Annotated in this window: 392 protein-coding genes, 2 tRNA genes, 2 other RNA genes, 19 pseudogenes, 1 CRISPR repeat array and 1 riboswitch (2 of these 417 only partly in view); of the genes and pseudogenes, 153 read left to right on the top strand and 262 right to left on the bottom strand. The window is 41.3% G+C overall.

Features of this window, described 5'->3' with window-relative positions; all coding sequences use genetic code 11:
* On the bottom strand, window positions 1-144 hold the 5' end (the start) of the coding sequence (mdlC, locus tag M1E93_RS06695) for a benzoylformate decarboxylase (protein ID WP_154625300.1). 1,488 nt of this gene lie to the left of the window's left edge; the window shows 144 of its 1,632 coding nt (coding positions 1-144); the start codon lies at window positions 142-144; its stop codon lies beyond the left edge, outside the window.
* 369 nt (window positions 145-513) lie between these two features.
* Between mdlC and M1E93_RS06690 the strand changes: the two genes are divergently transcribed.
* Both M1E93_RS06690 and M1E93_RS06685 read left to right on the top strand, forming a co-directional pair.
* Window positions 514-1,461 (top strand): IS30 family transposase, encoded by a 948-nt coding sequence (locus tag M1E93_RS06690; RefSeq protein WP_140035165.1) that lies wholly within the window; start codon window positions 514-516, stop codon window positions 1,459-1,461.
* A gap of 156 nt (window positions 1,462-1,617) precedes the next feature.
* Window positions 1,618-2,442, top strand: coding sequence for a helix-turn-helix transcriptional regulator (locus tag M1E93_RS06685; RefSeq protein WP_004921678.1), 825 nt, complete (start codon window positions 1,618-1,620; stop codon window positions 2,440-2,442).
* Between the two features lie 276 nt (window positions 2,443-2,718).
* Here the strand turns inward: M1E93_RS06685 and M1E93_RS06680 are convergent, their stop codons facing one another.
* The 8 genes from M1E93_RS06680 to xerD all read right to left on the bottom strand — a co-directional run bounded on the left by M1E93_RS06680 (window position 2,719) and on the right by xerD (window position 13,807).
* The gene (locus M1E93_RS06680; protein WP_426207218.1) at window positions 2,719-5,145 is read right to left on the bottom strand and encodes a hypothetical protein; all 2,427 of its coding nucleotides are present in this window, start codon (window positions 5,143-5,145) and stop codon (window positions 2,719-2,721) included.
* A gap of 312 nt (window positions 5,146-5,457) precedes the next feature.
* Complete coding sequence (locus M1E93_RS06675) at window positions 5,458-6,465, bottom strand: hypothetical protein (protein ID WP_426207217.1); 1,008 nt, start codon at window positions 6,463-6,465, stop codon at window positions 5,458-5,460.
* A 26-nt stretch (window positions 6,466-6,491) separates the two neighbouring features.
* A complete protein-coding gene (locus tag M1E93_RS06670) occupies window positions 6,492-7,019 on the bottom strand; it encodes a hypothetical protein (protein WP_004921685.1) in 528 nt (175 codons plus the stop codon).
* A gap of 633 nt (window positions 7,020-7,652) precedes the next feature.
* Complete coding sequence (gene lysS / locus M1E93_RS06665; protein WP_004921686.1) at window positions 7,653-9,173, bottom strand: lysine--tRNA ligase; 1,521 nt, start codon at window positions 9,171-9,173, stop codon at window positions 7,653-7,655.
* Window positions 9,174-9,180: 7 nt separating this feature from the next.
* Window positions 9,181-10,282 (bottom strand): peptide chain release factor 2 gene (prfB, locus tag M1E93_RS06660; RefSeq protein WP_105874234.1). Its coding sequence is split into 2 segments (ribosomal slippage): window positions 9,181-10,203 and window positions 10,205-10,282, totalling 1,101 coding nucleotides; the frame shifts between segments, so codons are not numbered across the junction.
* Between the two features lie 138 nt (window positions 10,283-10,420).
* Complete coding sequence (gene recJ / locus M1E93_RS06655) at window positions 10,421-12,154, bottom strand: single-stranded-DNA-specific exonuclease RecJ (protein ID WP_004921693.1); 1,734 nt, start codon at window positions 12,152-12,154, stop codon at window positions 10,421-10,423.
* A 5-nt stretch (window positions 12,155-12,159) separates the two neighbouring features.
* The gene (gene dsbC / locus M1E93_RS06650; protein ID WP_004921696.1) at window positions 12,160-12,864 is read right to left on the bottom strand and encodes a bifunctional protein-disulfide isomerase/oxidoreductase DsbC; all 705 of its coding nucleotides are present in this window, start codon (window positions 12,862-12,864) and stop codon (window positions 12,160-12,162) included.
* Window positions 12,854-13,807, bottom strand: coding sequence for a site-specific tyrosine recombinase XerD (gene xerD / locus M1E93_RS06645; RefSeq protein WP_426207216.1), 954 nt, complete (start codon window positions 13,805-13,807; stop codon window positions 12,854-12,856). The genes dsbC and xerD overlap by 11 nt, the downstream gene beginning before the upstream one ends.
* A gap of 162 nt (window positions 13,808-13,969) precedes the next feature.
* Between xerD and fldB the strand changes: the two genes are divergently transcribed.
* On the top strand, window positions 13,970-14,488 hold the full coding sequence (gene fldB / locus M1E93_RS06640) for a flavodoxin FldB (RefSeq protein WP_014656387.1): 519 nt from the start codon (window positions 13,970-13,972) through the stop codon (window positions 14,486-14,488).
* A 45-nt stretch (window positions 14,489-14,533) separates the two neighbouring features.
* On the opposite strand, the gene M1E93_RS06635 is transcribed toward fldB, so the two are convergent.
* Entirely contained in the window at window positions 14,534-14,944 is a 411-nt protein-coding gene (locus M1E93_RS06635; protein WP_036941148.1) for a protein YgfX, read from the bottom strand.
* On the bottom strand, window positions 14,925-15,191 hold the full coding sequence (gene sdhE / locus M1E93_RS06630; protein ID WP_004921708.1) for an FAD assembly factor SdhE: 267 nt from the start codon (window positions 15,189-15,191) through the stop codon (window positions 14,925-14,927). Before sdhE ends, M1E93_RS06635 begins: the two co-directional genes overlap by 20 nt.
* Before the next feature lie 252 nt (window positions 15,192-15,443).
* On the opposite strand from sdhE, the gene ygfZ reads away from it, so the two are divergent.
* Window positions 15,444-16,433 carry a tRNA-modifying protein YgfZ gene (gene ygfZ, locus M1E93_RS06625; protein WP_004921711.1) on the top strand — a complete coding sequence of 330 codons (990 nt, stop codon included), beginning with the start codon at window positions 15,444-15,446 and terminating at the stop codon, window positions 16,431-16,433.
* A gap of 11 nt (window positions 16,434-16,444) precedes the next feature.
* Complete coding sequence (locus M1E93_RS06620; protein ID WP_004921714.1) at window positions 16,445-17,065, top strand: HD domain-containing protein; 621 nt, start codon at window positions 16,445-16,447, stop codon at window positions 17,063-17,065.
* A gap of 218 nt (window positions 17,066-17,283) precedes the next feature.
* Here the strand turns inward: M1E93_RS06620 and gcvP are convergent, their stop codons facing one another.
* The 7 genes from gcvP to M1E93_RS06585 form a co-directional block, all read right to left on the bottom strand.
* On the bottom strand, window positions 17,284-20,160 hold the full coding sequence (gene gcvP / locus M1E93_RS06615) for an aminomethyl-transferring glycine dehydrogenase (protein WP_426207215.1): 2,877 nt from the start codon (window positions 20,158-20,160) through the stop codon (window positions 17,284-17,286).
* A 96-nt stretch (window positions 20,161-20,256) separates the two neighbouring features.
* Window positions 20,257-20,649 (bottom strand): glycine cleavage system protein GcvH, encoded by a 393-nt coding sequence (gcvH, locus tag M1E93_RS06610; protein WP_014656389.1) that lies wholly within the window; start codon window positions 20,647-20,649, stop codon window positions 20,257-20,259.
* A 53-nt stretch (window positions 20,650-20,702) separates the two neighbouring features.
* Window positions 20,703-21,797 (bottom strand): glycine cleavage system aminomethyltransferase GcvT, encoded by a 1,095-nt coding sequence (gene gcvT / locus M1E93_RS06605; protein WP_004921724.1) that lies wholly within the window; start codon window positions 21,795-21,797, stop codon window positions 20,703-20,705.
* Window positions 21,798-22,298: 501 nt separating this feature from the next.
* A complete protein-coding gene (gene ubiI, locus M1E93_RS06600; RefSeq protein WP_036941151.1) occupies window positions 22,299-23,528 on the bottom strand; it encodes an FAD-dependent 2-octaprenylphenol hydroxylase in 1,230 nt (409 codons plus the stop codon).
* Window positions 23,529-23,553: 25 nt separating this feature from the next.
* The gene (gene ubiH / locus M1E93_RS06595) at window positions 23,554-24,732 is read right to left on the bottom strand and encodes a 2-octaprenyl-6-methoxyphenyl hydroxylase (protein ID WP_004921732.1); all 1,179 of its coding nucleotides are present in this window, start codon (window positions 24,730-24,732) and stop codon (window positions 23,554-23,556) included.
* A 29-nt stretch (window positions 24,733-24,761) separates the two neighbouring features.
* Complete coding sequence (gene pepP / locus M1E93_RS06590) at window positions 24,762-26,078, bottom strand: Xaa-Pro aminopeptidase (RefSeq protein WP_004921736.1); 1,317 nt, start codon at window positions 26,076-26,078, stop codon at window positions 24,762-24,764.
* Between the two features lie 280 nt (window positions 26,079-26,358).
* Window positions 26,359-26,937 carry a YecA family protein gene (locus M1E93_RS06585; RefSeq protein ID WP_004921737.1) on the bottom strand — a complete coding sequence of 193 codons (579 nt, stop codon included), beginning with the start codon at window positions 26,935-26,937 and terminating at the stop codon, window positions 26,359-26,361.
* 175 nt (window positions 26,938-27,112) lie between these two features.
* Between M1E93_RS06585 and zapA the strand changes: the two genes are divergently transcribed.
* The 3 genes from zapA (at window position 27,113) to M1E93_RS06570 (ending at window position 28,461) form a co-directional block, all read left to right on the top strand.
* Window positions 27,113-27,442: a cell division protein ZapA gene (gene zapA, locus M1E93_RS06580; RefSeq protein ID WP_004921740.1), complete on the top strand. Its 330-nt coding sequence runs from the start codon at window positions 27,113-27,115 to the stop codon at window positions 27,440-27,442.
* A 112-nt stretch (window positions 27,443-27,554) separates the two neighbouring features.
* A non-coding RNA gene (gene ssrS, locus M1E93_RS06575) (6S RNA) lies at window positions 27,555-27,736 on the top strand.
* Window positions 27,737-27,870: 134 nt separating this feature from the next.
* Complete coding sequence (locus M1E93_RS06570; RefSeq protein ID WP_318564382.1) at window positions 27,871-28,461, top strand: 5-formyltetrahydrofolate cyclo-ligase; 591 nt, start codon at window positions 27,871-27,873, stop codon at window positions 28,459-28,461.
* Window positions 28,462-28,502: 41 nt separating this feature from the next.
* Here the strand turns inward: M1E93_RS06570 and serA are convergent, their stop codons facing one another.
* The 3 genes from serA to rpiA all read right to left on the bottom strand — a co-directional run bounded on the left by serA (window position 28,503) and on the right by rpiA (window position 31,431).
* On the bottom strand, window positions 28,503-29,753 hold the full coding sequence (gene serA, locus M1E93_RS06565) for a phosphoglycerate dehydrogenase (protein WP_004921747.1): 1,251 nt from the start codon (window positions 29,751-29,753) through the stop codon (window positions 28,503-28,505).
* Between the two features lie 329 nt (window positions 29,754-30,082).
* Window positions 30,083-30,604, bottom strand: a complete 522-nt coding sequence (locus M1E93_RS06560) for a YcxB family protein (protein ID WP_004921753.1) — start codon at window positions 30,602-30,604, stop codon at window positions 30,083-30,085.
* A 170-nt stretch (window positions 30,605-30,774) separates the two neighbouring features.
* A complete protein-coding gene (rpiA, locus tag M1E93_RS06555; RefSeq protein ID WP_004921758.1) occupies window positions 30,775-31,431 on the bottom strand; it encodes a ribose-5-phosphate isomerase RpiA in 657 nt (218 codons plus the stop codon).
* Window positions 31,432-31,622: 191 nt separating this feature from the next.
* On the opposite strand from rpiA, the gene M1E93_RS06550 reads away from it, so the two are divergent.
* Window positions 31,623-32,525 carry a LysR family transcriptional regulator ArgP gene (locus tag M1E93_RS06550; protein WP_004921761.1) on the top strand — a complete coding sequence of 301 codons (903 nt, stop codon included), beginning with the start codon at window positions 31,623-31,625 and terminating at the stop codon, window positions 32,523-32,525.
* On the opposite strand, the gene M1E93_RS06545 is transcribed toward M1E93_RS06550, so the two are convergent.
* The 4 genes from M1E93_RS06545 to M1E93_RS06530 form a co-directional block, all read right to left on the bottom strand.
* A complete protein-coding gene (locus tag M1E93_RS06545; protein ID WP_004921765.1) occupies window positions 32,522-33,256 on the bottom strand; it encodes an oxidative stress defense protein in 735 nt (244 codons plus the stop codon). The two genes, M1E93_RS06550 and M1E93_RS06545, sit on opposite strands and share 4 nt — an antisense overlap.
* Before the next feature lie 118 nt (window positions 33,257-33,374).
* On the bottom strand, window positions 33,375-33,992 hold the full coding sequence (argO, locus tag M1E93_RS06540) for an arginine exporter ArgO (protein ID WP_036941162.1): 618 nt from the start codon (window positions 33,990-33,992) through the stop codon (window positions 33,375-33,377).
* Between the two features lie 205 nt (window positions 33,993-34,197).
* Entirely contained in the window at window positions 34,198-35,073 is an 876-nt protein-coding gene (gene mscS / locus M1E93_RS06535) for a small-conductance mechanosensitive channel MscS (RefSeq protein ID WP_004921773.1), read from the bottom strand.
* Between the two features lie 150 nt (window positions 35,074-35,223).
* On the bottom strand, window positions 35,224-35,595 hold the full coding sequence (locus tag M1E93_RS06530; protein ID WP_014656392.1) for a YacL family protein: 372 nt from the start codon (window positions 35,593-35,595) through the stop codon (window positions 35,224-35,226).
* 209 nt (window positions 35,596-35,804) lie between these two features.
* On the opposite strand from M1E93_RS06530, the gene M1E93_RS06525 reads away from it, so the two are divergent.
* Window positions 35,805-36,182 (top strand): VOC family protein, encoded by a 378-nt coding sequence (locus tag M1E93_RS06525; protein WP_004921781.1) that lies wholly within the window; start codon window positions 35,805-35,807, stop codon window positions 36,180-36,182.
* A 486-nt stretch (window positions 36,183-36,668) separates the two neighbouring features.
* Here the strand turns inward: M1E93_RS06525 and M1E93_RS06520 are convergent.
* The 11 genes and pseudogenes from M1E93_RS06520 to nadC all read right to left on the bottom strand — a co-directional run bounded on the left by M1E93_RS06520 (window position 36,669) and on the right by nadC (window position 53,427).
* Window positions 36,669-37,429: pseudogene (locus tag M1E93_RS06520) on the bottom strand (IS5 family transposase).
* A 54-nt stretch (window positions 37,430-37,483) separates the two neighbouring features.
* Window positions 37,484-38,068 (bottom strand): type 1 fimbrial protein, encoded by a 585-nt coding sequence (locus M1E93_RS06515; RefSeq protein ID WP_426207214.1) that lies wholly within the window; start codon window positions 38,066-38,068, stop codon window positions 37,484-37,486.
* A gap of 65 nt (window positions 38,069-38,133) precedes the next feature.
* Window positions 38,134-38,772 (bottom strand): fimbrial protein, encoded by a 639-nt coding sequence (locus M1E93_RS06510; protein ID WP_426207213.1) that lies wholly within the window; start codon window positions 38,770-38,772, stop codon window positions 38,134-38,136.
* 58 nt (window positions 38,773-38,830) lie between these two features.
* Window positions 38,831-39,463: a fimbrial protein gene (locus M1E93_RS06505; RefSeq protein ID WP_426207212.1), complete on the bottom strand. Its 633-nt coding sequence runs from the start codon at window positions 39,461-39,463 to the stop codon at window positions 38,831-38,833.
* Window positions 39,464-40,577: 1,114 nt separating this feature from the next.
* Entirely contained in the window at window positions 40,578-43,175 is a 2,598-nt protein-coding gene (gene acnB, locus M1E93_RS06500) for a bifunctional aconitate hydratase 2/2-methylisocitrate dehydratase (RefSeq protein WP_004921820.1), read from the bottom strand.
* Window positions 43,176-43,615: 440 nt separating this feature from the next.
* Window positions 43,616-43,969, bottom strand: a complete 354-nt coding sequence (locus tag M1E93_RS06495) for a VOC family protein (protein WP_076914229.1) — start codon at window positions 43,967-43,969, stop codon at window positions 43,616-43,618.
* Window positions 43,970-44,357: 388 nt separating this feature from the next.
* Complete coding sequence (lpdA, locus tag M1E93_RS06490; protein WP_426207211.1) at window positions 44,358-45,785, bottom strand: dihydrolipoyl dehydrogenase; 1,428 nt, start codon at window positions 45,783-45,785, stop codon at window positions 44,358-44,360.
* Window positions 45,786-45,989: 204 nt separating this feature from the next.
* Entirely contained in the window at window positions 45,990-47,861 is a 1,872-nt protein-coding gene (aceF, locus tag M1E93_RS06485; protein ID WP_061063815.1) for a pyruvate dehydrogenase complex dihydrolipoyllysine-residue acetyltransferase, read from the bottom strand.
* A gap of 13 nt (window positions 47,862-47,874) precedes the next feature.
* Complete coding sequence (aceE, locus tag M1E93_RS06480; RefSeq protein ID WP_004921831.1) at window positions 47,875-50,541, bottom strand: pyruvate dehydrogenase (acetyl-transferring), homodimeric type; 2,667 nt, start codon at window positions 50,539-50,541, stop codon at window positions 47,875-47,877.
* Between the two features lie 165 nt (window positions 50,542-50,706).
* A complete protein-coding gene (gene pdhR / locus M1E93_RS06475) occupies window positions 50,707-51,477 on the bottom strand; it encodes a pyruvate dehydrogenase complex transcriptional repressor PdhR (protein WP_426207210.1) in 771 nt (256 codons plus the stop codon).
* 1,050 nt (window positions 51,478-52,527) lie between these two features.
* A complete protein-coding gene (gene nadC / locus M1E93_RS06470; protein WP_171830683.1) occupies window positions 52,528-53,427 on the bottom strand; it encodes a carboxylating nicotinate-nucleotide diphosphorylase in 900 nt (299 codons plus the stop codon).
* Between the two features lie 259 nt (window positions 53,428-53,686).
* Here nadC and ampD point away from each other — a divergent pair, with 259 nt between their 5' ends.
* The 3 genes from ampD (at window position 53,687) to M1E93_RS06455 (ending at window position 55,867) form a co-directional block, all read left to right on the top strand.
* Window positions 53,687-54,235, top strand: coding sequence for a 1,6-anhydro-N-acetylmuramyl-L-alanine amidase AmpD (gene ampD, locus M1E93_RS06465; protein ID WP_053110645.1), 549 nt, complete (start codon window positions 53,687-53,689; stop codon window positions 54,233-54,235).
* A 553-nt stretch (window positions 54,236-54,788) separates the two neighbouring features.
* Window positions 54,789-55,214 carry a prepilin peptidase-dependent pilin gene (gene ppdD, locus M1E93_RS06460; RefSeq protein WP_004921858.1) on the top strand — a complete coding sequence of 142 codons (426 nt, stop codon included), beginning with the start codon at window positions 54,789-54,791 and terminating at the stop codon, window positions 55,212-55,214.
* A 14-nt stretch (window positions 55,215-55,228) separates the two neighbouring features.
* Complete coding sequence (locus tag M1E93_RS06455) at window positions 55,229-55,867, top strand: ATPase, T2SS/T4P/T4SS family (RefSeq protein WP_426207209.1); 639 nt, start codon at window positions 55,229-55,231, stop codon at window positions 55,865-55,867.
* Between the two features lie 56 nt (window positions 55,868-55,923).
* On the opposite strand, the pseudogene M1E93_RS06450 reads toward M1E93_RS06455, so the two are convergent.
* Window positions 55,924-56,884: pseudogene (locus M1E93_RS06450) on the bottom strand (IS30 family transposase).
* 80 nt (window positions 56,885-56,964) lie between these two features.
* Here M1E93_RS06450 and M1E93_RS06445 point away from each other — a divergent pair.
* Window positions 56,965-57,723 carry a GspE/PulE family protein gene (locus tag M1E93_RS06445; protein ID WP_426207208.1) on the top strand — a complete coding sequence of 253 codons (759 nt, stop codon included), beginning with the start codon at window positions 56,965-56,967 and terminating at the stop codon, window positions 57,721-57,723.
* Window positions 57,723-58,556, top strand: a complete 834-nt coding sequence (locus M1E93_RS06440; protein ID WP_426207207.1) for a type II secretion system F family protein — start codon at window positions 57,723-57,725, stop codon at window positions 58,554-58,556. Before M1E93_RS06445 ends, M1E93_RS06440 begins: the two co-directional genes overlap by 1 nt.
* Here the strand turns inward: M1E93_RS06440 and M1E93_RS06435 are convergent.
* Window positions 58,539-59,486, bottom strand: coding sequence for an IS30 family transposase (locus M1E93_RS06435; protein WP_140035165.1), 948 nt, complete (start codon window positions 59,484-59,486; stop codon window positions 58,539-58,541). The two genes, M1E93_RS06440 and M1E93_RS06435, sit on opposite strands and share 18 nt — an antisense overlap.
* A 97-nt stretch (window positions 59,487-59,583) precedes the next feature.
* Between M1E93_RS06435 and M1E93_RS06430 the strand changes: the two genes are divergently transcribed.
* The 4 genes from M1E93_RS06430 to yacG all read left to right on the top strand — a co-directional run bounded on the left by M1E93_RS06430 (window position 59,584) and on the right by yacG (window position 61,734).
* Entirely contained in the window at window positions 59,584-59,991 is a 408-nt protein-coding gene (locus M1E93_RS06430; protein ID WP_426207279.1) for a type II secretion system F family protein, read from the top strand.
* Window positions 59,992-60,146: 155 nt separating this feature from the next.
* Entirely contained in the window at window positions 60,147-60,752 is a 606-nt protein-coding gene (gene coaE / locus M1E93_RS06425; RefSeq protein ID WP_014656411.1) for a dephospho-CoA kinase, read from the top strand.
* Window positions 60,753-60,761: 9 nt separating this feature from the next.
* Window positions 60,762-61,520: a cell division protein ZapD gene (gene zapD / locus M1E93_RS06420; protein ID WP_014656412.1), complete on the top strand. Its 759-nt coding sequence runs from the start codon at window positions 60,762-60,764 to the stop codon at window positions 61,518-61,520.
* Window positions 61,521-61,536: 16 nt separating this feature from the next.
* A complete protein-coding gene (yacG, locus tag M1E93_RS06415; RefSeq protein ID WP_004921873.1) occupies window positions 61,537-61,734 on the top strand; it encodes a DNA gyrase inhibitor YacG in 198 nt (65 codons plus the stop codon).
* 189 nt (window positions 61,735-61,923) lie between these two features.
* Here the strand turns inward: yacG and mutT are convergent, their stop codons facing one another.
* From mutT to secM, 3 genes are all read right to left on the bottom strand, one after another.
* Window positions 61,924-62,328: an 8-oxo-dGTP diphosphatase MutT gene (gene mutT / locus M1E93_RS06410; protein ID WP_040133346.1), complete on the bottom strand. Its 405-nt coding sequence runs from the start codon at window positions 62,326-62,328 to the stop codon at window positions 61,924-61,926.
* A 53-nt stretch (window positions 62,329-62,381) separates the two neighbouring features.
* Window positions 62,382-65,093 carry a preprotein translocase subunit SecA gene (gene secA, locus M1E93_RS06405; RefSeq protein WP_004921881.1) on the bottom strand — a complete coding sequence of 904 codons (2,712 nt, stop codon included), beginning with the start codon at window positions 65,091-65,093 and terminating at the stop codon, window positions 62,382-62,384.
* A gap of 103 nt (window positions 65,094-65,196) precedes the next feature.
* Complete coding sequence (secM, locus tag M1E93_RS06400; RefSeq protein ID WP_014656414.1) at window positions 65,197-65,724, bottom strand: secA translation cis-regulator SecM; 528 nt, start codon at window positions 65,722-65,724, stop codon at window positions 65,197-65,199.
* Between the two features lie 211 nt (window positions 65,725-65,935).
* Here secM and M1E93_RS06395 point away from each other — a divergent pair, with 211 nt between their 5' ends.
* A complete protein-coding gene (locus M1E93_RS06395; RefSeq protein ID WP_004921887.1) occupies window positions 65,936-66,457 on the top strand; it encodes a DUF721 domain-containing protein in 522 nt (173 codons plus the stop codon).
* A 63-nt stretch (window positions 66,458-66,520) separates the two neighbouring features.
* Here M1E93_RS06395 and lpxC read toward each other — a convergent pair whose 3' ends face one another.
* The 21 genes from lpxC to leuO all read right to left on the bottom strand — a co-directional run bounded on the left by lpxC (window position 66,521) and on the right by leuO (window position 91,745).
* Window positions 66,521-67,438 (bottom strand): UDP-3-O-acyl-N-acetylglucosamine deacetylase, encoded by a 918-nt coding sequence (gene lpxC / locus M1E93_RS06390; protein WP_004921892.1) that lies wholly within the window; start codon window positions 67,436-67,438, stop codon window positions 66,521-66,523.
* 100 nt (window positions 67,439-67,538) lie between these two features.
* Complete coding sequence (gene ftsZ / locus M1E93_RS06385; RefSeq protein WP_014656415.1) at window positions 67,539-68,699, bottom strand: cell division protein FtsZ; 1,161 nt, start codon at window positions 68,697-68,699, stop codon at window positions 67,539-67,541.
* A gap of 57 nt (window positions 68,700-68,756) precedes the next feature.
* The gene (ftsA, locus tag M1E93_RS06380; protein WP_004921898.1) at window positions 68,757-70,013 is read right to left on the bottom strand and encodes a cell division protein FtsA; all 1,257 of its coding nucleotides are present in this window, start codon (window positions 70,011-70,013) and stop codon (window positions 68,757-68,759) included.
* A 36-nt stretch (window positions 70,014-70,049) separates the two neighbouring features.
* Window positions 70,050-70,859, bottom strand: coding sequence for a cell division protein FtsQ (ftsQ, locus tag M1E93_RS06375; RefSeq protein WP_004921902.1), 810 nt, complete (start codon window positions 70,857-70,859; stop codon window positions 70,050-70,052).
* 1 nt (window position 70,860) lies between these two features.
* The gene (locus M1E93_RS06370) at window positions 70,861-71,781 is read right to left on the bottom strand and encodes a D-alanine--D-alanine ligase (protein ID WP_004921904.1); all 921 of its coding nucleotides are present in this window, start codon (window positions 71,779-71,781) and stop codon (window positions 70,861-70,863) included.
* 3 nt (window positions 71,782-71,784) lie between these two features.
* Entirely contained in the window at window positions 71,785-73,248 is a 1,464-nt protein-coding gene (gene murC / locus M1E93_RS06365; RefSeq protein ID WP_036941184.1) for a UDP-N-acetylmuramate--L-alanine ligase, read from the bottom strand.
* A 57-nt stretch (window positions 73,249-73,305) separates the two neighbouring features.
* On the bottom strand, window positions 73,306-74,379 hold the full coding sequence (murG, locus tag M1E93_RS06360) for an undecaprenyldiphospho-muramoylpentapeptide beta-N-acetylglucosaminyltransferase (protein ID WP_004921911.1): 1,074 nt from the start codon (window positions 74,377-74,379) through the stop codon (window positions 73,306-73,308).
* Entirely contained in the window at window positions 74,376-75,569 is a 1,194-nt protein-coding gene (gene ftsW / locus M1E93_RS06355; protein ID WP_004921913.1) for a cell division protein FtsW, read from the bottom strand. The genes murG and ftsW overlap by 4 nt, the downstream gene beginning before the upstream one ends.
* A complete protein-coding gene (murD, locus tag M1E93_RS06350; RefSeq protein ID WP_004921917.1) occupies window positions 75,569-76,894 on the bottom strand; it encodes a UDP-N-acetylmuramoyl-L-alanine--D-glutamate ligase in 1,326 nt (441 codons plus the stop codon). The genes ftsW and murD overlap by 1 nt, the downstream gene beginning before the upstream one ends.
* Before the next feature lie 2 nt (window positions 76,895-76,896).
* A complete protein-coding gene (gene mraY / locus M1E93_RS06345; protein ID WP_004921918.1) occupies window positions 76,897-77,979 on the bottom strand; it encodes a phospho-N-acetylmuramoyl-pentapeptide-transferase in 1,083 nt (360 codons plus the stop codon).
* Window positions 77,973-79,346 carry a UDP-N-acetylmuramoyl-tripeptide--D-alanyl-D-alanine ligase gene (gene murF / locus M1E93_RS06340; protein ID WP_004921921.1) on the bottom strand — a complete coding sequence of 458 codons (1,374 nt, stop codon included), beginning with the start codon at window positions 79,344-79,346 and terminating at the stop codon, window positions 77,973-77,975. Before murF ends, mraY begins: the two co-directional genes overlap by 7 nt.
* Window positions 79,343-80,830: a UDP-N-acetylmuramoyl-L-alanyl-D-glutamate--2,6-diaminopimelate ligase gene (gene murE / locus M1E93_RS06335; protein WP_040133347.1), complete on the bottom strand. Its 1,488-nt coding sequence runs from the start codon at window positions 80,828-80,830 to the stop codon at window positions 79,343-79,345. The genes murF and murE overlap by 4 nt, the downstream gene beginning before the upstream one ends.
* A complete protein-coding gene (ftsI, locus tag M1E93_RS06330; protein WP_004921927.1) occupies window positions 80,817-82,583 on the bottom strand; it encodes a peptidoglycan glycosyltransferase FtsI in 1,767 nt (588 codons plus the stop codon). Before ftsI ends, murE begins: the two co-directional genes overlap by 14 nt.
* A gap of 12 nt (window positions 82,584-82,595) precedes the next feature.
* Window positions 82,596-82,916 carry a cell division protein FtsL gene (gene ftsL, locus M1E93_RS06325; RefSeq protein ID WP_072502443.1) on the bottom strand — a complete coding sequence of 107 codons (321 nt, stop codon included), beginning with the start codon at window positions 82,914-82,916 and terminating at the stop codon, window positions 82,596-82,598.
* Window positions 82,917-82,918: 2 nt separating this feature from the next.
* The gene (gene rsmH / locus M1E93_RS06320; RefSeq protein ID WP_426207206.1) at window positions 82,919-83,869 is read right to left on the bottom strand and encodes a 16S rRNA (cytosine(1402)-N(4))-methyltransferase RsmH; all 951 of its coding nucleotides are present in this window, start codon (window positions 83,867-83,869) and stop codon (window positions 82,919-82,921) included.
* 2 nt (window positions 83,870-83,871) lie between these two features.
* Window positions 83,872-84,330, bottom strand: a complete 459-nt coding sequence (gene mraZ, locus M1E93_RS06315; protein WP_004921936.1) for a division/cell wall cluster transcriptional repressor MraZ — start codon at window positions 84,328-84,330, stop codon at window positions 83,872-83,874.
* A gap of 698 nt (window positions 84,331-85,028) precedes the next feature.
* Window positions 85,029-86,039, bottom strand: a complete 1,011-nt coding sequence (gene cra / locus M1E93_RS06310; RefSeq protein ID WP_004921942.1) for a catabolite repressor/activator — start codon at window positions 86,037-86,039, stop codon at window positions 85,029-85,031.
* Window positions 86,040-86,203: 164 nt separating this feature from the next.
* Window positions 86,204-86,695 (bottom strand): acetolactate synthase small subunit, encoded by a 492-nt coding sequence (gene ilvN / locus M1E93_RS06305; protein WP_004921945.1) that lies wholly within the window; start codon window positions 86,693-86,695, stop codon window positions 86,204-86,206.
* A gap of 2 nt (window positions 86,696-86,697) precedes the next feature.
* Window positions 86,698-88,425, bottom strand: coding sequence for an acetolactate synthase 3 large subunit (gene ilvI / locus M1E93_RS06300; RefSeq protein WP_004921947.1), 1,728 nt, complete (start codon window positions 88,423-88,425; stop codon window positions 86,698-86,700).
* Between the two features lie 296 nt (window positions 88,426-88,721).
* Window positions 88,722-90,503, bottom strand: a complete 1,782-nt coding sequence (locus M1E93_RS06295; protein ID WP_426207278.1) for an AMP-dependent synthetase/ligase — start codon at window positions 90,501-90,503, stop codon at window positions 88,722-88,724.
* 288 nt (window positions 90,504-90,791) lie between these two features.
* Entirely contained in the window at window positions 90,792-91,745 is a 954-nt protein-coding gene (gene leuO / locus M1E93_RS06290) for a transcriptional regulator LeuO (RefSeq protein ID WP_004921954.1), read from the bottom strand.
* A gap of 886 nt (window positions 91,746-92,631) precedes the next feature.
* On the opposite strand from leuO, the gene leuA reads away from it, so the two are divergent.
* From leuA to mutH, 6 genes are all read left to right on the top strand, one after another.
* Window positions 92,632-94,212: a 2-isopropylmalate synthase gene (gene leuA / locus M1E93_RS06285; protein WP_004921957.1), complete on the top strand. Its 1,581-nt coding sequence runs from the start codon at window positions 92,632-92,634 to the stop codon at window positions 94,210-94,212.
* Between the two features lie 2 nt (window positions 94,213-94,214).
* Window positions 94,215-95,306 carry a 3-isopropylmalate dehydrogenase gene (gene leuB / locus M1E93_RS06280; protein WP_004921959.1) on the top strand — a complete coding sequence of 364 codons (1,092 nt, stop codon included), beginning with the start codon at window positions 94,215-94,217 and terminating at the stop codon, window positions 95,304-95,306.
* 1 nt (window position 95,307) lies between these two features.
* On the top strand, window positions 95,308-96,711 hold the full coding sequence (gene leuC, locus M1E93_RS06275; RefSeq protein WP_004921962.1) for a 3-isopropylmalate dehydratase large subunit: 1,404 nt from the start codon (window positions 95,308-95,310) through the stop codon (window positions 96,709-96,711).
* A gap of 12 nt (window positions 96,712-96,723) precedes the next feature.
* A complete protein-coding gene (gene leuD / locus M1E93_RS06270; RefSeq protein WP_004921966.1) occupies window positions 96,724-97,326 on the top strand; it encodes a 3-isopropylmalate dehydratase small subunit in 603 nt (200 codons plus the stop codon).
* A gap of 315 nt (window positions 97,327-97,641) precedes the next feature.
* Complete coding sequence (sgrR, locus tag M1E93_RS06265) at window positions 97,642-99,321, top strand: HTH-type transcriptional regulator SgrR (protein WP_014656422.1); 1,680 nt, start codon at window positions 97,642-97,644, stop codon at window positions 99,319-99,321.
* Window positions 99,322-99,871: 550 nt separating this feature from the next.
* Window positions 99,872-100,555, top strand: coding sequence for a DNA mismatch repair endonuclease MutH (gene mutH, locus M1E93_RS06260; protein WP_004921972.1), 684 nt, complete (start codon window positions 99,872-99,874; stop codon window positions 100,553-100,555).
* Here the strand turns inward: mutH and M1E93_RS06255 are convergent.
* The gene (locus tag M1E93_RS06255) at window positions 100,542-100,874 is read right to left on the bottom strand and encodes a hypothetical protein (RefSeq protein WP_225829648.1); all 333 of its coding nucleotides are present in this window, start codon (window positions 100,872-100,874) and stop codon (window positions 100,542-100,544) included. The two genes, mutH and M1E93_RS06255, sit on opposite strands and share 14 nt — an antisense overlap.
* Window positions 100,875-101,047: 173 nt before the next feature.
* Entirely contained in the window at window positions 101,048-101,287 is a 240-nt protein-coding gene (locus M1E93_RS06250; protein ID WP_426207205.1) for a helix-hairpin-helix domain-containing protein, read from the bottom strand.
* A 178-nt stretch (window positions 101,288-101,465) separates the two neighbouring features.
* On the opposite strand from M1E93_RS06250, the gene M1E93_RS06245 reads away from it, so the two are divergent.
* Window positions 101,466-102,335 carry an alpha/beta fold hydrolase gene (locus M1E93_RS06245; RefSeq protein ID WP_004921981.1) on the top strand — a complete coding sequence of 290 codons (870 nt, stop codon included), beginning with the start codon at window positions 101,466-101,468 and terminating at the stop codon, window positions 102,333-102,335.
* Window positions 102,336-102,372: 37 nt separating this feature from the next.
* On the opposite strand, the gene M1E93_RS06240 is transcribed toward M1E93_RS06245, so the two are convergent.
* The gene (locus M1E93_RS06240; RefSeq protein ID WP_426207204.1) at window positions 102,373-103,065 is read right to left on the bottom strand and encodes a sphingomyelin phosphodiesterase; all 693 of its coding nucleotides are present in this window, start codon (window positions 103,063-103,065) and stop codon (window positions 102,373-102,375) included.
* An 80-nt stretch (window positions 103,066-103,145) separates the two neighbouring features.
* Here M1E93_RS06240 and M1E93_RS06235 point away from each other — a divergent pair, with 80 nt between their 5' ends.
* On the top strand, window positions 103,146-104,093 hold the full coding sequence (locus tag M1E93_RS06235; protein WP_140035165.1) for an IS30 family transposase: 948 nt from the start codon (window positions 103,146-103,148) through the stop codon (window positions 104,091-104,093).
* Here M1E93_RS06235 and M1E93_RS06230 read toward each other — a convergent pair.
* The 4 genes from M1E93_RS06230 to speA all read right to left on the bottom strand — a co-directional run bounded on the left by M1E93_RS06230 (window position 104,076) and on the right by speA (window position 108,731).
* Window positions 104,076-104,360, bottom strand: coding sequence for a hypothetical protein (locus M1E93_RS06230; protein ID WP_426207203.1), 285 nt, complete (start codon window positions 104,358-104,360; stop codon window positions 104,076-104,078). The genes M1E93_RS06235 and M1E93_RS06230 overlap by 18 nt on opposite strands.
* Before the next feature lie 335 nt (window positions 104,361-104,695).
* On the bottom strand, window positions 104,696-105,475 hold the full coding sequence (locus M1E93_RS06225) for an acetoin reductase (protein WP_004921987.1): 780 nt from the start codon (window positions 105,473-105,475) through the stop codon (window positions 104,696-104,698).
* Window positions 105,476-105,801: 326 nt separating this feature from the next.
* Window positions 105,802-106,722 carry an agmatinase gene (gene speB / locus M1E93_RS06220; protein WP_004921989.1) on the bottom strand — a complete coding sequence of 307 codons (921 nt, stop codon included), beginning with the start codon at window positions 106,720-106,722 and terminating at the stop codon, window positions 105,802-105,804.
* 104 nt (window positions 106,723-106,826) lie between these two features.
* Window positions 106,827-108,731 carry a biosynthetic arginine decarboxylase gene (gene speA / locus M1E93_RS06215; protein ID WP_004921992.1) on the bottom strand — a complete coding sequence of 635 codons (1,905 nt, stop codon included), beginning with the start codon at window positions 108,729-108,731 and terminating at the stop codon, window positions 106,827-106,829.
* A gap of 644 nt (window positions 108,732-109,375) precedes the next feature.
* On the opposite strand from speA, the gene metK reads away from it, so the two are divergent.
* Window positions 109,376-110,530 (top strand): methionine adenosyltransferase, encoded by a 1,155-nt coding sequence (gene metK, locus M1E93_RS06210; protein ID WP_004921998.1) that lies wholly within the window; start codon window positions 109,376-109,378, stop codon window positions 110,528-110,530.
* Between the two features lie 449 nt (window positions 110,531-110,979).
* Here the strand turns inward: metK and M1E93_RS06205 are convergent, their stop codons facing one another.
* From M1E93_RS06205 to M1E93_RS06180, 6 genes are all read right to left on the bottom strand, one after another.
* Window positions 110,980-111,894 carry a LysR family transcriptional regulator gene (locus tag M1E93_RS06205; protein WP_004922001.1) on the bottom strand — a complete coding sequence of 305 codons (915 nt, stop codon included), beginning with the start codon at window positions 111,892-111,894 and terminating at the stop codon, window positions 110,980-110,982.
* 307 nt (window positions 111,895-112,201) lie between these two features.
* Entirely contained in the window at window positions 112,202-113,881 is a 1,680-nt protein-coding gene (locus M1E93_RS06200; RefSeq protein WP_061063804.1) for a glycosyl hydrolase family 18 protein, read from the bottom strand.
* 67 nt (window positions 113,882-113,948) lie between these two features.
* Window positions 113,949-114,560 carry a lytic polysaccharide monooxygenase gene (locus M1E93_RS06195; protein WP_426207202.1) on the bottom strand — a complete coding sequence of 204 codons (612 nt, stop codon included), beginning with the start codon at window positions 114,558-114,560 and terminating at the stop codon, window positions 113,949-113,951.
* Window positions 114,561-114,828: 268 nt separating this feature from the next.
* Window positions 114,829-115,236: a DUF6691 family protein gene (locus tag M1E93_RS06190; protein WP_004922016.1), complete on the bottom strand. Its 408-nt coding sequence runs from the start codon at window positions 115,234-115,236 to the stop codon at window positions 114,829-114,831.
* Between the two features lie 4 nt (window positions 115,237-115,240).
* Entirely contained in the window at window positions 115,241-115,678 is a 438-nt protein-coding gene (locus M1E93_RS06185) for a YeeE/YedE family protein (RefSeq protein WP_426207201.1), read from the bottom strand.
* A 2-nt stretch (window positions 115,679-115,680) separates the two neighbouring features.
* Window positions 115,681-116,007: an ArsR/SmtB family transcription factor gene (locus M1E93_RS06180; RefSeq protein ID WP_036941207.1), complete on the bottom strand. Its 327-nt coding sequence runs from the start codon at window positions 116,005-116,007 to the stop codon at window positions 115,681-115,683.
* A gap of 106 nt (window positions 116,008-116,113) precedes the next feature.
* Between M1E93_RS06180 and M1E93_RS06175 the strand changes: the two genes are divergently transcribed.
* On the top strand, window positions 116,114-116,647 hold the full coding sequence (locus M1E93_RS06175) for a SprT family zinc-dependent metalloprotease (RefSeq protein ID WP_426207200.1): 534 nt from the start codon (window positions 116,114-116,116) through the stop codon (window positions 116,645-116,647).
* A gap of 29 nt (window positions 116,648-116,676) precedes the next feature.
* Here M1E93_RS06175 and M1E93_RS06170 read toward each other — a convergent pair whose 3' ends face one another.
* Complete coding sequence (locus M1E93_RS06170) at window positions 116,677-117,747, bottom strand: magnesium transporter (protein WP_004922030.1); 1,071 nt, start codon at window positions 117,745-117,747, stop codon at window positions 116,677-116,679.
* A 74-nt stretch (window positions 117,748-117,821) separates the two neighbouring features.
* Window positions 117,822-117,993: riboswitch (M-box (ykoK) riboswitch) on the bottom strand.
* Between the two features lie 395 nt (window positions 117,994-118,388).
* Between M1E93_RS06170 and M1E93_RS06165 the strand changes: the two genes are divergently transcribed.
* Window positions 118,389-119,336, top strand: coding sequence for an IS30 family transposase (locus tag M1E93_RS06165; RefSeq protein ID WP_140035165.1), 948 nt, complete (start codon window positions 118,389-118,391; stop codon window positions 119,334-119,336).
* A gap of 285 nt (window positions 119,337-119,621) precedes the next feature.
* Here M1E93_RS06165 and M1E93_RS06160 read toward each other — a convergent pair.
* Window positions 119,622-120,382 (bottom strand): annotated as a pseudogene (locus M1E93_RS06160) (IS5 family transposase).
* 177 nt (window positions 120,383-120,559) lie between these two features.
* Between M1E93_RS06160 and M1E93_RS06155 the strand changes: the two are divergent.
* The gene (locus tag M1E93_RS06155) at window positions 120,560-120,796 is read left to right on the top strand and encodes a HEAT repeat domain-containing protein (protein WP_004922032.1); all 237 of its coding nucleotides are present in this window, start codon (window positions 120,560-120,562) and stop codon (window positions 120,794-120,796) included.
* Between the two features lie 148 nt (window positions 120,797-120,944).
* On the opposite strand, the gene hcr is transcribed toward M1E93_RS06155, so the two are convergent.
* Together hcr and hcp are read right to left on the bottom strand one after the other, a co-directional pair.
* A complete protein-coding gene (gene hcr / locus M1E93_RS06150) occupies window positions 120,945-121,949 on the bottom strand; it encodes an NADH oxidoreductase (protein ID WP_154598550.1) in 1,005 nt (334 codons plus the stop codon).
* A gap of 46 nt (window positions 121,950-121,995) precedes the next feature.
* Window positions 121,996-123,648, bottom strand: a complete 1,653-nt coding sequence (hcp, locus tag M1E93_RS06145; RefSeq protein ID WP_014656429.1) for a hydroxylamine reductase — start codon at window positions 123,646-123,648, stop codon at window positions 121,996-121,998.
* Between the two features lie 318 nt (window positions 123,649-123,966).
* On the opposite strand from hcp, the gene M1E93_RS06140 reads away from it, so the two are divergent.
* Window positions 123,967-125,064 carry a porin gene (locus M1E93_RS06140; RefSeq protein ID WP_060560860.1) on the top strand — a complete coding sequence of 366 codons (1,098 nt, stop codon included), beginning with the start codon at window positions 123,967-123,969 and terminating at the stop codon, window positions 125,062-125,064.
* A gap of 404 nt (window positions 125,065-125,468) precedes the next feature.
* The gene (gene clcA / locus M1E93_RS06135; RefSeq protein WP_426207199.1) at window positions 125,469-126,869 is read left to right on the top strand and encodes a H(+)/Cl(-) exchange transporter ClcA; all 1,401 of its coding nucleotides are present in this window, start codon (window positions 125,469-125,471) and stop codon (window positions 126,867-126,869) included.
* Between the two features lie 59 nt (window positions 126,870-126,928).
* On the opposite strand, the gene tehB is transcribed toward clcA, so the two are convergent.
* The 5 genes from tehB to M1E93_RS06110 form a co-directional block, all read right to left on the bottom strand.
* Window positions 126,929-127,816, bottom strand: coding sequence for an SAM-dependent methyltransferase TehB (gene tehB, locus M1E93_RS06130; protein ID WP_014656432.1), 888 nt, complete (start codon window positions 127,814-127,816; stop codon window positions 126,929-126,931).
* A 113-nt stretch (window positions 127,817-127,929) separates the two neighbouring features.
* A complete protein-coding gene (locus M1E93_RS06125; protein ID WP_004922053.1) occupies window positions 127,930-129,009 on the bottom strand; it encodes a linear amide C-N hydrolase in 1,080 nt (359 codons plus the stop codon).
* Between the two features lie 349 nt (window positions 129,010-129,358).
* Window positions 129,359-130,168: a hypothetical protein gene (locus tag M1E93_RS06120; RefSeq protein ID WP_004922055.1), complete on the bottom strand. Its 810-nt coding sequence runs from the start codon at window positions 130,166-130,168 to the stop codon at window positions 129,359-129,361.
* A gap of 208 nt (window positions 130,169-130,376) precedes the next feature.
* Window positions 130,377-130,955 (bottom strand): YceI family protein, encoded by a 579-nt coding sequence (locus M1E93_RS06115; RefSeq protein ID WP_426207198.1) that lies wholly within the window; start codon window positions 130,953-130,955, stop codon window positions 130,377-130,379.
* Between the two features lie 14 nt (window positions 130,956-130,969).
* Window positions 130,970-131,527 (bottom strand): cytochrome b, encoded by a 558-nt coding sequence (locus tag M1E93_RS06110; RefSeq protein ID WP_004922061.1) that lies wholly within the window; start codon window positions 131,525-131,527, stop codon window positions 130,970-130,972.
* Window positions 131,528-131,933: 406 nt separating this feature from the next.
* Between M1E93_RS06110 and M1E93_RS06105 the strand changes: the two genes are divergently transcribed.
* Window positions 131,934-132,572: a glutathione S-transferase family protein gene (locus M1E93_RS06105; RefSeq protein ID WP_014656435.1), complete on the top strand. Its 639-nt coding sequence runs from the start codon at window positions 131,934-131,936 to the stop codon at window positions 132,570-132,572.
* Window positions 132,573-132,699: 127 nt separating this feature from the next.
* Here M1E93_RS06105 and M1E93_RS06100 read toward each other — a convergent pair whose 3' ends face one another.
* Window positions 132,700-133,317, bottom strand: coding sequence for a malonate decarboxylase holo-ACP synthase (locus tag M1E93_RS06100; RefSeq protein ID WP_004922067.1), 618 nt, complete (start codon window positions 133,315-133,317; stop codon window positions 132,700-132,702).
* A 207-nt stretch (window positions 133,318-133,524) separates the two neighbouring features.
* Here M1E93_RS06100 and M1E93_RS06095 point away from each other — a divergent pair, with 207 nt between their 5' ends.
* Both M1E93_RS06095 and M1E93_RS06090 read left to right on the top strand, forming a co-directional pair.
* Complete coding sequence (locus tag M1E93_RS06095) at window positions 133,525-134,493, top strand: FUSC family protein (protein WP_004922072.1); 969 nt, start codon at window positions 133,525-133,527, stop codon at window positions 134,491-134,493.
* A 214-nt stretch (window positions 134,494-134,707) separates the two neighbouring features.
* Complete coding sequence (locus tag M1E93_RS06090) at window positions 134,708-135,349, top strand: NAD(P)-dependent oxidoreductase (RefSeq protein WP_014656436.1); 642 nt, start codon at window positions 134,708-134,710, stop codon at window positions 135,347-135,349.
* 55 nt (window positions 135,350-135,404) lie between these two features.
* Here the strand turns inward: M1E93_RS06090 and M1E93_RS06085 are convergent, their stop codons facing one another.
* The 11 genes from M1E93_RS06085 to M1E93_RS06035 form a co-directional block, all read right to left on the bottom strand.
* Window positions 135,405-136,517: a class II histone deacetylase gene (locus M1E93_RS06085; protein WP_014656437.1), complete on the bottom strand. Its 1,113-nt coding sequence runs from the start codon at window positions 136,515-136,517 to the stop codon at window positions 135,405-135,407.
* 295 nt (window positions 136,518-136,812) lie between these two features.
* On the bottom strand, window positions 136,813-137,646 hold the full coding sequence (iolB, locus tag M1E93_RS06080; protein ID WP_004922083.1) for a 5-deoxy-glucuronate isomerase: 834 nt from the start codon (window positions 137,644-137,646) through the stop codon (window positions 136,813-136,815).
* Window positions 137,647-137,789: 143 nt separating this feature from the next.
* Window positions 137,790-138,683: a myo-inosose-2 dehydratase gene (gene iolE, locus M1E93_RS06075; RefSeq protein WP_004922086.1), complete on the bottom strand. Its 894-nt coding sequence runs from the start codon at window positions 138,681-138,683 to the stop codon at window positions 137,790-137,792.
* Between the two features lie 32 nt (window positions 138,684-138,715).
* Entirely contained in the window at window positions 138,716-140,620 is a 1,905-nt protein-coding gene (locus M1E93_RS06070; protein WP_004922090.1) for a bifunctional 5-dehydro-2-deoxygluconokinase/5-dehydro-2-deoxyphosphogluconate aldolase, read from the bottom strand.
* A 20-nt stretch (window positions 140,621-140,640) separates the two neighbouring features.
* Window positions 140,641-141,774: a Gfo/Idh/MocA family protein gene (locus M1E93_RS06065; RefSeq protein WP_014656438.1), complete on the bottom strand. Its 1,134-nt coding sequence runs from the start codon at window positions 141,772-141,774 to the stop codon at window positions 140,641-140,643.
* A 276-nt stretch (window positions 141,775-142,050) separates the two neighbouring features.
* Window positions 142,051-142,755 carry a 3'-5' exonuclease gene (locus M1E93_RS06060; protein WP_196715435.1) on the bottom strand — a complete coding sequence of 235 codons (705 nt, stop codon included), beginning with the start codon at window positions 142,753-142,755 and terminating at the stop codon, window positions 142,051-142,053.
* Window positions 142,752-144,623: a DUF294 nucleotidyltransferase-like domain-containing protein gene (locus M1E93_RS06055; RefSeq protein ID WP_014656439.1), complete on the bottom strand. Its 1,872-nt coding sequence runs from the start codon at window positions 144,621-144,623 to the stop codon at window positions 142,752-142,754. Before M1E93_RS06055 ends, M1E93_RS06060 begins: the two co-directional genes overlap by 4 nt.
* A gap of 16 nt (window positions 144,624-144,639) precedes the next feature.
* Window positions 144,640-146,328, bottom strand: coding sequence for a solute:sodium symporter family transporter (locus M1E93_RS06050; RefSeq protein WP_004922104.1), 1,689 nt, complete (start codon window positions 146,326-146,328; stop codon window positions 144,640-144,642).
* A gap of 120 nt (window positions 146,329-146,448) precedes the next feature.
* Window positions 146,449-147,435 carry an inositol 2-dehydrogenase gene (gene iolG, locus M1E93_RS06045; RefSeq protein WP_004922108.1) on the bottom strand — a complete coding sequence of 329 codons (987 nt, stop codon included), beginning with the start codon at window positions 147,433-147,435 and terminating at the stop codon, window positions 146,449-146,451.
* A 1,042-nt stretch (window positions 147,436-148,477) separates the two neighbouring features.
* Entirely contained in the window at window positions 148,478-150,415 is a 1,938-nt protein-coding gene (iolD, locus tag M1E93_RS06040) for a 3D-(3,5/4)-trihydroxycyclohexane-1,2-dione acylhydrolase (decyclizing) (protein ID WP_014656440.1), read from the bottom strand.
* A 12-nt stretch (window positions 150,416-150,427) separates the two neighbouring features.
* Window positions 150,428-151,939, bottom strand: coding sequence for a CoA-acylating methylmalonate-semialdehyde dehydrogenase (locus M1E93_RS06035; RefSeq protein ID WP_004922117.1), 1,512 nt, complete (start codon window positions 151,937-151,939; stop codon window positions 150,428-150,430).
* Window positions 151,940-152,225: 286 nt separating this feature from the next.
* Between M1E93_RS06035 and M1E93_RS06030 the strand changes: the two genes are divergently transcribed.
* Window positions 152,226-153,062, top strand: coding sequence for a MurR/RpiR family transcriptional regulator (locus M1E93_RS06030; protein ID WP_053110627.1), 837 nt, complete (start codon window positions 152,226-152,228; stop codon window positions 153,060-153,062).
* Between the two features lie 318 nt (window positions 153,063-153,380).
* The gene (locus M1E93_RS06025) at window positions 153,381-154,373 is read left to right on the top strand and encodes a hypothetical protein (protein ID WP_036941230.1); all 993 of its coding nucleotides are present in this window, start codon (window positions 153,381-153,383) and stop codon (window positions 154,371-154,373) included.
* A gap of 269 nt (window positions 154,374-154,642) precedes the next feature.
* Here the strand turns inward: M1E93_RS06025 and M1E93_RS06020 are convergent, their stop codons facing one another.
* Window positions 154,643-154,897 (bottom strand): helix-turn-helix domain-containing protein, encoded by a 255-nt coding sequence (locus M1E93_RS06020; RefSeq protein WP_004922128.1) that lies wholly within the window; start codon window positions 154,895-154,897, stop codon window positions 154,643-154,645.
* 479 nt (window positions 154,898-155,376) lie between these two features.
* Here M1E93_RS06020 and M1E93_RS06015 point away from each other — a divergent pair, with 479 nt between their 5' ends.
* The 5 genes from M1E93_RS06015 (at window position 155,377) to M1E93_RS05995 (ending at window position 163,281) form a co-directional block, all read left to right on the top strand.
* A complete protein-coding gene (locus M1E93_RS06015; RefSeq protein WP_140035165.1) occupies window positions 155,377-156,324 on the top strand; it encodes an IS30 family transposase in 948 nt (315 codons plus the stop codon).
* A gap of 422 nt (window positions 156,325-156,746) precedes the next feature.
* Window positions 156,747-158,039: a glucose-1-phosphate adenylyltransferase gene (gene glgC, locus M1E93_RS06010; RefSeq protein WP_004922133.1), complete on the top strand. Its 1,293-nt coding sequence runs from the start codon at window positions 156,747-156,749 to the stop codon at window positions 158,037-158,039.
* Window positions 158,040-158,043: 4 nt separating this feature from the next.
* Window positions 158,044-160,497: a glycogen/starch/alpha-glucan family phosphorylase gene (gene glgP / locus M1E93_RS06005; protein ID WP_076914249.1), complete on the top strand. Its 2,454-nt coding sequence runs from the start codon at window positions 158,044-158,046 to the stop codon at window positions 160,495-160,497.
* 201 nt (window positions 160,498-160,698) lie between these two features.
* Window positions 160,699-161,586, top strand: a complete 888-nt coding sequence (locus M1E93_RS06000; protein ID WP_004922140.1) for a helix-turn-helix domain-containing protein — start codon at window positions 160,699-160,701, stop codon at window positions 161,584-161,586.
* A gap of 315 nt (window positions 161,587-161,901) precedes the next feature.
* Window positions 161,902-163,281 carry a sugar porter family MFS transporter gene (locus M1E93_RS05995; protein ID WP_426207197.1) on the top strand — a complete coding sequence of 460 codons (1,380 nt, stop codon included), beginning with the start codon at window positions 161,902-161,904 and terminating at the stop codon, window positions 163,279-163,281.
* A 78-nt stretch (window positions 163,282-163,359) separates the two neighbouring features.
* Here M1E93_RS05995 and M1E93_RS05990 read toward each other — a convergent pair whose 3' ends face one another.
* The 19 genes from M1E93_RS05990 to napF all read right to left on the bottom strand — a co-directional run bounded on the left by M1E93_RS05990 (window position 163,360) and on the right by napF (window position 181,962).
* Window positions 163,360-165,402: a TonB-dependent copper receptor gene (locus M1E93_RS05990; RefSeq protein WP_014656444.1), complete on the bottom strand. Its 2,043-nt coding sequence runs from the start codon at window positions 165,400-165,402 to the stop codon at window positions 163,360-163,362.
* Window positions 165,403-165,538: 136 nt separating this feature from the next.
* Window positions 165,539-165,973: a DUF2946 family protein gene (locus M1E93_RS05985; protein ID WP_014656445.1), complete on the bottom strand. Its 435-nt coding sequence runs from the start codon at window positions 165,971-165,973 to the stop codon at window positions 165,539-165,541.
* Window positions 165,974-166,335: 362 nt separating this feature from the next.
* Window positions 166,336-167,367: a phosphotriesterase family protein gene (locus tag M1E93_RS05980; protein WP_004922160.1), complete on the bottom strand. Its 1,032-nt coding sequence runs from the start codon at window positions 167,365-167,367 to the stop codon at window positions 166,336-166,338.
* A 1-nt stretch (window position 167,368) separates the two neighbouring features.
* On the bottom strand, window positions 167,369-168,334 hold the full coding sequence (locus tag M1E93_RS05975) for a DMT family transporter (RefSeq protein ID WP_036941236.1): 966 nt from the start codon (window positions 168,332-168,334) through the stop codon (window positions 167,369-167,371).
* A 124-nt stretch (window positions 168,335-168,458) separates the two neighbouring features.
* Complete coding sequence (locus M1E93_RS05970) at window positions 168,459-169,229, bottom strand: glutamine amidotransferase (protein WP_376738360.1); 771 nt, start codon at window positions 169,227-169,229, stop codon at window positions 168,459-168,461.
* The gene (locus M1E93_RS05965; protein ID WP_004922173.1) at window positions 169,222-170,442 is read right to left on the bottom strand and encodes a PfkB family carbohydrate kinase; all 1,221 of its coding nucleotides are present in this window, start codon (window positions 170,440-170,442) and stop codon (window positions 169,222-169,224) included. The genes M1E93_RS05970 and M1E93_RS05965 overlap by 8 nt, the downstream gene beginning before the upstream one ends.
* Before the next feature lie 519 nt (window positions 170,443-170,961).
* Window positions 170,962-172,029, bottom strand: coding sequence for a cytochrome c-type biogenesis protein CcmH (locus M1E93_RS05960; RefSeq protein WP_040132251.1), 1,068 nt, complete (start codon window positions 172,027-172,029; stop codon window positions 170,962-170,964).
* Window positions 172,026-172,583, bottom strand: coding sequence for a thiol:disulfide interchange protein DsbE (gene dsbE, locus M1E93_RS05955; protein ID WP_004922181.1), 558 nt, complete (start codon window positions 172,581-172,583; stop codon window positions 172,026-172,028). Before dsbE ends, M1E93_RS05960 begins: the two co-directional genes overlap by 4 nt.
* Window positions 172,580-174,511 (bottom strand): heme lyase CcmF/NrfE family subunit, encoded by a 1,932-nt coding sequence (locus M1E93_RS05950; protein WP_426207196.1) that lies wholly within the window; start codon window positions 174,509-174,511, stop codon window positions 172,580-172,582. Before M1E93_RS05950 ends, dsbE begins: the two co-directional genes overlap by 4 nt.
* Complete coding sequence (gene ccmE, locus M1E93_RS05945) at window positions 174,508-174,987, bottom strand: cytochrome c maturation protein CcmE (RefSeq protein WP_036941240.1); 480 nt, start codon at window positions 174,985-174,987, stop codon at window positions 174,508-174,510. Before ccmE ends, M1E93_RS05950 begins: the two co-directional genes overlap by 4 nt.
* Entirely contained in the window at window positions 174,984-175,196 is a 213-nt protein-coding gene (ccmD, locus tag M1E93_RS05940; RefSeq protein WP_004922193.1) for a heme exporter protein CcmD, read from the bottom strand. Before ccmD ends, ccmE begins: the two co-directional genes overlap by 4 nt.
* Window positions 175,196-175,933, bottom strand: a complete 738-nt coding sequence (locus M1E93_RS05935; protein ID WP_121875052.1) for a heme ABC transporter permease — start codon at window positions 175,931-175,933, stop codon at window positions 175,196-175,198. The genes ccmD and M1E93_RS05935 overlap by 1 nt, the downstream gene beginning before the upstream one ends.
* Window positions 175,934-176,125: 192 nt before the next feature.
* A complete protein-coding gene (gene napC, locus M1E93_RS05930; protein ID WP_004922200.1) occupies window positions 176,126-176,728 on the bottom strand; it encodes a cytochrome c-type protein NapC in 603 nt (200 codons plus the stop codon).
* Window positions 176,729-176,737: 9 nt separating this feature from the next.
* Window positions 176,738-177,187: a nitrate reductase cytochrome c-type subunit gene (gene napB / locus M1E93_RS05925; protein ID WP_004922202.1), complete on the bottom strand. Its 450-nt coding sequence runs from the start codon at window positions 177,185-177,187 to the stop codon at window positions 176,738-176,740.
* The gene (gene napH / locus M1E93_RS05920) at window positions 177,184-178,047 is read right to left on the bottom strand and encodes a quinol dehydrogenase ferredoxin subunit NapH (protein ID WP_004922205.1); all 864 of its coding nucleotides are present in this window, start codon (window positions 178,045-178,047) and stop codon (window positions 177,184-177,186) included. The genes napB and napH overlap by 4 nt, the downstream gene beginning before the upstream one ends.
* Window positions 178,034-178,729 carry a ferredoxin-type protein NapG gene (napG, locus tag M1E93_RS05915; protein WP_318557210.1) on the bottom strand — a complete coding sequence of 232 codons (696 nt, stop codon included), beginning with the start codon at window positions 178,727-178,729 and terminating at the stop codon, window positions 178,034-178,036. The genes napH and napG overlap by 14 nt, the downstream gene beginning before the upstream one ends.
* Window positions 178,730-178,735: 6 nt before the next feature.
* Window positions 178,736-181,222, bottom strand: coding sequence for a nitrate reductase catalytic subunit NapA (gene napA, locus M1E93_RS05910; RefSeq protein WP_426207277.1), 2,487 nt, complete (start codon window positions 181,220-181,222; stop codon window positions 178,736-178,738).
* Window positions 181,203-181,481: a chaperone NapD gene (napD, locus tag M1E93_RS05905; RefSeq protein ID WP_014656456.1), complete on the bottom strand. Its 279-nt coding sequence runs from the start codon at window positions 181,479-181,481 to the stop codon at window positions 181,203-181,205. The genes napA and napD overlap by 20 nt, the downstream gene beginning before the upstream one ends.
* Window positions 181,471-181,962, bottom strand: coding sequence for a ferredoxin-type protein NapF (gene napF, locus M1E93_RS05900; protein ID WP_004922221.1), 492 nt, complete (start codon window positions 181,960-181,962; stop codon window positions 181,471-181,473). The genes napD and napF overlap by 11 nt, the downstream gene beginning before the upstream one ends.
* A 171-nt stretch (window positions 181,963-182,133) precedes the next feature.
* Between napF and M1E93_RS05895 the strand changes: the two genes are divergently transcribed.
* The 8 genes from M1E93_RS05895 (at window position 182,134) to M1E93_RS05860 (ending at window position 191,121) form a co-directional block, all read left to right on the top strand.
* Window positions 182,134-183,081 carry an IS30 family transposase gene (locus M1E93_RS05895; protein ID WP_140035165.1) on the top strand — a complete coding sequence of 316 codons (948 nt, stop codon included), beginning with the start codon at window positions 182,134-182,136 and terminating at the stop codon, window positions 183,079-183,081.
* Between the two features lie 726 nt (window positions 183,082-183,807).
* Window positions 183,808-185,244, top strand: coding sequence for an ammonia-forming nitrite reductase cytochrome c552 subunit (gene nrfA, locus M1E93_RS05890; protein WP_040132258.1), 1,437 nt, complete (start codon window positions 183,808-183,810; stop codon window positions 185,242-185,244).
* 45 nt (window positions 185,245-185,289) lie between these two features.
* On the top strand, window positions 185,290-185,856 hold the full coding sequence (gene nrfB, locus M1E93_RS05885) for a cytochrome c nitrite reductase pentaheme subunit (RefSeq protein WP_426207195.1): 567 nt from the start codon (window positions 185,290-185,292) through the stop codon (window positions 185,854-185,856).
* Window positions 185,853-186,524 carry a cytochrome c nitrite reductase Fe-S protein gene (gene nrfC / locus M1E93_RS05880; protein WP_426207194.1) on the top strand — a complete coding sequence of 224 codons (672 nt, stop codon included), beginning with the start codon at window positions 185,853-185,855 and terminating at the stop codon, window positions 186,522-186,524. Before nrfB ends, nrfC begins: the two co-directional genes overlap by 4 nt.
* Window positions 186,521-187,477, top strand: a complete 957-nt coding sequence (nrfD, locus tag M1E93_RS05875; RefSeq protein WP_004922237.1) for a cytochrome c nitrite reductase subunit NrfD — start codon at window positions 186,521-186,523, stop codon at window positions 187,475-187,477. The genes nrfC and nrfD overlap by 4 nt, the downstream gene beginning before the upstream one ends.
* A 21-nt stretch (window positions 187,478-187,498) precedes the next feature.
* Window positions 187,499-189,379, top strand: a complete 1,881-nt coding sequence (locus M1E93_RS05870) for a heme lyase CcmF/NrfE family subunit (protein WP_014656461.1) — start codon at window positions 187,499-187,501, stop codon at window positions 189,377-189,379.
* Window positions 189,372-190,469, top strand: a complete 1,098-nt coding sequence (gene nrfF / locus M1E93_RS05865) for a heme lyase NrfEFG subunit NrfF (protein ID WP_369510592.1) — start codon at window positions 189,372-189,374, stop codon at window positions 190,467-190,469. Before M1E93_RS05870 ends, nrfF begins: the two co-directional genes overlap by 8 nt.
* A gap of 235 nt (window positions 190,470-190,704) precedes the next feature.
* Window positions 190,705-191,121, top strand: a complete 417-nt coding sequence (locus M1E93_RS05860; protein ID WP_004922246.1) for a hypothetical protein — start codon at window positions 190,705-190,707, stop codon at window positions 191,119-191,121.
* Between the two features lie 787 nt (window positions 191,122-191,908).
* Here M1E93_RS05860 and ascB read toward each other — a convergent pair.
* From ascB to M1E93_RS05845, 3 genes are all read right to left on the bottom strand, one after another.
* On the bottom strand, window positions 191,909-193,339 hold the full coding sequence (gene ascB / locus M1E93_RS05855; protein WP_426207193.1) for a 6-phospho-beta-glucosidase: 1,431 nt from the start codon (window positions 193,337-193,339) through the stop codon (window positions 191,909-191,911).
* A 2,328-nt stretch (window positions 193,340-195,667) separates the two neighbouring features.
* Window positions 195,668-197,083, bottom strand: a complete 1,416-nt coding sequence (locus tag M1E93_RS05850) for an NAD(P)/FAD-dependent oxidoreductase (protein WP_004922269.1) — start codon at window positions 197,081-197,083, stop codon at window positions 195,668-195,670.
* A 1,057-nt stretch (window positions 197,084-198,140) separates the two neighbouring features.
* A complete protein-coding gene (locus tag M1E93_RS05845) occupies window positions 198,141-198,713 on the bottom strand; it encodes a hypothetical protein (RefSeq protein WP_014656465.1) in 573 nt (190 codons plus the stop codon).
* A gap of 1,017 nt (window positions 198,714-199,730) precedes the next feature.
* Between M1E93_RS05845 and M1E93_RS05840 the strand changes: the two genes are divergently transcribed.
* Window positions 199,731-200,063: a hypothetical protein gene (locus M1E93_RS05840; RefSeq protein ID WP_004922279.1), complete on the top strand. Its 333-nt coding sequence runs from the start codon at window positions 199,731-199,733 to the stop codon at window positions 200,061-200,063.
* 168 nt (window positions 200,064-200,231) lie between these two features.
* On the opposite strand, the gene lpxL is transcribed toward M1E93_RS05840, so the two are convergent.
* The 3 genes from lpxL to M1E93_RS05825 all read right to left on the bottom strand — a co-directional run bounded on the left by lpxL (window position 200,232) and on the right by M1E93_RS05825 (window position 202,101).
* Window positions 200,232-201,155, bottom strand: a complete 924-nt coding sequence (gene lpxL, locus M1E93_RS05835; protein ID WP_014656467.1) for an LpxL/LpxP family Kdo(2)-lipid IV(A) lauroyl/palmitoleoyl acyltransferase — start codon at window positions 201,153-201,155, stop codon at window positions 200,232-200,234.
* A gap of 277 nt (window positions 201,156-201,432) precedes the next feature.
* Window positions 201,433-201,753 (bottom strand): hypothetical protein, encoded by a 321-nt coding sequence (locus tag M1E93_RS05830; protein ID WP_004922284.1) that lies wholly within the window; start codon window positions 201,751-201,753, stop codon window positions 201,433-201,435.
* Window positions 201,754-202,101 (bottom strand): hypothetical protein, encoded by a 348-nt coding sequence (locus tag M1E93_RS05825; protein WP_040132277.1) that lies wholly within the window; start codon window positions 202,099-202,101, stop codon window positions 201,754-201,756.
* 153 nt (window positions 202,102-202,254) lie between these two features.
* Window positions 202,255-202,703: direct repeats of the CRISPR family, unit length 28 nt; unit sequence TTTCTAAGCTGCCTATACGGCAGTACAC.
* Window positions 202,704-203,080: 377 nt separating this feature from the next.
* On the opposite strand from M1E93_RS05825, the gene M1E93_RS05820 reads away from it, so the two are divergent.
* Window positions 203,081-203,197 (top strand): hypothetical protein, encoded by a 117-nt coding sequence (locus M1E93_RS05820; protein ID WP_115113469.1) that lies wholly within the window; start codon window positions 203,081-203,083, stop codon window positions 203,195-203,197.
* 27 nt (window positions 203,198-203,224) lie between these two features.
* Here M1E93_RS05820 and arsC read toward each other — a convergent pair whose 3' ends face one another.
* From arsC to M1E93_RS05785, 7 genes and pseudogenes are all read right to left on the bottom strand, one after another.
* Window positions 203,225-203,650, bottom strand: coding sequence for a glutaredoxin-dependent arsenate reductase (gene arsC, locus M1E93_RS05815; RefSeq protein WP_426207192.1), 426 nt, complete (start codon window positions 203,648-203,650; stop codon window positions 203,225-203,227).
* Window positions 203,651-203,660: 10 nt separating this feature from the next.
* Entirely contained in the window at window positions 203,661-204,950 is a 1,290-nt protein-coding gene (locus M1E93_RS05810; RefSeq protein WP_004922295.1) for an arsenic transporter, read from the bottom strand.
* 55 nt (window positions 204,951-205,005) lie between these two features.
* Entirely contained in the window at window positions 205,006-206,757 is a 1,752-nt protein-coding gene (arsA, locus tag M1E93_RS05805; protein ID WP_426207191.1) for an arsenical pump-driving ATPase, read from the bottom strand.
* A gap of 13 nt (window positions 206,758-206,770) precedes the next feature.
* Window positions 206,771-207,136: an arsenite efflux transporter metallochaperone ArsD gene (arsD, locus tag M1E93_RS05800; RefSeq protein WP_004922301.1), complete on the bottom strand. Its 366-nt coding sequence runs from the start codon at window positions 207,134-207,136 to the stop codon at window positions 206,771-206,773.
* A gap of 47 nt (window positions 207,137-207,183) precedes the next feature.
* Window positions 207,184-207,519 (bottom strand): metalloregulator ArsR/SmtB family transcription factor, encoded by a 336-nt coding sequence (locus M1E93_RS05795; RefSeq protein WP_426207190.1) that lies wholly within the window; start codon window positions 207,517-207,519, stop codon window positions 207,184-207,186.
* Between the two features lie 127 nt (window positions 207,520-207,646).
* Window positions 207,647-207,812: pseudogene (locus tag M1E93_RS05790) on the bottom strand (integrase core domain-containing protein); the annotation flags it as partial.
* Between the two features lie 60 nt (window positions 207,813-207,872).
* A tRNA-Arg gene (locus M1E93_RS05785) sits at window positions 207,873-207,949 on the bottom strand.
* A 188-nt stretch (window positions 207,950-208,137) separates the two neighbouring features.
* On the opposite strand from M1E93_RS05785, the gene folD reads away from it, so the two are divergent.
* Together folD and ybcJ are read left to right on the top strand one after the other, a co-directional pair.
* Window positions 208,138-208,995, top strand: coding sequence for a bifunctional methylenetetrahydrofolate dehydrogenase/methenyltetrahydrofolate cyclohydrolase FolD (folD, locus tag M1E93_RS05780; RefSeq protein WP_004922311.1), 858 nt, complete (start codon window positions 208,138-208,140; stop codon window positions 208,993-208,995).
* 17 nt (window positions 208,996-209,012) lie between these two features.
* Complete coding sequence (gene ybcJ / locus M1E93_RS05775; protein WP_014656527.1) at window positions 209,013-209,225, top strand: ribosome-associated protein YbcJ; 213 nt, start codon at window positions 209,013-209,015, stop codon at window positions 209,223-209,225.
* Window positions 209,226-209,689: 464 nt separating this feature from the next.
* On the opposite strand, the gene M1E93_RS05770 is transcribed toward ybcJ, so the two are convergent.
* The 9 genes and pseudogenes from M1E93_RS05770 to cysS all read right to left on the bottom strand — a co-directional run bounded on the left by M1E93_RS05770 (window position 209,690) and on the right by cysS (window position 219,594).
* Window positions 209,690-210,775, bottom strand: coding sequence for a hypothetical protein (locus tag M1E93_RS05770; protein ID WP_426207189.1), 1,086 nt, complete (start codon window positions 210,773-210,775; stop codon window positions 209,690-209,692).
* 82 nt (window positions 210,776-210,857) lie between these two features.
* A pseudogene (locus M1E93_RS05765) lies at window positions 210,858-213,470 on the bottom strand (fimbria/pilus outer membrane usher protein).
* 84 nt (window positions 213,471-213,554) lie between these two features.
* Window positions 213,555-214,208 (bottom strand): fimbrial biogenesis chaperone, encoded by a 654-nt coding sequence (locus M1E93_RS05760; RefSeq protein ID WP_004922321.1) that lies wholly within the window; start codon window positions 214,206-214,208, stop codon window positions 213,555-213,557.
* Window positions 214,209-214,285: 77 nt separating this feature from the next.
* On the bottom strand, window positions 214,286-215,011 hold the full coding sequence (locus M1E93_RS05755) for a fimbrial biogenesis chaperone (protein WP_014656530.1): 726 nt from the start codon (window positions 215,009-215,011) through the stop codon (window positions 214,286-214,288).
* Window positions 215,012-215,019: 8 nt separating this feature from the next.
* Window positions 215,020-215,616, bottom strand: a complete 597-nt coding sequence (locus M1E93_RS05750; RefSeq protein WP_426207188.1) for a fimbrial protein — start codon at window positions 215,614-215,616, stop codon at window positions 215,020-215,022.
* Window positions 215,617-215,632: 16 nt separating this feature from the next.
* On the bottom strand, window positions 215,633-216,184 hold the full coding sequence (locus M1E93_RS05745) for a fimbrial protein (RefSeq protein WP_426207187.1): 552 nt from the start codon (window positions 216,182-216,184) through the stop codon (window positions 215,633-215,635).
* Window positions 216,168-216,893: a fimbrial biogenesis chaperone gene (locus M1E93_RS05740; RefSeq protein WP_014656532.1), complete on the bottom strand. Its 726-nt coding sequence runs from the start codon at window positions 216,891-216,893 to the stop codon at window positions 216,168-216,170. The genes M1E93_RS05745 and M1E93_RS05740 overlap by 17 nt, the downstream gene beginning before the upstream one ends.
* Window positions 216,894-216,963: 70 nt before the next feature.
* Window positions 216,964-217,479, bottom strand: coding sequence for a fimbrial protein (locus M1E93_RS05735; RefSeq protein WP_426207186.1), 516 nt, complete (start codon window positions 217,477-217,479; stop codon window positions 216,964-216,966).
* Window positions 217,480-218,205: 726 nt separating this feature from the next.
* Window positions 218,206-219,594 carry a cysteine--tRNA ligase gene (gene cysS / locus M1E93_RS05730; RefSeq protein ID WP_036943984.1) on the bottom strand — a complete coding sequence of 463 codons (1,389 nt, stop codon included), beginning with the start codon at window positions 219,592-219,594 and terminating at the stop codon, window positions 218,206-218,208.
* A 409-nt stretch (window positions 219,595-220,003) separates the two neighbouring features.
* Between cysS and ppiB the strand changes: the two genes are divergently transcribed.
* From ppiB to M1E93_RS05705, 5 genes are all read left to right on the top strand, one after another.
* Window positions 220,004-220,498, top strand: a complete 495-nt coding sequence (ppiB, locus tag M1E93_RS05725) for a peptidylprolyl isomerase B (RefSeq protein ID WP_004922346.1) — start codon at window positions 220,004-220,006, stop codon at window positions 220,496-220,498.
* A gap of 14 nt (window positions 220,499-220,512) precedes the next feature.
* Window positions 220,513-221,262 carry a UDP-2,3-diacylglucosamine diphosphatase gene (locus tag M1E93_RS05720; RefSeq protein ID WP_014656535.1) on the top strand — a complete coding sequence of 250 codons (750 nt, stop codon included), beginning with the start codon at window positions 220,513-220,515 and terminating at the stop codon, window positions 221,260-221,262.
* Between the two features lie 128 nt (window positions 221,263-221,390).
* Entirely contained in the window at window positions 221,391-221,906 is a 516-nt protein-coding gene (gene purE / locus M1E93_RS05715) for a 5-(carboxyamino)imidazole ribonucleotide mutase (RefSeq protein ID WP_004922352.1), read from the top strand.
* Window positions 221,906-222,988 (top strand): 5-(carboxyamino)imidazole ribonucleotide synthase, encoded by a 1,083-nt coding sequence (gene purK, locus M1E93_RS05710; RefSeq protein ID WP_121874623.1) that lies wholly within the window; start codon window positions 221,906-221,908, stop codon window positions 222,986-222,988. Before purE ends, purK begins: the two co-directional genes overlap by 1 nt.
* Before the next feature lie 102 nt (window positions 222,989-223,090).
* Window positions 223,091-224,341, top strand: a complete 1,251-nt coding sequence (locus M1E93_RS05705) for a CynX/NimT family MFS transporter (RefSeq protein WP_036941274.1) — start codon at window positions 223,091-223,093, stop codon at window positions 224,339-224,341.
* Window positions 224,342-224,431: 90 nt separating this feature from the next.
* Here M1E93_RS05705 and M1E93_RS05700 read toward each other — a convergent pair whose 3' ends face one another.
* The 3 genes from M1E93_RS05700 to ybbA form a co-directional block, all read right to left on the bottom strand.
* Window positions 224,432-225,796: an esterase-like activity of phytase family protein gene (locus M1E93_RS05700; RefSeq protein WP_426207185.1), complete on the bottom strand. Its 1,365-nt coding sequence runs from the start codon at window positions 225,794-225,796 to the stop codon at window positions 224,432-224,434.
* A 224-nt stretch (window positions 225,797-226,020) separates the two neighbouring features.
* Entirely contained in the window at window positions 226,021-228,468 is a 2,448-nt protein-coding gene (gene ybbP, locus M1E93_RS05695) for a putative ABC transporter permease subunit YbbP (RefSeq protein ID WP_426207184.1), read from the bottom strand.
* Window positions 228,465-229,151 carry a putative ABC transporter ATP-binding protein YbbA gene (gene ybbA / locus M1E93_RS05690; protein ID WP_014656538.1) on the bottom strand — a complete coding sequence of 229 codons (687 nt, stop codon included), beginning with the start codon at window positions 229,149-229,151 and terminating at the stop codon, window positions 228,465-228,467. The genes ybbP and ybbA overlap by 4 nt, the downstream gene beginning before the upstream one ends.
* Between ybbA and tesA the strand changes: the two genes are divergently transcribed.
* From tesA to M1E93_RS05665, 5 genes are all read left to right on the top strand, one after another.
* On the top strand, window positions 229,119-229,760 hold the full coding sequence (gene tesA / locus M1E93_RS05685; protein WP_053110361.1) for a multifunctional acyl-CoA thioesterase I/protease I/lysophospholipase L1: 642 nt from the start codon (window positions 229,119-229,121) through the stop codon (window positions 229,758-229,760). The two genes, ybbA and tesA, sit on opposite strands and share 33 nt — an antisense overlap.
* 68 nt (window positions 229,761-229,828) lie before the next feature.
* Window positions 229,829-230,614, top strand: coding sequence for an SDR family oxidoreductase (locus M1E93_RS05680; protein ID WP_004922369.1), 786 nt, complete (start codon window positions 229,829-229,831; stop codon window positions 230,612-230,614).
* A 59-nt stretch (window positions 230,615-230,673) separates the two neighbouring features.
* On the top strand, window positions 230,674-231,531 hold the full coding sequence (locus M1E93_RS05675) for a co-chaperone YbbN (protein WP_014656541.1): 858 nt from the start codon (window positions 230,674-230,676) through the stop codon (window positions 231,529-231,531).
* Window positions 231,532-231,544: 13 nt separating this feature from the next.
* Window positions 231,545-232,489, top strand: a complete 945-nt coding sequence (locus M1E93_RS05670) for an SPFH domain-containing protein (RefSeq protein WP_014656542.1) — start codon at window positions 231,545-231,547, stop codon at window positions 232,487-232,489.
* Window positions 232,486-232,965, top strand: a complete 480-nt coding sequence (locus M1E93_RS05665) for an NfeD family protein (protein WP_004922378.1) — start codon at window positions 232,486-232,488, stop codon at window positions 232,963-232,965. The genes M1E93_RS05670 and M1E93_RS05665 overlap by 4 nt, the downstream gene beginning before the upstream one ends.
* Here the strand turns inward: M1E93_RS05665 and cueR are convergent.
* Window positions 232,919-233,329: a Cu(I)-responsive transcriptional regulator gene (cueR, locus tag M1E93_RS05660; protein ID WP_014656544.1), complete on the bottom strand. Its 411-nt coding sequence runs from the start codon at window positions 233,327-233,329 to the stop codon at window positions 232,919-232,921. The two genes, M1E93_RS05665 and cueR, sit on opposite strands and share 47 nt — an antisense overlap.
* Before the next feature lie 141 nt (window positions 233,330-233,470).
* Between cueR and copA the strand changes: the two genes are divergently transcribed.
* The 6 genes from copA (at window position 233,471) to M1E93_RS05630 (ending at window position 241,434) form a co-directional block, all read left to right on the top strand.
* Window positions 233,471-236,416, top strand: a complete 2,946-nt coding sequence (gene copA, locus M1E93_RS05655) for a copper-exporting P-type ATPase CopA (RefSeq protein WP_053110363.1) — start codon at window positions 233,471-233,473, stop codon at window positions 236,414-236,416.
* A gap of 177 nt (window positions 236,417-236,593) precedes the next feature.
* Window positions 236,594-237,394, top strand: a complete 801-nt coding sequence (locus M1E93_RS05650; RefSeq protein WP_004922384.1) for a TraB/GumN family protein — start codon at window positions 236,594-236,596, stop codon at window positions 237,392-237,394.
* A gap of 19 nt (window positions 237,395-237,413) precedes the next feature.
* Window positions 237,414-237,890 carry a Cys-tRNA(Pro)/Cys-tRNA(Cys) deacylase YbaK gene (gene ybaK, locus M1E93_RS05645; protein WP_163885404.1) on the top strand — a complete coding sequence of 159 codons (477 nt, stop codon included), beginning with the start codon at window positions 237,414-237,416 and terminating at the stop codon, window positions 237,888-237,890.
* A gap of 369 nt (window positions 237,891-238,259) precedes the next feature.
* Window positions 238,260-239,207 carry an IS30 family transposase gene (locus M1E93_RS05640; RefSeq protein ID WP_140035165.1) on the top strand — a complete coding sequence of 316 codons (948 nt, stop codon included), beginning with the start codon at window positions 238,260-238,262 and terminating at the stop codon, window positions 239,205-239,207.
* Window positions 239,208-239,390: 183 nt separating this feature from the next.
* Window positions 239,391-240,482 (top strand): 3-oxoacyl-ACP synthase III family protein, encoded by a 1,092-nt coding sequence (locus M1E93_RS05635; protein ID WP_014656547.1) that lies wholly within the window; start codon window positions 239,391-239,393, stop codon window positions 240,480-240,482.
* A 166-nt stretch (window positions 240,483-240,648) separates the two neighbouring features.
* A complete protein-coding gene (locus M1E93_RS05630) occupies window positions 240,649-241,434 on the top strand; it encodes a nucleotidyltransferase domain-containing protein (RefSeq protein ID WP_426207183.1) in 786 nt (261 codons plus the stop codon).
* A 78-nt stretch (window positions 241,435-241,512) separates the two neighbouring features.
* Here the strand turns inward: M1E93_RS05630 and ushA are convergent, their stop codons facing one another.
* Window positions 241,513-243,180, bottom strand: a complete 1,668-nt coding sequence (gene ushA / locus M1E93_RS05625; RefSeq protein WP_426207182.1) for a bifunctional UDP-sugar hydrolase/5'-nucleotidase UshA — start codon at window positions 243,178-243,180, stop codon at window positions 241,513-241,515.
* 376 nt (window positions 243,181-243,556) lie between these two features.
* Between ushA and M1E93_RS05620 the strand changes: the two genes are divergently transcribed.
* Window positions 243,557-244,780, top strand: coding sequence for an MFS transporter (locus M1E93_RS05620; RefSeq protein ID WP_004922399.1), 1,224 nt, complete (start codon window positions 243,557-243,559; stop codon window positions 244,778-244,780).
* Window positions 244,781-245,042: 262 nt separating this feature from the next.
* Window positions 245,043-246,785: a YbaL family putative K(+) efflux transporter gene (ybaL, locus tag M1E93_RS05615; protein ID WP_004922404.1), complete on the top strand. Its 1,743-nt coding sequence runs from the start codon at window positions 245,043-245,045 to the stop codon at window positions 246,783-246,785.
* Window positions 246,786-247,164: 379 nt separating this feature from the next.
* On the opposite strand, the gene M1E93_RS05610 is transcribed toward ybaL, so the two are convergent.
* The 9 genes from M1E93_RS05610 to apt all read right to left on the bottom strand — a co-directional run bounded on the left by M1E93_RS05610 (window position 247,165) and on the right by apt (window position 257,466).
* The gene (locus tag M1E93_RS05610; protein ID WP_426207276.1) at window positions 247,165-248,478 is read right to left on the bottom strand and encodes an inosine/guanosine kinase; all 1,314 of its coding nucleotides are present in this window, start codon (window positions 248,476-248,478) and stop codon (window positions 247,165-247,167) included.
* 101 nt (window positions 248,479-248,579) lie between these two features.
* On the bottom strand, window positions 248,580-249,698 hold the full coding sequence (wzz(fepE), locus tag M1E93_RS05605) for an LPS O-antigen length regulator Wzz(fepE) (RefSeq protein ID WP_004922411.1): 1,119 nt from the start codon (window positions 249,696-249,698) through the stop codon (window positions 248,580-248,582).
* A 118-nt stretch (window positions 249,699-249,816) separates the two neighbouring features.
* Window positions 249,817-250,788: a ferrochelatase gene (hemH, locus tag M1E93_RS05600; protein WP_004922414.1), complete on the bottom strand. Its 972-nt coding sequence runs from the start codon at window positions 250,786-250,788 to the stop codon at window positions 249,817-249,819.
* A 128-nt stretch (window positions 250,789-250,916) separates the two neighbouring features.
* Complete coding sequence (adk, locus tag M1E93_RS05595) at window positions 250,917-251,561, bottom strand: adenylate kinase (RefSeq protein WP_014656554.1); 645 nt, start codon at window positions 251,559-251,561, stop codon at window positions 250,917-250,919.
* 192 nt (window positions 251,562-251,753) lie between these two features.
* Window positions 251,754-253,628, bottom strand: a complete 1,875-nt coding sequence (htpG, locus tag M1E93_RS05590; protein ID WP_004922423.1) for a molecular chaperone HtpG — start codon at window positions 253,626-253,628, stop codon at window positions 251,754-251,756.
* 268 nt (window positions 253,629-253,896) lie between these two features.
* The gene (recR, locus tag M1E93_RS05585; protein ID WP_426207181.1) at window positions 253,897-254,496 is read right to left on the bottom strand and encodes a recombination mediator RecR; all 600 of its coding nucleotides are present in this window, start codon (window positions 254,494-254,496) and stop codon (window positions 253,897-253,899) included.
* The gene (locus tag M1E93_RS05580) at window positions 254,496-254,825 is read right to left on the bottom strand and encodes a YbaB/EbfC family nucleoid-associated protein (RefSeq protein WP_426207180.1); all 330 of its coding nucleotides are present in this window, start codon (window positions 254,823-254,825) and stop codon (window positions 254,496-254,498) included. The genes recR and M1E93_RS05580 overlap by 1 nt, the downstream gene beginning before the upstream one ends.
* A gap of 49 nt (window positions 254,826-254,874) precedes the next feature.
* A complete protein-coding gene (dnaX, locus tag M1E93_RS05575; RefSeq protein ID WP_004922436.1) occupies window positions 254,875-256,806 on the bottom strand; it encodes a DNA polymerase III subunit gamma/tau in 1,932 nt (643 codons plus the stop codon).
* A 108-nt stretch (window positions 256,807-256,914) separates the two neighbouring features.
* Entirely contained in the window at window positions 256,915-257,466 is a 552-nt protein-coding gene (gene apt / locus M1E93_RS05570; RefSeq protein WP_004922439.1) for an adenine phosphoribosyltransferase, read from the bottom strand.
* 146 nt (window positions 257,467-257,612) lie between these two features.
* On the opposite strand from apt, the gene priC reads away from it, so the two are divergent.
* Complete coding sequence (gene priC, locus M1E93_RS05565) at window positions 257,613-258,161, top strand: primosomal replication protein PriC (protein ID WP_053110366.1); 549 nt, start codon at window positions 257,613-257,615, stop codon at window positions 258,159-258,161.
* Between the two features lie 83 nt (window positions 258,162-258,244).
* Here priC and M1E93_RS05560 read toward each other — a convergent pair whose 3' ends face one another.
* Entirely contained in the window at window positions 258,245-259,213 is a 969-nt protein-coding gene (locus M1E93_RS05560; protein WP_036941308.1) for an FUSC family protein, read from the bottom strand.
* A 398-nt stretch (window positions 259,214-259,611) separates the two neighbouring features.
* On the opposite strand from M1E93_RS05560, the gene M1E93_RS05555 reads away from it, so the two are divergent.
* Window positions 259,612-259,782 (top strand): DUF2496 domain-containing protein, encoded by a 171-nt coding sequence (locus tag M1E93_RS05555; RefSeq protein ID WP_004922449.1) that lies wholly within the window; start codon window positions 259,612-259,614, stop codon window positions 259,780-259,782.
* 6 nt (window positions 259,783-259,788) lie between these two features.
* Here M1E93_RS05555 and mscK read toward each other — a convergent pair.
* The 3 genes and pseudogenes from mscK to acrR all read right to left on the bottom strand — a co-directional run bounded on the left by mscK (window position 259,789) and on the right by acrR (window position 264,266).
* Window positions 259,789-263,178 (bottom strand): annotated as a pseudogene (gene mscK / locus M1E93_RS05550) (mechanosensitive channel MscK).
* Window positions 263,179-263,247: 69 nt separating this feature from the next.
* Window positions 263,248-263,601 carry a DsrE/DsrF/TusD sulfur relay family protein gene (locus tag M1E93_RS05545; RefSeq protein ID WP_004922455.1) on the bottom strand — a complete coding sequence of 118 codons (354 nt, stop codon included), beginning with the start codon at window positions 263,599-263,601 and terminating at the stop codon, window positions 263,248-263,250.
* Between the two features lie 14 nt (window positions 263,602-263,615).
* Complete coding sequence (acrR, locus tag M1E93_RS05540; RefSeq protein ID WP_426207179.1) at window positions 263,616-264,266, bottom strand: multidrug efflux transporter transcriptional repressor AcrR; 651 nt, start codon at window positions 264,264-264,266, stop codon at window positions 263,616-263,618.
* A 133-nt stretch (window positions 264,267-264,399) separates the two neighbouring features.
* Between acrR and M1E93_RS05535 the strand changes: the two genes are divergently transcribed.
* The 3 genes from M1E93_RS05535 to M1E93_RS05525 all read left to right on the top strand — a co-directional run bounded on the left by M1E93_RS05535 (window position 264,400) and on the right by M1E93_RS05525 (window position 270,108).
* On the top strand, window positions 264,400-265,587 hold the full coding sequence (locus M1E93_RS05535) for an efflux RND transporter periplasmic adaptor subunit (RefSeq protein WP_004922461.1): 1,188 nt from the start codon (window positions 264,400-264,402) through the stop codon (window positions 265,585-265,587).
* Window positions 265,588-265,602: 15 nt separating this feature from the next.
* Window positions 265,603-268,764: an efflux RND transporter permease subunit gene (locus M1E93_RS05530; protein ID WP_426207178.1), complete on the top strand. Its 3,162-nt coding sequence runs from the start codon at window positions 265,603-265,605 to the stop codon at window positions 268,762-268,764.
* A gap of 414 nt (window positions 268,765-269,178) precedes the next feature.
* Entirely contained in the window at window positions 269,179-270,108 is a 930-nt protein-coding gene (locus M1E93_RS05525; RefSeq protein WP_014656561.1) for a filamentous hemagglutinin N-terminal domain-containing protein, read from the top strand.
* A gap of 129 nt (window positions 270,109-270,237) precedes the next feature.
* Here the strand turns inward: M1E93_RS05525 and M1E93_RS05520 are convergent, their stop codons facing one another.
* The 8 genes and pseudogenes from M1E93_RS05520 to dgt form a co-directional block, all read right to left on the bottom strand.
* On the bottom strand, window positions 270,238-271,623 hold the full coding sequence (locus tag M1E93_RS05520; protein ID WP_426207177.1) for a DASS family sodium-coupled anion symporter: 1,386 nt from the start codon (window positions 271,621-271,623) through the stop codon (window positions 270,238-270,240).
* A gap of 319 nt (window positions 271,624-271,942) precedes the next feature.
* Window positions 271,943-273,244: a phosphopyruvate hydratase gene (eno, locus tag M1E93_RS05515; RefSeq protein ID WP_004922479.1), complete on the bottom strand. Its 1,302-nt coding sequence runs from the start codon at window positions 273,242-273,244 to the stop codon at window positions 271,943-271,945.
* A 63-nt stretch (window positions 273,245-273,307) separates the two neighbouring features.
* Window positions 273,308-274,945, bottom strand: coding sequence for a glutamine hydrolyzing CTP synthase (gene pyrG, locus M1E93_RS05510; RefSeq protein WP_426207176.1), 1,638 nt, complete (start codon window positions 274,943-274,945; stop codon window positions 273,308-273,310).
* Window positions 274,946-275,552: 607 nt separating this feature from the next.
* Window positions 275,553-275,867, bottom strand: a pseudogene (locus tag M1E93_RS05505) (ATP-binding cassette domain-containing protein); the annotation flags it as partial.
* Between the two features lie 38 nt (window positions 275,868-275,905).
* A complete protein-coding gene (gene mazG, locus M1E93_RS05500; RefSeq protein WP_004922490.1) occupies window positions 275,906-276,700 on the bottom strand; it encodes a nucleoside triphosphate pyrophosphohydrolase in 795 nt (264 codons plus the stop codon).
* Between the two features lie 83 nt (window positions 276,701-276,783).
* Window positions 276,784-279,021 carry a GTP diphosphokinase gene (gene relA, locus M1E93_RS05495; RefSeq protein ID WP_004922493.1) on the bottom strand — a complete coding sequence of 746 codons (2,238 nt, stop codon included), beginning with the start codon at window positions 279,019-279,021 and terminating at the stop codon, window positions 276,784-276,786.
* Window positions 279,022-279,037: 16 nt separating this feature from the next.
* A complete protein-coding gene (gene rlmD, locus M1E93_RS05490; RefSeq protein WP_014656565.1) occupies window positions 279,038-280,369 on the bottom strand; it encodes a 23S rRNA (uracil(1939)-C(5))-methyltransferase RlmD in 1,332 nt (443 codons plus the stop codon).
* A gap of 328 nt (window positions 280,370-280,697) precedes the next feature.
* Window positions 280,698-282,221 carry a dGTPase gene (gene dgt, locus M1E93_RS05485; protein WP_004922499.1) on the bottom strand — a complete coding sequence of 508 codons (1,524 nt, stop codon included), beginning with the start codon at window positions 282,219-282,221 and terminating at the stop codon, window positions 280,698-280,700.
* 122 nt (window positions 282,222-282,343) lie between these two features.
* Between dgt and mtnN the strand changes: the two genes are divergently transcribed.
* Entirely contained in the window at window positions 282,344-283,036 is a 693-nt protein-coding gene (gene mtnN, locus M1E93_RS05480) for a 5'-methylthioadenosine/S-adenosylhomocysteine nucleosidase (RefSeq protein ID WP_392503895.1), read from the top strand.
* Window positions 283,037-283,130: 94 nt separating this feature from the next.
* Entirely contained in the window at window positions 283,131-283,958 is an 828-nt protein-coding gene (gene btuF / locus M1E93_RS05475; RefSeq protein WP_088499089.1) for a vitamin B12 ABC transporter substrate-binding protein BtuF, read from the top strand.
* A 40-nt stretch (window positions 283,959-283,998) separates the two neighbouring features.
* Here the strand turns inward: btuF and erpA are convergent, their stop codons facing one another.
* Window positions 283,999-284,343, bottom strand: coding sequence for an iron-sulfur cluster insertion protein ErpA (gene erpA / locus M1E93_RS05470; RefSeq protein ID WP_004922507.1), 345 nt, complete (start codon window positions 284,341-284,343; stop codon window positions 283,999-284,001).
* 334 nt (window positions 284,344-284,677) lie between these two features.
* Between erpA and hemL the strand changes: the two genes are divergently transcribed.
* Both hemL and M1E93_RS05460 read left to right on the top strand, forming a co-directional pair.
* The gene (gene hemL, locus M1E93_RS05465; protein WP_004922511.1) at window positions 284,678-285,967 is read left to right on the top strand and encodes a glutamate-1-semialdehyde 2,1-aminomutase; all 1,290 of its coding nucleotides are present in this window, start codon (window positions 284,678-284,680) and stop codon (window positions 285,965-285,967) included.
* A gap of 79 nt (window positions 285,968-286,046) precedes the next feature.
* Window positions 286,047-286,169 (top strand): annotated as a pseudogene (locus M1E93_RS05460) (NadS family protein); the annotation flags it as partial.
* Window positions 286,170-286,299: 130 nt separating this feature from the next.
* On the opposite strand, the gene mrcB reads toward M1E93_RS05460, so the two are convergent.
* Together mrcB and hrpB are read right to left on the bottom strand one after the other, a co-directional pair.
* A complete protein-coding gene (gene mrcB, locus M1E93_RS05455; RefSeq protein WP_392503894.1) occupies window positions 286,300-288,816 on the bottom strand; it encodes a bifunctional glycosyl transferase/transpeptidase in 2,517 nt (838 codons plus the stop codon).
* 730 nt (window positions 288,817-289,546) lie between these two features.
* Window positions 289,547-292,039, bottom strand: coding sequence for an ATP-dependent helicase HrpB (gene hrpB / locus M1E93_RS05450; RefSeq protein ID WP_014656569.1), 2,493 nt, complete (start codon window positions 292,037-292,039; stop codon window positions 289,547-289,549).
* Between the two features lie 59 nt (window positions 292,040-292,098).
* Here hrpB and sfsA point away from each other — a divergent pair, with 59 nt between their 5' ends.
* From sfsA to M1E93_RS05390, 12 genes are all read left to right on the top strand, one after another.
* Window positions 292,099-292,809: a DNA/RNA nuclease SfsA gene (gene sfsA / locus M1E93_RS05445; protein WP_004922520.1), complete on the top strand. Its 711-nt coding sequence runs from the start codon at window positions 292,099-292,101 to the stop codon at window positions 292,807-292,809.
* Between the two features lie 198 nt (window positions 292,810-293,007).
* The gene (gene dksA / locus M1E93_RS05440) at window positions 293,008-293,463 is read left to right on the top strand and encodes an RNA polymerase-binding protein DksA (RefSeq protein ID WP_004922522.1); all 456 of its coding nucleotides are present in this window, start codon (window positions 293,008-293,010) and stop codon (window positions 293,461-293,463) included.
* A gap of 61 nt (window positions 293,464-293,524) precedes the next feature.
* Window positions 293,525-294,415 carry a tRNA glutamyl-Q(34) synthetase GluQRS gene (gene gluQRS / locus M1E93_RS05435; protein WP_004922525.1) on the top strand — a complete coding sequence of 297 codons (891 nt, stop codon included), beginning with the start codon at window positions 293,525-293,527 and terminating at the stop codon, window positions 294,413-294,415.
* Window positions 294,416-294,500: 85 nt separating this feature from the next.
* The gene (gene pcnB, locus M1E93_RS05430) at window positions 294,501-296,072 is read left to right on the top strand and encodes a polynucleotide adenylyltransferase PcnB (RefSeq protein WP_004922527.1); all 1,572 of its coding nucleotides are present in this window, start codon (window positions 294,501-294,503) and stop codon (window positions 296,070-296,072) included.
* Between the two features lies 1 nt (window position 296,073).
* Window positions 296,074-296,565, top strand: coding sequence for a 2-amino-4-hydroxy-6-hydroxymethyldihydropteridine diphosphokinase (gene folK, locus M1E93_RS05425; protein WP_004922531.1), 492 nt, complete (start codon window positions 296,074-296,076; stop codon window positions 296,563-296,565).
* A 59-nt stretch (window positions 296,566-296,624) separates the two neighbouring features.
* Window positions 296,625-297,416: a 3-methyl-2-oxobutanoate hydroxymethyltransferase gene (gene panB, locus M1E93_RS05420; RefSeq protein ID WP_014656572.1), complete on the top strand. Its 792-nt coding sequence runs from the start codon at window positions 296,625-296,627 to the stop codon at window positions 297,414-297,416.
* A gap of 33 nt (window positions 297,417-297,449) precedes the next feature.
* Complete coding sequence (panC, locus tag M1E93_RS05415; RefSeq protein WP_004922538.1) at window positions 297,450-298,313, top strand: pantoate--beta-alanine ligase; 864 nt, start codon at window positions 297,450-297,452, stop codon at window positions 298,311-298,313.
* Between the two features lie 48 nt (window positions 298,314-298,361).
* Window positions 298,362-298,742 (top strand): aspartate 1-decarboxylase, encoded by a 381-nt coding sequence (panD, locus tag M1E93_RS05410; RefSeq protein WP_004922542.1) that lies wholly within the window; start codon window positions 298,362-298,364, stop codon window positions 298,740-298,742.
* A 243-nt stretch (window positions 298,743-298,985) separates the two neighbouring features.
* Complete coding sequence (locus M1E93_RS05405; protein WP_040132336.1) at window positions 298,986-300,200, top strand: hypothetical protein; 1,215 nt, start codon at window positions 298,986-298,988, stop codon at window positions 300,198-300,200.
* 58 nt (window positions 300,201-300,258) lie between these two features.
* Complete coding sequence (locus tag M1E93_RS05400; protein ID WP_426207175.1) at window positions 300,259-300,519, top strand: hypothetical protein; 261 nt, start codon at window positions 300,259-300,261, stop codon at window positions 300,517-300,519.
* 48 nt (window positions 300,520-300,567) lie between these two features.
* Window positions 300,568-301,515 carry an IS30 family transposase gene (locus M1E93_RS05395; protein ID WP_140035165.1) on the top strand — a complete coding sequence of 316 codons (948 nt, stop codon included), beginning with the start codon at window positions 300,568-300,570 and terminating at the stop codon, window positions 301,513-301,515.
* A 229-nt stretch (window positions 301,516-301,744) separates the two neighbouring features.
* A complete protein-coding gene (locus M1E93_RS05390) occupies window positions 301,745-302,554 on the top strand; it encodes a hypothetical protein (RefSeq protein WP_426207174.1) in 810 nt (269 codons plus the stop codon).
* A 140-nt stretch (window positions 302,555-302,694) separates the two neighbouring features.
* On the opposite strand, the gene M1E93_RS05385 is transcribed toward M1E93_RS05390, so the two are convergent.
* Entirely contained in the window at window positions 302,695-303,738 is a 1,044-nt protein-coding gene (locus M1E93_RS05385; RefSeq protein ID WP_072502464.1) for a fimbrial protein, read from the bottom strand.
* A 14-nt stretch (window positions 303,739-303,752) separates the two neighbouring features.
* On the bottom strand, window positions 303,753-305,900 hold the full coding sequence (locus M1E93_RS05380) for a fimbria/pilus outer membrane usher protein (protein WP_426207275.1): 2,148 nt from the start codon (window positions 305,898-305,900) through the stop codon (window positions 303,753-303,755).
* Between the two features lie 97 nt (window positions 305,901-305,997).
* Between M1E93_RS05380 and M1E93_RS05375 the strand changes: the two genes are divergently transcribed.
* Window positions 305,998-306,945, top strand: coding sequence for an IS30 family transposase (locus tag M1E93_RS05375; RefSeq protein WP_140035165.1), 948 nt, complete (start codon window positions 305,998-306,000; stop codon window positions 306,943-306,945).
* Here M1E93_RS05375 and M1E93_RS05370 read toward each other — a convergent pair.
* The 12 genes from M1E93_RS05370 to M1E93_RS05315 form a co-directional block, all read right to left on the bottom strand.
* Window positions 306,928-307,329: a FimD/PapC N-terminal domain-containing protein gene (locus M1E93_RS05370; protein WP_426207173.1), complete on the bottom strand. Its 402-nt coding sequence runs from the start codon at window positions 307,327-307,329 to the stop codon at window positions 306,928-306,930. The two genes, M1E93_RS05375 and M1E93_RS05370, sit on opposite strands and share 18 nt — an antisense overlap.
* 27 nt (window positions 307,330-307,356) lie before the next feature.
* Window positions 307,357-307,512 (bottom strand): hypothetical protein, encoded by a 156-nt coding sequence (locus M1E93_RS05365; protein ID WP_392503926.1) that lies wholly within the window; start codon window positions 307,510-307,512, stop codon window positions 307,357-307,359.
* A 94-nt stretch (window positions 307,513-307,606) separates the two neighbouring features.
* A complete protein-coding gene (locus M1E93_RS05360) occupies window positions 307,607-308,077 on the bottom strand; it encodes a fimbrial biogenesis chaperone (protein WP_426207172.1) in 471 nt (156 codons plus the stop codon).
* 60 nt (window positions 308,078-308,137) lie between these two features.
* Entirely contained in the window at window positions 308,138-308,707 is a 570-nt protein-coding gene (locus M1E93_RS05355; RefSeq protein ID WP_004922560.1) for a fimbrial protein, read from the bottom strand.
* A gap of 578 nt (window positions 308,708-309,285) precedes the next feature.
* Window positions 309,286-309,828: a fimbrial protein gene (locus M1E93_RS05350; RefSeq protein ID WP_004922566.1), complete on the bottom strand. Its 543-nt coding sequence runs from the start codon at window positions 309,826-309,828 to the stop codon at window positions 309,286-309,288.
* 1 nt (window position 309,829) lies between these two features.
* Window positions 309,830-310,381: a fimbrial protein gene (locus M1E93_RS05345; RefSeq protein WP_004922571.1), complete on the bottom strand. Its 552-nt coding sequence runs from the start codon at window positions 310,379-310,381 to the stop codon at window positions 309,830-309,832.
* A 12-nt stretch (window positions 310,382-310,393) separates the two neighbouring features.
* Window positions 310,394-311,452 carry a fimbrial protein gene (locus tag M1E93_RS05340; protein WP_426207171.1) on the bottom strand — a complete coding sequence of 353 codons (1,059 nt, stop codon included), beginning with the start codon at window positions 311,450-311,452 and terminating at the stop codon, window positions 310,394-310,396.
* 14 nt (window positions 311,453-311,466) lie between these two features.
* Window positions 311,467-314,031 (bottom strand): fimbria/pilus outer membrane usher protein, encoded by a 2,565-nt coding sequence (locus M1E93_RS05335; RefSeq protein ID WP_392503890.1) that lies wholly within the window; start codon window positions 314,029-314,031, stop codon window positions 311,467-311,469.
* Between the two features lie 35 nt (window positions 314,032-314,066).
* Complete coding sequence (locus tag M1E93_RS05330; protein WP_154598521.1) at window positions 314,067-314,747, bottom strand: fimbrial biogenesis chaperone; 681 nt, start codon at window positions 314,745-314,747, stop codon at window positions 314,067-314,069.
* 137 nt (window positions 314,748-314,884) lie between these two features.
* Complete coding sequence (locus M1E93_RS05325; protein ID WP_004922584.1) at window positions 314,885-315,436, bottom strand: fimbrial protein; 552 nt, start codon at window positions 315,434-315,436, stop codon at window positions 314,885-314,887.
* Window positions 315,437-316,190: 754 nt separating this feature from the next.
* Window positions 316,191-316,961, bottom strand: a complete 771-nt coding sequence (locus M1E93_RS05320) for an ABC transporter permease (protein ID WP_004922587.1) — start codon at window positions 316,959-316,961, stop codon at window positions 316,191-316,193.
* Window positions 316,958-317,899 carry an ABC transporter ATP-binding protein gene (locus M1E93_RS05315; RefSeq protein ID WP_004922590.1) on the bottom strand — a complete coding sequence of 314 codons (942 nt, stop codon included), beginning with the start codon at window positions 317,897-317,899 and terminating at the stop codon, window positions 316,958-316,960. The genes M1E93_RS05320 and M1E93_RS05315 overlap by 4 nt, the downstream gene beginning before the upstream one ends.
* A gap of 258 nt (window positions 317,900-318,157) precedes the next feature.
* Between M1E93_RS05315 and can the strand changes: the two genes are divergently transcribed.
* Entirely contained in the window at window positions 318,158-318,811 is a 654-nt protein-coding gene (gene can / locus M1E93_RS05310) for a carbonate dehydratase (RefSeq protein WP_004922593.1), read from the top strand.
* Window positions 318,812-318,893: 82 nt separating this feature from the next.
* Here the strand turns inward: can and hpt are convergent, their stop codons facing one another.
* Together hpt and cueO are read right to left on the bottom strand one after the other, a co-directional pair.
* A complete protein-coding gene (gene hpt, locus M1E93_RS05305; protein ID WP_014656584.1) occupies window positions 318,894-319,430 on the bottom strand; it encodes a hypoxanthine phosphoribosyltransferase in 537 nt (178 codons plus the stop codon).
* A 362-nt stretch (window positions 319,431-319,792) separates the two neighbouring features.
* Window positions 319,793-321,418 (bottom strand): multicopper oxidase CueO, encoded by a 1,626-nt coding sequence (gene cueO, locus M1E93_RS05300; protein ID WP_053110371.1) that lies wholly within the window; start codon window positions 321,416-321,418, stop codon window positions 319,793-319,795.
* Window positions 321,419-321,665: 247 nt separating this feature from the next.
* Here cueO and M1E93_RS05295 point away from each other — a divergent pair, with 247 nt between their 5' ends.
* Window positions 321,666-322,013: a YacC family pilotin-like protein gene (locus M1E93_RS05295; protein ID WP_004922605.1), complete on the top strand. Its 348-nt coding sequence runs from the start codon at window positions 321,666-321,668 to the stop codon at window positions 322,011-322,013.
* Between the two features lie 37 nt (window positions 322,014-322,050).
* Here M1E93_RS05295 and M1E93_RS05290 read toward each other — a convergent pair whose 3' ends face one another.
* Window positions 322,051-323,106 carry an AbrB family transcriptional regulator gene (locus M1E93_RS05290; protein WP_004922609.1) on the bottom strand — a complete coding sequence of 352 codons (1,056 nt, stop codon included), beginning with the start codon at window positions 323,104-323,106 and terminating at the stop codon, window positions 322,051-322,053.
* A gap of 149 nt (window positions 323,107-323,255) precedes the next feature.
* On the opposite strand from M1E93_RS05290, the gene M1E93_RS05285 reads away from it, so the two are divergent.
* The gene (locus tag M1E93_RS05285; RefSeq protein WP_004922612.1) at window positions 323,256-323,666 is read left to right on the top strand and encodes a GNAT family N-acetyltransferase; all 411 of its coding nucleotides are present in this window, start codon (window positions 323,256-323,258) and stop codon (window positions 323,664-323,666) included.
* A 55-nt stretch (window positions 323,667-323,721) separates the two neighbouring features.
* On the opposite strand, the gene M1E93_RS05280 is transcribed toward M1E93_RS05285, so the two are convergent.
* Window positions 323,722-324,354, bottom strand: a complete 633-nt coding sequence (locus M1E93_RS05280) for a TetR/AcrR family transcriptional regulator (RefSeq protein ID WP_014656587.1) — start codon at window positions 324,352-324,354, stop codon at window positions 323,722-323,724.
* Between the two features lie 310 nt (window positions 324,355-324,664).
* Between M1E93_RS05280 and M1E93_RS05275 the strand changes: the two genes are divergently transcribed.
* Both M1E93_RS05275 and M1E93_RS05270 read left to right on the top strand, forming a co-directional pair.
* Entirely contained in the window at window positions 324,665-325,888 is a 1,224-nt protein-coding gene (locus M1E93_RS05275; RefSeq protein WP_014656588.1) for a Tm-1-like ATP-binding domain-containing protein, read from the top strand.
* Window positions 325,889-325,898: 10 nt separating this feature from the next.
* Window positions 325,899-326,726 carry a phosphoenolpyruvate hydrolase family protein gene (locus M1E93_RS05270; protein ID WP_004922623.1) on the top strand — a complete coding sequence of 276 codons (828 nt, stop codon included), beginning with the start codon at window positions 325,899-325,901 and terminating at the stop codon, window positions 326,724-326,726.
* Window positions 326,727-327,110: 384 nt separating this feature from the next.
* Here the strand turns inward: M1E93_RS05270 and M1E93_RS05265 are convergent, their stop codons facing one another.
* The gene (locus M1E93_RS05265) at window positions 327,111-328,007 is read right to left on the bottom strand and encodes a diaminopimelate dehydrogenase (protein WP_014656589.1); all 897 of its coding nucleotides are present in this window, start codon (window positions 328,005-328,007) and stop codon (window positions 327,111-327,113) included.
* 216 nt (window positions 328,008-328,223) lie between these two features.
* Between M1E93_RS05265 and M1E93_RS05260 the strand changes: the two genes are divergently transcribed.
* A complete protein-coding gene (locus M1E93_RS05260; RefSeq protein WP_004922637.1) occupies window positions 328,224-329,576 on the top strand; it encodes an MATE family efflux transporter in 1,353 nt (450 codons plus the stop codon).
* A 199-nt stretch (window positions 329,577-329,775) separates the two neighbouring features.
* Window positions 329,776-331,095: a serine dehydratase subunit alpha family protein gene (locus M1E93_RS05255; RefSeq protein WP_004922642.1), complete on the top strand. Its 1,320-nt coding sequence runs from the start codon at window positions 329,776-329,778 to the stop codon at window positions 331,093-331,095.
* 486 nt (window positions 331,096-331,581) lie between these two features.
* Here M1E93_RS05255 and M1E93_RS05250 read toward each other — a convergent pair whose 3' ends face one another.
* The 6 genes from M1E93_RS05250 to M1E93_RS05225 form a co-directional block, all read right to left on the bottom strand.
* Window positions 331,582-332,529 carry an IS30 family transposase gene (locus tag M1E93_RS05250; protein WP_140035165.1) on the bottom strand — a complete coding sequence of 316 codons (948 nt, stop codon included), beginning with the start codon at window positions 332,527-332,529 and terminating at the stop codon, window positions 331,582-331,584.
* Window positions 332,530-333,312: 783 nt separating this feature from the next.
* Window positions 333,313-334,287 (bottom strand): GTPase, encoded by a 975-nt coding sequence (gene yjiA, locus M1E93_RS05245; protein ID WP_014656591.1) that lies wholly within the window; start codon window positions 334,285-334,287, stop codon window positions 333,313-333,315.
* Between the two features lie 23 nt (window positions 334,288-334,310).
* Complete coding sequence (locus tag M1E93_RS05240) at window positions 334,311-334,514, bottom strand: YbdD/YjiX family protein (protein WP_004922653.1); 204 nt, start codon at window positions 334,512-334,514, stop codon at window positions 334,311-334,313.
* A 70-nt stretch (window positions 334,515-334,584) separates the two neighbouring features.
* On the bottom strand, window positions 334,585-336,738 hold the full coding sequence (locus M1E93_RS05235; protein ID WP_340607258.1) for a carbon starvation CstA family protein: 2,154 nt from the start codon (window positions 336,736-336,738) through the stop codon (window positions 334,585-334,587).
* Window positions 336,739-337,120: 382 nt separating this feature from the next.
* A complete protein-coding gene (locus M1E93_RS05230; RefSeq protein ID WP_014656592.1) occupies window positions 337,121-337,597 on the bottom strand; it encodes a WG repeat-containing protein in 477 nt (158 codons plus the stop codon).
* Between the two features lie 136 nt (window positions 337,598-337,733).
* Entirely contained in the window at window positions 337,734-338,681 is a 948-nt protein-coding gene (locus tag M1E93_RS05225) for an IS30 family transposase (protein WP_140035165.1), read from the bottom strand.
* 350 nt (window positions 338,682-339,031) lie between these two features.
* On the opposite strand from M1E93_RS05225, the gene M1E93_RS05220 reads away from it, so the two are divergent.
* Window positions 339,032-340,639, top strand: a complete 1,608-nt coding sequence (locus M1E93_RS05220) for a GMC family oxidoreductase (protein ID WP_004922664.1) — start codon at window positions 339,032-339,034, stop codon at window positions 340,637-340,639.
* A 45-nt stretch (window positions 340,640-340,684) separates the two neighbouring features.
* Here M1E93_RS05220 and purT read toward each other — a convergent pair whose 3' ends face one another.
* From purT to M1E93_RS05205, 3 genes are all read right to left on the bottom strand, one after another.
* Window positions 340,685-341,863 (bottom strand): formate-dependent phosphoribosylglycinamide formyltransferase, encoded by a 1,179-nt coding sequence (gene purT / locus M1E93_RS05215; RefSeq protein ID WP_004922667.1) that lies wholly within the window; start codon window positions 341,861-341,863, stop codon window positions 340,685-340,687.
* Window positions 341,864-341,981: 118 nt separating this feature from the next.
* Window positions 341,982-342,899: an EamA family transporter RarD gene (gene rarD, locus M1E93_RS05210; protein ID WP_004922670.1), complete on the bottom strand. Its 918-nt coding sequence runs from the start codon at window positions 342,897-342,899 to the stop codon at window positions 341,982-341,984.
* Window positions 342,900-343,011: 112 nt separating this feature from the next.
* Window positions 343,012-343,956 carry an aminoimidazole riboside kinase gene (locus tag M1E93_RS05205; RefSeq protein WP_036941345.1) on the bottom strand — a complete coding sequence of 315 codons (945 nt, stop codon included), beginning with the start codon at window positions 343,954-343,956 and terminating at the stop codon, window positions 343,012-343,014.
* Between the two features lie 231 nt (window positions 343,957-344,187).
* Between M1E93_RS05205 and M1E93_RS05200 the strand changes: the two genes are divergently transcribed.
* A complete protein-coding gene (locus M1E93_RS05200) occupies window positions 344,188-345,642 on the top strand; it encodes a glycoside hydrolase family 32 protein (RefSeq protein ID WP_042116769.1) in 1,455 nt (484 codons plus the stop codon).
* A 39-nt stretch (window positions 345,643-345,681) separates the two neighbouring features.
* On the opposite strand, the gene M1E93_RS05195 is transcribed toward M1E93_RS05200, so the two are convergent.
* Entirely contained in the window at window positions 345,682-346,677 is a 996-nt protein-coding gene (locus M1E93_RS05195; RefSeq protein WP_036941349.1) for a LacI family DNA-binding transcriptional regulator, read from the bottom strand.
* A 482-nt stretch (window positions 346,678-347,159) separates the two neighbouring features.
* Here M1E93_RS05195 and M1E93_RS05190 point away from each other — a divergent pair.
* Window positions 347,160-347,795 (top strand): annotated as a pseudogene (locus M1E93_RS05190) (response regulator transcription factor).
* Window positions 347,796-348,110: 315 nt separating this feature from the next.
* Here the strand turns inward: M1E93_RS05190 and M1E93_RS05185 are convergent.
* A complete protein-coding gene (locus M1E93_RS05185) occupies window positions 348,111-349,058 on the bottom strand; it encodes an IS30 family transposase (RefSeq protein WP_140035165.1) in 948 nt (315 codons plus the stop codon).
* 518 nt (window positions 349,059-349,576) lie between these two features.
* Here M1E93_RS05185 and dhaM point away from each other — a divergent pair.
* Window positions 349,577-351,010 (top strand): dihydroxyacetone kinase phosphoryl donor subunit DhaM, encoded by a 1,434-nt coding sequence (gene dhaM, locus M1E93_RS05180; RefSeq protein ID WP_053110379.1) that lies wholly within the window; start codon window positions 349,577-349,579, stop codon window positions 351,008-351,010.
* Window positions 351,011-351,198: 188 nt separating this feature from the next.
* Here the strand turns inward: dhaM and M1E93_RS05175 are convergent.
* Both M1E93_RS05175 and rimO read right to left on the bottom strand, forming a co-directional pair.
* A pseudogene (locus M1E93_RS05175) lies at window positions 351,199-351,336 on the bottom strand (helix-turn-helix domain-containing protein); the annotation flags it as partial.
* Between the two features lie 721 nt (window positions 351,337-352,057).
* Window positions 352,058-353,392 carry a 30S ribosomal protein S12 methylthiotransferase RimO gene (gene rimO, locus M1E93_RS05170; RefSeq protein ID WP_004922699.1) on the bottom strand — a complete coding sequence of 445 codons (1,335 nt, stop codon included), beginning with the start codon at window positions 353,390-353,392 and terminating at the stop codon, window positions 352,058-352,060.
* A 238-nt stretch (window positions 353,393-353,630) separates the two neighbouring features.
* Between rimO and M1E93_RS05165 the strand changes: the two genes are divergently transcribed.
* Window positions 353,631-354,596 carry a hypothetical protein gene (locus M1E93_RS05165; protein WP_004922704.1) on the top strand — a complete coding sequence of 322 codons (966 nt, stop codon included), beginning with the start codon at window positions 353,631-353,633 and terminating at the stop codon, window positions 354,594-354,596.
* A 102-nt stretch (window positions 354,597-354,698) separates the two neighbouring features.
* Here M1E93_RS05165 and M1E93_RS05160 read toward each other — a convergent pair.
* Window positions 354,699-355,355, bottom strand: a pseudogene (locus tag M1E93_RS05160) (haloacid dehalogenase-like hydrolase); the annotation flags it as partial.
* 100 nt (window positions 355,356-355,455) lie between these two features.
* Between M1E93_RS05160 and M1E93_RS05155 the strand changes: the two are divergent.
* Window positions 355,456-356,403 carry an IS30 family transposase gene (locus tag M1E93_RS05155; RefSeq protein WP_140035165.1) on the top strand — a complete coding sequence of 316 codons (948 nt, stop codon included), beginning with the start codon at window positions 355,456-355,458 and terminating at the stop codon, window positions 356,401-356,403.
* 27 nt (window positions 356,404-356,430) lie between these two features.
* On the opposite strand, the pseudogene M1E93_RS05150 reads toward M1E93_RS05155, so the two are convergent.
* Window positions 356,431-356,709 (bottom strand): annotated as a pseudogene (locus M1E93_RS05150) (haloacid dehalogenase-like hydrolase); the annotation flags it as partial.
* A 264-nt stretch (window positions 356,710-356,973) separates the two neighbouring features.
* On the opposite strand from M1E93_RS05150, the gene M1E93_RS05145 reads away from it, so the two are divergent.
* From M1E93_RS05145 to M1E93_RS05115, 7 genes are all read left to right on the top strand, one after another.
* Window positions 356,974-357,531: an iron transporter gene (locus tag M1E93_RS05145; RefSeq protein ID WP_014656600.1), complete on the top strand. Its 558-nt coding sequence runs from the start codon at window positions 356,974-356,976 to the stop codon at window positions 357,529-357,531.
* A gap of 226 nt (window positions 357,532-357,757) precedes the next feature.
* Window positions 357,758-358,093, top strand: a complete 336-nt coding sequence (locus tag M1E93_RS05140) for a cupredoxin domain-containing protein (protein ID WP_014656601.1) — start codon at window positions 357,758-357,760, stop codon at window positions 358,091-358,093.
* A gap of 11 nt (window positions 358,094-358,104) precedes the next feature.
* Window positions 358,105-358,938, top strand: a complete 834-nt coding sequence (locus M1E93_RS05135) for an FTR1 family iron permease (RefSeq protein ID WP_426207170.1) — start codon at window positions 358,105-358,107, stop codon at window positions 358,936-358,938.
* The gene (locus tag M1E93_RS05130; RefSeq protein ID WP_426207169.1) at window positions 358,931-359,830 is read left to right on the top strand and encodes an EfeM/EfeO family lipoprotein; all 900 of its coding nucleotides are present in this window, start codon (window positions 358,931-358,933) and stop codon (window positions 359,828-359,830) included. The genes M1E93_RS05135 and M1E93_RS05130 overlap by 8 nt, the downstream gene beginning before the upstream one ends.
* 11 nt (window positions 359,831-359,841) lie before the next feature.
* Entirely contained in the window at window positions 359,842-361,113 is a 1,272-nt protein-coding gene (efeB, locus tag M1E93_RS05125; RefSeq protein WP_014656603.1) for an iron uptake transporter deferrochelatase/peroxidase subunit, read from the top strand.
* Between the two features lie 264 nt (window positions 361,114-361,377).
* The gene (locus M1E93_RS05120; protein ID WP_171830647.1) at window positions 361,378-363,777 is read left to right on the top strand and encodes a beta-N-acetylhexosaminidase; all 2,400 of its coding nucleotides are present in this window, start codon (window positions 361,378-361,380) and stop codon (window positions 363,775-363,777) included.
* A 334-nt stretch (window positions 363,778-364,111) separates the two neighbouring features.
* Entirely contained in the window at window positions 364,112-364,813 is a 702-nt protein-coding gene (locus M1E93_RS05115; protein ID WP_060560814.1) for a tetratricopeptide repeat protein, read from the top strand.
* 50 nt (window positions 364,814-364,863) lie between these two features.
* Here M1E93_RS05115 and M1E93_RS05110 read toward each other — a convergent pair.
* The 4 genes and pseudogenes from M1E93_RS05110 to M1E93_RS05095 all read right to left on the bottom strand — a co-directional run.
* Window positions 364,864-364,998 (bottom strand): annotated as a pseudogene (locus M1E93_RS05110) (IS256 family transposase); the annotation flags it as partial.
* A gap of 120 nt (window positions 364,999-365,118) precedes the next feature.
* Window positions 365,119-365,298 (bottom strand): hypothetical protein, encoded by a 180-nt coding sequence (locus M1E93_RS05105; RefSeq protein WP_426207168.1) that lies wholly within the window; start codon window positions 365,296-365,298, stop codon window positions 365,119-365,121.
* A gap of 612 nt (window positions 365,299-365,910) precedes the next feature.
* Window positions 365,911-366,516 (bottom strand): VWA domain-containing protein, encoded by a 606-nt coding sequence (locus M1E93_RS05100; protein WP_426207167.1) that lies wholly within the window; start codon window positions 366,514-366,516, stop codon window positions 365,911-365,913.
* A gap of 200 nt (window positions 366,517-366,716) precedes the next feature.
* Entirely contained in the window at window positions 366,717-367,610 is an 894-nt protein-coding gene (locus tag M1E93_RS05095; RefSeq protein WP_426207166.1) for a hypothetical protein, read from the bottom strand.
* A 279-nt stretch (window positions 367,611-367,889) separates the two neighbouring features.
* Here M1E93_RS05095 and M1E93_RS05090 point away from each other — a divergent pair, with 279 nt between their 5' ends.
* Entirely contained in the window at window positions 367,890-368,396 is a 507-nt protein-coding gene (locus M1E93_RS05090) for a DUF2165 family protein (RefSeq protein ID WP_426207165.1), read from the top strand.
* 12 nt (window positions 368,397-368,408) lie between these two features.
* On the opposite strand, the gene M1E93_RS05085 is transcribed toward M1E93_RS05090, so the two are convergent.
* The gene (locus tag M1E93_RS05085; RefSeq protein ID WP_004922734.1) at window positions 368,409-369,323 is read right to left on the bottom strand and encodes a LysR family transcriptional regulator; all 915 of its coding nucleotides are present in this window, start codon (window positions 369,321-369,323) and stop codon (window positions 368,409-368,411) included.
* A gap of 195 nt (window positions 369,324-369,518) precedes the next feature.
* Here M1E93_RS05085 and M1E93_RS05080 point away from each other — a divergent pair, with 195 nt between their 5' ends.
* Window positions 369,519-371,309 carry an adenine deaminase gene (locus M1E93_RS05080; RefSeq protein ID WP_426207164.1) on the top strand — a complete coding sequence of 597 codons (1,791 nt, stop codon included), beginning with the start codon at window positions 369,519-369,521 and terminating at the stop codon, window positions 371,307-371,309.
* A 24-nt stretch (window positions 371,310-371,333) separates the two neighbouring features.
* On the top strand, window positions 371,334-372,677 hold the full coding sequence (locus M1E93_RS05075; RefSeq protein ID WP_040132376.1) for an NCS2 family permease: 1,344 nt from the start codon (window positions 371,334-371,336) through the stop codon (window positions 372,675-372,677).
* A 37-nt stretch (window positions 372,678-372,714) separates the two neighbouring features.
* Here M1E93_RS05075 and M1E93_RS05070 read toward each other — a convergent pair whose 3' ends face one another.
* The 4 genes from M1E93_RS05070 to M1E93_RS05055 all read right to left on the bottom strand — a co-directional run bounded on the left by M1E93_RS05070 (window position 372,715) and on the right by M1E93_RS05055 (window position 375,954).
* Window positions 372,715-372,918: a hypothetical protein gene (locus M1E93_RS05070; protein WP_014656609.1), complete on the bottom strand. Its 204-nt coding sequence runs from the start codon at window positions 372,916-372,918 to the stop codon at window positions 372,715-372,717.
* Window positions 372,919-372,982: 64 nt separating this feature from the next.
* Window positions 372,983-374,134 (bottom strand): lactonase family protein, encoded by a 1,152-nt coding sequence (locus tag M1E93_RS05065; protein WP_014656610.1) that lies wholly within the window; start codon window positions 374,132-374,134, stop codon window positions 372,983-372,985.
* A 399-nt stretch (window positions 374,135-374,533) separates the two neighbouring features.
* On the bottom strand, window positions 374,534-374,938 hold the full coding sequence (locus M1E93_RS05060; protein ID WP_004922750.1) for a RidA family protein: 405 nt from the start codon (window positions 374,936-374,938) through the stop codon (window positions 374,534-374,536).
* 83 nt (window positions 374,939-375,021) lie between these two features.
* Complete coding sequence (locus tag M1E93_RS05055) at window positions 375,022-375,954, bottom strand: helix-turn-helix domain-containing protein (protein WP_004922753.1); 933 nt, start codon at window positions 375,952-375,954, stop codon at window positions 375,022-375,024.
* An 87-nt stretch (window positions 375,955-376,041) separates the two neighbouring features.
* Here M1E93_RS05055 and M1E93_RS05050 point away from each other — a divergent pair, with 87 nt between their 5' ends.
* A complete protein-coding gene (locus tag M1E93_RS05050; protein ID WP_426207163.1) occupies window positions 376,042-376,377 on the top strand; it encodes a TetR family transcriptional regulator in 336 nt (111 codons plus the stop codon).
* On the opposite strand, the gene M1E93_RS05045 is transcribed toward M1E93_RS05050, so the two are convergent.
* Window positions 376,374-377,321 carry an IS30 family transposase gene (locus M1E93_RS05045; protein WP_140035165.1) on the bottom strand — a complete coding sequence of 316 codons (948 nt, stop codon included), beginning with the start codon at window positions 377,319-377,321 and terminating at the stop codon, window positions 376,374-376,376. The genes M1E93_RS05050 and M1E93_RS05045 overlap by 4 nt on opposite strands.
* 80 nt (window positions 377,322-377,401) lie before the next feature.
* On the opposite strand from M1E93_RS05045, the gene M1E93_RS05040 reads away from it, so the two are divergent.
* Window positions 377,402-377,716 (top strand): hypothetical protein, encoded by a 315-nt coding sequence (locus M1E93_RS05040; protein WP_426207162.1) that lies wholly within the window; start codon window positions 377,402-377,404, stop codon window positions 377,714-377,716.
* Window positions 377,717-377,828: 112 nt separating this feature from the next.
* Here M1E93_RS05040 and tet(B) read toward each other — a convergent pair whose 3' ends face one another.
* Entirely contained in the window at window positions 377,829-379,034 is a 1,206-nt protein-coding gene (gene tet(B) / locus M1E93_RS05035; RefSeq protein ID WP_088499072.1) for a tetracycline efflux MFS transporter Tet(B), read from the bottom strand.
* Between the two features lie 80 nt (window positions 379,035-379,114).
* Here tet(B) and tetR(B) point away from each other — a divergent pair, with 80 nt between their 5' ends.
* A complete protein-coding gene (tetR(B), locus tag M1E93_RS05030) occupies window positions 379,115-379,738 on the top strand; it encodes a tetracycline resistance transcriptional repressor TetR(B) (RefSeq protein ID WP_000088605.1) in 624 nt (207 codons plus the stop codon).
* Here tetR(B) and M1E93_RS05025 read toward each other — a convergent pair.
* Genes M1E93_RS05025 through M1E93_RS05015 form a run of 3 tightly spaced genes read right to left on the bottom strand, consistent with a single transcriptional unit; the run spans window position 379,716 to window position 381,109 of the window.
* Window positions 379,716-380,402, bottom strand: a complete 687-nt coding sequence (locus tag M1E93_RS05025) for an ArsR/SmtB family transcription factor (protein WP_036941442.1) — start codon at window positions 380,400-380,402, stop codon at window positions 379,716-379,718. The genes tetR(B) and M1E93_RS05025 overlap by 23 nt on opposite strands.
* A gap of 7 nt (window positions 380,403-380,409) precedes the next feature.
* The gene (locus M1E93_RS05020; protein ID WP_000460651.1) at window positions 380,410-380,796 is read right to left on the bottom strand and encodes a hypothetical protein; all 387 of its coding nucleotides are present in this window, start codon (window positions 380,794-380,796) and stop codon (window positions 380,410-380,412) included.
* Window positions 380,789-381,109 carry an antibiotic biosynthesis monooxygenase family protein gene (locus M1E93_RS05015; RefSeq protein ID WP_000562370.1) on the bottom strand — a complete coding sequence of 107 codons (321 nt, stop codon included), beginning with the start codon at window positions 381,107-381,109 and terminating at the stop codon, window positions 380,789-380,791. The genes M1E93_RS05020 and M1E93_RS05015 overlap by 8 nt, the downstream gene beginning before the upstream one ends.
* Before the next feature lie 443 nt (window positions 381,110-381,552).
* Here M1E93_RS05015 and gltS point away from each other — a divergent pair, with 443 nt between their 5' ends.
* The 4 genes from gltS to M1E93_RS04995 all read left to right on the top strand — a co-directional run bounded on the left by gltS (window position 381,553) and on the right by M1E93_RS04995 (window position 385,552).
* Window positions 381,553-382,758 (top strand): sodium/glutamate symporter, encoded by a 1,206-nt coding sequence (gene gltS / locus M1E93_RS05010; protein ID WP_426207161.1) that lies wholly within the window; start codon window positions 381,553-381,555, stop codon window positions 382,756-382,758.
* Between the two features lie 230 nt (window positions 382,759-382,988).
* Window positions 382,989-383,894: a LysR family transcriptional regulator gene (locus M1E93_RS05005; RefSeq protein ID WP_004922785.1), complete on the top strand. Its 906-nt coding sequence runs from the start codon at window positions 382,989-382,991 to the stop codon at window positions 383,892-383,894.
* A gap of 56 nt (window positions 383,895-383,950) precedes the next feature.
* Window positions 383,951-385,192 carry a D-amino acid dehydrogenase gene (locus M1E93_RS05000; protein WP_076914315.1) on the top strand — a complete coding sequence of 414 codons (1,242 nt, stop codon included), beginning with the start codon at window positions 383,951-383,953 and terminating at the stop codon, window positions 385,190-385,192.
* A gap of 9 nt (window positions 385,193-385,201) precedes the next feature.
* Window positions 385,202-385,552, top strand: coding sequence for a RidA family protein (locus tag M1E93_RS04995; RefSeq protein WP_004922788.1), 351 nt, complete (start codon window positions 385,202-385,204; stop codon window positions 385,550-385,552).
* Between the two features lie 162 nt (window positions 385,553-385,714).
* Here the strand turns inward: M1E93_RS04995 and M1E93_RS04990 are convergent, their stop codons facing one another.
* The gene (locus M1E93_RS04990) at window positions 385,715-385,984 is read right to left on the bottom strand and encodes a DUF1471 domain-containing protein (protein WP_004922790.1); all 270 of its coding nucleotides are present in this window, start codon (window positions 385,982-385,984) and stop codon (window positions 385,715-385,717) included.
* 290 nt (window positions 385,985-386,274) lie between these two features.
* On the opposite strand from M1E93_RS04990, the gene M1E93_RS04985 reads away from it, so the two are divergent.
* The gene (locus M1E93_RS04985; RefSeq protein WP_426207297.1) at window positions 386,275-386,424 is read left to right on the top strand and encodes a hypothetical protein; all 150 of its coding nucleotides are present in this window, start codon (window positions 386,275-386,277) and stop codon (window positions 386,422-386,424) included.
* Here the strand turns inward: M1E93_RS04985 and M1E93_RS04980 are convergent.
* The 7 genes and pseudogenes from M1E93_RS04980 to tkt all read right to left on the bottom strand — a co-directional run bounded on the left by M1E93_RS04980 (window position 386,407) and on the right by tkt (window position 394,856).
* Window positions 386,407-387,354 (bottom strand): IS30 family transposase, encoded by a 948-nt coding sequence (locus tag M1E93_RS04980; RefSeq protein WP_140035165.1) that lies wholly within the window; start codon window positions 387,352-387,354, stop codon window positions 386,407-386,409. The genes M1E93_RS04985 and M1E93_RS04980 overlap by 18 nt on opposite strands.
* A 456-nt stretch (window positions 387,355-387,810) precedes the next feature.
* Entirely contained in the window at window positions 387,811-388,122 is a 312-nt protein-coding gene (locus tag M1E93_RS04975) for a hypothetical protein (protein WP_102780754.1), read from the bottom strand.
* Between the two features lie 114 nt (window positions 388,123-388,236).
* Window positions 388,237-388,824: pseudogene (locus M1E93_RS04970) on the bottom strand (IS3 family transposase); the annotation flags it as partial.
* 331 nt (window positions 388,825-389,155) lie between these two features.
* Window positions 389,156-390,232, bottom strand: a complete 1,077-nt coding sequence (gene fbaA, locus M1E93_RS04965) for a class II fructose-bisphosphate aldolase (protein WP_004927260.1) — start codon at window positions 390,230-390,232, stop codon at window positions 389,156-389,158.
* Window positions 390,233-390,291: 59 nt separating this feature from the next.
* The gene (pgk, locus tag M1E93_RS04960; protein WP_004927258.1) at window positions 390,292-391,455 is read right to left on the bottom strand and encodes a phosphoglycerate kinase; all 1,164 of its coding nucleotides are present in this window, start codon (window positions 391,453-391,455) and stop codon (window positions 390,292-390,294) included.
* Between the two features lie 85 nt (window positions 391,456-391,540).
* Window positions 391,541-392,553, bottom strand: a pseudogene (gene epd, locus M1E93_RS04955) (erythrose-4-phosphate dehydrogenase).
* A 308-nt stretch (window positions 392,554-392,861) separates the two neighbouring features.
* Window positions 392,862-394,856: a transketolase gene (tkt, locus tag M1E93_RS04950; protein WP_004927251.1), complete on the bottom strand. Its 1,995-nt coding sequence runs from the start codon at window positions 394,854-394,856 to the stop codon at window positions 392,862-392,864.
* A gap of 547 nt (window positions 394,857-395,403) precedes the next feature.
* Here tkt and M1E93_RS04945 point away from each other — a divergent pair.
* Window positions 395,404-395,809, top strand: a pseudogene (locus tag M1E93_RS04945) (DUF6122 family protein).
* Between the two features lie 108 nt (window positions 395,810-395,917).
* On the opposite strand, the gene M1E93_RS04940 reads toward M1E93_RS04945, so the two are convergent.
* The 13 genes and pseudogenes from M1E93_RS04940 to dnaQ form a co-directional block, all read right to left on the bottom strand.
* On the bottom strand, window positions 395,918-396,601 hold the full coding sequence (locus M1E93_RS04940) for a TenA family transcriptional regulator (protein ID WP_426207160.1): 684 nt from the start codon (window positions 396,599-396,601) through the stop codon (window positions 395,918-395,920).
* A gap of 396 nt (window positions 396,602-396,997) precedes the next feature.
* Window positions 396,998-397,351: pseudogene (locus M1E93_RS04935) on the bottom strand (transposase); the annotation flags it as partial.
* A gap of 197 nt (window positions 397,352-397,548) precedes the next feature.
* Window positions 397,549-398,055 (bottom strand): hypothetical protein, encoded by a 507-nt coding sequence (locus M1E93_RS04930; protein ID WP_308410120.1) that lies wholly within the window; start codon window positions 398,053-398,055, stop codon window positions 397,549-397,551.
* 567 nt (window positions 398,056-398,622) lie between these two features.
* Entirely contained in the window at window positions 398,623-399,186 is a 564-nt protein-coding gene (locus M1E93_RS04925; RefSeq protein WP_102780757.1) for a fimbrial protein, read from the bottom strand.
* Window positions 399,183-399,704, bottom strand: a complete 522-nt coding sequence (locus M1E93_RS04920; RefSeq protein ID WP_102780758.1) for a fimbrial protein — start codon at window positions 399,702-399,704, stop codon at window positions 399,183-399,185. Before M1E93_RS04920 ends, M1E93_RS04925 begins: the two co-directional genes overlap by 4 nt.
* Window positions 399,701-400,225, bottom strand: a complete 525-nt coding sequence (locus M1E93_RS04915) for a fimbrial protein (RefSeq protein WP_230085153.1) — start codon at window positions 400,223-400,225, stop codon at window positions 399,701-399,703. Before M1E93_RS04915 ends, M1E93_RS04920 begins: the two co-directional genes overlap by 4 nt.
* A 14-nt stretch (window positions 400,226-400,239) precedes the next feature.
* Window positions 400,240-400,929 carry a fimbrial protein gene (locus M1E93_RS04910; protein ID WP_036941774.1) on the bottom strand — a complete coding sequence of 230 codons (690 nt, stop codon included), beginning with the start codon at window positions 400,927-400,929 and terminating at the stop codon, window positions 400,240-400,242.
* The gene (locus tag M1E93_RS04905; RefSeq protein WP_426207159.1) at window positions 400,913-401,662 is read right to left on the bottom strand and encodes a fimbria/pilus periplasmic chaperone; all 750 of its coding nucleotides are present in this window, start codon (window positions 401,660-401,662) and stop codon (window positions 400,913-400,915) included. The genes M1E93_RS04910 and M1E93_RS04905 overlap by 17 nt, the downstream gene beginning before the upstream one ends.
* Window positions 401,663-401,740: 78 nt before the next feature.
* Window positions 401,741-404,032: a fimbria/pilus outer membrane usher protein gene (locus M1E93_RS04900; RefSeq protein ID WP_426207158.1), complete on the bottom strand. Its 2,292-nt coding sequence runs from the start codon at window positions 404,030-404,032 to the stop codon at window positions 401,741-401,743.
* Window positions 404,033-404,066: 34 nt separating this feature from the next.
* A pseudogene (locus M1E93_RS04895) lies at window positions 404,067-404,234 on the bottom strand (fimbrial protein); the annotation flags it as partial.
* A 133-nt stretch (window positions 404,235-404,367) separates the two neighbouring features.
* Complete coding sequence (locus tag M1E93_RS04890; protein ID WP_061064704.1) at window positions 404,368-404,763, bottom strand: helix-turn-helix domain-containing protein; 396 nt, start codon at window positions 404,761-404,763, stop codon at window positions 404,368-404,370.
* A gap of 1,404 nt (window positions 404,764-406,167) precedes the next feature.
* Window positions 406,168-406,244, bottom strand: a tRNA-Asp gene (locus M1E93_RS04885).
* A 114-nt stretch (window positions 406,245-406,358) separates the two neighbouring features.
* Complete coding sequence (dnaQ, locus tag M1E93_RS04880) at window positions 406,359-407,120, bottom strand: DNA polymerase III subunit epsilon (protein ID WP_004927092.1); 762 nt, start codon at window positions 407,118-407,120, stop codon at window positions 406,359-406,361.
* Between the two features lie 54 nt (window positions 407,121-407,174).
* Between dnaQ and rnhA the strand changes: the two genes are divergently transcribed.
* Window positions 407,175-407,645 (top strand): ribonuclease HI, encoded by a 471-nt coding sequence (rnhA, locus tag M1E93_RS04875; protein WP_104872987.1) that lies wholly within the window; start codon window positions 407,175-407,177, stop codon window positions 407,643-407,645.
* 78 nt (window positions 407,646-407,723) lie between these two features.
* Here rnhA and M1E93_RS04870 read toward each other — a convergent pair whose 3' ends face one another.
* Window positions 407,724-408,449, bottom strand: coding sequence for a class I SAM-dependent methyltransferase (locus M1E93_RS04870; RefSeq protein ID WP_053110025.1), 726 nt, complete (start codon window positions 408,447-408,449; stop codon window positions 407,724-407,726).
* A gap of 33 nt (window positions 408,450-408,482) precedes the next feature.
* On the opposite strand from M1E93_RS04870, the gene gloB reads away from it, so the two are divergent.
* Complete coding sequence (gene gloB, locus M1E93_RS04865; RefSeq protein WP_040132835.1) at window positions 408,483-409,238, top strand: hydroxyacylglutathione hydrolase; 756 nt, start codon at window positions 408,483-408,485, stop codon at window positions 409,236-409,238.
* A 78-nt stretch (window positions 409,239-409,316) separates the two neighbouring features.
* Window positions 409,317-410,606, top strand: a complete 1,290-nt coding sequence (mltD, locus tag M1E93_RS04860) for a murein transglycosylase D (RefSeq protein ID WP_426207157.1) — start codon at window positions 409,317-409,319, stop codon at window positions 410,604-410,606.
* Here the strand turns inward: mltD and M1E93_RS04855 are convergent.
* A complete protein-coding gene (locus tag M1E93_RS04855) occupies window positions 410,603-411,550 on the bottom strand; it encodes an IS30 family transposase (protein ID WP_140035165.1) in 948 nt (315 codons plus the stop codon). The genes mltD and M1E93_RS04855 overlap by 4 nt on opposite strands.
* A 752-nt stretch (window positions 411,551-412,302) precedes the next feature.
* Here M1E93_RS04855 and tomB point away from each other — a divergent pair.
* Both tomB and M1E93_RS04845 read left to right on the top strand, forming a co-directional pair.
* Window positions 412,303-412,671, top strand: a complete 369-nt coding sequence (tomB, locus tag M1E93_RS04850; RefSeq protein WP_004927067.1) for an Hha toxicity modulator TomB — start codon at window positions 412,303-412,305, stop codon at window positions 412,669-412,671.
* A 79-nt stretch (window positions 412,672-412,750) separates the two neighbouring features.
* Window positions 412,751-412,954, top strand: a complete 204-nt coding sequence (locus M1E93_RS04845; protein ID WP_004927064.1) for an HHA domain-containing protein — start codon at window positions 412,751-412,753, stop codon at window positions 412,952-412,954.
* Between the two features lie 129 nt (window positions 412,955-413,083).
* On the opposite strand, the gene M1E93_RS04840 is transcribed toward M1E93_RS04845, so the two are convergent.
* The 3 genes from M1E93_RS04840 to M1E93_RS04830 all read right to left on the bottom strand — a co-directional run bounded on the left by M1E93_RS04840 (window position 413,084) and on the right by M1E93_RS04830 (window position 415,099).
* Window positions 413,084-414,031, bottom strand: a complete 948-nt coding sequence (locus M1E93_RS04840; protein ID WP_140035165.1) for an IS30 family transposase — start codon at window positions 414,029-414,031, stop codon at window positions 413,084-413,086.
* Between the two features lie 380 nt (window positions 414,032-414,411).
* Window positions 414,412-414,508: signal recognition particle sRNA small type (gene ffs / locus M1E93_RS04835), an RNA gene on the bottom strand.
* A gap of 132 nt (window positions 414,509-414,640) precedes the next feature.
* Window positions 414,641-415,099, bottom strand: coding sequence for a YbaY family lipoprotein (locus tag M1E93_RS04830; RefSeq protein WP_004927062.1), 459 nt, complete (start codon window positions 415,097-415,099; stop codon window positions 414,641-414,643).
* Window positions 415,100-415,421: 322 nt separating this feature from the next.
* Between M1E93_RS04830 and tesB the strand changes: the two genes are divergently transcribed.
* Entirely contained in the window at window positions 415,422-416,288 is an 867-nt protein-coding gene (tesB, locus tag M1E93_RS04825) for an acyl-CoA thioesterase II (RefSeq protein ID WP_426207156.1), read from the top strand.
* A 236-nt stretch (window positions 416,289-416,524) separates the two neighbouring features.
* Here tesB and amtB read toward each other — a convergent pair whose 3' ends face one another.
* The 5 genes from amtB to M1E93_RS04800 form a co-directional block, all read right to left on the bottom strand.
* Window positions 416,525-417,808, bottom strand: a complete 1,284-nt coding sequence (amtB, locus tag M1E93_RS04820; protein ID WP_014656764.1) for an ammonium transporter AmtB — start codon at window positions 417,806-417,808, stop codon at window positions 416,525-416,527.
* A gap of 10 nt (window positions 417,809-417,818) precedes the next feature.
* Window positions 417,819-418,157, bottom strand: coding sequence for a P-II family nitrogen regulator (locus M1E93_RS04815; protein ID WP_004927053.1), 339 nt, complete (start codon window positions 418,155-418,157; stop codon window positions 417,819-417,821).
* Window positions 418,158-418,350: 193 nt separating this feature from the next.
* The gene (locus M1E93_RS04810; protein WP_426207155.1) at window positions 418,351-420,135 is read right to left on the bottom strand and encodes a SmdB family multidrug efflux ABC transporter permease/ATP-binding protein; all 1,785 of its coding nucleotides are present in this window, start codon (window positions 420,133-420,135) and stop codon (window positions 418,351-418,353) included.
* Complete coding sequence (locus tag M1E93_RS04805; RefSeq protein ID WP_004927049.1) at window positions 420,132-421,877, bottom strand: SmdA family multidrug ABC transporter permease/ATP-binding protein; 1,746 nt, start codon at window positions 421,875-421,877, stop codon at window positions 420,132-420,134. The genes M1E93_RS04810 and M1E93_RS04805 overlap by 4 nt, the downstream gene beginning before the upstream one ends.
* An 89-nt stretch (window positions 421,878-421,966) precedes the next feature.
* Window positions 421,967-422,428, bottom strand: a complete 462-nt coding sequence (locus tag M1E93_RS04800; protein WP_004927047.1) for an Lrp/AsnC family transcriptional regulator — start codon at window positions 422,426-422,428, stop codon at window positions 421,967-421,969.
* Window positions 422,429-422,628: 200 nt separating this feature from the next.
* On the opposite strand from M1E93_RS04800, the gene queC reads away from it, so the two are divergent.
* Window positions 422,629-423,327 carry a 7-cyano-7-deazaguanine synthase QueC gene (gene queC / locus M1E93_RS04795; RefSeq protein WP_102780764.1) on the top strand — a complete coding sequence of 233 codons (699 nt, stop codon included), beginning with the start codon at window positions 422,629-422,631 and terminating at the stop codon, window positions 423,325-423,327.
* A 52-nt stretch (window positions 423,328-423,379) separates the two neighbouring features.
* Here queC and M1E93_RS04790 read toward each other — a convergent pair whose 3' ends face one another.
* From M1E93_RS04790 to bolA, 9 genes are all read right to left on the bottom strand, one after another.
* Window positions 423,380-423,811, bottom strand: a complete 432-nt coding sequence (locus M1E93_RS04790; RefSeq protein WP_036941800.1) for an acyl-CoA thioesterase — start codon at window positions 423,809-423,811, stop codon at window positions 423,380-423,382.
* Between the two features lie 208 nt (window positions 423,812-424,019).
* Window positions 424,020-424,388 (bottom strand): ComEA family DNA-binding protein, encoded by a 369-nt coding sequence (locus M1E93_RS04785; RefSeq protein ID WP_004927040.1) that lies wholly within the window; start codon window positions 424,386-424,388, stop codon window positions 424,020-424,022.
* A gap of 145 nt (window positions 424,389-424,533) precedes the next feature.
* Window positions 424,534-426,390 carry a peptidylprolyl isomerase gene (ppiD, locus tag M1E93_RS04780; RefSeq protein WP_014656768.1) on the bottom strand — a complete coding sequence of 619 codons (1,857 nt, stop codon included), beginning with the start codon at window positions 426,388-426,390 and terminating at the stop codon, window positions 424,534-424,536.
* Between the two features lie 172 nt (window positions 426,391-426,562).
* Window positions 426,563-426,838, bottom strand: coding sequence for a nucleoid-associated protein HU-beta (hupB, locus tag M1E93_RS04775; RefSeq protein ID WP_014656769.1), 276 nt, complete (start codon window positions 426,836-426,838; stop codon window positions 426,563-426,565).
* Window positions 426,839-427,051: 213 nt separating this feature from the next.
* The gene (gene lon / locus M1E93_RS04770) at window positions 427,052-429,496 is read right to left on the bottom strand and encodes an endopeptidase La (protein ID WP_004927032.1); all 2,445 of its coding nucleotides are present in this window, start codon (window positions 429,494-429,496) and stop codon (window positions 427,052-427,054) included.
* 210 nt (window positions 429,497-429,706) lie between these two features.
* Window positions 429,707-430,984, bottom strand: a complete 1,278-nt coding sequence (clpX, locus tag M1E93_RS04765) for an ATP-dependent protease ATP-binding subunit ClpX (protein WP_004927031.1) — start codon at window positions 430,982-430,984, stop codon at window positions 429,707-429,709.
* Window positions 430,985-431,095: 111 nt separating this feature from the next.
* Entirely contained in the window at window positions 431,096-431,716 is a 621-nt protein-coding gene (clpP, locus tag M1E93_RS04760) for an ATP-dependent Clp endopeptidase proteolytic subunit ClpP (protein WP_004927029.1), read from the bottom strand.
* 563 nt (window positions 431,717-432,279) lie between these two features.
* Window positions 432,280-433,584 carry a trigger factor gene (gene tig / locus M1E93_RS04755; RefSeq protein ID WP_004927024.1) on the bottom strand — a complete coding sequence of 435 codons (1,305 nt, stop codon included), beginning with the start codon at window positions 433,582-433,584 and terminating at the stop codon, window positions 432,280-432,282.
* Window positions 433,585-433,941: 357 nt separating this feature from the next.
* Window positions 433,942-434,280 (bottom strand): transcriptional regulator BolA, encoded by a 339-nt coding sequence (gene bolA / locus M1E93_RS04750; protein ID WP_004927022.1) that lies wholly within the window; start codon window positions 434,278-434,280, stop codon window positions 433,942-433,944.
* Window positions 434,281-434,525: 245 nt separating this feature from the next.
* Between bolA and M1E93_RS04745 the strand changes: the two genes are divergently transcribed.
* The 9 genes and pseudogenes from M1E93_RS04745 (at window position 434,526) to M1E93_RS04705 (ending at window position 444,524) form a co-directional block, all read left to right on the top strand.
* Window positions 434,526-435,104, top strand: a complete 579-nt coding sequence (locus tag M1E93_RS04745; protein WP_014656771.1) for a YajG family lipoprotein — start codon at window positions 434,526-434,528, stop codon at window positions 435,102-435,104.
* Window positions 435,105-435,230: 126 nt separating this feature from the next.
* Window positions 435,231-436,742 (top strand): muropeptide MFS transporter AmpG, encoded by a 1,512-nt coding sequence (gene ampG / locus M1E93_RS04740; RefSeq protein ID WP_004927019.1) that lies wholly within the window; start codon window positions 435,231-435,233, stop codon window positions 436,740-436,742.
* Window positions 436,743-436,995: 253 nt separating this feature from the next.
* Window positions 436,996-437,778 carry an outer membrane protein OmpK gene (locus M1E93_RS04735; protein ID WP_004927017.1) on the top strand — a complete coding sequence of 261 codons (783 nt, stop codon included), beginning with the start codon at window positions 436,996-436,998 and terminating at the stop codon, window positions 437,776-437,778.
* Between the two features lie 441 nt (window positions 437,779-438,219).
* Entirely contained in the window at window positions 438,220-439,167 is a 948-nt protein-coding gene (gene cyoA / locus M1E93_RS04730) for a cytochrome o ubiquinol oxidase subunit II (RefSeq protein ID WP_004927013.1), read from the top strand.
* A 4-nt stretch (window positions 439,168-439,171) separates the two neighbouring features.
* Window positions 439,172-441,168 (top strand): annotated as a pseudogene (gene cyoB, locus M1E93_RS04725) (cytochrome o ubiquinol oxidase subunit I).
* Window positions 441,158-441,772: a cytochrome o ubiquinol oxidase subunit III gene (locus M1E93_RS04720; protein ID WP_004927009.1), complete on the top strand. Its 615-nt coding sequence runs from the start codon at window positions 441,158-441,160 to the stop codon at window positions 441,770-441,772. Before cyoB ends, M1E93_RS04720 begins: the two are co-directional and overlap by 11 nt.
* Window positions 441,773-442,105 (top strand): cytochrome o ubiquinol oxidase subunit IV, encoded by a 333-nt coding sequence (locus M1E93_RS04715; protein ID WP_004927007.1) that lies wholly within the window; start codon window positions 441,773-441,775, stop codon window positions 442,103-442,105. It begins immediately after the preceding gene.
* A gap of 12 nt (window positions 442,106-442,117) precedes the next feature.
* The gene (cyoE, locus tag M1E93_RS04710) at window positions 442,118-443,005 is read left to right on the top strand and encodes a heme o synthase (RefSeq protein ID WP_004927005.1); all 888 of its coding nucleotides are present in this window, start codon (window positions 442,118-442,120) and stop codon (window positions 443,003-443,005) included.
* A 151-nt stretch (window positions 443,006-443,156) separates the two neighbouring features.
* Window positions 443,157-444,524: an MFS transporter gene (locus M1E93_RS04705; protein ID WP_036941811.1), complete on the top strand. Its 1,368-nt coding sequence runs from the start codon at window positions 443,157-443,159 to the stop codon at window positions 444,522-444,524.
* Window positions 444,525-444,568: 44 nt separating this feature from the next.
* On the opposite strand, the gene M1E93_RS04700 is transcribed toward M1E93_RS04705, so the two are convergent.
* Window positions 444,569-445,060: a YajQ family cyclic di-GMP-binding protein gene (locus M1E93_RS04700; protein WP_014656773.1), complete on the bottom strand. Its 492-nt coding sequence runs from the start codon at window positions 445,058-445,060 to the stop codon at window positions 444,569-444,571.
* 241 nt (window positions 445,061-445,301) lie between these two features.
* Between M1E93_RS04700 and panE the strand changes: the two genes are divergently transcribed.
* Both panE and yajL read left to right on the top strand, forming a co-directional pair.
* Window positions 445,302-446,213 (top strand): 2-dehydropantoate 2-reductase, encoded by a 912-nt coding sequence (panE, locus tag M1E93_RS04695; RefSeq protein WP_004926998.1) that lies wholly within the window; start codon window positions 445,302-445,304, stop codon window positions 446,211-446,213.
* Window positions 446,176-446,769: a protein deglycase YajL gene (gene yajL, locus M1E93_RS04690; protein WP_426207154.1), complete on the top strand. Its 594-nt coding sequence runs from the start codon at window positions 446,176-446,178 to the stop codon at window positions 446,767-446,769. Before panE ends, yajL begins: the two co-directional genes overlap by 38 nt.
* Before the next feature lie 59 nt (window positions 446,770-446,828).
* Here the strand turns inward: yajL and thiI are convergent, their stop codons facing one another.
* A complete protein-coding gene (thiI, locus tag M1E93_RS04685; RefSeq protein WP_426207153.1) occupies window positions 446,829-448,280 on the bottom strand; it encodes a tRNA uracil 4-sulfurtransferase ThiI in 1,452 nt (483 codons plus the stop codon).
* A 219-nt stretch (window positions 448,281-448,499) separates the two neighbouring features.
* Here thiI and xseB point away from each other — a divergent pair, with 219 nt between their 5' ends.
* From xseB to dxs, 3 genes are all read left to right on the top strand, one after another.
* Window positions 448,500-448,751 carry an exodeoxyribonuclease VII small subunit gene (gene xseB, locus M1E93_RS04680; protein WP_004926992.1) on the top strand — a complete coding sequence of 84 codons (252 nt, stop codon included), beginning with the start codon at window positions 448,500-448,502 and terminating at the stop codon, window positions 448,749-448,751.
* Between the two features lie 3 nt (window positions 448,752-448,754).
* Window positions 448,755-449,672, top strand: a complete 918-nt coding sequence (gene ispA, locus M1E93_RS04675) for a (2E,6E)-farnesyl diphosphate synthase (RefSeq protein WP_004926990.1) — start codon at window positions 448,755-448,757, stop codon at window positions 449,670-449,672.
* Window positions 449,673-449,924: 252 nt separating this feature from the next.
* Window positions 449,925-451,793, top strand: coding sequence for a 1-deoxy-D-xylulose-5-phosphate synthase (gene dxs / locus M1E93_RS04670; RefSeq protein WP_014656775.1), 1,869 nt, complete (start codon window positions 449,925-449,927; stop codon window positions 451,791-451,793).
* Between the two features lie 261 nt (window positions 451,794-452,054).
* On the opposite strand, the gene M1E93_RS04665 is transcribed toward dxs, so the two are convergent.
* On the bottom strand, window positions 452,055-453,002 hold the full coding sequence (locus M1E93_RS04665) for an IS30 family transposase (RefSeq protein WP_140035165.1): 948 nt from the start codon (window positions 453,000-453,002) through the stop codon (window positions 452,055-452,057).
* Window positions 453,003-453,288: 286 nt separating this feature from the next.
* Between M1E93_RS04665 and M1E93_RS04660 the strand changes: the two genes are divergently transcribed.
* Complete coding sequence (locus M1E93_RS04660) at window positions 453,289-454,128, top strand: prepilin peptidase (RefSeq protein WP_306463490.1); 840 nt, start codon at window positions 453,289-453,291, stop codon at window positions 454,126-454,128.
* Between the two features lie 4 nt (window positions 454,129-454,132).
* Here the strand turns inward: M1E93_RS04660 and M1E93_RS04655 are convergent, their stop codons facing one another.
* Complete coding sequence (locus tag M1E93_RS04655; protein ID WP_004923238.1) at window positions 454,133-454,777, bottom strand: DsbA family protein; 645 nt, start codon at window positions 454,775-454,777, stop codon at window positions 454,133-454,135.
* Between the two features lie 69 nt (window positions 454,778-454,846).
* A complete protein-coding gene (locus M1E93_RS04650) occupies window positions 454,847-455,719 on the bottom strand; it encodes an MBL fold metallo-hydrolase (RefSeq protein ID WP_426207152.1) in 873 nt (290 codons plus the stop codon).
* A gap of 124 nt (window positions 455,720-455,843) precedes the next feature.
* On the opposite strand from M1E93_RS04650, the gene M1E93_RS04645 reads away from it, so the two are divergent.
* The gene (locus M1E93_RS04645; RefSeq protein WP_426207151.1) at window positions 455,844-456,764 is read left to right on the top strand and encodes a LysR family transcriptional regulator; all 921 of its coding nucleotides are present in this window, start codon (window positions 455,844-455,846) and stop codon (window positions 456,762-456,764) included.
* Here the strand turns inward: M1E93_RS04645 and M1E93_RS04640 are convergent.
* Window positions 456,738-457,673 (bottom strand): LysR family transcriptional regulator, encoded by a 936-nt coding sequence (locus M1E93_RS04640; protein ID WP_004923231.1) that lies wholly within the window; start codon window positions 457,671-457,673, stop codon window positions 456,738-456,740. The genes M1E93_RS04645 and M1E93_RS04640 overlap by 27 nt on opposite strands.
* Window positions 457,674-457,788: 115 nt before the next feature.
* On the opposite strand from M1E93_RS04640, the gene lysA reads away from it, so the two are divergent.
* Both lysA and M1E93_RS04630 read left to right on the top strand, forming a co-directional pair.
* Complete coding sequence (lysA, locus tag M1E93_RS04635; RefSeq protein ID WP_004923229.1) at window positions 457,789-459,048, top strand: diaminopimelate decarboxylase; 1,260 nt, start codon at window positions 457,789-457,791, stop codon at window positions 459,046-459,048.
* Between the two features lie 1,319 nt (window positions 459,049-460,367).
* Window positions 460,368-460,832, top strand: a complete 465-nt coding sequence (locus M1E93_RS04630; protein WP_004923225.1) for a RidA family protein — start codon at window positions 460,368-460,370, stop codon at window positions 460,830-460,832.
* Window positions 460,833-461,252: 420 nt separating this feature from the next.
* Here the strand turns inward: M1E93_RS04630 and fadE are convergent, their stop codons facing one another.
* Window positions 461,253-461,373, bottom strand: the end of a protein-coding gene (gene fadE, locus M1E93_RS04625; protein ID WP_040132885.1) for an acyl-CoA dehydrogenase FadE. 2,339 nt of this gene lie beyond the right edge of the window; the window shows 121 of its 2,460 coding nt (coding positions 2,340-2,460); its start codon lies beyond the right edge, outside the window; the stop codon is at window positions 461,253-461,255.

Raw genomic sequence — 461,373 nt, 5'->3', positions numbered from 1 at the left:
GTGTAATGTTTGAATGTAACGAAAATCTTTAGGGAAATTTTTTAAAAAAGTCTCCTCTGTTGAGCCTGGGTTACCAAATAAAGTCGTTAGTTCAAGCTGACGTAATAAATCAAAGGTGACGTCACGGATAGTTTTTGTCTTCATATCGTACTAATTCCTTAAATTAATAAAAGTTAATATTGGTCATGCCGGTTCTAGCTAAATGAAAAACACCAATGGTATTTTGAAGAGTGTTAACTATCTAATTTCGTTTAGTTGCTTGATTATTTATCATAACACCAGTTATTTAAGATGTAATGAAGTTATAATATTTTAATATTAACTCTATTGATATTTATAAACATTAACGCAATCATTAATAGATTTGTTTTAGATTTAATAACTATTTACTTTTGATTATTATTTATTGCGCGAATTCAGATAATAAGTGCAACGCTCGGTCATGTTAGATGGAAGGACGGTTAGCTACTGATAAGCTATCCTGCTCTTCCGACCAAAGATGAGCGAGTAAGTATGAAGTATCAGCAACTAACCGAAGGACAACGATACCAGATATCGATACTGCGTGAGGATAATTTATCCTGCCATGAGATAGGTATCCGTATCGGTGTAAGCAAGTCCACGGTCTCCCGTGAACTGAGGCGTAACACTTCAGATACTGGTTATAACCCACAACAGGCACACCAGAAGTGCTGTGATAGGCGGCTGTCATCTGCCAAAAGGACAATTCCTCAGCAGACCATAGATTTCGTGATATTTGCTCTGGAGTGGAAGTGGAGTCCTGAGCAAATAAGTGCAATTGGCAGCATTATTGGTCTTAGCGTCAGCCATGAATGGATTTACCAGTATATCTATGCGGATAAGCGTAGCGGTGGCGAGTTGTACAGGCATCTTAGGCAGGGCAAACGGCGATATCGTAAGGGCTACGGGCAGAAACGAGGGCGCATCCCTGATGCGGTATCCATTGAGCTACGGCCGTCAGTCGTCGATGACCGTAGCCGTCTGGGGGACTGGGAGGCCGATTTGGTGCAGGGTAAACAGGGCACTGGTGCTATCGTGACACTGGCAGAACGCAAAAGCCGTATTTACCTGACAAAAAAGGTGTTTTCAAAGGATGCGGTGGAAGTCAGTAAGGCCATTATCTCACTGCTGAGTGAGTATCAGGATGTATGTCACACAATAACGTTCGATAACGGTCTAGAGTTTAGTGAGCACAAGGCGATAGCAGAAGCACTGAACGCAGATACGTACTTTGCCCATCCGTATGCCTCGCATGAGCGTGGGCTGAACGAGAATACGAATGGGTTGTTAAGACAGTTTATCCCGAAAGGAACAGACCTGCGGACAGTGACAGAAGAAGACTTACAACGCTATCAGGGAGCGTTGAACAGCAGGCCACGCAAGTGTCTGGGGTTCAGACAACCTTCGGTGGTGTTTGCGGAGCTAAGAAAGGCGGCTTAGCGTTGCACTTCGGACTTGAATCCGCCTTATATAATTTTGATCAATCAGATAAAGATGAATTTATTGTTCATCTAATAAATAGATAAAGGAATTCAACCTTAACTTTACATTAACAAATTCAACATTTAATTAAAAAATTAACACTCAGGATGCGTTATGCAAAATGATAGCAATGTAACTAACCGTCGTATAAAAAGAGTCTTGGTTAATAAAGAGAACCCGTATTCTATTATCGACCAACCTACAAAAGGATTAATTATTATTGAAAAGGGCAGCTTGATATGGGAAAGCCCTACATCAATAGAAACACTACACTGTGGTGATATTCTTTATCACAAACAAGGTTCATATGCTTTAAAAAGCACGGATGATGAGTCAGATTGTGAATTTCTTTGGATATCCTTAGAAGATCAATTTTTACGAGAGTTCATTAATCTTTATGGCAGCCAATTGAGTGAAATTGAACGTACAGAAACCAATAGCTATGATGTGATTAGGTTTACTACATCAACACTCATTGATGAATTAAAAAATAGCTTTAAAGCCATCGTTGACCAACAATACCCTAGATTACTGGTGACATTACGTATATCTGAGTTTCTTTTATTGCTTTCTTATAGTGAACAAGGCTCAAAGCTGCTGGCTAATTTAAGACAACTGAGTAATCGACAAGCAGAACGATTACAGAATTTCATGGAAAATAACTTTTTAAAAGAGTGGAAGCTGGCTGATTTTGCGAAAACATTCGGTATGGGCTTAACAACTTTTAAAGAACTATTTAATGCGGTTTATTCAACCTCACCACGTTCATGGATCAGCGAAAAAAGAATTATGTATGCACATCAATTGCTTGTAAATACTCAAATGAGTATCGTTGAAATATCAATGGAAGCAGGCTTTTCAAGTCAATCTTATTTTACACAAAGCTATCGTAAGCGTTTTGGGTATACGCCAAGTAAATCAAGATCACCGACTCACTGATGTGATGATTTAGATTATTTCTAAAAAATACATTTGCCCTGTCAGTTATAGATATGTGTGCATTGCCCTATATACTGACAGAAAGGCAGATAATAATTAGCTAAACGCCTGCCCTTCCCTAACTGAATTGCTCTCAATTCGATGGTTCTAATCTCTATTTCAGTGGTTTTTCAATAATGGATAACGGAAAAAATTTCAGTACTTATGCAGGGACGATAACAAAAAAGGCCGTTTACTAAATTAGTAAAACGGCCTTTTTTAACTTTTTGATTATGATTATTTAGCGCTGATAATTTTCAAATCAATAATCGACATTGAGTTTGGCGGAATGACCCCAGGTATTCCATCGACGCCATAACCACCTTCTGGCTTAATATAAACCTTAACCATACCCCCTTCACCCGCTTTCTCAACAAAGGAGTTCAACGGTGCGGGTAGTTCACTATAAGGCAATGTGACAGGCTCTTGATCCTTATACAGTACCGTCAGAGTTCCATCAGTAAGCTGTTCTCGCATAATAAATGTGATATTTTTCTTCTGCACATTGGTAATTGGCTTACCTTTTTGCAGGATTTTATAATACGTAAAGCTATCAAGCTTACTGTATTTCTGCTTAGTGATTTCCTCAATTATACGTTGATTACGCTTTGCATTCGCTTGAGCAATTGCCTTTAGCTCTTTTTGAGACAGTTGCTTTTTAGGTGCTCCCATAATCGATGTAGAGCCACTCGGCGCTATTTTCGCTTTTAACTTGTCATTTTCATCTTGAAGCTGCATGACTTTTTTATTTAACTCCATGATCTGGGCTTTAAGCGCTTCATTCGAAGTTAATGACATTTGCTGCTTCAATTCAGCTTCTAGTTTCTTCAATTGATCTTTAGCTGTTGCTAACTCTTTTTGCAAATTAGCACTGTCAGCTAACTGTTTTTTCAGTTTTTCTAACTCAGTATTCTGAGATTGATATTTATTATCAATTCCTTTTAGCTTCTCAGCATCCAGTTTTAATGCACTGATTTGTTTGTTCGCCTCGACTAACTGTTTATCAATCTCAGCCGCTTTTTTCTCTTTAGTCGTAATATCAGTTTCAAGGCGTTTAATTTGTTGCTCACGCTCTTTAGCTTGTTTTTCAACTTCCGCTTTTTGCGCTTGTAACTGTTTTTGAGCAGCTTTCAATTCAGCTTCTAATGCTTTATGTTGCTCAGTCTGCGCGGTTTGTGCCGTCAACACGGTTTGCAGTTTCGCGGCCTGCTGCTCGTTATCTTTTAACTGCGCTTGGAGCTGCTTATTCTGCTCGGCTAACTGTTTCGCTGCAGCCTGTTGCTTCGTCAGCGCTTCGCGTGTCGCTTGGCTATCCGATTCCGCTTTTTGCAACACTGCTTCTTGTTTCTTCAATAACGCGATTTGTTGGTTAAGATCAGCCGTTAATGCTTTTACTTGCTGATCCGACGCTTGCGTCATTAGCTGCTTCTGCTTCTCTATCTCTTTTTGCAGCTCAACAACATCCGTATTGGCTTTTTTCAGCTGAGCTTGCGCTGTTGCAAACTCCTGCTCTTGTTTCGCTAATTTTTCTTGTAGCTGCTGCTGGGCTTTTTGACCTGCTTCATATTGCTTCGCTAATGTCGCTTGCTCCGTTTTCTGTGCTTGTAACTGTGCTTGAGCCGCCTTCAATTCAGCTTCTAACGCTTTTTTCTGCTCCGCTTGTGCCGTTTGAGCCGTTAACGAGGCTTGCAGTTTTGCGGCCTGCTGCTCGTTATCTTTTAACTGCGCTTGTAGCTGCTTATTCTGCTCAGCTAACTGTTTCGCTGCGGCCTGTTGCTTCGCCAGCGCTTCGCGTGTCGCTTGGCTATCCGACTCTGCTTTTTGCAACACTGCTTCTTGTTTCTTCAATAACGCGATTTGTTGGTTAAGATCAGCCGTTAATGCTTTTACTTGCTGATCCGACGCTTGCGTCATTAGCTGCTTCTGCTTCTCAATCTCTTTTTGCAGCTCAACAACATCCGTATTGGCTTTTTTCAGCTGAGTTTGCGCTGTTGCAAACTCTTGCTCTTGTTTCGCTAATTTTTCTTGTAGCTGCTGCTGGGCTTTCTGACCTGCTTCATATTGCTTCGCTAATGTCGCTTGCTCCGTTTTCTGTGCTTGTAACTGTGCTTGAGCTGTCTTCAACTCAGCTTCTAACGCTTTTTTCTGCTCTACTAACTGTTGCGCTGTGGCCTGTTGCTTCGCCAGCGCTTCGCGTGTCGCTTGGCTATCTGACTCCGCTTTTTGCAACACCGCTTCTTGTTTCTTCAATAACGCAATTTGTTGGTTAAGATCAGCCGTCAATGCTTTTACTTGCTGATCCGACGCTTGCGTCATTAGCTGCTTCTGCTTCTCAATCTCTTTTTGCAGCTCAACAACATCCGTATTGGCTTTTTTCAGCTGAGTTTGTGCTGTTGCAAACTCTTGCTCTTGTTTCGCTAATTTTTCTTGTAGCTGCTGCTGAATTTTCAGACTTTCTGCATACTGTTTCGCCAGCGAATCTTGCTCTGTTTTATTCGTTTTTAACAGTTGTTGTGCCGCTTTTAGCTCAGCCTCAAAAGCTTTAGAAGCTGCTTGCTGTTTCAACAGTTCAGCTTGAATATCGCTATTTTGTTTTTGAGTTAACTGAAGTTCTGACTCTTTTTGCTTCAGTAATTCCTTCTGTTTTTCAAGTGAAGCAGTCACGAGCTTAACTTGCTCGTCACTATTTTTATTTAATCGTTCCGCCTGCTCTTTTGCATCCGTTTCTAATTGAGTTAGCTGGGCGGTTAATTGTTCAACTTGCTTCTGAGCATTTTCAAATTGTAATTTTGCTTGCTCTATTTGTTTATCTTTCTCAGCAAGTTGTTTTTCTGCTAATGCTTGAGCTTGAATACTTTCGCTAAGAGCCTATCTCAATAGGAGGTAAATTCATCACCTTACCCAGCCATATCGATGTTTAAAAGTCAGGCTGTATAAGGTTTTGGTTACAGTGATAATATATTTTTTATGCGGTAATTAATCCCTATTGAGATAGGCTCTAAGTTTTTTCTCAAGTGCCGCAATTGATTTCTGCGCTTGTTGATTCTGTGCAGTGAGTTGTTCTAAATTATTTTCTTTATCTGCCAGTATATTTTTAACGGAGTTCAATTCATCCGTCAGTAATACAATGGTTTCTTTATCATCTGTTGCACTTAGTTTTTCACGTAACAAAGCAACTTGATTTTTATTTTCGGCAAGTTCGTTATTGATACGCTCTATTTCAAATTGTTTCTCGGCGATATCATGACTGAGTTCCGCTACACTTTTATTATGTGCAATTAATTTTTCGACTAATTGCCTATCGGTTAAAAGTTGATGATAAGCAATTAACTGACCGGCGCCTTGAGCAGCACCAAATCTAAATAGGTGAGTCGATTGTTGTTGCGCGAGCAGATCGGCAAGCTGTTCTAGGTAAGCCGTATTATCACGCAATACCCCCATTGAGTACTTAGCAGAGTAAAGTCCTAATGGATCTAGAACAATTTGGTATTTAGCAAAATCTTTCGATAAATACTGTGGATGCCATTGGTTTGAATTAAAGAAATAAGGGTAGGATGACAATAACAAAGACTGGTGTGCTGAACCAGTTTGTTGATCCACAATGCTTTCTTCTGGTAATGGGCATTCAGACAAAGCAACTTTAGGTTGTTCTGTCATCTGACCTTTAGCTTGTGTAGCTACTTTTGTCGTCGTAACTTTAGTTTGGGTCTGCTGAGTGACCGTCCCTTTAGCTTTAGGTTGGGTACGTGCAGGCGTTTTACTTTGGCCTGCATTTTTACCCGCAGCAGATTTAGATTTTTCTTTTGGCTCAGGAGCGAGCGGTAAAGATGAAAATGAGTCATATCCCTGACCTTGAATATTCAATGGCTTTTCCGGCACTTTACCTTCCTGCTCTAATTGCAGGTAAGTGTCAAAGTCATCAATGACATTATTGAAGCTATCCGATTTTGCAAATTGACTAAAAGCAGCCGAAAAAATGGCCAAAGATATACAAAGTCTTAGGTTAATTCTCATAATCCACTAATTTTTTCCAATGTTGATTCGGTAGACAGGACTGAGTTATAACGAACTTTCGCGCAAAGAACTTTTGTTTTAGCTTCTATTGCCATTTGTAACAGTTCAATCGTGTCTGGACTTGCTGTCGATGCGACTTGTTTATAAAGCTGATTAATTTCGCTCACTTCTTTAAAGGAACCGACTAAGCGATTGTAATCTGCTGGTGACAGTGTTTTCAGTGCATTAAGTTCTTTAATACAGGTGCTTAAACTCTGGAATGACTCACCTTCGCTTCCAGATTGATTTAGCATCGTAGGATTTTGCCCAGCGGGCTTATGATTAATTGCCGTGTTTAAAACAGTCTGAGAATCAGCATGGGAATAATCCATGTACTGCTGCCCCGTCGCTGAATTAGCCGTTGATGAAGCTGTGGCATCAGTTTTTTCTGAATAATTCGTGTTAGAGCCCCAAGAACAGCCAGAGAGAATTGCTGTCCCAGCCAAAAGCAAAGACGCAACAAAAATTTTATTGTTTGAAAACATATAGTTACCTTACCAGCACTTTTCTTCGCTATTATAATGACATTCAAGAAACCTAGTGTAAGCTAAAATTTATCTATTTTCTATAAGCCCTAATCTAGAAATAGAGTCATCTCATAAATTTTGGTTAATTATTTTAATCTTAGCACTAAATCGGTATCGACCCCATCATTTTTAATGCAATAAAATTACTAAGAACACTTATTTTGAGTTTTATAAATAATAACTGTAAAAAATTATCATCTAACGATCTCAAGCGAAACCTTTATCCGGTTAATAAACAATTCCACTGCAGGACGGCGGTGACTATTTGATTTTTCTGAAAAGTACAATATTTCAATATATGAAATATTTTCTAACAAAAAAACAAATTCGAATCTTTTATCTATTAACATTTTGTTAAGTACATTACACTTATTATGTTATAAACATAAAAATGATGTCTGAGTATTTCCACTTAAGCGCAACAATAAAAAATAATTAAGCCCTATTGATAAAGGAAATACATTAACAAAAATAATTTAACTTAAGTAATAATTTAATAATCGCTAACTGTACTAACGTATTATTTAACGATTTAGGATTGGATTGGATAAAACAATGCCCAGACTCAGCTGGGCATTGTTATTGATAGCACTAAGCTTTAGATGGGCGTAATGCAGGGAATAAGATCACGTCACGGATCGTATGACTGTCAGTAAATAGCATGACCATACGGTCAATACCAATCCCGAGGCCAGCCGTTGGTGGTAAACCATGCTCTAATGCGGTGACATAGTCTTCGTCATAGAACATCGCTTCGTCATCACCTTCATCTTTCTGACGAACTTGCTCAGCGAAACGCTCTGCTTGGTCTTCAGCGTCATTTAACTCAGAGAAACCGTTACCGATTTCACGTCCACCGATGAAAAACTCAAAACGGTCGGTGATAAATGGATTTTCATCATTGCGACGAGCTAATGGTGAAACTTCCGCTGGATATTCAATAATGAAAGTTGGTTGGATCAGGTGGCTTTCTGCAACCTCTTCAAAAATTTCACATTGAACACGACCTAAGCCCCAGCTATTTTCTACCTTGATGCCGATAGACTGGGCAATTGCAACCGCTTTATCCATATCATCCAAATCAGCAACGTTAGTTTCAGGGCGATATTTACAAATGGCTTCCTTCATGGTCAATTTGGCAAATGGTTTACCAAAATCAAACTCTTGCTCACCGTATTTAACGACAGTGTTTCCTAAAACATTCTGCGCTAACGTGCGGAATAACTCTTCAGTCAGATCGATTAGGTCACGGTAATCAGCATACGCCATATAGAGTTCCATCATAGTGAACTCAGGGTTATGACGTGGAGACAGGCCTTCGTTACGGAAGTTGCGGTTAATTTCAAACACACGTTCGAAACCACCAACCACTAAACGTTTTAGGTACAGTTCAGGAGCGATACGCAGATACATATCGATATCCAGCGCATTGTGGTGAGTCACAAATGGACGAGCAGAAGCACCACCAGGGATAACTTGCATCATTGGTGTTTCCACTTCCATAAAGCCTTTGCCGACCATAAAGTTACGTAGCTCAGCTAAGATCTTCGAACGAACCATAAAGGTGTGGCGAGATTCATCGTTGGCAATCAGATCAAGGTAACGTTGACGATAACGTGTTTCTTGGTCTGCTAAACCGTGGAATTTGTCCGGTAATGGGCGCAGTGCTTTCGTCAGTAGACGCACTTCGTGACAATGGACAGTCAATTCACCTGTTTTGGTTTTAAATAAGCGGCCTTTAGCGCCTAAAATATCGCCTAAATCCCACTTTTTAAATTGCTCGTTATAAACGCCTTCCGCTAAGTCATCGCGAGAAACATAGATTTGAATACGACCACCCACATCTTGCAGGGTTGCAAATGATGCTTTACCCATAATACGACGAGTCATCATACGACCAGCAATGGCGACTTCAATATTTAAGTCTTCTAGCTCTTCCGCTGATTTTTCATCATATTGTGCGTGGATCTTTTCCGATGTGATATCACGACGGAAATCATTCGGGAATGGGATCCCTTTTTCACGTAAAGCAACGAGTTTTTCTTTACGTGCTTTCAATTCGTTATTCAAATCGGGTGCTTGTTCTGCACCCTGTTGTTGCTGCTGAGACATTTTTTCCTCACAGGCCAGCTTTCAAGCTAGCTTCAATGAATTTATCCAAATCACCATCCAGTACGGCTTGCGTATTACGCGTTTCCACACCAGTACGTAAATCTTTAATACGTGCATCATCAAGGACATAAGAACGAATTTGGCTACCCCAGCCAATATCCGATTTATTCTCTTCCATCGCTTGCTTATCAGCATTCTTTTTCTGCATCTCCAGTTCATAAAGCTTCGCTTTTAACTGGCGCATGGCTTGATCTTTGTTTTTATGTTGCGAGCGGTCATTCTGACATTGAGTCACAATATTTGTAGGTATGTGCGTAATACGTACTGCTGACTCAGTTTTGTTTACGTGCTGCCCACCCGCACCAGAAGCGCGGTAAACATCAATGCGTAAATCTGCTGGGTTAATTTCGATATCAATATCGTCATCAACTTCAGGGTAAATAAAGGCGGAGCTAAACGACGTATGGCGGCGGCCCCCTGAATCAAATGGGCTTTTACGCACGAGACGGTGTACGCCGGATTCTGTTCTTAGCCAACCGTAAGCATAATCACCGATAACTTTAATGGTTGCCGATTTTAAACCCGCCACATCGCCATCTGATTCTTCAATAATTTCTGTTTTGAAGCCTTTCGATTCTGCCCAACGTAAGTACATACGCATTAACATACTGGCCCAATCTTGGGCTTCAGTACCGCCAGAACCGGCTTGCAAATCAATGTAGCAATCAGCGCTATCATATTCACCAGAAAACATCCGGCGAAACTCAAGCTGCTCTAGTTTTGCTTGGAGCTGAGTTAACTCTTCACCTGCTTCATTAAAGGTGTCTTCATCATCAGCTTCAATAGCAAGTTCGAGTAAGCCTTCAACGTCTTCAAGGCCTTGGGTCATTTGATCTATGGTGTCAACAATCGACTCAAGAGAAGATCGCTCTTTACCTAACGCCTGTGCTCTTTCAGGTTCGTTCCAGACATCTGGTTGCTCAAGTTCCGCATTAACTTCTTCTAAGCGTTCTTTCTTGGCATCATAGTCAAAGATACCCCCTAAGGACCGCTGTTCGCTCAGATAGGTCCTGAATCTTACTTTTTACTGGGTTAATTTCAAACGTCATTTTTCAATGTCTTATGTTTGGTCGTTATAAATAGAATAAATTCTTCACAAACCGTCAATGATAACGGAATTTCACTAAAATTTATAGCACTGCAAAAGCGAATCTTACCTCTCATCGACGTAAACTGAGAAAGTTCCCTTATTCAGGCCAAATGTGCTCAACCATCAGTTGAACACTCTTTTGACCTCGAAACTCGTTAACATCTAGTTTAAACGCAATTTTTGCGCGTTTCACACTATTATCAGGCCACCGCCGCACATCGATATTAAACATAATCGCATCCAGCATTGGCCCTCCCTTCACTGGCTCTAACATCATTTTAAGATGGCGTTCACCCACTAAGCGCTGTTGCAGCAACCGAAAATAGCCGTCAAAAACAGGCTCAGGGAATGATTGCCCCCAAGGGCCGCTTTCACGTAGTAACTCAGCAATTTCTAATGTGAACTCATCCTGTTTGAGTTCACCATCACTCCAAACAACACCTGATAGCTGATCGGGTTGAATAAGTTCCCCCATCAATGATTCAAAATGCTGCTTAAATAAGCCAAATTTACTCTCTTCTAGGCTCAAGCCAGCCGCCATGGCATGACCACCAAATTTTTGCATTAGCCCCGGTTGTAAGGTATTTAGGCGCTCTAATGCATCGCGCATATGCACCCCTGGTACTGAGCGCCCTGAGCCTTTTAATGTGCCGTCACCCGCGGGTGCAAAAGCAATCACAGGGCGGTGATATTGTTCTTTAATCCTTGACGCCAATATTCCCACAACCCCTTGGTGCCACTCAGGATGATAGATAGCTAGCCCATTGGGTAATTGGCTATCACTATACTCAATTTTATTAAATAACACGGAAGCTTCTTGTTGCATCCCCGCTTCAATTTCCCGCCGTGCTTGGTTTAATCCATCCAGCTCATTAGCCAGTTCTCGCGCATAGGCCATATCATCGGTCAGGAGTAATTCAATACTCACAGACATATCATCTAAACGCCCTGCGGCATTCAAACGAGGCCCTAAAGCAAAACCAAAGTCGTTGGCGACCAAACGAGAGCATTCCCGCTTTGAGACCTCGATTAATGCTTTGATCCCCGCACAACAACGCCCCGCCCTGACACGATGCAGACCTTGATGCACTAAAATACGATTATTAGTATCAAGTGGAACAACATCTGCCACTGTTCCGAGCGCAACTAAATCTAAGAATTCGGCTAAATTAGGTTCGCTCATTCCCTGCTTAACAAACCAGCCTTCTTGGCGCAATTTGGCGCGTAACGCGGACATTAAGTAGAAAGTCACGCCAACGCCTGCTAATGATTTAGAAGCAAATTGGCACCCTTCTAGATTAGGGTTAATAATGGCATCGGCCTTCGGTAATACATCTCCCGGAAGATGGTGATCCGTCACAATGACCTTAATATCATGCTGCCTAGCCGCTTCGACACCTTCGTGTGACGAAATACCATTATCAACGGTGATGATAAGATCCGCGCCGCGTTTGTAGGCTTCCTCAACGACAAGAGGCGTCAGCCCATAACCATTTTCAAACCGATTTGGAACAATGTAATTTAAGTTCACATATCCCATTGATTTTAATGCGCGAATAGCTAAAGCCGTACTCGTAGCGCCATCAGCATCGAAATCCCCTACGATGGTAATTACGCTATGGTTCTCCAATGCACTATAAAGTAGCGTTAATGCGTTATCTATCCCTGATAACGTGCGGTAATCTAATAAGTTAGCGGCTTTACGCTCTAGCTGTGAAATATCCGTCACGCCTCGATGGGCATAAACTCGCTGAAGGATTTCAGGAAAACCATCCAGTGTTTTAATATCCTCAGCGAGTGTACGCTGGCGTAAAAAAGTTTCTACATTCACAATGGTTAACTATTTTGTTCGAGTATCTTTAACAGTTTATCGGGGGATAAATAACCCGACAATAATTGCCCATCAGGTAACACGATCGCTGGCGTTCCTGTCATTTTAAATTGGCTACCTAACTTAACGTGTTTACTGAGATCAATTTTACATTCATCAATCATGGCAACTTCGTCACCTTTAAACGCTTTAGTTAATGCACTTTGAGGGAGCGCATTACACCATATAGATGCCATTTGTTTTGCAGACTCATGCTCCAAACCTTGGCGTGGGTATGCGAGGTAACGGACTGTGATACCTTTGCTATTTAATTCACCAACCGATTCATGGAATTTTTTGCAGTAGCTACAGGTAATATCGGTAAATACTGTAACCACATACTTCTCTTTCGGCGCTTTAAAGACGATCATTTCATCTTTTAGCGCTTCAACCTTTTTCATGAGTGGTTGATTAGAAATGTTGACTGGCATTTTGCCGCTTAAATCATAAATAGGGCCTTGTAATAAATATTTCCCATCATCAGTTACATAAATAATACCATCTGAAGTATCAATAGTATTAAGCCCTACAATAGGCGATGGTTTGATTGATTCTACAGAGATATTATATCTGGCAAGCTTCTCTTCAATCACTTTATCATCTGTTGCCGCAGACACTGAGGCGGAAAATGTTGCAATGCAAGCCGCCCATAAGAGTAGTTTATGTTTCATAATTATCCTTTAACGCACATCCCCCCCTTGGATGATGCTGCTCATGTAACATGCGCAAACGCTCGGTTGCGACATGTGTATAAATCTGTGTCGTAGAGAGATCACTATGCCCTAATAGCATTTGCACAACTCGTAAGTCGGCGCCGTGATTCAGTAAATGTGTCGCAAATGCATGGCGTAGAACGTGTGGTGATAACGCTTCAGAATCGATATTCGCAATCACCGCATAATGTTTAATACGATGCCAAAATGTTTGGCGCGTCATTTTTGTGCCACGTTTGCTAGGAAATAAAACATCACTGGCTTTACCATTGAGTAAGTCAGGCCTACCTTCTTCAAGGTATTTTTCTACCCAATAAATAGCCTCTTCTCCCAGAGGAATCAATCTTTCTTTATTCCCTTTCCCCACAACACGTATGACACCTTGCCGTAGGCTAATATCGGAGAAAGTTAACCCCACCAGCTCTGAGACTCGTAACCCACAAGCATACAGGACTTCCAACATCGCTTTATCGCGAAGCTCAAGAGGATCCTCGGTTGCAGGGGCATTCAGTAGGTCTTCAACCTGCTGTTCACTCAAATCTTTTGGTAGCCGTTGTGGTATTTTAGGTGCGGCAATCACCGCTGAAGGATCATCAAGCCGTATTTTTTCACGATAAAAATATTGGAATAAACGCCGCATAGCGCTTAATAGACGCGCAGAGCTAGCCGCTTTGTATCCCCCTTCAATCCGTTCTGCCAAAAACGATTGTAAATCGATTGATTGAACACTTTCCAAATCCAATTGATTCGCTTCCAGCCACTTATCTAATAATTGCAAATCTAAACGATAAGATGCCAATGTATTTTCAGCGAGATCTTGCTCTAACCAAATGGTATCAAGAAATTGCTCAATTAATGGATTAAGCTGTTTGGTTTCCACGCTGCTTATATTCCTCTTCATAACCGCCACGTAAGCTATTATACCTATCCTATCTCAAGTTACAGAGCTATTGGTGATGTTCGGTTCGTCTTCTCATCGCCCTAAAATATTGAGAGTGTGTGCCCGATACCGTTCATTCTGTTACAATACCTCTCTACTGCAATGAAAACTAGTTACATTAACATGAAAATAGGTCTCTTTTACGGTTCTAGTACTTGTTATACCGAAATTGTCGCGGAAAAAATACGCGATATCCTCGGTGAGGATTTGGTTACATTACATAATGTCAACGATACACCGCCTGAACTGATGGAGCAGTATGACGTTCTCATTTTGGGTATCCCTACGTGGGATTTTGGTGAAATACAAGAAGACTGGCTGGCAATTTGGGATGCGCTTCCCAATCTTAAGCTTAACAACAAAATTGTTGCTATGTATGGGATGGGCGATCAGATTGATTATAGTGAATGGTTTCTTGATGCACTAGGCATGCTATATCATCAACTAAAGCCAACAGGGGTGCAATTTGTAGGCTTTTGGCCACTCGATGGTTACCAATTCGAAAGCCCGAAAGCACTGACAGAAGATGGTACACAGTTCGTTGGTTTGGCTTTAGATGATGTGAATCAATTTGAAGAGACCGATGAGCGTATCGCACAGTGGTGTATGCAAATCTTAACCGAGATTGAAGAATTACTGTAAGTTGACTATGCTGACTTTCCCCATTACTGCAATAACCCCTAATGATTAAATATCAGGATATTGCAGTAATAGTTGGTTTAAATTACGCCAGCTCTCTTCTGATAAGGCATCTTTTGCAACCCATAAACGGATCTTCTGTGGCTTACCTTGTAAGGCACTGAGTGTCAATAATACCCCCACACGGCTACACCAAGGTTGCTTAACGATACTCCACTCATTCTTTTTCCATTGGACTTTATTGCCATTAACCAGCACCGCAGTCCCTTTGATTTTGCTGATGCTTTTTTGGCTTTTTGCCCAGCTAGCAATCACAATCACTAACAGCGGCAACCACACCATTGAATTCCCTGGCGCCCATGGTGCGACCAATAGAATAAAGCCGACTACCCCATGAGCACAGGTTGAAAAAAGCTGAGTTTTCCATGAAATGGAGAGATTAGATTTCCACAGGACCACGATTTTTATTTCTTTCCTGAATCAATTTAACCATACCAAACAACTCATCGTCGTCTGGGCGCCCATGATTCATTAACCAGTTAAACAGATCAGGGTCTGCACACTCAAGTAAACGAACAAAAGTACGTTTGTCCTTGTCAGAGAGTCCTTCATATTCATATTCAAAGAATGGCATGATGGAAATATCCAACTCACGCATACCACGACGGCAAGCCCAATGAATTCTTGCTTTATTCTCTATATCCATTCCACTACGACCTTATTTGTTGCAGTTAACTGATAAGATTAATTATTTTCAATACTCTAACAGATAATTGATTGGGAAAACATGACCTATCGTACAATGTCGATAATTTTCATCACTCTATCGCGCTTTTATCCAAGAATGCCGATTAAAAATATTGAATAATTGATAGCGCATCATAATAACTACTTGCAATGTAATCCAGCTCTTTTACCATTAACCCCCTTCTGATACGAAAGAAAAACAGGTGAAATCATGACTACTGAAGTTGCTCACTCAAAACAATTCCCTCTCGATTCTCAGTCTTTACCACTTATATTGATTTCACTGGAAAACTGGGGATTAATTCATTTGCATGGCCTTGATGCTGAAAAGTACCTTCAAGGGCAAGTTACGGCTGATGTTAGCGCAATGACACCAGCACAACACACCTTAACCGCTCACTGTGATCCTAAAGGGAAAATGTGGAGTGACTTGCGTCTATTCCACCACCTTGATGGTTTCTCTTATATTGAAAGAGCCAGCGTACTTGATAGCCAATTAGCCGAGCTAAAAAAATACGCGGTGTTCTCGAAAGTCACCTTTGAACATAAGCAAGAGCTAAAATTACTCGGTGTCGCGGGGAAAGGGGCTCGCGAAGCATTAGCCACTATATTCACTACGCTACCTGATGCAGAAAACCAAGTCACCGTTGATGGCGTCTCAACAATTTTACATTACGCATTGCCTAACGAACGTTTTCTTATCGTCACAGACCAAGCAACCGCACAAAAAATTACCGACTCGCTTAATGCGGAAGTGGTTAATGATGAGCAATGGTTATCACTAGAAATAGAAGCGGGATACGCCGTCATCGAACAAGCCAGCAGCGCGCAACATTTGCCTCAAGCCACCAACCTGCAAGCCTTACCTTATGGTATTAGCTTTAAAAAAGGTTGCTATACCGGACAAGAAATGGTCGCACGGGCAAAATTCCGTGGCGCCAATAAGCGGGCGATGTATTGGCTGAAAGGCACAGCAACATCCGTTCCGGCAGTCGGTGAAGGTGTAGAATGGCAATTAGGTGATAAATGGCGCCGTACCGGTACTGTTCTTGCTGCGGTGAAATTAGCAAATGGTGAAGTGAATATTCAAATCATTATGAATAATGATATGGAAGCGGATAGTGTATTTCGTGTTACAGGGGATGAGCAAAGCCACCTAACTATTCAGCCACTCCCTTACTCGTTGGAAGAAGAAAAATAATTGAGGTTTTTATGTCATCTGCAAAAGGTAATAAGTCCGTTGACGTTTTAGATTTTGGCGGCTTTACCGAAGTTATCCAATTTTTAATGGAGTTGGATAAACTAAAAAGTGTTTATCGCAAAAATAAATTACTCAACAATGAGAGGCAGGAAAATACAGCGGAGCATAGTTGGCAATTTGCTATGGCTGCAATGAGTTTCGCGCCTTATGTCAAAGGGGTGAATGTTGATCACGCCATTAAGTTGGCCTTAGTACATGATATCGTCGAAATCGATGCAGGTGATGTCTTGGTTTACGATGTTGCGGCACGTGATGCTATTCGCGAAGAAGAGGTCAAAGCTGCTGTTCGTATTTTTGGCTTACTCCCTTCCCCACAAAATGAGCAATTTTTGGCTTTATGGAAAGAGTATGATGCGGCAGAAACATTGGATGCGAAATTTGCCAATGTTATTGATAGAACCATTCCTATGCTCTTAAATTTACATAATCAAGGACAAAGTTGGGTCGAGAATAATATTCGCCTAGAACAAGTGATCGCTCGAAATGAGTTTATAGAAGAAGTGTTTCCTGAATTTTGGGAGCAACTCTTACCACAATTGAAACTCGCCCAACAAAAAGGTTGGTTGTTGTAATTTATTCACCAATAGAGTTTGCTCTTGGTGTGAATCAGTGAATCAAATACCCGGTAATAATATCGGGTATTTAATTCAATCGTGTTATCACGCGGAAAATACCAACGGCTATCGATTGATGAAAAAGATGCGTTTTATCCTTTCCCCACTATAACTAAAAACCCCCAATAATTGATAATACGACTATTGAGGGCTACCTATTATTTACAACACGCTAATCACATATACTCTTCAATCGGCACACAGGAACAATGTAAATGGCGATCACCATAAACATCATCCAAGCGCTTCACGGCAGGCCAATATTTGTTTGCTTTTGTGGCCGCTGTTGGGAATACAGCTAACTCGCGGCTATAGGCATGCTCCCACTGCGCCACTAGCTCTGTTTGAACATGTGGAGCATTAACCAGTGGGTTATCTTCCAGTGTCCATTCCCCATTAGCCACTTTGTCAATTTCATTGCGGATGGCTAACATCGCATCAACAAACCGATCAATTTCCACCAGACTTTCTGATTCTGTTGGTTCAATCATCAATGTACCCGCAACAGGGAATGACATGGTTGGTGCATGGAAACCATAATCGATGAGGCGTTTTGCGATATCTAATTCGCTGATCCCTGTATCTTTCTTAATTGGGCGCAAGTCAACAATACATTCGTGAGCAACGTAGCCATCACGACCTGTATACAGAATGTCATAGCGGCCTTGTAGACGTTTAGCAATGTAGTTCGCGTTTAAAATCGCTACCTGACTTGCTTTTCTCAGACCATAAGATCCCATCATACGAATGTACATCCAACTGATTGGCAGAATGGACGCACTACCAAAAGGTGCTGCCGAAACTGCGCCTTGCTCAGTGATCATCTCTTGTTCAACAACTGAATGCCCCGGAACAAATGGCGCTAAATGTTTTTTCACGCCAATTGGCCCCATACCTGGGCCGCCACCACCGTGTGGGATACAGAAGGTTTTGTGTAAATTGAGGTGAGAAACATCGGCACCAATATAACCTGGCGTTGTTAGGCCTACTTGTGCGTTCATATTGGCACCATCGAGGTACACTTGCCCACCAAACTGATGAATGATCTCACAGACCTCTTTGATGCTCTCTTCATACACGCCATGAGTTGACGGGTAAGTCACCATCACACACGAAAGATTATCGCTATGTTTTTCTGCCTGCTGACGTAAATCCACCAGATCGATATTCCCTTCATCATCACAGCGTACCACCACCACTTCCATACCAGCCATATGTGCTGATGCAGGGTTGGTGCCGTGTGCCGATGCAGGGATAAGGCAAATATTACGGTGTCCTTCATGGCGGCTTTCATGGTAGCGGCGAATTGCCAATAACCCTGCGTATTCACCTTGGGCACCTGAGTTAGGCTGCATACAGACTGCATCATACCCTGTTAACTGAACTAGCCAATGTGATAGCTGCTCAATCATTTGATGATAGCCCTGAGCTTGCTCCGGTGGGCAGAATGGATGCATTTCGCCAAATTCAGGCCATGTGATCGGCAACATTTCAGCCGCAGCATTTAGCTTCATCGTACAAGAGCCAAGCGGGATCATCGCTTGGTTCAATGCGAGATCTTTACGCTCTAGGCTGTGCATATAGCGCATCATTTCCGTTTCACTATGATAACGGTTGAAATTCGGATGCGACAAAATGGCATCATCACGTTGCATTGAAGGGCAAATAGCACTCTCTTGGGACGAAACTTGTTTATCAAGTTGTTCGAAATCCAATTTTTGCTCATTTCCTGTGATGATAGTGAATAGCTCATTCAAGTCTTGGCGTGTTGTTGTTTCACTGAATGTGATACCAACTGCACCATGAATATCAGTACGTAAGTTGACCTTCGCACTTTCCGCCCGCGCCAGAACGGCAGCTTTATCTGCTACCTCAATTGAGAGTGTGTCAAACCAGCTCTTATGACGTAGTGTGATACCCGCATCTTGTAGCGCCTTAGCGAAAATAGATGTCAAGCGATGAATACGCTCAGCAATCAATTTTAACCCTTTTGGGCCATGGTAAACGGCATACATTGCGGCAATATTTGCTAGCAACACCTGTGACGTACAGATATTTGAGTTTGCTTTTTCACGGCGAATATGTTGTTCTCGAGTTTGCATCGCCATACGCAGTGCAGTATTACCGGACGCATCGCGAGATACACCAATAATACGGCCAGGCATTGCGCGCTTGTATTCATCTCGGCAAGCAAAAAATGCAGCATGTGGACCACCATACCCCATAGGCACACCAAAGCGCTGTGCTGAGCCAAAGACAATATCAGCGCCTTGCTTACCCGGTGCGGTTAACATCACCAGAGCCATCATTTCAGCGGCCACACAACTTATAATTTTACGCTCTTTGAGTTGCGCATACAGTTCACTGTAGTCATGGACTTCACCAGTCGAGCCTACTTGCTGCAATAACGCCCCAAACACACCTTCGTGTTCAAGGACTTTCTCAGCTTTATCGACAATCACTTCAAAGCCAAATGTGCCTGCACGGGTGCGAACAACATCTAATGTTTGTGGATGAATATCGTCAGCAACAAAAAAACGTTCAGCATTTTTTAATTTACTAATACGTTTCGCCATCGCCATGGCTTCCGCCGCTGCTGTCGCTTCATCTAAAAGGGAAGCGGAAGCTAATTCAAGCCCTGTTAAATCAATCGTTAATTGCTGAAAGTTTAATAACGATTCCAAGCGTCCTTGAGACACTTCTGGCTGATAAGGCGTATAAGCCGTATACCAACCTGGGTTTTCGAGTAAGTTACGTAAAATAACGGGCGGTAAAATAGCCGGGGCGTACCCCATCCCAATATAACTCTTGTAGCGCTTATTTAAACTCGCTATTGCTTTCAATTCTGCTAACGCTTCTTGTTCTGTCGCCCCACCACCGACTCTTGGTGGCTCTGCCAATAAAATGGCTTTAGGGACAATATTGTCTGTCAGTGCATCAAGAGAGGTGGCACCCACAGTGTCCAACATCGTTTTTACTTGTTGTTCTGATGGACCAATATGGCGTTGAATAAATTCCGAACGGTTTTCTAATTGACTCAGAGGCATCGTCATAGCTGTGTTCCCATTCCTATATCTAATCTGCTGCTAAAGGGTAGGCTTCAAAGCAAAACGCCCCGTAATGACAGCATTACGGGGCGTTTTACGGTATTATTCGTCTTCTTCGAGCAATGCTGAGTAAGCGTCAGCATCTAACAAATCAGCCAGTTCTGATTCGTCGGTAATTTTAATACGGAAAATCCAACCTTCTTGATAAGGTTGCTCATTGACCAGTTCAGGCGCATCAACTAGCGCTTCGTTAACTTCAATGATTTCACCACTTAGTGGAACATAAATATCGGATGCAGCTTTAACAGATTCGACAACCGCACATTCACTTCCAATATCAACAGAGCTGCCCACTTCGGGGAGATCGACAAACACCATATCACCTAATAACTCTTGGGCATGCTCGGTAATACCTACGGTGTAAACGCCATCACCTTCATGACGGACCCACTCATGCTCACGGGTATATTTCAGCTCTGCAGGAACATTACTCATCATCAACCTCACTCTTATTTACGAATTTTTTCATTATGGGGGATTAGCCACTCTTAAACGAGGGCTTTTCCTTCCCGCACAAACCCAGGTTTTACCACCTCAACAGGCATTTCTCGGTTACGTATTTCAACAATGGCTTTATCTTGTATTTCTTTTGGCACACGTGCCAAGGCAATACTGAAACCGAGTGTTGGCGAGAAAGAGCCGCTGGTAATAACCCCTTCTTGTAATTTACCTAAATCGTCGGTGAAACGTACCGTTTGGCCTGCTCGTAATATGCCTTTTTCACGCATAACAATACCGACTAATTTTTCGGTGCCTTGCTCTTTTAATTTCTCTAATGCTTCACGACCGATGAATTGGCGGTCTTCAGGCTTCCAAGCGATCGTCCATCCCATATTGGCAGCCAGTGGTGAGATAGTCTCATCCATGTCTTGCCCATATAAATTCATGCCAGCCTCAAGGCGCAAAGTATCACGCGCACCTAACCCTGCGGGATGAACACCGGCTTTCAGCAATTGATGCCAAAACTCGACCACTTGCGCTTTCGGCAATGCTATTTCATAGCCTTTTTCGCCAGTATAGCCCGTAGTTGCAATAAAGAGTTCATCGGCTTGCACCCCATAGAATGGCTTCATATCTGCCAACAGGGCACATTGTGATGGCGTCAATAGCGAATGGACTTTTTGTTGCGCTGTAGGGCCTTGAACCGCTAATAGGGCAAGATCATCACGCACTTCAATAGAGACAGGATACGATTTCATATGCTGTTCAATCCATGCGATATCCTTATCACGGGTCGCGGAGTTGACAACCAAGCGGTAGAAATCATCATTAAGGTAATAAACAATTAAATCGTCAATGACTCCGCCAGAAGCATTTAACATCCCCGTATAAAGTGCCTTCCCTTTGTCGGTCAGCTTGGCAATATCATTTGCGAGAAGATAGCGAAGGAAATCGCGGCAACCTTCACCATGTAGATCAACAATAGTCATGTGGGAGACATCAAACATCCCAGCATCGGTTCTCACTAAATTATGTTCATTGATTTGTGACCCGTAGTGCAATGGCATCATCCAACCATGAAAATCCACCATTTTCGCACCGCAGGCTATATGTTCATCATATAGCGGGGTTTGCTTTGCCATGAATACCCTCTTTACATTTGAATATGATAGGGTGAGCGCCACTGTTGCTGTGCAGGAAAATGATTTATCACGCCACAGCCAATAACGCTACGCAAACGATAACATCTTATTAAAAACTACCACTGTTTTTAGTAAGAAACCATTAAAAAAAATAGGGCTACCAACACTCTGTATTACTGATTACAAGCGACATAATCCAGCTAATTTTGTTAAAAAATTGAGAATGATCACTCAATCCCACTATATTTAACCTAAAAGCGTAGAGTTAATCATCGTATCTCTAGAGATGTTAGTGAAAAACCAATGTTAGCACCCCACAGCAAAATTAGTAAAACTAATGCGAAATTTGGCTATAATTAGAATTTCTCAATCATGAATACAAAAAATAACGATGACAATTACGTCAATAATCGCCTTGCCATCATTGAAAAAAATGAGTGTTCCACGAACACAAAAAGAGAGGGATTGGCAGCGTTTACCACTGCCAATTGATAGGTAATATTATTTAGAGGGGGCTAACTGAACTTTTTCTAGCCATTCAGGCATATCAAACAGGCCCATAGCATGATTAAGTAGTTGAGGTTTCACGCCGGGTAAGCTATCTGCCAGCACCAATCCTATATCACGGAATAATTTCTTAGCCGGATTGTTGCCATCAAATAATTCACGGAACCCTTGCATACCAGCAAGCATCAAAGCCGCACTGTGTTTACGATGGCGCTCGAAAGTACGCAAGTAGAAATATTGCCCGAAATCTTTACCTTCACGATGCAGGCGTTTGATTTCACCTAACAGCATGGCAACATCCATAAAGCCTAAGTTAACTCCCTGCCCTGCCAATGGGTGAATAGTGTGAGCGGCATCGCCAAGAAGTGCTAAACGTTGCGCCGCAAACTGTCGTGCGTAACGCCCCGTTAAAGGGATAGTCAGTCGTTCACTCTCCAGTTGGCATAGCCCTAAACGCGTATCAAATGCGACCGCTAACTCTTTTTCAAAATCTGCTTTATCCATTTGCTGACGTCTTGCTGCTTCTGTGGCAGGTTGAGACCAAACAATTGAACATAGATGAGGGTCACTCAACGGCAGAAATGCCAATATCCCTTTACCATCAAAAGATTGGCGTGCTACCGCCTCATGGGGCTGCTCTGTGCGGATCGTCGCAACTAAGGCCGTGTGCTCATAATCCCAAAATGTCAGAGGGATATCGGCATGACCACGTAACCAAGAATTGGCACCATCCGCTCCGACAATAAGCCTTGCGGTTAACATCGAATCATCAGTGAGGGTAATAAAAACATCATTTTCCCCCCAAACGACTTTTTGAATAGTCGCCGGCGCCAGTATAGTCACCTCTCGCAAGGTGGATGCTTTTTGCCATAACGCATCACGAATCACGTTATTTTCAACAATATGCCCTAAATGGGAGAGGTTCTGCTCTTTTGCAGAAAACTGGATACGACCAAAGCTGTCATTATCCCACACTTCCATGCCGTTGTAGGCTGAAGCCCTCATTGATTTTATTGTTGACCAAACATCTAAATAGCTTAGTAATTTTTCGCTCGCTGCATTAATCGCAGACACTCGCAGTGCATAAGGGTCACTGTCCGAAAAAGGCTTTTTCGCTGGATGACTTTCAATTACGGCAACACGTAGCCCTGTGCCTTCTAAACCACAGGCAAGTGCTAGGCCAACCATACCACCACCGGCGATAACCACATCAAACGATTGCATATTTTTATTCCTCTTAGTTCTGTGGTTATTGTTCCGCCACCCAGCCAAGTGTTTGACGAGCTAATACATCACGTACTGACGGTAACATTTCCATTGCCATTAAACCTAAATTACGTCCAACCACTAACGGCAAACAGCGATTTGCAAAAATACGAACCAAACCATCTGTCATGGTGACCGTTCGTTCTCTATCAATAGCACGTGCTTGCTGATACGTATTTAACAGTGCATAAGCGCCAATATCCTGACCTTGTTGATGTGCGGCAACCACCAATTCCGCTAACTGCATGACATCACGGATCCCAAGATTAAAACCTTGCCCTGCAATAGGGTGTAGCGTTTGCGCTGCATTTCCCACTAACACAGTTCGATGGCTAATTGGATTTAACGCTTTTCGAAGGGATAACGGATAACAAAACCGTGTTCCCACTTGAGTGATTTTACCAAGCCGCCAGCCAAAAGCTTGCTGAAGTTGCTGAGTGAATGTTTCATCATCCCACATTTTAATCGTTTCGGCTTGCTCTTGATGATGGCACCAAACTAGTGAGCTGCGCCCTTGCGACATCGGCAACAAGGCTAAAGGGCCAAACTCAGTAAAACGCTCGAATGCTTGCCCTTGTGGGTTTATCGCCGTTTTTACATTGGCAATTATTGCAACTTGCCCATAATCGTCCTGCTGCCACTGCATATGACAGGCATGGCCCACGGCAGAATGGCTACCATCTGCGGCCACCAATAAGGAGCCTGAAAGAGTTTCGCCGTTATCTAGCGTGACTGACACACATTCACTGTGCCGCTGGATATTTTCAACTTTCGCAGGGCAATACAGAGTAACGCCGGGAGCTTTACGCAATAAGGCAAATAAGCGCTCCCCTGCATCATGGAGTTCAATCACATTACCAAGCTCAGGGATGTGATAATCCTGCGCGTTGATATTGACAAACCCGGCATGCCCTCTATCGGAAACATGAACATGAGTTATTGGTGTGACACAATCCGCCAGTGCTTCCCAAATACCAATTTTAGACAATCGCTGACATGTTCCATGGGCAAGCGCTATCGCTCGAGCATCAAACCCTGGATGTGTGCCTTCCGGTAAGGAAGCTTCTATCAGTGATACTGACAATTTTCCTTGGCTTAATGATGAAATAGCCAGAGCCAATGTTGCCCCTGCCATTCCACCACCAACAATAATCACGTTCATGTTGTATTAATTACCTTTTACTACTTATTTTAAGCATTTTTAGCTTCAGCCATTAATGCCTCGATTTCATCAGGGTCCTTCACCACTAAATCGGTCAAGTTTTCATTACCATTTTCGGTAATCACAATGTCATCTTCTATGCGGATACCGATCCCGCGATACTCTGGTGGCACATCTGCATCAGGCGCAATATACAGCCCCGGCTCTACGGTCAGAACCATGCCCGGCTCTAAGATCCTATCACGCTCAACCCCATAGCATCCGACATCATGAACATCTAATCCCAGCCAATGGCTTAAACCATGCATAAAGAATGGGAAATGTGCTTTGTTTTCGATCAATTGATCGACATCGCCATGCAAAATACCCAGTTCCACAAGTCCTTCAACTTTGATTCGAATGATTTTTTGCGTCACTTCATGAATGCTGGTGCCCGGACGATATAATTCTAAAGCCGTATTCAATGCTTTCAGTACGATATCGTAAATAGCGCGTTGCGGCTGCGTAAATTTACCATTGACGGGGAAAGTACGTGTGATATCACCAGCGTAGCCATCAAATTCAGCCCCCGCATCAATTAACACCAACTCTCCATCTTTCATTTCACTTTCATTTTCAGTGTAATGCAGAATGCAGGCATTTTCGCCGCTGCCAACGATCGAGTTATACGAGGGGTAGCGTGCCCCATGGCGAGTGAATTCGTGCTCCAACTCCCCACAAAGCTGATATTCATACATGCCTGGTTTACAGGTCTTCATTGCTCTGATATGCGCTAATGCAGAGATCTCACCTGCTTTGCGCATCACCGCAATTTCAGCTTCCGATTTAAATAAACGCATCTCATGCACTAAAGGACGCCAATCAATCATAGTATTTGGTGCGCGCAAATTGCGGCGACTACCTTTACGAAGTATATCTAGCGCACCGAAAACTAGTTTGTCTGCATATTCGAATTCGCCTTGCGCGTGATAAATCACATCAAGTCCATTAAGGAGTTGATAGAGTTGTTCTTCAATTTCATCAAATGGTAATGCTTTACTAACGCCCAGTTTTTCAGGCGCTGCTTCTTGCCCTAATCGACGACCAAACCAGATTTCAGCCGTTAAATCACGAACACGGTTAAAAAGCACCGTATGGCTATGTTTTTCATCACTTTTGATTAGCAGTAAAACGGCTTCAGGCTCACTAAACCCTGTCAGGTAAAGAAAGTCGCTGTGCTGACGATACGGGTATTCGCAATCTGCATTGCGTTGAGCCACAGGCGCTGAAAAAATAATAGCGGCGCTTGCTGGCTTCATCTGAGCCAATAATGCGTTACGACGAGAAATAAATTCCTGTTTATTCATACCGTTTCTGCCTTATTATCTAGATTGTTGAGTAGAGGGTTACGCTTATTTATTAAGCGAATATACTTACCACACTTCAAATTACCTTGTTATTTGCACAGGCTCAATCACCCAAGTAACATCAATTCTTTACTCTTTCGAGGGGATATCTTTGCTTGCCGCCTAGATGCAACTCGAATTAGGTAGAGTACAACGGCAAGCAGTTAATCTGTACCTGTTTCACTTTACAAATGGCTATTTAGCTCAAATAAGCAAAGATGGTGAACAGGCACAAACTGTTTTAATGAAGAATGGGTTTATTATTGCCAGTTGTCGACTGCTCTTTTTTCCCTTCGGTGAAAGTAATATAACAAAGCTGAACAGCGACTCTGACATATTCGACGACTTCTTCTAACGCCTGCTCAAGCTCCTCTTGGTCTTCATCTTCATCATAACCAAGCATGCCAATATTACGTAAGTCGTTAATCACTTCACTGACTTCTTTTTTATCTGCAAGTTTAGGTTGAGCCACGCCAATACCTAATAAGAAGTGGTTTACCCATCCTGCCAGTGCATCTGCGTGATCAAAGACGGACGCATTTTCATCGGGAAATAGCATTGAGAACGCAAATTCACTGTCGTCCAACACTTGGAAAGTCGTGTCATATAATTCACGTAGTGGTTGAGCAATAGCTTGAGGGAACGCTAAACCATCATTAGCCAGATCGTGGACTAATGTCTGCCAGCCACTATCGCGACTTCCTCCACAAATCAGTCCTGTAATTAAACCGTGAATTTCTGCGGCAGTCAGTGCGATAGAATGCTGTTGGAGAAGGTTGTCCAACGTTTCATAATTTGGTAAAGATTTTTGTATAGACATCTGAATTCGTCATGTTAGCTAATGATTCATGATATGCTACCATCAAGGATGGTCGCTATACCAGTAAGCTTTTGATCTGTATTTTTAATAAAGCAGCTAAAATTAGTGAATAAACCATCTATTATTTTACGCCGAACATTGTATTTGCGGCGAGTCCTATTCGTATGGAGGTATCATGTCCGCACAACCTGTTGACATTCAAATATTCGGGCGCTCAATGAGAGTCAACTGCCCTGTCGAACAAAAAGAAGCCCTACTGGCATCCGCCCAAGAACTTGAGCAACGCCTTCAAGATCTCAAAGATAGAAGTGGTGTTACTAATACAGAACAGCTTATTTTTATCGTTGCATTGAACGTGTGTCACGAATTAACACAAGAAAAGACAAAAACACGCGATTATGCATATAATATGGAAGAGAAGATAAAAATGCTGCAACAAACAATCGAGCAAGCATTACACGATCAGGTAAAAATCACTGAGAGGCAGGTTATGCCTATCGGCTAAATTTGCTTAATAATCATACACTAGTATAAAAAAATAAACGAAAATAGGGTTGCTTTTTAAATCCAATTTCATACAATGAAGTACATAGAGTGACGTTACGCACTCAAACCAAATTTCTCTGAGATGCTCGTGAGTGGGTCAGTCCCCTGAGCCGATATTTCAAAAAAACAGAATGTGGTTATTGCGCTGGTGAGCATGCCTGATTCGCTCAGGAAGCCTAAAGGTTGCTAAACTACGTTCACCTTGAACCAAGGGTTCAAGGGTTACAGCCTACAACGGCATCTTGGAGACCCTCAATTTTTCCCATAAGCTTGCTTCTAATACTATTATCTCACGCTCATTAGGCTATACTTCCAACCATTACTTACATATTTATCAAACCACTAATAATAATAGAGTTAATAATAGCCTCTAAGGTTGCGGATCTTATGGAAGATAACTTATCAGTCATGCGTCAGCAAATTCGCCAATCGGTTCGTCAGTTACGCCAGCAACTGAGTCCAGAGCAACAACAACTGGCTGCAAAAAAAATCGTACAACATACCTTATCTCACCCTAAGATTGCTCAAGCACAACACATTGCGTTGTTTCTTTCTTTTGATGGCGAGATCCACACTCAACCATTAATTGATGCACTATGGCAGCAAGGGAAAAAAGTTTACCTGCCCGTATTACATCCCTTTAACCCTCATCATCTGCTGTTTTTAAACTATGCGCCGACAACTCAGTTAGTTAAAAATCGATTTAACATTGATGAACCCCCATTAGACGTAACCGAAGTGCGACCCATAAATCAGTTAGATGTCATGATGATCCCACTGGTTGCCTTTGATGAACAGGGTCAACGTTTAGGTATGGGAGGCGGTTTTTATGATAGGACTTTAGCTAATTGGCAGCAGAAAGGATTTTACCCAATAGGGCTTGCCCATGATTGCCAACGGGTCACTGCTCTCCCCGTGGCACATTGGGATATTCCTCTTCCTGAAATTATTACCCCACAAAAAATATGGCACTGGTAACCCAGTGCCATAATATCCATTCGATACGCTTGGTTAAATGATTAATACAGTAGTCGAGCGCGGATAGTGCCCGGCAATTGTTTCAATTTAACCAGAATATCATCAGCGTGATCGGGCTGTTGCGTGATAATATCAATTACAACGTAACCAACATTTCCAGCAGTACGTAAATACTGGCCAACAACGTTGATATTGTTTTCAGTAAACACTTGGTTAATGCTATTCATCATTCCAGGGCGGTTTTCATGAATATGCAATAGACGGTTAGTATCTTCAGTATGTACTGGCAGAGAAACTTCAGGGAAATTAACCGCTGAAAGCGTCGAACCATTATCTGAATATTTCGCTAATTTACTTGCAACCTCTAACCCGATATTTTCTTGTGCTTCTTCTGTTGAGCCACCAATATGAGGCGTCAAAATCACGTTGTCGAACTTGATTAGCTCACTAATGAATGGGTCATTAGGGTCATTGTTCGCCGCAGGCTCTGTCGGGAATACGTCAACTGCCGCACCTGACAGATGTTTGCTTTCCAGTGCATCAGCCAAAGCAGGGATATCAACAACTGTACCGCGTGACGCATTGATGAAAATGGCCCCCGGTTTCATCAGTTCAAACTGCTCTTTTGCAAACATATTTTTGGTGCTTGCTGTTTCTGGCACATGCAAGCTCACAACGTCGCTCATGTTTAATAGTTCAGCCATTGAGCGAACTTGTGTCGCATTACCCAGCGGTAATTTATTTTCAATATCATAAAAATAAACATCCATACCAATCCCTTCAGCCAAAATACCTAGCTGAGTACCGATATGACCGTAACCAACAATCCCTAAGCGTTTACCGCGAGCTTCAAAGCAACCTTTCGCCTGTTTTTCCCAGATGCCGCGATGCGCTTTCATATTCGCTTCCGGAATACGACGTAACAGCAGTAACAATTGACCTAAAACCATCTCAGCAACGGAACGGGTATTTGAGAAAGGCGCATTAAAAACAGGGATACCGCGTTTCGCCGCAGCATCTAAATCCACTTGGTTTGTACCAATACAGAAACAGCCGACAGCCACTAATTTTTCTGCTGCCGCAAAGATCTCTTCAGTCAGATGAGTACGGGAGCGAATACCGACAAAACGCGCATCTTTAATTGCTTCTTTTAACTCTTCGTCCGACAACGCACTTTTGTGATATTCAATGTTGGTATAGCCTGCTGCTTTTAAATTATCAACCGCGCTTTGGTGAACTCCTTCCAATAGTAAAAATTTAATTTTGTCTTTTTCCAAAGATACCTTAACCATTTACCCTACCCTATCAGCTTAAGATTCATAACAGATGAACTTTCCGTGTACCAACATAGCAAAAAACGGCGCAGTATCAATACAATCGTTTGCCTCATTTATCTGGTTAAGTGCGAAGAAAAAGAAATTATGTGGCAGAAAATCAGGGGCGGTAACACAAAATAAGGATTTTGCCTGTGCAATAAGCATTAGTGTGAGATATATCACCAAAATAAGGGGAAAATAAAAATTGCTATTTTTTTTATTGCTAGATGATATTAGTAAAATAGATGACTTAGACAGGCATCTATCTTCCAAACCAATAGACCAATTGTTTTTACAGCAAAAATTTACTTAACTAAATTAATCGCTTTTTCTTTTACCATTCGCACAAATTGTTGGCTCTCTTCTGTCGACGCAAAACAGCGCGCTGGAATGATAATGGCGAAAACACGGTCTATAAAAAGATACAATAAATCACCATCCGTCCGTACAAATTTAAATGACTCCCATTTAATCAATGCGTTGCCATATTTACTTACCTCATGAAGCCCAATCTCATCAAAACGATATTCCTTTTCACAAAACAGGTAGCCGCCTTCATCAGGAATTGCTCGATTAAACGTTTTCAATAATCGAACGGCAATAAACAAAAATAAAAATGAGGCGATAATAAACGCAATGGTTAACTGAAAAAGGGTGATATTTAAAAGCTGAAAGGCCACAATAAATGCGATGAAAAAAACAACCGCCATCACAATCAACGATTTATCCCATGCACTATTCTCGGAAAAATAGTCATTTTTATAACAGTAATTATTGAAACGGACATATTCGTTGCGTTCGAGTTTGACTTTGATGTGATCTACCATGTCAATACATCCCTAGTATCATGAAATGATCATTTGAGAAAGGCTAAAGTCAGTCGTTCCTAGCTATGCTGTTATCAGCATAGCTAAGTCAATCTAACTGGCTAAGGGGGATATTCAAATAATAACCGATTTCTAACAAACAGCAGTATTAAATCGATATTCAGAACAAACTATTTAATCGTTTTTACGCCTTCAGAAGTCCCCATTAAAACAATGTCAGCGCCACGATTTGCAAACAAACCAACCGTAACAACGCCTGCAATGGCGTTAATTTTGTTTTCGAGAGCAACAGGATCCACAATGCTTAAATTATGCACATCAAGAATCACATTACCGTTATCAGTAACGACATTTTGGCGGTACTCTGGTACACCACCTAATTTAACAAGTTCACGCGCGACATAGCTGCGTGCCATTGGGATCACTTCAACAGGGAGAGGGAATTTACCCAATACATCCACTTGTTTAGACTCATCTACGATGCAAACAAATGTTTTGGCAATCGCTGCCACAATTTTTTCACGTGTTAAGGCTGCCCCGCCACCTTTGATCATGTTTTTATGGTGATCAATTTCATCTGCACCATCAACATAAACATCCAGCGAATCAACATCATTACAATCTAACACAGGAATGCCCAGTGATTTAAGTTTCGCTGTCGATGCTTCTGAACTTGAAACTGCCCCCTCTATCTGCCCCTTCATTGTTGCCAAAGCATCAATAAAATGAGAGGCGGTAGAGCCAGTGCCGACACCAACAATCGTGCCCGGTTTCACGTAATCTAATGCTGCCCAACCTACTGCTTTTTTTAATTCATCCTGAGTCATGCGATGCCTTCTACTATTTTTAAGAGTGAATGAGGTTTTTATCTGCTAATAATATTATATAACGGACACCTAACAAGTTCAGCTTTGTTCGTAATATTCTGTGATTCACACATTGTCATCAATATTGCAGGTGTTCTGAGGCAAAATATGGCATAGTGAGTCGTAGAATAACAACAAGGAGAATACCCCCAATGAAGCGCCCTGATTACCGCGCGTTGCAAGCACTGGATGCTGTCATTCGTGAAAGAGGATTTGAGCGGGCAGCTCAAAAATTATGTATTACACAATCTGCCGTCTCACAGCGGATCAAACAATTAGAGAACCTATTTGGTCAGCCGCTACTCGTTCGGACAGTACCGCCACACCCCACAGAGCAAGGGCAGAAGCTATTAGCACTTCTTCATCAAGTAGAATTACTCGAAGAACAATGGCTCGGTGATGAAAACGGGGGGTCAACGCCATTACTACTTTCACTTGCAGTCAACGCCGACAGTCTAGCAACTTGGTTATTACCTGCACTTAATCCTGTTTTAGGCAATAGCCCAATTCGTTTGAATATCCAAGTGGAAGATGAAACACGAACGCAAGAACGGTTAAGACGTGGCGAAGTGGTTGGCGCAATCAGTATTCAACCTCAAGCATTGCCGGGGTGTTTAGTCGATAAACTCGGAGCATTGGATTATATTTTTGTTGCATCACCCGATTTTGCAGCAAAATATTTCCCCGAGGGCGTCACACGTTCATCGCTTCTTAAAGCGCCAGCAGTAGCCTTTGACCACCTTGATGATATGCACCAAGCTTTTGTACAACAGAATTTTGGTCTATCGCCCGGTAGTGTGCCATGTCACATCGTTAATTCATCAGAGGCATTTGTACAACTGGCAAAACAGGGGTCAACTTGCTGCATGATCCCACATTTACAAATTGCTAATGAGCTTAGTACAGGTGAATTAATTGATTTGACGCCAGGGCTATGCCAACGTCGGATGCTATATTGGCACCGTTTTGCCCCGGAAAGCCGTACGATGAAGAAAGTCACTGACGCCCTACTCAAAACAGGGCGTCAGATGTTAAAACAAGAAGATGAAACTTAACGTTTTAATTCAAAAACCACATCAACTTGGTCGTTAAAATCAATACTCTGCTGCTCATAAGTTTCGTTGACATCGCGCTCAGGGGCAGCAGAGAGTGCCATTTTCGCTCTGTAATTCATGACTGGCGCAGGGTATGGGGTCGCATCTGGTGCACGATAATTCACACTGTACACAGGCCCTAACTGAACATTAAACCCTTTTGCCAAGGCATTCGCTTGTTCAATCGCATTTTTAATCGCTTTTTCTCGAGCCTCATCGCGATATTGTTGAGGGTTATTCACACCGAACTGAACTGAATTAATTTCATTAAGCCCTGCTTTTAATGCACCATCAAGCAAGGTATTGAGTTGATCTAATTTAGTGACTTTAACTTCAACAGAACGAATTGCTGTATAACCTACAATGGATGATTTCTGAGATTCTTTATCATACTCATATTTTGGTTGAGTACGCACATTAGCAGCATTGATATCTTTCTTTTCGATACCATTTTGTTTCAAGAACTCAAAATATTCAGCAACACGTTTATCAACGCCTGTTTTAGCCGCTGCTGCATCTTTTTCAGTCACTTCAACATTGATATTTAATGTCGCCATATCCGGTGATGCTTTAATTATTGCATTACCTGACGTTGTAATATGTGGCCCTTCAGGAAGCGGATTAGCTTGTGCAATAGCAGGAACCGCAACACCAGCCATCATGGCAGCAAGAACAAGAGACTTTAACTTCACAGGACCTCCTAATAATCAATAATAAGAAAGTTGTGGTGACATAACTTATTTATCCCACAACCTTACTTAAACATTAACACATCCTATGTGAAATTCGTTTCGGATTAATAAGAAATTATCAATATCCTAACCCTTGCTTCGCTAATTGAAAGGCAATAAACCACATCACCATTCCAACAAAGAGATTAATTACGCGTTGTGAACGTGGCTTATTTAGTATGGGGGAAAACCAAGCCGCTAATATCGCTAAAGCAAAAAACCAAGCAAAAGATGCGGTCAGTGCCCCTGCCGTAAACCACGGCCGTAATGAGCTTTCTAACTGCCCTCCCACACTGCCTAATACCACAAAAGTATCTAAATACACATGAGGGTTTAGCCACGTTACCGCAAATAGAGTCACGATCACTCGCCAACGATTGGCAACCTTATTCTCTGCTTGCACCCTAACTTCATCGCGACGAAAAGCGCTACGACATGCGCCGTAACCATACCAAGCTAGAAACGCTACCCCAGCCCATGTAATCAATTGCAACAGAATTTCAGACTGGCTTAGTAATGCACTTCCTCCAAAAACACCAGCAATAATTAATACTGTATCACTTAAGGAGCATAAAAATGCACTCATCACATGATATTGCTTTCGACTTCCCTGCTGCAAAATAAATGCATTTTGCGGGCCTAATGGAAGTATCATTGCAGCACCAAGTAAAGCACCCTGAATATAAATCGTAAACATGCATAAATTCCTAATAATTATTCATTTTATTCAATGAGATTCTAATTAGAAAAAATTATTAGGGAAAATTATTATTTCTTATAGAAGATTAGAATAACTTATTGTGACATTCGCTATCTAAACGATAGGAAAGGAAAATCAGCAAATAAAAAAAACTGGGTACAGTACAATAAACTGACCCAGTTTTATCATTCAATAAATACGTTTATTCTGTCATATCTTTTTTCACTGCAACAGCAGCCTGTTGATGTAAATGGACATCCATTTGAGGGAATGGTATACCAATATCGTGCTTATCGAGTGCACGTTTGAAATTTTCCATTAAATCCCAATATACAGGCCATGTGTCACCATTTTTAGCCCAAAAACGGACTAAATAATTTAATGAAGATGGCGCCATTTCGTGTAAACGGATAGTCACACCTTTATCGTGTAAAATACGCTCATCAGCAGCAACAATGTCACCTAATACTTTTTTGACTAAATCAATATCTGAATCATACGCCACTCCAACAATAATATCAGTTCGGCGATCAGGTTCACGAGTGATATTGATAATGTTATCTGCAATAATTTTACCATTCGGAATGACGATAATGCGATCATCCGCTGTTCTAAGTGTGGTAGAGAAAATTTGAACGTTTTGAACCGTTCCTTCTACAGCCCCAATTTGGACATACTCACCAGCTCGCAGAGGTCTAAACACGACTAATAATACACCAGCGGCAAAGTTGCCTAATGAGTTTTGTAATGCTAAACCAACAGCTAAGCCCGCAGCACCCAATACAGCAATCACAGATGCTGTTTGAACACCAATTTTGCCAAGTACAGCAATAAACGTAAACGCAACAACAGTATAACGGACAATCGCGGATAAAAATTCACTCACGGTAGGGTCGATGCCGCGTGCTGTCATCACACGATGTAAGCCACGTCCAACCCACTTAGCAATCATCATACCGACAATAAGAATGACGATAGCAGAAACGATATTCACCGCATACTGAACTAACAGATCCTGATTTGCCGCAAACCAATTCGTTGCGTCATTCAACGCTCCGGTAACATCATCAGTATTCATACAGTCCTCTAATTTTTAAATGGAATTACTCGGTAAATGAAATTATCACATGCTCCCAACAATTTAGTTCTTATTCAAACTAACCATGTGATATTGCAATTAAATAATAACTACAATATCTAAAATCTGACAACATTTTAAAACAAAAATTTATTTTACTTTATTTTCTAAAACGAATTGTCTGTAATCGTTAAGCATACTCATAAAATCATCAATGCCGCAAAATGCGACACTTTCATTATCATAGTAACTCATTCCCTCTTCTAAACCCTCCGTCTCGAAAGCAAGTTGATTCGCTCGGATCATCACTTCTTCATCGTCTAATACCAATGTGTATTCATGACCGATTAATTCCCATTGCTTCTCGCTACCTTTAATCGATTCGTATCCGGCTTCTATTTCATCTAACAAACTAAAATCGCCTTTAATTTCCTCATTAAGCCAATAACCAACCGCTTCATGATCCATCGAAAATTTTGCCGATATCTCTCCAGTTATATCCTGAAAAAATTGGTATTCCATAATCCACCTCACACCAGACGTCATTCGTTATAATTATACCTCTAGTTCAGTATTATTGTTCGCTAAAACATGAGATAAAAAGAAAGCTCACTATGATATGGGGAGCATTGATGAACTTTTGTTCTGCAAAAAACGATAAACGGCTAATAGCAGAACAAAGTAAGCGTCATCGCATAACACGACATAAAGAAGAAGGATAGGAGTGTCTGATGATTAACCATTTAGACCATCTGGTGTTAACCACAACCGATCAAAACGCGTGCATTGATTTCTACACCCATGTACTCAAAATGAAGTTGATAACCTTCGGTGAGCAGCGCTATGCGTTGCAATTTGGGGAGCAAAAAATAAATATCCACCAATATGGTAAAGAATTTGAGCCAAAAGCTCATTTACCCGTACCTGGCTCACTCGATTTATGTTTTATCAGTAATACACCAATAAACCAAATTATGACGTTTATTCAACAGCAAGGTGTCGAGATTATAGAAGGCCCTGTCAAACGTACAGGCGCAATGGGAGAGATATTATCTATTTATATTCGAGATCCTGATTTAAATCTTATTGAGATAGCAAATTATATATAGCCATATACTACTGCTAAATTCGTACAAAGGTAGCACGAGTCGTACAGACTGGCTACCTAATCAAAAATTAAGCTGTCCCCAATACACTATGCCATGAGATATCGAGTGCCTGATTTTTATTTATATTACTTAATAACAATGGATATGTAACTGTGAATTTTGATAAATTATACTGCTTGGAAAAATGATTTCACAATATTTTGATTATATTTTATCTGTACAAAATCATTTAGATAATCAAAAATTTATACAGGCATAAGTTAACATTAGATTCCCCGCATAAAATACAAATCCCATTTTTTATTATTAAATACTAAAATTAAAAGTAATTATAGCTTCTGCATTATAATTAACTTCATCATTAAGCTCAATATTTGCTTTAGCCAAATCATTTCGTGAGTTAATAAACATACTCTCTTGTTCAAAATTTGCTGAAAATACTTTCCCTGGTATTAATGACCTCATAAATTCATTCTTACTTAGAACCTATCCCAATAGGATTTTATTCCAGACAATGATGGCACAGGCAAGATGCAGCATTGCCTCATAATTCTCGACCTTCTTCTCCCAACGAGTCAGGACACGACGGTAGCGATTCATCCAACTGTGTGTTCTCTCTACAACCCAGCGGTGGGCCTTAAAATCCGTGTTTTTGATGGCTTCTGATTCATCCTTCCGTGACTGGATATGAGGTTCATAGCGACGACTTTTCAGATACGCTCCCAACCATTCCGCTTCATACCCTTTGTCCATGCACAACCGGAGCCTCTTGCCCGGTCTGCCCGTCTGGAGGGCATCGAGCGTATCCGCAACCAGCTTTATGTCGTGCGTATTTGCTCCAGCGACAACCAGTGCAAGCGGAAGCCCGTTCCCGTCAGTCATCAGACTGCGCTTTACGCCCCGTTTCCCTCGGTCTGTTGGGTTCTTGCCTGTTTTTTTGAGCCTGCCAGCGGTGATTTGGTCATACAACCATCCATCGACAGCCACGACCAGTCAATAGCGTCCAACTGTTCGCAAGCAAGCAACCCGTTTTGCCAGAAGCGTTCAAATACGCCAGCATCCCGCCACTCCTGAAATCGGCGATGAGCAGAGCTTGACGAGCATATACCGGTGGCATTTAGCGCATTCCACTGGCAACCCGTCCTGAGTACGAAGAAAATGGCGTTCATTGCAGCGCGATTATCAACCCGCTTGCGGTGCGTACCCAGCGGGTGTTGAGTTCTATGCTCCGGGATGAGAGGAGCCATTTTCTCCCAGAGTTCATCACTGATTTGCCACTTATTACCTACCATACGTTGCCCTCATAAATTATCATTATGTATTATCTGACAATTCCTTTTGGGATAGGTTCTTATTGATTCACCATTTGCCTTAGACCATCCATAATATTCCCCCTTAGTTAACACATATTGCCCAAGACCCGCTGTTGAATGTATTGAGTTATATAAACGGCGAACATATCCAGAATTATTATCGACCTTAGCATCTTTTACTAAAAATGAGACACCACCAAGTGCGGCCGGTTTACCCCCATTAATATGAAAATATTTATGTGCAATATCAGGACTTACTGGCGTCGAAGGTAAATTTAAGCTTTCATAAAGATCCGTCGCCATGAATAGTAAATAAGTCTCTGCGTCACATGTCACTGTAACCGTATTTTTTATTTTTGAGTTTTCCGGGAAAATATATCTATTCGACATAGGTATAACATCAACAGAGAGTTTTCCCATGTCATATATGATATTGGTTTGCTCTTCTCCATTAACCATACAGGTTGGTGGCTTAATATCACCAGATATTTTTAAATTAGCATTTGTATCTGCATAGCTTAAACCAGCGGCTAATAATGGTAATACACCTAAACATTTTACTGTATTTTTCATATTAAATTAACGCCCCTAATAATTTAAATAGGTCAACAACCTAACCCGATTAGAATAAAATAAAATTAAATACCAAAACCAAATGATAATGTCGCACTGCCATCTAGGGATACATCACCAGCACTCTCTTTTACCTCACCATAAAACATTGGCTTAACTTCAAAATCAGCCGCGAAAATTTGTCCTGATGCTAACTTTGTCGATGTTTCAGCCCAAGCTGTTTTTTTCGATTGGCTTATTAAAAGTTCTGGCACAGCGCTCCCTCCCGCAGCCAACACAGAGACTTTTTTAGCGCCTTCATCACTATTTCCTTTAACAGTCGCATTTGACATTGTAATAGTGTAAACACCAATATTTTGGCTATTATCAACACCATATTTACCTAAACCAAAGAAGATATCGCCTGGATTTATGACACTATCACTACGATTATCTTTGGCTATAAAATTTAAATAAGTGGCAGCATCACACACTATTTCAATTCTTTTCGTTTCACCATCTAAATATAAGATATCTGAACTAGGAAACATTTCTGGAGCGATATCAAATCGATATTCAATATCCACTTCATTCTGATTATTGATAGAGCATGTTGGTGGTTTAATATCGCCAGATACTTTCAAATTAGCACTGATATCTGCATAACTTAAACCTGCTACCAATAACGGCAATAAGCCCAAACATGTTATTGTGTTTTTCATCATGAACTAACAACCTCGAAAATTAGGATAGGCCAAATAGATGGCCTATCTTAAAATCACGTTAGATACCAAAACCAAATGATAATACCGCGTGACCATCTAAAGACACATCACCCAAGCTATTCTTTAAGTCTTCGCTCAATGTTGGGGTAACTTCAAAATCAGCCGCAAAGATTTGTCCTGAGGCTAATTGTGTTGATGATATTGCCCACGCTGTTTTGCCTGTCTTTTTAACCAAGGCCTGTGCGGCAGAGAAAAGCGTGCCTGATCGGATCCCTGTCTGCTTTCCTGCATCTTCACTGTTTGCTTTCACCGTCGCGTTTTTCATATTGATGGTATAAAAACCAATATTTTTACTGCCGTCTGTACCAAATTTACCTAATCCAAAGTTGGTATCAGCAGCCGTCATAGGGCTATCACTGCGGTTATCTTTAGCTTCAAAGCTTAAATACGTTGTTGCATCACACACTATCTCAATTTTTTTCGATACTGGCGTTAACGTTAAGTTACCTGATAAAGGGAACATACTTGGCGCTGTATCAAATTTATATTCAACATCCACTTCATTTTGGTTATCGATAGTACATGTTGGTGGCGTAATCGAGCCCGTAACTTTTAAATTAGCAACAGGTGCAGAGAATGCCGCATATGAAACAGAAATTAACGACAGTGCACATAATGTTTTCTTAAACATGATTAACCTTCTATAATAAAAAACAAAATAAAGAAAAATAGAATCCATTACCAATACTTATATTAGTAAATATATAAAAAAATATTTTAATTATTATTACTTATCTTAATAAGAGTTATAAAAATATTTTTACTGCCGATATTAATTACCTCTAATTATGATAACACATTCTATTTTTATGCATCTTTAAAACATCTCAACGAAATACTGTTTTTCAGATGTAAGTATTATAGATAACTTTTTTATAATTAACATTACACCTAACTCGAGTAAATTGCACACTCACCAAAGGAGTCATAGATGTAACAATTTATTTCACCATTAAAAACAATAGAATATAGTAATAGTCACTCATACCAATCAAGATTGATAAGAAAATAACTCCAAACAAATCACAATAAGAACTAAAGAAAAGAACAAAATATCTAATTTAATGTAGTTTAATACTTTATAATATAATCTTTCAATTTTAACTCGAAACGCAAGTAATTATTTGCATAAATAAAACAACCAAGTTAAAAAAATACCACACCTCTTTGATTATTATGACTTTTTAAAATAAAAACATGATAAATATAGCCTTCAATGCAACGAGTAATATTGTTTCAATATCAAATAAGCATCATCAAATTAATATAATCAATAAAAAGATAATCTTTTTTCTTTTTTTAATATTCAAATTAAGAATTTCAAATAATGATAAAATAGTCTTTTTTAGCTAGTCGTTTTAAAAAGTAATCATACCAAGATTGAAATTAATGAATATTAATTAGCCAAAAAGATAACAGTTTAGAGTGATATCGATATAGATCTACAACAAAATATCCGCATACTCTGTCACAATATTGCGTATTCGACGCTTACGATCTAACCGAATTACTCCTCTGTATCACTTAAAACCACTTTTTATGCATTAACTATATAGATTCCCCTTCATCATCCACCAAACGATAAAGGATCTATTGCGCTTCCTATCGAGCGATTAGCGACATTTTTCCTCACTGTTACTATCGCCTATCAAATCGGCTAATCAAGTTACTAACACCCTAATTAGCGACCATAAAAAAAGCCCTGATTAAATTCAGGGCTTTTGATTTGTTGCTAAATCGCTAAATTAAACTGTTGTTTGGAAGATAACACTATCTGCTTTTTCAGTATATTGCTCTAACTGATCAAAGTTCAGATAACGGTAAGTATCCTCAGCAGTTTCATCGACCTTATCCATAAACTGCAAATACTCAGCAGGCGTAGGGAGACGACCGAGCAAAGATGCGACAGCAGCAAGTTCAGCCGAAGCCAAGTATACATTTGCCCCTGTACCAAGACGGTTCGGGAAATTACGTGTTGAGGTTGAAACAACGGTTGCACCATCTGCAACACGTGCTTGGTTACCCATACACAAAGAGCATCCCGGCACTTCAATACGTGCTCCGCTCTTACCAAACACACTGTAATAACCTTCTTCAGTCAATTGTGCTGCATCCATCTTAGTTGGTGGAGCAACCCATAGGCGTGTTGGTAGCTGCCCTTTATGCTGATCTAACAGCTTACCTGCCGCACGGAAGTGACCAATGTTTGTCATACAAGAACCGATAAAGACTTCATCGATTTTTTCATTTTGAACATCAGACAGCAAACGTGCATCATCAGGGTCGTTAGGAGCACATAAGATAGGCTCTTTGATCTCATTTAGGTCGATTTCGATCACTGCGGCATATTCTGCATCAGCGTCTGCTTCAAGAAGCTGCGGGTCAGCTAACCAGTTTTCCATTCCTTTGATACGACGCTCAATGGTACGGCGATCACCATACCCTTCTGAGATCATCCATTTCAGCAGAACAATGTTTGACTGGAGATATTCAATAATTGGTGCTTTATCCAGTTTAATCGTACAGCCTGCTGCTGAGCGCTCTGCGGAAGCATCTGCTAATTCAAATGCTTGCTCAACTTTTAGCTCAGGCAACCCTTCAATTTCAAGGATACGACCAGAGAAAATATTCTTCTTACCTTTTTTCTCAACAGTCAGTAAGCCTTCTTTGATTGCATATAAAGGGATAGCATGAACAAGATCACGAAGCGTGATGCCCGGTTGCATTTCTCCTTTAAAGCGCACTAAAACAGATTCAGGCATATCAAGCGGCATTACACCTGTTGCTGCTGCAAATGCCACCAAACCAGAACCTGCTGGGAAAGAGATACCGATTGGGAAACGGGTATGCGAGTCACCCCCCGTACCGACAGTATCTGGCAATAACATACGGTTCAACCATGAGTGAATGATGCCATCGCCTGGGCGCAAGGAAACACCACCACGATTCATAATAAAATCAGGTAATGTATGGTGCGTAGTCACATCAACGGGTTTTGGATATGCCGCAGTATGACAGAATGATTGCATAACTAAATCTGCGGAGAACCCTAGGCAAGCTAAGTCTTTTAGCTCATCGCGTGTCATTGGGCCTGTGGTATCTTGCGAGCCAACAGAAGTCATCTTAGGCTCACAGTATTCACCTGGGCGAATACCTGGGCGGCCACAAGCACGACCAACCATTTTTTGAGCCAAAGAGAAACCACGATTGCTTTGTGCAACAGATTTCGCATGACGGAATACGTTAGTTGGCTCTAAGCCAAGTGATTCGCGCGCTTTAGCCGTTAAACCACGGCCAATAATCAATGGAATACGACCGCCAGCACGGACTTCATCAATCAATACATCCGTTTTCAGTTCAAATGTTGCCAGTAACTCACCCGTTTCATGGTTACGCACTTCACCTTTATATGGGTAGATATCAATAACATCGCCCATATTCAGCTTAGATACGTCCACTTCAATAGGTAACGCGCCGGCATCTTCCATGGTATTGAAGAAAATAGGGGCGATTTTACCACCAAGTACAACACCACCACCACGTTTGTTAGGAACAAACGGAATATCATCCCCCATAAACCATAACACAGAGTTAGTTGCTGATTTACGAGAAGAGCCTGTGCCCACAACGTCGCCAACATAGGCCAACGGGAAACCTTTCTTATTCAAGGCTTCAATCTGTTTAATTGGCCCGACATTACCTGGTTCATCCGGCTCAATACCATCGCGAGCATTTTTCAGCATAGCTAGGGCATGAAGCGGAATATCAGGGCGAGACCATGCATCCGGAGCTGGAGACAGGTCATCTGTGTTAGTTTCACCTGTAACTTTAAATACAGTCACAGTCAGTTTTTCAGCCAGCTCAGGACGCTCGATGAACCATTCAGCATTTGCCCATGATTCAATAACTTGTTTCGCGTACTCATTCCCTGCTTTTGCTTTTTCTTCTACATCATAGAAGTTATCAAACATGAGCAAAGTATGGGAAAGTGCTTTAGCCGCGATTGGTGCTAGCTTAGCATCATCCAAAGCTTCAATTAGCGCATGAATATTGTACCCGCCCTGCATTGTACCGAGCAGTTCAATGGCTTTTTCTGGGCTGATAAGAGGAGAGGTAGTTTCACCTTTCGCGATAGCGGCTAAAAAGCCCGCTTTGACATACGCTGCTTCATCAACACCGGGGGGCACACGGTTGGTCAGCAGGTCTAATAGGAAATCTTCTTCACCTTTAGGTGGATTTTTCAGTAATTCTACTAATGCAGCAACTTGCGCAGCATCTAATGGCTTAGGGACAATCCCTTGAGCGGCACGCTCGGCTACGTGCTTACGGTAATCTTCTAGCACGACGTTCTCCTCGCTTCATTGTAATTTATATACCCGGCTGTCTGCACCATCTTGAAAAAATCATCATCCGGTGCCAGGTCAGAGGAACTTGCTCGCATAATCTCAATGGCAGTAAAATTATGCCCAGCTTCGGGCGTTCAGCATAGCAGAGTTTAAACGAAATGTTAATTCATTCACAAGAAAGCAACATCCCTCTACTTACTTTAAGCCTTAACCATTAATTTCGGGTTATTTTTTAGCTTAAGATACTATAAAGAGTTATAAAAAGCAGATAAAACCTCACTTTTTATAATGCATTTACGCATTTAACGCACCCTTTTTGATGTGTTTTTACCTCTCATATCACAAATTATATTTTTATCGTAATTTTATTTACGTTACTAATTGATAAGGCAAATCATTACGATTGGCTTTAATTTTTTTAAAGGTTTTAATTGATTTTATTGCCCTTTTAATCCAATTAAATTACCAAACGGGTCTTCAAGCTGACACATTCGTTTGTTACCTTCTATTAACATCGGTCCTCGATACCGTTTTGCACCTAATTTAGAAAAATGCTCAACCGCTAAATCGAAAGATTCCACCTGCCAATATAATACTGTGCCTCGTTTGCCTTCACAGACCTTTGCGTCAGCTTGGACAACCTCGATAGTGAAATTCCCTACGTGTAATACGGTAAAATCAAACTCTGGTAGATATTCGGCAACCGCTTGTGGAAAGGCTTGTTGATACCAAGCTAAGCCGACAGCAACGTCAGGAACATGGATTAAAATGGCAGTCGGTATTAGTTTCATTGAATTAGCTTATTTATGTGAGTACCCATAATCGATAATGATATGTCAGGTTCGTTCACAATTGAAGGTAAGTTACGGAACGTATAAACAATAATCCAATTTGCCATGACTTACGTATTTACGTGTTATCAAATGCACATCCCTTTATTAGATATAAATAAAAACAGAATAAAAAATGAGAATTTAATATTCCATTAGTCATCTAAACATTATTGTTGATAATTTTTTCCTTAAGAATATAAACCCAACTTAAATAAGAGGATAAATATATATGACTCTCTGCTTATATTTGAAAAAGTAAAAAGCCAATGTGTTTCCACATTGGCTTTATGCTCTTTGGTCATAAACAGCCAACTACAGAGGCCGTTTATTAAGGCGACTTAAGAAATTATTTTTTCTTTTTCGCTTTTGCGTTTGGTAAGTCAGTGATGCTACCTTCAAAGACTTCCGCTGCCATACCAATTGATTCATACAGCGTTGGGTGAGCGTGGATAGTCAATGCGATATCTTCTGCGTCACAGCCCATTTCAATTGCAAGGCCAATTTCACCCAGAAGTTCACCACCATTAACACCGACAACAGCACCACCGATAATACGGTTAGATTGCTTGTCGAAAATCAGCTTAGTCATACCTTCTGCGCAGCCAGATGCAATCGCACGGCCTGATGCTGCCCATGGGAATGTTGCAACTTCATAGCTGATATTTTTCTCTTTCGCTTCTTTCTCAGTTAAACCAACCCAAGCCACTTCTGGCTCAGTGTAAGCGATTGATGGAATAACTTTTGGATCAAAGTAGTGTTTCAGGCCAGAGATAACTTCAGCCGCTACGTGACCTTCGTGAACACCTTTGTGCGCCAACATTGGCTGACCAACGATGTCACCAATTGCAAAAATGTGAGGTACATTAGTACGCATTTGCTTATCAACATGGATAAAGCCACGGTCATCAACCTCAACACCCGCTTTACCAGCATCAAGGTTTTTACCATTTGGAACACGACCAATCGCGACCAGAACTGCGTCATAACGTTGTGGTTCAGCAGGTGCTTTTTTACCTTCCATTGTGACATAAATACCATCTTCTTTTGCTTCAACGGCAGTCACTTTGGTTTCTAACAGTAAGTTAAATTTCTTGCTGATTTGTTTAGTGAAGACTTTAACCACATCTTTGTCAGCCGCAGGGATGACTTGGTCAAACATCTCAACAACATCAATCTGAGAACCCAGAGCATGATACACAGTACCCATTTCCAGACCGATGATACCACCACCCATAACAAGCAGACGCTCTGGAACTTCTTTTAGCTCTAACGCATCTGTCGAATCCCAAATACGTGGATCTTCATGAGGAATGAATGGTAACTGAATAGGACGTGAACCCGCAGCAATAATCGCATTATCAAAGTTGATAGTTGTGCTACCGTTTTCGCCTTCAACAACCAGTGTGTTAGCACCAGTAAATTTACCAAGACCGTTCACAACGTTTACTTTACGGCCTTTTGCCATACCAGCTAGACCACCAGTCAGCTGGTTAATCACTTTCTCTTTCCACAGGCGAACTTTAGAAATATCGGTTTTTGGCTCACCAAAAACAATCCCATGTTCAGCCAACGCTTTAGCTTCTTCAATCACTTTAGCAACGTGCAATAGTGCTTTAGAAGGAATACAACCAACGTTCAAACAAACTCCACCCAGAGTTGAATAACGTTCTACTAAAACAGTATCTAAACCTAAGTCAGCGCAACGGAAAGCCGCAGAATACCCTGCAGGGCCTGCACCAAGTACCACTACTTGGGCTTTAATTTCAGTACTCATCATGACCTCTTTTTGTTTTGTCCAGCGGGGCAGCCGAAAAACGAATTATTCCACCGGAAAATACACACCGCGAGCAGTTTACAGAATTGTTAACATCCTGAAAAGGCTCATTACGTGACGTAACTCGCAACGTTTCGGATGAACAGTAAAAAATTCTGCCCCAGCCTAAATAAAACAGACCGGCTAATAAGCCGGCCTAATTTATTACATCACCAGTCGACGAATGTCGCTCATCAATTGACCTACTAGGGTGATGAAACGAGCACCATCAGCGCCGTCGATCACACGGTGGTCGAATGAAAGAGACATAGGCAACATCAGTCGAGGTACAAACTCACTACCATTCCAAACTGGTTTGATGGAAGAGCGAGATAGACCCATAATTGCAACTTCTGGTGCATTAACAATTGGTGCAAAACCAGTTGTTCCGATGCCACCAAGGCTAGAAATAGTGAAGCATCCACCTTGCATATCAGAAGCTGTTAATTTGCCTGCACGCGCTTTCTTAGAAACTTCCATCAGTTCGCGAGACAGTTCCATAATGCCTTTTTTGTTCACGTCTTTGATAACAGGGACAACTAGGCCATTTGGCGTATCAACCGCGATACCGATATTGACATATTTCTTCATGAATAGGCGTTGGCCATCTTCAGAAATAGAGCTATTGAAACGAGGCATTTCTTCTAGCGCACGAGCAACAGCCTTCATCACAAACACCAGTGGCGTGATTTTAACACCGAGTTGTTTCTTCTCAGCTTCTTTGTTCTGCTGCTTACGGAAGTCTTCGACATCTGTGGTGTCGACTTCTTCCATCAACGTAACATGAGGGATCATCACCCAGTTACGGCTTAGGTTAGCACCAGAGATTTTTTGGATACGGCCCAGTTCAACTTCTTCAACTTCACCGAACTTGCTGTAATCCACTTTTGGCCATGGCAACATGCCCGGTAAACCACCACCCGCAGCGGCTGGTGCTTCGGCACGCTTGATGGCGTCTTTAACGTAAGATTGTACGTCTTCGCGCAGAATACGACCTTTACGACCCGTGCCTTTTACTTTAGCAAGGTTAACACCAAACTCACGCGCTAAACGGCGGATGACTGGCGTTGCATGTACATAAGCGTCGTTTTCAACAAATTCATTTTTGCTATCAGCTGCTTTTGCTGGTGCTGGTGCTGGCGCCTGTGCGGCTGCCGGAGCGGAAGCGGCTGGCGCTGGTGACGCAGTTGGTGCCGATGCTGCTGGTGCTGCACCTGCAACTTCAAACGTCATGATCAGTGAACCTGTTTTCACTTTATCACCAGTGGCGATTTTGATCTCTTTCACGGTACCGGCAAAGGGTGCAGGAACTTCCATTGATGCTTTATCGCCTTCAACCGTAATGATTGATTGCTCAGCTGAAACAGTATCACCAACTTTCACCATAACCTCAGTGACTTCAACTTCATCACCACCGATGTCAGGTACATTAACATCTTTAATTGCCGAGGCTGCTGGCGCTGACGCAGGTGCCGATGCGGGTGCTGCTTCCGCTGCTGGTGCTGATCCTGCAACTTCAAAGACCATTATCAGTGAACCTGTTTTCACTTTATCACCAGTCGCAATCTTGATCTCTTTTACAGTACCAGCAAAGGGTGCAGGAACTTCCATGGAAGCTTTGTCACCTTCAACAGTGATCAGCGATTGCTCTTCTGCAACTGTATCACCTACTTTTACCATGATCTCAGTCACTTCGACTTCATCGCCGCCAATATCAGGGACAGACACTTCTTTCAGAGCTGCTGCTGTTGGGGCAGCGGCTGGTGCCGCTGGTGCTTCTGCTGACGCAGCCGGAGCCGCGCCTTCTGCTGATTCAAAGACCATGATCAATTTGCCAGTGGTGACTTTATCACCCACTGCAATTTTAATTTCTTTAACCACACCTGCTTGTGGTGATGGGACTTCCATAGATGCTTTATCGCCTTCAACAGTGATCAGCGATTGCTCTGCTTCTACTTTATCACCAACTTTAACCATAACTTCGGTGACTTCAACTTCATCAGCACCGATATCAGGCACTTGGATTTCAATAGACATTGATTATTACCTCTTATGCCAGACGTGGGTTAACTTTTTCTGGGTTGATGTTGTATTTTTTAATCGCTTCTTCAACGACTTTAACATCAACTTCACCACGTTTAGCCAATTCACCTAACGCCGCAACGATTACATAAGATGTATCCACTTCAAAGTGGTGACGTAGGTTTTCACGGCTGTCAGAACGACCGAAACCATCAGTACCTAATACACGGTAATCGCTTGCTGGTACGTAAGTACGAATTTGTTCTGCAAACAGTTTCATATAGTCAGTTGATGCAACGGCTGGCGCATCATTCATTACCTGAGCAACATAAGGTACACGTGGTGCTTCAGAAGGATGCAGCATGTTCCAACGTTCACAATCTTGACCATCACGAGCCAATTCAGTGAATGAAGTAACGCTATACACATCAGAACCGATGCCATATTCCGCTGACAGAATGTTAGCTGCTTCGCGAACATGACGCATCATAGAACCAGAACCTAACAACTGAACTTTACCTTTGCTGCCTTCGATTGAATCCAGTTTATAAATACCTTTACGGATCCCCTCTTCAGCACCTTCAGGCATTGCAGGCATATGATAGTTTTCATTCAGAGTCGTGATGTAGTAGTACACGTTCTCTTGTTTTTCACCATACATACGCTCTAAACCATCCTGCATAATGACGGCAACTTCATAAGCATAAGCAGGGTCATAAGAGATACAGTTAGGGATAGTCAGTGATTGAATATGGCTATGACCATCTTCGTGTTGTAAGCCTTCACCATTTAAAGTTGTACGGCCTGAAGTACCACCAATCAAGAAACCACGAGCTTGCTGGTCACCCGCTGCCCACATTAGGTCGCCGATACGTTGGAAACCAAACATTGAGTAGTAAATGTAGAATGGGATCATCGGCAGGTTGTTTGTGCTGTATGATGTTGCAGCCGCTAACCATGATGAACCTGCACCTAGCTCGTTAATACCTTCTTGTAGGATCTGACCTTTAGAGTCTTCTTTATAGTAAGCCACTTGCTCACGATCCTGAGGCGTATACTGCTGACCTTTAGGGCTATAAATACCAATTTGACGGAACAAACCTTCCATACCGAAAGTACGAGCTTCATCAGCAATGATTGGCACTAAACGGTCTTTGATAGAGTTGTTTTTCAACATCACGTTTAACGCACGAACAAATGCGATAGTGGTTGAAATTTCTTTTGATTGCTCTTCTAGCAATTGGCTGAAATCAGATAACGTAGGGATTTCTAATTTCTCATCAAAGTGCGTACGACGTGCTGGTAGATAACCACCTAGAGCTTGACGACGCTCATGCAGATATTTGTATTCTTCTGAATCTTTATCAAAAGTAATAAATGGCAGTTTTTCCAGTTGATCATCAGCCACAGGCACATTGAATTGATCACGGAAGTGACGAACACCGTCCATGTTCATTTTCTTCACTTGGTGAGCAATGTTCTTACCTTCAGCTGTTTCACCCATACCATAACCTTTGATGGTCTGAGCTAAAATAACAGTTGGCTTGCCTTTAGTTTCTGCTGCTTTTTTAAATGCGGCATACACTTTCTTCGGATCATGACCACCACGGTTCAGCGCCCAAATTTCGTCATCAGTCATGTCTTTAACTAATGCAGCAGTCTCTGGGTAACGATTGAAGAAGTGCTCACGAACGTACGCGCCATCACGTGATTTGAATGTTTGATAATCACCATCAAGGGTTTCATTCATTAATTGAACCAGTTTGCCGCTAGTGTCTTTACGCAACAACTCGTCCCAACGATCGCCCCACATAACTTTGATGACTTGCCAGCCTGCACCATTAAAGATACCTTCCAGCTCGTTGACAATTTTACCGTTACCTGTAACAGGGCCATCTAGACGCTGTAAGTTACAGTTAATCACGAATACAAGGTTATCTAGCTTATCGCGTGTCGCGATAGTGATAGCACCTTTAGATTCTGGCTCATCCATCTCACCATCGCCTAAGAAAGCGTACACTCTTTGAGCTGAAGTGTCTTTCAAGCCACGGTTTTCAAGATATTTCAAGAATTTCGCTTGATAAATAGCATTTAGCGGACCAAGACCCATTGAGACAGTTGGGAATTGCCAGAAATCAGGCATTAATTTAGGGTGTGGATAAGAAGACAGACCTTTACCACCAATTTCTTGGCGGAAGTTATTCATCTGCTCTTCAGTTAAACGACCTTCCAAGAATGCGCGTGCGTAGATCCCTGGGGAGATATGACCTTGGAAAAAGACCAAGTCACCGCCATCATTGTTGTTATGAGCGCGGAAGAAATGGTTAAAACAGACTTCATATAAAGTTGCAGAAGACTGGTATGATGCCATATGACCACCCAGCTCCAAGTCTTTTTTAGAAGCACGCAGTACAGTCATGACTGCGTTCCAACGAATTGCGGAGCGAATACGGCGCTCCAAATCCATGTTACCAGGGTATGCAGGCTCGTCTTCAACAGCAATAGTGTTGATATAATCAGAACTACCAGATGCACCAGCAGCAATGTTAACACCGCCTTTACGCGCTTCATTCAATACCTGTTCGATAATGAACTGAGCACGATCAACACCTTCTTCACGGATGACCGATTCAATCGCCTGTAGCCAGTCGCGAGTTTCAATCGGATCCACGTCATTTTTCAACATATCTGACATGGTGTATTCCTTATCTGTTATCTATTTTTTAATGTTTATGTGGAGCCTATCTTCGCGCTACTTTCTACAAAATAGCGAGAAGATAGGCCCTGCTGTTGTTGCCGCTAGAACTCTCACAGAGAGTAGTCACAGTAATGCAGACGCAGCAGTCAGTAATCTGCATTACTAATTTAATTCAGGATGTTGCTGCAACCTACGTAGAAAACGCTCCCGCCTTGTTTGTTCACGACTAATATCCAAAAGTAGCTCTTCAATAAAGGCTAAATGGCGATGGGAAGCCTCCCTTGCCTTCTCAGGCTCTCTTGCCATTATAGCGGAGAATATTTGAGCTCGATGTTCACTAACTGCTTTGTACATTTCTTTGCGGGTATACAAAAACTCAAAGTTTTGACGAATATTCTGTTCCAACATTGGCACCATACAACGTAACAAATGCAGTATCACCACATTATGCGCCGCTTCTGTGACAATCAGTTGATATTGCAAAACCGCATTTGATTCCGCATTAATATCGCCACTTTGTTGAGCTTTAATAATTAGCTCATAGCTTTGTCGAATTCGCTCCAAATCCTCATCCGTACCACGCAACGCCGCATAATAAGCAGCTATCCCTTCAAGGGCATGGCGTGTTTCAAGAAGATCAAATTGAGATTCGGGATTCCCCGTAAGAAGTTCAGTTAGTGGGTCGCTAAAACTTTGCCACATCTGTTTTTGAACAAAAGTTCCGCCACCTTGGCGGCGAGATAATAGACCTTTAGCTTCAAGAGTTTGGATAGCTTCACGCACTGATGGCCGAGAAACGTCGAACTGTTTTGCCAGCTCACGTTCAGGAGGCAGCTTTTCGCCGGGGCGCAATGTCCCTTCGAAAATAAGATGCTCGAGGCGCTGCTCAATAACATCTGATAATTTTGGTTGGCGAATTTTACCGTAAGCCATAACCTGCCATGATCGTTAGTGATTAATTATTGATTAGGTATTGCTCAGTGTTAATTGGTAATACCAATTTCTTTACGGATTAATAAAGTAACAAAGTATTCACTAACTGTCCATAAAGACCTTGAGCTAAATCATAAAATCCTGCAAATTTTAACAGATTTTTTTAAATTTTAGCATGTTTTGATAACTAATCCTCCGATTGCCAGCACGGTAATTTAACATTTGAAGCGAATTTCTATGCTATAAACACGCTAACTGAATCGATATAGCCAAACCATTAGTGTTTTAATATTCAATAATAACGAATAATAACCATATTAACTCACAGTAACCGTTTCAAACGCAGATCCGCAAGGAGCAACCTTAACAATCTAGTTAAATATTCACGTCATTTGTTATTTTACGCAATGTAAGCGTTGTCTATATTCACCAAGATAGCAAGGCTACACGATATAAAAATCTGTAATCGGCTCATCTATCGATTAATGATGAGGTTACATCTTGATTAGACTCTAACTGCACTGCGTTTTATAGATAAAAATGTCTGGCTAATTAGTTGGAATGAATACACCTAGAATAGTTCAAAAAACAGCAAAGCGCCCTAGATGATACTACCTATACGAAAAAATAAGCCTGCCTCAACCTAGGAGGCCTACTAGCATGAGACGGCGATGCTCGCTTTCGCGGCCTATCGCTCCAATATTTATTTTCGTTAGCTAGTAATCAACAAGCTAATATCAAGGCCATACTCAAAACCCACCTTTCTGAGTAAAAAGCGTTGGCGTAGCACTCCCTCGTTTTAGCTTTATGCACAGCGTAATAAGGTGGATTTGTTAAGCTAACGGCTCTCAATTTTCATATTTGCTATTACTGCTGCCATACATGAATCAAGGCAAAATGCCCACTGTTGTGACTAAATAAACAGAAAATCTCTTCCCCCTTTCTTGTTATGAGAAAGGGGGAGTTATGATGGTTAATATTTATTCTGTTGTTGCTAAATGCAGCCATCATCGGGCACTAGGTTAGCGATGGGAGTCCTGGCTATATTGCTTATTTTTCTTCAATAAAACGCATTGAAAGATCCATCGCTCTAATATGTTTCGTCAATGCACCAACAGAAATGAAATCAACCCCAGTTTCCGCAAATTCTCTGATAGTATCTAATGTAACATCACCAGACACCTCGAGAGCGGCTTTACCCGCTGTCAGTACAACAGCCTCTTTCATCATCGTGACAGTGAAATTATCAAGCATAATAATGTCTGCATTCGCCTTTAATGCTTGAAGTAATTCAGTTAAATCTTCAACTTCAACCTCAATAGGAACTTCCGGATGAGCTCGCCTCGCTAACGCCACTGCTTGAGCAACAGAGCCTGCCGAAATGATATGGTTTTCTTTAATTAAATAAGCATCTGATAAACCAAGACGATGATTAAAACCCCCACCCATTAGTACCGCATATTTAAGAGCACTTCTTAAGCCGGGGATCGTTTTACGTGTATCTAATAATTTGGTTCTTGTGCCTTCAATTTTCGCCACATACTGAGCAGTTACAGTAGAAACAGAAGACAATGTCTGGATAAAGTTCAATGCCGTTCTTTCTCCAGTGAGTAATACTTGTGAAGGCCCTGACATTTCACAAAGCAGCTGATTTGGCGCAACCTTATCTCCATCATTCACATGCCATACAATGCTAACTTGCCCACCAAGCTGGCTAAAAACTTCTTCTAACCATTTTTGTCCACAAAAAACGCCTTCTTCCCGTGTAATAATACGCGCTTTAGCTTGTGAAGTAGGTTGTAAAAGCTGCCCCGTAATATCTTGCTTAAAATCAACTGTTTGCCCAAGATCTTCTTTTAACGCGTGGCTTACTATAAATGGAATATCGCTATTTAACCTTTCAAGCAATAATTCACGTCTTTGTTCTTCGCTATAACGCCTCGTCGCCATCAATCCACTCCAATAAATTTCTTGTGCCCATTGCTATCTATACCCATCATGTATCAAGCCTTATGGCGCACGTTATTCATCTTGCTATCGCCCAATCATCTAAGCTATTACAGTACATACAACTCAATGTGCTTGGGTATGAAAATAGAACCACCGCTACAAACATACATCTCGAATAATTTTGTGTATATGCTAATCTTCTCAACTCAAGATAACGAATATAAGCGAGTAATAAAACGGGAATACTATGCTACCAGAGATAAAAATACATAATGGCTGGCTACAAAATGTGACTCATATCCCTTCACCACACCATGATGAGCGCCCTGAGAACATTATCCCTTCCCTGTTAGTTATCCATAATATTAGCTTACCCCCCGGCCAATTTGGTGGGCCTTATATCAACCAGCTTTTTACTGGAACACTCGACCCAACAGAGCATGCCTTTTTTGATGAAATCAAACACCTTCGTGTTTCAGCCCACTGTTTAATTCGCCGTGATGGCGAGATTATTCAATATGTTCCTTTTCATTTAAGAGCTTGGCACGCTGGGCAATCCCTTTATAAGGGTAGAGAAAAATGTAATGATTTTTCAATTGGGATCGAGCTTGAAGGCACGGATTTTGAACCTTTCACGCCTTTACAATACAATTCGCTAGTAAAACTGACACATGCTCTTATTGAGCTATACCCTGAATTACAAGATAACATCACCGGTCACAGCGACATTGCCCCCGGCCGTAAAACAGATCCCGGCCCTTATTTTGATTGGCAACAATTCAAGGCCCTGTTAAAACATAAAAGATAATATAATTTATAGTGCAACCGACTTAACTGAGTGCCTTATCTCTGTTTAAACCTACTTTAAATGGACTCTTTTAAGTCTCTACAATGACTGCCCCTCGCCATAAACCGCGAAGCTTTCCACTTTTCGGCCCGCAACTGCCGATATGACGGATAAGACTGCTCTTTGTCGGCTGATACGACAAGCTCAGCTATTGCCCCCTATAATTCCCTTATGCCGGATGTGGATTGTCAGTCATGTTCAACGATGGATTACTCTTTAAAGCCCTTTAGTTTTTTCATCTTATATCCCAATCCACACTGTGCGAGGTTTATAGCATTCTCTCTAAAATAGCCCCTACTTCCCCCGCTTCTACTCATTAGTTTTATCATACTTTCTCATTAACGCGATATTTTATTGTCCACCATATTTACCTTTGCGAGTCTTCTCCCAAGAAAATGTAATACGATACATTTTTTATTTTAATTTTTCGTAGGTGCTCGTATGCAGGGTTTGAAGAGATTAAATAATCAAATGGAACAATTTAAGATGCCTCCTCACTCAACAAGGAGGCTATATGAATCAACAAGGATTTTCTTTAATTGAAATAATGGTTGTCATTGCAATAATTTCTATATTAAGTGCTATTGCAATACCGGGATATCAAGGTTATATGCAAAAAGCGGCAATAACCGATGTATTACAAACAGTTTTACCATATAAGAATAATATTGAAATTTGCGCGTTTAATAAAGGCTCATTAACTGGCTGTAATGCAGGAAGTGAAAATATTCCTAATAATATAAAAGGAAAATATATCAAAACAATAGATGTAAAGTCAGGCATTATTAACTTTATAGCCGATAAGAGTCTTGCCAATCTCTCTGTGACTTTAACCCCAATTATCCCTACTGATAGTTCACCATTCCAATGGCAAGTAGCCTGCGAACATGATAGTGACAGTAAATTAAAAGCATTATGTGAAAATACCTTCATCTTTTAATATAAGGTAAGTTTATGAATAGCACCAGGGAAAGAGATTTTATATTTAAAGAATTAAAAAGTATTTGTGATAAACACTATATTATTATTGTTGATTACAATCATAAAAGATTATCTATAGGTGTACCTAAAAAGCCAGATGACAATATACTTGCTACTTTACGTTTTATTGCTAGCGTGCCGGTATGCTATGACATTTGGCCAAAAGAAAAGATTGATCATTACTTCAATAAAAAATATGAGGAGATCCAAGAGCCAGAAACAAACTATCAACCTAATGGCGCCGAGCAGCTAGATACACGTTCACCCGCCGTCGATTTTGTAGAGAATATGCTCAAAACAGCGGTAAGAAAACGCGCATCTGATATTCATATCGAACCATCAAAACAAGGGATAAAAATCCGTTTACGTGTAGATGGCAAGCTCTATTTTATTCCTTCACCACCTCTCGAAATCAATAATGAAATTATTGCTCGAATAAAAATAGTTGCCAAATTGAATATTGCAGAGAAGCGATTACCACAAGATGGGCAAATGAGTTGGCATTTCGAAGGGCATAATTACAGTATTCGCCTGTCAACGATACCAACATTATATGGTGAAAAATTGGTTCTACGGATACTTAGCACCCAGCTAAAGTATTCTATAGAATAAATAGGGATGCACAATAATTTGCTATTAAGTGGCGGATTCAAGTCCGAAGTGCAACGCTAAGCCGCCTTTCTTAGCTCCGCAAACACCACCGAAGGTTGTCTGAACCCCAGACACTTGCGTGGCCTGCTGTTCAACGCTCCCTGATAGCGTTGTAAGTCTTCTTCTGTCACTGTCCGCAGGTCTGTTCCTTTCGGGATAAACTGTCTTAACAACCCATTCGTATTCTCGTTCAGCCCACGCTCATGCGAGGCATACGGATGGGCAAAGTACGTATCTGCGTTCAGTGCTTCTGCTATCGCCTTGTGCTCACTAAACTCTAGACCGTTATCGAACGTTATTGTGTGACATACATCCTGATACTCACTCAGCAGTGAGATAATGGCCTTACTGACTTCCACCGCATCCTTTGAAAACACCTTTTTTGTCAGGTAAATACGGCTTTTGCGTTCTGCCAGTGTCACGATAGCACCAGTGCCCTGTTTACCCTGCACCAAATCGGCCTCCCCCAGTCCCCCAGACGGCTACGGTCATCGACGACTGACGGCCGTAGCTCATGGATAGCTCAATGGATACCGCATCAGGGATGCGCCCTCGTTTCTGCCCGTAGCCCTTACGATATCGCCGTTTGCCCTGCCTAAGATGCCTGTACAACTCGCCACCGCTACGCTTATCCGCATAGATATACTGGTAAATCCATTCATGGCTGACGCTAAGACCAATAATGCTGCCAATTGCACTTATTTGCTCAGGACTCCACTTCCACTCCAGAGCAAATATCACGAAATCTATGGTCTGCTGAGGAATTGTCCTTTTGGCAGATGACAGCCGCCTATCACAGCACTTCTGGTGTGCCTGTTGTGGGTTATAACCAGTATCTGAAGTGTTACGCCTCAGTTCACGGGAGACCGTGGACTTGCTTACACCGATACGGATACCTATCTCATGGCAGGATAAATTATCCTCACGCAGTATCGATATCTGGTATCGTTGTCCTTCGGTTAGTTGCTGATACTTCATACTTACTCGCTCATCTTTGGTCGGAAGAGCAGGATAGCTTATCAGTAGCTAACCGTCCTTCCATCTAACATGACCGAGCGTTGCACTTATTATCTGAATTCGCGAGTTTAAAAAAAGAGCTATTGCAACCACAGGGCTTAATTCTTGTCACAGGCCCGACTGGCAGTGGGAAAACCGTCACGCTCTATAGTGCATTAGAGTATCTCAACCAATCTTCACGTAACATATCTACCATTGAAGACCCTATTGAGATCCCACTATCTGGAATTAACCAAGTTCAAGTAAACGATAAATATGGCTTGAGTTTCGCTCACATACTAAGAGCCTTACTCCGGCAAGATCCTGATATTATCATGGTAGGAGAAATTCGAGATGAAGAAACGGCACAAATAGCAACCAGAGCCGCACAAACAGGCCATTTAGTCTTATCAACTCTACATACCAATTGCACATTTAGCGCCATTGAAAGGATGGCGCAATTAGGTGTGAGTCAATCCCAATTGAGTTCTTGCTTAAAAATGGTGATTGCACAAAGGCTGGTACGCCGATTATGCCCAAACTGTAAAGTCACCCCCCCTAAAAATACACAAATTAGCGACAATAAAACGATTAAAGAGTGGTCATCCACGGGATGTGATCTCTGTTTTGCAGGGTTTATGGGGAGAACCGCCATATATGAGTATCTAGGGCAAGATGCACTGACTGAGATTTTTCAGCATGGAAAACAATGTATCACTCATTTTCAAACACTTTTTCAGGATGGATTGAACTTAATTGAAGCAGGTGAAACCACATTACAAGAGCTCTATGCTATTACAGGGACAGGGGAGATTATTTAATGTTTATCTATTCTTATACCGCTTTATCTCATGATAATAATATTGTCCAAGATTTTATTATTTCTAAAAATAAAAAATCAGCCTTTATTGAACTCTTAGAAGCGGAACAAACTCCACTTCATATTCGTTTAAAAACCATATTCATTCTCAACGCGGCCAATATTAACTACCGAACGCATTTTTTCTATCAACTAAATTCCCTCGTATCATCCGGTATTAATTTACTCCAAAGTCTATATATTTTGCAAAAAAACACACACTCACCATTTTGGCAAAAGATTATCACATCGACGATCACTGACTTAAAGAAAGGCAATCGGTTTTCTGATAGCTTAAGAAAACACCCTAACATCTTCACCCCCACCATAATCAGTTTAATAAGCGTCGCAGAAAAAACCGGAAATTATGAAAATAACTTTAAAATCATTGCAGGTATGCTAAAACACAATGAAGAGACAAAGAAAAAAATCACTAAGTCACTTAGATACCCTATTGTATTAACATTATTTTCTATCGCATTAATCTTCATTATGTTGGTTTATGTGTTACCACAATTTGAAACTATTTATCAAAGTTTTCAACACGAGCTTCCTTTAATCACAAAAATCATGATCTATTTATCTAATTTGGTCACTGATTATTTTCCTTATTTTTTACTTATAACGCTAATTATTTCATTACTGATTTGGAAATTTAAAGCGAATACCGTAAGATTCATTATTACGTTGCTATTTTATGTTCCACCTATCAAAAAATTAATTAAAAATAGTAACTTGAATATCTTTTTCTGGCGGATTCAAGTCCGAAGTGCAACGCTAAGCCGCCTTTCTTAGCTCCGCAAACACCACCGAAGGTTGTCTGAACCCCAGACACTTGCGTGGCCTGCTGTTCAACGCTCCCTGATAGCGTTGTAAGTCTTCTTCTGTCACTGTCCGCAGGTCTGTTCCTTTCGGGATAAACTGTCTTAACAACCCATTCGTATTCTCGTTCAGCCCACGCTCATGCGAGGCATACGGATGGGCAAAGTACGTATCTGCGTTCAGTGCTTCTGCTATCGCCTTGTGCTCACTAAACTCTAGACCGTTATCGAACGTTATTGTGTGACATACATCCTGATACTCACTCAGCAGTGAGATAATGGCCTTACTGACTTCCACCGCATCCTTTGAAAACACCTTTTTTGTCAGGTAAATACGGCTTTTGCGTTCTGCCAGTGTCACGATAGCACCAGTGCCCTGTTTACCCTGCACCAAATCGGCCTCCCAGTCCCCCAGACGGCTACGGTCATCGACGACTGACGGCCGTAGCTCAATGGATACCGCATCAGGGATGCGCCCTCGTTTCTGCCCGTAGCCCTTACGATATCGCCGTTTGCCCTGCCTAAGATGCCTGTACAACTCGCCACCGCTACGCTTATCCGCATAGATATACTGGTAAATCCATTCATGGCTGACGCTAAGACCAATAATGCTGCCAATTGCACTTATTTGCTCAGGACTCCACTTCCACTCCAGAGCAAATATCACGAAATCTATGGTCTGCTGAGGAATTGTCCTTTTGGCAGATGACAGCCGCCTATCACAGCACTTCTGGTGTGCCTGTTGTGGGTTATAACCAGTATCTGAAGTGTTACGCCTCAGTTCACGGGAGACCGTGGACTTGCTTACACCGATACGGATACCTATCTCATGGCAGGATAAATTATCCTCACGCAGTATCGATATCTGGTATCGTTGTCCTTCGGTTAGTTGCTGATACTTCATACTTACTCGCTCATCTTTGGTCGGAAGAGCAGGATAGCTTATCAGTAGCTAACCGTCCTTCCATCTAACATGACCGAGCGTTGCACTTATTATCTGAATTCGCGTCTTAACCTTATCCTCAACACTCCAAGCGGGTTTGCCGCTAACAGAATGTTTAAAATGTACAGCGGATACACTGCATAACCCGTTGTATAAAAAAGAAAGCCTTTCTGTATATCATGCTGTTTTAAAAGGGGAGTCATTATCTGCTGCCGTTAAAAACAGCGCTTTCTTTCCAAGTATTGTGCATCAGCTAATCGCTGTTGCAGAAGAGTCTGGTCAGCTTCCTCACTTCTTACAGTATTTATTTACACATTTTTCAACGCAACATACTAGCTTAACTGAAAAGTCATTAAAGAATCTCGAACCTATCTTACTATTGCTAATGGCATTCCTCGTTGGAACTATTATGGTGGCAATGTACCTCCCTATCTTCAATTTAGGAAATGTTATAACAGGGATTTAATGGCTTAATTATAGGATAGCATTTTGCCTATTTATGCTATAAAACTACTTGCGGATGTTAAGATCAGTAAACCTACCGTGCGTATTATCTTGTGAGTGAAGACAAATCAAAAAAATCCGTGTAACCTACTATTTTTCAATAGAATGAAGAAGAATATGAGCTATATTGTTGCATTAACAGGGGGGATCGGTAGCGGTAAAACAACCGTTGCGAATCACTTTGCCAAGCTAGGAATACCGCTAGTTGATGCTGATATTATTGCCAGAAAAGTCGTCGAGCCTGGCTCACCAGCCCTTGAAGCTATCGCCTCTCGTTATGGCGCAGACATTATTCAACCTGATGGCTCTCTCAATCGACAACGTCTTAGGGAAATTATTTTTTCTGATGTCGCCGAGAAACAATGGCTAAATGCCCTACTTCATCCCTTAATTCATCAAGAAACACAACAACAATTACAGCAGGCCGATAGCCCTTATGTGTTATGGGTTGTACCTCTGTTATTTGAAAATAAACTCGCTCATCTTGCCAATCGGGTGCTGGTTATTGATGTCACCCCTGAAGAACAAATTTTACGCACGGTACAAAGAGACAATGTGAGTGAAGAGCATGTAGTGAATATTTTGAAAGCCCAAACCAGCAGAGAAAACCGTTTACTACAAGCTGATGATGTTATTACAAACCATGATGGTGAATTAAACATAGCTGAAAAGGTAGCCACATTGCACGAAAAGTATATGACGTTAGCACAACAGCAAAAATAGGAAATAAATATGAGTGAATCAAACACTGTAAACTTCGTCACTTACGAGTATCCATTGAATGAAAAAATTCGCTCATGGTTAAGGCTCGAAACACTATTACAACAGGTTTATGAGCTTAGTCACATTACATCCTATACCTCTGGTATTGCCTTTTTCCGCTCAGTTTCAGAATTAATTGAAATCCTTGATAGAGGTGAAGTACGCTCTGATCTGATCAAAGAGCTAGAAAAACAGCGTAAGCGTTTAGCTGCATGGGCCGAGGCTCCAAATGCAGACAACCAGTTGATCTCAACACTTCTTGATGATCTTGCGGCTAAGATTACCAATATCACCGCGGCGCCTAGATTTGGTCAACAATTACGAAATGACAAAATTATTAGTATGGTGCGCCAGCGCTTAAGTATCCCTGGTGGATGCTGTAGTTTCGATCTGCCCACATTACAGTTATGGCTTCATATGCCACAAGAACAAAAAGATCAGGCTATTAGCGAGTGGCTAAAGAGTCTCATGCCACTCAAAGATGCATTAGATACTATCTTGAGCTTAATCCGCCACGCAGGCGCTTTTGAGCGAAAAGAGTGCCATAATGGTTTTTATCAAGATAGTGTTGAAGACAAAGAGTTATTAAGAGTGAAGTTATCCAGCGATAAATTAATTTTCCCTCAGATTTCAGGTCATAAAACGCGATTTGCTATCCGTTTTCTTCACATTGACAGTGAAAATGGTATTGTACCCACAACGATGGCCTTTGAATTATCCTGCTGCTAATAAGGGGTAGTAATAAATGACTGAGAAAATTGAAGTTAATTGTCCAACTTGCCAAAAAGTTGTGGTTTGGGGTGAAGAAAGCCCTTATCGGCCCTTTTGCAGTAAACGCTGTCAGCTCATTGACCTAGGTGAATGGGCTGCTGAAGAAAAGCGTATTACCAGCCAAGGGGATATTTCTGACAGCGATAACTGGAGCGAACAACCCGACCAGTAGCAACATGAGTGATGAGCTTTATATCCCAATCATTCCTCTGAGATAGATTGAGATATAAAGCATTTTTGATAAATATCCTACTGCTATAAGCTAGTAATGATATTTTTCTACACGAACAAGAAAACACTAATATGGCTGTTTACCTTGGGATACGGCCCCGGTTTATCGTCAACAACCCCTAACTTAATCTCAGTGAATATCTTCTGCGTTTAACATATCAATAATCACTCGGTTAGCTGGAGGAAATTCACTTGCGACCAAGTCTTTTTGATCGACCCAACGCCCTTTTTGTCCCTCTTTCCCATAAGGTTCATTTTCCCAATCTGAAACCATAAAGAAGTATAAAGTGACATAACGTTCATCAAATTCGTGTTCGACACAATGAAAAAGCTCACATTCAGTGACGATAATGCCAACTTCTTCTTCTAGTTCACGGATAAGTGCATCTTGCGGTTGTTCGCCGTTTTCCAGTTTTCCCCCGGGAAATTCCCAAAAACCGGCCATATGCGTTCCACTTGGACGCTCTGTAATAAATATTTTTTGCGCGTTATTACGAATAATTCCAGCAGCGATATAAAGGTGTTTTTTTTCCATAATTTCTTCGTTAAAAAGGCGGGTTACCCCGCCTTGTTTGATGTAATAATTAATTATTTTAACCGACCATGACACTGTTTGTATTTTTTACCTGAACCACAAGGACATGGGTCATTACGACCAATTTTATGACCTTGTGTTGCTATTTGCGCTTCCGCTTCAGACATCAATGATTCAGCGCCAGCTTCATGGCTTAACTGTTGTCTTCTTGCTAAACGCTCAGCTTCTTCTTTACGTTGTTGCTCTAAAGCTTCAACTTCTTCAGGCAAACGAACTTGCACTTTAGAAAGTGTACTGATTACTTCATATTTTAACGATTCAAGCATATTCGCGAACATGTTGAAAGATTCACGTTTATATTCTTGTTTCGGATCTTTTTGTGCGTAACCACGTAAATGGATACCTTGGCGTAAATAGTCCATCGAAGCTAAGTGTTCTTTCCACAACGTATCTAACGTTTGTAGCATGACACCTTTTTCAAAGTTACGCATCATTTCTGCGCCAACAATCTCTTCTTTCTTCTGATAGACTTCGATGGCTTTTTCCATTATACGCTCACGAAGCGTTTCTTCATGTAACTCTGGTTCTTTATCCAGCCACTCTTTAATGGGTAAATCTAAATCAAAGTCACTCACCAGTCGTTTTTGTAGGCCTTCAATATCCCACATTTCTTCTAGTGATTGCGGTGGAATATAAGTATCGATTGTTGCCGTAAAGACATCTTCACGAATGCTATCCACGGTTTCTTTAATGTCACCACCATCGAGCAATTCGTTACGCTGACTATAAATAGCACGACGTTGATCACTCGCAACATCATCGTACTCAAGAAGTTGCTTACGAATATCAAAGTTACGGTTTTCTACTTTACGCTGGGCATTAGCAATCGCTTTGGTTACCCATGGATGCTCAATCGCCTCACCAGGTTTCATACCTAATTTACGCATCATGCCTGTGACACGATCAGACGCAAAAATACGCATAAGCGCATCTTCCATTGATAAGTAGAAGCGAGAAGAACCGGCATCCCCTTGACGACCCGCACGACCACGTAACTGGTTATCAATACGGCGGGATTCATGGCGCTCTGTACCTATGATATGCAAACCACCCGCGGCAAGAACGGCATCATGGCGCTCTTTCCAACGTGCTTTAATTTCATCGATTTGCTCTTGAGTTGGCGATTCTAAAGCAGCTACTTCTGTCTGCCAGCTACCACCTAACATAATATCGGTACCACGACCTGCCATGTTAGTCGCGATAGTTACTGCTCCCGCTTGACCCGCGTTTGCAACAATATCTGCTTCTAAGGCGTGGAATTTAGCATTCAATACGTTATGCTCAATTTTTGCTTTTTTAAGCGCGTTAGAAATTAACTCTGACTTTTCAATTGAGATTGTACCGACCAGAACAGGCTGACCATTTTGTGTTCTTTCACGAATATCTTCGATAATAGCCGCAAATTTATCTGTTTCTGTCATATAAACCAGATCAGGTAAATCTTTACGGATCATTGGACGGTTAGTTGGAATAACAATCGTATCGAGTTTATAGATAGAACTAAATTCAAATGCTTCGGTATCCGCTGTACCTGTCATACCAGCAAGTTTTTCGTACAAACGGAAATAGTTTTGGAATGTAATCGATGCCAATGTTTGGTTTTCGTTTTGGATCTCAACACCTTCTTTGGCTTCAACAGCTTGATGCAGACCATCTGACCAACGACGCCCTTCCATTGTACGACCTGTATGTTCGTCAACAATGATAACTTGACCATCTTTAACGATATAGTCGACATCCAAAGTAAACAGCGCATGCGCACGTAGGCCGGCCATAACATGGTGCATCAACATAATGTTAGATGGCGAATAGAGTGATTCCCCCTCTTCCATTAAGCCTGCTTCTGTCAGCAGCTGCTCAATCAGCACCAAGCCGCGTTCAGTCAGCGTAACTTGACGTGATTTTTCATCAACAGAGAAGTGACCTTCGCCTTGGAAAGTGTCTGAATCTTCTTTTTCTTGACGCACTAGCTTAGGAATTAATTTATCAACTTTTTTATACAGCTCTGAACTGTCTTCAGCAGGGCCTGAAATAATCAGTGGGGTACGAGCTTCGTCGATAAGAATGGAGTCAACCTCATCCACTAACGCATAATGAAGTTTACGCTGTACGCGCTCCTCTGGGCTAAATGCCATGTTATCACGTAGATAGTCGAAACCGAATTCGTTGTTAGTTCCGTAAGTGATGTCAGCCGCATAAGCCTCACGTTTCAGCGCAGCAGGCATACCCGGAAGGTTGATACCAACGGTTAAACCTAAAAATTCAAATAAAGGACGGTTATTTTCGGCGTCACGCTTAGCTAAGTAGTCGTTTACTGTAACAACGTGAACCCCTTTACCCGTTAAGGCATTCAAGTAAGCTGGCAATGTCGCGGTAAGTGTTTTACCTTCACCTGTACGCATCTCAGCGATACAACGTTCATTCAGAACCATACCACCAATCAACTGTACGTCGAAATGGCGCATACCGAAAACACGTTTACTGGCTTCACGCACTGTCGCAAACGCTTCTGGGATCAAGCTTTCGAGACTTTCATTCTTGCTTAGGCGATCACGAAATTCCTGCGTTTTTGCCTTAAGCTCATCATCGCTCAATTTTTCAAATTCAGGCTCAAGACGATTGATTTTTTCAACCTCTTTACGCAAGCGACGTAGAGTACGATCATTACGACTACCAAAAACCTTGGTTAATAATTTTGTTAACATATTGATATATTCTCAGATAATTCAGTTAATTACTAAATAGTAAAACCCTGTATTTTGAATAAATACAGCGCATCTCGAACAGATGCTTAAATAAAACTAACAATTAACTGAAAGCAGGGCCCGCACGGATACCATGTACCTGAGCAACCCAAATAGCGGGTTGGTATGCAACGAAATGAGGGTAAGCATAGTGATCAGTTTGATCGAAACTATCACTCCATTGAAGTGAACGTTGTGCCAACATGGCATACAACGTATCAAGCATGACTTGAGGTGCTAACAGTGGCCCTTTTTTTTCATCTTGCTGATTTGCATCATCATCTTCAGAGATTGAAAAAGCGAATGTTAATTGCCTAATCACATTCCTGACCGCATGCTGCTGCCAGTAATTCACTGAATAAGAAGACGATGATGAGGAGCGCTGAGGGCTTTGCTGAGCAAATAAATTATCAAACGCATTAACCGCTTGGTTTTGGCGATTAATTGAAGAGGAGTTGAACTGCGTTTGCTGAGCATCAGATAACGCATTTAAAATCCCAGGCATGCCAATGCTCGTAGCCACAACCCCTAGTAAAAGGTGCGGCCAAAAGTATTTTATACCAAATTGTCGCCAAAGATTTAAAATGCCCATCAAAGTCTTATATTATATTTCTAATATACCATTCTTATTCATGATTGCTTAACAGCATGCCAACCATACCCGCTTGCTATAACTCACCAATCTCTATGATTGTGGCCCTTGTTGGCGCGATTTTCTCAAACACCCAACAGCACCTTGCTACAGCCTTGGTAATTTAGAGTATACTTAGATACTAAACCTACCTATTTAGACGGAGCTAACAATGAGAGATAGCCACCCACAAGCTTTGTTCGATGTTCTTGAGGAGTCACTCGCCAAAACGCGCAGCCCCTTGCTCACCATTCAACGTAATGCTATCGCGATTAATAAACTAAACAAAGCCGTTAAAGCACTGCTGCCAAGCGAATTAAAACCCATGTGCCGCGTAGCAAACTACCGTAATTGCATTTTGGTTATCGAAGTTGCTAACGCAAGTTGGATGACGCGACTGAATTACGAAAAACTTCAGCTACTTTCTGCATTACGAAACTCTATTCTACCATCTTTATCTTCTATAGACATCAGAATCAATCCCGTTCTCATGCGAAAAAAGGCTGAAAATAGCTCACTGAATAATCAAACAGCTAAAACTGCTCAGGTTGCGAATAAACGTAAGATCAGTACAGAAACGGCAAAACAACTTTTGCATTTAGCGGAGAATAGTCCGAAGAGATTAAAAGAGAGATTAGAGCGGCTGGCTGCACTGGCCGGAGAGAGTACCAGTACAACCAACAGAAAAGACTAACACATCATTATATATGTGGTAGTAATATCACTGCTTACTCAACACTGACTATTATCAGTGTGATTAGGCGTAAACAGTTGAAGGTGCTTTGAATGCCACCGGCAATTCAGCTTCATCTTCAAATGTGACCAGATCCCAAGCAGATTCTTTTGCTAATACCGCTTGTAGAAGTTTGTTATTCAATGCGTGGCCTGACTTGTATGCAGTAAATGCACCAATAATATTATGTCCACACATGAATAGGTCACCAATAGCGTCGAGAGTTTTGTGACGAACGAATTCATCTTCAAAACGTAGGCCATCTTCGTTGAGTACACGATAGTCATCAACAACGATAGCGCAATCGAAGCTACCACCTAAGCATAAGCCTTGGGATTGCAGATATTCAATATCACGCATAAAACCAAATGTACGCGCACGACTAATTTGACGCACAAACGCTTCTGCTGAAAAATCCAGCTTATAACGTTGAGTGCTGCTATCAATCGCTGGGTGATTAAAGTCAATGGTAAAATCTAGGCTAAAACCATTGTATGGTGCAAATTCTGCCCATTTATCACCATCTTCTACACGTACTTTCTCTTTTATACGTAAGAATTTTTTCGCACTGTTCAATTCTTCAATACCAGCATCTAGTAATAAGAAAACGAACGGTGCTGCACTGCCATCCATGATCGGGATTTCAGGCGCATTGACTTCAATAACAATGTTATCGATACCTAATCCTGCCAAAGCAGCATTCAGATGCTCTACGGTCGAAATACGCACGTTGTCTTCGTTGACTAAGCAAGTACATAACATGGTATCGCGGACAGACTTAGCATCAGCCGGAAAATCAACCGGAGGATTTAGGTCAGTACGACGGTAGATGACCCCGGTGTTTGCCGCCGCTGGACGCAGAGTAAGCGTGACTTTTTTGCCGGTATGTAAACCAACACCAGTCGCTTCAACTATACGTTTAAGTGTCCTTTGTTTGATCATCGTATTTTTCTCGCAATGTTATCCGTCCTGCTGATTATCTTACTAGATAACCAGCGGGAAAGTTTAGCACAAAAAGCGGAGAATCCAATATTAATTAAAATTAATCGGCCTGTTTACGCAAAAATGCCGGAATATCTAAGTAATCAGGTTCTTTATTCGCTTGCGTATTTTGGTCATTCACCGCTTTCGCAGCAACTGGTTTTTCCTCTGTCAGAGAAGACATGCTATTTTGCATTTGCTGATAACGCTGCTCCATAGACGCTTGCTGTGACATCTTGTTATTCACCAGAGTGATTTCAGGGCGTTTGTCCATACCGATACCGGTAGCCACGACAGTCACGCGCAATTCATCATTCATCTCAGGGTCAAGTGATGTACCAATTACGACGGTTGCATTATCAGATGCGAATGCGCGGATGGTATTACCCACTGTTTCAAACTCATCCAAACGCAGGTCGAAACCAGCGGTAATGTTGACAAGAACACCACGTGCGCCAGACAGATCGATATCTTCCAACAGTGGACTTGAAATTGCCATTTCAGCCGCTTCTTCAGCACGATCTTCACCACGAGCCACACCGGACCCCATCATTGCGTAGCCCATCTCTGACATCACAGTACGTACGTCAGCAAAGTCCACGTTCATCAGACCTGGGCGTGTGATCAGTTCCGCAATACCTTGAACAGCGCCTTTCAGTACATCGTTAGCTGCGCCAAATGCATCAAGTAAAGAGATACCACGACCCAAGACTTTTAATAATTTATCATTTGGAATCGTAATCAATGAGTCAACATGCTTAGATAGCTCAGTGATACCAGATTCCGCAAATGCCATGCGCTTTTTGCCTTCAAAGTTGAATGGCTTAGTCACAACAGCAACTGTTAAGATGCCCAGCTCTTTGGCAACCTCAGCCACAACTGGGGCAGCACCTGTACCTGTACCACCACCCATACCAGCTGCAATAAAGACCATGTCAGCACCTTCAAGTGCATTACGTAAAGCTTCACGATCTTCTTCAGCGGCATTGCGACCAACTTCAGGGTTTGCCCCCGCGCCAAGGCCTTTAGTGATACCAGTACCGATCTGGATTGTTTGTCCGACTGCAGTTTTACGCAGTGCCTGTGCATCAGTATTGACGGCGAAGAATTCCACGCCTTCAATACGTTCACGCACCATGTGTTCAACGGCGTTACCGCCGCCGCCACCAACGCCGATGACTTTAATCACCGCATCGTTGGTTAGCTCCATTGGTTCAAACATAATGTCTCTCCGTTTTGTGCTTTACTTCGAAGCTAATAATATGCTTCTGAATAAAAATTAAAATTCTTTTCTCAGCCAGCCTGTGATTTTACTAAACCACCCTTTAACTGAAGCACGTTTTTCCGTTTCGGTATCATCGCCAAGATGGCTCTCTTTACCGTAATGCAGAAGCCCAACCGCAGTTGAATAGTATGGCTCCTGAGCATAATCCGTTAAGCCTGTAATATTGAGCGGAATACCGACCCTAACTTGTGTATGGAAGACTTTTTGAGCACATTCGACGAGGCCGTCGATTTGTGCCGCCCCTCCCGTTAGCACGATACCCGCTGCCAAATGGTGTTTGACACCTTGTTGGCGTAACTGTTCCTGTAAATTTAAAATTTCTTCATTTACAAGGTTTAACAGCTCTGTGTAACGTGGTTCAATGACCTCCGCTAAAGTCTGACGTTGTAGACTTCTTGGAGGACGCCCTCCCACACTAGGGACTTCAACAGTTTCATCTTTGCTCACTATCGAACCGACAGCGCAGCCATGACGAACTTTGATTGCCTCCGCATCACTCGGTGGAGTACCGAAGGCATAAGCGATATCACTGGTAACGACATTACCTGCATAAGGGATAACTTTGGTATGACGTAGTGCCCCACCTGTGTATACCGCCATATCCATGGTTCCGCCGCCAATATCGACAACACAAACGCCAAGTTCGCGTTCATCTTCGGTCAATACTGAATAGCTCGCTGCAAGACCTGCAAAAATCAGCTGGTCGACTTTTAATCCACAACGCTCAACCGCTTTTACAATATTTTTTGCCATGTCGTTATGACAAGTAATCAAATGTACCTTGGCTTGCATACGTACACCTGACAAACCAACAGGGTTCTTAATACCTTCTTGGTAATCAATCGCGAATTCTTGTGGTATGACATGAAGAATTCGATGCTCATCACGAACCCTAACTGATTTTGCGGTATGAACAACACTGTCAACGTCTTCTTGTGTCACTTCCTCTTCCGAAACGGGCACCATGCCGATTTCGTTTTGGCAGCTAACATGCTTACCTGATAACGCAAGATAAACTGAAGAAATTTGGCAATCCGCCATCAACTCAGCCTGATCAATCGCCCTTTGCACGCATTTAACGACTGATTCCAAGTCATTAACGCCACCTTTGTCCATTCCACGAGATGGACAACTTCCCACCCCGATAATATTCACCATACCATCGGGCAGAATTTCGCCGACAAGGGCCGACACCTTGGAAGTTCCAATTTCAAGGCCTACAACTAATTTTCTGTCCGTCGTTTTGATCATTTGCTTCTGCCTAGTCTGAGTTATTAGCAATATTAATTATTGTAACTCCAGTGGTGCATCCACTAGGAGCGGAGCCCACCCCACCGCAGCACCACTGGTATAACGAAGGTCAACATAGTCGACACGTTTATCTGTGGCTTGCTGCAAAAGCGGATAAAGTTCAAGGAAACGATTTAACCGCTGAAAAACTTCTTTTTTCCCGAGCTCTACTCGGACATCATTATCTAAGATAAGTTGCCAAGCATGGCGTGCCGTCATAGATACTGATTTCAATTTTAAATTGTGTTCTGACAATATTCTTTTAAATTCAATGTACTCTTTTATAACTTCTTTTTGGCTACCTTGGGGGCCATAGAGCATCACATAATTGCCCTTGCTGCTTTCACTCGCAGGGAGGCTAAATACTCGCCCCTCCTGATCAACCATATTTTGGTCATTCCAACGTGCGTAAGGTACGTATTCTACCAGATGTATCTTTAACTCATCAGGCCACTGTTTGCGAACCGTCACCTGACGGATCCAAGGCATCGCACTTATCTGATTTTGGATGGCATTGACATCAACTGTCATAAAAGTACCAGGTTGCCCTAGAGATAATATCGCCTTCCTCACATCATCATTGCTGGTATAGTGGCGCTCTCCGGTTAATACTAACTTTGACATTGGCAGCCTATCTGCATCTTTCATCCAGTTCATGACGGTCCAGCCACTCCAAATGATTGTTCCCACAACCATTAGAAAGAAAATCAACCCGCCGAGAAAAGCACCATTACTTGGGCCTGACCCTGACTCGTTGTTGTCATCATTATGCTTATGATGCCGAACATTCAATGCTGCCTGTGACATATCAGTTAGCCAATTCCAAAATACGTACTACCAACTGCGAAAAATCCATACCTGCTTGGCGCGCTGCCATTGGCACTAAACTGTGACTTGTCATTCCTGGTGAGGTATTCACCTCTAGCAAGTAGAATTGGCCGTCACTATCTTGCATTACATCAACTCGCCCCCAACCGCGACACCCAACCGCCTGATAAGCACGCATCGCAAGTTGCGATAACTGCGCTTCTGATCCTGCATCTAAGCCACTTGGGCAAAAATATTGCGTTTCATCAGAAAGATATTTCGCCTCATAATCGTAAAACACCCCAGGAGGCTGAATACGAATTGATGGTAATGTTTGTTCACCAAGCACTGCGACCGTATATTCTGGACCACTTAACCATTTCTCAATCAGTACGGTTTCATCGAAACGAAACGCTAGTGCCAACGCCGCTGATAAATCACCTAAATTATCAACTTTGCTCATCCCTACACTTGACCCTTCAAGGCTCGGTTTGACAATAAGTGGTAATCCTAGATATGCGACTAATTCTTCAATTTTTTCAGTTTTAAGTGAACTAAACTCAAATTTACTCAACGAAACATAAGGCGATACTGCTAGCCCTGCTCCTTCCCAAAGTTGCTTTGTTCTTAATTTATCCATACTCAAGGCGGAGGCCATCACGCCACTACCTGTGTACGGCAAACCTAAAAACTCCAGCATCCCCTGAATTGTACCGTCTTCCCCCCCTCGGCCATGAAGGGCGATAAACACTTTATCAAACCCAGCATCCTTGAGAGTGACCACTGGAAAATCTTTTGTATCAATAGGATGCGCATCAATTCCAGCCTGACGTAAACCAGCAAGCACCGCATTGCCTGATTGAAGAGAAACTTCACGTTCAGCAGATGTTCCGCCAAATAACACCGCGACTTTCTCGGCCATGAATCACTCCTCTACCATGGGTGGCTGTAATTTTGTTTCAGCAAGATTACGCGCTATTTTACCAATATTCCCAGCACCTTGAACTAAAATTAAGTCATTATCTTCAAGTGCTTGAGCTAAAATTTGTGCAACTTGTTCAGGCTCTGCCACATAAATTGGATCAAGCTGACCACGACCGCGTATCGTCCGACATAATGAACGACTATCCGCCCCCGGCACAGGCTTCTCTCCCGCAGGATAAACCTCTAGCATCAGCAATACATCTACTTGGCTGAGGACATGGGCAAAGTCATCATATAGGTCACGAGTACGTGAATAACGGTGTGGCTGAAACACCATCACAATTCGTTTGTCTGGCCATCCGGCTCTTGCCGCTTTTATTGTCGCGTCAACCTCTGTTGGATGGTGACCATAATCATCCACCAGCATCACTTCGCCTTCTTTACCATTCACATGACGTAGTGAATAGTTTCCGAGAAAATCAAAACGACGCCCTGTACCTTGGAACTCAACCAGTGCAGACAAGATATGCTGATCATCAATGCCTTCTTCCGTCGCCACGGCGACAGCCGCTGTTGCATTCAGAGCGTTATGTCGCCCCGGTGCATTCAGCACTACGGTCAGTTCCGGCATATTTTCACGGGCAATAGTAAAGAAGCCTTGATTACCTTTTTGCTCATATTTGACGATGCGTACATCGGCATCTTCACTAAAGCCATACGTCGTCACATAACGACTGACTCGCGGTAATAATGAACGGATCACAGGATCATCAATACACATCACCGCACGACCATAAAATGGTAAGTTATGCAGGAAGTTGATGAACGTATCTTTCAAGGTTTCAAAGTTACCTTGGTAAGTATCCATATGGTCCGCTTCAATGTTAGTAACCACCGCAACTAAAGGCTGCAAATGTAAGAAAGAGGCGTCACTTTCATCAGCTTCTGCGATTAAATAACGGCTACTACCTAAACGGGCATGAGTCCCCGCGGATTTCACTAGACCGCCGTTAACAAATGTAGGATCTAAGCCCGCTTGCGCATAGATCCCTGAAATCATCGCTGTTGTCGTAGTTTTACCGTGTGTACCTGCCACTGCAATACCATGACGATAACGCATTAATTCCGCCAACATTTCAGCGCGGCGGATAACAGGAATACGTAATTCATGCGCCGCTTGGATTTCAGGGTTGTCCGCTGAAATTGCAGTCGAAACAACGACTACGCTCGCATCTTCAACATTCTCAGGACGGTGATTAAAATAAATAGTTGCACCTAAAGCCGTGAGTTGCTGAGTAACGGCATTTGGCGCTAAATCAGAACCACTAATTTGGTAACCTTCATTTGCCAACACTTCGGCGATACCACCCATGCCAGCACCACCGATACCGACAAAATGGATGTGCCTGACTCTTCTCATTTCTGGCACTGATGTTCTTAATTTCGCCAACTGTTGTGTATTCACTGTATGTCTTCGCTTTTAGTTAATTCTATATCTATGCCATGTTATCGATGGTGATAACTATTTAGCCACTTCACTGATTACTGCCGCTACACGCTCTGTCGCGTCGGTGATAGCACAAGAACGTGCTTTTTTCGCCATCGATAATAATGCTTGCCTATCCCACTGCGCCAATAGGCTAGCAACGTTATCCGCAGTAAATTGTGGTTGCTCAAGGATTTTTGCCGCTCCCGCCTTTTCTAGCGGAAGCGCATTCCAATACTGTTGACGATCTTTATGCTGAAATGGCACAAAAATCGCAGGTAACCCTGCTGCGGCAATTTCACTGACCGTTAACGCTCCAGAACGGCAAACCACAATATCCGCCCATGCATACGCCTGAGCCATATCATCAATAAACTCCGTAACTTTATACTCGGAATTAACTGAATTTTTTAGCCGTTCATTATACAACGCTTCTGTAGTTTCCTTACTGCCTTTTCCCGCTTGATGCCAGATATTTAACTGTTTGCCTACTTTTTCAGCAACCTCTGGCATTACTTGGTTCAAAATACGCGCGCCTTGACTACCACCTACAACCAGTACGCGTATTTTACCGTCGCGATCCGATAATCGCTCCTCGGGCAGTGGCAGCGCTAAGACATCTTTTCGTACTGGATTGCCAACAATTGGCGCATCCGCAAAAGCACCGGGGAACGCTTGAAGTACTCGTTTTGCAATTTTTGACAACCATTTATTCGTTAAACCTGCAATCCCATTTTGTTCATGTAGCACCACAGGTACACCTGATAACCAAGCCGCAATCCCACCAGGCCCTGAAACATATCCGCCCATACCGAGTACAGCGTCAGGTTGATATTGTTTGATAATGGCTTTTGCTTGGCGTATCGCTTTAAAGATCCGCCAAGGCGCGGCAGCCAATGCTAACGCGCCTTTACCTCTAAGCCCTGATATCCGTATAAATTCAATCTCAATACCATGTTGCGGTACTAACGTTGCTTCCATGCGATCGGCTGTGCCTAACCAACGGATTTCCCAGCCTTGAGCCTGCAAATAATGGGCCACAGCTAAACCTGGGAATACATGCCCCCCAGTACCACCAGCCATGACTAATAACCTTTTTGCTTGACTCATTTAACACTCCTTACAAACGCCTGCGCTTTTTGCAGACGTGTTTCAAAATCGACACGTAATAACACGGCAATAGCAGCAGACATAATTAATAGGCTTGAGCCACCATAGCTGATCAATGGCAATGTTAACCCCTTCGTCGGTAACATACCGGCAGCAGCCCCAACATTAACTAATGCTTGGAAGGTAAACCAAATACCTATCGAACACGCTAAATAGCCAGCAAATAATTGGTTAGCTAATAAAGCTCGACGGCCTATCATCATTGCGCGAAATGCCAGCATAAATACCATCAATAACACCAACACAACGCCAATATAGCCAAGCTCCTCAGCTAAAACCGAAAAAATAAAGTCCGTATGCGCTTCTGGTAAATATTCCAGTTTTTGGACTGAGTTCCCTAACCCTTGCCCAACTAACTCACCTCGACCAAATGCCATTAATGATTGGGTAAGCTGATAACCGCTACCAAACGGGTCTTCCCATGGATTCAAAAATGATGTCACTCGGCGCAAACGGTAAGGCTCAAACCAAATCAGTGCTAATACCCCGACAACACACGCCGCAATCCCAATAATAAAGGGGGCCAATCTTGCTCCGGCAAGGAAGAGCAACCCAAGGGTGGTGACGACTAGTACGATAACGGTTCCCAAGTCAGGCTGTAGTAGCAATAATGATGACATCACAATCAAGATACACATTGGTTTTACAAAACCAAGGAAGCGTGTTCTCACTTCCTCTGACTTTCTTACTAAGTAACTGGATACATAGCAAAATAGAGCTAATTTAGATAACTCAGCCGGCTGAATTTTAACAATACCGATATCAATCCAACGCGATGCCCCGTTGACAGAGCTCCCTGCAACCAGTACTACCGCTAATAACAGCAGGGAGACCATTAACAATACAAAGCTGTATTTTTCCCAAACTGCCATTGAGATCCGCATCACGCCTAACACTAAAACAAAGGCAATGGCTAAATAAACGGCATCACGCTTGGCAAAATAAAAAGGATCTTCTGTCAATCTTTGCCCCACCGGCATGGATGCCGATGTCACCATAATAAAACCGATTGCAGCGAGGCCAAGTGCCAGCCATACCAAGGTGCGGTCATAGAGTGTTGAGCCAGCAATAACGCCACCCTTTTCACCAAGTACCCAGTTTTTTATGCGCACAGCACCTGGTATAGTCATCAGCCTAACTCCTTCGCTAACTGAGCAAAAATCATCCCTCGCTGCTCAAAGTTTTTAAATTGGTCGATACTTGCACAAGCTGGAGACAGTAAAACCATATCGCCTGATTTTAAGTGTGGAGCCAAATAACGCATGCTCTGCTCCATCGTTTCCGTCAGCACAGATTTTTCAGGCTCCAATTGGGCTAGAGCTTTACCGTCACGACCAAAGCAGTACACACGCACATTATCTTGGGCAAGATACGGCTTTAAGGGTGAAAAATCGGCAGCTTTACCATCACCACCTAATAGCAGATGCAGTGTTCCATCCACTTTTAAGCCATTTAGTGCGGCTTCCGTGCTACCCACATTGGTCGCTTTAGAGTCGTTAATCCAACGTACTCCGTTGTTCAATAACACCAGTTGGAAACGGTGCATTAATCCAGCGTAATTTTTCAGTACATCCAAGCAAGCCTTACGCTCTATGCCTGCAATATCTGCCAGTGCAAGCGCTGCCAGCGCATTCGTGTAATTGTGTTGCCCAGTCAAATGCATATCAGCAACATCAATGATGGCTTGCCCTTTCGCAACTAATAAACGCTGCTGTGTATCAAAATAATAATCACCACTATCGACCCCAAAGCTGATACACGCTTCATGACGTCTATCTCGTGGTAACGTCAGTGGGTCTTGCGCGTTCACAATGCAATTCGCCGCATTATGATAAATACGTAATTTAGCGTCGCGATACTGCGCTAACCCTAATGGATAGCGATCCATATGGTCTTCTGTCACATTCAGTACGGTTGCCGCTAAGGCTTGTAAACTGGATGTGGTTTCTAATTGGAAGCTTGATAACTCAAGCACATAAAGCTGGTGACCTTGGTTCAGTAGGGATAATGCAGGAATACCAATATTACCACCCACACCAACAGAGATACCTGCGGCTTTTGCCATTTCCCCGACTAAAGAAGTCACCGTGCTTTTACCGTTAGAGCCAGTAATGGCAATGATTGGTGCATCAGCCTCACGACAAAACAGCTCAATATCGCCAACAATCTCAATGCCTTTATTAGCCGCCTGTTGCAACTCAGGTGTCGCTAGAGCAATACCCGGACTTGCGACAATCAAATCAGCTTCTTGTAACCATGAGTTATTTAAACTGCCATGGTGATATTCGACATTGCTAGGTAATTGCTCTACGCCAGGTGGGGCAGAACGAGTATCTATCACACGTGGAATGACACCTTGTGATAAGAAAAAGTGCACACAGGATAGGCCTGTTAGGCCTAACCCGATAATCACCACTTTTTTACCTTGATACTGTTTACCCTGAATACGAGCCATGTTTAACGTACCTTCAATGTTGCTAACCCAATCAGGACTAGCATTAAGGAAATAATCCAAAAACGCACAATTACGCGTGGTTCCGGCCACCCTTTCAACTCATAATGATGATGAATTGGTGCCATACGGAATATACGTTGACCACGTAATTTGAAAGAACCCACTTGTAAGATGACTGATAATGTTTCTACAACAAACACGCCACCCATAATGACTAACAAAAACTCTTGGCGTAGTAGAACTGCGATAGTACCTAAAGCGCCTCCGAGTGCTAAAGAACCTACATCACCCATAAAGACTTGTGCTGGGTAAGTGTTAAACCATAGGAAACCTAATCCCGCGCCAACAATAGCCGTACAGACGATCACTAGTTCACCAGCGTGTGGCAAGAACGGAATATGCAAGTAACTCGCAAAGTTAACGTTACCTGTCGCCCACGCGACCAGAGCAAACCCTGCCGCAACGAATACTGTTGGCATAATTGCTAAACCATCAAGACCGTCAGTTAAGTTAACGGCATTACTGGTTCCAACAATTACAAAATAAGCCAGCAGAATATAAAGCATTCCCAGTTGAGGCATCACATCTTTAAAGAAAGGTACGACTAATTGTGTCGCTGGCGTCTCGTTACCGACTGCATACATTGAAAAAGCAACAATGAGCGCAATGACGGATTGCCAAAAATATTTCCAGCGAGCAATTAAGCCTCGGCTATTTTTTCTAACCACTTTTAAGTAGTCATCAGCGAAGCCTACAAGGCCATATCCCACCAATACCAACAGGACACACCAAACATAGGGATTATCTAAACGCGCCCACAACAACACCGATATACTGATTGAAAATAGAATCAGTATGCCGCCCATTGTAGGTGTGCCACGTTTACTAAAGTGAGACTCAGGCCCTACATCGCGAACGACTTGACCAATCTGCATTTTTTGTAAATAGGTAATTAAACGTGGCCCCATCCATAACGCGATAGCGAGTGCCGTTAGCAAACCGACAATGGCTCTGAACGTCAGATAAGAAAAGACGTTAAAAACAGAAAAATGATGCACCAATATTTCGGCAAGCCAGACTAACATGCAAAGCACTCCTTTAATGCATTCACGACATCTTCCATCGCGGAGCTACGTGAACCTTTAACTAAAATAGAAACAACTTCATTCTGCTGGACTAGCGGAATCAGTCGGGTTAATAAATCTTTTTTGAATGCAAAGTGCTCACCACATTCACTGAATTGACTGATCATTTCGCTCAGTGTACCCACACTCAGTACTTTATCCAGACCTGCATCTTTTGCCGCAATGCCAACGCGTTGATGACAATCTTGTGCGTAATCGCCAAGCTCGCCCATATCACCTGCAATCAAAATACGATAGCCGGGCATTTTAGCTAAAACATTAATTGCTGCAATCATTGAGCCATCATTCGCGTTATAAGTGTCATCCAATACCACTTTTGTTGGACTCAGTTGTACCGGATATAAACGCCCCGGCACTGCTTTCGTCGTCGCTAACCCATTGCGAATATCTTCCAGCGTTGCGCCAACTGAAATGGCAAGCGCACTTGCCGCAAGGACATTGGCAATGTTATGCATCCCCGGTAAAGGCAATGTGATTGCAATTTGCCCAACTGGCGTATGCAACGTAAAGTTTGTTGAAAGTTGTTTAACTTCAATATCCGATGGATAGAAATCCGCTTTGTCTTGTGGCTTCAGCGAGTAATACCACACGGTTTGCCGCGGTTGAAATTGCCAATGTGGCGAATAACTATCAAGGTTAACAATCGCGGTACCTTCGTCAGGTAGACCTTGGTAAATTTCCCCTTTTGCGCGAGCCACACCTTCAGGTGAACCAAAGCCGGCAAGATGTGCTGCAAATAAATTATTCACCAGTGCACTCTCAGGCTTCACGATATTCGTGGTATAGGCGATTTCATTTGGATGATTCGCCCCCATTTCAATTACGGCATAATCATATTCGTGAGTTAGCCGAAATAGCGTTAATGGCACACCAATATCATTATTTAAGTTACCCGCTGTATACAGGGTTTTGCCACGCTGAGATAAAATGGATGCGGTCATCTCTTTAACAGAGGTTTTCCCCGAGGAGCCTGTTAAACCGACTACTTTCGCTTGGCTTTGCTTGCGCACCCATGCAGCAAGTTGCCCCATAGAAAGACGAGTGTTCGCCACAATAACCTGTGGGCAATCAACATCAAGCTCACGCTCAACCAGTAATGCAACAGCGCCATTTTCAACCACAGAAGGGGCAAAGTCATGGGCATCAAAACGCTCACCTTTTAAGGCGATAAATAAGCAGTCTTGACCAATTTGGCGGCTATCTGTACTCACTTCACTTAATGTCAGTGTAGCGGCATCAATACCTTCAGCATTAAATAAACGCCCAGCGGTCACGGCCGCCAGTTGAGCTAACGTTAAGGGGATCATGCTAACACCCCCAATAGCCTTGCAACGGTTAGGCGATCTGAATAATCTAAACGGCGATGACCGATAATTTGATAATCTTCATGGCCTTTACCTGCGATCACAATCACATCATCCGCATTTGCCTGCATGATTGAGCTGGTAACCGCTTCCGCACGCCCTGGGATCGCAAGAACTCGACTTGAATCGAGGATCCCCGCCATAATGTCATTGATAATATCTAACGGCTCTTCACTGCGCGGGTTATCATCAGTAATAACGACTTTATCCGCCCACTCTTCTGCCGCTGCGCCCATCAAAGGTCGCTTACCTTTATCACGGTCTCCCCCGCAACCAAAGACACACCATAATTGGCCTTTACAATGTAAGCGTGCTGCCGCCAACGCTTTTTCGAGTGCATCCGGTGTGTGCGCATAATCAACAACCACGGTTGGTTTGTTTGGCGCACTAAACACTTCCATTCGACCACATACTGGTGAAAGAGATGATGATGCCTCTAATAGCTGTTCTAACGAATAATCCATCGTCAGCAGTGTTGCCATAGCTAACAATAAGTTGCTGACGTTAAATGCGCCCATCAATGGGCTTTCTAACGTTCCGTTGCCCCATGATGAGGTAAATTGAATGGTTGCTCCGCGATCATGATATTCAACCGCTGTTGCTTGTAACCATGGCCCTTGCCATTGCTCAGGAATTCGTTGTTCCATAGAAACGGCGCAAGCTTGCGGTAAACGCTGTAACCATTTTAGACCCACATCATCATCAGCATTAATAATTTGCGCTTTGGTTTGATGTGTCGAAAACAGTAACCATTTCGCCGCTTCATAACTTTCCATATCACCATGGTAATCTAAATGGTCACGGCTTAAATTTGTAAATACTGCGGCATCGAAAGGTAAGGCAGCTACGCGACCTTGCACAAGGCCGTGAGAGGAGACTTCCATCGCGGTTAATGTAGCCTTCTGCTTCAATAACTGAGTCAACTCAACTTGAATATCCACAGCGGAACCTGTGGTGTTTTCACTCGGCGCAACTTGCCCAAGTAAACCATTCCCTACGGTCCCCATGACAGCACTGGTTTCACCTAATCCTTGTGCCCACTGCGCGATCAGTTGAGTTGTCGTCGTTTTACCATTAGTGCCTGTCACCCCAACCAATTTCATTTTTTCAGCAGGATGTTGATAAAATGCCCCCGCTAATGCTGATAGGCGACTATTCAGATCATTTAGGTAAACAACGGGAACGCCGTGAATATAACGAATTTCACCTTCAGCGGCTTCACCATGCGCTTCTGCAACCACCGCGGCGACCCCTTGGGCGATCGCTTGAGAAATATAGTGTCGACCATCTGATTGATGGCCTTTAATTGCGATAAACAGATCACCGGCAGCCGCCTTACGACTGTCTAATGTCATCTCACGTAACGAGACACTTGCTGTGCTAACGCCAAATGGCGAAAGAAGATCACAAAGATTACGATCTGCCACTTTTAACCTCTTTTCTGTTAAGAACTGTGTCGTTTTTATCGTCTGTTTGTAGTGCATCAGGTTCAACGTTCATCATGCGTAAAACACCGCCCATAATTGAACCAAACACGGGTGCCGATACTGCACCACCATAATATTTACCCGCTTTAGGCTCATTGATAAGAACGACAAGGGCATAGCGTGGGTTACTTGCAGGCGCGACGCCTGCGGTATAAGCAATATATTGATTAATGTAGCGCCCTTCCGGCCCTACTTTTTTCGCAGTACCTGTTTTTATCGCGATACGATAGCCTTTTATTGAGGCTCTTGTTCCCCCACCACCCGGCAAGGCAACACTTTCCATCATGTGCACAACGGTGCGCATTATATGCTCAGGAAAAACGCGTGTTCCCGGCACAGGAGGGTCAACTTTAGTAATCGATAGCGGGCGATAAATCCCGAAACTACCAATTGTTGCATAGGCACGGGCTAACTGTAACGGTGTTACCATTTGCCCATACCCGAAAGAAAAGGTGGCCCTTTCTAAATCAGACCACCGTGTTTTTTTACTTGGAAAGATGCCACTACTTTCCCCGACTAACCCCAGATTAGTCGGCTTGCCAAACCCAAAGCGGCTATACACATCCACCAGCTCTGTGGCAGGCATCGCTAACGCCAGTTTTGAAACACCCACGTTACTCGACTTCTGTAAAATACCTGTAATTGATAATTCAGGATAACGAGCTACGTCTTTGATTTCATGACCATTAACTCGATATGGATAGGTATTCAATACGGTATTTTCTTTGACAATACGGTTATTTAATGCACTCATAACGACGAGCGGCTTGACCGTTGAACCCGGTTCAAAAATATCGGTGATCGCACGGTTACGCATAGCATCCATGGGGGTTCCTGCCAAATTGTTCGGGTTATAGGATGGGCTATTCGCCATCGCTAAAATCTCCCCCGTGTGCACATCCACTAAAATGGCAACACCTGATTCAGCTTTGTTTTCCTGAACACCTTTCGTTAATTCACGATAAACGATAGATTGAATGCGTTCATCAATACTTAGCACTAAGTTATGAGCCGCTTGGCTATCAACGGAAGAAACCGTTTCAATCACACGCCCATTACGGTCTTTACGAACAATACGCTCACCTGGCTCCCCTTTTAACCAGCGCTCAAAGCTTTTCTCGACGCCTTCTATCCCTTCGCCATCAATATTTGTCACACCAATTAAGTGCGCTGCAACAGGCCCTGAGGGGTAGTAACGACGTGACTCTTTGCGTAAATAGATACCGGGTAATTTTAGTTTCGTGATGTATTCGCCAATAGAAGGATTGACTTGACGAGCGAGGTACACAAAGCGCCCTTTTGGATTGGCAGAAATTTTAGCGGTGATCTGCTCAAGTGGGATCTCCAATGCATCAGCGAGCGCTTTCCAATGTTCATCATTGTTCACCCCACCTTTTTCAAATACCACTTTTGGGTCAGCCCAAATCGCATTAACAGGCACACTAACAGCCAGTTGCCGCCCTTCCCTATCGCTTATCATGCCACGTGCTGTAGAGACCTCTTGAACACGTAGGGAGCGCATATCCCCTTCTTTAACTAACTTTTCAGGCGAAATGATTTGTAGATAAGCTACACGCACTAAAAGCCCGACTAAAGCCAGTAGAATACCGCCGCACAACAAGGCAAAACGCCAGCTAACAAAGCTGGTATTTTCAGACTGTTTTTTATTCCTAGCTGACTTAGGTGCTTTCATTCGTAACCTTATCTACTGCTTAGAGACAATGATATTTTCTTGAGAAGGTTCAACATGAACCATCTGCAACTTTTCCACCGATAAACGTTCAACTCGGCTATGACTTCCCAATGCGTTTTCTTCCAAGATCAAGTTACGCCATTCAATATCCAGCGCATCTTTCTCTTCATATAGCTTGTCTTTTTCTGCCGTTAGCAAACGCGTTTCATGGGCAGTTGTGACCACAAAAATAGCGCTAATAATGATGGCCACTAGCAAAATCAAAGGAATTATCCCATGACGAAAAAGGTCACGACCAATCACTTTCCCAAGACTATGCCTTTCTGGAACCATAATTACAGTGTCCTCTGTGCAAAACGCAGTACAGAACTACGTGCCCTTGGGTTTTCGTCAATTTCAGTGTCTGAAGGCTTCATTTTGCCCACTTCACGCAGCTTAGCGACACCCAGTTCCCGTATTTGAGCTTCCGTAAGAGGGATGCCAGCAGGAACACTAGGCCCTTTGCTATTTTGACGAATAAACCGCTTCACTAGCCTATCTTCCAATGAATGGAAACTGATCACCGAAAGACGTCCTTCCGGTGCTAATACAGAGACAGCACCTTCAAGCGCCTGCTCTATTTCTTCCAACTCACTGTTAATGTAAATACGTATTGCTTGAAAACTTCGCGTTGCAGGGTGCTTATGACGCTCTTTGATAGGGCTGACTTTAGCGATCAATTCAGCCAACTCACGAGTTCTCGTTAAAGGTGTTTCTTCTGGATTGTGGTTACGCTCAACGATGGCTTTCGCAATGCGTTTTGCAAAACGTTCCTCTCCAAAAGTTTTCAAAACCCATGCGATGTCATCAGCTTGTGCATTCATTAGCCATTGTTGGGCTGACTGCCCTTTCGTTGGATCCATACGCATATCCAACGGCCCATCACGCATAAATGAAAAACCACGCTCAGGATCATCCAGTTGGGGGGATGACACCCCTAAGTCCAGTAATACGCCATCAATTTTGCCAACTAGCCCTTCTTCTTCTACATACTCTGCAATTGCAGAAAATGGGCCATGCTTGATCATAAAGCGAGGGTCATCAATTTCTTGCGCTGCTTTAATCGCCTCTGGATCACGATCGATAGCAATCAGACGCCCTTGCTCGTTTAGCTGGCTTAAAATCAGCCTTGAATGCCCACCACGCCCAAAAGTTCCATCAATATAAATACCGTTTGGTTTAATATTTAGGCCATTTACTGCTTCATCAAGCAGTACTGTTACATGTTTAAATTGTTGCTGTGTCATGTTTATAGTGACAAATCCTGTAAACGGGTTGACAGTGGTTCTTGGGTTTGTCGTTCAGCGGCAATATCCTCTTCCACTTGCTGATACCAAGTCTGTTCATCCCAAAGTTCAAATTTATTTATTTGGCCTACTAGCATGACCTCTTTTGTTAGCCCTGCATGTTGACGTAGCGTGCTGGCTAACAAAAGACGCCCTGAGCTATCCATTTGACATTCACTGGCATGTCCCAACAAAAGTCGTTGGACACGTCTTTCTGCTGGATTCATGGTTGATAGGCGAGAGAGCTTTTCTTCGATGATTTCCCACTCAGGTAAAGTGTAAAGCAGCAGGCATGGCTGGTGGAGGTCGATAGTACAAACCATCTGCCCCTTAGATTCCTCGCTCAACATTCCCCGATATCGGGTAGGCACGGTAAGCCGCCCTTTGCTGTCGAGATTTACCAGTGTTGCCCCACGAAACATACCCAGTAAAACCTCTTTATTTCCTATTTACCCACTTTACCCCACAATTCTCCACTTATAAAGTTTACGAATGGTAGGAAAACGTTGTCAAGCCAGACGCGCCTAGCTTTTGCTTTATTTACAGAACAATTCAGAAAAGATAAGAGTGGGTAAAATCTACTTCGGAGATAAAATGAGGAATAACGGATTGATATAATTCATTTATTTTCAACAAAAGAGCAAATATTACGTAAACTCTATTTTACTGATGAAAAAACACTCAAATGATGATATTTCCTTTATATGTCTCATTTTTAATCAGTATATCGTTAACCGATTCTTTACTTTCAAAATAACCGTGAATGTTTAATAAAGGTAAATATTATCGATAACAGCCTCACAGAAAAATAAAAACCATATATTTCATATAATTAAAATACTGTTTTAATAGCCAGTATTTTACAATAAATAAAATTTTACGTGCTTTCTTTGATTTAAAAATTATTTCTTAAATCAAATTTTTTTATTTTATTTTCTTTACAATGATAAATTAGATTTACCTTGTTAAGAATAGTCCTAAAGTTAAATATTTACTTATTTTTAGCATGAAATAAAAAGCCCCATTTACTTTGGGGCTAACATAATACTTATAAACGTGATCGATATCACTTAATATTCAACCTGACTTTTTGTCTGGTTTTTATTATTTAAATGATATTTTACTGTTTGCGCCCGAGGCTACCACGTCGGCACAGATCACGACGAATACGAGTAATCCCTGCATCCGGTTTTTGTTTTTCATCTAAACTTGCCAACACCAGTTCTAAAATACGCTCAGCAATATCTCTGTGACGTTGTGCAAGTGATAAAACAGGGCAACCTAAAAAGTCCAGCAACTCACTGTCACCAAACGTTGCAATTACCATATGCTCAGGTAGACGACCATCACGCTTCAATGCAACATCTAACACCCCCTGTAACAGCGAAAATGAGGTTGTAAAGAGTGCATCAGGCATCTGATTGCCTTTATCTAACCAGTCAGCAAAGACCTCCGCCGCTGACGCCCGCTCATAGCTATTTGCATAGAGATACTTGACCTCACGAGCATCACCTTGCCAGCCTTTTCTAAAACCTTGTTCACGAAGGTAGCTCACCGATAATTCTGGCAGAGCGCCAAGATACAAGACTGACTCCGCGGAAAATTGCCTCAACTCCGTAGAGAGCATCAATGCATCTTCTTGGTCATCCCCGACAACGCTAATAAAGTGCTCTTGTTCTAGCGCCCTATCTAACGCAATAATCGGCAAAGAACGGTTGGCCCAACGCTGATAAAAAGGATGTTCAGGTGGCAGCGCCGTTGAAACAATAATCGCATCAACTTGGCGTTGTAGAAGGTGCTCAACGCAACGAATTTCGTTATCGGGCTGATCTTCTGAACAGGCAATCAACAGTTGGTAGCCACGCTGACGTGCTTGACGCTCAAGATAATTAGCAATGCGAGTATAACTTGTGTTTTCGAGATCGGGGATCACTAGCCCAATCGAACGTGTTCTCCCTGCACGTAGCCCTGCTGCTACAGCATTTGGATGGTAATTGTGCTCTCTGACAACAGCCATCACTTTTTCTACAGTTTTATCGCTGACTCGATACTGCTTGGCCTTGCCGTTGATCACATAACTAGCCGTTGTGCGAGATACCCCCGCTAAACGGGCTATTTCATCCAGTTTCACGTTAACCTCTTTGTGTTATCAGATAAAACCAACATATTGATTTTACTATTTATTTTTTACAATCCCTGATAACCGTAGCCAAGCTAAAATAGCCGCCAACGGTTAAAGCCCCGAATCAATCGGGGCTCTATGCAATGGTATTCTACCTTCAGCCGATAAATTTTTCACCGCATAATTTTATCGCCACGTGAAACACCAACAATACCTGAGCGTGCAACTTCAACAATTTCAGCAACGCCACGGACTGCTTCAATGAATGCGTCCAGTTTATCGCTTGTTCCCGCTAGCTGAACGGTATACAGCGTAGGCGTTACATCAACGATTTGACCGCGGAAAATATCGGAGCAACGTTTAATTTCATCGCGGCCATAACCCGATGCTTGCAGTTTAACTAGCATGATCTCACGTTCAACATGTGCTGAAGCCGTCAGTTCACTTACACGTAAGACATCGACTAACTTATGCAGTTGCTTTTCAATCTGCTCAAGCACCTTTGCATCACCTTTTGTTTGAATGGTCATACGTGACAGTGTTGGGTCATCGGTAGGTGCAACCGTTAAACTTTCGATATTATAACCACGTTGAGAAAACAGCCCAATAACACGGGAAAGTGCCCCCGATTCATTTTCTAGTAAGACGGATAAAATACGACGCATGATCAGGTCCTCTCTGTTTTACTCAGCCACATTTCATCCATTGCACCACCACGTATCTGCATTGGGTAAACATGTTCAGTTTCATCAACGTTAATATCCACAAAAACTAAGCGTTGGTTTTCATTCACTTCTACCAGTGCTTGTTTTAATTTTTCTTCGAGTTCATCGGGGGAATGAATCGAAATACCTACATGACCATAAGCTTCTGCAAGTTTGACGAAATCAGGAAGCGATTGCATATAAGATTGAGAATGGCGGCCTTGATAAATCATATCTTGCCACTGCTTAACCATCCCCAAAAACCCATTATTGAGATTCAACACAACCACCGGTAAACCATATTGCATTGCGGTCGACAGTTCTTGGATATTCATTTGAATACTGCCATCGCCAGTAACACAGATAACCGTAGATTGTGGATGTGCTAATTTAACCCCCAAAGCGGCAGGTAAACCAAAGCCCATGGTGCCTAAGCCCCCTGAATTAATCCAATGGCGAGGCTTATCAAATGGGTAATACAGTGCGGCAAACATTTGATGCTGCCCAACATCAGAAGTGACATACGCCTCACCATTTGTCAGGCGGTAAATGGTTTCAATCGCTTGCTGAGGTTTCACTTTTTGGCTATTGGTTTCATAACGGAGGCATTTTCTCTCTCGCCAAGTTTCAATCTCTTTCCACCATGTTTTTAATGCTTGGCTATTTTGTTTGGTGGAAACTTGATCGAGCTGACTCAACATTTGCTGAAGTGTCAGCTTAGCATCCCCTACGATCGGAATATCTGTATTAACGGTTTTAGAAATAGAGGTTGGGTCGACATCAATTTGGATCACTGTTGCATTCGGACAATATTTTTCAAGATTATTCGTTGTCCTATCATCAAAACGCACACCAACAGCAAAAATAACATCAGAATTATGCATCACCTTATTGGCTTCATATGTACCGTGCATACCAAGCATCCCAACTGACTGGTGATGGGTTTCTGGAAATGCCCCTAGCCCCATGAGTGTTGATACAACAGGCAGTTGCAGTTTTTCTGCTAATGCGATGATTTCAGCCGAACAATTTGCGTTGATTGCCCCTCCACCGATATAGAAAACAGGTTTCTGCGCCGCAATCAATTTTGTTAACGCTTTTTTAATCTGCCCTTTGTGCCCTTGAAGGGTTGGGTTATAAGAGCGTAAAGAAACCGCTTCAGGATAGCGGTAAGGGTATTTATTTGCCGGATTAACCGTATCTTTAGGTAAGTCGATAACCACAGGACCTGGACGACCACTTGCAGCGATATAGAAGGCTTTCTTAATGGTTTCAGGTATGTCTTCGGCTTTTTTAATTAAAAAGCTGTGTTTTACAATTGGGCGAGATATTCCCACCATATCACACTCTTGGAATGCATCATTCCCAATCAAGGAGCTTGCTACTTGTCCTGATAAAACAACCAAAGGAACAGAGTCCATGTATGCCGTCGCAATCCCTGTAATTGCATTTGTCGCACCAGGACCCGAGGTCACTAAAATCACCCCGACTTCTCCTGTTGAGCGTGCATAACCATCCGCCATATGAACCGCGGCTTGTTCATGGCGAACGAGGATGTGATCAATACCACCTACCGTATGAAGTGCATCATAGATATCTAAAACAGCACCACCTGGATACCCAAATACATGCTTTACACCTTGGTCAATCAAAGACTTGACGACCATTTCTGCTCCCGACAACATCTCCATGAGTTTGCCCCCAGACTATTTTTACAAGTTAACAGAGGTATGACAGTCCTCTACTATGTATTGTCATTTCTGCCGTAGTTATGACTGCTATTAACATATCGTTGTGTCTAAGGTGACGCAAACACCATTTATTAAGCAAACATGACAACTTTGAATATTATCTTTATCTACTCAGATTATTGGTTGAATTAACCAAGAAAAGGAAGAATGGTGGAAAATATCACTATAAAGCGATGAAAAAGAGTACAAAGAGAAGCCGGATATCATGCTATGTGTTATCCGGCTCTATTGAGGAATTATTCGCGGTACATTGATTCAATTTCAGAGTGATAACGCTCTGAAATAATTTTTCTACGCAGCTTTAAGGTTGGTGTGAGCTCCCCTTTTTCCATGGAAAAATTAGCCGGGAGTAACGTAAAACGCTTAACCTGATGGAAATTTTCGATATTTTTCTGTAGCTCTTTTAAGCGATTTTCAAACAGAGCCACAATATTCGAATCTTTTAATAGCTCTAATCGATCACGATATTTTAAATTGATCGAACGCGCATATTCTTCTAATGAATCATAACAAGGTACGATCAGCGCCGAAACGAATTTACGCGCATCCGCGATAACGGCAATATGCTCGATAAACCGGTCTTGGCCTAACACCCCTTCAATCATTTGTGGTGCAATATATTTCCCATTTGAGGTTTTCATTAAATCTTTTAAGCGGTCGGTAATATACAAATTACCTTGAGCATCGATTTCACCTGCATCCCCAGTTTTTAACCAGCCGTCAGGGGTAAATGCATCTTCTGTCTCTTTTTGGCGATGATAATAGCCTTTCATGACCACAGGCCCTTTTACCTGAATCTCATTATTATCGCCAATACGTACCTCAACCGATGACAACGGTGTGCCGATAGAGCCTAATGGGTATTCCCCCTCTTCCCAACATGACACCGTCGCACAAGTTTCTGTCATCCCATAACCATATTTGATGTTCACGCCTACTGCGAGAAAAAAGGCGATAACATCATCATCTAAACGAGCACCGGCGGCAGGCATAAAGCGAATACGTCCACCTAACAGTTGGCGTAGCTTTGTTAACACTAACTTGTCGGCTAAATTAAACAATGACTGATTCAGCGCATTTAGCTGCTTACCTTGTGCCAGCGCTTTAACCCTTTTATTGCCTTGTGCGATTGCCCATTTAAATAACAAACGACGCATAAGTGGTGCTTTAGCAACCTTACTTTGTACAGCGCTATACACTTTTTCATAAAAACGAGGCACCGCACACATCACGGTAGGTTTAACTTGTGTCAATGCATCCCTAACCGCATTAGTATCAGTGAGATAAACATTGCGAGCACCTGTATGCATGACATAGAAGCTCCAAGCGCGCTCAAAAACATGTGATAACGGTAGAAAACTTAATGAAACATCATCGATGTTTAACTTCAAACGCTGGTCATGAAGATAGAGCTGCGCCGCCATATTGTAATAATCCAACATGACCCCTTTAGGCTCCCCTGTCGTACCCGATGTATAGATGATAGTGAAAAGATCACTCAGATGGTGAGCCGCAATACGTTGATTTAGCTCGTCTTGGTATTCAGGCTCTGCTTGCGCGATAAAATTTGATAGGTGAACAGAAACCAGTTCTCCATCGACTAATTCAACATCCTCATTCAGCACCACGATAGTGGTTAATTGAGGACAGCGTGATTTTAGTTGGCATGCAACTTGGTATTGCTCTTGCTCACCAACAAATAGAATACAAATATTTGCATCATTAATAATATAAGCAGCTTGTTCAACACTGCTGGTCGCATATAAAGGTACAGTAACGGCTTTTAACTGTAAGACCGCAAGATCCACCAAAGCCCAATTCATACTGTTATGCGCAAATAACCCAATATTTTCTTGTACTTCAACATTGAGTGCCAAAAGGCGGCGAGCAATGGCAAAAGAGTGCTGTTCAACCTCTTTCCATGTTAGATCACTCTGTTGCCCATTATGCCATTGACTGAAAGCTATCCGAGTCGCTGAATCAGCGGCATTAAACCGGCTGTGCAAGCGATTGACCATATGGTATGGATATAGATTTTCAGTAATCAAAATGTTTTTCCTATAGTACATTTGTTAACTGAAGCCGCTCGGCAAACCCACGAAGCGCTTCACCAGTTAATTATTTCAGCTTACAAGTGTTAGCTGAATGATTTGAGTGTATAGGTGAAAGAGTGTCGTGAAAAGAGATATTATGTAAATATTTTGCAAATGTTAGTCAGGTAACATAACTCATCATAGAGTTTTACCATGATGAGTTAATCATAAACCGTGCAACTGCCGCGATTTCAGCGGATGATTAAGCCAATGCTACATAGGTAATTCAGTGATTAGTTGGCAAAATTGTGACTTCATCCATTGATGTCCTTTATCCCGAGCCGTTGATTCATGCCACGTTAAATAGCAAGGGCGCGTATTTTCTGCCCATGGCAAAGCGGCTGTTCGTAATTGAAGTTTATTTGCTGAGTTTTCAACAAGCCATTTTGGCACAATTGCCACTAAATCAGTTAAAGAAACGATATTTAAAACACTATTTAAATCCGTGCCCTGATAGCTAATTGTATGTGATAACTCTGTATTATGATAATAAGGCTTACTAAAGGACCCCATATTATCCATTGACATCACGGCATGCTTTTCATTAATTAATAATTCTTGCGTAACATTACCGTGAATTCGTGGATGATCATTGGCGACCACGACAACTAACTCATCATTAAATAAAACCTGATGTTGATATTCGCTTTTTTCGAATTGATTATAGCTTACCGAAAAATCTGTCTCTTGGTACTTTAATTTATGCTCAATGTTATTATCTAAGAAACAATGAATACGTACATTAATATTTGGTGATACTTGTTTGAATTTTTCAACGATAACGGCAGCTAAACGAATATCTAATGGAGAACAAATAGAAAGATTAAATACTCGCTCACTTAATTTAGGGTCAAAACCAGCCCCCGGTAACTCATTATGAACGAGTTGTAGAGCTTGCCTAACCGGCCCAAACAACTGTTTAGCGCGGGATGTCGGTTGTATACCGCGTCCATAGCGGACAAAAAGCTCATCATTGAACATTGATTTTAAACGGGATACAGCATTACTCACGGCAGGTTGAGACATGCCTAATACCTGTGCTGCCCTTGTTACGTTTTGCATCTGCATAACCACATCAAAAACGGTGAGTAAGTTGAGATCAACATTTCGCAAATTGATGTCATTATTCTCTTTTTTAGCTGGTGAAGCCGTATCAAAATCAGTCATTATGTACTCCAATAAAGATATTTATCATTTTTAATTAATGAAAATCATCTCCCCTTAAATAAATAAGGTTTTTATAAATTCATTAAATATTATTCTTCAAAAAACTTATCAATGATAAGCTATTTCGCGTTCCCTGCATTTATTAAAACGACGCTTCTATTATATTACCTATCATTTTAGCAACACAATATAGATACGATAATGAAACGAAGGTATTCATCGACATAATAAGTTTTATCAAATCATTTAAAACTATTATTGTTAGCATCAAAATAATAAAACAATTCTAAAAATAAATCATAATAAATATCATCAACAACCACGATACTATCCCATTATCAGATTAATTTTAAATAATTCATTTACTAAATAATTTATTTAATAAAAACTATAATTAAAATTTATTTTTATATCTCATGTTATCGTTTTCCCCCTCACAGAGCAGTTCAAAAAGCAACCAAACCATCAGTTTATGCTATGTTTCAGCCCGGCTCTTTCATAAAAAGAATTTTACCCCTAACTTATCGGTAAAATATAGGGAAAAACATCACTAAAAATATAGAAATTAGTCACAATCACCAAGTATTAGTGATGATTCATCATTCTCCAAAATTGACGAAAAAAACTAAAGTTGACAGCCAAGAAAAGATCACGTATCAATAAATACAGATTGATTAAAACCAAATTTAGAGACTGTGAAAATGACAACTTCTATCCGCCTACTAAGCCTACTACTACTCGCATCCAATGTGCGCGGTATGCTTATGGACGGAAGATAGGAAACTCACAGTCCAGAAACATAAAAACCCGCGCTAGCCGCGGGTTTTTTTATGCCTGCCGGCACCGCAAAAATATAACGACAAATTCTGTATAAGAGGAACACAACATGAGCGATCAAGTCATTATATTCGACACCACGTTACGTGATGGCGAGCAGGCATTACAGGCAAGTTTATCCGTTAAAGAAAAATTGCAAATCGCTTTTGCTTTAGAGCGCCTTGGGGTCGATATCATTGAAGCTGGTTTCCCCGTCTCTTCACCGGGAGACTTTGAGTCAGTACAAACTATCGCTCGTGAAATCAAAAACAGCCGTATTTGTGCATTAGCGCGATGCGTACAAAATGATATTGATGTGGCCGCTGAATCATTGAAAGTTGCCGAAGCATTCCGCATCCACATTTTTTTAGCGACATCAAATTTACACGTCGAAAAGAAATTGAATAAAACATTTGATGGAGTGATGGACATGGCTATCGACTCTATCAAACGCGCAAGACGTTATACTGATGATGTTGAGTTTTCTTGTGAAGATGCGGGCCGTACTGATATTGATAACTTATGCCGCATTGTTGAAGCAGCCATTAAAGCTGGCGCGACAACCATCAATATTCCAGATACTGTCGGTTACACAACCCCTTACCAATTCGGTGGGATCATCACCTCTTTATATGAAAAAGTACCAAATATTGATAAAGCCATCATTTCAGTTCACTGCCATGATGACTTAGGTATGTCTGTTGCCAACTCTATCACTGCCGTCCAAGCGGGGGCTCGCCAAGTTGAGGGAACGATTAATGGGTTAGGTGAACGCGCTGGTAATACCGCCTTAGAAGAAGTGATCATGGCGATTAAATTGCGCGAGCAAATGTTAAACGTCCATACCAACATCAATCACAAAGAGATTTATCGTACCAGCCAATTAGTTAGTCAATTATGCAACACCCCTATTCCAGCCAATAAAGCGGTTGTTGGTAGCAATGCCTTTGCTCACTCATCCGGTATTCACCAAGACGGTGTGCTGAAAAACCGTGAAACCTATGAAATCATGACACCGGAATCCATCGGCTTAAAAGCAATTCAATTGAACTTAACTTCCCGCTCTGGCCGTGCTGCGGTTAAACATCGTATGGAAGAAATGGGGTATCAAGAAGGGAAAGATTTCAACTTGGATGAGTTGTATACCGCCTTCTTAAGTTTAGCGGATAAAAAAGGCCAAGTGTTTGATTACGACTTGGAAGCTCTGGCCTTCTTCGCTAGTCAACAAGATGATACCGACCATTTTTCGATGGATTATTTCAGTACTCAGTCAGGCTCTAGCGTTGTCGCCACGGCTACCGTCAAAATGCGTTGCGGTGAAGAGGTTAAATCAGAAGCGGCAACAGGAAATGGCCCTGTCGATGCTATTTACCAAGCGATTAGCAATATCACCAATTACCCTATTAAATTGGTTTCTTATAAATTGTCAGCGAAAGGCCAAGGGGAAAATGCGTTAGGTCAAGTGGATATTGTCGTGGAATGTTTTAACCGCCGTTTCCACGGAATGGGCTTGGCAACGGATATCGTCGAATCGTCAGCCAAAGCAATGGTGCACGTATTGAATAGTATTTGGCGCTCTGAACAAGTTGAAAAAGAAAAACAAAAAATAAATCAAAAAGAATCACAATCCAATACAAAGGAAGCTGTATAACAATGTCTAAAAGCTATCATATTGCCGTATTGCCTGGAGATGGCATTGGCCCTGAAGTTATGGCCCAAGCCCATAAAGTGTTAGATGCGATCCGCCAGCGCTTTGCATTATCTATCACAACAAAAGAGTATGACGTTGGTGGTATTGCAATTGACCGCCATGGCAAACCGCTGCCAGAAGCAACAGTCGCGGGTTGTGAAAGTGCAGATGCCGTTCTGTTTGGCTCTGTTGGTGGCCCTAAATGGGAAAATTTGCCACCCGATAGTCAACCTGAGCGAGGCGCATTACTGCCATTACGCAAACACTTTAAATTATTTAGTAATCTACGTCCGGCTCGTTTGTACCAGGCATTAGAAGCATTTTGCCCATTGAGAGCTGATATTGCAGCACAAGGCTTTGATATTCTCTGTGTGCGTGAGTTGACTGGCGGTATCTATTTTGGTCAACCAAAAGGTCGTAAAGGCGAAGGTCAAGATGAATATGCTTTTGATACTGAGGTTTACCATCGCTATGAAATAGAGCGGATTGCTCGCATTGCATTTGAATCTGCGCGTAAACGTAACCATAAAGTGACGTCAATTGACAAAGCCAACGTATTACAAAGCTCTGTATTATGGCGTGAAGTCGTGAATCAAATCGCGAAAGAATACCCTGATGTGTCTGTTAGTCATATGTATATTGATAATGCGACGATGCAGATGATCAAGGCACCTTCTCAATTTGATGTCGTGCTGTGTTCAAACCTGTTTGGTGACATCATTTCAGATGAGTGCGCAATGATCACAGGTTCAATGGGAATGCTACCGTCAGCCAGTCTTAATGAAGAAGGCTTTGGCTTATATGAACCTGCTGGTGGCTCTGCCCCAGATATTGCAGGTAAAAATATCGCTAACCCAATCGCCCAAATTTTATCAGCCGCTATGTTATTACGATTCAGTTTGAATCAAAGTGATGCCGCTGATGCCATTGAAAGGGCTGTAAATAAAGCGTTAGAAAATGGTCACCGTACCGCTGACTTAGCGGGAGGGGGCAAATCAGTCAGTACCAGTGAAATGGGTGATATTATCGCCCGTTATATCGCCGAAGGGGTGTAACATGGCCAAAACTTTATATCAGAAATTATATGATGCTCACGTTGTGCGCGAAGTGGATAATGAGATCCCGCTTATCTATATCGATCGCCATCTGGTTCATGAAGTCACCTCACCTCAAGCATTTGATGGACTGAGAACGAAAAACCGTCCGTTGCACCAACCAAGCAAAACATTTGCAACGATGGATCATAACGTTTCCACTCAAACGAAAGATATCAACGCCTGCGGTGATATGGCACGCATTCAAATGCAAGAGTTGATGAAAAACTGCCAAGAATTTGGCGTTACTTTATATGATCTCAACCACCCTTATCAGGGGATTGTGCATGTTATGGGGCCTGAGCAAGGCATTACCTTGCCGGGAATGACTATTGTGTGTGGGGATTCACATACAGCAACACACGGTGCATTCGGTGCATTGGCGTTTGGTATCGGAACCTCTGAAGTTGAGCACGTCATGGCGACACAGACCCTGAAACAGGCTCGAGCCAAAACGATGAAAATTGAAGTTGTTGGTAAAGCACCTGTGGGGATCACCGCAAAAGATATCGTCTTGGCGATTATTGGTAAAACTGGTAGCGCGGGTGGCACAGGTTATATTGTTGAGTTTTGTGGTGAAGCCATTGAAAACCTCAGCATGGAAGGCCGTATGACAGTGTGTAATATGGCCATCGAATTAGGGGCGAAGGCCGGGATCATTGCACCAGATGAAACTACCTTTAATTATATGAAAGGTCGCCAATTTGCCCCTAAAGGCCAAGAGTGGGATGACGCCGTTGCTTACTGGAAAACATTAAAAACCGATGAAGGTGCACAATTCGATAAAATTGTCACCTTGCAAGCCAGCGAAATCGCACCGCAGGTCACTTGGGGAACGAACCCCGGTCAAGTGATTGCCATCAACGAACCGATCCCATCTCCGGACTCTTTTAGTGACCCAGTAGAACGCGCATCGGCAGAAAAAGCATTAGCTTATATGGGGTTAGAATCGGGCATTAAATTGTCTGACGTTAAGATTGATAAAGTGTTTATTGGTTCTTGTACTAACTCACGCATTGAGGATTTGCGTGCAGCCGCCGCTATCGCAAAAGGTAAAAAAGTGGCTTCAGGGGTACAGGCGATTGTTGTTCCAGGCTCTGGACCTGTTAAAGCCCAAGCTGAGCAAGAAGGATTAGATAAGATCTTTATTGACGCAGGTTTTGAATGGCGTTTACCTGGATGCTCCATGTGCCTTGCAATGAACAATGACCGCTTAAACCCCGGCGAACGTTGCGCATCGACCAGTAACCGTAACTTTGAAGGTCGCCAAGGCCGTGCTGGACGCACCCACTTAGTTAGCCCAGCAATGGCGGCAGCGGCAGCAATCAACGGGCATTTCGCGGATGTTCGCGATATCCAAATCTAAAGGAGATCATTCATGGAAAAATTTATCACCCATACTGGCATTGTTGCCCCTTTAGATGCAGCGAATGTCGATACTGATGCCATTATTCCAAAACAGTTTTTACAAAAAGTGACTCGCACAGGGTTCGGGCAACATCTGTTTCATGACTGGCGCTTTCTTGATGATGCAGGCCAACAGCCCAACCCTGACTTTGTGTTAAACAAACCCATTTTTAAGGGGGCGACGATTTTACTTGCGCGTGAAAACTTTGGTTGTGGCTCATCGAGAGAGCATGCTCCATGGGCTTTAACAGACTTTGGCATTCAAGTCGTCATCGCACCGAGTTTTGCTGATATTTTTTATGGTAACTCTTTCAATAACCAGTTGTTACCGATTAAATTGAGCGAAGCAGAAATCGACGAAATGTTTAACTATGTGAAGAGCAATGAAGGCTGCCAATTCACTGTTGATTTAGAAAAGCAAACGGTCAAGGCGGGTGAAAAGACTTATCGATTTGATATTGATGGCTTCCGCCGCCACTGCATGATGAACGGCCTTGATAGCATTGGCTTAACGCTGCAACATGCTGATCAAATCCGTCAATATGAGCAAAATATCCCTTCATTTATGCGTTAAGAGCAAAAACGCTGCCCCAAACGCCTGCCAATCGCAGGCGTTTTTTATTGTAAAATAGTGAATAAATTTACCATAGAGGGTTAATCTCTTTTAAAATTATCCCTATTATTAGGTATAATCATTAAAAAATTGCCATCAAAATAAAGGTAATAAAAAAGCCGATAATGATGCTATCGGCTGGTAAATTACCATTACTCAATAATTCGGGGAGTCAGTCTGTCAACTAACAGACCAAACGAGCTACATACTGGTATCTATTATCAACGGATATTAGGAAATAAAAATTGATACAATCGCCAGCGGAGTTCCTCTTTTATGACCAGTTCTCGTTTACAAACACAATTTGTTCGTCTGTGGCAACATTTTCAGGGGCAAGACAGTGAAACCACATTGCAGCATATTGCAGATACCCTGTTTTGTTCTCGACGCCATGTACGTACCTTGCTCAATAGTATGCAGTCTCATGGATGGCTTAGTTGGCAAGCCGAAGCGGGTAGAGGAAAGCGTTCTACCCTTCTGTTTCATGTTAATGGATTAGAGCTACAGCAAGCCCAAGCAGAGCGCCTATTAAAAGAAGAGAGCATAGAAAAATTGGTTGCCTTAGTCGGCGATAAAGAAACTATTCGCCAAATGGTGCTCTCCGAATTAGAAAGAAGCTATCGGCAAGGTAAAAATTTATTACGTATTATCTACTATCGAGACTTCCCCAATTTATTACCGGGAACACCTATGCGGCGTTCAGAAATTCATTTAATGAGCCAAATATTTAATGGCTTAACCCATATAAATGAGGAAAAAGGGGAAGTTGAAAATGGTATCGCACATCATTGGCAGGCGATAAGTGATACTGAATGGCGCTTTTATTTAAGGCCTAGCATCTACTTTCATCATGGTAGAGAAATGTTAGTCGATGACATCATTAGTTCGCTTATGCGTTTACGACATTGTTGGCCTCTGTTTTCACACATCCAATCGGTTACCTCTCCTCTCCCTAATGTCATCGATATTCAATTAAGTGAAGTGGATAAACAACTCCCTTTGCTACTTGGTAGCCCCCATGCAGCAATTATTCCTAAAGAGTGGGAGTCCATTGATAATTTTGACAAAATGCCAATTGGTACCGGCCCTTTTTTCGTTGAGAAAAACCTGCCTCAAAAACTCACGATTACCGCATTTGATCGCTATTTTGGTTATCGAGCACTCCTTGATGAAGTGACCATTTGGGTGGTGCCTGAACTATCTGAGCAGATGGTCTGTACCACGTTGAAAATGGACAGCGATAATAAACCTAATGATTCATTAGAAAGCAGAATGGAAGAAGGATGCTACTTTTTATTAATGGATCAACGCTCTGAGCTTTCCAGACGTAGCGATATACGTAAATGGCTGTGTAGTTTTTTAACACCAATCAATTTATTAGCTCACTGTGAATCCTTCTATCAGCGGCATTGGGCGCCTGCTTACGGATTATTGCTACATTGGCATCATAGCCGAATGCTCACACAGTTACCTAAGCCTGCTGATTTAACGGAACTCACCGTCACTTTCTATCATCAACACCATGAATTTTATTCTATTAGCCAAATCATGAAACGTGTGTTGAAAACTCAAGGCGTTGATCTAAAAATCAACATTGTTGATTATCCTGAGTGGTTTAATGGCACTGTCGAGAGCGATATTTGGCTTGCTACCGCTAACTTCTTTAAACCGCTCGAATTTTCTATTTTTGCCACCTTGTATGAAATGCCACTATTGCGCAAATGTTTAGGCTCTACGCTCTCTGAGGCGTTATCAAAATGGCGTCGGCAGGAGCTGCATGTCGAATCTTGGTGTGAAAGCCTCATTGACACACAAATTTTTCACCCTATTTTTCACCATTGGCTAGAGTTGCAAGGCCAAAAAACCATGCGCGGAGCACGCATGAATACCTTTGGTTGGTTTGATTTTAAATCTGCATGGTTTCAACCTACTGAGGATAATACACAGAAATCATAAAAGTTATAAACACTGAGAGTGAATAATAAGGATGTTATTCACTTTTTCTGTGGATATCCATGTGAACAACCCGCTAGTAATCAGGGTATATCCCTTCCCCTGTTTTTTAACAGAAAACAAGAAAACTAATTAACTTCATTAAAAACAATAGGATGAATCAATCACCCTCTCTTTATACACAGTTTATCTTTTCGACTTTATGCTTTAGGAGTTCAAATGCGCAAAGATCAATCAATGTATGATTTATCCACAAGTAATGTGCTTAACTTACCCAATTTATGTGATTAGGTTCAAAAAACCACGTAAGTCAAGCCTGTAAATACACACAGTAATTAAAGTTTTTCACAGTTATCCAATAATTCTGTGGATAACCTAGTGAATGATCCTGTGATTATTATGGGATGAACATGAATAACCTATTTTTCTTTGAGGATTATTTTTTAATAGACTGAATTATTTCCTTATATATCAGAAAATTAAATATCTCTTATAAAAAGTGATATACTATTGCTACTCTGTGAATTTTTTCTGGTTACTATTTAATCGTATTATGCCATTTATACCACCATCCCCTCCTGAAAATGAGTCCGTTTTAATGGCTAGGGCACAAGCTCTCGCTGGCTATACTCTTGGTGAATTAGCGGCATACGCTGGCTTACCTATGCCGCCCGATCTTAAACGTGACAAAGGCTGGGTGGGTATGCTGTTAGAATATTTTTTAGGAGCTACCGCTGGCAGTAAACCCGAACAAGATTTCGCCAATATTGGTGTCGAACTAAAAACCATCCCTATTGACCGAAATGGAATGCCCCTTGAAACCACATTTGTGGCGGTCGCACCGCTCACAGGCAATAGTGGGTTAACATGGAAAAATAGCCATGTGTACCGAAAACTCTCTCGTGTTTTATGGTTTCCAATTGAAGGCGAACGACAAATACCACTCGCTCAACGTCGTATCGCAAGCCCATTATTATGGAGCCCTTCTCCTTTGGAAGAGCAATTGCTGCGCCAAGACTGGGAAGAGTTGATGGATCTGATTGTGTTAGGCAAAGTGGAAAGTATCACCGCTCGACATGGACAAGTCCTACAAATACGCCCTAAAGCGGCAAATAGCAAAGCACTAACAGAGGGTATTGGCGAATTTGGGCAAACAATCATGACGCTGCCGAGGGGTTTCTATCTGAAAAAAGACTTTACCGCCCCATTGCTTGCTCGACATTTTAAAATCGATTAATGGTTTTTCCTCCGTTAAAGTCGACCATTAACCCTGCAATACTCGCCTGCTCACACTGTTGTATCGTAACCGGTGCACCAACGACAAAAGCCGCTTGGATTAACTCCAACATTTTTTTGTTTAGCTCATGCTCAATGGTATTAAATACGGCGATTTGTTGCGTCGTTTTTTTGCCATCAACTAACGTTATTGTATAAAAAACACGTTGCTGATTAATCAGTTGCTCACCGAATGTCATTGCGGCAATTCTTTTTGGTATCCCTTTATAGGCTTCACATTGATTCGAAAAAATATTGATACCTTTAGGGCTCGCAGTCATCGCCATAACAGCGAATATAATAATGACTGCCCTAATAGTTTTCTTATACATGATGTTAATAATATTATGATTTAGCTTTAAGCTAACCTTAAAGCAAACCTTTTAGTACTTCATGCAAAAAGAGAGGTTGTTTTTATCAAATTAGATAATGAAACCCTTTTACCAAATCAGGGTTATTTGGTGGCTTGTTTCGCCGCGGCAATTGCCCCTTCTACGGCTTTCTTCGCTTGTGGACTATTTTTCCAGCAACTCGAGCCTGTTAAAGCAGCCCCAGCAATTAAAATGTCTTCATATGATGCTTCACTCAGTTGAGCTAATGTCGAAAATCCCATTTGTTCTAACCGACTTATAACTGTTGGGCCAACACCTTTTACCGCCAGTAGGCACTGCTTATCCGCATCTGAAAACCCCATATCAGCTCCTTATTGAGAGAACAAATAATCTTTTTCGTAATTGGCTTTGCATTATACCTGACGATTATTTTATTATTCGTTTTATGGCTAGCATTATTAAGATTCAATCAAATATACCCTTGCCACTTTCACATTGATTGTGACCATCCCGTGCCCCAAAATAAGTTAGGACTCAGCAATGCAGACAAACACATTCACAAACACGCGCCAAGGTTCACTTCAATTGTCTGATGGCCGCAACTTAAGTTGGTATGAATCAGGCCCAAGAACGGGATTCCCTGTTATTTTTTGTACTGGCGCGGGTATGAGTGGAACGTTAGGCTTTGGCCTTGAGCAACTTGATCCACTTAATATCCGACTCATCGTACCTGAACGTGCTGGGCTAGGCGAATCGTCACAAGATCCACAAAAATCGCTTTCACGTTTTGCGGCAGATATTGACGCGTTATTGCAAGCTCAGCAAATTGAGCAATATTCTGTTATTGGCTTTTCTCAAGGTGCTGTATTTGCCATGGCATTAGCTTTCTATGGCACCCCTAACACTTTATCTATTGTTGCTGGGCAAGATCAATTTGACTATCCCGCGACAAGCGCTTTATTAAAAGCCGATATTATCAATATGCAAGAGCAAGCCAGAAATACACCTGATGCGCTGTCTGATTGGTTACAGAAAAACGTGAGTGCACCTTGGTTACTGGCTTTTATACTCAATAGCAGCGCGACGGTTGATCAAAATGTTTACAATCAGCCCTCATTTTTGCAAGCCTATACTGACTGTATGAACCGAGCCTTTCTTCAAGGCAATTTAGGCTATGTGCAAGACTTATTGATCTCATTACAGCCTTGGCCTTTCCAGCCTGAAGAGATCCATTGCCCTGTTTCACTGTGGTATGGTGAGAAAGATGAAAGCACTGTTCATTCACCAGACTTTGGTAAAACCCTCGCAACGCGTTTCCCTAATTGCCAACATTTCGTGTTAGAAGATGATGGTGGTTCACTACTCTGGACACAAGCGGAGCGCATCTTAACCCATTTAGCTCCACAATAAAGGCGCCTTAAAAATATGTGGCTGAAATATCTAATTATCACAACTCAATTTCAGCCACTACAGGATAATGATCGGAATAATCAAAAAAGACTTTATTATTATAGTTATAACCAATTTTGCTTTTGATCACCTGTGTTTGCTGTTTAATTGAACGCATATTTTTGGCAAAAATATAATCCAAATGCCAACTTTGCCTAGTATCGGGATAAGCTTCTCTAATCACGTTATTGGTTGAAAAATCCCATGACGGTCGTGGATTAAAATGGTGAGGCTCCCCCCAACCAATAATATCTAATGCTTGCTCGTACTCTTCCGAACCATAATTAATATTTAAATCTCCCCCTAAGATTGTTATTTGACGATCTTCAGTGATTGAAGTTTCAGCCCAATTAATTAACTGAGTAAGTTGGGCTTTGCGATGGGATGAAGGTGAGGTCATTAGGCAGAAGTTGTCATCCGATTGCAGATGAGTTCCTATGACTTGAAGCATTTTACCTTCTATTTCAATAACGGCTCTCACCCCACCTTTAGCACTGAAACGGTCAGCACCGCATCCTGCATCATCAAACAGTTGATATTCACGATAAACTATAGGATAACGGGAAACTATCGCGATCCCTGAATTGACCTGCTGAACCATATCCCATTCACCTTTTTTAGCATTCCAACAATGGTTTGAATCACAATAAGAGAGAACAGATTCATTCGCGAATTCAGATAATAAGTGCAACGCTCGGTCATGTTAGATGGAAGGACGGTTAGCTACTGATAAGCTATCCTGCTCTTCCGACCAAAGATGAGCGAGTAAGTATGAAGTATCAGCAACTAACCGAAGGACAACGATACCAGATATCGATACTGCGTGAGGATAATTTATCCTGCCATGAGATAGGTATCCGTATCGGTGTAAGCAAGTCCACGGTCTCCCGTGAACTGAGGCGTAACACTTCAGATACTGGTTATAACCCACAACAGGCACACCAGAAGTGCTGTGATAGGCGGCTGTCATCTGCCAAAAGGACAATTCCTCAGCAGACCATAGATTTCGTGATATTTGCTCTGGAGTGGAAGTGGAGTCCTGAGCAAATAAGTGCAATTGGCAGCATTATTGGTCTTAGCGTCAGCCATGAATGGATTTACCAGTATATCTATGCGGATAAGCGTAGCGGTGGCGAGTTGTACAGGCATCTTAGGCAGGGCAAACGGCGATATCGTAAGGGCTACGGGCAGAAACGAGGGCGCATCCCTGATGCGGTATCCATTGAGCTACGGCCGTCAGTCGTCGATGACCGTAGCCGTCTGGGGGACTGGGAGGCCGATTTGGTGCAGGGTAAACAGGGCACTGGTGCTATCGTGACACTGGCAGAACGCAAAAGCCGTATTTACCTGACAAAAAAGGTGTTTTCAAAGGATGCGGTGGAAGTCAGTAAGGCCATTATCTCACTGCTGAGTGAGTATCAGGATGTATGTCACACAATAACGTTCGATAACGGTCTAGAGTTTAGTGAGCACAAGGCGATAGCAGAAGCACTGAACGCAGATACGTACTTTGCCCATCCGTATGCCTCGCATGAGCGTGGGCTGAACGAGAATACGAATGGGTTGTTAAGACAGTTTATCCCGAAAGGAACAGACCTGCGGACAGTGACAGAAGAAGACTTACAACGCTATCAGGGAGCGTTGAACAGCAGGCCACGCAAGTGTCTGGGGTTCAGACAACCTTCGGTGGTGTTTGCGGAGCTAAGAAAGGCGGCTTAGCGTTGCACTTCGGACTTGAATCCGCCCATTATATTGTGCGGCAACCGGTGTGTGGTAAAAAAAGCCTAAACTCCTCATACCCGAAAAAAGCTTTTGTGCTGAATGAGTATTAAATACCTCTTGTAAAATAACGATATCAACATCATAGAATATATTATCTTTTATCATCGCATTAATGCGAGCATCTTGAGTGGATGCGCCAATACTAAAAAAAGGAATATGCAATAAATAAGTATTGAATGTCATCACTTTAATTTTATGTGGCATAGTTTTTCCTTATTCGTTTTCCATTAATAAATGTATAAATTTCTTTATCCTATCAATACTGTTTTATTGAAAACATTGAGTTCACAATGACGACAAGGAGTATGCTAAACGAGACTAACATGCCTGAACATATTATTAATTAATGCATTACCTAAAGATTTTTGATGGATGATAACAATAAATAAAATAGTTTTATCTACTGTTAATAAAGGTAGGAGAAATATAGTTTCTAATATAATAGCGAATTAATATTTAAATTGTGCCTTTGGCCTATTTTAACTAGCCAAGGCACAATGTTAATTTACAGAAAATGCTCTGCTTAATAAGTGGTTTGATTAACGGTAAACAATACCACCGTCAGTCAAGATCGACTGCCCTGTAATATAGTCTGAATCATCACTTGCTAAAAATGCGACTAAACCAGCAACATCATCTGGAGTTTGAGCACGTCCTAATGCAATGCCTTCAACATATTTTTTATAGGTTTCACCTTTTGGTGCACCTGTAATTTCAGCAAAACGCTCATCAATTTCAACCCACATGTCCGTACCTACAATACCAGGGCAATATGCGTTAACGGTAATGCCAGAACTTGCATACTCTTTAGCTGCGGCTTGGGTCAATGCACGTACAGCGAATTTTGTAGCGGAATAAACACCTAGCATTGCAAAGCCATCATGCCCTGCAATGGAAGAAGCGTTAATAATTTTCCCTTTTTGTTTACGCTGCTGGAATTTTTCACTCGCCGCTTGAATTCCCCACATCACACCATCGACGTTAATCTTGAAAATCAGATCCATATCTTCTTGGCGTACATCAGCAATAGGCTTAACTTGTGCAATCCCTGCGTTATTGATCATTACATCAAAACCACCGAGTTCAGCTTCTGCATGTGCAACTGCGGCAAAAACTTCCTCACGCTTACTGACATCAGCAGCAAATGTTGTCGCTTTACGGCCTAATGCTTCAATTTCTTTAGCCACATCCGCTAATTTTTCTTTTTTCAGGTCGACAAGTGCAATATTGGCACCTTCTTTCGCTAAACGTAATGCGATACCACGACCAATACCTTGTGCTGCGCCAGTAACTAAAATGACTTTATTATTCAGTGCCATAAGCTTTCTCCCAATAAGGATAGTTAAATGAATGACTCTAACTGATTAATACGTTAGCAAGATTAACAATAAGTTACAAAATCATGATATTAGACTACAACTATGTTCTATAGAGATAAATATGACTGTAATTGAGTGATAATCACTCGCATTTATGAAAGAAATAACTTTTAAAAGGGAAATAGGTAACAAATCGAAGTGGAACTACTCACAAAGAGGTATAGCAAAAAGTGCTATTTCCTCATATTTGTTTAAATAACAATCTATTTTATTGAGAATAAATTAGGCTGCCTAGAAGGCAGCCTAAAAATCAGACAAACTATAGGTTATTTTTTAGATGCTTGTAAGTACAACATATCTAAAGCAATGGTTGCTGCGGCCAATGCAGTGATATCAGATTGATCATAAGCTGGTGCGACTTCAACTAAATCCATACCAACGATATTTAACGGTTGTAAACCACGCAACAGTTTTAATGCACGATCTGAGGTTAATCCACCAATGACAGGTGTTCCGGTTCCCGGCGCAAAAGCAGGATCTAAACAATCAATATCGAAAGTGAGATAAACAGGCATATCACCCACAATAGATTTAATTTGTTCGATCATCTCATCAACACCGCGATCATTAACTTGTGCGGCATCAATGACTGTAAACCCGTTATCACTTTCATGCTCTGTACGAATACCAATTTGTACAGAACGAGTCGGATCAATTAACCCTTCTTTTGGTGCATGGTAGAACATAGTGCCGTGGTCATACTGGCTACCATTACCATAAGTGTCTGTGTGTGCATCAAAATGGACTAACGCCATTTTACCAAAATGCTTTGCATGGGCGCGCAACAGAGGTAAAGTCACAAAATGGTCACCGCCAAATGTTAAGCAGCGCTTGCCCGCCTCCAGCAATTTTTCTGTATGTGCTTGTAGCTTATCGCACATGTCTTGTGCATCACCAAAAGCAAACACCACATCGCCACAATCCACAACATTTAAGCGCTCTGTTAGTTTAAAATTCCATGGCCAACGATGGCTTTCCCACGCTAAGTTGGTAGATACCTGACGAATAGCAGCAGGTCCATGACGGCTGCCCGCACGACCAGAAGTTGCCATATCAAACGGCACCCCCGTTATCACCCACTCAGCATCTGAGTTATAAGGTTGAAAGTTTAATGGGAAACGTAAAAAGCCAAATGCGTTAGAAACCAGTGAATTATCGACCTGATTACCTAATGTGCTATTAATCATCACTCTTCCTCTATCAGTATTTGTAATCTGCAAATACTTTTATTATTTAGACTCATAGGTGGCTCTACACCACCTGTGATTAGCTACCGTTTATTTATCGCCAATTATTCGTCTTCTAAATAAGTATAGCCATAAAGCCCATTCTCAAACTCATCAACGAAATCTTTTTGCAACTGCTCGCTCAACCCAGTGCCTTTAACTTGCTCTGTAAAGCTTTCAAGCAATACTTCTGGTACTAGCTTCACATATTGCAGCATATCAGCGACCGAATCGCCTTCTTCACTTTGCAGATAACGCACGTTGCCTTGGCTATCAACCCAAACATCGATTGCTGCTGTATCGCCAAATAGATTATGCATGTTACCTAGAATTTCCTGATAGGCCCCTATCATAAAGAAGCCGATCATGGGTGGGTTTTCAGGGTCGTATGCAGGCATTGGCATAGTTGTTTCAACACCGTCACCATCGACATAATGGTCAATAATACCATCCGAATCACAAGTGATATCCAATAATACCGCGCGACGGTCAAGAGGCTTATCAAGGCCTTCTATCGGTAAAACGGGGAACACCTGATCAATCCCCCAAGCATCTGGCAACGATTGGAATAACGAGAAATTCACATAGAACTTATCGGCCATCCGCTCTTGCAGCTCATCAATAATTGGACGATGAGCACGGTTACTGGGATCTAAGTCTTGTTGAATACGACGACAAATATTCAAATAAAGCTCCTCGGCCCACGCTCGCTGAGTCAGGTCGAGTACACCATGAGCATACTGCGTATGCGCTTCTTGTAAATCAAACTGACTATCATGGAGCCATTCACGTAACGAACGGCTATTACCTTGGTGCTGCATTGATTCCCAGGTTTCCCACAATGAAATCAATGAACGCGGTGCATCCTCATCGGGAGGAGATGTTTTGGTAAATTCATTTCGCTCCACCCCGATCACATTAGAAACTAAGACCGTATGGTGTGCGGTCAATGCACGCCCTGATTCGGTGATCACCGTCGGATGTGGTAAATCAAACTCCTCACACGCATCACCAATCGCCCAAATCACATTATTCGCATATTCATTTAAACCATAGTTTACTGAACAATCTGATTGGGAGCGCGTTCCTTCGTAATCCACACCTAAGCCGCCACCCACATCAAAACATTGAATTTTTACGCCTAAACGGTGCAACTCAACATAAAAACGTGCAGATTCACGGACACCTGTCGCGATATCACGAATATTCGCCATTTGTGAACCAAGATGGAAATGCAGCAACTGTAAACTTTCTAGGCGACCTGCCTGACGTAAAATTTCAACAAGTTGTAAAACCTGTGTTGCCGCTAAACCAAATTTTGATTTCTCGCCACCACTTGCCTGCCATTTGCCTGACCCCTGCGACGCCAAACGAGCACGAACGCCTAAACGAGGTGTCACATTCAAGCTTTCCGCTTCTTTAAGAACAACCTCAATTTCAGACATTTTTTCGATAACAAGGTAAACCTTGTGACCTAATTTTTCCCCGATAAGCGCTAATCGAATATATTCACGATCTTTATAACCATTACAAACAATAACGGTACGAGTACGGCCGGCATTTGCTAGCACAGCCATCAATTCAGCCTTCGACCCTGCCTCTAGTCCAAGCGGTTCACCTGAATTGACTAATGATTCGATGACTCGACGCTGCTGGTTGACCTTAATCGGATAGACCAGAAAATAGTCGCCTGTATAGCCGTACGATTCACGAGCACGCCTAAATGCCGCATTAATTGAGCGCAAACGGTGCTGTAAGATTTGTGGGAAACAGAATAATGCGGGTAAACGCAAGTGCTCCTGCTCCTCTTTAACTTGATTAACAAGTTCGGCTAGATCAATAGACGTGTCTGGGTTATCAGGATTTGGGCAAACACAGACATTTCCGCGCTCATTCACCTGATAGTAACCACCGCCCCAATACGCGATGTTGTACGTCTGGCGCATTTTGCGAGCGATATTATCATTCATAACAAACTCCTTTATGGAGGGGTGAGTGACGCTTTCTCCGGCCAGACAGCGACCCGTCCTAAGACGTGGCTCTGCAAGGCAGTTATGTCGGGGAAACAGCTATTACTCGGATTAATTAAAGTGCTTAGAACATCTAAACGGTGACAAATACAACCATTTGGCTGACAGTTACTGACTGATAGCCAAGGGTGTACTAGGAAGATGATAGTAACTTCGAGAAGAAGTAAATAAAGACAGGAAAGTAAACGCCAAAAACACGCGGCGATCCGCATTTAGCTGCTGATTACTGTTATTCAGTAGATTATGGATCATTACCCATTAACCCCCAATATAACTGTTTAATCTTTATCAATAGCGAGAAAGATAAACACTCCTGATAGATAGCAGGCACATTGTACGCCTACTGGTATATAACGGAACATTTTTAACTAACCGTCACGGTCGCTGTTTATACATTGATTAGGCAGAAATTGCAAAACGTTATTGGCTTAATAGAAATAAAATTTGTAAGGCTCGTCTTTTTACTTATTGTTTTTCTGTCAAACGTAAAAACAGGTAGCACTTTTTTTGTTAAAACATTAAAATAGACGTCTAGATGTTAAAACATCCAATTACAATCAGCGAATTCTTAAGGTATTAATCTCATGGCTACACATCTCTTTACTTCTGAGTCTGTATCGGAAGGGCATCCTGATAAAATTGCCGATCAAATCTCTGATGCGGTTCTTGATGCGATTCTTGAGCAAGATCCAAAAGCTCGCGTTGCTTGCGAGACCTATGTCAAGACAGGTATGGTGATGGTCGGGGGAGAAATCACCACCAGTGCTTGGGTTGATATTGAAGAGATCACACGTAAAACCGTTCGCGAAATTGGTTATACCAGCTCTGACATGGGTTTTGATGCAAACTCGTGTGCGGTTTTAAGTGCGATTGGTAAACAATCACCTGATATCAACCAAGGTGTTGACCGCGCAGACCCATTAGAACAAGGGGCTGGCGACCAAGGTATTATGTTCGGTTATGCGACAAACGAAACTGACGTTCTGATGCCTGCACCAATTACTTATGCTCACCGTCTGGTACAGCGCCAAGCAGAAGTTCGTAAAAATGGCACTCTGCCATGGTTACGTCCAGATGCCAAAAGCCAAGTCACTTTCCAATATGACAACAACGAAATTGTTGGCATTGATGCGGTTGTTTTATCCACACAGCACGCAGAAGATATTAAACAGCAAGATTTACATGAAGCTGTAATGGAAGAAATTATTAAACCTGTTCTTCCAGCAGAGTGGTTAGTGCCAACAACAAAATATTTTATCAACCCAACAGGTCGCTTTGTTATCGGTGGGCCAATGGGCGACTGTGGTTTAACTGGTCGTAAAATCATCGTTGATACCTATGGCGGCATGGCTCGTCACGGTGGCGGTGCATTCTCCGGTAAAGATCCTTCTAAAGTAGACCGTTCAGCGGCTTATGCTGCTCGCTATGTTGCCAAAAACATTGTTGCAGCCGGCTTAGCTGATCGCTGTGAAATCCAAGTCTCCTATGCAATTGGTGTTGCAGAGCCAACTTCAATCATGGTTGAAACATTTGGTACAGGTAAAGTTCCAGAAGCGCAACTGGTTCTGTTAGTGCGTGAATTCTTTGATTTACGCCCATACGGCTTGATTCAAATGCTGGATTTACTACATCCAATTTACCAACAAACGGCTTCTTACGGGCATTTCGGTCGTTCTCAATTCCCTTGGGAAAAAACAGACAAAGCCGCTATTTTACGTGAAGCTGCTGGCCTAAAATAATTAGCCAAACCAATAAGCCCCACACTGTGGGGTTTATTTCTTTATTCATCCTCTATCTTATTTCCTCGCTTAAATTCATTTTTAGAACTCCTTGAGCAAAAGTACAATTCTCCTAAACTAATTGGGCTAAAGAATATAATCATCACGTTTATGCCTTATCATACCTATAGAATAAGTATTGCCATGTAATAATTTTTATATTAGCAATGATTCGCACTTAGAAACGCATATCTCATATTTATTTCATTTCATAGTGGAAAGAGATAAGTGGTTATAAAAACCAGTTAAAGGCGGTAGTGTCTATAGAGAAAACGTTTATTTACTATGGAATAATAAACGTAATGAAATCGTAGAAGAAGCCAACCCTAGATATATTAGGTATTTTTATAACTAGGGTAGCTCAGCGTCATCCAAGCCTACAATATGCAAGATATTATGTATGCTTTCTATTATACCGTAGATAAATTTTCAATAAAACTTGATGTATCAATCTTCTTTATTAATCGCTCTTTCCACCAAGAGAAATTACCACCTTGACTTGATGGATGCCAAGCTAGCCAAATAAATTGATCATCTTTAGGGATCTCTACCGGAACAATGACTAATTCTTGGTTCTTTAACTCTTTTTTAATATGTGAAGGACAAATAAACCCATACCCTATTCCTCGCTTAATTAAGACTAATTTACTTTCTAAATCGCAAACCAATATTTGCCTTCCTAATATGACTTCTTTTTCTCTATTAATTGATAGCTCATGGCTACTATCTGCAATTTCAACGTGGATATCGTTTATTAACTGATTTCTCGTTATTATCGTTTTTTGTGAAGCAAATGGATGTGATGGGGAAACACAAAGGGCAAAACTAAGTTTTCCTAGTAGCTGGGTTCTTACCTTTATGTTTTCAGGGATCCCCCCAAGAGCAATAATAAAATCTGCTCTATTTTCTTTTAATGCATCCCAAGCCCCTGTCATTGCTTCTCTTAGGATTGAAATATGAACATCACCATTTGCCTTAATATAATCACGAATATCTTGAACAAAGATATCTAGCGGTAGAAATTTTTCAACCACAATACGAATTTGGTTATCAAATGTTGGAATATTTCTCACTCTATTTTCGAGATCTTGCACTGCATTTAAGATCCATGCCCCCTCCTGTAATAAAAATTCCCCCTCCTTAGTTAAACGAATTACAGGTCCATTACGGTGAAAAAGCTTAACTTTCAATCGACTTTCTATATTTAATACTTGATAGGAAATCGCAGACGGTGTTTTATGCAATACATCTGCCGCTGTTGAAAAAGAACCTGTTTTTTTGATAGTACTTATTATATTAATTGCATCCACGGATAATCTAGTCATATAAGCTCCTAATTAATTTAAATAGCTAATACAATGATTTCAGCGCATTAATATTTAGTCGACTTCATATATAGAACTATCATAATGTTGTTCATAAACAATCAAGAAACATCCTAATCTACTAACTTAATAGTCATTAATTTTCTTAGTAGATATATAATTAATAAATAGAATTAAAATAAAAGTCATTGGTAATATAAAATAATAGATCTTATAGAAGTATATCTTTATGAAAAACAGCGCTCACTTAATGCTGGATAATTATAGAGGGAAATAGACTCCCTCTATAATAAATATTAATATCAATTTATTTAGCAAGACTATTACCTAAACTCGAATTCATGCTATTTAAAATATCACCATTATCCGCATCAATTTCCCATGCAAATAATCCTCCAAGTTTGTTCTCTAACACATACTTCCCTTTTGCTTGCACTGAACGTTGATCGTCAAAGGTAATCAGATCCCCTGTTGATGCTTTAAATACATAGGGCGCTTCTGCGACTTCATCATAGCTATATACCCATTGTCCGCTCATATACTGATTTTTGATTTGGCGATAATCAACAACTCCATTTTCCCATGTCCCTGCAACTGGGCCTGTCGCTTTCCCTGTAAATGGATTACCGTTGGTATAGCCATTCACCCCCGTCCATCCACGCCCATACATCGCTGCACCTACCACGATTTTCGCGGGATCAACACCTTGATTCAATAAAGCATTTACCCCATTAACCGTTGTATATTCCGTATCTGGACGCCAACTGGAGGCATTAAGTGCGGTTTGGTAGCCAAGTGTATTTAAATCAAATGCACCATAAAAGTCGTAGCTCATCATAAAAAAGTGATCAACCGATTTTTGTACCTGCCCAAAATCGACTTTATCTATTTTGGCTTTCGCGGCACTAATAGCTGATGTTAATTGATATTCGCGCCCGGTTTCTTTCTCTAATTCATCCAACATCGCGCGAAGCTCTTGCATCAACAATAAATAAGTTTCACCATCTTTATCTGACGCTAATGTGGTGCTGGCTCCATTTGCACCAGGATATTCCCAATCGATATCAACACCATCGAAGAATTTCCATGTCAACAAAAACTCTTTGACAGACGTTACAAATTTGTCTCGTTTGGTTTTATCCTTCATTGCATAAAATGGATCTGATAATGTCCATCCACCAACAGAAGGTAATATTTTCAAATGGGGATAGGCTTGCTTTATTGCCATTAACTGCCCAAAGTTACCTTTATATGACAATGAAGTTCCTGTTTGAGAGACATTAATTGCAGCCCAAGGATCATGAATAGTCACTTTATAGTCATCCCTACCTGTACATGACTTCTGCAATGACTCAAAACTACCTTCAATTTGCTTTAAGCTATCATTAATTCCATTTCCGCCGCATATAGGAATAAAAGCATACAAAATATGAGTAAGATTTTGTGCCGGTATTTTATCGGCAGAAAATTTCCGTCCATATATTCCCCATTCAACAAAATATGCAGCAACGACTTTTCCTGAGTCTTGCTTGTAAGCTTGGTTATTTTCTAAAAGTTGCGTTTGCAACGGAGCAAAATGGCTTCCATCTGTATCTTGGACTGTAATTTCAACCACATCACTAAAATTACATTCGTCGCCATTGCATAGTGCAACCTTCAATTTATACTTCCCGCCTTTAGATATTGAAAGGCTTGCTTGACCTGAAGAGCTGGTTGAAGGACCACTCCATACCTCTTGGTCATTCAAATACACTTTTGCCGTAGTTCCATAATCTCCGTACCATAAATCCCAAGAGACATTAAAAGTTGCCGCCTCTTTTCTCGTCACTAATAATTCATATTTATCCTCATTAGGGTTAATTTCAACAATGCTATAGGTGTTATCCATCCATTGAATTGTGGGCTTTCCGGGCAACGCTGCATATGCAAACTGAGTAGCACAATGACCGATAAGTGCTGCTAGCATTAACTTATTTAGTCTAAACATGTTTTACCCCTTAATGTGTTAAGGAATACGGGATATTTTATTGAGTTCAACAATTAATCGTTCGATATTAATCGCTGATATTGACATCACTAACTTGGTAGAATGCATTTGACGTATCATAAACATCCCACACCGCAAGGATGACATGATAGCCAGAGCGATCTTTCGGCACATCACACTCGATTTCTGTGACGACTGGTGGTCTAACGCCATTTTCATATTTGACACAGAAAGGCGTTAAATCAAAAGAATCGCGTGTGAGTGGCTGTGATGGGTCCCAATCAGGCTTAGTGATAAAATACCGCCAGCTATCGGTAGAATGCACAACGGTTAAATACCAAGCAAAGGTATTTTTCCCCGTTTTAAGCTCACTTTTTACCCACCGGGTCGGCGACTGTTCATCCATTTCAGAGTGAGCTGCTATCGCAGCACTGGCAATGACTCCATCAGCCGGACCAGCCTCAGGGGATCCTTTTGGTGCTTCAAAACTATGTGGGTCATAAGGTACTTGATTGCCACAGCCCGTATTTTTTAATTCAGTGGTATTACGCACCGAACATAAATAAGCACGACTTGGTGGCTCTGTTGTATAACCATGTGCTAGGGCAAACTGAGAAACGCCTAGTAATAGCGATCCTAAACAGCTTAAGGATATAAGATGCTTAAATTGATTTTTCATAATGCACCTCTTTATTCACTTTATAATAAATGTTTTTTAAACAGTGCGATTAATAGCCATCACACGGTTCATTTATATTATTATCAGTTTAAAAGCGTTTTTTATGAATAAATCAACGAGCTAAATTAAATATTTATCATGATAAGTATTTTTTTAAATATGAATAGATATATTTTTATATGAAAATAGAAAAGCAGAAATGTTATTTAATAGATATCACTAATCTTTAATAAAAAATTCAGCCCCTTTAAATTTGGGGCTGACGCTATTATTTTTTGAATAATTGAAAAACAGACATGCCCGCAATCATGGCTAATGTAAAAATGATCCCTTGTGTTAACCCCATCCCCGTTAATAGCAATGCAGGCCCAGGACAAATACCGGCTAATCCCCAGCCAAGTCCAAATAACACACTCCCTATCACTAGAGGCTTATCAATTTTTTGATTGGTCGGGATCTGCATAGGGCATTTTAATACACTAGCTTGACGTTTTTTGGCGAAGGCAAATGCAATTGCACTGATCACCATCGCCACTGCCATAGTGACTAATAAAGAAGGATCCCAATTACCCGTAATATTTAAGAAGCTAAGAATTTTAGCCGGATTTCCCATCCCCGCTAATAATAGCCCCAAGCCAAATAATAAACCTGAGATTAATGCGATAATAACTGGCATAACTTTATCCTCTTAATCCCAATAAATTTATAACCGCTACCGTCGCAAATGCCACTAACATAAAAGTGATAACCGCAACTATCGAACGCCGAGAAAACCTCGCCATACCACAAATTCCGTGACCACTTGTACAGCCACTCCCTAATCGCGTACCAAAGCCGACGAATAAACCGGCGAGGATAAGGATAGGGGTGCTCGTCGTGATCGACACTTCCGGTGAAAAGAAAAAGAGCGTAAATAAAGCAGGAGCCGCCATAATCCCGAGCACAAATGCCACCTTCCAAGCGGTATCCCCTGCAATCGGTTTTAAAACGCCACTTAAAATACCGCTGATACCAGCAATTCTGCCATTAAAAAGAAGTAATAGGGAAACTGCCACGCCAATTAATAAGCCCCCCATCACAGCTGACCAAGGGGTAAAATTAGCCCAATCAATAGACATCATTATTTCTCCTGAACCGGACAATAAAGTTGGTAAAGTGTATTCAGTAACGTGAAGAGCTTTTCATCGGCAATCGCATAATAAATTCGTTTACCTTCACGACGTGTCATCACGAGCCCTTCATGACGCAATACCGTTAGTTGTTGAGAAAGGGTTGGTTGCTGTATGCCCAGCGACGTTTCAAGATCGCTCACACACGCCTCACCTTGCGTTAACTGGCATAACAGAAGTAATCGATCCGGATTACCTAATGTTTTCAGCAATGATGACGTTTGTGTTGCAGCCTGCTTCATCGCCAAAAGCAATTGGTTTGTAGAGTCCTCGCTCATAAATCCTCCCAATAAACACATTATCATAAAATATAATATATATTTTTATATAATGATAGCCAATAATGCTTGTTTCCTCATATCGGCTTATATTATGCTTAGTTATATGAAAACCGTTCGAATCCCCATTTATCTTCAACAAAAATCCATGCGCATGCTGAGGGCAAAGCTGAATTTAGCCCAACAAAAGCTGGAACAAATCTTTCCAGAACCAACACTTAACTATAAGCAGCGAGGAACAACAGCAGGGAGTGCCTACTTAAAAGAGTGGGAAATTCGTTTAAATGCTGTCTTACTGATTGAAAATGGTGATAGCTTCATTAATGAGGTGATCCCTCATGAGTTGGCTCATCTATTAGTGTATCAAGTCTTTGGCCGTAAAGGTATTGCTCCCCATGGCAAAGAGTGGAAGTGGATGATGGAACACGTTTTAGACGTTCCCGCAAAACGTACACATCGCTTTGAGGTCACGTCCGTCAAAAGTCGCACTTTTACCTACCATTGTGCGTGTTCCACAACGCACGAATTAACCATTAGAAGGCATAATAAAATTGTCAGAGGGGAGAATCAGTATTTGTGCCGAAAATGTGGGGAGGTTTTAAAACAGAATGAGTGGGTGAATGCGGCAGATGTTGAATAACACTGCCGCATCAAGTCGATGGTGTGTCTTTAGGCGAACTCCGTCATTACCAATTTGGCAATTTCGAAGTAAATAATTAGACCCGTTCCATCAATGAAGGTTGCAATAAACGGCGCAGATACTACTGCGGGGTCAACTTTTAATTTCTTCAATACCATTGGGATAATCGAAGAAACAATTGCACTCCACATGGTGATAGCAACAATAGTTAGACTTACTACAATCGTCACTTCAGCACCCACACCCAGTATCCATGCCCTAATCAAAGCAGCTGCACCAATAGTCACGGCCACTAAGAAAGAGGTTGATACTTCTTTTTTCAATACCGCGCCCAAATTACGTAGGCTCACTTCCCCTAGCGCCATCGCCCTGACAAGGGTTGAAGTGATTTGTGTTCCACTGTTCCCGCCCGTTCCAATTAATAATGGAATAAAGAAGGCCAGAGAAATCGCAGCTTCTAATTGCTCTTCAAAGGCTTTTAATACTGTACCGGTATAAGCTTCCGCAACAAATAGCATTAATAGCCATACGACACGTTTACGCCATAACGTAATAGGGCTGGTTGCTAAATAAGGCTCTTCAAGTGGTGTAGTCGCCCCTTGAAGTTGTGCGTCTAACGTATTCTCATCTTCAATTAATTCAGCAATATCTTGAGGACGTAATACCCCCATCAATTTGCCAAATTGAACAACGGGTATCATATCCAAACCACTATGGTTGATCAGATCATAAACATCATGACGTGATTGATCAGGCGCCACTGAAAAGTAGTTGTGTCTCATAATATCGGATACAAGCAACCCTTCATCCGCCGCTAATAGCGATTTGACTGAAAGAATACCATTTAAATAATTTTCCTGATCAACAACAAATAAATACGTTGGGATCTGCTCACCGTCTAAGTGTTCGATCAAATTCTTTTTCACGCAAGCAACAGAATCCGCAATAGAAACAGGCAAATAAGATTGGCTCATATATGCGCTGACAGTTGCGTCATCAATTTTTGGTTGCTGAGTGTTGTTGTTATTCAGGCGTGCGCCTTTCATTGCGGACTGAGCAATTGCTACAGATCCCGCTTTGTTCTGGGTAGTGAAAGTCATTTTTTTAGTCCCTAGTTACTGTTGTTTACTCAAACAGTACTCACATAGGGGCGAAACCAGATGAGAGAATGCGGTGGCTATCTCTACGTCTCGGTTTTAGCACTATACAACGTATCCAACTTACATTGGAAGTTACATGGGGATATACCTTCGTTCGATATATCCTGTCCTGATCTTGGGCGTCTCTCGACGTCGTCAGATCAGTAACCTGTGTTTGTATAGGAGCCTCGCCTAACGAGATACTGCACTTTTGATGCGACGCGAATTATAACCATAAGATTATTAATTACCACCCCGAAAATAGCGTTAATAACACATGTTGATTATCTTGTTTAGGTTTTGTTTAAGTTGATGTATGACAACAATTCGTCGCGTTACTAAATGTAACCAAGCATGTATTAATATTTTATTCACTGTTCAAAACACGCTGCTTTTGACTTATTTTTTACACGTGAATAAAAAACGTAGTTACCCGATTAATAAATTTATAACGCAATGACAAAAAAGGAAAATTACTTGATTTTATCTAATTTATTTCGCGAATTCAGATAATAAGTGCAACGCTCGGTCATGTTAGATGGAAGGACGGTTAGCTACTGATAAGCTATCCTGCTCTTCCGACCAAAGATGAGCGAGTAAGTATGAAGTATCAGCAACTAACCGAAGGACAACGATACCAGATATCGATACTGCGTGAGGATAATTTATCCTGCCATGAGATAGGTATCCGTATCGGTGTAAGCAAGTCCACGGTCTCCCGTGAACTGAGGCGTAACACTTCAGATACTGGTTATAACCCACAACAGGCACACCAGAAGTGCTGTGATAGGCGGCTGTCATCTGCCAAAAGGACAATTCCTCAGCAGACCATAGATTTCGTGATATTTGCTCTGGAGTGGAAGTGGAGTCCTGAGCAAATAAGTGCAATTGGCAGCATTATTGGTCTTAGCGTCAGCCATGAATGGATTTACCAGTATATCTATGCGGATAAGCGTAGCGGTGGCGAGTTGTACAGGCATCTTAGGCAGGGCAAACGGCGATATCGTAAGGGCTACGGGCAGAAACGAGGGCGCATCCCTGATGCGGTATCCATTGAGCTACGGCCGTCAGTCGTCGATGACCGTAGCCGTCTGGGGGACTGGGAGGCCGATTTGGTGCAGGGTAAACAGGGCACTGGTGCTATCGTGACACTGGCAGAACGCAAAAGCCGTATTTACCTGACAAAAAAGGTGTTTTCAAAGGATGCGGTGGAAGTCAGTAAGGCCATTATCTCACTGCTGAGTGAGTATCAGGATGTATGTCACACAATAACGTTCGATAACGGTCTAGAGTTTAGTGAGCACAAGGCGATAGCAGAAGCACTGAACGCAGATACGTACTTTGCCCATCCGTATGCCTCGCATGAGCGTGGGCTGAACGAGAATACGAATGGGTTGTTAAGACAGTTTATCCCGAAAGGAACAGACCTGCGGACAGTGACAGAAGAAGACTTACAACGCTATCAGGGAGCGTTGAACAGCAGGCCACGCAAGTGTCTGGGGTTCAGACAACCTTCGGTGGTGTTTGCGGAGCTAAGAAAGGCGGCTTAGCGTTGCACTTCGGACTTGAATCCGCCTTTTATCTTTCATCCTAAGATAAAAGAATAATATTGAATATATTAATTTGCATTATTATAATTTTTTGAATAATCTATACTATATAAAAAACCCGCCAAACAGGTAAATTATTTTATTTCTGTCACATCTTATTTAATTTAAATCAACCATCATAAAAAACGTCTTAATAAGAGAATGCACTTAATGCATTATTTAATTCGAAAAAAGTCTCAGCTTATTAGTATTTCAAAATAAAAATACATAATCACATATTAGAACCTATCCCAATAGGATTTTATTCCAGACAATGATGGCACAGGCAAGATGCAGCATTGCCTCATAATTCTCGACCTTCTTCTCCCAACGAGTCAGGACACGACGGTAGCGATTCATCCAACTGTGTGTTCTCTCTACAACCCAGCGGTGGGCCTTAAAATCCGTGTTTTTGATGGCTTCTGATTCATCCTTCCGTGACTGGATATGAGGTTCATAGCGACGACTTTTCAGATACGCTCCCAACCATTCCGCTTCATACCCTTTGTCCATGCACAACCGGAGCCTCTTGCCCGGTCTGCCCGTCTGGAGGGCATCGAGCGTATCCGCAACCAGCTTTATGTCGTGCGTATTTGCTCCAGCGACAACCAGTGCAAGCGGAAGCCCGTTCCCGTCAGTCATCAGACTGCGCTTTACGCCCCGTTTCCCTCGGTCTGTTGGGTTCTTGCCTGTTTTTTTGAGCCTGCCAGCGGTGATTTGGTCATACAACCATCCATCGACAGCCACGACCAGTCAATAGCGTCCAACTGTTCGCAAGCAAGCAACCCGTTTTGCCAGAAGCGTTCAAATACGCCAGCATCCCGCCACTCCTGAAATCGGCGATGAGCAGAGCTTGACGAGCATATACCGGTGGCATTTAGCGCATTCCACTGGCAACCCGTCCTGAGTACGAAGAAAATGGCGTTCATTGCAGCGCGATTATCAACCCGCTTGCGGTGCGTACCCAGCGGGTGTTGAGTTCTATGCTCCGGGATGAGAGGAGCCATTTTCTCCCAGAGTTCATCACTGATTTGCCACTTATTACCTACCATACGTTGCCCTCATAAATTATCATTATGTATTATCTGACAATTCCTTTTGGGATAGGTTCTTAATTTAGTGGTTAATATATTTATTTTTATTTTAAAATACTGCAAGGTTAATTAAAGAGTGAAGTTTTAATTATGGACAGAACCATTGTCGGTATGCTGACAAATCTAACATTTCGAGTGAATGATGAGATAAAAATCGCCGCTATATCAGCGTTAGGAGATTATAAAGCAACTATTGAACACCAAGAAGCTATTGTTCGTATTATCAATCTTTGCCAAGATCCAAATAAAGAGATTGCAGTATCAGCTATCAACACATTAAGTAAATTATCCGTTTATTTTATACCTGAAGGATATACACTTAAATAAACTCGTTTAATGTGTTATATCGATATTCAGTTACCTTTTATTATATAATAACTTACAACCAATTACGTATTTTTGTTTAATAAATAATACATAGGTCACTGTCTCATTACTTAGCCACTATAATGAGACAGTTCATTGATGAGGTCACTTACGCTATTTCTGTATCACCTTGTAATTGGCAGCTACAAGCCAAGACATAACCGGCCGCAATCTCTTCTTCTGTCAATGTCATGGTACTGCTCGTCGTATAATTGCCTGAGAGTACTTTTGTTTTACAGCTACCACAAACACCAGCACGGCAAGCCGCAATGACTGGCTGTTTATTTTGTTCTAAAGCCGACAGCAACGACGTTCCGACAGGAACTTTAAAATCGACCAAACGGTGGCGTATTTTTAATGTCACTACGTCTTCACTTTCAACCGGCTCCGGCTCTAGCGAAAAACGTTCCATAAAGAAATGATCAGCAGGTACACCTAGGCTTTTAGCGAATTGCTGAGCATTCTTCATATAAGGTGTAGGCCCACAAGTCATGACCACTCTAGCGCTAATATCCGGCACCAAGGCAGAAAGTTTCTCAAGGGTTAATCGCCCTTCTGCGACGCCACCATTATCTGGCGTTTCCGCCATAATGCACAGTTGTAATCGAGATGGATATCGCTCAATCAACTGATCCCATTCATCCGCAAAAATGACTTGTTGGCTATCACGCACGTTAAACAAAACTTTGACATCCGCCTGAGGCCGATTAGCCATCAACCAACGCACCATCGACATAATTGGCGTCACACCACAGCCAGCGGCTAACATCAGATATTGGTTACTATTGAGCTCTGCACAGGTAAACTCCCCCTGAGCGTCAGAAAGCCAGAGATAATCACCGGGTTTTACTGCCCCCGTTAACCAGCATGATCCTGTGCCTTGTTCTAAGCGTCTTACCGTAATCGTGATAAAACGGCTTTGCCCAGGTGTCGATGAAATCGTATAAGCTCTCATGATTTCATCGCTGTTTTTAATACTAACAAGTGCATATTGACCGGGTGAATATGTATAAAAGTCGTGATTGATTAAATTAATCGTCCATACATCGGAGGTTTCTTGATGAATAGAATGTATTTGCATTCTATTTGGACATAAACTACTCGGCATTGTCATCCTATCACTCCAATTGGGGGGAAATATCCCCCCTTCACTCTTAATATTAAGCAGGCAGAATTTCAGCTAGATCTTGTTCAACTGTTGTAATGCTACGCATACCAAATTTTTCGTTCAGTACATTTAATAAGTTTTCAGTTAAGAAACCAGGTGCTGTTGGGCCGGTATAAATATTTTTAACGCCCAGCGACAACAGCGTCAGTAAAATAACAATCGCTTTTTGTTCAAACCAAGACAGAATCAAGCTCAATGGTAAATCATTAACGCCACAACCTAATTTTTCGGCTAAGTTCACTGCAAGCATGATTGCTGAATAAGCATCATTACACTGACCCACATCTAGTAGACGAGGCAAGCCTTCCAATGTACCAAAGTCTAATTTATTGAAACGATATTTACCGCATGCCAACGTTAGAATTAAGCAGTCTTCCGGTACACTGCGAGCGAAATCCGTATAATAACTACGCTCACCACGGCTACCATCACAACCCCCTACTAAAAATACGTGACGTAATTTTTTCTGTGAAACTAAATCAATTACGGTATCAGCGGCACTCAATAATGTTTGACGACCAAAACCAACCGTAATTTTGTGTTCAATTTCTGTATATGGGAAGCCATTCATTGATAGAGCTTGATTGATCATTTCAGAAAAATCATCTCCCGTTAAATGTTTCGCTCCAGGCCAACCCACGATACTGCGAGTCCAAATACGATCTTTATACTGACCGACATCAGGGTCGATAATACAGTTTGAAGTCATCAGCACAGGACCCGGGAATTTCGCGAATTCCGTTTGCTGATTTTGCCAACCACTACCATAGTTACCAACAAGGTGTGAATATTTTTTAAGTTCAGGGTAACCGTGAGCAGGTAACATCTCACCGTGAGTATAAATATTAATCCCCGTTCCTTCCGTTTGTTCTAACAACATTTTCAAATCTTTCAGATCATGACCTGAAATAAGTATACATTTACCAGCAACAGGGCGAACATTGACCTCTGTTGGCACAGGGTGACCAAACTCCCCTGTTTCACCTGCATCTAGAATTTCCATGACTTTGAAATTCATTTGGCCAATCGCCATCGCGTTATCAAGCAGTTCATTCATATCCGCTGGTAACGTACCGAGCCACGCCATGATTTGATGATATTGACGATAAATCTCATTATCATATTGGCCCAATACATGAGCATGCTCCATATAAGCGGCAGCACCTTTTAGCCCATATAAGCAAAGCATGCGTAAGCCATGAATATCATCACCCACTTGTGCTTTATCAATATCAAGTGCGAACGCTTCGGCTTGTTTTTGCAAGGTCGCAATATCGTTGCCATTTAATTGGATATTAATCAGGGGGTGATTAAACACAATGGCACTATTTTTAGCTTGGCATTGCTTGATTAATTTATCACGCAGATAAATCGCTTCACGTGCATAGCCAATAATACGCTCTGAATCAAAGTTAACGTTTGTCAGTGTTGAGAAAAAAGCTCGAGGAGCAAAGCTATCGACATCGTGGTCAATAATTCCCAATTCACGGGCCGTAACTGCACTCGCCGACAGACTTTGTAGTACAGCCACTAATAAATCTTGCAGGTCAGACGTTTCCGCCGTTTTACCGCACATACCCTGCGCGTATGCACAGCCATTACCAGCTGGAGTTCTAATTGTTTGTTCACATTGCACACAGTACATGTTCATTGCCTCATAAGTTGCATTTTTAATACAACATTAAGATTAAACCTTTTTCGATAATAAGAAAGCGGATTTAAAGCTTATCTGATGCTTTATTGATCTATATTAATGTTTTTAGTAAATGAGAACTATTTGCATCTATCTCACTAATAAAATAAGGAAAATTAGCCTTATGACAGTATCCTTAAGATAAATAGTTTCATTTTTGCTCGAATTAGTACTTGCTAAATTTGATTTGTTAACTTGATAATACCCGCGCTTAATTTGTTAGGCACAAAAAGATTTCACTTAGTTAGTAAATGGCTTAAAGGATTTTTTATGAAGAAAAAGACTATTCTTGCAGTGACTATCTGCTCATTATTCGCGGCGGGTGTTACCAATGCTGCTGAGGTTTATAACAAAGATGGCAATAAACTGGATGTTTACGGTCAAATTGATGTTCGCCACTATTTTGCCGATGCAAAAAGCGGGGAAGATGGGGATGATTCACGAGTCCGTTTAGGGTTTAAAGGTGACACGCAAATTACAGACCAGTTAATTGGTTTTGGTCGTTTTGAGTGGGAAACGTCGACCAATAAAGCGGAAACCAGTAATGATAACCAAAATCGTTTAGCGTACGCTGGATTAAAATTTGCAGACTACGGCTCACTTGATTACGGTCGTAATTATGGTGTGATTTATGATACCAATGCTTGGACAGACGTATTGCCACTTTGGGGTGCTGATACCATGGATCAAGAAGATACCTTCATGATGGGCCGTAACCGCAATTTACTAACTTATCGTAATAACAATGGTTTTGGTTATATTGATGGTTTAAGCTTCGCTCTACAGTACCAAGGTAAAAATGGCGATCAAAATAAATCAACCGGCTCAAGCGCATTAGATAACAATGGTGATGGCTACGGTTTTTCTACCGCTTATGAATTAGGTTGGGGTCTCTCAATTGGTGGCGGTTATTCAAATTCATCGCGTACGCCAAGCCAGAATAATATTAAAACCGGAGCAACAGGAAAACGCGCCGAAGCTTGGAACGTTGGCAGTAAATTAGAACTTGATGAGTTATATTTAGCCGCGATGTATGGGCAAACACTCAACACAACCCGATTTGGCGATGATGACGCTGAGGCGATTGCCAACAAAACAGAAAATCTTGAACTAGTTGCATTGTATTCGTTCGATTTTGGCCTGACACCCTCCATTGGCTATAACCAATCTAAAGGTAAAAACCTAGGTAATTATGGCAATAAAGACTTAGTGAAGTATATTGCGGTTGGTGCATCCTACGATTTCAACAAGAATATGGCCGCTGTCATTGATTACAAAATCAATTTATTAAAAGATAACCAATTCACCGATGACTATGGTATCAATACAGACAATGTGCTTGGCTTAGGTTTAATTTACCAATTTTAAATCTATTTAAGTAATTCACCCCCATTATGGTTTTCATTGTGGGGTGAATTCCATCATACGCAATTATCCCCAAACGTCCTGTCATTCCCCGACTTAAATATTAACTTACCGATTATTTTATTAACAAATCTAATAAACTTTAGCGCATATCCCTTATTATTTACTTAAACTAGCTTACTTTATACAGATATTATAAATGATTACACATTTATGACTTATTAATTTCACTTTAATTAAATAACGTCATATTTCAATAATTAAAAAAAGTAAAGTCTTACGTTTTATTTGCTTTGTTTATTAAATAAAATACCTGACAATAAAATTGTGGTATGGTTTGACATACTGCTTGTCATACTAAAATTACAATAAGTTGCTATACATCACTAATAGAGAGTCATAAAAAGATGTCTGAACAAAGTTCAATGAGTCAATCCGCAATGAAATATCGTTTCGGAATACTCAGACGATTAAAAGAATCTAATAAGACCCCATTTGGCATATTGCTTTTATCCGCGGTCATTGGTGCATTTGTTGGCTTGGTGGGAACCTTATTTGAACTAGGCACAACATGGGTGAGCAACTATCGAAGCAGTTCTGTTAATGAACTTATTACCGACAAATGGCTACTTATTCCTGCTATGTTTGCAGTATCTGCAATATTAGCGATGATAGGCTATTATCTCGTCAAGAAAATCTCACCAGAGTCAGGGGGATCAGGGATACCTGAAATTGAAGGCGCATTACAAGACCTACGCCCTGTACGATGGTGGCGCGTTATCCCCGTTAAATTTTTTGGTGGATTAGGTGCATTAGGCTCTGGAATGGTGCTAGGCCGCGAAGGCCCAACAGTACAGCTCGGCGCCAATATCAGCCAAATGTTTTATGATATTTTTCGTATTAAAGATAATGAATCACGTCATACGTTATTAGCTGCGGGTGCAGCAGCGGGGCTATCAACGGCGTTCAATGCCCCACTGGCAGGTATCTTATTTATTATTGAAGAGATGCGTCCACAGTTTAAATATAGCTTAATATCCATAAAAGCGGTGTTTATTGGTTCAATTACCTCTACCATTGTCTACCAATTAATCAGTGGTCAAGCCGCCATCTTAAATATTGGACAATTTTCATCTGCCCCCTTAAATACATTATGGCTTTATTTAATTTTAGGAATGCTATTTGGGGTGATTGGTATTTGCTTTAACCGCTTTTTGCTTTATCTACAAACGAAATTCCTCGCATTTTATCAAAATAAAGTTTCTCGTTTTGTATTAATGGGAGGCCTAATCGGTGGATGCTGTGGTGCTATTGGTGTTTATACTCCTGAAGTTGTTGGAGGCGGTTTTTCTGTGATCCACCAAATGGTAACAGGAAGTTTTACTGTATCGGTTTTAATACTGTTTTTTGCCCTACGCTTCCTCACATCCACTATCAGCTTTAGCTCTGGTGCCCCCGGTGGTATTTTCTCTCCACTACTCGCTTTAGGTACGCTTTTCGGGGGCATTTACGGTTACTGCGTGTTAGAGCTTTTTCCGGATTACCACATTGAAGTGGGCACTTTTGCTATTGCGGGTATGGGCGCTTTATTTGCCGCGACAGTCAGAGCGCCGCTAACGGGGTTAGTGTTAGTACTCGAAATGACCAGTAACTACCAACTTATTTTACCTATGATTATTACCTGTCTAGGCGCGACCATGGTGGCACAATTTTTAGGTGGTAGACCACTTTACTCGGTTTTATTAGAAAGAACATTGCAAAGAAGTGCACAAGAAAAATCAGCAGAGCAAACCAAAGCGGCGAGCTAAGCTTAATCAACCAGCGGGATGTTTTACGCATCCCGCAATTGTCTTAACCTAATCAAACACTACCGCTTTTTGGCAATTAATGTCGCGAAATTAAGTTTTATACGGTTACCTTGCGCATCCGTTCTATGCAGATGACCAGGATTTTCATTATATTTTAAAATCTCCCAGTCTTTGTAATATTCATGCAACTCCCCTGCTTTGAGGAAGCATTTGAATGGGATCAAATCTAAAGGAGCATCTGGCGTTTCAGCAGCACATACGATCACATTAATACCACCCGGTAATGTGTGTGCTTGCATGTTAGCAATAACATCCGCAATACGTTCACGCTGCAAAAACATTAATACAACGGTAGAGATGATTAAATCATAATCGTCTTTGATTTGATGGCTATTAATATCATAAATCGCAGTTTTAATATTCTCTATACCAGCTTGTTTTTTGACAAATTCAATGGCCTGAATATGTTGTGGGTTAATATCTACCGCTGTCACGTCATAACCTTGCAATGCAAGATAGAAGCTATTGCGTCCACGTCCTGATCCTAAATCTAACGTTTTACATGGCTGAGACAGGTTATTTTCACACAAAAATCTCACTTCCGAATGTGGGATAGTTAAGCCATATTCTTTATAGAATTTGATATCGGGATGACATAAAAAGGAGAGTTGGCACTGCATATCATCGCTGCAATCCGAAATTCGATGCCAAACTTGAGGCTCAATAATCGGTGGTTGGTTATTAATATCAAATGTAAATTTTTGCTCGCTACCGTCTTCTGAAAAAATAACGAAATCGAGTGATCCTTTTAGTACTCGAAGTTGTGCATAGGTATCTTCTTTCGTGTTATGGCGCTCTTGAAACATCAGAGGAAGAGAGGCTTTATCCCACACAGGCATAGTCTTATAACAAACTAACTCGCTCATATCATCACCTTTAAGTTGCATATTAAATACATCTTATAACTTTATTAATCGACCTGCAAAGGTTTCATAAGATGATGTTTGGTAGCTTGATCAGAATCAACCTTCTGGAAAACCAGAAGGTTGGTAGCGGAAGATTAATAACCCAGTTGTTTTGCTGATAAACCTAAAAACTCAAAAGGCTCACTCTCTACATACTCATTGGTCGCATCGCCAGAAAAAATATGACTCTGCTCAGCACCGAGGGTCAGTTTTTTCACCTTGCCCGTTTCAGCAGAGAAATCAATCTTCTTAAGGTTAGTCCAAAAGATATTTGGGGTTAGAGCGGATTCGAAGAAATAGAGTTGACGTTTATGATCAACTAGAGTCCGCCAGCGAGTCGAGGAAATTTCAGGTGAGTTTTCTGTGGTTAATCCATAAGGAACAGACACATTACGAATAACGCCGAACACACTGGCAACAGCTTTATTTGGTGTTGTCTGTTGTGGGATAGCATTAATATAAAATTGTGCACGTGCAAACCGATCCGCTGAGCGGTTTGTGCCCGGCAACATAACCGTACCACCTATTCCTTGCCAATATTCTTGCATAGCTAATTGCTTTTCATAAATAGGTGAATTTGTCATGACTTGATATTGGCGACTGTGGTGGATAACTTGCTTACCATTAATGTATTCAACAATCGCACTATCACCACTCGCATCTGACAATGATAAATGCAAAGTGGCTAAACGGTCTTGCCCGGGTACGTTATCGGTCATAACCAATAACGGTGTTTTCTCTAATGCTTCTACCGCTTCAGCCACCGTCGCAAAGTTATCAAGCATATATTGGGCCCATAATGAAATAGAGAGCGCTGGCTGCTTATCATTCGCTGGCGGGTATTGTGATTCTGCAAGCCATAATAAATTAGCCACTAAACCTTTTTCATTCACCCCATCGGTCGTTGAAATATCATAGCCTGATGCAATCACACTACCGTATTTTGACGTCCATTTTAGGGAGTTAGGCCCAGCGATACCCTCTCTCTTCATTCCTCGCGGAAATATCCATAAATTAGTCCCAATATCATATTTCCAGTCCATCGTCCTCGCGGTCATGGTTTGCTGATCTTCACCTAAATACACGACGCGCGTACATGCTTGAGTGACAACTGAGGGAACATAAACTGCGGCCGCGGTGAGTAGTGCAACCATGCTTTTCTTAACAAACGACATCTGACCTCCTAGAAACAAAGAGTTACCGCCAATAGACTTTACACATCGTCAAACAGTGATGGACTGAATAAATAAAATGTATCAACTTGGCTCAATTAACATGTTCATATTCATCATAAAATTGAAAATATAATTTGATGATAAAAGTATAGAAGAATTATGAGCTATGCGCAGGACGAATCAACCTTTTGAAACATTCAATAACAATTAAAGGCTATTTAGCTTCAAAAAATACATTCATTAATGTGAGGATATATTCGACTTTGTCTATTAAACCGTCATATTTGGCAGGGAAATAACATGATGAAGCAATATCCCATCATTTTAAGATGGGATATTGCTTCACTGATTATTGATTCGTGCCAGCGAATAGAGAGCGTAAAAAGGCCGCTTTTTTCTGGCTATCTGGCATCGCCAAAATGTGATCGTAAAAACTCATTGTAATACGGCAAGTGACGGCCGGTTGCTGCTTAGCTTTTTCTAAATCCCCTAGTAATGAGGTTTTCTTACCATATTTTGCAGTTAATTTAGCCTGAATATTCGTCAGAATTGTGTTTTTTTCTTCATTCGACAATGTCGGCTGTTTAACGCCAGCTTCACTGGAAATCAGTAATTCATTGGTTGCCTCTAATTGTTTAAGGAGGACCGAATGACTTTTTTGTGGTGGCATAATCGCCGCTGAATCACGCAAATATGGGAACAGTGAATAGAAACAGGTTTTTCCTGACGGGTCTGCTTCCAACAGCACATTTAAATAATCGTTCACTTTGCTGGTAAAATTAATGATGGATTCATCCGAAGCATAAGGGATACGTTCAGTCACGAGCTTCATGACACTACCCACTATCTGATCAAACATATGTCGGCTCAGTAGTTCATTAGAAGGATCGTAATCACGAACAATATTTTCTATGGCTTGATAAACATCAGGATTGATTTTTTTTATCGTTTTAATAACCGGCATATCTTTTTCGATATCAGATAATGCCTCTATCTGAGCAACGCTTAATGGTGCCTCTAAAGAGCTTGATTGAACTTCAGCCTCTGCTTGTGTTGATAATGTATTGTTATCTTTGCCCAACCAATAAAAACCGAGTGCAAACGCGATAAAAATAACAACAACAATCAGTGCTGTTTTACGTGAATTATTTGTCTCCAAGAGCCTATACCTTTATAACAATGCCTGACTAATAAATCGCCTCAACTGACTTATCCTAAATAAGCACTTACGATCAAGCCATTTGATTTTTAATGTATTCTACCCTGTTACAAAGTCATTAAGCTATAGGAAAAAAGGAAATTAAAAATCCAAATATATTGCCCCCAATGCGCGGGTCGCATTGAGGGCATTTTAGGCTAAAGAATCATTACTTCTCTTGCACGCCTTCAACTGAAATTAACAACTCAACTTCTTGAGATTTAGGACCTAAGTCTGATTTGATGTTAAAATCTTTCAGTTTAATATTCCCTTGCGCTTCAAAACCAGCACGGTATCCACCCCAAGGGTCTTTACCTTCACCCATCAATTTAGCATCTAAAGTGATAGGTTTAGTGACACCATTGAGTGTGAAATCACCTGTAATTTTGTAATTTTCACCCTCTTTTTTCACGTCAGTAGAGACAAATTTCGCTTCTGGGTAATTCGCCGCATTCAAGAAATCGCCACTACGTAAGTGCTTATCACGTTCAGCATGGTTAGTATCGATGCTACCCGTTTTAATTGTCACCTCGACTTTGTCTTTTGCAGGATCTTTTGCATCGTAGGTAAAGCTACCATCAAAGTCTTTAAAGCTGCCATAAACCCAGCTATAACCCAAATGTTGGATACGGAATTCGATAAATGCGTGTTGACCTTGCTTATCAAATTTATAGGTTTCAGCTAATGCAGAACCTGCTGTTAAAAATAATGCTCCAGTTGCCAGACCAAGAACCGTTTTCTTAAACATATCTTTCTCCACGTTTATTTATCGGGATTAAAACCCAACATTCTTTTTAAAGTAATATCACCATCAAAGAAGTGATGTTTAAATGCTGCAAAGGCATGTAAAAGTGATAGCAAAACAACTGCCCAAGCAAGATAAAGATGAATATCCCCTGCTGTATCTGCTTGTGTTGCTGCACCAGTAAATAAAGCGGGTACTTCAAACCAACCAAAAACACTAATGGGTTGGCCATCAGCAGTTGAGATTAAATAACCACTGATCAAAATACTAAATAAAATCACATAAATTAATATTTGTGCGATCGCTGAACTTATTTTGGTTAAACGACTATAACTCTCAAGCGGTTTAGGTGATGGAGAAATAAACCGCCAAATCACACGAAATGCCATAACAATAAATAATAAAATACCTATACTTTTATGAATTTCGGGTGCTTGATGATACCAACTATCATAGTAACCAAGGGTCACCATCCATAAACCCAGTGCGAACATTCCATATACAACAATCGCAACTAACCAATGTATGAGCAGTGATATATGCCCATAACGAGTGGCACTATTTTTCCATTGCATGATAAATAGCCTTATAAATTAAAAGGTAATCATTTGTTTTAATAACCTGCCGTAATCATAAGGGGATTTTTAAATTATTCCTATCCCTAACTTAAACAAATATTTTGTTGAACATATTCAAATACTATCAACATTATCGTTTTTTCAATAAATTTCAATTTGTCTAGTGCCAATCATTTAATGTAAATAAAATTATCTTCAGTTTATGTAAATAAAAGAAACCATTTATTTTTATTACTCTTATTGCAACTATAATTTTCGTTATAACTTATATAAAAAAAATATAACCTAATTTTGTATTCTGTCTAATAAATCGTTGTCATTGTCCATAAAACACTTAAATTAAATGGGCTTGTTAGCCACTATCTTCCCTCTCATTATTCTACCGATATAGGGTGGTCATACTATGTACAAACTTTGGATTGCTAATAAAAATTACTCTTCGTGGTCACTACGCCCTTGGGTTTTGCTCAAAACGCTCGGTATCCCTTTCGATGAAAACCTCTGTTATTTTGAAACTGGTAGAGGGAAAAGTAGCCACGATAAGTTTAAAAATTTCTCGCCCACTGGCCTTGTTCCTTGCTTAGTCGATGGGAAGCAAACGATCTGGGATTCGCTGGCGATTTGTGAGTATCTCTATGAAGCGTTCCCTCAAGTATGGCCTGCTGATAAACAAGCACGTGCATGGGCTCGCTGCGCTAGTGCAGAAATGCACTCTGGATTCACGGCGCTTCGCCAAACATGCCCGATGAATCTGACTCACCAAGCTCCATTAGAAAAACTTTCTCGAGAATTACAAGCCGACCTTAATCGGCTTCAACAGTTATGGCAAGAAGGCTTTACGACCTTTGGTGGGCCATGGCTAGCAGGGAATCAATTTACGGCGGTGGATGCTTTTTACGCCCCTGTCGCCTTTAGGATCCGTAGTTATCAACTGCCTATGAGTAATGCCGCTCAACAATGGGTTGACCGCATGCTAGCGTTACCGGCAATGCAGGAATGGTATCGAGCAGGGCTTGAAGAGCCAAGCGTTGAACATATCTAATACGATTGGGCTGTTTGCAGCCCAACTTAACCGATTGTTTATAAAAAAATCATCTGTACGAGCATCAAAACTAATTTTTGTTCAATATGGCTAAATCGCCCGCAAATATCGGTTGTAACACCATCAATTACAGGTTTTCATCCCATGGATCTGCTGTCATGACATCGCCATTCGGCGTATGAAGCGTGACTTTTTCGTTTTTAAACCATTCTGCCAAAGAGAAACCACCTTTTGGTGTCTCAACATGTATATCAATGCGGCATAAAGGCGTATTCGCTTTAATGGCAAACTCCGCAAAGTCTTCTTTTTTGTGGCGTGTAGGGCAACGGATCAAAACATCCAAATCACAATCTGCGAGCATACTTTGAATATCGGTCACTAATGTATAGGCACAGCTCCCTGTCACCGCCCATTTCCATGGCCAATTATGCTGTGAAAGTAATAATAATACTTGTACTGGCGGTAATGCGATAAACATAGAGCGCTGTAATTCTCGTGAGTTAGAAACGAGAGACTCTACATTCATAATATGAGTAATTGCTGACTTATCTATTTGAGTAATAACACGCTGTCCCGGTTTGATCCCTCGAATACCCACTGAAAGTTTATTTTCATCCGTTGCTTCTCGGCGCACGACCAATGGCAATTGCTTATTCCATTGAGAAATAACCCATTCCGGCAGTGATTCCACGGGTAAATCATCAAGGCTGCTAATCCAGACAAAATCATGGGGATTCACTTGCATTACAGATTCCTTATTTTAATTCTAATGACATGCTCTTAGATTATTATGCAATTTTTAGATGGCAAAAAATACCGTTAGATGGAATTTGGCATTTTGTGTCTATTTTCATTCTAATTGATTGAGTACAGACCTTTGGCCGATATTTATGATAGTATAAATTTACTTTAATAAATAATAACTTACACCGCAATTTGTGAGCATCTTTTTATGAGGAAAATACCAGCGATTAATGACGGTCTTATGTTTAGTGGCTGTATGCTATTAAGTGCAGCAGTTGCTTTCGCCATTATGGATGTGCAAGCTTCTATGTGGGCCGCTTTCTCAACACTATATGCCTTTAACCTTTTTAACGCCGCTAAAGAGTATAAAAACTATTTCTATACGGCTTTTTGGTTAGCCATGATCATGCTCGCCATTTTTATTGGGGATACCTTACGGTTAGGCACCAGCTTTTATGTTTACCTAGCTATTTTCTCTTTTATTTATTATCAACTCTATGGAACCGATCCCGTTATGGATTTGACGATGAAATTTATGATTATCATGTCAACCATTGGAACGGTTCTACCGGATATATCAAAGAGCCTTGCACTGGGTTTTTTAATTGGGAGCAGCGTCACCCTAATGACCTGTTACCTGCTAAGTAAGAAGATGCATCGCCATATTATCCTTACTGGTAGCCTCGTCGAACAAAATTTGTTTACGCTACGCAAATACATTATTCCTCGGTCGATGACTTATGCTATTGGTTTATCACTTTCGTTAGCGATCCCTCGGATGTTGGAGCTCGGCCATTTTTATTGGACGCTACTGACATTTGTGTTTGTTCTACATCCAAAATCACAAAGTATTATTCATATAACGCTACAACGTGTTGCGGGTAGTTTGCTCTCGGTTATTTTACTTTATTTTTTATTCAATACCCCTTTGATGCCTTATATTGGTCTTACCGCTATTGTGGTTTTTGCCTTTTTAATGCCGATGAGTTTCCATCATGGTTATACTTTTATGACCTTTATCGTGACAAGTTTGATCCTTTCCGTGCTTGAACAGGTCATCTATTGGCGACACCCTGCCTATGTACTGCTATTTGATAGGGTATTGGAAACGGCATTAGGTGGCGTTATTGCCATTATCACAAGTATCATCTTAAAACTGTTTAGGGATGCCAAATAACAACCTGTCTAGCTAAGATGCCCTGAATGTTCAGGGCGTTTCCATTATTTCCCCCCGAAAACTGCGCGTAATGTTCAGTAAATGGTTAAGGGAATACCACTATACTTCTCCACATTGAGATATACTCAAATAGAGCGATGTAGGAAATCTGATCCAATTGCAGCTATAAAATTTAACTATAGCTTAATGTTATTAATAACTTGCGGGGAAAATGATGAAAATATCGATTATTGGAGCGACGGGTTTCGTCGGCAAGGTTCTCGTGAATGAAGCCTTATTTCGCCAACATCAAGTGACAGCCATTTCTCGCCATAGTAACCAACTACAGCAACATGCTCATTTAGTCACCGCTTCAGGGGATGTTACTGATATTGCTTGGCTAACAGCACGCCTTAAAGGGCAGGATATTGTAATCAGTGCTTTTAATGGCGGCTGGCAAAACCCAAACCTATATCAAGATACAGTGACAGGCAATCAGGCTATTTTACAGGCCGTCAAACAGTCTGGCGTTAAACGCTTTATTGTCGTAGGGGGTGCTGGAAGTCTTGAAATCGCTCCTGGAGTAGAATTAATCGATTCCCCTGACTTCCCTGCTGAAATCAAACCGGGAGCGCAAGCGGTCAGAGAGTTCAAACAACAACTGCAAAACACCCCCGAGCTAGATTGGACATTTGTCTCTCCTGCCGCGGTGTTAGAATCAGGTGAGCGCACACAAACATTTCGGCTTGCAGGCAACCAATTATTGATGAACGGTAACGTTCCTGCCAAAATTTCAGTTGAAGATCTTGCGGTTGCCATTCTTGATGAAGCAGAAAAGCCGCAATTTATTCGCAAACAATTTACAGCTGCTTATTAAAAAGCAGGGTTTGCTCCTGACTCACATCACGAGGAGCAAACCTAAACTTATTTGGTTATAAGCCAAATTTCTTTTTCAGCTTATCCAGTAACTGTTGCTGAAAATGTTCAAACTCCGCTCTTGGTTGCTGTAACCTAATAAAATCCAATAAGGGGTCAGCCACTTCGGTACGTACACCGCTCATCTCTTCTATAACAGCAAGTCCACAGAAAGGCACATACGCCTCTGAATATCCACCTTCATGAACGATAACTAACTTACCGTCACACAAGCTATCCGCGGCATTCATCACAAGACGAGTCATGTCACGAAAACTCTCACTATGCAGTTGCATTCTGGCTAATGGGTCCATAGCATTCGCATCATAACCACTCGCCACAATAATCAATTCAGGCTTAAAACGTGCCAATGCAGGGATCACTATCTGCTCCATCGCATAGATGTAACTGTTGTGCCCTGCTCCCGCGAGTAGCGGAATATTTATGTTATACCCTGTACCATCTCCACCACCAATATCATCTTCCCCACTGTACCCAGGAGGAAAACAACCATCTTGGTGTATTGAAATGGTTAAAACATCTGAGCGATCCCAAAAAATATGTTGAGTTCCATTGCCATGGTGAACATCCCAATCAATGACAGCGATACGCTCAATATTAAATAGTGTCTTAGCGCGTTCGATCGCTAATGGGATATTCGCAAGGAAACAAAATCCCATCGATTCATCCGGTAAACAGTGGTGACCCGGTGGACGTGAAAGACTATAAGCATTGTCCAGTTCGCCTTTAAGTACTGCCTCTACAGCAGCACAAGCCAATCCTACAGATAATTTAGCAATCTCATAGCTTCCAGGGCCTAATGGTGCTTCTTTTCCCAACAGCCCTCCCCCATTATCACTCACTTGTTTAAAACGGGTTAAATATTCTTGAGGATGTATTTTAAGTAATGTCTCTTCAGTTGCAGGCTCAGCGGAAGATAAAATCAGAGAGCGGCTTAAACCAGAAACATCCATTAGGCTTTTCAGCCGCCTTTTCGTTTCCGGTGATTCCGCATGTGAAGCTCCAGCGGGAGGCTGTACCCAGCCGCCAACGGGTAACGTTGTGGCATGTAAGCCAGTACTATGCCAAAAACAATGTTCATCGAAGAAAAAACCTGTTTTACGCTTCATTGACACCTCACTCATCATGTTTTTTGTTTACACAGAATTAACACAATGGAAACATACGAACAGATTAATATATTAATAATGTGACTGATATTACAATTCAATTTTTCACATTTATACTGTTTATTATTGGCAATAATGGCCTCGTAAACTTATTAATATCGTAATAAACAAAAAAGCCGGTAATAAATTACCGGCAAACAATAGATAACAGATTTTGGTTTGGTTTTGGTACGTACTCTACAACCTCGGCTGTTTCTCACTAATTCAAGAAACAACCGTCTGTGAGTATTAATAACTACTTTTCATCACGATGTTTAGCGGCATACGTTTCACTATTGATCCAACTATGGTCTTTTTCCCACGTAAAGAGCCACTTACGTGTCGGGCCAGCCATTACATTTAAGTAATAGTTATCGTAACCCGCCATTGTTGCCATTGGATGGTAGCCTTTAGGCACCATGACGACGTCCTTATTATATACCGCCATGCACTCGTCTAATTCACGGTCATCCGTGTAAACACGCTGCATACAAAAACCCTGAGATGGATTCAGACGGTGGTAATAGGTTTCTTCCAAATAAGTTTCTGCGGGTTCATTATCGGTATCATGCTTGTGACTTGGGTAAGAGCTTGTGCACCCTTCATCAGTAAAGACTTCAACCACCAGTAAGCTATCTGCTGATTTATTATCAGGTAGAATGTTATGAACATAACGCTTGTTATTACCATGGCCACGCTGCTCAGCATCAATGTCTTCTGGCCCTATCAAGCGTGTCGGATACGTGCCTTTACCTTTTGCTTGGCATACTGCTAGCTCTAGCGCCGTTTCTGCTTTCACCTCAACCGCTTCTTGTGCTGTCACATAAACTGCATACGGCTTTTTGCGCTCAAAAGGATCCATACGGTCGCCGATATTTTCGAATGTTTGCCCCGGCGTTTTCACCGTTGCTTTACCTGCAACCAACACTAGACAAACTTCATTCTCAGATGCCGGCAAGGAAATAGATTCACCTTGTTTGAGTTCATACACATCAAAGTGCACATATCCCCAGTTGGCGATTTCAGGCGTAATATGCTGAGTACGCTTATGCGCATCTGGAGAATGATACTTTGATAATAATTTAGACATATCGCTTACCTCGGCCTCTAAAAAATACTTTAAGCTGTGGAAGCTCAGTTACCCGAATCATCGATATCACTCGACTCATCGGGCTAACTTCACTCTTCAATTATTAGCAACTCAAATAATTGAGATTTGCTATCCATGGTCATTTAGATAAGACCTGCATCTTTCGCGAATTTATGCAGATTCTTATAGCCCATTGTCGCATAAGTCAGCGGATGAGCGATGGCAGGATCTTGCTCCGCTTCAACCACTAACCAGCCATTTTCATACTGGCTATTTTTCAATACTTTAAATACCGCTGGATAATCAACACAACCATCACCAGGAACCGTAAAGACACCCGCTAAAACAGCATTTAAGAAGCTGGTTTTACGGTTTTTCACGTCTTTTAGCACATCAGGGCGAATATCTTTACAGTGAACGTGGTTGATGCGTTTAGCCCAACGTTTCGCAACCTCGACAGGATCTGCTCCGGCAAACGTTAAGTGGCCTGTATCAAGCAGTAAACCAACTTCATCACCGGTGTGTTTCATCAGGTTATCAACATCTTCCGCTGATTCGATCACGGTTCCCATATGATGGTGATACGCGATTTGTACGCCTTGAGATAAGGTATATTTAGCGAATTCGGTTAATTTTTTACCGTATTCTTCCCATTTATCCGCAGGGAACAAAGGACGCATATGGACAGGTTTGTCTTGGTCGCCATGAATACAGTGAGTGACTTCCGCGAACACCATCACTTTTGCGCCCAAATCGCGTAATAACGCTAAGTGGCCTTGCACTGCTTCAATTTCTTCTTCTACGCTGCGAGTCAGTAGTTCGCCTGAATACCAACCTGAAACTAATTTAAGATCATGCTTTTCTAAAATTGGCCCTAAAATTTCGGCTTTACGTGGAAATTTATTGCCTAATTCAAAACCGGCAAACCCCGCCTGACGACCTTCAGTTAAACATGTTTCTAAAGGCGTTTCTGCGCCCAATGTTGGTAAATCATCATTGGTCCATGTCAAAGGGTTAATTCCGAGTTGGATTGCCATGATGAAGCTCCTGTGTATAGGTAAGAGTAAAATTATTTACGCTGACGCCATAAGGCGATCAGGTTGTGATAATTAGATTTAATGGTCTGCACTAACGCGTCATCATCCAGTTCACCTTTCATCCATGCGAGAGAAGGTTTACCAAATAAGGTGCGACCTACTGCAAACCCTTTTACAATCGATTTCCCAGCAGCAGCATTGAAACCCGCTTCTAGCTCTGATTGTGGCGCATCAAGACCCAGTAACACGACACCACGGCAGTAAGGGTCTCGCTCTTGGATCAATCTATCCACTTCATCCCAATTCTCGGCTTTCAATGGCGGCAGTTTCCACCAATCTGGCTTGATACCAAGGTTATAGAAGCGTTTGATGGCTCTGAGGTATAGTTCGTCATTACGTTCCATATCAGCCGGTAGAATAACTTCAAGCAGTAGTTCATGGCCGGATTGGCAACAAGCGCTATAGACCTCTTGTACCGTTTTTTCCTGCTCAAGGCGTAGTGGATGGTTATCTTCTGGGTGGAAGAAAACTAAACACTTCACAATATGCTCTTTTGGCCAACTGACTAGCTGTGAGCCAATATTACCGTGCTCTAAACACAGCGGTCTTGAAGCCGGTAGTTCAATTGGACGCCCAATCCACCAACCACGTCCCGTCACATCATTTAGCACGTCTTGACCAAATGTACTGTCACACAGTAGCCCCGCTTTACCTTGTAAGTTTGCTTCCTCCGCGACTTCACGGCTGGCACGGAAAATCAATTTTTTCAGATAAGGAATACATGAAACATCAGCTCCCGCCGCGCGAGCCATATCAACGAACTGAATTCGATGATCAAAAGCCATGACACACAGCTCTTCCCACTGTGTTGCACGAGTCGTAACACGATGTAAGTGATTTAACATCGGATCTAAGTCAGGGCGCGGTACAACCGCCGCACGCTCAAGATAGTTATCTAACTCAAGCTGACTTGGCATCGCCGGTGCACAGCCATGACGAGAAACCACCAGCGCGCCACACGCATTGGCATAAGTACAGGCTTTTTCCCAACCTTCCCCATTGAGATAACCGCGAAGTAAGCCCGACATAAAGGCGTCACCTGCTCCCAATACATTCAGGACTTCAACCCGTACCCCTTTGACAGTAATACCTTCATCCAAGGTGTCTGGGATTGCATCAGTAAATACTGAGCATCCAAGTGCACCTCGTTTACACACCAGTTCAGCGCCGGTCAATTGACGAATATTTTTTAGTGCTTGAATGGTGTCGGTAGAGCCACCTGCAATATGGAACTCTTCTTCTGTTCCGACAATCAGATCAAATAACGATAAAACCTCTTGCAGCTGTTCTGTCACTTTGTCCGATTCAATAAAGCGGGTTTCACCATCCCCTAATGAAGTGAGTCCCCAAAGTACTGGACGGTAATCGATATCAATCGCCGTTTTCACCCCGTTGCGTTTCGCGTATTCTAGGGCTTTTAACACTGCTGCTCGGGTTTTAGGGTGTGATAAATGGGTGCCTGTAATCGCCAGACAACGTGCCGATGCAATGTACTCTTCACTAAAGTCATCTGGCGTGATAGCCATATCCGCACAGTTTTCACGGTAGAAGATCAGAGGGAAAGTATCTTCATCTTTGATCCCCAAGATCACTAACCCAGTTAATCGCTCTTTATCCGTAATTAGATGGCTAGTATCACAACCTACCCGCTGTAATTCTTCACGGATAAAACGTCCCATGTGCTCATCACCAACACGCGCCAACATTGATGACTTCAAGCCTTGTATTGCTGTTCCGTACGCAACGTTCCCTGAAGATCCTCCGAGATACTTAGCAAAGCTACTCATATCTTCTAAGCGTGCACCTATCTGCTGTCCGTAAAGGTCAACGGCGATACGGCCCATGCAGATAACATCTAACTTCTTCTGCTTATCCATTAATTACCCCTTGAACAGAATTAATTGATTTCAGTGACTTTAACCCAACGCTGTTCTTCATAAGAACGTGCGATAGCATCGAGAATACGCGACACTTTCCAGCCCTCTTCAAAATCAGGCCACATATTTTCACCGGTCGCGACACCATCAATTAAATCGCGGACTTCAACTGTTTTTTGGTCATTAAACCCAATACCATGCCCTGCGCCATTACAGAAAGGTGCATAGTCAGGATGCTCTGGACCAACTAAAATTGTTTTAAAACCTTGGCGATTGGAAGGCTCATCATGGCGGTATAGTTTTAGCTCAGCCATTCTCTCTTGGGTGAAGGATAAAGTCCCTTTAGTACCCGTAACCACATAGGTTAACCCCATTTTACGCCCTGCCGCGATCCGTGAAGTTTCGATAACGCCCATCGCTCCACTCGCAAAACGAACCATGGCATGGGCCTGATCTTCGTTTTCTACATCGACCATCACTGACGAGCCGGCCTTTTCTGGACGCTGCTTGATGACAATTTCCATATCACCGCATACCGTTTCAATATCACCGACTAAGAATTGCGCCATGTTGACAATATGGGCTGACAAATCACCTAGAGCACCTAAACCGGCTTTTTCTTTAAAGCAGTGCCAATGGATTGGTGCATTAGGGTCTGCCATATAATCTTCATTATGAGTGCCGTAGAAATGAATAACTTCTCCAATCTCACCATTAGCGATGATCTCTTTTGCCAATTGTGCCGTTGGGTTTTTCATGTAATTAAAACCCACTAAGGTTTTCACACCAGCTTTCTCAGCGGCAGCCACCATCTCTTTCGCATCGTCAGAGTTGAGGGCTAATGGTTTTTCGCAATAAACATGTTTGCCATGCTTAATTGCTTCCATCGCCATCTCTTTGTGCAAAAAGTTTGGTGAACAAATATCGACCACATCAATGTTTGGATCCGCAACTAATTTTCGCCAATCATCCGTTGAGCGATTAAAGCCCAACTCTTTAGCACGTGCTTCGGCTAATTCAGGCGTGACTTCCGCGATCATTTCGCGAACCAATTTGCCTTTTAATGGGAAAACAGTCGGCGCTTGCGCATAAGCTATTGCGTGAGCACGACCAATATAGCCAGTACCAATCAGACCAATGCGGATTTCTTTCATTCTGTATTCTCCCTTCGTGCAACTCATCATGTGTAGCGCAAGCTAGCCCGATGTCTGTGCCTGATGTTTTTATTTGATACTGACTTTATACGGAATATTTATTTCATTTTCAACAAAACGAGAAATATTAATTTCATTATGTGATCTAGCCTTAATTTTTTGTGTAATTAGTTAATATATAAAGAAATAAAAATAATATTCTTTATATCTGATCTCACGAATGAAATAAAAAAGGGTTAAAAATGAAATGAAAATTTCAAAAAATCATTATAAATACTATTGTGAGCGCTTATAGAGTTGTTTAATAACAGGATGTTGGGAAGGGTAAATCACTTTAGATTGTGCTAAAAAGAGTTCTGCTGTAGCAATAGCATCAGAGAGCGCATTGTGGGCATCATAATCGGGTAGCTGATAACGGCTTCTTAAGGCTGACAGACTAAAATCATTACGATTAATATTCTTATGGCTTAGTAACGTTTTTTCAATGTTAAGTGTATCAAACCAGAGCAAAGGGAGTTCTTTGATATTCAATGCCTTAGAAAGAAAAGCATGTTCTATCGCACTGCCGTGCGCCAAAATACACTTACCTTTTGCTTCATGTAAAAATGATGCAATGGCGTGAGGCAACGATACCCCATCGCTGAGCTGTTCCGGCGTAATGTGGTTAATCACCGCCGTTTCTGCTTTCACCGGTTCGTTATCATTCACATAATAGTGTTGGGCGCTTTTGAGTAGGATTTTGCTATCTGCAATGGTCACCATCCCAATACTTAAAATTCTATCTTTTTCAGGATCTAACCCTGTAGTTTCTAAATCAATCGACAGAATTTGTTGGGTTTTTAATAAACTATCCTCGTTCGGTATCGGTGATTGTAAGGCTGCCTGCAATAGCTTCGGTAGTTGGGGTGAACGCAATAATTTCGCACGGCGACGTGCTAAACGCGCCAATGGCTGGTGGTAACACAGCATTGAACCTATCATTTCATCACACCTTTAGCATGATAACGTTGTTCCGCCGCTTCTTGCGTGCGAGCTATAATACGAAACGCATCTTTCAAATGATTTCGTTCAAATTGCGTGAGCCGCTGAGGCACAATTAAATTCGATAACGCATCTCCGGCTAACAATGCCCTGCGCTGGCAGCCAAATCGCACCTGATTAATAAACAAATAAGCTTCTGTTAACTCTTGGCAAGACGCTGCACTGATAATGCCTGAATCACGCGCCACTTCAAACCGAGTCAAGGTTGATGGCGTAAAAATACCAGCTTCTAATGCGTAAACTCGTGCAAGCTCCACTAATAAATTAACGGCTTGCTTTTTAATATTAAAGACACTGTGGTTTTCGCCATTTTTAACCAACACAAACTGCCTAAACATACCTAAAGGTGGATTTATGCGCGTTGAATTAGCGACCAACATTGAAAGTAACCGCTTACTTCCTTTTAAATGTGATTCTGCTGAACGCACCAATGAGTTAAACAGCACTTGGCTACCATAAAGAAACCGAATATCTAAAAAAACTGAAATGTTTAATAAGGCCAGTTGCTCAGGCTCTTTGAGCCACTGTTGATAATAGGTCTGCCACTGTGTTAACGGCTTACACCACTTGGGATTGGTCGCCATAATATGCCCAGGACAGAGAGAATAGCCGCACTCGTCTAAACCATAGCAGACATACTCTGCCAGTTGCCTAAACCAGCCCTCCTCCTCCTTAGTCACTTCACGCGCTAAAATGATCCCATTGTCTTGGTCTGAAAGATAATGCATCTCTTGTCGTGCCTGTGAACCTGCGGCAAACCAGCAATAGTCACAGGGAGGCTCTCCTAGCTCTCGTTCCGCCAGCCTTAACAATTGCTTATTAAATGCATCAGCAATTAATGTCATCATTAATTGAATAGTGTGTGATTGAACACCGGATTCAATCAAAGACTCAAACACAGCTTGCCTTTGTACCCCAAGCATTTTTAATTCAGCAAGGCTCTCTTGGCGATAAATGCGGCTAATCAAATACACCGCTTGCATGCTGTTTTTCTGCACTAAGCTCGTTGCAGTTAAAACACCAGTGATACGGTGGTTTGTCATCACTGGTAAGCTACGAATGTTATGCTGCATCATCAATTCAATGGCATTAATGATAGGAGCATTGGCTGCAATGGTGATTGGGTTTTCAGTCATCACTTTGCTGACGGGGGTTTTAATATCCAGCCCTAAAGCCACAACCCGCTTCGTCAGATCACGATCGGTAATGATCCCGAGTAATGTCTCCCCATCCATGACTAATGCCGATGAACGGTGCTTTCGCACCATCTCTTGAGCTGCATCTTGAACACTTGTGCCGGGTGTAATCACGACGATATTGCCATTTTCAATGGAGGAGACTGGATTTAAGTACAACAGGCTATCTTCTGTGAGGTTATCGATTTTGGGCCGTGATGCTAATCGCTGCCCTTCCTCACAAGCAAAATGATGGCGAACCGCTTGGTTTTGTTCCATCGCTAACAACAACGAGTCGCGAGGGATGCAATAAAGCAATGTGTTTTCTATAGCGATCACTTGGTATTCACCGGGGGATTCTGGGGTTTTGTTTAACACACTGAACCCAAAAACATCCCCAGACCCCAGCCTTGCTCTTAAGGAGCCATCCTCATAACGTTGTTCCACCGCCCCCGTTCTTACCAGATATAAACCTTGACCAGCAATTTGGTGCGGCTTCAACACTTCCCGTTGAGTCAAATAGCTAATTTCAACGCTATTTACTAATTGGTCTAGCTGCATATCATCTAAGCGATCAAATGGGTCACGCTGTGAGATAAACTGCTTAACCATCGGGATAAGTGATGGCTCCATAATACGTCACTCTCCTTTATGCATTAACCGACTGAGTTTTACCCACTAACCACGCCTTTGAGAATTTATAAATAATAAAGGTTAAAAGGATAGCGGCAAAAATATAGTAACCAATCATGACATAGCTTGGTGCACCTTGAGCCAAATAGACATACATTGAGATAGCGCCTAGTACAATCAAGCAAGCAACAGGGGTCGCAAAACGCCATGGTGAGATATCAACCTGTTCAGTATAAACATCTTCATAAGGTTTACCCGGGAAGAAGTAACCAATAGTCAGCATAAAGAGGATATTTGCGACAAACAAAATGCCCACTAAATGGAAGAAGTGGATATCTAGATCCAAAATAAAGTTACAAATGATGTAAGCAGACATACCAAACAATAAACCTAATTTTGCAGCAATGGCAGGAACACGCTTAGTCATCAAACCAACTAACACCACACTTAAAATAGGTGCGTTAAAGATACCTTGTAATTGTTGAATTAAATAGAATAGGCCATCAGGAGCATTAGCAACCAAAGGAGCTATAATCATGGTTGCCAGCGCTAAAGCGATCCCCAAATATTTACCGACTTTAACCGTCTGAGCTTCAGTCGCATTCTTATTGATACGATCTTTATAAATATTAACCGTAAATAAAGTGACCGAAGAGTTCAAACCACCACTAAATGTTGAGAAAACAGCACCAACCACCACCGCGGCAAAGAATCCAACTAAGAATTCAGGTAGAACCATGTGTACTAAGACGGGATAAGCGTTATCTGGATTATCAATTTCACCATTAAGAATATGGAATGCAATAATACCCGGTAAAATAATGATTGATGGGATGATCAACTTAAAGAACGCGCAGAGCATCACCCCTTTTTGCCCTTCCGCTAAGTTTTTAGCACCCAATGATTTTTGGACAATTGACTGGTTAGTACACCAGAAAAACATATTTGAAACAATTAACCCTGTAAATAGAGTCGAGAATGGTACGAGTGAGTCTTCATCACCAATGGAGTTAAATTTCTCTGGATGTGATTGATAGACTTCAGTTAATCCAGCCCAAGCGTTGCCATCTCCCACATAAATCAGGGCAAATATTGTCACTAATAGACCGCCAATAATCAAACCTGCGCCGTTCACAGTATCTGCAATCGCGATCGCCTTAATACCACCAAAAATGGCGTAAATAGCGCCTAAACCACCAACTCCCCATACCATAATCCACAGGGCGGTTGTTTTATCAACATTAAAAACATGTGAAACTTGGAATAAGCTTTCAAGAGCAATAGCTCCCGTATATAACACAATAGGTAGCAATGAAATCACATACATTGCGAGGAATAAAATAGAGGTAATTAATAAGGTGTTTTTATCAAAACGGCGCTCTAAATATTCCGGAATAGTCGAAATACCTAATTTAAGATATTTCGGTAAAAAATAAATAGCGAATAACACAATGGTTAATGCCGCCATAACTTCCCAAGCCATTACAATAAAACCGGTTCGGAAAGATAAACCATTTAGTCCCACAAGGTGTTCAGTAGATAAATTCATCAGTAGCATAGAGCCACCGATATACAGGCCAGTCATGGAACGGCCACCCAAAAAATAGCCCTCGGCAGACGAGGTCAAATGTGCATTTCGGGTTTTATAATAAGCAATCCCAGCAACCAATAAGGTAAAGCCGATAAATGAAAGTAGAGCCAGCATTAGTACCCCCAAGCCTTTCTATTTATAATTAGCGCATAAATTTATGTAAGGTGACTGATAAAGCGGGAATGGCATTTCCCGCTTTTTATTTAGTAATCGGTAAACAAGAGGTATTTAAAACTAAAGTTGAATTTCTTTGCCTGTTTTTAGTGATTCAAGGGCTTTGTCTGCTAAGTAAAGCGCCAATTCACCATCTGTACCTGTTGTCTCTGATTCAGCACGGCCTGCAAGGATATCGACAAAATGCTCCCATTCTGCTTTATACGCTTCGTGGTAACGCTGCAAAAAGAAGAATTCAGGTTTTGCGGATAAGCAACCAACGTCACTTAAAAACTCAACGCTGTTTTCTTTGATATTCCCTGCTGTTAACAACCCTTTTTCACCATGTAATTCGATACGTTGGTCATAGCCATAACCTGAACGACGGCTATTAGAGATGGTTGCCATGGCTCCTGATGGAAATTTCAAAATAATAAACGCGGTATCAATATCCCCTGCTTGCCCTATTGCAGGATCAACGACATTGCTACCTTGTGCATAGACTGAGCATGGGTTTTCGCCAATCATAAAGCGAGCCATATCAAAGTCATGAATTGTCATATCTCTGAACATACCACCGGAAACCTTAACGTATTCCGCTGGTGGAGGTGATGGATCCCGTGATGTAATAATTAAAGATTCAGCTTTACCAATTGCGCCTTGTTCGAATAAATTTTTCAGGTGGCGAAATTGTGGGTCATAGCGGCGGTTGAAGCCAATAAAGAGAGGTACATTGTGCTCTTTAACGCTTTTTAAGCACGCTTTAACACGCTCAAGATCTAAGTGCACCGGCTTTTCACAAAAAATCACTTTCTTATTTTTTGCAGCAAGTTCAATTAAATCTGCGTGAGTATCCGTTGCAGAAGCAATCAGAACGCCATGAACATTTGGGTCCTGCATCGCTTCTTCTGTAGATTGAACTTTCGCTTGGTACTTCTCAGCCAATGCTTGTGCATTAGGTTGGTAAGGGTCAATCACAGAGTAAAGTGTAGTTTCTTTGTGGCCGGCAATATTGACAGCATGAACCTGCCCGATACGTCCTGCGCCAAATAGTGCTATATTGAACATTGAAATGCTCCTTGAGGCGATAAATCCACTATTAGGATATGATGAAATATAACAAATAAAACATTCATTTCAATTTATAATTAATTGAAAATTATGTTTTTGAGGACTAGATAACAATTGCTATAATAAAGTGGATTTTTAGTGTTATTCTGATCACAAAATAACAATGTAAACTCAATCAATTAGCCTTTAGAGCATGCCGATAGTCACAATTAGAGTAAGGTTAATAACGGGAGATATTCAACTTAACGGATATTTTAGAATATTCATTTCATTAATTATCATTTCGTCACAGCGACTCCTTTTATTTTGACTGCCTTTTTCCTGATAAAATGAAAGAGTCGACGTGAGTTCCCCCGCTAAAACCATAAATATGGCACAAGATAAGTTCCCAGCGACTGAACGACCAACGATCAAAGGAACAGCTTTAAGATGTGAAGTGAAAGGAGTTACGCCACTTTATGCCAAGAAAACGACTTTTCAACTTTGAATTGTTGTTGCCATTTCACCAACGAGCACTTCATACCTTCACCAAAATGCGTTTTTTCTCGCACTCGGTAAAATGAGTTAACACTTGCCGTGATACATCAACCTAAATCATATTGCTTTCCCGACAATCTTCGACAATGCCCAGCCCTATTAGAGAAACATTGAGGTGTCTCTTCTTCGCTGATTGATGGTATTTTTTTCATCAATCTCACTTAGTCTTTGCCGACGCTCATCATTTTATTAAATCGCTTTTAACCTTCAATGCCCAAAATGGACAAACAAAAAACCCAGCTTTCGCTGGGTAAAAAGAAATAACCTAATGACGTCAACCACTTTAATCGTCAAATAACAACCACTGCATCCATGCAAACTTCCCGATAAATAACCTGATCTTGTCTGATTAGAGCTCATCACCGCTCTCAATATTTCAATGTGCCGATTGGCTAAGGCGTATTATTTCCCCTTATTAAACAAGCATATTTCAACTTATTTTGAGTGATGCAAAGAGATGGCTAAAGCATTTAGCCCATTACCCTCCCTACAGAGTAATGATTTAGTACTGCCGTACTCGGTTAGCAACCATGTCTTTGATTTTATCTGCTGCGGCAACCACTTCCGGTTTCTTCGCGACCTGCGCTGTTCCGGTACGCCACCACGCTTCATAACCGTTAGTCATCGTTTTAGGGAGTACTTTGATATCAATTAATACACAACCTGAATGCGATTTAGCATCCTCAATTGCGGCGATCAATTGAGCTTCATCATGTACGCGATAACTCTTACACCCATAACTTTCGGCATTTTTAGCAAAATCAACTTTAACTAATGGACCATCCATTTGCCCTGTTTGTGGGTTACGATGACGGTTTTCCGTTCCGAAACTCCCCATGCCTTGACTCATTTGCAGGTTATTAATACAACCAAAACCTGCGTTATCGAATAACAGAATGGTGATCTTCACGTTTTCTTGGATAGCCGTTTGTAACTCACTGTGTAGCATCAAATAGGAGCCATCACCGACCATCGCATAAACAGGTTGTTCCGGGGCTGCTATTTTTGCGCCAATGGCAGCAGCAATTTCATACCCCATACATGAATAACCATATTCCAAATGATAAGTATCAGGATGCTTAGGTAACCAAATACGCTGTAAGTCTCCCGGCAATGACCCTGCTGCACCAACAACGATGGCATCATCTTCCATATGGCGCTGCATTAGCCCCAAGACGCGAGTCTGTGCCAACTCTGTACCAAGCGCTTCACGATACTCCTCTAATTTATCATCAAGGTGACCCGCTATTTCTGGCACAAAATTCAATGGGCTATATTGAATCGAGAATAATCTATCTAACTCAGATTGCCACTGTTGCTTAGCTTGTTGAATACGCTCACCCCACTGTGCTTGATAGCCAGTACCTTGTAATAAAGCATCCAGTGCCGTTAGCCCTTCTTTTGCATCTGCAATAATTTTTAAGGCATCGAGCTTATAGGCATCAAACTCAGCAACGTTAATATTCAAAAACTGTACATCAGGGTGACTAAACAGCGACTTTGATGCGGTAGTAAAGTCAGTGAAACGTGTTCCCACACCAATCACTAAATCGGCTTCTTTTGCTAGTAGGTTCGCGGCTAGGCCGCCTGTTGTACCAATACCCCCCACATTTAAAGGGTGGCTTGCCACAATGGCACTTTTACCTGCTTGAGTTTCGCCAAATGGGATTGCATAGTGCTCCGCGAAAGTACGGAAGGCATCATGCGCTTCGGAATAACGCACTCCACCACCACAGACTAACAGTGGCTTTTTCTTGCTACGAATTAAACTGACCGCTTCTTCTAAACTCACGGTTGTCGCTGGACGACGTTCAATGCGATGAACACGTTTAGCAAAGAAATAGTCCGGATAATCCCAAGCTTCACCTTGAACATCTTGTGGCAAGCAGATTGTTACCGCTCCCGTATCTGCCGGGTCGGTTAAGACACGCATGGCATTGATCATCGCTGACATCAATTGCTCTGGACGAGATACCCGATCCCAATAACGCGAAACAGGCCGGAAACAATCATTCGTACTGATCGTGCCATCACCATATTGCTCAACTTGCTGTAATACTGGATCAGGCTGACGTGTTGCGAAAGTATCACCTGGCAGCAATAAAAGAGGGATGCGATTCGCGGTCGCTGTCGCAGCCGCCGTCACCATATTTGCTGCCCCCGGCCCAACAGAGGATGTCACTGCACAAATTTGCTTGCGTTTTTTCTGTTTCGCAAACCCTGTAGCAATATGCGCCATCCCTTGTTCATTGCATCCTTGATAAACTTGCAGGTGTCCAGGCGCTTCTTCTAGCGCCTGCCCTAAACCTACTACGTTACCATGGCCGAAGATGGTAAATACTCCCTGAATAAACGGATACTGCTCGCCATCAACCTCAACATATTGTTGGTTAAGAAACTTAACTAATGCCTGAGCTGTGGTCATTGTCTGCTTATTCATATGGGGCTCCATTTATTCCATAGTTGGCATTGTGAAACTGCTTTCATGATGTTCCAGACGGACACTTGCAGGCCAACGGCTGGTAACCGTTTTCATGCGTGTATAGAAACGTACGCCATCATTTCCATGAACATTCAGCGGTCCAAAGATAGAACGTTTCCAGCCACCAAAACTGTGGAAAGCCATCGGAACTGGAATTGGTATGTTAATACCCACCATCCCCGCCATCACATTCTCTTGGAATTCACGAGCCGTTTCACCATCACGAGTAAAGATAGCCGTACCGTTGCCATACTCATGTTGATTGATCAGTTTCAGACCTGTTTCAAAATCTGGAACACGCACAATGGCGAGTACTGGACCAAAAATTTCATCTTTATAGATGTCCATGTCTGGAGTGACATTATCAAACAGAGTTGGCCCTACAAAGTAGCCATTTTCAAAACCTGCCACTTTGAAATCACGTCCATCAACTAACAGGCTAGCACCTTGTTTTTCACCGCTGGTGATATAGTCACAAATTTTTGCTTTATGCTGTGCTGAAATCACAGGCCCCATATCATTTTCTTTACCATCAACGATACCCGGACCTACGGTCATTTTAGCGATTTGCTGTTTCAAGTTTGCAATCAGTGTATCTGCGGTCTCATCACCAACAGCAAGCACGACGGATAATGCCATACAACGCTCACCAGCCGCACCAAACGCCGCCCCCATAATCGCATTTGTCGCTAGGTTCATATCCGCGTCAGGCATTAGGATACAGTGGTTTTTTGCACCACCTAGTGCTTGGCAACGTTTGCCATGCTCTGAGGCTGTTGTGTAAATGTATTCTGCAATTGGTGTTGAACCCACGAAACTGACCGCCTGAACTTCAGGTGCACGAAGCAATACATCAACGGACTCTTTGTCGCCTTGAACAACGTTAAAAACACCATCGGGTAAACCCGCTTCTTTTAATAGTTTTGCTAATTCAATAGCGAGTGATGGATCTTTTTCCGACGGTTTTAGGACAAAGGTGTTGCCCGTTGCCAATGCGACTGGGAACATCCACATAGGCACCATCGCAGGGAAGTTAAATGGCGTAATGCCAGCACATACCCCCAACGGCTGCATTAAGGAGTGGCTATCAACACCGGTTGCCACATTGGCGGAATGTTCACCTTTCTGTAAATGTGGAATGCCACAAGCAAATTCAACGACTTCCAGACCGCGAGTTAATTCACCGACAGCATCTGAAAATACTTTACCGTGCTCTTTCGAAATTAAACGCGCCAAATCATCCATATTCTCTTCAAGCAGCGCTTTAAATTTAAATAGGATACGCGCACGTTTTAGTGGAGACAATTTTGACCACTTAGGGAAGGCTTTATGGGCAACCTCTATTGCCTGTTTAGTTTCAGCAGCACTGCTCAACACAACTTGAGCTGTTTGTTCACCGGTTGCAGGGTTATATACGGGTGCAAAACGCCCACTTTGGCTGGATACAAGTTCACCGCCAATGAAATTCTGAATCTGTTGCATGTTGCCTCTCTTTAGCTGATAGAGTTACCTTGTTGCTAAAGATATATGAAATATTCATTTCATTTTCAACTAAAACTGAAATAACATTCAATTTATGTGATCCAGACTGAGTTTTTATGAAATTGTCGATTGAAGATAAAGACACTGGTTTCAAAAATCGTTTTAATCAGCCCTCAGATAAAAAGCAATATGAATTGATTATTCCATTTAGTTGGATTAGTTTTTCAAAAAAATTCGACTAACGGCTGAAAATAACTACAATCAATAGCCTAGTCACGGAGGTTTTATGTCAACTGCATCGAATTTAAATGAGTTTCAGGAGCAAGTTCGTTCCCGTTACGATGAACTAAGTAAACGGCTACAGCAAGTAGCACGATATGTTTTAGATAACACAAATAGTGTGGCTTTTGATACAGTTGCTGTCATCGCTAAGGAAGCCAATGTTCCACCATCTACCTTAATCCGTTTCGCTAATGCCTTTAATTTCAGCGGATTTAACGAAATGAAACAGTTATTTCGTATGAATTTAGTGGAAGAAACGGCAAGTTACACCGACCGCGCCCGTTTATTTCGTGAAATGGATAGCGACCAAGAACTGAGTGATGATCCTGCTCAGATTTTAAAAGAGTTTGCTCACTCAAATGCGCAAGCGCTACAACAAATGGCAGCGAGAACCCCCGCTGAAGATCTTGAAAAAGCCGTCACCCTATTAGCCGAAGCAGAAAATGTCTATATCATTGGGTTACGTCGTTCGTTCAGCGTTGCAACCTATCTTAGCTATGCCCTTAGCCACTTAGAGTGCCGTCCACAATTGATCGATGGCCTTGGTGGTATGTTCAAAGAGCAAATCAACCGAATTAACGAAAAAGATGTTGTGATTTCTATTAGTTTCACACCTTATGCAGAAGAAACCATTATGGTGAGCGAAAAAGCCGCCCAAACTGGCGCAAAGCAGATTGTTATCACAGATAGCCAAATCAGCCCACTCGCTAGTTTTAGTGATGTCTGTTTTGTGATCAAAGAAGCCCAAGTTGATGCCTTCCGTTCCCAGTCAGCAACCTTGTGTCTTGCGCAATCACTCACTGTTGCACTGGCTTATCGCCAAGGCAGTAAGCTAGTTTAATCTTAAGACGGGCTTTGGACACAAATACCTCCGTTGTGACTTAGCCCGGAACATTACAAAGCGGTATCGATTCCCCTTCCCTTTCAATATTCCTCAATTTCGGCAATCTCCAAACTCACTAACCTGTACCTCGTTTCTTGATGCTATTAATCACCACTCATGGATGAAATCTAAGCCTATTACCAGTGTCTTTAAAAATTGTGAGACTCATCAGAAAACATGAATTTCAATAAAAATAATAATGAAATTATTATTTCACACTGTTATGTTGAGATTATGTAAACACCTGAAACTAACCTTTCGGTGAGGAGCTTGGTAATGAATACACATTTTCTCTATTTGTTTGGCCACCTTCGCTTACTTGAAGAGCAGCATGCGCTTGTCTCGTTAAATAAGACAGGTATTGGCCTCATAGGCTCCCCCACGCACAATACATGGTACACAGAAGCGATATTGCATAGCCAACATCATTGTCAACTCAACTCCGTTTGTTCGTTAGATTCACCGATACCTTCAGCTGCATACTTTATTTGCCAAAAAAGAAAAATCGAGCATCTCATCGACAATGATGCGGTTGATACAATTATCGTGACATCCCTATGCGGTGAAGAGCTATTAAAGTTTATTATTCAATCTGCGATTAATTCAGGAAAAAATATTTTACTCAATAATGTTCCAAATTATGGAACCAATGAGTTAGTTAATTTACTCAAATTAGCTAAATACAACGATGTTAATATCTGCCAAAATAGCCTGCTTCGTTTTTCTCACCAGTATGATGAAATGAAATCAATCTTATCAAATAAGAGTACTCGTGATAGTGGTTTATTGCGCTTATCCGCCCACCGTCAAATTGATAAAATGGATTGCCTTTCCAAAGAGACATTACGTTCATTAATTGCAGAAAAAGTATCGCTGCTCCTTAATTTACTGCCTGAATTTAAATTTGATTCCCTCTCAATTCAATATTCTCGTCCATTTTCACACATTGAAAAAGGTGATGTGCTTATGATTAATTTAAAAGACAGCAATGGCTTTTTAGCCTCGCTAGAACTGTTTTTTAATACAGGGAATGTTTCTGATAAATTATCCCTTAAGCAATGCCATCATGATCTCCAATTTGAGAATTTTCTAATGTCTAATAACCAATTCTCAATAATTAACGAAAATTCATTGATTATAAAACAGCTTGACCATTTCATCTTAAATCCACATAAAACAAACAAAATCGTCATAAACTCACAATTAATTGATATCAATAAAATAACTGAATCGATTTTAAATCAATTGGAATTAAATCAGTTTATTTGATAAGTGAATTTATAATCTACCCAAATCAATAATGTATTCAATAATAACCTTGTTGATTATTTTTTGATAATAAAAATCAAACTATTCAGTATAATTACTTAATTAACAATCAAGGCCGGAAGAAATAGAGCCAAAAAAGATAATGACTCTGTCATTCCTTCCGGTCCGATTAACTTTCTCATAGTATCTCTCTATGTTGATATTTGGTGCTTTTGTTGACGGTGTTTACAAGATATTTTATAGCCTTCCCTGAGTGTATCATACGCCTATTAATGAATGGTGCAGCGTGTACCTAGGTTAACGTTAACAACACCATACAGAAACGTCGTTGGCTCCAAGTTAAATAAACAGGCAAATTGGAATAAAGAATCGACATCGATACAGCTTTCACCACTTTCAAAGCGAGTCATCTCATCTTCAGAAACGCCAATTAGTCTAGCCGTTTGTTTTAACGTCATTTTATGACTTTCTCTTTGTTTACGAATTTTGATACCAAGTAGTTTTGCAATATTATCTTTTTGCATAATAACCCCCTAAAAAAATAAATTAAGTAAAGTTAGTTTTGACGATGCGTAAATTAGCATTCTGCTTCCATAAATTAATTGATTTAAATTAATTGATTTAAATTAAAAAATGACGCCAAAAAACTCATCGAATTATGAATAGCACTAAATGATTAATTTCAACCATAAAACATAATCCAGTGAATCATAAGGACATTTTTAAAATAGATCTTTTTATCCCTAGATATTTATTGTGACATTAATCACAAAAAATGTGTATCCTAACTTCGTATTATTCAGCATTAAACCGTCTTTTTAAGAATTTTATACATGTAAGTTTTATGTGGTTTTTATGTGTTTTATTATTTTTATTTATTAAATTATATAATCACTCTTCGCGAATTCAGATAATAAGTGCAACGCTCGGTCATGTTAGATGGAAGGACGGTTAGCTACTGATAAGCTATCCTGCTCTTCCGACCAAAGATGAGCGAGTAAGTATGAAGTATCAGCAACTAACCGAAGGACAACGATACCAGATATCGATACTGCGTGAGGATAATTTATCCTGCCATGAGATAGGTATCCGTATCGGTGTAAGCAAGTCCACGGTCTCCCGTGAACTGAGGCGTAACACTTCAGATACTGGTTATAACCCACAACAGGCACACCAGAAGTGCTGTGATAGGCGGCTGTCATCTGCCAAAAGGACAATTCCTCAGCAGACCATAGATTTCGTGATATTTGCTCTGGAGTGGAAGTGGAGTCCTGAGCAAATAAGTGCAATTGGCAGCATTATTGGTCTTAGCGTCAGCCATGAATGGATTTACCAGTATATCTATGCGGATAAGCGTAGCGGTGGCGAGTTGTACAGGCATCTTAGGCAGGGCAAACGGCGATATCGTAAGGGCTACGGGCAGAAACGAGGGCGCATCCCTGATGCGGTATCCATTGAGCTACGGCCGTCAGTCGTCGATGACCGTAGCCGTCTGGGGGACTGGGAGGCCGATTTGGTGCAGGGTAAACAGGGCACTGGTGCTATCGTGACACTGGCAGAACGCAAAAGCCGTATTTACCTGACAAAAAAGGTGTTTTCAAAGGATGCGGTGGAAGTCAGTAAGGCCATTATCTCACTGCTGAGTGAGTATCAGGATGTATGTCACACAATAACGTTCGATAACGGTCTAGAGTTTAGTGAGCACAAGGCGATAGCAGAAGCACTGAACGCAGATACGTACTTTGCCCATCCGTATGCCTCGCATGAGCGTGGGCTGAACGAGAATACGAATGGGTTGTTAAGACAGTTTATCCCGAAAGGAACAGACCTGCGGACAGTGACAGAAGAAGACTTACAACGCTATCAGGGAGCGTTGAACAGCAGGCCACGCAAGTGTCTGGGGTTCAGACAACCTTCGGTGGTGTTTGCGGAGCTAAGAAAGGCGGCTTAGCGTTGCACTTCGGACTTGAATCCGCCCTTTAAAAACATTCATAAGATTATCGCCATATTATTATTAAGATAAATAACTTTATTGTTACTAATTATGACATTTTATGTCAGTTGATTTAGGACTAATTTTATTCCAAAAAAGAAAAACATTTAAAGTCATATTTAAATTTCTAAAGTCTAGTATATTATTGAATGTAAGTAATATAAAAAAATAAAAAAAGTCATCTTTTTTAGATTAAAAGTAATCAATAAACGATTATATTAAGTTTTACTATACTTGAATATTTTGAATAACAGTAGATGGCGGACAAAATAATAGTTAAGTCATTGAGTTCAAAAGAACAAAAACTTGAAATATGAAAGGTATACACCAATAGGGAAATCTTTAAATAACAGTTTGCTTATTTTGGAGAGTTCTAAGGTATGTCTCAAAATGATATGAATAATATGATGATGTTAGCTCGTCATTTGCCTCAAAAGGCCGTTGCTTTGATCCTTGCTGGAGGTAAAGGTACTCGCCTTAAAGGATTAACGAGTAAACGAGCCAAGCCTGCTGTTCATTTTGGTGGTAAATTTCGTATTATCGATTTTGCATTATCAAATAGCCTAAATTCGGGTATTAGACGAATTGGTGTTATTACCCAATATCAATCTCATTCATTAGTACAACACATCCAAAGAGGATGGTCGTTTTTTAATGAAGAAATGAATGAGTTTGTCGATTTACTACCCGCACAGCAACGCGAAATTACCGACCATTGGTATAAAGGCACGGCCGATGCGGTCTATCAAAATATGGATATTATCCGTAATTATCGTGCAGAATATATTGTGATCCTTGCGGGTGACCACATCTATAAAATGGATTATTCACGCATGTTGCTCGATCATGTTAACAATGATGCAAAATTTACCGTTGCCTGCATCAAAGTGAAAAAAGAGGAAGCCCATCAATTTGGTGTAATGGAAATTGATGAGAATCGTTGGATAACCCAATTCCATGAAAAACCACAAGACCCGCCGGTACTAAAAGATTCGCCTGATTCATGTTTAGCGAGCATGGGGATCTATATTTTTAACAGTGATTACCTCTACAAAATGTTAGAAGACGATAGCCTTTGCCCGAGTTCCAGTAATGATTTCGGTAAAGATATTATTCCCAAAATAGTGGCCAGAAGAGAAGCTCTCGCTCATCCCTTTGAATATTCATGTGTCACCAGCAATGCCGATGTTCCTCCTTACTGGCGCGATGTCGGAACATTAGAAGCCTATTGGTCAGCAACACTGGATCTTGCCTCGGTAACCCCTGAGTTAGATATGTATGACCGCAACTGGCCTATCCGTACTTATATGGAGCCTTTACCACCTGCAAAATTTGTCCAAGACCGCTCGGGAAGCCATGGCATGACCATGAATTCACTTGTTGCGGGGGGGTGTATCATTTCAGGATCGATTGTCATACACTCTGTGTTATTCCCTCGCGTGAGAGTCAATTCATTCTGTAATATCGAATCTTCTATTTTACTGCCCGGAGTGAATATTGGGCGCTCATCACGTTTACGCCGCTGTATTATCGATAGAGGCTGCGTCATTCCAGAAAATACCGTTATTGGCGAAAACCCTGAAGAAGATAGCCAACGCTTCTATCGCACAGAACAAGGTATCGTTCTCGTCACAAAAGAGATGTTAGATAATTTACATAACAATAAGGAATAAGATTGTGAGCACTCATTTTGTTTACGAATGTCATTCGCCACTAGTGACACAAGAAGCACTAAAAAGCTCCATTATCTATAAATTAAAATTTGTGATTGGCAAAGAACCTTATATTGCGACACAACGAGAATGGTTAGAAGCCATCATACTGGCGGCTCGCGATCGGATCGTTGACCGATGGATGGCGACGAACCGTGCAACCTATTCACAGCAGCTTAAGCAGGTTTACTATCTATCGATGGAGTTTTTACTCGGTCGATCATTATCTAATACATTAATTTCAATGAATATGTATGAGGATCTAACCCAAGTCGTAGCTGAGCTTGGCTTTGATTTTGAGCAATTGTTAGAGCAAGAGACAGATCCCGGCCTCGGTAATGGCGGCTTAGGCCGCCTTGCCGCATGTTTTCTCGATTCTCTCGCAACCCTGAATCTCCCCGCATGTGGTTATGGTATTCGTTATGAATACGGCATGTTTAAACAAACCATTCGTAATGGACAACAAATCGAATCCCCTGATGATTGGCTGATTCATGGCAACCCTTGGGAGTTTCCTCGAACAGAAAATCGCTACCAAATCCAATTTGAAGGCCATGTGACCGAAGAAGAGGGCCGCTATCAGTGGGTAAAAACGAACGATATTATCGCTGTCGCTTATGACCAAATTATTCCTGGCTATAATACTGAGGCAACAAATACCCTGCGTTTATGGAGTGCCAAAGCTAGCGATGAATTTGATCTGCAAATTTTCAATGATGGCGAATATTATGCCGCGGTTAAGAAAAAAAATGAGTCTGAAAACGTTTCTCGCGTCCTCTACCCAAACGATTCAACCTATTCAGGCAAAGAGCTGCGTTTAAAACAAGAGTTCTTCTTAGTTTCTGCATCTGTGCAAGACATACTTCACCGCCATTGGCTAGTTTACCAACGTTGGGATAACTTAGCTGACAAAGTGGCAATCCATTTAAATGATACCCATCCTGTTCTTGCCATTCCTGAGTTAATTCGTCTATTAGTCGACAAACACCAAGTCAGTTGGCAGGATGCCTTAGCATTAGCACAAAACGTGTTCTCTTATACTAACCACACGCTGATGAGTGAAGCTTTAGAAACTTGGCCTGTCGAGATGATCCGTAAAATTCTGCCGCGCCATCTACAAATCATTTATCAAATTAATGACGAATTTTTGCAACATGTGAGCCAAAAGTTTCCGCAAGATTACGAATTGCCGCGTCGTGTCTCCATCATTAATGAAGAGTATGGGCAGCTTGTGCGAATGGCGTGGCTGGCGGCTATTGTCTGCCATAAAGTCAACGGCGTCTCTGAGTTACATAGTCAACTTATGACCGACTCTCTGTTTGCCGACTTTGCCCGAATTTTCCCTAATAAATTCTGCAACATCACCAATGGCGTGACACCGCGACGTTGGCTAGCTATTGCTAACCCAGAGCTGACTTCGGTTATAGAAAGCTATATCGGCCAACAATGGTTAGTTAATTTGCCTCAATTGACTGAATTGAAGCAGTGGATGGATTACCCTCAATTTTTAGATAAGTTGCAACAAGTTAAACACAGTAACAAAATTAAATTAGCGCGTTTTATTGCCCAGACACAACAAATTGTGGTTAGCCCTGAAGCCTTATTTGATGTACAGATCAAGCGTATTCATGAATATAAGCGGCAGCTCTTAAATTTACTGCATGTCATCACTCGTTATAATCGAATATTAGCAGATCCAGAGCACAACTGGGTGCCCCGCGTGGTGATCTTTGCAGGCAAAGCCGCCTCCTCATATAGCGCGGCAAAAAAAATCATCCACCTCATTAATGATGTTGCTGCGGTTATCAACAATGATGCGCGTATCGGTTCGCGCTTGAAAGTGGTGTTTATTCCTGATTATGGAGTAAGCCTAGCTCAGAAAATAATTCCGGCCACCGACCTTTCTGAGCAGATTTCACTTGCAGGTACAGAAGCCTCCGGAACCGGTAATATGAAATTCGCACTAAATGGTGCATTGACCATCGGTACACTCGATGGCGCAAATGTTGAGATACGCGAACATGTTGGCCACGATAATATTTTTATCTTTGGTCATACCATCGATGAAGTAAAACAAATCAAGCAGAATTACTACTATCCACGTTGGTATTATGAAAATGATGCTGAACTGAAACAAGTGATAGACCAGATAGCACAGGGTTACTTTAAACCTGACGTTCCTAACTTTTATCAAGATTTAACCTACAGCTTGCTCGATGGCGGTGACCCATATTTATTGTTTGCAGATTATCGTAGTTACATCAATACACAGGAACAAGTCGACGATTTATATCAAGACCCATTATCTTGGCAGTCTAAGGTAGCAAAAAACATCTGTAATATGGGCTTTTTTTCTACTGATAGAACAATCCAAGACTATGCCTCACAAATTTGGAATATCGAATCTATCAATTTATGACCCTATGAATTAGATTAATCTAGACATTTTGGTTAAGGTCAATTTAACGAGAAACTTACTTAACTTCACAACTATTTAAAAAAATTCTCAGTCGGCATGCTATCCTGATACCGACTGGGATGTATCTGTCTAGTATAAAAGTCCGATTTTTAGCCAGTTATGATTTTATACTTTGGGCAAAGTTAATTTAAAAGGGTCATCATGCTTCAGGAAAGTGTTATTAGAGAAATGATTCTCTGGATCGAAAAAAACTTAGAGTCACGCCTGTCTTTAGATACTGTTGCCGAAAAATCAGGATACACCAAGTGGCATTTTCAGCGCCTATTTAAAAACCAAACAGGACTTGCTCTCGGTTCTTACATTCGTGCTAGACGATTATCGTGCTCAGCCGTGGCATTGAGGCTAACTAATGATAGCATCATGGATATCTCTTTACGCTATCGTTTCGATTCACAGCAAACATTTTGTCGTGCATTTAAAAAACAATTCAATATCACCCCTTCTGAATACCGCAAACGTACCGGATGGAAAATTGAAGGTTTTTGCCTGCCACTAAGAGAAAGTAAAGAGTTCAGCGTTAAGGTCAGCCTAACCAAATTAGATCCCGTTAAGGTTATCGGTAAACAGCATCGCTATACCAAAAGCATCAATGAATGGAATTTTAAAACCCAAGAGCTGAGACGCTACTATTGGAGAGACTTTATCAATGAGGCTCAGTGTGTCACAACCAATATGTATGCTATCCACGGTGTTGATTCTATCAATGATCAAGAGGGGCAATTCTGCTATACCACAACCTTTGAAGAAAGTGGTGTTGACTCCCCTACCCCTAATCTTAAAAGCATAACTCTCCCTGCTGGCGATTATCTACAAATTAAGTTTACGTGTGATGAACTCCACGGTATTGATTACAACGACATTATCTATACCGTATATGGAAAAGTACTTGCGAGTATGGATATTGCTCGGGGTGAAGGCTGTGACATTGAAAACTATGTTTTAAAGTCTACGCCCGATTATAAAGAGTTTATTGAAAACTCACGCCTCTATCTTAAAGAATTAAATTATTATATCCCTGTCATTATTTGATTAAATTAAAGAAAACTAACTTACACTGAGTTAGTTTTCTTTATTTCTTATATTTAATCTTAATAACTTATCTAACAGATAATTAACTTTCATTTCATTTTCATAAAAACAATCATCATTAAAAGCTCATCAAATATAGATAATCAATTCTATGATGTTAATAATTATTTGAATATTACTTCATTAAAGTTCATATTAAATATATCGAGTGTTGAAAATAAACAAATATCACGTTAGCATAAATTTTAGTTTCATCTTTTTAAAGGACAGATAACTGAGTTAATAATCCAACTTTGCAATAAAGGACTAATAATAATGGTTAAGAATAATACCTCAACAAGTCTTATGGTTATCTTTGTCGGTTTACTGGCAGCACTCGCAGGCCTCTTCTTTGGTTTGGATACGGGGGTTATCTCTGGTGCACTTCCCTTTATTAGTCAACAGCTTGATATCTCATCAACCCAGCAAGAACTGGTTGTCAGCTCAATGATGTTTGGTGCCGCAGCCGGCGCTATTATTAGCGGGTGGTTATCATCTTTAAGTGGTAGAAAAAAGAGTTTACTGATCAGTTCAATATTATTTATTATTGGTGCATTAGGCTCCGCCTTTTCCCCTAATGCCAATATACTTATTATTTCGCGAGTCATATTAGGACTCGCAATTGGTATTTCTTCATTCACAACTCCAGCTTATTTATCAGAAATCGCACCGAAAAAGATCCGTGGTGGAATGATATCTATGTATCAATTAATGATTACAATAGGTATCTTACTTGCATTTATTTCTGATACCGCTTTTAGTTATGATCATGCTTGGCGTTGGATGTTAGGGATCACAGCTATCCCTGCTGTTTTGCTTTTTATTGGCGTCACTTTTTTACCCGAAAGCCCCCGTTGGCTTGCCAGTAAAAATAGATCGAATGATGCTAAAACTATATTATTAAAATTAAGAAAATCAGAAAATGAAGCGATCCAAGAGCTGGATGATATTTTTAATAGCCTAAAGATCAAGCAATCGGGATTCGGTTTATTTAAAAATAACAGTAATTTCCGACGTACTGTATTTTTGGGTATTGCTCTGCAATTTATGCAGCAACTGACAGGTATCAATGTCATTATGTACTATGCCCCTAAAATATTTTCATTAGCGGGGTTTGAAAGTACCACCCAACAAATGTATGGCACAGTTCTTATTGGCTTAGTCAACGTCATCACAACCATTTTTGCCATCTCAATCGTTGACCGTTTTGGCCGTAAAAAATTATTGATCTTTGGCTTTAGTGTCATGGCAATCAGTATCGGCTTACTCGCCTACTTGCTCTCTTTTGATACGCATACCGTTCTAATCCAATATAGTAGTATTGCCTTTTTACTTATCTTTATTATTGGATTTGCCGTGAGTGCGGGACCGATTATGTGGGTCTTATGTTCTGAGATACAACCACTGAGAGGTCGTGATTTCGGTATCACCTGTTCAACTACCTCAAATTGGGTAGCAAATATGATCGTTAGTGCTACGTTCTTAACACTGCTATCGACTTTAGGGGATACGAATACTTTCTGGGTTTATGCTGGGTTAAATGCTGTATTTATTATTATCACGCTCTATTTTGTCCCAGAAACAAAAAATGTTTCATTAGAGCAGATAGAAGAGAACCTAATGAAAGGCAATGCGCTACGCAATATTGGTCGATAAGCATCCACAATTAAACGTTATTTTTGTAGAACACCCGATATTACCTCGGGTGTTCTGTTTTGATAAAACCGCTTCTCGTTAGAAAGTTAAGTTCAATTTCGCCCAAAACGTTCTGCCCGGCTCATTCACGGGTTGATTAGAGGAATAACCAAACCCACTATTACCCGCTAAGTTTAGGTGTTCGCTATAATTTCTATCAAATAGGTTATCAACACCAGCACTTAACTTAACATGATCATTCACCCGATAAGCGGTATTAACGGAGAAAATCGTGAAACCAGCACTGCTACCGAAGTCTTTCCCGACTACGTTACCATCATTAATCGCCACACGATGTTGGCTACTGACAATACGCATTAGCCCTGTTGCCGTCCAATCATTCTTTTCCCAAGATAAACCAAAACGGGTTTCTAATGGCGGCATCTGCGGTAATGGTTGCCTATCACTGCGGTTTTCCCCCCAAGAATAAGCGAGACTTGCATCCGCTTTCCACGCATCACTGAGCTTATAGGCGACGCCCATTTCTCCCCCCATGATCATCGCATTCACGTTTTCAACTTGACTTTGTCGCGAATTATGTGGGTTATAACGGAATAGGATAAAATCATCGACTCGCCCAATATAAGCGGAAACCCATGCGTTAGTTTTATCATTGCTATATTTTGCACCGATATCTAACTGGGTCGTTTTTTCCGTTTTTAAATGGTCGAACACATTGCTTGTTCCATCAGGGCCGTAGGTTGGTGAAAATAACTCCCAATAATCAGGGAAACGCTCAGTGTAACCGACACCGGCATACAGCATGACAGGCATATCAGAAAGCGAATGCTCATAACGCACAAACCCTGCTGGCATCACAGTATTGCGCCCCGATGACCCTACCGCGGTCTCATTATCCACTAATACCCTATCGGCACGCGCACCTGTAACGACTTTCCCATGCGCATTTGCATTCCACGTTAACTCACCAAACAGCCCATAATCTTGGAATGTTGCATCCTTATTCCAGTGGTTATTGCTCTCCTTACGGTGAGTATTAGTTTGCATATCGGCCCCTGCACGTAATTCGTAATCGTTCCATAACCAAGTTCCCATAACTCGGCCACCCACCGTTTTACGATCAACACGCATTTTCATTGGCATATTCATCATGCCATGACCACCGCCCATCATATGCCCCATATGACCAGAGCCGCCCCCCATTGAGCCACTTGTGTCACGTAATGAATAGTTATCCATAATATGGTCGGCATAGTTGTAGTACATATTCGCTTCTAGCTTATCAAGCACTGTGCCAATATTTGTCTTTTCAAAACGCACACCTAGACTTTCGCGTTTGAATTGCGAGCCATCCATTCCACGACCTGCATAGCGAGCTTCACCATCCCCTTTCCCCGCGGTAAGCTCAAGTAACGTGTATTCATCTGGCGTCCAGCCTACAGCAACATCCGCATTCCATTTATCCCACTTTGATGGCACTTTCTTACCATCTCCATCTTTATAATCATTAGAGCGAGATTTATTACCTATTAAGCGTAAATAACCTTTTTCATTCCCCATACTGACATCTGCATTCGCATCCCAACGCTGATTAGAGGCCGTTAACGCACTTGCATTCCCCTGAACACCCGCTTTATCAAAAATGGGTTTTTCACGCTCAAAACGAATTGTACCTGCCGAGTTACCTGGTCCCCAAAGAACTGACTGAGGCCCTTTGATCATCGTTAATAGGTCGAAGTTTTCTGGCGAAATATAAGAGGTTGGGGCATCCATGCGAGATGGGCAAGCGCCTAACATCTCACTATCATTAGTTAAAATCCGTAAGCGAGAGCCAAACATGCCACGAAAAACGGGGTCACCGTTCGTGCCGCCATTACGAATTTGCGAGAAGCCGGGGATCGTTTTCAAATAATCAGAACCATCACTCGCCGGCACTGGCTGTCTAGGTGTTTTTGGTGAGGTGCTGATAGTTAATGGTGAATCAACGGGGGCAGTGACTATCATCACTGAGTGTTCTGAAAATTGACTTTGATTCTCTGCCTCAGCGACTGCGCTATTCGACAATATCGCGGTCGTTACTAAAAGTGTCAGTGGTGCGATTACACATTTTTCTTTGTTCATTATTTTGCCTAATTCTTTTCTTTATGACGTAGCCATGCCGCCTGAATTCGATAATCAAATTCAAGATAGAGAGCAGGCGAAGCCCTTTGCACTCAATACGGCAAATGCAACATTGTGAATTTAAAATGATCAATAATTAATAAGAAAAGAGAGACGGAGGAGCGCGCGCAAAACGCAGAGACCAAGGCCGAAACAAATATGGATGAATACAAGGCTCAAGGGGGATCCGCGTCGTCAGCGTTGCCAATTGGCGAATTGCAATGGCAATAAATAGAATGATAAATGGAAAATGGATCAACAACTGGCAATAGCCACAGGCAATGTCTTCCATCGGCGATAGTCCGACTCCCGACATTAACAGATGATTCATCATGCCGTTAGAATGGCATTCTTCAGGCAATAGAGCACCTTGATGCGAATGATGCATCACGTGTGGTGCCATATTTTCCATTGAAGAACAATCAGCCATTTGCATCATTGACTTTGAGACCAATGGTGCAATAAACAGCATTGCTACTGCAAGTAGCGCAAGATAGGCTGCAAATTGTCTTAATCTATCATGCAGGTGCAACATTTTTCCGTAATATCTATTGTTATTTTAATGCGCGAAAGTGTATCTCATTTACATCATCGTTGTTATCGTTTTTTGTCAATAATGTTACTTGGCCTACATTCCCTCTATATTCAAATAGAACAATTTGGCACCATTATATTGGCGTAATTTCCATTACATTCACCTGAAATAAAAACCATTCGAAATATTATTTTTATAAGTCATATCCACCAATAGCATTCTCAATAATAAAAAATAGTAAAACGGGAATTATCGACAAAAAGCCCTTTTGCTTTCACGCCCCATAAAAAAACAAAAAGCGGCAATAGCTTAGCTATCACCGCAAAATCGAACAGAAAAAAACAAGGGGAGATTATTTATTAAGCTAATAAGTTAGCTGGGTTATCGATACATAAGCGGTCAAGGGTAGCTTGATCGACGCCTTTCTTCGCCAGAAGCGATAGAAAAACATTCGGTACAAAGCCCCATCCATTTCCGCCATTTTTTGCCCACATCTGTTTTAAGAACACATCGTGACTCAAAACGATCTGATTGCTATATCCCAGCTCTATCAACTTATAAACCGCATCAACGGTTTCTGTAACGGTTGGTGCAACCCCTTCTTTAGGGAATGAAATATCAAGCCCTATCATATCGAACTCAAGCCATACGCCTCTGTCTAACATACGACGCTGATAATCGATATCCTTTCCTGATGGGTCTGAGTGCGCTAATGAGATCTTAGCGGGATTAACGCCCATCTCTTTGATTAAAATATCCAATACTTCATCACCACGACGTTGCCAACCTGGCATATGGATATTCATTGAGACATGATCATTGGCAAGCTGAGCGACGGATGCGGCTCTAAGGCTATTTTTTTCCCCTTCCGTAAAAAATGGAGAAACCCCAATTTCGCCAATCATCCCCGCTCGAATATCAGTGCCATCAATACCAATATTCAATTCGTCATCAATCATTTTCGCCATTTCATCGATACTTTTTACTAGGCGCTCGCCTTCAAATTTTTCGATATATAAGCCTGATGAGGCAACGACATTAATACCTGTTTTAATGGACACTTCTCGCAATTGACGAACATCTCGACCAATTGCTTCGGAGCCTGTCGCATCAACAAGCGTTTTACCGCCAAGCTCCTTAAAGTTATTCACTTCATAAATCACATCGTCGATAGGTTTTTTATCCATATTGTCACAGCAGCAATAAGGATCGTGTTTTAGCCCCCATTGAATATCTGCACTGACTTTTTTATCGACCAACACATGCGAGAAATCGTAAAAAGGTTCATCGACAACGGTAGAGAGATCGTTAAACAAATGCTCATGTGGTAGGGTTAAACCCATATCTTCTTTTTTAACTGGCCCAGTGACAGTCTGAATATAACCTTTCATTTTACACTCCCGCCGTTTTCACAGCTTTTGCTTCTCTAAACTCAGGAATTGTTGTGATAATTGCACCAACCAGCGCAAACAGTGTGCCAATAATCGTGACCAGATAGACAGTGTTACCCAATGATGGCAAGAGTAAATCAATCAGAACTGAACCCAGTAATTGCCCTGCTGTTGATGCAACTCCGAGCATTAACAGCCCTAATCCACGAACTAAGATTGCCATTAACGCAATAGACATTAGCCCTAATGGACCACCGAGATACATCCACCACACCCCCGGTAATTCAAGAGTAATGTGACCAAGAGCCATACGGATCACCAAAGCGACAGTCAAAACCGTGAAGCCGACAATGAAGTTCCATGTGATAGATACCATCATTGAACCTGTCGCTTCTGCCACTTTAGAGTTACCCGCTGGTTGCCAACCCGCTAATAGACCCGCTAAGAAAGGAAGAATGGCTAAATAGATAGCAGAGGTAGAGTGCCATTGTGGAGACACCACAAATAAGGTGGCTACCACGGCAAAAACAGCGCCTAATACGCGAAAAAGGGTGAACGGTTTTTTCTCATCGATACCAATACCGAAACGGTCACACAATAGGCCTGATAATAATAGCGCCGATATCAATGCGGTTTGGAAAGTGGCAATCCCTAGTGCACTGGCAGAAGCCCCTTCAGAGAAAACCACCATTGCGCCACAAAGGCCTGCAAACCAGTTCCACAATGGAATTTTACGTTGTTTAATTAAACTTGGAATAGAGGCAAATTGCTGACGAGTCTGTTTTTTCGCTATGATAATAAAAAACATGACGACAAGACCGCTAGCAAACGAAATTACCGCACTTGCGTTGCCATCTTTTAATACATCCCCGAGCTGCCCATTAACGGCAGATTGCATTGGCGATAACATCCCGGCTAAAACCGTCGCTATCATCAGTAATGGTGTAGAATAACTTTTTGCACTCATAAAATATTCCTTTTGGATTTTTTGACTATGAGTCATTATTTTTGTAATCGGAGTACAAAGTGCGGGGGAAATTCCCCACACTTAATTTCTTATTTTTGATATTTTACTTTTGACAATAACTGAATTAACGAGCGATCTGTTTTAGGATATTTACCCACATGTCAGAGTAATGTTCCCAAGCCATAAATTCTTTACTTCCCCAGTGTGGCGAGCAATCACTCATAAAGCAGGCTGTTTTACCCTTTTCATATTGACCAAAGACTAATAGAGGATCTTCGCCAATATTTAAAACAGTTTCTGTATTTTCTTTAGCTTTAACTTTGTTATAGCCTAAAAACATTGGCCATTGTCCAAATCCTTTAACGGATTCATGTTCTGCATTGACTGGTACTGCAAAAATACCTTCAGGTGTTTCAACACGATCATCACCATCAAGCATTTCTACCGGTAATACATCTGCTAATAATGTATTTTTATAATTCGCTTTAGCCTCAATTCCCATAAAGGATAGATAGCCACCAATCATTAATAATCCACCGCCATTAATGACATACTGCTTAATTAATTGCAGTGCATTTGGTAATACTTTCATATTATAAAAAGTATCGTTTTGCAGTAAGAAAGTATTTGCACCAATATCGCTAATGACAACGACATCATATTTCTCTAACTCTTCTACCGTTTTAGGAAATGCCATTTGAACGGTATGAGCAGGCATATAATCAATTTCAACATTTTTATTTCTTAAGCAATCTAATAAAAATGTTGCACCCTCTTCATATTTACTCGAAGTAAAACTGTCGTAGCCTTTAGTATGAATCATATGAATGTGCCATGACTCACCAATAAATAAAATTTTCATTTTTATTCCTCTTTCAGAATATGAATTATTCAGGGGATTGAGTGACAACCTGAGAGTAGGTTGTTTGGTTAATACGATATATCACGTTAATATCTTCAGGCATTTCTGAAGCTTTGCTCGTTTCTACCGCAAGCGATGAAAATGCCGAAGCATAACGCAACGCATACGAAAATTGCTTACCTTTTGCTAATGAGGCCGCCAATGCGCCATTGAAAGCATCCCCAGCGCCAGCCGTATTTTTGACCACCGCTGTGTAGGCCGGTGAGTAAATAAATTTATTGCCATCGTAAGCAATAGAGCCTTTACTTCCTAATGTGATCACAACCTTTTTAACACCTTTATGATAGATGACGTCGGCTGCTTTTTTAGCCGACTCCATATCCACAACATTCACTCCGGATAGCAAACTGGCTTCCGTTTCATTCGGCGTTAAAATATCGACTTTTTCAAGTAGTTCGATAGCAATATCACTATAAGGTGCAGGGTTTAAAATAATCGGTATATTATACTCATTACCTATCGATATAATTTCCCTTAAGGCTTCAATATTTGTCTCAAGTTGTAGCAAGATAATATTCGAATTAATAATTTTATCTTTTTGAATTTTTACCTCATCAGCACTGATATCCATATTTGAGCCAGGATATATGGAGATAATGTTTTCGCCACTATTTTCTGACACGAAAATTGATGCTGTACCCGTTTGGAACTTTTCAGTTTGGTAAATTGTTGATGTCTTAATTTTTGATGATGAAATAAAATTCACCGCATAATCACTAAATTGGTCAGTGCCAATTTTAGTAATAAAATGGACTTGTGAGTCTGAATAACTTGCAGCTAAAGCCTGATTGCAACCTTTGCCACCTGGTGAAAAAATAAATTTGTTTGATAATAATGATTCGCCTGCCTCTGGTAATCGAGGCAAATAACTAATCATATCAACATTAAATGAACCTAATACACAAACTTTGCCGTTCACTGAATCATCCTTATTGGTTATTTCATTAAGGCTATCGTTACATTCCAGAAACTGTATAATTTCTTTTTTAGCAACCTTATCTAGGGATTCAAATTCAATGAATGCGCCACCATGGCAACGGTTAATAATTCCTTTTTTTGCCAAAGAATTTAAATCTGCTCTAATGGTTTCTTTTGTGACATTCAGTTCTTTCGATAAAACAGAAACTTTTGCTGAGCCTGCGTTTTTTAAAAAATTAATTATTTTTTTATGTCGTTCTGCTTTCATGCCATTTTACCTCATGGCATTTACTCTAAATTAGATAATGTTATTTTAATGTGATAATAATCATATGTTCCCAATGCAAAGCAAAAAAAAGCAAAAAACACAAAAGCTAAAACAAAAAAAAGCAAAAGCATATTACGTTAAGGTAAATTTAGTTTTTAATGCAAAACAAAATAGGAAAGCATTAAGTAATCTAATCATCATTTAATTTAATCATAAAATAGTAATTATATTACTTATAAAACAATCATAAGATTAAATAAAATTAAATATTAACTTCAATAGCTTACAAGGAACCAAGTTAATTTATCATTAATAATTAACTATAAAGGATTTCAAATAAATAAATTACTTATTTTTCAATTTTAATCGCCTAATTTCAATATTGAATCGATTCAAACTAAAAATGACCACCATTTAAATAAAACGTATCGAGAAAAATAAAATCAAAAAATGGTACGCAGAATATAAAAACGGGAGCGATTGCTCCCGTTTTAGTGCTTTGAATCAGTTAACAACCCACTATTGAACTGTTTTTTTCTCATGCACCATCATCAATGCTTGTTCAATACTGCGCTCAATGACTGTTCGTCGCTGATCATTTTCAGGTAATAATTGCAGCATCATCTGCCAAGCTGAGATGGCTTCTGCATAACGAGCCTGCTCAAATGCATTAAAAGCAAACATGCTTAATGCCTTAACATTGGTCCTATTTTCAGCAATCAGCTTACGCAATAACTCACCACCAATGCGATTATCTTCTGGATCAGACGAACGCGTTAACACTTCGGCATACCCTAGCGCCACGTTATCATCATTCGGCTTGAGTCGATAAGCCCGCTCATAAGCATCTGTCGCCATCGTGGCATTATTTAATACCATGCCAATCCGACCTAGCATCACCCATGCATCGGCATTTTGAGGCTCATCCTGCAAACGAGTACGTAAACCTAACGCAAGGCGCTCCATTTCTTCAAGATTAAGTGGTGGCTCTGAGGGATCTAACGCTCTGTCAAGCAACGCTGGCGCCTGTTGGTAAGCTAAATGCCAATCTGCAACTTTGCCATAACTGCCTACCTGATAATAAGCCGCGGCCCCAATTCCGAAAGCCATGATCACCCCCGGGACATACACCCACCCAGTTGAGCGCGTTGGCTTTATTGAAGCGGTATGTTGCTGATCATTTGGAACATCTTGTTTTATGCGAACACGTTTTTTAGTACGTGCGTAAATGATCCACCCACCGACAATCATGGCTGCAAAAGGTAATCCCCATAAGATGGCCGTTAATGGCGTCAATGGAGGATTGTACGTCACAAAATAGCCGTAACGTGCCACCATATAGTCAACGATTTCATCGCGGCTCTTGCCTTCTTTCATCAACTCATACACTTTTTGCCGTAAATCTAAAGCAATCATTGAGTTTGAATCTGCAATGCTATTGTTTTGGCACTTCGGGCAACGTAACTCTTCTGTTAACTTACGAAATTGCTGCTCTTGCTGCTCATTATCAAAGGTAAAAACTTCAGTCGCCGCAAAAGCACTACTTGCACTAACCGCTAGCATCAGCAAACCAATAACATATTTCATTGGCTGGCCTCCTTGCTATAGCGTTCCCATAATGGTTTCACTTCCTTATTCCAGACATGCTCATCCATTGCGCCTGCATGCCGATAACGAATAATCCCATTGCCATCGATTAAGAAGGTTTCAGGAGCCCCATAAACGCCCAGATCAAGGCCTAACATGCCCTCACCATCAAAAAGACTTAAAGCATAAGGGTTACCAAGTTCGCGCAACCAAACAATCGCCTTATTGCGATCATCCTTATAGTTTAACCCCACCACGCGTACACCTTCAGCAGCAAGCTGATTGAGGTATTTATGTTCAGCGCGACAAGTAGGGCACCATGTCGCCCAAACATTTAAGAGGATAGGTTTCCCTTGAATCAACACATTTGACTCATAATGTTGACCGGGGTTTTCAAGTGACTCTAAACGGAACACAGGCACCGGTTTACCCACTAATGCAGATTCAAGTAAACGAGGGTCATCCCCTTCGGCATTACGCATCAATTGCCATAACAAAACGGCGGCAATAGCAGCGAAAATAATAAAAGGGATCAAGAAAACTTTGCGTTTCATGCAGCCTCCTGCACGGGTTTACGGCGACGATAGCGCGGATCAAATAGGCAGCATAGCGCTCCAGCAGCCATTAAAATGCCTCCCGACCAAATCCAGCGCACAAAAGGTTTGTAGTAAAGGCGCATAGTCCATACCTCTTTACCGACCTCTTCTCCTAATGCAGCATACAAATCTCGGGTTATTCCCCCATCGATAGCCGCTTCGGTCATCACGGCACGGCTGGTGCTATAAAAACGTTTTTCAGGCTGTAATTTAGTGAGTAATTCACCATTTTTCTTAACGTCAATATTCCCTATCACACCCTGATAATTCGGGCCATTCGCTTCATGTACCCCATTAAAGACAAAGGTATAATCACGAATAACCACACTTTCACCGGGCTTCATTTTGGCATCACGTTCAATGCTGTAATTTTGACTAAAGGCAATCCCCACAATGGTTACTGCTAAACCTAAATGTGCAAGTACCATTCCCCAATAACTTGGTGTGAGCTTGATTTTTTTACTAATACGTACACACATTTCGGCGAACGCCAGTAATGCTATCCAGCAAGCCATCATTAAACCAAGCACGGTCAACGCTTCTAATCTATCTTGCATTAGCCATGGCAGTAGGCATGACAATATCAAGGTCACGAGCAAGGCCATTAAGAGTAATTTTCTAATCGCTGCGGGGCGGTCTCTCCCCCAACGCACTAGAGGCCCAATCCCCAGTAAGAGTGCGAATGGCACCATTAGCGCGATAAACATGGTATTAAAGAAGGGCTCACCAATCGAAATACTGCCTAAACCAATTTGTTTGTGAACTAAAGGCAGTAAGGTGCCTAATAACACGACCAGCATTGTAGCGGTTAGGATGACGTTATTCGCCAGTAGCATTGATTCCCGAGACCAAAGCGCATTATTAACACGAGAACGAACCTTATGACCTCTTATGGCAAACAGCAGCAATGAGCCACCGATAACTAAGACCATAAAGGCGAGAATGAAGAGTCCTCTCGAGGGGTCAGATGCAAAGGCATGCACAGAAACCAGCACCCCTGAACGTACGAGGAAAGTACCGAGTAAACAAAGTGAAAACGCAAATATCGATAGCAATAAAGACCATGCCTTAAATGTCGCTCGCTGCTCTGTCACCGCCAGCGAGTGAATTAACGCGGTTCCTACTAACCAAGGCATAAACGACGCATTTTCAACGGGATCCCAGAACCACCAGCCGCCCCAGCCTAGCTCATAATAGGCCCAAGCCGAACCTAACATGATGCCGAGCGTTAAAAAAAACCACGCAGCCATCGTCCAAGGGCGAGCGAAACGGGTAAATGAACTATCCAGCCGGCCACTAAGCAACGCCGCGATAGCAAATGCGAAGGCGACTGAAAAGCCAACATACCCCATATACAGCAATGGTGGATGGAAAATCAGGCCGGGATCTTGCAAGAGCGGATTTAAGTCACGTCCTTCAATTGGGAAGGAGGGCAAGGTGCGCGAAAAGGGGTTTGAGGTGAAAATGATGAACAACAGAAACCCGACGCTCACCATCCCCATTACTGCTAAAACACGAGCAACAATATCCAGCGGCATGCGGTAGCTACATAATGCAACCGCAAACGTCCAGCCGCTCATCAATAGCACCCACAACAGCAGTGAACCTTCATGCGCACCCCATGTTGCCGCAACCCGATACCAAACAGGTAATTGCGTGTTGGAGTTATTTGCAACATAAGTAATTGAAAAATCATTTATAACAAAGGCGTTGACTAGCACTAAAAATGCGCCAGCCACACACAAAAACAGTAGCCAAGCAAGAGACCTTGAAGCCCGCATTAAGCGCTCATCGTGACGAGATACGCCCCATAATGGATAGATAGAGAGTAATACTGCAATACCTAACGCTAGGCATAGCAGTATATTGCCAACCTCAGGGATCATAGTGCGTTATCCTTATAAGCCGCGGCAGGTCGACGGTGATTTTCCTGCATCGCTTGCTCAACTTCGGGTGGCGTATAATTTTCATCGTGTTTAGCGAGCACTTCTTTGGCAATGACATGATGGTTTTCAGCCAGCTCTCCTTGGACAACTACCCCTTGCCCTTCTCGAAAAAGATCAGGCAAAATTCCCTCATAGCTCACATCAACTTCCGCTTCCGCGTCATACACCGTAAAAGTAACTTTCAGGGAGTCCGGATCACGCTGAACGGTACCTGGCATCACCATTCCCCCGACACGTAAGCGTTGGCCAACTTCAGGTATCTGCTGGGTTTCTCGCTTCCCATAAATGATCTCACCGGGGGTATAAAATAGGTCGATACTGGAGCGAAGTGCATATAAAAGCAGCGCGACCATTAACCCCACACCAATTAGAATGGAACAAACTAGCCATAATCTATTTTTACGACGAATATTCACTCAGCCTCCCGACGCGCTCGTGCTGCTTTCTGTCTTGCTTCTCTTGCTTGCTGTGCAGTGATGGAATTTATAATCATTTTGCGTTGTAAAACGGTGTGAATACACAACAGCAATAGCGGTGTTACCGTCAATAGAACTGCCAGCCAGACATAAAAGGCATAACCGCCCATTGCAAAAAAATCCGCCCAAGATGCAAATGCACGACTCATTATTTACGCCCCTTCTTATTCACGATATCCATAACCCATGAGCGGTTACGCTCCAGTAGTAATAATTGGTTGCGTAAACGCACCAGCGTCAGAGAAATAAATAAAAATAGATAGCCTAAAATAGCCAAACGCAAAGGTGTGCGCATTGCAGGGTTAATACTTTGCTGCATTCGCGTTGAAGGCTGATGTAATGTGTTCCACCATTCAACGGAATAATGGATGATAGGTAAATTAATCACACCAATTAAGACTAAGATCGCCGCAGCTTTTCCTGCTGTCCGGCGGTCATCAAATGCATGCCAAAGCGCGATAATGCCAACATACAGAAAAAAGAGAATAAGTTCTGAGGTTAAACGTGCATCCCATACCCACCATGCGCCCCACATGGGTTTGCCCCACGTTGCCCCCGTGACTAAGGCAATAAAGGTAAATACCGCACCAATAGGTGCCATAGCGGCAATCGTTAATTCAGCCACTTTCATTTGCCAAACAAGACCAACAAAAGCGACGAACGCCATAATGGCATAGATCCCCATTGACCACATTGCTGCTGGAACATGGAGGTACATAATGCGATAGCTATCACTTTGCTGATAATCGGCGGGCGCAAATCCGAATCCCCACCCCCAACCTAGTGCTAAAAAAATCACGCTCAGGGTAATAAACCAAGGGGTCAACCGCCCACATAGTTGGTAGAGATTGGCAGGAATAGCAAGTTGGTGAAGCTTTTTCCACATATTTAAAGGCTCCAGATCATATCTCAGGCAAACTTTGCGCTGCTGCAATATACAATACACGTAATAACAATGGGTTTATTGATATAGCACAAATATAAACTGAGGCTAGTCAAACCATTAACTGTTGACTAGCCTCTATGCTTCTCAGGCGTGATCCCATTTAATCAACCTTCCTGAGTGACGCTTTTCCATTTAAAAACCCGGCTCAACTTCGCGCATATCAGGTAGCTTATGAGCTATCCCTTTATGGCAATCAATACAGGTTTTTCCATCAACAATGGCCTGATCATGCATTTTGGCTGCCACGCTTTTTTGTGCCGTAAAATCCATGTATTCAAAATTGTGGCAATTACGGCACTCCTGAGAGTTATTATCTTTCATCCGTCGCCACTCATTTTGCGCCATGGCTAAACGGTGCTCTTCAAATTTTTGTGGTGTATCAATGATGCCGAATACTTTGCCATAAAGCTCTTTGCTGGCTTTAATCTTTCTGACCATTTTAGGTCCGAACTCATGAGGTACATGGCAATCAGGACAGGTTGCTCGAACACCACTACGGTTGGTGTAGTGGATCGTTTCCATATACTCTTCATACACGTTTTCACGCATCTCATGGCAGCTAATACAAAATTCTTCAGTATTAGCCATTTCCATTCCCGTATTAAAGCCGCCCCAAAAAATGACGCCACTAACAAAACCAATCAATAGTAAGGTTCCCAAAGCCAAACGGCTCGGGCGTCGCCACCATTGCCACACTCTACGGATCACACCAGGCTTAGCGTTATTGTTTCCCATGTCGGCCTCTTATTTCCCAAAACCTTTGGATGGGGTAAATGTGTTCTCCACAATCGGTGAAGTATCGGACTGCGGCACATGGCACTGTAGGCAGAAGTAGCGGTTTGGTGCTACACCACCTAATACTTTCCCCGTAGCATCCACGAAGTGTGTCGGGCTAACGCGAGGCGCCCCTGTTGTTCGATAACTTTCAACACCATGGCATTGTAAGCAGCGATTTGTATTGGTGGTAATTTGATAACCATCAACGCTATGTGGGATCATTGGAGGTTGATTCACATAGTTTAAAGCCATTCTTTCCTGCTCTTTAGGAATATGAATGCCACCTTCTTGAGTACCAGAAACTTCTGGTGACTTAGACAGATCAACGCCATTTGTCGCCCAAGCAAGGCTCGAGGCAACGAGTCCTATTACCGCCATCCAACGGCTCATTGTCTTAATCAGGGCATGGGTTTTCATGATTTCGCTCCCGAACTCCATCGTAGTGTTATTTTAAAAACATCCTCAGAACACACATCGATACAACGACCGCATGTTATGCAGTCCTTATCCGAAATGAATGCTGGGGCCTGTTTATCTAAAACCGGGGTACGCAAAACTTGCGGCTCCGGACAAATGTGAAAGCAATCCATACAGCGAGTACAATTTTGCTTGTTTATCGCTGTGACCATCAGTGCCCCTTTACAACCGGCGATCCCATATAAGGCACCGAGAGGACAAAGGTGACCACACCAGCCATGCTCCACAACGAGTAAATCGAATAAAAATAAGGCGAGCAGCAATAAAGCACCGCTACCAAAACCGAAGATGAGGCTTCGGCCCATTAATGAAACGGGGTTGATCCATTCCCACAATAAAGTCCCTGTTACCGCAGAGCCGATTAAAATCACCACAAGCAACACATAACGGATATAACGAGGGATCGTTGCGGATTGATTAAAATCGAGCTTACGGCGTAACCATGCTGCCGCATCCGTAACAGGGTTTACAGGGCAAACCCAACTGCAAAAAATACGTTTTCCAAGTAATGCATAAACTAGCAATACTATTGCTGCACCAATTAATGTCGAAATAGCAGGTAAATAGCCACTAGCAAGACTTTCTAACGTGATCAAAGGGTCAGTGAGCGGGATTGAATCTAACAATAAACTGCTACTGTAATTACCATGTAAGATCCAGACCCCAAACCAAGGTCCACTCAAAAACATCGCGATTACCAATAGTTGACTGATACGACGCATCCATAACCATTTATGGCTCTGCCACCAGCCCTTTTTCGCCAGCGCTTCGCGTCCGGCATCACGTTTACGATTTGCCATTATTTCCCTCCAGCCAACCAAAACGGTAGTGATGCCCCAATTCACCTTTCGCAAGCGTTAGCGGCAGGACTTTAATGGCCGCTTCTTCGAGGACACAAGCCTGCTCGCACTTACCACATCCCGTACAAACTTGACTATGCACTGTTGGTAAAAAACGTGCATGCTTACCCGTACGGTGGTTTTGCTCAAGCTCCAGCGTGATAGCCTCATCAATTAGCGGACAAACGCGATAACACACATCACAGCGCAACCCTTGAAAATTGAGACAGTTTTCCTGATCAAGTAACACTGCCAACCCCATTCGTGCGTCATTGATAGACTCAATCTCTTTATCCAGTGCACCACTCGGGCACACTTTGGCGCACGGGATCTCTTCACACATTTCACAAGGGTTTTCTCGCGCAATAAAATAAGGCGTTCCCGCTGCCAGTCCTGATGCTAATGTTGCTAATTTCAACATGTCATAAGGGCAAGCTTGTACGCACTGCCCACAACGAACACACGCACTCGCAAATGCATTTTCATTAATGGCTCCCGGCGGGCGGAGACGAATTCCACTCGCGCGGGAAGTTTGTTGCTGTAAGCCCAGTACCACACCAACCGCCGCCAATCCGCCTGCCGCACGAACGGCATCGCGTAAGAAACGGCGACGACTATTTTGAGGTTTAGGTTTCTGGGACATATGCAATTACACCTTTTCCAATTTAACGGCACATTTTTTGTAATCCGTCTCTTTAGAGAGTGGGTCTGTTGCATCCAGCGTTAAGTTATTAACTAACTGAGATGCGTCAAAGAAAGCCATATACACCAATCCTTTTGGTGGTCGGTTACGCCCTCGTGTTTCCACAATAGTGGTCACTTCACCACGGCGTGAAATCACTTTTACCTTATCACCACGACGTAACCCTCTCTCTTTCGCATCTAGAGGATGGATAAAGACCTGTGATTCAGGAAAAGCTCGGTGCAGTTCTGGTACACGACGAGTCATACTGCCGGTATGCCAATGCTCCAACACACGCCCCGTTGATAGCCATAAGTCATATTCTTTATCAGGTACTTCCGCCGCGGGTTCGAACGGCAATGCAAAAATGACCGCTTTACCATCTGGCTTACCGTAGAATTGATAACCCGCACCGGCTTTGACATAGGGGTCATGGCCTTCGCTGTAACGCCATTGCGTCTCTTTGCCATCGACCACAGGCCAACGGATACCGCGTGCTTTGTGATAATCATCGAAAGGCGCAAGGTCATGACCATGACCGCGACCAAAACTGGCGTACTCTTCAAATAACCCTTTTTGTAGATAGAAGCACAATTCGCGTGACTCATCATTGAGCTGATCTTCAGCTAACTCAGTGATCGGGAACTTGGTAACCGCTTGGTTAGCAAACAGCACGTCATACAGGGTTTTACCGCGATACTCCGGTTTTTGAGCCAGTAACTCTTCAGGCCAAACCTCTTCCGTTTTAAAGCGACGGGCAAATTGCACCATTTGCCATAAGTCAGATTTCGCTTCTCCCGGCGCTTTCACTTGCTGACGCCAAAATTGTGTCCGGCGCTCCGCATTCCCGTAAGCCCCCTCTTTTTCTACCCACATGGCGGTTGGCAAAATCAAATCTGCGGCGATAGCACTCACGGTTGGATAAGGATCAGAAACAACAATAAAATTGCGTGGGTCACGCCAGCCCGGCATCCGCTCTTGATTAATATTGGGGCCTGCCTGCATGTTGTTGTTACACATGACCCAATAAAAGTTAAGCGTGCCGTCTTTTAATGCACGGTCTTGCGCCACGGCATGTAAGCCAACTTTTTCTGGGATCGTGCCGGCGGGGAGTTGCCAAACTTGCTCTACTTTTTCGCGGTGGTTTTCATTCGTTACCACCATATCGGCAGGTAAGCGATGGGCAAACGTACCGACTTCACGAGCAGTACCACACGCAGACGGCTGCCCCGTCAATGAGAACGGACCACAACCCGGCTGAGAAATTTTACCTGTCAGTAAGTGCAAGTTATAACAGAGGTTATTCGCCCAAACACCACGAGTATGCTGATTGAAGCCCATTGTCCAATAAGAGACGACTTTTGTGTTTGGATCTGCATACAATTTTGCTAGTTCTTCTAGCTGATCTTTCGGTACCCCTGTCATTTCAGCGGTTTTATCTAATGTGTATTCAGCCACAAAGGCCTTATATTCTTCCCAAGTCATCGGCACAGAGGCATCTGAACCCGGGTTTTTAGCACTTTGTTCTAATGGATGAGTAGGACGCAATCCATAACCGATATCCGTTGTTCCTCGACGTAAGTTAACGTGTTTATCGAAGAATTCCTGATTCACCGCATCATTTTGAATAATATAGTTAGCAATATAATTGAGGATCACTAAGTCAGACTGTGGGGTAAAGACAATACCGTTATCAGCTAACTCAAAGCTACGATGCTTAAATGTGGAGAGTACAGCAACACGCACATTAGGGTCAGATAAACGTCGGTTGGTAATACGTGACCATAGGATAGGATGCATTTCTGCCATGTTCGAACCCCAAAGCACAAATGCATCGGCTTGCTCGATGTCATCATAACAGCCCATAGGTTCATCCATACCAAAAGTACGCATGAAACCAACAACCGCTGAGGCCATACAATGGCGTGCGTTAGGGTCTAAGTTGTTAGAGCGGAAGCCACCTTTAAACAATTTTGATGCAGCATACCCTTCCCACACAGTCCATTGGCCTGAACCGAACATGCCAATCCCTTCAGGGCCGCGCTCTTTTAATGTGGTTTTTACTTTTTCTTCCATGACATCAAAGGCTTTTTCCCAAGTCACCGGGGTAAATTCACCATTTTTGTCATATTCACCGTCTTTCATTCGCAGCAATGGCTGAGTCAAGCGATCTTTACCGTACATGATTTTCGGTAAAAAATAGCCTTTAATACAGTTTAAGCCACGGTTAACTGGCGCTTCTGGGTCACCTTGGCTCGCCACAATGCGACCATTTTGCGTTCCCACAAGTACACCACAACCTGTACCACAGAAGCGGCAAGGTGCTTTATCCCATTTGATGGCCTCTTGTTGCCCGACGACCGCTTTAGCGATACTCGGAACGCCAATACCTGCCGCCGCAGCAGCGGCCGCAACAGCATTGGCTTTCATGAAGCTACGACGACTGAGTTTCATCATTTTCCTCACATTGCTCATCCTGCTGGTGGTAAACCAGCGAAACAGCCAGCACACCATTAACATTGCGTACTGAATCAATAGTCTCAATCAGGGTGCGACTGTGTTCTGACTCGACAACAACAATCAATTTGCCTGTTTCCGGTGAACTGATAGCCACCTCACAACCGGGTAATTGATTTAAAGCTGCCGTCACAGCGCAAGCCTGTTCACTTTTTACTTGTACAATCAAACTACATACTTGCCAGCTATTGCGCATTTTCATGCTCCAAAGTAATGGCTGATACGGGGCAACCGGCAACACAGGCACCACAACCTGTACAACCTTGCTTATCAATATTGGGCTGATAAATTCCACTCAGTGATGGGCGAAACGCGATCACTTGTGGCTCACAATTGTCTTCGCATCGCCGACATTCAATAGAGCGATATGCCAGACAGGTTTGAGCAATTGAGATGGAAATATCCCAAGGTTGGGAGAGTTGTGGAAGAAATATTGGCTCAGGGCAAGCGGCAGCACAGGCATAACAAAACGTGCACTCCCCTTGCAAAAAATCAACAACGGGATAGCCACCGGGGCCAGATATTAAAATTGAGGTTTCACAATGCGTCAGGCAATGGTTGCAACGAGTACAACTTTCAATGAAATGATCTTCACTACGACTCCATGGCGGTCGAATAACGGGTGCGGCGCGACGCCATGCACCAGTCAACACTCCCCGACGGGTGATATCAGCCATGTTGATTTCCTTAACATTGCCCAAACAAAATTAATGCAAAAAGTAAAAATTAACCGCAATTATTATACGCGAATTCAGATAATAAGTGCAACGCTCGGTCATGTTAGATGGAAGGACGGTTAGCTACTGATAAGCTATCCTGCTCTTCCGACCAAAGATGAGCGAGTAAGTATGAAGTATCAGCAACTAACCGAAGGACAACGATACCAGATATCGATACTGCGTGAGGATAATTTATCCTGCCATGAGATAGGTATCCGTATCGGTGTAAGCAAGTCCACGGTCTCCCGTGAACTGAGGCGTAACACTTCAGATACTGGTTATAACCCACAACAGGCACACCAGAAGTGCTGTGATAGGCGGCTGTCATCTGCCAAAAGGACAATTCCTCAGCAGACCATAGATTTCGTGATATTTGCTCTGGAGTGGAAGTGGAGTCCTGAGCAAATAAGTGCAATTGGCAGCATTATTGGTCTTAGCGTCAGCCATGAATGGATTTACCAGTATATCTATGCGGATAAGCGTAGCGGTGGCGAGTTGTACAGGCATCTTAGGCAGGGCAAACGGCGATATCGTAAGGGCTACGGGCAGAAACGAGGGCGCATCCCTGATGCGGTATCCATTGAGCTACGGCCGTCAGTCGTCGATGACCGTAGCCGTCTGGGGGACTGGGAGGCCGATTTGGTGCAGGGTAAACAGGGCACTGGTGCTATCGTGACACTGGCAGAACGCAAAAGCCGTATTTACCTGACAAAAAAGGTGTTTTCAAAGGATGCGGTGGAAGTCAGTAAGGCCATTATCTCACTGCTGAGTGAGTATCAGGATGTATGTCACACAATAACGTTCGATAACGGTCTAGAGTTTAGTGAGCACAAGGCGATAGCAGAAGCACTGAACGCAGATACGTACTTTGCCCATCCGTATGCCTCGCATGAGCGTGGGCTGAACGAGAATACGAATGGGTTGTTAAGACAGTTTATCCCGAAAGGAACAGACCTGCGGACAGTGACAGAAGAAGACTTACAACGCTATCAGGGAGCGTTGAACAGCAGGCCACGCAAGTGTCTGGGGTTCAGACAACCTTCGGTGGTGTTTGCGGAGCTAAGAAAGGCGGCTTAGCGTTGCACTTCGGACTTGAATCCGCCATATGTGTATTCACGCAGAATCTTATCGATAGAGAGTAAAAAAATACATACCACCTAATAGGTAACATTAATGAATGTGCTATTTAGAATGAAATAATTTATACAGAAAGTATTATTTGAAATAACGATGTAACTTATTGACTAGAACTTAAATAAATTATCTTCAAACAAAAAATATTAACATTTTTTAAATATGAGAAACCAAATTAATCCTAATGTTTCATGAAACCCTCATATATATAACATTATAAACTACCACTAAAGTAGTAGTTATAGTCATCAACGATGAATATCCACATTGAAAATATTAGAGGTGCTGCACACTTTCGTTATTAGTTAAATAATAGATAAGCATATTACTTAGTCATATCCCACTGATAATAAAGCCTTTCAATATGAATTCAATAAATAAAAACCCTCACTCACATGAAAGTGACGCTTAAATGCTTTGCTCTCATTTATTTTAACTGACTCAATATTTTCTTTCCTAATTTACATTCACGATTCGATATTAATCACATTATTTTAATGACATTTCTTTTAGTAAATTTAGCTTTGATCAAAAACAATATTTTAAGTGTGGTTATTTGTTAGAGCTATTCCTTGAGCATGTCATGATGGCATCAAAACCTATGCCATCACCTATAAATAATAATATCACAGCCAATGGGATGGCTGGCTTATATCACTCGAGGCCCTTATGGCAAAGATAATCAACAGGACTTTGTACTTACTCAGTTTGGTGGCTGGGATATGGTTGTTAACCCCTGCTGTTCATGCACAAACTGCATCAAAGGAAGCATCATCAACAATAAATACTAAAAATGAATCCTTTGCTCAGGCTCACCCTGATCAATATCACTCGTGGCGTGCAACATCCGAACAATCACAACGTGAAGATGCGCTGGCAGAAGACCCCCGGTTGGTGATCCTCTGGGCTGGCTACCCTTTTTCACGTGATTACAACAAGCCTCGAGGCCATGCTTATGCTTTAATTGACGTACGAGAAACACTACGTACTGGTGCACCGAAAGATGCACAAGATGGACCTCTCCCTATGGCTTGTTGGAGCTGTAAAAGCCCAGATGTCGCCAGACTTATCCAAGAGCAAGGGGAAGATGAATATTTCCACGGTAAATGGGCTAAAGGTGGGCCTGAAATTGTTAACGTACTAGGGTGTGCTGACTGCCACAAAACCGACTCTCCAGAATTCGCGCAAGGCCAGCCCGCTTTAACACTCACCCGTCCTTATGCCGCTCGAGCCATGGAAGCGATTGGTAAACCCTTCGATAAAGCCAGTCGTTTTGATCAGCAATCTATGGTGTGTGGGCAATGCCACGTTGAGTACTACTTTGCAGGGGAAAATAAATCCGTCAAATTCCCTTGGGATAACGGTACGAAAGTGGAGGATATGGAAGTCTATTATGACAATATCGCCTTCTCTGACTGGACAAACTCACTGTCGAAAGCCCCTATGTTAAAAGCACAGCACCCAGAGTATGAAACATGGAGTGCGGGGATCCACGGTAAAAACAACGTGACCTGTATCGACTGCCACATGCCTAAATTACAAAATGAAAAAGGCGAGCTCTACACCAGCCATAAGATAGGTAATCCATTCGATAATTTCGAACAAACCTGTCGTAACTGCCATACCCAAAGCAAGCAAGAGCTACAAGCTGTCGTTGCCGAGCGCAAACAAGCTATCCAAGAGATGAAAATCAAAGTGGAAGATCAACTTGTTCATGCCCATTTTGAAGCTAAAGCAGCTTGGGATGCAGGGGCAACCGAAAAAGAGATGGCGCCCATTTTAGCTGATATTCGCCATGCACAATGGCGCTGGGATTTAGCTATTGCATCTCATGGTATTCATATGCACGCACCAGAGGAAGGCTTGCGCATGCTCGGTGGCGCAATGAACAAAGCTGCTGATGCTCGCACCAAACTCGTTCGTCTATTAGGTGCTAAAGGCATTACACATGAAATTGCTATTCCAGACATTTCAACCAAAGAAAAAGCGCAACAAGCAATTGGTCTGGATATGGAAAAAATCAACGCTGAAAAACAAGAGTTTTTGAAAACTGTCGTGCCCGAATGGGATGCGCAAGCTCGTAAAAACAACCTGTTAAGCCAATAACCGTGATCCGCCTCATACAGAGGCGGTATAACCAATGGAGTTAATATGAGCGTACTACGTTCGTTATTCACTGCTGGGGGGCTGGCATTAGGCTTGTTATGGAGCATTGCAGCCTCTACTGCGACACCTCCCGCGACAGAGACGGGTGAACGTTGGGTTGTTACTCAGCAACGTAACCCAGATGCAGCCTGTTTGGATTGTCATAAACCCGACAAAGAAGGTATGCATGGCACTCACGCATCGGTCATTAACCCTAATAATAACCTTCCCGTTACCTGTACCAACTGCCATGGTAACCCAGGCCCTCATCACCGTGAGGGGGCTAAAGATGTGATGCGGTTTAACCACCCTATGTATAGCGTGGAGCAACAAAATAGTGTCTGTATGTCATGTCACTTACCCGAACAGCTACAAAAAGCGTTTTGGCCACACGATGTTCATGTGACTAAAGTTGCCTGTGCCAGTTGCCATAATCTGCATCCAAAACAAGATACGATGAAAACACTTAATGACAAAGGTCGCGTAAAAATTTGTGTTGATTGTCACTCAGACCAACGTAATAACCCTGACTTCAATCCAGCGGCGGTAAAATTGCTTAAGGAGCAGCCATGAGTTGTTCGCGTCGTCAGTTTATTATTTATGCAGGAGCCTTGGCGGCGTCAGGAGGTGCGACACTCCATAGCCTCGCAAATACGATGCAAGTGGATGGCGTACGTTACGGCATGATCCACGATGAAACCTTATGCATAGGTTGTACTGCTTGTATGGATGCCTGTCGAGAAGTCAACCAAGTCCCGGAAGGGGTTTCTCGGCTAACCATTATTCGCAGCGAGCCAATTGGTCACTTCCCAGATATCAAATATCGCTTTTTCCGGCATTCATGTCAGCACTGTGAGCATGCACCTTGTGTCGATGTTTGCCCAACGGGCGCATCATTTATTGATAAAACGACAGGGATTGTCGATGTTAACCCAGACCTATGTGTTGGTTGCCAATATTGTATTGCGGCTTGCCCTTACAGAGTAAGATTCATTCACCCAGTCAATAAAACTGCCGACAAATGCGATTTTTGCCGAAAAACAAACTTGAAAAAAGGTAAACAACCGGCTTGTGTCGAAGCCTGTCCAACCAAGGCATTGGTCTTTGGCAATCTGGATGATCCTAACAGTGATATTTCTCTTATGTTGCGTCAAAAAACCACGTATCGCTATAAAATAGCCCTCGGTACTCGCCCCAAAATGTACCGAGTTCCGTTCAAATATGGGGAGGTTAGCCAATGACAACTGCTTCTGCTTTCCATTTTGAATCTTTAGTTTGGGATTGGCCCATTGCCGTTTACCTCTTTCTAATTGGTATTTCAGCAGGGTTAGTGGTGCTTGCCGTGCTATTGCGTCAATATTATCCGTCTGAAGCAACCAGTAAGAGCACACTAATGAGAGCCACTCTATTTCTGGCACCGACGACCGTTATTTTGGGATTACTCATTTTAATTTTCCATTTAACACGCCCATGGACCTTTTGGAAATTGATGTTCCACTACAGTCCGACCTCCGTCATGTCGATGGGGGTTATGCTCTTCCAAGTCTACATGGTGGTACTCGTTGTCTGGTTAGCTAAAGTTTTCGAAACTGAACTGGTCGCAATACAGCAAAAATGGCTACCGCGTTTTGGCTTTATTCGCTCATTATTAAATTTATTCACACCTGCTATACGTGCCATTGAAATCACCATGCTCGTACTGGCGGTATTATTAGGGGCTTATACCGGTTTTTTACTTTCCGCGTTAAAATCCTATCCATTCTTAAATAACCCTATCTTACCTGCTCTCTTTCTCTTTTCAGGGATCTCATCGGGGCTTGCCGTCGCGCTCATTGCTTTAGCATTGCGCTATCGCCAAAATGTCCATAACCCAGAAGCGCATTTTCTACATCGCGTTGAAGGCTTTGTCGTTTGGCTGGAAATCTTCTTATTAGCGGCTTTCTTTGTCGGTTTAGCATTAGGGGATGATGGCAAAATGCGCGCGCTTATCGCAGCACTTGGTGGAGGCTTTTGGACTTGGTGGTTTTGGATTGGTGTGGTTGGCATTGGTTTTATGATCCCACTGGCCTTGAAAAAATGGGTCAATAATAGCCAAAGTGCCGCCCGAGTGGTTTTTGTCAGTAGTGCGAGTTTGGTTGGGGTCTTTTTATTACGTTTCTTTGTCCTTTATGCAGGGCAATTAACGGTCGCTTAATTAACACAAACAAGGTGCTCATTGGAACTTATACTCCCTGAAATCGGGTTTATTAGCTTGCTGTTAACACTCTGCATAACCAATTTTCATGCCTTGTTTGGGTTGGTTAGTACCTACAAACACACCCAAAAATCACGCTTACTTGGGGTTTATTGGTCTACTCTGCAATTTATATTTCTCGTTATTGCGTTTCTTTGCCTAACTATTTCCTTTATTCAAAGTGACTTTTCGGTGGTGTATGTTGCTCAACATAGCCACCGTTTATCCCCTTTATTAATAAAAATAGCGGCGGTTTGGGGTGGGCATGAAGGTTCACTCCTTCTTTGGGTGCTTTTACTGTCGACTTGGCATCTGTTATTCGCTTGGCGCTATCGCAAACAAGATCACCCCTTTTTTGCTTTAACCTTAGCTATTCTTGCCGCAATGAGCGCAGCGCTACTTTGGTTTATCGTGCTCTATTCAGACCCTTTTATGCGGATCTTTCCGCCCGCGATTGAAGGTCGCGACCTCAACCCAATGTTGCAACATTGGGGGCTTATTTTACATCCTCCGCTACTTTACTTGGGTTATAGCGGCTTGATGGTCGTCACATCATGCGTTTTGGCTTCGCTGATTGCTGGAAATTTCAGCCAAACTATTGCATGGGTTTGTTGGCGTTGGGCCGTACCAAGTTGGTGCATACTTACCATGGGGATCACGCTAGGCTCATGGTGGGCCTATAGCGAATTAGGATGGGGCGGTTGGTGGTTTTGGGATCCTGTCGAGAATGCCTCACTGTTGCCTTGGCTAGCGGCAACCGCCCTACTACACAGTTTAGCGGCTTCGCGAAAACAGGGAAGTTACCGCCATTGGTCGATGATCTTAGCCATAGTCACATTTATTTTATCATTACTTGGCACGCTTATTGTTCGTTCGGGCATACTCGTGTCAGTCCATGCATTTGCCCTAGATAATGTTCGTGCAATACCATTATTTTTATTATTTATTAGCATGAGCATCGTCGCCTTACTTATTTATGGTTGTAAGGCGAAACCCGCAGCATCAGCCTCTAAACGGGCATTAACCCTACGCGAAATCTATTTACAGATGACATTGATTTTATTTGTGGTTGTCCTGTTTATTGTGTTAGTCGGCACGCTATATCCCATGCTCTACAGCCTACTTGGGTGGGGAAAGATATCAGTCGGAGCGCCTTATTTTAACCAAACATTACTGCCTTTTGGCTTAATTATGCTGATGGTTATCGGCGCTTGGGCCGTGGGGAGCCTCAAATCATCTACCCGCTCTTTTTTCCGTTGGCGTTTGTCTGTTAGCATCATTGCCGCTGTAATCGCCCTACTTTTGCGATGGAGTGATGCTAAATTTATCGCGAGCGCAACGGCTATAATGGTTGGCTTACTGTTGCTATTATGGCTACGCCCTCTCAATGAAATACAGAAGCGACTAGCCTCATTACTTGCACACACTGGCGTGATTATTTTTGCCACTGGTATTGCTTTTTCTACTGTAAGCAAACAAGAAATCAGTGCCAATATGACGGTTAATCACACCGTTTCACTCGCCGGTTATCAATTTAATTTCAAGCAATTACAGTTGGATACTCAATCCAATTACACCACTGAAAAAGCGCTCATTGCCGTTTATCAAAAAGATACATTTATTACACACCTTGAGACTGAACGTCGATTTTATACCGCTCGCCAACAGATAATGATTGAACCTGGTATGCACTGGGGATGGATGCGAAATTGGTACGCCGTATTAGGTGAAAAGACGGGAAATAACCGCTATGCGCTACGATTCTATGTGCAAGATGGTATCCAGTGGATATGGGGAGGGGCTTTTATCATGTGCATCGGTCTCTTTATTGGGTGGTTTAAAGGGCGAAGTCAGCATGAATAAACTCTTGCATTATGTTGTTCTAACATTATTACTTATGGTGACGAATATAGCCAAAGCCGACATTGTGGATACTTGGCAATTTGCTACCGCAGAACAGCAAACAACTTCATTACAAATTGCGGCTCAATTACGCTGCCCTCAGTGCCAAAATCAAAACCTGCTCGAATCCAATGCCCCTACCGCTGTCAGTATGCGCCATCAAGTGTATAAAATGGTAGCGGAAGGGAAAACTGAAGCTGAAATACGCTCTTATATGACCGAGCGATACGGTGATTTTGTACTCTACAATCCGCCATTACACATGGGAACCATTGTACTCTGGAGCCTGCCGTTTATCGGATTCATCTTTGTCATCGCCCTGCTCTATTATTTAATAAAAAAAAGAGCCTCAGTACCGCGAACAAATCAACATAATTCAACGGAAGCTACCATTACTCCGACGTCTAAGCTGTCCATACAATTAACTCATGAAATTCCATCACAGCACGCCGAAGTGAAGCGCAACGATACCCTTTCTTATTATGCTATCCATTTATGCGTAGCTCTATTACTGCTCCTTACAATAGCAGGGTATTTTTTTCTACCGCGCTTTAGCGCCACTTATCATGAATACCAGCGCATCTCAGACCCATTACATATATTGACCCCACTACAGCAACAACAAAGTGATCTGATACGCTTACAAAATAATATTCGACAATCCCCCCAAAATGGTGACCTTTGGGCAATCCTTGGTGAATATTATTTATATCAAAATAGCTATGACAATGCCTTGATTGCCTATAACCAAGCACTTAAATATACAGGAGAAAACGCGCAACTTTATTCAGCTATCGCGACTGTGCTCTATTATCAAGCGGGGCAACAGATGACTGAAGATACAATGCAAGTAATAGAGTATGCATTATCCATTGATAAACATGAAGTGACCGCTTTAATGCTATTAGCCTCAGACGCCTTTATGCACGCCAACTATGAAAAAGCCATTAGCCTATGGCAACAACTACTCGATAGTAATAGCCCTAGAATTAATCGTTCACAATTAATAGAAGCGATAAATATGGCAACAATAATGAAAAATAATCATTAAATCATTTTTTGATTATTTTTCATTTAAAGTACATACACGTCATCAATAAAAAACTTAAAATAACAATAACTATTCAAATAAACTTAACATAACAATTTATTATTAATTGTAACCCTTTGTCTTTAATTGACTATTGTTATTTCATCCCCATATAAACACGCCTATGCTTATGCTACCTTAATATCGCCTAATTCTAAAATTACTACTATTATTCAAATATAAAAAGAGTAACTTCATGAAAAAGAATATATTTTCATATTTAATTATTGCTCTTATCGCAGGCGGCTCATTTGTTGCTGGCATGATGGCAAATTATACCCCTGATCTGGATATCGTTAAAAAATCACAAAAAGCAGTGGAGGATTTCCTTACATTTCCCGAAACCGCCGAATATAAAAATGTCCATTACTATGAAATTCGGCAAACACTCGATCACGGAATACTTGGTTATGTATGTGGTGAGGTACTCGTTTTTAAAAGCGAAAATTCCTTTGGCTATAAACGATTCCTCGTCAAAACATATATGCACCAAGATGGAAGAAATGTCGTTTCTATCCCTTTAATTGAACGTTCTGGAAATATTTTTCCTAACGACAACTTCAACATCATCTGGGATCAATTTTGCCGTGAACAATCTGATAAGAAAGAATAATCTCTTTTGACGCCTGTAGTATGCAACTTAACCTTTATCAGCTCACCTTTTTGGCTTAGTAATAAATCACTCTTAATAAACCAGCACGCCCTCTTTTCTTCAACCCATTGATGAATATTGTTAATCTCCTTCAATTCATGTCTATTTATTACATAAGCCAAAAAGCCAATCTATTGAATACACAAGAAAATTTTACATAAGCAATATTAATATCTTTAAAAATATTAACACTTGACGTGTGTTTTGATACACAGTTCACATTTTTATCATCGGATTTATACGGTACATTAGTGTCAAGTCAAACGAAGGGAGAGATATCTCATCATTGAGGAATAAAAATTAATGTTGATGTTCTTTAATCACATTAACCAGTATCAATGTCGTTACACCATAAAATAGTAAATAATAATATTCGCAAAAATAAAAGTATAATATTTAACCAGTTGAATACTGAATTCTAATACCAGGGAATTTATTAGTACCAGTGTTATATCATTTCCTATCTGATATAGCGCGTAACAAAATATTACGCTTGTAATATAAAATAACATGCTAAGTTGAATACTTAAGTTATTATCATATAAACATTATATATTTAAGCTATGTATCAACGAAAAGCTAAGATATTTATTAAAAACTAACGTCTTCATCATGTACGTAGATATGCTATAGTACCGATTGCATAATTATAATATCGCTGTAAAGAACAAATCATGTAGTAGTGATTTCATTCAGTTAGAGTCCCTAAAGGGACTCTTTTTTTTATGTTTTAATATGGAAAAAGCCATTAATACAAATCATTACCATGGCTTGCTATCACTTTTTTATACCACCAAAAAGATTTTTTACGTATCCTTGTTAGTGAGCCAGCTCCCTGATCATCCTTATCAACATACACAAAACCATATCGTTTACTCATTTCGCCTGTTGAAGCAGAGACTAAATCAATACATCCCCATGAAATATATCCCATAATGGGGATACCATCAGCAATAGCATCACCTAAAGCTTGAATGTGTGAACGATGGTAATCGGTTCGATAATCATCAATAATTTCACCATCCTCATTTAACTTATCATGCGCCCCCAAACCATTTTCTACTAGAAATAATGGTTTTTGATAGCGATCATAGAGCATGTTTGCGGTTAATCTTAAACCGAGAGGGTCAATTCCCCACCCCCACTCACTCTGTTTTATATACGGAGAGCTTAAAGATTGTGCAGCATTAATCGACAGGTTTGTACCATCCCCCATATCCGCTGAGGCACAGCGGGAGGCATAATAACTAAACGAAACAAAATCAACGGTATTTTTAAGGATTTGCTCGTCCTCTTCCGTGACCAGAAGTGTCACCTTGTTTTCACGAAAAATACGTTGCGCATAGGCGGGATAATACCCACGCACCTGTACATCAATAAAAAACAAGTTTTCACGATCTTTTTCCATTGCCGCCCATACATCTTCTGGTTTAGGCGACCAAGGGTAATATCCACCACCTGCAAGCATACAGCCGACTTGGTTTTGAGCATTGACTTCGTGGGCTATTTTTGTCGCTAATGCGCTAGCAACTAATTGATGATGAGCGGCTTGATATTTAACTTGTTCGCTATTTTCCCCTTCTTCAAAGACTAACCCTGATGATGAAAACGGCGTATGCAATAGCAAATTAATTTCATTAAATGTCAGCCAATATTTCACTATCCCATCAAATGCTTCAAAGCAGGCTTTGGCATAGGTCACAAAAAAATCAATCATCTTCCGGTCACGCCATGAGCCATACTCAGTGACCAAATGCATCGGAACATCAAAATGGCACAAGGTTACTAGCGGTTCAATATGATATTTTTTGCATTCATTAAATAAGTCGAGATAATAGGCGATACCTTCTGGGTTTGGAGTGACTTCATCCCCACGCGGAAATAAACGGCTCCATGCAATCGATGTGCGAAACACCGAAAATCCCATTTCTGCCATTAGCGCAATATCACGCTTGTATTGATGATAAAAATCAATTGCCAAATGGCTTGGGTAATATTCATCATCTCGTAATTTAAAACGTTTTTCGATCCCCATTTTTACCGGATGCCTGTTAGCTCCATAAGGAATAACATCTGCAATACTGAGTCCTTTTCCCCCTTCAAAACAAGCCCCCTCCGCTTGATTTGCCGCTATTGCACCACCCCACAGAAAATCTTGAGGAAATAGAGATCCTGGCATAATTACCCTCATTCAATAGTGAAAAAATTATTTACTTTCTGGTTAACAAAAATTTTTTATATTTCTTTGGCGATACTGTTTTTGTTTAATCTTACCTATTAATTATTTATTGATAATTAATGACGGTAATATCTATTAACTCCCTATTAATCATCTTTATTAATCACAAAATCAGTAGAAACCATTGCGGTAACAGCCACAACTATCCGTCGATTAAAGATAAAAACAATGCCATTTTGAATAGTAATTATTTTTTGTTATGCACCACACACAATAAAAAACCACACACGCAATAAAGCGCTATGCCACATCATTCATATCGATAAAATAATAATCATTTGATTGATTATTTTATTTACAATATTTATCTATAAGGGGGGAGTTTTGTTAGAGAATAATGTTTTTATTGATAGGATAAATTAAAAAAAGCGTCATAATCACAAAAACCCAATACTATCAATTAGTTAACAATCATTTTTTACTTGCTTTACTAAATACCACTATCGTTTTTTGATCATTAAAATAGTGGTTTCAAGCAATAAGGTGATTAAATCATAAAAGATAGCAACAAGGTGCCCATACTCTCAATCATGTTTTCCTGGCAGAAATACTCCAATGGGTTAAAAATCATATTTATGGTATTGATAATGGAATAACCTAGTAGGTCAGTTATATCAACTGTTGGCATACTCATTCCTCATTTTGATGGCTCTCAGCAGGATAAATAATCCAATTAAAACTATCAATCAGAATCGTGTTAAAACTCATCTATTAAATACACCACCTATTTATCCCCTTTGTCAATATTATGTCATGACTAAAATACAATCGATAAGCTAAAAAATGTTTTCACTGCCTTTAAATGAAAACATGCTAAATCGCCCAATAACCCTAACTTATCTTAAATTTATCGATATCAAATCGTGATTATTACCTGACGTTTTAATTATAATAGCATCACAATATAATTAAATCACCTATATAGTGGTTAATAGAAGGCTTATTTAGAATACGCGAGATATTTTATTAAAAGAATAAAATTGTGAAGTCGATCAATCTGAAAATCACTATAAAAAAGTTAAGTATTAACACTTAACCTTATTTCCACACCAACTTAATCATTGATGTTTTAATAATAATTCCAGCATGAAATATTCTTATTAGAAAGGACAAGAATAAAAAATAACCCATTCAAATCAATCAGATGGAAACAACATCCATTGCCTTTTATATCTCTTTATTATTTTAATTTAAATATTTCATCGTAATAATAAATTTTATAAATTACTTTTTATAGCCCTGCATTAAAAAAAGATAAAAATCAGCCAGTTTGATAATTTGGTGTAATATTAAATAGCACAAATAGCTAATAAAAACTTCAATAATTTATTTAAATCATATACACTCAGCATGAAACGATAAAAAGGAATTGTTATGTTTAGATTTTTTGAAACATTTTTTAATGAGCTGTCCAATATAATGACTGCAAATAGCCGACGTATCATTGTGACAATCTTAGCTGTCGCAACGATTTCAACAACAGTAACCATGGAGTCTATCAACATCTATTTTATAGCCGCATTTATATTTATTAGTTTTTCACTATATCTACCTGAAATATATAAATTTATAATGAACAGGGTAAACTAAGTAACGTTGAATACATTGAGCTATAACATTTGACTTTGTCTTTTTAACAACACACATGCACCTGTTTTTGCCGTTAGTTGATTAAAAATTACGTATTAGCACCTAATTCACTTTTTACCATAAATCAAAAGAGCAATACGTAATCAGTAAAAATAACTACCAATGGTCACTAATCACATCAGCAAAGATAAAAGCCTGCGTATTGTTATCCTTAAAGTCAGAGTAAATACCTACGACCCGCCTTAAATACAGTTAGCTTCATTTGTAATGATGCTCAATCGCTGTTTCTTCCTTTAAATACCTATTAACCATGGCTGCTTTGTCACCTCACTTTCTATATCTTACGACAACCAATCAACCAATATAAATTTCTACCATCATGGTACATCACCGTATTACTACAGCTTCAAAAAGTAACTGTATCCGTTAGCGTAAATACAATCATTCCTTTCTGCATAGAGAGAGAGAAGAAATTAAATGACCCCATTAAAGGATTAACATATTTTGTATTTTCCTTTACACGAATGAGATGACTCCCCTCCTGCATGGATTCTCGAATGCGCTAATAGCGGCCTTATTTAGCATTAGCATGAGGGAATAGATTGCAGAAAGCAAAAAATGCCCTCACAAGGAGGGCTGTTATCAAATATGGGTCGGATAACTTAAAATCGATTTAATCTAAAATCTATAAAGGCTAAATGGTTTCACATCCAATGAAGGTTCTTTACCTAACAGTAGATCTGCCGTGATTTCAGAAGAAACAGGGCTTTCTGTCATACCCCAACCTGTCGCGGTGTTAATCACCAGACCTGGGTATTCATTAACTTGAGAAATGATAGGATTCTCATCTGGTGCTATCGCCATCGCACCACTCCACTGGTCGATAAGTTTAGAGTCTTTAAATGCAGGGAACTCTGCTTTCAATTTCTCTAATGAAGAATTTAGCTCAGGAATATCTGGCAGTGCGGTCATATTCCTATTTTTCTCAAACGGAGAAACTTCGTCTAGCTCCCAGTGTGTCGGTTGTGTAAATGAATTAATTAACTGTTCATTTAATGAAATGTGTACTGGGAAATCTGGCATTGATAGCAATGGCAGATATTTATAACCATAGATAAATGATTCTTTTACGACTGGAGCAACGATCACACGAGGTGAAGTCGCATAGGTGCCATCAGCTTGCTCACGGAAGAAAATGTTACCTGGTAAAGCGACGTTACCACCCGGTGCAGTAGGTGAACCACTGATCAATTGCTGAGATTGGTAAGCCGGTAATGTTGGTACGTCAACATTCAGATTTTGCATGAACAGTCTAGACCATACACCGCCAGCAACAACCACTCTAGAAGTTTTAATCGCACCTTTTTCTGTCACAACATCAGAAATTGCACCCGCTTGAGTTTCTAAGCCTCTTGCAGCACAGTTTGTGTAGATCTTAACCCCAATTTTTTTAGCGTATTCCGCCATAACAAAGGTTGCAATCTCAGCATCTAGGCTACCTGAGTCTTCTTCAAAACCGGCGATTGTCCAATTTGATGTAGCTCCACGAAGGCGCTGATTTAATTCATCACCTTCAATAATTCTAGTTTTGAATGGAATATCTGAACCGACATTCTTACTTCTTGTATCAATCCATTTTCTGACGTGATCTAAATCTTCTTCATCAAGAGGAACTTCTACGCGCCCTTGAGTACGATAGCTAGTATCGACACCCACTTTCGCATTCATTTCTCTCCAACGCTGTTTACCAATATGATGAAGCAGGAATGTCTCATCAGGCATTTTGTAAGTAATGACTTGGCCATAGAATCTAGAAGATTGTTCGCCAGCAATATTCCCCTTCTCAACGATTACAACAGACAAGCCGCGTTCAACAAGATTGATAGCGGTCATAATACCTAAAATACCAGCACCAATCACAACAACGTCAGCTTGCTTAGGTAGAGGACCTGCGGTTCCTTCAACAAACCCATGTCTTGGTGTGCCAGGAACAAATCTACCTTCTCGAGTTAACATCGGGGTTAAAATTCCCGCCCCACCAGCCACGGCTACAACAGCCCCGCCGATAAGAAACTTTCTTCTAGTTATTGCCATTTTAAAACATTTCCTTTTATCAAATGAACGTCAGTATCTAAATAATAAGATCATCATTTAATTTTTATTTGTAACGTAATTGTATTCTAATTTAGATTAAAATTAAATTTATTTGTTAAAAATTATTTTTAATGAATGTTTATTCATAAAATAAAAATAGAATATTAACTAAATAAAACTGAATACTTTTTAGACAAATAGCAATGCAAAACCCTATTCTATCAATATCGGAACTTCTGCAAGATATAATATATTTAGCGCTAACAGAAAAATGACAAGTCACTATAAATGAATAGTTATTTTCATTATTTAAAAGAAAAACACTTGGTCGCTAGGGAGAATTTGTAACATCTGTAGGAAAATTAACCTATCGTAGACCTACGATTTGGGCAATATTAAAGCTAACAGGATACGTTATTTTACTTAAGTATTTTATCAATTCATTTTTAGCTTAATATATCAATGACCATTTAAAAAAGGGGGACTTTTAAATCACTCTTACGGATATTATTGACCACTTATTAATTAAGGTCTTTTTATGCCATCGCACTTTACTCTCTATTATTTTAAGATTAAATTTCACACTAAAGTTAACCTTATTCTTTGAGCTGTTATGACGAGACTATTCATGTTAGTTAAAGCTATTTAATGGTTATCTCATATCTCACCACAATTTAACCTACAGTGGTTACGTATTGTATTATCAGCACCTAGACCCCGACTTTCTTCGAATCAAAGAATAAATCATATTGATATAAAACTGGGAGCTAGAACAAATAATAGGCGCCCTTTGTCAACCTTTTCCCACTCATTCATTTTCATTGCTAGGCCTAGCTTTGTCGGTATTTCCCTTTCAAGGCTGATCAAAAAAATCATGCTTAAAAATAAGGTGGTCTAGAGAGGTGCTGATCTGATATCAACTAACTGTGCTATATTCAATTTAGTCTGATATAAAAATCCCCCAGTCCGAGTTAGGAGCTTCCTCCTAACTCATTGGATATAAAATGGAGGCACAACAATAATTCTTTTCGCCTATAAGAAGTGATTGTGATGAAACTTATTTTTTATATTTATTATAAAATTCTTCACCGCACATCACTTTAGTAAAGTCGCTGCCAACGGTCATTACAGATAAAGGCTTAACTTTATCGACATAGATAAAGTGGTTTCTAATCTTATCTTTTTCTTTCACTGGTTTTACTTGACCATTTTCTATTTGGTCAGAGTCATAATTCACACAATACCCAATTGTGTTAGCCGTTTTTTTATCTTTTACCACCATGATTTCATTATATTTAAAACGATAACCTTGGTTGTCTTTAGCTAACTGTTCTTTCGTTTTATCGCTTCTCGCAAAAGGGCTTGATACGCGATATAGAGCATCAGCATATTCAGCATCCATTTTTTTGCTGACAAACTGTTGATCAGCAGAGCTAGCAGAAGCGTAAGTCACACCCTGCTGTGTTGTTTTAATACTATATGCTTCCCATTCCTCTGACTCTTGAACAACTGGGTTGGCGTCGCTCAGAATATTCGCGAATTCACCCCACATATCATTATTTGAGCTACAGCCTGTAACCAACAATGTGGCGGCGCTAAGTACTGTAATTGAGAGAATATGTTTTTTCATTTTTACCCTAAAAGTTAAGATTAATGGTACGCGATAGATTTGTAACCAATGATTTTTAAAGTATTTTCATTGTATCTAGGAAATAAATAATCTGCAAATAGGCGCCTTAATATCAATTACCATTAAATTTATCAGATAAATTAAGCATAGAAACTACAAGGTAATAAACAAACTATCACATCAATTTAATCCGATATTTAAAAATAAAATTTCTATCAATAGCCCTAATGATGGGCACTGAGTTTATATAAAAAGTCGACGGAGGTTGTGATCTGTCTCTTTCCTACTCTCGATTTGTTCATCACGACAAAATGAAATTTAAAATAAAAACACACATCATTATTAAGTATTAATAACTAAATTTGTCAGATATATCTTAATTCTCACTTCATTAAAAATAAGAAATATCCTACTCATCAAGAGAATTAAATACTATACTTTGATTTTTATTGTTCGTATGCAGCATACGATAGTCAGTAAAATTAAAGGCTGGACATTCATGTTTTCTCTACGCGGCTACGCATTATATTTTTATATTTTTTCTATCCTCTTTTTTATCGCACCGCTTGTCTATGTCATAATAAATGAAGATAAAAATAACTTACTGACCTTCTTAAGCAGCCTTACAATAATTTTTTATGTTATCGTCTGTATGGCAATATTTTTTTAAATTAAGGTAATTAGCAAAATAAAATTCGCTATTTTTATAGTCTCCTTCTTTGTGCGATACACGTTTTTTAATATTCTTTGCCTTTTCACCTTCTTAAGTCATTTTTCAGTATCGAGGTATTCAGACTAGCCAATGATTAAGCGATAAGTTCAATAACAGCATTTAGTTTCGCCTTAGCCCAGAGGTTAGCCAGCTACCACAGTCACAGCGATCAATTAACGTCACATTTTAAGCAAAGGCTCTGCTTGAGCATGCCAATCTCAGTTAACTCTTATTTAAAATATTCCCCCTCTTTTTTATTATCTGACTTATCTCTTACATTGGATTCTTACAAGCAAGGTACGAATATGGGCGTTTCTATTTATTATTCCGCAACAAAAAAGACTCCTTTCAATTTTGAAGAAAAAAATACGTTTGAAACCATGGTAAATCAGTTGAATCAAGCCTTTCCATACAAAGAAGATGCGGAGACTCTCTATTTTTATGAAGAGCCATCAGATCAATTCTTACTACAAGGTTCAACAAAATTACCACTTGATGATGAGTCCATTTTGCTCGAGTCTATCGATTACTGGTTAGATTGTCTTTCGCAATTAACTCTAGCGTTTTCGACAGCACAATGGAGTGTTAGCATCGAAGACTCAGAAGCTACATGGGTTGATGATCATTGGGAAATGTAATATTACGGGTAACCTAGAAATAGGATTATTTGCTATAATTAATTATTCCTATTCCCTCTCTTACCAATAAATACCCTTTATGTTTGAAGTACCAAATAATTAAAAAGACCCAACCAATGCGGGTCTTATATTATAGGGGGAATCCCCCTTATCTTGCGTCACCATTTTCTAAATATAGAGAGAAGGCTCCCCATCAGGGCGAGTTTTAAACCTTCTATGCGCCCACAAGTACTGCTCTGGTGCTTTCATTATTTCTTTCTCTAGTACAGAGTTAATTGTCGCGGCATCATGTAGCGTATCGCTAGTTGGGTAATTGACTATTTCTTTCCCTAGCACCAAGTCATAACTAATACCATTACGGTTACGTAGCAGTGTGACAGTTAATGTTGGTGAGTGAGATAATTGAGCAAGCGTTGATGTACCTTTTGACGTTGAAGTATTTTTGACTGAAAAAAACGGAGCAAATACAGTTCCCTTTCGACCAAAATCTTGGTCAGGTGCGAACCAAATGGCCTTGCCACTTTTTAATTCTTGAACCATAAATCTTAAATTTTTACGATCAATCATTCCTTTGCCAGAACGACATCGACCCTTTGTTTGAATATATTCCATTGCTTTGTTGTTATGTGGTCGATACATCGCATTTACAGGAAAGCATAGCCCCATAATTCTGCCACCTAACTCCAGCGACATAAAATGAACCCCAACGATAATTACCCCTTTATTTTTGGCAATAGCTTCTTGATAATTAGATATTCCTTTGACTTGAAAGAGCTTTTTAATTCTTTTATCACTCCAGAACCACGCTATTCCGGTTTCAAATAACGCAATACCTAGCGATCTCAAGTTTTCGATAACTAAATCGTCTATTTCTTTGCGGTTTTTATTTGGAAAACACAATTCTAAGTTTCTTTTTATAATGGAAACTCGTCTTTTAATAAAATACTTCGAATTAACCCCCAAAAATGCACCAAGCCGAACAAGCCATTTATAAGGGAGTTGAACCAATAAAAATAAAATAACAATTCCTAACCATGTTGTAGCGTATTTGGGATGGAGTAACTTTAGGGAAAACAGGTTTTTAGCGTACATATGTATCTCAACACTTCGTCTTTGCGATATGCAATGTAAGTTAGACAGTTATTCTTATTTTTAATTCAAAAATTTCATCAATCCGCCATCGTCTATTTACCCTTTGTTTTCAATAAGATAAATGATAGAGAAAAGATATCAATCACTTTGTAATGATTGATTTTATATATCACGCACCTAATGTGTATAAAAGTTTAAATCACCATTTAGCGAAGACATATCAAAAATAGTTAAAAACACTAACTCATCATATCCCTAATAATAGCTATGAGTCTTATCATCTATCAAATTTTCTGCCATTTGTTGATTTTAAATAGGCATATTCACTATAGGGAAGTCTGATAATAATATTATCTTTATCAATAGCGCTTCCTAACATTGTCATTCTACAGAGTAAATTAACCTTGCCGACTCTCTGCATACATAATCCGTCAGGACTTTCAAAAAAACGCATATCACCTTTCTTCCACATAACAACAGTGACACCATCCGGTATTGCGCCTATTGGCTGAACAGTAAAAATTGTCAGCTTATTATATGCAAATACTGATATTGCACTGATTAAAACAATAAATATTATTAGTATTTTCTTTATCATTTAACAGCCTATCATCTCACCAGTATTTGTTATTGTGCACGTATTCCCTTCGCTATCAGATGTATGGCATCCAGAGCTGTCACACCAACTTTTTATCGAGTATTCATTGCCTTCACTATCAACTGAAAAGACTTCAGATGAACCATTCGCATAGTCTCTTGAGCCAGATGTTATTGAATATGAGTTACCGTCAGTATCATACGATTCAATAATATTATCGCCTTGTGCATTAGTACTCGATCTTGTACATGCTTGATAGGTACTATCACCTATACACTCCTCTGCCATTGCCGCTGTTGATATAAATGCCACAATAAGCGTATAGATTGTTTTATTTAGCAGCTTCATCCTGCCTCACCGATTAATTTTATTGTTTAAAGGAATTGCACTGTTTTAATAAACTAGAAATCTCAATAAATATAATCTAATTATTAATCTTAAAATAGCGAAAAAAGAAGCCTGTGCAGCTTATTGGAAAGCGCACAGGATAATCATTTATCATTTTTAGGCTACCTATACGGCAGTACACTTTGTGTTCCACAATCAGAATGCAGACATGCCTTTCTAAGCTGCCTATACGGCAGTACACATATTTCAGGGTGGGTACCGAGCAAACCGCAATTTCTAAGCTGCCTATACGGCAGTACACTAGGGGTTATAAATGCCACCAGCCGTTTAGATTTTCTAAGCTGCCTATACGGCAGTACACCTATCAAGTTAAATCATTCGACCGCTCTGATTTTTCTAAGCTGCCTATACGGCAGTACACAACAGGTCACAAAGTTTGAAGATTTTAAGATCTTTCTAAGCTGCCTATACGGCAGTACACATTTTAACACTAGCGTATAAGTCCATATATTTCTTTCTAAGCTGCCTATACGGCAGTACACATAACGATGTGAAAGTGTACCATCAGGTGGCCTTTCTAAGCTGCCTATACGGCAGTACACTATAAACTATCAGGAAAAAACCTTCGTGCAACAATAAATTATGGCTAATTTGTGCAAAATACCTTATTTTTTAGAGGGTATCATAACACTTTGTTTTTAAACAGAATAAAATTTCAATAAAAATAGAAGGTAAAATAAGATAACTATCACGCATCTTCCCCTTCTTACATCAAAAGAGATAGAAAGAGCCTTATTAGAAGCTGCCGATAAAACAATCTCTTCAAAAGTAATAGTGACATTTTAACCTTCGCTTGATTAATCAACTTATTACAATAAGAGCCATTTTAATGTATCTATTAAAATGGCCCTTATTGTTAACTCATTCAACGTATAAACTTACTCAGTAATTTCATTCCGTTTTACCGATTTTAAAGGTTATGGATTGGTTTTGTGTACCGTGCCATGACGACTTTACAAATAATCAAAAATACTGCCTTACTTGCCATAAGGGCATTTGGTCTATTCCAACAAAGAATGTCGCTGATAAACATTAACCTACAACAATGATTTCAAAGCATCATTTACTTTATTCTGCACCCTTGTTTATCAACGACAACTTCACCATCTTCTTTGATAAATTCATTTTGTTGCTGATTAGGTAAGATATCTAACACGACTTCAGAAGACCGACACAACTTTACGCCTAGCGGAGTGACGACAATCGGCCTATTAATCAGTATCGGGTACTGCAACATAAAATCAATGAGTTGGTCATCTGTATAGCTATCTTGTTCTAAATTTAATTGTTCATAGGGTTCGACATTTTTTCGTAATAACGCCCTTACCGTGATTTTCATATCGGCAATAAGTTTTACTAACACATCTCTAGTGGGTGGTGTTTCTAGATAATGAATAATCGCCGGCTCAATACCACTATTGCGGATCATTGCAAGGGTATTGCGTGAAGTGCCACAATTTGGGTTGTGGTAGATGGTGATCTCATTCATTGGTTTACCCTTAATTTAACAGTGAAAGTCGAAGCACTAAAGCAACGAGTGTGACAATGAGCACAGGGATCGTCATGATAATCCCTGTTTTGAAATAATATCCCCATGTAATGGTCATGTTCTTTTGTGATAACACATGTAACCACAACAATGTTGCTAAGCTACCAATTGGTGTAATTTTTGGCCCTAAATCTGCGCCAATTACATTGGCATAAACCATTGCTTGCTGAATTACTCCTGACGCTTCACTCCCTTCAATGGATAGAGCACCAATTAATACCGTTGGCATGTTATTCATTATGGATGATAAAAATGCGGTAATAAATCCAGTTCCCAGAGTTGCTACCCATAGCCCTTTATCGGCAAGGTAATTGAGCGTTTCAGAAAGATAATCGGTTAACCCTGCATTTCTTAAGCCATAAACCACCAAGTACATACCTAAAGAGAAAATGACGATTTGCCACGGTGCACCACGTAAGACTTTTTTGGTATTAATCGTATGGCCTCTGGCTGCAATCACCCAAAGAATTAAGGCGCCAATTGCAGCAATAGCGCTAACAGGAATACCTAATGGTTCTAAGACAAAGAAACCGATGAGCAACAGCACCAATACAAGCCAACCTGCTTTAAACGTTGTCATGTCCTTAATGGCTAAAGCAGGCTCACTCAATTTAGTCATATCATATTGCTTAGGAATATCTTTACGGAAAAACCAATGCAGCATCACTAACGTTGCAATAATCGCCGCGATATCCACTGGCACCATAATTGAGGCATATTCAGTAAATCCAATATTAAAGAAGTCCGCAGAAACAATATTCACGAGGTTTGAAACGATAAGCGGTAAGCTCGCTGTATCTGCAATAAAACCCGCCGCCATGACAAACGCTAACGTCGTGCCTTTGTTGAAACCAAGTGCTAGTAACATCGCAATCACAATGGGCGTTAATATCAATGCCGCACCATCATTGGCAAATAAGGCTGCAACAGTTGCACCAAGCAATACGATATAACTGAATAACAGCCTTCCTTTACCACCGCCCCACTTGGCAACATGTAATGCCGCCCATTCAAAGAAACCACTTTCATCTAAAAGTAGGCTAATAATAATCACTGCAACAAATGTCGCGGTGGCATTCCAAACAATGTTCCAAACAATCGGAATGTCTTGAAAACTGATCACACCAAAGATCAGTGCTAATACAGCCCCTACTGTAGCACTCCAGCCAATACCCAATCCTTTGGGCTGCCATATAACAAACGTAATCGTTAGAACAAAAATTAATGCGGCAATAAACATAACAACCTCGTTTAAAAGGTGCTTTCGTGCACCTTTTATTTTCTAAAAATAAAACTTATTCTGCGAGCTGACTTAATGCGGATATCCCCACAGGCTCAGTCTCAAGTAAAGGAACGATAGCAACACGTTTTGCTAACGTTGATGCCACCTTTTCAATCTGAACGACTTCCTGCTCTGCCCTTGAAAGTAACAATGGTGAGGTAGTTTCCGTGATAGATAGGCTATTATTAATTACCCACGCCCACGGATGTATATCTGCCCGTATTAAGTCATTCTGTAAGTTTTCCGCCTCAAGCACAGGCGTTGTTTCAGCGAGTGTCGTAATAATGACTTTGGTGCGCTCAGGATCTTGTAATTGCATCATAGGGGTCAAAAAGTGGCCTTTTTTGCCCATTTTCTTAGCAATTTCTTTATGATATGCCCCTGTTGCATCAAGAAGTAATAATGTATGTCCAGTCGGTGCAGTATCCATGACGACAAAACGTTTCCCTGCGTCTCTAATGATGCGAGAAAAGGCCTGAAACACAGCAATTTCTTCAGTACATGGAGAGCGCAAATCTTCCTCAAGTAATGCACGCCCCTCTGCATCTAAATCTTTCCCTTTTGTTTCTAAGACATAATTACGATAGCGTTCAGTTTCGGCGATGGGATCAATTCGGCTAACTTGAAGATTGGGTAAAACACCATCAAGTGTTGATTCAACATGAGCAGCAGGATCTGATGTAGTCAGATGCACATCAAGCCCTTTTTCTGCCAATTTAACCGCTATTGATGCTGCAATCGTTGTTTTCCCAACACCGCCTTTGCCCATTAACATAATCAGCCCATGTTGTTGCTGAGATATTTCCCCAACCAGTTCTGACAAGGAGGGTAAAGAAATAGGTTGTTTTGTCGGAGTAATGGTTGAAAATTGTGGCATGTCATTCGATAACAACTGCTTCAATGCATCGACACCAACCATATTGATATTTTGTAAATAAAGAATATCAATGGGTAACGAACGCAATGCCTCAGGCAGAGACTTTAATGCGGCTTGCTCTCGAGAGTAGAGTGCATGGGATAACTTATCATTTTCAGTCATCGCCGTTTCCGGGAAAACACCATTTATAATCAATTGTTGATTTTTGATACCCAGAGAAGACAATTCACTATAGGTCCTCGCAACCTCCCTCAAAGCGGCTGACTGAGGACGTGCAACCAATACTAACCTTGTTAGTGAGTTATCACTCAACGCTTGCACTGCCATGCTGTACTGCTCACGTTGTTTTTCAAGGCCAGACATTGGGCCTAAACATGTCGCACCGTCAGGATTGTCACTAATAAAATCACTCCACGCGCTCGGGAGTTGTAATAAACGGATGGTATGCCCCGTAGGTGCGGTATCAAAAATGATATGGTCAAATTGGCGGGTAATTTCGGTATTGGTTAACAATCCAGTAAATTCATCGAAAGCCGCAATCTCTGTGGTACAGGCGCCTGATAGCTGCTCCGTAATGCTTTGAATTACCGCTTCAGGTAAATTTTCTTTGATTGGATTAATAATTTTATTTCGATATTCTTCGGCAGCAGCTTGAGGGTCTATTTCAATGACAAATAGGTTTGGAACCAATGTTATTGGCTGAATATTGTTGCCAATCGATTGAGAAAATACCTGCCCAACATTAGAAGCCGGATCCGTACTCACCAGTAAGACTTTTTTCCCTTCCTCTGCCAACTTGATTGCTGTCGCACAGGAAATAGAAGTTTTACCCACCCCCCCTTTTCCAGTGAAAAATAAATAATTAGGTGTGCTGTCTAAAAAATTCATTTTATCGCCCCTGTTAACAACATGTTTTGTCATTACCGCAACACGACTTAACTGTCTCCACCTTCTCAATATTCAGGCGAATACCAAACCATCTTGCTAGCTCATGACGTTTAGGGTATCGACCTGTCAGCACAATCTCACCATCAAGAATAAAGAGCGGGAGTGATTCGGCGCCAGCGGTTTCCAGAAATGTTTTTACTTTTATGTTGTTAACAAATGCCATAGGCTCTTGCGCTAAATTAAAACGCTTTACATTCGCTCCTTGTTTTTTTAACCAATCTGCATCTGTTGCAAAGTCCACTAATGCTTGATCAACTTCTGTTCCACAAACGCCAGTGCTACAGCATAACGCGGGATCAAATACTTCGAGTTTTTTCATGTTTCAACCTTATATATGATTTTTCGAATATGTTAATTTAAAAAATTTTATATAAAACAGCGATTAGCAGATTCTTTTTTCTCTAAGCTTTTGAGTAAATCTGCGACTCTATTTTTCTCTGTGGCATAGGTGACATCAATGATACTTTTTACCCACGGTAGTAATGCCGGAGATAGCCGATAATGAACCCATTTCCCATGTTTTGAATCGAGTAGAAGACCCGCCTCTCTAAGCATTGCTAGATGTCGAGAGGTCTTCGGTTGCGATAAATTTAAGGCCGTATAGATATCACAGACACATAGCTCACCGGATGCTTTCAAAAGCAGCACGATATCGAGCCTAGTTTGGTCGCCTAAAATTTTAAACAGTTGTAATGGTTCCATGTGTACCTCTTTAGCCTTTTCTTTAAATTATACCTAAAAAACACATACGTCAAATCGAATATGTTTTATTTATAAACCATTTGTTCCTTTTTGTACTAGTTTATAGAAAAGGTAAGAATCAATGATGATAATACCACGCTAACTCTCTAGCTTGGCTCAACGATTCAAATAAATAAGCAAATCAAAAAATTACGACAAAACGAACCATTAAAACGCTCGATAAAGCCATTTTGCTGTAGCTTATCGGGTTGAATATGGCATAACGCTATCTGATTATTTTCACAGTAATTCAATTAATTCACTGAATTTTAGGCATAAAAAAAGACATCAGTTGATGTCCATTGACTTCGAAATGGTACGCCCTACAGGGTTCGAACCTGTGACCTACGGCTTAGAAGGCCGTTGCTCTATCCAGCTGAGCTAAGGGCGCATAAGAGAAATGCGGCAACCTATACGGTTGATGGCGTTGAATTATACGGTTGCTACGCGCTGAGTCAATGGCTTTTCTCTACTAAAATAACTATCTGCTCATTTTATGTTACAGATTGAACTGACATTGGCGCTAACTTCTGACAAAATAGGCACATCCCCAAGTCTCATATATGGATTAAGTCACAGATGTTAGCAAAAATTATTGATGGGAAAACGATTGCGCAGACAATTCGGCAGGAAGTTGCCCAAAAAGTCCAACAACGTATAGAACAGGGCAAACGCGCACCAGGCCTTGCTGTTATCTTAGTCGGTGCAAACCCAGCTTCACAAATTTATGTCGGCAGCAAACGCCGTGCATGTGAAGAAGTGGGTTTCCTATCTCGCTCTTATGATTTGCCTGATACAACAACTGAAGCAGAGCTTCTAAAACTGATCGATGATTTAAACCAAGATACTGAAATCGATGGTATCTTAGTTCAGTTACCTCTGCCGGCGGGCATCGATAACGTTAAAGTTATTGAGCGCATTCACCCAGATAAAGACGTTGATGGGTTTCACCCGTATAATGTCGGCCGTTTATGCCAACGCGCACCACGTCTACGCCCATGCACACCAAGAGGGATTGTTACCCTGCTCGACCGCTACGGTATTAACACCTATGGGCTAAATGCCGTTATCATTGGTGCATCTAATATTGTTGGTCGCCCTATGAGCTTGGAGCTGCTACTTGCTGGCTGTACAACCACCGTGACTCACCGTTTTACAAAAGATCTTGAGCAACACGTTCGCAATGCCGATCTTTTAGTTGTTGCTGTAGGAAAACCGAATTTTATTCCGGGTGAATGGGTTAAACCGGGTGCTATCGTGATTGATGTTGGCATCAACCGCCTTGAAAATGGTAAAGTCACCGGTGATGTAGACTTTGATGAGGCCTCCAAATATGCCTCTTGGATCACCCCTGTACCTGGTGGTGTTGGCCCGATGACGGTAGCCACACTGATCCAAAATACATTGCAAGCGTGCGAAGAGTATCACGATATTTAATGAAATCAGGAGCTGTCATGGATATTTTCAGGCTTGAAGGCCACCCACACATAGAACTGTGTGATTTGCTCAAAATAGAAGGATGGGCAGAAAGCGGGGCAATGGCTAAGGCCATGATCGCTGAAGGCTTAGTGCAAGTTGATGGCGTAATAGAAACTCGCAAGCGTTGCAAAATCGCGGCAGGAAAAGTAGTTTCTATGGGCGACCAAAAAATCAAAGTTCAAGACTAAATACCAACAAGTAAGCTGATGTGCAGATCAGCTTACTTTTACCGCCATTTTCTCTATTAACATACTTTTCTCTCTCACTTACCACCGAGTCGGCTCATCTCAATCTCATCTTAAAATGAAGGCGAGTAAGCTTTACCCCACCAACGAGCTATAACTGAATAACTTATCTGTGACCGACATCCGAATTAGGAGAAATATTTGCACTCTATTCCAATAAACTATTCTTCCTAAACTAGATGATTAATTTAAGAAATTAATAGCCCAAGAATTATTTAGTCTCGAAATGTGATAATAACCGCCTATACCTATATTGCCTTTCTGCTGCACTGTGTGCCATTATCGAAAAGCAAGTTTGTAAGAGGTGCAACAACCACACCTAATAGCAACTCCTACTTGATTATGATAACAATTAATATACTTCTGTTTTCCCCCTTCAATGGGGGACTTTTTTATCTTACTTATTTTTATTTGAAAATTATATCAAGCTGTGCTGCGCCGGTTGCTTTCCCTGGTTTTTCCGTCTTATTAGGACATAGCGACCATACCAGCGGCTGAGATTGTGAAGAGCTTGCGGTTTGTGCGCCTATTTGCATGAAATTTAACCCTTGATTATTGACTGAAAAAGGGATACTTGAAGTCCTATCCACGCAGCCTACTGCATCTGCTACCGCATTACTGCCAATATAGCCGCGCACTAATCCCCCGATTGTGCCATCACTATAGTGTAAGCTAATTGCATGATTTCCGACGGCAGTTGATGGGGCAACAGGCTGGCCTGAAATAGCAATTTGGAAAGCTCGCCCATCATTAGCACCACAATTCACACTAATTGAAGATGTTGGATTGATAACGGGAAGCCCTTTTCTCGTATCAAATGAGACTTCTGTCGGCGTTGAAATGGAACAAGGTGGATAACTGACCGTCACTGTTCCGCTCGGAAAAATTAGATGGGAGACCAAATCACCCGATGAAGCTGATTTTATAAGATAAAGACTCGGTAACGTATAAGAGCCAGGCTTTGCATTATTACCAACATATAAAAATAACTCCCCTCGTATTGATGCCTTATTATTTTTCCTATTCGTATTCCATTGATGCTGAGTTGCTTCAGGCCAAGCAGAGCCACACCACATGGTCGACGCATTTTGTACTGGTGACGGTGTATAATTACCGTAGTTATCCCACGCCCCTTTTACAGTAACATCATGAAAAGGTCCTGATGTGCTCGCACCTGCTCCAACCGACGCAACCCCTGTTGCATTTGTACTACGAAAACCAATAATTATGTCCTGATCTACCCTATAACCTTTCATTTTACCCACCGTCATTTCATACGAGCTTGGTAAGCAATCAACCTTAGAAGAAGATGTATTAATACCAAAACCATCGGCCCTAATCGCGCTAGATGAATTTACGGCACTAATTTTTGTTAGGGTTATTTCGGCGTTCACATTACCAAGTGAAATAATCTCTTGGCCAGGCATCGCATTAAAATTTGCAGCCAACGCGACTGGATGGATAAAACCAAAGGCAATGACTGTGCTAGTCATATATTTATTAAACACTGAACTCATCATGGTTTTATATTTAAAATAATAATATTTCATGGTCAGGCAAATACCTTAATCTATTTTATAATTTCACAGGGGTACATGTATAAGTTACTTGGCGTATTGGTTGGTCTGCCTCTAACTCGATATTGGCTAAATCGAAGCGAACTTCACATTGTTTTTCTGTAGACTCCCCCCATTTAACCAATAATTTTCCTTTTTCAGGTAATCCTGTTAAATAAACCAGCCCTGAATCACCAACGATGCTGCTATAACTATCTGACGTATTTTGTAAGCTAGCTATCGCACCAAACGGCACATTGACATTATTCTTAATCAACGTCATTAACACTTGATACCCTCGTTTTGTCGCAAATTTAACCGGAACAACTGCGCCCTTACTCGGATAAATATTGATATTTGTTTGAGCAACATCGACATCATCAGGTAATGTTGTTGGGTCGATACTGATACTATTTCTCTTATAGTCAGAAAGATAAGGAGCTATACCATAACCTCGCCAATCAGAGTAAGAGGAACCATTATTAATACTGACATTCGGTGCATCCGGTAAATAAACTAATGCGACTGATTCCCCCATATTTTTTGTCAGTGTAAGTCCGCCGGAATGGAGCAGCATGCCGCCATTTGCGTTCATATTAAATGTCTTCATCTGACGACTATAACTATACCCCGCGGTAATACTTCCCTTACTTCCTTGATAACCAGCATTAATATTACTGCTATTAGCGCCATCTTTATTTTCCCAACTTTGAGAAGCGCTATAGGTAAAATCACCATCCATCAAACTACCATTTATCCCAGTTTGAATTTGCGATTTACCATTGTTATCGCGTGTATAGTAGCTAGTAGAATAAATAGACTGTAAGGAATCTGAATAACCAAATACACTAAATGGAATACTTATGTTAAAGGAAATTTGTCTATTCTCAGGCCAATTTCCGTTATCATCTTTAACCCTATCAATAGTAAAGTTACTGCCATAAGTTATCCCTTTATAGCTATTACTGTAGCCAATCGAACCTCCAGTTTGGGTTCTAGAGCTTCCCCAATAATCATCACGCGTAGCTCGAAGGTAAATTGTTCCCCATTCTCCCATACGCTGGCTGACTTGAGTTTGGAAACTACTACGCCGTCTTTGCATTGACCACGGGTAAACCCCGTCTTCAAGCTGATAACCTTCAGAGTTAAATTCACTAAAATTATAATAGTTACGTGTTGAATAACGTAATGCGGTGAGATCTACGGAGGTTCCCGTATTCATCATACTTTTCGAGTAACGAAGGCGATAAGACTGCCCCGTTTTCCGTGAGTTGTGATTTAATTTTGCAGCAGAAGCCGTGATATCAAGAGAAATGGCACCTACGTTGCCTAGTGAAATACCCGTTCCTACGTTTGCAGCTTGGTAATCTTCAGCAGCTAATACACCACCATAAACTGTGGTGTCATAAGGTAACCCATAAACAGCCGTTCCTAATAAAAAATCGGCCTCGCGGGATTAATTCGTCACATTACCGTCATAACGTCCAACCGTAACTTCATATTTCCAGCCACCGGGCCTTAGCATGACAGGTAATGATGAGTAAGGCACAATGAACTTCCGTTCAGTACCATTTGCCTCAGTGATAGTGACATCATAGTCACCTGAAAGCCCTGCTTCTTGAATATCATTGATGTAAAAAGCACCTGGAGCGACATAGGTTTCATAGATAATATTCCCATTTTGGCGAACGGTTACCCTTGCATTACTATTCGCAACCCCTTCTATGGGTGGAGCATAGCCCCGTAGCTGGCTTGGTAGCATCTCTTCGCTAGAACTCAATTTTATACCGCGAAAAGGAACACTATCAAAAACATCACTCCCCGTATTATTTTCACCAACTAACAGCACAGAGCGCAGTGGGAATAATTCGCGGTATAAATATGTATTCGTAAAACGGGTATAGTGCTGGTTATTATCTTGGTTATCACCACCATCCGTTTTTATTTGGCTATGGGTGATCGTGCTCCGTAAACGCCATGCCCCCGCGTTCAAACCAGCTCTTACTGTTGCAAAGAAGTTATCGGTTTTTCTATCTGAGCTATACCGTGAACTATTTTCAGTATGCCCATAACTTAAATTATAATTCGCAATAAGTGCCGGGATCCCATAATCCAATAAGTCAGGATCGAGTACCTCAGTATGGCTCGATTTCATTGCTATCTGCGGAATACTGATTTCAAGTTCTAGAATAGAAATATCAAAATGTGTTGATGCATCTGGGATCAAAGCCGGCAAATTATCAATCGGGTAATCTAACGGCAAATCCTTTGTTGTAGGAAGTTGCTTAATATTAACGCCATGTTTTTCTAGTAGCTCAGGTGTTAATACTGGAGAAACAACGCCTTGTTTATTTTCCTTAAATGTAATTGGAAGTTGCCCAATACCGACCTTATTAATATAAACAGAAACGAGATATTCACCCGGAGCAATACTCCCTTTTTTAGAATACACGGATAAATCAACTTGATCGGTTTCTCCCATTGCTTGTAAAAAAGCAGGATCAAAATAATCTTCTGCGGTAGCGGAATGAATGCTTAACATCAAGCACAACGCAATAGGATGCCATGTAAACTTAGCTGGACTTACGCAAGCAGGTAGTGTGTGCTTATTTCTATTCATATTTATATCCATTGACTTATCAATAGCAAAATTAAGCCTAAAGCAGTAAGTGCTCTTTTTTACTTATATTCATTTCAATAACGAGTTCTGAAATAATTACAATAAACGCGTATATTGCTGTGTTACTCCACCATCTTGGTCAATTAAACTCCATTCAAGCTCACCTTTAATATTCTCAGGTAATGGATACCGCTGTTGCCCCATAGGTGGAACCATTTCAAATAGAGATAAAGAGTCAACATCTTGATTGCCCACTTTTATTGAATAAAAAGTGACATAATAAGGTGTTGGATTTTTAACAATTAAAGAGTCCTTATCACGAGAAAAAACTAATTTTTTTGATATTTCATCAGTACCATATTTGGGTAAACCACTTGGGCGATAAAAAAGTTTTAAATGATTCTGTGTCGCAATAATCATTTGTGACTTTCCTGTATGGCCTGTTTCTTTTTTCTGATTAGGTATCGCCTTAATGTTAAGAATAAATAGTGACTCACGATCTTGCGGCATTTTATGATTAATTGATTTAATCATTAATACGACCGCGTCTTTTTCATTTATTTTTTCTAATGGCGGCAAAACAATAAAATCAGGCTTATTAAGTCCATCATCATTTGGGTTTACAACTTGAGATTGCAATAAATAAGCCATATTACTGTAGTTAGTCACTTTAAAGGGTACACCTTTTTTCGCAGACTCTGGATAAATGACCCTTGTCGATTGCATGGCAATGCCATCATGCTTCACCATATTTTGCCCATAAGATGAAAGAGAAAATAACCAGAAGCAATGAAAAATAAACAAAGTAAACCATGATGAGCGTCTCATTATTTTTTCTCCGTATGACCCATTAAATAATGATACTCTCGACTTTCTCCACCAAAATCATTAACAACTCGCCAAGTTACCTCTTTAGCATTTTGGTTGATGTGATATTTTATTTCCGAAAACGGTGCAACCATCATTCCATTATTTTGATTATCAATTTGTTGTCCATTCACCTTTAACGAAGAAAAGGTCTGAAAATAGGCTGTTGGGTTATTTACAACTAAAACATTTCCTTTTTGTTGAAAAGTGAGTTGTGATGCTGACGAATTTACACCCTTGATAATACTTTCAGGGCGATAAAATAGTTTAATCACCATTTGCAAACCAAAAGAGACTTGTGAGTAATTATCACTCTCCTCACTTAATCCTTCCTTAGGTATACTCGGTATTGCTAAAAAGCTTAAATAGAAAACCGATTCCCTATCTTTAGGTAGATGCTTTATCTGATTAGGAACAATCACTACCGTATTTTGACTTTGTGGCTCCATTCTAAATAATGGTGGATTTACTAAAAAGGGAGCCTTTTCTAAGCTATCAGGTGAAATAAGTGCATTAACTTTAATTAAATAGGTATTATTGCTACGATTTTGAATCGTTGCTTTTGTGTTTTTATCGGTCTCTAAAAAGATCACACGCGTTTGATTCAATAACACACCGCCATCCGCAATAGCGCTATTAAATAGAGAACTAAGCAATAATGTTAATAAAGCTAAGAAATATTTCATCATCGTTTTCAGTCATAAAGAAATTGAAAAGTTACGGTGCTGTGTAATTTCCCAGCTTGTAATTCGCCACTACAATTCCCGCATGAAATTGTTGCCGTAAATGGTATTTTGGTTTTATTCAATATTGATAATGGACTTTCTGCCACCCAATTAGCATTAATTAATCCTGTTTCGGCTACATTAGTATTTTTCTTGAAATAAGTATTTCCTTCAGTACTAAGTAAAAAACCATACCCTTTAGTAGTTGAGCTTGCTGAGTTCACATATAGATGACGCCCACCAAGGGTTTTGCTTTCCCCCGTAACTTTAATTTTCGGCGTATAGTGTGTTAACCCTTTACTATCACAATCAATAAAGTCTAAGGTAAATTTTTCTTGTTTAGCTGTACCATTTTTAACCTGAGAGGTCGAAATATTAGCGCCATTATTAAACGCAATAACTGGATGACTAACGCTAATTTCACATGTGCCTTGAAAGTATTCAGCTGAAAAATTTATTTGAACTGGTGCAGCCTTTGCTAAGGGTAAATAACTCAATGTCAGTATCATCAAGCTAATTTGCGTCACCCGCTTTAATTTCTTATACAATATAAAAAAATTCTGCACAGTGGCCCCTTACTTTTCACTGAAAAAGAACGGTAAATGTAATATTGGCTTTTAAAAAATCAGGGGTAACTGTGTTATCCACGCTTACAAGCCCAATCCCAAAATACTCGGTACTTGAAAATTGGTTCGATGAATTTAGCGGTGTTAAAGCCACCTGTTTTCCTTGATTTTCTAGCGCGTCACCATTATAGAAATCATTTAATCCAAGCTCTTTTTTACCATGCTGGATCATAAACCCTGTGCCATTAGGCGTACTGTCTAAAAAAACTTGATTATTACCGCTATAAGGCGTTATGCCTTTTAATGTTAATAACGGTGTGGTATTTCCCCCTTCACAGGTCACTTTTGCTGAAATAGGTTGAATTTCAACTGTTGTTTTTGCTGTTGGGAAACTAGCAACCGAATAAGGCTTAAAATGTAGCGCCTTATCTGATAATTCAATGGAACAACTACCATCGACTAAGGAAGCCGACAAATCAACTTCTGCAGTACCTGCCGCATATAATTGGCCAATGTTAGTTAGCATCAGCACAAAAAAGATCGAGGAAGACTTATTGAACCCAACCATCGAATTGATCCTTTCCGCCAAAGTCATTGATTGCGCTCCATTGTACTTTGCCTTTTTGGTGAATATCTTGATACAGCATGTCACTAAAAGGCGAAATCATGGTATTACCTAATTTAGGCTCCAGCTTAGCGAGCTTATTTCCCACTTTGATTTCACTGAGCGTAATATAATAAGGTGTCGGATTGGTCACCTTTAAGCCATTATTTTGCAAAGAGAACTTCAATAAGCCCATTGCCTCTTTTTGGCTGACAGAAAACTGAACAGGTCTATAGAATAATTTTATTGTGTTTCCCGTTGCGATTTGCAATGAGCCTGCTAATTTGGGGGTAGAGTTATTATCTAACCTATCCGTTGCAGGTAACGCTATTGCTCTAAAATAAAAAATAGACTCACGATCTTTAGGTAAGTCATTTTTAACTTTTAGAATTTTAACTTGATTCAAGTCACTCGGTTCTAAACGGAACATTGAAGGTGTGGTGATAAAATTATTTTGCGCTATTTGCCCCTGTACATCACGGTAAATTTGCGTACGAACTAAATAAGGAGTATTCGAATTATCTTCACTTTTGATAGTAATATTAGCCCCTACATTATCCTGACTTTCATTATAAATTATACGAGTTCCATGCAGCACGATCCCCGCCATTGCTGAAGTTGTACTCAGTAATAATAATATGGTTCCGATAACTCTAAATACTTTTACTATCATTTCCCTATCCTAATAATTCACCTTAAACGATAAAATGAAGCGCAGGGCTCTGCGCTTCAAATATTATTAATTACTCAGATGCGTAAGAAATAATAATTGGCGCTGAATAGGCACCAACAGCAGGCGAGGCATCCGTTGTACCCATACCAACTTTGAAGGTATACGTTATTGGTGCAGTATCAGAAACAGTCACAGGAATTGCTTTGTTTGCAACAACTTGATCGGGTTTACCGTCTTCTTGCAGCATAAAGCCAACGGTTGAACTTTCACCAATGAAGATATTTTTTGCAGTATTTGAAGTAGCCGTTGTGCCTTGTACATACAGTGCACCTTTATCGGATGCCTTGTCACACGCATCTAATTGTACGACAAGTGGAGTATCACCGTTTTGTACATTTGGACTAAAGGTATCTTGAGCAAATTTACCTACATAAAATACTGAATTACCACCATTAGCAGTCACATTACAAGTTACCGCCGTAATTACACCATTAAGTGTAATATTGTCACTATTACTACCAGCAACAGCACCTAGGCTGACACCGGTAAATAACATCGCTGTAATTAACTTAGTTTTAAAAGCCATGATATACCTCATGAACAAGTAGTGATTAATAGAGCCTAAATAGACCCCACAACAAATACAAAATAAAGAAATAAAAAATCAATTTAAAACAAGAATAGGAGTTTATTCCTACTCATCAGAATAATAGATAAAAATAAAAGTATGTAAATACCTACAATTTTAATAATTGAAAAATATCACGTCATTATATTATTTTTACCTTTATATAAATCTAAGTTTTTATTTAAAATAATATAGTAAAAACACTTAAAGCGAAAAAACAAGCAACAAAATCCATAACGATTAAATATTAAACTCAAAATTAGAATATAAATTTATATTAGATTCCATTGGTAGTTTTTTATTTCAATTAGGTATTAATACTTATTACCATTAGATGACAATAACTGTTATTTATTAAAAAAGTTAAAAATAATTAATTATTATAAAATACAACTTATTCAAAATACACTTATTATGATAGTCGTAAAAAGACCAGTCTTGCGTTTACTCCCAAAATAACGCTGTTTTTTTCTATCTCTATTTTATAAATATAAAGATAATTAATATGTGATACCGCATAAAGTTTAATTCAGCTAATCTATTAAGCTGAATCGATAAAAATTTGACTTATTGCGCTAATAATAGGGCTAGCTGTTGAATATCGATAGATATAATAAAACCCGTTAAAATGATTGAGTGCTATCTACTCAAATTTTAACGGATTGATTTTAAATAAAGATAAGACTATTTACGGCGCCAAGTTGTTCCTTGAGCACCATCTTCTAATACGATTCCCATTGCCGTCAGTTCATCACGGGCTGCATCAGCCAATGCCCACTCTTTATTTTTACGAGCATCATTACGCTGTTTAATTAACGCTTCAATTTTAGCCACTTCTTCGTCGCCTTCACCTTGAGCATTACCTTGTAAAAAGGCTTCCGGGTCTTGCTCAAGTAAACCAAGCACACCCGCTAATTTACGTAACTCAGAGGCCAATTCATTGGCTGCAACCTTATTTTCTGACTTCAGTCGGTTGATTTCACGCGCCATATCAAACAGTACGGAATAAGCTTCAGGTGTATTGAAGTCATCATTCATGGCATCTTCAAAACGTTTTTTAAAGACTTCACCACCCGCTGGGGCGACTGATTTATCAGTACCACGTAAGGCAGTATATAAACGTTCTAAGGCTGTACGTGCTTGTTTCAAATTCTCTTCAGTGTAATTAAGTTGGCTACGATAATGACCAGATAGCAAGAAATAGCGCACCGTTTCAGGGTCGTAATACTCAAGCACATCACGGATAGTAAAGAAATTATTCAGTGACTTAGACATTTTTTCACGATCAACCATCACCATTCCTGAGTGCATCCAATAATTCACATAAGGACCATCGTGAGCACAAGATGATTGCGCAATTTCGTTTTCATGATGTGGGAACATCAAATCCGAACCACCGCCGTGAATATCAAAATGGTTACCCAATGCTTTGCTATTCATCGCGGAACATTCAATGTGCCAACCAGGGCGACCTAACCCCCATGGTGATTCCCAGCTAGGCTCGCCTTCTTTTGACATTTTCCAAAGAACGAAGTCCATCGGATTACGTTTTGAATCAGCAACTTCAACGCGTGCCCCAGCTTGCAGCTGCTCTAGGTCTTGGCGAGACAATTGACCATAATTTTTATCCGTTTTGACTTCAAACATCACGTCACCGTTATCTGCCACATAAGCGTGACCTCGTTTAATAAGCAGATCGGTGATTTCGATAATTTCATCAATATGCTGGGTGGCTCGCGGCTCACTGTCTGGGCGTAAAATATTTAATGCATCAAAATCTTTATGCATCTCAGCTAACATCCGTGTTGTCAGCGAATCGACGGTTTCATTATTTTCAGCCGCACGTTTGATAATTTTATCGTCAATATCTGTTACATTACGCACATAATTCAGGTCATATCCCAAATAGCGCAAGTAGCGGCTAATCGCATCGAAAGCGACGAAGGTTCGACCATGACCAATATGACACAAGTCATAAATGGTGATACCACACACGTACATCCCTATTTTCCCTGGATGAATGGGTTTAAACTCTTCTTTTTGACGACTCAGTGTATTAAAAATCTGTAGCATCTGAACTATTCCGTTTAATGTGTACGTGTTTTTCCTTACTGGCTTACCTTGATTCAAGCCGCAACACAAACGGCGACTGCCTTTAACGCTAGCCATACATATTGCCTATGCCTAGCCGACTAGTCTGTTGCCGCCCTGTTACACCTTGAATTATTTAGCGTATTACTCGCTCAAGCTATAAGGGGTATCTCAATAATAAGGTATCAACCTGTTAAATAGAGTGATATTGAAACCTGAACATTGCAATAATGCAAGGTTTAACCATAGTGTTTACCTGTCTATTTTTATCACTCGCTGCTTTTACAAACCAGACTGTGACTTCAAGTCAGGTTTCATCTGTGATATAAACTTTCTGACAACAACGCCTTCATAAGAAGGCGCAATAAAACAATTATTCAGGATAGCTATTATGGTTACTTTTCATACCAATCACGGTGATATTGTTATTAAGACTTTTGACGATAAAGCCCCTGTTACTGTCGAAAACTTTTTAAGCTATTGCCGTGAAGGTTTTTACAATAATACCATTTTCCATCGAGTCATTGACGGTTTCATGATCCAAGGCGGCGGCTTTGAGCCAGGCATGAAACAAAAAGCAACAAAAGCACAAATCAAAAACGAAGCTAACAATGGCTTAAAAAATACGCGTGGTACTCTTGCTATGGCACGTACCAACGATCCTCACTCAGCGACAGCACAGTTCTTCATTAACGTTGTTGACAACGACTTCCTTAACTTCCGTTCAGAACGTCCTGAAGGCTGGGGCTATTGTGTCTTTGCTGAAGTTGTAGAAGGCATGGACGTTGTTGACAAAATCAAAGGCGTTGCAACAGGAAACAGCGGTTTCCACCAAGACGTTCCTCGCGAAGATGTTGTGATCGAAAAAGTGACTGTTAGCGAATAATTCGACTCAACAATATGTCCACTTATATCATTGCAGATTTGCATTTGAGTGAAGATGAACCGGCGATCACCGCCGGTTTTATGAATTTTATTCATCAGCAAGCAATTCATGCCGATAGCCTCTATATACTCGGTGATTTTTTCAATTACTGGATTGGTGATGACGATAAAACCCCACTCCACCAGCAAGTCGCCAATGCCCTAACAATGCTCACTGAGCGAGGCATTCCCTGCTACTTTATCCATGGTAATCGAGACTTTTTACTTGGGAAACGTTATGCCAAACAATGTGGTATGACTATACTCAACCAAGAAACATTACTGGAGCTTTATGGTAAACGCGTACTCATTTTACACGGTGATACACTGTGTATTGATGATCAGGCTTATCAAAATTACCGTAAAAAAGTGCATACGCCTTGGATCCAACGCCTATTTTTAGCCCTACCGCTGTTTATTCGCCGGCGGATAGCAGAAAAAATGCGCCAAAACAGCCAATACGCCAGCAGTATGAAGGCCGAATCAATCATGGATGTCAACCCACAAGCGGTGATTAACGCCTTAACAAATTACCAAGCTGATTGGATGATCCATGGGCATACACATCGTCCTGCTATTCATGAAGTGAAGGTTGGCGATAAGTGCTGCTATCGTGGTGTATTAGGAGCATGGCACCATGAAGGCTCCGCATTTGTGATTAACGAACAAGGTATCGAACTTATTTTTTTCCCTTTCGAGCCTAAGACACACTCGACTCGCTCTTAAACCCCCAGTCTGTTTGCTGACATTTTAACCACGCAAACGTTTTCCTTACCCTTTTACCATGATATGATCGAGATAATTTATTTTTCCCACCTCACGGTGAAAGTTTATTAACCACAGGATCACATCAAATGACTGCCCAAGTATCTGCACAATCTGCGGCTAAAATCGCCATTGTTATGGGTTCTAAAAGTGACTGGTCAACTATGCAACATGCGGCGGATGTTTTAACTGAGCTGCAAGTGCCCTTTCACGTTGAAATCGTCTCAGCACACCGTACGCCTGATAAATTATTCTCCTTTGCTGAAAAAGCAAAAGCAAATGGCTTTGATGTGATCATTGCTGGTGCAGGTGGCGCGGCACATTTGCCGGGGATGCTAGCTGCGAAAACATTGGTTCCTGTATTAGGTGTTCCTGTACAAAGTGCGGCTTTAAGCGGTGTCGATAGTCTCTATTCTATTGTGCAAATGCCAAAAGGCATTCCTGTTGGCACATTAGCAATTGGCAAAGCTGGAGCAGCAAATGCGGCATTATTGGCAGCGCAAATTTTAGCAAACACTGACACAGCCTTATTAACACGCCTATCGGCTTGGCGCGAAAGTCAAACTAATGACGTGTTGAACAACCCAGACCCTCGGGAGGCGTAATGAAACCTGTTTGTGTCCTTGGTAATGGTCAATTAGGAAGAATGTTACGCCAAGCAGGTGAACCACTTGGTATCGCGGTGTTTCCTGTTGGTTTAGATGCCGAGCCAGAAGCCGTTCCCTATCAACAAAGTGTCATTACTGCAGAAATTGAGCGCTGGCCTGAGACACCACTGACCAAAGAATTGGCCCGCCATAATGCGTTTATTAATCGCGATATTTTCCCTCGCCTAGCTGACAGGTTCCCCCAAAAAAGTCTATTTGATTCATTGGGCCTAGCAACCGCACCTTGGGCCTGTCTTGAATCCAAAGATCAATGGCCTGAGTTATTCTCAACGCTTGGCGATTTTTTGATAGTTAAACGTAGGACTGGTGGCTATGATGGGCGCGGTCAATGGCGTGTTCGCCCTGGTGATGAAGCCAGCCTCCCCGATGAAATCTACGGGGAGTGCATTGTCGAACAAGGTATCCCTTTTGATGCCGAAGTTTCAGTCATTGGCGCGCGTAACCGCGCTGGTGAGAGTGTGTTTTATCCGATTACCCATAACCTACATCAAGAAGGGATTTTACGTACCAGCGTAGCATTTCCGAAGGCAGATAACTCACAGCAAAAACAAGCACAATCCATGTTGAGTGCAGTAATGGATGAGTTAGATTATGTTGGCGTGATGGCAATGGAATGCTTTGTGGTTGGTGATAAGTTACTCATCAATGAGCTTGCTCCTCGCGTGCATAATAGCGGCCATTGGACTCAAAATGGCGCCTCCATTAGCCAATTTGAGCTACATTTGAGGGCTATTTTAGATTTACCAATGCCATCACCTGAAGTGTTTAGTCCATCCGTTATGGTTAATTTGATTGGTACTGATGTCAACTCACACTGGCTCAGACTACCACTCGTACACTTACACTGGTATGAAAAAGAAGTACGCCCAGCCCGCAAGGTTGGTCATTTAAATCTCACGCATAATGCTCCGTCAATGCTTGCTGATACATTAGACGCACTCGTCGATATGTTACCAAATGAGTACAAAAGTGGCATTGAATGGGCAAAAGCAAAATTAAACTGGTACTATGCCCAATAAACAGGGAAAATAGCGCGATACGATGCCCGATATTTTCGGGCATTTTGCGTTTATATCGCTGTCTTTTTTGTGCAAAAAACAGGCAGAGTGACCGGAGTTGACATGGTAGCCTCAAATTCCCCGTTGTTTAGCCCACTTTATCAGTGGAGTATCCTCATTTTGTTAGGGATGGTCTATTTTTTAGCCACCGCGACAACCTTTACCTCGTTAGGTGTTGTTCTCCCCAGTATGATTGAGGAACTGCAATGGAGTTGGACAGAGGCAGGGTTTGGTTTCACGTTATTGGGGTTGACTTGTGGTTTAGCCAGTTTTCTTCCGTCTGTCCTGATCCGTAAAATCGGCGTTCGCCTCACCCTTTTACTCGGTGCTCTCATCTTTATCGCGGGGTTTTATAGCCTCTATTCGACCGAAACCATTAGTCGCTATTTTCTCGGTACTGCCCTGATAGGTATAGGCTTTACTCTACTCGCGACCGTTCCGGGAACCTATGTTCTTTCTCGCCTATTTGAAAAACAGTCTCTCGCTTTTGGCCTCTATTTTACCATCGGGGGATTAGGGGGCGTCGCGGGGCCTTGGATCTATTTCTATGCGTCAAACCAGTTAGGGTCATGGCGTATGCACTGGGTACTCTGTGCGCTTTATCTCGGTATTGTCACACTGCTGACTATTTTGGTCTTACGCGAAGGTCAACGCGAACGTGAACACGCTAAAAGCGTGGTACAAAAACAGGTCAGTGATGTTAGCAAACCTATTTATCGCACCAAAGAAGTTTGGACAGTACGCCGTGCGCTACGTACTTGGCAATTCTATTTAATCGCAGCAACCTATACCTCATTTTTATGGTGCGGTATTACAGTAAACAGTTTTGCCGTCGCTCATATTGAAGAGCGTGGTTTTGGGATCACCGTAGCTGTTTCATTACTCAGTACCATGGCATTTGTGAACGCATTTTCACGCTTTATTGGCGGTGCGGCGGGCGAATGGTTGGAACCGAAAAAACTGTTAATTGGTAGTTTGATTATTATGATCATTGGGGTTATTTCTCTCAGTATCGCCACCTCTTGGTTATGGTTAATACTGTTTGTGCTCTGTGTTGGTATCGGCTATGGCATGACTTTCTTAGCATCTAGCGTATTATTATCGAATTATTTTGGCAGAGGCCCCTATTTAGAGTTATTTTCTGTCGTTAATTTGCTATCGACACTCGCTTGCTTAGCCCCCTTTATTGCTGGTGCTATTAAAGATTATACGCACAGTTTCACGCCGGCATTTCTTATTATTGTGGCTCCCGTTATTGTGGTGCTAATGTTTACATTAATGATGAAGCCGCCTGAGTTATCCGCTAAAAAATAATGGTGGCGGTAAAAATCACGATGTTTACAATTGGCGATAAATAAAAAAGCTCGGGCTACTCCCCGAGCAAAATCAATATAGACAAGGAAATTAAGGATTTAACAACGCAGGCACTTTCAATAAAATAAATTCGTTATCATCCGCTTGGTTCGGTTCGCGACTGGATGAGAATGGATAATTATTATCGTTGCCAACAATGATGTGTTCACCGTCGACAACATCCACATTTTCAATTGTAAAGAATGGGAAGGTAAATACGCCATTATTCAATGGTTTCTTCGCGACGCCTTCAGGATCTTTAATATTCATTAAGTCTACATAGGCTTGCTTATTAACTGGCTTACCTTGGTTTTTATCGGAAAATTCAACCCGATAAACTCGCTTAAATTTAGCTAAATGACTAAAGCAATGTTGGGTATCCGTAGCCCCCTCTGCACAAGCTTTATCGGCGGTTCCCTCGCCATTATCACGTTCAATAATCAAGCCATGAGTATCGTCAATCATATTAAAATCACCGATGGCATTTTGATTATCTTCAAAAACATATAACCAGCTACGCCCCGTCCATTGTTGTTTTTTCACATCAAATTCAAGAATGCGTGCAGCCCGTTTCCCTTCTACGCTCTCATAATCTTGTTTTTCGCTATCCCACAATGCGCCTTCGAGCATTGGATAGAGTTTGCTACCATCTGGCGATGAGGCCATCCCCTCAAAACCTTTTGAACGGTTCACTTGAAAGCTGACGCTATCGCTTGGCTTAGCCGGTGTTGTCACTTGATAATGATCTGGTGACACGACCTTTTTCCCATCAACGTACGTTTCAAAGAGAGCAAGCACCTTGCCATTCAGATCCATCTTAATCAAATACGGGCCAAACTCCTCTCCAACCCATAATACGCCATCGGCAAACTGGAAGCTTTCAGGGTCGAAATCACTTCCGGTTAAATAACGCTTATCCGTGCTTTCATTAATAATATGGAACGGAATGATTTTATCGGGATCATGAAAGAAAACCGTTTTTAATGGCGTTGCTTTTCCAGTTTTAAAGTCGATGTCGTATTGAGTTAAATACAGCATTGAATCAGGTGAGTTAACTTTATTGCCGTAGCCATTGTCAGTCAGTACCCAATAAGTGCCATCTGACATACGTTTGATGCCTGAGTGCCCTTGTAATGGCTGCCCTTTAATGGGAACATGCATGCCTGTCGGGCGATCGGCTGACTTCCCTTCAACGCTTCCCAATGTCTCAATACGACTTCCCGTCGTGTATTTACCACTGTTTTGTAAATCTTTCGCTGCATCCGTTGGGGCAGATATCGTCGAATTCACAGGTAACACCGCGTGCCCTGCTAATGTTGCTGAAACTTCTTGTTGTGCGTATCCCGTGGTAGAAAAAGTAATCAATGTCGCGAGTAATGATAAAGAGCGCAATTTTATGGTGCGGCGATGCTGCATTATTATATTCCTATCAAATAGTTAATCATTTGTTGACCATAGGATCATAAACAGCATTGATGACAGTTTAGTGATAGATATAAGACAGTTATTTTATTCAACTATGGCAAGTAACAAGCTATTTTTCAAAGAAATAAAATTCGCGGCTAAATAGGGAATAGCCCAGATCACATGTTATCTGCGATCTGGGCGTTGAAAGGTTGTTGTGTGGTATATCAATGCGATTAATTATTCGGCATGCGACGATGCTGATTGCCTGTTCCTAGCAATCTTAATCCTAACCAACTACCACAAATAGACAGTAATAGGGCTGCACATAATGGTAATAGTAACCACATTGACCATTCAGGCTGCCAAGGGAAATCAAACACCCGAGTTTGCAGTAACCATAAAGCGACCTCAGCACCAAAGGCAGCAGCTAATCCAGCCATTAGCCCTAATAGCGCAAACTCACTCCATAAGGTTTTACGCATCAGTTTCCGGCTTGCCCCCAAGGTACGATAGACCACTAACTCACGCTCCCGCTGACTCATACCAACCTGAATTTGCGCTAATAACAACAGTAGGCCACAAAAGATCACCAACACGACCATCACTTCCAGTGCTTGGCTGACCTGTTGAAGGATTTGTTGTATTTGAGTAATTAATGCCCCTGTATCCAATACATTGATGGTTGGATAATGACGACTTAAGTCTGTCAGTAGCTTACCGTCGCCATCATAATGGAAACTGCTCATCCATGTTGCAGGCACATCTTTTAATGTTCCTTCAGCAAAGATAAAGAAGAAGTTTGGTCGCAAACTTTCCCAATCAACAGTACGAATACTAGTGACTGTTGCACTAAATACCTGAGCGCCGGCATTAAAAGTGAGTTTATCTCCGATTTTAAGTCCTAATTGTTTCACGACGGTTTGCTCGATAGAGACCTCACCGTCTTTAGGCGGCCAAGTGCCTTCATCAACCACATTGGCTTCCGGTAGTTTAGCTCGCCATGTTAGGCTCAGCTCGCGTCGCACGGTATTATTATTTGGATCACGCTCGTCCGCCCACTCTATCGCTGAGCTATCATTTATCTCTGATAAACGCGCTAAGATCACAGGATAAAACTCCGTCGGCTTCACTTGGTGTTGCACAAGTAGCTCTGTTACAGGTTTAATCTGCGATTCATTCATATTGATCAAAAAGTAATTAGGGCTATCCGCTGGCAGTTGTTGCTGCCACCTATCCAATAAATCCCCTCTGACTAGAATCAACAGGGCTAACAGCATAAATGAGAGTGAAAAGGCACTCATTTGCGAGACCGTTTGTAAAGGTTGACGCAATAAACGGCTCACCGAAAGCCGTAAGCTTAATTGCTTAAACTTAAATTGGCGTAGTACCCATAACCCCAACCAACCAATCAAAGCTAATAAAATAGCGACGATCACGATGCCCACTAAAATCGACCATAATAGTGGGTTCACACCTGTAAACAGAAATAACCCACCAACAACAATTAAGGTGACAATAGGTAAATAGTAACGTAATGGCCAAACAGGTGAGTTAGCATCTTCACGTAATACCCGTGATGGCTGCGTTGCAATTAACTGACGATAAGGACGAATCCCCACGAGAATAGCAATCACAAACAAAGTTCCAATCGCCCAAACCCATGGCCATAAACTGGCAGAAGGTAACGCTTTCGGCAGCATTGCACCGAGTATTTGCATTAAAATACCTTCAAAAGCTAGCCCTAGTAGCGACCCTAGCAAGGCTGCGGCTATCAAAATAGCCAACCACTGGCCTATTATCCATTTTTGTAACGCCGAGCGCCCTGCACCCAAGGTTTTAAGTACAGCAACTAATTGGTGGCGGCTACGGCAATAGTGAGTCATCGATACCACCACCGCCGCTATTGCTAGCAACAATGTCAGCAATACCGACAGTAATAAAAATTGCTGCGCCCGCTGGAAAGTTTTTCCTACCGCCCCACTATTTTCTTTTAACGTAAACCAACGTTGATCCGTTCTTAATTGCTCATCAAACTGAGATTCAAAAGCATCAACTGTGGCGGTTTCTCCAGCAAACATATCTCGATAGGTTAATCGACTCCCCACCTGTACGGCGCCTGTCAATTCAGCATCTTCTAATGAGATAAGTACTCTCGGAGCGATTTGGAATGGGTTAAAGCCGCTATCCGGCTCTTGGACTAATGTTCCAGCAACTTTTAAGGTCGCGTCGCCAATATCGATGTTATCGCCAATTTTTAAGTTAAGTAACTCCAACAAGCGAGGGGCAACTAAAATTTCCCCTTTGGTTGGTCGAAGTCCGGCTGGCTCAGTGATAAGCTCACCATAAAGTGGATAAGCCTGATCTGCGGCTTTAACCAGCACTAATTGTGGACGTAAATCTTCATCAGCCGTCGAATAAGCCATGGTAGAAAACGACATTTGTTGGCTTAGTTTTAGCCCCATCGCTTCTGCTTGTTGCAACCACTCAGGATCACTGGGATAAGAGGAGCGCAACACCAAGTCACCCGCTAATAGCTCTCGGCTTTGGTAGCTGATGCTATTTTCAATACGGTCACTAATACGCCCTAAAGCAAGCACACAAGCGACGGCTAAAGTCAGCGCCAGCCAGACGATCAGAAGTGATGGCGTTTTCCACTCACGCCAAAACCAACGCCAAATCATGCTTCTTCCCTCAATACACCATCTACCAGTCGTAAGCGACGCTGGCAACGGGCAGCTAATTCGTTATCATGTGTCACAAGGATCAATGTTGTGCCATGCTCTTTGTTCATGGAAAATAGAAGATCGGCGATTTTATCGCCAGTATGTCGGTCAAGGTTTCCCGTTGGCTCATCGGCGAACAGAATTTTAGGCCGCCCATTAAATGCTCTTGCTAATGCAACGCGCTGCTGTTCACCTCCAGATAACTGCGCCGGCATATGTTTTAAGCGATGGCCTAACCCAAGTTCAGAAAGCAAGGCTGCTGCTTGTTGATAGCTCTGTGACTCTGGCTCACCTCGCAATAGAGCAGGCAATTGCACATTTTCGAGGGCATTAAGTGTTGGTATCAACATAAAAGATTGAAAAACAAAGCCCACACTCTGGGCACGCAAATAAGCGCGTTGTTCTTCATCCATTTGGGTCAATTCGTGCCCTAATAGGCTAACGCTGCCACTGCTACCATCATCTAAACCGGCAATAATGCCTAATAAAGTCGACTTACCAGAACCAGACTCGCCAATTAATGCAATTGTTTGACCGGACTCGACAATTAGTTCAACACCTTGCAATATAGTGAGTTCATGTTCCCCTTGACCAACACGTTTAATGAGATGATGAACTTCAAGAATATTTTCCGCCGACATTTACTGGTATTTCTCCTATTATTTGTCGCAAGTGGGCAAACACTCGCAGCCACAAAACTGTTAATCCTTGGTGACAGCCTCAGTGCAGGCTATCGCTTACCGGCAGAGCAAGCATGGGCTTCACTCCTTGCCGAACGTTGGCAGAAATCGTCGCCACCCGTTATTGTCATTAACGGTAGCATTAGTGGAAACACCTCAGCCCAAGGGCTCGAGCGCCTTCCTGCCTTACTTGAACAACACAAACCCGATTGGGTATTGATCGAGTTAGGTGCAAACGATGGTTTGCAAGGGCTATCTGTTAAACAGATGGAGAACACACTACAACAAATTATTGAACAAATAACGCAGTCCGGTGCGAAACCGCTTTTAATGCAAATTCGTATACCGCCGAACTACGGTAAGCGTTATACTTCTAGTTTCGAAAATGTTTATCCTGCACTTGCACAACAAAACGCGGTTCCACTACTGCCTTTTTATATGGAAACCATCATTACTAAACCTGAGTGGATCCAACAAGATGGTATTCACCCAACTGTAGAAGCTCAACCTTCTATCGCTGATTTTATGGAAAAACAATTACTCCCTTATTTAACTTCTTCAGCAAATTAAAAGAATAAATAAGTGGGTAATTGTAAAGCAGTTTTTATATCAATTTGAGCCTATAGGTAGGTAAAGTTATGCAAAAGTCGGTATTTATCACCGGTGCTTCTAGCGGTATTGGCTTTTGTGCCGCCCAAACACTTCGCAAACGAGGTTATCATGTGATAGTTGCCTGCCGTAAAGAAGCTGATGTTTTGCACCTAAAAGGACTAGGCTTCGATACTGTTGTACTCGACCTCGATGATAGCCATAGCATAGATAGCGCTGCCGATGAGGTATTGACGCTATGCCAAGGGCGCCTTTTTGGCTTATTCAATAATGCCGGTTTTGGTGTGTACGGCGCGCTAACGAGTATTAACCGCCAGCAATTAGAGTCTCAATTTTCGACTAACTTTTTCGGAATACACCAATTGACCTTGCGCTTGCTTCCAGCCATGCTAGCTCATCATGAGGGGCGTATCGTACAAACTAGCTCGGTAATGGGAATTATTTCAACGCCGGGTCGTGGTGCCTATGCAGCGAGTAAATATGCGTTAGAGGCATGGTCCGATGCACTCCGTTTGGAGCTAAAAGGCACGGGTGTCCATGTCAGTTTAATTGAACCAGGCCCCATCCATACCAATTTCACCAGTAATGTGGCGCAAACACAGCAAGATAATCCGGTTAAAAACCCAGGAATTGCACAACGTTTTACCTTAACGCCAGAACATGTGGTCGCAAAATTGGTACATGCCCTTGAAAGCCCTCGTCCACGTATCCGTTATTCAGTCACTTTGCTCACCGTCATAGTTCGCATACTGAAACGGCTGCTACCGGATTGCTTGATGGATAAAATACTGGCAGGTCAGGGAAAAAAGGCTTGAAAAAAAATAAAATAGCCCCACCTTTAGAGTATTAAAAACTTATTTAAAAGAGATATTTTATGCAATCTTTTGCCCAAATCGTGGATGTTAATGAACAAAATTTACACCAAGTTGTAGAACAATCCATGCAGATGCCAGTTATGTTCTACTTCTGGTCTGCACAAAGCCCGCACTGTCAAGAGTTTGGTGCGACTCTCGATAAAATTGCCAATGACTATGCGGGTCTGTTTATGTTGGCGCGCGTCAATTGTGACGTAGAGCAAAATGTTGCAGCTCAATTTGGTCTTAGAGCAATACCAACCGTTTATATTCTGCAAGAAGGTCGTCCTGTTGATGGTTTCCAAGGCCCTCAACCCGAAGAAGTCGTATTAGAGATGCTTTCGCGCGTATTGCCTAGTCCAGAAGAGTTGAAAGCCGCACAAGCAGCAGAGTTGATTGCTGAGGGGAAACCTCAGGAAGCGCTACCGTTACTTAAAGAAGCGCATCAGCTTAATGAGAAAAATAGTGATATCACCCTGTTATTAGCAGAAACACAGATCGGTCTGAATCTTGTGGATGAGGCAGAAAAAACACTGACATCGGTTCCGATGCAGGACCAAGATAGCCGCTATCAAGGGTTAGTGGCACAAATTGAGTTGCTCAGACAAGCGGCGGATACGCCAGAGATCCAGCAATTACAACAAGAATTTGATGCTGACTCAGACAATGCCGAGCTAGCTGTGCAATTGGCATTAAAATTACATGAAGTGAATCGCAATGAAGAAGCTTTAGAAATGCTATTTAGCTTCTTGAAAAAAGACCTCAGCGCTGGAGATGGCGCCGTGAAAAAAACAATGATGGATATTATGTCGGCAATGGGAACAGGAGATGCGATGGCCAGTAAGTATCGCCGACAAGTATATTCATTACTTTACTAAATAAGGAATGATCATGGATTTGTTCGCGTTTGGTGCTATACCGATTATTATTTTTATTGCGATTGTTATTGTTTTTACCTGTGTCAAAACAGTACCGCAAGGCTATCAATGGACGGTTGAACGTTTTGGTCGTTATACCAGAACATTGCAGCCGGGGTTACATATTATTGTGCCATTTATGGATAAAATAGGTCGTCGCATCAATATGATGGAGCAAGTCCTTGATATCCCATCGCAAGAAGTTATCTCGCGTGATAATGCTAACGTCACCATCGATGCCGTCTGTTTTATTCAAGTCGTTGACCCAGTGCGTGCAGCTTATGAAGTTAGCAATCTTGAGCTGTCTGTTTTGAACCTGACAATGACCAATATTCGTACCGTATTAGGCTCCATGGAGCTGGACGAGATGTTGTCACAACGAGATTCCATCAACTCACGCCTTCTGCACATTGTGGATGACGCAACCAACCCTTGGGGGGTGAAAATCACCCGTATCGAAATTCGTGATGTTAAGCCGCCGAAAGAGCTAGTCAACGCGATGAATGCGCAGATGAAAGCAGAGCGTACTAAGCGTGCCGACATTCTGGAAGCTGAAGGTATTCGTCAAGCGGCTATCTTGAAAGCGGAAGGTGAAAAACAGTCACAAATTCTCAAAGCAGAAGGGGATCGTCAATCTGCATTCTTACAAGCAGAAGCCCGTGAAAGGGCTGCTGAGGCGGAAGCAAAAGCGACTAAGATGGTTTCTGAGGCTATCGCGGCGGGTGATATGCAAGCAATCAACTATTTCGTTGCTCAGAAATATACCGAGGCACTGACAAGTATTGGCTCTGCTGACAACAGTAAAGTGATCATGATGCCACTTGAGGCGAGCAATTTAATGGGCGCTATCGGAGGGATTGCTGAACTTGTCGGTGAAAGCAAAAAAACGCACTCGAATAAGAAACAGGAAAACTCATGATAGAACTTATCAGCGCTCAACCCGCATGGTTTTGGCTGTGCCTTGGTGGTTTATTGCTGATTGGTGAACTGCTCGGCACCGGTGGTTATCTATTATGGTCGGGGATCGCTGCTGTTGCGGTGGCTATCATTACTTTCGTGCTGCCTTTTCTGGGTTGGGAATGGCAAGGGATTTTATTTGCTATCTTAACTATCCTTTCAGCCGTATTATGGCGGAAATGGTTGAGTTTACGTAAAAACTCACAAGCAGATGAGGTCAACCAAAAGAGCCACCAACTCATTGGCACTAAAGTCCGTCTGATTTCCGATACGGATGAAGGTTTTAGCCGCGCACGCCTAGCCGATGGCAGTTGGCGAACATACAGTGAGCAACCTTTAAAAGCAGGCACTGAGGTGATCATCACCTCAGTGGATGGGATCACTCTGCATGTTAAGCCTTATCATGATGGCAACAACCCCGAGACAAGTGATCAATAATCGGGCAGTCTGCATTCTCATCACCGGGACAAGCGTCCACTAAGTTTTGCAGCGTATCTTTAATAGCAGACAATTTCGCGATTGTCTGCTCTAACTCTGCAATTTTCGCCATTGTGGTATTTTTCACATCCGCACTGTGTCTTGCTGGGTTACGGAACAAACTCAATAACTCGCCGCACTCTTCTAACGTAAAACCGACATCTTTTGCCTGTTTTAACAGACCTAATTCATTAAGGTGTCTATCTTGATAATAGCGATAACTATTTTCCCCCCTTTCAGGTGGAGTAATTAAACCTTTTTCTTCGTAAAAACGAATGGCCTTTGCGGTAAGACCGGTTTTCTTGGCAATTTCACTAATATTCATCATACCCCTTGACCTTACCCTTGAGGGAAGGTTTAACCTTCCCTACATATCAAAAAATTTATATTTGTTTAAAAATTTCAGTGTATTCTGCCATGATAATAAAAACGACAGGATCCGTCATGAGTTAAGGAGATTTTACTTATGAGTAGCAAAATCATTCTCTCCCTGCAAGGGCTAAGTTGTATGCACTGTGTTGGTACAGTCACCAAAGCACTTGAAGCCCGCTCGGACATTGATCATTTCAACGTCACCATTGAGTATGCAGTGATTGAAAGTAATGCTAGCGCTCAATCATTGATTGAAACTATTCAACAGGCGGGTTATGACGCAAAAATGGCCGAACAACCGGATATCACGCTACAGCTATCCGGCCTTAGCTGCATGAACTGTGCCGGTAAAACACAGCAAGCACTTGAAGCGGTTGACGGTGTAGCGGCTGCTATTGTCGATACTCAACAAGCAAAAGTTTACGGTAGTGCAGCAGCAGATACCTTAATTAATGCGGTTGAGCAAGCAGGCTATCATGCAAAAGTGGCACAACCCAGTCAGGTGACATTAGCATTATCGGGGCTTAGTTGCATGAAATGTGCTGAAAAAACCCGCCTTGCCCTTGAGGCCGTTGACGGTGTTGATCATGCGGATGTCGATACTAACTCTGCCGTGATATATGGTAACGCACCTGTAGAGGCGTTAATTGCCGCTGTGGCTGATGCGGGTTACCAAGCCACATTAAATCAAGCGGGGGCTAACTTCCCAAAAACGCAGCCGCTGGCAAAATCGCCTGAACAGCCGGAAACTGACTCAGCGGCAATCTGTGAAATACCGGCTCAAGAGTCCGATTTAGGCGAGCAACCTGACATCTCCCCTTCAGATGACAGTATCCAGCTATTATTAGATGGTATGACTTGTGCAAGTTGCGTTAATAAAGTGCAAAAAGCCCTCAACAGTGTTCCGGGCGTTGAAAATGCCCGTGTTAACCTTGCTGAGCGTAGCGCGCTAGTGACGGGAACCGCGCAGCCAGCCGCACTGATAGCTGCGGTGGAAAACGCTGGCTACGGCGCCGAAATCATACAAGACGAAGCTGAACGCCGAGCGCGGCAGCAACAAGTCGCTGATGCAAATATGCGCCGTTTTCGTTGGCAATCTGCACTTGCATTAGCCCTTGGTATCCCTGTGATGATCTGGGGGATGATCGGCGACAATATGATGCTCACGCCACAAAACCACTCAATTTGGCTAACCATTGGGGTTTTAACTTTCGCTGTGATGGTCTTTGCTGGTGGTCATTTCTATAAAAACGCTTGGCAAAGCCTAAAAAATGGCAGTGCGACAATGGATACTTTGGTCGCACTCGGTACAGGTGCTGCTTGGTTATACTCAATTGTCGTCAACTTGTGGCCTGAGATTTTCCCTGAGCAAGCACGCCATCTCTACTATGAAGCCAGTGCGATGATTATTGGTCTGATTAATTTAGGCCATGCACTAGAGCAACGTGCCCGCCAGCGCTCCTCAAAAGCCTTAGAGCGATTACTGGACTTGACGCCTCCGACTGCCCGCGTGGTTACCGAGCAAGGTGAAGTGGATATGCCACTTGAGCAAGTCAAGAAAGGGATGACTTTACGCCTAACAACGGGGGATCGTGTACCTGTTGATGGCGAAATTATTGAAGGTGAAGTCTGGCTAGATGAAGCGATGCTAACCGGTGAACCCATTCCTCAACAAAAAAGCAAAGGCGATCAGGTACATGCAGGCACTGTCGTTCAAGATGGTACTGTGTTATTTCGCGCGGCGGCTGTGGGTAGCCAAACCACACTAGCGCGTATTATCCATCTTGTGCGCCAAGCTCAAAGCAGTAAGCCTCAAATTGGCCAATTAGCCGATCGTATTTCATCGATATTCGTACCTGTCGTGGTTGCCATTGCTGTCATTTCAGGGCTTATTTGGTATTTTGTCGGCCCAGCCCCGCAAATTACCTACGCATTAGTCATCACCACGACTGTTTTGATTATTGCTTGTCCGTGTGCTCTTGGTCTGGCGACCCCCATGTCAATCATCTCTGGCGTTGGGCGGGCGGCAGAATTTGGTGTGCTTGTCCGTGATGCCGATGCTCTGCAACAAGCAAGTGAGTTAGACACTATCGTCTTCGATAAAACGGGCACATTAACAGAAGGCATGCCACAGGTTACCGATATCCATACCTTTAATGGCTTTTCTGAGACAGAAGTACTACAACTTGCGGCTTCATTGGAAAGTGGCTCTAACCACCCGCTTGCTCGTGCAATTGTCAATCGAGCCAAAGGGCTCTCCTTCCCTACAAGCGAACAGTTTAGGACATTAGCGGGCCTCGGTGTCAGTGCCGTCATCGAAGGCAAAACGGTATTACTTGGTAACCAAAAATTATTGATGCAAAGTCATATCGATACCAGTGCGATTGAAGAAACATTGCATCAACAAGCTTCAATGGGGGTCACCCCCGTTTTGTTAGCCGTAGAAGATAAAATCGCTGCATTGCTTTCTATCCGTGATCCATTACGTGAAGACAGCGTCAGTGCCTTAGCTCGCTTACATAAACAAGGCTTTCGTTTAGTTATGTTAACAGGGGATAACCCAGTTACCGCAAAAGCCATCGCAAAAGAAGCGGGAATTGATGAAGTGATCGCAGGCGTCATGCCAGATGGTAAATCGGCTGCAATCGAAGCTTTACAAGCCAAAGGCCATAAAGTGGCAATGGTTGGCGATGGGATCAACGATGCCCCCGCACTGGCCCGTGCCGATGTTGGTATCGCAATGGGAGGCGGCAGTGATATTGCGATAGAAACAGCATCGATTACCTTAATGCGCCAAAGCCTACATGGTGTTGCAGATGCGGTTGCCATTTCAAAAGGCACATTGCGCAATATGAAACAAAACCTATTCGGTGCCTTTGTCTACAACACATTGGGGATCCCAATTGCAGCGGGTATTCTTTACCCTCTAACAGGAACATTGTTGAACCCTGTGGTTGCAGGTGCAGCAATGGCTCTCTCCTCAATCACCGTCGTGACTAACGCTAACCGACTGCTACGCTTTAAACCGAAACAACAATAGTCTACAGCCCGACATTGAGTTTAACTGAATGTCGGGCTTTTCACGCTTAGGTAAATTGCTCGTGATATCATGCCTAACCCCAATCCAATTTTACAGATAAAATAGCGCAAAGTGAGTCGCAAATCGCTACAAGATTGTTTAATCTAAAGGACTGATACTAAAACGTAGGAAAGTGAAATGGCCAAGCTGCTCGAAAACTTAAAAAACTGGTTACATACAGAAGCAGCTCCCGTCTACCCTTATCCAGCTATTGATGTTCGCTTATCAAAAAATCTTAAGCTGCATATTGTTGGTAGTATTCATATGGGAACTGAAAACATGTTTCCACTTTCTGACATTCTTCTCGATAAACTCAATCGAGCCGATGCCCTGATTGTTGAAGCCGACATCACGGATACCCGCTCCCCCTTTATAACCGATAATGCTCTTCGTGCCCCCCTACAAGATCGCCTAAGCACTGACGAATATCAACGACTGCAAAGTTGCTGCCAAGAAATACATCAAAATCCAAGCCAATTTGATGCGTTACCCTCATGGCAAGTCGCCCTAATTTTACAATCCACCCAAGCTCAAGGGTTAGGACTACACGGGCACTATGGGATTGATTACCAATTACTCCGTAATGCACAATCTCAGCGGATGAAAATCATCGAGTTGGAAGGTACTGATGCGCAAGTCGAGCTATTATTAAACTTGCCCCAAGAAGGCTTACCTTTATTACAAGATACGTTAGAGCACTGGCGCGCTAATGCCCGTTCATTACAGACCATGATAAGCTGGTGGCTTGATTACCAACCCCATAACCGTGTCACATTACCTAAAACATTCAGTGATGATGTTTATCGTGTTCTCATGGAACAACGTAACCAAGATTGGAGTAGCAAGCTAAAGGCATTACCTGATGGTAATTATGTGGTTACCGTTGGTGCTTTACATTTATTTGGTGATGATAGTTTAGTTAGTTATCTACGAAATTGAATACAAAATAGGTAAAAACATGACTCCCGCTGTAAAGTTACTTGAAAAACAAAAGATAAACTTCACGCTCCACCCTTATGATCATGATCCTAATGTGCATGATTTTGGTAATGAAGCAGTGAGCAAACTTGGTTTAGATGCTAAACAAGTTTTCAAAACGCTACTTGTTGCACTTAATGGTGATCAAAAATCGTTAGCGGTTGCAGTAACCCCTGTATCAGGGCAGTTAGATTTAAAACTGGTTGCTAAGGTTTTCAAAACCAAAAAAGTTGAAATGGCCGACCCACAGATAGCACAAAAAACAACAGGTTATTTAGTTGGAGGGATAAGCCCACTAGGGCAGAAAAAACGTCTGCCTACCGTTATCGATAGCCAAGCGCAACAATTTTCCACCATCTTTATTTCTGGCGGTAAAAGAGGGTTAGACATTGAAATAGCGCCACAGGATTTAGCTCGCGTTCTCAATGCAACATTTGCTGAAATAAAGAAAGTGTAAATCCCCTGAGCGTTGTTATCGATAATACTCTCATTTCCCTTACACTATCAATTCATCATACTGGTTTATGCTTTATTATTTATAAGTCATAAGCCAGTCGATTTATCATAACTTTATAAAATAGTCATCATCTAAAATAAATGAGCACCTTTATTAAATCGATTGATATATAAGCATATTTTTATATGCTACCAGCTTGAATTATGAAAATTATAAATTAATATTTATTTTTATATTACATTTAAAAATCCAAAAATTATTATTTCGCGAATTCAGATAATAAGTGCAACGCTCGGTCATGTTAGATGGAAGGACGGTTAGCTACTGATAAGCTATCCTGCTCTTCCGACCAAAGATGAGCGAGTAAGTATGAAGTATCAGCAACTAACCGAAGGACAACGATACCAGATATCGATACTGCGTGAGGATAATTTATCCTGCCATGAGATAGGTATCCGTATCGGTGTAAGCAAGTCCACGGTCTCCCGTGAACTGAGGCGTAACACTTCAGATACTGGTTATAACCCACAACAGGCACACCAGAAGTGCTGTGATAGGCGGCTGTCATCTGCCAAAAGGACAATTCCTCAGCAGACCATAGATTTCGTGATATTTGCTCTGGAGTGGAAGTGGAGTCCTGAGCAAATAAGTGCAATTGGCAGCATTATTGGTCTTAGCGTCAGCCATGAATGGATTTACCAGTATATCTATGCGGATAAGCGTAGCGGTGGCGAGTTGTACAGGCATCTTAGGCAGGGCAAACGGCGATATCGTAAGGGCTACGGGCAGAAACGAGGGCGCATCCCTGATGCGGTATCCATTGAGCTACGGCCGTCAGTCGTCGATGACCGTAGCCGTCTGGGGGACTGGGAGGCCGATTTGGTGCAGGGTAAACAGGGCACTGGTGCTATCGTGACACTGGCAGAACGCAAAAGCCGTATTTACCTGACAAAAAAGGTGTTTTCAAAGGATGCGGTGGAAGTCAGTAAGGCCATTATCTCACTGCTGAGTGAGTATCAGGATGTATGTCACACAATAACGTTCGATAACGGTCTAGAGTTTAGTGAGCACAAGGCGATAGCAGAAGCACTGAACGCAGATACGTACTTTGCCCATCCGTATGCCTCGCATGAGCGTGGGCTGAACGAGAATACGAATGGGTTGTTAAGACAGTTTATCCCGAAAGGAACAGACCTGCGGACAGTGACAGAAGAAGACTTACAACGCTATCAGGGAGCGTTGAACAGCAGGCCACGCAAGTGTCTGGGGTTCAGACAACCTTCGGTGGTGTTTGCGGAGCTAAGAAAGGCGGCTTAGCGTTGCACTTCGGACTTGAATCCGCCTTTACCGTATAAATAAAATAATAATTTATATCCGTCTTAATAGTAACAACTCAAACAGACTCCTAAAAGTTAAAAACCGTTTCTGTTTTATTTGCGATGAATGTTATGAACGCTCAATGCATTTGGCATCATCATAGAAACCATGTAAGGAGAACCTATGTTATCAGTTGGAATTCAAGCTGTTGCCATTCATTTACCAGAAGGTTTACGCACTAATGCATGGTGGGATAAAGAGGCCATCACCTCTTCTCATTCACCTAAATTTTCAACTCACCAACACCAGTCTCTTTATGATAAAGCCATGCAACCTTATCTATCCGATCCCTTTTTAGGCAGTGTCGAGCGCAGAGTCGTGGTCAATCATGAAAGCGCTTCCTCACTCGGGATCAAAGCAGCAACCAAGGTGTTATCAGCCGCAAAAGTCGCCGCTAGTGATATAGATTGCCTCATTGTCACTTCCATGTTTGATGACCATATTGGTTGTGGTGATGCAGGCTATATCGCACAGGCACTCGGTATCGGTGGTGGCGCCTTTAATATTGGGGCAACCTGTAATAGCTCGATGTCAGCATTACTAACAGCTTGTGGCTTGGTAAGCAGCGGCTTAAATAACAAGGTATTAGTCATTGCCACAGCACTATTCTCTCGGGCACTTGACGACGACAATGCCGCCATGCGTTTTCATGGTGACGCATCCACCGCCTTCATCGTAGGCCCTGTTAAAGAAGGATATGGCCTGCTGGGCTCTAAATCGTTACACCTTGGTGAAACATGTGGCACTTGGTGCTTTAAGGTCGTCGAAGACCAATATTCGCCAACAGCGCAACATATCCGCCTCAGTTTCAATAAGCCAGTAACCCACGTGCTACGTTCAACAGCAGAATATTACCTTAAACAGACCGTAAAAGGCGCATTAGCCAAAGCAAAACTCTCTATTAACGATATCGATTGTGTCGCACTCAATGCCCCGACAGCTTGGCATGCCGAGTTTTCCGCTAATGTATTGGGGATCGAAACCAAACGGGTCATCAATACATTTCCTCAATTTGCTTACAATGGCCCCGCCATGATGCCGATCCATCTGTATACCGCAGCGATACAAAAATCGATTAAGCCCGGCGGCATTATGCTGTTATACGCCTACGGAGGACAAACAGAAGCGTCAGCCGCTGTATTGCGCTGGCCTAATGTTATCCTTGGTGCACCACCGGAGCCTGCTTCCGTGATCGATCATAAAGACATACCGTAGATGACCTCTTTCAAGGTGCAAAATTAGTAAGCTTAACCAACGGCATTTGTTAACTTGCTGGATTTACGTTATTTTTGGTCAGATCACAAAATAGATTTCTCGAGATAAAGAGGGAATAAAACGCTCCTTGTTACTGCAATCTTCATCATGAAAAAGGTACTCAAAAATGGCAGTTGATGAAAATGGCTATATCTGCACATTAAAAAAGCAACCTATACCCGCGAGATATCAAGAACTACTCACATCTGTTCAATCACAACTACTCGCTCAGTATGGCGATAGAATTTGCAGTATTTTTATTTATGGTAGCGTTGCATGTGGCAAAGCTACTCCTCCTAAATCCGATCTGGATCTCTGTGTTATTTTTCACGGCAATATTGATAACACAGAGGCTTTAGCGCTCAGCAAGATAGGCGAAAATAGCCTTCGACTTTACCCTATTGTTCCAAAGGTGGATTTCGATATAGCCAGTCAACAGGAGGTCCTGTCACCGAATAACACCAACAGTTGGGGATACTGGCTAAAGCACCATTGCCGTATCATTTATGGTGACGACCTTTCCCGATATTTTCCTCTATTCCGCCCATCAAGGGCCATCGCCTTAGCCGTCAATGGTGATTATCACACCACTCTCTTAGATTACATTCAGAAAATGGCGAGTACAGATGATCAGGCAACGTTCTTAAAATTATCCAAAGAAGCTTCTAAGAAACTTATCCGCTCTACAAATATTTTACGGACGCCTAACGACACAGACTGGCCAGATACATTAGATGAACATATCACTCGGCTACACAATAAATATCCCGCCTTAGCGCATCAATTACCCTTTTTTAAGGCGCAAATCCAGTTCGCGACTTACTCTAAAAAAGATTTTATCCCCCATTTGCACACGGCAATAACTCGCCTATTGCAAGCAGATGAAAGTATGAAAGCAAACGAAAAGGCCTGACCCCAGTTACTGTCTGGGATCAGGCCTTGTAAGCAGTTCACTCGCCTATTGAAATGTTATTAATAGGCGACTTGGGCATTATTTTTTATAAACAATTTCGCCTTTTGGTTCATAGTCTGCCGCTTTTAGTGGTGAATGTTTTTCAATATAGCCTTTCAACACTTCTGCATCGACAAACCCTGTATTGACGTAGTTAGGATGATTATCGATTTTCGGATAGCCATCACCACCTATAGCATTAAAATTCAGTGTTGCCATACGGTAAGTTTTTTCAGGATCAACTGGCTTACCATCAATTTTCACGTCACTGATGCTACCATCCGGATTAACAATCAAGCTGACATTATAAAACTGTGCGTAAGCGCCTGAATCAGGTTTCATGTTCGCAGCAGCCTGCAAATATGGAAGCACTTCGCTGCCTTTGAAGTCAACATACACTAATTCATTCGTAAATGGCTGTACCTTTAAAACATCTTTATATGTAATATCACCGCTCTCAATCGAATCACGGACACCGCCGCCACTCATAATTGCAAAATCAGCACCTGCACGCTCTTTTTGTGCTGCTAACAAGAGACGCCCCATGTTAGTTTGCACAAAACGAACTTTACTACGGTCGCCTTCGAGTTTGCCTTCAACAGAGCCAACTTTAACATTCAGCTGCTCACCCCCTTTCTCTTGATAAGGTGTCAGTAACTTCATCATTTCTGGGTTGTGCGCAATTTCTTGAGTGTAATAGACACGCTCAGTGGTGCCATCTTCTTTAGTCACTTTCTTTTTCAAGTTGATAGGGATCAATTGGTAATGTTTCAGTGTGAACTTACCATTTTTAAATTCGAAATCTGCGCGACCGACATATTTCCCCCATTCATGGGCTTGAACGATCCAAGTGCCATTTTGATTATCAGGTGCACAAGGTGTTCCCGGCACATAGTCGACTTGTTTATAGTTTTTATTCTCCGCAGACATACAAACGGGATCTTGTGAGTGACCACCTACTATCATATCTAAATATCCAGCAGGTAAACTACGAGCCATTTCAACATCACCCGGTGCATTCGAACCATGTTGACCGTCATCGTAGTGCCCCATATGGGTAGCTGCAATAATAATGTCTGGCTTTTCAGTCTCACGCAGCTCTTCAATCACTTTTTTCGCCTCTACCGATGGCGTTCTAAATTCCACGTCTGGGAAATTAGCTGGATTGCCGAGTTTCGCTGTATCGTCCGTGGTCAATCCTAATACGGCGATTTTGACGCCTTGCTTATCAAAAATTTGATAAGGCTTGAACAAGCGTTTACCGGTGCTAGTTTGGTAAATGTTGGCAGATAAGAATGGGAAATTAGCCCATTTTTCTTGGGTACGTAACACTTCAAGCGGATTATCAAACTCATGGTTACCTAATGCCATCGCATCATAACCGACTAAGTTCATCCCTTTAAAATCAGGCTCTGCATCTTGCAAGTCTGATTCAGGTACACCTGTATTGATATCACCACCAGAAAGCAGCAATAGGCTTCCACCTTGTTTCGCAACTTCATCACGGATTTCATCAACCACCGTTTTTTGAGCCGCTAAGCCATACTCACCGTGATCGTTATGCCAGAAGTGACCATGATGGTCATTAGTATGCAAAATGGTGATGTTATAGGTTTTATCTTTTTCCCAAGCATTTGCCTGTGCGATAGGCAACAGTGCTAAAGATACCGTTAATGCGCATACCGATGCTTTAAAGGTTAATTTCATCTCTTTCTCCCTGCCGATATAGGAATTTTGTGCGGTATAAGTAGATAATAAGTTTAATATCACCGCCTATCTTATACTCTATATCATTTAAGATACGTCACGGACGTATTACCATAGAAATATAAGGCAGGCTGTGTCTCATACGAATGAGCGCCGTCAGTAGCACCACACGTTGAAGTATGATGAGTATATAGCACAAAACCGCGATCATAATTAGATAACCAGTGCATAAAATGATGCTTGTTTCATTAAAGTGAGACATCAATCAAAATAATGACACGAGTGACTTTTTTTATCGTGATATTTATTAGTTCAAATAAATTACAAATACGCTATATTGATAACAATTGTGCAACACAACTAGAAGTTACTAACTATGAGCGACCAAACAACAAGTTCTAGCAATACCGCACCATCAAAGCCTATCAGCAAAACAGGCAAAACCGTTTTCAGTATTCTAACCGCAATTAGCTTCTCTCATTTACTGAATGATATGATCCAGTCTTTGATATTAGCTATTTATCCGTTATTGCAATCCGACTTTTCATTAAGTTTTGCACAGGTTGGTTTGATCACGTTGACTTACCAAATTACGGCATCACTACTACAACCGATCATTGGCTATTATACTGACAAACATCCACAACCTTATTCACTCCCAATAGGAATGGGCTTTACGCTAACAGGTTTGTTGCTACTCGCTATGGCGGAAACCTTCCCGGTTATTTTGCTTGCTGCTGCGCTGGTAGGAACAGGCTCTTCCGTATTCCATCCTGAATCATCTCGCGTTGCGCGTATGGCGTCAGGGGGGCGACATGGCCTTGCACAATCGTTCTTCCAAGTCGGTGGAAATTTAGGTTCCTCATTAGGCCCGCTACTTGCGGCACTCATCATTGAGCCATATGGTAAAGGGAACGTTGGCTGGTTCTCTCTAGCGGCCTTATTAGCTATTGTGGTTTTATTGCAAGTGAGCCGTTGGTATAAGCAACAGCATCGCACCACCAGCAAAAAACCCGTTCGTCACGTGGAAGTCAAAGTACTACCACGTAAAGCGGTGATTGGCTCATTGACGATATTGCTGATTTTAATTTTTTCCAAGTACTTTTATCTAGCCAGCATTAGTAGCTATTATACCTTTTATCTCATTGATAAATTTGGTGTTAGTGTACAAAACGCCCAGTTCCATCTGTTTATTTTTCTCTTTGCCGTCGCAGCAGGAACCATGATTGGTGGGCCTGTTGGCGATAAGATCGGGCGCAAATATGTTATTTGGTTTTCTATTTTAGGCGTTGCGCCTTTCACGCTAATGCTACCGCATGCTTCCCTGTACTGGACCAGTATTTTGACCGTTATTATCGGATTAATATTAGCTTCTGCATTTTCAGCCATTTTAGTCTACGCACAAGATCTCATCCCCGGTAAAACAGGCATGATTTCAGGGCTATTTTTTGGATTAGCATTTGGTATGGGAGGCGTTGGAGCGGCAGTGCTAGGGCAGATTGCCGATAAGACCAGTATTGAACAAGTTTATCAATATTGTGCTTTTCTACCATTATTAGGAATTTTCACTGTACTACTACCAAATTTAGAACAAAAATAACCATTTCTCTTTATTTCACCCATACTTATTGAAAAATAAGTATGGGCATTTCCTTCTATATCCCACTTAAAATTCAATAAAAAATCATAAAAATGACATCTTTGTAACGATTTAGCACTAATACAGTACTTTTATTTGAAAAACATTGAAATTTTTTAAGGAAATTTTTCTCAAATAACGATAAAATAGAATTATATGCAAAGCGCATTCCAAAATACGGGAATTTTATTCCTAAAAATTCAAATTAATAAAAGGAGACTAAATGGAGCATTCTACGCCCTTAATCACAACCATTGTTGGTGGTCTCGCCCTTGCATATTTGTTAGGTATGATCGCTCAGCGATTAAAAATTTCCCCTCTAGTGGGGTATCTTGCGGCTGGAGTCTTGGCCGGTCCTTTTACACCTGGTTTTGTTGCCGATACAACACTTGCACCTGAACTCGCTGAGATAGGTGTTATCCTACTGATGTTTGGCGTTGGGTTACACTTTTCGCTTAAAGATCTTATGGCGGTTAAAACCATCGCCATTCCCGGTGCTATTGCACAAATTGCGGTTGCTACACTGTTAGGTTTAGGCCTTTCCACCCTTTTTGGTTGGGGAACCTTTTCAGGGATTGTTTTCGGCCTCTGTTTATCCACAGCCAGTACCGTAGTGTTACTTCGCGCCTTAGAAGAGCGGCAACTGATTGACAGTCAACGCGGTAAAATTGCTATCGGCTGGTTGATTGTTGAAGATCTGGCAATGGTATTAACACTGGTACTACTGCCAGCCGCCGCCGCGATTATGAATTCAGAGCAAGCCAGCTTAAGTGAGTTACTCATCGGTCTTGCATGGACAATAGGTAAAGTTGTCGCCTTCATTATCCTCATGATAGTGATTGGCCGCAGAGTCATACCTTGGATTTTATCGCGCACCGCATCCACCGGCTCTCGTGAACTGTTTACATTGGCTGTATTGGCACTTGCATTAGGTATCGCCTATGCGGCTGTCGCCTTATTTGATGCCTCCTTCGCTCTTGGCGCGTTCTTTGCTGGTATGGTATTAAATGAGTCAGAACTAAGCCACCGTGCAGCACAAGACACATTACCGCTCAGAGATGCGTTTGCTGTTCTATTCTTTGTGTCTGTTGGTATGCTATTTGACCCTGTGGTCATTATTGATCACCCATTAGGTGTGATTGCTGTTCTCGCTATTATCATTGTGGGTAAATCCGCCGCAGCGTTGGTGCTTGTGCGTTTATTTGGTCACTCGCGGCGAACCGCATTAACCATCTCTGTCAGCCTTGCCCAAATCGGTGAGTTTGCCTTTATTTTAGCGGGGATGGGAATGGCGCTTGGCGTGATGGATAAAGAGGCACAAAACCTTGTGTTAGCCGGTGCCATTGTCTCTATTATGCTTAACCCAGTTCTGTTCAGCTTATTGGATAAGTACTTAGAGAAGACCGAAACCGCCGAAGAGCAGTTACTCGAAGAGACTTTGGAAGAAGAAACTCAAATTCCTGTCGATATTTGTGGCCATGCAATTATCGTTGGTTACGGTCGTGTAGGAACTATGCTGGCAGATAAACTGCGTAGACGTGATATCCCATTAGTCGTGGTTGAAGATACTCGCGCTAAATTTGAAGAGCTAGCAGAAAACGGGTTCAGTGCTATTTTAGGTAACGGTGCTAATAGAGATATCATCAGCCTTGCTCGTATTGAGTGTGCAAAAACGCTGCTTCTTACCATTCCAAATGGTTATGAAGCAGGTGAAATCGTCGCGCATGCTAAAGAGCTAAACCCAGATATCACAGTGATTGTTCGCGCGCACTACGATGATGAAGTCAGCTTTATTAAAGAGCGTGGCGCTGAGCATATTATTATTGGTGAACATGAAATTGCTAAAGCGATGGCAACTTTTATGTGTAATGATGTCACTGAATATGGTTGCTCAATGGATGATGACCCTTCTCCCACAGCCGGTGAAGGTAAAAGCCTAGATGAATATCTAAAACCCTCTCATTAAAACACGTTTAAGGGAAGCTTCGGCTTCCCTTTGTTTATCTGGTAATTCTGTTATGTTAATCCCTGTATCAGGGATGCAGCTTACTCTTTACAATCATGACTGGTTTACTGAGAGAGCGTGAACTGTTCGCCCCCGACTAATATGCGATTTTTCACTATTAAAAATTCTAAAATAGAATAATTAATAATAAATAGATTCACATTTTCTCCACTTTTTAGCATAGATAAGTCGTTATACTCATCCCCGCCTAAACCATTATTGATGATATTTTTTGTGTCCTCTTCCCCCACGATGTGGGGGAATTTTTTTCTGGCATTGAGCTAAAAAAATACCCCACTGTTTTGCTCAAACAATGAGGCATTATGCAAAGGCTTGCGTATTAACGCTCCCAATAGGACTCTTCTAAGCTGTCTTCTTTTTCAGGTAGGCCACGCGTTAAACGCGGCGAATGTTGAGTCAAGACTTGATAGCTCACGCGGTTTGCATATTTGCACACTTGAGCAAGCGAAGAGTAAGTTAGATATTGGCGCGTATGCTTACTGGAATTAGGCACATTGAAGCGATGATAGGAGTTTGCGGTGATATCGTGTAGCAATGCGGATAACGCGCCATCTCCTGCACCATTAGTATTCATGATCTTTTCAGGTCCCCCCATATAAGGCTCAATATGAGAGTATATGCGCATAGGAACTTCACAATCTTGCTGACGCATTGCGCGGCTAAATTCATAGAGGTTAAATTCAGGAATAGCGCCCGGTAATAATGGGTGTTGGGTGGTGCGTTTAAATGCTTCTTCCGTATAACCTGCCATATATAGCCCTGATGGCCCCGCCGTACACAGCACAAGATCGACCCAATTTAGAGCCATATCCGAAGCTAACAACGGGTCATTATACCCTGTTAGCTCTAGCGCCTCATCTTCATTCATCGCGACAACAGAGACATGCTCAGCCAGAAAATCACGCCAAAACTGGGGGTCTTGCGCTATCACGAACTTAGTACCGAGTGTTAATACAACGGGAACATTATGCTTTTTAGCATAGCTAATCGCCTGCATCGTGGCTTCTGGCATGGTTTCACCGGGCTTGCAACGAACCAAATAAGCGGTCAAAACTAACGCCGAAGCGCCAGCAATAATCTCTTCTGGGATACTTTCAGGGCGTAGACGATTCATATGCCCTGGGCTAATCGCGAAGGTTCTCTCACCGTTTTCAGCAATAAGGGTAAAGCAGCGACCAATTGGCCCATCGACCCCTTGTAAATAGTTGAGATCCATGCGGCTCGATGTATGGCATAAATAGCGATAAGAGTAGCTTCCAATTTGAATGTTATTGCACATCGTTCCCAATAACACCGAGCGATCATCCGCCAGCACGGAGTAGTTATGCAGCGTATTCCCGATGGTTCCCCCGGCATACTCATGTGTGATTAATGCGTTACTGGTTAGCTCTTTATATAAAGCCTCTGCAACATCATCTTCAATCACTAAAGAGTGACCTTTACTGAGTTGATAGCGTTCAATGAATGCATCGTCGACTTTAGCTTCAATATCGACCAGTGTTTGATCGATACCGACAATATAAGATTGGCAGTTTTCGCCATCATCTAAACGCTCTTTAATAGGCTGTAACAGCGGATCTCTGAGGCTAACAGGAAAGTAGTGCTTTGATTTACGTTGACCGGGGAATTTCATAATGGATAAATTAGAGAGTATACATGGCACTATTCTAGCACGATAAATGCAAACCAGCACCTTAGACAAAGGCGCTGGCTTACATCAATAACACTTTTTAGTTAGCTATTATTCTTGTGATAGTCGCGATATAGCTCGCGCGACAGTACATAAGCACAACTCAGAATAAAGCCTAAAATAGCACTCAGCATGATAATCAATACTGATTTAGGTGAATCTTTTTGAGTGGGTAGATCCGGCGCTAACATAAATTTAGCAGGGATAAAGTCAAGGGTATCAATATCAAGCTCTGATAGATTTTTAATGTAATGTTGGCGAATTTGTAGGTCTTCATTCAACAGAGCGATATCACGGTTTTGTAATTCAATCGCTAACTTCTTCTCAAGAGCTTCCGTACCTAATGCAATAGGGTAATCGGGGTCATCACTAATGATTGCCGAATCACTAACAATGGGCTTGCGCACACCCGCTGCTTTTGCAATATCAATAGCACGTTTTAACCTTTCAACTTTTACATCATATTCAGAACGGATCTTTGTCACTTCTTGCTTAAAAGTTTCATTAGCATAGACCAATTGCTGTGCAATCGCATTTTGAATATCTTTCTTAAACTGCTCTCTGACCTTAGTTGCCGTATAGCGAACATAACCAGACAGTAAGTCTTGGGCCTCAGAAGGTGTTGGCGCCACAAAAGTCAGTATGATGTCGCTAGAGGTACTGTTTTTCTCTTTTGACTGGTCCTTAAGGCCGATATTATTCGAAATAATAGTATTGACTAGCCGCTGCTGCTCATTTTCTTTATCTGTAGAATTCACTTGCTCTGACAACTTTTTGAAGTAATTGGTACTCCGAACATAAGCTTCTTGGTTAACTTTCGAACGATACTGGTCAATAAAGGCATTAAAGATCTGCTGTGCCGATAAATCAATCTTAACATCGAGCACACTCAACTGTGCGCTCAATGTATTGATATCTTTAATTTCCTCAGAAGAAGGTGGGATGACAACAGCCGTACTGCTCCACTTTTGAGGCAACTGAAATACCACAAATATACTGATAAGCGTGATAACAACAGTAATAACGATAATAAGAAGCTTATTCCTTAATAAAACAGCGAATAAAGCCATCAAATCGATTTCATCGCTTTGCTGTGAGTTAAATGGTGAGACTTGCTTTCCTTTTGCGGTTTTGCCATCCGGTGACTCTCTATCAGTGCTCATATCAGTTCCAATAAAATACAAATATTAACAATAAATTAACTTTTTATATTAACTAGTATAGTGAATTTTGATACTTATGATATATCGATTAACGCCATATTTAATATCAATTACAAGTTTAGATTGTATTTATTGTACTAGTAATAAGTAATTTAAATAAGTTAATACTATCATCATTATCATTCAACGCAGGGATATAATGATACGATTCTCCGCCCTGACTTTTGAAAAAGTGTTGATTTTGCTCACTAATTTCTTCTAGTGTCTCTAAGCAATCCGCTGAAAATCCGGGGCAAATAACTTGCACTGACTTTACACCTTGTGAGGGTAATTGCTTCATCGTTTCATCAGTATAAGGGGTTAACCACGGCTCTCTCCCAAACCGAGATTGATAGGTCATCAATACTCTCTCTGCTGGGAAATTCAAGGCTTCTTTGACTAAACGTGTCGTTGCTTCACACTCTTGAGGGTAAATATCCCCAGTGTCTGCATAGCGTTTAGGAATACCGTGAAATGACAGTATTAATCGATCAGGCTCCCCGTGCTGCTCAAAACTTTGCTCTATGGAATTGACCAACCCTTGAATGTAGGCAGGATGCGTCGCATAGCTACGAATAAAATGTAAGGACGGTATCGTGCGCATTTGGCGGAAAATTGCCGAGATCCCATCATAAACTGCGGCGGTGGTTGAACAAGAGTATTGTGGATATAAAGGTAGCACAATCAACTCTGTCACACCTTGGCTCATTAATGAATCAATTGCACTTTTCAATGATGGTGAACCATAGCTCATCCCAACTTCCATTGGGATATCAGGAAAACAAGCTGATAGCTTTGCTTTCTGACGTAGCGTGTAAGCAAGTAAGGGTGACCCCTCTTCTGTCCAAATCGATTGATAGAGTTTAGCCACTTTTGGTGAGCGAAATGGCAAGACAATACCGTATAAAATAGGCTTCCAAATCGCACGTGAAACATCAATCACTCGTACATCGCTTAAAAACTCTGCAAGGTAACGTTTCACTGCTGGGGTTGTTGGGGAATCAGGGGTTCCTAAGTTAACCAATAAAATGCCGTATTGACTTTTTGACATGGTAATTACTCCTTAATGATAATTATTCCCAACTTTATATCACAAAATATTGTCTTTTATTGTTTTCTAATGCTTGAAAAGCAAAGGCAGCGATAATCGCTGCCTTTGTTGATAACTATTGTTGAATATTAGCCAAGGATCTTCGCTAATTCTTCACTCACTTCAGTGACCTTGCGTGTACCATCGATTTTGAAGTATTTGGTGTTACCCGCATCAGCTTCTTTTTGATAGTAAGCAACCAAAGGTGCTGTTAAGTCATGGTATTCAACCAGACGCTTACGCACGGTGTCTTCTTGGTCATCTTTACGGATAGTCAGCTCTTCACCAGTGACATCATCTTTGTTTTCAACTTTAGGTGGGTTAAATGTCACATGATAAACACGACCCGATGGCGCATGCACACGGCGACCAATAATACGTTCAACAATGATTTCATCAGGCACATCGAATTCTAATACGAAATCGACATTAATGCCTGCTTCTTTCATCGCGTCTGCTTGAGGAATGGTACGTGGGAACCCATCCAACAAGAAACCATTGCGGCAGTCATCTTGTTTGATACGCTCTTTAACCAATGCAATCACTAACTCATCAGTCACTAATTTACCATTGTCCATTAGCTCTTTTGCTTTTAAACCTAGCTCACTACCTGCTTTAACTGCTGCACGTAACATATCGCCAGTTGAAATTTGTGGGATACCAAATTTCTCCATAATAAATTGAGCTTGAGTGCCCTTACCGGCGCCTGGAGCACCGAGCAAAATAATACGCATTGCGTAAACCCCTTGCTATTTAGTTTTTTATAATTTGAAAAGAAAACAAGATACCATACCATTAGCATGCCGCTTTACTCAAGAAGACACGTAAACGTTTTCGCATTTAACTTCTTTCGCAAAAGAAAAAAACCACGCTAAAGCGCCCGCTAAAACGTGGTTTTTGCTCAAAAACGAAAATCAATTATCTCATTATTTCATTAATAATTCATTGATTTTGCGGATAAATAAGTTTGGATCTTCTAAGGTACCGCGTTCAGCGAATAGCGCTTGATCAAGTAACACATTAACCCAATCTGCAAACAGCGCTTCATCCGTTATTTCAGATGCTTTTTTAACCAATGGGTGTGAAGGGTTCAGTTCAAAGTTGTATTTAACTTCTGGCGCTGTTTGACCCGCTGCAGCAAAGAGTTTCGCCATTTGAGTACTCATTTCATCCGCATTGGTCGTGACAATCGCTGGGGTATCCGTTAAACGATGCGTTAACTTAACCTCTTTGACGCGATCACCCAGCAACGTTTTTACTCGCTCAACAAATGGCTCTAACTGTTTATCAGCTTCTTCTTGCTCAGCTTTGTTTTCATCCGCCAGCTTATCTAGTGACTCATCAGCCTTACTAACAGATTGGAACTGTTTGCCATCAAACTCTGACAGATAGTTCATCATCCATTCGTCGATACGATCAGAAAGTAGCAATACTTCAATGCCTTTCTTACGGAATAGCTCTAAATGTGGGCTGCTCTTCGCGGCAGCATAGCTATCAGCAGTGATGTAATAAATTTTTTCCTGACCTTCAACCATGCGAGCAACATACTCTTCCAAAGACACATTTTGCACGCTGCTATCGTTATGGGTTGATGCAAAACGTAACAGTTTAGCGATAGCTTCACTGTTACTCATATCCTCAGCAGGCCCTTCTTTCATCACTAAACCGAACTGTTGCCAGAAAGATTGGTATTTTTCTGCGTCGTTTTTCGCCAATTTTTCTAACATTTGCAGAACACGTTTAGTGAGTGCACTACGTAGGCTACGAGTCAATGCGCTGTCTTGTAAAATTTCACGCGACACGTTGAGTGGTAGGTCGTTTGAATCCAATACACCGCGGACAAAACGTAAATAGTTTGGCATAAATTGTTCTGCATCATCCATAATAAAGACGCGCTGAACATACAATTTCAAACCATGGCGTTGCTCACGATTCCACAAATCAAACGGGGCTTGTGAAGGGATATACAGTAAACTTGTGTACTCTTGTTTACCTTCAACACGGTTATGAGACCAAGTCAGTGGGTCTGCATAGTCATGAGAGATATGCTTATAAAACTCGGTATATTCCTCATCGGAAATTTCAGACTTATTACGCGTCCACAGTGCTTTCGCTTGGTTAATTTTTTCCCAAGTGATAGTGCCATCTTCTTCGTTCTTAACTTCAATCTCAACAGGCAATGCAATATGGTCAGAGTATTTGCTGATTACCGAGCGCAAGCGCCAGCTATCTAAAAATTCTTTCTCATCTTCGCGTAAATGAAGGGTTATTTCCGTACCACGATCGGCTTTTTCGATATCAGCGATAGTGTATTCGCCTTCACCTGCTGATTCCCAAAATACCCCTTGATCTGCTGCTGCACCAGCCGCACGGCTGCGGACGGTCACTTTATCAGCCACAATAAATGCAGAATAGAAACCAACACCGAATTGACCAATCATTTGGCTATCTTTCGCTTGGTCGCTTCCCAGAGATTCTAAAAAGGCTTTTGTTCCTGATTTAGCGATAGTCCCTAAGTTCTCAATCACTTCATCACGGCTCATACCGATACCGTTATCGCTAATTGTTAGGGTGCCATCTTCTTTGTTCGCGCTGATACGAACACGTAACTCACCATCATTTTCATACAACTCAGGCTTTGAAAGTGCACGAAAACGTAATTTATCTGCCGCATCAGATGCGTTTGAAATAAGTTCACGCAAAAAGATTTCTTTGTTTGAGTAAAGAGAGTGGATCATTAACTGGAGAAGTTGCTTAACTTCGGATTGGAACCCACGAGTTTCTTGTCCTTTCATACTCATTAATGCCTCTTATATCATCAATCTAATGGGATAATTTTGACTTATCGATGGAGTTTAATTGGGGGCAAAAAATAGGAATTCAACTCATTAAGGTAAAAAATGCATTACAACAATAAAGATAACAGCTAACGAAAAGCGAAAAAAGAATGGCGAAACGCGGGAAGTTGCGAGCTACAGCGGGCCGTAAGCGTACGCACTCCAAGTCGCATACCTAAGTATGTGACTCAGATAGTTAGGAAGCCTGTAAAGCTGTAGCTTGGAGTAAAAATTAGAGGCGCTGACGACCCGCAAGTGAATGCGATAGCGTTGTGCCGTCAATCATTTCTAATTCACCACCGACAGGTACGCCATGCGCAATGCGGCTTGCAGCCACCCCATATTGGGCACACATTTGTGCAATATAGTTTGCCGTCGCTTCACCTTCTACAGTTGGGTTTGTCGCAAGTATCACTTCGATAATGGTTTCAGAAGACAACCTTTCTTCTAGCCTATCAAGCCCAATATCCATCGGCCCAATACCATCAAGGGGTGATAAATGCCCCATCAGTACAAAGTAGCGCCCAGAAAATTGCCCTGTCTGCTCAACAGCATAGATATCTGCTGGACTTTCGACCACACAGATCAACCCGTTTTGTTGGCGACGTGGATTTTCACAAATATTGCACACCTCTTGTTCTGTAAAGGTGCGGCAATCGCGACAATGACCAATTTCAGACATGGCTCGAGTGAGCGACTGCGCAAGGCGCATGCCGCCACTACGATCACGCTGAAGCAGATGAAATGCCATACGCTGCGCTGACTTTGGTCCTACACCAGGGAGACAGCGCAAGGCTTCCATCAATGACTCAAGAAGCGGACTTGTTTGCATTAGAACGGCATCTTAAAGCCTGGTGGCAATTGCATTCCACTGGAAACACTTGCCATTTTTTTTTTTTGCGTTTCTTCGATACGGCGAGCCGCATCATTAAATGCTGCCGCAATTAAGTCTTCTAGCATCTCTTTGTCATCTTCAAGAAGACTCGGATCGATTTCAACACGGCGGCAGTTATGTGAACCATTGATGGTAACTTTGACTAGGCCGGCACCAGATTCGCCTGTTGCTTCTAGATTGGCGATTTCTTCCTGAACTTTCTGCATTTTTTCTTGAATTTGTTGGGCTTGTTTCATCAAATTGCCCAAACCACCTTTACCAAACATAGTTATCTCTCACTACTGAGGCTACAGCTTACTAACAGAGACTGTAGCGTTAAACGGGGCGAATACTCTCTTCATCTAGCTGCGCATCAAACATTGAGCGTAGCTTTTGAATCGTTTTATCCGCAATAATTGACTGACGGGCTTGCGCCAGTTTCTCTTCATAAATCGCCTGTCGCCATTCAAGTGGCGTTTTTACTGCCGTATTATCATCTTGAACGATTTTCAGTTCAACAGGTTGACCATAATGTTGGCTCAATGCACTTTGTAACGCTTCATGCGCTGAAGGCTTATTCAAATGACGCTGTGCTGAGCGTAAATGAAGTACAATGTGCGAGCTGTCTATTTTCTCTATATATGAATTCAAAGCTAATTGTTCAACCAGCTTAGGAATATTTAATTGTGCGATCTCGGCAGACCAGCTATCACGCGCCCGACCTTCTTCAGTAATTTTCGCGGCTAATTCCGGGGTTTTCTCATATTCCAACGCTTCTTTTATTTCTGTTGGTGTTGTAACCGCCTCTTTGGTATTAGCCTCTTCAGACTGTGGACGCCACTGATAAGGTTTTGGTTTCGCCGCTTTTTTTGCGTCAGATGCGCGGCTAGCCATATTTTGTTGGTGCTGGCTAGTGACGGCGGCCAGCCTCTCAAGTGCTGACATCGCCGGCTTAGCCTTTTCAGGCGCGGCCGGTTTATTCTTTTTTGCGTCAGGTCCCTCATTTTGAGAGGAGTGTAACGCTTCCTTTGCTTTTAGTAGCTGCAATGTCGGGCTATTTTCCGATATTGCAGCATTTGCTGTTGCCGCTGTTGGCTTAGGCGGTACAGAACGAGCAGGCTCTATCGCTGTCGGTGCTGGTGCAGCCACTACCGTGGGTGTCACTGGCTCCTCAATAATGCTTTTGGGATGGAATGCCAGTGCACGTAACAGCGCCATTTCAACCCCCATGCGACGCTCAGGGGCATAGGGAAGATCTCGACGACCAACAAGCAAGGTTTGATAAAAGAGTTGCAAATCAGCAGGCGAGATCATTCGGGCAATTTGCCTGAGCCGCCCCTCTGTTGATGATGGATCCGTCTCTTTAACGGCTGGTAACAGCTGGATCATGGCAATACGATGCAACAAGGAGAGGATTTCAACCAGCAAATTCTCCCAATCCGCTCCTCGGCTCGCCGCATGCTCTACCTCTGACATGACCGCAATACCGTCAGCTCGAACCAAGGCTTCGATGATAGCGAGTGGCTGCTCATCATCGAGCGTGCCGAGCATTTGACTGACAATATCTGCCGTCACTTTTCCTTGCCCCATCGCAATCGCTTGGTCAGTTAGGCTGAGGGCATCTCGCAAACTGCCATCAGCGGCGCGAGAGATCAGTTGGCGCGCGCGAGTATCGTGTTCAATATTTTCTGCGGTGAGAATATGCTCAAGTTGCTCGCTGATTTGGCTGACATCCAACGCTTTTAGGTGGAATTGCAAGCAACGTGACAAAATAGTCACTGGCAATTTTTGCGGATCTGTCGTCGCCAAAAGAAATTTGACATGTTCAGGCGGCTCTTCAAGGGTTTTTAACAACGCATTGAAGCTATGGCGCGATAGCATATGAACTTCGTCAATCAGATAAACTTTGAAGCGTCCACGTGCAGGGGCATACTGAACGTTATCCAGTAGCTCTCGCGTATCTTCCACTTTTGTTCTGGATGCCGCATCAATTTCAATCAAATCCACAAACCGCCCTTGTTCTATCTCTTGGCAATTTGTGCATTTACCACAAGGTGTCGCAGTGATCCCCGTTTCACAGTTAAGACCTTTAGCAAACAGACGAGCAATTGTCGTCTTGCCGACACCACGAGTGCCTGAAAAAAGATAGGCGTGGTGAAGCCTCTGGTGTTCCAGACCATTTGCAAGCGCGGTCAATACATGTTGTTGACCTACGACATCTGAAAATTTTTGGGGGCGCCACTTACGGGCAAGTACCTGATAGCTCATGAATTATGCAGTTTCTAAACATGGTATATAGCACCATGCTACCACAGCCTCTGCCCTTACGGCGAGACCGTGATAAAAATAGTAAGGAAAATAGTGAGGAAACGAGAATTAGTGACCTGGGAACTCGACTAAGCTAAATGAGTGGATCCCTTCTGCGGCAAGGCGCTCCTCGCCACCTAAATCAGGTAGGCTAATAATGAAGGCAGCATCAACAATTTTAGCACCGAGTTGCTTGATCATTCTTACTGTCGCTTCAATCGTTCCCCCTGTTGCCAGCAGGTCATCAATGACTAAGACGTTATCTTCAGGCTGGATACTGTCTCGATGGATTTCAAGAGTATCTGTACCATATTCCAAGTCATAGGTCATACTTAATACTTCACGGGGCAATTTCCCTTTTTTACGTACAGGAACAAAACCAACCCCTAAACGTAATGCGACTGGTGCACCAAACAGAAAACCGCGGGCTTCAGTACCTACAATTTTAGTTACCCCTTTATCTTTGTAATGGTCAACCAACAAATCGATGGTGGCCTGATAAGCAGCAGGGTTATTTAATAGTGTGGTAATATCGCGAAATAGCACCCCTTCTTTTGGGTAATTAGGGATGGTTGCAATACTTTCTTTAATTAATTGCAGTTGTTGCTCTTTAGCAGTCATAATAAGTGCCAATCAGTATAGTAAACACGAAAAGGTAGAATCTATTTAAAGTACCATAAAAATGCAATAAGGGGCTGCTTATTTGCGGCAAGTTTTATTGTTACACATCAATTTTCCATGATTTTTCACTTTTAGCGAGAACAAAAATGAAAGTACAGCCTCTTTTAGATGCGCTAAAAACGCAAATTGACGCATTGCAAGCTCGTATTGCGCCTATTGCAGATCAGGAATTTTCACACGCTCGCTTTGATACTCAGCTTTTTAGTACAAAATCAACGCATCTAGGAGATTGCCAGAAAGAGTTAGATAAGTTGTATCAGCAACTTTGTCACAGTGTGTCACTCAACCATAAAGAACAAGTTAACTTTCTGACAGAAAAAATTGCTCACCAAATTCAAGCGCTATCTCGTGAACTATCGACACAGGGCTTACGTAAAAAGGAGAGTCATTATCAAGAAAAGAAAGAGCAAGTCGACCTATATGAGCGTTTATCCCAACATCAAGACTATGAGCGCCGTTTATTAGCAATGGTGAGTGAACGCGAATTACAGTTAAACAGTCTAACCAATCAGGCACAACGCCACCAATGCCAAAAAGATATCGCCGCATTAGCCGGCCGTTTATACCGTTGCCGACAAGCGTTGATACGAATCGAAAAAGCAATAGAACATCAAGAAAATCAATATTTAGATTAAATAAAGCGAACCATTTTTGGATGTAGCCTCATTCCATAACAGAAAACGAAGGCTACACAATTGCTTTATATTAATAATCTTGATTACTTACCTTTCATAACCAATTTAATACAGTAGCTACTTACTATCGCAAATAGACCCCCTATCAATGTTTCCATGATCCTTTCGGACAATAAGTGATAGTCAACATTATTAAAGTAAATCGACATTTCAATAAGCGATAATACAAGCCCTGTGAGACAAATTGTTCCAAATACGTTATTTTTCTTTGTATTACTAATTGGAATTAAAAACGAAAAGAGAAGAATTAATGCAAAACCAATGTATGGCATTAATACCGATGCGTTAAATGCCAAGTAAAGAACAAAAACAACAATCAATGTGCCAATCACTCTATCACGAGTTAATTTAACAATATTTGTTAACTTAGGATTTAATACAAAAATAAAGGTCAAAGGCGCCCAAAAGAAGTGATCAACGTTGATTGCTCTTGATGATAAGACACAACATAATAAACCAACTGCGTAGATCAGTGACTGGCAGATCAAATGGTAAGTGACCCTATCCCTTTTTAATGAAATATACCTTTTAATTTGAAAAAAAGTAATTTTCTTCCGTTTACTGATGCTATAACAAAAGGTTAGTGTTATGAACGTCCCGATCAGTAACCCTATCACCAGACCATCAAAACTGGATTTATTCAATGTCGCCCCTATGATGAAGAAAATCATAAAGTACTTAAATGACATCTCTAAAGAGGAGTCAACATTATAAAGTTGATAGTAGAAAAAAGGTGATAAGAATAAAACAATAAAAAATAGATAGCTAAAACCTAAATAGTAGCCAAGTGCAGTTCCTACAAAAACAAACAGCGAACATAATAATGAATAAATTATATTTTTATAACGTGTGGCTTTATTAAAAATAGTATAACCATGAAGTGTTGATAGCGAGCTCCATAACGTCGCATCAATACCTGCAATATAATAAGTAACAATAAAACTTATCACTATACAAATTGTTAAATAAAAACTTTCTGATAATTTCACCACAAAATCACCTAGTTATACCACTAATAATAACTAGCAACATTAGCACGCATATAATTCAATAACAATAAATATACTGTCATAATGTTAATAAATAAAGAAATAACAATTTTTAGATTATCAAATTAATGCAATCTATTTTCAGTCATCAATAAAAGATGAGTTGAATTAATAATTTTCCGATATATTTAACATTAGTAGTATCATTATTCGATTTAGCAATTCATATACTCATGATAAATATGCTCAATATCTGTTCATGTTTTACAGTGAAAATCATCACCGTTATCATTAAATAATATCAACTTGCTCACATTTCGATAAAAATTTAATATCTATCAATATATAAATAGCAAAAAATTCGTATCATAATAGCCCGCTGTCAATAATAAGGAGTCAGAATGGATTCTTTAAAAGATGCCCCAAAAGAAACACAGCTTGCTGTTGATTTAATCTACTTACTTGAAACATCAGATATTGAAACTGATATTGTTCTCAAAGCCCTTGAAATTGTAAAACATGACTATTTAGTCAAACAGGCTGCCGAAGCAACCTGTTTAACCAATGACTAAACCGTGTTAATCGTTATCCCCTTTCTTTAAATTTGGGTCACGCTTAATTTCTTGGATCACTTCACCTTGGTCATTATGAAGGTGAACTTCTAGTTGGTTAAAGGCGATATTGATATCGTTTTCACGGCATAACCTGTCGATTGCACGATGTACTTCATCGCTGGTCGTTCCTCTATCACCAATTTGGCGTACATAAAAACGCAATTCATGATCTAAGGTGCTCGCCCCAAATCCTGTGAAATATACCGCTGGTGCAGGATCTGTCATCACCTTACTATTCGATGTCGCCGCATTAAGTAGCACTTGTTTCACTTTATCGAGATCAGAGCCGTATGCCACACCAAGTGCAACCGTGATCCGCGTGACAGTATCTGAAAGCGACCAGTTAATTAGGCGTTCCGTTACAAATGCTTTATTTGGGATGATCACTTCTTTGCGATCAAAATCAATTATGGTTGTTGCTCGAATACGGATCTTACTCACCGTACCTGAGTAGGTGCCGATAGTCACGGTATCGCCAATACGGATCGGGCGCTCAAATAACAAAATGATCCCGGAAACAAAGTTAGCAAAGATTTCCTGCAAACCAAAACCTAAACCAACCGTTAATGCGGCCGCTAACCATTGCAATTTGCTCCATGTGATACCTAGCATACCTAGAGAAGTTATCGCCCCGATCCCGACAATAATGTAAGTTAAAATTGTCGTGATCGCGTAGGTTGAGCCTTGACGTAATTTTAACCGTGATAATACTAAAACCTCTAATAATCCCGGCAAGTTACGAGTCATGATCCATGCCACCACAATAATCACCATAGCCAATAATAAGTTTGCTAAGGTCACCGACTGTAAGGTGTTGCTACCTTCGGCGGTCGTTGCCGTGTAATGCCATAAATCAACACTATCTAAAAATGAGAAAATAGTAATGAAATCAGACCAAATGGCATAAAAACCTAATGCAAAGATAATAAACAAGACCATTGTGGTTAAGCGCAATGATTGTTGGCTAATAAGCTCAATCGTCATTGGTGGCTCTTTAATTGGCTCGTTCTCACTCTCCTCTTGGTTTTGTGCTTTACGACGCTCAATTGCGCGTTGATAAGCGAGTTTCCGAGCCACTAACGTTAGACCACGTAAACACGCATTGTAAGTGATATACCAAAGCAGCAATAAATACAGGCTATCTAACCAACGATTAGCAAGACGCAACGTTGTATAGTAGTACCCAGCCATCATTAAACCAATCAATACCAAAGGCGAGAACGTTAATATTGTTATCACTACTGAACGCGTTAAATGGCTGCCCTTCTCTTTCCAAATATGTTTGCAAAATGGCAATGTAAAAATAAACAGCATCAACAATGACAATAAAACAATTAATTGCCCAATCACGTCTTCAGAAACTTTTAGAGGATTAATCACCCCATACGTAGAAAAATAAATTAATGGTAATAAAGGCAGTGACAGACGCGTTACTCGACGCCGTGTTTGTGCAGCAAATTTGGGGTCAATACCAAAATGTTTTTCTGCAATTCCTTTGGGTTTTAACACACGCCAAGTTAATTCAAATAACACCCAAAAAGTGGCTAATTGCAAACAGAGCGCCCAAACAAATTCACCTTGAACATTACCTGTTTTTAAAAACCAGTAACCTAAAGCCACCAGCACTAACGCCGTCGGTAAGGTTTGCAAAAGAGTCAAGAACAGCGCGAATGGCGTATTTAATAAACTATCTTGCCTTAAGCTAGATAAGCTTTGATTTATCTGTTGTAGGCGAGCCGAAATTTTGTGGTATAACTAAACAAACACTAACGCTAATAATAGCAGTGGAACAACGACAAATAATGAGTTTGTTATTCCTTTTTTGATGCTGCCTTTTGACAGGCTAAAATCAAAATTATTGATTTGTTGTGTTGCCGCTTCTGGAAATGCACTGACCCAAGTAAGGTCGATCGGCTTATTACTGTTTACCCAGAAAATTTGTTGCGCCAACGTATGTTCCAGTGAACTCATTACACTCAATAACTGTTTTTGGTCGAGCTGCAAATTAATGGCCTGAGAAATTTGGTTACCTAATTGCAGGTTTAATTCATCTAGTAATTCACGCCTTACATCCAGCAGCTTCGTTAATGCCTCTTTATCTTCTGTGGAAAGTAATTGGCTATTACCTTGCTCAGCGCCTGATTTTTCTGCTAATTGCTTTTCTATATTCGCAATATAATTATTCACTTGGTATAAAGCGTCACGTTGTTGATTAACGTCAAACTGCTCCAGACGTAAATCAGCAATCGTATTAGGCAGAATTTTGGTTAAAATATCATCAGGAAGGTCAATTTGTTGCTGGAATAAAATACGCGATAACAATAGGCTTCCACGTAGGACATTAATTTGCTCTTTCAAGTTGCGTTCTGATTGCGTTGCTCGTTCTAGCCACGCTTTCACGCGAATGCTATTTTGTACCATGCGGTTATTTCCTTGAGTGACTTCAATCAAGCGCTCACTCAGGGCATTATTCATCGCTAATTCTTTTTGAATTAATGGGTTTTGTTTTAGTTGTAAATCGCTTTCAGTGGAGGTTTGTGCTTCTCTTGCCGTTGCTTCAGAGTCATTAAGCCGTTTATCACTGATATAGGATTGAAGCAATTCAATCCGTTTTTCAAGTTGTTCGATATAAAAAATCGTATAGTCACGTTGCTTTTGTAATACTTCTTGCAACTGAGTATTGCCTTGTAATACCCGCTTTTGATATTCATTTTGTTGTTGCAAATAATTCTGCTCTATTTGCAGTAGCTCAATTTGCGTATCGCGTAACTTTGCCGAGTCATTAAATACATTATTTAATTCATTGCGAATTTCTTGTAACCGACGAGCATTCTCCAACATGATGGTTTGCGCCCTTTCAGGCTGAGTTTGCAAACTAATTAAATAGCTATTATAGCTAGCCAAATCATTTTGCTCTGCTTGTAGCTACTCTAGGGTATTACTGAGCATAGTTTCCAGCTGACTTTGGGGAATGTTTTTGATGCTATTAGCAAAATTCAGTGCATCTTCTTCGCTACTCTTTTTAAGCTGCTGCAAAGCACGAACAGCATGCCTTGCATCTTCACCCGCTCTATCTAGACTTTTTTGCAGTTCATCCGACTTGCTATCAAGTTTGTTTAACTCATCATAAAAACCCAGCGACTTTTCAATATCTGCAATAGCCAGTTTATCTTCAGCACTCGGATGGCTTTTTTTATTTAATGTATTCAGTTTATTTTGAATATCATTTTTACTTGGAAGAGAGCTATTTACCACCGCATGGCTATAGCCAGAAAAAAGCAACATAAAGAGTGCGCAAATCATGATGAATTGCCGAACCCATTGATATTTAGTCGTCTGCATGGATGAACCCATAAAAGGTTTTTTTGTATCTTGTTGAGTCAATAATGTACTGCTAACTTTTGCTAACAGCACATTATATTTTTAAAATGTCAGAACCTTATCTGCTTCTAATGTCCAAGCTGCAAGTTCAACTAAAGTGCCAATTTCCACGCCATCGGCTAAGGGAAGTTCACTCACACCACGTGCATCTGTGCAGGTTTTGCATAATTTCACCGCCACTTGCTGTGCCGTTAGAATTTCCAACATCTGTTGAATATTATAACCTTCTTTCGGCTTTTGCCCCTTAAGACCCGCTGTAACCGCATCTGACATTAAAAACACTTTCAGTTCTGTTTGTGGGTGCTGCTCTTTGAGTGTAATCGCCAAACGTAATGAGTTAAATAAAGTTTCATTACCATAAGGGGCGCCATTAGCAATAATCAAAATTGATGACATGGTATTTTCTCCGGTTATTCAGTCTGATCCGTTTTTACGCGTAATGATGGACTGTATTTCAATGTTTCTAGCATCGTTTCCACCAATATTTCCGTACGTTTATGTATCTTAAAACTATCAGGCTGCAATAACCAGTTTTCAAGTAACCCAGCCATCATGGCGCGGATCATAATTGCCCCACACTCTAAATCGAGATTAGCTGGGAGTTGCCCTGCTTCAACACAATGGCGTAGGAGTTCAATGATACGATGATGGCTAGCAACGTAATTCTCTTTTTTTAAATCAACAATGGCCGCCATATCCCCTACCAATTCACACTTGTGGAACAGAATATCCATCAAAGCGCGGTTTTTAGGGCTTTCAATAAAATCTGTCAAAATATAAACTAAAATTTCTTTTAGAATTGCCAGTGGATCATTACTATACTTCAAACGATAATAATTTTCGGCCTGTTGTATTTGACTGTCACTAAACTCACAAGCTTGGTGGAATAGGTCGACTTTATTTTTGAAATGCCAGTATATCGCTCCGCGGGTCACACCAGCGGATTTGGCAATATCGGCTAAAGATGTCGCCGATACACCTCGTTCAGAAAAGGTTTTGATGGCAGCATCTAAAATTTCCTGACGGGTTTCTTCGGCCTGTTGTTTAGTTTTTAGTGCCATTGTAACTCGTTTATCGACAAAGCTGATTTACATACATTCGTGTATGTTTGTACTATAGCATAGTGATAAATCTTATTGTTTACCATTTTTCTTATATTGTTTTTTACTCATGTTGATTAATTGAGGTTAACTTATGCGAAAAAACAGAGGGGTGTTACCTCTGGCTCTGTTGGTTCTTTCAGGTGGCTTAGCTTTATCAGGTTGTAACGATGAACAGAAAGGTGGCGGTGAACGCCCGGCGCCTGAAGTAGGAATTGTTACGCTAAAAGCCGAACCTCTGACTATCAAGACCGAATTACCTGGACGTACATCCGCATATCGTGTCGCAGAGGTCCGTCCACAGGTAAGTGGCATTATACTCAAACGTAACTACAAAGAAGGTAGCGATGTTGAGGCCGGAACGTCTTTATATCAGATAGATCCAGCGCCTTTCCAAGCCACTTATGATAGTGCGAAAGCTGAACTTGCTAAAGCGCAAGCTAATGCAAATTTGGCCGGTTTGACGGTAAAACGCTACAAGCCACTTTTAGGTACTAATTACATTAGTCAGCAAGAATACGATCAGGCAACATCAACTTATGCACAAGCTTTAGCGGCTGTGAAAGCAGCAGAAGCTGCCGTTGAAACTGCGCGTATTAATCTGAACTATACCAAAGTTACTGCGCCAATCAGTGGTCGCACGGGGAAATCAAATGTCACCGAAGGTGCTTTAGTTTCTTCTGGTCAAGCCACTGAGTTGATGCGAGTTCAACAGCTTGACCCTATCTATGTTGATGTGACGCAATCTAGTGAAGATTTCTTGCGTCTACGTAACGAGATAGAAAAAGGCGCTCTACAAAAAGAGCCGGGCAAAGCCCCTGTGAGCTTAGTCATTAATAATGGCCAAGAGTATGCCCAAAAAGGTGCTCTGGAATTCTCTGATGTCACTGTGGATGAAACAACAGGTTCAATCACAATGAGAGCAGTCTTCCCGAACCCAAATAAAGAGCTTATGCCAGGAATGTTTGTGCGCGCTATCTTAGAAGATGGTGTCATGGAAAAAGCGATTTTGGTTCCTCAACAAGGTTTGGCTCGTACTCCACAAGGTGACGCTCAAGTCATGGTGGTAGGTAAAGACGATAAAGTTGAAGTCCGAAAAGTAAAAACAGCACAAGCTGTAGGCAACAAATGGCTAGTCACTGATGGTTTGCAAGATGGCGATCGCGTTATTGTGATTGGCCTCCAAAAAATCAAACCAGGTCTTGTTGTCGTTCCTAAGGAAGCTAATTTAGAAGCGCAATCTATAGACAATCAGGCACAACCTGAACAAAAGTCTAAGTAAGGGAGCGGTTGATTAATGCCTAAGTTTTTTATAGAAAGACCAATTTTTGCATGGGTAATTGCTATTATTACTATGCTTGCTGGTCTGTTGGCAATTATCAAGTTACCTGTGGCACAGTATCCGACCATTGCACCGCCGTCTGTTTCTATCTCGGCAAACTATCCGGGCGCCGATGCATCGACGGTACAGAACACAGTGACTCAGGTTATCGAACAGAATATGAATGGTATCGATAACTTGGTGTATATGTCATCAACCAGTGATTCATCAGGTTCTGCTAATATCATGCTGACGTTTGAAGCCGGTACGGATGGCGACATTGCACAGGTTCAAGTGCAAAACAAACTTCAGCTCGCGATGCCATTACTTCCCCAAGAAGTACAGCAACAAGGTATTAGCGTTGATAAATCTACCAGCTCATTCTTAATGGTAGCCGGCTTCGTTTCTGCCGATGGCTCAATGGGACAATATGATATTGCCGACTACGTTGGCTCTAATATTAAAGACCCACTTAGCCGTGTTAATGGTGTTGGTGAAACACAGTTGTTTGGTACGCCATATGCGATGCGTATCTGGTTAAAACCAGAAATGCTCGTTAAGTACAACATGACAACAACCGATGTTATCAATGCAATTAAAGTACAAAACAACCAAGTGGCGGCAGGTCAATTAGGGGGAACACCTCCAGTTGCAGGCCAACGCTTGAACGTTTCTATCATTGCACAAACCCGTTTAAACAACCCTGAAGAATTCGCCAATATCCTCTTACGAGTCAATAAAGACGGTTCTCAAGTACGTTTAAAAGATGTAGCAACGGTTGAACTTGGCGCTGAAAACTACAGCACCATTGCGCGATTTAATGGTAAAGCCGCAGCAGGTATCGGTATTAAGCTAGCGACGGGCGCTAACGCGCTGGATACGGCGAACAATGTCCGTGCAGCACTAGCGAATATGGAACCATTCTTCCCTGAAGGGTTAGAAATTGTTTATCCATATGATACAACGCCATTCGTTAAGATTTCGATTAACGAAGTTGTTAAAACGCTCGTTGAAGCAATCATGCTGGTTGTTGTAGTAATGTATCTGTTCTTACAGAACATTCGTGCCACATTGATACCAACAATTGCGGTTCCTGTCGTCTTGTTGGGAACATTTGCCGTCTTGGCCGCATTTGGATACTCGATCAACACCTTAACCATGTTTGCGATGGTACTCGCTATCGGTCTTCTCGTGGATGACGCCATCGTTGTGGTTGAAAACGTTGAACGTGTTATGCAAGAAGAAGGTTTATCACCAAAAGAAGCAACCAAGAAGTCCATGGGGCAAATTCAAGGTGCGTTGGTGGGTATCGCCATGGTACTGTCCGCGGTATTTGTTCCAATGGCCTTCTTCGGTGGCTCAACAGGTGCAATTTACCGTCAGTTCTCCATTACCATCGTTTCAGCCATGATCTTATCGGTACTGGTTGCAATGATCTTAACCCCTGCACTTTGTGCCACTATATTAAAGCCAATTCAAAAAGGCAGTCATGGTAGCCAAAAAGGGTTCTTCGGCTGGTTTAACCGTACATTCGAAAAGCAAGCACACCACTATACTGATAGTGTTAGCCGCATGTTGAATGGTACAGGCCGTTACTTGCTCATTTATCTCGTATTAGTGGCAGGTATGGCGTTAATGTTTATCCGCCTTCCTTCTTCATTCTTACCAGAAGAAGACCAAGGGGTATTCTTAGCGATGGTTCAATTACCACCAGGATCAACGCAAGAGCAAACACAAGCTGTACTGGATGAAGTTAACACTTACTTCCATACCAAAGAAGAACGTAACGTTGAGTCTGTCTTTACCGTTGGTGGATTCAGTTTCGCGGGTCAAGGCCAAAACATGGGTCTCGCATTCGTGGTTCTGAAGAATTGGAGTGAACGTAAAGGCGATGAAAACCACGTTGAAGCGATTGTGGGTCGTGCAAACGCTGCACTATCACAAAAGCAAGAAGCATTGATTTACGCCTTTAACCTACCTGCTATTGTTGAGTTAGGTACGGCCAACGGCTTTGACTTTGAATTGGTTGACCAAGGTAACTTAGGACATGATGCCTTAATGGCGGCACGTAACCAGTTACTTGGTTTAGCGGCTCAACACCCTGAAATTTTGCAAGGTGTTCGTCCTAACGGGCAAGATGATACATCACAATACCGTATCTATATTGATCAACAAAAAGCGCAAGCACAAGGTGTCGCTATTGCAGATATCAATGCAACGCTAAGTTCAATTTTCGGTGGTACTTATGTAAACGACTTTATCGACCGTGGTCGTGTTAAGAAAGTTTACGTACAAGGTGATGCAGAAAGCCGTATGCTACCTTCCGATATTAGTTCATTGTATGTTCGAAATGCCGAAGGGAACATGGTGCCATTCTCTGCCTTCTTGGATGAATCTCAAGATCCTTGGAAATATGGTTCACCGCGTTTAGAGCGTTATAACGGTGTTCCTTCAATGAACATTCAAGGGCAAGCAGCATTTGGTCAAAGTACGGGTGATGCTATGCTGATGATGGAAAAACTGACAACTGAAAACCTACCGAAAGGGATTGGTTATGAGTGGACAGGTATGTCATATCAGGAACGTTTGTCTGGTAACCAGGCACCTGCCCTGTATGCTATCTCACTGATTGTTGTCTTCCTATGTCTGGCAGCCCTATATGAGAGCTGGTCTGTACCATTCTCTGTTATGTTGGTTGTTCCATTGGGTATTATCGGTGCATTACTGTTTACCTCCGTTCGTGGACTGTCGAACGACGTTTACTTCAAGGTGGGCCTCTTAACAACCATTGGTCTGTCGGCGAAGAATGCAATATTGATTGTTGAATTCGCCAAAGACTTGATGGAAAAAGAAGGCAAAGGATTAGTTGAAGCGACATTAGAAGCTGTGAAAATGCGTTTACGACCCATTCTGATGACATCACTGGCCTTTATGTTAGGTGTTATCCCACTGGTATTCAGTAATGGTGCAGGTTCAGCAGCACAGAACTCCGTTGGTACAGGCGTTCTGGGTGGTATGTTCGCTGCAACCTCACTGGCTATCTTCTTCGTTCCTGTATTCTACGTGGTGATCCGTCGCCGCTTTGCAGGAAAAACAGAAGAGCTTGAGCATGCTCATCCAGTCAAAAAAGCCGAATAATTATATTCAGCTAAAATAATCGCTAAGGGCCACAACAGTGGCCCTTTTTAATGCATTACTTGTCAGCTTAAGCGTGACATTATTCTTCCCTTCCCTATAACGCCTGACGCAGTCGATGCCATTCGATACCACAAGAGATACTAAACATCAAATAATCATTATTATTCATTTAAATTAACGCTTAACTGAAATAGGTATCTTTGCGGCTCTACTGATAGTCATTGTTTACAATCTCACCTCACATACTCTTAAGTTAAATATCTCTTATTAAATCAAAGCAATAATTTATTTATTATATGTTCACTCTTTTTATTTTTGATTATCTCCCCATATTTTTTGATATGGTTAACCGCTTTCTTTTACCGATATACTTTAATTAAATTTATAGGATCTTTCATCGCAAGGAGCATCACCATGCAACTACGTTATCGTTGTATTACCTCGTTATTTTTATTTACCTTTTACCACTACGCAATCGCATCCACCAACACAACTCAAGCCAAAGTCATCAATATTACCGCTCCATTAGAGAACCATATTTCATTTAACCGCTTTGAAACACTCTCTTCTAATGAACATGGTTTAGTATTTAATAATGATATCAGCGACAATAGCGCTCTCGGTGGGAAAGCCGCTAAAATGATCCTTGCCGAAGTGACCGGGAGCGAAGCTACAAATATTCAAGGGGTCATTGGTATAAAAGGCCAAACAGCCAACTTGGTCATTGCTAATCCTAATGGCATTACATGGAACAACGGCTCTGCAAGCAATATTGCTAGCCTATCATTGGTCGCAGGGAATTTTGAAAGACAGTTTATTAAAGACAAAACAGATCCCAAAAAACTGCTACCGAAACCATTAAAAGACTATAGCCAATTAAAATTTACCGTCTCTCCCGGTAGCCAAGTCACCATTAATCAACAACAAGCTAACCCTATACAGTTATCTAAAATCAATGTATTCGCTGACCGTATAAAACTACAAAATGCTGTCAACATCACCTCTGCCGTCCAAAACTATCTAAGTAGCTCAGGTAATGCTTCTCTCTCTATTCGTGAAGGTCTACTGGTTTCAGGAGCAAAATACAAAGCAACAACACTGCATAGTGAAGGGAGCCAATTCGAACTAAGTGAAAATGGTAAACTGACGGGGCGTTCTATTTTACTCGAAAGCCATCGATATCAATGTAAGGACAGCTTTATGTGTCCACAAAATAAGATTGATATAAAAGGTCTCATTGAAGCGATGAACTTTTCTTTACAGGGGGATAGCCAGTTTGCCCTTACAGGACGATTACGCCTTGGCAGCAACCAGCAAGAGTTGGTGAGACAAACTGTCGAATAATCATTGAGTATAAAATGCCAATTTATTCCTTTACTCTTTAACTATTACCTTAAGCCAAGCGGGGCTAAATAGCTGGAGGCCTCATCAATATGAGGCCTCCAATCACTTTGCGGTTATGACTGACTCGAATTACAGCCAGAAGAACCAAGCAAATAGTGATATCACAATAATACAAGCAACGTTTAACACTGCACCAACACGCACCATCTCGATCTGCTTGATATAACCAGAACCAAAGACAATAGCATTTGGCGGTGTTGCCACTGGTAGCATAAAGGCACAAGATGCACCAATACCAATAATCATCGTCAATGCCATAACAGGCATGCCCAATGCTTCAGCTACGGTAGCAAAAATAGGTACTAACAACGCCGCACTCGCTGTATTACTTGTAAATTCCGTTAAGATAATGATAAACGTAGTGACCGCTAAGATAATGACGAACCAATGGCTTTGACCAAAAGTCATTTGCATCCAGTCAGCCATAATCTTACTTGCACCTGACGAACTTAGAATAGCGCTCAGTGTTAAACCACCACCGAACAGCATCAATACGCCCCATTCCGTGTTTTTCTGGATTTGCGCCCAGCTCGCAACACCAGTTACCCCGATAAGGATTGCTGCACTTACGGCAATAATCGTATCCAGATCTTTAACGCCACCTAATGCTTTACTGATAAATGTACTAGTGATCCAGCACAGCACCGCGATAAGAAAGATGCACATCGCTGTGATACGTTTACCATTCCATTCCACATGCTCTAGCTCTAATTCAAAGCGATGCTTCAAATTTGGACGTAGCATCATAAACATCAGCACAAACATCATTGGTAACAGCACAACCATAATTGGAATGCCATATTTCATCCATGACAAGAAATCCAAGCCAAGTGCAGAAGCTGCGATTGCGTTTGGTGGACTACCAACAATGGTACCTAAACCACCAATACTCGCACTATAAGCAACACCTAATAGAACAAACACGAAGGTGTTACGTTCATGACGCGCATCCAAATTAGAAAGGATACCTAACACAAGGGGTAGCATCATCGCGGCTGTTGCCGTGTTACTAATCCACATTGATAGCAGTGCCGTTACACAAAATAGCAACACCACGGCTACGGATAAACGCCCACGTGCTACCATTAATAAACGGTTAGCAATCAGCCGGTCTAGGCCTTGAATATGCAACGCTGTCGCCAAAGCAAAACCACCAAAAAATAGGAAAATAATTGGGTTTGCAAATGACTTCAAGGCATCGCCTGTATTCATCAAACCAAGACCAACCGCTAAGATTGGGATACATAATGCAGTGATAGTAACGTGTATCGCTTCAGTCAACCAAAGCACACCAATAAATACCATCATTGCAAGCCCAGCATTCGCTTTATCATCAAATGGTAAATATTTTAAAAGTAAAATTAGCAATACGATATCAACCGCTAAAATCACCCAACCTTTTACATTTGATGGCGTTGGCCCAACAGAAGGTTTCAGAGATTCAGAAGCATCCATATTCACTCCATTGGCTTATCAGCATCCTAGTGCCCAAGCTCTTGTTAATATTTATTTACAGTATGGGGAATATAGAGTTAATCGAATGAAATTCAAATGTAGATGATGCAAAATTGAGAGCTGTACCGCGCAATTAAACACTTTTTTCATTTGATACATAAAAAACTATCGATTTTGTGAACATCTAAAAAATGATGAGTCCGTGTAATTCCTTAGCAAAAGATAAAGAAATTTAAACAAAAAAATGGGGGGATGGGGGCTAATAAAAAACGGGAAGACAATGCTCCCCGTTTTGAGAAATAACTCAACCTAGCTTAAATTATGCTTGGCCTTTAACTTCTTTCAGACCATTGAATGGAGCACGGTCACCCAATGCTTCTTCAATGCGGATCAATTGGTTGTATTTAGCAACACGGTCAGAACGGCTCATAGAACCTGTTTTGATTTGGCCTGCCGCAGTACCAACCGCTAAGTCTGCAATGGTTGCATCTTCAGTTTCACCTGAACGGTGAGAGATAACCGCAGTGTAACCCGCATCTTTCGCCATTTTGATAGCAGCCAATGTTTCAGTCAGAGAACCGATTTGGTTGAATTTAATCAGGATAGAGTTAGCAATGCCTTTCTCAATACCTTCTTTGAGGATCTTAGTGTTTGTAACAAACAGATCGTCACCAACCAATTGGATTTTGTCACCAAGCACTTTAGTTTGGTATGCAAAACCATCCCAATCAGATTCGTTCAAGCCATCTTCGATAGAAACGATTGGATACTCTTTAGTCAGACCTTCTAAATAATGAGTGAACTCTTCAGAAGTAAAGGTTTTACCTTCACCTTTTAGCTCATAGTTGCCAGTTTCTTTGTTATAGAACTCAGAAGCCGCACAGTCCATCGCCAGAGTGACATCTTTACCTAATACATAACCAGCTTGCTCAACAGCTTCTTTAATAGCACCTAGTGCAGCAGCGTTAGATTCTAGGTTTGGCGCATAACCACCTTCATCACCAACAGCGGTGTTCATGCCTTTAGCTTTCAGTACTTTCGCTAGGTGATGGAAAATTTCAGAACCCATGCGAACAGCGTCTTTCAGTGTTGAAGCACCAACTGGCTGGATCATGAACTCTTGAATGTCGACGTTATTGTCAGCGTGCTCACCACCATTGATGATGTTCATCATTGGCAGAGGCATTGAATATTGACCGTGAGTACCGTTTAGGTCAGAAATATGCTCATAAAGAGGCATACCTTTTGCCGCAGCTGCCGCTTTCGCGTTAGCTAATGACACAGCCAAAATCGCGTTCGCACCAAATTTAGATTTGTTATCAGTACCATCTAGATCAATCATGATCTTATCGATAGTCGCTTGGTCTTTTGCATTTTGACCAATCAGCGCTTCTGCAATTGGGCCATTAACAGCGGCAACCGCTTTCAGAACGCCTTTGCCCAGAAAACGTGATTTATCACCATCACGCAGTTCCAGTGCTTCACGAGAACCTGTAGATGCACCTGATGGCGCGGCTGCTAAACCAACAAAGCCACCTTCTAGATGAACTTCAGCTTCTACAGTTGGGTTACCACGAGAATCAATGATTTCACGACCGATCACTTTAACGATTTTGGACATTAGGTTTTCCTCAGTACAAGTTAAATTGTGGGGAGCAGGCACATCTGCCTACCCCGCCATATCTTATTTCAACTCACCTTTCTGGTAGCTACCAGCGGCTTTAACAAAACCTTCAAACAATGGGTGACCATCTCTTGGCGTTGAAGTGAATTCAGGGTGGAACTGGCATGCCACAAACCATGGGTGATTTGGATTTTCAATAATTTCAACCAGTTTGTTATCCACTGAACGACCTGCAACTTTTAGCCCCGCATATTCAATGCGTTTTAGCAACAGATTATTCACTTCATAGCGGTGGCGGTGACGTTCAACAATCGTATCTGCACCATACATATCACGAACCAAGCTGTCTTTAACTAAGTGGCATGGTTGACCACCAACACGCATGGTTCCACCAAGATCGCTCTCTTCAGAACGCACTTCTAGGTTACCATTTTCATCACGCCATTCAGTAATTAGCGCAACGACTGGGTATTTACAGTTTGCATCAAACTCAGTTGAGTTTGCACCTTCCATATTGGCAACGTTACGTGCAAATTCAATCAAGGCAACCTGCATACCTAAACAAATGCCTAAATAAGGCACTTTATTTTCGCGCGCATATTTCGCTGTCATGATCTTACCTTCGATACCACGCTCACCGAATCCACCCGGAACAAGGATAGCATCTAAGCCTTTTAATAGATCAACACCACGAGTTTCAATATCTTGTGAATCAATCAGTTTGATATTCACAGTTAGGCGATTTTTCAATCCACCGTGTTTTAAAGCTTCAATAACTGATTTATAAGCATCGGGTAATTCAACATACTTACCAACCATACCAATGGTCACTTCACCAGTAGGGTTTGCTTCTTGATAAATCACTTGTTCCCATTCAGCAAGGTTTGCTTCGCGGCAGTCAAGATTGAAACGCTTACAGATATACTCATCTAAGCCCTGTGATTTCAACATACCAGGGATTTTGTAGATGGAATCAACGTCTTTGAGTGAAATAACCGCTTTTTCAGGAACATTACAGAACAGTGCAATTTTTGCACGCTCATTCGCAGGAATAACGCGGTCTGAACGACAGATCAGCACATCTGGCTGAATACCAATGGATAGCAGCTCTTTAACAGAATGCTGAGTTGGTTTAGTTTTCACTTCACCCGCTGCCGCCAAATAAGGAACTAAAGTCAGATGCAGATAGAGTGTGCGTTCACGCCCTACTTCTGCCGCCATTTGACGAATAGCTTCCAAGAATGGCAATGATTCGATATCACCAACTGTTCCGCCAACTTCGACTAAAACAACATCATGACCTTCACCACCACGGATGATGCGGTCTTTAATTTCATTGGTAATATGAGGGATAACTTGGATAGTCGCGCCAAGATAGTCTCCGCGACGTTCTTTGCGCAATACTTCTGAATAAACGCGCCCCGTTGTAAAGTTGTTGCGACGCGTCATTTTGGTACGGATGAAACGCTCATAATGACCTAAATCCAAGTCAGTTTCAGCGCCGTCTTCTGTAACGAAAACTTCCCCGTGTTGGGTTGGGCTCATTGTCCCTGGATCAACGTTGATGTACGGATCCAGTTTCATAATGGTGACATTGAGTCCACGGGCTTCGAGTATAGCCGCCAAAGAGGCTGCGGCAATGCCTTTACCCAGAGAGGATACGACCCCGCCGGTCACAAAAATATAATTAGTTTTCATGCTGAACCTGAAAGTTTAGGTTTAAAAGATGATGGATATAACAGGACGGGAAAACAGTATACCCGAACCTTAATTTCGCTACAAATGTTCTAAGCATAATAAGGTTAATTTTCCTCTATATTCCATTAATATCAGCTAGTTAAAATAAAAAATATTTTCTAGCCCCAAACAAGGTTGATTAACATGCAAACAGCAACAGTGCTATCACTCAAGCCATTTAACCCATTAAGTGACTTTGCTTACCATAGCTTTTGAGATACGACAGCGTAGAAACTGTTTTCCCTAAAGTAAAATAGCAATGTGAGTTTACTCATCATATACCTATTTTAGGTTAGCAAATTTGCGTTATGATGCCACTCATAACACTTCACCTCTCTTTAATTCGTGTCGCTATACAGAAACACCTCCTAAGGCTAGCATATTTTTCGCAAAAGCTAAATCCTTTCAGCAAAACTAGAGTGAACTAAGATGGTTTTATTAAATTAGGTGAAATTTTTTGTATATCTCGTAGAAAAGATCAGCAATCTAGCGTGTATTAAGTGGATGTTAATGAGGTTAACTTAAGCTTGCTTTGCAGTTATGATGGCTTTTTCAGCAACAATAATAGTCAATCATATTGTGACACCCAGTGATTTAATTGCAGATTAAAAATTTTATCTGCCGACTTTATCATTTCAGGGCGATGGGCAACAAAAATACGGGTAATTTGCAGTGAGGCAATCGCCTCCGTTATTTTACGCTCATTTTCTACATCCAAATCACTTGTCGCTTCATCCATTAACAAAATTTTAGGTTCTCGATAAAGTGCTCTTGCAATCGATATTCGTTGCCTTTGTCCTCCAGAAAGGAGACTTCCTATATCACCAATTATCGTTTCATATCCTCTAGGAAATGAAGATATTTCCTCGTGTATTGATGCTAACTATTTTAAAAAATAAGGTAACACATTAAAAACAAATATTATTCCGAGAGCTTAATTTGCTGCCAATGCTGTTCCATCTCCTCAAGCGTTGCGGTTTCTGTGGTTTTACCTTCTAGTGCAAGACGTGACTCTATTTGGCGAAAACGCTTTTCAAACTTCTGGCAGGCCTTGTTAAGTGCCATTTCGGGTTTATGGCCTAGATGACGTGATAAATTCACGGTCGCAAACAGTAGATCGCCAATTTCTTCTTCTAAGCGCTGCTCATCAACAACCACTTGAGTGGCCTCTTCCATTACTTCATCCAGCTCTTCGCGAACCTTGTCGACTACAGGCCCTAACGTGTCCCAATCAAAACCCACTGATGCACAACGTTTTTGGATCTTATAGGCTTTCATTAAGGCAGGTAGCGCGCTTGGAATATCATCAAGGATGGAAAATTGCGCCTTTTGTGCACGTTCAGCAGACTTACGCTTTTCCCATCCTGCCAGTGCAACACTGCTATCAGGGTGATTTTCTGCGTCAAAAATATGCGGGTGGCGTCGTTCTAGTTTATCGCTAACCGCTTGGCAAATATCATTAAAATCAAAACGTGACTGCTCTTTCGCCATTTGCGCATAAAACACGACTTGGAATAACAAATCGCCTAATTCACCTTTTAGGTCATCAAAATCTTCACGCTCAATGGCATCAATGACTTCATAAGTTTCTTCAAGCGTATAAGGAGCAATCGTTTTAAACGTTTGTTGAGTATCCCACGGGCAACCTGTTTGTGGATCACGCAATTTCGCCATAATGCCTAGTAATCGTTCAAGCTGTGATGCTGTCGTACTCATTTTTTGACCTTTTTAAACCATAAAAATCCCATGTTTCGCAAGGATAACATGGGATCGTTTATTACTGCATAACGATGTTACGATTATTTAGAATGGCGTTTCGCTTCGATCACATCAGGCAATTGATTCAGTTTGGCCAATACTCGAGCCAATACCTGTAGGTTATAAATTTCAATCGTCATATCGATGGTCGCTAACTGCTGTTTAACATCACTACGGCTGCTAACGCCAAGTACGTTAACTTTTTCGTTAGCTAAGATGGTTGTGATATCACGTAACAGCCCACTTCTATCGTTAGCAACAACACGCACCACTAGCGAATAACCACTGGAGTAGTTCTCCCCCCATACTGCATCAACTAGGCGCTCAGGTGCATGGCTTTGCAACTCAGCAAGCTGTTCACAATCAACACTATGGATAGAAATACCTCTCCCTTTCGTGATAAATCCAACAATGTCATCACCAGGAATGGGCTGGCAGCAGCGTGCGATATGGTGCATTAGGTTACCCACACCTTCGACAACTACGCGACCACTGCTATTCGTTTGGGAAGCTGGTCGTGGCGCCGCAGTTTTACTTTCCAGCGTCTTCATCGCTTCGCGATCGGCTTCTTCCGCTGACGTTTTCTTGAATTTACTTTGTAAGAAGTTGACTAATTGATTGATACGAATATCACCACCGCCAATTCCGGCCAAGACCTCATCAAGAGAATGGACGTTATAGCGTGCTATCAATAATTTTTCCGCCTCTTTGATACCTATATCAAGGTGCGCTAATTCGTTATCAAGAATTTGACGCCCCGCCAGCACGTTTTTATCCCTATCCTGCTTACGGAACCAGTTATGGATCTTAGCGCGCCCCCGGCTGGTTGTCACATAGCCTAAATTAGGGTTGAGCCAATCACGGCTTGGATTTGGGTGTTTTTGGGTAATAATTTCAATTTGGTCACCCATCTGTAACTGATAGCTAAACGGTACAATACGACCACCAATTTTAGCGCCAATACAGCGGTGCCCAACATCACTGTGGATATGATAAGCAAAGTCGAGTGGCGTTGACCCCGCAGGTAAATCAACAACATCCCCTTTAGGTGTAAATACATATACGCGGTCATCAAAAACTTGGCTACGCACTTCATCAAGCATTTCACCTGAATCAGCCATCTCTTCTTGCCATGCTATCAATTTACGCAACCATGCAATACGGTTTTCGTAGCTGCTTCCTTTACCAACCCCTGTTGCTCCCTCTTTATATTTCCAGTGTGCAGCAACCCCCAACTCTGCATCTTCATGCATTTGGCGGGTGCGGATCTGTATTTCGAGGGTTTTACCATTTGGCCCAAGTACTACGGTATGGATAGATTGGTAGCCATTGGGTTTAGGGTTGGCGACATAATCATCAAATTCATCCGGCAAATGACGGAAATGGGTATGTACTATCCCCAGCGCTGCATAGCAGTCTTGTAGACGTTCAACGACAATACGTACCGCTCTGACATCGAATAACTCATCGAATGCTAGCGATTTTTTCTTCATTTTGCGCCAAATGCTGTAAATGTGCTTGGGACGCCCATAAATTTCAGCTTGAATATTCTCTTTCAGCATTTTTTTGCGCAATGTGGTCACAAAGTTATCGATATACTCTTCGCGATCAATACGGCGCTCATGCAATAAGCTCGCAATTTTCTTGTATTCTTCTGGGTGCAAATAACGGAAACAAAAATCTTCCAATTCCCATTTGAGTTGACCGATACCCAAGCGGTTGGCCAATGGCGCATAGATATTGGAACACTCTTTAGCGGCTAATACGCGCTCATCTTCTGTCGCATCTTTCACTTCGCGTAGATGCGCAATGCGTTCGGCTAGCTTGATAACAACACAGCGGAAATCTTCAACCATCGACAGTAACATACGACGAATATTATCCACTTGAACGGAGCTAGTTTCCCCCGACTGTGTCGCCTTTAATTGGCGGATGGCATCCATTTCAAGGACACCTTTTACCAGCTCATAAATTGATTGACCGAAATCATCAATTACCGCTTGTTCATCGAGCTGTTTCTCTTCAACTAACGGAAATAGCAGTGCGGCTTGTAAGCTACCGATATCCATGCTCAGCGTCGAGAGTATTTCGGTCATCTCGATCCCACGCCATAGCAGTAGGGGTGCCGTTTCTTGCCCTGCTAATTTTTCATGACAATACTGCCAGGTATGGATAAGTTTTTGTTCTGATTGTGGATTATTTAGGCCCAGCCCGCTTACCCATTTTTCTGGGGCAAACTCACCTGCTGGGGTAAGATGTGCACTTCTTACAGCAACCATATATTCTCCCTACCTGTTAACCCTCTGGGCTATTGATAAATAGCGCCATTGATTCCAGATGACTGGTATGCGGAAACATATCCAACATCCGCAGTTGTACTAACTGATATCCCGCTTGAAGCAAAATTTTGCTATCCCGTGCCAAAGTGGTCGGGTTACAAGAAACATAGACAATTTTTTCGGGCATCAGTTTAACTAAATGTTCCATTACTCCAGCGGCGCCCGCTCGAGCAGGATCTAACAATACCTTATTAAACCCTTCAGCTGCCCATGGCTGAGTATGGATTTGCGCCTCTAAGTTTTCATTATAGAAGGTCGCGTTACCAATTGAATTGCGCTGCGCGTTATTTCTCGCTTGTTTGACTAAATTTTCGACACCTTCAACACCAACCACGGCTTTGACTCGCCTCGCGATAGGCAATGTAAAATTCCCCATGCCACAAAACAAATCTAAAACTCGATCATGTGGGTGCAGATCCAACCATTCAAGTGCTTGAGCAACCATTTTCTGATTAATGTCACTATTGACTTGAATAAAGTTTAATGGGCTGAACTGTAACATTTCCCCAGCAACCTGATATTCGGGTATCACGGTAGAAGCGCTTAACGGATGTAAGCTATGTTCATCCCCTGCTAACCAAACACAGACCTCATGTTGCTGTTCAAAGCTTTTAAGCAGCTGCTGATCGGAGGGAGCCAATGGTACAAGGTGGCGCAGTAAGACAATGAGGCTATTATCTGCTCGGATCAACTCCACATGGCCGAGTTTTGGTGCAGCTTTTAGCTGATTTAAGCAGTCAGATAGTGGTTGGATCAATCGTTCAAGGTCGTGATGCAGTACAGGGCACTGCTTGATATCGACCAAGGTATTCGATTGAGTTTGGCGAAACCCCATTAACAGGTGTTTGCTTTTATTTTGATACTGTAATCCAAGACGCGCTCTACGGCGGTAACCATAAGGTTCACCAAAAATAATGGGCTTGGCTTCTTTTTGAACCCCAGTTTCTCGGGCGATTAGATGCTGTAATGCATTGGCTTTACTTTCTCTTTGTAGAGAAATATCAATGTGCTGCTGCTGGCAGCCACCACACTGATTAAAATAACGGCACTGTGGCTTAACCCGTTGTGGGCTGGTACTTAAACGTTTAACCACTTTTGCTTTCGCAAAGCGGCTTTTCTCTTCAACCAATTCAATTAGCGCTTGTTCACCGGGTAGAAGCCCTTCTACGAAAATCGCTTTACCATTAGAGCGTGCAACTCCTTGACCTGCTGCATCTAGACTATCGATTGTCACCGTTATTTGACGGCGTTGGGTGGTACGGCGGTTTGGCGAGTAAAATTGGGCCATAATTTGTCACTACGAGGTGTTAAGTTTCAGAAAATAATTTTATATTCTCTTTGGTTAAAGAGATGCTCTCTCACTGGCATAAGATACGCGACAACACACTGACTTTAAGCTCTACCTACGCGTAACTATAGCGTCTACTAGTGCATATCACCTAGTCAGCAGAATATATGCTCAGTAAAAAGCGCGCCTAGCCTATAATAGCAGTTTTTTTGCCAAGATGAGTTATCACTTTTTCACTTAACGTATATTTTTTTATTATTTTTGTTTGTTTGAACGGCTCTTATTCAAAATAATTGACGCCTTCATCACCTTACTGCCGAATAAACAATCAGTTTGACACCATACATTTACGATATTCTTCATAGGCATAATGATCCGTCATGCCGCTGATATAATCCTGAATCAATCGTGCCCGATAATAAAACTCAAGAATAGATTTCTCTATTTCATTTGTTGCACATATGCCTTCAATTGCTTCACTGTATGACAAACGGTGCTTATTAGAGAGTTTATGGAATAACCGTGTTTCGATAAAAAATTGTTTGTGATAGTTATTTTCAACTAGCGAAATAAAGTCTTCCCTTTCTAACATCAATAATGGGCGATAAAAATCTAACAGCCCCCCAATGATGCGATAACCTTGCAACTCCAGCTCTTCTACTTCGTGATGGCTAAAGACATGCTTAAATGCAACCGTTTTCAAAACTTTAAGTAAGCGATGCTCAGGGCTTTTATCTTCCAACAATGCGCTATTGAAGCGCCCTGCATAGATTTCGGGGAGATTCTGAATAAAACGCTGAGCACTGTAACGAGCCAATTTACTGGTAATATTCACTCGTAAATACATAAAAAATTGGTCTTGTTGAATTCGTCTTGTATGGTTATCACTGATATTATTAAAAGCGCTCATAATGGTTTCATCAAATAAGTCGCCTTTTTCGACTCCCCCCCATTCGTTCCGCAAATAGTTGATCAATTGTTCAACGGTAAAAATTCCTTTCTCAGCGGCATCATCTAAATCAGCAATACAATAAGAGATATCATCAGCCGCCTCCATAATATAAGAAAGTGGGAAGCGACAATGTTCACCCATCTCTAATTTTTTACATAGTTCATTCACGAAACCGAGTTCAGACCAATAGTAGCCCGGCTTTTTCATCAAATAATCAAATTCTTCAGGAATAGGCTCAAGATCATATGCTCCGCGCGTATATTTCAAGATAGAGCCGACTTGTGCATAAGTGAGGTTTAGCTTCAATAGGCGATGTACCATGCGTATCCCTTGCGCATTACCTTCAAAAGAGCATAAATCCTGTTTAAGTTGACGACGGAAGAGATCAAGACGTTCATCCCCAGTTAAACGCATGGCGGCGATTTTACAAGGATCCGGATAATCGGGTGTGTATTGGTATTGAGGGGCTAGCAGTTGGCGAAACCAACTCTGAATTGCGGCTTCACCAAAATGCCCAAAAGGAGGGTTACCGATGTCGTGCATCAAACAAGACATTTCGACTAGGCTTTCAAACGCATCACAACGCTCATGTAGCCCATATTTTTCCAGTAACTTTTTCTTTTTTAATTCGTGAAGAACCGTTTTGCTAATGTAACGCCCGACTTGTTGTACTTCTAAGGAATGGGTCAATCGGCTGCGCACTGCGGCATTTTGTTCTAATGGAAATACTTGTGTTTTTTGCTGCAACCGACGGATTGCCGCTGAATTGATAATTCGGCCTCTATCACTTTCAAATTGGCGATTAACAGCATCTTCATTGTGAGCAGAGACTCGAGGACTTTTCGCGCTATTATAGTTTCGTTGATAATTTAATTTTGTTAGAAAATTAATTTCGCTCACACCAACTCCTCATCCTTTATACACGAGACAAAAATAAAAGGCAGAGAAATAATACCTTTCAATGTTACACTTTAGTCATCTCTACCTTAAGTGTCTAATTAATCAACAGTGAGTATGACATAATGAAAGTCGGTATCATAGGTGCAATGGAGCAGGAAGTTGCCATCCTGCGTGAACAAATTGAAGGCTGCCAAACTCTCAGCCGTGCTGGCTGTGAAATTTACACAGGGAAAATTAATGGCGTCGACGTTGCGCTGCTAAAATCAGGTATTGGTAAAGTGGCGGCGGCAATCGGCACCACGTTGCTACTTGAACATTGCCAACCCGATATAGTAATTAATACTGGCTCAGCGGGTGGTTTAGATCCTAACTTAAATGTTGGCGATATCGTTGTTTCAACTGAGGTACGTTATCACGATGCGGACGTAACTGCTTTTGGTTATGAACCAGGCCAAATGGCGCAATGCCCTCCCGCATTTATGGCTGACCCTAAATTGATCGTGCTCGCCGAAAAATGTATTCAACAGTTGGATATGAATGCGGTTCGTGGCCTTGTGTGCAGTGGTGATGCTTTCATCAATGGCGCAGAGCCTTTGGCTCGAATTAAAAAAACCTTCCCTCAAGTCGCTGCTGTTGAGATGGAAGCCACCGCCATCGGCCAAGTTTGCCATCAATTCGCTGTACCTTTTGTTGTCGTACGCGCTATTTCCGATGTAGCAGATAAAGAATCACACACCAGTTTTGATGAGTTTTTACCTGTTGCAGCGCGCCAATCATCACTGATGATAGCAGCAATTTTAGCTGAACTCGCATAACTTTCGTTTAAAATAAAAAGCATAGTCAATAAAAAGCATAGTCAATAAAACGCTATGCTTTTTATTTATTCTTTTAGTTAGAGGCAATGACTGCATGAAATGGCACCCAAGCACACTTCAAACCACACTCGCCTTACTACTATTGCTATTTTTTAATACATCGGTTGTTGCAGACACGAAACACCGCGTGATCAGCCTTTCTCCAGCGAATACTGAGTTGGCTTATGCGGCTGGATTAGGCGAAAGCCTGATTGCTGTCAGTGCATACTCCGATTATCCTGCCGAAGCGAAACAATTAGAGCAGGTTTCCGATTGGCAAGGCCTTAATGTCGAACGGATTGTGGCACTAAAACCCGATCTTATTTTAGCTTGGCGAGGTGGTAACCCTCAGCGCCCACTCGACCAACTTGCTGCTTTGGGGATCCCTATTATCTATTTCGATCCACAAAGCGTTGAAGGGGTTATTTCTGCTATCGAACAACTGGCTAAATACAGCCCGCAGCCCCAAATTGCCCAGCAGTCCGTTTTATCGATGCGTGAGCAACTTAACCAGCTAAAACAACGTTACGCTAAGCAAGAGCGCCCCAAAAAACGGGTTTTTATTCAACTAGGCACTCAACCCCTATTTAGTACAGGCAGTAACACTATTCAAAATGACATTGTTTCAATGTGTGGTGGGGAAAATATTTTCGCAAACAGTGCTGTGCCTTGGCCTCAAGTCAGCCGTGAACAGGTTATTGCTAGGCAGCCCGAGATGATTGTAATGACAGGAACCGAGACTCAAGAAACTGCCGTTCGCCAATTTTGGCAAACGCAACTTTCTATCCCGATTATTCGTTTAAATGAAGATTGGTTTCATCGTGCTGGCCCTCGCGTAGTGCTGGCGGCCCAGTCATTGTGTGAACAATTACACTCAGAATAGCGATGAATGAGAGGGGGAACGCCCCTCTCAACGATAAGACTTAAATGCTAAATGAAGAACCACAACCACAGGTGGATTTCGCATTTGGATTGGTCACAATAAAACGTGAACCTTCTAACCCTTCAGTATAATCAACACTTCCGCCAACCAAATATTGTAGGCTCATTGGGTCAACCACCAAGGCAACGCCTTGTTTTTCAATGGTCATGTCGCCATCATTAATTTGGTCATCAAAGGTAAAGCCATACTGAAAGCCGCTACAACCACCACCGGTAATGTAAACACGTAGACGCAGGTTTGGGTTGTCTTCTTCAGAAACTAAGTCTTTTACTTTAATTGCTGCCGCATCAGTAAACTGCAATGGCAGAGCTGCATCATCACTCATTTTTTACTCCAAGCCGGTCAACCGGTAATTCAGCGTAAGCAGATAGCTTACTCAGATCAATTTACTAATTATCCGCCAGCTTAGTCATTGATTCAAGTCCTGTGTCGTAATTCAACACATTGTGCATACCAATCAATGCATTTGGTTTAATTGGTTCCGTGCTTTAGAATAGGCCTATTAAATAATTCAAGTTGCATGTAGATGACCAACCAAAAGTGGCCTCACTCAGCGCTACCTTATGGCTTGAGCCACCCTATCTAAGTAACTTGAAGTATGATAAGTCTCGTTTCAACGGTATTTAGTCGATTTATTTGTCCCTATTCAGGAGCCTTGCATGAGCCAATCTTTAAACTTATATAATGAAGCGCAACAGCTAATCCCCGGAGGCGTCAACTCACCAGTACGAGCATTTAATGGTGTTGGTGGTACGCCTTTATTTATTGAACGTGCTGATGGCGCTTATATTTTTGACGTTGATGGTAAAGCTTATGTTGACTATGTAGGCTCTTGGGGACCAATGGTGCTTGGTCATAACCACCCCGCCGTCCGTGATGCCGTAATCAAAGCTGTCAATAAAGGCTTAAGTTTCGGTGCGCCAACTGCCGCAGAAGTGGAAATGGCAAAACTGGTTTGTGAATTAGTGCCTTCTATCGATATGATCCGTATGGTGAACTCAGGTACTGAGGCAACCATGAGTGCGATCCGCTTAGCACGTGGTTACACTGGTCGCGACAAAATTATTAAATTTGAAGGTTGCTACCACGGCCATGCTGACTGTTTATTAGTCAAAGCAGGCTCAGGGGCATTGACAATGGGAGAGCCTAACTCTCCGGGTGTACCTGAAGATTTCGTTAAACATACACTCACCTGCACTTATAACGATCTAGCATCGGTTCGTCAGGCTTTTGAAAATTATCCACAAGATATTGCGTGCGTCATTGTTGAGCCTGTTGCGGGTAACATGAACTGTGTTCCACCAACCGATGAGTTTTTACCCGGCCTACGTGCACTGTGTGATGAATTTAATGCCCTATTGATCATTGATGAAGTCATGACGGGTTTCCGTGTGGCACTCGGCGGCGCGCAAGATTACTATGGTGTACAACCTGATTTAACCTGCCTAGGTAAAATCATTGGTGGTGGTATGCCTGTTGGCGCATTTGGCGGTCGTTTCGAAGTCATGGAAAAACTTGCGCCGATTGGGCCTGTATACCAAGCAGGAACGCTATCCGGTAACCCAGTTGCAATGGCAGCAGGCCTTGCTTGTCTTAATGAGGTTGCACAGCCAGGTGTTCACGCGAGACTGACCGAGCTAACTGAAAAATTAGCCCGCGGTTTAAAACGCGTATCACAGGAGCAAGGCATTCCAATGGTGATCAACCATGTCGGCGGCATGTTTGGTATTTTCTTCACTGACGCAAAAAGTGTGACTTGCTACCAAGACGTCATGAAGTGTGATGTTGAGCGTTTTAAAACCTTCTTCCACCTTATGTTAGAGCAAGGTATTTATTTAGCGCCTTCCGCATTCGAAGCGGGTTTTATGTCTATTGCTCACAGCGATGAAGATATTGAGAAAACCATCGAAGCAGCAGAAGTTGCATTTGCAAAAATGAAAACTGCTTAACCTTTCTTTCACTCGGAGGCGATATCTTCGCCTCCTTATTTACGCCTTTACTCCCTCATTTTGTCGCGACTAGCGTTTCCTCATTAATGTTAAAGCGATTAGAGCACAACTTACAATTTCACAAGTTGAACCCGTCAAAGCATTGGGAACAAGTGCTGAAACAATAAAAAGTGGGGAATTAAAACGGCATATCCCAATTGGATAAGTAGTGAAAATATTTATAGCGATGCAAACAGTCTGCTGTTATTTCAAGTGTTGATCGTATAAGCTCCGCCTATAAAAAATGCCCCGCGAGTTGATACTCACGGGGCATTTTCATTTTACGGTACTAATTAATTATTACCGAACATTTCCTTCACCCAATCTGGTGCGTCTTCTTGGGCCGGTTGAGCGTTGTTATTTAAATCCCAAACTGGCTCTTGCTGTGCGGATGATTGGCATAATGCGTCTGGCGCCTCAGTCCAAATCGGCAATACGCGTCCGCCACCAAAGTCTGAACAGTTAAATTGACCATCAGGCATCACTTTCATATCCACAATCCCTTCAGGCTGACGATTAATCAACGCCAATGGTGTTTGATTATCCAAATAACGCTGATACACACGCAATGCACCGGTAGAGCCCGTTAACTGTGTTGGCCCATTATTATCACGACCAATCCAGACAATGGCGATTTCTTTACCATCAATACCTGCATACCAGCTATCACGCAAGTCATTGGTTGTTCCCGTTTTACCCGCTAAATTATATTTGCCATATTTCTTCAGCAGTACTCGCCCAGTACCTTGTTGCACCACTTGCTGCATACCATAGAGCGTTAAATAAGCCGCTTGTGACGGTATTGCACGCTCAGCGGATGGATAGCTTTGATAAATTTCAGTGCCATTGCCATCAATAACAGAGCGTAATGCAGAAAGTTTAGCGCGGTTACCATTACCACCAATGGTTTGGTAGATTTGCGCCACTTCAGCCGGTGTTAAGTTAACCGCACCAAGTAGCATTGCGGGAACTTTTTCCATCGCACTCGCTGGCGCACCTAGGCGCACAAAGATATTAACTATCTGATCCAGCCCAACTTCTAGCCCTAAGTTTACCGTTGGGATATTCTGTGATTTCGCTAATGCATCAACCAACATCATTCCCCCTGTAAAATTGCGGCTATAGTTTCTTGGCCTCCAGACTTGATTCCCCACCTTAACGGATAATGGTTCATCTTTTAGCCATGTATTCAGGCGGAAACGATCAGGCTCATTCAATGCCGCTAAATAAACCGGTGGCTTCGCCAATGAACCAATATTACGACGCGCATTGAGCGCACGGTTGAAACCGGAATATTGTGGCTGTGAGCCACCCACCATCGCTCTAACTTCACCGTTAATGCGGTCAACCACGACCATCGCCCCTTCAATATCATTCAGTTTGCGATCTGCTCGTAGCTGAGCCACACCTGATTCCACCGCATTTTCAGCCGCAGTTTGTGCTACGGGGTCAAGAGTCGTAAAGATTTTTGCGCCAGAAAGCTCTTTAACTTTATCGCCCAGTTTTTCATTTAATTCCTGACGAACCATCTGCATAAAAGCAGGCTGAGAGGCGACAAGCCCTTCTCTTGGTTTTACTCCTAAAGGACGCGCGCTAAGCACTTGATACATTTCATTATCGATAACATTGCGTGTTTCTAGTATTTTCAACACGATATTACGACGTTTAATCGCATTTTCTGGCTGCGTCCACGGATTATTCTTTGTGGCACCTTGAACCATTCCAACTAATAACGCTTGTTGGTCTAGGCTTAATTCATTAATAGGGCGACCAAAATAATAGAGGCTCGCTAATGGGAAGCCACGAATTTCATCGTTCCCGTTTTGCCCTAAGAACACTTCATTGAGGTACAATTCAAGGATACGGTCTTTGCTATAGTTGTAATCTAGCAAGAGCGCCATAATGGCTTCATTCGCTTTGCGCCTGAATGTCTTCTCATTCGTTAAAAATAAGTTTTTAACTAACTGTTGCGTCAGGGTACTTCCCCCTTGCACAGATTTGCCCGCCGATAAGTTAGCGACAACCGCTCGACCAATAGAGTAAAGACTCACCCCATCATGTTCATAGAAGTTACGGTCTTCGGTCTCTATCAAAATTTTCACTAGCGATTCAGGGAAGTCTGACAACGGTAAAACTAAGCGCTGTTCATTATTCGCCGACTGCATCATGGTGATCAGTTTAGGGTCTAACCGGAAGAAGCCAAATGAACGGCCATTTTCCATATTTTCAATTTTAGTTAAGATCCCTTGGTCAAACACCATGCGCGCCAATATTTTCCCTTCTTTCTGATCAGGGAAATTAAATGGACGCCGTAATATTTCAATCGTGTTGCCTTTAACGGAAAACTCACCTGAGCTAGTAATTTTCGTCACTTTACGGTATTGCATACCTTCCAGTAAGCGGATCATTTCAGCTTGGCTATAATCCATTCCCGGTTCAAGGTTAACCATCCGGCCATACACTGCCGCAGGTAAATCCCAAACCTTGCCATCAAGGCGTTCTTTGATTTGCTGGTTTAAATAAAAAGCATAGGCTCCAAGCAATACAGCAAAGACAATAAAAATTTTGACCAATAACCAAAACCAGCGCCATCGGCTTTTTGGCTTACGATTTTTGTTACCTTTGTTATTTTTGTTCTTCGCCATTAGCTCGTCCTCTTCATCATCGAGGTCTTGCTCATCAATATCATCGTCATCAAATAATTTTTCATCATAATCATAGTCATCACGGCGGCGGCGTGAATGAGACTGCTTTTTTTTCGTCGACGTATTTTTACGTCTACCAATAGGTTCAAAATCTTTACCGGACATGGTCGCTCCATATCACCTACATTCTTAACGTACTATCCTTGATTCTGACTTAAAATGTCAAAGCGTTCACAGAAGAAAGCTCTTAATTACATTTCATTACCTTACGCAGCAAATAATATCACTCCATCACCACGGACATCTATTAGAGCATAAAATAGCCTTGTTACGCACTTATCTTTGTCTGCACATCATTTGCATCGCTAAATTTTATCTCAAAAACTGCCAATGACATACCAACACGGCAAAAAAACAAAATAAACCCTATAAGCAATTAATAAAATTGAATATTTTTATCCGTGATACTTTACTTTCCAACTAAAAACACGCATACACGTAACACTCAATTAACCAATTAATATTTAAAGTAATTTTTAAAATTTACTCTATTATTCCATATCAAATAGAGCGTGTAGGATCCATATCAATTTTGTCGCGCAATGAGTGGATAAAAAATGCCTGAAGCTAGCTATAACTTTTTTCTGTTACGTTATGCAGATATTTACATCGATTTACTGACAGACAGTGAAACTCATGCCATGTCTGAGACATAGCATAACAACGCAAGATAAAAACGCTCTCAGTTAGACCTTCTATCACGACCCATATCTGGATTGAGTTGCTAGCGCACCTTATCCATACCAACAAAAAATTAGAAGGCTCAAATTGACTGATGATGCTTTTTCACGGTGTGTTTCGTGTATATCTCGCCTGTTTTTTCATTCGCTTCTATTTAACGCCCCTCGGTATTCATCGCTTTTTTAGTTTTATTGGTAGGTTGCGTATTAGCAGGATCATCTGGCCATAAATGTTTTGGGTAGCGACCTTTCATCTCTTTTTGTATTTCTCGATAGCTGCCCTGCCAAAAAGCCCCTAAGTCTTGGGTGATCTGTAATGGGCGCATCGCAGGTGATAACAAAGCAACCGCCACAACGACTTTGCCATGAGCAACCGTTGGGTTCGATGTCTGCCCATACATCTCCTGCATGCGGATCTCTATCATCGGGGGCTTATCTAAAGAGTAGTGAATGCTTACACGACTCCCCGAACCCGCTAAATAGTCCGTCGGTAAAGCCTCTTTTAACCATTTTTGTTGCTCCCAATCTAAACGATGCATCAGCAGCTCCCCGACATTGATTTCTTGAAGTTGCTTACGGTGAGTTATTCCATCTAAGTAAGGCGCAAGCCAAGCTTCTAAGGAAGCCAACAAAGCCTCATCAGCCACATCTGGTAAAGTGGTATCAGCAAACCAACGTTGAGCCAATTGGCAACGGATCCGAAACTGCTGTGCAAACGGGCTCCAATTTAAACTTTCTAATCCATTTTGCCTTAGCCAATGTAACAATGCCTGTTTAATTTGTTGTCTATCAGGATGGGTTAATCTTTCAGAGCGAACAACCAATTGCCCACATTGCAACCGTCGCCAAGCAATTAAAGTGCCTTTTTGTTCATCCCACTCGACGGTTTCCTGCTGATAAAACAAATCAGGACAAGCCGCCTGCAAGCTAGCGATCTCAATAGGGGTTGCTAGACTTATTTTGGCATCTGCTGAGGTTTCAGGTTGCCAAAGTGTTGGAGCGATTAGCCACTCATTTCCTAACAACGCGTCATTTTCATCTAACGATGCCCCTAATCCACTTGCTAACTGATAGCGGCTTTGATGATCTCGACTTTTCGCGATACGGTCTGGAAAACCGCTCGCTAATAAAGTAGGTAACCACTCACTTATTAGCGAGACGTTTCTGCCAACTGCTGCTGTGACCGGATAACCACATAATAAAGTGGCACGTTTGCACCAACTCTCTGTAGGCTTATCCAAATAATAATAAATATCACTGTGAGCTTGTCGTGGAGGCTCTTCTAATATTGCCACTAATAACGCCGCTAATTTAATCACTTCATTATTTTGACTTTGCAAGGCCTTGTACAACACGGCGGCAGTGCGCACTGAACTTCCGAGTTCTGCGACTCCTCTTCCAAGCGGAGTTAGCTTGCCGTGTTGATCAATCGCCCCAAGTCGACTCAGCAACTCTTTCGCTGCGGCTATTGCGGGTTGTGGTGGCAGGTTTAACCATTGAAGCTGCTCCACCGCTTGGCATCCCCACTGCAACAGGGATAACCATAACGAACTTAAATCACTGTGTAATATTTCAGCTTCACTAAATTGTGCAGCTCTTTCCGCTTGCTCTTGACTGAATAAATGCCAACAAATACCGGCTTCTAACCGTCCTGCTCGCCCAGCCCGCTGCTGCATGGACGCTTGGCTAATACGCTGTTTAACCAGTTTTGTTAGTCCAGTGCGAGGATTAAATAAGCCTACTCGTTCAAAACCGCTGTCAACAACTAAGCGAATGCCTTCAATCGTTAAGCTAGTTTCTGCAATATTGGTCGCTAAAACGACTTTACGTTTGCCTTCAGGGGCAGGCTGAATGGCTTGCTGCTGCTCTTTTATTGATAGTGCCCCATACATTGGGCATAAAAGTATGTCCTCACTAACCATAGAAGCTAGCTCTGAGCGTGTTCGCTCGATTTCCCCCGCACCGGGTAGAAAAAGCAATAGCGAGCCACTTTCTTGTTGAAGTAATCGCCAAACCGCATTTGCCACCTCTTTGTGGAATAATTTATTCGCATTGATGGGGTAAAAATGCCTTTCGACAGGATAGGCACGCCCTTCGGATACGATCACGGGGGCATCAGGGAATAGAGCCACCAGCCCTTGATCATCCAATGTGGCCGACATCAACAAGATTTTTAAATCATCACGCAGTGCCTGCTGAGTATCAAGCAGTAGCGCCAAACCTAAATCCGCTTGTAAACTGCGTTCATGAAACTCATCAAGAATGACTAAACCGACCCCTTCTAACATCGGATCATCTTGCAACATGCGAGTCAAAACCCCTTCAGTCACCACTTCGATACGTGTGTTTACACTAACTCGGCTTTCAGAGCGCATGCGCAACCCTACCGTGTTACCGATATCTTCGCCTAGCTGCTCGGCTAACCGTTTAGCGACGCTACGAGCCGCAATTCGTCTCGGCTCCAACATGATAATACGTCCGTCAATCACCCCACTTTCTAATATTAGCCGAGGTAAAACGGTTGATTTACCCGCCCCTGTAGGGGCATGTAATAACACTTGCGGAGATTGCTGTAAGGCCGTAAGTAAGGAATCACTAACGTCATAAATCGGTAACACGCGGCTGATAACTCCAATGGTATTTAACATTTTCAGGCAAAGATTGTAGCATTGCTGCTTATTTCCTGAATACTGATTGCGGAGACAATATGGAGTTTATTCCCCCGTTACAACCAGCCACACTGATCAAACGCTACAAGCGCTTTTTAGCGGATGTCGTTACACCTGACGGTGAAGTCATGACTATCCACTGTGCCAATACGGGGGCGATGACTGGCTGTGCAACGCCCGGAGATAAAATTTGGTATTCAACATCGAATAACTCAAAACGCAAGTACCCACACAGTTGGGAAGTGACACAAACGTCACAAAATCATCTAATTTGTATCAATACATTACGAGCTAATCAGATCATTGCCGAGGCGTTGGCGCAAAAAACCATTCCAGAATTATCCGAATATAGTGTAATAAAGCCTGAGATGAAATACGGTTCTGAAAATAGCCGGATTGATTTCTTTTTATCTGGAGATGGGCTACCCGATTGTTTTATCGAAGTAAAATCTGTCACGTTATTGGAAAATAACCATGGCTATTTTCCCGATGCTGTGACTGAACGCGGACAAAAGCATTTACGAGAGCTAACAACAATTGCTAAAGAAGGAAAAAAAGCCATACTGTTGTTTGCAGTTTTGCATACGGGGATCTACGAGGTCTCGGCAGCAGCCCATATTGATAAGCAATATGCCACACTTTTGAAAGAAGCTATCGAAAATGGTGTTGAAGTACTGTGTTATCAAGTAGATATCAATACGCAAAAAATGCTATTGGGTAAAAAAATTAAGTTTACACCTATCAAATAATGATAGTTTATTCGCTGCTCAAAGCGAAGACGCATGGGTTCTGGAGGCTTAAAAAGGAATAAACACGCGCGCCTTCACAGCATTACAAAACTCATTGCATGAACGATTGCCAAGAGGGCACTCTTCTGCTATTTATAGCGACCTTAATTTTTCCCCCCTTTGGGGTTTTGTGAAATTTGCGTGTGTAGGAGAAGCATTATGCAAGAAGGGCAAAAACGTAAGACATCGTCCTTAAGCATTCTCGCCATTGCTGGGGTTGAACCCTATCATGAAAAAGCTGGCGAAGAGTACATGAACGAAGCCCAGTTGGCGCATTTTAAGCTCATTCTCGAAGCATGGCGCAATCAACTCAGGGATGAAGTAGACCGGACAGTTACTCATATGCAAGATGAGGCAGCTAACTTTCCAGATCCTGTTGATCGGGCAGCCCAGGAAGAGGAATTCAGCCTTGAATTACGCAACCGGGACCGTGAACGTAAGTTGATTAAGAAAATCGAGAAAACACTGAAGAAAGTCGAAGAAGACGATTTTGGCTTCTGCGAATCTTGTGGTGTGGAAATCGGCATCCGTCGTTTGGAAGCCCGCCCTACCGCTGATTTGTGTATCGACTGTAAAACATTAGCAGAAATTCGCGAAAAGCAAATGGCTGGCTAATCACTGATTATGGAGTCCTTAACGGCGCACTAACCTTGCGCCGTTATAAGGAAATCTAGTAATGAGCACCTCCACTTCACCCTATATTGGTCGCTTTGCACCATCTCCATCAGGTAACCTTCACTTTGGTTCACTCGTCACCGCCCTAGGTAGCTATTTGCAAGCACGCTCGCAAAAAGGTAAATGGCTGGTGCGTATTGATGATATTGATCCCCCAAGGGAAGTTCCCGGCGCGGCTGATAATATTCTAAAAACGTTAGCGCATTACGGCTTATATTGGGATGATCAGGTACTGTACCAATCAAAACGTCATGATGCCTACCGTGCTGCATTAGATGACCTTCGCCAACAAGGCAAAAGTTACTACTGCACTTGCTCACGGCAACGTATCAAAGCGTTGCAAGGGCATTACGATGGTCATTGTCGCAACCTCCATCTTCCAGACCATCAAGCGGCTATTCGATTAAAACAAACTCACCCCGTTTATCAATTTACAGATAGGCTCAGAGGCGAAATTGTGACACCAGCCAATGTCGCTGAAGAAGATATTATTATTCATCGTAAAGATGGTTTGTTTGCTTATAATTTAGTCGCTGTTGTTGATGATCATTATCAAAATGTCACTGAAGTGATGAGAGGCGCAGACCTAATCCCTACCACCTCACAGCAAATTTCGTTATATCACCACCTTTCATTGCCTGTTCCTGATTATGCCCATTTACCGCTGATCCTAAATCATGATAATAATAAGCTATCAAAGCAAAATCATGCCACAGCACTGCCGATGACGGATCCTCGCCCAGTAATATGCCATGCACTAACATTACTGAATCAACCGCCAATCCAGCACTGGCGTGATTTGAGTACCGATGAGATTTTAAAAACCGCAACGGATAAATGGCAGCTAGCGGCGATCCCATCTCATGATATTATTGACAATGCTTATGACTGAATATGACTTTTATGCGTTTAAGCATTCTCAAAGAAAGGCCAGTAAGCTATGATTAGCCGCTTATTTTGTTTAATGAATATTCGTAATGATATCGAGGTGTACTATTTTTAACCGAGTAGCAAATTTCTGCCGTAATATTTTATCGCGAAATGACAAGGACACGCGTGACGCACAGGCAGCCGGTGAAAGGCCAGTCACTTATTCTGACACTGCGACAGCTCAGTCCGTAGAACAGAACGCTAAACAAACAAAAACCACGGTTCGTCAGTCCAAACGTGCCGGTATTCAGGCAGAGAAATCAGAGACAATGACGACTGAAACAGATGAAAATATCACTGTAATTCCTCGTTCAGAGCATACTATTTCACGTAGTGATATTAGTGATAATGCACTGAAGGTACTTTATCGCTTAAATAAAAATGGCTATGAGGCCTACCTCGTTGGCGGTGGTGTACGTGACTTACTCCTTGGTAAAAAACCCAAAGATTTTGATATTACAACTAATGCAACGCCTGAGCAGATCCGCAAACTATTTCGTAACTGCCGGCTAGTCGGTCGTCGATTCCGTCTCGCCCACATTATGTTCGGGCCAGAGGTCATTGAAGTTGCCACTTTCCGCGGTCACCATGACCAAATTGAGTCGGAAGATAAAAACCGCTCCCAGCAAGCCAAAAATGGCATGTTGCTACGGGATAATATTTTCGGCTCTATCGAAGAAGACGCAATCCGCCGTGACTTTACCGTCAATAGCCTTTACTACAACATTGATGACTTCTCTGTTCGTGACTATGTGGGCGGCTTAAACGATCTTAAAGCGGGCATTATTCGCCTTATTGGTGACCCAGAGACTCGTTATCGCGAAGATCCTGTTCGCATGCTACGTGCGGTGCGTTTCGCCTGTAAATTGGATATGCGTATTGAGCCAAATACGGCGCAACCAATCCAACGTCTGGCACCGCTATTGCGCGAAATTCCTTCAGCAAGGCTATTTGAAGAGTCACTGAAACTGCTACAAGCGGGTCAAGGTTATGCAACCTATAACATGCTAAAAGAGTACCACTTATTTGAGCAACTGTTTCCGGTTATCAGTAGTCGCTTTACCAATAACAATGATTCGCCAATGGAAAAAATCATTGATCAGGTACTCAAAAATACTGACTTTAGGCTCAAAAATGATAAACGGGTTAATCCTGCATTTTTATTTGCAGTCATGTTATGGTATCCCGTTACGGAGCATGCAGAAAAGCTGTCTCAAGAAGGTGGGCTTGCCTACTATGATGCTTTCGCACTGGCGATGAATGACATACTTGATGAGCAGTGCCGTTCGATTGCGATACCTAAACGTATCACCACCACCATGCGTGATATTTGGCAATTGCAATTACGCCTTCCTCGCCGCCAAGGGCGTCGCGCGAATAAATTAATGGAGCATCCAAAGTTCCGTGCTGCATTTGATTTATTAGAATTAAGGGCCAATGTTGAACGGAGAAATGAGCTTCAAGAGCTTGCTGTCTGGTGGGATGAGTATCAGCGTTCCAATAATACTAAGCAGCGTGAGATGATAGCTGAGCTAGGTAGTGCGCCAGTGCGTAAACGCCATCGCCCACGCAAGTCATCATCAAGCGCCCATAAACCAAATAAAAATCAGGGGTCATAGAATGGAGTTGGTCTATATTGTTATTGGCAGTAACCTTGGCGAGCCATTGAAACAGGCTCAACAGGCTATTGATGCGTTAAATGCGCTCCCAAACAGCCGTATAGTCAACACCTCTTCGATCTATCGTAGTAAACCGCTGGGGCCACAAGATCAAAACGATTTTCTTAATATGGCGGTTGCACTTGAAACTGAGCTTGAGCCAGAAGCGTTGCTTGATCATACACAACGCATTGAGCTGGAGCTTGGTCGAGTTCGCAAAGCTGAGCGTTGGGGCCCTAGAACGCTCGATCTCGACATTATGCTTTTCGGCAATCATATTATTAATACCCCACGATTGACCGTACCTCATTATGGGCTAAAAGAGCGGGAATTTATGTTATACCCGCTCAATGACATTGCCCCTGATCTGATTTTTCCTGATGGCGAACCGCTATCAGAAAGGCTCACACTCGTCCCACGTAATGGCCTCACCCTTTGGGATATTACAACCTAAACAGTGAACCTCCTAAACAGGAGGGGTCGTCAGTGGGATCTTTTCCGGAGGTTATTATAATGAAACCAATTTCTCTGGCTACTCTGGGTCAGTTTAAAAAAGACAAACACAAATTTGCTACCATGACGGCTTACGATGCCAGCTTCGCTCAGCTATTTGCAGAGCAAGGTATCCAAGTCATGCTCGTCGGTGACTCCCTTGGTATGACCATACAAGGCGAATCTAGCACCCTCCCTGTTACCGTAGAGCAAATCGCTTATCACACTCGCTGTGTACGCAAAGGTGCACCAGACGCATTTATTATCGCTGATATGCCTTTTATGAGTTATGCCACCCCTGAACAAGCTTGTGCTAATGCCGCTATTCTGATGCAGGCTGGTGCAAACATGGTAAAACTTGAAGGGGGTTGCTGGCTATGCGATACCGTCAAAATGCTGTGTGAACGTTCCGTTCCCGTATGTGGGCATTTAGGGCTAACGCCACAAGCCGTCAACGTTCTTGGTGGCTATAAAGTACAAGGTCGCGATGAGGTTACCGCCAACCAACTCATGAAAGATGCCATTGCGCTAGAAAATGCGGGAATACAGCTTTTGGTTCTTGAGTGTGTTCCTACCTCACTAGCCAATAATATTACAGAAGAACTACTCCTTCCGGTTATTGGTATCGGTGCAGGCAATGGTACTGATGGGCAAATTCTCGTCATGCATGATGCATTAGGCATTACGGCCCGCCCTCCTAAGTTTGCCAAGAACTTCCTTGCTCAAGCAGGCAATATTCAAGATGCAGTTAAACTGTATATTCAAGAAGTTGAAGCAGGGATCTACCCTAGTGAAGATCATTCTTTTGAATAATTTTATTACGGCTCAATAATAAGGAATTCATCTATGCTTATCGTCGAAACATCTCCCATTCTTCGCCGTGAGATCCGCCGCTGGAAGCTAGAAGGTAAACGTATCGCTCTTGTACCAACCATGGGCAACCTGCATGATGGACATTTAGCTTTAATTGATGAAGCGAAACAACAAGCTGATATTGTAATTGTCAGCATTTTCGTTAACCCTATGCAGTTTGATCGCCAATCCGATTTAGCCAATTACCCTCGAACCTTGCAAGAGGATTGTGAAAAGCTGAAACGTCGCGATATCAATCTCGTTTTTGCCCCTTCTGTGAAAGATGTTTACCCTGAAGGAATGGCGCAACAAACCTTTGTTGAAGTGCCTGAATTATCATCAATACTTGAAGGTGCGAGTCGCCCTGGGCATTTTCGCGGTGTATCAACAGTCGTTACCAAACTGTTTAATTTAGTCCAACCTGATTTAGCGTTTTTTGGTGAAAAAGATTTCCAGCAATTACAGCTAATTCGCAAAATGGTGAGTGACCTTTCTTTTGATATACAAATTGTCTCTGTGCCTACCGTCAGAGCGAAAAATGGGCTTGCATTGAGTTCAAGAAATAACAATCTATCAGCAAGTGAACTCAAAATAGCACCACAACTATATAGCATTATGCAACAGGCGGCAGAGAAGCTAATTGCAGCCCCTGACAACGTTGAAGCAATTATCCAAGAAATCGATGATTCGCTTCGCCAAGCAGGTTTTACCCCTGATGAGCTATTTATTCGTGATGCCGAAACTCTTGCTCCATTGAGCAATATAAGTCAAAAAGCGGTCATCTTAATGGCAGCTTGGTTAGGGCAAACCCGTTTGATTGATAATTTACAGGTTGACCTACCCACAGTTTCAGCTTAAAAAAACAAGCAAACACAGCATGACGATTAAAAATGGTAGACAATAATTATGTTTAGAAAAATGTTACAAGGTAAATTACATCGGGTTAAGGTCACACAAGCCGACCTTCATTACGAAGGCTCTTGTGCTATTGATCAGGATTTTATGGATGCCGCTGGGATCCTCGAATACGAAGCCATTGATATTTACAACGTCGATAATGGAGAACGTTTTTCTACTTATGCAATTGCAGGTGAAAGAGGTTCTAAAATTATTTCAGTCAATGGTGCTGCTGCACGTCGTGCTGCTGTTGGCGATAGATTGATTATCTGCTCATACGTTGATATCAAAGATGAAGACGCTCGTCACCATAAACCCAAAGTCGCTTACTTTGACGGTGACAATATTATGAGCCGTGTTGCCAAAGCAGTTCCTGTACAAGTCGCTTAACGCTATATCCCCCAACGGCAGTTAGCTTGTTGGGGGTTACTTAGCTTCCTTTTTTAGCCAAGCAAGAAAATACAGCTTTCATTTCGTTATTTGATCTTTTTCTATAACATTAAAAATTATTATATTAATCTCAGTAATACCTCTAGAAAATATCATTTAAATCACCATAGCTAATAAAAAAGATAATTATTTAACATCCCAATTTATATTAGATTGAAAAAAACATCACATAAAGGGGATGCTATGAATGATAATAGAAACAAGAAGACGTTTGGACTGTTATATACTCTAAAGATCCAATTTCAAAATATGCCTTCGTTTTCCAGTGGCTTTATTTATGCAAATAAAAAAAATCAAATCGAAATATTGATTACTGTTGATGCTATTAGTGAAGATGGAGAGCCTTATTTTAATAATGAACGAGAAGTGCAAGATGCCACTTATCTGTGTTCATTTTTTGATGGTAAACCCTTAAATCAAAATTGGCAAATTTCGAATGAAAAAGGGCCATTTTGTAAAGCAGTTAAGTATGACACAACTCTATCAAGGCGGGAGCCACCAACCCTACGAACGATAACCCGCTCGACATTTCAAATATCCAAGTTTATTTCATCCGACATTGTTAACCCCGCCTTAGAAATCGCAGTAGGAATTAATATTCCTGGAATAGGCAATTTTGACACCTCAATGAATGGAACACCTACTTTAAATTCAGGCTCTGTCTTTAAATCACCTAGCCGAATTTCAGTAAGCAGGATATCCCCTATCGATTATACAGATAATAGAAATGTTATGGTGATTGATAAAGGTTGGAAATATATCATGACCGATGCATTATTCCGCAATGGTAGCAATCGGCACTCCAGCTCTTATCGGAATTATGCAGCCATTATTCGCTATAAAAAAATATCTATTATTACAGCCAACAAATATAACATTATCGAAAAAAGGGTCTCGCCTACATTGCCTTATAGTGCTCCTTATAAAGATTGGTTTTATAGTACGACCATGCCCCATGCAATGAATTATGCCACCGATGATCAGGCGCTCGGTGCATACTTAACGAGTTGGTTTATTGAGACTCGAGATAGAGTCGGCTATTTTCACGCAATTAACGAAGGTTGGACAGAGCTAACCCACAAGAAAAAGCCTCCACTCTATTTTACAAGCATGAGAAATGGTGAGTTTAATAAAAAAAATACGTTTTCTGTGTGGCCACAATTTAGCAACGATATGCCTAAACTTGCCCGCTTTTCAAATAATAATCAAAATAGTATCACCCTTGTTTGCCATCAAATCAATTTAGTGGATCACATTCCTCTCTATCTCGGTGCTGAATGCCGTGCTCAATCAAACACATCCTTAGCAAGCCATGTTGAAATTGTTGATGAGTTTGGCAATGAAGGCATCATGACTATTGAGTATCGCCATAATATTGATGGGGAAATTACTGTTTAAATCCGTTTTGTTAAAAGTGGCACTATTGATCTTTTAGCTTAAAATATTTGGAGCCAAAATGCTTAACTCACCCCCAGCTAAAAAATTCAAACAAATCAACCATCTTAGCATTCATTTTAAAGATAATCCGACTAATATTCATTCGGTTATTTATGCAAATGGATATAATCAAGTTGAAGTTATTGTTACTGCTGAAATCTTAGATGAAAATAATGACGCTTTTTTTGAAAATGAAAAAGAATTTAGAGACTGTATCTATTTTTCGCGAATTCAGATAATAAGTGCAACGCTCGGTCATGTTAGATGGAAGGACGGTTAGCTACTGATAAGCTATCCTGCTCTTCCGACCAAAGATGAGCGAGTAAGTATGAAGTATCAGCAACTAACCGAAGGACAACGATACCAGATATCGATACTGCGTGAGGATAATTTATCCTGCCATGAGATAGGTATCCGTATCGGTGTAAGCAAGTCCACGGTCTCCCGTGAACTGAGGCGTAACACTTCAGATACTGGTTATAACCCACAACAGGCACACCAGAAGTGCTGTGATAGGCGGCTGTCATCTGCCAAAAGGACAATTCCTCAGCAGACCATAGATTTCGTGATATTTGCTCTGGAGTGGAAGTGGAGTCCTGAGCAAATAAGTGCAATTGGCAGCATTATTGGTCTTAGCGTCAGCCATGAATGGATTTACCAGTATATCTATGCGGATAAGCGTAGCGGTGGCGAGTTGTACAGGCATCTTAGGCAGGGCAAACGGCGATATCGTAAGGGCTACGGGCAGAAACGAGGGCGCATCCCTGATGCGGTATCCATTGAGCTACGGCCGTCAGTCGTCGATGACCGTAGCCGTCTGGGGGACTGGGAGGCCGATTTGGTGCAGGGTAAACAGGGCACTGGTGCTATCGTGACACTGGCAGAACGCAAAAGCCGTATTTACCTGACAAAAAAGGTGTTTTCAAAGGATGCGGTGGAAGTCAGTAAGGCCATTATCTCACTGCTGAGTGAGTATCAGGATGTATGTCACACAATAACGTTCGATAACGGTCTAGAGTTTAGTGAGCACAAGGCGATAGCAGAAGCACTGAACGCAGATACGTACTTTGCCCATCCGTATGCCTCGCATGAGCGTGGGCTGAACGAGAATACGAATGGGTTGTTAAGACAGTTTATCCCGAAAGGAACAGACCTGCGGACAGTGACAGAAGAAGACTTACAACGCTATCAGGGAGCGTTGAACAGCAGGCCACGCAAGTGTCTGGGGTTCAGACAACCTTCGGTGGTGTTTGCGGAGCTAAGAAAGGCGGCTTAGCGTTGCACTTCGGACTTGAATCCGCCTTTGTTCCTTTTCAGATCAACAACTACTCGGTGATGAATGGATAATCTCTGAACATCGGGGAGACTATTGTAAAGCCGTACAGAATGAGATTACTCACATAAAAAATGCATCTATAGAGGCCATAAGAAGCACAAAAAGGATCAGTGCCTCATATTACTTCTCACTGAAAGAGATCAATCCCGGACATGAAATTGCAGTCGGGGTGAGAATCGATGGTGAAGGTTTATTCAATACCTCACAAAATGGCACTTTAAATCATAAAGGAGAAATTATTTTTATTGCGCCTAAGCGGGTTATCATTCAAGGAATTAAAAAAATTGATTATGATAATAATGAAAACATCACTATAACAGATAACGATTGGCAGGAAATCTCAAAAAATATTTCATTTCATATCAGTAAAGGGGCGATACTGGGGAATTATGAGCATAATTACGGGGTCATAAGACGTAAAACATTTAAAATTACAACGCATAATAAATATAAATTAAAGTATAAATCTCCTGTATATAGCTTACAACATATCCCTAAAATTAAAGATTGGTACCATAATCACGTGATGCCCCATGCAATAAAGATCGTTGGGGGGCCTTATTATAGTGGAATTTATGTTAATAGCTGGTTTATAGAGCCTAATAATATAGAGATTGGCTATTCCAATATATTAAATAAAGGGCTAAATAGGATTATAAAAGACATCCGCCAATCTCTTTATTGTACTGAGGAAAAAGATGGCCGATTTGTAGGCGATACAACTTATGCGATTTGGCCTCGGCTGGAAGGAAATCTCGGTCCTCTTTGGTCAAAAACCACCTTAGATAAACACGCCATCACTATCGTCTGTCATCAAATGTATCTTAGAGATAAGAAACTCTATTATTGGGGATATTATTGCCCTGCCCCCTATCATGTGGCCGACCCTCTGCAAATTTTTATTATCGATGAGTATGGTAATAGGGGGAATATTAATATTGTATTTGAAGAGGATATGTATGGTACTGTCAGCGTTTAAATAACCACTTTAAGAAAAACGAGTCTTTATTATTTTCGTGCAACCGATTTTTATCATGACATTATAGCCAATAGATAGGCGGGGTATTTTGTTCATTCATCATTGTAGGGGATGATCTGCTCATCCCCTTTTGCTATCGTTTAGTTAAATTGCAAAACAAATTGTGCCGTCGCTTCTGCTTTCCCTGCTTTGACAGAATTACCATAACGGTAATATTCCGCTTTCAGAGGAACACGCGTTTCACCTTTTTCTAAATCAGCTAATTTAACAAACTCCTGATTAACTAATACGTTATCATTGTTTAATGGTGATTTTACAACAAACCCAATACCACTGGCATTATTACCTTGCCCTTCATTATCGATTTTAATCACTGCATCTTTGCCATTATAACTCGCTGTATTGTTTGCAATGAGCTTGATCTTCGCTGAAACATTCCCCGTACAGACGATATTAATATGTTCCTCAACAGATGACGGCGTTGTCGGGAACCCTACGGATGGGAATGCCGTGGTCGGTACCCGAGGTAACGTAAATGACAAATCGGTATTTTTAGCTTCACAAGATGTCGGCGCACTTGTCACTTTTCCTTTTAGTCGATAAGTATAACCAACTTTTGTCGAGCCACCACCTGGGTCAAACCGTTTAATGAGTATCGCCCCAATCACCGAATTATCAAAGGATGTTGCCGTCGGGTTATCTTTACCGGCATAAAAAATAACCGTTGCATCTATAGGCATAAGTGCACCTTCAGGAACAGGCAACACTTGTCCTGGACGATTTGTAAAAGGCAATTCTGATTTACTTTCAATTAAGACATAGACGATATTTACGGGGCCACCAGCATGCACATGGTAAGCGGGCTTCCCATCAATTTCGCCATAATATCTCGCTATAATGCCGCTGCCTTCACCGTATGTTGCATAAGCATAGACTTGTGAGTCAGGCCCACACTGCGCGACACCACCTCGTCCACTCTCTCGCACAAATGTATAACGAGCAATCTCGTCGTTCTTTTTGATCGCACCACTTAATTTAATGTCCACCATTGCGCGCATTGCAGAGTGATTTTGACCATCCCCTCCTTCAACACAATTCTGAGCCGCAATACTGCTATTTATCCCAGAGAACATTAACACCACGCTGAACGCTGCTGCATAGCCCCAATTAATCTGTTTTCTCATTATTCTTACTCCTTTCAGCGGCATTCTGAATTCAGGATATAAAGCCCATTTGTTGGCATGGTATTTTCGATGTTGTAATCCACATCACAGGATTCATTAGCACCCTCATTTTTCCAATTAACTTTAATGCGCCCTTTAGGCTTATCTGCAACTAAATACAAGGTATTAAAGTTAGAAACGAGATGAGTCGCTTCATCTTCTGTAACAGCTTTTGCACCTACCGGTAATTCTTTATTCGTTGGATGCTGTAACTTAAATAATAACTTGTAGCCTTTTTTAGCGTCGAAATCAGCCAGTATCAAAGCGCCCTTTGTTGGGATAACATTATTAATAATGTTATTTTCAATTTCGGTATCTTGTGGGATAGTTTTTGTATCAATCGCCAGTGTATTTTTACGATATGGCGCCATCCCCGGAACAATCGCTAAACCGTAAGCGTTAGTTTCAACTGACTGCCCATTAATAATACCGACACCTTGTGTCCCTTTGGTAAGAATCAATGCGCTTGTATCTTGCATTGAAGGTGCTAATACCACACCGTATTGAGTGCCAACAAATGCACCACTAATACCGTAATTAAAGTTTTTATGGCTATCGTTATAAGCGTACCCTGCATTAACGACTGCATAAGGGGAGCGATAAGAGCTACTTAATCCCCCTGAATAGCTCATACCTTTATTACCGTAGCCTTGATAAATATCCCACGTTCCACGATATAATTCGCCATAGCTGCCACTTAAACGTGCTGTTTGTGAAGTACGATGCTGGTCATCCGTTGATATGCCATAATTCACACTCATTGTGTTATTTAACACATCGAACGGAATACTGACATTTAAACTCAAATTGTATGAACGGCTGTTATCATTTTCAAATTGTCTACCTTTTGAATAGGTGTAATAGACACTGTAATGAACCTTATCGATATTACTGTTAAAACCAACATTATAAGATTGTTGTTTATGACCACTTGAATACTCATAAACAACACTATTTAAGTTAATCGAGCTTGAGCTATCGAGTATTGGTTGAGAAAGAGATACGGTGTATTCATTTTTTAGTTTTTCATAGCTGCCACGGTATTTTTCCTCATAAAAGAATGCGTCATCTATATTCATAAAATCAGCATCAAAATGACGGAAACCCGCTAAAGCTAAGCTCGTATTCGTTGTCTCAATATGTTTTGAGTAATTGACTCTAAATGCATTACCACTCAACGTAGATTGATTATCAACATCAGTACGAGAGTGCACAACATCCGTTGTAATTGCCCCAACCTCACCTAAGTTAAACCCTGTACCGATTGCATAGGATTGGTATTTTTTAGCGTAGAGTGCACCACCAAAAACGGTCACAAAGTCTGTTAATCCATAATAGATTTCAGCTTCATTCACATAACGGCCATCACCGTTATTATTCCCATCATATTCACCACTAGAGAAACTGTATTTAATACTGCCTTTTCGCTCTAAAAAAGCAATTGATGAGAAAGGAACAATAAAGTTAACTTCATTACCATTTGCTTCTTCTACTGTGACATATAGATTGCCACCATTACTCATTGGATAGTAATCTGTAATTTCAAATGGCCCAGCAGGCACACTTTTCTTATAGATAACTTGATCATTTTGTACAATAGTCACGATAGATTCAGAATTAGCGATACCATTTACGCTTGGTGCATAACTCGTTAAGTTATAAGGTTCCATTTGCCTATCTGATGCTAATTTAACCCCTTTAAATTTAAAAGAATCAAATAATTGCGAGCTTGTATATAAGTCCCCTAGTGTTAGCTCACTTTTTATTATATTAATGTTTCTTGATAAGGTGTTGCTAATATTATTCCATTTATTCTTATCGTGCCGATTGTTGGCCCATGTGGAATAATTACGATAACGCCATGAGCCTATGTTAATTTTCGTCTGAATATTACCATAATAGTTATCATCGACTTTACCGCCTTCATAGGTGTTAAAAGCTGAAAAAGAGTAATTTAAAAATACAGCAGGAATGCCATCATCCCACTGTGCTTCTTCAGCTTTTCTTATGCGCTGCTGATTAATCATTGATTGCGGAACAGTCATTGAATACACTTTAGTATTTAAATCAAGTGACTGTGTCATATACTCAATATCATTAATATTGAAGCATTCTTCGCGAATTCAGATAATAAGTGCAACGCTCGGTCATGTTAGATGGAAGGACGGTTAGCTACTGATAAGCTATCCTGCTCTTCCGACCAAAGATGAGCGAGTAAGTATGAAGTATCAGCAACTAACCGAAGGACAACGATACCAGATATCGATACTGCGTGAGGATAATTTATCCTGCCATGAGATAGGTATCCGTATCGGTGTAAGCAAGTCCACGGTCTCCCGTGAACTGAGGCGTAACACTTCAGATACTGGTTATAACCCACAACAGGCACACCAGAAGTGCTGTGATAGGCGGCTGTCATCTGCCAAAAGGACAATTCCTCAGCAGACCATAGATTTCGTGATATTTGCTCTGGAGTGGAAGTGGAGTCCTGAGCAAATAAGTGCAATTGGCAGCATTATTGGTCTTAGCGTCAGCCATGAATGGATTTACCAGTATATCTATGCGGATAAGCGTAGCGGTGGCGAGTTGTACAGGCATCTTAGGCAGGGCAAACGGCGATATCGTAAGGGCTACGGGCAGAAACGAGGGCGCATCCCTGATGCGGTATCCATTGAGCTACGGCCGTCAGTCGTCGATGACCGTAGCCGTCTGGGGGACTGGGAGGCCGATTTGGTGCAGGGTAAACAGGGCACTGGTGCTATCGTGACACTGGCAGAACGCAAAAGCCGTATTTACCTGACAAAAAAGGTGTTTTCAAAGGATGCGGTGGAAGTCAGTAAGGCCATTATCTCACTGCTGAGTGAGTATCAGGATGTATGTCACACAATAACGTTCGATAACGGTCTAGAGTTTAGTGAGCACAAGGCGATAGCAGAAGCACTGAACGCAGATACGTACTTTGCCCATCCGTATGCCTCGCATGAGCGTGGGCTGAACGAGAATACGAATGGGTTGTTAAGACAGTTTATCCCGAAAGGAACAGACCTGCGGACAGTGACAGAAGAAGACTTACAACGCTATCAGGGAGCGTTGAACAGCAGGCCACGCAAGTGTCTGGGGTTCAGACAACCTTCGGTGGTGTTTGCGGAGCTAAGAAAGGCGGCTTAGCGTTGCACTTCGGACTTGAATCCGCCCTTGATCACCTTTTAAGGTCTTATGAAAATCTATACCAAAACTTTCCCAATCCGCAAAACTAAAACAAGGTGTAAGTTGTTCTCCACCATCTGCCCGAGGCATCATCACAAAGCTAATTTCTTTATTAAGAATTAAATTATTATTAATGAAAAACCTGACATGATATTTCCCTGGTGCTATATCATTTTCCCTAAACACATCCAGATCTTCATTAGTCAATTGCGTATCTGTACCTGCAATATTTAACAAGCTAGGTGGATAATAATCAGCAGCCCGCATTTCAAATGACAATGAAGCGAATACAATAGCCATAAACAGAGGTGAATATGGATACTTTTTATGATAAAGACGATTCATAGGCCTTTACTCTACTTTATTAGATTATTATTTTATAAGATATTGGCTATCTAACCCTTTACCATAATCATTGATATAGTTTAGAGAAACCTTATTGGAACTAGCCCCTAAATTAGAAACATTAATTACTGTTTCAGAGCGTGGTTCTAAATAGCTTGGTGCTTCGACTTCTCTGTTATTAATTTTTATTTTTGCAATGTTAATATAAAATGGTGTTGGGTTAACAACCTTGACTCCAGCGGTAGAGCGAGACCAAGTTAACTCATTGACAACATCTTCAAGCTTTTTTATCGGATAATGCTGTAGGTCGATAAATTAGCTTTATTTTGTTTGTCATTGAATAACGTAAAACGTTTTCTAAATCCTCACTACTCGGTGCCACAAATTTTACATTTAGCCAATATAATGCTTCTTGGTCACTCGGTAATGATGCTATTTTAGTCAGTTGGATCGTGTTTTTTTGCTCAGATTTTAGCTTAATTAATGGAGGTGTTACTGCAAAATCTTGTGTTATTTTTCCATTTTTATCTTCCACCCAAGATTGAAGTAAATAATTCCTATTTTTATCTTCCACCCAAGATTGAAGTAAATAATTCCTATTTTTATCTGTATTAAATGCAACAACACCTTCGCTATTCTCTTTTTCGTGATAAATAACACGCGTTGTTTCTAAACCAAAGCCAGCATAGCTGGTTGAACTAGCAAGAAAACACAATAACAGTGTAGGAACTATTTTTTTCATAAACATAGGATGTCCTCCAAGAAAAAAAGTAACGCAGATTAATAATTGATAATCTGCGTTATCAAATTATTTATAAGTAATTTTATAATTTAATGTTGCGTCTGCTTGGCCTGCTTCTACGTCATCGTCTGTACTTACATACTTAGCAATAAAAGTTCCAGTCCATTGAGCACTGTTACCATTTACTTTTATTTCTTCACTTTTACTACCATTAATTTTTAATGGCTTGGATAGGTCATCCTCATTGTAAATACGGATACCCACATTTTTTGCAACGCCAGCACTACCTTTATTGTCCAGTTCTAAAATAGTTTTATCAAAACGGTTTTCATGACCCGTTAAATTGATAGAGATAGTACCTTGATCAGGACAGTCAATTAATTTAATTTTTAATTTACCATCACCACCAGTACCACCAACCTCATCACCTTCCTCAGTAAACTCACTAGTAGCAAAACGTCCCATTTTTACATCAGCATTTGGTGAGTTAGTATCATTCAGGCTAATAGTGCATGTAGCATTATAAATAAGTCCTTTAAACTTAATCGTTCCACTTTGCTCTTCTGCTGTTGCTGAAAAAGCAAATGCTGAAGCAATAACAGCCATAAAAATATTTCGAGTTGATAATTTTTTCATTGATATACCTTTACACTCTACATAGTAATTAATAGTAATGTTAATTATTCAGCGCGTAATTAATAAAATAGTATAGATATAGGTAAATATCGCTATTCTAAAAATTAATGCGAGAACATATTAAAGACTTATATACACAAATAAGAAATAGTTAAAAATTCATGTTACCCGACTGGTGAGTAACATGTAAAAAGAGTATATAACATTAAAGTAGTATTTGATTTGTGTAAGTTTTTCAAAACGTAAATTTTAGAGGTGACAAAAAAACAACTCACACATCACAACTCATTGTTATATAGGAATATTATTTTTTGATCTTCATCAAAAAATGAATAATTAAAATTATATACCTAAAATTACTTTATTATCATACGGTTATGTATAACTGTTTTTACTTACCTATATTGAACATCTTTATCTGCTCTGTAGTACTTTTTTACATTTATTGCGGGTGAAAATATAGTTTCCTTGTTGATTATTTTAACTTTTATAATAATTTTGTTTTCTAAATAAAAAATAAGGCTAAGATAAATCTCACTCATTTATCTTGGCTTTATTCAATAATTTTTTTCTTATCTTTATTGGTAAACAATATCGATAGTCATGGAGGCATTTGCAAAACCAGGTGTTACTTTTTCATTTATTTGTTTATAGTAACCCCGCATAAAAATATGAATGTCACCCTCACTCTTTACACTATTAATAATTTCATTTCGTACATTGAGCGTTAATGCTTTCCAATTATTTTTATCCATTGAATATTCTGTTTCTATCCCAACCCCCGTTGCAACGCCATCGACCGCATCAAGCGCTAAGACACTAGATTGACCAGAATAACTGTTACCTTTAGGTATAAATATCACTGGAATATTACTTGGACATTTCAAGCTAATTGACCAATCTGCCTTTGGGCTAGTCGAACCAACGCTGCCTCCCAAACCTGTAGAGCTTAAATAAATATCCCCTAAATTAATATTTTTAGTTTGGTTAGAACTTAAATCACAAGTTGAAGCTTTTACAGCACCTGTGATGTTGACTAACACATCGTAACTGTAAGCATGGTTTATAGTTAACCCGAAATAACTCAGCAATACTATCCGCAGTATTTTTTTAGTGGTCATATTAATTAGCCTGTACGACAAAGGTAACCGAAGCGTTTGCTTTACCTTGTGTAATTTTACTATTGGTTTGAACATAACGAGCACGCACTTTTAATTCAGTATTTCCCTTATTAATAGCTTCATTCTGCATAAAGTTATATAGCGTATTAATATCTCGGTTGACCCAATTGTGGAGACTATTTTCATAGCTTTGTAATTCAATTGCAGCTCCCGTTGAATATCCATCACCTTTATCAAGCGATAAATAACGGCCATTAGATTCTGAAACACCTTGAAATTGGCCATTTAATACACTCATTTTATCTGGGCAATCAAACTCAAGTGTAAATTCAATCCATTCAGACTGGGAATTTATTGCACTGCCAAAACCTCTAGGACTATTAGTTAGCCAAGTTCCTAAATCAACACTGATATTCCGTGTTTTGATACCACAAGTCGAATGTTTAATGCTTCCTGTATAATTGACCATTACTGTTGCAGAGGCCGAATTAATCAGAATAGGGATAAGGAATACGAGAAAAAAATAACGTATTAGATTGTAACCTTGTCTCATGGTATCAATCCTTTAGTCATAAGCAAACGTTAGTGTTAATGCTGCATTCCCTGAACTCGCTTTAACCTTTTTGGCCGTTTTAACATATTCAAAACGCAATGGAACGGTATAATTCTTTTTGCCTGCTTCCGTACGAAATAGAAGCTGATGATTATCGGTAACAACGTTTTTATCACCACCAACTTTTAATGCCGGAGAGCCATTATGAAAAACCTGCACGCCATAGCCAGGTGAGTCCGAGTTATCTGTTAACTCGATGAAATCACTGCCTATTTTAGAGGCTCTTCCATATTCGCCTAATGTCATATAAACACGCATCTCAGCATTACAACTCATCTCAATACTTTCTTCTGCTAAACCAAACCTATAGCCAACATCAAACCTATTTACCCTATTTAGATCATGCTCCCCTAAATCGATATTTAATCTTTTTGTATTGATATTACAAGTAGAGGCTGTCGACTTTAAATGAGTATAGCTACTATCTATAAATCCATCATAAGTATATTGGGGATCATCGTCCTTATAACAGGTAAAAAATGCCCGAGCATCGCGAGAGATCTTTGTATCACCTTTTGGCGGGATACCATCAACTCTGACTCTTGCAAAGGCAATTTCAATCCTGACCTCAGTATCAGGTTTTTCTAAACTAAAAGGGCCACTTCCATACCTATCTTTTATTGGATACCACTCAGGATCACCATCCTCTCTAATTCCCCAAGCATAACCAACGCCTTTAACATTTCCAGCATAAACAGGGAACGCTTTTCCTCCAAAATTAACTGTTAGGCCTGTTGCGTACCTAGCATCATAAAATCTCATTTCGGTAAACTTCCCTTGCTCTTTCGGGTTATTAAGGTTGCTTTGACAAACTGTTCCTGAATATATTTGCCATCCCTCCCCGATAATCGTTCCCGATGCAACCTCTCCCGCAGCATCATCAAACACTAATTCTGAATCAGAAAAAATGATCCTTGCAGAAATATCTGAACTTATAGCTATATTTGGGTAACCACATAGCAATCCGAGAAAAAATGCAATTGATGATAATTTTAATACTGTATTTTTCATTTTATCTCCGTTCTTTATTCACATATTGCTTGCAGAGATGCTACTGGCATTTGCTTTTCTTGTTCATTAAGTTGGTAATTGGCCATACACTGTTCATCTGTTTGATTTCCCCATTTAATATGGATCTTTCCTTGCTCTGGCATACCACTAAAATAAATATCACCATTATCCCCAACAATACCACCACTGCTTAATCCATCTTGTTCGGAAACTAATTGTCCTATTGAACCAAAAGGAACGGCTTGTCCATTGTGCGTCACTGTCAATAAAACTCGATATCCTGTATATGTCTTAAACTCCGCTAACATTGCCGCACCTCTTGTCGGAACTAGGGTCAGTGCGCTTTTTTGCAAATCAACATTTTCTGGTAATGACGTGGTATCTAATAACACTTCATTCTGTGTATAGGCGCTGAGATAAGGAACTATCGCATAACCTCGCCAATCAGTTCTTATTCCTGTTTTATTTTTAACTTTAACCCCTTTTGCTCCCGGCGCCTTCACAATAGCAAAAGAGTCATAGATTGGCTGAGATAATGTCACACCATCAGAGTGCACAACAATGGCACCATTTAAGCCATAATTGGCGCGTTGTGAAAATTGGTCATAGCTATAGCCAGCATTTGCGATGGTATACGTACTTTTATAAGATAATGAAGCATTACCTTGTGCTTTTTGATTTCGATTGCCGTATGACTGCTGTACTGAATAATTTAAATTATGATCATCCAACAGGGATCCACTCAATCCAGCCATATAATTACTATCCCCTCTGTTATTACTACTCATAGAGAGATTTAGCATACTATTATTAATCGATAGGCCACCAAGAGGTATGCTAAAAGAGAGAACAAATTGGTGATCAGCCTTATCGTAGCCTGAAAAATCAGAATAGCTATAATTCAAGGTATATTGGTAACCTTTATAGTTATTATTGTAACCCGCATTTAATGTCCGCTCATGACCACTTTGATTCCAAAAATCTTGCTGATAAGCGGAAACATAAAGGTTGCCATAAGCCTCTAAATCCTGATTAACCGTCGCTTGATAACGATTTTTTTTGCTATAAAAACTGTCTCGAAAATAATTAGCGTTAGCTTCTGGGAAAGAATAAAAGCCCTCTGTTGAATAACGATAACCTGCAAAGGTGACTGTGGTACCTGTAGTTAACAGATTTTTAGTATATTGAACACGGTACGATTGACCTGTTTTTTGTCGGTTATCAAATTGAGTAAATTTTGTTTTTGCTTGGGTCACATCTGAAGACAAAGCACCAACATAACCTAGGTTTAATCCAATACCCGCAGCATAAGATTGGTAATCTTTGGAAAATAGACCACCGCCATACGCCGTTATTCCTTTAGGTAAACCATAAATGACAGTTGCTTGCGCAAAATTAGGCTCTTTGCCACTGTTATTATTTTTAAATTTCCCGCCAGTCACTGCGTATTTCAATTGACCTTCACGCTGCATAATGGCTAATGAAGAAAAAGGAACGATAAATGAGCGTTCACTCCCATCGGCCTCTTTTACCGTCACCGTTAAATCTCCGCTCGTTCCCGTCGAATAGAGGTCGTTTATTTCAAAGGGGCCGGGTGAAACATAAGATTGATAAATAATATAGTCATTTTGTTTTATCGTTATTTCGGCATTACTTTGCGCAATTCCTCGGATGATCGGTGCAAAACCACGTAGAGAGCTGGGGATCATCGATTCATCTGAAGCGAGTTTAGCACCACGGAATTGAAAACCATCAAAGACTTCACTCGGCGTTGAAGTATCACCAATTGTTAATTGAGATTTAAGAGGATTAATGCCTCGTTCAAGGTAGGTTTCAATATTTTGCCAACGGCTTTGATTATTTTGATAAGAATACGTTGAATAATTTTTTAAACGCCAAGGGCCAACATTTAACCCACTGCGTAAGTTAACATAGTGGGATGACGTATCTGCATGAGAAGATTTATACCAAGTGTTAGATCCCCGATAAAAATAACTTAATACCAGAGCGGGTACACCATCATCCCATAAACTAGGATCAACTGTTCCAGACGCTGTTTTATTCATCGCTATCTGAGGAATAGAAATAATCAGCTTCTGGTTAGTCAATTCAAGCCGTGTATACGCATCTGGAATATACTTTGAAATATCTTCAATTGGCTGTGTTTCAGTTAAATTGGCAAAAGTAGGAAGGGTTTTAACATTAACCCCCCAATTTTCAAGTTCCTCTTTAGTGAGTACTGGTATTAATTTTTGATCCTCTTTGCTCTTAACAAAAACCAAAGATTTAGAACCTACTCCTCGCCCATTTAAGACGATATCTACATGATATTCGCCCTCCTGCTGTCCTCCAGGCGTTGAAAATTGCTCTAAACTTTGCAGTTCGGCTATATTTTGTCCATTAACTGGCGTTAACGAGTGAGGACTAAAATAGTCACCAGCAAACGCCATTGGAAGGCAAGCAACTGACAGAGTTAAACCTGCAATGGCTTTGCTGAGCGAATGAGGAGCAATCTTGCTGAGTTCAAATATGGATACTAAATTTTCTTGTATGTACTCGTCTTTATTAAAAATTAGCATAATAGTAAAATTCCATACCTGACTTTAATTTTTTATTATTTTAATTCTTGCTCTTGACTATCTGTTATCCCACCAACATCAGTCACGGCTTTCCACATCACTTTATTAACTTGAATACCTGAAATATTCCACGAATGCTCTCCCATAGGAGGAAGCATAACAGGCTCGTCAATAGATTTATTCCCTACTTTTAATTCACTAAAAGAGACATAATAAGGTGTTGGATTTTTACCCACTAACAGGTTGCCTTTTCTTTTAAATGTCACTTTTTTATAAGCAGCCCCTGCGTCTGCGCTCGATAATGATTTAGGGCGATAAATCAGTTTGATTCGATTATTAATCGAAATAGTCAGGTTATTTTTAGCATTAGGATCAGTCGGTGGAATCGACTTTACATTCAACCAAAAAACGCTTTCCTTATCGTCAGGTAGATCTTTACCTGTATAAACAATCCTCAATGAATTGCTGGATTCAGGTTCAATTCTAAATAAGGGAGGGGTGATAACAAAAGGTAACTTAGTTTGATTATTACTATCGAAATGATCAATCCAAGATTGAATTAAATATGGTGTCTTATCATTATTACGAACTGTAATGGAAGCTTCTTTGCTGTTTGCATCATAAATAACCCGTGTTCCACCAAGTACAACACTTGCATTCGCTTGGGTTACGATTAAAAAGAAGAAAAAAAGAGTAGATATTAATGTTTTAACCATAATGCTATCCCTAAATATGGGGAACATACCTTCTGATAATCACGTGTAGAATGATATGTTCCCATTAATGCTAAAACTTTGTTAAATTAAATCGAGAATTTTTCTCACTTTAATTATTATTGTTTATTTACTTGGCATTATTGGTTATAAGAAATTGTTACTGTCACATCCGCGTTAGCCACACCCGCTTTTACAGGGCCAGTTGTCACATAACGGGCATAGTATTCCTTCTCACCGCTATTATTAGCTCCTTTAAGTTCAATTTCACCCGCTGGTGCTCCAGGGGTAATATAAGCTGTATCGCTTTCAGCATGAGTAATACCAATACCAGCACCAACTTCTGTGGATGTTTTATATAAGCTGCTATTTGTACTATCCGCAGTTCCAGTGAAAGTGATCTTTGCTTTTTTAATAACATCAGGGCATTCGTTAAGTGCAATCACAAACTTTGTTGGTTTTGTTGTTTCATCGGATTTTTGAAAATGGCTCACCAACCAAGTGCCTAACTGTACTGTTCCTTCACTTGAGTTCTCATTATTTGTTTCGATAGTACAAGTTGATTCAACAAATTGCCCTTTAAAATGGATAGTTCCCGTTTCTTTACCATCAATGACATCTGCATTTGCAACGCCAGTGAATAAAGACATAGTGATAGCTGAAGTAACTAATAAGGCTTTATTTAGTTTCATCTTGATGACTCCTAAAATATATAATTTGTTATCTAATTCTTTTATTGGTATTTCACTATGAAATTACATAGTTTAATAAGGTTATTTCTTATCTCGACCATCCTGCATAGGAGTATATGCAATTTATGTGTAAAATCCAGTTTACGTGTGAAAACCGTTAATTTACATTAAAAACAAACAAATCACTAAACAAAACACTATAAAAAAGGAAACCATAGAACAAAAAACCAAAAATAAAACACAAGAAAGCTATTAAATCCAATTCGAGGGGTAAGAGAGTATTCAATATTCTAATACATAAATGTAAGGCAATATTTCACCCTACTGTGCTGATATCTCTACTATTTTGTGTTTGCTATTTTTTTTCGATATCAGAAAACACAATAAAATCATTATGTTAAGAATATCTATTTTTCCTACCCAACGAAAAATAAAAAAAATTTAAGATTGAAATTATTTTAATACTTTTTTGTTAGTTACATTTGAACATATATCGCAAAAAGACAGTTTAGTTATATTTATCTCATAAATTATAGTGATTGTTTTTTATTAATATTATTTACGCCAGAAACCAAACTAAGTATATTTTCGTAACTGTATTCCATGTTAATTTCATGATTGATAAAAATCTGAATTGAATATAGGGATCTAACTAATCGTCGATAGATATTAAGGTATAAAAAAACCCCCAATAGTTAGCTAGCTATTAGGGGTTAAATTAAATCACTTTGAGATAAGAAAATAAGTTATATCGTTAACTTCTTAGCCCTCTCCCTTGCTCAATTAAATACCATGTTAATCCATAAAAAATCACAAAGAAGATCATCAATACACCTAATGTCACGGTAATTGATACATCAGCAATACCTAAAAAGCCATACCTAAAGCCACTGATCATATACACAATCGGGTTGAGTTTTGATACCGCTTGCCAAAAGGGAGGTAATAATGAGAGTGAATAGAATACGCCACCTAAATAGGTCAATGGTGTCAATACGAAAGTAGGAACTATGCTGATATCATCGAATGTTTTGGCAAAAATTGCATTTAATAACCCTGCCAGTGAAAAAACGATTGAAGTTAATAACAATGTAATTATCACCATACTCCAAGAGTGTACTTGGAGTGGAATAAAGAACAGTGACACGATGGTGACAAGTAGCCCAACCAAAATACCGCGAGCAACACCACCACCAACAAAACCAGCAATGATGACATGTGTCGGTACTGGCGCAACGAGCAATTCTTCAATGTTCTTTTGGAACTTAGAGCCAAAGAATGAGGAGCAGACGTTAGAATAGGAGTTCGTTATCACAGCCATCATAATCAAGCCAGGAACAATAAACTGCATATAATCTACCCCACCCATATCGCCAATTCGGGAACCAATCAGGTTACCAAAAATGACAAAATAGAGAGACATTGTAATCACTGGCGGTAATAACGTTTGTACCCATATACGACCAAAACGTGTGACTTCTTTAATCCAAATAGTCTTTAATGCGACCCAATATAGAGAAATCATTGTGCTTCCTCCAAACGAGCGGCATGACTTTCTTTTTTCACTAAGTTCACAAACAGTTCTTCCAACCGGTTAGCTTTATTGCGCATACTTAAAATTTCGATGCCTTGCTCATTAAGTTGGCTAAATACCCCATTTAATCCTTGCTCTCTTTTCACATCAACTTCTAAGGTCGACGTATCAATTAAACGAGTTTCATACCCTTTAAGCTCTGGAATAGGGCTTCTTGTGCCAAGGTCAAAAATAAAGGTTTCAGATTCCAGCTGACTTAATAATTGTTTCATACTCGTATTTTCAACTAACTCGCCATGCTGAATAATACCAATATTGCGACAAAGCATTTCTGCCTCTTCAAGGTAGTGTGTGGTCAAAATAATCGTCGTTCCTTGTGCATTGAGCTTTTTCAAAAAGCTCCACATAGAACGGCGTAATTCAATATCGACCCCCGCGGTCGGCTCATCCAAAATCAGTAGTTTTGGCTGATGCATTAGCGCTCGTGCAATCATTAAGCGACGCTTCATCCCACCGGATAGGTTACGCGCGCGCTCATTGCGCTTTTCCCATAAATCCAATTGAGAAAGATAGGTTTCTGCCCGTTGATGGGCTACAGAACGAGAAACCCCGTAATAGCCCGCTTGGTTAAGTACTATCTGTAACACGGTTTCAAATGGGTTAAAATTAAACTCTTGAGGAACTAACCCTAATTGTTGTTTAGCTTGTACGACTTGCTTGTCTAAATCATAACCAAACACTTTAACAGACCCACTCGTTTTATTGACCAATGAGCTAATTATTCCTATTGTGGTCGACTTACCAGCGCCATTAGGTCCAAGTAATGCATAAAAGTCACCATCTTCTACGCTTAGATCAATTCCTCGCAAGGCTTTCACGCCACCTGGATAGGTTTTGGTGAGCTGCGATAACTCAAGTGCGTAAGTCATATGTAAAAAACACCTTTATTCTTGGATAGGTTTGGGAGCAATATAATACTATGATGCCATTTTTTTCTGATCACTGTTATGCAGAAAAGAGAAAATAGGTATATGCTAACCAATTCATGTGGTTAGTCATATCAATATTGTCTAATCAGAATGAAATGCACATCATAAGGATGTAAAGATTAATACAACTGAATATTAATTAATAAATAAATGCTGTATAAGATTTTAACGTAAAGTAACACAACTAGGCTATACGTCATGATGAGAAAAATTGAAGAGCTGTTTGCTAACAACGAAGCATGGTCAGCTTCCGTAAAAGAAAAAGATCCTGAATTTTTTAAAGAACTATCCAAAGCTCAGAAACCGAGATTCTTATGGATAGGTTGTTCAGACAGCCGAGTACCTGCCGAAAAATTAATCAATGCTGCACCAGGCGATCTCTTCGTTCACCGTAATGTTGCAAACTTAGTTATCCATACCGACCTAAACTGTTTGTCGGTTATCCAATATGCTGTTGATGTCCTTCAGGTTGAGCATATTATCATCTGCGGCCACTATGGATGTGGTGGTATTGAGGCTGCGGTTGACAATACTGAACTTGGCTTAATCAATAACTGGTTACTGCATATTCGTGATATTTGGTACAGACACAGCTCAATGTTAGGTGAATTAAAACCTTGCGAACGCTTAAATCGCTTATGTGAATTAAATGTCGTTGAGCAAGTTTACAACCTAGGTCACTCAACCATTATGCAATCAGCGTGGAAACGTGGGCAAAAAGTGATGATCCATGGTTGGGTTTACGGTATCAACAATGGTCGTCTACATGACTTGCATATTACCGCAGATAGCCGTGAAAGATTAGAGCTTTGCTACCGTGAAGCAATTGCTAAATTGACCAATAAAAAATAATTTTTATTTATCGCGATAAACGAATAAAAGGCCGTTCCATGGAACGGCCCTTCTTTTAACTAACGCATCGAATATTATTCACTTACTCTTCAATCAGCGTGACATGACCAATATAAGGTAAATGACGATATTGTTGTGCATAATCGATACCATACCCAACAACAAATTTGTCTTCGATTGAATATCCAATCCACTCGACAGGTACTTCAACCTCACGGCGTGATGGCTTATCAAGCAGAGTACAGATTGCCACGGATTTAGGACCGCGCAATTCAAAGATCTCACGAACCTTATTTAAGGTATTCCCTGAATCAATGATATCTTCAACAATCAACACATGCTTATCGCGAATGTCTTCATCTAAGTCTTTGACTATTTTAACATCGCGACTTGAGTTCATTGCGTTACCGTAACTTGAAACGGTCATAAAATCGACTTCGTGTGGGACTTCAATCTTACGGCATAAGTCAGCCATAAAAATAAATGAACCTTTTAATAAACCTACTAAGACCAGCTCGCCATCAATATTTTTATAATGTGCGCTAATTTTTTCAGCTAGTTCACTGACTCGCTGGCTGAGCTCTTCTTCAGAGATCATCACTTCTAGTGTATGTTTCAATTTCCCACTACCTATCTGTTTTGAATACTAAAATTCACATTTCTATGATAAGACGCAAAACGCTTTTAAGCCGCGACCAACAGCAACATTAGAAATATGAGAACAAAATTTGGAAGGAGTATAACAGAACTCACCATTTGTCGTAAAAGAGGATCCGATAACTTGTTATAAATTTTATAACTCATCTTTCACAATTTCAGGCAATATGGCCTTTTTATGATGAGAAAACGAATAAAATCAATAGCAATAGATATGAATAAAAGATGTCATCCTTGACTTTTTCACTTCAGTATTAGGGCGTAATGAGGGCATAGCAGCATGGCTCATTAACGACCTAATACACAAGGCTAAGTGATATCACCTCAACTCACTGTGAAGCCCATCATCATGCCAGTATCTTCGTGCTCTAAGAGATGGCAATGCGCCATATAAGGATGCGCCTTGGTGGCAGGATGTTTAAATTCCACCAGCACCTCACTGACTTGGCCTTCAACTTTAACAATATCTTTCCAACCTTGTCGATGAGGCTCCACAACCTTGCCATTCTCTTTTAGTATGCGAAAGCGCGTTCCATGAACATGGAATGGGTGAAGCATCATATCGCCACGACCGGAAATAACCCATATTTCTTGGCGATTCATAGGGGCATCAAAGGCGGCTTCCGTCATCGAAAATGCCCGACCATTAATTGTATTGGCATTATGGATATCAAGTTCACCAGAGCCGGTTCCGCAGTGGCCTCCGCCATTACGCATACCGCCCATATTACCATGCCCCATCATGCCCATACCGCCATTTTCACCATTCGACATCATGTGGCCTTGCATCATGCCACCATGTCCGCCCATATGACCCATCGCTTGCTCACCATAGCGCTCACGTAACATCATCATCCCTTGCATATCCAAGCGCATATCCATCATTAAATGAAAACGACGACGCGTTAATCCAGCCAATGAAGGGAGGGCGGGCAACGTCGCGAGCTGTTCAGACAATTTCCCCGCACCAGTACCCATTGTGGTTTCAATATGTAACACAGGTAAGGGTTGATTAAATGGCGCGATTGTCATGCCCATTTGATTAACAGGCAGTGTCAGCAAGTCAAAAGAGCGGCCATCCCTCGCATCAATCAGCACTTCAAACCTTTCCCCCATCAGGATAGGTAATTCGGTCACAGCAATAGGCTCAGCGAGCAATCCGCCATCACTTGCTACAACATACATTTTACGTCCATCACTGGTTGAGATGTTCAAGCTACGTGCATTACAACCATTAAGTAGCCTTAAACGCAACCAGCCTTTTGGTGCCACATGTTTCGGAAATACCGCACCATTGGTTAACATCAAATCCCCAAACCAACCCACGGCCGCACTCATCACATCCAATTGGTAGTCGATTTGCCCATCATCTTTAAGTCGCTTATCCTGTAAAATCACAGGGATATCATCAACGCCCCATTGGCTTGGTAACCCATGTTTGTCGCTTTGTTCATCTTTAATAATCACAAGGCCCGCAAGCCCCATTGCGACTTGATAACCTGTTTTGCCATGAGTATGAGGATGGAACCAGCAGGTCGCCTCTGGTTGGTCGATGGTGAAATTGACTTGGCGACTAGCGCCCGGTTTGATGATCGCTTGTGGCCCACCATCCTGCTCCCCTGAAATTTCAAGGCCATGCCAGTGAACGGTTGTCTCTTCTGGTAATTGGTTAGCAATATGAATATTTACGCTCTGACCTTTTTTCAGGCTCAAAGCTGGGCCGAGTAAGTCTCCGTTATATCCCCACGTTGTCGTTTTTTTACCGGGAACAAATTGGGAAGCACCTTGTTTGATTGCTAATTGGATATTACCTTGGGCATCAGGCTCTAGCAGTGGAGGGATTGCCAGTGTTGGGTAATTTTCGGCTGCCACAGCGATACGGCTCCAAATCGGTAGTGCACTAGCCGCATAAGTGATAGCGCTCAACTTAATGAAATCGCGACGTAACATTGATAACCTTCCTTTTATTTATCAAATTAATAAACGAATTCAAACTATCTGGCTCCGTGGGTGATTACCGTTTAGGGCCAAAATATGGTTTAATGTCCAAAAATGATAAAGCTTCCCCTTACAGGAAGGTCAAGGAAACCATGTACTTATTAAGGGTATATTACACAGTTTTAAGAAAAATATACTTGACTAACAATTCTATTGTTATGTTAACGTTACTTGACATAAAAAACAGATAGAATACTGAATGCGCAAATTTACTGTAATTTTTTACATCATAACTCTGTTAGGAATAACCCATTCTGCCAGAGCATTGACCCCCAACGAAGCTGAAGATCTTGCTGATCTCACAGCGGTCTTTATCTACTTAAAATATGATTGTGGCTACACCCAAATCCCTGATAGAGAAATTGAACGAGCTATCGTTTACTTTGCTCGCAGCAATAAGTGGGATTTAGGGGATTACGATTCACACCAAATGACTGTTTTGAACAAAGAGAGCTACAATGACCTAAAAGGGATCCCGCTCCCGCAAGAATTTAAATGCCAATCTCTTGCGCGTGATTCATTAGGCTTATTTGCTTATGTAAAATAAACATCTCCCCTTATCGAGGGGAGTCAACGCTCACTGATCAGCCAACATCGCTATTACGCTTTTTTTTCGCCCGCTTTTCTTGCCAGAACATAGCAATGGAAGGAATACTTTGAATAATCACCATCCTAATGATGTGATTTGACATAACAAATCCAGCATCCAGCTTCATTGTGATTGCAGCAAACGTCATCGCTTCCATGCTTCCCGGTGCCCAAGCCAGCAACAATACCGAAATCGGATAGCCAGTCACCCATGCAGCAAACAGTGTGATCAATAAGGTTAGGAAAATATTAATAATGACCACTTGAGCCGATGAATAGATATTTTTGATCAATGACGACAGTGGAAAAACAATAAAGTGGTTACCAATATTCATCCCGATCAAAACCATACTGAGTTCAGTGATCATCACCGGAAAATGGATTTGCACATCTAGCCAGCCTTGGATCAGCGTCGCAGCACCTAATGATGTCAGCATAAATGGAGCAGGAACATGCATCCGCTGCAATACCAAGCCTAATCCTAACCCCGTTAATACAATGAGCGTTAACCAGAAGGTTGCTTCTAACGTCAAAGATGGCAGTACAATTAACGGCTGGGGATCCCCATTGCTACCTACCACGATCCCAGCTAACAAAATTAAAATGATGAGGCGGATCGTATGAGAAATGACAATTTTTTGTGGCGGGGTATGGGTATGATCTGTTAATGCTAATATGGCCGCCATGGCTCCCGGAACAGAGCCCAGCATCGCTTCTTGTTTTGTCCACCCGACTTTGCGATGAAACCAAAAGTAACTGAATGAAAATTGGACGGCTAAACAGACGACCAACATCAAAAGGAGTAGAAATAGATTTTCCACTTGCCCCAATGAGACTTGATTAAACATCAGCCCCACAGACGTTCCTAATGATATCTGGACAAATGTGAGCGTATATTTTGGAATGGCAAATTGAATTTTGAAGCGATTAAACACAATGACAGCAATGATTGGACCAAACATTAATGCGAGAGGTACGCCAAGATAAGTGAGGGTTCCACCAATTAAGGCACAAATAGCAATGCCTAAGCCCATCTTCAATAATCTTATCATCGCAAAATCCTATCACTGCGAGAGCAGTTAGCGTGCCTATATTATCTGTAATAGTCTTAATAGTATCCTCTTAATACTTTAAATTCATTAAATTATTAGATAGTAAATAACCGTATAAATCATCATTACCTTGAGAGATAAGCAAAATTATGACAATACGTATCACAACATCCCCGTCTGAATCTGAAGTTGCTCGTATTCATCAATCATTAATTAACTATAATTTGCAATTTTTCAGTGAAGATATTCATTCCCCATTAGCCGTATTTTATGAACAAGAAGGGGAAATATTAGGCGGAATAACAGGCTCAACACTCGGAAATTGGCTACGAATTAACTACTTTTGGCTCGAAGAGTCACTGAGAAAGCAAGGCATTGGATCACAATTAATACAAGCCATGGAGAACAAAGCGAAAGAGTTGGGGGCCAAATATGCACAAGTCGATACATTCAGTTTCCAAGCAAAACCTTTTTATGAAAAACAAGGTTATCAGGTGATCTCAACACTGATTGAGTACCCGATTAAGCATGAAAGGTATTATTTTATGAAAGCGTTATAAATCTATATATCAGGAACGATAGGTACTCCCCCTACCGTTCTTTTAGTGCGATATATCAGCACCCTTGGGCATTTTTATCCGCAGTGGCTTGGTTAATAATTGCTTTTGCCATCCACTGTGCGATTTCAATGACCTCAGCATCATCTTGTTTCCAAATATCTTTGAGTACTAAAAAGATTTCAGAACCATAAATGACTGAAAATGCTTTGATCACCTTATCAATAATTTCTTGAGGGTACTCATCTTTCATGGGAGCGGTCACCATCGTTAAAATGTCTTTACGGTTCCCCCTTTCAAGACGCTTTTCTTTAGGGTCTTGCGCCAGTGATCGCCCCTGTGCCCATTGTTGCAATGAAACTTGCAATGCCGCCCTCAATGCGCCTTCATGCTCAAACATCCGAGGTAAGGCAAATGATAATAACTCATCAATACGCTCTTCAGTTTTTTGGCTACGTGGTTGCCATGTTAAAATTGGCCCCAAGCTCGCATTAACGGTGGCAGCGATCAGATCACTTTGCGTCGGAAAGTAGCGATACGCGGTAGCCCTTGACACTCCCGCTTCAGCGGCAAGCTCAGAGACTGACGGCATACTCCCTTTTTCAAAAAGCGCTAATGCTGTATTAACGAGTAAAATGTAAGTCCGTTTTCTTGTGCCTTTATATTCATGATTAGAATGTGTTAATGACATCGTCTCCCTCCCCTTAAAAACATTTCGCTACGATAAAATAGTGAATGGTTACTCATCATGACACTTTGCCATAATGACAGCTACCGATTCTTAAAGCACCTTGTATTTTTATCGTTCGCTTTAAAAAAAATTAAAACACAAAAAATTCAAATATGCCTTATTTATCAAGCCATAAAAGAAACCAATATCTAAAAATTATTGAACAACCTCAAAATGAGACTACAATCTCATTTTACATTCAACCAAAATGATACTATAGTCTCATTCAGATGAGAAATTAAACATCTTCCTAACCTGTAAGGATTTTCCTATGAAACAACATCAGGGATACATCTACATAGCAACAACATTAGATACTAAAAGCGATGAATTGTTCTATGTCTGCGATTTGATCAAAGAGACGGGTTTATCTGTACGCACTGTAGATTTGACTACGCAACCAACACAATTAAAAAGAGATGCAGATGTTAGTGCACAGACGGTTGCCAGTTTCCACCCAGCAGGTGTTGAAGCCGTTTTTTGTGGTGACAGAGGAAGAGCGATTGAGGCAATGTCATTGGCTTTTAGCCTTTACCTCAATGCACAAACCGATGTAGCGGCTATTTTAGGCTTAGGTGGCTCCGGCGGTACCGCGTTAATTACCCCCGCGATGCAGGCACTTCCCGTTGGTATTCCAAAGCTCATGGTTTCCACCATGGCATCAGGAGATACTTCTGGATATGTCGGTGCAAGTGATATTTCGATGATGTACTCCGTCACCGATGTCTCGGGCCTAAATGTGATTTCTCGTAAAGTGCTAAAAAATGCCGCTAACCAAATTGCTGGTTCAATCTATTTTAACCGTGAAGATAAAGTAGACGATGTATCAAAACCAGCCATTGCATTAACGATGTTTGGGGTAACCACCCCCTGTGTTCAACAGCTCACTGAGCAACTTGAATCACAGTATGACTGCTTGGTTTTTCACGCAACAGGCAGTGGCGGTAAAGCGATGGAAAAATTAATCGATAGCCATTTACTGCACTCTGTATTGGATATCACCACCACAGAAGTGTGTGACCACCTCTTTGGCGGCGTCTTAGCTTGTGACGACGATCGATTTGGTGCGATAGCACGAACACAGACCCCTTGTGTTCTGTCTTGTGGGGCATTGGATATGGTTAATTTTGGACGCCCATCAACGGTGCCCGACCATTATCGCCATCGATTATTTTACAACCATAACGCGCAAGTAACATTGATGCGCACAACGAAAGAAGAAAACCAGCAGATGGGCCGCTGGATAGCTAACAAACTGAACCGCTGCGAAGGTGAAGTGCGTTTTATTATCCCAACGGCAGGCTTCTCAGCATTGGATATTGAAGGCGCTCAATTTTGGGATCCAGAAGCCGATCAAGCCTTCATTGATGCATTAACTGAAAATCTTATAACAACAGAAAAACGCAAACTTATTTTGAGTCCATATCACATCAACTCACTGGAGTTTTGTGAACAAGTGATTCAATTACACCAGGACATTTTGAACAACAAATAGAGGTTCATCAATGAAACATAATCGCGAAAGCTTGCTGAAAAAATTCAAAGAGATGATCGCGCGAGGCGAGCCAATTATTGGCGGTGGTGCCGGTACAGGCCTTTCTGCGAAATGTGAAGAAGCAGGCGGCATTGACTTAATTGTCATTTATAACTCTGGCCGCTACCGGATGGCGGGTCGTGGTTCACTCGCGGGCCTACTTGCTTATGGTAATGCTAATGAAATCGTTATGGATATGGCTAAAGAGGTTTTACCAGTTGTAAAACATACGCCTGTACTTGCCGGTGTTAATGGCACAGATCCATTCTGCCAATTTGATCATTTTCTTGATGAAATAAAAGCCAAAGGTTTTGCGGGTGTGCAAAACTTCCCGACCGTAGGTTTAATCGATGGTAACTTCAGAGCTAACCTCGAAGAGACTGGGATGGGCTATGGTTTAGAAGTGGATATGATCCGCCTAGCCCATGAGAAAGGCTTATTAACTACCCCTTATGTTTTCAGCCGTGAAGATGCTATTGCAATGACCGAAGCGGGTGCAGATATTATCGTGCCTCATATGGGGTTAACCACGGGGGGCAATATTGGTGCAGAGACAGCATTAACACTTAAAGATTGTGTGCCATTAATCAATGACTGGGCTAAAGCCGCAAAATCAGTACGCGATGATGTTATCGTTCTGTGCCATGGTGGCCCAATTGCGACCCCAGAAGATGCGGAATATATTTTAGCGAACTGCCCAGACTGCCACGGTTTCTATGGTGCAAGCTCCATGGAGCGCCTACCAACGGAGGTCGCTCTCACTGCAACAACCGAAAAATTTAAATCAATTAAACGTTAGTACTTTAATACTCAATGAAAGTTGTCCATGGTAATCATAAACCGCTAATAATAATGCAACTTTAATATCACGAGTATCTATGGCTTTGCCAACACCAGGGCACCTACTTCACCGTAGGTGCTTTTCTTTTTACAGCCTGCCAGAATTGATTCTCTTAGCTATCCGTTTGTCTTTGTTGCGTTCAAGGAAAAACAAAGCGTTCGCTGCGCCATCATAAAAATAGCCCGATCACCTAAAATAAAACTCAGATTATCACTCTGCGCGACATGGCGATATTGCGGGGGAAATAAGCGGTAAACCAACGTTAATGGTTTATCTAAAAAGACTAAATAGGTCAAACGGAATTGGCATGAGTGTAGCAAAAACAATCATGCCATCCAGTGATTACACTAACTTAGCAATCAAGCTATCGAGATCACCTTGCAAGAAATGCACTGGTGGGATTTCAATCACGGTATATGCTCCGGCAGATTGTTTCATCGTCGCTCTTGCCGCAGAAACCATAAATTGCGATGTCAGTGCAGGGTTGTTAATTCGCATTGAGTACTCAAATAATTGATTATGCGTTGCTCCAGAAACCCCTTTATGCGTCATATGGACACCATGGCCAACATCTTTCAGCGCGTCCACACTATCAACTTGGCGAATATGGGTCTCATCGGATGAGAAATAGCTATCGGCTTTAATCGCGTTAGCAACGTCTGCAAAGTTTGCGCCCGCATCAAGCTCAATATAGACCATACGGCGGTGAACGCCAGTACCCAACGGAATCGTTACCGATAGTGCGTCTTTAACGCCATCAATAGCTTTCGCTGCAACACTGTGCCCCATACTCATTCCTGGGCCAAAGTTAGTGTAGGTGACCCCTTTTGGCGCCATTGCCAACATGAGTGTACGCATAATTGAATCAGAGCCCGGATCCCAACCCGCGGAAACAACGGCAACGCTTTTATGCTCTTTCGCAACGTTATCTAACCGTTTTTTTAGTGCCACAATATCGGAGTGCACATCGAAACTATCGACGGTATTGATCCCCTGACTTAAAACTTTCTCAGCTAAATCACCAATCGCCCGTGTGGGTGAGCATAAAAGCGCCACATCAACTTTGCCTAATTTTTCAATATCATCGACAACGGTGTACCCCGCTAATTCTGCTGGGATATTCTGTACATTACGGCGTACCACACCGACAAGTTCAAAATCATCCGCTGCCAATACCGCTTCGAGTGCATAACGGCCAATATTTCCGTATCCCACTATTGCGGCTTTAATTTTTGTCATTGTGACTCCTTTACTGTTCTGATGTTGTCTTTTTATATTGATATCATAACTATCAATCAGGAATAAATTAGCAGAATCATCATTATTAAACAAAAGATTAACTTTTCCTTAAATAAGCACCTATAGACTCTATTAACTCAACATAAATACGGGTAAAATCTGCCTGCTTTTCCTTTATCCATATGAATTTTATTTTAATTATTTTGAAGGTTCTCAATGCATCAATCCGATGTCACTGAGAGATCACTCTTTTCTCTCAGTTGGCCAATATTTATTGATATTTTTCTTCATTTGGCCACATTACTTATCAATACCTATATGGTGAGCCATGTTTCAACCGCCTACCTTGCGGCAATGGGCGTGGGGAATCAGGTATTTGATCTTTTTATTACCATATTTAACTTTATTAGTGTGGGATGTAGCGTTGTCATCGCCCAATATTTAGGGGCTGGACGCCGTGAAAAGGCCAGCCAAGCTATTCATATTTCTATCGCTTTTAACTTTCTACTCGGTTTTTCCAGTGCTCTTATCGCGCTGTTTTTTGGATATAAAATCCTTAGTATCATGAATACGCCATCCCATCTTATGGAAGATGGTTATGCTTACTTGCATATTCTTGGTATTTGTCTAATCCCCGAAGCCATCTCCATCATTCTTGCTGCTTGCTTGCGTGTGTACGGCAAAGCTCAGCCCGCTATGTGGGTAACGCTCATTGCTAACGTGATCACTGTTGTTGGTAATATGATTGTGCTATATGGCTTTTTTGGTCTGCCGCAATATGGCCTTGAAGGGGTAGCATGGTCGACGGTAGTGGGCCGTATTGTCGCCGTTATCTTGCTGTTCTGCCTGTTATTCTATGGATTAAGGATCAAGTTTACGCCACAGCTGCTGGTTCGCTGGTCACGTACAATGCTAGGTAAAATACTGCATATAGGCTTGCCATCTGCGGGTGAAAATTTAGTGTGGATCCTCCATTTTATGACCGCATCTGCGTTTATCGGTTTAATGGGAGAAACCTCTCTTGCCGCGCAAACACTCTATTTCCAACTCTCACTCTTTATCATGCTGTTTGGTATCTCTATCAGTATTGGTAATGAAATTATGGTGGGACACCTTGTTGGCGCTAAGCGTTTTGAAGAGGCTTACCGTCGTGGAATAAAAAGCTTAAAAATGGGCTTTTATGTCACGATTGGCGTGGTATTTTTCTTTTGGTTATTCCGTTCCCCTATCCTTAACAATTTAACGGATGACCAAAATATTATTCATGTGTTATTACCGCTGTTTCTGCTCTCTGTTTTTTTAGAGCCGGGGCGTACTATCAATATCGTCATGGTTAACGCTCTTAGGGCTTCAGGAGATGCTCGCTTCCCACTTTGCACCGCCATTATTTTTATGTGGGGAGTTGCCATTCCACTCGGTTATTTCTTAGGAATAAAAATGGAAATGGGCTTATTAGGCATTTGGATTGGCTTTTTTGCCGATGAATGGTTACGTGGTTTAACTAACGCATGGCGTTGGCGTTCTCGTCGATGGCAAAGTAAGAGACTTGATCTCGAAAGTGAGTCTTAAAACCAATACTATCCTGCCTATCGCTTAGGCAGGATTTTTTGTGATTAAGCTCAAACTTGAAATTTATTTTTTACTATTCGCATCTTTATAGAAAAAATTTCTCTCAAACAATTTTATCTTCTCTAACATAGTGAAAATTTTCTCCCAATAATTCTTTAAAATATCCTTATTAAACAGGTGTTCTTTAGGGGAATTCATTATGCAAGTTCAAGCTCAGCCACTTCTTTGGCAGTATTTTATCCATGCAGTAAAACAAGAAGTCAAACCTGCTTTAGGTTGTACTGAGCCAATCTCTTTAGCCTTAGCAGCAGCAAAAGCCGCTGCTTGCGTTGGTGGTACGGTCACTCGTGTCACCGCATTCGTTTCCCCTAACTTAATGAAAAATGGCATGGGAGTGACCGTACCGGGAACGGGCATGGTGGGTCTCCCAATTGCAGCGGCATTAGGTGCTGTTGGAGGGGATGCCGACGCTGGGCTAGAGGTATTAAAGTCAGCCTCAACGAGTGCCATTGAACGCAGTAAAAATATGTTGGCGCAGGGCCTTATTACTGTCGATATTAAGCATCCCTGTGATGATGTGATCTATTCAGAGGCAACGGTATTTACAGATAAAGGCTCAGCAACTGTCGTTATCGCGGGTACTCATACGCATGTCGTAAAAATGATCCATAACGATACTGTTATTTTTGATAGCACCCAACAAACGCAACAAAATGAATCCCCTGTGGATTGTGCTGCCGACGTGACACTTCCCCCTGTCACGGCCAAAGCTGTTTATCAATTTGCAACACAAGCGCCATTTGAAGATATCCGCTTTATTTTAGAAGCCGCACATTTAAATGATGCCCTGTCTCAGGAAGGGCTACGCCATGTTTATGGTCTGCATATTGGTAAAACGTTGCAATCTCAGCGAGATAGAGGCTTGCTGTCGAAAGATCTCATGTCAGAAATTATGATCAGAACATCGGCAGCTTCAGATGCACGTATGGGTGGAGCCGTATTACCCGCAATGAGTAATTCCGGCTCAGGTAACCAAGGTATAGCGGCGACAATGCCTGTTGTTGTCACTGCTGACTACTTACAATCAACAGAAGAGCAGTTAGCTCGCGCCTTAATGTTGTCACACTTAATGGCAATCTATATCCATAATCAACTGCCCGCCTTATCTGCGCTGTGTGCTGCAACAACAGCCGCAATGGGAGCTGCGGCGGGGATCGCTTGGTTGCTAGAATCACGTTATGAGGTTGTCGCAATGGCAATTAGCAGTATGATTGGCGATGTCAGTGGTATGATATGCGATGGTGCATCAAACAGTTGTGCGATGAAGGTTTCAACCAGCGCTAGCGCCGCCTATAAAGCCGTGTTAATGGCTCTCGACAACAGTTGTGTAAGAGGCTCTGATGGCATCGTGTCCGACGATGTAGACCAATCCATAGCTAACTTATGCGCTTTAGCTACCGGCTCTATGAGGCACACCGATGTTCAAATTATTGAAATAATGGCTGCAAAAGCGCGCTAACATAATCAAAATTCAAGAAAAACAGGCCACTAATTATTCGTGGCCTGTTTTTTTTTATGGCATCTAAAAATATTAAAAAAACAGATAAAAACAGTAGAAAATAACTAAGATAATTCTTACAATAATACTTAAATATGGGTTTGTAGATAATTTAGCTCAATAGAGGTCGAGCATAGTGCTGTTGCTCAATAAAATGTAGATGTTAACCAAATAATCGGTAATTTTTATTTAAACTTGGCATGTATGCAGTGGAGCGTTATTTAATATATTACAATCATTATTATTTCTTATTTATATGGCAAAAAACCAGAAACCTATAACTTATTGATAGTAATAATTTTTGATTTATTCATATTCATATTTTTTTATACTTTATTAATACTTTCTAACAATTCCCCGTTAAACATTTCTTTTTGTAACATGTTTATCTAACAACTATTAATTGTTAATAATCTTAGTTGGCGGATTCAAGTCCGAAGTGCAACGCTAAGCCGCCTTTCTTAGCTCCGCAAACACCACCGAAGGTTGTCTGAACCCCAGACACTTGCGTGGCCTGCTGTTCAACGCTCCCTGATAGCGTTGTAAGTCTTCTTCTGTCACTGTCCGCAGGTCTGTTCCTTTCGGGATAAACTGTCTTAACAACCCATTCGTATTCTCGTTCAGCCCACGCTCATGCGAGGCATACGGATGGGCAAAGTACGTATCTGCGTTCAGTGCTTCTGCTATCGCCTTGTGCTCACTAAACTCTAGACCGTTATCGAACGTTATTGTGTGACATACATCCTGATACTCACTCAGCAGTGAGATAATGGCCTTACTGACTTCCACCGCATCCTTTGAAAACACCTTTTTTGTCAGGTAAATACGGCTTTTGCGTTCTGCCAGTGTCACGATAGCACCAGTGCCCTGTTTACCCTGCACCAAATCGGCCTCCCAGTCCCCCAGACGGCTACGGTCATCGACGACTGACGGCCGTAGCTCAATGGATACCGCATCAGGGATGCGCCCTCGTTTCTGCCCGTAGCCCTTACGATATCGCCGTTTGCCCTGCCTAAGATGCCTGTACAACTCGCCACCGCTACGCTTATCCGCATAGATATACTGGTAAATCCATTCATGGCTGACGCTAAGACCAATAATGCTGCCAATTGCACTTATTTGCTCAGGACTCCACTTCCACTCCAGAGCAAATATCACGAAATCTATGGTCTGCTGAGGAATTGTCCTTTTGGCAGATGACAGCCGCCTATCACAGCACTTCTGGTGTGCCTGTTGTGGGTTATAACCAGTATCTGAAGTGTTACGCCTCAGTTCACGGGAGACCGTGGACTTGCTTACACCGATACGGATACCTATCTCATGGCAGGATAAATTATCCTCACGCAGTATCGATATCTGGTATCGTTGTCCTTCGGTTAGTTGCTGATACTTCATACTTACTCGCTCATCTTTGGTCGGAAGAGCAGGATAGCTTATCAGTAGCTAACCGTCCTTCCATCTAACATGACCGAGCGTTGCACTTATTATCTGAATTCGCGATTTGGCTAAATCGCATTTAATAAACTTTCAATCTCCTTTTTTCTCAGTCCCTTGCAGTCAAGGTGCCGCTGTTAGGATAGACACGTAAGTTAGCCCTGTTTGGCACCCTAGTGTATTTGCTAGTAAAAGTGGGTTAAAAAATCTTGTTATTATTGGTTATATCAGTGGAGTAAGTCGTGTTTATTTCAACAGAACCAAGGCCGAACTAATAAAATGGCCAATAAAAACAACGATACTAAATTTAGTATCATTGATGGTGAACGTTATATCGCGATAGCATCACTAAAAGTATAATAGCAAATTAACTTATCACGCTGGTTTTTCGTTTTTCTATCAACATAAGCCAATGGATCATTTAATTACTGATTCTTTATACTAATTCATAATAGAATAAAAATGAGTAAGGTCGATAATCTATAACCATTATTTTCGATTAGAGCACACTTTTACCCTTCCAAACCTAAAATTCCCCTTAAAATAAAGAATAAGTTTCCTTTTGAAATTATTAAAATTTAGTTTTGATATTTTTGTACCGTTCCTATGAGACAAGAAATTTAACCCATTTAATTTTGGTTAAGTTAATATTGGAACCAATGAAAAGCTATGATGTTAAGTTAAGATTCGTATGTTTATTATCGCCCCTTCCCTTAGCAGTCAGGAAAGGGGTTATCGATATGTTTATAGCTCTTCATTATTCGTCTGGAGTTGTGCGAATTTTTGGCGTATTTCATTTTCTGGTAAATTAATCCCAATAAACACCAAAACACTGTGACGCGGCTCATTCTCTGCCCAATCGCTATCCCAATCAGCACTATATAAGCGTTGAACCCCTTGGAATAGTAGCCTTTTCGGCTCGTTTTTGATTGATAAAATCCCTTTATAACGCAATAAATTATCCGCAAATCCTAGCAGTAGAGACTCCATAACATCAGAGACCGCCATTAACTCAACAGGGTAATCAAATTCAACAACGATAGAATTCACTTCATTGTGCTGTTTAGGGGTAAAGCGGAAAGTGGGTTGATTCACTTTCAGTTGTGAATCGAGTAAAAAACCTTGAATATTAAACAGTAAATCGAGGTCAATCTCACCATGGGTCACGGGATAGATGGGTGCCCGTGCATTGATGCGCTGTAAGCGTTCAATTAAGCTTTCATGCTCAGGCTGAACATCCGTTTTCGTTAATAAGATCCGATCAGCATAGCCAATTTGTGCCTGCGCTATCGCAAAATCATCAAGTTGCTTATTTGCATGAACCGCATCCACCAATGTAATAATGCCATCCAATAAATAACGTTCACAAAGCACTTCATGAGAAAAAAAAGTTTGAGTGATAGGACCGGGATCTGCCATTCCTGTGCACTCAATCACTAAGCGATCAAAGTCGAGTTTCCCACTATCTAACCCATCAAGTAAATCGAGCAAAGCATTTTCCAACTCATTAGAGCGGCTACAACAAATACAACCATTACTCAATGTCGTTATTTGTGTCGCACGATCACCAATTAAGGCATTATCAATTGGCACTTCACCAAATTCATTTTCGATGACTGCGATTTTATGCCCATGATCTGCTTGAAGAATATGGCGTAGTAAGGTGGTTTTGCCCGCACCGAGAAAACCGGTCAAAATCGTGACAGAGATTGGTTTCATTGTATTCCTCATGACGTCATTAATTAACAGCAGCGAAATCCACCTTTACCGCTTCCACCATAGCGCGCATCTTGGCGCTCACGAAAAAACTCTTTATAAGTCATAATCGGTTTGTCTGGATGATTATCTTTCATGTGCTGTACATAGGTATCATAGTCAGGAATGCCTATCAACATACGTGCAGCCTGCCCTAAGTACTTACCTGTTTTGCCTAAATTTCCAAACATATGCTCTCCAATACAGATGCCCTACATCATGTTTACTCACAATGCAGGGCACCATTTTATACACTAAAGATTAGTGTGAAGATGAGGTTTTCACGCCCTCTTTAGGCACCGGTACATAAGGTGTTTCAGCATCGGTACGCTCTGGGTTTTTATACGCCTTCATCGCTGTTCTGATACCATAGAAAATAATACCGTAGACAACAACTAGGAATAGGATACTTAACCCTGCGTTTGTGTAGTTATTGATAATAATGTGATTCATGTCAGTGATTTGCTGAGCCGTTAAGTCAGCACCACCCGCCGCAATTTTCTCTTTATAAGACTTAGCTAAATAGAGGAAACCTTCGAGTTGAGGGTTATCACTAAACAGTTTCAAACCTAATGCCCAAGTTGTACAAATCAATAACCAAACCGCTGGTAACACAGTGACATAGATATATTTACTGCGTTTCATCTTAATTAAGACTACGGTGCTGAGCACCAAGGCAACTGCCGCCAGCATCTGGTTCGAAATACCAAACAGAGGCCATAGGCTCTTCACGCCGCCCAGTGGGTCAACCACGCCTTGGTACAATAAATATCCCCATAAACCAACGCATCCGGCTGTACCAATAATCCCAGCCAACAGTGAATCGGTTTTTTTCAGCACAGGTACAAAGTTACCCAATAAGTCTTGTAACATAAAACGACCTGAGCGCGTTCCTGCATCCAATGCAGTTAAGATAAACAGTGCTTCGAATAGGATACCAAAGTGATACCAGAAACCCATATCAGCAGCAGGTATGATTTCATGGAATACATACGCGATGCCTACCGCTAACGTCGGTGCCCCCCCTGCACGGTTCAATACGGAAGGCTCTCCGATATCTTTTGCCGTTTGCATAATTTGCTCAGGTGAAATCACAAAGCCCCATGAACTGACGGTTGCCGCAGCATGTGCCGTGACATCTTTCAGTTGTGCTAGGATTGCCGTACCGTCAGCACCACCAAGCTCATGCAGATTCGGCATAGTGATACCTAAAGCGGCTGGTGGAGTATTCATCGCAAAATAGAGGCCAGGTTCAATAATTGAAGCTGCAACTAGCGCCATGATCGCGACAAACGACTCCATTAACATCGCACCATAGCCGATATAGCGAGCATCTTTTTCGTTAGCCAACAACTTAGGCGTTGTCCCTGACGAAATTAAGGCATGGAAACCCGATACGGCACCACAAGCAATCGTAATAAATAAGAATGGGAACAGCGTGCCTTTCCAAACTGGGCCACTGCCATCAACGAACTGAGTGACCGCTGGCATTTTTAGCTCAGGATTTAAAATCACAATCCCAATCGCTAAACCGACAATCACACCGATTTTTAAGAAGGTAGCGAGATAGTCGCGAGGCGCCAGAATCAGCCAAACAGGTAATAATGCAGAGATAAACGCATAACCAACTAAAACATAAGTAATTGTAGTGTCTTTAAAGGTCAGTGCAGGACCCCAATATGGGTCATGAGCGATAACACCACCGAACCAAATCGACAAGATCAGTAACACAATACCAATGACCGAAACTTCCCCCACTCGTCCGGGTCGGATATAGCGCATATAGATTCCCATAAACAGCGCAATCGGTACTGTTGAACATACCGTAAACACGCCCCATGGACTTTCTGCTAGTGCCTTAACCACGATCAACGCTAATACTGCAAGGATAATGATCATGATGAGGAAACAGCCGAAAAGCGCAATGGTTCCCGGAATAGGGCCAAGCTCTTCTTTAACGATTTCCCCTAATGATGCACCATTACGGCGAGAAGAGATAAATAGCACCATAAAGTCCTGTACTGCACCAGCCAGTACCACCCCAGCCAATAACCATAAGGTGCCTGGTAAGTAACCGACTTGTGCTGCTAAGACTGGCCCTACAAGTGGCCCTGCACCTGCGATTGCAGCAAAGTGGTGACCGAATAGAACGTTTCTATTTGTAGGAACATAGTTCAAGCCATCATTATTAATGACCGCGGGTGTCGCTCGCGTTTCATCGAGCTTCATCACTTTTTTCGCGATATACAAACTGTAATAACGATAAGCAATGAGATAAACCGCCACAGAAGCCACAACAATCCACAGCGCACTGATGTGTTCTCCGCGTCTAAGTGCAACCACACCTAGACAAATCGCACCGATAATCCCAAGGATCATCCAAGGAATGTGCTTTAAAATACCATTTTTGTTCATAAAACACCCTTCTGAGGTAAAACGAACTTCTCTTATGTTTTATTGACTTATCAATAACAAATCGATTCAAAGAACCGTTCTTTATCATTACTAAGTCTCTTTTTGGCAGTCGTTATCACCGTGCAATAAGAAAAAATTTGAGCTCTGCCATGGTCTCTATGGTAGAAAATATCTATTGGCGAATGTCTAAAGTCAGTGCGAGCGGTTGCATACAAAATTAAGCGGTCAGTTTTTCACTGCGAATGGTTTTATCGAAATGGCAAAGACGAAAAAAGTGTGATTAACTTAACAATAACAGTTGATTATCAATAAGTTAATCATATTAATGGAAATGGTATAAATGAAATGGTTTGTTAAATAAAACTCGAATAGTCGTAAAATCTCACGATGCAGGATGAGCGGTTATCCTATTTCCTTGCAGATCAATCCATACCCAATGGCCACCAACCCACCAGCTATGCTCACCATCCGTTTCCCGTTGGCAACCTATTCCTACATGGGCTTTCCCATTCTCAAAAGGGTAGGCGCAATCATAGTTTGCTTCAATCACGACCTTGCCTGTTTTTGCCTCAGCAAAACCAATTTTGTCACCTTGGCGGATACGATAAAGCCCATTTTTAGGCTCATCAGGCCAATTATCAAAATAATAAGGTCGATAGGCTTCATTGCCCTGTTGGTCGACCACAACTATTCCTTGATTAGGGAGATTTTTTAAACAAAAGCGATATGCAGAGTCGGCTTCAAAGCAATTTAATGTTTTTTCTGGTGCTTCTATCAATTGTGCAAATTGCTCATGTAGTGAATCAGCAAATAACATGCTCGGTAATACGCATAACAGCCCAATCAAACCTTGCTTCATCTTCGACTTCCTCACCCCAATCAGTTGTATTAATGCAATATAGCGGATGCCACTAATATTCAAACTAAGAATACAGCGAAAATCAGCAAATACTCTAATAAAAAACAATCGGCGGATTCAAGTCCGAAGTGCAACGCTAAGCCGCCTTTCTTAGCTCCGCAAACACCACCGAAGGTTGTCTGAACCCCAGACACTTGCGTGGCCTGCTGTTCAACGCTCCCTGATAGCGTTGTAAGTCTTCTTCTGTCACTGTCCGCAGGTCTGTTCCTTTCGGGATAAACTGTCTTAACAACCCATTCGTATTCTCGTTCAGCCCACGCTCATGCGAGGCATACGGATGGGCAAAGTACGTATCTGCGTTCAGTGCTTCTGCTATCGCCTTGTGCTCACTAAACTCTAGACCGTTATCGAACGTTATTGTGTGACATACATCCTGATACTCACTCAGCAGTGAGATAATGGCCTTACTGACTTCCACCGCATCCTTTGAAAACACCTTTTTTGTCAGGTAAATACGGCTTTTGCGTTCTGCCAGTGTCACGATAGCACCAGTGCCCTGTTTACCCTGCACCAAATCGGCCTCCCAGTCCCCCAGACGGCTACGGTCATCGACGACTGACGGCCGTAGCTCAATGGATACCGCATCAGGGATGCGCCCTCGTTTCTGCCCGTAGCCCTTACGATATCGCCGTTTGCCCTGCCTAAGATGCCTGTACAACTCGCCACCGCTACGCTTATCCGCATAGATATACTGGTAAATCCATTCATGGCTGACGCTAAGACCAATAATGCTGCCAATTGCACTTATTTGCTCAGGACTCCACTTCCACTCCAGAGCAAATATCACGAAATCTATGGTCTGCTGAGGAATTGTCCTTTTGGCAGATGACAGCCGCCTATCACAGCACTTCTGGTGTGCCTGTTGTGGGTTATAACCAGTATCTGAAGTGTTACGCCTCAGTTCACGGGAGACCGTGGACTTGCTTACACCGATACGGATACCTATCTCATGGCAGGATAAATTATCCTCACGCAGTATCGATATCTGGTATCGTTGTCCTTCGGTTAGTTGCTGATACTTCATACTTACTCGCTCATCTTTGGTCGGAAGAGCAGGATAGCTTATCAGTAGCTAACCGTCCTTCCATCTAACATGACCGAGCGTTGCACTTATTATCTGAATTCGCGCTCAGTTAATTAGCTCATTTACTTATTAATAATAAGAAAACCCCAAAAAACCTTAATAAATTAGATTTTTTTATCCTTTAAAAACAACAAAATACTAAAACACCGAGAAAAAAACACACAACTTTCATTTTGATACTCTTCACATAAACAACACATTATTCACACCTTAATAAGATAAAGAGTTATTGTTAATAACATGAAAATAAATTGTTATAGCAACGCTACTTTGATCAGGGGAATAACTGTATGAATAATGAAAACTATGATTACATCATTGTAGGAGCAGGTTCGGCTGGCTGCGTGCTTGCCGCACGGCTTATTAAAGAAACCCAGTCACGCGTTCTTTTGATTGAAGCCGGAGGAAGTGATAATCATCTGTATATTCGTATGCCAGCTGGGGTAGCTAAAATTATTGCCCAAAAAAGCTGGCCCTACGAAACGGAACCTGAACCACATGCAAATAATCGCAAGATGCAGATAGCACAAGGTAAAGTTCTCGGAGGCAGCAGTTCTGTGAATGGCATGATTTATATTCGAGGCCAAAAACAGGATTACGATAATTGGGCGCAAATCTATGGCTGTGATGGCTGGAGCTACCAAGATGTCCTACCTTGGTTTAAGAAAGCCGAACAAAATGAAAGTTTATCTGATAGCTATCATGGTACCGCAGGGCTGCTTCCTGTCAGTGAAAACCGTTATCGGCACCCTCTTTCTATGGCTTTTATCCGAGCCGCACAAGAGCAAGGGCTTCCTTATGTTAATGACCTTAATGGTGAAAGCCAACAAGGAGTCAGTTTTTATCAAACAACAACGAAAAATGGCGAAAGAGCAAGCACTTCAAAAACTTATCTTAAGAGTGTCGCACAAAGCGATAAACTTACAGTAAAGCTTAATAAACAAGTTAACCGTATTATTATCCGTGATGGTGTCGCTGTTGGGGTAAGCTATCAGGATAAAAATGGTGGTGAAGTCGATGTTTTCGCCCAAAAAGAGGTGATCATTTGTGCCGGCGCGATGGGCTCCGCGAAATTACTCATGCTTTCAGGTATCGGTCCTAAAGATCACCTCTCATCATTAGGGATTGAAACGGTCGCTGACCTTCCTGTCGGTAAAAACTTCCATGATCATCTTCATATGTCCATTAATGTCACAACCAAAGATCCTATTAGTCTTTTTGGCGCTGACAAAGGTATCCATGCTATAAAACATGGCTTTCAGTGGTTAGCTTTTCGTAGTGGATTATTAGCATCAAACGTACTTGAAGGTGCTGCATTTATTGATAGCTGTGGTCAAGGTCGCCCCGACGTACAAATTCACTTTTTACCCATACTTGATAGCTGGGATGATGTTCCCGGCGAGCCACTGCCCGCGACACATGGTTTCACATTAAAAGTGGGCTATTTACAACCTAAGTCGCGCGGTGAATTACTCTTGCGTAGCAAAGATCCACAAGCGCCACTAAAAATTCATGCCAACTATTTAGCCGCACCGGAAGATATGGAAGGCTGCAAACGTGCTGTCAAATTTGGGTTAAAAGTACTTGGGTCGGAGGCACTACAAGCGGTTAGTAAAGAGACATTAATGCCGCCAGCACAGGTTCAACATGATGAGGCAGCATTAGAGGAGTTTGTACGTAACTTTTGTAAAACCGTCTACCACCCTGTCGGCAGTTGTCGTATGGGAAAAGACACAGCAACTTCCGTGACCGATTTACGCTTACGTGTGCATGGCATTAAGCAACTTCGTGTCATTGATTGCTCTGTGATGCCAGAAATCCCAAGTGGTAACACCAACGCTCCAACAATCATGATTGCCGAGCGTGGCGCGGCAATGGTGATACAGGATAACCATTAACGCCAATGATCGCCCACTCACCCTAAGTGGGCGATAATAATGCCATTACCCATTCACGGTTATGGTTGCCGCTGCCTTCTTCGCCTTATTTAACGCATGATCGATAGAATCCGCAATCGCCAAGGCAACACCTAAGCGGCGAGTTCCGGCAATTTCAGGTTTACCAAATAAGCGTAATTGAATATCCGAATCTAACGCTTGCCCTAACCCCGAAAAAACAACATCACGACTAGACAATTCAGGAAGGATCACCGCCGATGCACTTGGCCCATATTGACGGATTGCCCCGATAGGTAGCCCCAAGAAAGCACGCACATGAAGGGCAAATTCAGATAAGTTTTGTGAAATTAAGGTCACCATACCTGTATCATGAGGCCGAGGCGAAACTTCATTAAAAATGATCTCATCACCACATACAAATAGTTCCACACCAAATAAGCCATACCCACCTAATGCAGTCACAATTTTGGCAGCGGCCGCTTGTGCATTTTCCAATGCCTTTTCACTCATTTGTTGTGGTTGCCATGATTCTCGATAATCCCCTTTTTCTTGGCGATGCCCAATAGGCGCACAAAAATGAATACCATCAACGGCATTAATGGTGAGCATCGTGATTTCAAAATCAAAATGGATCATTTTTTCAACGATCACACGCCCCTGACCAGTACGTCCACCTTCTTGCGAATAGTGCCATGCTGCTTTGAGATCCTGTTCGCCGCGCATAACACTTTGGCCTTTACCCGAAGAGCTCATTACTGGTTTGACTATACAAGGGAAGCCAATCTCTTTAGCTGCGGTCACAAAATCCGCTTCAGTCTCAACAAAACGATAATCTGAGGTCGGTAAGCCTAATTCTTCTGCCGCAAGCCGGCGGATCCCTTCACGATTCATGGTTAAATAAACTGCATTAGCAGAAGGCACCACTTTTTGCCCTTGTTGCTCCAATTCCACTAAGGTCTTGGTCGCAATCGCTTCAATTTCCGGCACGATAAAATCAGGTTTTTCTTTCTCAACAAGTTGGCGAATTGCCTCTCCATCTAGCATGTTAACGGTATAACTACGGTGAGCAACATGCATGGCGGGCGCATGGTCATAACGATCAACCGCAATAACTTCAATGCCCAAACGCTGGCACTCAATCGCCACTTCTTTCCCGAGCTCTCCTGAACCGAGCAGCATCACTTTTGTTGCAGAAGGACAAAGCGCTGTACCTAATTTATTCATGATGGATAACCTTGTATAAAAAAGCTGATTTCATGGACAAGATTATATACGCAATCGTTTGCTTAAACCATAAGAGATCGTATTTCACTTCATTTATCGCAATATTCGCTTAGCATTTCTAACGCTTATCACGACCTGTTACATAAGGGACACGTTTGTGATATTCGTTGTAGCGCTTATGCAGCAAGGCAATAATACAGCACAGTAATCCTAACCAAATCAATGAGAAACTAACCCCTTTCACCCAATCAAATAGTTCATTAAATAAGAATACAGCTAATAAGAATTGGATCGTTGGTTCAATATATTGGGCAAGCCCTATTACGGTTAATGTTGTGCGTTTTATCGCCGCAGTGAAAAACAGTAATGGAATAATTGTCACCGGAGCCGCAAGCATATACAGCAGCTTGATTTGCCAATCCCCCGCCTCGACAGCACTCGTGCCATTAGCGGATAGCCACCATGTGATCCCAATGGCGACAGGCAATAGCCACATCGCCTCAACAAAAAGCGAAGTGATAACATCAAAACGAATAAATTTGCGGATCAAACCATAGACGGCAAAAGCACTTCCCATCACAAGGGCAAGTAGAGGCAATTCACCATACTGCCAGATTTGGAAACAGACACCGGAAAAAATCAGCAATACCGCCATTTTCTCGGCTAAAACTAGCCGTTCATGTAAAAATACGACCCCAAGTAAAATAGAAAACAGTGGATTAATAAAATAACCTAGGCTGGCAGCAAGTACTTGTCCATGGGTTAATGCATAAGTGAATGCCCCCCATGATATCGCCATAATAGATGAACTAAACAAACATAAAATAATTGAGCGTTTATCTGCCCATACTTGTTGCCAAAGCGTTTTATTTTTAATCAGTAAGCGAATGGCTAATAAAAAGGGGATCGACCAAATTACACGTTGGGCAAGTAGCTCTAAAGGTTCAGCGCCGGGCAACAAACGGTAAAAAAGCGGTGTGATCCCCCATAAAATATAAGAAAAGATAGCCAATGCTACCCCTGATCTCAGTAACATAATTAACCCAAAATTGATGTTTTCTTAAATAAAATTTCACTATAAATATCATACACTTTTATTTATCAATTTGAATTAATTAACATCACTATTCACATCCGTAAAGCCCTTCTCAAAGTTCGCGAATATGTAATGGTGGTTGCTGGTGAATAAATGCCGTTAGCTCTTGCTGGGATGGCGCTGCACTGATTGCCCCTTTACGTGTTGTCGCTAATGCACCACAAGCTGTTGCTTGTGTAATGACTTTCATTAAATCGTCATCATTATCACTCACTCCAAATTGGGCGATAGCCGCAAGCAATCCAGCCATAAAAGCATCACCAGCCCCCGTCGTATCAACACTTTCGACACGATATGCGCTAATGCCGATTTGATGAGTATGGGTTAATACCAAGCAGCCCTTCGCTCCCTGAGTGACAACTTTCAAACGGGCAGGATAATTCTTGAGTTTCTCTATTGCCCTATCCAATGTCACCTCCTCAACAAGCCACAATAACTCATCTTCCGAGAGTTTCAGTATGTCTGCCTGATAAGCAAATTCATCGACCTTGGTATGCATTTCAATAGGATCCGACCACATTTGAGGTCGAATATTAATATCAAAACTGAGTAATCCCCCCGCTTGCTGAATTTTATCAATTGCTTCATTTAATGATGCGCGGCAAACTGGATGAACAAGCGCTAACGAACAAAAATGCAGTATATCTTTTTCAAAACGCGGTAAATTTTTGTTACTGAGAAATTGATCTGCCGAAGGTGAAACTAAAAAGGAAAACTCACGTTCACCGTTTTCATGTAAAGACACTAACACCGTACTCGTGCGATACCGCTCATCAAATTCCATCGCGCTAGTATCAACACCGATATCAAATAACGTCTTTTGCATAAAATGACCAAAAGCATCTTCGCCTACGCGCCCAATAAAACCACTTGGTATCCCTAATTTTGCAACACCAGCAGCGACATTCACAGGAGCCCCACCAGCACAGGCTTCATATTGCATACTGTGCAGAGGAATTAAATCAACGACCGCATCACCTAAAGACCAAACTTTCATATTCACCCCATTCGAAGATTGAATGACTCGACATACAATTATTACATTAACACAAATTAGTACTGGAAAACCCAGATTGTTAACGTTAACATTTAAAGCTTAGAGTATAAATAAAAGACAATATTAACGCACGTGTTATATCGCCTCATCCTATTTATGGATCAATGTGCATTACCTAATCTTTTTAACAATAAGCACTGATAAACAATCGGTACACGTAAAGGAGCTATGATGAAACAACGTATTGAACAAGCATCGATAGCGCTTGAAACAGCGAGACAATCTCTAAACAAGCAATTTTATCCTGAATATCATCTTGCCTCTTATGCGGGTTGGTTAAATGATCCAAATGGGCTTGTTTATCATAATGGTCTATACCATGCTTTTTACCAACATCATCCCTACAGTTCAGATTGGGGACCAATGCATTGGGGGCATGCTACGAGTCAAGATATGCTCCACTGGTCACATCAACCTATCGCCCTCGCACCGGGTAATGACTATGATCGCGACGGTTGTTTTTCAGGCTCTGCGGTCAGTCATCATGGAAAACTATACTTATTTTACACCGGTCATATTTGGTTATCCGATGAAGGGGATGACAGCGAGATCTATCAAGCGCAGTGCCTTGCAGTGAGTGAAGATGGCATACATTTTGAGAAAAAAGGTGTCCTTATCCCTCCACCTGAAGGTTATATGCACTTCCGTGACCCAAAAGTTTGGTATCAAGATTCCCGTTGGTGGATGGTCGTTGGTGCAAGAGACCATTTAAATCAGGGGCAAATTCTCCTCTTTAGCACAGAGGATCTACTTAATTGGCCTAGTGAATACCAAGTTTTGGCTAAAACAGAAGATAAAAATGTTTATATGTGGGAATGCCCTGATTTTTTCCCTTTAGGCGAACAGTTTGTCACATTATTTTCCCCTCAAGGCAAAAAACCATCGGGTCATCAGTATCGAAACCGTTTCCAAAATGGCTATCTTGTGGGTCATTGGTCACCGCAACAGCCTTATGAAATAACTCACCATTTTACCGAAATCGATTTTGGTCATGACTTTTATGCGCCGCAAACTTTCTTATCTAAAGATGGACGGCGTATAGCGATTGCTTGGATGGATATGTGGGAAAGCCATATGCCATCAAAACCTCACGGTTGGTCAGGCTGCTTTACCATCCCAAGAGAGCTAACCTTGAACAACCAAGGTAAAATACAGGTAAACCCAATTAAAGAGCTGACATCGTTACGGCAAGAAGCTATTGAGATCACACCTTGTGTGTTAGAAAAAAATAGTGTGATTAAAATGTATGATGATGCCAAAGCCTGTGAAATTGAATTAATTTGGGATTTACAGAACAGCCCGGCTGAAAAATTCGGTTTTTGGATTGGTAATGGTGCTCAATTCTTCATTGATGGGCAGACACAAACCTTAATGCTCACCCGCCACTATCCAGAATATGTTATTAGTGATTACCGCTGTGCGCCGTTACCACAAACCCAGTATCTCAAAATACGTGCTTTTATTGATAAATCTAGCATTGAAGTTTTTATCAATGAGGGGGAAATGTGTTTTACCAGCCGAATTTATCCGCAAGAAGGGGAGCGAGCTTTAACTTTATTTGCCATAAACCAGAAAGCCAAATTAATAAAGGCGACATTATGGCCACTGCATAAAGCGGTCGAATAACCACTTTTTAAGGATCGCGAATAAACCGTGATCCTTTCATTAAATTGATGAGCGCTCCAGAAGGTCACAAGAAACATACTGTGTACCTTCAATTTTTCGTTGTTCAATAATATGTAATGCTGCCTCCTGCCCTAACTGATAGTGAGGCAGCACAACCGTACTCAATGGTGGATAAAACAGCTCCCCAACCGCAATCATATTGTCATACCCCAATACGGCAACATCTTTAGGTATACGCAGCCCTTTGCTCAGCAAAACCTGATACGCTAAAAAAGCGATACGATCATTACCACATACCACAACATCAAAATCAGGTTTACCACTTTCACAATGCCTATTAATAAGGTCGATCACATCCAGATAATGTTCATCACCAAGCGCTAAGTGATATTGTTTTAATGCCTCTTGTGGTAATCCAGCCGACTTCCATGAAGATTCAACCGCTTCTCTACGGGTCTGTCCCGCTAATGTTTCTTTTGGAATATACAAACACAAAGGGCGTCGATAACCTTTTTCAATCAGTTTGCACATTGCATGATACTGCCCGTGGTAATCATCAGGGATATAGGCAGGAAAATTCTGCTGTGGGTCAATACAGTTTGCCAATACAAGAGGATAAGTATGTAGCCCTTCTGGTATCGATACTTCTCTTAGCCCCATTGTTGTATAAATGATACCATCCGGCCGCTGCGACAATAATTGTCGTACAGCACGCTCATTATCATCATTTGATGTGATATTGACCACAAAACTACTCCAACCAAACTGCCTTGCGGTCTGTTCTATTGAAAGAATAATTTCAACTGAGTAAGGTGTTGTAGCCGTATCAAGCGCAAGTACACCAACCGTGGATATTTTCGACCCCTTCCCACGAATTTTTCGAGCGGAAAAATCAGGAACATAGTTAAGTGTTTGAATGGCTTGCTGCACCTGTTTTAGGGTATCAGGTTTCAGAAGCTCAGGGTTATTGATGGCTCTTGAGACTGTCATCAATGAAACATTAGCAAGTCGAGCCACATCTTTTAAAGAAGCCATTACGTGTTTTCACTCAGCCATATAATAACGAATGAAAATTCTAACATGATAAGGATAAAAATCACCTACAGGAGTGATTAAATATATTTGTGATTATTACAAATGAAACTATACTAAATCTAGTATTAGAGCTTTTTATGACTACTATTTTACGATATTATCATTCCATTACATAAAAAAATTTTATAACATATCTAAAATATATAGTGAGATAAACAAAGCATACGTGTTTCTACTTACCATATAGTAAGATATTTATTATTTTTTACTTAATGACACAAACGTTAACCATTAACCCTACTTTTATATTAAATTTACCTAGTCGCGAAATATAATATAAATTAAGGTCGTTAAAGGTCCGTAAATACATTAATAATAAATCTAAAAAATTAGCAAGAAAATATTACCATTAGCTTACGTAGCAATCTGGCTCAACGTATTTTTCAAATTTTATATGAATATCAAATCAGTGTAACAGGAGTATGGTGATGAATAACACCATTCACGTAATCATAGAAAATGATAATGTCATTAAGAATAAACTGAAACTAATGATGGAATCTTTTGGTTTCAATTTTAAGTTCTATAATGATGAAGATTTATTTACAAGTAATTATACGTACCCTCAAGAAGAAGGAGCAAAAGAGTGTGTATTAATATTCCTAAACAGTGAAAATAATCATATTGGCAGATTGAATAATATCAATGGTTCATTAGGTATCATCCCTTTTATTATCCTATCAGAAAAGCCATCTGTAGAGCTTTGCCGTGAAAGTTTCAAATCCGGCGCATTTGATTTCTTTTCATTTCCATTTAAAGATTCGGATATCGCGCATGCTGTCAGCCATGCTATGGAATTGTTTGCTAATGAGCATTCTGAGCTCAAGAAATACAATAAATTAGCAGATAAATTTGATCGTCTTTCCAATCGAGAAAAAGAGATCATGGATATGATCCTAGAAGGTAACACGAGTAAGGAAACTGCTGAAAAATTAGCACTTTAGCCAAGAACGGTTGAAGTTCATCGCTCAAATATTTATACAAAACTCGGCATAAAATCGTTACCGCAATTAATACAAGAGTATGAATATATAAATACTTACTCTAGAAATTTATGACATCATTGATTATCAATGCACATTGTCGATAATATTAATTTAGCTATTTAGCTTTAATTAATTAAAAAATTTAACCATTAATATATTTTTATTTTGAATATTAAGGTTTTTACAGTTTTAATTGCTATAGGCCATTTTCATGGCTAGATTAGTTAATGTTCTGGGCTGCCACATGTAAACTTGCAGTGTGTCAGCCTCCTTCGCCGATATCGTTAATGTTACTTAAGTGAATTATTATTTTTACCGTGAAATAATTTCGCATATTAGTTTTAAGTTATTTCACTTATCTGGCGGATTCAAGTCCGAAGTGCAACGCTAAGCCGCCTTTCTTAGCTCCGCAAACACCACCGAAGGTTGTCTGAACCCCAGACACTTGCGTGGCCTGCTGTTCAACGCTCCCTGATAGCGTTGTAAGTCTTCTTCTGTCACTGTCCGCAGGTCTGTTCCTTTCGGGATAAACTGTCTTAACAACCCATTCGTATTCTCGTTCAGCCCACGCTCATGCGAGGCATACGGATGGGCAAAGTACGTATCTGCGTTCAGTGCTTCTGCTATCGCCTTGTGCTCACTAAACTCTAGACCGTTATCGAACGTTATTGTGTGACATACATCCTGATACTCACTCAGCAGTGAGATAATGGCCTTACTGACTTCCACCGCATCCTTTGAAAACACCTTTTTTGTCAGGTAAATACGGCTTTTGCGTTCTGCCAGTGTCACGATAGCACCAGTGCCCTGTTTACCCTGCACCAAATCGGCCTCCCAGTCCCCCAGACGGCTACGGTCATCGACGACTGACGGCCGTAGCTCAATGGATACCGCATCAGGGATGCGCCCTCGTTTCTGCCCGTAGCCCTTACGATATCGCCGTTTGCCCTGCCTAAGATGCCTGTACAACTCGCCACCGCTACGCTTATCCGCATAGATATACTGGTAAATCCATTCATGGCTGACGCTAAGACCAATAATGCTGCCAATTGCACTTATTTGCTCAGGACTCCACTTCCACTCCAGAGCAAATATCACGAAATCTATGGTCTGCTGAGGAATTGTCCTTTTGGCAGATGACAGCCGCCTATCACAGCACTTCTGGTGTGCCTGTTGTGGGTTATAACCAGTATCTGAAGTGTTACGCCTCAGTTCACGGGAGACCGTGGACTTGCTTACACCGATACGGATACCTATCTCATGGCAGGATAAATTATCCTCACGCAGTATCGATATCTGGTATCGTTGTCCTTCGGTTAGTTGCTGATACTTCATACTTACTCGCTCATCTTTGGTCGGAAGAGCAGGATAGCTTATCAGTAGCTAACCGTCCTTCCATCTAACATGACCGAGCGTTGCACTTATTATCTGAATTCGCGTCTCCCTCTTTCATATAAATAACCGCCTAGGTGCACTCAACTTTTCTTTTAAATTTAAGTTACTCTCCGTTAAATCCTATTCTCTAAAAATGCTCTTAATCTAAAAAAACGGTTCAAAACTGACATCCAAGTATCAATGATTAGTCAATAATAATGCCGTTACTTCATTTTTCTTTAATTTTTGTATCAGTAAGCTGACACCATGAAAATTTCAGGAAAAGGGAGCAAACGTTTTTAAGTCTCGATCCTTGCCACACAGCAAACATCCACGAGCATTGGCTGGTTTATTTGCGCTTCCGCTAATATTTTGCACTTTTATTGCTCAATAACAGCCGAGGCGCTCTCTTTTTGCCGTAAAATTCCCTATTATCAAACGATACGATCGAACGCCACACTTTGGTAAAGGAGAAGGATATGATTGGTCTCATTATTGTTTCTCATAGTAAATTGCTCGCTGATGGGTTGCATCAACTTGCAGCGCAAATGCAAAACAAACAAAAGTGTCACATCATCACCGCGGCAGGTGTTGATGATGAAACTCACCCTATCGGCACAGATGCGGTGAAAGTGATGGAGGCAATCGAAAGTTTATCCGATGCCGAGCATATCATTTTATTAATGGACTTAGGCAGTGCACTACTCAGTGCAGAAACGGCACTTGATCTCATCGATCCAGATTTGGCAGAAAAGGTTCATTTATGTAGCGCCCCTTTAGTGGAAGGCGCCATAGCGATTACGGCCGCCGCATCGGGTGGAGCTTCAATTGATGAAATATTAAATGAAGCTCAACAAGCTTTACAGGCAAAACAGCAACAGCTAAATGACACCGTCACTACCACTGAGAATGAAAAAGACAAACATACTCATTTTTCAGAGCAGGCATTAACAACCCAATGGGTGGTCAAAAATCCTTCGGGCCTACATATCCGCCCAGCGGCAAAATTAGCAACGTTGCTTTCTGGTTTTACAGCCACACTAGAATTACGTCATGGTGAAAAACGCGCGGATGCGAAAAGCATGAACCAAATTGCGTTATTACAAGTGCGTCAAGGTGACAAAATTACTTTGGTTGCAGAAGGAGTAGATAGCCAAAATGCCATCGATGCTTTTAATCAGCTTGCCCAACACAATTTTGGAGATAACATCGCAACAACGGACAGCAAAACCTTTGTAGGGAAAACGGCCTATGTACCAACCGTAGCAGGGTTAGCTCATCACCACGCTCCAAACACTGAACCTTGCATTTCGTCTTATCAAACAAGTGAAAACGAAACCCGTAGGGCCACCAAAGCAATTGAACAGTTAAAAACGCACTTAGATTCTCTCGCTAATACACTGAGCGAACAATATGGTGAAGAGATTGCCAATATTTTTCGAGGACATCGCTTATTATTAGAAGATGATGAACTTGTAGAATCAATCACACAAAGCATCGAAAATGAACGCAATACTGCCTATGACGCGATTTCCAACATATTCAACAATATGTCAAAACAGTATCAGCAACTAGACGATGAGTATTTACAAGCTCGATTTATTGATATTGAAGACTTAAAAAATCAGTTACTTATGTCAATATCATCTGTCGCACAGCCATCATGTGCTTTCACCGAGCCTACGATTATTTTAAGTGGTAACTTAGGCCCCTCTGAACTACTTCGCTACAGAAATACAAACGTAGTGGGTGTTGCTCTGGCAAATGGTTCCCCTTATTCCCATACCTGTATTATTGCGGCAAAAATGGGGCTACCGATATTAACGGATCTTGGCGACAACATTCACCAAATAGCTGAACAAACAAAATTACAATTATCTATTGAGACTCGCTCATTAATAGTGGCGTCATAAATAGTGAAACGGTGAGCTTCAACTACCACCACTGACAATTTCTGATAGATTCAACATAGGCCGCCGTAAAAATATACGGCGGTTTGTGTAACGACTCGAAAGGCTTTTATATCTCTTGATGATAACCATCAATTACAACCATTTTTTGCTCATTGTTTTTCATGCATAATGAGGCCGCTTTGAGTTAGTTACTTATATTCCTTAATATTAATGTCGTATTGCTTTAGTTTTCGCCAAAGCGTTGTTCTCCCCATATTCAAGACTTGATGCATCTCTTGGACCTTTCCACCACAAAGCCTTGCCGCTTCGATAATTGCCGCTTTTTCGACTTCCTGAATACTCAGCTCTCGGCGCTCTGTAGGTTGATGTTTTTCAAAAACCAACTCTTGCAAACATAAGTGACGCTTTATTTTCTCACTGATTTCACGACCAACAGCGTTTGCTAAGGCAAGTAGAATAGTGCTGTCAACCGTTTGAGAAGCAAACGCAACGATGGCAATTAATGCTCTATTTTCACAATAAATAGGGGCGAGATAATAAAAGGTTCCCTGTAACTTAACAGGATGAGTAAATAAGCTAAATAACGCTTCCTGAGTTGTACAATTTGATAATACGTTGGTAATAGCCAATGGTGCTGTCAGCATCTCACTTAACCACAACGTTTTTCCATTAGGCTCAATGAGTGAAGCATCGATAGTCATATCATTGATAGGAGCCAATCCGTTTTCGATAGCAAGACTGGCAAAATGAATTAACAACTCTGAAGAAATCACCTTCGCCACTTCTTTTGATTTGGGAGAAATTACTGGAGATGATAAATCAATAGACATAGCCATCCTTATACATCCGTAAGTCATTCTCAAATTATGTCAATTTTTCATGAAATTTTAATATCACAAATCAAATAATACATGAATAGTTTTTTATCCTTTGATCTAGGACAATAACATTGATTATATCGAAATTAGATACTAATAATGCGGCTAAAAAAAGCCTGCTCGTTCAATTATTGAGCAGGCTTTTGTCTATTATCTTTTCACTTGGTGGTTATTCAGAGACAATTGAACCCCAGAGATCATACTCATCAGCATGCTCAATCAGCACATTAACAATGTCACCTGGCTTCACGTCAAATTCACCATTTAAATAAACCATACCATCAATTTCTGGGGCATCCGCCATACTACGACCAATTGCACCTTCATCATCGACTTCATCAATGATAACAGGCAATTTGCGCCCAATTTTTTCTTGCAACCTTTCTGTTGAAATTTGTTGTTGCAACTGCATAAAACGATGATAGCGCTCCTCTTTAACTTCTTCAGGAACCTGATCGGCTAGTTCGTTCGCTTTCGCGCCTTCAACTGGACTATATTTAAAGCAGCCAACGCGATCAAGGCGCGCTTCTTGTAAGAAGTCGAGTAACATTTGGAAATCTTCTTCCGTTTCCCCTGGGAAGCCCACAATAAAAGTAGAGCGTAAAGTTAATTCAGGGCAAATTTCACGCCAGCGTTTAATACGCTCAAGTGTTCTTTCGACCGCACCTGGGCGTTTCATTAGTTTTAGAATTTTTGGGCTAGCATGCTGCAATGGAATATCCAAATAAGGAAGAACTTTCCCTTCCGCCATCAATGGGATTACCTCATCAACATGTGGGTATGGGTAGACATAATGTAAGCGAACCCACACACCAAGTGACGCTAATTGCTCACATAAGCCAACCATACTGGTTTTAACGGGTTTACCTTCCCAAAAGCCTGTACGATGTTTGACATCAACACCATAAGCGGAAGTATCTTGTGAGATCACCAGTAGCTCTTTAACGCCTGATTCAACTAAGCGTTTTGCTTCATTTAGTACATCCCCAATGGCGCGACTATCTAAGTCACCACGCATGGATGGAATAATGCAGAATGTACAACGGTGATTACAACCTTCCGATATCTTCAAATAGGCATAATGTTTTGGCGTTAATTTAACACCTTGCTCAGGAACTAAGCTCAAAAAAGGATCATGTTCTGGTTTTGGCACATAATGATGAACATGATTGAGTACTTGCTCATAACTATGAGGGCCTGTAATTTCGAGTACTTTTGGGTGTACTTCGCGGATTTGGTTTTCTTTAGCCCCAAGACACCCTGTCACAATCACTTTGCCATTTTCATTTAATGCTTCACCAATCGCTTCAAGAGACTCTTGAACGGCACTATCAATAAAGCCACAAGTATTCACAATGACCAAATCAGCATCATCATAACTTGGTACAACTTGATAGCCATCTGTGCGTAGTTCAGTCAAGATACGTTCTGAATCGACAAGATTTTTTGGGCAGCCAAGTGAAACAAAACCAATTTTTGGCACCGGATTAGTATTTTGCGACATAACTCACTTCTTTTATTGTTTTAAAAAATGGGCTGGATTTTACCTGAAGTATAGTAAAAATTGTACAAATTTTTAGCTATGAGCATTGATTAGATTAAGCCATTTACCTCTTAAGGATTTTACCGCTATAAAATAGACATTATTAATACATCGTTATTTATTAGCTATCAAATTTGACTTATGTTACCCTCTTCGATTCCATTAAAAAGAGTTGATGCTAAATACTGTTCGTTAAAATATGAAGAAAAATAAGAGCAAGAATAAGAAAAGCAACAGACGTAGAAATAACCATAGCTACAACAGCAATACTTTCAGTATGGATAGCATGAGTAACGACAATAGTATCAGTAACAACAATAACCCTTATGTTATCTTCGAAACGATAATTTACCCATTACCAAATGAACTAAAACGCCCTATAGAACCCGTAATTGGCCATGGTAATCAAGCAGTTATTTATTTTTTATGGCTATTTTTTGCATTGCTATATGCATTTACTTCTCTCATTTTATGGGAAGTTATCTTGGGAAAGTTACTTTTTATTACTATTGAGGCCATACTATTAGTTTCATTTTATGCTCTACTAAAACGATTAAGTAAAACTGTTGGTTATTTTTCTGTAGATAACGACGGATTTCGTATTATTAATACCCTATATCCAAACGGGAACATTGAAATACTCTGGGAAAATATTTGCTCTGAGTATATTGTGCATATTAAAACAGGCGGTAGAAATCGGCCTGACTATCTTGTTTTTCAATATAAAAATGCCTCAAATGAGCGTAAAGAATATAAATTACCCATCGAAAACTGGCTTAACTATTCACTTTTCTCTCCAATAGAAAAAAGGAAGTGGATGCTCAAGGCGGTCCTTAAAGGACTTGCGAGAACTCCTGATATAAAAATCAATCAAAGTGTATTTACTAAACTCGATGTAAACCCAAAAACCTTTGAATTTGCACCATCAAAGAGAAGGGTAGAAAATATAGAGGCCATTATTATCTCAATCATAATTTTAGGTCTTTCCTTTATATTATGGACATTTTTGTCCATAAACCTACCATTTTCATGGGCTTTAGGTTTGTTATTAGCTTCAGTTATCCCTATATTTATTGGATTGACTTTATTTATGAGTTGGCTTTATCCAGAAACTGTAAACAATATTAGCTATACCAATACAGATACCGATAACGTTAATAAATAATCACCTTAGCTGTCGCACTTTCCTCATTTGGTTTACCTAATGAAACGAATATAAACCACAAAGCCGAAAGCTATTCCCTATCAACTCTCGGCTTAAAAAACACTAACGATTTATTGAACGAGCAATACGTGAATAAGTATGCCGAACACCTCGGATCACAATACCATAATTTAAAATATTCTCTGGTAATGCAATACCGTTATAGCCCGAATCGCCGATATGATGCAGATCTGTTCCTGCCATTTTGCACATCAGCGCAATTTGGCGAATGGTTTGTATATCCGCCCCTTCTTGCGATGTCCCAATTGCCGTCATCGTTAATACCCCTTGTGAATGACAATAAGCCACCATTTTTTGCACAAATTCGGCAGAGATCCCCGGCACCGTTCCAGGGGCTGGTAATAAAATCACATCTGCACCGCTATCAATAAAACTACGAATATCCGTCTCGGTAATTAACTGCTCAGCAGATTCATTTAACACCCCCGCAGCATGCATTTTGCCCGTGACCAAGATAATATTTTCACCCACAGCCGCTTTAAGCTCTTTTAGGCTTAAATTAATTTCATGATTGGTGACGCCATTGCCTGGATTTCCCGTTAATACAATAATATCCACTCCCATCTCTTTTAATTTGATGGCATTTTTTACCGTAGCTAATCGCCCTTCAGATATTTTCCACTGCGCATCTTGATGAGGATTATTAAAACCTGCGGGAACAGGCTCTAGATTCACGCCGATAGCTCGGCCAGTAACGCGAATTCAGATAATAAGTGCAACGCTCGGTCATGTTAGATGGAAGGACGGTTAGCTACTGATAAGCTATCCTGCTCTTCCGACCAAAGATGAGCGAGTAAGTATGAAGTATCAGCAACTAACCGAAGGACAACGATACCAGATATCGATACTGCGTGAGGATAATTTATCCTGCCATGAGATAGGTATCCGTATCGGTGTAAGCAAGTCCACGGTCTCCCGTGAACTGAGGCGTAACACTTCAGATACTGGTTATAACCCACAACAGGCACACCAGAAGTGCTGTGATAGGCGGCTGTCATCTGCCAAAAGGACAATTCCTCAGCAGACCATAGATTTCGTGATATTTGCTCTGGAGTGGAAGTGGAGTCCTGAGCAAATAAGTGCAATTGGCAGCATTATTGGTCTTAGCGTCAGCCATGAATGGATTTACCAGTATATCTATGCGGATAAGCGTAGCGGTGGCGAGTTGTACAGGCATCTTAGGCAGGGCAAACGGCGATATCGTAAGGGCTACGGGCAGAAACGAGGGCGCATCCCTGATGCGGTATCCATTGAGCTACGGCCGTCAGTCGTCGATGACCGTAGCCGTCTGGGGGACTGGGAGGCCGATTTGGTGCAGGGTAAACAGGGCACTGGTGCTATCGTGACACTGGCAGAACGCAAAAGCCGTATTTACCTGACAAAAAAGGTGTTTTCAAAGGATGCGGTGGAAGTCAGTAAGGCCATTATCTCACTGCTGAGTGAGTATCAGGATGTATGTCACACAATAACGTTCGATAACGGTCTAGAGTTTAGTGAGCACAAGGCGATAGCAGAAGCACTGAACGCAGATACGTACTTTGCCCATCCGTATGCCTCGCATGAGCGTGGGCTGAACGAGAATACGAATGGGTTGTTAAGACAGTTTATCCCGAAAGGAACAGACCTGCGGACAGTGACAGAAGAAGACTTACAACGCTATCAGGGAGCGTTGAACAGCAGGCCACGCAAGTGTCTGGGGTTCAGACAACCTTCGGTGGTGTTTGCGGAGCTAAGAAAGGCGGCTTAGCGTTGCACTTCGGACTTGAATCCGCCTAAGGCGTTTTAACGTGCGGATGATCTCTGTTTGAGGTGTATTATCAGGAAGCCCTTGGACAACGGGATTATCCACATCAAAAATGTTTAATAGTAAAATGTCAGCACCTTGACTCGCTGCAAGTTCAGCATTTGTCACATTCATTAAAACAGGTTGAATAGTGCCAATAGTCTCAGAAACCACTAGGCGCCCTTCACTTCCTTTAATCGCTTCTAATAATGCCTTTTTATTCATATGCAGTATTTCAGAAGCCGTACAATCAAGATAACGTTTTTGCATACTTTACACCTTTATATATTCGTGGGGTGATAATAAACAAACTCTGTTCAATTCATCGTGACATAAAATCAATAAGCTGATTATATTCGATATAACAAGATATTTTTTAAAGAATAATAACTTTCTTACTGTAATTATTTTTTTAAAACTTTTCATGTATTTGGCGTTAAATGAAATTTTCAGCTTAAACTTTAACTTGAATAGCAGTAATAATAATGATTATCATTGCGCTTCCTATAATAAAATAATGGTAAGGACAAAATGATGAAACTCGCTTATCAAGCTGCTGTTTCGGGTTTAGCTCTATTCTCTGTGGCTGCTTTTGCTCAAGAATACCCTTTAGGCCAGCCCGTCATTAAAAATGGAATGGAAATCCAAGGTGTTTATCTACAGCCTATCACAATGGATACCGAAGAAGGACAACATGCAATGTCCCACCTTCCAGCCGATAAAGCAGATATCCATTTAGAAGCAGATATTCATGCGGTTGAAGATAATCCGAATGGTTTTGCTGAAGGTGATTGGATCCCATATCTCAGCATCGAATACACAGTAACTAAACTTGGTGACAAACCCCAAACCCAAACGGGTACTTTCATGCCGATGGTCGCAAGTGATGGGCCTCACTATGGCGAAAACATCAAGTTAGATGGTAATGGTAAATACAAGGTAACCTACAAAATTTATCCACCATCCTACAACAAACAAGTTGCCTTTGGTCGTCATATCGATAAAGAAACAGGCGTTGCTCCTTGGTTCAAACCTTTCGAAGTTTCATGGGAGTTTGACTATGCGGGCGTCGGCCGTAAAGGCAGCTACTAACCTACGAATCAATACTCTAAATCATTCGGGATGCAGCTAAGTGAAATGAATGTATCACAAGGATCATACAAACCTTTATGAACTGTGCGCATCAGCATCACTAATATCGCTGTTATTTAAACTTGAATATCGCGAGTGTATAGGGTTTAAGGGCTAGCCGCTGCTTAATTGCTGCGAATAGCCCTTTTACTTTTATTAAAGGTCACTTTTGTTGAGCTAAATGAAGATGAGAACACTACTAAGCCTTACTCTGCTTCTTTTTTCAGTGCTAATACCGAATACGGTTTTCGCAGCAGAAAAATTTACCGTCGAACTCGAAATGAAAAATGGTGACTTGATCCCACGAGTCCTTGAGGTTCCTGCAAAAACTATTATTCGGATCAAAATCACCAATACAGGCACTGAACCTGCAGAGTTTGAAAGCACCCAATTACGCAAAGAAAAAGTGCTCGCTCCGGGGGCTAGCTCTGTTGTCGTCATTGCACCTCTAAAACCAGGAAGTTACACCTTTTTTGATGATTTTCACCTGTCTCACCCAAAAGGTGAGATCATAGCGAAGTAGTAGGATAATTTATGGGGCAAGTTCTGTTTGTTGTATGGCGTGAAAGCTTTGAAGCGCTACTCGTTATCGGCATTATCTATGCGTGGATCAAACACCACCCAGATGCACGAAATGGAATGCGTTTTTTATGGGCTGGGGTTGCCCTCGGTCTTCTCATTTCCATTTTGTTAGCATTACTCATTTATGGCGTATTTAATATTCTTGATGATACAGGGCAATCCCTGTTTATGATCTTTATGGAATTCCTTGCGTGTATATTAATCGTCCAAATGGTCTATTGGATGAATAAGCATGGTCGTTCCTTAAAATCCGAAATTGAATCCGGTATTAGCCGAAATGCAGAGCGCCATAATTGGTGGGGAGCAGCACTCATCATCGCTATTGCTATTGCTCGAGAAGGTAGTGAGATCGTTGTTTTCCTATCTAGCTTTATCATGTCATTAAATGCAGAAAATGCTTCAGGATTTGCTTTAGAAGTCGCAGGTGGCGTATTAATTGCAGGCCTAACATTATATGCCTTCTTGCTTACTAACCGTTTTATTTCATGGAAGCTGTTCTTTAAAATCACCGGCGTGGTCTTACTCTTTCTTGCTTTATCGCTACTACTCAAAGGGGTTGAAGAGAGCGCAAACTTATTAATTGAATATGATTATGCTATTCCTGAGTTTTTAATTTACCCAGCATGGGATACGACAGCACTATTAGATGATTCAAATATTGTAGGTAATTTTATCTCTTCGTTCTTCGCTTACCGCTCACAACCAATTTGGCTAAGTGTGATTACATTTGTCATTTATTGGATAGTCGTTATCGCGCTGTTTTCTCGGAGTAAAAAACATGCGTAATGCTAAAACACTAAAGTCTATGTTTCTATGCGGTATGGTTTTAGTCATAGCAATACCCACTACTGTATCAGCAAAAGCATTAAGATCCCCTGTACAAACAGGGGATGACATAATTATCGCTAAAGGTGATATTCCCACCCCTGAGAAATATCATTCCGCCATTACAAATTATTTAAGTTATACAACGGAACAATTAGGCAAAATGGTTTCTCAACTGGAAACCTTGAACAAAAGTTTAAAAAAAGGCGACCTCAAAACCGCTGAACAAGCCTATATTCAGGCACATCAATATTACGAATCTGTTCGCCCAATTATTATATTGTTTGGTAATACTGACAGAACCATTAATGCTAGGGCTGACTACTTTCTTGATAAAGAAAAAGATTACCGTTTCACTGGTTTCCATCTTATTGAATATCAATTATTTGACCGTAAAGACAGTAAAGCGGCACTCGCTGCAACCGATGAGCTACTGCTAAAAGCCCGGGATCTTCAAAAACGCGTAGCGACTGAACATGTTGAGATACCTAAATTAGTGCAAGCGTCAGCCGATTTTATTGAGATGATCCTTGAAACTAAATTGGCTGGCAAAGAGAATATCTATAGCCAATCTGATTTGAGCGATATAGCAGCAAACCTGCAAGGCTCACAACACGTTATTAAAGTGCTGACCCCTTTTATCGCTCCCAACGTGCTCCAACGTATCCAAAATAATTATCAAAAGGCCAATGAGATCATGAAGCCTTATCAATTGCCCTCGGGGATTTACCAGCCTTATAACCAGTTGAGCAAAAAAGACATGATGGCACTTTATTCCGTATTAACGCAGCAAGCTGAAGACCTCGCACAGCTCAGATATCAGCTCAGTGTTGATGTATATTATAAATATTGAGGTAACAAGCCATGAAGGCTAAATTACAAAACGATTCTACAACTGTCAGCTTATCTCGGCGCAATGCATTAAAAACATTAGCTGTTGGTAGTTTTATTGCAGCGGCTCCTACATTTGCGGCTAACACGCGCCAAAATGCCTGTTTGTCGTCCTATGATAAGACGATCCCTTTTGAAGGCTTACACCAAGCGGGTGTTTTAACGCCTGAACAGAAAAATGCCTCATTTATTGCATTTAATGTCACCGTTGAATCACTCGATAAACTACAGAAGCTATTCGAAATACTGACAAAAAGAATTGCGTATCTAACGCAAGTACAAACAGCACCTAAAACCCCTAATGACCGTATGCCGCCGGCTGAATCAGGGATTTTAGGAACTCACATTCAGCCAGATGCTTTAACTGTCACGGTTTCTCTGGGTCAGAGCTTATTTGATACACGATTTGGGTTAGATAAAATCAAACCTCGCTATCTTGTTGAAATGACCAGTTTTCCAAATGATAGGCTAGAGCAAAAGTGGTGTGGCGGTGATATCACATTACAAATTTGTGCGAATAGTCAAGAAAGCGTCATTTATGCGTTACGCGATATTTTAAGGCATACATCCCCTTTTATGTTCCCACTGTGGAAAATAGATGGTTTCTTACCTTCTCGTGATATTGACAGCCAATCAACGCCAATCAATTTATTTGGGTTTAAAGATGGCACAGGCAATGCCCCTGCCAATGATAACCAATTAATGAATGAACTTATTTGGGTTACCGAAGGAGGAAAAGAGCCTAGTTGGTGTACTGGCGGCACCTATCAAGCAGTACGACTCATCCGTTTTAATCTTGAATTTTGGGATAGAACCCCGCTTGAAGACCAAGAAAATGATTTCGGTCGCCATAAAGATACAGGGGCACCTATCGGTATGAAGCAAGAACATGATGACCCTCAATTTGACAAAGATCCTCATGGGGACCGCGTATTATTCGACTCCCACATGCGCCGTGCCGAACCTCGTAACCCTGAGCGTTATACCGCAAAACTAAGGCGCCGTAGCTACAGCTACTCACTTGGTTTAACCCCTAATGGGTTACTTGATATGGGGCTTATCTTCGTTTCATACCAAAAAAATCTTAAAACAGGTTTTATTGATACTCAAAAACGGCTTAATGGTGAGCCACTTGAACGCTATATTAAACCTTTTGGGGGTGGCTACTATTTTGTATTGCCTGGTGTACAAACAGCCCAAGACTACCTAGCTCAAGGTATGTTTGAAGCCGCCAAAAAAGCTTAATCGATTTAATTTTTGCGGGATCGCGCATTGCCTTCCCGCACTTGAATATTCTACTAAACATCATCACCCCCTCTTTTCCCTTCTAATAGCCACATTTAAAAACAATCACAAAATCAATAAATTAAATAAATCAACATCCCCCACACTTAATTCGCAATAAAAAATAATGTGACCCGTATCATTTAATACGATAACCGTGTTGGACTTCATAGATTGATTTATGCTCAAAATGGCATTCACTATTACGAATAATAAGGGATCTCTATGATTAACAAACTTACGTCTGCTATCGTCATATCCTCACTTATTTACTCATTACCAAGCGGAGCACAATCATTATCTGAATTACCGCTCATGCCTTGGCCACAGCAAGTTGAAGTAAAAAATGCCGATGGAAAATGGGTATTAAATAATACGCTAGATATTTATGTAGAAGGCGATGATTTAGGTGATGCAACCCGTCGTTGGCGTGAAAGAATAGAGACCCAAACAGGCTGGCAATTAACACCACACCAAGCAAACAACACTCAAGCCCCGATAAAAATTTTTATCGAGAAAAAAGTACCTGAATTGCCATCTCTACAAATGGACGAAAGTTATCAAATCACAACAGATAACCATGGCGCCACGATCAAAGCGGCAACCCGATTTGGTGCAATGCGAGCGATGGAAACATTATTACAATTGATACAAACAGATGGGGAAAATACGTTTATCCCACTGCTTACAATTAAAGACAGTCCGCGTTTTGCTTGGCGCGGTGTGATGCTTGATTCTTCACGACATTTTTTACCAATCAATGATATCTTGCGCCAAATTGATGGTATGGCAGCCGCTAAGTTAAACGTTTTTCATTGGCACCTAACCGATGACCAAGGTTGGCGTTTTGAGTCACTTAGCTACCCTAAATTACAACAGCTAGCCAGTGATGGCCAATACTATACTCAAGATCAAATGCGCCAAGTTGTCGCCTATGCCAAAGAAAGAGGAATTCGGGTGGTGCCTGAAATTGATTTCCCTGGTCATGCCTCAGCTATTGCTGTTGCCTACCCTGAGCTTATGAGCGCACCTGGCCCTTACCAAATGGAACGTCACTGGGGAGTGCATCAGCCTCTACTTAATCCAACCCAAGAAAATGTGTACCAATTTACAGATAGCTTAATTAACGAGTTGACCACTATATTCCCAGATGAATATATCCATATTGGCGGAGATGAGGTTGACCCAACCCAATGGAAAAACAATCCAGCTATTCAGGAGTTTATGCAAAAAAACAACCTGAAAGATACCCATGCACTACAGGCTTATTTCAATCAACGGCTTGAACAAATCCTCACAAAACATAACCGTAAAATGGTCGGCTGGGATGAAATTCAACACCCTTCACTATCAAAAAATATTGTTATTCAGTCGTGGCAAGGACAAGATTCTTTAGGCGATAGCGCTCAAGAAGGATTTAAAGGTTTACTTTCAACTGGTTTCTATCTCGACCAATCTCAAAGTGCGGCATACCATTATCGAAATGAGATACTACCTCAGCCACTTACTGTAGAGACAAATGTTAAACAGGGTGAACAATCGCAAAGTTGGCAATTTGAAATCGAAAGGTTAAAAGGTAGCCCCGTAAAAGGCAGTTTTACATTAATAAAGGGGTCAAATGGATGGCGTGGATTTATTGATTTTGCAGGTAAATCACGTCGAGAAATTAATAAGATTGAGTGGTTTTCGCCTAAACAAGTCAGTTTCTCAGTGGACACTTGGATGGGAGAAACTCGTCCTGTTGTTACTTTAACGGATGATAAATTAAGCGGTTATACCATAATAGGTAATGCTCGCTATCCAACGACAGGAACCCACTTAACAGCCATTCCCGAAGGAATTGCGCCAACCACGCCCGACAATAATAAAATGACCAATATTCTCGGCGGGGAAATTGCGTTATGGGCTGAAAATATTCGCGCTCCCATCATTGATACTAAGCTATGGCCACGTGCTTTTGCCGTATCCGAGCGCCTATGGTCTGCAAAAGATGTCAATAATGAGAATGACATGTATCGTCGCCTAAACGCAACAGATGCTTGGTCAACCATTTCGGTGGGTTTACAGCAGCATGCACAAACGGCCCGTGAATTTACACGTTTAGCAAATGGCGTTGAAATTGAGCCTTTGATGATCCTCTCTGAATCTGTAGAGCCTGCACATTACTATACTCGCCATCATCTTAAGTGGAGAGAAAACCAATATCATCAATATGAACCTCTTAACCGATTTGTCGATGCTTTACCGGCCGAAAGTATGCAAGCAAGAGCCTTCCGCCAGCATATTGACGCATTAATCGCTAAACCGAATGATACAGCGGCAGCACAATGGTTAGAGCAGAGATTAAAACGTTGGCAAGATAATATTCCACAAGTCCAGCGTCTTATTAAACAGAATGCTAACTTAGTTAGGTTAACGCCTGTTACCGAGAATGTGGAACAATTGACGGTGATTGGTTTAGAACTGATTAAGCATTATACGACAGGTGAGCCGTTAGCCGAGAGCCGTAAAGCAGCTATTTTGCAGCAGTTAGAAAAAAGCTCAGGTTTGCAAGATGAAGTTGTCATTGCAATTGTCGAACCACTAGAAAAACTACTCCGCCACATCCCGACAACAGGTCAATAGTTACAGTCAATCCCCCCTTTAGTTAAACTCAAGTATTCGACTTTTGGGGGGAATATAATCGGTATAAAGAGTTTTAATAGTTGGAAAATCAGTCACTGTTTGTTTATGCTATTCTTTTACCTTAAGTTAAACTTACTTTAATGATATCGCCACTTTTTCAGGTATGTTTTTCATTCGCTATTTTCTCGATGATAAAGCCAGATAAGCAATAACACTTATTAATTCCATATTGAATTATTGCTTTTATGCTCTGAACTAAAATTCGTTAGATTTTAATATGTTTATATAACATAGCGATACCTACCTCACGTGCTGATTAGGGAATAAGGATTAGATGAAAAAAACGATTTTTCTCCTTTTTTTGGGAATGCTTCCAGTAGTCGTTAGTGCCGCAAGTTGTGAAGTACCAGATCATGATTTATGTATAAAAATCGAACAGGGAAATGCAACTGCTCAATACAGATTAGGTACTATGTATCAATATGGAGAAGGAGTTATACAGGATTATCAGAAGGCTAGACAGTGGTATGAGAAAGCAGCAAAACAGAACAATGCAGATGCTCAATATAAGCTTGGTGTGATGTTTAGTCATGGTTGGGGTGGGGAGCAAGATGATCAGCAAGCGCGGCTATGGTACCTGAAATCGGCCCAACAAGGAAATTCTAGCGCTCAAAGCAACTTGGGGGTGATGTTCTATCTTGGAGAAGGAGTTGAGCAGGATTACCAGCAAGCGTTACGGTGGTATTTGAAATCTGCCGAACAGAATAATAGTGCAGCTCAGAATAATCTTGGCGTGTTGTACCAGTATGGAAATGGTGTTGAACAGGATTACCAGCAGGCGCTACAGTGGTACCAGAAGGGTGCAGAACAAGACAATGAATTGGCTCAATTCAATCTAGCACAAATGTATGATAAAGGATTAGGAGTTAGACAGAGCAAATCAACTGCTAAAATTTGGTATAGCAAGTCGTGCGATAACGGTAATCAAGATGGGTGTAAAAGAGTTCTAGAACTAAAAGATATCAGTGAACAATAAATAGGGAGAGCCATTGGACCCTGTAAATAATTCTGTGTATTTGCCTTTTATTAAATGTGGCCGTTTAGGCGGTCACCGAACTCAATAATAAAACGACTCATTGCCTGTTTCCAGTTTTGAATTGGCATACTCCATTTTTTAGAGGCCGATTCAATCGCTAAATAAATCACTTTCCGTACAGAGTCTTGGTTTCCAGTCATTTGCTAATGCACTCATTTATCTACGCCTGTTGGCCATGTAACTAGGCAATTGTCACATGTTTCTTTTATTGCTTTTAGCGGGATTGTATCTTTTTCCCAAACCTCTCATGGCCTGACCGCTTGGGTAAATCGGATATTTTCTGGCTTAACCCCTTGGCGGATCAACGAGTCTGCTGCTGATGCCTCAGCACAAGCACCAATAGTATTTTTACAAAATGTTGTATATTCACCTATTTTAACACCAAGTTGTTTCTCAACATAAATTACAGTGTTCTTGCCCAGCATTTCAGCTGAAATTTTACCATCGCTGTCTCAAAAACAGGGAAGGCTTCTTCATTTGGTTTGGGCGCCCTTTCGGTTTATTTTTACTTCCTATCTACCGTATTCTTTATATGATCAGCCATTGATATCAAGCTGTCAGAGCCCTCATGTAAAAATGTCTCATTTAGGATCATGTGAACCGCATGAAATTTGAATTCAGGAAAATAAACCTGTTTTCATGTTTTAACGTTTAGCCCATACACCCCGTGCTGTTGATAATTTTCAATCCATCACCAAGTCGTATCATGATTACGTTTAAATCTTTTATCGAGTATTTTACCCCCTCTCACCATTTAGGTAGGCCTGAATAATTTCAAGTTTAAACTCTAGAGTATGTTTTAACATAGAAAAGCACCCTTCAAATTAGACTAAAAGCGTCTCACTTTTGGGGTGCAGTTCAATATTTAGGAATTAGTTTATCAGTAAATCTACTCTTCCATTACACTACTTATTTGTGCGCTCCATCGCGTCAGTTTCAACCTCTTTTTTCCATTCCTCTGATATTGGTGCAGCATTTTTCTTTGACTCAACGGCATTATTAATCGCTTTATATGCTTTGTCGTAACCGGTTTTATCTTACACATATCCAGTTGCTTTAGAGCGACTAATACCAATACTATCGGCAGCAGTGATCGCATCAATATTGGCGCCAAGGAAGATAAAGTCCCATTTATCCTCCATTTCTGCCGATTTGATCATAGATTTAATTTTCGATTGACTATATTTGTGGCTACTATTTTCTTCACCATCAGTAATGATAACGAATAAAACGTTATTATTTTTTGTTATCTTCCGGTTTTCTTGCATTTTGCTAATGGTGTCACCAACCGCATCTAATAGTGCAGTATTACTGCCAACCTGATAATCTTCTAAAGTTAAATTTGGTACTTTATCGATAGGCTCTCTATTGTGTAAGAGGGTTGTTTTATCATTGAACAGCACTGTCGTAATAAAGACATCCCCTTTTTTATTACGATTTTCTGTTAACACACGATTAAAGCCGCCAATCGTATCAGATTCAAAACCTGACATTGAACCACTTTTATCCAGTATAAATACAAGGTCTAAGACTTCAGGCTGTGTTTTTTCTACAACGATCGATTTGCCGTTTGCTATTGAAGAAAACATCAAAAAGGTAGAAGCAAACGTAATACCAAGAAATGGCTTTAATATTGCCTTCATATTATTATTCCTATGCAGATGATCTTATTTGATAATAGCTATCATCCGTTTATCACAATCATTTCACATAAGAATTCTCTGGTTAGTTTGCAGGCAGATTCTTAAAAAGAAAAGGAGACAAAATCCCCCAATAATTGATTACCCAACGATTGGGGGGATTTTATAAATACAATCTTTTTTTGATTATTTAAAATTTATTATTATTTTTCCCAAATACCATAACCTCTCAATTCACCAACCTGATGAACAAAATTATTGTATTGCTCGTTATCTGAAACTGAATTAGATGCCGAGTTATTAGCATGAGCTTTCACTAATTCGATACTGAGCTGGTGAAATTGTTGATTTAATTTTTCATGGATAGCAGTATCATTGGTTTCTTTCAGTTGTTTTAGTAAATTCACCAATTCTTCGGCTATTGACTGAACCGATTGATCCGTAAAGTCTGCTGTTGGTAGCTCATAACTAAAGGCCATATTGATGGAGTCATGCAGGGCATCTTCCGGCATATTAGGCTGTAAATCTTCACCATATTCATTGGCAATATATTCAATTAATTCAGCCTTATCAAAACACTTTGACTTAATATTACCGTCTAATTTTTGATCATGTGTCGTGATTGATTCAGGGAAAGGCTCTCCCAATAAATAGCTACACTTAAATAAATTAGCATCAATGACAAACGCATTTGCGCTTCTTACTGCCATATTGACATCATGGCCGTTGATAGTTACGTTATAAGTGGTCGGTTTAAAACGATCAGCTTTACCTTCAACAACATAAGCCTCTGAAAGGGTATAATAAACAAGGTTATTTGGGTTAATAATCCCCCCGTTATTGTTGTCAAAAACCATAAACGAAAATAATTCACCTTGGCTGTTTTCTAACGTATGTTTACCCGATGCAAGTTGAATAATGCCTCTTTGCCCTGGTAGCACATTATAATCGTTATTATCGACCTTAAATGAAATATTATCGTTTGTTGGATTACTATAATAAAACTCACCTTTATGGCTCAATGGATCAAAATCATCACAAGCAGATACAGCAAACATCGCAATAGCTAGCAATCCACTTTTACATATTGTTTTCATTATCTATTTTTCTCACTATTGGTGTGTGTATTATCATTTTCTAATAGAAAAATATTAGCATATTAAAAATAGAAACATATTTTAAACTAAGCTAAACCGCCTACCTTCTTCATAATATTTATAGCACTTATATTCAATATTTATCTTATTTAGAATAAGTCGCCAATATGATGAATATTGTCTGATATTTACTATGGTTAATAGCGGCAATTTGTCAATGATGCTATCTTGTCGAATTATCAACGGATGAAACGATGAAAAATAACTTAAGGGAAACAAATGATAATTCGTTTATCAAAATCACTCTGTGTTTGTGCTATAGCCTTATTCATTTCATTTACTGCCTTTAATAATTTAACCGATTACAACACAAATTTTTTATTTGTACAGCATGTCCTAACAATGGATGCAATATTCCCTAATGCAAATGTGAAGTATCGGGCTATCAATTCACCTCCCTTTCACCATCTTGTCTATATCACTATTATTAGTATTGAAATTATTGCGGCTCTCATTTGTTGGTGGGGAGCTTTCATCTTATTTAAAAATATCGACAAAAATGCTGTGGCTTTTAATCAAAGCAAAAAATGGGCAATTATCGGATTAACACTGGCATTCTTATTATGGCAAGTCGCATTTATGTCTATTGGGGGTGAATGGTTTGCAATGTGGATGTCAAAACAATGGAACGGTATACCCAATGCATTCCGTTTCTTTATTACCATTTTGTTAGTACTCATGTATGTCACGGCTCGTGACAGCGATGATGAAAAACCGCATGAGTAATTAAAAAGCAGCTTATGCTTTCAGTGTCTTAAGCAGCACTGTAAATGCGGATTCTACCATTGGTGTTAAGATTTGGCTGGTTCGCATCAAAGACACCGTGCGAGTCAATGCCGGTTGCTGTAACTGCAAAACCATTAAGTCAGGGTCGCGTAAATGTACGGTATAAAGGTGAGGAAGAATAGCAATCGCCAATTTAGAACGGACTAAGCCATATAGCGTTTCAATGTAATCAACTTGATAACGAATATTGGGCTTTAAGCGGTGGCTTTCCAATGTGGCTAACACTAAACGTTGGATGTTGCCTTTAGAAAACACCGCAATATCGCGATTATTAAGCATTTTCCAAGGCAAATGGAAGCCTCCCGCTAATACATCTTCTCGATGTACGACTGCGACAAAAGGGTCATCTTGTAACGTAAACAGTTGTAACTCTCTAGGGACTGAGCTGTCTAATACACCAACCCCAAAATCAATCTCATTATTCATTAATTGAGAAACTAATGAATCATTGGTTTTATCGTAAAACTCCACATTCAGCCGAGGAAAGTGCAAATTAAGTTGTGTCGGCACATCAGGAAAAAGTAGTGAACTCACGGAAGGCACCAAGCCAATACGCAACGTGCCGTCTCCGCCTTCGTCAATTATCTGTTGAATATCACTAAAAGCACGGTGTGAAACACTCAGTATACGTTCAGCATGCGGTAAAATAGCAGCACCAAGCTCTGTTAGCGTTACAGAGGAAGCGGTTCGATTAACTAGTTTTCCTCCAATCACACTTTCAATTTGACGTAATGCACTACTCAACGCAGGTTGACTAATGGCTAGTCGGCTCGCTGTATCAGTAAAATGCCTTAAATGTGCCAAAGTCACAAAATATTGTATCTGTTTTAACGTCAATGCAGGCAGGCGCTGCCATGGTTCACTCATGTTCTCTATTCACACTCTATTTTATGATAAGGCGTTGTTATAACCCTCTAATTAACCATACAAAGCCTAACCTAGCCTTAATGCTCTTATTCACCATTATAACCCTTTCTTATGATCTGATAAGTTTTATCATCTTGGCAAACGTTTGCGTAACTCATAAAGTAGCAGCAAAGGATCATTTATTGATGGTATTTTATGAGCGAAACCAACTACAGCAAACGCAGAGCAGTGCAAGCGGCAAAAGGTGAAATCCCTTTTGACCTGCTTCTCACACAAGCCAATATTGTCGACATGGTCACTGGCGAGATCCGTGCCGCCGATATTGGTATCGTCGATTCACTCATTGCGAGTGTCCACCCAACAGGAAGCCGAAGTGATGCCAAGGAAATCCATGACCTTAACGGGTATTTTATTTCACCAGGGCTGATTGACACACATGTTCACTTAGAAAGCTCCCATCTTCCTCCCGTACGTTACGCCGAAATAGTGCTAACACAAGGAACTACCGCGGTATTTTGGGATCCCCATGAATTGGCTAATGTATTAGGCTTGGAAGGTGTCCGTTATGCGATTGAAGCAAGCCGCAATTTACCGCTGCATGTCATGGTAGCTGCCCCCTCCTCTGTTCCCTCAACACCAGGCCTTGAAATGTCAGGAGCCGACTTTGCCGGAAAAGAAATGTCAACCATGTTAAGTTGGCCAGAGGTCCATGGTGTTGCAGAAGTGATGGATATGTTCGGCGTTCTTCATGGTAGTGAACGAATGGAGGAGATTTTAAACGCGGGGCTTACGTCGGGGAAACTCATTGAAGGCCATGCTAGAGGGTTAAAAGGAGCCGATTTACAAGCCTACCTCGCTGCTGGCGTGACATCTGATCATGAGCTTACCTCAGCAGAAGATGCTTTAGAGAAATTGCGAGCTGGTTTAACACTCGAAATTCGTGGCTCTCACCCTTATCTATTGCCAGACATCGTCGCTGAGTTGCAAAAGCTACCTCATCTCTCATCACAAATCACCGTATGCACCGATGATGTTCCACCTGATATTTTAATCGAAAAAGGGGGGATCATTGCCCTACTGAATCTATTAATTGAGCATGGTATGCAAGCGACAGATGTACTCCGTTTTGCAACCTTAAATGCAGCCATTCGCTTACAACGTCACGATCTGGGGTTAATTGCCGCAGGGCGTCGCGCTGATTTGGTGGTCTTTGATTCACTCAAAAAATTACAAGCACACCGCGTGTATGTTGCAGGTCAGCAAATTTCCGAAGATGGAAAACTATTTAAATCACTAGCCACAGATCAAACCGTTTTACCACCTAGAGATACCATGTGTCTGTCACCTATCACAGCCGCTGATTGCACATTACAAATTGATAATATTATTAATGGCAGTGCTCGATTACGCCATATTCGAGGAGCTCGCTTCACACAATGGGGTGAAATTGATGTGCAAATTACCGATGGCAAAGTTCAAATACCGAATGGCTTTAGCTTGATCCGCGTACAACATCGCCATGGACGCCATGATGCCAAGCCACAAATTGCACTATTAGAAGGCTGGGGTGAATTACGCGGTGCTATCGCAACCAGCTACTCACATGATTCTCACAATTTAGTTGTACTAGGTCGTGATGCAGAAGATATGGCACACGCGGCTAATTTGCTTATCGAAAGTGGCGGTGGTATGGCTTTAGTTCAAAACGGTAAAGTCCTCGCTCACGTTGCAATGCCAATTGCTGGCATGCTATCCGATCTGCCTGCAAAACAGCTTGCCGAACAGTTTCGTCAATTACGAGAGCTTAGCAGTGAAATAGCCGATTGGGAGCCGCCTTATCGTGTTTTTAAAGCTATTGAAGGCACCTGTCTTGCCTGTAATGCAGGCCCTCATTTGACTGACCTAGGGTTGACTGACGGTACAACGCGACAAATTGTTGATCCCGTGATTCAAACCAGTAAACACTCGCACAATCACAATAATTAATAATAATGATAGGAGAGCCAATTTATGGCTGACAATATGATTAATGCGCCAACATCAGGGAGTTGGCTAGAAAAACGTTTTGCATTGCGCGCTCGAGGGAGCACCGTCAGAACAGAGTTCTTAGCAGGGGTAACAGGTTTTCTTGCTGCCGCTTATTTGTTAGTTGTGATCCCCGGGCTGCTCGCCGCTGGGGGAATGGATAAAGGTGCCGCAACAACAGGCACGATCATTGTTTTTGTGCTGGCGAGTCTGCTAATGGCTTTCTATGCCAACCTTCCTTTCGTCGTTGGACCAGGCATTGGCGGCTCTGTACTGGTAGGTATCACACTTGCAGGTAGCGAAGGGATTAACTGGCAAATTGGTTTGGGCATAGCTTGTTGGTCAGGCATTTTATTCTTCCTGCTCACTAAATTTGGTTTACGCGAAGTTGTCACTCGCTCGGTTCCTCAATCGATCAAACTTGGGCTAACCGCCTCTATCGGTTTATTTGTTGCCGTTCTCGGTTTTCGAAATGCAGGCTTAGTACTTGCTAACCCTAAAACCAACGCCTTGATGTTAGGTGATTTTTTATCACCGGGGGCATTAGTGGCTTTGGCTGGTTTCTTTGTCGCCATCGCCTTGCAAGCACGACGTATACCCGGAGCTATTTTATGGGCAATTTTATTTGCCACCGTTATAGGTATTCCTTTTGGGGTCACAAAATTACCCGATACCTTTATTGGTATTCCTCATTCAGTAGGCCCTGTATTCGGAGAAGTTGACTTAATTGGCGCCTTAAACATCGCCTTCTTACCCTTTTTATTTGTATTTTTTGCCGCTGAATTTTTCTCGACGATGGGCACGACACTGGCTGTCGGTGGTGAAGCGGGGTTACTTGATAAAGAAGGCAATATGCCGAACATTAACCGCCCATTTATCGTTGACTCAATTGCAGCCGCACTCGGCCCATGGGTAGGCATTCCTGCGGCAACCGCTTTAATTGAGTCTTCAGCGGCTGCGGAAGCCGGCGGTAAAACAGGACTTACGGCTCTTGCAGCGGCCTTTATGTTCCTATTAATGCTACTGTTTACACCAATTGCTTTAATGATCCCAGCGCAAGCCACCGCGCCTGCATTAATTTTGATTGGACTAAATATGTTCAGTGGACTACGTAAAGTTGACCTTGCAAACTTTACGGATGGTTTACCTGTTTTAATGATGGTGATGATCACATTGATCGCCAATAGTTTCGGTACGGGTATTGCAGGTGGCCTACTGTTCTATATTCTGATTAAAGCTGTTGCAGGGAAATGGAGAGAGATCCCTATAAGCTTATGGGTATTAGCTGTACCACTCGTCTACTATTTTTCTACGCTGGTCAAACACTGATCATATAAGCACCCAACAACTGTTGGGTGCTTTCCCATTAATCAACCTTAATTGAAAAGCAATTACAGCCACAGTGAAAACGCACAATTTGAGGTTGTTTAGGCTGTTTACCTTGACGCTTACTGATTGAATTTTCAATTTCAACCGCACGCTTAATTTCATTGATTTCGAGCCGTGACAGACGCTTATTATTCCCTGTTGCACTTCGAATACGTTCATTCCCTAATTTTTCACCGGACATTGCAATTTCCTTTTCTCAACTCGCATTGATCGCACTTATTAGCACCACCAATAAAACCTGTAAGTTATTTTGTCTCACTGACGACCATTTGTGAAGGGGCGCCAATCGGTACATAGTCATCAACAAACACCAACTCCCCTGTATTCGGTTCAACCTTAAAACGGGTAATATTGTCACTACGTTGGTTCATAACATATAAATATTGACCGTCTGGAGACAATGTTAATGTTCTTGGGTAATCCCCTCGTGTCCATGTTTGTGATACTTTGCTGAGTGAACCCTCTTCATTAATACTAAAATGTGCAACACTATTGTGTAAACGATTTCCAACATAGAGATGTTTACCATCTTGGCTCTCTACAATACCCGAAATAAAATTTGTGCCTTTATAATTTTCAGGTAACGTCGAAACTGTCGCCTTCTCTTTTAAAGTACCTTTTTGTTTATCAAATTGATATTCAGTTAATGTTGATGCTTCTTCATTAACCAACCAAACTCTGTCTCCTAATTTAGAAAAAACAAAATGGCGAGGGCCAGCACCTTTTGATGATGCCATAATGTATGGGGGATCATTTGCAATTAATTTTCCATTCTTTCCATCAAAGCGATATTGATAGATGCGGTCAAGACCGAGATCTGTGGTAAACACATATTCCCCTGAAGGGTCGGTTGCTATCATGTGAGCATGAGGCCCGTTATGATCACTGATTGCAAAGCTCCCCTCAACTGCCGCTTCAGGATAGGCGGCCCCAGCAGGGCCATCATGTTGAATAACTTCACTTGCAGGTAATAGACCGCCATCATCTCGAATAGGAAGCACCGACACAGCACCACTATGGTAATTCGCAACCAATAAGTAGCGCCCATCTGGGGTTATCGATAAATAAACAGGGCCATCCCCTCCAGATGAAACATTATTTATCGCCTGTAACTCCCCATTATCCTTAACCTGCCATGCATGAACCGTTCCCTTTTCTGTTTCACTCCCTGCATACAGCACTTTACCATTTTTTGATAAAACCAATTGTGCAGCATTTGTAAGTGGAGCGGCTAAAACTTTACGGCTTAATTGCCCCGTTTGATTATCGATATCAAAACGATATATTCCTTCACCATTAGGGCTATAAGTTCCAACCCACGCAAATTGAGGAGCGGCTACCAAAGAAGTACTCGCAAACATAAATGACGCCGCCCAGATAGATAACTTATTTGCCATGATAAATTTTCCTAGTTAAATAACAATACACGCTCATATCTTGGTATATGACCGAATATGAGTATTAAACTTAACCACTACATTGGTAGAATAGAAAAATCATCTATGACTGTGCAGCCACATTATTTCCATTTTCTCGTGGAAATAATCTACTAACTAGCGTTATCCATTTCCACTTAGCTGGTGTTACACATTAACAACTGGCTTTGTTGATAAAATTGAATTTTAAAATCAATCTGGATAGGTAATTTAACTTTAGTATGTATTTTTATTTTTGAGATAAGCGTCGCGCTATTGAACAAAAATCATCATTATTTAATCATCAATAACAGTCTGTATTTCACCTAGATTTTATTGAGTTGGCGAAAACCGATAATTAATATTATCGGTTAATCTCATTTAATTAAGCACTGCATGGGCTTCAATTTCAATCAGCCACTCTGGCAATGATAACCCCGTAACGATCACCCAAGATGATGCTGGTGGCGCCGAGGTAAACTTTTCTTTTAGTGCCTGAGATATCGCATTTTGCTCTTCATCACTATCACAACCTTGCTTAATATAAATCCGCAGCATAACAACATCATTCAGCGTTCCGTGGGCTTCTTTAAGGACATACTCGATATTTTTAATTGCTTGAATGGTTTGCTCATAAATACCACCAGCCACGGTTTGTTGATTCGCATCAACACCAACTTGCCCAGAGAGAAAAAGCTGCCGAGTACCTGTAGTTTCAATAGCTTGACTAAATCCATACTGCAATGAATTAAAAACAGATGAAGGATTAATTGATTTTTTTGACATATTATCTCATTTTAAAATAATCGTATTTTGAATAAAATACCTTTTCATATTTAAACAAAGCTTGAACAAACTAGTTTTCAGTGTTAGTAAATTGGCACAAAATATTCTATTTCAATTTCTTTTATTGGTAATTCTACATTTTCTTTATTATTAATATATTTTTCAATATCCACCCCTTCACGACGAAGTAACCCTAGAGAAGGCAAAGAATAAAGATAAAGATTTAAGCTAAAATCACGGTATTCAGCCAAAGAGCCTTTAAATGAAAACTTTGCGTACTTTCCACTAGGTAAATAAATTTCTTTAAACTGGTTGTGATCAACAATTGGATCTATTGCTTTTAAGCCAATCTGGTATTTCACTTGCACCATGTGTGATCTTTTCTCTGTTTTCTGATAATTGATCAACACATAGCATTCTTTTATTTTTAAATTTGTCGCCTTAAAAAAATCATCCCAAAAACTTCCCCTAATATTTTCATGCAATAATCCAACCTCATCTAATGAAGATAGATACTGATACTCTTTAATATGCAAAGTATACTGTTCACACTCAACAATTTGAGGAATTGCTAAATAATCAATATCGAAATTGATAGGTGGCTGCATTGCCTCCAATTCCCATAATTTATTACGCCGATAATAACTTGGTGTAACCTTAAAAATGTACTTAAATCGACGTGTAAAAGATTGTTGGGAATCAAATTGATATTTTAATGCGATCTCAAGGATAGTTTTTTTCGTCAACCTCAACTCAACAGCCGCTTTCGTCAAACGACGAGCACGAATATAGCTAGCCAGTGTGACCCCTGTTACTTTTTTGAACAGCCGCTGAAAATACCACTTGGTATAACCCGCTTTATTCGCCACATCATCAAGCAGTAAAGACTGATCTAAATTATGTTCAATCCATAATAGAACATCTTTGATAACCGTTGTATGAAACTGCTTATCATCATATCTTAATTGGATGTTATTAGCTTTATTTTGATAGCGAGAATGCTGTTCAATATACATAAAATAACCTAAATGTTCTTAAGATTGTCACGACCACATCATCATGATACCATAAACATACTGACGGTATGTTATTTTAGATCTATCATGGAAAATAAAAATCATCAACAAGAAAATTTTAAGAGTACCTATCAATCACTGGTTAACTCAGCACGAATATTGTTTGTTGAAAAAGGCTATCAAGCTGTTTCAATAGATGAGATCTCGGGAAAAGCGTTGGTGACCAAAGGTGCCTTTTATCATCACTTTAAAAATAAAAAACAATTACTCAGCGCCTGTTATAAGCAGCAATTAATTATGATTGATGCCTACATCACAACAAAAACTGATTTAAAAAATGGTTGGTCTGCCTTAGAAAGTATATTTGAACATTATCTTGATTATATTATTGATGGCGGATTCAAGTCCGAAGTGCAACGCTAAGCCGCCTTTCTTAGCTCCGCAAACACCACCGAAGGTTGTCTGAACCCCAGACACTTGCGTGGCCTGCTGTTCAACGCTCCCTGATAGCGTTGTAAGTCTTCTTCTGTCACTGTCCGCAGGTCTGTTCCTTTCGGGATAAACTGTCTTAACAACCCATTCGTATTCTCGTTCAGCCCACGCTCATGCGAGGCATACGGATGGGCAAAGTACGTATCTGCGTTCAGTGCTTCTGCTATCGCCTTGTGCTCACTAAACTCTAGACCGTTATCGAACGTTATTGTGTGACATACATCCTGATACTCACTCAGCAGTGAGATAATGGCCTTACTGACTTCCACCGCATCCTTTGAAAACACCTTTTTTGTCAGGTAAATACGGCTTTTGCGTTCTGCCAGTGTCACGATAGCACCAGTGCCCTGTTTACCCTGCACCAAATCGGCCTCCCAGTCCCCCAGACGGCTACGGTCATCGACGACTGACGGCCGTAGCTCAATGGATACCGCATCAGGGATGCGCCCTCGTTTCTGCCCGTAGCCCTTACGATATCGCCGTTTGCCCTGCCTAAGATGCCTGTACAACTCGCCACCGCTACGCTTATCCGCATAGATATACTGGTAAATCCATTCATGGCTGACGCTAAGACCAATAATGCTGCCAATTGCACTTATTTGCTCAGGACTCCACTTCCACTCCAGAGCAAATATCACGAAATCTATGGTCTGCTGAGGAATTGTCCTTTTGGCAGATGACAGCCGCCTATCACAGCACTTCTGGTGTGCCTGTTGTGGGTTATAACCAGTATCTGAAGTGTTACGCCTCAGTTCACGGGAGACCGTGGACTTGCTTACACCGATACGGATACCTATCTCATGGCAGGATAAATTATCCTCACGCAGTATCGATATCTGGTATCGTTGTCCTTCGGTTAGTTGCTGATACTTCATACTTACTCGCTCATCTTTGGTCGGAAGAGCAGGATAGCTTATCAGTAGCTAACCGTCCTTCCATCTAACATGACCGAGCGTTGCACTTATTATCTGAATTCGCGGATAATAATAAAAACCTTATCCCTATCCAAGAAGTGATGCCTATCATTGGTTGGAATGAACTTGAAAAAATTAGCCTTGAATACATTACTGGTAAGGTAAACGCCATTGTCAGCAAATTGATCCAAGAGAACCAACTTAAAGCTTATGATGATGATGTGCTTAAAAACTTACTCAATGGCTGGTTTATGCATATCGCAATACATGCGAAAAACCTAAAAGAGCTTGCCGATAAAAAAGGCCAATTTATTGCTATTTACCGCGGCTTTTTATTGAGCTTGAAAGATAAATAAAATAGATAGGTTTTATTTGAAGCTAAATCTTCTTTATCGTAAAAAATGCCCTCTTGGGTTATCAAGAGGGTCATTATATTTCGCGGAATAACATCATTTGGTGACGAAATAACTAAGCACTTGTCTCCTGTTTACTCCCCTGAGCTTGAGGGGTTAACATGAAGGTCATCGATAGCAGGATAATAATACAGTAAAACGCTAAACCAATAATCCAAATCCAGCCATCCCAAATTGGTAGTGAATGATTATAAATAACAGCAAACAGTAATGGGCCAATAACACCGGTTGCATTGGTAAGGCTCACCAATAATCCCTGTAAAGCACCTTGCTGATGACTCTTTGTTTGGATAGACATCACTCCCTGTAATGCAGGTAAAGCGATCCCACCACCAGCCAATAAAATTAAAACAGGGAAAACTAACCAACCTTCAGATATAAACGCTAAAAAGGCAAATGCACTACTATCTGCAATAAATCCGAGCAGTACTGCCGTTTTTTCGCCCCATTTAGTGGCTATTCTTCCTGCCACAAAGGCTTGGAATACTGAGTGTAAAAGACCAAGACCCGCTAATGAAAAGCCAACCATCATGCTATTCCATCCAAAACGATTTTCGGTAAATAGCACCCACACCGTTGCGGGAATTTGGCCTATCAATTGCGCTGAAAAATAAATAATCAACAAAATGGGCATCGTTTTAAATAAAGTGACGTATACCGAATTCGATTGCGTCTCAACCCCTACTTCGGTATCTGTATTATCACGCGTATTTTTGGTTTCACGGAACCAAAACATAACCACAAGGAAAGTGACAATATTTAGCAACGCAGCGATAAAAAAGGGACTATGCGGTGAAATCTCTCCTGCAAAACCACCAATAATAGGCCCCGCTATTAAACCAAGCCCAAAACTTGCCCCTAACCAACCGAACCACTTCACGCGTTGAGAAGCTGAGGTGGTATCGGCAATGACCGATGCCGCGACAGCCCCAGTAGCTCCTGTGATCCCTGAAAGCAAACGGCCTAAATACAGCATCCAAAGCGCACTTGAAAAAGCCAGCAATAAGTAATCCAGCGATGCGCCTATTAATGACAACAACAGCACTGGGCGCCGACCAAATCGGTCAGACATTTTTCCAAGCCAAGGAGCAAAGATAACCTGCATTAACGCATAAAGTGCAAGCAATACGCCAAAGTGGTTAGCGATATCTTCCGAAGCAATAAATTCACGTAATAACGTTGGCAAGACTGGCATGATAAGGCCAATCCCCATGGCATCGAGTAACGTAATTACCAATGCGATCTTTGTCGAACTATTCATTTCACTTTTCTCTATCACTGATAGGGAGTGGTAAAATAACTCTATCATGATAGAGTGTCAACAAAAATTAGGAATTAATGATGTCTAGATTAGATAAAAGTAAAGTGATTAACAGCGCATTAGAGCTGCTTAATGAGGTCGGAATCGAAGGTTTAACAACCCGTAAACTCGCCCAGAAGCTAGGTGTAGAGCAGCCTACATTGTATTGGCATGTAAAAAATAAGCGGGCTTTGCTCGACGCCTTAGCCATTGAGATGTTAGATAGGCACCATACTCACTTTTGCCCTTTAGAAGGGGAAAGCTGGCAAGATTTTTTACGTAATAACGCTAAAAGTTTTAGATGTGCTTTACTAAGTCATCGCGATGGAGCAAAAGTACATTTAGGTACACGGCCTACAGAAAAACAGTATGAAACTCTCGAAAATCAATTAGCCTTTTTATGCCAACAAGGTTTTTCACTAGAGAATGCATTATATGCACTCAGCGCTGTGGGGCATTTTACTTTAGGTTGCGTATTGGAAGATCAAGAGCATCAAGTCGCTAAAGAAGAAAGGGAAACACCTACTACTGATAGTATGCCGCCATTATTACGACAAGCTATCGAATTATTTGATCACCAAGGTGCAGAGCCAGCCTTCTTATTCGGCCTTGAATTGATCATATGCGGATTAGAAAAACAACTTAAATGCGAAAGTGGGTCTTAAAAGCAGCATAACCTTTTTCCGTGATGGTAACTTCACGGTAACCAAGATGTCGAGTTAACCACCCTTTAGATTCATAAAGCGAAAATAATGCGGCTCCAACGTACCCACCTAAATGGAAACGGCGTTCACTCCAATCTAAACATGCACAACAGATTTTACGTGAATGTTTGGAAGGAACGTCAATTCCCATTTCATGAAAATATTGAATACCACTTAATGTGATCATTGAACCATTTTCAGTGATCCATTGCTGTTGACAAAGGGAATCATAGATCTTAACGGCAACTTCACCAGCTAAATGATCATAGCAAGTACGTGCTTTTCGTAAATGCACTGGCGTGGAAACTTTGGCATGTACGCCATGGTTTAAGGAGATCCCCATCATACTTTCCATCAATTCAGCAATATCTTTTCCTGCTAGCCGAAAATAACGATGCTTGCCTTGAGCTATTACTGTGATTAGCTGGCAATCTAATAATTTAGATAAATGACTGCTCGCCGTTGAAGCTGATATATTCGCCACAGAACTTAGCTCAGTGGCCGTCCAAGCTCGCCCATCCATCAAAGCACTGAGTATTTTAACTCGTGAAATGTCAGACATAGCCGCCCCTATCGCGGCTATTGAGGACTCAAAGGTAACCTCTTTTCGTATTAAATTAGCCATCGCAAGTTCACTTTATTGCCCAAGGGAGCGTAACAGATGCAGCCATACTATCATTGTCCGTTATTAATATCAGTTGGTTAGCATGGTCACTGTATTGCACTAAAATATTAATGTTATTCTCCGCCAATACTCGTGCTATTTCGCCAAGTTCCCCCGGTTTTTCCTGTTTTAACTTACGAATTAATGGTGTCCGGATCGCAAGTACTAACAGTCCAGCTTGCTCTAGCGCTATTTTAGCTTCCTTTCCTTGTTCAACAAGAAAATGAGCATGGCATTCATCACCAACCGTAAATATCCCTCCCCCTTCCAATCCAATACCTTTATTACCTAATGTTTTTCCTAGTAATGCTAATTGTCCTATTTGATTGTCTAAAACAACGTGAACATCAAACATTATCCTTGTCCTTTTTAAATGAATATTCGCGAGTAATATGAGCAATACTAATTTTGTAAAAATCAAATATTGACTCTCGCCCTTCTTGCTGAGCTTTCGCATGTAAAACATGATTTTTCCATTGCAGAACTGCGTATTCGTTTTCCCACCAAGATAGCGATAACATTTTTCCTTCTGTAGCTAGACTTTGAAAACGTTCAATTGAAATAAAACCAGCTACATGACTTAATAGTGGTCTTAACTCCTCAGCTAAAGTCAAATAGCGAGTTTGTTGGTCGGGTTGTATTTGCACCTCAAATATTACAGCAATCATATTTTTCTCCGTTATTAATCAACAAACAGAGTAATCCACCCGAAAATTAACACTTCGATAAGCAACGAAATATAGAAAGGTCATGCTGCTGTTTTATGTTGTATATCACACTTCTTTAAATTGCTCGGCCTGCGCTTATCATGTTCTCCTTCTCTTATAATTTTGTTTATTATTTATACTTTTTTATTTTTTGCTATCACCGAAAATAGTGCGGATCCCGCATGGTATTTAGGTTTACCCATCATTAAATACCATTGTTGTTATTTTAATCTTTTTAATATTTCATGATTAAGATCACACTAAAATTATGACCCTATTAACTAAAAGTTATGGATACCCTAATAAAACTCATTGTTAAAGATTAGTTAACCAAAGTAACTTCATTTTTCACTATTGTTAAATTGTTATAGTGAAAATTCTGGTAAACTAATAGAGGTAAAAAAATGATCCTAGATGCCAGTTATACATTATTAGTCGCATGTATCGCGCTACTCATAGGAATGTTTGTCGTAAAATTTACCCCGTTCCTACAAAAAAACCACATACCAGAAGCCGTCGTTGGTGGCTTTATTGTTGCAATTGTTCTGTTAATTATTGATAAAACATCAGGTTATTCGTTTACTTTTGATGCTTCATTGCAAAGTTTATTAATGCTCACATTCTTTTCCTCTATCGGGCTAAGTTCTGACTTTTCTCGACTGATTAAAGGAGGAAAGCCGTTAGTTCTATTAACTATTGCAGTAACGATCCTAATCGCCATTCAAAATACTGTCGGCATGAGTATGGCTGTCATGATGAATGAAAGTCCATTTATTGGCTTAATTGCAGGTTCAATTACTCTAACAGGTGGTCATGGTAATGCCGGAGCATGGGGCCCTATTCTCGCTGATAAATATGGTGTAACAGGCGCCGTTGAATTAGCGATGGCTTGTGCAACACTTGGATTAGTGTTGGGTGGTTTAGTTGGCGGCCCTGTTGCCCGTCATCTTTTGAAAAAGGTCTCTATTCCTAAAACAACCGAGCAAGAGCGCGACACTATCGTTGAAGCTTTTGAGCAACCAAGCGTCAAAAGAAAAATCAATGCAAATAACGTTATTGAAACCATTTCAATGCTGATTATCTGTATTGTTATTGGTGGCTATATCAGTGCATTGTTTAAAGATACTTTTCTGCAACTGCCTACTTTTGTCTGGTGTTTATTTATCGGTATTATTATCCGTAATACACTGACTCATGTATTTAAACACGAAGTGTTTGAGCCGACCGTCGATGTATTAGGTAGCGTTGCTTTATCGCTTTTCTTGGCAATGGCGTTAATGTCATTAAAATTTGGTCAATTGGCAAGCATGGCAGGGCCAGTATTAATTATCATTGCTGTACAAACTGTTGTCATGGTGCTATTTGCCTGCTTTGTCACCTTCAAAATGATGGGCAAAGATTATGATGCTGTCGTGATCAGCGCGGGTCACTGTGGCTTTGGTATGGGAGCAACACCAACAGCAATTGCGAATATGCAAACAGTCACAAAAGCATTTGGACCATCACATAAAGCTTTCCTTGTCGTTCCTATGGTCGGTGCCTTTATTGTTGATATTTCAAACAGTATCTTAATTAAAATATTTATTGAAATTGGTACATACTTTACCTAATAGCTACACACTACTAGGCGTACTTCTCCTAACAATTTATTATAGGGCAGTATGCCGAGCCGCTTTCTTACCCCGTATATTCCCCTAGTCAATCTATTTAGCTTGCACGTTTACGAATTAATTCTCGTGACAACTAAACCAAAATTTGAATTATGACGAGTATATCTGATTATTTATACTTTATTCGTTAGAATAGTCCGTAGAAATAAATAATCAGTAGGCTACATGGAATGAAATTAAGACATCTCGATATCTTTTATGCTGTAATGACTTGTGGTTCCTTAACGCGTGCGGCTGAAGTTTTACATATTTCTCAACCCGCGGCGAGTAAAGCACTCAAACATGCTGAGCAACAATTAGGGTTAGTATTATTCCAACGAATTAGAGGGAAATTATTACCAACCGATGAGGCTTTACTGCTTTTTGATGAAGCAAAAGAAGTTTATCGAAATTTAGACCGCTTAAGAATATTAGCGCAAAATTTATCCAAAAACCCTCAGGGAAAATTAGCGATTGGCTGTTTACCAAGCCTAGGTTTAAACTTAGTACCTGAAGTCACCGCTCTGTTTATTAAAAAACACCCCAATATAAAATTAACGATTGGCACCCATCATACCGTCGATATCATGCAATTATTAACCCAACAAGACCTTGATATTGGTATTGGTTTCAATTTGGCTATTGAAGGCGGAATTACGGTATTACCCATCGCTGAAATCCCCCTTGTTTATGTTGATACGCAAAAACATGAAGGTCCTGTTTCATTAGCTGATATTGACCAAGATCGTTGGATACATCCAGGTTCAGACTCATTAGCGCAATTATTACAGCAATACCATGAGTTCTCGGTTTCAAATATTAGTGTGCATACCTACCACATGGCGGCTGAATTTGTTCGAGCAGGATTAGGTTGCAGTATTACTGATATTTTCTCTGCTGAGCACACATTACCAAAATCGATGATCTATCCACTCAAAGAGGATCTGCATTTAGCTGTTTCAGTTTTCCATCGTGCGGATAGACCATTGACTAAAGCGGCTCAAAACTATGTAAATACTTTGTCACTAACCCTCGAAAAAAGAAATAAAGTAGTTAACCAAAAGTTATACTCTGGCAATGAAAACTCAATTGTTTAGTTAACTTATTCGCCGTTAAATAATAACTCCTCAGTTATTATTGGTTGCGGATAATTATGAAAAAACATGTGGTGGTTATTGGTGCAGGTGTCATTGGCCTTAGTACTGCATATGCTTTAATCAAAGCGGGTCATGCCGTCACTTTATTAGAATCAGAATCTGATGTCGGCATGCAAACAAGTTTCGCCAATGGCGGACAACTTAGCTATCGCTATGTTTCGCCGTTAGCAGATGCAGGAGTACCATTACAAGGTTTAAGTTGGATGGGGAAAGATGATTCACCATTGAATTTAAAAATACAATTTTCCCTGCAACAATGGGCTTGGTTAACTCAATTCACCTTAGCTTGTAATCGCAAAACAAATAAAATTAATGGTGCTCACCAACTACGCCTCTCTTTACTCAGCCAAGAGATCATGAATATCTGGCGTAATAATGGTGATATCGGTGACTTTGCTTGGGAAAAATCGGGTAAACTAATTATTCACCGTGACCAAAAAAGCTTTAATAAAGCTTGCGAAACCATCGACAGTCAATTTCAAAAGGTTTTAAATCCGACTGAAATTACTGCCTTAGAGCCATCATTAAAGAATATTCAATCACAGTTAGTGGGCGCAATTTATGCTCCTGATGATGAAAGTGCAGACTGTTATTTATTCTGTAAAAACTTACTCCAATATTTATCAACTCAAGCAGAGTTTACACTATGCTTACAACATTCTGTTGTTTCATTTATTAAAGATGATAAGCGAATTACAGGTGTTATTACTCCGCAAGGAACAATTTCTGCCGATGATGTCATTGTATGTGCCGGGAATGGAAGCAGGAAACTGCTAAAAACATTAGGTATTCATGTACCAATGCTTGGCTTAAAAGGCTATAGCCTTTCTATTCCTTATCCAGAAAAAGAACATGTGGTGCCTAAAATCAATGTAACTGATTATGGAAATAAAATTGTTTATGCAAAACTTAATCAGCAACTTCGCATCGCCGCAATGGTGGATATCGGTTATGACAAATTAGGCTTGCGTGATAACCGAATTTCCGCCTTAAAAAATATTATTAAAAACACATTCCCTGATGTAACAAATATTGAAGATGCCGAAACATGGTGTGGATTACGTCCATCAACACCAAAAGGACCACCAATATTAGGCAAAACTGGATATAACAATCTTTGGTTAAATATTGGTCATGGTAGCTTAGGGTTTACCTTAGCCGCTGGCAGCGCTCAAATTCTCAGCCAATTAGTTTCAGGGGAAACATCTCCCATCTCTTTAACTGGATTAACGAGGTAATACCACAATATGATCAAACGTAATAATCCAAAGCCACGTTTAGCTGATAGCGTTGAATATGCAGGTTTAGTTTATTTATCAGGACAAGTTCCTAATGATTTAAATGGTGATATCACAGCTCAGACACAAGATGTACTTGCAAAAATAGATACTCTATTAGCTGCAAGTAACAGTGACAAAACACGTATTCTTTCAGCCCAAGTTTGGATCAAAAATATGGAACGTGATTTTGCTGCTTTTAATGCTGTTTGGGAATCATGGATGCCAACAGAGAATAGCCCTGCACGTGCTGCCGTTGAAGCAAATATGGCTAGAGAGCAAGTGCTTGTGGAAATCATGGTAACCGCTGCGCAACGTTAGTGCCGATTTCAATAACGATACTTTGGCCTAAAAAAGCGCTTTATATTCCATGGGCGTTTGACCTTTGCATATCACTCTCAACAGGTTAATCCCTACCTAAAAAACAACTAAGTTGCATCGTTCCCTTTAATAAAGGGTGAATGATACAACTTAGTTTAATGATTATTTTTTATATAAGCTGGCCGTTACCGAAACATCGTTTCCACTTCCTTCAGACTCAACCGAAGTAATAACAAAATATTCAGCACCTTTCTCATCCGCTTTTTGAGAGATTGCCTTTACATAATCAGCAGATACACCATCATTCATAACAACATTGACCGTGCCTGCAAATTTCAAATACAGAGATTTTGTATAATTAATTTCTGTCGCCCCAAACGCTAATGGACTTAATAATGCAAAAGATAATACAAGTATTTTTAGTTTTTTCATAATAAAGCCACCTTAACAATAATTTTTTGTTTATAAACAATAAAAAACGTTAATGACTTATATTTGTTCTGTCAATGACTACACTATCTAATTCGTTTATTCCTTTCTAGATTGAAAATATTGTTAGCTCTTAATAAACAAAAGATTACCCTACATTCTCATTTTTAAGCTTTATTATATTATTTTATTTATATAACAGCGATCACATAGAGCAGTTCCATTTAAACTCATCTACAAATGATATTTCATTATTCATTACCGACTGTCTTAAAAGCATAATGGAGAAAATGATGAAAAAAACAGTGGTACAATATTTATTAACTCGATTATACGATATAGGTGTTAGCGATATTTTTGGTGTTGCTGGGGATTATTCATTTCCAATTAATGATGCCAGGCGGATTCAAGTCCGAAGTGCAACGCTAAGCCGCCTTTCTTAGCTCCGCAAACACCACCGAAGGTTGTCTGAACCCCAGACACTTGCGTGGCCTGCTGTTCAACGCTCCCTGATAGCGTTGTAAGTCTTCTTCTGTCACTGTCCGCAGGTCTGTTCCTTTCGGGATAAACTGTCTTAACAACCCATTCGTATTCTCGTTCAGCCCACGCTCATGCGAGGCATACGGATGGGCAAAGTACGTATCTGCGTTCAGTGCTTCTGCTATCGCCTTGTGCTCACTAAACTCTAGACCGTTATCGAACGTTATTGTGTGACATACATCCTGATACTCACTCAGCAGTGAGATAATGGCCTTACTGACTTCCACCGCATCCTTTGAAAACACCTTTTTTGTCAGGTAAATACGGCTTTTGCGTTCTGCCAGTGTCACGATAGCACCAGTGCCCTGTTTACCCTGCACCAAATCGGCCTCCCAGTCCCCCAGACGGCTACGGTCATCGACGACTGACGGCCGTAGCTCAATGGATACCGCATCAGGGATGCGCCCTCGTTTCTGCCCGTAGCCCTTACGATATCGCCGTTTGCCCTGCCTAAGATGCCTGTACAACTCGCCACCGCTACGCTTATCCGCATAGATATACTGGTAAATCCATTCATGGCTGACGCTAAGACCAATAATGCTGCCAATTGCACTTATTTGCTCAGGACTCCACTTCCACTCCAGAGCAAATATCACGAAATCTATGGTCTGCTGAGGAATTGTCCTTTTGGCAGATGACAGCCGCCTATCACAGCACTTCTGGTGTGCCTGTTGTGGGTTATAACCAGTATCTGAAGTGTTACGCCTCAGTTCACGGGAGACCGTGGACTTGCTTACACCGATACGGATACCTATCTCATGGCAGGATAAATTATCCTCACGCAGTATCGATATCTGGTATCGTTGTCCTTCGGTTAGTTGCTGATACTTCATACTTACTCGCTCATCTTTGGTCGGAAGAGCAGGATAGCTTATCAGTAGCTAACCGTCCTTCCATCTAACATGACCGAGCGTTGCACTTATTATCTGAATTCGCGAACACTATTTTTATATCTTCCTCACTTAAACCTTTGGCATTGACCTTAGAGCCTATCTCAATAGGAGGTAAATTCATCACCTTACCCAGCCATATCGATGTTTAAAAGTCAGGCTGTATAAGGTTTTGGTTACAGTGATAATATATTTTTTATGCGGTAATTAATCCCTATTGAGATAGGCTCTTAATTACATATTTGTTTCCGGTTTCATTAATTGTTAAAGAGTGAATTTTATCTTTAGTAATATCAAGATCACTAATATTATCTATGGATAAAAAATAATCCGAGATTTCGAAATATAAACCTTCAATTATATCTAATTTCATGTTTTTTAGTGTTTCAAAAATCATTATTACCTCAACTTAGGAATATATTTAGTATCATTAATGTTCTTTGGATGAGAATAAACAGTTATAATACACTGTGAATGCTCATCAGTGAAAACTGTATTACCTCTTTTGTCTTGGTATCGCCATGTCTGTTCTCCTGACATAGGATCAATTTGTTTGGTTTTACTTTTCTGATTATTATCTATAATATTATCAATCTGTTCAGATGAAAACCCTCTTTCTTCAGCTCTTTCTGCTCCATGCTTTATGTATGTGCGCCCTTTAGGTGTTACATCGCCAGCTTTTTTACTTAAATAAACATAAATCACTGGCAATGACGGTATCGGCGTAATTAAAATATAATCACGTAAATCTTTCGCATCGGGTAGCAGGTTAATGTATATCTGTGGCTGCCCTTCATGGATTGGAAAGCCGCCAGCTTGTAGTGGTCAATAAAAATTAGTCACGGTTTTAGAGTTTTTCCAATACAATCGCTCTAATTTATTGGGCGTTAATCCACCATTATATTGATGAGGTCTGAGTTGACTATAATACCCGGTCATATAACGGATTATTTGGTACTGAGCTTCAGTAAAACTTCGATAACCTGTCTCGGCACCCACTCTGTTTTTTTTAAGCTTCTAAAAAAACGTTCCATTGGTGCATTATCCCAGCAATTACCTCACCGAGATAAACTTTGTTTTATCTGATAACACCATAGTAACTGACGGTAATGACGGCTTGTATAATGGTTTCCTTGATCCGAGTGAAACAGAACATTTTTAGACTTACCTATTGATTCAAAAACTATTGATAGCGCTTTTTCGTTAACTGACTATTTGATGATAATGACATTGCCCAACTAATCGGTTTTCGGCAAACAAGCCCATCACAACAGCTAAATACATCCAACGGTCACCCGCCCAAACTTGATCCGGCTTTGTCACTGCAAACTGGCGTGCTAAATAATTCGGTATTTCCACATGTTCTTGTACTGCTTTTTTATACCGATATTTTGATATTTGACAGTTCACTACAGGAAAATCACCAATTTGGCAGGTAAATACGAGTCCTGAATACAGTTTACGATTAGCAATTGCATCGTAAATATCTATTTTCTTAGATTGAGAGAGCTGAGATGCGGTGGACTCAAGAACCGATTTAAGGCGCTGTGGCTCTGGCCTGTTTAATAGAGATTGCCAGTGTTGACCCGCTTTTTCAGCATCAGATAAAGGGTTCTTAGGGATTGATTTTGACATAAGAGGCTTTATCTAGCGATAGCAAAAAGATCAAAAAAATCCCCCAGTAAGATAACCCTACTGAGGGATTGATTTAGCGATTAGCTTGATTAACCAAGCCTAAGCACAATTATAGAACGTCAACGCAGTTCAGTTCTTTGAACGCTTGCTCTAAACGAACAACCATGGATTCTTGACCTTTACGCAGCCATACGCGTGGGTCATAGTATTTTTTGTTAGGCTTGTCATCACCTTCTGGGTTACCCAACTGACCTTGCAGATAACCTTCGTTCTTTTTGTAGTAGTTCAGGATACCTTCCCAAGTTGCCCACTGAGTATCTGTATCGATGTTCATTTTGATAACACCGTAGCTAACAGCTTCTTTGATTTCAGCAGCGCTTGAACCAGAACCACCGTGGAAAACAAAGTCTAGGCTGTTGTGAGGCAGGTTAAATTTCTCAGAAACATAGTCCTGTGAATTACGTAGAATTTTTGGTGTTAACTGTACGTTACCTGGCTTATAAACACCGTGAACGTTACCGAAAGAAGCGGCGATAGTGAAACGAGGGCTGATTGCGCTCAGTTTCTCATACGCGTAAGCAACGTCTTCTGGTTGAGTGTACAGCGCAGAGCTATCCATACCGGTGTTATCAACACCGTCTTCTTCACCACCAGTACAACCCAGTTCGATTTCCAGCGTCATATCGATTTTCGCCATACGAGCCAGATACTTAGCACAGATCTCGATATTTTCTTCCAGAGTTTCTTCAGACAAGTCAATCATGTGTGAAGAGAACAGAGGCTTACCGGTTTTCGCATAGTGTTTTTCACCTGCGTCTAGCAAACCATCAATCCATGGCAGCAATTTACGTGCACAGTGGTCAGTATGCAGGATCACAGGAACACCATAATGCTCAGCCATTTGATGGACGTGTTGAGCACCTGAAATGGAACCTAAAATAGCCGCTTGTTGGCCTTCCGCTTTTAAGCCTTTACCTGCGATAAAAGCAGCACCGCCGTTAGAAAACTGAACAATAACTGGAGCACGTACTTTCGCTGCCGCTTCAAGTACGGCATTAATTGAGTCTGTACCGACACAGTTCACCGCTGGCAATGCAAAGTTATTTTCTTTGGCAACTGCGAAAACTTTTTGTACATCATCACCTGTGAGAACACCCGGTTTTACAAAATCAAAAATTTTAGACATTTGAAAAGGTCCTGTGTTAAACAGGCTGCATCGGCAGCCTGTTGTTCATGACAAATTAATTACGCTTTAGCACGTTCTTCCAGCATCACAACTGCTGGCAGCTTTTTACCTTCAACAAACTCAAGGAAAGCACCGCCGCCAGTTGAGATGTATGAAATTTTATCCGCGATACCAAACAGATCGATAGCCGCTAATGTGTCACCACCACCCGCGATAGAGAAAGCTTCACTATCGGCGATAGCACGAGCAACGATTTCTGTTCCTTTACGGAAGTTAGGGAATTCAAAGACACCAACAGGGCCATTCCACAGAATGGTTTTGGCATTTTTCAAAATTTCAGCCAGACGCTCAGCAGACTCATCACCTAAGTCCAAAATCTGCTCGTCATCTTTAATTTTTGAACTGGATTTCAGTGTCGCTTCGGCAGTTTCAGAGAACTCTGTCGCCACACGAACATCAGTCGGAACTGGGATATGGCAGTTTGCCAGTAATTTTTTCGCTTCAGGGATCAGGTCCGCTTCATATAAAGAGCGACCAACGTTGTTGCCTTCTGCCGCGATAAAGGTATTTGCAATACCACCACCAACGATTAATTGATCGGCAATTTTAGATAGAGAATCTAATACCGTTAGTTTTGTTGATACTTTTGAGCCACCTACGATAGCGACCATTGGGCGAGCAGGGTTATCTAATGCTTTACCTAATGCTTCAAGTTCAGCACTTAACAGAGGGCCTGCACATGCAATCGGAGAGAACTTCGCCACGCCATGCGTTGATGCTTGAGCGCGGTGAGCAGTGCCGAAAGCATCCATAACGTAAACATCACATAATGCAGCGTACTGTTTTGATAGCGTTTCGTCGTCTTTTTTCTCGCCTTTGTTAAAGCGTACGTTTTCCAAAACGACAAGTTCACCCTCTGCGATATCCACACCACCAAGGTAGTCTTTTACGAGACGAACAGGATAATCGATTTTGTCGGCTAGATAGTCAACAACAGGCTGCAGTGAAAATTCTTCATTGTACTCGCCTTCAGTCGGACGACCGAGGTGAGATGTGACCATGACTTTAGCACCTTGCTTGAGAGCAGTTTCGATTGTTGGTAATGAAGCACGGATACGTGCGTCAGAAGTAACTTTGCCATCTTTTACAGGAACGTTTAGGTCAGAGCGGATGAAAACGCGTTTACCCGCTAGGTCCAAATCGGTCATCTTAATTACAGACATGGTGAATCCTCTTGTTGATTCTCTATAAAGTTTTCATTAATGGCTGTTTGGGTATCAGTTTACCCTACCGTCTGTCAGCCGTTAATTAGTTGAAACCTGTTGCTGCCATCGCTAATGTTGTATCTAGCATCCGGTTAGCAAACCCCCACTCGTTATCACACCAAACAAGGGTTTTAATTAAATGCTTGCCGCTAACTCGCGTTTGCGTCCCATCAACAATCGCACTGTGTGGATCATGATTGAAATCCATCGAGACTAACGGTAATTCAGTATAGTCTACTATACCACGAAAATGACCATGTGCGGCGCTTCGCAACAGTTCGTTTACTGTAGCCACACTAACATCACTGTGCACGGTAACACTCAAATCGATAGCTGTCACATTGGTTGTCGGCACACGTACTGATATCGCCTCAAAATGGTCTTGGAATTTAGGAAAAATCCGCGTAATTCCTGCTGCCAACTTTGTATCAACAGGAATAATAGATTGGCTAGCTGCTCGCGTTCTTCTTAAATCATGATGATACGCATCGATCACCGGCTGATCATTCATTGATGCGTGGATCGTTGTCACCGTACCCGATTCAATCCCAAAAGCATCATCGAGTAATTTAATAATCGGGATAATGCAATTTGTGGTACAAGATGCGTTTGAAACAATTTTATCTTCAATCGTTAAGTTATCATGATTAACACCATAGACAACTGTCGCATCCAAATCATCCGTACCAGGGTGAGAGAACAGTACTTTCTTCGCGCCTGCTTCAAGGTGTGCTAAGCCATCTGCACGGGAACCAAACACCCCAGAGCAATCAAGTACGACATCAACCCCTAGCTCTTTCCAAGGTAAGGCGCCGATATCAGGCTGATGGAAAAGACGAATGTTATCGTCGCCAACCTGTAACAACGCACCATTAAGACGGACATCCCAAGCAAAGCGCCCATGGCTAGAGTCGTACTTGAGCAAATGAGCAATCCCTTCAGGAGTTGCTAGCTCATTGACCGCGACAACGACTATTTCAGCACGCCGCCCTGACTCGTATTTAGTACACTCCGCCCGATCCGGCCAAAGCCGTTAATCGCCACTTTTATTGGCATCCTACACCTTGAATTTCAACAAAATCACACGGCTGATAAGGATAACTGACTCACACAAACTCTACTGCTGATTTTAACTGTCAAACATCAAAAGTGTGCTTCACTCGACATTTTTGAAATTTTTTATCTCAATCACAGTAAAGACTGAAACGGTTCAGCTAATTAAGAATTAGATTAAGGGATATATTCACAGAACGCAATAGTCAAACCCAATGAAATGCACAAAAAAACAACGCCCCTGCACCAAAATTGATACAGAGGCGTATTTTCACTCGTGATTACTGCCTATCTCTAGGCCGTAACCGCAATTATTTCAGCAATGATTTCGCTGCTTTTACCGCATTTTCAACAGTAATACCGAACTCTTTAAATAGCTCTTCGGCAGGTGCAGACTCACCAAATGAGTGCATACCAACGATAGCACCATTCAAGCCTGTATACTTAAACCAGTAATCTGCAATACCCGCTTCAATCGCAACACGCTTAGTGACGCTTGAAGGTAGAACAGCTTCACGGTATGCCGCATCTTGCTTATCAAATACTTCAGTTGAAGGCATTGAAACAACACGCACTTTATGACCTTCGCCAGATAGTTGATCCGCAGCTTTCACCGCCAACTCAACTTCTGAACCTGTCGCAATAAAGATAAGCTCAGGCTGACCTTCGCTATCTTTCAGGATATAAGCCCCTTTCTCGATTTCAGCTAATTGTTTCGCTGTACGAGGTTGTTGCTCCAGATTTTGACGGGAGAAAATAAGCGCACTTGGGCCGTCTTTACGTTCAATAGCGTATTTCCATGCCACCGCTGATTCAACTTGGTCACATGGACGCCATGTATTCATGTTTGGCGTCACGCGCAGGCTAGCTAATTGCTCAACAGGTTGGTGAGTTGGGCCATCTTCACCCAGACCGATAGAGTCGTGAGTGTAAACAAAGATACTACGCACTTTCATCAGTGCAGCCATACGCACCGCGTTACGCGCATATTCAACGAACATTAGGAATGTTGCACCATAAGGAACAAAACCACCATGCAGAGCGATACCGTTCATGATTGCTGACATACCAAATTCACGGACACCGTAGTGGATATAGTTACCCGCTTTGTCTTCGTTCAGTGGTTTAGAGCCTGACCACATTGTTAAGTTACTTGGTGCTAGGTCAGCAGAGCCGCCTAAGAACTCAGGTAAGACTTTACCGAAGGCTTCTAATGCATTTTGTGATGCTTTACGGCTTGCGATATTCGCAGGGTTCGCTTGCAGATGTTCAATAAATTTTTTCGCTTCTGCATCGAAATTCGCCGGTAGCTCACCCGCCATACGACGTTTAAATTCTTCAGCTAATTCAGGGAATGCTTTTGCATAAGCGGCAAATTTTTCATTCCAAGCATGTTGTTTTTCTTTACCTGCATCACGCGCATCCCAAGCTTTATAGATTTCTTGTGGGATCTCGAATGGGCCATATTGCCAATCCAGAGCTTTACGAGTCGCCGCAATTTCAGCATCACCTAATGGTGCACCATGGACTGATTCAGTGCCTGCTTTATTGGGTGAACCAAAGCCGATCACGGTTTTGCACATAATCAGTGTTGGCTTGTCTGTTTCGCGCTGTGCTTCAGTAATAGCAGCATGAATTTGGTCAGCATCATGACCGTCGATATCACGAATAACATGCCAGCCGTAAGATTCAAAACGCCCTGCCGTATCGTCTGTAAACCAACCTTGTACATGACCATCGATAGAGATACCGTTATCATCGTAAAACGCGATCAGTTTGTTTAGCTTCAGCGTACCAGCCAAAGAACAGGCTTCGTGGGAGATCCCTTCCATCATACAACCATCGCCCATAAACACATAGGTGTGGTGGTCGACGATGTCATGGCCTGGACGATTAAATTGAGCAGCTAATGTACGCTCTGCAATAGCAAAACCAACTGCGTTTGCGATACCTTGCCCTAATGGACCGGTTGTGGTTTCAACACCTGGAGTATAACCATATTCAGGGTGGCCAGGGGTCTTAGAGTGGAGCTGGCGGAAGTTTTTTAACTCATCCATAGATAAGTCATAACCCGTCAGATGCAGCAAGCTATAGATCAACATTGAACCATGGCCATTTGACAGCACAAAGCGGTCACGGTTAGCCCAGTGTGGATCTGCTGGGTTATGATTCATATAGTCACGCCACAGCACTTCAGCAATATCAGCCATGCCCATAGGCGCACCAGGGTGCCCTGATTTTGCTTTTTGAACCGCATCCATACTTAGAAAGCGGATAGCATTAGCAAGGGTTTTACGAGTCGTCATTAGTATACTCCAGGTCGGATAAAAACGTACTTAAACCAATTTTCACAACGCAATATGGAATTGTTGCACTTTTTCACAGACAAGCTATGAAACTAACGCAATTTGCTCCACACAGCAATTATTCGCTACATTCGTGCCCGCGAATCGTCAATAAATTAAACTATTTCAGAGCTGAATCCTTTCCATTGCGCAAAATATCACTTAAAGATGATTTTTTTGCGCAAATCATTACCCTTATTAAACCTGAGTTTACCATCAGGGATCAAGGTGATTTGTCATTCTTATGCATTTAGGGATAACAATAGTGATTATTAGCAAATTTTGCTATGAAAAATTGGTGGATTAGATAAGAGATAAGCGTGGCTCTACACATCGAAACAAAAAATCCCTATTCGTTATACGACTTGGTTATAATCTCGATACAACAGGAGCACGCTAGCCGCCAAAAAATGAGTATATTTAGCTCAAAAGCGCTGAATAATCCAAGGCAGATAAGCATGAAGAAGAGATATCTGCTAATAAATAAAAATAATGCATTAGAGGTTTAATTGCGGCATTTGAAATTTTTCGCAATATTGTGCACTACGGCTTTCATTTTTTAGTGACAATCTTATTTGGCTATCTATTTTGGTGAAACTAGCTGAAAATTAGCAGCATTATTGATGATAACAACCATGACAGTCGATTTAGATCATTTACTGGCCTATCCGATTTTTGAGCCTAATCAATAAAGTATTGGTTTCCATTCGTTACACACTGGTTGGGCGGCTATCGCATATGTGATGATATTTTTACTACCATCATGGAAATTAAAAGCAATTGCGGTGGGGTATTTATTCCATCTTTTTACCGACTCACTGGATTGTTATATGGGAAATTTAAAACAAAATACCACCTATATCGTTCTCATTGAGAAATATCATATGCACAGCCCCCACTATATTAGTGGTTAGCCATATACAAACCAAAATCGGCTATTTATGATAATAAATATCAATAGTCATAAATAGCCAAATTCTACATTTTATTTATATCACTAAAAACAATAAATATCCTTGGAGCTACTCGCCCATGCTCCGATAAAAACCAACATATGCATTAGCAAATAATTGGCAGCCAAATTTGATACCTTCTTTAATCATAAATTGATATTTTGGTTCATCCCAATATTGATTGACTACTTTCAAAAAATCTTCTGAGTGCTCAATATCCAGTTCTCGATGTAAACCATAATGGGTGATCTTATCTTCTGGCAGCCAACCCTCTTTAGTTATAGCTTCAAATATCATGCACGATACATCAACAAACGTTCTCTCAATACCTGCATACATAGAAGCAGCAAAACGAAAATCACAAAAAGCAGAAACTCCACGTAATGCTTCATTAAAGATCCGAGCATTCGGAGGGGGGTTCTGTAAGTCAATACTGGATATATCACCGCCTAAACGTTCGATCAAAGTTAAGATTGTATTTCCATGTACATTTTCCTTGATACCTTGACCATGTTCTTCCCAAAGATTACCCACCAAGGCAATTCGTGAAATAGGGTCGGATATATTGGCTATAATTTGTGCCATTGGCCTACTGAAAAAATAAACCATCGGTGCAAATTCTAATTGGCTATTTAAAAATTGTTCATGAGTCATTTCACCAGAAGTCAGAGATTTAAAATAGGGATTTTCAGGCAGATTTAAATCAAGTATAGATGATTCCAATTGGTTTTTTAATTCTATATTCAATGACATACATCAACCTCCAAGTTTATTTTCAGGGAAGAATACGTTTTTTATCAAACAAGATAAAAGTAAATTAATCATTTCCTTTAAAATAACCATGGCATATTTCAGTTACATTGACTTATATTTAATTATATTAATCATTAATAATTTATTAGCTCATTAAATTACCGATAAAAATAGCATCATAAAATATACAAATTTAAATAATTCACATCATTAACAAAGTGAAATAACCATTCTAACTCCCAATATATAAATTATATTTACATCACTTTAGTTTAATTAAAAGTACACGATGATATTTTGTCGCTTTTATGGAAGCTAAAAATAATTACGCCGGGGGTATTTTTACCGATTCACTGGATTGTGATATGAAAAGAGTTTAATACTAAACACGCCTCATAATATTTGAATACGGTAGCTTTGGCTCAGTTTTTTAATTATCGCAAGTTGTTCAGGGAGTCTGACATCACCAGAAAAGTAGCCTTCTTTAAGAGCTCGTCATGCTTTTCGAGATGAGCAATTTTCTTTTTTAGTGCACGAATTTCAACTTGTTCTGGTGTCATTGCCGATGCTTTTGGCGAAATACCTTTACGCTCATTTTTGAGTTGCCGAACCCATTATCCAATGGTTGATTTCACCATGTCCATGGCACTAACTGCTTCAATCATGGCATAATTCTGGTCGAGAACTCATTGAGCGATTTCAAGTTTAAATTCCATACTGAAATTACATCTAATTTGCTTTGTCATACATGTCACCTATTAAGTTATGCAGTGTATAATAGTACCTCTATTCAATGACCAAATTAACTATGCCACTAAAAACTACTATTATAAAGGGACTTCTTCTTGGTACATCATCACTTCCCAAAATATGAATAACATAATTACGATATCGATTAACAGTTATTGCTCCTCCCATGTAAACAATAATAAGAGGAGCTGTCGCTATTACCTATAATCAAATACGATGATCGTGCTGCCGAGATATTCACCTGCAACCGCCGCTTCTGTTCCTAATGAATCAGAGATGTAAATGGGGGTATTCCCACCCTCAATAGTGGACTCTATAACACTTACATAATCTTTTCCGTCCAAGGATATAGTAAGAGTATGAGAGAGTTGAGATCCTGAGGGGGACTTGATTACATCAGTTTTCGATATAGGATCATTGTACATAACATAAATACTCACATTTGCACTTTTATTACAGTTAATGCTGCCCTGTCCAGTAGCGACGTGTCCTGCCACGAGTTCACGGCTAATAACACCATGGTTAATATTTGGTATTGAGGTTGTGCAGACAGGTGGTACGATATCATAGTTAACATATTTACACGTTGCATTTTGAAGTGGAGTTCCATAATTCTCCATATCATAGGGAATCGTTGGAGGTACAGTAGTACTGAGCCCGTACAGTTGCGCACATACAGCAGTATTCGGCGCTAGTTCATACACGCCTTCGCTCCCAAAACTGGTGGCGACTCTTAACAGTCTGAAAAACAATCTCACTGATGATGTCATCACTAGAATAATGGTGACAGGATAACGGTAATTGAATACTATCTGACCATAACGTCGTCCACTTTCCATTAATGCTTGGATACCAAATACGACTAACGAATGTACACATACTACAAAGAGGGGGACCAAAACTACTATTAATATAACCACACGTTGGCCTATGTCCAATGTTTTGTGGATTAAGAATACTGTCAAGCGAGAGCCAAGTGATTGTTTTAGGAGTAAGCCAATTACCACTGCCAAATCGATCCTCGAGTTCTAGGCTAAAATTAGAACCGAATGCAAGTAATGGGACTAATAGAAGTAAGGTTAGTAATAATTTCATATTATTCTCGTCTATATACACCAAGGCAATAAGAAAGAGCTGATAATACGCCCGAAATCCTCTGCCTCATCGTTAAAACAAATGACATTCAGCACTAAGTCTGACGATATCCAGCTTTGCTCATGGAACTACTGGCTCCTGCGGTTGATTTTTCAGTTTGCACTAAAATGTATTCATTATTCATATATCAAGCCATACGTCAGAGTTGCTGTAAAAAACCCCGGTTGAATGCTCTCTACCGTTGCGCCTTCCACCGCCTGCACATATGCTCGCAACCGAATAGTCATATCCCCTTTTTTTATCGGTATTAAAGGCTCTACCTGAGTGTTATTAATGGGTAACGCTACCCCACTCGGGGTTTCAAGACCTATCGCAATCCCACTAGCCTGACTTCCAGCATCTACATTCAGTAATCCATTGTCGGTCGTCGAAACACCACTAAATTTCACTGAAATACTATTTCCCAAAGAAGTATCACAATCCGTCAAATGAAATTGGATGTCTTCCTTGCTATAACGACGTTGTCCATTCAGCAAATCCTTTGAATTAATATTGCCGCCAAAATCAACCCCAAAATTTTCATAGGTAGGATCGACTGTGCATGGCAATGCAATCAATGTCCCGCTGTACTGGATATCATTACTGTTCATCGCCTGAGTAGTTAATGACAAACAACTACAAAATAATAAACATGCACTTATTGATATCCAGCGTGTTACCTTACCATTGAGTCTATTCATGGATAATTCATCTCCACGCTAGCCGTTGCAGTAAATCCCCCTTCAAACAAGGTTACTGAAGGATCCGTATCTTTGACTGGTACCGCATATAACGGTAAAGCTGCGCTGCCATTACTCGACATTTTTATTGGGGTTCCCGTATTCGGTGGAATAACCTGCCCCTCGTGATACAAACGGATCCCAAGCCCTGGTACACTGGCTTGTAATGCCTTGTCGTCAAAAGGCGCTGCCATACCACGGTACTCTAGATATAAAGCGACCGACTCCCCTAACCCTGCACCGCAACTTAGCGTTAACGTAAAGTCTTTTTGATAATTAACCCCATTAATTTTAGTAATACCAACTTCACCGAATGGGACTTTAATGGGTTGATTCACACCTTCAGGCCCTGACACATCACACGGTGGGTTTTGAATTAAATTCGCCGTGAAATTGACATCAACAGCATGTGCCATCTGTAATATAAAACTCGCTGATACAAAGACACTTAACCTTAATATTGTTTTTAACCTCATCATTGATACTCCACACTCAACGTCGCGGATGCAGTCATCTGACCGTCATTAATCCCCCCAGTCCCACTGCCAATCGGTATCACACTGAGGGTTGGCTGAGTGCTATAATTAAAATGACGCCAGACACCTAAATTCAGATTACTGTTACCCGCCATAAGGCGTAATCCTAAGTTCTTGTCCGAGGTGGACAACACATTCGCCGCTTGGCCACTCATGCGGGGGCCATCAAATTTCAGTTTTAAGGCTGGATTACTTGCTGCATCGTCGCAACTTAGAGTATACGGAATGTCAGTTTTCCCGTAGCTAACGCCATCGATGTTTTTTATGATCAGGTCGCCCATCGCCACATTGATGGGCTGTCCAATCCCGTCAGGCCCGTAGATATCACAGGTCTTCTCAACCACTGTGACCTTCACGGTTAAGGTATAGGTTTCTGCAAGGGTCGCCGCTGAACACAGCATCAAGCTGCTCATCAACAGACTCATTGCCAGCACTTTCGGCAGTCGACATCGTCTCATTGTCATAGTGATGACCACTCCTACTCGTACAACATTTCAAATGCAATCAGCGCCGAATACGCTCCCGGCACAAGCTGCCCCGTTCTCACCGGCGTCACGTAATAGGTCAACTGACTTTGCCCTGAAGGCAATAACTGTGGCTCACTTTCTAACCCCAAAGGTAGCAGTGAACCATTTGGCGTCGTGATAGCCAGCCCCAATCCTCTTACCCCATTGACGCGAGCGACATCCGGCATTGATGGCACACTATCTGCTAAAAAACGAATTTTGACTGCTGGCTGACTGGAGCTCCATGCTGTCATTCCCGTTTGTACATTATCTAAACGAGTCTCAGTCTCTAAACAGTCCTCTAACTCAATCTGAAACGGTACGGGTGCTCCTCTACCATTATGCTGCAAGGTACTGGTATCCAAATTCCCCATCTCGACTGATTGGTAACTAGATGTCATCGCTAGCCGACATGGGCTTTCCGTTAATGAACCTGACACGTACAACACACCATGCTGTCCATCGACATTCCAGTTATCTACTGGCCGATAGAGATTGCCATTATTATCAGCCGCCATGCCTGATAAACTGACGGTGCTGCTAAACATCGCTAGAAGTAAGCCGTATCGGAAAACGTTTTTTCTTTGTAAGTCTGTCATGCGTACTCCTTCAATATGGGCACCGTCAGTCGGGTGCTTACTCGAATTATTCGCTTTTACCATTTGGAACAACCTGACAGCTCGACGCCTGACAGCGGAAGGTCAAATTAGGGCGTCCACCATAATCATTGATGTAAGTCAGTACGGGATTATTTCCTAATTGATTAGCGCTGATGCCTAAATCATCCTGCCCAAACGGTGGCACCATGACAGGTGTAAAATCTTTGCCATCCGATGCTTTGCCATTAGTCGTCGCATTAATAATCGTGACGTAATACGGGGTTGGATTTTTCACGATATAACGTTCACCTTGTTTATCTAAGGTTAATTTGTCTTGCCATGGCGCACCGTTTTTTTCAGGCATTATCGCTTTAGGTCGATAAAACAGTTTCACTCGTGTTTGCAGAGCAATTTGCAATGTGTTTGGTTTATCGCTTTTTGGCGGTATTTCTCGTAAATTAAAATAAAATAAAGACTCACGATCTTGAGGTAACGCACTAATAGCAGGTAATGCTTCAATTTTTACTTGGCTTGATTTACCTGGCTCTAAACGCTGTACGGGCGGTAATACAACCAATGGCGATTGGATCTTCTGCCCTTCCGCATTTTCAATCCACCCTTGAGCTAAATATGATAACTGTTTGTTGTTATTTGAAATATTGAGTGAGATTGACTTTTGTCCACCATCAAAAATAACCCGAGTCCTATCCATCGATACCGCGGAATAAGCTGTGCTGCTAAATAATGCCAAACCAATTAACCCCATGGTTGCACGATAAGAAATCGTTAATTGCATAGTTATTTACCTTTTATTTCTGTGTTCTCTCTTGAGCCATGCTTTTCGTGAATTAGGCTATTCTTGTGCTGCATAAAACTATCTTTTCACTATCACCGTTGATGCTGGTAACGTTGTCGGAATACACGGCAATAGTAATGCTTCCTGTAAAGAACCTAACTGAATAGGAAAGGTGATCTGACAAGCCTTATCTTCTCCCCAAGTCACAGTCATCACACTCTGAGGGTTAATACCACTGATATAAGCACTTCCAGAATCACCCACAATTCCTGTATTTTGCGCTTTACTGTTTTGTATTTGAGCGCCGAATGGCGGGTGGCTACCATCAGGCAATCGCAGTACTGTCATCGCTTTTTGTCCTGATACCACAGCAAAATGACGATAACCTACAGCGCCTTCTGTGAGCGTGGCTTGTACTACCGACTGCTGTGCTTCTACATTGTCTGGTAATGCATTTAAGTCAATTTGAGCCTTACTACGGTAGTAACTACTCACATCACCAACAATGGCTTTACCAAACATATTGGAGGTAATCGGTGCACCAATCCCTTTGATCGGCACATCCGAAACACCATCGGTATCGACTAACATTCGCGTTCCACCTAATGTATTAATACGATGAAGTCCGCCCCCCTCTGGGGTAAAAGTCATTCCACCGCTCATTGATAGACCAAATGCACTATATTGGTTATGCATATAACTCACATTAGCCGTTAAACGTGCGATATCAGCTTGATGGGTGATAAATGCACTCCCCGTTCCACCTTTTTTGCTACTCCCGACACTCAACTGGTATGTCGTTCGATCATTGATTCGGTCGTAATAGGTCGCCCGATTTGTCGTATCGTAGCGACTACTATTCAGCGAATACCCTACGTTGGCGCCGTTACTTAAGGGGAATGAGGTCGATAGATATATACTGTCATCCTTAACACCGTTATAAACACTGCGGTTTGCCGATAAGTTAACACTGATATTTTTGAGTGAACCAATATCCATATATTTCGACAGCATGATGCTGTAATAATCATTATCCGGCTGATCCCAATAAGTTTGGTGGTTATAGTTGAGGTATAACGACATTCCTAACTCGCCGAAATTTTTATTCAGCGATATCGTATATAACTCTTTACTCCCTCCATAACGCTCACCGGTTTTCAGTGCATTTAAGAAATCAGACATCGACATAAAGTCACGCTCGGAAAAGCGATAACCTGCAAATTGAATAGTGCTATCAATCGCCTCAAAACGTTTAGAGTAATTAATACGGTAGGAACCTCCGTTTAAATTCCCCATACTCGGTAATCGGGCAAAAGATTGAGTAACATCGAAAGATAAAGCTCCAAATGCCAATAAATCACGCCCAATACCCAGCGATACGGCATTGTAATTTTTACTATTCAGGCTACCGCCAAATAGTGACCAGCCATTATTGACGCCCCACGAAAATTCACCCGTGACAAAAGAGTCCCCTTCACTGTGACGCTGATAATTAGTTGGTTGGCCTAATGCTAATTTGTATTGTATTTGCCCTGGGCGCGTTAAATAAGGCAAGCTAGCTGTATCTATTTGAAATTCTTGGGTTGTACCATCCTGTTCTTTAACTGTGATATCGAGTTTGCCACTAACAGCATCACTCAAATCCTGAATACGAAACGGCCCCGGAGCGATTTGTGTTTCATACAACACTCGCCCTTGCTGGCTAACTATTACCGTCGCATTTGTTTTTGCAATGCCTGTCACTTCTGGTGCATAGCCACGCAAATTTGGCGGGAGCATATTCAATTCAGAACGCACACTGGCGCCAATAAAACGAAATGAATCAAAGATATTAGAAACAAGGTAATCCTCCCCTAATACCAATTTAGCCGCGAGTGACGGCAATGCGCGATAGGCATAAAACCGATTCCAGTCAAAGTCTTTATTAACCGAATCACCAGAACCAGTAGCATGATTTAAACGGCCTTGCCAATCAGCGCGAAAGCGCCAAGCCCCTAAGTTCACCCCTGCAATACCATTTCCATTTAACGCATAACTATCGTGACCACCGTTATATGAATTATTGGCATTACCATTAATGTTATAGTCCAGCATCAACGCAGCAATCCCCTCATCCCAACGCGATGGTGGATCCCAGTTAGGCGCAGTGAATTCGAGATAAGCTTGTGGAATACTCACGTATAATGACGAGGTAGCTAAATCACCACGGATTTGCATCCCAGGTAAGCTACTTGCTGTAAGGCACTGTCCGTCATGCCACCATGCCAACTCTTTTTTTGCCGATGAAGTCAATCCAAATTGCTCCGCTACCTCTGGCGATATACAAGCTGTACTACCTTGTGGATCATCTTCAGGGGGATAAAAAGGCACTGACACTTCTGAAAACTGCTCGCCATTAACCTTTAGAAACCTGACCTAAATCAATAGTTTGGCTTTCATCTCCTGGAGCGATTGAGCATGGTGCTTCAATAATAGACCCCGTGAAAGTTACTGTGCCTTTTCCTGCATCCACAGCAAAAGCGGATGCGCTCATTGCACCAGAAATTAAGGTTGCTAAAATAATTTTTTTCATGATTGCCTCTGCAATATAAATATATTGTATTTGAAAAAAGGAATGTATTGACAATCCTTCAGACGTGCGTATTCCTAATTATTTAGAGATAAATAATTTAAAAACCTTTAAATAAAAAGAAATGATAAAATAACTAACCCCATAAGTTAGTTTGGTCATATCGAGAAAATATTTCGAGCTGTTTCTTCAATTCTTCCGATTGGTCAGTAGAGCTAAATACATTATGATATTGCACACAGATTTTCTTTTCCTTTTCGAATACCTGTAAAAAGACCTGATTAAAGAAATCTGTTAATGAAACATTTAATGCATTTAAAATAACAATCAATGTATCTATTGTTATATTACAAACTCCACATTCATAACGTGATATTTGTTGTTGGGAAACATTAACTAGCTTAGCTAGATCTTTTCCTGTCATCGAACGTTCTTTGCGTAATTTATGTATTTCTTTCCCGATAGCTTTGGTAAAAACAGTTCTTGAATCATCGAGTTTATTTTTCGGCATTTGTACCGCATCTACTCTCACTATTTTTCTCCATGCATTAAATTAATTACACTTACCTATTTAAATGTCACTTACATAAATATATCGAACGAAGATAACTAATAAAAATCGATATGCATAGAAACCCATTCCATTTAAAATTCCATTTTAAAATTGAATAAAAAATCTATCTTCAACATGTTTTATGCAACTTTAAGTCTATAGGTATAAATAATGTTGTTTTATGTATTGTCACTGAATCAATGCCTATTAATTTACTTGAGCATTGGAGTAAAATCAAACTTCCCCCCTACCATCTGGCAGCACAGAGATCTCCTGTTTACACCATTAAAGAGTAACTTGAATATCGTAAAACCTAGCTATTTTGCTGGCTTCTAGGGTGAATCACTTTAAGATAGTCTATATAAAATGGACTTTTCAACCATAAAAACACTAATTATGACGCAAATAAAGATGAAAATTTTAAATTTTAAATTTTAAATTTTATAAATAGTCATAATCATTAATGAAAATATAAATTAATTAATTTATTAAACACCTCTTATAAAATAGCAAACAGAAAAATAAATATATATTTTTCATATAGATACAAAGCAGTCCACATTATTTCAAATAATAACCAATCTTTAAATATCAGATAAGACTCCTTCAAAAGTTAACGTTATCTTTTGATTTAGGTAATAATACTAACCACGATTTCATAATCACTTTTAAAATAATAATCAGCATAACTAAAAATAAGACGTGTTAATTTTTAGTTAATTTCATAATATTGGAAAACGACTACTAATTTACATAATATAAATATGCAAGAAAAATGAATATACTCTTATTATGTTTATTTTATTTAAAATTAAATATACTTATAATGAGTATCATAAAGGGATAAAAACAAAATTTAACTTTTAAAACCAATTTAAATTGAAAACCATTATTATTATCAAAAACACTTAAAAGTAACATTAAAAGCCATCAAGAGATGAATAAGTGATTTATAGATTATGAATTGAACGATAGTGTTTTAATCGCCAACTAAAAGAGGATTAAATCAATATCATTTATTCAGGATGGGAAATACTAAAAGGTAGTGAAGCGAAATGATTCACACAAAAGGATGGGAGTTAAAGTTATCTAACTAATTTTCTCATCGTCATACCTCAATAACGATCATTAATGTCATGTTAGCTTTCATCTGTTTATTTAGATTTATAAATTGCTTACGTGTAATAGTAGTCTTAACTCAAGACTTCGTTCTCTATTTCATAAACTTTATTACTGACTCGCTGCAATAGCCATGAACACAGATTGGGATATCAAGAGCATCCCCTATCATTACATTTATGAGGGATTTTTCTTTTGTGTATTTGAGAGAACAAAGGCATAAATGCAAAAAGCCCTGATTCTAAAAATCAGGGCTTCGATATCTGGCGGAACGGACGGGACTCGAACCCGCGACCCCCTGCGTGACAGGCAGGTATTCTAACCAACTGAACTACCGCTCCGAACATTCCCCTTGGGAACGCGATGCATATTACGAATACTTTCAATAACAGTCAATACTTTTTCTTGAAAAAACGTGCATTTGAACAGTTTTTAGCCTTAAAAGCGAATAACTATTAATGAACCGTCTCCCCTTCCTCAGGCGATTGACGCCAGAGACAAGGCTTACCACCTTTTTTATCGACGATATCTAGCCGCTTTTCATGTTCAATCAGCTCTTCATCCGTCGCATAAAGTACCCTTAACCCACTGACAGGACGGTCTATCCGTTGTACTTCTTCAACATAACTTTCGTTTGAAGTATCTGCTTCCATTGAAAAAGCCAAAGACGTCTGTCCACCAGTCATCGCTAAATAGACATCAGCCAGTATCTCGGCATCGAGCAAAGCCCCATGGAGAGTTCGTTTCGTATTATCAATCAAATAGCGATCACACAACGCATCCAAGTTATTCCGTTTACCGGGAAATATTTGCCGAGCCATGACTAAACTATCCGTTATTTGGCAAAAATCGGCCGTTGGCGGTATATCTTTATTCAATTTGCTAAATTCGTAATCCATGAAGCCAATATCAAAGGGGGCGTTATGGATAATCAGCTCTGCTCCACGAATAAACTCAATAAACTCATCGGCAATATCAGCGAACACGGGTTTATCTTGTAAAAACTCATCACTGATACCATGAACCTCAAAAGCTTCAGGGTCCACGAGACGATCAGGTTTTATATAGACGTGAAAATTGCGCCCCGTCAGCCTACGATTGATAACCTCGACGGCTCCAATTTCAATAATGTTATGGCCTTCATAATGAACGCCCAGTTTATTCATACCTGTGGTTTCAGTATCGAGGACAATTTGTCTGGTTATCGCCGTGCTCATAATGGATTTTTGTGTCAAACTAGAGATTGATGAATAAGGTAGAGTTTAACAGAAATGACAAAGCAGGTAGAAATTTTCACTGATGGTTCCTGTCTGGGTAATCCAGGTCCAGGTGGTTATGGCATTCTTCTTCGTTACCAACAGCATGAAAAGACACTCAATGAAGGTTTTTTTATGACAACCAATAACCGTATGGAGCTACTTGCTGCTATTGTTGCCCTTGAATCGTTAAAACGACCATGTGATATTATTTTAACCACCGATAGCCAATATGTTCGCCAAGGGATCACACAATGGATCCACAATTGGAAGCGTCGTCATTGGCGTAAAGCAGATAAGTCTCCGGTAGTGAATGTTGACCTCTGGAAACGCTTAGATGCGGCTATCGCTCGCCATAAAATTGATTGGCGTTGGGTAAAAGGCCATGCAGGCCATCCGGAAAATGAAAAATGTGATGAACTCGCACGCCAAGCGGCTGAATCACCAACAAAAGAAGATACAGGTTACCAACCTACACAAGATTAAACGGGTTCAATCCCAACTTGCCTACATTTGCCCACACAGTGTAGGCCTTAATTCATATCGCGTGTTTATCGCTGAAATTTATAATTTTTTGGTGCTATCAGAAATACGCTTTGTTGCCCCCAGTGCAGTGCCTATTTTAACTTTCGGTTGTTTAAATTTGAGCAATGTCGGAGTTAGAGGGTAAGTTCGCTTTCTCGCAACAATCACATTTAAAGTACCTACCCCTTTTATGCGCTGATTTAACCAATTTTCAGGGCCATGCCATGGAAACACCTGACAATTGCGATGGTAAAGTACTTCATAATTCAATACACTAAGCCAATCAAATACCCTTAACGTAGGAAAAAGACGGCTACAATAAGGTTGCTGTTTACGAAGGAACGGCACCATTTTACCGATCCCTAATAAGCTAAATGGGTTAAAGCCAGAAATAATTAGCCAGCCATCATCAACGAGCACACGGTCAACTTCACGCAATACCCAATGGGGGTCATGGCTATATGCCAACATGTGTGAAATTAAGCATGCGTCGATTGATTTGGCCGTAAAGGGAAGCGCTTGTGGTTCAGCGATAACTTGAAAACGAGGGTCACCATTCCCCAAACAAAACTGATGCGATACCATACACTCTTCGGTATCGACCTCAGTACTGAGGTGCCCAAGCTTAAGCAAATGAAAGCCAAATATTTTTGGCCACCAAGGGCGAAGCTGATATTGCAACGCTTGACGATAGTGTTCCCCAAAAGGAATATCAGACCAACTCACAGGCATCTGGAACTTTTTTTCAATACGCGCTGGCTTCATCAAATTCCCCTTAATCAAAATAGAGAGGTCATTATGGAGTTAATACGAGTCCCTGCTTTAAATGATAACTATATTTGGATTCTGTCTGATAATAACCAACAGTGTATCATTGTTGACCCCGCGGAGTCAGAGCCAGTCCTCGAAATATTGGCGCAAAAAAAGCTTACCCCAACGGCTATCTTACTGACCCATCATCACGATGACCATACTGGTGGTGTAAAAGGTATTCTGAAAAACTTCAGTAACCTACCTGTTTTTGGGCCTCAAGAGACTCAAGTTAAAGGAGCAACACAAATCGTTGAGCAAGGTGATAGTGTCAAAATTAACGATTTTAATTTTGATGTTATTGGCTTACCTGGACATACCCTTGGTCATATTGCTTTTTATCAAGCCCCTTATCTATTTTGTGGCGATACCCTGTTTTCTGCTGGGTGTGGAAGGATATTTGAGGGTACACCGGAGCAAATGTATCAATCCATTCAGAAAATTGCTGCTCTCCCTGATGACACATTAATTTGTTGTGCCCATGAATATACTCAATCTAATTTGAAATTCGCTCACCATATTTGGCCTGAAAACACGCAAATTAGCCAATATCAAGAAGAGGTTGCCGCTAAGCGAAACAAAAATCAACCAACTGTACCTACCACGCTAAAAACAGAACGAAAAGTGAATATTTTTTTACAGTGTGATAATGCACAATTGCAAAGAAAATTAAATATAAATCAAGCTAACCCACCACTTAGAGCTGTTTTTACCGTTCTACGTCAATTAAAAGATCATTATTAACGTTTAATTATTGTCTTCTTTGTGTCGGATAAGTATTATTGTTCGACTTTTACACATACAACAAAGAACCAAGACACAATGAAGACAATAGCGACTATTATCGCCATTGTTCTGCTGGCCGGATGCCAATCTTCGCCTCAACAAACCAAGCAGAACAGGTCTTCAGCAAACCACACTATAGAAACCGTTGCTCCACATAATCAGGCAGCAAGCAGACAAATCTCAACGGTAGATAACGACCTTTGGGGTTATATCAGTGATGAGCTGAAGATGGATATACCTGATAATGCTATCATCAGGGAACAGGCAAGTAATTACTATACAAAACAAAGTTTTCTCTACGACGTCACATTAAGGGCCGAACCTTATATGTACTGGATCGTGGACGAAATCGATAATCGTAACTTACCCATGGAATTGGCTCTGATTCCAATCATAGAAAGTTCATTCAATCCAAAAGCAACCTCACCTGCACAGGCGGCAGGATTGTGGCAAATTGTTCCTATCACCGCACGCTCTTATGGCTTAAAACAAGATCAATGGGTCGATGAGCGCCGTGACTTAGTCACATCGACTAAGGCTGCTTTTGATTTGCTCGAAAATTTAAATATCATGTTTGGACATGATTGGGAATTAACCTTAGCCGCTTATAACTGCGGTGAAGGCTGTGTACTGAATGCGATTAAGAAGAATGAAGAAGCTGGGTTGCCAACTGATTTCTGGTCGTTATCTTTACCTAAAGAAACAAAACAATATGTGCCTAAAATATTAGCGCTTAGCCAAATATTAAGAGCACCTGAAAAATATCAAATTAAATTACCGCGTAGTAACCGAAATAGAGCGTTAACTCAAGTCGATGTTGGGCAGCAAATTACATTAACCCAAGCTGCCGAGCTAACAGGTATTTCGGAAGAGTCGCTGAAAATTTATAATTCTGGCTATAAGCGTGGTGTAACATCACCTAATGGCCCACATTATATTATGTTACCGACAGCAAAAGCGGAGCAATTAAAAGTATCACTTTCTGACCAAGCTGTTTTAGATAATATCCGTCTCGCTGTGGCTAAAAATCAGCATCAGAGATCAACCCAACCCGCCAATAATTTCACTTATAAAGTGGCTAAAGGGGAATCGGTTGCAAGTATTGCCAAAAAATTCAATACGACAAGTAAAGAGATAAAGCGGCTTAATGGAATGAAAACGGCCACTATCTATCCGGGCCAAACCCTTAAGATAAAAGGTTCAGCCCCTACTGCCAATAGTCGTAAAACCAAAACTTATAGAGTGAAGAAAGGTGACTCTTATTACAGCATAGCCAAAAGGCATGGGATCAAACTCGGCGGATTCAAGTCCGAAGTGCAACGCTAAGCCGCCTTTCTTAGCTCCGCAAACACCACCGAAGGTTGTCTGAACCCCAGACACTTGCGTGGCCTGCTGTTCAACGCTCCCTGATAGCGTTGTAAGTCTTCTTCTGTCACTGTCCGCAGGTCTGTTCCTTTCGGGATAAACTGTCTTAACAACCCATTCGTATTCTCGTTCAGCCCACGCTCATGCGAGGCATACGGATGGGCAAAGTACGTATCTGCGTTCAGTGCTTCTGCTATCGCCTTGTGCTCACTAAACTCTAGACCGTTATCGAACGTTATTGTGTGACATACATCCTGATACTCACTCAGCAGTGAGATAATGGCCTTACTGACTTCCACCGCATCCTTTGAAAACACCTTTTTTGTCAGGTAAATACGGCTTTTGCGTTCTGCCAGTGTCACGATAGCACCAGTGCCCTGTTTACCCTGCACCAAATCGGCCTCCCAGTCCCCCAGACGGCTACGGTCATCGACGACTGACGGCCGTAGCTCAATGGATACCGCATCAGGGATGCGCCCTCGTTTCTGCCCGTAGCCCTTACGATATCGCCGTTTGCCCTGCCTAAGATGCCTGTACAACTCGCCACCGCTACGCTTATCCGCATAGATATACTGGTAAATCCATTCATGGCTGACGCTAAGACCAATAATGCTGCCAATTGCACTTATTTGCTCAGGACTCCACTTCCACTCCAGAGCAAATATCACGAAATCTATGGTCTGCTGAGGAATTGTCCTTTTGGCAGATGACAGCCGCCTATCACAGCACTTCTGGTGTGCCTGTTGTGGGTTATAACCAGTATCTGAAGTGTTACGCCTCAGTTCACGGGAGACCGTGGACTTGCTTACACCGATACGGATACCTATCTCATGGCAGGATAAATTATCCTCACGCAGTATCGATATCTGGTATCGTTGTCCTTCGGTTAGTTGCTGATACTTCATACTTACTCGCTCATCTTTGGTCGGAAGAGCAGGATAGCTTATCAGTAGCTAACCGTCCTTCCATCTAACATGACCGAGCGTTGCACTTATTATCTGAATTCGCGCTCAATGATTTAATGAGTTGGAATTCAGGTGTCAAAATGGCAGATCTAAAACCTGGTGTCACATTGAACCTCTACTTATAAAATAAGTCTCTGTCATGTACCTACCGATTAATCGGTAGGTATTACTTATTTGGTATTAAAAATTAATTATGCTTATCAATATTGGTATCATATTCAATTACCGTTAATCTTTTCTCTATTTTGTTAAAAAAACCTCTTCAAATTATTTTGCATATCGTTTTTAAGTTAAAATCATCGTTATTTTTTGTAAACAAACGAAAAGTATCTCTAATTGGATATAAAACTCCTTTAAAACTGCGCTTAATTGATATAAATAGCACTATAAGTCCTTTATCCTGCTTTATTTTTGAAAAAAAACCGCGGTCAGGTGGTGACTTATGTAATAAAAGTGCTATATTATTAGCACAGCGAAAACTGTTAGCGCTGCTAGCCCGTATTTGAATATTACTGATATAATTATTGATAATTCTAAAAATTACACCTACTTTGTTACAAAGTATATATAACCTAATGCGTTGATTAGTAAATGCTTATGTTAATAACCAAGGTGTTTTATTTAGTTTGTACTAGATTATTTAGATATAGAAATACACATAGCAAAGGTTAGTCTCGCCTGCGGAGGTGATTATGGATGAATATTCACCCAAAAATTATGATATATCTGAGTTAAAATACTTGTGTAACAGTTTGAATCGAGAAGCAATGTTAAGCTTACAGAAAACTAATACACACTGGGTCAATGATTTAAGTTCACCACAAAGTGCTAGACTTAATGAACTCATTGAACATATTGCAGCCTTCGTGTGGCAATTTAAGATAAAATATCCCAAAGAGAATCTCGTTATATCATTAGTTGAAGAGTATCTTGATGAGACTTATGATTTATTCGGAAGCCCTGTAATAACTCTAAGTGAAATTATTGACTGGCAGAGCATGAATCAAAATCTAGTTTCCGTACTTGATGATGATTTAAAGTGCCCTGCAAGCAAAACATAAAGATATTATTCGTCGCTATATAAACTATAACATAGCATGTTATAAAGCTTTTTTAATTATCAATAAAAGAAAGGGTATTATGACCAAAACTGATTATCTGATGCGTTTAAGAAAATGCACAACCATCGATACACTTGAGCGTGTTATTGAGAAAAATAAGTATGAGCTTTCTGAAGATGAGTTAGAATTGTTCTATTCAGCTGCTGACCATCGCCTTGCAGAACTCACTATGAATAAACTTTATGACAAAATCCCTGCATCGGTTTGGAAATTTGTTAGGTAACTACTTATTAATATGCACAGATAATAACTGGTTATAGCCGATAATTCATTTTATCGGCTTAATGTGTATATTGTCTTTCATTCTATTATTATACATTGTAAACGGCGGATTCAAGTCCGAAGTGCAACGCTAAGCCGCCTTTCTTAGCTCCGCAAACACCACCGAAGGTTGTCTGAACCCCAGACACTTGCGTGGCCTGCTGTTCAACGCTCCCTGATAGCGTTGTAAGTCTTCTTCTGTCACTGTCCGCAGGTCTGTTCCTTTCGGGATAAACTGTCTTAACAACCCATTCGTATTCTCGTTCAGCCCACGCTCATGCGAGGCATACGGATGGGCAAAGTACGTATCTGCGTTCAGTGCTTCTGCTATCGCCTTGTGCTCACTAAACTCTAGACCGTTATCGAACGTTATTGTGTGACATACATCCTGATACTCACTCAGCAGTGAGATAATGGCCTTACTGACTTCCACCGCATCCTTTGAAAACACCTTTTTTGTCAGGTAAATACGGCTTTTGCGTTCTGCCAGTGTCACGATAGCACCAGTGCCCTGTTTACCCTGCACCAAATCGGCCTCCCAGTCCCCCAGACGGCTACGGTCATCGACGACTGACGGCCGTAGCTCAATGGATACCGCATCAGGGATGCGCCCTCGTTTCTGCCCGTAGCCCTTACGATATCGCCGTTTGCCCTGCCTAAGATGCCTGTACAACTCGCCACCGCTACGCTTATCCGCATAGATATACTGGTAAATCCATTCATGGCTGACGCTAAGACCAATAATGCTGCCAATTGCACTTATTTGCTCAGGACTCCACTTCCACTCCAGAGCAAATATCACGAAATCTATGGTCTGCTGAGGAATTGTCCTTTTGGCAGATGACAGCCGCCTATCACAGCACTTCTGGTGTGCCTGTTGTGGGTTATAACCAGTATCTGAAGTGTTACGCCTCAGTTCACGGGAGACCGTGGACTTGCTTACACCGATACGGATACCTATCTCATGGCAGGATAAATTATCCTCACGCAGTATCGATATCTGGTATCGTTGTCCTTCGGTTAGTTGCTGATACTTCATACTTACTCGCTCATCTTTGGTCGGAAGAGCAGGATAGCTTATCAGTAGCTAACCGTCCTTCCATCTAACATGACCGAGCGTTGCACTTATTATCTGAATTCGCGAACAATGTATCCATCGTGCTCGTATTTTATCCAATTAAGCTTTGGATATTCATAATTAGACAACTTCTCAATAGCGCTACGCTTATTCATAAAGAATTTATAAAACCTTACAAATAATCGTCGCTTTATCTTATAAAAATAGCATTAAAATTAATAATACTCATTTCAAATTTACGATTTTGCTATTTTATCTGCCAATGAATATTAGCTTAAGTTATAAGATGAAAGAGGGGGGAAATAAACAGATAGGTTACTTAACTCATAATTGGGTGGGGGCCCTGCCAGCGACATCCCGGCACACACATCTCCTGCTGTGGCTGCTTCTTTCCAGACCTGACCAAATTAACAAGTTAGTGTTGCGGGAGAACCAACAGAGCCCCCATAGATTGCTTCCTAAAAAGCAGGAGGCATTATGCTTGATGACAACTAAAATAGCAAGAAAACTACTGCCAAGTGCTGATTTCTTGCACAAAATACGTAATTAATGATATTTATTAAAAAATAATCAACTGGTGGGTTCAATAACTAACCTAATTTCTTTGCTCGTATCATCACTAGTAGAGAGATTTTCTACTTTGGAAATCAGCAAGATATTACCATCAACAGATACTGTCGCTCTCATCGCAAGATGGGCATCTGGACGTACTTCATTCTTTTGATAGCTTAATTCAAAAGGAAAAGGAGACTGTTTGCCTAAAGTCTCATAATATTTTTGTGATAAGATCAACGCAGGTAGTTCCGCGATTGAAATATCCGCTAAGGTTACTGTAATCACGGCATTCTGAGGCAATTTGACCTGCTGCGGAATGACAACTTGCCCTCTAATGACGTCAGTGTCTAAATGCTGCTTTGCATTATGGCTGTGATTGTTAACCTTCGTCTCTTTTACATTATTATTATTACCTTCACAACCGACCAAAAAAGCAGGCAGAACAAAGCCAATTATGCATAGGTGTAGTTTCATAATAAATGTCCAAAAAACAATTTGTTGTTAAGTATTTTTATACTAATCAGAGTGTGATTTTTACTGAAGGCGAATTGATTATAGCTAAAAAATACTCACCAACAAAATATTATTTCAAAATGTAACAAACAACATCAAAATGTAATCAACTGTTGAACATAGCGGCCTAAACGGTAGTCATCGCCTATTTAAAATCATAGCCAGCCATGCTTTCTACTATTGATATATAAAAGCGATAAGACAAAAAACGCTCTACCTATTTTTATGTATTAATGGGAAAATACCCGCATCTGATAAATATTAATCAACTTTCAAGGTTGCTATGAGCCCAGAATTGCAAAATTTAATCAGCCTATTGGAGCTGGAAAAAATCGAAGAGGGTATTTATCGAGGTCAAAGTGAAGATCTTGGATTACCTCAAGTATTTGGGGGGCAAGTTGTTGGTCAAGCCATGTACGCAGCGGAACAGACTATCCCCGAAGGTCGCGTAATAAATTCATTCCATAGCTATTTCTTGCGCCCTGGTGATAGCCAACGCCCTATTGTCTATGATGTCGAAATATTAAGAGATGGTGGCAGCTTTAGTACACGACGCATCAGCGCAATACAACATGGCAAGCCCATCTTTTTTATGACGGCCTCTTTCCAAGCACAAGAAGAGGGGTTTAATCACCAGAACCTCATGCCAGATGTCCCTTTACCAGAGACACTGGCATCACAGGATGAAATCATTCAACGTTTGGCAACCCAATTGCCCGAGTCGGTCAAAAAGTATGCTTTGCGCCCAAATCCTTTTGAGTTTCGGCCTATTCAATTTTACAGCCCATTTAATAACCCACCGCAAGAGCCTTTTCGTTATATTTGGTTTAAAGCCAAAGGCCAATTGCCTGATATTCCCTCATTACACAACTACTTATTAGGCTATGCGTCTGACTATAATTTTTTACCTGCAACCCTACAGCCACATGGCCGTGGGTTTATGGAGAGAGATTTGCAAGTCGCAACAATCGATCACTCAATGTGGTATCACCGACTATTTAAAATTGATGATTGGTTACTCTATGCCATTGAAAGCCCTTCCGCTTCAGGAGGACGAGGCTTTGTTAAAGGGCAAATTTATGACCGACAAGGGGTCTTAGTGGCAACAGCGGTTCAAGAAGGGGTGATCCGTAAAAGAAGGCCTCGCTAAGTCAACTATAGCTAATTAGTGCGAGTACTCACTAACTATTTTGTGAGTTAAAAAACGCCCCCAGTAATGGGTTATCCAACTATTGGGGGTCATTCACTATTTTCGCTTTAGTTTGGGATATCGTGACCGCACTCATCTATCATTATGTTTATCAAGATATTGAGATGTAGGTGTTGAACAGCTTTAGTTTGATAAACTTCCTTGTATGTTAGTACCAACTCACTTTTTGGCTTCGATCAATTATAGGCACTCTCTCCATGATAAGTGATATCAAGCCCTTCTCGCTCCTGTTCAACATCAACACGTAAGCCTGTTGTCTTATCTGCGATTAAAAATGCAAGGTAGGCAACAATTGAGGTCCAAACAACACAAATAAGTATGCTAAACGCCTGAATGCCAACTTGTTTTATCATTGTTATACCTTCTGCATACCCCATCCCCCCGAGAGCCGCCGAAGTAAACACCCCCGTGAGTAAGCACCCAACCACCCCGCAAACACCATGAACACCAAAGACATCACAAACATCATCAACTTTTAACCAACGTTTTAAAACCACAACCCCCCATAACCCAGCAATACCTGAAAGTAGGCCGATAATTAATGCTCCTGCAACCCCAACCGTTCCTGCTGCGGGTGTAACACCAACCAACCCCGCTAAGCACCCTGAGCAGGCACCTAACAATGAGGGCTTATCCCTAAATATCCATTCAGCAAGTACCCATGAAAGTATTGCTCCGGATGCCGCTACCACCGTATTAATAAATGCCAAGGCCGCGACGGAATTCGCACTTCCCGCTGACCCCGCATTAAAACCAAACCAACCGATAAATAAGATTGCGGTACCCATAAACACCATCGGCAAGTTGTGAGGCTTTATGACTTCTTTACCCAACCCTGTGCGCTTTCCAAGTAAGTAAGCACCAACAAGCCCAGCAACAGCGGCATTAATATGAACGACAGTGCCTCCAGCAAAGTCCAAAGCACCATCTTGGGCAAGGAGTCCTCCTCCCCACACCATATGAGCAATAGGCAAATAAGCAAAGGTTGTCCAAATGACAGTAAATATCAGTATTGCAGAAAATTTAACTCGTTCGCCTAATGCACCAACCACCAGCGCAACCGTCAAACAAGCGAAAGCACCTTGGAATGCGACATGAATAAATTGAGGGATGGTGGCAGATAAGCTGTCAATATTGATACCCTTGAGCATAAATTGGCTTAATCCCCCAAAAAAGCTATTACCCTCACTAAATGAAATACTGTAACCATAGATGACCCAAATCACTGAAACAAGTGCAAAAATAACCATAGTTTGCGCCATCAGTGCGAGGACATTTTTGCTTCTCAGTAACCCGCCATAAAATAAAGCAATACCCGGAACGATCATGAATAGGACTAATGCAGTGCAAACCATCATAAATGCGTTATCCGCTTTATCGACACCGTCATCAGATGCAAACACTCTTGCAGGAAAACTTGCTATAAATAGCCAACACAAACGTTGAAACAGTTTACTCATCGCTACTCTCCTATAGTGCTTCATCTTGTTTCTCGCCAGTACGGATACGTATGGCTTGCTCAAGCTCTAATACAAATATTTTCCCATCACCTACTTGCCCTGTATTTGCTGCTTTTTCTATTGACTCAATAACGAGATCAGCAAATTCATCGGAAACAGCAATTTCTAGACGCACTTTTGGTAAGAAGTCGACGGTATATTCTGCACCACGATATAATTCAGAATGTCCTTTTTGCCGCCCAAAACCACGCACTTCAGTCATCGTAAGGCCTTGTATCCCTATATCTGAAAGAGCCTCTCTGACCTCGTCTAACTTAAAAGGCTTAATAATTGCGATGATATATTTCATTTTCCCTCCGGATAATATGATCCCCTACCTATCCAGCTAAAGACGTACGACAACATCATCATTGGCTGCAACTACACTAACAGCAAATAGCATGCCAAAATTAATTATGCTTATAATTCAAATAGTCATCGCAAAAGAAAAGGCCACTCATCCGAGTGGCCTTTTGACGATGCGTTAAAAATGTGCAAACAGGCTAATTCAATAACGCTTCAGGCTCTATATCATCATGCAAATTCAACGATTCACCGACCTGTTGAAGCTGATACATTTGATAATAACGCCCTTTTTGTTGCAGTAGCTGTGTATGACTACCTTTTTCAACAATTGCACCACGATGAAGCACAACAACCTGATCGGCATCGACAATTGTGGATAATCGGTGTGCAATAACCACAAGTGTAGTCGTTTGGCGGATTATACGCAGTGCTTTTTGAATAGCCTGTTCTGTACCTGAATCGATATTGGCTGTCGCCTCATCCAGAATTAATATTTTGGGTGTTGCAACTAAGACCCGAGCCATCGCGAGTAGTTGCCTTTGCCCGACAGAAAGCGTATTCCTCTGTTCTCCTAGTAGCGAATCTAATCCTTCTGGCAGTGATCGGACATGCTCAGCTAACTGTACAACATCGAGAACCTGCCAAACTTTTTCTTGGGTTATCTCACGCCCTAACGCGACATTATCAAAGAAAGATGCCGCTAGAACGACAGGATCCTGTTGCACCATCGCGATCCCATTACGTAAAACTTGATGTGAAAGTGTGTGTAAGGAACGTCCATCAAGTAGGATCTCCCCTTGCTGCCAAGGGTAATAGCCCATAATCAGGTTTGCGATGGTACTTTTCCCACTTCCCGTGTGACCAACTAAAGCAACAAAGCTATTTTCAGGAATATGAAGATTGATATCCGTTAACACTTTTTTGTCATCACGATACGCAAAAGATAACCCCTGAATATCAATAGCACCACTTTGTAATGGCTGTATATTATTGCCATAAGCTTGTTTCGGACTATCCATTAATTCAAACACTCGCTCACCTGAAACGACCGCTTGTTGCAACATAGATTGTTGAGAGGTCAATTCGATGAGAGGCTCATTTAAACGTCCAAGATAGTTGATAAAAGCATATAAAACCCCAACACCAATTGTGCTCGTACCATCAAATCCAAACAATAACAGTAACCCACAAAGCACCGATGCCGAGATCAAGCTAAGCAGAGGTCGAAGTAATAACCCATCCAGTTTTAATGCCTTCATGCGTGCAAGGTAGTGATCTTGACTAGCCTCTAACATTTTCTCGCCAAACCGAGCTTGTTGGCGGAATTGCTGGATCACTGTCATGCCATTGATCACTTCATTAAAGCCATTATTTATTTCAGCAAGATAAGAACGAACGCGGCGCACAATCGGAGTACTTAGCCGTTGATACACGAGCATCACCACCATCACGGCTGGAAAAATCATGACTGCCACTAAAGCCATGCGCCATTCAAGGGTAAACATCGCGATAAGCATCGCACAAATTAGCGCTAAACTACGGAAGACTGTCGGCACAACCATCACAAATAGGTCTTTAATAACTTCGGTATCATTAGTAACACGGGAAATGATTTGACCTACAGGTTGTTTATCAAACGCACTTAATGGTTGTCTTAATGCTGAGTTCATTACGTCGGTACGTAAAGCCTGAACCACGCCAACAGCCGCTTTGTTAAATAAGATCGTTTGATAATAATGTAAGAGTGCAGCAGCAATCTGTAATAACACAAAACCAACCGCTAAATATAAGGTTAACGGCATGATGATCTGTTTCTTAGCCACCATGTTGTCAATAAAATAACTAATCAGCAAAGGCCCACTGACTTCAGCCGCAGCAGCGACCCATAGCATAACAATGGCAACCGACATTGTACCGCGGTGAACTTTGCCATAGCTAAGTAAGCGTTTTAACGCTGGCCACAATGGTTTTTTCTGACTCATAAATCACCATCCAAAGTGGCTTCGATTTGTTGATAATGGTACATATCTTTATACCATCCAGGTTGGACTGATAACGTTGAGTGAATACCTTCCGCCGCAATGCTTCCTTGGGATAACACGAGAATATTATCAGCGTCGACTAACGCAGATAGGCGGTGTGCACTAATGATTAATGTTTTACCCTCTCGCCAGCGACTTAAATTTTGTAAAATAGTAAATTCAGTCTGCCCATCCACCGCCGATAACGCATCATCTAAAATTAAAATTTCGGCATTTTGCAAAATAGCGCGCGCAATAGAAATTCGCTGTTTTTGCCCACCAGACAACATTACGCCACGCTCACCCACTTGGGTTTGGTAGCCTTCAGGTAACCTCAAAATATCATCATGTACGCAAGCAATACGCGCAGCTTCCTCAATCTGCTCTACTGTGGCTTGTGGGTTGCCTAATGCGATATTCCCTGCAATCGTATCAGAGAATAAAAAAGGTGATTGGTTAACAACGGCTAAACGACCTCGCCACTCATCTAACCGAATCTCAGGTAACGGTTTCCCCTGATAAGAAATCGCGCCTTCAGTAACATCGAATTGGCGCTGGATCAGCGTAATAAGTGTTGATTTCCCTGAACCTGTCGGGCCACATAGTCCTAAAAATTGCCCCGGTTTGAGGTCAAATTGAATGTCGTGGAGTGCGACTCTATCTGTTTCAGGGTAGCTAAACGTTTTAATTCTCGCGCTCAATGCCCCTTTTTCAGCACCCAGTGATTGATGCCCATCTTCAATATCGAGCGGCTCATCAAGTAAACTTCGGATACGACTATAAGCAGCACTACCACGCTCTACGATATTAAACATCCATGCCAATGCCAGCATAGGCCAAATCATTAGCCCCAAGTACATCACAAAGCTAGTCAGTTCACCGAGCGTCAATGTTCCTTGTAATACCATCCAACTGCCACCGCCAATAGCAAGCAAGTTAGCCATACCGATAGCGATAAAAATGGTTGGGTCAAAGCGTGCATCAACTCTGGCAACATGCATATTACGCCGCCCTGCTTCTGTCGCAACCTGCTCAAATTGGTTTGATTGGTGATCTTCAAGACCAAAAGCTTTAATCATGCGAATACTGGTTAAACTCTCTTGAGCATGATTATTTAGGGATGAAAATGCGCCTTGGGCATGTTTGAAACGATGATGTAATTGGTCGCCATAGCGTTTAATAACTAGTGCCATAATTGGCATAGGAATTAATGCTAATAACGTTAACTGCCAACTGATCTCCACGCTCATCATGATCAATACCGCACATCCCATGACTAAGGAATCAACAAACGTCAGTACCCCTTCCCCCGCTGCAAAAACAACGCGGTCAACATCATTGGTTGTACGCGCTATTAAATCCCCCGTTCGATAGCGTAGATAGAAAGACTGATTTTGTAGGCTTAATTGGCGATAGAATTTTTGTCGCAATTGTACGGCTAACTTATAGGATGCTCCGAATAACCAAATCCGCCACACATAGCGCAGCCCATACACAACGACAGCGATAAATAACATCAAGGCGACATAAGATACTAGCTGGCTCGTAGCCATCGTCTGGTTGCTAATACCATCAACAACAACGCCCACAAGCCGTGGAGGAACAAGCTGTAAAATAGCAATAATAATGAGAAAGCAAACCGCGCCAACATAGCGCCGCCATTCACTAAGAAAATACCAGCTTAATTGTGAAAATAATCGCACTGAGTTACTGCCTTGAATAAGATTTAATATTTGCCATTATGTGGCATCCTAACGATGCAAAACAATTGAGAAAAGCAGAACTAACAACACTAATCAGGAATAGGTAGCGCTGTCGTATACTTGATTTTTTCCATTGCAAAACTAGAGGTTACATCAATCAGGCCATGAACGCCATTAACCAGTTTCTTATAAAATAGATCGTAGGATTTCATATCTTTGACTTCGACTTGCATCAGATAATCATACTCTCCTGCCATACGGTAAAACATAAGGACTTCAGGGAGTTGGCTAACAAAAGAGACAAATTGTTCATACCACTCGCTGTTATGGTGTTGCGTTTTGATCATAACAATAACCGTTAGACCGAGACCTAATTTTTCCCCATCAAGCAAGGTCACTCGGTGGCGAATGTACCCTTCATCCTCCAAGCGTTTCAACCTTTTCCAACAAGGAGTCGACGTCAAGTTAACGGCCTCTGCAAGTGCATTTAAAGATAGACTACTGTCATTTTGCAACAAGCGAAGCAACTTTTTATCTATCTTATCTAACATAGGTATTCTCTTTTTATTTATAAAAAAATATCACTGTCGACTTTATATAATAGAATGATTTTACCTAAATAGATTTACGACAGCATAAATAATTCATCAATAACCACAAAAAGACAAAAATTTCCCTGTTCATCACACGCTAGCATCATTACCATGACCCATCAGTTAAGTATTTATATTTTTGAGTAGGAGAAGTGTTTATGAAACGTGCTGTTGTTGTCTTCAGTGGTGGTCAAGACTCGACGACTTGTCTCATTCAAGCTTTAAAAATGTATGATGAAGTCCATTGTGTCACCTTTGATTATGGACAACGTCATCGGCTTGAAATTGAAGTGGCTCAAAAGCTAAGCCATTCACTGGGTGCAGCCGCGCATAAAATCCTTGATGTAAACCTACTCAATGAGTTAGCCGTAAGCAGTTTGACCCGCGACAATATCCCTGTACCCGACTATAACGAAAGTGCAACTAATGGGCTACCTAGCACTTTTGTTCCGGGTAGAAACATTCTCTTTTTAACGCTTGCAGCCATCTACGCTTACCAAGTCCAAGCAGAGGCGGTTATCACAGGCGTATGTGAAACCGATTTTTCAGGCTACCCTGATTGCCGAGACGAATTTGTTAAAGCACTTAACCATGCCGTAAACCTTGGGCTAGCAAAAGATATCCGCTTTGAAACGCCTTTAATGTGGCTCGATAAAGCACAAACATGGGCACTTGCAGACTATTATGGGCATTTAGAAACCATACGTGAGCAAACGTTGACTTGTTATAATGGTATACAAGGTGACGGTTGTGGGGAGTGTGCTGCATGCCACCTTCGCAGTAAAGGCTTGGACTATTATTTAAGCCATAAAGAGTCGGTGTTAGCTTCTCTAAAAAAACTCGCTAATCTCGCTTAGTACTTTGCTTGCTAACCACACCGGAGAGTTAACAGCTTTCCGGTGTTAATGATTAAGCGGTAATAAAATCTTCAGTACTGCTTTTGGATAATAACTCAAGTTTTTCGCGCAGTTCCCCTTCAATCTTAATGGATTTATTCAGCGCTAAATCAATAAAGACAAAAGTCACCTTTGCATCTGACACCACTTCTCTCTTACCTTGCCTTTCGCGTGTTATTTGCTGATAGCACAACGCACTTTTAGTACCAATTTTTTCAATACGCGTTGTCACTGTTAGCTCATCGCCAAGTATGGCACCATGAAAATAGTTCACATTGATATTAACCGCCACCATGGCAAGCTGGCTTTTTAGCGCCCAGCCCAGAAAATTGTGCTCATCCATACAAGCCCATCTATCTGATTCATAAAACTCCAGATAACGTGCGTTGTTCACATGTTGGAAAACATCAATATGATAACCACGTACTTTAATTTGCGTTGCCATAACTACTCCGACCAGTTGCTATTCGTTACAAAAATATAACAAACAATCATGCTATTTGCTGAAATGTTCTATTTTCTTCGATACTGATCGCATTTTTTATGTATCAAGGCAAGTATTACAATAATAGGATCGTCTTAGATCACACTATAATATTGGCATTCACCACAAATAAGATTAAGTGCCCACAACAAGGTGGGCACACAGCTCACTATAGCGCTAGCTTGCCTCTGTTTTTCTCTAAAAATGCAGGCCCTATTCCACGTACTTCCAAAATATTTTCAAGAGTATTAAATGCGCCATACTTCTCCCTATACTCAACGATAGCTTTCGCTTTTTGTATGCCAATTCCATGAAGCTTTTTCGCTAACTCTTCGGCACTCGCTTGGTTGATGTTCACTTGATTTGTCTCTTTCAAATTCTCCGATGGTTTTTCCTCCTTAGGCTTTTTACTAACCACCGCCGCCACTGGCTTATCAGCTTCTGCTTTTTTTGCTAGCGCCGATTGTGAGCACATTAATATCGTCAGAATAACGGCAGCGCTGCCTAATGATTGCTTTATAAATTTCATCCATGTCATTGATGTTCTCCTGTTTAAATTGAGATGCCACAATGCCAAATTTATTATGCAAAAGCTTTTTTGTGATGATAGAAATGAGAAAGGCCACCCAAAGGTGGCCTCAACTTATTTTTGTTGCACTTAGAATTACGAGCGGCTTCGCAATTTAGTCTAAATTAATCACTTCAATTTTGGCGTTATTACGTAAGTTCTGAATCAAAGCTTCATTTACCGCCATTCCCATCATACCACGGTAGTTTGCGGTTAACTGCTCAAGCTCTTTATCTGAAGCTTTGCCTGGGATCACTTTATCAAGTTGAATAATGACTAAATTATCTTTTTCATCACGCACTGTTGTATAAGTTGCTTTGCCGTCAGCAGGTTTCGCCATTGCCATTGCCGCGCCAATAACTGGCGTTTGAGGCATCAAGCGTGAAACCTTTTCAGGTGCAGAAAACTGAATATTCGCAGTATCGCCTTTACCTTCTTTCAAGGCTGCAACTAATTTCTCGCCTTCAGCTTTTAATGCTGCATTCGCTTTCTGGCGCTTAACGAGTGTTTCAACTTGAGATTTAACAGCTTCTAATGGTTGAGTTTGCTCCGGTGCATATTGTGATACACGGACAACAAATGCACGGTCACCTTGAACGTCGATAACATCTGAGTTAATCCCCGTAGAACCATTTTGATCCACTAAACGTTCACTGAATATTTCGTTGATCACTTTAGGGTAATTAAGCGCTGCTGGCGGATTATTTTTATCAAACCAATCCGTTGCCACCACTTTTAAACCTGATACTTCTTCAACTGAAGCAAGTGACTCATTATCATTTGTGGCCGCTTCACTGACTTTCTGCTGTAAGTCATAAAACTGCTTACTATTTTTGTCCTGAATCAGTTTATTTTTAATCTCATCCTTCACCGAGTCGAGAGGCTTAATACTTTCAGGTTTGATATCATCCAAACGGAAAATCACAAAATTTGAATCTGACTTAATAGGTGTAGAGATTTGCCCTTTTTCCGTTAAGTTAGCGTTAACGATTTCAGAGGGCGTCGAGGCTTCTTCCATCCAACCAATGATACCTTTATTACCCGCACTAAGCTTATCGGTTGATTTCTCAGTTGCTAACGCCACAAAATCAGCACCGGCTTTTAGCTCATCAATGATAGCGTTAGCTTCTTTCTCTGACGCCACTTGGATCATGCTGTAGTGCTTTTGCTCAGCTTGAGTGTAGTTTTTTAGGTTTTGCTCATAATACGTTTTTACCTCTTCATCAGTGACTGATTGTGGAGGTAAAGCTGCCGCGTCTATTTCTACATAGCTAACTTGCACTTTCTCAGGAGCAATAAAGCTATCCTGATTCGCATTATAGTAAGCTTTAATTTCATCTTCAGTCGCCGTCTGCTTTGCTTGTTCATCGGCTAACGAAAGGGTCGCTACACGAATTTCGCGCTCTTGTAAAACGAGCTCTGCATATGTTTTCACTTCTGAAGGTAGCGCAAAATCGGTTTTAATAAATGAATCAGAAAGCTGAGAGAGAATTAAATTAGCACGGACTTGTTCCGCTAAGTTATCAGCACTGTAGTTATTTGCTGCCAATATCTGACGATACTTATCGCCATCAAATTTTCCATTAGTTTGGAATACTGGCATTTCAAAAATTGCATCCTTTACCTGCTGATCACTGGCAGATAAGTTTAATTCATTAGCATATTCAGCCATTAACGTACTGTTAATCAAGTTATTTAAAACCTGATTACGCAAAAATTTCATGCTCTCTTCATTGCCAGCAATTTCAGAGAACTTATCACCCAAGGAATCTTGTAAAGACTGACGCTCTTGCGAGAAAGCCGTTTGGAATTGCTCCCTGCTAATTGACTGTCCATTAACTTTAGCAGCATCATTACTTGAACCGCCAATCATGTAACCAGCAACCCCTGTCAGCACGAATGACAGGATAATAATAGCCAGTAGCACTTTGATAAAAGGACTGTTCGCTTTCGTGCGTAGATTGTCCATCATAAAAAGGCTTAACTCCGCTTGTTAAATTCAATTTCCTAATAATACGCTAATCTTAACCCAGATTGAAAAAAAAGCGCACCATTTCCATGATGCGCCTCTATATTAGCTGATTAATATTATTCAGTCAGTGTGTGTTTTAGAAAAAATAAAACAAAACCAAAAGAAAACTGAATTAGCTATTAACCGCGTCTTTTAAACCTTTGCCCGGACGGAAAGCAGGTACTTTCGCCGCAGCGATCTTAATCTCTTTACCTGTTTGTGGGTTACGTCCTGTACGAGCGGCACGCTCACGAACAGTGAATGTACCAAAGCCAACTAAAGCAACATCGTCACCTTTGCTTAGTGAAGTCGTTACAGATGCAACAAACGCATCAACAACGCGACCAGCTGCAGCTTTAGAAATGTTCGCTTCAGAAGCGATTTGATCAATCAGTTGAGACTTATTCACTCTTATCATCCCCATATTAGTTTTGACTATGATCTTAATTAGGCTATTTAAGCTAATTAATGATGCAGCCGTTATATCAATCCTGAATGCCAATGGCAAGAGAACAGATTACATCCAAATAATTATCAGAATCATCGTTAAATTAGCGACGAAAAAAAAGACTGACAACCCCTAAATTAGCTGTCAGTCTCATTTTTATGTAAACTTCTTGATTCAGCTCACTCTTTTTGACTTATTTTTTACGATTTCCGCACCAAATGGTGGGTTCGCTAGTGCTAAAGAGAGTACTTCTTCAATTGTTTTAACCGGATGAATTTCCAAATCTGCAATAACGTTTTCTGGAATTTCTTCCAAGTCACGTTTATTCTCAAATGGAATTAATACTGTCTTGATGCCACCGCGGTGTGCCGCAAGTAATTTCTCTTTCAGACCACCAATCGGTAAAACAAGACCTCTTAAAGTAATTTCACCCGTCATTGCTACATCAGCTTTAACAGGATTCCCCGTTAAACAAGACACCAGCGCGGTTGACATTGCAATCCCCGCACTTGGGCCATCTTTTGGCGTCGCACCTTCCGGAACGTGTACATGGATATCGCGTTTTTCATAGAAATCGCTATTGATACCCAGTTTTTCTGCTCGAGCACGTACTACGGTTAATGCCGCTTGGATGGATTCCTGCATAACTTCACCGAGTGAACCGGTATACGTGAGTTTGCCTTTGCCCGGAACACAAGCTGTCTCGATGGTTAATAAATCACCACCTACTTCTGTCCATGCAAGACCTGTCACTTGACCAACTCGGTTTTCAGTATCTGCTTGCCCGTAATCGAATTTGCGCACACCTAAAAAGTCTTTTAGGTTGTCAGCGTTAATTTCGATATGTTTAAGCTTTTTATCCATCAATAAGGCTTTCACCGCTTTACGGCACAATTTCGAAATTTCACGTTCGAGGCCACGCACACCAGCTTCACGCGTGTAATAACGAATAATGCCGATTAATGCACTGTCATCGATGGTTAGCTCACCTTTTTTCAAGGCATTACGCTGAACTTGTTTCGGCAATAAGTGTTGCTTAGCAATATTCAGCTTTTCATCTTCCGTATAACCGGAAAGACGGATCACTTCCATACGGTCAAGTAACGGCGCTGGGATGTTCATTGAGTTCGACGTAGCAACAAACATCACATCTGACAGATCGTAATCCACTTCCAAATAGTGATCGTTAAAGGCGACATTTTGCTCAGGATCTAATACCTCTAACAATGCGGATGCTGGATCGCCACGCATATCAGAAGACATTTTATCGATCTCATCTAACAGGAATAGTGGGTTTTTTACCCCAACTTTTGCCATTTTCTGGATCAATTTACCCGGCATAGAACCGATATAGGTACGACGGTGACCACGGATCTCCGCTTCGTCACGCACACCACCTAACGCCATACGGGTATACTGGCGCCCTGTCGCTTTCGCAATAGATTGCCCAAGAGAAGTTTTACCAACCCCCGGAGGCCCTACCAGACATAAAATAGGCCCTTTAATTTTGCTAACACGGCTTTGTACTGCCAGATACTCTAAAATACGCTCTTTAACGCGCTCTAAGCCATAATGGTCTTTATCAAGGACTTCTTGCGCCTTAACAAGATCTTTTTTCACTTTGCTGCGCGCATGCCATGGCACCTGCACCATCCAGTCAATATAGCTACGTACGACGGTGGCTTCAGCCGACATCGGAGACATCATTTTTAGCTTCTGCAACTCAGCTTCCGCTTTTTCATGAGCCTCTTTTGGCATCTTCGCTTCTTCAATTTTACGTTTCAGCGCTTCGTATTCATCTGGCGCGTCATCCATTTCACCAAGCTCTTTTTGAATCGCTTTCATTTGCTCATTCAAATAGTATTCGCGTTGGCTTTTTTCCATCTGTTTTTTAACACGATTACGGATGCGTTTTTCAACTTGCAGCAGCTCAGTTTCTGACTCCATCATGGCCATCAGGAACTCAACACGCTCGGCGACATTCGCCATCTCTAATACGCGCTGTTTATCTGCCAATTTCAATGGCATATGAGAAGCTATTGTGTCCGCTAGTTTATCGAGTTGATCTTGTTCAATCGAGTGTAGCGAGGTCAGCACCTCAGGCGGAATTTTTTTGTTCAGTTTGATGTAGCTTTCGAACTGACTGACTATCGTGCGATAAAGAACCTCTTGTTCTTTTTCATCAAGAAGCTCTGCAACTTGCGTTTTAGCACCCGCTTCATTGTAAAAGTTATCAGTTCCCGCAACGTGTTTCACTGATTCAGGCTGTAACAGTTCAGCTTGTGCTAAGAAATATTCACCATTGTCAGTTAAACTGCTTATGCGTGCTCTTCTTAAACCTTCAACTAGTACTTTAACTGTACCATCGGGCAATTTCAGCATTTGAATAACTGAAGCAACGGTGCCAACAGAAAATAAATCGTTAACCCCAGGCTCATCAGTTGAGGCCTCTTTTTGGGCTACCAGCATTACTTGCTTGTCATGATCCATCGCTGCTTCCAGACTGTGAATGGATTTTTCACGTCCAACAAACAGTGGGATCACCATATGTGGGTACACCACTACATCACGCAGAGGCAATACTGGTATTTCTATGCGTTCGGAACGCTCAGGATTCATAAAGCTCTCTCTTCGTTTAGCTTACGCTAGTTTAAGGGTTTCCAACTATTGTTTAGAAAGTAATTATTTTAAAAACAAAGAAACCACACTCAGAATATAAACTATATGGGGATAAGATTTTAGCATTCAATGGGTACTTGAAGATAAAAAGTGAAATGAGGGGAGGATCCCTCATTTCACTGATAACTTTTTGGTGCTAAATCCTAGGCGCTAATTATCACCAGAGGCTTGGGCATCAGGCTTGCTGTAGATCAGTAATGGCTCTGATTGTTCATTAATCACATTCTCATCAACAACGACTTTTTCAACACCTTCCATAGAAGGCAGATCGTACATTGTATTTAGTAATGCGGCTTCAACAATTGAGCGTAAGCCACGAGCCCCGGTTTTACGAGCCATTGCCTTTTTAGCAATCGCTTTTAAGGCTTCTTCACGGAACTCTAACTCTGTCCCTTCAAGGCTAAATAGCGCTTGATATTGCTTGGTTAATGCGTTCTTCGGTTCCTGCAAAATCTGAATCAATGCTTCTTCACTCAATTCAGTTAATGTCGCAACAACAGGCAAACGACCAATAAACTCAGGGATCAGACCAAATTTGATTAAATCTTCTGGTTCTGTTTGCGTTAACAACTCACCTTCACTGATTTTGTCAGATTCGCCTTTGACTTCCGCAGCGAAACCAATACCTGAACGTGTGTTTAAACGCTGACCGATGACTTTATCAAGCCCTGCAAACGCACCACCACAGATAAATAAGATTTTAGAGGTATCAACCTGTAAAAACTCTTGTTGAGGATGCTTGCGACCACCTTGTGGAGGAACCGCCGCCACTGTTCCTTCAATGAGTTTCAGTAGCGCTTGCTGTACCCCTTCCCCTGAAACATCACGGGTAATGGATGGGTTATCTGATTTACGCGAAATTTTGTCAATTTCATCAATGTAAACAATACCGCGTTGAGCTTTTTCTACATCGTAGTCGCATTTTTGCAGTAATTTTTGGATGATATTTTCGACATCTTCCCCCACGTAACCCGCTTCGGTTAATGTGGTTGCATCAGCCATCGTAAATGGCACATCCAAGTAACGAGCCAACGTCTCAGCCAACAGTGTTTTACCGCTACCTGTTGGGCCGATCAGCAAAATATTACTTTTACCAAGCTCTACCCCTTCAGCAGTGGTATCTCCATTACGTAAACGCTTGTAATGGTTATAAACAGCAACAGAAAGTACTTTCTTCGCTTGTTCTTGACCTATGACGTAATCATCAAGATGCTCTCTAATTTCATGGGGAGTAGGCAGTGCACTACGCTCACGATGAGGAGCTAACTCTTTGATCTCTTCACGGATGATATCGAGGCATAAATCGACACATTCATCACAAATATAGACTGACGGACCGGCAATCAGCTTGCGGACTTCATGCTGACTTTTTCCGCAGAAAGAGCAGTACAACAGCTTACCTGACCCCTCTTTGCGTTTTTCTGTCATCAGTTGACCTCACTTATCGTCAAACTACCCTGTTTATTTGCTGGATAAACAACCTAAAACAGGATAATAAATTTCTTTAATATTAATTAAGTATGGATAAATCCTAGCTAATTAACGGCTAGTATAAATATGGTCGACCAAACCATACTCTTTGGCTTCATCTGCAGACAAGAAACGATCGCGTTCAGTATCACGATTAATCTCTTCAACTGATTTACCTGTGTGCAATGCCATTAATTCATTCATTCGAGTTTTCACTTTCAGAATTTCCTGAGCGTGAATTTGAATGTCTGTCGCTTGTCCTTGATAACCGCCCAATGGTTGGTGGATCATCACACGAGAGTTCGGCAAGCAGAAGCGTTTGCCTTTAGTCCCCGCAGCCAGCAAGAAAGAGCCCATAGAGCAAGCTTGCCCCATACAGATTGTGCTGACATCCGGCTTAATAAATTGCATTGTGTCATAGATAGACATACCTGCGGTGATCACACCACCAGGGGAGTTGATGTAAAGTTGGATATCTTTTTCTGGGTTTTCCGCTTCCAGAAATAGCATCTGTGCGACAATTAAGTTCGCCATATGATCTTCCACCTGACCTGTCAGGAAGATAATACGTTCTTTTAACAGACGTGAATAAATATCGTATGAACGTTCACCCCGAGAGGTCTGCTCAATGACCATTGGCACTAGAGCCATTTGGGATGCTAGATTTTCCTGACCGCCAAAATATGACATCGAAATCTCCTATTAAAAACTATCTGGTGCTTGCGCCTAAATTTGCTGTTTGTTCGACTTTTAAGCATTCTAAGCAGCAAACAAACAGTTTGTCTTTAAAAATTCTCTATCTTGCCTATTTCCACTATTATCTCATCTCGTTATTTCTTTTAAGTTAACTAAAAAGCTGTTAATAGAGATGAGCATGAACACAGCGAATGACGCCGTAGAAAACAAGACCCACTATAAAATAGTTTAACACAAGTCTGTAAGGATTCACGGATTTGTTCTTTCAGATAACCGAGAACCAAACAGCCTATCTTATGTGAATATACCGCAGCGCTTATAATAAAATTAGGGCGAAAATGTGATTTTCAAGACGATTGGTGCGCCTACCTTAAATAATTCGAGTGGTAATAAAGCGACAAGTAAGCCATCTTAGGCAGCACAAATGGCTAATAACCCCCAAGCTCAGCCTCTATCTAGGCACCCTCACCCTAACTTGAAATGTGATAACTCTAATTGGCAAAAAACCCGCAGCGCAATGCCACGGGTTTATTATTTGCACAACTGAAAAAGCGAAATTAACCCGCTTGAACTTGGTTCATCAGTTCTGTGAAGTTAGTTTCTTTTTCAGTCACTTTCGCAACTTCAAGAACTTTCTCAACCGCTTGTTCTTCTAATGCTAAGTTACGAACACTATTCATCAGCTCATTATTTTTGCTGTAGTATTCGATAACTTCTGCTGGATCTTCATAAGCTGACGCCATTTCTTCGATCAATGCTTTAACACGATCTTCATCAGCTTTCAGCTCATTAGCGCTGATCACTTCACCTAACAGCAGACCGATAACAACGCGACGTTTTGCTTGTTCTTCGAACAGTTCACGTGGCAGTTCCATCGCTTGCTTCTCGTTACCACCAAAGCGTTGAGCAGCTTGACGACGCAGAACGTCAATTTCGCCATCAACCACAGCAGCAGGAACTTCGATTTCGTTTGCGTTAACTAGACCATCTAAAACTTGCGCTTTAATACGGTTACGAACTGCATTTTTCAGTTCACGTTCCATATTTTTACGAACTTCAGCACGCAGACCTTCTAAAGTACCATCAACGATACCGAAACGCTTGATGAACTCTTCAGTGAATTCTGGCAGTTCACGTTGCTCAACTTTCTTCAGAACGATAGCAAACTTAGCTGCTTTACCTTTCAGGTTTTCAGCGTGGTAATCTTCTGGGAAGTTAACTTCGATATCAAACTCTTCGCCTGCTTTGTGACCAACGATGCCATCTTCAAAGCCAGGGATCATACGACCTTCGCCCATAACCAGTGCGAAATCTTCTGCTTTGCCGCCTTCGAACTCTTCACCATCGATTGAGCCAGTGAAGTTAATAGTGATACGTGAATCCGCAGTTGCCGCTTCAGAAACTTCTTTCCACTGAGCTTGTTGCTTACGCAGCGTTTCCAGCATGTTTTCCAGATCTTCATCTTTTACAGAAACAACTGGTTTTTCAACTTCGATAGTTTCCAGACCTTTCAGCTCGATTTCTGGATAAACTTCGAATTCAACTGAGTAAACAAAATCTTTACCATCTTCCAGCATTTCAGGTTTGTAGCTAGGCGCACCTGCTGGATTGATTTTTTGTTCGATGATCGCGTTGATGAAGTTACGTTGCATCACATCGCCCAGAACGTCTTGCATAACAGACGCGCCGTAACGCTGTTTAACGATGTTCATTGGTACTTTCCCTTTACGGAAACCATCAACACGTACTTTCTTCGCGACATTAACCAGCTCGCTGTTTACTGCTTTTTCAATATCGGCAGCAGGAACGGTGATTGTTACACGACGCCCAAGGCCTTGAGTCGTTTCAACAGAAACTTGCATCTTCTTACCTCAAAAAAAATCTTAGTGATCGGTCTACTCCAGAGTTTGGTCATTAAATCATAACGACCTTCTCCCTTCCAGAACCGGGGGCGTTGCTTACACAACGGTCATCCCTGATATCAGAAGCGTCCCGAAACCTTACTGAAAATTAGACGCGACATTATACCGATGCAGATGCTCCGAGTCGAGAAAAGCTGATAAAAGAAGCGATCAATCCGCTTTATTTGTGACTTTTCCGACTAAAAAATGTCTTCTCCACGCAAATTGGAGAAAAAATGCTCATCGAAATTAATGTCGACATCGTAAAATGATGTGAATCATTTCATCACAATGACAGTAAAACAGAGAATGAGTCAATCAGCCGTTTGTTTTACCACCACCACGACATGCAGGTGAATTTAATGCCGTATCCGCCAATTCCCCCCATTCTGTCGGGGTATACGTATGGAGCGCTAATGCGTGGATACTTCCTGCTAATTCGTCCGCCAAAATAGCATAAATTTCGCGATGACGGCCAACCATACGTTTATTTTCAAATTTTTCACTGACTAAAACCACCTTAAAGTGGCTTTCTGAACCAGCAGGCACATTGTGTTGATAGCTTTCATTGATCACTTCAAGATGAGCAGGTTCAAAGGCTGTATGCAACTTTTGCTGAATACGTGACTGCATATTCTGCGGTGCATTTATCCCCATAAAAATAACTCCTTTCTTCAACCAACATTTACGTTTTTTTTGTTATCTTTTTTTGTCACGGTAGAGGACAATCACTCTACAATGATATGATAAATACCCGCTTTGGCGAATTTTTTCTAAAATGGTTGTCTAACCCTTTAGAAAATCCGTCACAATGGCACTATACCCTATAAAACATAACAGGGTTCGTTAGATTGCACCATAACGGAACAGACTCAATTAGGAAAGATTAACTGGAAAAAATTATGTTAAGAAAACTTTGTTTTCCACTTTTTGCACTATTTCTCCTAGCAGGTTGTGCAACAAGCAATAACACTTTATCGCTCGAACCCAAAATCACGCTACCTGCGCGCAACCCGACACTCAATGCAACCGCAATTAGTGTGAGTAGCGTTGATAACCGACCATCAAAATCACTTACGGAACTCAACCGTAATGGGAGTTTAGTGGTCTTGTCACCTTCGCGTGATCCTCGCTATTTAATGCAAGAAGCGGTTGAGAAACAAATGGCAGCACGTGGTTTTATGGTGTCGTCACCCGCGAGTGTTAACTTAGTCGTACAATTAAATCAATTAAACGCCCAAGTCACTGAAGGCAGTCTACGTCACAATATCACGGTAAACACCAGTGTGACCGTTAATGCGACAGCGCCTAACGGCTCGACGAAATCACGTACTTTTACGCGTAATTACAACAACCAAGAATTACTTGGTGCAAGTAACGATAAAATAGAAAAAGCGATCAATATCGCGTTAACAGATTTAATTAATGATATGGCAAATGACCAAGAATTGACGCAGTTTATTAGACAAAACGCTCGGTAATCGCCCTTCATTATTATACGGTAAGAGCCTATTTCTATAGGCTCTTAAAAGTGTGGTGCTATTACTACAATAAGCAACCAATAACGGAAGTCCTCTATTTTACAAATAACCAATCATAGGAAGATTATGTCCCGTGCCTTTTTACCTAACTCAGTCATTTTAATCCTATTAGGTTTTGTTTCCGGCCTTCCGTTAGCCCTTACCGCAGGTACATTACAAGCTTGGTTAACAGTTGAAAACATCGATATCAAAACAATCGGTTTCTTTTCACTTGTTGGTCAAGCTTATGTTTTAAAGTTTCTGTGGTCTCCTATGATGGACAGATATACGCCTCCTTTTTTTGGTCGGCGTCGAGGTTGGTTACTCACCACACAGATCCTACTTATTATTAGCATAGGGGCGATGGGTTTTATGAATCCATCCGAACACCTATGGTGGTTAGCAGCACTTGCCGTCATGGTTGCCTTTTGCTCCGCCTCACAAGATATTGTCTTCGATGCCTATAAAACCGATTTGCTCAGTGCAGAGGAAAGAGGTTTTGGTGCCGCCGTGTCGGTGATGGGGTATCGCATCAGTATGTTAGTTTCAGGTGGATTAGCATTATGGATGGCAGATACGTTTCTCACATGGAAACAGCTCTATCTACTCATGGCGGGGTTAATGCTAATCGGTGTTGTAGCGACGCTGCTTGCCAAAGAGCCTGAAGATAATGGCGCACCACCAACTTCACTAAAAAAAGCTATCTATGAACCATTAGCTGAATTTTTCAGCCGTAACAATGCTTGGTTGATCCTGCTGTTACTGGTGTTTTATAAAATGGGTGATGCTTTTGTTATGGCACTTAACACCAATTTTCTACTGCATGGGCTAGGGTTTAGCTTAAGTGAAGTCGGCACTGTCAATAAAACAGTAGGTATGCTGGCGACCATTATTGGGGCGTTATTTGGCGGTTATTTGATGAAAAAAATGAGCTTATTTAACGCGCTCTTTATTTTCGGAATATTACAAGGCGTATCTAATATCGGCTATTGGTTCCTTGCAGTCACGCCACCTAACATCATGACTATGGGAACAATTATTTTCCTTGAGAACCTTTTCTCAGGAATGGGTACCGCCGCCTTTGTTGCCTTATTGATGACCTTATGTAATAAGTCTCTTTCTGCCACACAATTTGCTTTGCTATCTGCACTTTCCGCAGTAGGACGCGTATATATCGGCCCTGTTGCCAGTATTCTTGTGAGTGCTTATGATTGGCCAATCTTTTATTTACTCTCGATTATCGTTGCTCTACCGGGGATCTTGTTGCTACTTGCCTGCCGCACATCGCTTATCTATACCCAAACAACTGGGCTATTCCAGCGCCGTGAACAATATGCAAAAGCCTACAAAATCGCGGTTTACTTATTCTTGCTAGCTATTAGCATCCTTGCTATTTGGCTAATAACGCTCTTAATCAGCTCATTCTCATCTGTCAAAATCTATCTGTTTACAACTCATCTATCACTTTGGCTTTCCTTGCCTGAATATCAAAATAGCATCTTCAATACCGGCGTTGGGATTGGGGCATTAAGTTTGATTATTGGTGGATGCCTTGATTTCTTTGCGGTCAAGAAAGTAGTTAAAAAAGCTATTAATTAATCAAAAAAATTAATAACTAGAGTAATTATCCCGAAATAAGATAAATCTGTTTCGGGTTTTTCTTGACCTTTTAAATTAGATCTGACTAGCAAATATTGATATCCCTCGCGTCATATCGTGATGTATATCACTTATTCAATGAAATATATTTTTTAATTACAAATGAAAAGCCTAATATCTCACACGTTAAGGGCTAATCAGCCTCACGGCTGAATAATAAATATCGTTAATACTCAAACGAAAATAATATATTATGAAAAAACAACTTCTCTGCGCCGCGGCACTCGTATCTTTAGCTGGAACAGCGAATGCAGACGACGGCTTTCTTGGCTATCAGAATGGTTTCGCGGATATCAATGTCAACTATCTAGACTGGTCTCACCGCACCGAAACTAAGTCAGAATACACTTCTCGTAAAAAAGACTTTGCCTACATTGAGTTAGAAGGCGGTGCTAACTTCAATTGGGGGGAATTATACGGCTTCTTTGATGTGGAAAACCCATTCCATAAACGCCGTACTGAACCAGGTCGTAACCAACGTTATACAATCAAAACCACGGGACGTTTCTATTTAGGTGACAGTGGCTTTAACGTATATGGACACGTCTATGGTACTTGGTCACTGCCAGGAGCTAAATATGGTGGTAATTTCCATGAAGTCAATACATTGTATGGTTTAGGATACAACACTGCATTTGGTGACCTGTGGTTCAAACCATTTATTGCAATGCACTATGTCGATCAATCGTTTTATTCAGGTAATAACGGCTATGTCGTCGGCTGGGTTGCTGGTTATGGATTCAAAATGTTTGAAGAGAATTTCATGATCACTAACTGGCACGAAATGGAGTTTGCACGCCATAAACGTTATGGCAGCGGTAACGGTGGTCGTGATGGTGTCAATGGTGCATTAGCATTTTGGTGGAATGCAACACCAAATTTAGCAGCAGGTGTTCAATATCGCTACGCTGATAACAAGTTAGGTGAAGATTTCTATCAAGATGCGATTATTTATACATTAAAATATACGTTCTAAATAGCTCACTTAAGTCAACATGAATACTTATAGAAAAATTTAAAAACTCTCTTTTCTTTTCAAGAAAGTAACAATTTTTCTTAGCTATTTTGGCCGGTAAGGTGGTGCTAGCCGCCTTATCGGCATTAAAAATCGTAATTTCACCTATCATTTTATTTAACAATCATAGCAGTTTCTTCATTTTTTGCTCACTTTTGTACATATTTTTCTTTGAAAAATGACAAAGATATTTTAGTATTACCTTCGTTTTAGCAAAATATACCTATAATCTGCATGACTTTTAACTTTTTAATCATAAGCTCTTTACATGTGATCATATTAACATAAAGAGCTAACAATCCTGCTTCTTTACCTTACAATTGTTTACACTCACATAACCTTACCGTAGAATGCCCCCACTGATGAAACGACAATTAGAATCTTTGTCATTTGGGGTCGTGGATGAGACTTATGAACTACAAAAAAAGCATTGGGGCAATCTCGCTAGTTGTAGCCGCCTTATTATTAGGTGGTTGCGACATGGTGTTGATGGACCCTAAAGGCGCCGTTGGCGTCAAACAAAAAGAGCTGATTCTTATTGCAATCGGCTTAATGCTCGTTGTTGTGATTCCTGTTATTTTCATGGCATTTATCTTTGCAATGAAATATCGTGAATCCAATAAATCAGCAACTTACCGTCCTAACTGGGCTCACTCAAATAAAATTGAGTTAGTCTGCTGGACCGTTCCTATCATCATTATCATCATTCTAGGTACTATTACTTGGAAGACGACTCATGAGCTTGACCCTTATAAGCCATTAGTCAGTGATCAGGAACCTGTCACTATTGAAGTTATTTCGGCTGACTGGAAATGGATCTTCATCTATCCAGAGCAAGGCATTGCAACAGTTAACGAAATCGCATTCCCTACTGGTGTGCCAATCAACTTCAAAATTACGTCTGATTCGGTGATGAACTCGTTCTTCATTCCATCGTTAGGTGGTCAAATCTACGCGATGGCAGGTATGCAAACTAAGCTTCACTTAATTGCTAATGAACCTGGTACTTATAAAGGCTTCTCTGCAAGCTACAGTGGCCATGGCTTCTCTGATATGAAGTTTAATGCTATCGCAACACCTGATCGCCAAGGTTTTGATGAGTGGGTACAAAAGGTGAAAGCGTCACCTAAGACTATGGATACCATGCAAGCGTTTGATGAAGTCGCCAAACCTAGCATGAACGTTCCTGTAACCTACTTCTCTAGCGTGAAACCAAATCTGTATGAAGACATCATTCTCAAGTTTGGTCATGAGCACCATAAAGGTCACGCTCCTGCAGACAAGAAAGATGAAACTGCAGGTCAATCTATGCATATGAGCCATAACGCTCATACAGGCGCTGAGGAATAAGGGCATGTTCGGAAAATTAACACTAGATGCTATTCCGCTCCATGAGCCAATTGTCGTCGTGACACTGATTTGTATCATTATCGGCGGTATTGCGCTTCTTGGTGCGATCACCTACTTCGGTAAATGGAAGTGGTTGTGGAAAGAGTGGTTGACATCCGTTGACCACAAAAAAATTGGTGTCATGTACATCATTGTCGCAATGGTCATGCTATTCCGTGGTTTCGCGGATGCTATCATGATGCGTGGTCAACAAGTACTCGCTTCTGCTGGTCAAGAAGGTTTCTTAAACCCTCACCACTATGACCAAATTTTTACCGCACACGGCGTTATCATGATTTTCTTCATGGCGACTCCATTTGTTGTCGGTCTGATGAACCTTGTTGTTCCTCTGCAAATTGGTGCGCGTGACGTTGCTTTCCCATTCCTGAACTCACTGAGCTTCTGGTTCTTCGTCGTCGGTGTTGTGCTGATTAACATCTCGTTAGGGGTGGGTGAATTCGCACAAACAGGTTGGTTAGCTTATCCGCCGCTTTCGGGCTTGGAGTACAACCCGGGTGTCGGGGTCGATTATTGGCTCTGGAGTCTCCAGATATCCGGTATTGGTACACTATTAACAGGGGTTAACTTTATCGCGACAATTATCCGCATGCGTGCACCGGGTATGTCGATGATGAAAATGCCAGTATTTAGCTGGGCAGCACTCTGTACGAACGTACTGATCGTAGCAGCGTTCCCTTCCCAATCCTGACTGTTACACTGACGCTTCTGACATTAGACCGTTACCTAGGTACCCATTTCTTTACTAATGATATGGGCGGTAACATGATGATGTACATCAACCTGATTTGGGCATGGGGTCACCCAGAGGTGTATATCCTTGTACTACCTGTATTCGGTGTTTTCTCAGAAATTGCGGCAACGTTCTCCAAAAAACGTCTGTTTGGCTACACCTCGTTAGTGTGGGCAACTATCGTTATTACCGTTATGTCCTTCATCGTTTGGTTGCACCACTTCTTTACGATGGGCTCGGGAGCAAACGTCAACGCCTTCTTTGGTATCGCCACGATGATTATCGCAATCCCAACAGGGGTTAAGATCTTCAACTGGCTGTTCACCATGTATCAAGGTCGTATTGAGTTTAAATCACCGATGCTGTGGACTGTCGGCTTCATTATCACCTTCTCTGTCGGTGGTATGACAGGTGTTCTACTTGCAGTACCTGGTGCAAACTTCGTTCTGCACAACAGTTTATTCCTGATTGCTCACTTCCATAACGTTATCATTGGTGGTGTGGTATTCGGTTGTTTCGCGGGTATGACTTACTGGTTCCCGAAAGCTTACGGCTTTACGCTAAATGAAAAATGGGGTGTCCGTGCCTTCTGGTTCTGGATCACTGGTTTCTTCTTAGCATTTATGCCGCTATATATCCTTGGCTTTATGGGAATGACTCGTCGTTTAAGCCAAAATATTGATCCGGCTTATCACACGATGCTCGTTGTTGCTGCATGTGGTGCTGGACTGATTGCGCTGGGTATCCTGTGTCAAGTTATCCAAATCATCGTGAGTATCCGTGACCGTCATGCAAACCGTGACCTAACTGGTGACCCATGGGGTGGCCGTACACTGGAGTGGGCAACATCTTCTCCACCGCCATTCTATAACTTTGCCATCGAGCCAAACATCCAAACTCGCGATGCTTGGTGGGATATGAAAGAAAAAGGTACCGCTCATAAGCGTCCTGCTAAATATGAAGAAATTCATATGCCGAAAAATACAGGCGCTGGCGTGATCATCGCTGCATTCAGCTTGGTTTTAGGTTTCGCGATGATCTGGCACATCTGGTGGCTCGCAATCGTTGGTTTCGCTGGCATGATTGTTACTTGGATTGCAAAAAGCTTCGACGAAGATGTTGATTATTACGTACCTGTGGCCGAAATCGAGCAAATCGAGAATAAGCACTTTGAAGACTTACGTAAGGCAGGTGTGAACGATGTCAACTAATACAATGACTAATCAAAACTTGGCCCATGCAGAGCATGGGCACCATGATGCAGGCGGAACTAAGGTATTTGGTTTCTGGCTCTACATAATGAGTGACCTGATTCTGTTCGCCTGTTTATTCGCAACTTATGTTGTCTTGGCTGACGGCACTGCCGGCGGTCCTGAAGGTAAAGACATTTTCAGCCTGTCATTCGTTTTAGGTGAAACCTTCCTACTGTTATTCAGTAGTATTACCTACGGCTTTGCAATGTTAGCCATGCATAAAGGTAAAATTGCATCCGTTAACTTATGGCTGTTTGTCACTTTCCTGTTAGGCCTTGGCTTCGTTATCATGGAAGTTTATGAGTTCCATGAGCTAATTGCAGAAGGCTATGGTCCTGACCGCAGTGGCTTCTTGTCTGGCTTCTTTACGCTGGTTGCAACTCACGGTATCCACGTGACTTGTGGTCTAGTTTGGATCATCATCATGATTATCCAAGTTTCACGCCGTGGCCTAACTGAGGTGAACCAAACGCGTCTGAACTGCCTGAGCCTATTCTGGCACTTCTTAGATGTTGTTTGGATCTGTGTATTTACCGTTGTTTATCTTCTGGGGGCAATTTAAATGAGTCACGCAAAAGATGCTCATACTGGAGCAAGCCACGGTAGCATGAAGACTTACGTGATTGGTTTTGTTCTGTCAGTCATATTGACAGTGATTCCTTTCTGGATGGTGATGGAAGGTACAGCATCACAAGCCACTATCCTTTGGACAGTTGTGGGTATGGCTGTTGTACAGATCCTCGTTCATCTAGTATGCTTCTTGCACATGAACACATCATCAGATGAGCGTTGGAACCTGATTGCATTCCTGTTCACTATGCTAATCATCGGTATCGTTGTCATTGGCTCTCTGTGGATTATGTACAACCTGAACATCAATATGATGCTCGACTAAAGAGTTGCCGATATGTTTAAGCAATACCTGCAAGTGACCAAGCCAGGAATTATTTTCGGAAATCTAATTTCTGTGATCGGCGGTTTTCTTCTCGCCTCAAAAGGCTCGATTGATTACCCGCTGTTTATTGCGACTTTGCTGGGTGTATCACTGGTCGTCGCTTCTGGTTGTGTTTTTAACAACTATATCGACCGTGATATCGACCGTATCATGGAAAGAACGAAGAATCGCCCTTTAGTTAAAGGGCTGATTGACCCGAAAATTAGCCTGATTTACGCCGCTGCATTAGGTATTGCTGGCATGCTGCTACTTCTTGTAGCAGCAAATGCTCTGGCAATGCTCCTTGCGGTAATTGGTTTCGTAGTTTATGTAGGTATTTATAGCCTATATATGAAACGTAAATCAGTCTATGGCACGCTAATTGGTAGTTTATCTGGCGCAGCTCCACCGGTTATCGGTTATTGCGCTGTCACAAATGAGTTCGATACAGGTGCATTGATCCTGTTATTGATTTTCAGCTTGTGGCAAATGCCTCATTCGTATGCCATCGCGATTTTCCGTTTTAAAGACTATAAAGCAGCTAATATTCCTGTTTTGCCTGTAATTAAAGGGATCTCTGTCGCTAAGACACATATCTTCTTATACATCTTGGCATTCATGGTTGCCACACTCATGTTAGCTATCAGCGGATACGCTGGTTATAAATATCTAGTTGTGGGTGCTGCGGTCAGTCTTTGGTGGCTTGGCATGGCAATTTCTGGGTTTAAAACCGAAAATGATGACCGTGTTTGGGCTCGTAAACTGTTTATCTTCTCCATTGTGGCGATCACTTCATTGAGTGTCATGATGTCAGTTGACCCAACAGTTTCAACCGATACTGTTATAGCTTTAGTTAGATAATTTCTGACACAATAACTCCCAACGGCAGGCCAGTCCTGCCGTTTTCATTTATAACATCATTATTGATTATTAATAATGATTAAATATTCATTTACCTACCTCTAGGTTCCCCAATAGAATAACCTTTTTCGTCTATACCCGAGGCTTTACCATGAATGATAACAAGATGACCCGCTCCGAATTACGTGCGACATGGGGGCTAGGCTCTGTTTTTTCCCTAAGAATGCTAGGGATGTTTATGGTATTACCCATATTAACCAGTTATGGTATTCACCTTAAAGATTCATCAGAGCTTTTGGTCGGGGTCGCGATTGGTATTTATGGCCTAAGCCAAGCCATCTTCCAAATTCCTTTCGGCTTGATGTCAGATAAAATTGGTCGTAAACCTTTAATCGTATTTGGGTTGATGATATTTATCATTGGTAGCGTACTCGCCGCACTTAGTGACTCCATATGGGGGATCATTATTGGTCGAGCCTTACAAGGTGCTGGAGCGATTTCTGCTGCCGTTATGGCATTACTTTCTGACCTTACCCGCGAACAGAATCGTACCAAGGCCATGGCTTTTTTAGGGATTAGCTTTGGCATCACTTTTGCTATCGCATTAGTCCTAGGACCAATCGTCACTCACTGGGTTGGATTAAGTGGGTTATTTTGGGGGATCACCCTACTAGCGGGCGGTGCTATTGTGGTCACCCTGTTTGTGGTGCCTAATAGCCATCAGCATATGACTAACCGCGAATCCGCTTTCGTAAAAGAGAATTTGCGTACAGTCATAACGAACCCCCAGTTGCTAAAACTCAACTTTGGCATTTTAAGCCTACATACTTTGCTTATGTCGAGCTTCGTTGCCTTCCCCTTAATCATGACTCATGCGGGATACTTGGCAAAAGATCACTGGAAGGCTTATCTGATTACCATGCTGATCGCCTTTGTATCAGTGCTTCCCTTTATTATCTATGCTGAAAAACACCGAAAAATGAAACAGGTGTTTTTACTATGTATTTTTATCTTGGCGTTAGCTGAGGTCACTTTATGGTTATCGGGAAACCATCTGTGGGTGATCTTTTTAGGATTACAGCTATTTTTTGTCGCCTTTAATATTATGGAAGCCATTCTCCCTTCATTGATCAGTAAAGAAGCTCCCGCTGGCTATAAAGGAACCGCAATGGGGGTTTATTCCACCAGCCAGTTTTTAGGTGTGGCGATAGGCGGCATACTCGGTGGGTGGCTCTATGATATGGATGGAGCGGCAGCCGTATTTATTGGCGGGCTAGCCTTAACAGCCATTTGGTTTATCGTGAGTCTGACCATGCGGCAGCCTCCTTATGTCAGCAGTATTCGTCTTGTTTTACCTCATCGATTTAAAAATATCGACAAGTTACAAGCTCAACTTTCCACGCTGCCGGGTGTATTAGAAGCCGTCATTATTCCCGATGAAATGGGCGTTTATGTAAAAGTGGATAGGAAACTGACAACGCGAGAACAACTAGAAGCAATAATTAAAGGTGAAGATTAATACAAATAGCCCGCGGCAATACCAGCAGCGGGCTGTTGTGCCTATTAGTCACGGAAGTTAGTAAACTGGAATGGCTGGCCTAAGTTGCCAGAACGGACAAGTGCCATCACTGATTGTAAATCATCACGTGATTTGCCTGTCACTCGCACTTGCTCACCTTGGATCTGAGCTTGAACTTTCAGTTTGCTATCTTTAATTAACTTAACAATTTTTTTAGCCGTTGCCGCATCAATCCCCTGCTTTAACGTCACTTCAACACTGTAAGTTTTGCCACTGTGCACAACATCATCGGGAATATTCAAGACAGCGCCATCAATGCCACGCTTTGCCATTTTTTCACGTAAAATGTCTAACAACTGATGAACTTGAAAGTCCGACTCACTCGTTACTTTGATAGATTCACTCTTCTCATTGAGTTCGAAGCTTGCCGCCACATTTTTAAAGTCCCAACGGGTGGTTAATTCGCGCTCGGAATTTTCAACCGCATTACGCACTTCATTCATTTCTACTTCAGATACAATATCAAATGATGGCATGGTTATGACCTCCTGATAATCAATGTGATGCATGATAGCTTCTTTCTATTAAGAGCAAAAGCACTATACTTGATATATGAATTTACAAGCATCTATACTCGTCGAGCTTCAAGCGCAGCACCATTGGCTATGTGTTTACCCATCAGATGACGATTTTAACACCTAGCTGCAATTTGAAAGGGTTAAAACTGACCATTAAATAACTATTGGCTTGAACCTGACTAATACCCAGAGGGGGAATATGAAAATAACGCTTATCGGTTGTGGTGCTATTGGTAAATTATGGCTCGCCGCGTTAAGTCAGCAAGGGCACGATATACAAGGCTGGCTACGTATAGCGCAATCTGACTTATTTGTTGATGTCAACGAACCCGATGGCCGTATTTTTCGTGAATGGATCCCTTGCAACAACCTCAATCATTTACAAAACAGTGAATTGGTTATTGTGTGTTTAAAGGCATGGCAAGTCTCCGATGCGCTACTGCCTTTACTGCATAATATACCAGACGCCTGCCCGATCCTGTTACTTCATAACGGCATGGGGACACTTGATGAGTTAGGCACTTTACGCCATCCTTTTTTATCCGGCATCACCACCCACGCAGCTTGGCAAGAAAACAACCAAGTTTTTCATGTCGCTAATGGTATAACCCATATCGGAGCCGTTAACTCGCTGGCTGAAAATTACTACCCCATTGCCGATATTTTGCATGAGGCCCTTCCAGATGTCGCATGGCATAACCAGATCCTGACGACGTGTTGGAAGAAACTTGCCGTCAACTGTGTGATAAATCCTCTCACTATTCTTCATAATTGTAAAAATGGTGATTTACTCAATCATTCACAGCAAATTAATTTGCTAATTGATGAAATATGCCAAGTGATGGCTATTGAAGGACTGCATACTGATAAAGCCCAGCTTGTTGACTATATTTATGGCATTATTCACAGTACGGCGAGTAACTACTCCTCAATGTTACAAGACATTCGTAATAAGCGACGAACCGAAATCGACTACATTACAGGCTATCTCATTAAACAAGCAAGAGCACATGGCCTAAGCACACCAGAGAATGATCGTTTGTACCATTTTATTAAACAGCGAGAAGAAAAAAATGACGGCTTCCGTACTGATATGCATCGCCAATGGTAGTGAAGAAATCGAAACCGTAACCACTGCTGATTTATTAGTAAGAGCAGGGATCAAGGTTACATTAGCTAGTGTGACTGACGATGGCTCTATTGAAATAACCGCCTCTAGAGGCGTCAGAATTGTCGCTGATACCCCAATTATCAAGGTGGCTGATGAACCTTTTGATGCGATTGTTCTTCCCGGTGGAGTAAAAGGAGCCGAAACCTTCCGCGACAGCCCATTAGTCGTGGAAAAAGCGAGGAGAATGCACCTTGATGGTAAAATTGTAGCCGCGATTTGTGCCGTTCCTGCTTTGGTATTGGAATACCACCAGTTATTTCCAATCGGGAATATGACAGGTTATCCCACGATGAAAAATCAAATTGCGGCAAATAAATGGGTTGATAAGCGAGTCTATTTTGATGAGCGTGTCAACTTATTAACGAGCCAAGGGCCAGCAACAACCTTTGATTTCGCCTTGAAATTGATTGAGTTGCTGGTTGGCCGCGATATCGCCGGCAAGGTTGCATCTCAATTAATTTTACCTAATGGGATTAATGATTATTTAGAGCAGTAATAGTAAAGGCCGATACGATGATACCGTTCGGCCTTTATCTTAGTTATGACATGACTTGGTTACGGGCGATAGACTTTTACATTATTAAACCCCTGCTCTTGCAAATAAAGAGCTTGTAAACGGCTCATCACCCCGCGCTCGCAATATAACAAGTAGGTTTTATCTTTTGGTAAATCGCCAAATTGAGTACCCAAGCGGTAAAACGGGATATGCTTAACCTCAATCCCTTCAATGGATAATGGCTTCTCTTCGTGTTCGTCCGTAGAGCGAATATCTAAAATCACTTCATGCTCAGGCGCAAGCTCACTCACCATTTCCACTTCCATGACTTGTTCACGGCTTTCTTGGGCTATCTGGCGAATATCAATATTTTGTGACTGCTCAACGACTTGATCTAAGATACTAAAGTCAAAATTGGCTTCTTCCGCTTCAATTTTCGCTTTCACTGCTTTAACAGTAGGGCTTTTCGAAATCACACCACAATATTCAGGCATGGTTTTTGCAAAATCTTCTGTGCCAATTTGACGGGCAATTTTGATGATATGCTCTTTGTCATGAGAGATAAGAGGACGCAATACCAAAGTGTCAGACGCATTATCAATCAAACGCAAATTGGTCAATGTTTGACTTGATACCTGCCCTAATGCTTCCCCTGTCACTATCGCTTGAACGCCATAGCGTTCAGCAACCTTTGAAGCGGCACGGACCATCATGCGTTTCAAGACAACGCCCATTTGTCCGTCATCTACTTTTTCTAAGATTTCTGCCACAACAGGCTCAAAATTAACCGCAATAAAACGGACTTTATGGGAACTACCAAAGCGGTTCCAGAGATAGTGGGCAATTTGTTTAACACCAATTTCATGAGCCGCTCCACCTAGATTAAAGAAGCAGTAATGAACACGGCAACCACGGCGCATCAACATATAACTTGATACCCCAGAGTCAAAGCCCCCAGAGATCAGTGATAATACATCTTCTTGCGTCCCAATAGGGAAACCACCAATACCTTCATAGCGTGCTTTTACGAGGATCAAGTTTTCGTCTTCTATCTCTAAATGCACCGTAACATCGGGGGCTGTCAGCTTCACTTTCGCAGAAGGAATATGTTGATTTAAGCCACCACCGATATAGCGCTCCGCCTCAATAGAAGTAAACTCATGCTTCCCTCTTCGCTTGACGCGCACACAGAAAGTTTTATTTTCTAGCGAAGGCGCATAAGAGTCATACACCATCTCATAAATATGGTGCAAACTGGTGAACGGCTTTTCTTCAACTTCTAACACATGGTGAATACCGGGAATGCGCGTCAGCATGTCACAAATTTCGTCGTGTTTCGTTTCCCCTTTAACACGCACTTCAATGTTATCCCAATGACGGACAACCGCGATTTCTTCGCCCAACGGCTTCAGGACATTACGGATATTGCTGGTAAGGATCTTAATAAAACGTAGCCTAACGGTCTGGCTTTTAATCGTAATTTCTGGGAATAACTTAATGATAAACTTCATAATAGCAGCATGTTAATGTTATAGGGGCAAGTGAACGTATTTTAAAAGTGACACACGTACAGGTTACCAATTGTCAATAAAGAGGCGTATTATAGCACTATCTTGTGTGTTGAATCTAAAAACACCAATAATAAATTGTATCCAGCGCGAGACTAAGTTAGTCTGCTCAATTAATACAATCCTTTGATTGAATGATTAAATATTTGTGGTTAAAGAAAGATGGCTAAAGAAAAATCTCAGCAAGTACCTGTAGTTAGCTTCGAAAACTCACTCAAAGAACTTGAGGAAATTGTTTCTCGCCTTGAGTCTGGCTCACTACCACTTGAAGATGCGCTCAATGAGTTTGAACGAGGCATCCAAATCGCTAAACAAGGGCAAAAAGTCCTGCAACAGGCTGAGCAACGCGTGCAAATCCTGCTTAGCGATGATGAAAATAAAGCTCTTGATGATTTTTCACCAGATACCGAATAAATTATGTCCGAACAACACCCTAATAGCTTCACAATACAGCAACAACAAGCGTATGAGCGAGTTAACCAGTATTTACTAAATGCCTTAGATGCGCTTCCTTTCTCTGATTTACCCCTTGCCGCTGCCATGAAACATGGTGCACTACTTGGGGGGAAACGCCTACGCCCGTTTTTGACCTATACTGTAGGAAGCATGCTGGGTGTCGATTCTGTTAATCTTGATGCGCCAGCGGCAGCGGTTGAGTGTATTCACGCCTACTCATTAATTCATGATGATCTCCCTGCTATGGATGATGATGACCTACGGCGTGGGCAACCCACTTGCCATATCAAATTTGGTGAAGGGAATGCCATTTTGGCGGGTGATGCGCTACAAACATTAGCCTTCCAGCTACTGTCTTCCGCAGAAATGCCTGATGTTACTGACAAAGACCGAATTGCTATGTTGTCAGAACTCGCTTATGCCAGTGGTCTAGCGGGTATGTGTGGTGGTCAAGCACTCGACCTTGAGGCTGAGGGCAAGCGTGTTGATCTTGCAGCCCTTGAACGTATTCACCAACACAAAACGGGTGCATTAATACGAGCAGCTATTCGTATGGGTGCTTATGCCGCTGGAATAAAAGGACATAAGGCACTACCTGCATTAGATAAGTATGCAGAATCTATTGGCCTCGCATTCCAAGTACAAGATGATATTTTGGATGTGATTGGTGATAGTGAAGTGACAGGCAAACGCCAAGGCGCTGATGCTGAGCATGAGAAAAGCACGTATCCATCTTTGCTAGGACTTGAAGCGGCTCAAGAAAAAGCTCGCGAGCTGTATTATAATGCGTTGGAAGCGTTAAAAGCCATTGAAGCAGAAGGCTATAATACACAAACTTTAGTCGCCCTAGCGAATTTCATTATCGAGCGTAAAAGCTAATCTTACATACTCTCAAACGATTAAAGATGCGGCTAGGCGAGAAGCGAACAAGTTGCTAGGATCATACAAAAATCTATGGTCAGCACGCGTGAACATAGTCAATAACGCTGCCATCGAGATCATAACGAGTATACAATGCTGCTTTCTATTCATACTATTGATAATAAAAGTGGCATAATAGCTAAATTCAAACGCTGGAATTAACCAGCGTTATTACCTTATTAACAATTATAAATAGTCGTGGGCCCCCTAATGAGTATTGATATCGCTAAGTATCCAACACTAGCGCTGGCAGAAACACCGGAAGAGCTACGTCTGCTGCCGAAAGAAAGCCTGCCGAAGCTGTGTGATGAACTCAGGCAATTTTTACTTAGTAGTGTTGGTCGATCTAGCGGTCACTTTGCCTCTGGTTTAGGCGCCGTTGAACTCACCGTTGCATTACATTATGTCTATAAAACTCCTTTCGATAACCTTGTCTGGGATGTGGGCCATCAAGCCTACCCCCATAAGATTTTAACAGGTCGCCGAGATCGCATTGATACCATTCGTCAAAAAAATGGTTTGCATCCCTTTCCTTGGCGTGACGAAAGCGAATATGACGTATTGAGCGTTGGTCACTCATCAACCTCAATTAGTGCCGGTTTAGGTATGGCCATTGCCGCTGAAAAAGAAGATAAAAACCGCAAAACCGTCTGTGTCATTGGGGATGGTGCGATTACTGCGGGTATGGCATTTGAAGCCATGAACCATGCCGGTGATGTTGCTCCTGATATGTTAGTCATCCTCAACGATAACGAAATGTCGATTTCTGAAAATGTTGGGGCGCTGAATAACCATCTTGCTCACCTGCTCTCTGGCAAGCTCTACACCACTTTGCGTGAAGGTGGTAAAAAAGTGTTTTCTAATATGCCGCCGATTAAAGAGCTATTAAAGAAAACAGAAGAACATATCAAAGGCATGGTCGTTCCTGGCACCATGTTTGAAGAGTTAGGTTTTAACTACATCGGCCCTGTTGATGGTCACGATGTCGTTGCGCTTGTGCAAACCTTGAAAAATATGCGTGATCTGAAAGGGCCTCAGTTCTTACATATCATGACCAAAAAAGGTCGTGGCTATGAGCCTGCTGAAAAAGATCCGATCAGTTGGCATGCTGTTCCTAAATTTGATCCAAGCACATTTACCCTGCCTAAGAGTAAAGAGACCCGTCCTACATTTTCTAAGATTTTTGGGGATTGGCTATGCGAAGAAGCCCAAAACGATGATAAGCTCATGGCTATCACACCGGCTATGCGTGAAGGGTCAGGAATGGTGCGTTTTTCCAAAGAGTACCCTAACCAATACTTCGATGTCGCCATCGCCGAGCAACATGCCGTTACCTTTGCCGCTGGCTTAGCTATCGGTGGTTATAATCCGATCGTCGCGATTTACTCCACTTTCTTGCAGCGCGGTTACGATCAAGTGATCCATGATGTTGCGATTCAAAAAACCCCTATCTTATTTGCCATTGATCGTGCGGGGATTGTTGGGGCTGATGGCCAAACTCACCAAGGGGCATTTGATATCTCTTACCTACGGTGCATTCCAACACTCGTTATCATGACGCCAAGTGATGAAAATGAATGCCGCCAAATGCTACATACTGGTTACCATTATAAAGATGGCCCTAGCGCGGTACGCTACCCTCGCGGAACAGGCACTGGAGCAGAATTACAACCTCTTGCACCACTACCAATTGGTAAAGGGGTCATTCGTCGCCAAGGGGAAAAAATTGCCATCCTCTGCTTCGGTACATTACTCAAACATGCGCTCGTCGCTGCCGAAGCGCTTAATGCAACCGTTGTTGATATGCGCTTTGTTAAGCCATTAGATGAAGCACTGATCCTCGATATGGTAAACAGCCATGACATGTTAGTCACGCTAGAAGAGAATGCCATTATGGGCGGTGCAGGCAGTGGTGTTAACGAATTCCTGATGCGCGAACATAAGATGATACCTGTATTAAATCTTGGTTTACCTGATTTCTTTATACCGCAAGGCAGCCAAGAAGAGCTTATTGCGGACTTAGGTCTCGATAGTCAAGGTATTATTCACGCAATCGAACAATATCAGCAGAAATCATAACCTATAGTAAAAAACAGGTATTGTGATAATAACAATACCTGTTTTTCTCAATATTCTTCCTTAATCGATCTTCCATTACAATCCCCGCTTCCTTATGTGAAATTTCATTTTTCTTATTTAAGATAAAATTATTTTGATCATCGATAAGATCAAACTAAGCTAAAATTCTTTTAAAAGGATCTTGCTTTTATCTCAAATAAAGTTCAGTATGAAGTTAATACCCAATTACCCTCATGGCGGATTCAAGTCCGAAGTGCAACGCTAAGCCGCCTTTCTTAGCTCCGCAAACACCACCGAAGGTTGTCTGAACCCCAGACACTTGCGTGGCCTGCTGTTCAACGCTCCCTGATAGCGTTGTAAGTCTTCTTCTGTCACTGTCCGCAGGTCTGTTCCTTTCGGGATAAACTGTCTTAACAACCCATTCGTATTCTCGTTCAGCCCACGCTCATGCGAGGCATACGGATGGGCAAAGTACGTATCTGCGTTCAGTGCTTCTGCTATCGCCTTGTGCTCACTAAACTCTAGACCGTTATCGAACGTTATTGTGTGACATACATCCTGATACTCACTCAGCAGTGAGATAATGGCCTTACTGACTTCCACCGCATCCTTTGAAAACACCTTTTTTGTCAGGTAAATACGGCTTTTGCGTTCTGCCAGTGTCACGATAGCACCAGTGCCCTGTTTACCCTGCACCAAATCGGCCTCCCAGTCCCCCAGACGGCTACGGTCATCGACGACTGACGGCCGTAGCTCAATGGATACCGCATCAGGGATGCGCCCTCGTTTCTGCCCGTAGCCCTTACGATATCGCCGTTTGCCCTGCCTAAGATGCCTGTACAACTCGCCACCGCTACGCTTATCCGCATAGATATACTGGTAAATCCATTCATGGCTGACGCTAAGACCAATAATGCTGCCAATTGCACTTATTTGCTCAGGACTCCACTTCCACTCCAGAGCAAATATCACGAAATCTATGGTCTGCTGAGGAATTGTCCTTTTGGCAGATGACAGCCGCCTATCACAGCACTTCTGGTGTGCCTGTTGTGGGTTATAACCAGTATCTGAAGTGTTACGCCTCAGTTCACGGGAGACCGTGGACTTGCTTACACCGATACGGATACCTATCTCATGGCAGGATAAATTATCCTCACGCAGTATCGATATCTGGTATCGTTGTCCTTCGGTTAGTTGCTGATACTTCATACTTACTCGCTCATCTTTGGTCGGAAGAGCAGGATAGCTTATCAGTAGCTAACCGTCCTTCCATCTAACATGACCGAGCGTTGCACTTATTATCTGAATTCGCGGTTTATGGTTTTTTTGTAGTCTAGCCTGTGTGGTATTGGTGTGATGAATGATAATATATTATCAAATACGACAAAAAATCATCGCGGTTAAAACGATAAATTGTGTCGGAATTACTGTGTAGGGAAATAAATAGAGGTACGGTATATTTGTATATAACTCCATAATGGAATAAGGAGAATATATGATATTACCGATTGAAAGGATCTATCATAAAATTATCCATCATCTCTCTTTTTTATCTTTTAGTGATCTTAATAATTTTATTACTTCAACTTTTCCAATGCTAACAGTATGCCGAGGCAACTTAAGTTCAGGAAATGTAACTATCGATAATTCATACTGTTTTTTGGGGTATGTATGTGGCTATAGGCTATTACTTATGGCTTTTATCATTGTTATATCAGCGAAAATTTCACAGTTGATGTTACAACATATTCCTAAAAAATATTTAAATAAAGATGGGATAAGGATAGGTTATAAATGGCTGGTACTTATTTATTTTCCTTTAATAATATTTAATTTCTCATTAAATGATGAATTAATTATTGTTATTTTATTTAGTATTTTCTTCAATTTAATAGTTTGTCTATTTATTATTGATATGAAAATAGGCTATTTACCAGACATACTTGTTTACCCACTATTATGGGTAGGGTTAGTGTATCAAGTGTGCTCTGAGCAAGGTAATGTGGTTTCGGCTATCTATGCGGTGATCACCAGTTACCTTTCCATCATGCTGTTAACGGTAATTATGGAGAAGATCCGCCAATCCCCGCAAATGGGGCGAGGGGATTTTAAACTGATTGCCGCATGTGCAGCTTGGCTCGGGCTTATGAATTTACCTCAGTTTTTTGCGTTAGCGGCGGGCATTGGCGGGCTTCACTATTGGGCCATTTATTTACGTCATCGGCACAAAGCTATCGCCCGTATCCCCTTTGGCCCAGCTATCATTTTGAGTGCAACTTATTGGTTATTTGCGCCATTGGTGTGTTTAGTGATGTTCAATGGCGCGATGTCGTAGCGCATCATTGATTGGCTGCTACTAGTGAATCCAAAAATTGTTGCCATTTTTGAGGATCACCTAAATAGTTTTGTAACGGTACGCGCAGCCACTTATGCTGCTGTTTTATGAGTAAGGTCGGGAAGCCGGAAGATCCGGATTGAGCCAGTAGCTGGCGGCTATAGTGAATATGGTGTTCAAGGTTATTCCCTCCTTGTTCGGCATAATCAAACTGGTATTGCTCGCTATCTAACCCGATTTCTTGTGCGATCGCTAATAAGACATTTGGGTTGCTGATATGACGACCAGAGACGTAATGAGCATGCTGAACTGCTTTTAACATCGCTAATGCTTTTTGTTGCTTTTCAGAAGCAAGAATGGCTTGTAAAGGTGGTGCTGAATCAAGAACAAGATTTGGCTCATCCAGCATTTTTAAATAGTCATCACCAAAAATTTGCCCTGTCATGGCGGCAATGCGTTTATCGGATTGTTTGATGTGCTCACGGAATTGATTATCCATATGAAGGCGTGATGCGCCTGCCAGCATGCCTCCGCCATGTAATTCTAACACAATGTCAGGGTGAGAATTGGCAATTTCAATCAATGGTGAAGCACCGTAACACCAGCCACATAAAGGGTCATAAATGTAATGTAAGGTGATTTTATTCATGATAGCTCCTTAACTATTCAGTGATTCAATTAGCCTATCCATTATAGGGATAGGCTAATTGAGATTATTTTATTGTGGCCACTGCATTTCGCCTTTAATGACTTTGGCACTTAGCTCTAAGCTCGATTTGTCATCAAGATGAGGGTAAGCCTTCTCCATTTTGCTCGTAAGCTCTTTGGCATCTTTACTTTGTTCAGCCATGGCCTCAAAGGTATTCAAGTAATTTTGAGTAAAGGTAACAGAGCTAAGATCCATTTTTGATTTGCCAGTAAAGTGCCCAGGTACAACGGTTTTAGGTTGTAAAGCTTGAATGCTTTCTAAAGTTTGTTGCCAGTGTTGTCGCGATGATTGAGTTTGAGTATCTGCAATCCAAACATGGATATTATCAGAGACAACGACTCCCCCAACGACAGCTTTCAATGATGGAACCCAAACATAAGTACGCTCTGGAGCTGGACCATCACTTCCTTTAATAAAGAGAGTTTCACCATCGACAGTAAAACTATTGCCTTGTATCACATCGGGTACGATAAGTGTTGTTGGCGCTTCGTTTTTAAGCACTTCACCCCAATATGCCAACTTGCCATCTTTCGATGCTTTGATAGCTTCAACGGTTTCTTTCGTCGCTATCACCTTAGCTTTAGGAAATGCTTTCGTGATCGTATCTAATCCAAAATAATAATCGGGATCAGAATGGCTGATATAAATGGTTGTTAGGGTTTTATTGAGCGCTTTTATCTTTTTCACTAAGGCCTGTGCATCATTTTTTTGAAACTGTGCATCGATCAGCACAACTTCTTTATCACCGCTGATAATTTCAGAGGAAACGGGAAATACACTGTTATTTCCTGGATTATAGATATCTAATTTAAGCTCTGCTGCATGGGCAAATGTAGCGCTCATTGCAAGTAAAGTGGCGGCGTCGATAGCATGTTGTTTCATCATTAACTCCTAATTGTTAGCCATATTTTAAAAACCTCGTTAAGTTGGGTGTATATTAAATTGCAATAATGATGAGAAAAACGCCATAATTAGCAAATCTTTGTTGCACAAATCGGTCAAATAGATGGATAGATTAACGGCGGTACAGGTTTTTATTAGTATTGTTGAGCATGGCAGTATGAGTGCTGCCGCAGATAAACTCGATATGTCACGAGCGATGGTGACCCGATATCTTGCTGAAATGGAACAGTGGGTTGGGGTACGTTTATTAAACCGTACGACAAGGCGGCTGAGTTTGACATCGGCAGGAGAAGGGGTTTATCAACAAGCGCTAAAGTTAAATGCACTCTCTTTAACTCTGCCTGTACAACAGCAACATGATGCGACTCAATTGACGGGGCTAGTGCGTATTAGTTGTGCTCAGTCGATTGCCAGCCAAGCGCTTTCTGTCGCAATAACCGAGTTTTTACAACACTACCCGAATATGGCGATTGATTTAAGTATTACAAATAAGGCGGTGAATCTGATTGAAGATAGGATTGATTTGGCTATCCGTATTACGAATCAATTAGAGCCGAGTTTGATAGCCAAGCCGCTTTCAACGTGCCACTCTGTGATTTGTGCAGCGCCATCTTTTTTCAAAGATAAAAAAATACCGACTAAGCCGGAGGATTTAGCGCCACTGGAATGTTTGACCTACAATTTTTTTGGGCGCAGTTTATGGCGTTTTGAAAAAGATGGGGAGCCTTTTTCCGTATTAGTAGGAGGGCGACTCAGTGCCGATGAATCTGTATTTTTGGCTCAAGCGGCATTAAATGGTGCAGGTATTGCTATGCAGCCTTATTTATCGGTCAAAAAATACTTAGAATCAGGGGAGCTGCTCCAGTTATTACCCGACTATGTGCCGCAGCCATTGGGAATTTATGCAGTGTATGCCAGTCGCCAAAATATGCCGACAACATTAAGAGCTGTACTGGATTTTTTAGGTAACTGGTTTACAACTTCAGAATATTGGCAGTCACTGATGCAGCAACGCGCTACTTAAATCCTGCTCAGTTTTGGCAAATGAAGCCCGTAAGTATTGGGTAAAAATATCTAATAGTTGTGATGATGGCCGGTGAATCGGCTTAATTAAACTCACCGTAAAAGGAATCGAAAAACTCAATGGGCGAATGATCAGCTTACCTGCTGATTGCTGGTGGAAATCCAAAGCGGTGATAGGGTTGACGATTGAAATACCGATGCCTTTTAACGCCATTGCGCAGATAGACGATGCTGAATGCGTCTCCATCACCATTTTTCGCTCAATTTGATGTTGGGCAAAAATGGTATCGATAATCTGCCGATAGCTGTCTGTTAGTGACAGGCTAATGAAGTTTTGTTGCTGAAAATCAATCGGTGTTAAAACGGGTTTATGCTCAAGGGGATGACCCGCCGGTAAGACACAAACCTCATTCAGCGAGCCTAATGTGAGTTGTTCTGTGCCTGGTGGCGTTTGTAAGTGTTCGGTTAGACCAAAATCATAACGTTGAGCCGATAGCCACTCTTCGAGGATTGGTGATTCTTGAGGGATCACTGTCAGATTGACGTCAGGATAATCAGCCATAAATGTTTGGCACACTTGTGGTAGTAATGATTGGGCGAAGGCGGGTAAGCATATGATGGAGATCTGTGCATTATCAAAACGGCGGATGGTTTGTACTGAGTTTTTTATCCGCTCTAAACCATAATAAGAGCGCTCAACCTCCTCAAAAAAGCGCAATCCCTGTGCTGTCGGGCGCAATCGGCCTTTAACGCGATCAAATAATTTGAACTGTAGCAGATGTTCAAGGCGAGCAAGCTCTCGACTAATGGTCGGCTGTGAGGTATTTAGCAGTAACGCTGCTTCTGTTAGATTCGGCGTCGTCATTACCGCCCGAAAGATTTCAATATGTCGCCAAGAGAGAGTTTGCATGATGTTTTTCTTTCTATATCAAAAATGAATAGACTTTAGCAAAATGGATATTTTTTTTCCCGAACTTTCTCTGAATAATAGGACAATATAAGAAAAATTTACGTGCGAGAAAAACATGACCTCATTTGCCACCACTACTAGCCAATATTTAACGCCCGAATACTTATCGACGTTACCTGAACAGTTTGGCACCCCTGTTTGGGTGTACGACAGCTCAGTGATTATTGAACGAATAAATCAGCTCAAACCCTTTGATACCGTGCGTTTTGCTCAAAAAGCTTGCTCAAATATTCATATTTTGCGCTTAATGCGTGAGCAGGGAGTCAAGGTTGATTCTGTTTCGCTAGGTGAAATAGAGCGTGCGCTTGTGGCTGGTTTTCAGGCTGGTCGTGAAAACTCAGAAATTGTTTTTACTGCTGATGTACTGGATAGAGCCACTTTGGCACGGGTGACTGAGTTAGATATTCCGGTGAATGCTGGATCTATTGATATGTTAAGCCAGATTGGTGAGCAAAAATCGGGTCATCCTGTGTGGTTGCGTATTAACCCTGGTTTTGGTCATGGCCATTCACAAAAAACCAATACAGGTGGTGAAAACAGTAAACACGGTATTTGGTATCAAGACCTACCAAAAGCACTGGAACAAATTCGCCGTTATAATCTGTCATTGGTTGGGCTACATATGCATATTGGCTCTGGGGTCGATTATCAACACTTAGCAAATGTCTGTGATGCAATGGTTGAACAAGTGATCTCGTCAAATGCGGATATTCAGGCGATTTCAGCCGGTGGTGGGTTATCGACACCTTATCGAGAACAAGATGAAGTTATCGATATTCAGCACTATTACAGCCTTTGGAACACTGCTCGCCAACGAATTGAGCGTCATTTAGGTCATTCTATTGAACTGGAAATTGAACCGGGTCGCTATTTGGTTGCTGAATCGGGGGTATTGCTCGCGGAAGTGAGAGCGGTTAAAACGATGGGAAGCCGCCACTATGTGTTGGTCGATAGTGGATTTAATGATCTGATGCGTCCTGCAATGTATGGGAGTTATCACCATATCTCTGTATTACCTGCTGAGGGGCGCTCATTAGAAAATGTACCTTTAAAAGAGACTATTGTCGCGGGGCCTTTGTGTGAATCGGGGGATGTGTTTACCCAGCAAGAAGGAGGAATGGTCGAGACCCGTTTACTGCCTGATGTGCAAGTAGGGGATTATTTGGTCTTCCATGATACTGGTGCTTATGGGGCGTCGATGTCATCAAACTACAATAGCCGCCCTCTGTTACCTGAAGTGTTATTAATTGAGGGTACGCCAAAACTTATCCGCCGTCGCCAAACGATTGAAGAATTATTGGCATTAGAGCTTTAATCTTTTTTGACGATACTGCTTTTTAAAGCAGTATCGTGACCAACTAATATTAAAATTCATTTATTAAAATACTATTCCTGACCTATTTTCTTTCGGTTTTTAACTCATCCTATCTCAGAAATTAAGCGATAAAAAATAAGTTTATATGTTGAAAAAATAAACATATATTCATTGTAATAACTAAGGTTAATTTATTATTGCTTGAACTTATAACTAAAATTATTTGTTTATATTGAAATAAGGCCACCTATAAATAAAAAACGGCCAGTCTATTGAATAATGATAAATATTACTTTTGTATCGTGAGCTTAACTATTTTTATCGAGAGCAGTAGGTTTCCCTATTTTAGAGTAAACCAATAGATTGTTTTTTATCCAAAGTAGACGTATGTCCAATTAACCTGTAGGGATATTGGTATCTATCTTTTGAGTTTCTATTATTAGGGCGCTTTCAGGTAGGCGGATTAAAGTTATTACTTTTACATTCAGACTGCGGTTTATGGGTTGAAAAAATAAGTTGTTATTTTAAAATATTATAAATTCTGGATAGTGTAGATGACTTCACTTAGTGAATTCTAGATTACCATAAAATTAGCCGTCATTATTGTAAAGAATTGAATATTACCCTTGATCCATTCGTTCAGATGCACTTTAATGCTCACCATTCATTTACTGAATGGACGAATGGTAACCTTCAGTGTTTTAGAGAGTTTTTTGCTGATTTAATGATTAGATAAGTGAATGGCTGTCTAAAGTTGCTGATATTAATTATCATAGATAATGAATTCAACAATGAAGAAAAACGCGTTTTGTTAAATACCCTTAAACTAGACGATATCTTTGAGGACGAGCATTAATCTGTGGCGCAGCAAATACGTTGGTGTAATTTTAGCGGGAGAGTCTCTGACAAACTGACTCATTTCGTATTTAGCTTATTCATCACCTTCATGACATTGTTAAGTCATGGAAAGGATGTGGTACTAAAATAGGTTAATGGCGCTGAATTTACTCCGGTAGCGTCTGAATATAGGCTAAAAAAACCATAGTTTATGTCTGGTAAATATATCGCCAAATTAAAGGTAAATTTGACAACATAAATATTGCAGTAAGGGATAATATCTCTTAAGCACTTAGTGGATATCTTTTGAACTGAAATAGTAAGAGATAAACACATAAATGTTATGCTGCTTTGATGACCATTTTTATTATGGGCAAAGTGGCTTCTTATATGAATGACTGATGAGAAGGTGTAATGGCATCTTCACTAGAGGTCATTTCTAGATTTTATAAAAAGCAATATCATAAAATAGGGAACTGAATATGAAAAAAGCATTACTAATTTCAGCACTATTAGCCAGCAGCGTAGCGATGGCTGATAATTCTTCAATCGTTCGTACCGCAGTACCTGACTTCCCAATCTCGAGCGTAGTTGAAGTACCTGCGAATATGAAAACCTATTATTTCAGCGGTGTTGTTCCATCAAAACAAGCTGATGGTTCATTCGGTAAAAACACAGAAGAACAAACCGTCAATGTACTTAACTCAATTAAGTCTGCATTGGAAAAACAAGGCCTAGGATTAGGTGACGTTGTTAAAATGCAAGTTTTCCTTGTTGCAACACCAGAAACAGGAAAAATGGACTTTGACGGCTTTATGAAAGGTTATACTCAATTCTTCGGTACTAAAGCTCAGCCTCTGACACCAGCTAGATCAGCAATGGAAGTGAAGGCTCTGGTTCACCCTGAATGGTTGGTTGAAATTGAAGTTACTGCGGTTAAAAAATAAGCCGTTTTAGCAATCAATTTCCAGCCTTAATATAGGCTGACCGCCTTTTGATGATAAAACTCTCGGTAATATTTATCGGGAGTTTTGTATTTTAGCGCTAAATAAAAACGCCGCTGTAATTATCTGCTAACCAAACTTCTTAGTATTTCGACCTAAAGGCAATAGTCACATAGCATCTGTTGTTTGAAGGGGAGTGGTGTCGAACAGTGAAATGCCCATACAAACGGGCCTTATAGCAGGAATGGGTAGCGAGCGTGATTGCTCCACTAACAAAATAATTATTGTATAAAAAGACACACCATCCTCTACCTTATGACTTTTTAATAAATATTCAGTTTCCTTTTATGAGCCAGTTTCCATGCAAAAAATAAAGCCCCAATATGCTTGGGGCTTTATGGCGCTGACAATGTAGGCAGCTAATTAAGCGGCTTGCTTTTTCTTAGCTTGCTTTTCATTTTCCTCGCGAGGGTTTTTTTCACTGTGTACGCCTAGAGCATCAAACTCAAATTCATCAACATTGATGGTGCGTAGACGGCTTGCC

The organism is Providencia sp. PROV272, from assembly GCF_049901975.1.
GTDB lineage: Bacteria > Pseudomonadota > Gammaproteobacteria > Enterobacterales > Enterobacteriaceae > Providencia > Providencia stuartii.
This window is presented reverse-complemented; position numbering and strand designations above follow the sequence as displayed.

What these genes read in the sequence shown, in the direction of transcription:
- M1E93_RS06690 (WP_140035165.1), top strand. Translation starts at nt 514, where the DNA reads ATGAAGTATCAGCAACTAACCGAAGGACAACGATACCAGATATCGATA.
- M1E93_RS06685 (WP_004921678.1), top strand. Translation starts at nt 1,618, where the DNA reads ATGCAAAATGATAGCAATGTAACTAACCGTCGTATAAAAAGAGTCTTG.
- M1E93_RS06670 (WP_004921685.1), bottom strand. Translation starts at nt 7,019, where the DNA reads ATGTTTTCAAACAATAAAATTTTTGTTGCGTCTTTGCTTTTGGCTGGG.
- lysS (WP_004921686.1), bottom strand. Translation starts at nt 9,173, where the DNA reads ATGTCTCAGCAGCAACAACAGGGTGCAGAACAAGCACCCGATTTGAAT.
- dsbC (WP_004921696.1), bottom strand. Translation starts at nt 12,864, where the DNA reads ATGAAACATAAACTACTCTTATGGGCGGCTTGCATTGCAACATTTTCC.
- xerD (WP_426207216.1), bottom strand. Translation starts at nt 13,807, where the DNA reads ATGAAGAGGAATATAAGCAGCGTGGAAACCAAACAGCTTAATCCATTA.
- fldB (WP_014656387.1), top strand. Translation starts at nt 13,970, where the DNA reads ATGAAAATAGGTCTCTTTTACGGTTCTAGTACTTGTTATACCGAAATT.
- sdhE (WP_004921708.1), bottom strand. Translation starts at nt 15,191, where the DNA reads ATGGATATAGAGAATAAAGCAAGAATTCATTGGGCTTGCCGTCGTGGT.
- ygfZ (WP_004921711.1), top strand. Translation starts at nt 15,444, where the DNA reads ATGACTACTGAAGTTGCTCACTCAAAACAATTCCCTCTCGATTCTCAG.
- M1E93_RS06620 (WP_004921714.1), top strand. Translation starts at nt 16,445, where the DNA reads ATGTCATCTGCAAAAGGTAATAAGTCCGTTGACGTTTTAGATTTTGGC.
- gcvP (WP_426207215.1), bottom strand. Translation starts at nt 20,160, where the DNA reads ATGACGATGCCTCTGAGTCAATTAGAAAACCGTTCGGAATTTATTCAA.
- gcvH (WP_014656389.1), bottom strand. Translation starts at nt 20,649, where the DNA reads ATGAGTAATGTTCCTGCAGAGCTGAAATATACCCGTGAGCATGAGTGG.
- gcvT (WP_004921724.1), bottom strand. Translation starts at nt 21,797, where the DNA reads ATGGCAAAGCAAACCCCGCTATATGATGAACATATAGCCTGCGGTGCG.
- ubiI (WP_036941151.1), bottom strand. Translation starts at nt 23,528, where the DNA reads ATGCAATCGTTTGATGTGGTTATCGCCGGTGGTGGTATGGTTGGCCTA.
- ubiH (WP_004921732.1), bottom strand. Translation starts at nt 24,732, where the DNA reads ATGAACGTGATTATTGTTGGTGGTGGAATGGCAGGGGCAACATTGGCT.
- pepP (WP_004921736.1), bottom strand. Translation starts at nt 26,078, where the DNA reads ATGAATAAACAGGAATTTATTTCTCGTCGTAACGCATTATTGGCTCAG.
- M1E93_RS06585 (WP_004921737.1), bottom strand. Translation starts at nt 26,937, where the DNA reads ATGTCTATACAAAAATCTTTACCAAATTATGAAACGTTGGACAACCTT.
- zapA (WP_004921740.1), top strand. Translation starts at nt 27,113, where the DNA reads ATGTCCGCACAACCTGTTGACATTCAAATATTCGGGCGCTCAATGAGA.
- M1E93_RS06570 (WP_318564382.1), top strand. Translation starts at nt 27,871, where the DNA reads ATGGAAGATAACTTATCAGTCATGCGTCAGCAAATTCGCCAATCGGTT.
- serA (WP_004921747.1), bottom strand. Translation starts at nt 29,753, where the DNA reads ATGGTTAAGGTATCTTTGGAAAAAGACAAAATTAAATTTTTACTATTG.
- M1E93_RS06560 (WP_004921753.1), bottom strand. Translation starts at nt 30,604, where the DNA reads ATGGTAGATCACATCAAAGTCAAACTCGAACGCAACGAATATGTCCGT.
- rpiA (WP_004921758.1), bottom strand. Translation starts at nt 31,431, where the DNA reads ATGACTCAGGATGAATTAAAAAAAGCAGTAGGTTGGGCAGCATTAGAT.
- M1E93_RS06550 (WP_004921761.1), top strand. Translation starts at nt 31,623, where the DNA reads ATGAAGCGCCCTGATTACCGCGCGTTGCAAGCACTGGATGCTGTCATT.
- argO (WP_036941162.1), bottom strand. Translation starts at nt 33,992, where the DNA reads ATGTTTACGATTTATATTCAGGGTGCTTTACTTGGTGCTGCAATGATA.
- mscS (WP_004921773.1), bottom strand. Translation starts at nt 35,073, where the DNA reads ATGAATACTGATGATGTTACCGGAGCGTTGAATGACGCAACGAATTGG.
- M1E93_RS06530 (WP_014656392.1), bottom strand. Translation starts at nt 35,595, where the DNA reads ATGGAATACCAATTTTTTCAGGATATAACTGGAGAGATATCGGCAAAA.
- M1E93_RS06525 (WP_004921781.1), top strand. Translation starts at nt 35,805, where the DNA reads ATGATTAACCATTTAGACCATCTGGTGTTAACCACAACCGATCAAAAC.
- M1E93_RS06515 (WP_426207214.1), bottom strand. Translation starts at nt 38,068, where the DNA reads ATGAAAAATACAGTAAAATGTTTAGGTGTATTACCATTATTAGCCGCT.
- M1E93_RS06510 (WP_426207213.1), bottom strand. Translation starts at nt 38,772, where the DNA reads ATGATGAAAAACACAATAACATGTTTGGGCTTATTGCCGTTATTGGTA.
- M1E93_RS06505 (WP_426207212.1), bottom strand. Translation starts at nt 39,463, where the DNA reads ATGTTTAAGAAAACATTATGTGCACTGTCGTTAATTTCTGTTTCATAT.
- M1E93_RS06495 (WP_076914229.1), bottom strand. Translation starts at nt 43,969, where the DNA reads ATGAAACTAATACCGACTGCCATTTTAATCCATGTTCCTGACGTTGCT.
- lpdA (WP_426207211.1), bottom strand. Translation starts at nt 45,785, where the DNA reads ATGAGTACTGAAATTAAAGCCCAAGTAGTGGTACTTGGTGCAGGCCCT.
- aceF (WP_061063815.1), bottom strand. Translation starts at nt 47,861, where the DNA reads ATGTCTATTGAAATCCAAGTGCCTGATATCGGTGCTGATGAAGTTGAA.
- aceE (WP_004921831.1), bottom strand. Translation starts at nt 50,541, where the DNA reads ATGTCAGATATGTTGAAAAATGACGTGGATCCGATTGAAACTCGCGAC.
- pdhR (WP_426207210.1), bottom strand. Translation starts at nt 51,477, where the DNA reads ATGGCTTACGGTAAAATTCGCCAACCAAAATTATCAGATGTTATTGAG.
- nadC (WP_171830683.1), bottom strand. Translation starts at nt 53,427, where the DNA reads ATGGCGACGAGGCGTTATAGCGAAGAACAAAGACGTGAATTATTGCTT.
- ppdD (WP_004921858.1), top strand. Translation starts at nt 54,789, where the DNA reads ATGAATCAACAAGGATTTTCTTTAATTGAAATAATGGTTGTCATTGCA.
- M1E93_RS06455 (WP_426207209.1), top strand. Translation starts at nt 55,229, where the DNA reads ATGAATAGCACCAGGGAAAGAGATTTTATATTTAAAGAATTAAAAAGT.
- M1E93_RS06440 (WP_426207207.1), top strand. Translation starts at nt 57,723, where the DNA reads ATGTTTATCTATTCTTATACCGCTTTATCTCATGATAATAATATTGTC.
- M1E93_RS06435 (WP_140035165.1), bottom strand. Translation starts at nt 59,486, where the DNA reads ATGAAGTATCAGCAACTAACCGAAGGACAACGATACCAGATATCGATA.
- coaE (WP_014656411.1), top strand. Translation starts at nt 60,147, where the DNA reads ATGAGCTATATTGTTGCATTAACAGGGGGGATCGGTAGCGGTAAAACA.
- zapD (WP_014656412.1), top strand. Translation starts at nt 60,762, where the DNA reads ATGAGTGAATCAAACACTGTAAACTTCGTCACTTACGAGTATCCATTG.
- yacG (WP_004921873.1), top strand. Translation starts at nt 61,537, where the DNA reads ATGACTGAGAAAATTGAAGTTAATTGTCCAACTTGCCAAAAAGTTGTG.
- mutT (WP_040133346.1), bottom strand. Translation starts at nt 62,328, where the DNA reads ATGGAAAAAAAACACCTTTATATCGCTGCTGGAATTATTCGTAATAAC.
- secA (WP_004921881.1), bottom strand. Translation starts at nt 65,093, where the DNA reads ATGTTAACAAAATTATTAACCAAGGTTTTTGGTAGTCGTAATGATCGT.
- secM (WP_014656414.1), bottom strand. Translation starts at nt 65,724, where the DNA reads ATGGGCATTTTAAATCTTTGGCGACAATTTGGTATAAAATACTTTTGG.
- M1E93_RS06395 (WP_004921887.1), top strand. Translation starts at nt 65,936, where the DNA reads ATGAGAGATAGCCACCCACAAGCTTTGTTCGATGTTCTTGAGGAGTCA.
- lpxC (WP_004921892.1), bottom strand. Translation starts at nt 67,438, where the DNA reads ATGATCAAACAAAGGACACTTAAACGTATAGTTGAAGCGACTGGTGTT.
- ftsZ (WP_014656415.1), bottom strand. Translation starts at nt 68,699, where the DNA reads ATGTTTGAACCAATGGAGCTAACCAACGATGCGGTGATTAAAGTCATC.
- ftsA (WP_004921898.1), bottom strand. Translation starts at nt 70,013, where the DNA reads ATGATCAAAACGACGGACAGAAAATTAGTTGTAGGCCTTGAAATTGGA.
- ftsQ (WP_004921902.1), bottom strand. Translation starts at nt 70,859, where the DNA reads ATGTCACAGGCAGCATTGAATGTTCGGCATCATAAGCATAATGATGAC.
- M1E93_RS06370 (WP_004921904.1), bottom strand. Translation starts at nt 71,781, where the DNA reads ATGGCCGAGAAAGTCGCGGTGTTATTTGGCGGAACATCTGCTGAACGT.
- murG (WP_004921911.1), bottom strand. Translation starts at nt 74,379, where the DNA reads ATGAGTCAAGCAAAAAGGTTATTAGTCATGGCTGGTGGTACTGGGGGG.
- ftsW (WP_004921913.1), bottom strand. Translation starts at nt 75,569, where the DNA reads ATGACTATACCAGGTGCTGTGCGCATAAAAAACTGGGTACTTGGTGAA.
- murD (WP_004921917.1), bottom strand. Translation starts at nt 76,894, where the DNA reads ATGGCTCGTATTCAGGGTAAACAGTATCAAGGTAAAAAAGTGGTGATT.
- mraY (WP_004921918.1), bottom strand. Translation starts at nt 77,979, where the DNA reads ATGTTAGTCTGGCTTGCCGAAATATTGGTGCATCATTTTTCTGTTTTT.
- murF (WP_004921921.1), bottom strand. Translation starts at nt 79,346, where the DNA reads ATGATCCCCTTAACGTTAGCTCAACTGGCGGCCGTGACCGCTGGGCGT.
- ftsI (WP_004921927.1), bottom strand. Translation starts at nt 82,583, where the DNA reads ATGAAAGCACCTAAGTCAGCTAGGAATAAAAAACAGTCTGAAAATACC.
- ftsL (WP_072502443.1), bottom strand. Translation starts at nt 82,916, where the DNA reads ATGGTTCCAGAAAGGCATAGTCTTGGGAAAGTGATTGGTCGTGACCTT.
- rsmH (WP_426207206.1), bottom strand. Translation starts at nt 83,869, where the DNA reads ATGACACAGCAACAATTTAAACATGTAACAGTACTGCTTGATGAAGCA.
- mraZ (WP_004921936.1), bottom strand. Translation starts at nt 84,330, where the DNA reads ATGTTTCGTGGGGCAACACTGGTAAATCTCGACAGCAAAGGGCGGCTT.
- ilvN (WP_004921945.1), bottom strand. Translation starts at nt 86,695, where the DNA reads ATGCGTCGTATTTTATCCGTCTTACTAGAAAATGAATCGGGGGCACTT.
- ilvI (WP_004921947.1), bottom strand. Translation starts at nt 88,425, where the DNA reads ATGGAGATGTTGTCGGGAGCAGAAATGGTCGTCAAGTCTTTGATTGAC.
- M1E93_RS06295 (WP_426207278.1), bottom strand. Translation starts at nt 90,503, where the DNA reads ATGGTCAATCGCTTGCACAGCCGGTTTAATGCCGCTGATTCAGCGACT.
- leuO (WP_004921954.1), bottom strand. Translation starts at nt 91,745, where the DNA reads ATGACTGATTTTGATACGGCTTCACCAGCTAAAAAAGAGAATAATGAC.
- leuA (WP_004921957.1), top strand. Translation starts at nt 92,632, where the DNA reads ATGAGCGATCAAGTCATTATATTCGACACCACGTTACGTGATGGCGAG.
- leuB (WP_004921959.1), top strand. Translation starts at nt 94,215, where the DNA reads ATGTCTAAAAGCTATCATATTGCCGTATTGCCTGGAGATGGCATTGGC.
- leuC (WP_004921962.1), top strand. Translation starts at nt 95,308, where the DNA reads ATGGCCAAAACTTTATATCAGAAATTATATGATGCTCACGTTGTGCGC.
- leuD (WP_004921966.1), top strand. Translation starts at nt 96,724, where the DNA reads ATGGAAAAATTTATCACCCATACTGGCATTGTTGCCCCTTTAGATGCA.
- sgrR (WP_014656422.1), top strand. Translation starts at nt 97,642, where the DNA reads ATGACCAGTTCTCGTTTACAAACACAATTTGTTCGTCTGTGGCAACAT.
- mutH (WP_004921972.1), top strand. Translation starts at nt 99,872, where the DNA reads ATGCCATTTATACCACCATCCCCTCCTGAAAATGAGTCCGTTTTAATG.
- M1E93_RS06255 (WP_225829648.1), bottom strand. Translation starts at nt 100,874, where the DNA reads ATGACTGCGAGCCCTAAAGGTATCAATATTTTTTCGAATCAATGTGAA.
- M1E93_RS06250 (WP_426207205.1), bottom strand. Translation starts at nt 101,287, where the DNA reads ATGGGGTTTTCAGATGCGGATAAGCAGTGCCTACTGGCGGTAAAAGGT.
- M1E93_RS06245 (WP_004921981.1), top strand. Translation starts at nt 101,466, where the DNA reads ATGCAGACAAACACATTCACAAACACGCGCCAAGGTTCACTTCAATTG.
- M1E93_RS06235 (WP_140035165.1), top strand. Translation starts at nt 103,146, where the DNA reads ATGAAGTATCAGCAACTAACCGAAGGACAACGATACCAGATATCGATA.
- M1E93_RS06230 (WP_426207203.1), bottom strand. Translation starts at nt 104,360, where the DNA reads ATGCCACATAAAATTAAAGTGATGACATTCAATACTTATTTATTGCAT.
- M1E93_RS06225 (WP_004921987.1), bottom strand. Translation starts at nt 105,475, where the DNA reads ATGGCACTGAATAATAAAGTCATTTTAGTTACTGGCGCAGCACAAGGT.
- speB (WP_004921989.1), bottom strand. Translation starts at nt 106,722, where the DNA reads ATGATTAATAGCACATTAGGTAATCAGGTCGATAATTCACTGGTTTCT.
- speA (WP_004921992.1), bottom strand. Translation starts at nt 108,731, where the DNA reads ATGAATGATAATATCGCTCGCAAAATGCGCCAGACGTACAACATCGCG.
- metK (WP_004921998.1), top strand. Translation starts at nt 109,376, where the DNA reads ATGGCTACACATCTCTTTACTTCTGAGTCTGTATCGGAAGGGCATCCT.
- M1E93_RS06205 (WP_004922001.1), bottom strand. Translation starts at nt 111,894, where the DNA reads ATGACTAGATTATCCGTGGATGCAATTAATATAATAAGTACTATCAAA.
- M1E93_RS06200 (WP_061063804.1), bottom strand. Translation starts at nt 113,881, where the DNA reads ATGTTTAGACTAAATAAGTTAATGCTAGCAGCACTTATCGGTCATTGT.
- M1E93_RS06195 (WP_426207202.1), bottom strand. Translation starts at nt 114,560, where the DNA reads ATGAAAAATCAATTTAAGCATCTTATATCCTTAAGCTGTTTAGGATCG.
- M1E93_RS06190 (WP_004922016.1), bottom strand. Translation starts at nt 115,236, where the DNA reads ATGCCAGTTATTATCGCATTAATCTCAGGTTTATTATTTGGCTTGGGG.
- M1E93_RS06185 (WP_426207201.1), bottom strand. Translation starts at nt 115,678, where the DNA reads ATGTCTATTGATTGGGCTAATTTTACCCCTTGGTCAGCTGTGATGGGG.
- M1E93_RS06180 (WP_036941207.1), bottom strand. Translation starts at nt 116,007, where the DNA reads ATGAGCGAGGACTCTACAAACCAATTGCTTTTGGCGATGAAGCAGGCT.
- M1E93_RS06175 (WP_426207200.1), top strand. Translation starts at nt 116,114, where the DNA reads ATGAAAACCGTTCGAATCCCCATTTATCTTCAACAAAAATCCATGCGC.
- M1E93_RS06170 (WP_004922030.1), bottom strand. Translation starts at nt 117,747, where the DNA reads ATGACTTTCACTACCCAGAACAAAGCGGGATCTGTAGCAATTGCTCAG.
- M1E93_RS06165 (WP_140035165.1), top strand. Translation starts at nt 118,389, where the DNA reads ATGAAGTATCAGCAACTAACCGAAGGACAACGATACCAGATATCGATA.
- M1E93_RS06155 (WP_004922032.1), top strand. Translation starts at nt 120,560, where the DNA reads ATGGACAGAACCATTGTCGGTATGCTGACAAATCTAACATTTCGAGTG.
- hcr (WP_154598550.1), bottom strand. Translation starts at nt 121,949, where the DNA reads ATGACAATGCCGAGTAGTTTATGTCCAAATAGAATGCAAATACATTCT.
- hcp (WP_014656429.1), bottom strand. Translation starts at nt 123,648, where the DNA reads ATGTACTGTGTGCAATGTGAACAAACAATTAGAACTCCAGCTGGTAAT.
- M1E93_RS06140 (WP_060560860.1), top strand. Translation starts at nt 123,967, where the DNA reads ATGAAGAAAAAGACTATTCTTGCAGTGACTATCTGCTCATTATTCGCG.
- clcA (WP_426207199.1), top strand. Translation starts at nt 125,469, where the DNA reads ATGTCTGAACAAAGTTCAATGAGTCAATCCGCAATGAAATATCGTTTC.
- tehB (WP_014656432.1), bottom strand. Translation starts at nt 127,816, where the DNA reads ATGCAACTTAAAGGTGATGATATGAGCGAGTTAGTTTGTTATAAGACT.
- M1E93_RS06125 (WP_004922053.1), bottom strand. Translation starts at nt 129,009, where the DNA reads ATGTCGTTTGTTAAGAAAAGCATGGTTGCACTACTCACCGCGGCCGCA.
- M1E93_RS06115 (WP_426207198.1), bottom strand. Translation starts at nt 130,955, where the DNA reads ATGTTTAAGAAAACGGTTCTTGGTCTGGCAACTGGAGCATTATTTTTA.
- M1E93_RS06110 (WP_004922061.1), bottom strand. Translation starts at nt 131,527, where the DNA reads ATGCAATGGAAAAATAGTGCCACTCGTTATGGGCATATATCACTGCTC.
- M1E93_RS06105 (WP_014656435.1), top strand. Translation starts at nt 131,934, where the DNA reads ATGTACAAACTTTGGATTGCTAATAAAAATTACTCTTCGTGGTCACTA.
- M1E93_RS06100 (WP_004922067.1), bottom strand. Translation starts at nt 133,317, where the DNA reads ATGCAAGTGAATCCCCATGATTTTGTCTGGATTAGCAGCCTTGATGAT.
- M1E93_RS06095 (WP_004922072.1), top strand. Translation starts at nt 133,525, where the DNA reads ATGAGGAAAATACCAGCGATTAATGACGGTCTTATGTTTAGTGGCTGT.
- M1E93_RS06090 (WP_014656436.1), top strand. Translation starts at nt 134,708, where the DNA reads ATGAAAATATCGATTATTGGAGCGACGGGTTTCGTCGGCAAGGTTCTC.
- M1E93_RS06085 (WP_014656437.1), bottom strand. Translation starts at nt 136,517, where the DNA reads ATGAAGCGTAAAACAGGTTTTTTCTTCGATGAACATTGTTTTTGGCAT.
- iolB (WP_004922083.1), bottom strand. Translation starts at nt 137,646, where the DNA reads ATGTCTAAATTATTATCAAAGTATCATTCTCCAGATGCGCATAAGCGT.
- iolE (WP_004922086.1), bottom strand. Translation starts at nt 138,683, where the DNA reads ATGGCAATCCAACTCGGAATTAACCCTTTGACATGGACCAATGATGAT.
- M1E93_RS06070 (WP_004922090.1), bottom strand. Translation starts at nt 140,620, where the DNA reads ATGGATAAGCAGAAGAAGTTAGATGTTATCTGCATGGGCCGTATCGCC.
- M1E93_RS06065 (WP_014656438.1), bottom strand. Translation starts at nt 141,774, where the DNA reads ATGAAAGAAATCCGCATTGGTCTGATTGGTACTGGCTATATTGGTCGT.
- M1E93_RS06060 (WP_196715435.1), bottom strand. Translation starts at nt 142,755, where the DNA reads ATGATAGGTTCAATGCTGTGTTACCACCAGCCATTGGCGCGTTTAGCA.
- M1E93_RS06055 (WP_014656439.1), bottom strand. Translation starts at nt 144,623, where the DNA reads ATGGAGCCATCACTTATCCCGATGGTTAAGCAGTTTATCTCACAGCGT.
- M1E93_RS06050 (WP_004922104.1), bottom strand. Translation starts at nt 146,328, where the DNA reads ATGCTGGCTCTACTTTCATTTATCGGCTTTACCTTATTGGTTGCTGGG.
- iolG (WP_004922108.1), bottom strand. Translation starts at nt 147,435, where the DNA reads ATGTTCAATATAGCACTATTTGGCGCAGGACGTATCGGGCAGGTTCAT.
- iolD (WP_014656440.1), bottom strand. Translation starts at nt 150,415, where the DNA reads ATGAATAAGCAGACAATGACCACAGCTCAGGCATTAGTTAAGTTTCTT.
- M1E93_RS06035 (WP_004922117.1), bottom strand. Translation starts at nt 151,939, where the DNA reads ATGCAACAGATTCAGAATTTCATTGGCGGTGAACTTGTATCCAGCCAA.
- M1E93_RS06030 (WP_053110627.1), top strand. Translation starts at nt 152,226, where the DNA reads ATGTCAACTGCATCGAATTTAAATGAGTTTCAGGAGCAAGTTCGTTCC.
- M1E93_RS06025 (WP_036941230.1), top strand. Translation starts at nt 153,381, where the DNA reads ATGAATACACATTTTCTCTATTTGTTTGGCCACCTTCGCTTACTTGAA.
- M1E93_RS06020 (WP_004922128.1), bottom strand. Translation starts at nt 154,897, where the DNA reads ATGCAAAAAGATAATATTGCAAAACTACTTGGTATCAAAATTCGTAAA.
- M1E93_RS06015 (WP_140035165.1), top strand. Translation starts at nt 155,377, where the DNA reads ATGAAGTATCAGCAACTAACCGAAGGACAACGATACCAGATATCGATA.
- glgC (WP_004922133.1), top strand. Translation starts at nt 156,747, where the DNA reads ATGTCTCAAAATGATATGAATAATATGATGATGTTAGCTCGTCATTTG.
- M1E93_RS06000 (WP_004922140.1), top strand. Translation starts at nt 160,699, where the DNA reads ATGCTTCAGGAAAGTGTTATTAGAGAAATGATTCTCTGGATCGAAAAA.
- M1E93_RS05995 (WP_426207197.1), top strand. Translation starts at nt 161,902, where the DNA reads ATGGTTAAGAATAATACCTCAACAAGTCTTATGGTTATCTTTGTCGGT.
- M1E93_RS05990 (WP_014656444.1), bottom strand. Translation starts at nt 165,402, where the DNA reads ATGAACAAAGAAAAATGTGTAATCGCACCACTGACACTTTTAGTAACG.
- M1E93_RS05980 (WP_004922160.1), bottom strand. Translation starts at nt 167,367, where the DNA reads ATGAAAGGTTATATTCAGACTGTCACTGGGCCAGTTAAAAAAGAAGAT.
- M1E93_RS05975 (WP_036941236.1), bottom strand. Translation starts at nt 168,334, where the DNA reads ATGAGTGCAAAAAGTTATTCTACACCATTACTGATGATAGCGACGGTT.
- M1E93_RS05965 (WP_004922173.1), bottom strand. Translation starts at nt 170,442, where the DNA reads ATGAAAGCAGAACGACATAAAAAAATAATTAATTTTTTAAAAAACGCA.
- M1E93_RS05960 (WP_040132251.1), bottom strand. Translation starts at nt 172,029, where the DNA reads ATGAAATATGTTATTGGTTTGCTGATGCTAGCGGTTAGTGCAAGTAGT.
- dsbE (WP_004922181.1), bottom strand. Translation starts at nt 172,583, where the DNA reads ATGAAACGCAAAGTTTTCTTGATCCCTTTTATTATTTTCGCTGCTATT.
- M1E93_RS05950 (WP_426207196.1), bottom strand. Translation starts at nt 174,511, where the DNA reads ATGATCCCTGAGGTTGGCAATATACTGCTATGCCTAGCGTTAGGTATT.
- ccmD (WP_004922193.1), bottom strand. Translation starts at nt 175,196, where the DNA reads ATGAGTCGTGCATTTGCATCTTGGGCGGATTTTTTTGCAATGGGCGGT.
- M1E93_RS05935 (WP_121875052.1), bottom strand. Translation starts at nt 175,933, where the DNA reads ATGTGGAAAAAGCTTCACCAACTTGCTATTCCTGCCAATCTCTACCAA.
- napC (WP_004922200.1), bottom strand. Translation starts at nt 176,728, where the DNA reads ATGGGAAACAATAACGCTAAGCCTGGTGTGATCCGTAGAGTGTGGCAA.
- napB (WP_004922202.1), bottom strand. Translation starts at nt 177,187, where the DNA reads ATGAAAACCCATGCCCTGATTAAGACAATGAGCCGTTGGATGGCGGTA.
- napH (WP_004922205.1), bottom strand. Translation starts at nt 178,047, where the DNA reads ATGGCAAATCGTAAACGTGATGCCGGACGCGAAGCGCTGGCGAAAAAG.
- napG (WP_318557210.1), bottom strand. Translation starts at nt 178,729, where the DNA reads ATGTCCCAGAAACCTAAACCTCAAAATAGTCGTCGCCGTTTCTTACGC.
- napA (WP_426207277.1), bottom strand. Translation starts at nt 181,222, where the DNA reads ATGAAACTCAGTCGTCGTAGCTTCATGAAAGCCAATGCTGTTGCGGCC.
- napD (WP_014656456.1), bottom strand. Translation starts at nt 181,481, where the DNA reads ATGCGCAATAGCTGGCAAGTATGTAGTTTGATTGTACAAGTAAAAAGT.
- napF (WP_004922221.1), bottom strand. Translation starts at nt 181,962, where the DNA reads ATGGCTGATATCACCCGTCGGGGAGTGTTGACTGGTGCATGGCGTCGC.
- M1E93_RS05895 (WP_140035165.1), top strand. Translation starts at nt 182,134, where the DNA reads ATGAAGTATCAGCAACTAACCGAAGGACAACGATACCAGATATCGATA.
- nrfA (WP_040132258.1), top strand. Translation starts at nt 183,808, where the DNA reads ATGGCAAAGATAATCAACAGGACTTTGTACTTACTCAGTTTGGTGGCT.
- nrfB (WP_426207195.1), top strand. Translation starts at nt 185,290, where the DNA reads ATGAGCGTACTACGTTCGTTATTCACTGCTGGGGGGCTGGCATTAGGC.
- nrfC (WP_426207194.1), top strand. Translation starts at nt 185,853, where the DNA reads ATGAGTTGTTCGCGTCGTCAGTTTATTATTTATGCAGGAGCCTTGGCG.
- nrfD (WP_004922237.1), top strand. Translation starts at nt 186,521, where the DNA reads ATGACAACTGCTTCTGCTTTCCATTTTGAATCTTTAGTTTGGGATTGG.
- nrfF (WP_369510592.1), top strand. Translation starts at nt 189,372, where the DNA reads ATGAATAAACTCTTGCATTATGTTGTTCTAACATTATTACTTATGGTG.
- M1E93_RS05860 (WP_004922246.1), top strand. Translation starts at nt 190,705, where the DNA reads ATGAAAAAGAATATATTTTCATATTTAATTATTGCTCTTATCGCAGGC.
- ascB (WP_426207193.1), bottom strand. Translation starts at nt 193,339, where the DNA reads ATGCCAGGATCTCTATTTCCTCAAGATTTTCTGTGGGGTGGTGCAATA.
- M1E93_RS05850 (WP_004922269.1), bottom strand. Translation starts at nt 197,083, where the DNA reads ATGGCAATAACTAGAAGAAAGTTTCTTATCGGCGGGGCTGTTGTAGCC.
- M1E93_RS05845 (WP_014656465.1), bottom strand. Translation starts at nt 198,713, where the DNA reads ATGAAAAAACATATTCTCTCAATTACAGTACTTAGCGCCGCCACATTG.
- M1E93_RS05840 (WP_004922279.1), top strand. Translation starts at nt 199,731, where the DNA reads ATGGGCGTTTCTATTTATTATTCCGCAACAAAAAAGACTCCTTTCAAT.
- lpxL (WP_014656467.1), bottom strand. Translation starts at nt 201,155, where the DNA reads ATGTACGCTAAAAACCTGTTTTCCCTAAAGTTACTCCATCCCAAATAC.
- M1E93_RS05830 (WP_004922284.1), bottom strand. Translation starts at nt 201,753, where the DNA reads ATGATAAAGAAAATACTAATAATATTTATTGTTTTAATCAGTGCAATA.
- M1E93_RS05825 (WP_040132277.1), bottom strand. Translation starts at nt 202,101, where the DNA reads ATGAAGCTGCTAAATAAAACAATCTATACGCTTATTGTGGCATTTATA.
- M1E93_RS05820 (WP_115113469.1), top strand. Translation starts at nt 203,081, where the DNA reads ATGGATTGGTTTTGTGTACCGTGCCATGACGACTTTACAAATAATCAA.
- arsC (WP_426207192.1), bottom strand. Translation starts at nt 203,650, where the DNA reads ATGAATGAGATCACCATCTACCACAACCCAAATTGTGGCACTTCACGC.
- M1E93_RS05810 (WP_004922295.1), bottom strand. Translation starts at nt 204,950, where the DNA reads ATGTTTATTGCCGCATTAATTTTTGTTCTAACGATTACGTTTGTTATA.
- arsA (WP_426207191.1), bottom strand. Translation starts at nt 206,757, where the DNA reads ATGAATTTTTTAGACAGCACACCTAATTATTTATTTTTCACTGGAAAA.
- arsD (WP_004922301.1), bottom strand. Translation starts at nt 207,136, where the DNA reads ATGAAAAAACTCGAAGTATTTGATCCCGCGTTATGCTGTAGCACTGGC.
- M1E93_RS05795 (WP_426207190.1), bottom strand. Translation starts at nt 207,519, where the DNA reads ATGGAACCATTACAACTGTTTAAAATTTTAGGCGACCAAACTAGGCTC.
- folD (WP_004922311.1), top strand. Translation starts at nt 208,138, where the DNA reads ATGTTAGCAAAAATTATTGATGGGAAAACGATTGCGCAGACAATTCGG.
- ybcJ (WP_014656527.1), top strand. Translation starts at nt 209,013, where the DNA reads ATGGATATTTTCAGGCTTGAAGGCCACCCACACATAGAACTGTGTGAT.
- M1E93_RS05770 (WP_426207189.1), bottom strand. Translation starts at nt 210,775, where the DNA reads ATGACTAGCACAGTCATTGCCTTTGGTTTTATCCATCCAGTCGCGTTG.
- M1E93_RS05760 (WP_004922321.1), bottom strand. Translation starts at nt 214,208, where the DNA reads ATGGTGAAGCATGATGGCATTGCCATGCAATCGACAAGGGTCATTTAT.
- M1E93_RS05755 (WP_014656530.1), bottom strand. Translation starts at nt 215,011, where the DNA reads ATGAAATATTTCTTAGCTTTATTAACATTATTGCTTAGTTCTCTATTT.
- M1E93_RS05745 (WP_426207187.1), bottom strand. Translation starts at nt 216,184, where the DNA reads ATGGTTGGGTTCAATAAGTCTTCCTCGATCTTTTTTGTGCTGATGCTA.
- M1E93_RS05740 (WP_014656532.1), bottom strand. Translation starts at nt 216,893, where the DNA reads ATGATAGTAAAAGTATTTAGAGTTATCGGAACCATATTATTATTACTG.
- M1E93_RS05735 (WP_426207186.1), bottom strand. Translation starts at nt 217,479, where the DNA reads ATGGCTTTTAAAACTAAGTTAATTACAGCGATGTTATTTACCGGTGTC.
- cysS (WP_036943984.1), bottom strand. Translation starts at nt 219,594, where the DNA reads ATGCTACAGATTTTTAATACACTGAGTCGTCAAAAAGAAGAGTTTAAA.
- ppiB (WP_004922346.1), top strand. Translation starts at nt 220,004, where the DNA reads ATGGTTACTTTTCATACCAATCACGGTGATATTGTTATTAAGACTTTT.
- M1E93_RS05720 (WP_014656535.1), top strand. Translation starts at nt 220,513, where the DNA reads ATGTCCACTTATATCATTGCAGATTTGCATTTGAGTGAAGATGAACCG.
- purE (WP_004922352.1), top strand. Translation starts at nt 221,391, where the DNA reads ATGACTGCCCAAGTATCTGCACAATCTGCGGCTAAAATCGCCATTGTT.
- purK (WP_121874623.1), top strand. Translation starts at nt 221,906, where the DNA reads ATGAAACCTGTTTGTGTCCTTGGTAATGGTCAATTAGGAAGAATGTTA.
- M1E93_RS05705 (WP_036941274.1), top strand. Translation starts at nt 223,091, where the DNA reads ATGGTAGCCTCAAATTCCCCGTTGTTTAGCCCACTTTATCAGTGGAGT.
- M1E93_RS05700 (WP_426207185.1), bottom strand. Translation starts at nt 225,796, where the DNA reads ATGCAGCATCGCCGCACCATAAAATTGCGCTCTTTATCATTACTCGCG.
- ybbP (WP_426207184.1), bottom strand. Translation starts at nt 228,468, where the DNA reads ATGATTTGGCGTTGGTTTTGGCGTGAGTGGAAAACGCCATCACTTCTG.
- tesA (WP_053110361.1), top strand. Translation starts at nt 229,119, where the DNA reads ATGATGAACTTCAAGAATATTTTCCGCCGACATTTACTGGTATTTCTC.
- ybbA (WP_014656538.1), bottom strand. Translation starts at nt 229,151, where the DNA reads ATGTCGGCGGAAAATATTCTTGAAGTTCATCATCTCATTAAACGTGTT.
- M1E93_RS05680 (WP_004922369.1), top strand. Translation starts at nt 229,829, where the DNA reads ATGCAAAAGTCGGTATTTATCACCGGTGCTTCTAGCGGTATTGGCTTT.
- M1E93_RS05675 (WP_014656541.1), top strand. Translation starts at nt 230,674, where the DNA reads ATGCAATCTTTTGCCCAAATCGTGGATGTTAATGAACAAAATTTACAC.
- M1E93_RS05670 (WP_014656542.1), top strand. Translation starts at nt 231,545, where the DNA reads ATGGATTTGTTCGCGTTTGGTGCTATACCGATTATTATTTTTATTGCG.
- M1E93_RS05665 (WP_004922378.1), top strand. Translation starts at nt 232,486, where the DNA reads ATGATAGAACTTATCAGCGCTCAACCCGCATGGTTTTGGCTGTGCCTT.
- cueR (WP_014656544.1), bottom strand. Translation starts at nt 233,329, where the DNA reads ATGAATATTAGTGAAATTGCCAAGAAAACCGGTCTTACCGCAAAGGCC.
- copA (WP_053110363.1), top strand. Translation starts at nt 233,471, where the DNA reads ATGAGTAGCAAAATCATTCTCTCCCTGCAAGGGCTAAGTTGTATGCAC.
- M1E93_RS05650 (WP_004922384.1), top strand. Translation starts at nt 236,594, where the DNA reads ATGGCCAAGCTGCTCGAAAACTTAAAAAACTGGTTACATACAGAAGCA.
- ybaK (WP_163885404.1), top strand. Translation starts at nt 237,414, where the DNA reads ATGACTCCCGCTGTAAAGTTACTTGAAAAACAAAAGATAAACTTCACG.
- M1E93_RS05640 (WP_140035165.1), top strand. Translation starts at nt 238,260, where the DNA reads ATGAAGTATCAGCAACTAACCGAAGGACAACGATACCAGATATCGATA.
- M1E93_RS05635 (WP_014656547.1), top strand. Translation starts at nt 239,391, where the DNA reads ATGTTATCAGTTGGAATTCAAGCTGTTGCCATTCATTTACCAGAAGGT.
- M1E93_RS05630 (WP_426207183.1), top strand. Translation starts at nt 240,649, where the DNA reads ATGGCAGTTGATGAAAATGGCTATATCTGCACATTAAAAAAGCAACCT.
- ushA (WP_426207182.1), bottom strand. Translation starts at nt 243,180, where the DNA reads ATGAAATTAACCTTTAAAGCATCGGTATGCGCATTAACGGTATCTTTA.
- M1E93_RS05620 (WP_004922399.1), top strand. Translation starts at nt 243,557, where the DNA reads ATGAGCGACCAAACAACAAGTTCTAGCAATACCGCACCATCAAAGCCT.
- ybaL (WP_004922404.1), top strand. Translation starts at nt 245,043, where the DNA reads ATGGAGCATTCTACGCCCTTAATCACAACCATTGTTGGTGGTCTCGCC.
- M1E93_RS05610 (WP_426207276.1), bottom strand. Translation starts at nt 248,478, where the DNA reads ATGAAATTCCCCGGTCAACGTAAATCAAAGCACTACTTTCCTGTTAGC.
- hemH (WP_004922414.1), bottom strand. Translation starts at nt 250,788, where the DNA reads ATGTCAAAAAGTCAATACGGCATTTTATTGGTTAACTTAGGAACCCCT.
- adk (WP_014656554.1), bottom strand. Translation starts at nt 251,561, where the DNA reads ATGCGTATTATTTTGCTCGGTGCTCCAGGCGCCGGTAAGGGCACTCAA.
- htpG (WP_004922423.1), bottom strand. Translation starts at nt 253,628, where the DNA reads ATGAGTATGAAAGGACAAGAAACTCGTGGGTTCCAATCCGAAGTTAAG.
- recR (WP_426207181.1), bottom strand. Translation starts at nt 254,496, where the DNA reads ATGCAAACAAGTCCGCTTCTTGAGTCATTGATGGAAGCCTTGCGCTGT.
- M1E93_RS05580 (WP_426207180.1), bottom strand. Translation starts at nt 254,825, where the DNA reads ATGTTTGGTAAAGGTGGTTTGGGCAATTTGATGAAACAAGCCCAACAA.
- dnaX (WP_004922436.1), bottom strand. Translation starts at nt 256,806, where the DNA reads ATGAGCTATCAGGTACTTGCCCGTAAGTGGCGCCCCCAAAAATTTTCA.
- apt (WP_004922439.1), bottom strand. Translation starts at nt 257,466, where the DNA reads ATGACTGCTAAAGAGCAACAACTGCAATTAATTAAAGAAAGTATTGCA.
- priC (WP_053110366.1), top strand. Translation starts at nt 257,613, where the DNA reads ATGAAAGTACAGCCTCTTTTAGATGCGCTAAAAACGCAAATTGACGCA.
- M1E93_RS05555 (WP_004922449.1), top strand. Translation starts at nt 259,612, where the DNA reads ATGGATTCTTTAAAAGATGCCCCAAAAGAAACACAGCTTGCTGTTGAT.
- M1E93_RS05545 (WP_004922455.1), bottom strand. Translation starts at nt 263,601, where the DNA reads ATGTCATCAATTTTGATTATTGCTAATGGCGCCCCTTATGGTAATGAA.
- acrR (WP_426207179.1), bottom strand. Translation starts at nt 264,266, where the DNA reads ATGGCACTAAAAACTAAACAACAGGCCGAAGAAACCCGTCAGGAAATT.
- M1E93_RS05535 (WP_004922461.1), top strand. Translation starts at nt 264,400, where the DNA reads ATGCGAAAAAACAGAGGGGTGTTACCTCTGGCTCTGTTGGTTCTTTCA.
- M1E93_RS05530 (WP_426207178.1), top strand. Translation starts at nt 265,603, where the DNA reads ATGCCTAAGTTTTTTATAGAAAGACCAATTTTTGCATGGGTAATTGCT.
- M1E93_RS05525 (WP_014656561.1), top strand. Translation starts at nt 269,179, where the DNA reads ATGCAACTACGTTATCGTTGTATTACCTCGTTATTTTTATTTACCTTT.
- M1E93_RS05520 (WP_426207177.1), bottom strand. Translation starts at nt 271,623, where the DNA reads ATGGATGCTTCTGAATCTCTGAAACCTTCTGTTGGGCCAACGCCATCA.
- eno (WP_004922479.1), bottom strand. Translation starts at nt 273,244, where the DNA reads ATGTCCAAAATCGTTAAAGTGATCGGTCGTGAAATCATTGATTCTCGT.
- pyrG (WP_426207176.1), bottom strand. Translation starts at nt 274,945, where the DNA reads ATGAAAACTAATTATATTTTTGTGACCGGCGGGGTCGTATCCTCTCTG.
- mazG (WP_004922490.1), bottom strand. Translation starts at nt 276,700, where the DNA reads ATGAGTACGACAGCATCACAGCTTGAACGATTACTAGGCATTATGGCG.
- relA (WP_004922493.1), bottom strand. Translation starts at nt 279,021, where the DNA reads ATGGTTGCTGTAAGAAGTGCACATCTTACCCCAGCAGGTGAGTTTGCC.
- rlmD (WP_014656565.1), bottom strand. Translation starts at nt 280,369, where the DNA reads ATGGCCCAATTTTACTCGCCAAACCGCCGTACCACCCAACGCCGTCAA.
- mtnN (WP_392503895.1), top strand. Translation starts at nt 282,344, where the DNA reads ATGAAAGTCGGTATCATAGGTGCAATGGAGCAGGAAGTTGCCATCCTG.
- btuF (WP_088499089.1), top strand. Translation starts at nt 283,131, where the DNA reads ATGAAATGGCACCCAAGCACACTTCAAACCACACTCGCCTTACTACTA.
- erpA (WP_004922507.1), bottom strand. Translation starts at nt 284,343, where the DNA reads ATGAGTGATGATGCAGCTCTGCCATTGCAGTTTACTGATGCGGCAGCA.
- hemL (WP_004922511.1), top strand. Translation starts at nt 284,678, where the DNA reads ATGAGCCAATCTTTAAACTTATATAATGAAGCGCAACAGCTAATCCCC.
- mrcB (WP_392503894.1), bottom strand. Translation starts at nt 288,816, where the DNA reads ATGTCCGGTAAAGATTTTGAACCTATTGGTAGACGTAAAAATACGTCG.
- hrpB (WP_014656569.1), bottom strand. Translation starts at nt 292,039, where the DNA reads ATGTTAAATACCATTGGAGTTATCAGCCGCGTGTTACCGATTTATGAC.
- sfsA (WP_004922520.1), top strand. Translation starts at nt 292,099, where the DNA reads ATGGAGTTTATTCCCCCGTTACAACCAGCCACACTGATCAAACGCTAC.
- dksA (WP_004922522.1), top strand. Translation starts at nt 293,008, where the DNA reads ATGCAAGAAGGGCAAAAACGTAAGACATCGTCCTTAAGCATTCTCGCC.
- gluQRS (WP_004922525.1), top strand. Translation starts at nt 293,525, where the DNA reads ATGAGCACCTCCACTTCACCCTATATTGGTCGCTTTGCACCATCTCCA.
- pcnB (WP_004922527.1), top strand. Translation starts at nt 294,501, where the DNA reads ATGATATCGAGGTGTACTATTTTTAACCGAGTAGCAAATTTCTGCCGT.
- folK (WP_004922531.1), top strand. Translation starts at nt 296,074, where the DNA reads ATGGAGTTGGTCTATATTGTTATTGGCAGTAACCTTGGCGAGCCATTG.
- panB (WP_014656572.1), top strand. Translation starts at nt 296,625, where the DNA reads ATGAAACCAATTTCTCTGGCTACTCTGGGTCAGTTTAAAAAAGACAAA.
- panC (WP_004922538.1), top strand. Translation starts at nt 297,450, where the DNA reads ATGCTTATCGTCGAAACATCTCCCATTCTTCGCCGTGAGATCCGCCGC.
- panD (WP_004922542.1), top strand. Translation starts at nt 298,362, where the DNA reads ATGTTTAGAAAAATGTTACAAGGTAAATTACATCGGGTTAAGGTCACA.
- M1E93_RS05405 (WP_040132336.1), top strand. Translation starts at nt 298,986, where the DNA reads ATGAATGATAATAGAAACAAGAAGACGTTTGGACTGTTATATACTCTA.
- M1E93_RS05400 (WP_426207175.1), top strand. Translation starts at nt 300,259, where the DNA reads ATGCTTAACTCACCCCCAGCTAAAAAATTCAAACAAATCAACCATCTT.
- M1E93_RS05395 (WP_140035165.1), top strand. Translation starts at nt 300,568, where the DNA reads ATGAAGTATCAGCAACTAACCGAAGGACAACGATACCAGATATCGATA.
- M1E93_RS05385 (WP_072502464.1), bottom strand. Translation starts at nt 303,738, where the DNA reads ATGAGAAAACAGATTAATTGGGGCTATGCAGCAGCGTTCAGCGTGGTG.
- M1E93_RS05375 (WP_140035165.1), top strand. Translation starts at nt 305,998, where the DNA reads ATGAAGTATCAGCAACTAACCGAAGGACAACGATACCAGATATCGATA.
- M1E93_RS05370 (WP_426207173.1), bottom strand. Translation starts at nt 307,329, where the DNA reads ATGAATCGTCTTTATCATAAAAAGTATCCATATTCACCTCTGTTTATG.
- M1E93_RS05360 (WP_426207172.1), bottom strand. Translation starts at nt 308,077, where the DNA reads ATGTTTATGAAAAAAATAGTTCCTACACTGTTATTGTGTTTTCTTGCT.
- M1E93_RS05355 (WP_004922560.1), bottom strand. Translation starts at nt 308,707, where the DNA reads ATGAAAAAATTATCAACTCGAAATATTTTTATGGCTGTTATTGCTTCA.
- M1E93_RS05350 (WP_004922566.1), bottom strand. Translation starts at nt 309,828, where the DNA reads ATGACCACTAAAAAAATACTGCGGATAGTATTGCTGAGTTATTTCGGG.
- M1E93_RS05345 (WP_004922571.1), bottom strand. Translation starts at nt 310,381, where the DNA reads ATGAGACAAGGTTACAATCTAATACGTTATTTTTTTCTCGTATTCCTT.
- M1E93_RS05340 (WP_426207171.1), bottom strand. Translation starts at nt 311,452, where the DNA reads ATGAAAAATACAGTATTAAAATTATCATCAATTGCATTTTTTCTCGGA.
- M1E93_RS05335 (WP_392503890.1), bottom strand. Translation starts at nt 314,031, where the DNA reads ATGCTAATTTTTAATAAAGACGAGTACATACAAGAAAATTTAGTATCC.
- M1E93_RS05330 (WP_154598521.1), bottom strand. Translation starts at nt 314,747, where the DNA reads ATGGTTAAAACATTAATATCTACTCTTTTTTTCTTCTTTTTAATCGTA.
- M1E93_RS05325 (WP_004922584.1), bottom strand. Translation starts at nt 315,436, where the DNA reads ATGAAACTAAATAAAGCCTTATTAGTTACTTCAGCTATCACTATGTCT.
- M1E93_RS05320 (WP_004922587.1), bottom strand. Translation starts at nt 316,961, where the DNA reads ATGATTTCTCTATATTGGGTCGCATTAAAGACTATTTGGATTAAAGAA.
- M1E93_RS05315 (WP_004922590.1), bottom strand. Translation starts at nt 317,899, where the DNA reads ATGACTTACGCACTTGAGTTATCGCAGCTCACCAAAACCTATCCAGGT.
- can (WP_004922593.1), top strand. Translation starts at nt 318,158, where the DNA reads ATGATGAGAAAAATTGAAGAGCTGTTTGCTAACAACGAAGCATGGTCA.
- cueO (WP_053110371.1), bottom strand. Translation starts at nt 321,418, where the DNA reads ATGTTACGTCGCGATTTCATTAAGTTGAGCGCTATCACTTATGCGGCT.
- M1E93_RS05295 (WP_004922605.1), top strand. Translation starts at nt 321,666, where the DNA reads ATGCGCAAATTTACTGTAATTTTTTACATCATAACTCTGTTAGGAATA.
- M1E93_RS05290 (WP_004922609.1), bottom strand. Translation starts at nt 323,106, where the DNA reads ATGATAAGATTATTGAAGATGGGCTTAGGCATTGCTATTTGTGCCTTA.
- M1E93_RS05285 (WP_004922612.1), top strand. Translation starts at nt 323,256, where the DNA reads ATGACAATACGTATCACAACATCCCCGTCTGAATCTGAAGTTGCTCGT.
- M1E93_RS05280 (WP_014656587.1), bottom strand. Translation starts at nt 324,354, where the DNA reads ATGTCATTAACACATTCTAATCATGAATATAAAGGCACAAGAAAACGG.
- M1E93_RS05275 (WP_014656588.1), top strand. Translation starts at nt 324,665, where the DNA reads ATGAAACAACATCAGGGATACATCTACATAGCAACAACATTAGATACT.
- M1E93_RS05270 (WP_004922623.1), top strand. Translation starts at nt 325,899, where the DNA reads ATGAAACATAATCGCGAAAGCTTGCTGAAAAAATTCAAAGAGATGATC.
- M1E93_RS05265 (WP_014656589.1), bottom strand. Translation starts at nt 328,007, where the DNA reads ATGACAAAAATTAAAGCCGCAATAGTGGGATACGGAAATATTGGCCGT.
- M1E93_RS05260 (WP_004922637.1), top strand. Translation starts at nt 328,224, where the DNA reads ATGCATCAATCCGATGTCACTGAGAGATCACTCTTTTCTCTCAGTTGG.
- M1E93_RS05255 (WP_004922642.1), top strand. Translation starts at nt 329,776, where the DNA reads ATGCAAGTTCAAGCTCAGCCACTTCTTTGGCAGTATTTTATCCATGCA.
- M1E93_RS05250 (WP_140035165.1), bottom strand. Translation starts at nt 332,529, where the DNA reads ATGAAGTATCAGCAACTAACCGAAGGACAACGATACCAGATATCGATA.
- yjiA (WP_014656591.1), bottom strand. Translation starts at nt 334,287, where the DNA reads ATGAAACCAATCTCTGTCACGATTTTGACCGGTTTTCTCGGTGCGGGC.
- M1E93_RS05240 (WP_004922653.1), bottom strand. Translation starts at nt 334,514, where the DNA reads ATGTTTGGAAATTTAGGCAAAACAGGTAAGTACTTAGGGCAGGCTGCA.
- M1E93_RS05235 (WP_340607258.1), bottom strand. Translation starts at nt 336,738, where the DNA reads ATGAACAAAAATGGTATTTTAAAGCACATTCCTTGGATGATCCTTGGG.
- M1E93_RS05230 (WP_014656592.1), bottom strand. Translation starts at nt 337,597, where the DNA reads ATGAAGCAAGGTTTGATTGGGCTGTTATGCGTATTACCGAGCATGTTA.
- M1E93_RS05225 (WP_140035165.1), bottom strand. Translation starts at nt 338,681, where the DNA reads ATGAAGTATCAGCAACTAACCGAAGGACAACGATACCAGATATCGATA.
- M1E93_RS05220 (WP_004922664.1), top strand. Translation starts at nt 339,032, where the DNA reads ATGAATAATGAAAACTATGATTACATCATTGTAGGAGCAGGTTCGGCT.
- purT (WP_004922667.1), bottom strand. Translation starts at nt 341,863, where the DNA reads ATGAATAAATTAGGTACAGCGCTTTGTCCTTCTGCAACAAAAGTGATG.
- rarD (WP_004922670.1), bottom strand. Translation starts at nt 342,899, where the DNA reads ATGTTACTGAGATCAGGGGTAGCATTGGCTATCTTTTCTTATATTTTA.
- M1E93_RS05205 (WP_036941345.1), bottom strand. Translation starts at nt 343,956, where the DNA reads ATGAAAGTTTGGTCTTTAGGTGATGCGGTCGTTGATTTAATTCCTCTG.
- M1E93_RS05200 (WP_042116769.1), top strand. Translation starts at nt 344,188, where the DNA reads ATGAAACAACGTATTGAACAAGCATCGATAGCGCTTGAAACAGCGAGA.
- M1E93_RS05195 (WP_036941349.1), bottom strand. Translation starts at nt 346,677, where the DNA reads ATGGCTTCTTTAAAAGATGTGGCTCGACTTGCTAATGTTTCATTGATG.
- M1E93_RS05185 (WP_140035165.1), bottom strand. Translation starts at nt 349,058, where the DNA reads ATGAAGTATCAGCAACTAACCGAAGGACAACGATACCAGATATCGATA.
- dhaM (WP_053110379.1), top strand. Translation starts at nt 349,577, where the DNA reads ATGATTGGTCTCATTATTGTTTCTCATAGTAAATTGCTCGCTGATGGG.
- rimO (WP_004922699.1), bottom strand. Translation starts at nt 353,392, where the DNA reads ATGTCGCAAAATACTAATCCGGTGCCAAAAATTGGTTTTGTTTCACTT.
- M1E93_RS05165 (WP_004922704.1), top strand. Translation starts at nt 353,631, where the DNA reads ATGAAGAAAAATAAGAGCAAGAATAAGAAAAGCAACAGACGTAGAAAT.
- M1E93_RS05155 (WP_140035165.1), top strand. Translation starts at nt 355,456, where the DNA reads ATGAAGTATCAGCAACTAACCGAAGGACAACGATACCAGATATCGATA.
- M1E93_RS05145 (WP_014656600.1), top strand. Translation starts at nt 356,974, where the DNA reads ATGAAACTCGCTTATCAAGCTGCTGTTTCGGGTTTAGCTCTATTCTCT.
- M1E93_RS05140 (WP_014656601.1), top strand. Translation starts at nt 357,758, where the DNA reads ATGAGAACACTACTAAGCCTTACTCTGCTTCTTTTTTCAGTGCTAATA.
- M1E93_RS05135 (WP_426207170.1), top strand. Translation starts at nt 358,105, where the DNA reads ATGGGGCAAGTTCTGTTTGTTGTATGGCGTGAAAGCTTTGAAGCGCTA.
- M1E93_RS05130 (WP_426207169.1), top strand. Translation starts at nt 358,931, where the DNA reads ATGCGTAATGCTAAAACACTAAAGTCTATGTTTCTATGCGGTATGGTT.
- efeB (WP_014656603.1), top strand. Translation starts at nt 359,842, where the DNA reads ATGAAGGCTAAATTACAAAACGATTCTACAACTGTCAGCTTATCTCGG.
- M1E93_RS05120 (WP_171830647.1), top strand. Translation starts at nt 361,378, where the DNA reads ATGATTAACAAACTTACGTCTGCTATCGTCATATCCTCACTTATTTAC.
- M1E93_RS05115 (WP_060560814.1), top strand. Translation starts at nt 364,112, where the DNA reads ATGAAAAAAACGATTTTTCTCCTTTTTTTGGGAATGCTTCCAGTAGTC.
- M1E93_RS05105 (WP_426207168.1), bottom strand. Translation starts at nt 365,298, where the DNA reads ATGCTGGGCAAGAACACTGTAATTTATGTTGAGAAACAACTTGGTGTT.
- M1E93_RS05100 (WP_426207167.1), bottom strand. Translation starts at nt 366,516, where the DNA reads ATGAAGGCAATATTAAAGCCATTTCTTGGTATTACGTTTGCTTCTACC.
- M1E93_RS05095 (WP_426207166.1), bottom strand. Translation starts at nt 367,610, where the DNA reads ATGAAAACAATATGTAAAAGTGGATTGCTAGCTATTGCGATGTTTGCT.
- M1E93_RS05090 (WP_426207165.1), top strand. Translation starts at nt 367,890, where the DNA reads ATGATAATTCGTTTATCAAAATCACTCTGTGTTTGTGCTATAGCCTTA.
- M1E93_RS05085 (WP_004922734.1), bottom strand. Translation starts at nt 369,323, where the DNA reads ATGAGTGAACCATGGCAGCGCCTGCCTGCATTGACGTTAAAACAGATA.
- M1E93_RS05080 (WP_426207164.1), top strand. Translation starts at nt 369,519, where the DNA reads ATGAGCGAAACCAACTACAGCAAACGCAGAGCAGTGCAAGCGGCAAAA.
- M1E93_RS05075 (WP_040132376.1), top strand. Translation starts at nt 371,334, where the DNA reads ATGGCTGACAATATGATTAATGCGCCAACATCAGGGAGTTGGCTAGAA.
- M1E93_RS05070 (WP_014656609.1), bottom strand. Translation starts at nt 372,918, where the DNA reads ATGTCCGGTGAAAAATTAGGGAATGAACGTATTCGAAGTGCAACAGGG.
- M1E93_RS05065 (WP_014656610.1), bottom strand. Translation starts at nt 374,134, where the DNA reads ATGGCAAATAAGTTATCTATCTGGGCGGCGTCATTTATGTTTGCGAGT.
- M1E93_RS05060 (WP_004922750.1), bottom strand. Translation starts at nt 374,938, where the DNA reads ATGTCAAAAAAATCAATTAATCCTTCATCTGTTTTTAATTCATTGCAG.
- M1E93_RS05055 (WP_004922753.1), bottom strand. Translation starts at nt 375,954, where the DNA reads ATGTATATTGAACAGCATTCTCGCTATCAAAATAAAGCTAATAACATC.
- M1E93_RS05050 (WP_426207163.1), top strand. Translation starts at nt 376,042, where the DNA reads ATGGAAAATAAAAATCATCAACAAGAAAATTTTAAGAGTACCTATCAA.
- M1E93_RS05045 (WP_140035165.1), bottom strand. Translation starts at nt 377,321, where the DNA reads ATGAAGTATCAGCAACTAACCGAAGGACAACGATACCAGATATCGATA.
- M1E93_RS05025 (WP_036941442.1), bottom strand. Translation starts at nt 380,402, where the DNA reads ATGGCTAATTTAATACGAAAAGAGGTTACCTTTGAGTCCTCAATAGCC.
- M1E93_RS05020 (WP_000460651.1), bottom strand. Translation starts at nt 380,796, where the DNA reads ATGTTTGATGTTCACGTTGTTTTAGACAATCAAATAGGACAATTAGCA.
- M1E93_RS05015 (WP_000562370.1), bottom strand. Translation starts at nt 381,109, where the DNA reads ATGATTGCTGTAATATTTGAGGTGCAAATACAACCCGACCAACAAACT.
- gltS (WP_426207161.1), top strand. Translation starts at nt 381,553, where the DNA reads ATGATCCTAGATGCCAGTTATACATTATTAGTCGCATGTATCGCGCTA.
- M1E93_RS05005 (WP_004922785.1), top strand. Translation starts at nt 382,989, where the DNA reads ATGAAATTAAGACATCTCGATATCTTTTATGCTGTAATGACTTGTGGT.
- M1E93_RS05000 (WP_076914315.1), top strand. Translation starts at nt 383,951, where the DNA reads ATGAAAAAACATGTGGTGGTTATTGGTGCAGGTGTCATTGGCCTTAGT.
- M1E93_RS04995 (WP_004922788.1), top strand. Translation starts at nt 385,202, where the DNA reads ATGATCAAACGTAATAATCCAAAGCCACGTTTAGCTGATAGCGTTGAA.
- M1E93_RS04990 (WP_004922790.1), bottom strand. Translation starts at nt 385,984, where the DNA reads ATGAAAAAACTAAAAATACTTGTATTATCTTTTGCATTATTAAGTCCA.
- M1E93_RS04985 (WP_426207297.1), top strand. Translation starts at nt 386,275, where the DNA reads ATGAAAAAAACAGTGGTACAATATTTATTAACTCGATTATACGATATA.
- M1E93_RS04980 (WP_140035165.1), bottom strand. Translation starts at nt 387,354, where the DNA reads ATGAAGTATCAGCAACTAACCGAAGGACAACGATACCAGATATCGATA.
- fbaA (WP_004927260.1), bottom strand. Translation starts at nt 390,232, where the DNA reads ATGTCTAAAATTTTTGATTTTGTAAAACCGGGTGTTCTCACAGGTGAT.
- pgk (WP_004927258.1), bottom strand. Translation starts at nt 391,455, where the DNA reads ATGTCTGTAATTAAGATGACCGATTTGGACCTAGCGGGTAAACGCGTT.
- tkt (WP_004927251.1), bottom strand. Translation starts at nt 394,856, where the DNA reads ATGACGACTCGTAAAACCCTTGCTAATGCTATCCGCTTTCTAAGTATG.
- M1E93_RS04940 (WP_426207160.1), bottom strand. Translation starts at nt 396,601, where the DNA reads ATGTCATTGAATATAGAATTAAAAAACCAATTGGAATCATCTATACTT.
- M1E93_RS04925 (WP_102780757.1), bottom strand. Translation starts at nt 399,186, where the DNA reads ATGAATAGACTCAATGGTAAGGTAACACGCTGGATATCAATAAGTGCA.
- M1E93_RS04920 (WP_102780758.1), bottom strand. Translation starts at nt 399,704, where the DNA reads ATGATGAGGTTAAAAACAATATTAAGGTTAAGTGTCTTTGTATCAGCG.
- M1E93_RS04915 (WP_230085153.1), bottom strand. Translation starts at nt 400,225, where the DNA reads ATGACAATGAGACGATGTCGACTGCCGAAAGTGCTGGCAATGAGTCTG.
- M1E93_RS04910 (WP_036941774.1), bottom strand. Translation starts at nt 400,929, where the DNA reads ATGGTAAAAGCGAATAATTCGAGTAAGCACCCGACTGACGGTGCCCAT.
- M1E93_RS04905 (WP_426207159.1), bottom strand. Translation starts at nt 401,662, where the DNA reads ATGCAATTAACGATTTCTTATCGTGCAACCATGGGGTTAATTGGTTTG.
- dnaQ (WP_004927092.1), bottom strand. Translation starts at nt 407,120, where the DNA reads ATGAGCACGGCGATAACCAGACAAATTGTCCTCGATACTGAAACCACA.
- rnhA (WP_104872987.1), top strand. Translation starts at nt 407,175, where the DNA reads ATGACAAAGCAGGTAGAAATTTTCACTGATGGTTCCTGTCTGGGTAAT.
- M1E93_RS04870 (WP_053110025.1), bottom strand. Translation starts at nt 408,449, where the DNA reads ATGAAGCCAGCGCGTATTGAAAAAAAGTTCCAGATGCCTGTGAGTTGG.
- gloB (WP_040132835.1), top strand. Translation starts at nt 408,483, where the DNA reads ATGGAGTTAATACGAGTCCCTGCTTTAAATGATAACTATATTTGGATT.
- mltD (WP_426207157.1), top strand. Translation starts at nt 409,317, where the DNA reads ATGAAGACAATAGCGACTATTATCGCCATTGTTCTGCTGGCCGGATGC.
- M1E93_RS04855 (WP_140035165.1), bottom strand. Translation starts at nt 411,550, where the DNA reads ATGAAGTATCAGCAACTAACCGAAGGACAACGATACCAGATATCGATA.
- tomB (WP_004927067.1), top strand. Translation starts at nt 412,303, where the DNA reads ATGGATGAATATTCACCCAAAAATTATGATATATCTGAGTTAAAATAC.
- M1E93_RS04845 (WP_004927064.1), top strand. Translation starts at nt 412,751, where the DNA reads ATGACCAAAACTGATTATCTGATGCGTTTAAGAAAATGCACAACCATC.
- M1E93_RS04840 (WP_140035165.1), bottom strand. Translation starts at nt 414,031, where the DNA reads ATGAAGTATCAGCAACTAACCGAAGGACAACGATACCAGATATCGATA.
- M1E93_RS04830 (WP_004927062.1), bottom strand. Translation starts at nt 415,099, where the DNA reads ATGAAACTACACCTATGCATAATTGGCTTTGTTCTGCCTGCTTTTTTG.
- tesB (WP_426207156.1), top strand. Translation starts at nt 415,422, where the DNA reads ATGAGCCCAGAATTGCAAAATTTAATCAGCCTATTGGAGCTGGAAAAA.
- amtB (WP_014656764.1), bottom strand. Translation starts at nt 417,808, where the DNA reads ATGAGTAAACTGTTTCAACGTTTGTGTTGGCTATTTATAGCAAGTTTT.
- M1E93_RS04815 (WP_004927053.1), bottom strand. Translation starts at nt 418,157, where the DNA reads ATGAAATATATCATCGCAATTATTAAGCCTTTTAAGTTAGACGAGGTC.
- M1E93_RS04810 (WP_426207155.1), bottom strand. Translation starts at nt 420,135, where the DNA reads ATGAGTCAGAAAAAACCATTGTGGCCAGCGTTAAAACGCTTACTTAGC.
- M1E93_RS04800 (WP_004927047.1), bottom strand. Translation starts at nt 422,428, where the DNA reads ATGTTAGATAAGATAGATAAAAAGTTGCTTCGCTTGTTGCAAAATGAC.
- queC (WP_102780764.1), top strand. Translation starts at nt 422,629, where the DNA reads ATGAAACGTGCTGTTGTTGTCTTCAGTGGTGGTCAAGACTCGACGACT.
- M1E93_RS04790 (WP_036941800.1), bottom strand. Translation starts at nt 423,811, where the DNA reads ATGGCAACGCAAATTAAAGTACGTGGTTATCATATTGATGTTTTCCAA.
- M1E93_RS04785 (WP_004927040.1), bottom strand. Translation starts at nt 424,388, where the DNA reads ATGACATGGATGAAATTTATAAAGCAATCATTAGGCAGCGCTGCCGTT.
- ppiD (WP_014656768.1), bottom strand. Translation starts at nt 426,390, where the DNA reads ATGATGGACAATCTACGCACGAAAGCGAACAGTCCTTTTATCAAAGTG.
- lon (WP_004927032.1), bottom strand. Translation starts at nt 429,496, where the DNA reads ATGAATCCTGAGCGTTCCGAACGCATAGAAATACCAGTATTGCCTCTG.
- clpX (WP_004927031.1), bottom strand. Translation starts at nt 430,984, where the DNA reads ATGACAGAAAAACGCAAAGAGGGGTCAGGTAAGCTGTTGTACTGCTCT.
- clpP (WP_004927029.1), bottom strand. Translation starts at nt 431,716, where the DNA reads ATGTCATATTTTGGCGGTCAGGAAAATCTAGCATCCCAAATGGCTCTA.
- tig (WP_004927024.1), bottom strand. Translation starts at nt 433,584, where the DNA reads ATGCAAGTTTCTGTTGAAACGACTCAAGGCCTTGGGCGTCGTGTAACA.
- bolA (WP_004927022.1), bottom strand. Translation starts at nt 434,280, where the DNA reads ATGGGGATAAATGCACCGCAGAATATGCAGTCACGTATTCAGCAAAAG.
- M1E93_RS04745 (WP_014656771.1), top strand. Translation starts at nt 434,526, where the DNA reads ATGTTAAGAAAACTTTGTTTTCCACTTTTTGCACTATTTCTCCTAGCA.
- ampG (WP_004927019.1), top strand. Translation starts at nt 435,231, where the DNA reads ATGTCCCGTGCCTTTTTACCTAACTCAGTCATTTTAATCCTATTAGGT.
- M1E93_RS04735 (WP_004927017.1), top strand. Translation starts at nt 436,996, where the DNA reads ATGAAAAAACAACTTCTCTGCGCCGCGGCACTCGTATCTTTAGCTGGA.
- cyoA (WP_004927013.1), top strand. Translation starts at nt 438,220, where the DNA reads ATGAGACTTATGAACTACAAAAAAAGCATTGGGGCAATCTCGCTAGTT.
- M1E93_RS04720 (WP_004927009.1), top strand. Translation starts at nt 441,158, where the DNA reads ATGTCAACTAATACAATGACTAATCAAAACTTGGCCCATGCAGAGCAT.
- M1E93_RS04715 (WP_004927007.1), top strand. Translation starts at nt 441,773, where the DNA reads ATGAGTCACGCAAAAGATGCTCATACTGGAGCAAGCCACGGTAGCATG.
- cyoE (WP_004927005.1), top strand. Translation starts at nt 442,118, where the DNA reads ATGTTTAAGCAATACCTGCAAGTGACCAAGCCAGGAATTATTTTCGGA.
- M1E93_RS04705 (WP_036941811.1), top strand. Translation starts at nt 443,157, where the DNA reads ATGAATGATAACAAGATGACCCGCTCCGAATTACGTGCGACATGGGGG.
- M1E93_RS04700 (WP_014656773.1), bottom strand. Translation starts at nt 445,060, where the DNA reads ATGCCATCATTTGATATTGTATCTGAAGTAGAAATGAATGAAGTGCGT.
- panE (WP_004926998.1), top strand. Translation starts at nt 445,302, where the DNA reads ATGAAAATAACGCTTATCGGTTGTGGTGCTATTGGTAAATTATGGCTC.
- yajL (WP_426207154.1), top strand. Translation starts at nt 446,176, where the DNA reads ATGACGGCTTCCGTACTGATATGCATCGCCAATGGTAGTGAAGAAATC.
- thiI (WP_426207153.1), bottom strand. Translation starts at nt 448,280, where the DNA reads ATGAAGTTTATCATTAAGTTATTCCCAGAAATTACGATTAAAAGCCAG.
- xseB (WP_004926992.1), top strand. Translation starts at nt 448,500, where the DNA reads ATGGCTAAAGAAAAATCTCAGCAAGTACCTGTAGTTAGCTTCGAAAAC.
- ispA (WP_004926990.1), top strand. Translation starts at nt 448,755, where the DNA reads ATGTCCGAACAACACCCTAATAGCTTCACAATACAGCAACAACAAGCG.
- dxs (WP_014656775.1), top strand. Translation starts at nt 449,925, where the DNA reads ATGAGTATTGATATCGCTAAGTATCCAACACTAGCGCTGGCAGAAACA.
- M1E93_RS04665 (WP_140035165.1), bottom strand. Translation starts at nt 453,002, where the DNA reads ATGAAGTATCAGCAACTAACCGAAGGACAACGATACCAGATATCGATA.
- M1E93_RS04660 (WP_306463490.1), top strand. Translation starts at nt 453,289, where the DNA reads ATGATATTACCGATTGAAAGGATCTATCATAAAATTATCCATCATCTC.
- M1E93_RS04655 (WP_004923238.1), bottom strand. Translation starts at nt 454,777, where the DNA reads ATGAATAAAATCACCTTACATTACATTTATGACCCTTTATGTGGCTGG.
- M1E93_RS04650 (WP_426207152.1), bottom strand. Translation starts at nt 455,719, where the DNA reads ATGAAACAACATGCTATCGACGCCGCCACTTTACTTGCAATGAGCGCT.
- M1E93_RS04645 (WP_426207151.1), top strand. Translation starts at nt 455,844, where the DNA reads ATGGATAGATTAACGGCGGTACAGGTTTTTATTAGTATTGTTGAGCAT.
- M1E93_RS04640 (WP_004923231.1), bottom strand. Translation starts at nt 457,673, where the DNA reads ATGCAAACTCTCTCTTGGCGACATATTGAAATCTTTCGGGCGGTAATG.
- lysA (WP_004923229.1), top strand. Translation starts at nt 457,789, where the DNA reads ATGACCTCATTTGCCACCACTACTAGCCAATATTTAACGCCCGAATAC.
- M1E93_RS04630 (WP_004923225.1), top strand. Translation starts at nt 460,368, where the DNA reads ATGAAAAAAGCATTACTAATTTCAGCACTATTAGCCAGCAGCGTAGCG.